This is a genomic window from Variovorax durovernensis (assembly GCF_977011995.1).
Genome location: NZ_CDRNCW010000001.1, coordinates 5,413,816 through 5,867,346, shown reverse-complemented (window position 1 = coordinate 5,867,346; position 453,531 = coordinate 5,413,816). Strand labels below are relative to the sequence as shown.

409 protein-coding genes, 1 tRNA gene, 1 other RNA gene and 1 pseudogene (2 of these 412 cut by a window edge) are annotated in these 453,531 nt (G+C 67.6%); 262 read left to right on the top strand and 150 right to left on the bottom strand.

Annotated elements, in window-relative coordinates:
• Both ACWV14_RS27805 and ACWV14_RS27800 read right to left on the bottom strand, forming a co-directional pair.
• Positions 1-866 carry the 5' portion of an acetyl-CoA C-acyltransferase gene (locus ACWV14_RS27805; protein ID WP_454904771.1) on the bottom strand. It extends 325 nt beyond the left edge of the window, so 866 of the gene's 1,191 nt are visible here — the first part of the coding sequence; its start codon is at positions 864-866; its stop codon lies off the left edge, out of view.
• A gap of 32 nt (positions 867-898) precedes the next feature.
• Positions 899-3,037, bottom strand: a complete 2,139-nt coding sequence (locus ACWV14_RS27800; RefSeq protein WP_454904769.1) for a 3-hydroxyacyl-CoA dehydrogenase NAD-binding domain-containing protein — start codon at positions 3,035-3,037, stop codon at positions 899-901.
• 139 nt (positions 3,038-3,176) lie between these two features.
• Here ACWV14_RS27800 and ACWV14_RS27795 point away from each other — a divergent pair, with 139 nt between their 5' ends.
• On the top strand, positions 3,177-4,070 hold the full coding sequence (locus ACWV14_RS27795; RefSeq protein WP_454904767.1) for a LysR family transcriptional regulator: 894 nt from the start codon (positions 3,177-3,179) through the stop codon (positions 4,068-4,070).
• On the opposite strand, the gene ACWV14_RS27790 is transcribed toward ACWV14_RS27795, so the two are convergent.
• From ACWV14_RS27790 to ACWV14_RS27780, 3 genes are all read right to left on the bottom strand, one after another.
• On the bottom strand, positions 4,067-5,557 hold the full coding sequence (locus tag ACWV14_RS27790; protein ID WP_454904765.1) for a sensor domain-containing diguanylate cyclase: 1,491 nt from the start codon (positions 5,555-5,557) through the stop codon (positions 4,067-4,069). The two genes, ACWV14_RS27795 and ACWV14_RS27790, sit on opposite strands and share 4 nt — an antisense overlap.
• Positions 5,558-5,646: 89 nt before the next feature.
• A complete protein-coding gene (locus tag ACWV14_RS27785) occupies positions 5,647-6,237 on the bottom strand; it encodes a YbhB/YbcL family Raf kinase inhibitor-like protein (protein ID WP_454904763.1) in 591 nt (196 codons plus the stop codon).
• Positions 6,238-6,260: 23 nt separating this feature from the next.
• Positions 6,261-6,617, bottom strand: coding sequence for a Rieske (2Fe-2S) protein (locus ACWV14_RS27780; protein WP_454904761.1), 357 nt, complete (start codon positions 6,615-6,617; stop codon positions 6,261-6,263).
• 128 nt (positions 6,618-6,745) lie between these two features.
• Here ACWV14_RS27780 and ACWV14_RS27775 point away from each other — a divergent pair, with 128 nt between their 5' ends.
• The 9 genes from ACWV14_RS27775 to htpX all read left to right on the top strand — a co-directional run bounded on the left by ACWV14_RS27775 (position 6,746) and on the right by htpX (position 14,803).
• On the top strand, positions 6,746-7,999 hold the full coding sequence (locus tag ACWV14_RS27775; protein ID WP_454904759.1) for a putative DNA modification/repair radical SAM protein: 1,254 nt from the start codon (positions 6,746-6,748) through the stop codon (positions 7,997-7,999).
• Between the two features lie 17 nt (positions 8,000-8,016).
• Positions 8,017-9,522: a UdgX family uracil-DNA binding protein gene (locus tag ACWV14_RS27770; RefSeq protein ID WP_454904757.1), complete on the top strand. Its 1,506-nt coding sequence runs from the start codon at positions 8,017-8,019 to the stop codon at positions 9,520-9,522.
• Positions 9,523-9,652: 130 nt separating this feature from the next.
• Positions 9,653-10,387: a papain-like cysteine protease family protein gene (locus ACWV14_RS27765; protein WP_454904755.1), complete on the top strand. Its 735-nt coding sequence runs from the start codon at positions 9,653-9,655 to the stop codon at positions 10,385-10,387.
• Positions 10,388-10,485: 98 nt separating this feature from the next.
• Positions 10,486-10,695 carry a YgaP family membrane protein gene (locus ACWV14_RS27760; RefSeq protein ID WP_454904753.1) on the top strand — a complete coding sequence of 70 codons (210 nt, stop codon included), beginning with the start codon at positions 10,486-10,488 and terminating at the stop codon, positions 10,693-10,695.
• A gap of 3 nt (positions 10,696-10,698) precedes the next feature.
• Positions 10,699-11,241: an RNA polymerase sigma factor gene (locus tag ACWV14_RS27755; protein WP_454904751.1), complete on the top strand. Its 543-nt coding sequence runs from the start codon at positions 10,699-10,701 to the stop codon at positions 11,239-11,241.
• A complete protein-coding gene (gene pyrC, locus ACWV14_RS27750; RefSeq protein ID WP_454904749.1) occupies positions 11,238-12,269 on the top strand; it encodes a dihydroorotase in 1,032 nt (343 codons plus the stop codon). The genes ACWV14_RS27755 and pyrC overlap by 4 nt, the downstream gene beginning before the upstream one ends.
• A complete protein-coding gene (locus tag ACWV14_RS27745) occupies positions 12,266-13,066 on the top strand; it encodes an NYN domain-containing protein (protein WP_285413575.1) in 801 nt (266 codons plus the stop codon). Before pyrC ends, ACWV14_RS27745 begins: the two co-directional genes overlap by 4 nt.
• Entirely contained in the window at positions 13,063-13,824 is a 762-nt protein-coding gene (locus ACWV14_RS27740) for a DUF3025 domain-containing protein (RefSeq protein ID WP_454904747.1), read from the top strand. The genes ACWV14_RS27745 and ACWV14_RS27740 overlap by 4 nt, the downstream gene beginning before the upstream one ends.
• A 103-nt stretch (positions 13,825-13,927) precedes the next feature.
• On the top strand, positions 13,928-14,803 hold the full coding sequence (gene htpX / locus ACWV14_RS27735; protein ID WP_081271393.1) for a protease HtpX: 876 nt from the start codon (positions 13,928-13,930) through the stop codon (positions 14,801-14,803).
• A gap of 86 nt (positions 14,804-14,889) precedes the next feature.
• On the opposite strand, the gene ACWV14_RS27730 is transcribed toward htpX, so the two are convergent.
• The 5 genes from ACWV14_RS27730 to cysK form a co-directional block, all read right to left on the bottom strand.
• Complete coding sequence (locus ACWV14_RS27730) at positions 14,890-15,876, bottom strand: ProQ/FinO family protein (protein ID WP_454904745.1); 987 nt, start codon at positions 15,874-15,876, stop codon at positions 14,890-14,892.
• A 50-nt stretch (positions 15,877-15,926) separates the two neighbouring features.
• Positions 15,927-16,550, bottom strand: a complete 624-nt coding sequence (locus tag ACWV14_RS27725) for a flavin reductase family protein (RefSeq protein WP_454904743.1) — start codon at positions 16,548-16,550, stop codon at positions 15,927-15,929.
• An 8-nt stretch (positions 16,551-16,558) separates the two neighbouring features.
• Entirely contained in the window at positions 16,559-17,122 is a 564-nt protein-coding gene (locus tag ACWV14_RS27720; protein WP_422088320.1) for a VUT family protein, read from the bottom strand.
• Positions 17,122-18,768 carry an NAD(P)/FAD-dependent oxidoreductase gene (locus tag ACWV14_RS27715; protein WP_454904741.1) on the bottom strand — a complete coding sequence of 549 codons (1,647 nt, stop codon included), beginning with the start codon at positions 18,766-18,768 and terminating at the stop codon, positions 17,122-17,124. The genes ACWV14_RS27720 and ACWV14_RS27715 overlap by 1 nt, the downstream gene beginning before the upstream one ends.
• A gap of 152 nt (positions 18,769-18,920) precedes the next feature.
• Positions 18,921-19,841: a cysteine synthase A gene (gene cysK / locus ACWV14_RS27710; protein ID WP_422088318.1), complete on the bottom strand. Its 921-nt coding sequence runs from the start codon at positions 19,839-19,841 to the stop codon at positions 18,921-18,923.
• Between the two features lie 96 nt (positions 19,842-19,937).
• Between cysK and rnpB the strand changes: the two genes are divergently transcribed.
• The 6 genes from rnpB (at position 19,938) to ACWV14_RS27680 (ending at position 25,660) form a co-directional block, all read left to right on the top strand.
• Positions 19,938-20,266, top strand: an RNA gene (gene rnpB / locus ACWV14_RS27705) — RNase P RNA component class A.
• Between the two features lie 189 nt (positions 20,267-20,455).
• Entirely contained in the window at positions 20,456-20,920 is a 465-nt protein-coding gene (locus ACWV14_RS27700) for a MarR family winged helix-turn-helix transcriptional regulator (protein ID WP_454906095.1), read from the top strand.
• A gap of 3 nt (positions 20,921-20,923) precedes the next feature.
• Positions 20,924-23,056 (top strand): FUSC family protein, encoded by a 2,133-nt coding sequence (locus ACWV14_RS27695; RefSeq protein WP_454904739.1) that lies wholly within the window; start codon positions 20,924-20,926, stop codon positions 23,054-23,056.
• A complete protein-coding gene (locus tag ACWV14_RS27690; protein WP_237678649.1) occupies positions 23,053-23,259 on the top strand; it encodes a DUF1656 domain-containing protein in 207 nt (68 codons plus the stop codon). The genes ACWV14_RS27695 and ACWV14_RS27690 overlap by 4 nt, the downstream gene beginning before the upstream one ends.
• A 14-nt stretch (positions 23,260-23,273) precedes the next feature.
• Complete coding sequence (locus tag ACWV14_RS27685; RefSeq protein WP_454904737.1) at positions 23,274-24,215, top strand: efflux RND transporter periplasmic adaptor subunit; 942 nt, start codon at positions 23,274-23,276, stop codon at positions 24,213-24,215.
• 5 nt (positions 24,216-24,220) lie between these two features.
• On the top strand, positions 24,221-25,660 hold the full coding sequence (locus ACWV14_RS27680) for an efflux transporter outer membrane subunit (RefSeq protein ID WP_454904735.1): 1,440 nt from the start codon (positions 24,221-24,223) through the stop codon (positions 25,658-25,660).
• Between the two features lie 18 nt (positions 25,661-25,678).
• Here the strand turns inward: ACWV14_RS27680 and ACWV14_RS27675 are convergent, their stop codons facing one another.
• The 3 genes from ACWV14_RS27675 to ACWV14_RS27665 form a co-directional block, all read right to left on the bottom strand.
• Positions 25,679-26,224: a hypothetical protein gene (locus tag ACWV14_RS27675; RefSeq protein WP_454904733.1), complete on the bottom strand. Its 546-nt coding sequence runs from the start codon at positions 26,222-26,224 to the stop codon at positions 25,679-25,681.
• Between the two features lie 134 nt (positions 26,225-26,358).
• Complete coding sequence (locus tag ACWV14_RS27670; RefSeq protein WP_454904731.1) at positions 26,359-27,084, bottom strand: RNA pseudouridine synthase; 726 nt, start codon at positions 27,082-27,084, stop codon at positions 26,359-26,361.
• On the bottom strand, positions 27,081-28,757 hold the full coding sequence (locus tag ACWV14_RS27665) for an MBL fold metallo-hydrolase (RefSeq protein ID WP_454904729.1): 1,677 nt from the start codon (positions 28,755-28,757) through the stop codon (positions 27,081-27,083). The genes ACWV14_RS27670 and ACWV14_RS27665 overlap by 4 nt, the downstream gene beginning before the upstream one ends.
• Positions 28,758-28,876: 119 nt before the next feature.
• On the opposite strand from ACWV14_RS27665, the gene ACWV14_RS27660 reads away from it, so the two are divergent.
• A complete protein-coding gene (locus ACWV14_RS27660; RefSeq protein ID WP_454904727.1) occupies positions 28,877-29,872 on the top strand; it encodes a Bug family tripartite tricarboxylate transporter substrate binding protein in 996 nt (331 codons plus the stop codon).
• Positions 29,873-30,148: 276 nt separating this feature from the next.
• On the opposite strand, the gene ACWV14_RS27655 is transcribed toward ACWV14_RS27660, so the two are convergent.
• The 3 genes from ACWV14_RS27655 to ACWV14_RS27645 form a co-directional block, all read right to left on the bottom strand.
• Entirely contained in the window at positions 30,149-30,979 is an 831-nt protein-coding gene (locus ACWV14_RS27655; RefSeq protein ID WP_454904725.1) for a TorF family putative porin, read from the bottom strand.
• Between the two features lie 49 nt (positions 30,980-31,028).
• Entirely contained in the window at positions 31,029-31,979 is a 951-nt protein-coding gene (locus ACWV14_RS27650) for a DMT family transporter (RefSeq protein ID WP_454904723.1), read from the bottom strand.
• A 67-nt stretch (positions 31,980-32,046) separates the two neighbouring features.
• Entirely contained in the window at positions 32,047-32,826 is a 780-nt protein-coding gene (locus ACWV14_RS27645; protein WP_454904721.1) for a GntR family transcriptional regulator, read from the bottom strand.
• A 166-nt stretch (positions 32,827-32,992) separates the two neighbouring features.
• Here ACWV14_RS27645 and ACWV14_RS27640 point away from each other — a divergent pair, with 166 nt between their 5' ends.
• The 9 genes from ACWV14_RS27640 (at position 32,993) to ACWV14_RS27600 (ending at position 40,342) form a co-directional block, all read left to right on the top strand.
• Complete coding sequence (locus ACWV14_RS27640; protein ID WP_422088306.1) at positions 32,993-33,202, top strand: DUF3311 domain-containing protein; 210 nt, start codon at positions 32,993-32,995, stop codon at positions 33,200-33,202.
• Complete coding sequence (locus tag ACWV14_RS27635) at positions 33,199-34,674, top strand: sodium:solute symporter family protein (RefSeq protein ID WP_454904719.1); 1,476 nt, start codon at positions 33,199-33,201, stop codon at positions 34,672-34,674. The genes ACWV14_RS27640 and ACWV14_RS27635 overlap by 4 nt, the downstream gene beginning before the upstream one ends.
• Before the next feature lie 23 nt (positions 34,675-34,697).
• Positions 34,698-35,906, top strand: a complete 1,209-nt coding sequence (locus ACWV14_RS27630; RefSeq protein WP_454904717.1) for an amidohydrolase family protein — start codon at positions 34,698-34,700, stop codon at positions 35,904-35,906.
• 5 nt (positions 35,907-35,911) lie between these two features.
• A complete protein-coding gene (locus ACWV14_RS27625) occupies positions 35,912-37,192 on the top strand; it encodes a cyanate transporter (protein WP_454904715.1) in 1,281 nt (426 codons plus the stop codon).
• 8 nt (positions 37,193-37,200) lie between these two features.
• The gene (locus ACWV14_RS27620) at positions 37,201-37,695 is read left to right on the top strand and encodes a nucleoside deaminase (RefSeq protein WP_454904713.1); all 495 of its coding nucleotides are present in this window, start codon (positions 37,201-37,203) and stop codon (positions 37,693-37,695) included.
• Positions 37,696-37,776: 81 nt separating this feature from the next.
• The gene (locus ACWV14_RS27615) at positions 37,777-38,145 is read left to right on the top strand and encodes a hypothetical protein (protein WP_454904711.1); all 369 of its coding nucleotides are present in this window, start codon (positions 37,777-37,779) and stop codon (positions 38,143-38,145) included.
• An 86-nt stretch (positions 38,146-38,231) separates the two neighbouring features.
• Complete coding sequence (locus ACWV14_RS27610) at positions 38,232-38,507, top strand: hypothetical protein (RefSeq protein ID WP_454904709.1); 276 nt, start codon at positions 38,232-38,234, stop codon at positions 38,505-38,507.
• 225 nt (positions 38,508-38,732) lie between these two features.
• Positions 38,733-39,740, top strand: coding sequence for a patatin-like phospholipase family protein (locus tag ACWV14_RS27605; RefSeq protein WP_454904708.1), 1,008 nt, complete (start codon positions 38,733-38,735; stop codon positions 39,738-39,740).
• Between the two features lie 53 nt (positions 39,741-39,793).
• Positions 39,794-40,342, top strand: a complete 549-nt coding sequence (locus ACWV14_RS27600; RefSeq protein ID WP_454904705.1) for an RICIN domain-containing protein — start codon at positions 39,794-39,796, stop codon at positions 40,340-40,342.
• Between the two features lie 25 nt (positions 40,343-40,367).
• Here the strand turns inward: ACWV14_RS27600 and dkgB are convergent, their stop codons facing one another.
• Together dkgB and ACWV14_RS27590 are read right to left on the bottom strand one after the other, a co-directional pair.
• Positions 40,368-41,189: a 2,5-didehydrogluconate reductase DkgB gene (dkgB, locus tag ACWV14_RS27595; protein WP_454904703.1), complete on the bottom strand. Its 822-nt coding sequence runs from the start codon at positions 41,187-41,189 to the stop codon at positions 40,368-40,370.
• A gap of 43 nt (positions 41,190-41,232) precedes the next feature.
• Entirely contained in the window at positions 41,233-42,435 is a 1,203-nt protein-coding gene (locus ACWV14_RS27590) for an MFS transporter (protein ID WP_454904701.1), read from the bottom strand.
• A 369-nt stretch (positions 42,436-42,804) separates the two neighbouring features.
• Here ACWV14_RS27590 and ACWV14_RS27585 point away from each other — a divergent pair, with 369 nt between their 5' ends.
• The 3 genes from ACWV14_RS27585 (at position 42,805) to ACWV14_RS27575 (ending at position 45,213) form a co-directional block, all read left to right on the top strand.
• The gene (locus tag ACWV14_RS27585) at positions 42,805-43,752 is read left to right on the top strand and encodes a retron St85 family effector protein (protein ID WP_454904699.1); all 948 of its coding nucleotides are present in this window, start codon (positions 42,805-42,807) and stop codon (positions 43,750-43,752) included.
• Positions 43,743-44,687: a retron St85 family RNA-directed DNA polymerase gene (locus tag ACWV14_RS27580; protein WP_454904697.1), complete on the top strand. Its 945-nt coding sequence runs from the start codon at positions 43,743-43,745 to the stop codon at positions 44,685-44,687. The genes ACWV14_RS27585 and ACWV14_RS27580 overlap by 10 nt, the downstream gene beginning before the upstream one ends.
• A 199-nt stretch (positions 44,688-44,886) precedes the next feature.
• Positions 44,887-45,213, top strand: coding sequence for a hypothetical protein (locus ACWV14_RS27575; protein WP_454904695.1), 327 nt, complete (start codon positions 44,887-44,889; stop codon positions 45,211-45,213).
• Positions 45,214-45,243: 30 nt separating this feature from the next.
• Here the strand turns inward: ACWV14_RS27575 and ACWV14_RS27570 are convergent, their stop codons facing one another.
• Positions 45,244-46,254, bottom strand: a complete 1,011-nt coding sequence (locus ACWV14_RS27570) for a LysR substrate-binding domain-containing protein (protein ID WP_454904693.1) — start codon at positions 46,252-46,254, stop codon at positions 45,244-45,246.
• Positions 46,255-46,376: 122 nt separating this feature from the next.
• On the opposite strand from ACWV14_RS27570, the gene ACWV14_RS27565 reads away from it, so the two are divergent.
• The 4 genes from ACWV14_RS27565 (at position 46,377) to ACWV14_RS27550 (ending at position 50,161) form a co-directional block, all read left to right on the top strand.
• Positions 46,377-47,780 (top strand): MFS transporter, encoded by a 1,404-nt coding sequence (locus ACWV14_RS27565; RefSeq protein ID WP_454904691.1) that lies wholly within the window; start codon positions 46,377-46,379, stop codon positions 47,778-47,780.
• 449 nt (positions 47,781-48,229) lie between these two features.
• Entirely contained in the window at positions 48,230-48,799 is a 570-nt protein-coding gene (locus ACWV14_RS27560; RefSeq protein WP_454904689.1) for a DUF3455 domain-containing protein, read from the top strand.
• Between the two features lie 97 nt (positions 48,800-48,896).
• Positions 48,897-49,421, top strand: a complete 525-nt coding sequence (locus tag ACWV14_RS27555) for a sigma-70 family RNA polymerase sigma factor (RefSeq protein WP_454906093.1) — start codon at positions 48,897-48,899, stop codon at positions 49,419-49,421.
• The gene (locus ACWV14_RS27550) at positions 49,418-50,161 is read left to right on the top strand and encodes an anti-sigma factor (RefSeq protein WP_454904688.1); all 744 of its coding nucleotides are present in this window, start codon (positions 49,418-49,420) and stop codon (positions 50,159-50,161) included. Before ACWV14_RS27555 ends, ACWV14_RS27550 begins: the two co-directional genes overlap by 4 nt.
• Here the strand turns inward: ACWV14_RS27550 and ACWV14_RS27545 are convergent.
• A complete protein-coding gene (locus ACWV14_RS27545) occupies positions 50,148-51,365 on the bottom strand; it encodes an MFS transporter (protein ID WP_454904686.1) in 1,218 nt (405 codons plus the stop codon). The two genes, ACWV14_RS27550 and ACWV14_RS27545, sit on opposite strands and share 14 nt — an antisense overlap.
• A gap of 2 nt (positions 51,366-51,367) precedes the next feature.
• A complete protein-coding gene (locus ACWV14_RS27540) occupies positions 51,368-52,279 on the bottom strand; it encodes a LysR family transcriptional regulator (protein ID WP_454904684.1) in 912 nt (303 codons plus the stop codon).
• Positions 52,280-52,450: 171 nt separating this feature from the next.
• Between ACWV14_RS27540 and ACWV14_RS27535 the strand changes: the two genes are divergently transcribed.
• The 12 genes from ACWV14_RS27535 (at position 52,451) to ACWV14_RS27480 (ending at position 63,827) form a co-directional block, all read left to right on the top strand.
• Positions 52,451-53,104: a hydrolase gene (locus ACWV14_RS27535; protein WP_454904682.1), complete on the top strand. Its 654-nt coding sequence runs from the start codon at positions 52,451-52,453 to the stop codon at positions 53,102-53,104.
• A 25-nt stretch (positions 53,105-53,129) separates the two neighbouring features.
• Positions 53,130-53,417, top strand: a complete 288-nt coding sequence (locus ACWV14_RS27530; RefSeq protein WP_454904680.1) for a DUF1427 family protein — start codon at positions 53,130-53,132, stop codon at positions 53,415-53,417.
• A complete protein-coding gene (locus ACWV14_RS27525) occupies positions 53,410-55,308 on the top strand; it encodes an amidohydrolase (RefSeq protein WP_454904678.1) in 1,899 nt (632 codons plus the stop codon). Before ACWV14_RS27530 ends, ACWV14_RS27525 begins: the two co-directional genes overlap by 8 nt.
• 5 nt (positions 55,309-55,313) lie before the next feature.
• Entirely contained in the window at positions 55,314-55,712 is a 399-nt protein-coding gene (locus tag ACWV14_RS27520) for a DoxX family protein (RefSeq protein ID WP_454904676.1), read from the top strand.
• Entirely contained in the window at positions 55,705-57,306 is a 1,602-nt protein-coding gene (locus ACWV14_RS27515) for an MFS transporter (RefSeq protein WP_454904674.1), read from the top strand. The genes ACWV14_RS27520 and ACWV14_RS27515 overlap by 8 nt, the downstream gene beginning before the upstream one ends.
• Positions 57,307-57,356: 50 nt before the next feature.
• Positions 57,357-58,178 (top strand): alpha/beta fold hydrolase, encoded by an 822-nt coding sequence (locus ACWV14_RS27510; protein ID WP_454904672.1) that lies wholly within the window; start codon positions 57,357-57,359, stop codon positions 58,176-58,178.
• Between the two features lie 72 nt (positions 58,179-58,250).
• Positions 58,251-59,126: a diaminopimelate epimerase gene (gene dapF, locus ACWV14_RS27505; RefSeq protein ID WP_454904670.1), complete on the top strand. Its 876-nt coding sequence runs from the start codon at positions 58,251-58,253 to the stop codon at positions 59,124-59,126.
• On the top strand, positions 59,123-59,827 hold the full coding sequence (locus ACWV14_RS27500) for a DUF484 family protein (RefSeq protein WP_081271352.1): 705 nt from the start codon (positions 59,123-59,125) through the stop codon (positions 59,825-59,827). Before dapF ends, ACWV14_RS27500 begins: the two co-directional genes overlap by 4 nt.
• Entirely contained in the window at positions 59,824-60,459 is a 636-nt protein-coding gene (locus tag ACWV14_RS27495) for a YdcF family protein (RefSeq protein ID WP_454904668.1), read from the top strand. Before ACWV14_RS27500 ends, ACWV14_RS27495 begins: the two co-directional genes overlap by 4 nt.
• Positions 60,434-61,450 carry a tyrosine recombinase XerC gene (locus ACWV14_RS27490; protein ID WP_454904666.1) on the top strand — a complete coding sequence of 339 codons (1,017 nt, stop codon included), beginning with the start codon at positions 60,434-60,436 and terminating at the stop codon, positions 61,448-61,450. The genes ACWV14_RS27495 and ACWV14_RS27490 overlap by 26 nt, the downstream gene beginning before the upstream one ends.
• Before the next feature lie 10 nt (positions 61,451-61,460).
• Positions 61,461-62,675: a class I SAM-dependent rRNA methyltransferase gene (locus ACWV14_RS27485; protein ID WP_454904664.1), complete on the top strand. Its 1,215-nt coding sequence runs from the start codon at positions 61,461-61,463 to the stop codon at positions 62,673-62,675.
• Positions 62,676-62,771: 96 nt separating this feature from the next.
• A complete protein-coding gene (locus tag ACWV14_RS27480) occupies positions 62,772-63,827 on the top strand; it encodes a CobW family GTP-binding protein (protein WP_422088282.1) in 1,056 nt (351 codons plus the stop codon).
• A gap of 135 nt (positions 63,828-63,962) precedes the next feature.
• On the opposite strand, the gene ACWV14_RS27475 is transcribed toward ACWV14_RS27480, so the two are convergent.
• Positions 63,963-65,456, bottom strand: coding sequence for a YdgA family protein (locus ACWV14_RS27475; RefSeq protein WP_454904662.1), 1,494 nt, complete (start codon positions 65,454-65,456; stop codon positions 63,963-63,965).
• Between the two features lie 553 nt (positions 65,457-66,009).
• Between ACWV14_RS27475 and dksA the strand changes: the two genes are divergently transcribed.
• The 21 genes from dksA (at position 66,010) to ACWV14_RS27370 (ending at position 90,286) form a co-directional block, all read left to right on the top strand.
• Positions 66,010-66,807, top strand: a complete 798-nt coding sequence (gene dksA, locus ACWV14_RS27470) for an RNA polymerase-binding protein DksA (protein ID WP_409196334.1) — start codon at positions 66,010-66,012, stop codon at positions 66,805-66,807.
• 45 nt (positions 66,808-66,852) lie between these two features.
• Positions 66,853-68,517: an STAS domain-containing protein gene (locus ACWV14_RS27465; RefSeq protein WP_454904660.1), complete on the top strand. Its 1,665-nt coding sequence runs from the start codon at positions 66,853-66,855 to the stop codon at positions 68,515-68,517.
• A 58-nt stretch (positions 68,518-68,575) separates the two neighbouring features.
• The gene (gene hslV, locus ACWV14_RS27460) at positions 68,576-69,121 is read left to right on the top strand and encodes an ATP-dependent protease subunit HslV (protein ID WP_093126143.1); all 546 of its coding nucleotides are present in this window, start codon (positions 68,576-68,578) and stop codon (positions 69,119-69,121) included.
• 2 nt (positions 69,122-69,123) lie between these two features.
• On the top strand, positions 69,124-70,452 hold the full coding sequence (gene hslU / locus ACWV14_RS27455) for an ATP-dependent protease ATPase subunit HslU (protein ID WP_454904658.1): 1,329 nt from the start codon (positions 69,124-69,126) through the stop codon (positions 70,450-70,452).
• Positions 70,453-70,725: 273 nt separating this feature from the next.
• A complete protein-coding gene (gene mraZ, locus ACWV14_RS27450; protein WP_081270207.1) occupies positions 70,726-71,154 on the top strand; it encodes a division/cell wall cluster transcriptional repressor MraZ in 429 nt (142 codons plus the stop codon).
• An 8-nt stretch (positions 71,155-71,162) separates the two neighbouring features.
• Entirely contained in the window at positions 71,163-72,086 is a 924-nt protein-coding gene (rsmH, locus tag ACWV14_RS27445; RefSeq protein WP_081270172.1) for a 16S rRNA (cytosine(1402)-N(4))-methyltransferase RsmH, read from the top strand.
• A gap of 94 nt (positions 72,087-72,180) precedes the next feature.
• On the top strand, positions 72,181-72,540 hold the full coding sequence (gene ftsL / locus ACWV14_RS27440; RefSeq protein ID WP_106935707.1) for a cell division protein FtsL: 360 nt from the start codon (positions 72,181-72,183) through the stop codon (positions 72,538-72,540).
• The gene (locus tag ACWV14_RS27435; protein ID WP_454904655.1) at positions 72,537-74,291 is read left to right on the top strand and encodes a peptidoglycan D,D-transpeptidase FtsI family protein; all 1,755 of its coding nucleotides are present in this window, start codon (positions 72,537-72,539) and stop codon (positions 74,289-74,291) included. The genes ftsL and ACWV14_RS27435 overlap by 4 nt, the downstream gene beginning before the upstream one ends.
• 2 nt (positions 74,292-74,293) lie before the next feature.
• Entirely contained in the window at positions 74,294-75,850 is a 1,557-nt protein-coding gene (locus tag ACWV14_RS27430; protein ID WP_454904653.1) for a UDP-N-acetylmuramoyl-L-alanyl-D-glutamate--2,6-diaminopimelate ligase, read from the top strand.
• The gene (locus ACWV14_RS27425) at positions 75,847-77,289 is read left to right on the top strand and encodes a UDP-N-acetylmuramoyl-tripeptide--D-alanyl-D-alanine ligase (RefSeq protein WP_454904651.1); all 1,443 of its coding nucleotides are present in this window, start codon (positions 75,847-75,849) and stop codon (positions 77,287-77,289) included. The genes ACWV14_RS27430 and ACWV14_RS27425 overlap by 4 nt, the downstream gene beginning before the upstream one ends.
• A 15-nt stretch (positions 77,290-77,304) precedes the next feature.
• Positions 77,305-78,483: a phospho-N-acetylmuramoyl-pentapeptide-transferase gene (mraY, locus tag ACWV14_RS27420; RefSeq protein ID WP_081270177.1), complete on the top strand. Its 1,179-nt coding sequence runs from the start codon at positions 77,305-77,307 to the stop codon at positions 78,481-78,483.
• A 7-nt stretch (positions 78,484-78,490) separates the two neighbouring features.
• On the top strand, positions 78,491-80,620 hold the full coding sequence (gene murD / locus ACWV14_RS27415; RefSeq protein ID WP_454904649.1) for a UDP-N-acetylmuramoyl-L-alanine--D-glutamate ligase: 2,130 nt from the start codon (positions 78,491-78,493) through the stop codon (positions 80,618-80,620).
• Positions 80,617-81,915 (top strand): putative lipid II flippase FtsW, encoded by a 1,299-nt coding sequence (ftsW, locus tag ACWV14_RS27410; protein ID WP_454904647.1) that lies wholly within the window; start codon positions 80,617-80,619, stop codon positions 81,913-81,915. Before murD ends, ftsW begins: the two co-directional genes overlap by 4 nt.
• The gene (gene murG, locus ACWV14_RS27405; protein WP_454904645.1) at positions 81,912-82,973 is read left to right on the top strand and encodes an undecaprenyldiphospho-muramoylpentapeptide beta-N-acetylglucosaminyltransferase; all 1,062 of its coding nucleotides are present in this window, start codon (positions 81,912-81,914) and stop codon (positions 82,971-82,973) included. The genes ftsW and murG overlap by 4 nt, the downstream gene beginning before the upstream one ends.
• Positions 82,970-84,445 carry a UDP-N-acetylmuramate--L-alanine ligase gene (gene murC / locus ACWV14_RS27400; RefSeq protein ID WP_454904644.1) on the top strand — a complete coding sequence of 492 codons (1,476 nt, stop codon included), beginning with the start codon at positions 82,970-82,972 and terminating at the stop codon, positions 84,443-84,445. Before murG ends, murC begins: the two co-directional genes overlap by 4 nt.
• Positions 84,442-85,413 carry a D-alanine--D-alanine ligase gene (locus ACWV14_RS27395; protein ID WP_454904642.1) on the top strand — a complete coding sequence of 324 codons (972 nt, stop codon included), beginning with the start codon at positions 84,442-84,444 and terminating at the stop codon, positions 85,411-85,413. The genes murC and ACWV14_RS27395 overlap by 4 nt, the downstream gene beginning before the upstream one ends.
• Positions 85,414-85,415: 2 nt before the next feature.
• Positions 85,416-86,204: a cell division protein FtsQ/DivIB gene (locus ACWV14_RS27390; protein ID WP_454904640.1), complete on the top strand. Its 789-nt coding sequence runs from the start codon at positions 85,416-85,418 to the stop codon at positions 86,202-86,204.
• Positions 86,205-86,232: 28 nt separating this feature from the next.
• Positions 86,233-87,462, top strand: a complete 1,230-nt coding sequence (gene ftsA / locus ACWV14_RS27385) for a cell division protein FtsA (protein WP_081270183.1) — start codon at positions 86,233-86,235, stop codon at positions 87,460-87,462.
• A gap of 170 nt (positions 87,463-87,632) precedes the next feature.
• The gene (gene ftsZ / locus ACWV14_RS27380) at positions 87,633-88,844 is read left to right on the top strand and encodes a cell division protein FtsZ (RefSeq protein WP_081270184.1); all 1,212 of its coding nucleotides are present in this window, start codon (positions 87,633-87,635) and stop codon (positions 88,842-88,844) included.
• 317 nt (positions 88,845-89,161) lie between these two features.
• Positions 89,162-90,085 carry a UDP-3-O-acyl-N-acetylglucosamine deacetylase gene (gene lpxC / locus ACWV14_RS27375; protein WP_454904637.1) on the top strand — a complete coding sequence of 308 codons (924 nt, stop codon included), beginning with the start codon at positions 89,162-89,164 and terminating at the stop codon, positions 90,083-90,085.
• Between the two features lie 24 nt (positions 90,086-90,109).
• Positions 90,110-90,286 (top strand): hypothetical protein, encoded by a 177-nt coding sequence (locus tag ACWV14_RS27370; RefSeq protein ID WP_172839926.1) that lies wholly within the window; start codon positions 90,110-90,112, stop codon positions 90,284-90,286.
• A gap of 14 nt (positions 90,287-90,300) precedes the next feature.
• Here the strand turns inward: ACWV14_RS27370 and ACWV14_RS27365 are convergent, their stop codons facing one another.
• Complete coding sequence (locus ACWV14_RS27365) at positions 90,301-91,257, bottom strand: LysR family transcriptional regulator (RefSeq protein WP_454904635.1); 957 nt, start codon at positions 91,255-91,257, stop codon at positions 90,301-90,303.
• Positions 91,258-91,381: 124 nt separating this feature from the next.
• Between ACWV14_RS27365 and ACWV14_RS27360 the strand changes: the two genes are divergently transcribed.
• Positions 91,382-92,704 carry an aminotransferase class I/II-fold pyridoxal phosphate-dependent enzyme gene (locus tag ACWV14_RS27360; protein ID WP_454904633.1) on the top strand — a complete coding sequence of 441 codons (1,323 nt, stop codon included), beginning with the start codon at positions 91,382-91,384 and terminating at the stop codon, positions 92,702-92,704.
• Position 92,705: 1 nt separating this feature from the next.
• Here the strand turns inward: ACWV14_RS27360 and ruvC are convergent, their stop codons facing one another.
• The 3 genes from ruvC to ACWV14_RS27345 all read right to left on the bottom strand — a co-directional run bounded on the left by ruvC (position 92,706) and on the right by ACWV14_RS27345 (position 95,226).
• Complete coding sequence (gene ruvC / locus ACWV14_RS27355) at positions 92,706-93,254, bottom strand: crossover junction endodeoxyribonuclease RuvC (RefSeq protein ID WP_422088265.1); 549 nt, start codon at positions 93,252-93,254, stop codon at positions 92,706-92,708.
• Between the two features lie 25 nt (positions 93,255-93,279).
• Complete coding sequence (locus ACWV14_RS27350; protein ID WP_454904631.1) at positions 93,280-94,269, bottom strand: phosphatidate cytidylyltransferase; 990 nt, start codon at positions 94,267-94,269, stop codon at positions 93,280-93,282.
• A 99-nt stretch (positions 94,270-94,368) separates the two neighbouring features.
• The gene (locus ACWV14_RS27345; RefSeq protein WP_454904630.1) at positions 94,369-95,226 is read right to left on the bottom strand and encodes a lysophospholipid acyltransferase family protein; all 858 of its coding nucleotides are present in this window, start codon (positions 95,224-95,226) and stop codon (positions 94,369-94,371) included.
• A gap of 9 nt (positions 95,227-95,235) precedes the next feature.
• Between ACWV14_RS27345 and ACWV14_RS27340 the strand changes: the two genes are divergently transcribed.
• Positions 95,236-95,661, top strand: coding sequence for a ribosomal maturation YjgA family protein (locus ACWV14_RS27340; RefSeq protein WP_454906090.1), 426 nt, complete (start codon positions 95,236-95,238; stop codon positions 95,659-95,661).
• Here the strand turns inward: ACWV14_RS27340 and mtgA are convergent.
• From mtgA to ACWV14_RS27315, 5 genes are all read right to left on the bottom strand, one after another.
• The gene (mtgA, locus tag ACWV14_RS27335) at positions 95,627-96,370 is read right to left on the bottom strand and encodes a monofunctional biosynthetic peptidoglycan transglycosylase (protein WP_454904629.1); all 744 of its coding nucleotides are present in this window, start codon (positions 96,368-96,370) and stop codon (positions 95,627-95,629) included. The genes ACWV14_RS27340 and mtgA overlap by 35 nt on opposite strands.
• Positions 96,367-97,230, bottom strand: a complete 864-nt coding sequence (aroE, locus tag ACWV14_RS27330; RefSeq protein ID WP_454904628.1) for a shikimate dehydrogenase — start codon at positions 97,228-97,230, stop codon at positions 96,367-96,369. The genes mtgA and aroE overlap by 4 nt, the downstream gene beginning before the upstream one ends.
• 28 nt (positions 97,231-97,258) lie before the next feature.
• The gene (locus tag ACWV14_RS27325; protein WP_422088259.1) at positions 97,259-98,113 is read right to left on the bottom strand and encodes an energy transducer TonB; all 855 of its coding nucleotides are present in this window, start codon (positions 98,111-98,113) and stop codon (positions 97,259-97,261) included.
• Positions 98,114-98,157: 44 nt separating this feature from the next.
• Positions 98,158-100,212: a ribonuclease catalytic domain-containing protein gene (locus ACWV14_RS27320; RefSeq protein WP_454904627.1), complete on the bottom strand. Its 2,055-nt coding sequence runs from the start codon at positions 100,210-100,212 to the stop codon at positions 98,158-98,160.
• A gap of 140 nt (positions 100,213-100,352) precedes the next feature.
• Positions 100,353-100,946 carry a YqiA/YcfP family alpha/beta fold hydrolase gene (locus ACWV14_RS27315; protein ID WP_454904626.1) on the bottom strand — a complete coding sequence of 198 codons (594 nt, stop codon included), beginning with the start codon at positions 100,944-100,946 and terminating at the stop codon, positions 100,353-100,355.
• 362 nt (positions 100,947-101,308) lie between these two features.
• On the opposite strand from ACWV14_RS27315, the gene ACWV14_RS27310 reads away from it, so the two are divergent.
• The 6 genes from ACWV14_RS27310 to ACWV14_RS27285 all read left to right on the top strand — a co-directional run bounded on the left by ACWV14_RS27310 (position 101,309) and on the right by ACWV14_RS27285 (position 108,640).
• The gene (locus tag ACWV14_RS27310; protein ID WP_454912802.1) at positions 101,309-102,067 is read left to right on the top strand and encodes a response regulator; all 759 of its coding nucleotides are present in this window, start codon (positions 101,309-101,311) and stop codon (positions 102,065-102,067) included.
• A gap of 6 nt (positions 102,068-102,073) precedes the next feature.
• Positions 102,074-103,918, top strand: a complete 1,845-nt coding sequence (locus ACWV14_RS27305; protein WP_454904624.1) for a histidine kinase — start codon at positions 102,074-102,076, stop codon at positions 103,916-103,918.
• Positions 103,919-103,950: 32 nt separating this feature from the next.
• Complete coding sequence (gene rodA, locus ACWV14_RS27300) at positions 103,951-105,105, top strand: rod shape-determining protein RodA (protein ID WP_454904623.1); 1,155 nt, start codon at positions 103,951-103,953, stop codon at positions 105,103-105,105.
• Positions 105,106-105,222: 117 nt separating this feature from the next.
• Positions 105,223-106,683, top strand: a complete 1,461-nt coding sequence (tldD, locus tag ACWV14_RS27295; protein ID WP_422088253.1) for a metalloprotease TldD — start codon at positions 105,223-105,225, stop codon at positions 106,681-106,683.
• An 82-nt stretch (positions 106,684-106,765) separates the two neighbouring features.
• Positions 106,766-107,293: a hypothetical protein gene (locus ACWV14_RS27290; RefSeq protein ID WP_454904622.1), complete on the top strand. Its 528-nt coding sequence runs from the start codon at positions 106,766-106,768 to the stop codon at positions 107,291-107,293.
• Positions 107,294-107,521: 228 nt separating this feature from the next.
• Positions 107,522-108,640: a 3-deoxy-7-phosphoheptulonate synthase gene (locus tag ACWV14_RS27285; RefSeq protein ID WP_454904621.1), complete on the top strand. Its 1,119-nt coding sequence runs from the start codon at positions 107,522-107,524 to the stop codon at positions 108,638-108,640.
• A gap of 13 nt (positions 108,641-108,653) precedes the next feature.
• Here ACWV14_RS27285 and ACWV14_RS27280 read toward each other — a convergent pair whose 3' ends face one another.
• Both ACWV14_RS27280 and mpl read right to left on the bottom strand, forming a co-directional pair.
• Positions 108,654-109,172, bottom strand: coding sequence for a cupin domain-containing protein (locus ACWV14_RS27280; protein WP_454904620.1), 519 nt, complete (start codon positions 109,170-109,172; stop codon positions 108,654-108,656).
• 4 nt (positions 109,173-109,176) lie between these two features.
• A complete protein-coding gene (gene mpl / locus ACWV14_RS27275; protein ID WP_454904619.1) occupies positions 109,177-110,580 on the bottom strand; it encodes a UDP-N-acetylmuramate:L-alanyl-gamma-D-glutamyl-meso-diaminopimelate ligase in 1,404 nt (467 codons plus the stop codon).
• 111 nt (positions 110,581-110,691) lie between these two features.
• Between mpl and ACWV14_RS27270 the strand changes: the two genes are divergently transcribed.
• The 7 genes from ACWV14_RS27270 to ACWV14_RS27240 all read left to right on the top strand — a co-directional run bounded on the left by ACWV14_RS27270 (position 110,692) and on the right by ACWV14_RS27240 (position 117,070).
• Positions 110,692-111,288 (top strand): hypothetical protein, encoded by a 597-nt coding sequence (locus tag ACWV14_RS27270; RefSeq protein WP_081270205.1) that lies wholly within the window; start codon positions 110,692-110,694, stop codon positions 111,286-111,288.
• Complete coding sequence (locus ACWV14_RS27265) at positions 111,289-111,840, top strand: TlpA family protein disulfide reductase (RefSeq protein WP_454904618.1); 552 nt, start codon at positions 111,289-111,291, stop codon at positions 111,838-111,840.
• 100 nt (positions 111,841-111,940) lie between these two features.
• A complete protein-coding gene (gene accB / locus ACWV14_RS27260) occupies positions 111,941-112,411 on the top strand; it encodes an acetyl-CoA carboxylase biotin carboxyl carrier protein (RefSeq protein ID WP_422088247.1) in 471 nt (156 codons plus the stop codon).
• A 2-nt stretch (positions 112,412-112,413) separates the two neighbouring features.
• On the top strand, positions 112,414-113,763 hold the full coding sequence (gene accC / locus ACWV14_RS27255) for an acetyl-CoA carboxylase biotin carboxylase subunit (RefSeq protein ID WP_108135768.1): 1,350 nt from the start codon (positions 112,414-112,416) through the stop codon (positions 113,761-113,763).
• Between the two features lie 15 nt (positions 113,764-113,778).
• Positions 113,779-114,666, top strand: a complete 888-nt coding sequence (gene prmA / locus ACWV14_RS27250; RefSeq protein ID WP_454904617.1) for a 50S ribosomal protein L11 methyltransferase — start codon at positions 113,779-113,781, stop codon at positions 114,664-114,666.
• A gap of 55 nt (positions 114,667-114,721) precedes the next feature.
• Complete coding sequence (locus ACWV14_RS27245; protein WP_454904616.1) at positions 114,722-116,110, top strand: zinc-ribbon and DUF3426 domain-containing protein; 1,389 nt, start codon at positions 114,722-114,724, stop codon at positions 116,108-116,110.
• A gap of 57 nt (positions 116,111-116,167) precedes the next feature.
• A complete protein-coding gene (locus ACWV14_RS27240; protein ID WP_454904615.1) occupies positions 116,168-117,070 on the top strand; it encodes a carbohydrate kinase family protein in 903 nt (300 codons plus the stop codon).
• A 91-nt stretch (positions 117,071-117,161) separates the two neighbouring features.
• Here the strand turns inward: ACWV14_RS27240 and ACWV14_RS27235 are convergent, their stop codons facing one another.
• The 8 genes from ACWV14_RS27235 to ACWV14_RS27200 form a co-directional block, all read right to left on the bottom strand.
• A complete protein-coding gene (locus tag ACWV14_RS27235) occupies positions 117,162-117,707 on the bottom strand; it encodes a histone H1-like DNA-binding protein (RefSeq protein ID WP_081270249.1) in 546 nt (181 codons plus the stop codon).
• Positions 117,708-117,903: 196 nt separating this feature from the next.
• Entirely contained in the window at positions 117,904-119,082 is a 1,179-nt protein-coding gene (locus tag ACWV14_RS27230) for a ribonucleotide-diphosphate reductase subunit beta (protein ID WP_081270250.1), read from the bottom strand.
• A gap of 203 nt (positions 119,083-119,285) precedes the next feature.
• Entirely contained in the window at positions 119,286-122,201 is a 2,916-nt protein-coding gene (locus tag ACWV14_RS27225) for a ribonucleoside-diphosphate reductase subunit alpha (protein ID WP_454904614.1), read from the bottom strand.
• Positions 122,202-122,551: 350 nt separating this feature from the next.
• Positions 122,552-123,166, bottom strand: a complete 615-nt coding sequence (gene ampD, locus ACWV14_RS27220; RefSeq protein ID WP_454904613.1) for a 1,6-anhydro-N-acetylmuramyl-L-alanine amidase AmpD — start codon at positions 123,164-123,166, stop codon at positions 122,552-122,554.
• Positions 123,153-124,700: a sigma-54-dependent transcriptional regulator gene (locus ACWV14_RS27215; protein ID WP_454904612.1), complete on the bottom strand. Its 1,548-nt coding sequence runs from the start codon at positions 124,698-124,700 to the stop codon at positions 123,153-123,155. The genes ampD and ACWV14_RS27215 overlap by 14 nt, the downstream gene beginning before the upstream one ends.
• Positions 124,701-124,704: 4 nt before the next feature.
• A complete protein-coding gene (locus ACWV14_RS27210; protein ID WP_454904611.1) occupies positions 124,705-126,402 on the bottom strand; it encodes a two-component system sensor histidine kinase NtrB in 1,698 nt (565 codons plus the stop codon).
• 21 nt (positions 126,403-126,423) lie between these two features.
• Positions 126,424-126,687: a PP0621 family protein gene (locus tag ACWV14_RS27205; RefSeq protein WP_422088239.1), complete on the bottom strand. Its 264-nt coding sequence runs from the start codon at positions 126,685-126,687 to the stop codon at positions 126,424-126,426.
• Positions 126,684-127,499 carry a cytochrome C assembly family protein gene (locus ACWV14_RS27200; RefSeq protein ID WP_422088238.1) on the bottom strand — a complete coding sequence of 272 codons (816 nt, stop codon included), beginning with the start codon at positions 127,497-127,499 and terminating at the stop codon, positions 126,684-126,686. Before ACWV14_RS27200 ends, ACWV14_RS27205 begins: the two co-directional genes overlap by 4 nt.
• Positions 127,500-127,682: 183 nt before the next feature.
• Between ACWV14_RS27200 and ffh the strand changes: the two genes are divergently transcribed.
• Entirely contained in the window at positions 127,683-129,071 is a 1,389-nt protein-coding gene (gene ffh / locus ACWV14_RS27195) for a signal recognition particle protein (protein ID WP_081270256.1), read from the top strand.
• Between the two features lie 81 nt (positions 129,072-129,152).
• Here ffh and ACWV14_RS27190 read toward each other — a convergent pair whose 3' ends face one another.
• The 10 genes from ACWV14_RS27190 to ACWV14_RS27145 all read right to left on the bottom strand — a co-directional run bounded on the left by ACWV14_RS27190 (position 129,153) and on the right by ACWV14_RS27145 (position 141,785).
• The gene (locus ACWV14_RS27190; protein WP_454904610.1) at positions 129,153-130,292 is read right to left on the bottom strand and encodes an AAA family ATPase; all 1,140 of its coding nucleotides are present in this window, start codon (positions 130,290-130,292) and stop codon (positions 129,153-129,155) included.
• Positions 130,289-131,185 carry an RNA ligase family protein gene (locus ACWV14_RS27185; RefSeq protein ID WP_454904609.1) on the bottom strand — a complete coding sequence of 299 codons (897 nt, stop codon included), beginning with the start codon at positions 131,183-131,185 and terminating at the stop codon, positions 130,289-130,291. The genes ACWV14_RS27190 and ACWV14_RS27185 overlap by 4 nt, the downstream gene beginning before the upstream one ends.
• Positions 131,186-131,457: 272 nt before the next feature.
• A complete protein-coding gene (locus tag ACWV14_RS27180; protein ID WP_454904607.1) occupies positions 131,458-133,851 on the bottom strand; it encodes a glucose/quinate/shikimate family membrane-bound PQQ-dependent dehydrogenase in 2,394 nt (797 codons plus the stop codon).
• A gap of 100 nt (positions 133,852-133,951) precedes the next feature.
• Positions 133,952-135,958, bottom strand: coding sequence for a glucans biosynthesis glucosyltransferase MdoH (gene mdoH, locus ACWV14_RS27175; protein WP_454904606.1), 2,007 nt, complete (start codon positions 135,956-135,958; stop codon positions 133,952-133,954).
• A gap of 5 nt (positions 135,959-135,963) precedes the next feature.
• Positions 135,964-136,167, bottom strand: coding sequence for a hypothetical protein (locus ACWV14_RS27170; protein WP_081271440.1), 204 nt, complete (start codon positions 136,165-136,167; stop codon positions 135,964-135,966).
• A gap of 193 nt (positions 136,168-136,360) precedes the next feature.
• On the bottom strand, positions 136,361-137,749 hold the full coding sequence (locus ACWV14_RS27165) for a sigma 54-interacting transcriptional regulator (protein WP_454904605.1): 1,389 nt from the start codon (positions 137,747-137,749) through the stop codon (positions 136,361-136,363).
• Entirely contained in the window at positions 137,746-138,399 is a 654-nt protein-coding gene (locus ACWV14_RS27160) for a hypothetical protein (protein WP_454904604.1), read from the bottom strand. Before ACWV14_RS27160 ends, ACWV14_RS27165 begins: the two co-directional genes overlap by 4 nt.
• Before the next feature lie 56 nt (positions 138,400-138,455).
• Positions 138,456-139,883, bottom strand: coding sequence for a sensor histidine kinase (locus tag ACWV14_RS27155; protein WP_454904603.1), 1,428 nt, complete (start codon positions 139,881-139,883; stop codon positions 138,456-138,458).
• Positions 139,883-141,241 (bottom strand): tRNA (N6-isopentenyl adenosine(37)-C2)-methylthiotransferase MiaB, encoded by a 1,359-nt coding sequence (gene miaB, locus ACWV14_RS27150; protein ID WP_454904602.1) that lies wholly within the window; start codon positions 141,239-141,241, stop codon positions 139,883-139,885. Before miaB ends, ACWV14_RS27155 begins: the two co-directional genes overlap by 1 nt.
• A gap of 85 nt (positions 141,242-141,326) precedes the next feature.
• Positions 141,327-141,785, bottom strand: coding sequence for a hypothetical protein (locus ACWV14_RS27145; RefSeq protein ID WP_081271435.1), 459 nt, complete (start codon positions 141,783-141,785; stop codon positions 141,327-141,329).
• A gap of 253 nt (positions 141,786-142,038) precedes the next feature.
• Between ACWV14_RS27145 and ACWV14_RS27140 the strand changes: the two genes are divergently transcribed.
• Together ACWV14_RS27140 and ACWV14_RS27135 are read left to right on the top strand one after the other, a co-directional pair.
• Entirely contained in the window at positions 142,039-143,226 is a 1,188-nt protein-coding gene (locus ACWV14_RS27140) for an efflux RND transporter periplasmic adaptor subunit (protein WP_454906088.1), read from the top strand.
• Positions 143,223-146,387 (top strand): efflux RND transporter permease subunit, encoded by a 3,165-nt coding sequence (locus ACWV14_RS27135; protein ID WP_454904601.1) that lies wholly within the window; start codon positions 143,223-143,225, stop codon positions 146,385-146,387. Before ACWV14_RS27140 ends, ACWV14_RS27135 begins: the two co-directional genes overlap by 4 nt.
• A 235-nt stretch (positions 146,388-146,622) precedes the next feature.
• On the opposite strand, the gene ACWV14_RS27130 is transcribed toward ACWV14_RS27135, so the two are convergent.
• The 5 genes from ACWV14_RS27130 to ACWV14_RS27110 all read right to left on the bottom strand — a co-directional run bounded on the left by ACWV14_RS27130 (position 146,623) and on the right by ACWV14_RS27110 (position 150,627).
• Positions 146,623-147,315, bottom strand: coding sequence for a Crp/Fnr family transcriptional regulator (locus ACWV14_RS27130; protein ID WP_454904600.1), 693 nt, complete (start codon positions 147,313-147,315; stop codon positions 146,623-146,625).
• Between the two features lie 53 nt (positions 147,316-147,368).
• Positions 147,369-148,013 (bottom strand): histidine phosphatase family protein, encoded by a 645-nt coding sequence (locus ACWV14_RS27125; protein WP_454904599.1) that lies wholly within the window; start codon positions 148,011-148,013, stop codon positions 147,369-147,371.
• 20 nt (positions 148,014-148,033) lie between these two features.
• Positions 148,034-148,654, bottom strand: a complete 621-nt coding sequence (locus tag ACWV14_RS27120; RefSeq protein WP_422088224.1) for a DUF4136 domain-containing protein — start codon at positions 148,652-148,654, stop codon at positions 148,034-148,036.
• Between the two features lie 46 nt (positions 148,655-148,700).
• A complete protein-coding gene (ttcA, locus tag ACWV14_RS27115) occupies positions 148,701-149,633 on the bottom strand; it encodes a tRNA 2-thiocytidine(32) synthetase TtcA (RefSeq protein ID WP_422088223.1) in 933 nt (310 codons plus the stop codon).
• Positions 149,634-149,694: 61 nt separating this feature from the next.
• On the bottom strand, positions 149,695-150,627 hold the full coding sequence (locus ACWV14_RS27110) for a LysR family transcriptional regulator (protein WP_422088222.1): 933 nt from the start codon (positions 150,625-150,627) through the stop codon (positions 149,695-149,697).
• Positions 150,628-150,726: 99 nt separating this feature from the next.
• On the opposite strand from ACWV14_RS27110, the gene ACWV14_RS27105 reads away from it, so the two are divergent.
• On the top strand, positions 150,727-151,950 hold the full coding sequence (locus ACWV14_RS27105) for an MFS transporter (RefSeq protein ID WP_422088221.1): 1,224 nt from the start codon (positions 150,727-150,729) through the stop codon (positions 151,948-151,950).
• Positions 151,951-151,965: 15 nt separating this feature from the next.
• Here the strand turns inward: ACWV14_RS27105 and ACWV14_RS27100 are convergent, their stop codons facing one another.
• Both ACWV14_RS27100 and ACWV14_RS27095 read right to left on the bottom strand, forming a co-directional pair.
• A complete protein-coding gene (locus ACWV14_RS27100) occupies positions 151,966-152,364 on the bottom strand; it encodes a dihydroneopterin aldolase (protein WP_422088220.1) in 399 nt (132 codons plus the stop codon).
• Between the two features lie 11 nt (positions 152,365-152,375).
• Complete coding sequence (locus tag ACWV14_RS27095) at positions 152,376-153,152, bottom strand: SDR family oxidoreductase (protein WP_422088219.1); 777 nt, start codon at positions 153,150-153,152, stop codon at positions 152,376-152,378.
• A 36-nt stretch (positions 153,153-153,188) separates the two neighbouring features.
• Between ACWV14_RS27095 and ACWV14_RS27090 the strand changes: the two genes are divergently transcribed.
• The 8 genes from ACWV14_RS27090 (at position 153,189) to ACWV14_RS27055 (ending at position 160,712) form a co-directional block, all read left to right on the top strand.
• A complete protein-coding gene (locus tag ACWV14_RS27090) occupies positions 153,189-154,304 on the top strand; it encodes a class I SAM-dependent methyltransferase (protein WP_454904598.1) in 1,116 nt (371 codons plus the stop codon).
• Positions 154,305-154,948: 644 nt separating this feature from the next.
• Positions 154,949-155,842 (top strand): TauD/TfdA dioxygenase family protein, encoded by an 894-nt coding sequence (locus tag ACWV14_RS27085; RefSeq protein WP_454904597.1) that lies wholly within the window; start codon positions 154,949-154,951, stop codon positions 155,840-155,842.
• Between the two features lie 26 nt (positions 155,843-155,868).
• Positions 155,869-156,879, top strand: coding sequence for an ABC transporter substrate-binding protein (locus ACWV14_RS27080; protein ID WP_454904596.1), 1,011 nt, complete (start codon positions 155,869-155,871; stop codon positions 156,877-156,879).
• The gene (locus ACWV14_RS27075; RefSeq protein WP_454904595.1) at positions 156,879-157,799 is read left to right on the top strand and encodes an ABC transporter ATP-binding protein; all 921 of its coding nucleotides are present in this window, start codon (positions 156,879-156,881) and stop codon (positions 157,797-157,799) included. The genes ACWV14_RS27080 and ACWV14_RS27075 overlap by 1 nt, the downstream gene beginning before the upstream one ends.
• Positions 157,796-158,665 (top strand): ABC transporter permease, encoded by an 870-nt coding sequence (locus ACWV14_RS27070; protein WP_454904594.1) that lies wholly within the window; start codon positions 157,796-157,798, stop codon positions 158,663-158,665. The genes ACWV14_RS27075 and ACWV14_RS27070 overlap by 4 nt, the downstream gene beginning before the upstream one ends.
• Positions 158,666-158,758: 93 nt before the next feature.
• Entirely contained in the window at positions 158,759-159,544 is a 786-nt protein-coding gene (gene hisN / locus ACWV14_RS27065) for a histidinol-phosphatase (protein ID WP_454904593.1), read from the top strand.
• 10 nt (positions 159,545-159,554) lie between these two features.
• Positions 159,555-159,749, top strand: a complete 195-nt coding sequence (locus ACWV14_RS27060) for a DUF2905 domain-containing protein (RefSeq protein WP_056509065.1) — start codon at positions 159,555-159,557, stop codon at positions 159,747-159,749.
• Positions 159,750-159,785: 36 nt separating this feature from the next.
• A complete protein-coding gene (locus ACWV14_RS27055) occupies positions 159,786-160,712 on the top strand; it encodes an ROK family protein (RefSeq protein ID WP_454904592.1) in 927 nt (308 codons plus the stop codon).
• On the opposite strand, the gene ACWV14_RS27050 is transcribed toward ACWV14_RS27055, so the two are convergent.
• Positions 160,685-162,202 carry an aminotransferase-like domain-containing protein gene (locus ACWV14_RS27050; RefSeq protein WP_454904591.1) on the bottom strand — a complete coding sequence of 506 codons (1,518 nt, stop codon included), beginning with the start codon at positions 162,200-162,202 and terminating at the stop codon, positions 160,685-160,687. The genes ACWV14_RS27055 and ACWV14_RS27050 overlap by 28 nt on opposite strands.
• A 181-nt stretch (positions 162,203-162,383) precedes the next feature.
• On the opposite strand from ACWV14_RS27050, the gene ACWV14_RS27045 reads away from it, so the two are divergent.
• Entirely contained in the window at positions 162,384-162,722 is a 339-nt protein-coding gene (locus tag ACWV14_RS27045; protein ID WP_454904590.1) for a hypothetical protein, read from the top strand.
• A 60-nt stretch (positions 162,723-162,782) separates the two neighbouring features.
• Here ACWV14_RS27045 and otsA read toward each other — a convergent pair whose 3' ends face one another.
• The 4 genes from otsA to ACWV14_RS27025 all read right to left on the bottom strand — a co-directional run bounded on the left by otsA (position 162,783) and on the right by ACWV14_RS27025 (position 168,294).
• Entirely contained in the window at positions 162,783-164,168 is a 1,386-nt protein-coding gene (gene otsA / locus ACWV14_RS27040) for an alpha,alpha-trehalose-phosphate synthase (UDP-forming) (RefSeq protein ID WP_454904589.1), read from the bottom strand.
• 61 nt (positions 164,169-164,229) lie between these two features.
• Complete coding sequence (locus ACWV14_RS27035; protein ID WP_454904588.1) at positions 164,230-166,152, bottom strand: glycoside hydrolase family 15 protein; 1,923 nt, start codon at positions 166,150-166,152, stop codon at positions 164,230-164,232.
• Positions 166,149-166,949 carry a trehalose-phosphatase gene (otsB, locus tag ACWV14_RS27030; RefSeq protein ID WP_454904587.1) on the bottom strand — a complete coding sequence of 267 codons (801 nt, stop codon included), beginning with the start codon at positions 166,947-166,949 and terminating at the stop codon, positions 166,149-166,151. Before otsB ends, ACWV14_RS27035 begins: the two co-directional genes overlap by 4 nt.
• 76 nt (positions 166,950-167,025) lie before the next feature.
• The gene (locus ACWV14_RS27025) at positions 167,026-168,294 is read right to left on the bottom strand and encodes a multifunctional CCA addition/repair protein (protein WP_454904586.1); all 1,269 of its coding nucleotides are present in this window, start codon (positions 168,292-168,294) and stop codon (positions 167,026-167,028) included.
• 164 nt (positions 168,295-168,458) lie between these two features.
• Here ACWV14_RS27025 and ACWV14_RS27020 point away from each other — a divergent pair, with 164 nt between their 5' ends.
• Positions 168,459-169,184, top strand: coding sequence for an OmpW/AlkL family protein (locus ACWV14_RS27020; protein WP_454904585.1), 726 nt, complete (start codon positions 168,459-168,461; stop codon positions 169,182-169,184).
• A gap of 21 nt (positions 169,185-169,205) precedes the next feature.
• Here ACWV14_RS27020 and ACWV14_RS27015 read toward each other — a convergent pair whose 3' ends face one another.
• From ACWV14_RS27015 to ACWV14_RS27005, 3 genes are all read right to left on the bottom strand, one after another.
• Positions 169,206-169,889: a glutathione S-transferase family protein gene (locus ACWV14_RS27015; RefSeq protein ID WP_454904584.1), complete on the bottom strand. Its 684-nt coding sequence runs from the start codon at positions 169,887-169,889 to the stop codon at positions 169,206-169,208.
• A gap of 98 nt (positions 169,890-169,987) precedes the next feature.
• The gene (locus ACWV14_RS27010) at positions 169,988-170,536 is read right to left on the bottom strand and encodes an MgtC/SapB family protein (protein ID WP_422088204.1); all 549 of its coding nucleotides are present in this window, start codon (positions 170,534-170,536) and stop codon (positions 169,988-169,990) included.
• Positions 170,537-170,546: 10 nt separating this feature from the next.
• Complete coding sequence (locus tag ACWV14_RS27005; RefSeq protein ID WP_454904583.1) at positions 170,547-172,577, bottom strand: transglycosylase SLT domain-containing protein; 2,031 nt, start codon at positions 172,575-172,577, stop codon at positions 170,547-170,549.
• 9 nt (positions 172,578-172,586) lie between these two features.
• On the opposite strand from ACWV14_RS27005, the gene ACWV14_RS27000 reads away from it, so the two are divergent.
• Positions 172,587-173,204, top strand: coding sequence for a 5-formyltetrahydrofolate cyclo-ligase (locus ACWV14_RS27000; protein WP_454904582.1), 618 nt, complete (start codon positions 172,587-172,589; stop codon positions 173,202-173,204).
• A 9-nt stretch (positions 173,205-173,213) separates the two neighbouring features.
• On the opposite strand, the gene ACWV14_RS26995 is transcribed toward ACWV14_RS27000, so the two are convergent.
• Positions 173,214-174,197: a LysR substrate-binding domain-containing protein gene (locus ACWV14_RS26995; RefSeq protein WP_422088202.1), complete on the bottom strand. Its 984-nt coding sequence runs from the start codon at positions 174,195-174,197 to the stop codon at positions 173,214-173,216.
• A gap of 174 nt (positions 174,198-174,371) precedes the next feature.
• Here ACWV14_RS26995 and ACWV14_RS26990 point away from each other — a divergent pair, with 174 nt between their 5' ends.
• A complete protein-coding gene (locus tag ACWV14_RS26990; protein ID WP_422088201.1) occupies positions 174,372-174,695 on the top strand; it encodes a DUF2917 domain-containing protein in 324 nt (107 codons plus the stop codon).
• 58 nt (positions 174,696-174,753) lie between these two features.
• On the opposite strand, the gene ACWV14_RS26985 is transcribed toward ACWV14_RS26990, so the two are convergent.
• Positions 174,754-175,158, bottom strand: a complete 405-nt coding sequence (locus ACWV14_RS26985; protein WP_454904581.1) for a BLUF domain-containing protein — start codon at positions 175,156-175,158, stop codon at positions 174,754-174,756.
• A 90-nt stretch (positions 175,159-175,248) separates the two neighbouring features.
• On the opposite strand from ACWV14_RS26985, the gene ACWV14_RS26980 reads away from it, so the two are divergent.
• Positions 175,249-176,019 (top strand): Crp/Fnr family transcriptional regulator, encoded by a 771-nt coding sequence (locus tag ACWV14_RS26980; RefSeq protein WP_454904580.1) that lies wholly within the window; start codon positions 175,249-175,251, stop codon positions 176,017-176,019.
• 21 nt (positions 176,020-176,040) lie between these two features.
• On the opposite strand, the gene ACWV14_RS26975 is transcribed toward ACWV14_RS26980, so the two are convergent.
• A complete protein-coding gene (locus ACWV14_RS26975; RefSeq protein WP_454904579.1) occupies positions 176,041-176,895 on the bottom strand; it encodes a DUF6279 family lipoprotein in 855 nt (284 codons plus the stop codon).
• 31 nt (positions 176,896-176,926) lie between these two features.
• Between ACWV14_RS26975 and glmU the strand changes: the two genes are divergently transcribed.
• Positions 176,927-178,342 carry a bifunctional UDP-N-acetylglucosamine diphosphorylase/glucosamine-1-phosphate N-acetyltransferase GlmU gene (glmU, locus tag ACWV14_RS26970; RefSeq protein WP_454904578.1) on the top strand — a complete coding sequence of 472 codons (1,416 nt, stop codon included), beginning with the start codon at positions 176,927-176,929 and terminating at the stop codon, positions 178,340-178,342.
• Between the two features lie 111 nt (positions 178,343-178,453).
• Here the strand turns inward: glmU and ACWV14_RS26965 are convergent, their stop codons facing one another.
• Positions 178,454-178,936, bottom strand: a complete 483-nt coding sequence (locus ACWV14_RS26965; RefSeq protein ID WP_454904577.1) for an Lrp/AsnC family transcriptional regulator — start codon at positions 178,934-178,936, stop codon at positions 178,454-178,456.
• 137 nt (positions 178,937-179,073) lie between these two features.
• Here ACWV14_RS26965 and glmS point away from each other — a divergent pair, with 137 nt between their 5' ends.
• The gene (gene glmS, locus ACWV14_RS26960) at positions 179,074-180,954 is read left to right on the top strand and encodes a glutamine--fructose-6-phosphate transaminase (isomerizing) (protein WP_454904576.1); all 1,881 of its coding nucleotides are present in this window, start codon (positions 179,074-179,076) and stop codon (positions 180,952-180,954) included.
• Between the two features lie 33 nt (positions 180,955-180,987).
• Here the strand turns inward: glmS and ACWV14_RS26955 are convergent, their stop codons facing one another.
• Positions 180,988-183,129 carry a TonB-dependent siderophore receptor gene (locus ACWV14_RS26955; RefSeq protein ID WP_454904575.1) on the bottom strand — a complete coding sequence of 714 codons (2,142 nt, stop codon included), beginning with the start codon at positions 183,127-183,129 and terminating at the stop codon, positions 180,988-180,990.
• Between the two features lie 195 nt (positions 183,130-183,324).
• Between ACWV14_RS26955 and ACWV14_RS26950 the strand changes: the two genes are divergently transcribed.
• Positions 183,325-183,756 (top strand): YbaN family protein, encoded by a 432-nt coding sequence (locus tag ACWV14_RS26950; RefSeq protein ID WP_454904574.1) that lies wholly within the window; start codon positions 183,325-183,327, stop codon positions 183,754-183,756.
• Between the two features lie 54 nt (positions 183,757-183,810).
• Positions 183,811-184,203, top strand: coding sequence for a carboxymuconolactone decarboxylase family protein (locus ACWV14_RS26945; RefSeq protein ID WP_422088192.1), 393 nt, complete (start codon positions 183,811-183,813; stop codon positions 184,201-184,203).
• Positions 184,204-184,228: 25 nt separating this feature from the next.
• On the opposite strand, the gene putA is transcribed toward ACWV14_RS26945, so the two are convergent.
• On the bottom strand, positions 184,229-187,969 hold the full coding sequence (gene putA / locus ACWV14_RS26940) for a trifunctional transcriptional regulator/proline dehydrogenase/L-glutamate gamma-semialdehyde dehydrogenase (protein ID WP_454904573.1): 3,741 nt from the start codon (positions 187,967-187,969) through the stop codon (positions 184,229-184,231).
• A gap of 172 nt (positions 187,970-188,141) precedes the next feature.
• Here putA and ACWV14_RS26935 point away from each other — a divergent pair, with 172 nt between their 5' ends.
• The 3 genes from ACWV14_RS26935 to ACWV14_RS26925 are packed head-to-tail and all read left to right on the top strand — an operon-like array spanning position 188,142 to position 190,453.
• On the top strand, positions 188,142-189,260 hold the full coding sequence (locus ACWV14_RS26935; protein WP_454904572.1) for a hypothetical protein: 1,119 nt from the start codon (positions 188,142-188,144) through the stop codon (positions 189,258-189,260).
• 57 nt (positions 189,261-189,317) lie between these two features.
• Positions 189,318-189,914 carry a helix-turn-helix domain-containing protein gene (locus tag ACWV14_RS26930; RefSeq protein WP_454904571.1) on the top strand — a complete coding sequence of 199 codons (597 nt, stop codon included), beginning with the start codon at positions 189,318-189,320 and terminating at the stop codon, positions 189,912-189,914.
• A 5-nt stretch (positions 189,915-189,919) separates the two neighbouring features.
• Positions 189,920-190,453: an N-acetyltransferase family protein gene (locus ACWV14_RS26925; protein WP_454904570.1), complete on the top strand. Its 534-nt coding sequence runs from the start codon at positions 189,920-189,922 to the stop codon at positions 190,451-190,453.
• A 12-nt stretch (positions 190,454-190,465) separates the two neighbouring features.
• On the opposite strand, the gene ACWV14_RS26920 is transcribed toward ACWV14_RS26925, so the two are convergent.
• Together ACWV14_RS26920 and ACWV14_RS26915 are read right to left on the bottom strand one after the other, a co-directional pair.
• Positions 190,466-191,599 carry an NADH:flavin oxidoreductase/NADH oxidase gene (locus tag ACWV14_RS26920; RefSeq protein WP_454904569.1) on the bottom strand — a complete coding sequence of 378 codons (1,134 nt, stop codon included), beginning with the start codon at positions 191,597-191,599 and terminating at the stop codon, positions 190,466-190,468.
• 819 nt (positions 191,600-192,418) lie between these two features.
• On the bottom strand, positions 192,419-192,721 hold the full coding sequence (locus tag ACWV14_RS26915) for a putative quinol monooxygenase (protein WP_422088185.1): 303 nt from the start codon (positions 192,719-192,721) through the stop codon (positions 192,419-192,421).
• Positions 192,722-193,121: 400 nt separating this feature from the next.
• Between ACWV14_RS26915 and ACWV14_RS26910 the strand changes: the two genes are divergently transcribed.
• Genes ACWV14_RS26910 through ACWV14_RS26900 form a run of 3 tightly spaced genes read left to right on the top strand, consistent with a single transcriptional unit; the run spans position 193,122 to position 199,921 of the window.
• Complete coding sequence (locus ACWV14_RS26910) at positions 193,122-197,885, top strand: CapA family protein (protein ID WP_454904568.1); 4,764 nt, start codon at positions 193,122-193,124, stop codon at positions 197,883-197,885.
• Positions 197,882-198,823, top strand: coding sequence for an alpha/beta hydrolase family protein (locus ACWV14_RS26905; RefSeq protein WP_454904567.1), 942 nt, complete (start codon positions 197,882-197,884; stop codon positions 198,821-198,823). The genes ACWV14_RS26910 and ACWV14_RS26905 overlap by 4 nt, the downstream gene beginning before the upstream one ends.
• Before the next feature lie 18 nt (positions 198,824-198,841).
• Complete coding sequence (locus ACWV14_RS26900; protein WP_454904566.1) at positions 198,842-199,921, top strand: aldose epimerase family protein; 1,080 nt, start codon at positions 198,842-198,844, stop codon at positions 199,919-199,921.
• An 11-nt stretch (positions 199,922-199,932) separates the two neighbouring features.
• On the opposite strand, the gene ACWV14_RS26895 is transcribed toward ACWV14_RS26900, so the two are convergent.
• Complete coding sequence (locus tag ACWV14_RS26895; protein WP_454904565.1) at positions 199,933-200,871, bottom strand: SMP-30/gluconolactonase/LRE family protein; 939 nt, start codon at positions 200,869-200,871, stop codon at positions 199,933-199,935.
• A gap of 140 nt (positions 200,872-201,011) precedes the next feature.
• Here ACWV14_RS26895 and ACWV14_RS26890 point away from each other — a divergent pair, with 140 nt between their 5' ends.
• Positions 201,012-201,785 carry an SDR family NAD(P)-dependent oxidoreductase gene (locus tag ACWV14_RS26890; RefSeq protein WP_081268559.1) on the top strand — a complete coding sequence of 258 codons (774 nt, stop codon included), beginning with the start codon at positions 201,012-201,014 and terminating at the stop codon, positions 201,783-201,785.
• Positions 201,786-201,898: 113 nt separating this feature from the next.
• Here ACWV14_RS26890 and ACWV14_RS26885 read toward each other — a convergent pair whose 3' ends face one another.
• Positions 201,899-202,864 carry a LysR family transcriptional regulator gene (locus ACWV14_RS26885; protein ID WP_422088180.1) on the bottom strand — a complete coding sequence of 322 codons (966 nt, stop codon included), beginning with the start codon at positions 202,862-202,864 and terminating at the stop codon, positions 201,899-201,901.
• Between the two features lie 143 nt (positions 202,865-203,007).
• On the opposite strand from ACWV14_RS26885, the gene ACWV14_RS26880 reads away from it, so the two are divergent.
• The 10 genes from ACWV14_RS26880 to ACWV14_RS26835 all read left to right on the top strand — a co-directional run bounded on the left by ACWV14_RS26880 (position 203,008) and on the right by ACWV14_RS26835 (position 215,768).
• Positions 203,008-204,474: an aldehyde dehydrogenase family protein gene (locus ACWV14_RS26880; protein ID WP_454904564.1), complete on the top strand. Its 1,467-nt coding sequence runs from the start codon at positions 203,008-203,010 to the stop codon at positions 204,472-204,474.
• A 72-nt stretch (positions 204,475-204,546) separates the two neighbouring features.
• Positions 204,547-205,512 (top strand): ABC transporter substrate-binding protein, encoded by a 966-nt coding sequence (locus tag ACWV14_RS26875; RefSeq protein WP_454904563.1) that lies wholly within the window; start codon positions 204,547-204,549, stop codon positions 205,510-205,512.
• A gap of 12 nt (positions 205,513-205,524) precedes the next feature.
• Entirely contained in the window at positions 205,525-206,595 is a 1,071-nt protein-coding gene (chvE, locus tag ACWV14_RS26870; RefSeq protein WP_454904562.1) for a multiple monosaccharide ABC transporter substrate-binding protein, read from the top strand.
• 41 nt (positions 206,596-206,636) lie between these two features.
• Positions 206,637-208,163, top strand: a complete 1,527-nt coding sequence (mmsA, locus tag ACWV14_RS26865) for a multiple monosaccharide ABC transporter ATP-binding protein (RefSeq protein ID WP_454906086.1) — start codon at positions 206,637-206,639, stop codon at positions 208,161-208,163.
• Complete coding sequence (mmsB, locus tag ACWV14_RS26860; RefSeq protein ID WP_454904561.1) at positions 208,150-209,364, top strand: multiple monosaccharide ABC transporter permease; 1,215 nt, start codon at positions 208,150-208,152, stop codon at positions 209,362-209,364. Before mmsA ends, mmsB begins: the two co-directional genes overlap by 14 nt.
• A gap of 9 nt (positions 209,365-209,373) precedes the next feature.
• Positions 209,374-210,897 (top strand): sugar ABC transporter ATP-binding protein, encoded by a 1,524-nt coding sequence (locus tag ACWV14_RS26855; protein WP_454904560.1) that lies wholly within the window; start codon positions 209,374-209,376, stop codon positions 210,895-210,897.
• Positions 210,898-211,036: 139 nt separating this feature from the next.
• Positions 211,037-212,071, top strand: coding sequence for an ABC transporter permease (locus tag ACWV14_RS26850; protein ID WP_454904559.1), 1,035 nt, complete (start codon positions 211,037-211,039; stop codon positions 212,069-212,071).
• Entirely contained in the window at positions 212,068-213,096 is a 1,029-nt protein-coding gene (gene yjfF, locus ACWV14_RS26845; RefSeq protein ID WP_454904558.1) for a galactofuranose ABC transporter, permease protein YjfF, read from the top strand. The genes ACWV14_RS26850 and yjfF overlap by 4 nt, the downstream gene beginning before the upstream one ends.
• Positions 213,097-213,104: 8 nt before the next feature.
• Complete coding sequence (locus ACWV14_RS26840; RefSeq protein ID WP_422088174.1) at positions 213,105-214,841, top strand: IlvD/Edd family dehydratase; 1,737 nt, start codon at positions 213,105-213,107, stop codon at positions 214,839-214,841.
• 9 nt (positions 214,842-214,850) lie between these two features.
• Positions 214,851-215,768: a dihydrodipicolinate synthase family protein gene (locus ACWV14_RS26835; RefSeq protein WP_422088173.1), complete on the top strand. Its 918-nt coding sequence runs from the start codon at positions 214,851-214,853 to the stop codon at positions 215,766-215,768.
• Between the two features lie 53 nt (positions 215,769-215,821).
• Here the strand turns inward: ACWV14_RS26835 and ACWV14_RS26830 are convergent, their stop codons facing one another.
• The 5 genes from ACWV14_RS26830 to ACWV14_RS26810 all read right to left on the bottom strand — a co-directional run bounded on the left by ACWV14_RS26830 (position 215,822) and on the right by ACWV14_RS26810 (position 222,158).
• Positions 215,822-216,094 carry a hypothetical protein gene (locus ACWV14_RS26830; protein WP_422088172.1) on the bottom strand — a complete coding sequence of 91 codons (273 nt, stop codon included), beginning with the start codon at positions 216,092-216,094 and terminating at the stop codon, positions 215,822-215,824.
• Between the two features lie 159 nt (positions 216,095-216,253).
• Positions 216,254-216,685, bottom strand: coding sequence for a hypothetical protein (locus ACWV14_RS26825; protein ID WP_454904557.1), 432 nt, complete (start codon positions 216,683-216,685; stop codon positions 216,254-216,256).
• Positions 216,686-216,752: 67 nt separating this feature from the next.
• A complete protein-coding gene (locus ACWV14_RS26820; RefSeq protein WP_454904556.1) occupies positions 216,753-217,157 on the bottom strand; it encodes a hypothetical protein in 405 nt (134 codons plus the stop codon).
• Positions 217,158-217,315: 158 nt separating this feature from the next.
• On the bottom strand, positions 217,316-219,883 hold the full coding sequence (gene cphA, locus ACWV14_RS26815) for a cyanophycin synthetase (protein ID WP_422088169.1): 2,568 nt from the start codon (positions 219,881-219,883) through the stop codon (positions 217,316-217,318).
• Positions 219,884-219,920: 37 nt separating this feature from the next.
• A complete protein-coding gene (locus tag ACWV14_RS26810; RefSeq protein WP_454904555.1) occupies positions 219,921-222,158 on the bottom strand; it encodes a cyanophycin synthetase in 2,238 nt (745 codons plus the stop codon).
• 139 nt (positions 222,159-222,297) lie between these two features.
• Here ACWV14_RS26810 and ACWV14_RS26805 point away from each other — a divergent pair, with 139 nt between their 5' ends.
• Complete coding sequence (locus ACWV14_RS26805) at positions 222,298-224,589, top strand: cyanophycin metabolism-associated ABC transporter (protein WP_454904554.1); 2,292 nt, start codon at positions 222,298-222,300, stop codon at positions 224,587-224,589.
• Positions 224,586-225,065 (top strand): cyanophycin metabolism-associated DUF1854 family protein, encoded by a 480-nt coding sequence (locus tag ACWV14_RS26800; RefSeq protein ID WP_422088166.1) that lies wholly within the window; start codon positions 224,586-224,588, stop codon positions 225,063-225,065. The genes ACWV14_RS26805 and ACWV14_RS26800 overlap by 4 nt, the downstream gene beginning before the upstream one ends.
• A gap of 79 nt (positions 225,066-225,144) precedes the next feature.
• Here ACWV14_RS26800 and ACWV14_RS26795 read toward each other — a convergent pair whose 3' ends face one another.
• The 4 genes from ACWV14_RS26795 to ACWV14_RS26780 all read right to left on the bottom strand — a co-directional run bounded on the left by ACWV14_RS26795 (position 225,145) and on the right by ACWV14_RS26780 (position 229,476).
• Positions 225,145-225,855 carry a hypothetical protein gene (locus tag ACWV14_RS26795; RefSeq protein ID WP_454904553.1) on the bottom strand — a complete coding sequence of 237 codons (711 nt, stop codon included), beginning with the start codon at positions 225,853-225,855 and terminating at the stop codon, positions 225,145-225,147.
• On the bottom strand, positions 225,852-227,375 hold the full coding sequence (locus tag ACWV14_RS26790; RefSeq protein WP_454904552.1) for an alkaline phosphatase: 1,524 nt from the start codon (positions 227,373-227,375) through the stop codon (positions 225,852-225,854). The genes ACWV14_RS26795 and ACWV14_RS26790 overlap by 4 nt, the downstream gene beginning before the upstream one ends.
• A 32-nt stretch (positions 227,376-227,407) precedes the next feature.
• Complete coding sequence (locus ACWV14_RS26785) at positions 227,408-228,874, bottom strand: alkaline phosphatase (RefSeq protein ID WP_454904551.1); 1,467 nt, start codon at positions 228,872-228,874, stop codon at positions 227,408-227,410.
• Between the two features lie 191 nt (positions 228,875-229,065).
• Entirely contained in the window at positions 229,066-229,476 is a 411-nt protein-coding gene (locus tag ACWV14_RS26780; RefSeq protein WP_454904550.1) for a DUF2177 family protein, read from the bottom strand.
• A gap of 79 nt (positions 229,477-229,555) precedes the next feature.
• On the opposite strand from ACWV14_RS26780, the gene queC reads away from it, so the two are divergent.
• On the top strand, positions 229,556-230,260 hold the full coding sequence (queC, locus tag ACWV14_RS26775) for a 7-cyano-7-deazaguanine synthase QueC (RefSeq protein ID WP_454904549.1): 705 nt from the start codon (positions 229,556-229,558) through the stop codon (positions 230,258-230,260).
• Here the strand turns inward: queC and ACWV14_RS26770 are convergent.
• A complete protein-coding gene (locus ACWV14_RS26770; protein ID WP_454904548.1) occupies positions 230,242-232,041 on the bottom strand; it encodes an ABC transporter ATP-binding protein/permease in 1,800 nt (599 codons plus the stop codon). The genes queC and ACWV14_RS26770 overlap by 19 nt on opposite strands.
• A 96-nt stretch (positions 232,042-232,137) precedes the next feature.
• Entirely contained in the window at positions 232,138-232,698 is a 561-nt protein-coding gene (locus ACWV14_RS26765) for a phosphonate degradation HD-domain oxygenase (RefSeq protein ID WP_454904547.1), read from the bottom strand.
• A gap of 284 nt (positions 232,699-232,982) precedes the next feature.
• Here ACWV14_RS26765 and ACWV14_RS26760 point away from each other — a divergent pair, with 284 nt between their 5' ends.
• The 6 genes from ACWV14_RS26760 to ACWV14_RS26735 all read left to right on the top strand — a co-directional run bounded on the left by ACWV14_RS26760 (position 232,983) and on the right by ACWV14_RS26735 (position 239,062).
• Complete coding sequence (locus tag ACWV14_RS26760) at positions 232,983-234,017, top strand: putative 2-aminoethylphosphonate ABC transporter substrate-binding protein (protein WP_454904546.1); 1,035 nt, start codon at positions 232,983-232,985, stop codon at positions 234,015-234,017.
• 26 nt (positions 234,018-234,043) lie between these two features.
• Complete coding sequence (locus ACWV14_RS26755) at positions 234,044-235,123, top strand: ABC transporter ATP-binding protein (protein WP_422088153.1); 1,080 nt, start codon at positions 234,044-234,046, stop codon at positions 235,121-235,123.
• 2 nt (positions 235,124-235,125) lie between these two features.
• A complete protein-coding gene (locus ACWV14_RS26750; protein WP_422088152.1) occupies positions 235,126-236,841 on the top strand; it encodes a putative 2-aminoethylphosphonate ABC transporter permease subunit in 1,716 nt (571 codons plus the stop codon).
• Positions 236,841-237,980 (top strand): TIGR03364 family FAD-dependent oxidoreductase, encoded by a 1,140-nt coding sequence (locus ACWV14_RS26745; protein ID WP_454904545.1) that lies wholly within the window; start codon positions 236,841-236,843, stop codon positions 237,978-237,980. Before ACWV14_RS26750 ends, ACWV14_RS26745 begins: the two co-directional genes overlap by 1 nt.
• A 49-nt stretch (positions 237,981-238,029) precedes the next feature.
• The gene (phnX, locus tag ACWV14_RS26740) at positions 238,030-238,854 is read left to right on the top strand and encodes a phosphonoacetaldehyde hydrolase (protein ID WP_454904544.1); all 825 of its coding nucleotides are present in this window, start codon (positions 238,030-238,032) and stop codon (positions 238,852-238,854) included.
• A gap of 73 nt (positions 238,855-238,927) precedes the next feature.
• Entirely contained in the window at positions 238,928-239,062 is a 135-nt protein-coding gene (locus ACWV14_RS26735) for a hypothetical protein (RefSeq protein WP_454904543.1), read from the top strand.
• Positions 239,063-239,106: 44 nt separating this feature from the next.
• On the opposite strand, the gene ACWV14_RS26730 is transcribed toward ACWV14_RS26735, so the two are convergent.
• A complete protein-coding gene (locus tag ACWV14_RS26730) occupies positions 239,107-240,006 on the bottom strand; it encodes a DapH/DapD/GlmU-related protein (RefSeq protein ID WP_454904542.1) in 900 nt (299 codons plus the stop codon).
• Positions 240,007-240,127: 121 nt separating this feature from the next.
• Here ACWV14_RS26730 and ACWV14_RS26725 point away from each other — a divergent pair, with 121 nt between their 5' ends.
• A complete protein-coding gene (locus ACWV14_RS26725) occupies positions 240,128-241,399 on the top strand; it encodes an MFS transporter (protein ID WP_454904541.1) in 1,272 nt (423 codons plus the stop codon).
• On the opposite strand, the gene ACWV14_RS26720 is transcribed toward ACWV14_RS26725, so the two are convergent.
• On the bottom strand, positions 241,347-242,771 hold the full coding sequence (locus ACWV14_RS26720; RefSeq protein ID WP_454904540.1) for an aminotransferase-like domain-containing protein: 1,425 nt from the start codon (positions 242,769-242,771) through the stop codon (positions 241,347-241,349). The two genes, ACWV14_RS26725 and ACWV14_RS26720, sit on opposite strands and share 53 nt — an antisense overlap.
• Positions 242,772-242,870: 99 nt before the next feature.
• Between ACWV14_RS26720 and ACWV14_RS26715 the strand changes: the two genes are divergently transcribed.
• From ACWV14_RS26715 to ACWV14_RS26705, 3 genes are read left to right on the top strand one after another with little or no spacing between them, the layout of a single operon-like run.
• Positions 242,871-243,059, top strand: coding sequence for a DUF2970 domain-containing protein (locus tag ACWV14_RS26715; RefSeq protein WP_422088147.1), 189 nt, complete (start codon positions 242,871-242,873; stop codon positions 243,057-243,059).
• Positions 243,056-243,772, top strand: coding sequence for a c-type cytochrome (locus tag ACWV14_RS26710; protein WP_454904539.1), 717 nt, complete (start codon positions 243,056-243,058; stop codon positions 243,770-243,772). Before ACWV14_RS26715 ends, ACWV14_RS26710 begins: the two co-directional genes overlap by 4 nt.
• A 14-nt stretch (positions 243,773-243,786) precedes the next feature.
• Entirely contained in the window at positions 243,787-245,073 is a 1,287-nt protein-coding gene (locus ACWV14_RS26705; RefSeq protein WP_454904538.1) for a c-type cytochrome, read from the top strand.
• A gap of 12 nt (positions 245,074-245,085) precedes the next feature.
• Here ACWV14_RS26705 and ACWV14_RS26700 read toward each other — a convergent pair whose 3' ends face one another.
• The 16 genes from ACWV14_RS26700 to gspG form a co-directional block, all read right to left on the bottom strand.
• Entirely contained in the window at positions 245,086-247,095 is a 2,010-nt protein-coding gene (locus ACWV14_RS26700; RefSeq protein ID WP_454904537.1) for a lipoxygenase family protein, read from the bottom strand.
• A gap of 178 nt (positions 247,096-247,273) precedes the next feature.
• On the bottom strand, positions 247,274-248,692 hold the full coding sequence (locus ACWV14_RS26695) for an 8-oxoguanine deaminase (RefSeq protein WP_454904536.1): 1,419 nt from the start codon (positions 248,690-248,692) through the stop codon (positions 247,274-247,276).
• A gap of 4 nt (positions 248,693-248,696) precedes the next feature.
• Positions 248,697-250,112, bottom strand: a complete 1,416-nt coding sequence (locus tag ACWV14_RS26690) for a nucleobase:cation symporter-2 family protein (RefSeq protein ID WP_454904535.1) — start codon at positions 250,110-250,112, stop codon at positions 248,697-248,699.
• 121 nt (positions 250,113-250,233) lie between these two features.
• The gene (locus tag ACWV14_RS26685; protein WP_454904534.1) at positions 250,234-251,136 is read right to left on the bottom strand and encodes a LysR substrate-binding domain-containing protein; all 903 of its coding nucleotides are present in this window, start codon (positions 251,134-251,136) and stop codon (positions 250,234-250,236) included.
• A gap of 21 nt (positions 251,137-251,157) precedes the next feature.
• Positions 251,158-252,057, bottom strand: coding sequence for a 5'-nucleotidase (locus ACWV14_RS26680; protein ID WP_454904533.1), 900 nt, complete (start codon positions 252,055-252,057; stop codon positions 251,158-251,160).
• A gap of 25 nt (positions 252,058-252,082) precedes the next feature.
• The gene (gene gspF / locus ACWV14_RS26675) at positions 252,083-253,321 is read right to left on the bottom strand and encodes a type II secretion system inner membrane protein GspF (protein WP_454904532.1); all 1,239 of its coding nucleotides are present in this window, start codon (positions 253,319-253,321) and stop codon (positions 252,083-252,085) included.
• Between the two features lie 19 nt (positions 253,322-253,340).
• On the bottom strand, positions 253,341-254,732 hold the full coding sequence (locus ACWV14_RS26670; protein WP_454904531.1) for a GspE/PulE family protein: 1,392 nt from the start codon (positions 254,730-254,732) through the stop codon (positions 253,341-253,343).
• A 61-nt stretch (positions 254,733-254,793) separates the two neighbouring features.
• Entirely contained in the window at positions 254,794-257,097 is a 2,304-nt protein-coding gene (gspD, locus tag ACWV14_RS26665) for a type II secretion system secretin GspD (RefSeq protein WP_454912800.1), read from the bottom strand.
• 5 nt (positions 257,098-257,102) lie between these two features.
• Positions 257,103-257,903, bottom strand: coding sequence for a type II secretion system protein N (gene gspN, locus ACWV14_RS26660; protein ID WP_454904530.1), 801 nt, complete (start codon positions 257,901-257,903; stop codon positions 257,103-257,105).
• Between the two features lie 10 nt (positions 257,904-257,913).
• Entirely contained in the window at positions 257,914-258,456 is a 543-nt protein-coding gene (gene gspM / locus ACWV14_RS26655; protein ID WP_454904529.1) for a type II secretion system protein GspM, read from the bottom strand.
• Complete coding sequence (gspL, locus tag ACWV14_RS26650) at positions 258,453-259,664, bottom strand: type II secretion system protein GspL (protein WP_454904528.1); 1,212 nt, start codon at positions 259,662-259,664, stop codon at positions 258,453-258,455. The genes gspM and gspL overlap by 4 nt, the downstream gene beginning before the upstream one ends.
• A gap of 126 nt (positions 259,665-259,790) precedes the next feature.
• Positions 259,791-260,762 (bottom strand): type II secretion system minor pseudopilin GspK, encoded by a 972-nt coding sequence (gene gspK, locus ACWV14_RS26645; protein ID WP_454904527.1) that lies wholly within the window; start codon positions 260,760-260,762, stop codon positions 259,791-259,793.
• On the bottom strand, positions 260,759-261,457 hold the full coding sequence (locus ACWV14_RS26640; RefSeq protein ID WP_454904526.1) for a PulJ/GspJ family protein: 699 nt from the start codon (positions 261,455-261,457) through the stop codon (positions 260,759-260,761). The genes gspK and ACWV14_RS26640 overlap by 4 nt, the downstream gene beginning before the upstream one ends.
• A complete protein-coding gene (gene gspI / locus ACWV14_RS26635) occupies positions 261,457-261,852 on the bottom strand; it encodes a type II secretion system minor pseudopilin GspI (protein WP_454904525.1) in 396 nt (131 codons plus the stop codon). The genes ACWV14_RS26640 and gspI overlap by 1 nt, the downstream gene beginning before the upstream one ends.
• Positions 261,849-262,352, bottom strand: a complete 504-nt coding sequence (locus ACWV14_RS26630; RefSeq protein WP_454904524.1) for a GspH/FimT family pseudopilin — start codon at positions 262,350-262,352, stop codon at positions 261,849-261,851. Before ACWV14_RS26630 ends, gspI begins: the two co-directional genes overlap by 4 nt.
• Entirely contained in the window at positions 262,327-262,767 is a 441-nt protein-coding gene (gene gspG / locus ACWV14_RS26625; RefSeq protein WP_081268515.1) for a type II secretion system major pseudopilin GspG, read from the bottom strand. The genes ACWV14_RS26630 and gspG overlap by 26 nt, the downstream gene beginning before the upstream one ends.
• Before the next feature lie 49 nt (positions 262,768-262,816).
• Here gspG and ACWV14_RS26620 point away from each other — a divergent pair, with 49 nt between their 5' ends.
• Positions 262,817-263,401 carry a type II secretion system protein N gene (locus tag ACWV14_RS26620; RefSeq protein ID WP_454904523.1) on the top strand — a complete coding sequence of 195 codons (585 nt, stop codon included), beginning with the start codon at positions 262,817-262,819 and terminating at the stop codon, positions 263,399-263,401.
• Positions 263,402-263,465: 64 nt separating this feature from the next.
• Here the strand turns inward: ACWV14_RS26620 and ilvA are convergent, their stop codons facing one another.
• A complete protein-coding gene (ilvA, locus tag ACWV14_RS26615) occupies positions 263,466-265,058 on the bottom strand; it encodes a threonine ammonia-lyase, biosynthetic (RefSeq protein ID WP_454904522.1) in 1,593 nt (530 codons plus the stop codon).
• Positions 265,059-265,120: 62 nt separating this feature from the next.
• On the opposite strand from ilvA, the gene ACWV14_RS26610 reads away from it, so the two are divergent.
• On the top strand, positions 265,121-265,837 hold the full coding sequence (locus ACWV14_RS26610) for a hypothetical protein (RefSeq protein WP_454904521.1): 717 nt from the start codon (positions 265,121-265,123) through the stop codon (positions 265,835-265,837).
• On the opposite strand, the gene ACWV14_RS26605 is transcribed toward ACWV14_RS26610, so the two are convergent.
• Together ACWV14_RS26605 and ACWV14_RS26600 are read right to left on the bottom strand one after the other, a co-directional pair.
• On the bottom strand, positions 265,749-266,351 hold the full coding sequence (locus ACWV14_RS26605; RefSeq protein ID WP_454906084.1) for a recombinase family protein: 603 nt from the start codon (positions 266,349-266,351) through the stop codon (positions 265,749-265,751). The two genes, ACWV14_RS26610 and ACWV14_RS26605, sit on opposite strands and share 89 nt — an antisense overlap.
• An 87-nt stretch (positions 266,352-266,438) precedes the next feature.
• Positions 266,439-267,104: a rolling circle replication-associated protein gene (locus ACWV14_RS26600; protein ID WP_454904520.1), complete on the bottom strand. Its 666-nt coding sequence runs from the start codon at positions 267,102-267,104 to the stop codon at positions 266,439-266,441.
• Positions 267,105-267,534: 430 nt separating this feature from the next.
• Here ACWV14_RS26600 and ACWV14_RS26595 point away from each other — a divergent pair, with 430 nt between their 5' ends.
• On the top strand, positions 267,535-267,984 hold the full coding sequence (locus ACWV14_RS26595) for an OsmC family protein (protein ID WP_081268510.1): 450 nt from the start codon (positions 267,535-267,537) through the stop codon (positions 267,982-267,984).
• 15 nt (positions 267,985-267,999) lie between these two features.
• On the opposite strand, the gene coq7 is transcribed toward ACWV14_RS26595, so the two are convergent.
• Entirely contained in the window at positions 268,000-268,629 is a 630-nt protein-coding gene (gene coq7 / locus ACWV14_RS26590; RefSeq protein ID WP_454904519.1) for a 2-polyprenyl-3-methyl-6-methoxy-1,4-benzoquinone monooxygenase, read from the bottom strand.
• A 281-nt stretch (positions 268,630-268,910) separates the two neighbouring features.
• Here coq7 and ACWV14_RS26585 point away from each other — a divergent pair, with 281 nt between their 5' ends.
• The 8 genes from ACWV14_RS26585 to ygiD all read left to right on the top strand — a co-directional run bounded on the left by ACWV14_RS26585 (position 268,911) and on the right by ygiD (position 278,485).
• Complete coding sequence (locus tag ACWV14_RS26585) at positions 268,911-270,176, top strand: porin (protein WP_454904518.1); 1,266 nt, start codon at positions 268,911-268,913, stop codon at positions 270,174-270,176.
• 185 nt (positions 270,177-270,361) lie between these two features.
• Positions 270,362-271,342, top strand: a complete 981-nt coding sequence (locus ACWV14_RS26580; RefSeq protein WP_454904517.1) for an ABC transporter permease — start codon at positions 270,362-270,364, stop codon at positions 271,340-271,342.
• A 1-nt stretch (position 271,343) separates the two neighbouring features.
• Positions 271,344-272,615 (top strand): M20 aminoacylase family protein, encoded by a 1,272-nt coding sequence (locus tag ACWV14_RS26575; protein ID WP_454904516.1) that lies wholly within the window; start codon positions 271,344-271,346, stop codon positions 272,613-272,615.
• Positions 272,616-272,646: 31 nt separating this feature from the next.
• On the top strand, positions 272,647-274,230 hold the full coding sequence (locus tag ACWV14_RS26570; RefSeq protein ID WP_422088124.1) for an ABC transporter substrate-binding protein: 1,584 nt from the start codon (positions 272,647-272,649) through the stop codon (positions 274,228-274,230).
• Between the two features lie 119 nt (positions 274,231-274,349).
• Positions 274,350-275,261, top strand: a complete 912-nt coding sequence (locus ACWV14_RS26565) for an ABC transporter permease (RefSeq protein ID WP_454904515.1) — start codon at positions 274,350-274,352, stop codon at positions 275,259-275,261.
• A gap of 132 nt (positions 275,262-275,393) precedes the next feature.
• The gene (locus tag ACWV14_RS26560) at positions 275,394-276,464 is read left to right on the top strand and encodes an ABC transporter ATP-binding protein (RefSeq protein ID WP_454904514.1); all 1,071 of its coding nucleotides are present in this window, start codon (positions 275,394-275,396) and stop codon (positions 276,462-276,464) included.
• Positions 276,461-277,501: an ABC transporter ATP-binding protein gene (locus ACWV14_RS26555; protein ID WP_454904513.1), complete on the top strand. Its 1,041-nt coding sequence runs from the start codon at positions 276,461-276,463 to the stop codon at positions 277,499-277,501. Before ACWV14_RS26560 ends, ACWV14_RS26555 begins: the two co-directional genes overlap by 4 nt.
• A 75-nt stretch (positions 277,502-277,576) precedes the next feature.
• Positions 277,577-278,485, top strand: coding sequence for a 4,5-DOPA-extradiol-dioxygenase (gene ygiD / locus ACWV14_RS26550; RefSeq protein WP_454904512.1), 909 nt, complete (start codon positions 277,577-277,579; stop codon positions 278,483-278,485).
• An 18-nt stretch (positions 278,486-278,503) separates the two neighbouring features.
• Here the strand turns inward: ygiD and zwf are convergent, their stop codons facing one another.
• Positions 278,504-279,976 (bottom strand): glucose-6-phosphate dehydrogenase, encoded by a 1,473-nt coding sequence (gene zwf / locus ACWV14_RS26545; protein ID WP_454904511.1) that lies wholly within the window; start codon positions 279,974-279,976, stop codon positions 278,504-278,506.
• Between the two features lie 143 nt (positions 279,977-280,119).
• Here zwf and ACWV14_RS26540 point away from each other — a divergent pair, with 143 nt between their 5' ends.
• The 4 genes from ACWV14_RS26540 to ACWV14_RS26525 are packed head-to-tail and all read left to right on the top strand — an operon-like array spanning position 280,120 to position 285,128.
• The gene (locus tag ACWV14_RS26540; RefSeq protein ID WP_454904510.1) at positions 280,120-281,133 is read left to right on the top strand and encodes an ABC transporter substrate-binding protein; all 1,014 of its coding nucleotides are present in this window, start codon (positions 280,120-280,122) and stop codon (positions 281,131-281,133) included.
• A complete protein-coding gene (locus ACWV14_RS26535; RefSeq protein ID WP_454904509.1) occupies positions 281,134-283,407 on the top strand; it encodes an ABC transporter permease in 2,274 nt (757 codons plus the stop codon). It begins immediately after the preceding gene.
• Complete coding sequence (locus ACWV14_RS26530) at positions 283,404-284,453, top strand: ABC transporter ATP-binding protein (protein ID WP_454904508.1); 1,050 nt, start codon at positions 283,404-283,406, stop codon at positions 284,451-284,453. Before ACWV14_RS26535 ends, ACWV14_RS26530 begins: the two co-directional genes overlap by 4 nt.
• A 12-nt stretch (positions 284,454-284,465) precedes the next feature.
• Complete coding sequence (locus ACWV14_RS26525) at positions 284,466-285,128, top strand: HAD family hydrolase (RefSeq protein WP_422088115.1); 663 nt, start codon at positions 284,466-284,468, stop codon at positions 285,126-285,128.
• Here ACWV14_RS26525 and ACWV14_RS26520 read toward each other — a convergent pair.
• A complete protein-coding gene (locus ACWV14_RS26520; protein ID WP_454904507.1) occupies positions 285,074-285,742 on the bottom strand; it encodes a lipocalin family protein in 669 nt (222 codons plus the stop codon). The two genes, ACWV14_RS26525 and ACWV14_RS26520, sit on opposite strands and share 55 nt — an antisense overlap.
• 256 nt (positions 285,743-285,998) lie before the next feature.
• On the opposite strand from ACWV14_RS26520, the gene tal reads away from it, so the two are divergent.
• The 3 genes from tal (at position 285,999) to ACWV14_RS26505 (ending at position 288,984) form a co-directional block, all read left to right on the top strand.
• Positions 285,999-286,955, top strand: coding sequence for a transaldolase (gene tal, locus ACWV14_RS26515; RefSeq protein WP_454904506.1), 957 nt, complete (start codon positions 285,999-286,001; stop codon positions 286,953-286,955).
• Positions 286,956-286,957: 2 nt separating this feature from the next.
• Positions 286,958-288,511, top strand: a complete 1,554-nt coding sequence (gene pgi, locus ACWV14_RS26510) for a glucose-6-phosphate isomerase (RefSeq protein WP_454904505.1) — start codon at positions 286,958-286,960, stop codon at positions 288,509-288,511.
• 140 nt (positions 288,512-288,651) lie between these two features.
• Positions 288,652-288,984: a DUF805 domain-containing protein gene (locus ACWV14_RS26505; RefSeq protein ID WP_422088111.1), complete on the top strand. Its 333-nt coding sequence runs from the start codon at positions 288,652-288,654 to the stop codon at positions 288,982-288,984.
• A 44-nt stretch (positions 288,985-289,028) separates the two neighbouring features.
• Here ACWV14_RS26505 and ACWV14_RS26500 read toward each other — a convergent pair whose 3' ends face one another.
• Positions 289,029-290,078 (bottom strand): 4-hydroxythreonine-4-phosphate dehydrogenase PdxA, encoded by a 1,050-nt coding sequence (locus ACWV14_RS26500; RefSeq protein ID WP_454904504.1) that lies wholly within the window; start codon positions 290,076-290,078, stop codon positions 289,029-289,031.
• Between the two features lie 37 nt (positions 290,079-290,115).
• Positions 290,116-291,099 carry a Bug family tripartite tricarboxylate transporter substrate binding protein gene (locus tag ACWV14_RS26495; RefSeq protein WP_454904503.1) on the bottom strand — a complete coding sequence of 328 codons (984 nt, stop codon included), beginning with the start codon at positions 291,097-291,099 and terminating at the stop codon, positions 290,116-290,118.
• A 93-nt stretch (positions 291,100-291,192) separates the two neighbouring features.
• On the opposite strand from ACWV14_RS26495, the gene ACWV14_RS26490 reads away from it, so the two are divergent.
• From ACWV14_RS26490 to xylB, 11 genes are all read left to right on the top strand, one after another.
• Positions 291,193-292,122: a LysR family transcriptional regulator gene (locus ACWV14_RS26490; RefSeq protein ID WP_454904502.1), complete on the top strand. Its 930-nt coding sequence runs from the start codon at positions 291,193-291,195 to the stop codon at positions 292,120-292,122.
• A 194-nt stretch (positions 292,123-292,316) separates the two neighbouring features.
• The gene (locus tag ACWV14_RS26485) at positions 292,317-293,627 is read left to right on the top strand and encodes an ABC transporter substrate-binding protein (RefSeq protein WP_454904501.1); all 1,311 of its coding nucleotides are present in this window, start codon (positions 292,317-292,319) and stop codon (positions 293,625-293,627) included.
• 148 nt (positions 293,628-293,775) lie between these two features.
• Positions 293,776-294,633, top strand: coding sequence for a carbohydrate ABC transporter permease (locus ACWV14_RS26480; RefSeq protein WP_454904500.1), 858 nt, complete (start codon positions 293,776-293,778; stop codon positions 294,631-294,633).
• A 13-nt stretch (positions 294,634-294,646) separates the two neighbouring features.
• The gene (locus tag ACWV14_RS26475; RefSeq protein WP_422088105.1) at positions 294,647-295,483 is read left to right on the top strand and encodes a carbohydrate ABC transporter permease; all 837 of its coding nucleotides are present in this window, start codon (positions 294,647-294,649) and stop codon (positions 295,481-295,483) included.
• A gap of 17 nt (positions 295,484-295,500) precedes the next feature.
• A complete protein-coding gene (locus ACWV14_RS26470; RefSeq protein ID WP_454904499.1) occupies positions 295,501-296,541 on the top strand; it encodes an ABC transporter ATP-binding protein in 1,041 nt (346 codons plus the stop codon).
• An 84-nt stretch (positions 296,542-296,625) separates the two neighbouring features.
• Positions 296,626-298,017 carry a D-arabinitol 4-dehydrogenase gene (gene dalD, locus ACWV14_RS26465; protein ID WP_454906082.1) on the top strand — a complete coding sequence of 464 codons (1,392 nt, stop codon included), beginning with the start codon at positions 296,626-296,628 and terminating at the stop codon, positions 298,015-298,017.
• Entirely contained in the window at positions 298,014-298,802 is a 789-nt protein-coding gene (locus tag ACWV14_RS26460; RefSeq protein ID WP_454904498.1) for an L-iditol 2-dehydrogenase, read from the top strand. Before dalD ends, ACWV14_RS26460 begins: the two co-directional genes overlap by 4 nt.
• A 182-nt stretch (positions 298,803-298,984) precedes the next feature.
• Positions 298,985-299,656, top strand: coding sequence for a transaldolase family protein (locus ACWV14_RS26455; RefSeq protein WP_454904497.1), 672 nt, complete (start codon positions 298,985-298,987; stop codon positions 299,654-299,656).
• 31 nt (positions 299,657-299,687) lie between these two features.
• Positions 299,688-300,656 (top strand): carbohydrate kinase family protein, encoded by a 969-nt coding sequence (locus ACWV14_RS26450; RefSeq protein WP_454904496.1) that lies wholly within the window; start codon positions 299,688-299,690, stop codon positions 300,654-300,656.
• An 11-nt stretch (positions 300,657-300,667) separates the two neighbouring features.
• Positions 300,668-301,624, top strand: a complete 957-nt coding sequence (locus ACWV14_RS26445; protein ID WP_081268082.1) for an AraC family transcriptional regulator — start codon at positions 300,668-300,670, stop codon at positions 301,622-301,624.
• A gap of 30 nt (positions 301,625-301,654) precedes the next feature.
• A complete protein-coding gene (gene xylB, locus ACWV14_RS26440; RefSeq protein WP_454904495.1) occupies positions 301,655-303,121 on the top strand; it encodes a xylulokinase in 1,467 nt (488 codons plus the stop codon).
• Positions 303,122-303,281: 160 nt separating this feature from the next.
• Here xylB and groL read toward each other — a convergent pair whose 3' ends face one another.
• Together groL and ACWV14_RS26430 are read right to left on the bottom strand one after the other, a co-directional pair.
• Positions 303,282-304,934, bottom strand: a complete 1,653-nt coding sequence (gene groL / locus ACWV14_RS26435) for a chaperonin GroEL (RefSeq protein ID WP_422088099.1) — start codon at positions 304,932-304,934, stop codon at positions 303,282-303,284.
• 29 nt (positions 304,935-304,963) lie between these two features.
• Positions 304,964-305,254, bottom strand: a complete 291-nt coding sequence (locus tag ACWV14_RS26430; RefSeq protein WP_007835162.1) for a co-chaperone GroES — start codon at positions 305,252-305,254, stop codon at positions 304,964-304,966.
• A gap of 253 nt (positions 305,255-305,507) precedes the next feature.
• On the opposite strand from ACWV14_RS26430, the gene ACWV14_RS26425 reads away from it, so the two are divergent.
• The 6 genes and pseudogenes from ACWV14_RS26425 to ACWV14_RS26400 all read left to right on the top strand — a co-directional run bounded on the left by ACWV14_RS26425 (position 305,508) and on the right by ACWV14_RS26400 (position 314,067).
• Positions 305,508-306,017, top strand: coding sequence for a sigma-70 family RNA polymerase sigma factor (locus ACWV14_RS26425; RefSeq protein WP_454904494.1), 510 nt, complete (start codon positions 305,508-305,510; stop codon positions 306,015-306,017).
• On the top strand, positions 306,017-307,042 hold the full coding sequence (locus ACWV14_RS26420) for a FecR domain-containing protein (protein WP_454912825.1): 1,026 nt from the start codon (positions 306,017-306,019) through the stop codon (positions 307,040-307,042). Before ACWV14_RS26425 ends, ACWV14_RS26420 begins: the two co-directional genes overlap by 1 nt.
• Positions 307,043-307,166: 124 nt before the next feature.
• The gene (locus ACWV14_RS26415) at positions 307,167-309,644 is read left to right on the top strand and encodes a TonB-dependent siderophore receptor (protein ID WP_454904492.1); all 2,478 of its coding nucleotides are present in this window, start codon (positions 307,167-307,169) and stop codon (positions 309,642-309,644) included.
• Between the two features lie 184 nt (positions 309,645-309,828).
• Positions 309,829-310,155: pseudogene (locus ACWV14_RS26410) on the top strand (hypothetical protein); the annotation flags it as partial.
• Between the two features lie 13 nt (positions 310,156-310,168).
• Complete coding sequence (locus ACWV14_RS26405) at positions 310,169-312,781, top strand: PepSY domain-containing protein (protein ID WP_454904491.1); 2,613 nt, start codon at positions 310,169-310,171, stop codon at positions 312,779-312,781.
• A gap of 35 nt (positions 312,782-312,816) precedes the next feature.
• The gene (locus ACWV14_RS26400) at positions 312,817-314,067 is read left to right on the top strand and encodes an allantoate amidohydrolase (RefSeq protein WP_454904490.1); all 1,251 of its coding nucleotides are present in this window, start codon (positions 312,817-312,819) and stop codon (positions 314,065-314,067) included.
• Positions 314,068-314,073: 6 nt separating this feature from the next.
• On the opposite strand, the gene ACWV14_RS26395 is transcribed toward ACWV14_RS26400, so the two are convergent.
• Entirely contained in the window at positions 314,074-315,666 is a 1,593-nt protein-coding gene (locus tag ACWV14_RS26395; protein WP_454904489.1) for a phospholipase D family protein, read from the bottom strand.
• A 179-nt stretch (positions 315,667-315,845) separates the two neighbouring features.
• On the opposite strand from ACWV14_RS26395, the gene ACWV14_RS26390 reads away from it, so the two are divergent.
• The 4 genes from ACWV14_RS26390 (at position 315,846) to ACWV14_RS26375 (ending at position 321,525) form a co-directional block, all read left to right on the top strand.
• Positions 315,846-317,966, top strand: a complete 2,121-nt coding sequence (locus ACWV14_RS26390; RefSeq protein WP_454904488.1) for a TonB-dependent siderophore receptor — start codon at positions 315,846-315,848, stop codon at positions 317,964-317,966.
• Between the two features lie 30 nt (positions 317,967-317,996).
• Positions 317,997-319,145 (top strand): PepSY-associated TM helix domain-containing protein, encoded by a 1,149-nt coding sequence (locus ACWV14_RS26385; RefSeq protein ID WP_454904487.1) that lies wholly within the window; start codon positions 317,997-317,999, stop codon positions 319,143-319,145.
• On the top strand, positions 319,142-319,330 hold the full coding sequence (locus ACWV14_RS26380) for a hypothetical protein (RefSeq protein ID WP_454904486.1): 189 nt from the start codon (positions 319,142-319,144) through the stop codon (positions 319,328-319,330). The genes ACWV14_RS26385 and ACWV14_RS26380 overlap by 4 nt, the downstream gene beginning before the upstream one ends.
• A 74-nt stretch (positions 319,331-319,404) precedes the next feature.
• A complete protein-coding gene (locus tag ACWV14_RS26375) occupies positions 319,405-321,525 on the top strand; it encodes a TonB-dependent receptor domain-containing protein (RefSeq protein ID WP_454904485.1) in 2,121 nt (706 codons plus the stop codon).
• Positions 321,526-321,830: 305 nt separating this feature from the next.
• Here ACWV14_RS26375 and ACWV14_RS26370 read toward each other — a convergent pair whose 3' ends face one another.
• The 3 genes from ACWV14_RS26370 to ACWV14_RS26360 are packed head-to-tail and all read right to left on the bottom strand — an operon-like array spanning position 321,831 to position 324,582.
• The gene (locus tag ACWV14_RS26370) at positions 321,831-322,709 is read right to left on the bottom strand and encodes an ABC transporter permease (protein WP_454904484.1); all 879 of its coding nucleotides are present in this window, start codon (positions 322,707-322,709) and stop codon (positions 321,831-321,833) included.
• 20 nt (positions 322,710-322,729) lie between these two features.
• Complete coding sequence (locus ACWV14_RS26365) at positions 322,730-323,545, bottom strand: ABC transporter ATP-binding protein (protein ID WP_422088087.1); 816 nt, start codon at positions 323,543-323,545, stop codon at positions 322,730-322,732.
• A 2-nt stretch (positions 323,546-323,547) separates the two neighbouring features.
• Positions 323,548-324,582, bottom strand: a complete 1,035-nt coding sequence (locus ACWV14_RS26360) for an ABC transporter substrate-binding protein (RefSeq protein WP_422088086.1) — start codon at positions 324,580-324,582, stop codon at positions 323,548-323,550.
• A 174-nt stretch (positions 324,583-324,756) separates the two neighbouring features.
• Here ACWV14_RS26360 and ACWV14_RS26355 point away from each other — a divergent pair, with 174 nt between their 5' ends.
• A complete protein-coding gene (locus tag ACWV14_RS26355; RefSeq protein WP_454904483.1) occupies positions 324,757-325,431 on the top strand; it encodes a response regulator in 675 nt (224 codons plus the stop codon).
• 1 nt (position 325,432) lies between these two features.
• Positions 325,433-326,863, top strand: a complete 1,431-nt coding sequence (locus ACWV14_RS26350) for a sensor histidine kinase (protein ID WP_454904482.1) — start codon at positions 325,433-325,435, stop codon at positions 326,861-326,863.
• A 23-nt stretch (positions 326,864-326,886) separates the two neighbouring features.
• Here ACWV14_RS26350 and metK read toward each other — a convergent pair whose 3' ends face one another.
• Positions 326,887-328,074 carry a methionine adenosyltransferase gene (gene metK, locus ACWV14_RS26345; RefSeq protein WP_454904481.1) on the bottom strand — a complete coding sequence of 396 codons (1,188 nt, stop codon included), beginning with the start codon at positions 328,072-328,074 and terminating at the stop codon, positions 326,887-326,889.
• 217 nt (positions 328,075-328,291) lie between these two features.
• On the opposite strand from metK, the gene ACWV14_RS26340 reads away from it, so the two are divergent.
• A complete protein-coding gene (locus ACWV14_RS26340) occupies positions 328,292-329,182 on the top strand; it encodes a lysophospholipid acyltransferase family protein (RefSeq protein ID WP_454904480.1) in 891 nt (296 codons plus the stop codon).
• Positions 329,179-330,063 (top strand): LpxL/LpxP family acyltransferase, encoded by an 885-nt coding sequence (locus ACWV14_RS26335; protein ID WP_454904479.1) that lies wholly within the window; start codon positions 329,179-329,181, stop codon positions 330,061-330,063. Before ACWV14_RS26340 ends, ACWV14_RS26335 begins: the two co-directional genes overlap by 4 nt.
• On the opposite strand, the gene ACWV14_RS26330 is transcribed toward ACWV14_RS26335, so the two are convergent.
• Positions 330,057-330,971, bottom strand: coding sequence for an alpha/beta fold hydrolase (locus ACWV14_RS26330; RefSeq protein ID WP_454904478.1), 915 nt, complete (start codon positions 330,969-330,971; stop codon positions 330,057-330,059). The two genes, ACWV14_RS26335 and ACWV14_RS26330, sit on opposite strands and share 7 nt — an antisense overlap.
• Positions 330,972-331,056: 85 nt before the next feature.
• Positions 331,057-331,797 (bottom strand): ribosome biogenesis GTP-binding protein YihA/YsxC, encoded by a 741-nt coding sequence (yihA, locus tag ACWV14_RS26325; RefSeq protein WP_454904477.1) that lies wholly within the window; start codon positions 331,795-331,797, stop codon positions 331,057-331,059.
• 73 nt (positions 331,798-331,870) lie between these two features.
• On the opposite strand from yihA, the gene ACWV14_RS26320 reads away from it, so the two are divergent.
• The 5 genes from ACWV14_RS26320 to ACWV14_RS26300 all read left to right on the top strand — a co-directional run bounded on the left by ACWV14_RS26320 (position 331,871) and on the right by ACWV14_RS26300 (position 337,993).
• Positions 331,871-332,554 (top strand): c-type cytochrome, encoded by a 684-nt coding sequence (locus ACWV14_RS26320; RefSeq protein WP_454904476.1) that lies wholly within the window; start codon positions 331,871-331,873, stop codon positions 332,552-332,554.
• A gap of 121 nt (positions 332,555-332,675) precedes the next feature.
• On the top strand, positions 332,676-334,847 hold the full coding sequence (locus tag ACWV14_RS26315; RefSeq protein WP_454904475.1) for a cytochrome c biogenesis protein ResB: 2,172 nt from the start codon (positions 332,676-332,678) through the stop codon (positions 334,845-334,847).
• Positions 334,844-336,160, top strand: a complete 1,317-nt coding sequence (ccsB, locus tag ACWV14_RS26310; RefSeq protein ID WP_454904474.1) for a c-type cytochrome biogenesis protein CcsB — start codon at positions 334,844-334,846, stop codon at positions 336,158-336,160. Before ACWV14_RS26315 ends, ccsB begins: the two co-directional genes overlap by 4 nt.
• Before the next feature lie 116 nt (positions 336,161-336,276).
• Complete coding sequence (gene msrP / locus ACWV14_RS26305) at positions 336,277-337,299, top strand: protein-methionine-sulfoxide reductase catalytic subunit MsrP (protein WP_454904473.1); 1,023 nt, start codon at positions 336,277-336,279, stop codon at positions 337,297-337,299.
• Positions 337,300-337,327: 28 nt separating this feature from the next.
• Complete coding sequence (locus ACWV14_RS26300; RefSeq protein WP_454904472.1) at positions 337,328-337,993, top strand: sulfite oxidase heme-binding subunit YedZ; 666 nt, start codon at positions 337,328-337,330, stop codon at positions 337,991-337,993.
• A gap of 18 nt (positions 337,994-338,011) precedes the next feature.
• On the opposite strand, the gene lysA is transcribed toward ACWV14_RS26300, so the two are convergent.
• Positions 338,012-339,295 carry a diaminopimelate decarboxylase gene (gene lysA, locus ACWV14_RS26295; protein ID WP_454904471.1) on the bottom strand — a complete coding sequence of 428 codons (1,284 nt, stop codon included), beginning with the start codon at positions 339,293-339,295 and terminating at the stop codon, positions 338,012-338,014.
• Entirely contained in the window at positions 339,292-339,516 is a 225-nt protein-coding gene (gene lptM / locus ACWV14_RS26290) for an LPS translocon maturation chaperone LptM (RefSeq protein ID WP_422089075.1), read from the bottom strand. The genes lysA and lptM overlap by 4 nt, the downstream gene beginning before the upstream one ends.
• Positions 339,517-339,579: 63 nt before the next feature.
• Here lptM and cyaY point away from each other — a divergent pair, with 63 nt between their 5' ends.
• Positions 339,580-339,912, top strand: coding sequence for an iron donor protein CyaY (cyaY, locus tag ACWV14_RS26285; RefSeq protein WP_454904470.1), 333 nt, complete (start codon positions 339,580-339,582; stop codon positions 339,910-339,912).
• Between the two features lie 9 nt (positions 339,913-339,921).
• Here the strand turns inward: cyaY and ACWV14_RS26280 are convergent, their stop codons facing one another.
• Positions 339,922-342,333: a penicillin-binding protein 1A gene (locus tag ACWV14_RS26280; RefSeq protein WP_454904469.1), complete on the bottom strand. Its 2,412-nt coding sequence runs from the start codon at positions 342,331-342,333 to the stop codon at positions 339,922-339,924.
• Between the two features lie 239 nt (positions 342,334-342,572).
• Between ACWV14_RS26280 and ACWV14_RS26275 the strand changes: the two genes are divergently transcribed.
• The 33 genes from ACWV14_RS26275 to ACWV14_RS26115 all read left to right on the top strand — a co-directional run bounded on the left by ACWV14_RS26275 (position 342,573) and on the right by ACWV14_RS26115 (position 375,398).
• Positions 342,573-343,652, top strand: coding sequence for a pilus assembly protein PilM (locus ACWV14_RS26275; protein ID WP_081266475.1), 1,080 nt, complete (start codon positions 342,573-342,575; stop codon positions 343,650-343,652).
• Entirely contained in the window at positions 343,649-344,272 is a 624-nt protein-coding gene (locus tag ACWV14_RS26270; protein ID WP_454904468.1) for a PilN domain-containing protein, read from the top strand. Before ACWV14_RS26275 ends, ACWV14_RS26270 begins: the two co-directional genes overlap by 4 nt.
• 6 nt (positions 344,273-344,278) lie before the next feature.
• Positions 344,279-344,956 carry a type IV pilus inner membrane component PilO gene (gene pilO / locus ACWV14_RS26265; RefSeq protein WP_422088072.1) on the top strand — a complete coding sequence of 226 codons (678 nt, stop codon included), beginning with the start codon at positions 344,279-344,281 and terminating at the stop codon, positions 344,954-344,956.
• The gene (locus ACWV14_RS26260) at positions 344,953-345,492 is read left to right on the top strand and encodes a pilus assembly protein PilP (protein WP_454904467.1); all 540 of its coding nucleotides are present in this window, start codon (positions 344,953-344,955) and stop codon (positions 345,490-345,492) included. The genes pilO and ACWV14_RS26260 overlap by 4 nt, the downstream gene beginning before the upstream one ends.
• Positions 345,489-347,666 (top strand): type IV pilus secretin PilQ, encoded by a 2,178-nt coding sequence (gene pilQ / locus ACWV14_RS26255; RefSeq protein ID WP_454904466.1) that lies wholly within the window; start codon positions 345,489-345,491, stop codon positions 347,664-347,666. Before ACWV14_RS26260 ends, pilQ begins: the two co-directional genes overlap by 4 nt.
• Before the next feature lie 23 nt (positions 347,667-347,689).
• Entirely contained in the window at positions 347,690-348,238 is a 549-nt protein-coding gene (locus tag ACWV14_RS26250; RefSeq protein ID WP_454904465.1) for a shikimate kinase, read from the top strand.
• 34 nt (positions 348,239-348,272) lie between these two features.
• Entirely contained in the window at positions 348,273-349,382 is a 1,110-nt protein-coding gene (gene aroB / locus ACWV14_RS26245; protein WP_454904464.1) for a 3-dehydroquinate synthase, read from the top strand.
• The gene (locus ACWV14_RS26240) at positions 349,379-350,509 is read left to right on the top strand and encodes a deoxyguanosinetriphosphate triphosphohydrolase (protein ID WP_454904463.1); all 1,131 of its coding nucleotides are present in this window, start codon (positions 349,379-349,381) and stop codon (positions 350,507-350,509) included. Before aroB ends, ACWV14_RS26240 begins: the two co-directional genes overlap by 4 nt.
• Positions 350,510-350,517: 8 nt before the next feature.
• Positions 350,518-351,762, top strand: a complete 1,245-nt coding sequence (locus ACWV14_RS26235; RefSeq protein ID WP_454904462.1) for an MFS transporter — start codon at positions 350,518-350,520, stop codon at positions 351,760-351,762.
• Complete coding sequence (locus ACWV14_RS26230; RefSeq protein WP_454904461.1) at positions 351,759-352,334, top strand: DUF1415 domain-containing protein; 576 nt, start codon at positions 351,759-351,761, stop codon at positions 352,332-352,334. The genes ACWV14_RS26235 and ACWV14_RS26230 overlap by 4 nt, the downstream gene beginning before the upstream one ends.
• Positions 352,331-353,215, top strand: a complete 885-nt coding sequence (locus tag ACWV14_RS26225) for a class I SAM-dependent methyltransferase (protein ID WP_454904460.1) — start codon at positions 352,331-352,333, stop codon at positions 353,213-353,215. Before ACWV14_RS26230 ends, ACWV14_RS26225 begins: the two co-directional genes overlap by 4 nt.
• Before the next feature lie 32 nt (positions 353,216-353,247).
• Positions 353,248-353,943 carry a transposase gene (locus tag ACWV14_RS26220; RefSeq protein WP_454904459.1) on the top strand — a complete coding sequence of 232 codons (696 nt, stop codon included), beginning with the start codon at positions 353,248-353,250 and terminating at the stop codon, positions 353,941-353,943.
• 185 nt (positions 353,944-354,128) lie between these two features.
• Positions 354,129-358,886: a glutamate synthase-related protein gene (locus ACWV14_RS26215; RefSeq protein WP_454904458.1), complete on the top strand. Its 4,758-nt coding sequence runs from the start codon at positions 354,129-354,131 to the stop codon at positions 358,884-358,886.
• Positions 358,887-358,920: 34 nt separating this feature from the next.
• Positions 358,921-360,399, top strand: a complete 1,479-nt coding sequence (locus tag ACWV14_RS26210; RefSeq protein ID WP_454904457.1) for a glutamate synthase subunit beta — start codon at positions 358,921-358,923, stop codon at positions 360,397-360,399.
• A 67-nt stretch (positions 360,400-360,466) separates the two neighbouring features.
• Positions 360,467-361,327 (top strand): ABC transporter ATP-binding protein, encoded by an 861-nt coding sequence (locus ACWV14_RS26205; RefSeq protein ID WP_422088060.1) that lies wholly within the window; start codon positions 360,467-360,469, stop codon positions 361,325-361,327.
• The gene (mlaE, locus tag ACWV14_RS26200; RefSeq protein ID WP_454904456.1) at positions 361,324-362,106 is read left to right on the top strand and encodes a lipid asymmetry maintenance ABC transporter permease subunit MlaE; all 783 of its coding nucleotides are present in this window, start codon (positions 361,324-361,326) and stop codon (positions 362,104-362,106) included. Before ACWV14_RS26205 ends, mlaE begins: the two co-directional genes overlap by 4 nt.
• A gap of 38 nt (positions 362,107-362,144) precedes the next feature.
• Positions 362,145-362,636, top strand: coding sequence for an outer membrane lipid asymmetry maintenance protein MlaD (gene mlaD, locus ACWV14_RS26195; protein WP_081266458.1), 492 nt, complete (start codon positions 362,145-362,147; stop codon positions 362,634-362,636).
• A 35-nt stretch (positions 362,637-362,671) separates the two neighbouring features.
• Complete coding sequence (locus tag ACWV14_RS26190) at positions 362,672-363,379, top strand: MlaA family lipoprotein (protein WP_454906079.1); 708 nt, start codon at positions 362,672-362,674, stop codon at positions 363,377-363,379.
• Between the two features lie 165 nt (positions 363,380-363,544).
• On the top strand, positions 363,545-364,201 hold the full coding sequence (locus ACWV14_RS26185) for an MlaC/ttg2D family ABC transporter substrate-binding protein (protein ID WP_454904455.1): 657 nt from the start codon (positions 363,545-363,547) through the stop codon (positions 364,199-364,201).
• A 10-nt stretch (positions 364,202-364,211) separates the two neighbouring features.
• On the top strand, positions 364,212-364,487 hold the full coding sequence (locus ACWV14_RS26180; protein ID WP_237678947.1) for an STAS domain-containing protein: 276 nt from the start codon (positions 364,212-364,214) through the stop codon (positions 364,485-364,487).
• Between the two features lie 162 nt (positions 364,488-364,649).
• On the top strand, positions 364,650-365,597 hold the full coding sequence (locus tag ACWV14_RS26175) for an ABC transporter ATP-binding protein (protein ID WP_081266454.1): 948 nt from the start codon (positions 364,650-364,652) through the stop codon (positions 365,595-365,597).
• Positions 365,594-366,358, top strand: coding sequence for an ABC transporter permease (locus tag ACWV14_RS26170; RefSeq protein ID WP_081266453.1), 765 nt, complete (start codon positions 365,594-365,596; stop codon positions 366,356-366,358). Before ACWV14_RS26175 ends, ACWV14_RS26170 begins: the two co-directional genes overlap by 4 nt.
• A gap of 21 nt (positions 366,359-366,379) precedes the next feature.
• Positions 366,380-366,622, top strand: a complete 243-nt coding sequence (locus ACWV14_RS26165; RefSeq protein WP_093048598.1) for a BolA family protein — start codon at positions 366,380-366,382, stop codon at positions 366,620-366,622.
• A gap of 41 nt (positions 366,623-366,663) precedes the next feature.
• Entirely contained in the window at positions 366,664-367,953 is a 1,290-nt protein-coding gene (murA, locus tag ACWV14_RS26160) for a UDP-N-acetylglucosamine 1-carboxyvinyltransferase (RefSeq protein WP_454904454.1), read from the top strand.
• Complete coding sequence (gene hisG, locus ACWV14_RS26155) at positions 367,950-368,591, top strand: ATP phosphoribosyltransferase (protein ID WP_422088054.1); 642 nt, start codon at positions 367,950-367,952, stop codon at positions 368,589-368,591. The genes murA and hisG overlap by 4 nt, the downstream gene beginning before the upstream one ends.
• 20 nt (positions 368,592-368,611) lie before the next feature.
• The gene (hisD, locus tag ACWV14_RS26150) at positions 368,612-369,934 is read left to right on the top strand and encodes a histidinol dehydrogenase (protein ID WP_454904453.1); all 1,323 of its coding nucleotides are present in this window, start codon (positions 368,612-368,614) and stop codon (positions 369,932-369,934) included.
• A gap of 33 nt (positions 369,935-369,967) precedes the next feature.
• Complete coding sequence (locus tag ACWV14_RS26145; RefSeq protein WP_454904452.1) at positions 369,968-370,777, top strand: hypothetical protein; 810 nt, start codon at positions 369,968-369,970, stop codon at positions 370,775-370,777.
• Positions 370,778-370,781: 4 nt separating this feature from the next.
• Positions 370,782-371,129, top strand: a complete 348-nt coding sequence (locus tag ACWV14_RS26140; protein ID WP_422088051.1) for a hypothetical protein — start codon at positions 370,782-370,784, stop codon at positions 371,127-371,129.
• Positions 371,126-372,217 carry a histidinol-phosphate transaminase gene (gene hisC, locus ACWV14_RS26135; protein WP_454904451.1) on the top strand — a complete coding sequence of 364 codons (1,092 nt, stop codon included), beginning with the start codon at positions 371,126-371,128 and terminating at the stop codon, positions 372,215-372,217. The genes ACWV14_RS26140 and hisC overlap by 4 nt, the downstream gene beginning before the upstream one ends.
• Entirely contained in the window at positions 372,214-372,831 is a 618-nt protein-coding gene (gene hisB / locus ACWV14_RS26130) for an imidazoleglycerol-phosphate dehydratase HisB (RefSeq protein WP_422088049.1), read from the top strand. Before hisC ends, hisB begins: the two co-directional genes overlap by 4 nt.
• A 19-nt stretch (positions 372,832-372,850) precedes the next feature.
• Positions 372,851-373,507, top strand: coding sequence for an imidazole glycerol phosphate synthase subunit HisH (gene hisH / locus ACWV14_RS26125; protein ID WP_422088048.1), 657 nt, complete (start codon positions 372,851-372,853; stop codon positions 373,505-373,507).
• A gap of 63 nt (positions 373,508-373,570) precedes the next feature.
• On the top strand, positions 373,571-374,314 hold the full coding sequence (gene hisA / locus ACWV14_RS26120) for a 1-(5-phosphoribosyl)-5-[(5-phosphoribosylamino)methylideneamino]imidazole-4-carboxamide isomerase (protein WP_422088047.1): 744 nt from the start codon (positions 373,571-373,573) through the stop codon (positions 374,312-374,314).
• A gap of 19 nt (positions 374,315-374,333) precedes the next feature.
• The gene (locus tag ACWV14_RS26115; RefSeq protein ID WP_454904450.1) at positions 374,334-375,398 is read left to right on the top strand and encodes an AAA family ATPase; all 1,065 of its coding nucleotides are present in this window, start codon (positions 374,334-374,336) and stop codon (positions 375,396-375,398) included.
• A gap of 21 nt (positions 375,399-375,419) precedes the next feature.
• Here the strand turns inward: ACWV14_RS26115 and ACWV14_RS26110 are convergent, their stop codons facing one another.
• Positions 375,420-376,292 carry an amino acid ABC transporter substrate-binding protein gene (locus ACWV14_RS26110; protein ID WP_454906077.1) on the bottom strand — a complete coding sequence of 291 codons (873 nt, stop codon included), beginning with the start codon at positions 376,290-376,292 and terminating at the stop codon, positions 375,420-375,422.
• Positions 376,293-376,318: 26 nt separating this feature from the next.
• Positions 376,319-377,626 carry a dicarboxylate/amino acid:cation symporter gene (locus ACWV14_RS26105; RefSeq protein ID WP_454904449.1) on the bottom strand — a complete coding sequence of 436 codons (1,308 nt, stop codon included), beginning with the start codon at positions 377,624-377,626 and terminating at the stop codon, positions 376,319-376,321.
• 133 nt (positions 377,627-377,759) lie between these two features.
• On the opposite strand from ACWV14_RS26105, the gene ACWV14_RS26100 reads away from it, so the two are divergent.
• From ACWV14_RS26100 to tatC, 9 genes are all read left to right on the top strand, one after another.
• Complete coding sequence (locus ACWV14_RS26100; RefSeq protein ID WP_454904448.1) at positions 377,760-378,593, top strand: D-hexose-6-phosphate mutarotase; 834 nt, start codon at positions 377,760-377,762, stop codon at positions 378,591-378,593.
• A gap of 19 nt (positions 378,594-378,612) precedes the next feature.
• Positions 378,613-379,392: an imidazole glycerol phosphate synthase subunit HisF gene (gene hisF / locus ACWV14_RS26095; protein WP_422088043.1), complete on the top strand. Its 780-nt coding sequence runs from the start codon at positions 378,613-378,615 to the stop codon at positions 379,390-379,392.
• Between the two features lie 38 nt (positions 379,393-379,430).
• Positions 379,431-379,820, top strand: a complete 390-nt coding sequence (hisI, locus tag ACWV14_RS26090; RefSeq protein ID WP_422088042.1) for a phosphoribosyl-AMP cyclohydrolase — start codon at positions 379,431-379,433, stop codon at positions 379,818-379,820.
• Positions 379,817-380,221 (top strand): phosphoribosyl-ATP diphosphatase, encoded by a 405-nt coding sequence (locus ACWV14_RS26085; RefSeq protein WP_454904447.1) that lies wholly within the window; start codon positions 379,817-379,819, stop codon positions 380,219-380,221. The genes hisI and ACWV14_RS26085 overlap by 4 nt, the downstream gene beginning before the upstream one ends.
• On the top strand, positions 380,218-380,589 hold the full coding sequence (locus tag ACWV14_RS26080; RefSeq protein ID WP_422088040.1) for a DUF4870 family protein: 372 nt from the start codon (positions 380,218-380,220) through the stop codon (positions 380,587-380,589). Before ACWV14_RS26085 ends, ACWV14_RS26080 begins: the two co-directional genes overlap by 4 nt.
• 2 nt (positions 380,590-380,591) lie before the next feature.
• Complete coding sequence (locus tag ACWV14_RS26075; RefSeq protein ID WP_454904446.1) at positions 380,592-380,951, top strand: histidine triad nucleotide-binding protein; 360 nt, start codon at positions 380,592-380,594, stop codon at positions 380,949-380,951.
• 65 nt (positions 380,952-381,016) lie between these two features.
• Complete coding sequence (tatA, locus tag ACWV14_RS26070; RefSeq protein ID WP_237678966.1) at positions 381,017-381,262, top strand: Sec-independent protein translocase subunit TatA; 246 nt, start codon at positions 381,017-381,019, stop codon at positions 381,260-381,262.
• A 13-nt stretch (positions 381,263-381,275) separates the two neighbouring features.
• Positions 381,276-381,746 (top strand): Sec-independent protein translocase protein TatB, encoded by a 471-nt coding sequence (gene tatB, locus ACWV14_RS26065; RefSeq protein WP_081266432.1) that lies wholly within the window; start codon positions 381,276-381,278, stop codon positions 381,744-381,746.
• A 66-nt stretch (positions 381,747-381,812) separates the two neighbouring features.
• Positions 381,813-382,625, top strand: coding sequence for a twin-arginine translocase subunit TatC (gene tatC / locus ACWV14_RS26060; RefSeq protein ID WP_237678968.1), 813 nt, complete (start codon positions 381,813-381,815; stop codon positions 382,623-382,625).
• A gap of 139 nt (positions 382,626-382,764) precedes the next feature.
• Here tatC and ACWV14_RS26055 read toward each other — a convergent pair whose 3' ends face one another.
• Positions 382,765-383,919 (bottom strand): S1C family serine protease, encoded by a 1,155-nt coding sequence (locus tag ACWV14_RS26055; RefSeq protein ID WP_454904445.1) that lies wholly within the window; start codon positions 383,917-383,919, stop codon positions 382,765-382,767.
• A 295-nt stretch (positions 383,920-384,214) separates the two neighbouring features.
• On the opposite strand from ACWV14_RS26055, the gene ACWV14_RS26050 reads away from it, so the two are divergent.
• The 3 genes from ACWV14_RS26050 to pdxA are packed head-to-tail and all read left to right on the top strand — an operon-like array spanning position 384,215 to position 387,383.
• Positions 384,215-385,567: an MFS transporter gene (locus ACWV14_RS26050; protein WP_454904444.1), complete on the top strand. Its 1,353-nt coding sequence runs from the start codon at positions 384,215-384,217 to the stop codon at positions 385,565-385,567.
• Entirely contained in the window at positions 385,564-386,337 is a 774-nt protein-coding gene (locus ACWV14_RS26045; RefSeq protein ID WP_454904443.1) for a Nif3-like dinuclear metal center hexameric protein, read from the top strand. Before ACWV14_RS26050 ends, ACWV14_RS26045 begins: the two co-directional genes overlap by 4 nt.
• A complete protein-coding gene (gene pdxA, locus ACWV14_RS26040; RefSeq protein WP_454904442.1) occupies positions 386,334-387,383 on the top strand; it encodes a 4-hydroxythreonine-4-phosphate dehydrogenase PdxA in 1,050 nt (349 codons plus the stop codon). The genes ACWV14_RS26045 and pdxA overlap by 4 nt, the downstream gene beginning before the upstream one ends.
• Here the strand turns inward: pdxA and mscL are convergent.
• The 3 genes from mscL to ACWV14_RS26025 all read right to left on the bottom strand — a co-directional run bounded on the left by mscL (position 387,370) and on the right by ACWV14_RS26025 (position 393,158).
• Positions 387,370-387,801, bottom strand: coding sequence for a large conductance mechanosensitive channel protein MscL (gene mscL / locus ACWV14_RS26035; RefSeq protein ID WP_454904441.1), 432 nt, complete (start codon positions 387,799-387,801; stop codon positions 387,370-387,372). The two genes, pdxA and mscL, sit on opposite strands and share 14 nt — an antisense overlap.
• 59 nt (positions 387,802-387,860) lie before the next feature.
• The gene (locus ACWV14_RS26030) at positions 387,861-390,350 is read right to left on the bottom strand and encodes a tetratricopeptide repeat protein (RefSeq protein WP_454904440.1); all 2,490 of its coding nucleotides are present in this window, start codon (positions 390,348-390,350) and stop codon (positions 387,861-387,863) included.
• 153 nt (positions 390,351-390,503) lie between these two features.
• On the bottom strand, positions 390,504-393,158 hold the full coding sequence (locus tag ACWV14_RS26025; RefSeq protein WP_454904439.1) for a beta strand repeat-containing protein: 2,655 nt from the start codon (positions 393,156-393,158) through the stop codon (positions 390,504-390,506).
• Positions 393,159-393,604: 446 nt separating this feature from the next.
• Between ACWV14_RS26025 and ACWV14_RS26020 the strand changes: the two genes are divergently transcribed.
• From ACWV14_RS26020 to ACWV14_RS25990, 7 genes are all read left to right on the top strand, one after another.
• A complete protein-coding gene (locus ACWV14_RS26020; protein ID WP_454904438.1) occupies positions 393,605-394,546 on the top strand; it encodes a LuxR C-terminal-related transcriptional regulator in 942 nt (313 codons plus the stop codon).
• Between the two features lie 190 nt (positions 394,547-394,736).
• Positions 394,737-395,354 carry a ubiquinol-cytochrome c reductase iron-sulfur subunit gene (gene petA, locus ACWV14_RS26015; RefSeq protein WP_454904437.1) on the top strand — a complete coding sequence of 206 codons (618 nt, stop codon included), beginning with the start codon at positions 394,737-394,739 and terminating at the stop codon, positions 395,352-395,354.
• A 14-nt stretch (positions 395,355-395,368) separates the two neighbouring features.
• Positions 395,369-396,805, top strand: a complete 1,437-nt coding sequence (locus tag ACWV14_RS26010; RefSeq protein ID WP_422088028.1) for a cytochrome b — start codon at positions 395,369-395,371, stop codon at positions 396,803-396,805.
• 33 nt (positions 396,806-396,838) lie between these two features.
• Positions 396,839-397,615: a cytochrome c1 gene (locus tag ACWV14_RS26005; RefSeq protein WP_106935526.1), complete on the top strand. Its 777-nt coding sequence runs from the start codon at positions 396,839-396,841 to the stop codon at positions 397,613-397,615.
• Between the two features lie 98 nt (positions 397,616-397,713).
• A complete protein-coding gene (locus ACWV14_RS26000) occupies positions 397,714-398,325 on the top strand; it encodes a glutathione S-transferase N-terminal domain-containing protein (protein ID WP_081266420.1) in 612 nt (203 codons plus the stop codon).
• Between the two features lie 157 nt (positions 398,326-398,482).
• Positions 398,483-399,061: a ClpXP protease specificity-enhancing factor gene (locus tag ACWV14_RS25995; protein ID WP_422088026.1), complete on the top strand. Its 579-nt coding sequence runs from the start codon at positions 398,483-398,485 to the stop codon at positions 399,059-399,061.
• A gap of 60 nt (positions 399,062-399,121) precedes the next feature.
• Positions 399,122-399,197, top strand: a tRNA-Thr gene (locus ACWV14_RS25990).
• Between the two features lie 38 nt (positions 399,198-399,235).
• Here ACWV14_RS25990 and ACWV14_RS25985 read toward each other — a convergent pair.
• The 3 genes from ACWV14_RS25985 to ACWV14_RS25975 form a co-directional block, all read right to left on the bottom strand.
• Positions 399,236-400,405 (bottom strand): diguanylate cyclase domain-containing protein, encoded by a 1,170-nt coding sequence (locus tag ACWV14_RS25985; RefSeq protein WP_454904436.1) that lies wholly within the window; start codon positions 400,403-400,405, stop codon positions 399,236-399,238.
• Positions 400,406-400,578: 173 nt separating this feature from the next.
• Positions 400,579-402,396 carry a single-stranded-DNA-specific exonuclease RecJ gene (recJ, locus tag ACWV14_RS25980; protein ID WP_454904435.1) on the bottom strand — a complete coding sequence of 606 codons (1,818 nt, stop codon included), beginning with the start codon at positions 402,394-402,396 and terminating at the stop codon, positions 400,579-400,581.
• Positions 402,393-403,361: a hypothetical protein gene (locus ACWV14_RS25975; protein WP_454904434.1), complete on the bottom strand. Its 969-nt coding sequence runs from the start codon at positions 403,359-403,361 to the stop codon at positions 402,393-402,395. Before ACWV14_RS25975 ends, recJ begins: the two co-directional genes overlap by 4 nt.
• Before the next feature lie 143 nt (positions 403,362-403,504).
• Here ACWV14_RS25975 and ACWV14_RS25970 point away from each other — a divergent pair, with 143 nt between their 5' ends.
• Entirely contained in the window at positions 403,505-404,761 is a 1,257-nt protein-coding gene (locus tag ACWV14_RS25970) for a lipoprotein-releasing ABC transporter permease subunit (protein WP_422088022.1), read from the top strand.
• Positions 404,754-405,515 (top strand): lipoprotein-releasing ABC transporter ATP-binding protein LolD, encoded by a 762-nt coding sequence (gene lolD, locus ACWV14_RS25965; protein ID WP_454904433.1) that lies wholly within the window; start codon positions 404,754-404,756, stop codon positions 405,513-405,515. Before ACWV14_RS25970 ends, lolD begins: the two co-directional genes overlap by 8 nt.
• Before the next feature lie 38 nt (positions 405,516-405,553).
• Here the strand turns inward: lolD and ACWV14_RS25960 are convergent, their stop codons facing one another.
• Positions 405,554-406,321, bottom strand: a complete 768-nt coding sequence (locus tag ACWV14_RS25960) for a sigma-70 family RNA polymerase sigma factor (protein WP_454904432.1) — start codon at positions 406,319-406,321, stop codon at positions 405,554-405,556.
• A gap of 105 nt (positions 406,322-406,426) precedes the next feature.
• On the opposite strand from ACWV14_RS25960, the gene ACWV14_RS25955 reads away from it, so the two are divergent.
• Entirely contained in the window at positions 406,427-407,026 is a 600-nt protein-coding gene (locus ACWV14_RS25955) for an ATP-dependent Clp protease proteolytic subunit (protein ID WP_422089072.1), read from the top strand.
• Between the two features lie 8 nt (positions 407,027-407,034).
• Here ACWV14_RS25955 and ACWV14_RS25950 read toward each other — a convergent pair whose 3' ends face one another.
• Complete coding sequence (locus ACWV14_RS25950; RefSeq protein ID WP_454904431.1) at positions 407,035-407,424, bottom strand: RidA family protein; 390 nt, start codon at positions 407,422-407,424, stop codon at positions 407,035-407,037.
• A 191-nt stretch (positions 407,425-407,615) separates the two neighbouring features.
• On the opposite strand from ACWV14_RS25950, the gene ACWV14_RS25945 reads away from it, so the two are divergent.
• From ACWV14_RS25945 to ACWV14_RS25895, 11 genes are all read left to right on the top strand, one after another.
• Positions 407,616-409,190: an ABC transporter substrate-binding protein gene (locus ACWV14_RS25945; protein WP_454904430.1), complete on the top strand. Its 1,575-nt coding sequence runs from the start codon at positions 407,616-407,618 to the stop codon at positions 409,188-409,190.
• 16 nt (positions 409,191-409,206) lie between these two features.
• A complete protein-coding gene (locus tag ACWV14_RS25940; protein WP_454904429.1) occupies positions 409,207-410,475 on the top strand; it encodes a lactonase family protein in 1,269 nt (422 codons plus the stop codon).
• Between the two features lie 11 nt (positions 410,476-410,486).
• Positions 410,487-411,428: an ABC transporter permease gene (locus ACWV14_RS25935; protein ID WP_454906075.1), complete on the top strand. Its 942-nt coding sequence runs from the start codon at positions 410,487-410,489 to the stop codon at positions 411,426-411,428.
• A 3-nt stretch (positions 411,429-411,431) separates the two neighbouring features.
• A complete protein-coding gene (locus ACWV14_RS25930) occupies positions 411,432-412,271 on the top strand; it encodes an ABC transporter permease (RefSeq protein ID WP_454904428.1) in 840 nt (279 codons plus the stop codon).
• A gap of 115 nt (positions 412,272-412,386) precedes the next feature.
• Entirely contained in the window at positions 412,387-413,424 is a 1,038-nt protein-coding gene (locus ACWV14_RS25925) for an ABC transporter ATP-binding protein (protein WP_454904427.1), read from the top strand.
• 157 nt (positions 413,425-413,581) lie between these two features.
• Positions 413,582-414,562 (top strand): ABC transporter ATP-binding protein, encoded by a 981-nt coding sequence (locus tag ACWV14_RS25920; RefSeq protein WP_454904426.1) that lies wholly within the window; start codon positions 413,582-413,584, stop codon positions 414,560-414,562.
• Between the two features lie 5 nt (positions 414,563-414,567).
• Positions 414,568-415,863 (top strand): amino acid deaminase, encoded by a 1,296-nt coding sequence (locus ACWV14_RS25915; RefSeq protein ID WP_454906073.1) that lies wholly within the window; start codon positions 414,568-414,570, stop codon positions 415,861-415,863.
• Positions 415,864-415,873: 10 nt separating this feature from the next.
• Positions 415,874-416,773 carry a MurR/RpiR family transcriptional regulator gene (locus ACWV14_RS25910; RefSeq protein ID WP_081266407.1) on the top strand — a complete coding sequence of 300 codons (900 nt, stop codon included), beginning with the start codon at positions 415,874-415,876 and terminating at the stop codon, positions 416,771-416,773.
• Positions 416,766-418,244, top strand: coding sequence for an N-acyl-D-amino-acid deacylase family protein (locus tag ACWV14_RS25905; protein ID WP_454904425.1), 1,479 nt, complete (start codon positions 416,766-416,768; stop codon positions 418,242-418,244). Before ACWV14_RS25910 ends, ACWV14_RS25905 begins: the two co-directional genes overlap by 8 nt.
• 157 nt (positions 418,245-418,401) lie before the next feature.
• On the top strand, positions 418,402-420,606 hold the full coding sequence (locus ACWV14_RS25900) for a ParB/Srx family N-terminal domain-containing protein (RefSeq protein ID WP_454904424.1): 2,205 nt from the start codon (positions 418,402-418,404) through the stop codon (positions 420,604-420,606).
• A 215-nt stretch (positions 420,607-420,821) separates the two neighbouring features.
• A complete protein-coding gene (locus ACWV14_RS25895; protein ID WP_454904423.1) occupies positions 420,822-421,868 on the top strand; it encodes a serine hydrolase domain-containing protein in 1,047 nt (348 codons plus the stop codon).
• Here ACWV14_RS25895 and ACWV14_RS25890 read toward each other — a convergent pair.
• Positions 421,865-422,803 (bottom strand): LysR family transcriptional regulator, encoded by a 939-nt coding sequence (locus ACWV14_RS25890; RefSeq protein WP_454904422.1) that lies wholly within the window; start codon positions 422,801-422,803, stop codon positions 421,865-421,867. The two genes, ACWV14_RS25895 and ACWV14_RS25890, sit on opposite strands and share 4 nt — an antisense overlap.
• A gap of 138 nt (positions 422,804-422,941) precedes the next feature.
• Here ACWV14_RS25890 and ACWV14_RS25885 point away from each other — a divergent pair, with 138 nt between their 5' ends.
• From ACWV14_RS25885 to ACWV14_RS25850, 8 genes are all read left to right on the top strand, one after another.
• Entirely contained in the window at positions 422,942-423,838 is an 897-nt protein-coding gene (locus ACWV14_RS25885; protein ID WP_454904421.1) for a transporter substrate-binding domain-containing protein, read from the top strand.
• A gap of 3 nt (positions 423,839-423,841) precedes the next feature.
• Positions 423,842-425,137 carry an aminotransferase class V-fold PLP-dependent enzyme gene (locus ACWV14_RS25880; protein WP_454904420.1) on the top strand — a complete coding sequence of 432 codons (1,296 nt, stop codon included), beginning with the start codon at positions 423,842-423,844 and terminating at the stop codon, positions 425,135-425,137.
• Positions 425,138-425,211: 74 nt separating this feature from the next.
• Positions 425,212-426,336 carry a hypothetical protein gene (locus ACWV14_RS25875; protein WP_454904419.1) on the top strand — a complete coding sequence of 375 codons (1,125 nt, stop codon included), beginning with the start codon at positions 425,212-425,214 and terminating at the stop codon, positions 426,334-426,336.
• A 49-nt stretch (positions 426,337-426,385) separates the two neighbouring features.
• Entirely contained in the window at positions 426,386-427,636 is a 1,251-nt protein-coding gene (locus ACWV14_RS25870; RefSeq protein ID WP_454904418.1) for a toxic anion resistance protein, read from the top strand.
• Complete coding sequence (locus ACWV14_RS25865) at positions 427,633-429,228, top strand: substrate-binding domain-containing protein (RefSeq protein WP_454904417.1); 1,596 nt, start codon at positions 427,633-427,635, stop codon at positions 429,226-429,228. Before ACWV14_RS25870 ends, ACWV14_RS25865 begins: the two co-directional genes overlap by 4 nt.
• Entirely contained in the window at positions 429,228-429,857 is a 630-nt protein-coding gene (locus ACWV14_RS25860) for a hypothetical protein (protein ID WP_454904416.1), read from the top strand. Before ACWV14_RS25865 ends, ACWV14_RS25860 begins: the two co-directional genes overlap by 1 nt.
• Positions 429,858-429,927: 70 nt before the next feature.
• Positions 429,928-430,044 (top strand): helix-turn-helix domain-containing protein, encoded by a 117-nt coding sequence (locus tag ACWV14_RS25855; RefSeq protein WP_454904415.1) that lies wholly within the window; start codon positions 429,928-429,930, stop codon positions 430,042-430,044.
• Between the two features lie 52 nt (positions 430,045-430,096).
• On the top strand, positions 430,097-430,909 hold the full coding sequence (locus ACWV14_RS25850; protein ID WP_454904414.1) for a hypothetical protein: 813 nt from the start codon (positions 430,097-430,099) through the stop codon (positions 430,907-430,909).
• 22 nt (positions 430,910-430,931) lie between these two features.
• Here ACWV14_RS25850 and ACWV14_RS25845 read toward each other — a convergent pair whose 3' ends face one another.
• Positions 430,932-432,563 (bottom strand): SulP family inorganic anion transporter, encoded by a 1,632-nt coding sequence (locus ACWV14_RS25845; protein WP_454906071.1) that lies wholly within the window; start codon positions 432,561-432,563, stop codon positions 430,932-430,934.
• A gap of 177 nt (positions 432,564-432,740) precedes the next feature.
• Here ACWV14_RS25845 and ACWV14_RS25840 point away from each other — a divergent pair, with 177 nt between their 5' ends.
• The 6 genes from ACWV14_RS25840 (at position 432,741) to ACWV14_RS25815 (ending at position 440,128) form a co-directional block, all read left to right on the top strand.
• Positions 432,741-433,244 carry a (2Fe-2S)-binding protein gene (locus ACWV14_RS25840; protein WP_454904413.1) on the top strand — a complete coding sequence of 168 codons (504 nt, stop codon included), beginning with the start codon at positions 432,741-432,743 and terminating at the stop codon, positions 433,242-433,244.
• Positions 433,241-435,490, top strand: a complete 2,250-nt coding sequence (locus ACWV14_RS25835) for a molybdopterin cofactor-binding domain-containing protein (protein ID WP_454904412.1) — start codon at positions 433,241-433,243, stop codon at positions 435,488-435,490. Before ACWV14_RS25840 ends, ACWV14_RS25835 begins: the two co-directional genes overlap by 4 nt.
• Positions 435,487-436,791 carry a c-type cytochrome gene (locus tag ACWV14_RS25830; RefSeq protein WP_454904411.1) on the top strand — a complete coding sequence of 435 codons (1,305 nt, stop codon included), beginning with the start codon at positions 435,487-435,489 and terminating at the stop codon, positions 436,789-436,791. Before ACWV14_RS25835 ends, ACWV14_RS25830 begins: the two co-directional genes overlap by 4 nt.
• A gap of 205 nt (positions 436,792-436,996) precedes the next feature.
• Positions 436,997-437,722 carry a hypothetical protein gene (locus ACWV14_RS25825; RefSeq protein ID WP_454904410.1) on the top strand — a complete coding sequence of 242 codons (726 nt, stop codon included), beginning with the start codon at positions 436,997-436,999 and terminating at the stop codon, positions 437,720-437,722.
• Positions 437,723-437,923: 201 nt separating this feature from the next.
• Entirely contained in the window at positions 437,924-439,492 is a 1,569-nt protein-coding gene (locus ACWV14_RS25820) for a TerC family protein (RefSeq protein WP_454904409.1), read from the top strand.
• A gap of 24 nt (positions 439,493-439,516) precedes the next feature.
• Positions 439,517-440,128, top strand: a complete 612-nt coding sequence (locus ACWV14_RS25815) for a flavin reductase family protein (protein WP_454904408.1) — start codon at positions 439,517-439,519, stop codon at positions 440,126-440,128.
• Between the two features lie 9 nt (positions 440,129-440,137).
• Here ACWV14_RS25815 and ACWV14_RS25810 read toward each other — a convergent pair whose 3' ends face one another.
• The 7 genes from ACWV14_RS25810 to ACWV14_RS25780 all read right to left on the bottom strand — a co-directional run bounded on the left by ACWV14_RS25810 (position 440,138) and on the right by ACWV14_RS25780 (position 447,027).
• The gene (locus ACWV14_RS25810; RefSeq protein WP_454904407.1) at positions 440,138-440,941 is read right to left on the bottom strand and encodes a CPBP family intramembrane glutamic endopeptidase; all 804 of its coding nucleotides are present in this window, start codon (positions 440,939-440,941) and stop codon (positions 440,138-440,140) included.
• A 73-nt stretch (positions 440,942-441,014) separates the two neighbouring features.
• Entirely contained in the window at positions 441,015-442,277 is a 1,263-nt protein-coding gene (locus ACWV14_RS25805; RefSeq protein WP_454904406.1) for an O-antigen ligase family protein, read from the bottom strand.
• The gene (locus ACWV14_RS25800; RefSeq protein WP_454904405.1) at positions 442,270-443,133 is read right to left on the bottom strand and encodes a ChbG/HpnK family deacetylase; all 864 of its coding nucleotides are present in this window, start codon (positions 443,131-443,133) and stop codon (positions 442,270-442,272) included. The genes ACWV14_RS25805 and ACWV14_RS25800 overlap by 8 nt, the downstream gene beginning before the upstream one ends.
• Positions 443,126-444,754, bottom strand: coding sequence for an ArnT family glycosyltransferase (locus ACWV14_RS25795; protein ID WP_454904404.1), 1,629 nt, complete (start codon positions 444,752-444,754; stop codon positions 443,126-443,128). Before ACWV14_RS25795 ends, ACWV14_RS25800 begins: the two co-directional genes overlap by 8 nt.
• Entirely contained in the window at positions 444,751-445,725 is a 975-nt protein-coding gene (locus ACWV14_RS25790; protein ID WP_454906069.1) for a glycosyltransferase family 2 protein, read from the bottom strand. Before ACWV14_RS25790 ends, ACWV14_RS25795 begins: the two co-directional genes overlap by 4 nt.
• Positions 445,726-445,832: 107 nt before the next feature.
• Positions 445,833-446,417, bottom strand: a complete 585-nt coding sequence (locus ACWV14_RS25785) for a phosphatase PAP2 family protein (protein WP_454904403.1) — start codon at positions 446,415-446,417, stop codon at positions 445,833-445,835.
• Positions 446,418-446,577: 160 nt separating this feature from the next.
• A complete protein-coding gene (locus ACWV14_RS25780) occupies positions 446,578-447,027 on the bottom strand; it encodes a hypothetical protein (RefSeq protein ID WP_454904402.1) in 450 nt (149 codons plus the stop codon).
• A 173-nt stretch (positions 447,028-447,200) separates the two neighbouring features.
• Here ACWV14_RS25780 and ACWV14_RS25775 point away from each other — a divergent pair, with 173 nt between their 5' ends.
• Positions 447,201-447,560 carry a DUF3703 domain-containing protein gene (locus tag ACWV14_RS25775; RefSeq protein WP_454904401.1) on the top strand — a complete coding sequence of 120 codons (360 nt, stop codon included), beginning with the start codon at positions 447,201-447,203 and terminating at the stop codon, positions 447,558-447,560.
• Here the strand turns inward: ACWV14_RS25775 and ACWV14_RS25770 are convergent.
• The 5 genes from ACWV14_RS25770 to ACWV14_RS25750 all read right to left on the bottom strand — a co-directional run.
• Positions 447,557-448,117: a methyltransferase family protein gene (locus ACWV14_RS25770; protein ID WP_454904400.1), complete on the bottom strand. Its 561-nt coding sequence runs from the start codon at positions 448,115-448,117 to the stop codon at positions 447,557-447,559. The genes ACWV14_RS25775 and ACWV14_RS25770 overlap by 4 nt on opposite strands.
• A gap of 29 nt (positions 448,118-448,146) precedes the next feature.
• A complete protein-coding gene (locus ACWV14_RS25765; protein ID WP_454912798.1) occupies positions 448,147-448,911 on the bottom strand; it encodes an SDR family NAD(P)-dependent oxidoreductase in 765 nt (254 codons plus the stop codon).
• Positions 448,908-450,968 carry a phenylacetic acid degradation bifunctional protein PaaZ gene (paaZ, locus tag ACWV14_RS25760; protein ID WP_422087989.1) on the bottom strand — a complete coding sequence of 687 codons (2,061 nt, stop codon included), beginning with the start codon at positions 450,966-450,968 and terminating at the stop codon, positions 448,908-448,910. Before paaZ ends, ACWV14_RS25765 begins: the two co-directional genes overlap by 4 nt.
• Positions 450,969-451,122: 154 nt before the next feature.
• Positions 451,123-451,866 carry an ABC transporter ATP-binding protein gene (locus ACWV14_RS25755; RefSeq protein ID WP_454904398.1) on the bottom strand — a complete coding sequence of 248 codons (744 nt, stop codon included), beginning with the start codon at positions 451,864-451,866 and terminating at the stop codon, positions 451,123-451,125.
• Positions 451,867-451,934: 68 nt separating this feature from the next.
• A protein-coding gene (locus ACWV14_RS25750; RefSeq protein ID WP_454904397.1) for a branched-chain amino acid ABC transporter ATP-binding protein/permease crosses the window boundary here: on the bottom strand, positions 451,935-453,531 show its 3' portion. It continues 311 nt past the right edge of the window; the window shows 1,597 of its 1,908 coding nt (coding positions 312-1,908); its start codon lies beyond the right edge, outside the window; the stop codon is at positions 451,935-451,937.

Below are 453,531 nucleotides of genomic sequence, written 5' to 3'. Positions count from 1 at the left end.
GGCTCGCAGCCGGCCACTGCCAGGCCGCGGAAGGCGCCCAGCGGCTTGATGTTGGCGCGCTCGGCGTCCTTGGCTTCCATCAGCACGCAGGCCGATGCGCCGTCCGACAGCTGCGAGGCGTTGCCTGCGGTGACGAACTTGTCCTCGCCCATCACCGGCTTCAGCTTGGCGAGCGCCTCGTAGGTGGTGCCGCGGCGGTTGCAGTTGTCTTCGGTGGCGGTGACTTCGCGGTAGGTGACTTCCTTCGTCTCCTTGTCGGTCACGGCCATCGTGGTGGTGCAGGCGACGATCTCGTCCTTGTAGCGGCCGGCGATCTGCGCTTCTTCGGTGCGGCGCTGGCTCTCTGCGGAGAAGCGGTCCTGTGCCTCGCGGGTAATGCCGTAGCGCTTGGCCACGATGTCGGCGGTTTCGATCATCGCCATGTACAGCTCGGGCTTGTGCTCGACGATCCACGGGTCCATGCCGCTGTCGCCGGCATCGGTGGCGCTGCGCGAGCGGATCTGCGAGATGCTTTCGACGCCGCCCGCGATCATGGCCGGCGCGCCGTCCACCACGATGCGGCCCGCGGCCATGGCAATCGCCTGCAGGCCCGAGGCGCAGAAGCGGTTCACCGTGGTGCCGGCAATGCCGATCGGCAGGCCCGCGCGGATGATGGCCTGGCGCGCGATGTTGCGGCCGGTGGTGCCTTCGGGGTAGCCGCAGCCGAGGATCGCGTCCTCGATCAGCGCGGGGTCGAGGCCCGAGCGTTCCACCGCCGCCTTCACGGCGAAGGCCGCCAGCGTGGGGCCGGGGGTGATGTTGAATTCTCCGCGGTGCGCCTTGGTGAGCGGGGTGCGGGCGGTGGAAACGATGACGGCTTCACGCATGGGGTGTGTCTCCTGGACGGCTGACTCTGTGATTACTCGGATTGATTGAGGCTGGCGAAATCGGCGCCGCGTTCGACCAGCTGTACCAGCAGCGGCGACGGCTTCCAGAAGATCGGGTCTTCCTTCGCGAACTCGCGGATGTCGGCCAGCACCTTGGGCAGGCCGACGGTGTCGGCGTACTTCATCGGGCCGCCGCGGTGGCGCGGGAAGCCGTAGCCGTAGAGGAAGGTCACGTCCACGTCCAGCGGGCGCAGCGCGATGCGCTGGAGCACGACGTTGGCGCCTTCGTTGACCATCGCGGCCATGTAGCGGCGCATGATTTCTTCTTCGGTGAAGGCGCGCGGCTTGATGCCTGCGCGCTCGCGCTCGGCGTCGATGATGGCCAGCACTTCGGGGTCGGGCTGGCCGGTGCGCGCGCCTTCGGGGTACAGGTAGTAGCCGCGCTGCGTCTTCTGGCCGAACCAGCCGCGCTCGCAGATGCGGTCGGCAATCTGCACGTAGCGCGCCTCGGGGTCGCGCGTGGCGGCCTTGCGCTTGCGCGTGGCCCAGCCGATGTCGCCGCCGGCCAGGTCGGACACCTGGAACGGGCCCATCGGGTAGCCGAAGTTGCGCACCGCTTCGTCGATCTGGTAGGGCGACGCGCCGTCTTCCATCATGTGGTCGGCGGCCTGGCGGTACACGGCCAGGATGCGGTTGCCGATGAAGCCGTCGCACACGCCGGCGCGCACCGGCACCTTCTTCAGCTTCTTGGCCAGCTCGAAGCCGGTGGCGACCACGTCGGCGCTGACCTTGGCGGGCACCACGATCTCCAGCAGCTTCATGATGTTGGCGGGCGAGAAGAAGTGCAGGCCCACCACGTCCTGCGGACGCGAGATGCTGGCGGCGATCTCGTCGATGTCCAGGTACGAGGTGTTGGTGGCGAGCACCGCGCCGCGCTTGCACACGCGGTCGAGTTCTGCGAACACGGCCTTCTTGACCGACATGTCCTCGAACACGGCTTCGACCACGATGTCGACCTGCGCGAGCGCGTCGTAGCTGGTCGAGCCGGAGAAGCGCGCCATCACGCTGTCCTTGGCCTCGGGCGTCATGCGGCCCTTCTTGATGAGGCCGTCGTACACCTTCTCCACGTTGGCGCGGCCGCGTGCGAGTTGCGTGTCGTCGCGCTCGATCATGGTCACCGGCATGCCGGCGTCGAGCATGGCCACCGCGATGCCCGCGCCCATGGTGCCGCCGCCGACGATGCCGGCCGACTCCAGCGCGCGAGGCTTGGCCGACTTGGTCTCGGGCGCCTTCAGCACTTCACGCTCGGCGAAGAAGGCGTGGATCAGGCCGGCGCGCTGCGGGCTGTCGATGCACTGCAGGAACAGCTTGCGCTCCAGCGCCATGCCTTCGTCGAAGGGCAGCGTGAGCGCGGCCTCGACGGCTTCGATGATCTTCATTGGCGAGAACAGGCCGCGGCTCTTCTTGGCGGTGTCGGCGCGCGCGGCTTCGAGGGCGCCCCGGCTGGCTTCCTTGTCTGCCAGCGCGCCGGCTTCGCGCGTGCGGCGCACCGGGGCCTTGGCGGCGACCAGTTCCTGCGCGTAGGCGAGGCCCTCGGCCAGCGCGTCGGCGTCGCTGCCCAGGCGGTCGACGAGGCCGAGCGACAGCGCTTCCTTGGCGCCCGCATGCCGGCCGCTGAGCATCAGCTCGAGGGCTGGCTTCACGCCGATGAGGCGCGGCGCGCGCTGCGTGCCGCCCGAGCCGGGCAAGAGGCCCAGCGCCACTTCGGGCAGGCCCAGCTTGGCGGTGGGCGAGGCGATGCGGTAGTGCGCCGACAGCGCCACTTCGAGCCCGCCGCCGAGCGCGGCGCCGTGGATGGCGGCAACCACCGGCTTGGTGCAGTTCTCGATCTTCAGGCACGCCTCGGGCAGCGACGGCGGCTGCGGCGTCTTGCCGAACTCGCGGATGTCGGCGCCGGCGATGAAGTTGCGGCCCGCGCCGGCGATCAGCACGGCCTTGGCGGCGCCGTCGGCCTCGGCCGCGTCGATGGCGGCCACGAGGCCGCGGCGCACGTCCACGCCCAGGGCGTTGACGGGCGGGTTGTCGATGGTCACCACGAACACGTCGCCTCGACGCTCGAAGGTGACGGGACCGGTGGACGTGGAGGGGCTGGGGGTGTCGTTGGTGGCCATGTGCTGCTTGTCTCTTGCGTTGCGAACCGTGCGGGTTCGAGGCTCTGGGGTGAACCCGGCATTCTTGGCCGGTATCCTTGCTTTGACAATTGCATAGGCGGTTGACAGACTGTCAAAGGATTTTTGACACAATCGGTGCATGGACCTGCAATCGCTCACCCTGCTGGTGGAAATCCTCGATGCCGGCAACCTGAGCGCGGCGGCCCGCCGGCTCAAGATGACCCGCGCCAACGTCAGCTACCACCTGAACCAGCTGGAGCGCTCGGTGGGCGCGCAGCTGGTGCGGCGCACCACCCGGCGCGCCGAGCCGACCGAAATCGGCCTGCGGCTCTACCAGCATGGCGTGGCGATCCAGGGCGAACTGCTGGCTGCGCGCGAATCGGTCACCACGCTGGGACAGGGCCTGCAGGGCCGCGTGCGGCTGAGCGTGCCCAGCGGCTACGGGCAACTGGTCATGGCCGACTGGCTCATCGACTTCAAGCGCCAGTACCCCGGCATCGTGCTCGACGTGGTGTTCGAGAACCGCATCGAGGACCTGCTGCGCGACGAAGTCGACATCGCCATTCGCGTGATCCCTGAGCCGCCGCAGAACCTGGTGGCGCGCGCGATGGGGCCGGTGCGCTACGTGGCCTGTGCCTCGGCGGAGTACGCGGTGAAGCACCCGCTGCCGGTGCAGCTCGATGCGCTGCAGGGCGCGCCTGTGGTCACTGCCGCCGTCATCGGCCGGCAGCTGCGCGTGTCGGCCTACCAGGGCGAGACGCGGCGCGAGGTGATCCTCGAGCCGACGCTGATCTCGGAAAACTTTCTATTTCTGCGCCAGGCCATCCTCGCCGGCCTGGGCATCGGCCTCGTGCCCGACTACGTGGTGCAGGAAGACGTGCGCAAGGGCGACGTCGTGACCACGCTGGACGACTGGCGCCTGTCCATCTTCGGCACGCAGATGTTCATGCTCTACATGCCCAACCGCCAGCACACGCGGGCGATCCGGACGTTCATCGATTTCGTGCTGGAGCGGGTGCGGGTGCCGGGCTAGCTACCCCGCCGCCGGTTTCCCGGCGTGCCTTCGTAGTGCCTTGCCTTGTCGACATACATCGCCCGGTCCGCGCGTTGCAGGGCCGATTCCAGCGACTCTCCCGCGTGGCAGGTCGCCAGGCCGATCGCCAGGCTCAGCGCGTGGCCGCTCTGTCCGGCGTGGAACTGGTTGTTCATTTCCAGCAGCGTGAGGATGCGCTCGCGCATGGCTTCGGCGCCGCGCTCGTCGGTCATGGGCAGCAGCACCGCGAACTCGTCGCCGCCTATGCGCGCGGGCCAGGCCGGCGGGTCGACGGCCTTGTCGAGCACCTCGCCCATGCGGCGCAGCAGCGAGTCGCCGGCGGCATGGCCTTCCTGGTCGTTGAGCTGCTTCAGTCCGTTCAGGTCGATGGCCACGATCGACACCGGCCAGGGGCCCTTGCGCGCGAGGCGGGTGAGCTCTTCGGTGAAGTAGGTGCGGTTGCATAGCTGCGTGAGCACGTCGTGCTTGCCGAGGTATTCGAGGTAGGCCTCGGCCTTCTTGCGCGCGGTGATGTCGACCAGCGACACCAGCACCAGGTCCCAGGTGTCGAGCCGGTCGTCCTGCACCGCGAACTGCATGTGGATGTTCAGCACCTCGCCCGACAGCGAGTAGTTGAGCACCTCGCGGTGCTGCACGGTCTTGTTGTTCCACAGGTCCTGCAGCTGCTCGGCGAAGGATTCGCGCATCTCGTCGCGGAAGATGCGCGAGAGGCTGCCCAGCAGGGTCTGCAGGTCGGGCGCGCCGAACATGCGCAGCGTTTCGCGGTTCACGTCGACGACGCGGATCTCCTGCATGCAGCGCGTCACGAACTCGGGGTGCACCTTGATGAAGGTGGCGAAGTCGGTGATGCCGCGCGCGCGGATGCTTTGCAGCAGCGCGCGCACGGCGCTGAAGTCTTCCACCCACAGCGACACCGGCGAGCGCTCGAACAGGCTGCGTGCGTAGGCGGCGCTTTCGTCGCGCAGGCGCTGCGCGGCCACGCGCTCGGTCACGTCGTCGAGCGAGACCAGCACGCGCTCCCAGGTGGCTTCGTGGCCGGGCAGCACGCGGGCGCGCACGCGCACGTCGAGCCGCCGGCCGTCGAGGGCGTAGTTGACCGTCTCGCTCTCGAAGGTGAGCTGGCCGCGCCACAGCTGGTCGAGCTCATGCACCACGGTGGCCGACATGTCGCCGCGGAACACGCGGTCGAGCGAGCCGAGCAGGGTCTGCTGGCTGTCGGCGGCGAAGAGCTTCAGGGTGTGCTGGTTGACCCGCAGCACCTTCAGCAGCGCCATGCATTCGCTCACGCGGCCCGGGTCTTCCGACAGGAACGCTACCAGGTCGGTCACGCCTTCGGCGCGCCAGCCGTCGAGCTTGCGCTTGAGGCCGCTGTAGTCTTCGATCCAGAGGGAGACGGGCGCCAGGTCGAACATGGCGTCGAGTTCGGATGACGGGGAAACGTCGGACGCGGCGGCGGTCAGGGCCATCGATGGGCTTTCGGAAAAGCGGCTGCAGCCATTGCTGACGGGCCGCCGGCAGATCGGGAGCTGAATTATTACCCGGCAGGGTGAAGGGATTAGCGGCTGTAGAGGCCCACCACGCTCTGTCCGCCCAGTGCATGGCCCTTGAGCGCGGCCAGCAGCGCGTCGCGTGCGAGGCCGGCGGGCAGGCTGCCCGGCGCCAGATCGGTGGCTACCACGGTCAGCACGTAGTGGTGCGGCCGGTCGCCTACCGGCGGGCACATGCCGCGGTAGGCCGGCGCACCGGCCACGTTCGGGCCCATGGTGAAGTTGAAGTTCGAGCCCGCCTGGCCTTCGCCCGCCTTGAGCTCGCCGCGCTCGGCCGCGATGTTGTAGGCCACCCAGTGCGACACGCCCAGGCCGGCGGCGCCGTCGGGGTCGAACACCAGCACCGCGACCGACCGGGTCTTGGCCGGCAGGTTGCTCCAGGCCACCGGCGGCGAGATGTTCTTGCCGCCGCACTCGCCCGCGCCGGCATGCTCGGCCGGGATGACGCCGTTGTCGGCAAAGGCGCTTGACGTGACTTTCATGCCCGTGAAGGCCTTGCCGGTGCCGGGCGACATGCCGGTGCAGCCTGCCATGAGCCCGGCGAAGGCGAGGGCCGTGACCGACAGGGCGAGGGGGTGAAACCTGGTGTTCTTGCGCATATCGTTCTCCTTGAGGGTTGTCTTTATCCGGCGTGGCCCGGCCATATGCTGCCGTCGGCCTTCTCGTGCACCGCCAGCGGCGTGAGCCGCGCGCCGCGGCATGGGCCGCCGACGCACTGGCCGGTGTCGGGCTCGAAGATCGCGCCATGACGCGCGCACATCAGGAAGCGGCCCGAGCTTTCGATGATCTGCCCTTCGAAGTCGAGCGGTCCGCCCGCGTGGGGGCACTGGTTGATGTAGGCGTACACGCCGTCTTGCCAGCGCACGGCGAAGGCGGGGGCGCCGTTCGGTGCGGTGAACTTGGCCGCCATGCGGTCGTCGGCAAGCGTGGTGGAAATCGGCGTGAGGGTGGGGGCGGGTGCTGTGGGGTCGTCGGTCATCTGGCAGCGAGGGTAGCCAAGGTTTGAAGGAGGCGCAACGCTGCATCGACGCGAGCGGCCCGCTTACAAATCGCAGCCGATGGAATGGCTGAGAACTGTATATTCATACAGTAATTCCGAGGACTCCCGTGGACATCCATCGCAAACTCGCCATCCTTGCCGACGCCGCCAAGTACGACGCTTCCTGCGCATCCAGCGGCTCGCAGCCGCGCGACTCGGTGGGCGGCCGCGGCATCGGCTCCACCGAGGGCGCGGGCATCTGCCACAGCTACGCGCCCGACGGCCGCTGCATCTCGCTGCTGAAGGTGCTGCTCACCAACCACTGCCAGTACGACTGCCTTTATTGCGTCAACCGCGCGTCGAGCAATGTGCCGCGTGCGCGCTTTCGCGTCGAAGAGGTGGTGCAGCTCACGCTCGACTTCTATCGGCGCAATTGCATCGAGGGCCTGTTCCTGTCGAGCGGCATCATCAAGTCGCCCGACCACACCATGGAGCAGGTGGTCGAGGTGGCGCGCGTGCTGCGCGAGGAGCACGACTTTCGCGGCTACATCCACCTGAAGACCATTCCCGACGCCAGCGACGAACTGCTGGCGCGTGCCGGCCGCTATGCCGACCGGCTCAGTATCAACGTCGAGATGCCGACCACCGAGGGCCTGCAGGCGCTGGCGCCCGAGAAGAACGAAAGCGCCATCCGCCGCTCCATGGCGCGGCTGCGCCTGCGCATCGACGACACGCGCGAGGAAGCCCGTCGCGTGGTGCCGATCCGCGCGCTGCCCGGCGCGGCCCCTGCCGCCGCCAGGCCGCCGCCCTTCGCGCCCGCGGGCCAGAGCACGCAGATGATCGTGGGCGCCGACGCCACCGACGACCGCCACATCCTCGCGTCGAGCGCCACGCTGTACGGCGCCTACAAGCTCAAGCGCGTGTATTACTCGGCCTTCAGTCCCATTCCCGATGCGGCCCGCGCGCTGCCGCTGGTGGCGCCGCCGCTGATGCGCGAGCACCGGCTCTACCAGGCCGACTGGCTCATGCGTTTCTACGGCTTCGAGCACCAGGAGATCGTGGCCGCGCCCGACGGCCTGCTGCGGCTTGACGTCGACCCCAAGCTGGCCTGGGCGCTGGCGCATGCCGAGCGTTTCCCCGTCGACCTGAACCACGCCCCGCGCGAAATGCTGCTGCGCGTGCCTGGCCTGGGGGTGAAGGCGGTCGAGCGCCTGCTGCAGGCGCGCCGCGTGCGCAGGGTGCGCGCCGACGATCTGCGCCGGCTGCACGTGCCCTCGCGCAAGGTGCTGCCCTTCGTGGTGGCCGACGGGTACCGGCCGGCGGCGGGAGCCATGGCCGCCGCAGCTCCTGCGGCGCGGCCGGCGCAGGCGGCGCTGTTCTGAGCTGGAGGCAAGCCGCCATGCGCGTACGGCTCGGGAACCCGGTCGACCTCGACGCCTTCCGCCGCGAGGCGCGCCAACTGCTGGCGAAAGGCGTGCCGCCCGACCATGTCGAATGGAGCGACGGCGCGCAGGGCGACGGCGGCGCCGACCTGTTCGCGGACGAGCCCGCCGGCGGCCTGTTCGAGCCCACGCTTTCGCCGCCGCCGGCCGGTGCCGCGCGCCAGCCGGTGCCCGCGTCGTTCCTCGCCCTGTGTGCCGACGTGATCCTGCACCGCGACGCCGGCCGCCTGGCGCTCATGTACCGGCTGCTCTGGCGCCTGGTGCACGAACCGTCCCTGCGGCACGACCCGCTCGACGCCGACATGCTGCAGGCCCGGCAGATGGCCAAGGCCGTGCACCGCGACATCCACAAGATGCGCGCCTTCGTGCGCTTCACGCGCGTGGAAGGCGAGCAGGGCGAGCGCCACGTGGCATGGTTCGAGCCCGACCACCGCATCGTGGAAGCCAATGCGCCGTTCTTCGCGCGCCGCTTCGCGCAGATGAACTGGGCCATCCTCACGCCCGAGCGCTGTGTGGCGTGGGACGGGCAGGCGCTGACTTTCCGCGAGGGTGCCGACCGGCGCGAGAAGCCGCCGCCGGACGCCGGCGAGCAGCTCTGGCTGGTCTACTACGAGAACATCTTCAACCCCGCGCGCCTGAAGCTCGCGATGATGCGCCGCGAGATGCCGACCCGCTACTGGCACAACCTGCCCGAAGCCGCGCTGATCCAGCCGCTGGCCGAAGCGGCGCAGGCGCGCAGCCAGTCGATGATCGACGCGCCGGCCACGCCCGCGCGCCGCATCCGCGCTCCGGTGCCGCTGCACCCGCTGCCGGCCGACCGCGCGGCGCCCGCCAACCTCGATGAACTGCGCGCGGCCGCGCATGCGTGCCGCGACTGTCCCATCGGTGCGCTCGCCACGCAGGCCGTGTGCGGCGAAGGGCCCGCGGGTGCGCAGCGAATGCTGGTCGGCGAGCAGCCCGGAGACCAGGAAGACCTGGCAGGGCGGCCCTTCGTCGGGCCGGCCGGCCAACTGCTCGACCGTGCAATGGCGCAACTGGGCCGGCCGCGCGGCACGGTGTACCTGGCCAATGCCGTGAAGCATTTCAAGTACGAACTGCGCGGCAAGCGCCGCATCCACAAGACCGCGGGCCAGCGGGAGGCCGAGGCCTGTGCGCACTGGCTCGACAGTGAAATCGCACTGGTGCGTCCGCAGGCGCTGGTGGCGCTGGGCGCGACGGCCGCGCGCGCCTTGCTCGGCCGGCCGGTGGCGGTGCAGGCCGAGCGCGGCGCGTGGCTGCACGAGCGCGCCGATGGCCGGCCCGTTTTCGTCACGCTGCATCCGTCCGCGCTGCTGCGGCTGCCCGACGCCGAACGCGCCTCCGCCTACGACCGCTGGCTGGCCGACCTGGCGGGTGCATTCGAGAGTCCCCAAGGCGACAGCGGCGAAATCCACTCGGCCCCGGCGCGAGTACTTGAGCAATAGGCAAGCGTCCCAGCCGGGCGCCGCCGACTACGCCATTCGGCGAGTAGACGCTTGCGGCCCCGGTTTTGACAATTCCGACGCCCGTATTCCAAAGTCCGCGATTAGAACGAGGGGGAAGGAAAGCATGCCGATGACCACGCTCAAACAGGGTTGGCGAGGAGCCGACGTCCGCCGATTGCAGGAGGCACTGAACCGCAAGCTGCAGCCCAGCCCCAGGCTCGCCACCGATGGCGACTATGGCCCGCTCACCCGCGCGGCCGTGCTGCGCCTGCAGGCCGCCCACTGGCTGGTGGAAGACGGCGAGGCCGGCCCCTGCACCCAGAACGTCGCGTTCGACGGCGAGCGCGACGAGCCCATCCTGCACCCGGTCGCACTGATCCCGCCGCCCGCCGCCGCGCTGTGCTGGGCCGCCGGCGTCGCGATGATGACGCGCTCCAACGTGCAGGCGGTGGTCGCGCGCACCCCGGCCGAACTGGTCGCGGCCGACGGCGGGCTGCAGGATTGCGTCGACACGCACGACGCGCAAATGACAGTCGGCCAGCGGGTCGCCGCCGCGCACGGCCTGGAGGTGCGCCCGCCATCGGCGTGGTCGCTGAAGGCGCTGCGCGCGGCACTGCAGAACGGCCCGCTCATGTTCGACATGCTGTGGGGCACCACCCGGGGCGGCTACCCGGCGGGCGCCGGCCGGCCGGGGCACATGGTCGTCATCGCGGGCATCCGCGGCGACGACGACCCGAGCGGGCGAGGCACCACGCTGCGCATCCTCGATCCCTGGCCGCCGCACAAGGGCGCGCGCGCATCGGTCAATTTTTTCAAATGGCTTCAGGGTGCCGGTTCACGCACCTGCCGGGTGTTCCACAAATAGCAAGAGAATTTGCCGATTCCCGCGAACCGTTCGGCGGGTTCGCCGCCTCCTTGTGTCCGAGGGTCTTCCTCGCACAACCAAGGATCGAAGGAATCGCCATGTTCTACGTCAAGAATGTCCCCGGCTGGGAACGCGCGCTGCGCATCGTCATGGGGCTCGCCGGCCTCGCTTTCGCTTTCATGAGCTGGGGCACCGCCTCCGCGGCGGTGGCCGCCGGCCTGATGGGCGCCGTGCTCGCCCTGACCGGCCTGTTCGGCTTCTGCCCGATGTGCGCCATGGTCGGGCGCAAGCCCGTCAAGGAGCGCTGAGCCGTGGCCGCCGGGATCGACCGCACCGACCTCATTCATGCCGCGCAGACCGGCGATCCCGCGGCCATTGCCGGTCTGCTGGCGGTGTGCCAGGCCGACGCGCGCCGTTACGCCTACAGGCACTGCAAAGCCAGCGACATCGACGATGCCGTGCAGGAGTCATTGCTGGTGATCGTGCGCAAGGTCCGGGGCCTGAAGGCGGCCGCGGCCTTTTCGTCGTGGCTGTTCACCGTCATCAGGCGCGAGTGCCTCCGGCTGCAGCGCGCGATGTTCCGGCACGACCCGCTGGACGACGACATGGCCGAGCGGCAACTCGCCAGCCGCACCGACGACGCGCTGCGGCTGGACCTGACGCATGCGCTGGAATCGCTGCCCGCGCACTACCTCGAAGTGGTGCTGCTGCGCGATTTCGAGGAACTGACCATCGCCGAGATCGCCGAAAGGCTCGGCGAGCCCGTCGGCGCCATCAAGAGCCGGCTGCACCGTGCGCGCTCGCTGGTGCGCGAGTACCTGCTGGAGGGCGATGCGACAATTGTCCCGCCATGACAGACACCCTCACGATCACCCGCCCCGACGACTGGCACCTGCACGTGCGCGATGGCGCCGCCCTCGAAGCCGTCGTCCCCCACAGCGCGCGCCAGTTCGGCCGCGCGCTGATCATGCCGAACCTTCGCCCCCCCGTGACCACCGCCGCGCAGGCCGTGGCGTACCGCGACCGCATCCGCGCCGCCGTGCCCGAGGGCCTGGCCTTCGAGCCCGTGATGTCGCTCTACCTGACCGACAAGCTGCCGCCCGAAGAAATCGCGCTGGCGGCTGAAGCCGGCGTGCGCGCTCTCAAGCTCTACCCGGCCGGCGCCACCACCAACAGCGATGCCGGCGTGACCGACATCCGCCACACCTACAAGACGCTGGAGGCCATGCAGAAGCACGGCCTGCTGCTGCTGGTGCACGGCGAAGTGACCGACCCCGCCATCGACCTGTTCGACCGCGAAGCCGTGTTCGTCGACCGCGTGATGATTCCGCTGCGCCGCGACTTCCCCGAGCTCAAGGTGGTGTTCGAGCACCTGACCACCAAGGAAGGCGCCCACTACGTGCGCGACGCCGACCGCTTCACGGCAGCCACCATCACGGCGCACCACCTGCTCTACAACCGCAACGCCATCTTCACCGGCGGCATCCGCCCGCACTACTACTGCCTGCCCGTGCTCAAGCGCGAGACGCACCGCGTGGCGCTGGTGGAGGCCGCCACCAGCGGCAGCGACCGCTTCTTCCTGGGCACCGACAGCGCGCCGCACCCGGCCCACCTGAAGGAACACGCCCTCGGCTGCGCCGGCTGCTACACCGCGCTCACCGCCATCGAGCTGTACGCAGAGGCCTTCGACAACGCGGGCGCGCTCGACAAGCTCGAAGCCTTCGCGAGCTTCAACGGCCCCGACTTCTACGACCTGCCGCGCCACGCCGACACCGTCACGCTCAAGCGCGAAAGCTGGACCGTGCCGGAGACCGTGCCCTATGGCGACGCAACGCTCAAGCCGCTGCGCGGTGGCGAGACGCTGAACTGGAAGCTGGCATGACGCCCACACCGCGCGTGATGCTGCTGATCGACGCCGACAACGTCTCGGCCGACGTGATCGAGCAGGCCGTTCAGCGCACGATGGACGAATACGGCGCCATCCACGTGCGCCGCGCCTATTGCAACGCCGAGATGGCCGTCAACCGGCAGGCGATGTTCAAGCGGCTGTCGGTGCGGCCGATGGTCAACCTCTCGACCGGCAAGAACAGCACCGACATCGCGCTCGCGGTCGATGCCATCGACCTCGTCATCGACGAGCGGCCCGACGTGGTGGTGCTGGTGTCTTCCGACTCCGACTTCGCGCCGCTGGTGATCCGGCTGCGCGAAAAGGGCTGCCGCGTCTGCGGCATCGGCCAGCGGGGCAAGACGGGCGAAGAAACCGTCGGCATCTACGACGCGTTCATGGACCTCGAGCACCACGCCAGCGCGAAGCCCGCGGCCCGCACCGCCACCGCGAAGAAGACGGCCGCTGCCAAGACCGCGCCTGCCGCCAAGAAAACGGCCGCGAAGAAGGCCGCCACCAAGACGGCAGCCCGCAAGAGCAGCACCAAGGCGGCCAAGCCCGCACCCGCGCCGCAACCGCAGACCTCCGAGGCGGCCGAGTTCATCCTGCAGGCCGTGCCCGCGCTGCGCAGCGGCAAGGACGTGCCGCTGAACGACGTGGCGCAGGCACTGCGCGCGGCGGGATTGCTGGGCAAGCACGGCAGCTCGCTCAAGCTGTTCGACAAGCTCACGGCGGAATTCGCGGTGATGCAGCACCCCGACCGCATCCGCTGGACGGACGCGCCAGCGTCTTGACCCTGCCGGCGGTCGACTGGGCGCAGCCCTGGCTCGCGCCCTACCGTGTCCATGGCCAAGCCGTGGCGCAGGCCGCTTCGGCGCATGGCTCGGTCGCCGCAGCGCTGCGGGGCGCCAGGCCTGCCCATGCACCCGTGCCCGACTTCGTGCAGCAGCTTGCGCTGCCTGCCGGCCAGGCCTACGAGGCCCACATCTTCCAGACCCGCACGGTGCCCACGCGCGACAACCTGCACGACTTCTTCAACGGACTCGTCTGGCTCGCGTTTCCGCTGGCCAAGCGCCGCCTCAACGAGTTGCAGGCGGGCGAGATCGCGCGCCACGGCGTCGCGGCGGTGCGCGGTCCCTTGCGCGACGCGCTCACGCTGTTCGACGAGAACGGCGCCGTGCTCGACGCACCGCCCGCGCTGTGGCAGGCGCTGGTCGCGCGCGACTGGCATACGCTGTTCGTCGCGCGGCGCGAGTTGTGGGCGCAGGCGCGACTGCTGGTTTTCGGCCATGCGCTGCTCGAAAAGCTCGCCGCGCCGCGCAAGCCGATCACCGCGCACGTGCTGCTGACGCACGAGGCGGCGGGCGCCGTGGCTTTCGACGACGCGCGTATGGCGCAGGCGCTCGACCCGGCGCGGCTCCAGCGCAAGCCTTTCGTGCCGCTGCCGTTGCTCGGCGTGCCCGGCTGGTGGCCCGATAACGAGGCCGCGTCTTTCTATGACGACCCGCAGGTTTTCAGGCCTTTGCCGGAGCGGGGAATACACGGGCGCTAGAACTTTTGCTCCTATCATGGTTGCCACCTCCATGCAGCGCACGGGTTGAAGTGAGCCCCGCGGCCCTTATCTGGATGGAAGCGTTCCCCACGGAGAATTCAACTTGAAACGTATCCTTCTGTTCGTCCTGACCAACGTGATGGTCGTCGCGGTGCTCGGCGTGGTCGCCAGCCTGCTGGGCGTCAATCGCTTCCTCACCGCCAACGGGCTCAACCTCACGGCGCTGCTCGGCTTTGCGCTGGTGATGGGTTTCGGCGGCGCGATCATCTCGCTGCTCATCAGCAAGCCCATGGCCAAGTGGACCAGCGGCCTGCACATGATCGACAACCCTCAGACGCCCGACGAGGCCTGGATCGTCGGCACGGTGCGCAAGTTCGCCGACAAGGCCGGCATCGGCATGCCCGAGGTCGGCATCTTCGAAGGCGAGCCCAATGCCTTCGCCACCGGCGCGTTCAAGAACTCGTCGCTGGTGGCGGTGTCCACCGGCCTGCTGCAGAACATGACGCGCGAAGAGGTCGAGGCCGTCATCGGCCACGAGGTGGCGCACATCGCCAACGGCGACATGGTCACCATGACCCTGATCCAGGGCGTGATGAACACCTTCGTCGTGTTCCTGTCGCGCGTGATCGGCTATGCGGTCGACAGCTTCCTGCGCCGCGGCGACGACCGCAGCTCGGGCCCCGGCATCGGCTACTACGTGAGCACCATCGTGCTCGACATCGTGCTGGGCTTTGCCGCCGCGATGGTGGTGGCCTGGTTCTCGCGCCACCGCGAGTTCCGCGCCGACGCCGGCGCCGCCGCGCTGATGGGCCAGAAGCAGCCGATGATCAACGCGCTCGCGCGCCTGGGTGGCCTGCCGGCCGGCGAACTGCCGAAGGCTGTGGAAGCCATGGGCATCACCGGCAGCATGGGCAAGCTGTTCGCCACGCACCCGCCGATCGAAGAGCGCATTGCCGCGCTGCAGAACGCGCAGCGCTGAACGAACGAGGGGCGGCAAATGCCGCCCCTGCCAGTCGATCTATCTTTTTTGCAGCGCCACCTTCGGGTGGCGTTTTTTTTGGGTGCTCAGTCGGCGCTGGGCGCGGGCGCTGCTTCGGGCTCGGCACCGGATTCGGCGACCGGCTCTGCGGCTGCAGCCGCAGCAGCCGCAGCTTCCGCAGCCGCCTGTGCCGCCTTCTGGTCGTTGCGCACGCGTTGCAGCGTGCGCGTCACCTCGCCGTGCTTCATGCCGTACATGTCGGCGAACTCCTGCTCGGTGCGTCCGCTGGCCTCGAAGGCGCGCAGCAGCGCTTCGCGCTTGGCGGCCTGCTGGGCGAGTTCGGCCAGGGCTTCGTCGACCACGGCGTTGTTGTTCTGGTCGCGCGAGCGCACCAGCACCGCATAGGCTTCGCGGTCCAAGCCCGATGCTTCGATGGCCTTGGCGATGCGCGCCACCAGTTGCGGGCGCAGGTCTTCGCCGCCCGGGTTGCGTTGCTGGCGGCGGCGGTGCAGCTCGAGGATGGCGTGGTGCACATGCTCGGGCGCGACCGGGTCGAGCGCATTGCCGTCGAGGTCGTGGCGGGCCAGGCCGGCGGCCACGGCCTCGAGGTAGCGCGTGGAGCGCGCATGCTGGCCCATCGCGATCTTCAGGTCTTCGGCCTTGAAGTCCTCGGGGTGGCGCGCCAGCAATTCTTCGTACACGCCGAGCTTCAGCGGCACGAAGCGCGCGCCGAAGAGTTGCGGGTACAGCTCGAACAGGCGTTCCAGCACCGGGCTGACCTTGCGCGGGGCGCGCTGCGGCTGTTGCTGCTGTGGCGCCTGCGCCTTCTGTTGCTGCTGCTGGCGGGGCTGCTGCGGGCGCTGGTTGCGGCCGCCGCCGTTCTTCTGCCGGCGCGGGCGCGCGTCCTGGCGCGGCTGTTGGGGTGGTTGCTGCTGCCGAGCGGGTGCTTCGGCGGTGCCCGTGTCCGCGTCTGCGCCGGTCTTCAGCTGCTTCAGCTGGTCGGCCATGTCCAGTTGCTGGCGCCGGGGAGGGCGTGCGTTCGTCTTCGGGGTGGCGGTGGAAGCGTCGGTCATGCGGGGGCGCGGTGGAATGAAATGGAAAAAAGAATGCCGGCGGTGCGCGTTCAGCGCGGCCGGAACATTCTGAAGAGATTGTCGGGGCTGACTTCGAAATAGTCGGCAGGCCCGCCGCCGCGCAGGATGGGCTGCGCCGCGGCGGTGTCGTAGATGCCGTCCTTCAGCAGGCGGCGCGCGATGTGCACGCCCACCACTTCGCCGAGGATCAGCCAGGTCTGCACCGGCACGCCGTCCACGCCTTCGAGCTGCAGGATCTGCGTGAGCCGGCATTCGAAGGACACGGGGCTTTCGGCCACGCGCGGCACGGCGATGGTCCGCGAGGCGGCGGTCTGCAGGCCGGCCAGTTCGAACTCGCTCACCTCGGGCGGCACGGCCGCGCAGGAGCGGTTCATCTGCTCGGCCAGCGGGCGCGTCGCCAGGTTCCAGCCGAACTCCCGCGTCTGGCGGATGTTGTGCAGGCTGTCCTTGGCGCCGATGCTCGCGAAGCCGACGATGGGCGGCGTGTAGTTGAAGGCGTTGAAGAAGCTGTAGGGCGCGAGGTTGAGCACGCCGTTCTCGTCCTGCGACGAGATCCAGCCTATGGGGCGCGGCCCGACCATCGCGTTGAACGGGTCGTGCGGCAGGCCGTGGCCCTTGGCGGGCTCGTAGAAGTGGAAGTCGTCGTTCGCCATCGATGTCCTCAGTGGCTCAGGGCCGATGCACGCGCGGCCTGCCGGCCGATCAGCAGCCGGAACGGCAGCAGCATCAGCACGCCGACGCCCAGCTTCACCGCCAGGTCGCCGAGCGCCCAGGTGAGCCAGGGGCCGTCGGTGCCCGCGAAGGCGATGCCCCAGAACACGATGCTGTCGAGCACCGCGGCGATCACCGTGGCCACCAGCGGCGCGCGCCACCAGAGGCCGCGCCGGAGCCGGTCGAACACGCCGATGTCCAGCAGCTGCGAGGCGATGAAGGCCAGCCCCGAGGCCGCGGCGATGCGCACCGGCGCGAGCAGCAGCGACACGCCCACGGCGACCGCAAAGCCCACCCACGCCACGCGCCGCGCCATGCCGGGACCGAAGCGCCGGTTGACCAGATCGCTCACGAGGTAGGCCACCGGATAGGTGAAGGCACCCCAGGTCAGCCAGTCGTTGATGGCGAACTGCACCAGGATGTTGGAGGCGAGCACCACCGCGGCCATCGCCAGCGTGCCGGCGATCAGGTGGCCCGTCGTGGGCAGCTCGAAGGAGGTGGTGGCCTGCCGCATCAGACGCTCGCCGTTCGTTCGCGTTCCGACTCTGCCAGCACGCTGTGCGCCACGGCCTCGGCCACCTTGATGCCGTCCACGCCGGCCGACAGGATGCCGCCCGCGTAGCTCGCGCCTTCGCCGGCGGGGTAGAGGCCGCGCACGTTCAGGCTCTGGAAGTCGTCGCCGCGCGTGATGCGGATAGGCGACGAGGTGCGCGTTTCTACGCCGGTGAGCACCGCGTCGTGCGTGTCGAAGCCCTTGATCTTGCGGCCGAAGGCGGGAAAGGCCTCGCGCATCGCCTCGATGGCGTAGGCGGGCAGCGCCTTGTGCAGGTCGGTCGGCGTGACGCCCGGCTTGTACGAAGGGATCACGCTGCCCAGTGCCGTGGAAGGCTTGCCCGCGATGAAGTCGCCCACCAGCTGGCCGGGCGCGCGGTAGTCGCCGCCGCCGAGCACGAAGGCATTGCTCTCCAGCTCGCGTTGCAGCGCGATGCCGGCCAGCGCGTCGCCGGGGTAGTCGCGCGGGTCGATGCCCACCACGATGCCCGCGTTGGCGTTGCGCTCGTTGCGCGAGTACTGGCTCATGCCGTTGGTGACCACGCGGCCCGGCTCGCTGGTGGCCGCGACCACGGTGCCGCCGGGGCACATGCAGAAGCTGTAGACCGAGCGGCCGTTGCTTGCGTGGTGCACCAGCTTGTAGTCGGCCGCGCCCAGCAGCGGGTGGCCCGCATGGCGGCCCCAGCGCGCGCGGTCGATCAGGCCCTGCGGATGCTCCACGCGGAAGCCGATGGAAAAGGGCTTGGCCTCGATGTGCACGCCGCGCTTGTGCAGCATCTCGAAGGTGTCGCGCGAGCTGTGGCCCAGCGCCATCACGACGTGGTCGGCGCGCAGTTCGCTGCTCTGGCCGGTCGTCTGGTCGAGCACGGTGAGGCCGCGAAGGTGGCCGTCTTCGATGTGCACGTCGGTCACGCGCTGCTCGAAGCGGATCTCGCCGCCCAGCGCCACGATCTGCTCGCGGATGTTCTCGACCACCTTCACCAGCTTGAAGGTGCCGATGTGCGGATGCGCGACGTAAAGAATTTCTGGCGGCGCGCCGGCCTTCACGAACTCTTCCATCACCTTGCGGCCGAGGAAGCGCGGGTCCTTGATCTGGCTGTAGAGCTTGCCATCGGAGAAGGTGCCGGCGCCGCCTTCGCCGAACTGCACGTTCGACTCGGGGTTGAGCACGCTCTTGCGCCACAGGCCCCAGGTGTCGCGGGTGCGCTGGCGCACGGTCTTGCCGCGTTCGAGCACGATGGGCTTGAAGCCCATCTTCGCGAGCATCAGCGCCGCGAAGATGCCGCAGGGGCCGAAGCCGATGACCACTGGCCGCGACGTGCCCTCTGGGGCATTGGCCGGCGGGGTGTAGCGCATGTCGGGCGCGCCCTGGATGTGCGGATGGCCCGCGTGCTTGGCGAGCAGGCTGGCTTCGAGCTTCGCATCGGCCAGCTGCACGTCGCAGATGTAGACCGTGAGCAGTTCGACCTTGCGCGCGTCGAAGCTGCGCTTGTAGACGGTGTGGGAGGCGATCGCGTCGAGCGGAACGTCGAGCGTCCTGGCGATCAGTGCGACCAGCGCGTCGGGCGCGTGGTCGAGCGGGAGTTTGAGTTCGGAGATTCTCAGCATGGCGTGGGGCTTGTGACTATCAAGCAGCCGGCCATTTTAGCTTCCCCGTTTCGGGAACACCGCGGAACCGGCTTCGCCGGGCCGCTGGTGTTGCCCCCGGAAGGGGGGTGGCGAAGCGACACGAAGTGCGCGCAGCCTGGGGGCGAGCCAAGTTATGCGGGCAGGAAGCCTTCTACCGACAAGTACCGCTCGCCGGTGTCGTAGTTGAAGCCCAGCACCACCGCATCGGGTGCCAGCGAGGGCAGCTTCTGCGCGATGGCCGCGAGCGTGGCGCCCGACGAGATGCCGACCAGGATGCCTTCCTCTTGCGCGCAGCGGCGGGCCATTTCGCGCGCCGGTTCGGCGTCGACCTGCAGCACGCCGTCGAGCAGCGAGGTGTCCAGGTTCTTGGGGATGAAGCCCGCGCCGATGCCCTGGATGGGGTGCGGTGCCGGGGCGCCGCCGGAGATCACGGGCGAAGCCACCGGCTCCACCGCGAACACCTGCAGCTTCGGCCACTTCTTCTTGAGCACCTTCGCCACGCCGGTGATGTGGCCGCCCGTGCCCACGCCGGTGATGAGCACGTCGATGCCGTCAGGAAAGTCGGCCGCGATTTCCTCGGCCGTGGTGCGCACGTGCACGTCGACGTTGGCGGGGTTGTTGAACTGCTGCGGCATCCACGCGCCGGGCGTGCCGGCCACGATTTCCTCGGCACGGGCGATGGAACCCTTCATGCCGTTGGCGCGCGGCGTCAGGTCGAAGGTGGCGCCGTAGGCCAGCATCAGGCGGCGGCGTTCGATGGACATGCTGTCGGGCATCACCAGGATCAGCTTGTAGCCCTTGACGGCCGCCACCATGGCCAGGCCGATGCCGGTGTTGCCCGATGTGGGCTCGACGATGGTGCCGCCGGGCTTGAGCGCGCCGCTCTTCTCGGCGTCTTCGACCATCGCGAGCGCGATGCGGTCCTTGATGGAGCCGCCGGGGTTGGCGCGCTCGGACTTGATCCACACCTGCTGCTTCGCATTGCCGAACAGGCGGTTGATGCGCACGTGCGGCGTGTTGCCGATGGTCTGGAGGATGTTCTGGGCCTTCATGGGAATCTCCTTGGATCGATGCGTTTGTCGGACGGACAGCGCGCATTGTGAGACCAGCCCGAAGGCACGCCCGGGCAGAGGCGATAATCGAGCCGTGAAGCACGCCAGACCGCCGCTGGTGCAAGTGCCGAAAGGCCGCACTGGAGGAACGTCCGGACTGCACAGGACAGCGCAGGAGTTAACGACTCTCCACCGTGAGGTGAGGATCAGAGCAACAGAGACGAGCCGATTGAGTTCGGGTGAAACGGGCAATCTCTGCGCGCAGCAACACCAAGTAGGCCAGTATCGAGGTGGTTCCGCTGAGCTGGCGGGTAGGTGGCATCGAGCCGTTTGGTGACAAACGGCCCAGAGTAATGGCGGTCACGCCGGAGGTTTCGCAAGAGGCCTCCGGTGCACAGAATCCGGCTTATCGGCGAGCTTCACACTTTTCTTCCTTTCCCCTTTTTTCGCGCTCTTGCGCCCTCGGCCCTGGCCAGGGGCGGGCGTAAGCCTTGCCGCCAGCAGGGATTGGTAGTTACCCGTACAATCGATAGCATGCTAATTAATAGCCGGCTATCGTGACCAACCCGACCACCCCCCAACCGACGCGTGAACCGACGCGCGAACAGGCGCTGATGCGCCTCGGCACGTCGCTCGCGGTGCTGCAGCGCGGCTACCGTGCCGCGGCCGACAAGGCGGTGGCGCACGTCGGCGTGTCGCAGACGCTGGCTTACCCGATCGTGATGCTCGGGCGCATGAACGGCGAAGTGCGCCAGGGCGTGCTGGCCGAGGCGCTGGGCATCGAGGGGCCCTCGCTGGTGCGCTCGGTCGACCAGCTGGTGGAAGCCGGCCTCGTCGAGCGACGCGAAGACCCGGCCGACCGCCGCGCCAAGACCCTCCATCTCACCGAAGCCGGCAAGGCCGTCTGCGAGCCCATCGAGGCGGCGCTGTCGCTGATGCGGGTGTCGCTGTTCGACGGCGTGCCCGACGAAGACGTTGCCGCCTGCCTGCGCGTGTTCTCGGTGCTCGAAGAGCGCATGGGCGTTCGCGCCGTGCAGAGCCTGCCGCCGCAGCAGCCATCGCAGGAAGGGCGCAGGTAGTCGATGTCCGCGTTCAGCCTGCCGCGCTTCAGCCGCGCGGAGCTTCTCTTTTCCGCCAAGAGCTTCGCCGCCGCCATGCTGGCGATGTACCTTGCCAGCCGCGCCGGCCTGCCGCGCCCGTTCTGGGCGCTCATGACCACCTACGTCGTCGCCCATCCGCTGGCCGGCGCGGTGCGCTCCAAGGCGGTGTACCGCTTCTGCGGCACGCTCATCGGCAGCACCGCAACGGTGCTGCTGGTGCCCGCGCTGTCCAACGCGCCCGAGCTGCTGACGCTGGTGCTCGCGCTGTGGGTCGGGCTGTGCCTGTGCATCTCGCTGTTCGACCGCACGCCGCGCTCCTACGTGTTCATGCTCGCTGGCTACACGGCCGCGCTGATCGGCTTTCCTTCCGTGCAGACGCCGCTCGCGCTGTTCGACACCGCCGTGTCGCGCGTCGAAGAAATCGGCCTGGGCATCTTCTGCGCCACGCTGATCCACAGCCTGGTGCTGCCCGCGGGGCTTGCGCCGACCGTGCTGGGCCTGCTCGACCGCACGCTGCTCGACGCGCGCAAATGGCTGGGCGACCTGCTGCAGCCCGCCGCCCGCAGCGGCGGCAATGGCAATAACGGTGGCGATCCCAAGCGCCTGGACGACGACCGCCGCCGCCTCGCCGGGGACATCACGCAGCTGCGCCTGCTTTCCACCCACGTGCCCTTCGACACCACGCACCTGCGCTGGACGGCCGGCGCCATCCGCGCGATGCAGGACCGCGTCGCCGCGCTCACGCCCGCGCTGTCCGCCGTCGAAGACCGCCTGCAGGCGCTGGTGCAGGCCGAAGGCCGGCTCGCCCCCGATGTGACCGCCGTGCTCGCGCAGGCCGCCCAGTGGCTGCGCGAAGAGGCCGAGCCCACCGGCGGCGATGCGGCAACCCGCACCGGGCGCCTGCAGGCCCTGCGCCGCGCCATCGACACGCTGAGCGCCACGCCCGCGAACGCGCAGCAACAGACTTCGTGGGGCCGCGCGCTGCGCATCGGCCTCGCGGGGCGGCTCGAAGAACTCGTCGACGGCTGGACCGCCTGCGCGCAACTGCGCCAGGACATCGACGATGGCCTGAAGGGCGCCGCGCCGCTGCGCCGCACCGCCGCGCTCGGCAGCCGCGTGCTGCACCGCGACTACGGCATGGCACTGCTGTCGGCGCTGGCCGCCGTCATCGCCATCTGCCTGTGCGGCGCGTTCTGGATCCTCACCGGCTGGCCCATGGGCTCGGCCGCGACCATGATGGCCGCCGTCTTCTGCTGCTTCTTCGCCACCATGGACGACCCGGTGCCGGCGATCCACGGCTTCCTGAAATGGACGCTGTGGTCCGTTCCGATCTCGGCGCTCTACGTGCTGGTGCTCATGCCCCTGGTGCAGGATTTCGGCATGCTGGTGCTGATCTGCGCGCCGCTCTTCCTGCTGCTGGGCCTGTACCTGCCGCGCCCCACGCATTTCATGGCCGCGATGGCGCTGATCTTCGGCGTGTGCGGCACGCTCGCGCTGCACGACACCGCGAGCTCCGACCTCGTGAGCTTCATCAACAGCATGATCGGCCAGATCGTCGGCGTGGTGGTCGCGGCGCGCGTCACCCGGCTGGTGCGCTCGGTGGGCGCCGACTGGAGCGCGCGGCGCATCCAGCGCGCCACCTGGCGCGAACTGGGCGACATGGCCGCGTCTTCGCAGCCGCAGTACGCGCAGAGCGACGCCTATGCCGTACGCATGCTCGACCGCATCGGCATGCTGGCGCCGCGCATCGCGCAGGCTGGCGGCACCGTCGAAGGCGTGGCCGCGAACGACGCGCTGCGCGACCTGCGCATGGGCGCCGACATCGCCGTGCTGCAGCGCGTGCGCACGCAACTGCCGATGAGCACCTCGGCCGCGCTGCTGGGCGGCATCGCACGCTTCTTCCGCCAGTGCGGCGAAGGCCGCATGAACCCGCGTCCGGCCGAGTTGCTGCCGCAGATTGACGAAGCGCTCAACGCGGTACTCGATGCGCCGGCTTCGGGTGCGCCCGCCGCTTCGCGCTCGGCAGTCACCGCGCTGGTCGGCCTGCGCCGCAACCTGTTCCCCGACGCGCCGCCCGTGCTGGCCGGCGCACCCATTCAAGGAGCTTCCGCATGATCGGCGAAGCAAGTTTCTACGGCCTGTACCTGCCCTGGATCATGGTGCTGGCCCTTGGCGCGCTGCTGGCGCTGTGGGCGGTGCGCCGCCTGCTGGCCGCCACCGGCGCCTACCGCTGGGTGTGGCACCCGGCGCTGTTCGACATGGCGCTGTACCTGCTGCTGCTCTACGCGCTGAGCCGCGTCTCCTCCTACTTCCAATAAATAACGAGATTCCAATGAAAGCCGCCCGTTCTTCTTCCGACAACCCCTGGGCCCCGCGCCTGGGGCGCGTTCTCTTCACCGTGCTCGTGGTGGCCGCCGCCGTCTGGGCCGGCCTGCGACTGTGGGACCACTACGAGCTTGCGCCGTGGACGCGCGACGGCCGCGTGCGCGCCAACGTCGTGCAGATCGCGCCCGACGTGTCAGGCCTCGTCACCTCCGTGCCGATCCGCGACAACCAGTCGGTGGCCGCCGGCACGCTGCTGTTCGAGGTGGACCGCGCGCGCTACGACCTCGCCGTGCGCCAGGCGCAGGCCGCGCTTGCCGCGCAGCGCGCCATGAGCGCGCAGGTGCAGCGCGAGAACGCGCGCAACGTTGGCCTCGACGACCTGATCTCGAAGGAGTCGCGCGAGCAGACCCGCTCGCGTGTCGAGCAGATGCAGGCGGCCGTCGCGCAGGCCGAGGTGGCGCTCGATTCGGCCCGCCTCAACCTGCAGCGTGCCGAAGTGCGCGCGCCCACCGGCGGCCTCGTCACCAACCTCGACCTGCGCCAGGGCAGCTACGCCGCGGCGGGCCGCCCGGTGCTCGCGCTGGTCGATGCGCAGTCGTTCTACGTCGAAGGCTATTTCGAGGAAACCAAGCTGCCGCGCATTCACCTCGGCGACCGCGTGCGCGTCACGCCCATGGGCGGCGGCGCGGTGCTCGAAGGCGCGGTCGACAGCGTGGCCGCCGGCATTGCCGACCACGACCGCTCCACCAGCGCCAACCTGCTGCCCAGCGTGAACCCGACCTTCAACTGGGTGCGGCTCGCGCAGCGCATTCCGGTGCGCATCAAGCTCGATCCGCTGCCGCAGGGCGCGCGCCTCGTCGCGGGCCAGACCGTCACGGTGCAGGTGCTGGAGAACAAGCCGGCGCGCAACGCAGCCGCATCGGCCACCGTGCCGCAGCAGAAGGGATGAACGACATGACCAGCTTCGCATTCCGCCTCGCATCGCTGGCCGTTGCCGCCGGGCTCGCGGCCTGCGCGGCGGTCGGCCCCGACTACCACCAGCCGCCCGAGGCGCTGGCCAGCCAGAGCGCCGCCGGCAAGCCCTTCGCCGAAGCGCCGGCCGACGCCGCGCCGCTGCCGCCGCACTGGTGGCGGCTGTACCACGACCCGCTGCTCGACAAGCTCGTCGAACAGGCGCTCGCGCACAACACCGACCTGCGCCAGGCCGTGGCCAACCTCGAGCGCGAACGCGCCATCGAAGACGAAGTGGCCGGCGCCAAGTACCCCAGCATCGGCGTGAACGGCGGGCCTTCTTACGGCCACGTGTCGGGCCTGTCGCTGCTGCAGAAGGGCTACGAGCCGCCGAACACCTTCAACTACAGCGCGGGTGCTTCGCTGTCCTACCAGCTCGATCTGTTCGGCCAGATCCGCCGCGCCATCGAGGCTTCGCAGGCCAGCACGCAGGCGGCCGAGGCCGCGCTCGACCTGGTGCGCGTGAACGTCGCTGCCGGCACCGCGCGCGCCTATTCCGAAGCCTGCTCGACCGGCCTGCGCCTGCAGATCGCGCAGAAGTCGGTGTCGCTGCAGCAGGACGCGGTGAACGTCACCGATCGCCTGCAGCGCGCGGGCCGTGCCGGCGCCATCGACGCGGGCCGCGCGCGTGCGCAACTGCAGCAGCTGAACGCCGCGCTGCCGCCGCTGAAGGCCGAGCGCCAGGGCGCGCTCTACCGCCTTGCCACGCTCACCGGCGCGCTGCCGCAAGACTTTCCGCGCGAGGTGGCCGACTGCACCGTGCCGCCGCGCGTGGCCGGCGTGCTGCCGGTGGGCGACGGCGCCGCGCTGCTGCGCCGACGCCCCGACATCCGCCAGGCCGAGCGCAGCCTTGCCGCATCGACCGCGCGCATCGGCGTGGCCACGGCCGACCTCTATCCGAAGATCACGCTGGGGCTCTCGGGCTCCTCCGTCGGCCATGCCGACGGCTTCGGCCGAAAGGACACCTTCGCCTGGAGCCTGGGCCCGCTGATCTCGTGGACGGTGCCCAACACCGGCGTCGTGCAGTCGCACATCGCACAGGCCGAGGCCGGCACCCGCGCCGCGCTCGCCAAGTTCGACGGCACCGTGCTCACCGCACTGCGCGAGACCGAGACCGCGCTGGCCACCTACGCCCGCGAACTCGACCGCCGCGCCGCCCTGCAGGCCTCGCGCGACGAAAGCGCGAAGGTCGCCGCGCAGGCGCGCCAGCTCTACCAGAACGGCCGCACCGGCTACCTCGATTCGCTCGACGCCGAGCGCTCGCTGGCCGCCAGCGAAGCCGCGCTCGCGGCCAGCGAGGCGCAGCTCTCGGACGACCAGGTGGTGCTGTTCATGGCCCTGGGCGGCGGCTGGGAAACCGACACCGCCACCACGAAGCAATGACCGCCGCCGCCGCGACGCTCAGCGCGTGAAGAGCCAGCCGCCCTTGGGCTGGCGCATCAGCTCGTGCCGCTTCACGGTGTGTTCCTCGCCGTCGTCGCCCACGTAGACCACCTCGAAGCGCAGCAGCTTCGGCGAGACCATCTTCCAGTTCTGGATGCGCTTGACCGTCACGCAGGAGGTCTTGTCGTGGAACTGCATCTCCGTCATCGGGCCGCCCTGGAAGCCGTTGCCATCGAACAGGCGGCCCGGCGCGGCAAAGGGGTTGAGCACCGCGCCGTTGTGCGCGGTGATGCAGCCCTCGGTCCGCACGAAGGACTCGATGGTCGGCGACGCGCTGCGCACCACCTTGCCCACCGCGGGGCTCGGCGCCTTGCCGCCGATGGCCTCGCGGATGCGCTCGACCTGTTCCCCGGTGATGGGGGCGAGGCCGTCCTTCGAGATCACGGGTGGCGGTGGCGGGGCCGCCGGTGCCGGCGGCGGAGCGGGTGAGAAGTAACCGCAGCCCGTCACCAGTGCCAGCGGCAAGGTGAGGGCAAGGGCGGCGCTCGGTGATCCGAACTTCATGGCTGAGTCTCCTGTCGGCGGCGCTTTGAGGCCGCAGGCTGAAAATTGCAGGCCGCGAACATGCGGTGCATCGTCGGGGGTCGTCCTCTTCCGTTCGATCGTCTTTGTCTCGTGGTTGTGGTTTTTGTCGTCGTTCAGAAGCGTTCCTGGGGTGCCAGGTAGCGCCACTGGCCGGGTTGCAGCCCCGCCAGCGGCACGCGGCCGATGCGGATGCGCCGCATCGCCAGGATTCGCAGGCCCACGTTGTCGCAGATGTGGGCAATCTGCCCCGGCTGCGCTCCCTTGAGCGCGAAGCGCAGGCCGGTCTGTTCGTCGCTCTGGCGGCCGATGCTCACCCGCGCGGGCGAGCGCTCCAGCCGCGCCAGCACCTCGGGAGCCACCGGGCCGGCCACGTCGACCATCACCTCGTGCTCGAGGATGCCGGCGTCTTCGTGCAGCTTGCGTTCGATGCGGAACTCCTGCGTGTACGCGACCAGCCCGCTGGCGCCGGTCTCGAGCGGCGTCATGCATTGCTGCCCCTTCGCATGGGCCGGCAGAAAACGCTGCCCGGCGCGCTCGGGCTCGTGGTGGTTCGCGGCCACCAGCAGGCTGTGTGCCTTGTCGGTGGGCATGCCGGCGGGCTTGTAGAGCAGCAGCGTGACGGGAAGGATGGGCTGCGGCCTGGCGCCGGCCGCGATCTCGACCTGCTGCCGCGGCAGCACGCGCGACTGCGGCAGCATCTGCTGCACGCCGTCCACGCGCACGGCGCCGTTCTCTATCAGCAGCTCGGCTTCGCGGCGCGACACGCCGGCCATCGCCGCCACGCGCTTGGCCAGGCGGATGCCTTCGCCGTCGTCTTTTTCAGGGGTGCTTCTGTTCATCGGGCCGCAGTCAGTTGCTGGATGCGCGCCACATGCGCGGCCAGGGAGCGTGCCGCCACCGGCCACATGCGTTCGGGCACGTCGTCGTAGGCGATGGGGAGCCATTGCTCGGGCGTGCCGTCGGGCAGCTTCTGCATGGCGGCGGCGATCTTGGCCTCGCGCTTCATGCGGTGCGCCTTCAGCATCGAGATGGCGGTGCGCGCGAAGCCGATCACGTAGCCGTGCGCCGGCAGGATGAATTCGACGCCGCCGGCCTCGCAGGCCGCGTCGAGCTTGTCGAGCGAATCGAGGTAGGCCGTCATGTCGCCGTCGGGCGGATCGACCACCGTCGTGCTGCCGTTCAGGATGTGGTCGCCGGAGAACAGCAGGCCGTCTTCCTCGAGCAGCAGGCACAGGTGGTTGGCCGCATGGCCGGGCGTGTGGATCACGCGCAGCGTGTGCGTTAGGGCGGTGCCTTCGGGCGATGTGCCCGAGAGCTCGAGGCGTTCGCCGTCGTCCAGTTCGCGTTCGGGCGTGAAGCGCGCCGTGGCACGCGCGGTCGGCCGCGAGGCCAGCCCGAGGATCGGCGGCCTCGTTTCCTTGCACAGCGCCTGCAGCGGCGCGGCACCGGGCGAATGGTCGGCATGCGAATGCGTGCAGACGATCATGCGGATGTCGCCATGCGTGGCGCGCCACAGGCGGCCGATGTGGTCGAAGTCGTTCGGGCCCGGGTCGATGACGATGTAGCCGGTGGCGGCGTCGCCCACGATGTAGCTGTTGGTGCCGGGGCCGGTCATGGCGCTCGGGTTGGGTGCGGTGAGGCGCATCACGTTCTTCAGCAGCGCAACCGGGTGCTCGCTCTGCCAGTCGAGCGCATGCGCGATCTGGCCGTCGGGGCACACCAGCGCGAGTTCGCCGAAGGGCGACTCGTGTTCCATGTAGCGCGCGTCCTCGCCCTTGAGCAGGCCGGCGCGCGGGCAGCTGGTCCACAGCGGGGCCTCGCCGGCATCGCCCGGCGCGCAGGCCGCGAGCACCGCGTCGACGCTGGCATAGGCCGCCATGCGCTGCAGCGTGCGCACGGTCGGGAAGATCATGAAGAAGCTGCCCGCCGCGTGGCGCGCGAGCGCATCGACCGGGCGCACCCAGCAGGGCTCGAACTGCTCGCTCTCGTCGGCCGTGGGCGTCTGGCCCTCGGGCATGCGCGCCACCAGGAACGGCACGTCGAAGCGCTTGGGCAGGTCGCGGTCGGTGATCCAGTGCGCGAAGGTGAACACTTTGTCGGAGTCGAGCACCAGGGCGCGCGCGGCGCACTGGTCGGCGAAGGCAGTGCCGGCCGTGTCGGCGCGGTCCATGGCGGCGATGTCCGCGGCGCTCACGGGGCGGCCGTCGGCATGGTGCGCGAGCAGGATGCCAAGCTCTTCGAATGCCTCGCGAATGGCTGCGATGGCCTGTGTGCGCTGCACCCGGCTCTGCGTCGGGCGGCGGGTGGCGATGCGCTTGGCGGCTTCGTCGGCCGCGTCGATGTGGCCGCCGGGGAACACATAGGCGCCGGGTGCGAAGCTGGCGGTGGCCGAGCGGCGCGTCATCAGCACTTCGATGCCGGCGGCGGTGTCGCGCAGCAGCAGCACTGTGGCTGCCGCGCGCACGGGCGCGGGCTCGCGTGCGGGGTGAATTTGTTGGGTGGAACGGACCATGGGGGGATTATCGGGAGCAGGTGCTGTGCGCGTATGTCGCGCATAAGCTCATGTGGATTCGGGCATGAGTGCCGCGCCACAATTCGCGCCTGCACCGCTTGCCTCGAAGAAAGACAGTCATGGCCCATTCTCCCTTTTCGCGTCGTTCGCTTCTGGTGGCTGCCGCCGCCACGCTCTTTTCCGCCACGGCCCTGGCCCAGTCGGACTGGCCGCAACAACCCGTCACATTGATCATGGGCTTCCCGGCCGGCTCGGGCGTCGACGTGGTCGCCCGCACCATCCAGGAGCCGCTGGCAAAGCAACTCGGCCGCCCCGTCATCATCGACTACAAGTCGGGCGCCGCAGGCAACATCGCCAGCGACTACGTGGCCCACTCCAGGCCCGATGGCTACACGCTTGCCTTCGGCACCGCGGCCACGCACGGCAGCAACGCCGCGCTCTACAAGAAGCTGCCCTTCGACGTGGAGGCCGACTTCATTCCGGTGGCGCCGGTGCTCGACGTGTCGAACGTGCTCACCATCAATCCTGACGTGATCAACGTCAGGACCTTGAAGGAGTTTGTCGAACTGGTCAAGGCCAATCCGGGCAAGTACAACTATGCGTCTACAGGCAACGGCGCAGGCACGCACATGGCCTTTGCCGAGTTCAACTCGCGCCTGGGGCTGAACATGGTGCACGTACCGTACAAGGGCGGGCCGGAGGCGATCACGTCGGTGGTGCGCGGGGAGACCTGCTGCATCATGAATCAGGTGCAGACGGTGCTGCCGCACTACAAGGCCGGCAAGGTGCGGCTGCTGGGCGTGACCACCGCCACGGCGGTGCCGGCGGTGAAGGAGGTGCCCACAATCGCATCGAGCGGCCTGCCGGGCACGAACGGTTTCGACAGCTCGATCTGGTTCGGCATCTTCGCGCCCAAGGGCACCGACCCGCAGATCGTCGACAAGCTCAACGCTGCTGTGAAGGCGGTGCTGGAGACGCCGGAGATTCGCGAGCGCTTCGAGAGCCAGGGCAACACGGTGCGCATCGAGACGCCAGCGCAGTTCAGGAAGACTGTGCACGCGAATCGCGTGAAGTGGGCTGAAGTTGCGAAGGCGGCGAATATCAGCATCGATTGAACGCTGCTGTTTCGGGGCGCGCTCACGCCGACGGGGTACCTTGCTCCGCGAATGTCCCCCGGCCTTCGGCCTCCTCCTTTATTTCGCTGCGCAAGGCACCCCGCCGTCGTGAGCGTTCAGAGCGCCTGTTGATCAGCCGGCATCGGAGCCGCGCTCATCGTGCACAGGGCGCCGGGTGCTCCCCGCAGCGAAATAAAGGAGGAGGGGCGAAGCCCCGGGGGACATTCGCGGAGGGGAGTACCCGGTGGCCTGTGCACACGCCCCGAACAAAACTGCCTAAAGCGTCTTGGTCAGAGTAACGATAAAGCGCGCCTTGTTGGGCGAGTAGGTCTGCCTGCCGAACGCACCAAAGCCCAAGTCGACACCCGGATTGCTCACCGCAAGATAAGAGCTCTGCTTGTTGGCTCCCTGCACAGAGCCTGCCAGCGACAACCCGTTGCCGAAGTCATAGCTCGCGCCCACGTTGTAGTCCACATAGCTCTTGTAGCCCAGGCTTCGGATGTCGCTCGACATGTTGGTGTAGCCCACCGCCGCCTTCAACGTGACCTTCGGAACAATCTCCTTGCTGTAGGCCAGGTTCAGATAACCCGTGTTCGTGCCCTTCAGGCCCGAGCCGGCCTTGTTGCCCGCATAACCGAAGTAGTCCTTCGACACCGTGTGCGAATACTTCAGCGTGAACGAGCCGATGGTCTCGTCGGTGTAGCCCGCGCTGCCGTAGATCTCCGTCGTGTTGCCCGAAGAATTGCCCGGGTAGATGTACGTGAGCGCGCCCACGTCCATGTCGAACACGCCGGCCTTGAACTTGTAGCCGCCGTAGATGTCGCTCTCGATGCTGTTGCCCTTGAGCCAGTTGACGCTCGAATTCCAGTTGCCCACATAGAAGCCGCTGTCGCCGAAGGCGTAGTCGAAGCCGCCTTGTATTGCCGGCTTGAAAGCCTTGGTCTTGGCGTAGTCGTTCTTGCCCAGCATGTCCTGGTCCTGCCCACGGAACTTGTAGTCGGTGGTGAACGCCACGTTGCCCGAGAGCTGCGCACTCGCAAGCATCGGCAGGGCGGCCAGGGTGGGAAGAACGAGCACCGGCAGGGCGATGCGGATCAGATGTTTCATTGCTAAAAAAGCCAACTTATGGAGGAGCCGGCAGCGTAGGAGCGGGCGTCTAAAAGCCGCGTAAAAAATGCAGGCCGCGGCGCAAAAGTTTTGCCTCTGGCATCGTCATCGCGATCACGCCGGCCACCACGCAACCCAGCCCGATCCATGCCGTGGGCGAGAGCGTCTCGCCGAGAAAGAGCACGCCGATCGCCACGCCGATGGGCACGCGCAGGTAAGCCTGAGCAGAGGTAGACATCGGCCCCAGCGTCCTGATGAGCCGGAAGTAGATGGTGAAGGCCAGCGCCGTCGACAGCACCGCCAGCGCGAGCACCGCCGCCATCGATGCGCCCGAAGGCTCCAGCGTCCACGGCCGGTCGATGGCGAGGCTCGCGGGCAGCAGCATCGCCGCGCCGCTCAGCAGCGAGCCGGCTGCCGGCACCATCGGGTCCAGCCCGGCGAACACGCGGCCGAACATCGCAGCGCAGCCGTAGCACACGGCCGCCACCACCAGCGTCAGTTGCGCGAGCAGCGAATGCCCGAGCCCGTTCAGCGCCTCCAGGCCGACGATCAGGCAGATGCCCGCCAGCCCGGCACCCACGCCGAAGAAGCGCTGCAGCGTGGGTTTGCCCGCACTGCCCAGGCCCAGCCCCAGCAGGAAGATGAATATCGGCGAGGTCGAGTTGAGGATGGTCGCCAGGCCCGCGTCCACGCTGCGCTCGGCCCAGGCAATCAGCGTGAACGGCAGCACGCTGTTCAGGCAGGCCTGCACCGCGAAGCGGCCCCACATCGCCGGCTCCTTCGGCAGCCTCACGCCGCGCATGCGCAGCACCGCGAGCAGCAGCGCTCCGGCAACCAGCGTGCGCGCCGCGATCAGCGTGACCGGCGGGATCGTCGCCACGCCGACCTTGATGAAGGTGTACGAGGCGCCCCAGCAGGTGGCGAGCACCGCGAGCAGCGCCCATTCGAAGGCGGGGTTGACCGGGGGCTGGGCAGCGGAAGAGGGCGTCGATGCTTGCATGGTGCGCCGATCATCCCGGCGGCGGCGCACCGGCACTTCGCCCGCGGGCGAAGCGTGGATGTCTTTCTCAGTGCGGGTGGTCGTGCGGCTTGCCGTTGCCGCTGTTGTTGCCGCCGCCGTTCAGCAGCGTCGCAAGGTCCACTTCCTGCTCGGCCGCCGCGCCGGCAATCACGCGCTGCTCCAGCTCGTCGAGATGCTCCATCGCCACGGCCAGCGCCTTGTCGAGCGACTTGCCGGTGGTCAGTGCCTCGATGATCTGCTCGTGCTCCCGTGGCGCGCAGCTCGCGGCCTCGGCGGAGTCGTAGAGCGCCTTGTACAGCTCGGTGTTCGAAATCAGCCGCTGTATGTATGAGAGCAGCTCGTCGCTGCCCGCCATCTGCGCCAGCAGCAGGTGGAAGTCGCCGGCCAGCCGTATCGAGTCTTCGCGCCGGCCTTCCTTGAACGCCTTCTGCTCCGCCTGCACGTGCTTGCGCAGGGCGGCCACCTGCTCGCGCTCGAGGTTGCCGAACAGCGTGGTGATCAGCCCCGCCTCCACGATGCGGCGCGCGCGGTAGATGCCGCGCATGTCGTCGATCGAGGGGTTGGGCACGAAGGCGCCCCGGTTGTGCTCCAGCACCAGCCGCTTTTCGGAGCCCAGCCGCGCCAGCACCTTGCGCACCGCGCCGCGCGTGCAGCCCAGGGCTTCGGCCAGCGCGCGCTCGCGCAGGGGGGTGCCGGGGCGCAGCTTGCCGCTGAGCAGGGCCTTGGAAACGGCGGCGTAGACGCGCTCGTCCACGTTCGCGTCTTCGGCGTCGATGGGTTCCGGGGCGGGGGAGGGCGCTGGGGTTCGGCGGGTGGCGGCAGGCATGGGCAACCGGATTATTGCCTGCGGCCCGCGCCTACGGGAAAGCCCCCGGATTGACTCGGCCGGCCCGGCTCCCTACCATTCGCTCCGTTTGGTTAACCAAAATAAATATGTATGGTTGACCAAAAATAATCAACATTCCCAACCAAACCATGATTCGAGGCTCCCGATGAAATCCGTCAAATGGCTGGCAGCGCTGCCGGTGCTCGCCTTCTTCAGCGGCGGATGGCTGTCGTCCGTCGCGCCCACCTTCGTGCTCGGCATGCCCTTCCTGATGGTGTGGAACGTCAGCTGGCTGGTGCTGACCTCGCTGATCATGGTGGTCATCGACCGCGCCGAAGGCGACATCGACGCCCCCGCGGCGGGAGGCACGCAATGAACGCCGCGCTGGCAGTCATCGCGCTCTTCGTGGTCGGTGCGCTGGGCCTGGCGGTGCTCGCGCGGCGCGGGCGCACCATGAGCCTGGAGCAATGGGCGCTCGGCGGGCGCGGGCTGGGCGCCATCATGGTGTTCCTGCTGATGGCGGGCGAGTCGTTCTCCACCTTCACCTTCCTGGGCGCGAGCGGCTGGTCTTACAGCAAGGGCACGCCGGCCTTCTACATCCTGGCCTACGGCGGGCTGGCCTACCTCATGGCCTTCTGGATGCTGCCCGCCGTGTGGCGCTACGCCACCACGCACAAGCTGGTGTCGTTCTCCGACTTCTTCGCGCACAAGTACGACAGCCGCCCGCTCGGCGTGCTGGTGTCCATCGTCGCGCTCATGGGCATGGTGGCGCTGCTGACCATCCAGCTGCGCGGTCTGGGCATCATCGTGTCGGAGGCCTCGTACGGCTCCATCGCGCCGCAGGTGGCGATCTGGATCGGCACGGTGGTGATGGTGAGCTACATCCTGTTCTCGGGCATCCACGGCTCGGCCAGCATCGCCATCGTGAAAGACGTGCTGATCCTCGCGCTGGCGGTGTTCCTCGGCATCTACCTGCCGTGGCACTACTACGGCGGCGTCACGCCCATGTTCACCGCCATCCACGCGGCCAACCCCACCTTCTTCGAGTTTCCCAAGGATGGCCTGAACCTCACCTGGTACAACTCGACCATCCTGCTGACGGCGCTGGGCTACTACCTGTACCCGTTCAACCTCACCTCGGTGTACGCGGCCAAGAGCGCCAGCGCGGTGCGGCGCAACACCATCCTGATGCCGCTGTACCAGGTGGTCATCGCCTTCCTGTTCCTGGTCGGCTTCGCGGCCATCCTGCAGGTGCCGGGGCTCAAGGGCTCGGAGGTCGACCTGGCGCTGTTCGGCCTGGTGAAGCACACCTTCGACCCGTGGTTCGTCGGCGTCATCGGCGGCACGGGCGTGCTCACCGCGCTGGTGCCGGGCTCGATGATTTTGCTCACGGCCTCCACCGTGATCGGCAAGAACGTCTACAAGGAAGGCTTCGCCCCCCATGCCACCGACAAGCAGGTGTCGCGCGTGGCGCGCGGCGTGCTGCCGGTGTTTGCGCTGGTGGCGGTGTACTTCGTGCTGCGCGGCGGCACCACCATCGTGGCGGTGGCCATCTTCGCCTCGAGCCTGCTCACGCAGTTGCTGCCCTCGCTGCTGTTCAGCCTCATGAAGAAGCCCTTCGGCAACAAGCACGCGGCCTTCGCGGGCATCCTGGCGGGCGGCGCGGTGCTGGGCTTCATGATGACCACGGGCTCGAACCTGGGTACGCTGTTCCCCGCGGCGCCGGTCGTGTTCAAGTCGCTCAACACCGGCCTCGTGGCGCTGGCTACGAATGCGCTGTTGTTCGTGCTGGTGGCGCTGTTCACGCCGCGCATCCTGCCGCGCGGCGCCGCGCCGCAGCCCGCCTGATGACTTTCAAGGAACCCGTCGCCATGTCTTCGCTGCTGATTCGCAATGTGCGCCCCATGGGCGCTTCCCCGGTCGACGTGTTGGTGCAGGAAGGGCGCATTGCCGGTGCCGGTGCCGGCGCCGCGCTGGCCGCGCCCGCCGGCATTGCCGTCGAAGAGGGCGGCGGCGCCTTGCTGCTGCCCGGCCTCGTCGAAGGCCACACCCACCTCGACAAGACCATGTGGGGCATGGACTGGTACCGCAACGAGGTCGGCACCAACCTCACCGACAAGATCGAGAACGAGCGCGCCTTCCGCCACGCGAGCGGGCACGACGCCGCGGCGCAGTCGATGGTGCTGGCCAAGGCCTTTCTCGCGCTCGGCACCACGCGGCTGCGCACGCATGTCGACGTCGACACGCAGGCCGGCCTGCGCCATCTAGAAGGCACCCTGCGCACGCGCGAGGCGCTGCGCGACGTGCAGCAGATTCAGGTCGTCGCCTTTCCGCAGTCGGGCCTGCTGGGCCGGGCGGGCACGGCCGAACTGCTCGACCAGTCATTGGCGATGGGCGCCGACGTGCTCGGCGGCCTCGACCCCTGCGCCATCGACGGCGATCCGGTGAAGTCGCTCGACGTGCTGTTCGGCATTGCCCACAAGCACCAGCGCCCCGTCGACATCCACCTGCACGAGCCCGGCGCGATGGGCGCCTTCTCGCTCGACCTGATCCTGCAGCGCACCGAGGCGCTGGGCATGCAGGGCAAGGTGGCCATCAGCCACGGCTTCTGCCTTGGCGACGTGACCGAACGCGAGCGCGACGCGCTGCTCGCGCGCATGGCGAAGCTGGGCGTGGTGCTGGTCACCAGCGCGCCGCCCTCGCGCACCGTGCCGCCGCTCATGGCCTGCCGGCAGGCCGGCGTGACCGTGGTCGGCGGCAACGACGGCATCCGCGACACCTGGTCGCCCTACGGCAACCCCGACATGCTGGAGCGCGCCATGATCATCGGCCTGCGCTACAACCTGCGCCGCGACGACGAGATCGAAGTCGCGCTCGACACCGTCACGCACTCCGGCGCGCGCGGCTGCGGCTTCGAGGCGTATGGCCTGGTGCCCGGCAACCGCGCCGACCTGGTGCTGGTCGATGCGCAGACGGTTGCGCAGGCCGTGGTCTCGCGGCCCGTGCGCAAGCTGGTGGTGGCGGGCGGCCGCATCGTGGCGCGCAACGGCACGCTGCTGGCCGACGTGGCTGCCTTGTGAGGGCGGTGCGAAGTCGTGACGGAGGCGTCGCCTTCGCGGTAGTGATCGTGCTGGTGGCGCTCAACCTGCGCGCCTTTCTCACCTCGAGCAGCCCGCTGCTCGAACCCATACGCCTGGCGACCGGCATCGGCTTTCATGCGGTGGCGCTGCTCACGGTGCTGCCGATGTTCGCGATGGGGGCAACGTCGCTGTGCGGCGCGTCGGTCGGCCAGCGCATCGGCGCGCGCGGCGGTGTCGCGCTCGGGCTCGGGACCATCGCCTTCGCTTGCGCGAGCCGCTATGTGGCGGGCGGCGCGGCTGCGCTGCTGTGGAGTGCGGCGCTCGCGGGCGCAGGTGTCGGGCTGGTGCAGGCGCTGATGCCCGGCGTGGTGAAGCAGGCCTATCCGGCGCGCATCGGCGTGATGACGGGGCTGTACTCCGCCGCCATCATGGGCGGCGGCGGGCTCGGTGCCATCGCCAGCCCGTGGGTGGCGCATGCAATCGGCGGCGCGCGGCCCGACTGGCACGCGGGCCTTGCGATATGGGCCCTGCTCGCGACCTTCGCGCTGCTGTATTGGCTGAACATGCGGCGCATGGAATTCACCGTCGCCGATGCGCCGCGCCAGAACCTCTCGTGGCTGCGCTGCTTCGCAAGCCGCCGCGCATGGCTTCTGGCTGCGTGCTTCGGCCTCATCAACGGCGGCTACACGAGCCTCGTCGCATGGTTGCCGCACTTCTACGCGCAGCAGGGCTGGACCGCACAGCAGGGCGGTTCGGTGCTCGCGCTGATGACGGCCGCGCAGGTGGTTGCCGCGCTCGCCATGCCCGCCATCGCGCGCAGCCGGGGGCGCGACCTGCGGCCCTGGCTGGTGCTCACGCTTGTCGCGCAGCTGGCGGGCTTTTGCGCGCTGACCTTCGACGCGCCCGTGCCGGCCGTCGCCATCGCGGTGGTGCTGGGCTTCGGCCTGGGCGGTGCTTTTTCGCTGTGCATGGTGCTGGCGCTCGACCACCTGCCCGACCCCGCGCAGGCCGGCGCGCTCGCTGCCTTCATGCAGGGCGTGGGCTTCATGATCGCGGCGCTTGCGCCCTTCGTTACCGGCTGGGTGCGCGAGCACACCGGCGGTTTCACGATGGCGTGGGCCTACCTGGCCGCCGTGGTCGTGGTGCTGCTGCCGCTGATGCTGCGCTTCGATCCGCGCCGCTATGCCGCTGCCACGGCGGGGCTGTTCGGCTCGCAGGCGCCGCAGCGCCACGGCGTTGCCCATCCACGCCCCGCGCTCGACAGCGCCACAACCGGAAAGCCCTGAGCACCACCATGTACCAACACGAATTCATGCAACGGGCACTGGCCCTTTCTGCGTTGGCATTGACGCAGCCCGGCACCGAGCCCTTCGGCGCCGTCGTCGTGAAAGACGGCGCGATCGTCGGCGAAGGCTTCAATCATTCCGTCGCGCACTCAGACCCGACCTCGCACGGCGAGGTGGAAGCCATTCGCGATGCCTGCCGCAGGCTGGGCACCGTCGACCTGTCGGGCTGCGAGCTCTACACATCGTGCGAGCCGTGTGCCATGTGCGCGGCGGCCATGCACATCGCAGGCATCGCCAAGCTGTACTACGCGGCATCGCTGGTGCAGTCGGGCCGGGCGTTCGAGGGCGTGACCGTCGAGGCGCGGCATCCCATCGACGTGGAGGCGCTGCGCGCCGAGGCCGGTGCGCCGCTCGACAAACGCCGCCTGCCCGCCGAGCAGAAGCTCGACGGCGAGGCCGTTCGCATTCTTTCGGAGTGGGCTGCGACGCGAAGAGCAAGGTAGGGCGAACGTATTCGGCATGCCCCGGTTCACGCGAACCTCCGGTCTCTACAGTGGGCCGATGCATCGCACTACACTGCGGCCATGCAAGCAAAGAAGGAAGCTCGGCGCGGGCTCCAGCCCGTGGTGGAACTCCGCAAGGAGGGAGCTTTCTATGCCTATTCGGTTCGCGCCCCGCGCTCCAAGGGAGTGATACCGCCCAGCTCATACAGCAACGGCGGCTTCCTGACGCTTGCCGACTGCCTGCTCGACGTGGCGCGCGCGCTCGGCGGCAACTTCAGGCGCATCTACGTGCGGCTCGACACCTACTGCGTCGGCGAGCGCGACATTGCCGAACTGCAGCAGGCGCCCGAGAAAGTCGCCGCCGCCCTGAAGGCCGATTGCCTGGCCGCCAGCGCCGCCGAGCAGGCCAGCGCCCTCGTGCTGGAATCGGAGCGCCTCCCCGGCCACTAGTTCTGCAGGGTTGAAGGAACTGTCCTACCCCCGGTTTGCGTGTTGTGCGGCATCCCGCGCCGGCATTGCGCAGAAAAAACCTGTTCATGGCTACCTACGAGTCCGTCCTCCATGAGACCGGCCGCTTCGAGGTCGTGGATGCGCGCGAGCGTTCTTACACCGTCATCGAAAGCACGGAGTGCCTGGTTCGCGTGAGCATTTCGAAGCGCTATCCCACCATCAAGGGCGCGGTGAGCTACAGGCTGCTCGACGGCACGCCCGTGCGCCGCTCGAAGCGGGGCTTCTTCGACACCATGGACGGAATGAACCGCTTCTTCGTAGTGAACGCGGTAGAGACGCCGGAAGAATCAGTGTGCCGATGAGCGCGAACTTAGGTTCGCCCCTGGTCAAGCCATGCGAATCCAACGCATGAAAACGGCCGCTTCAACAGCAGGTTTTTCACCACGCTGGTGCGATTCAATTTCTTGCGCGGCCTCAGGAATTACGCGGTTGGATTGAACGGGATTCCACTCGTAGCGACAAGCACGCCAAGCGCCCAGACTCCGCTTCCCCAAGCCGGGAAGTCATTTCTTTGAAAGGAGCTGGCAATGGCGGATAACGCGAAGTTCACCATCCTCTCGTTCGTTGGCGGCGGCATACGAGGGCTGATGTCGGTCACCATCCTGAACGAGCTTTACACGAAGTTCCCACACATCCTCGACAACACCGACCTCATCGCCGGATGCTCGACGGGCTCGATCATCACGAGCGAGTTGCTCGCGGGGAAGACGCCGTCGCAGCTCATCACCTTCTTCTCCGAACGCGATGGCAGGGGAGAGATCTCGTTCTACGACAACATGAACACGAACCCGAAGGAGCCCGCGTACAAGATCAGCGACGCCTACGACTCGCAGTTCGCACTGCACGGCGACAAGAAGGTGCAGGACGTCGACTGGAAGAAGGTGCTGTTCGTGAGCTTCAACGTGGGCGGCCTCGAAGTGAAGAACTCCGTGCAGACGCCCATACCGTGGAAGCCGCTCATGTACACGAACATGGACCCCGACCTGGGCGACGTGACCATCGCGAAGGCGGCCACCTCCAGTGGCGCGATGCCCGGCCAACTGGGCTCGTACGAAGGCAACGTGGACGGCGCCTTCTTCAACCACGACCCGACGGTCGCGGCCATCGCGCTGGCCGTGAAGGCCGGCTACAACCTCGAAGACATCACCGCCATCACCATCGGCACCGGCTACATGCCCGACTGGATTGCCACCGACACCCACAACTGGGGCGCCGACCAGTGGATGAACGGCGTGGCCAACCCCTTCGACAACACGCCGCCGTTTCTCATGAACCAGGCGAAGTCTTCGCCGGTGCTCGACATGTGCCTGAATGGCACCTCGACCGAGCTCATGCCGACCATCGCGAAGATGCTGCTGGGCAAGCGCTACGCCAACATCAACCCGACGCTGCCCTTCTTCATTCCGGAGAACACCACCTACCAGCCGGCCATCGACCTGCTGCAGGACAAGGGCAAGCACGCAGACACCGCACATGCCGAAGTTTTGCTGGAGAAGTACTGGGTCGACCACGTGCTCGGCCCCGTGCGGACCTGAGCGGCACCTACGAGCAAAGAACGCAAACGCATTCCCGGAAAGGAGAAACGACGATGTCGATCACCGCAACAAAGGGTGCAGCAGCAGCCAAGGCAGCATCCGGCACTTCCACGGGCGAACTTAACCTCGGGCCGTATTACATCCAGCACCTGCCCGGCGGCCACTACGTGCTGGACGTGCACTACAACAACATAGCCGAGGGCACCCAGGTCATCGGGTACACGGTCAACCAGCCGGAGACCGGCAACCAGCAGTGGCTGTTTGTTCCGGCCGGGCCGCTGGCGCCAGGGTGGTGGTATCTGCAGACGCAGATGGGCACCGAATACGTCATGACCCTGCAGCCCCACACCACCACCGGGTCAGGGCCCGTGGTGATGCAACCCAAGGCACCCGGCGATGCAAACACCCAGCTCTGGAGCCTGCTCTCCACCGAGGTGCCCGGCTACTGGTACATACAGAGCAAGTACGGCGCGAGCAATTCGCAGACGCCGGTGGTCATCGAACTCACCAGCGACACGTCTGGCGCCAACGCCGTGGCCAACCCCCTGAGCTTTACCGGGTTCGCGGCACAGGCCTGGGGCTTCAAGCCTGTGTACTGGTAGGCCGGCGGCCGGCCTGCTGTCGCGATCAGTCCCAGGCCGGCGACAGGCCGGCCGGGTCGGTCAGCCGCTCGCCACGGTCGAGCGCGGCGATCTGCGCCATCTCTGCATCCGTCAGCTTCAGCTGCTGCGCGCGCAGATTGCCTTCGAGGTTCGCGCGCTTGGTGGACGACGGAATCACCGCGTAGCCCAGTTGCATCGCCCATGCCAGCGTGACCTGCGCGGTGGTCGCGCCGTGTGCCTTGGCAATCGCCTCGATCACCGGGTCGGTGATGACCTTGCCGTAGGCCAGCGTCATGTAAGACGTGATGTGAATGCCCTGGCTCTTCGCGAACTCCGCCACCTTGCGGTTCTGCAGGTACGGGTGCAGCTCGATCTGGTTGGTGGCGATGTTCTGCGCGCCCACGGCCGCGATGGCTTCCTTCATGAGCGCGATGTTGAAGTTGGACACGCCGATGTGCTTGGTGAGCCCCTGCGCCTTGGCATCTGCCAGCGCGCCCATGAACTCCGCCACCGGCACCGCGTTGCCGGGCGAGGGCCAGTGGATCAGCGTCAGGTCGACATGGTCAGTGCGCAGCTTGGCGAGGCTGTCTTTCAGGCTGGGCACCAGCTTGTCCTTCGCGTAGTTGTCGGTCCAGATCTTGGTGGTGATGAACAGGTCTTTGCGCGCCACGCCGCTTTCTGCAATGGCCTGGCCCACCTCGGCTTCATTGCCGTAGATCTGCGCCGTGTCGATCACGCGGTAGCCCACGTCGAGGCCGTTCTTCACCGAGTCGATCACCACCTGGCCCTTCAGGCGGAAGGTGCCGAGGCCGAAGGCGGGAACGGGGTTGCTGTTGTTCGTGCTCATGTGTTGTCCTTGTGCGTTGAAAAAAGAGAAGAAGAAAAGAAGTTCAGTGGCCGGCCGGCACCGGCCCCGAAGCGCGAACCGGAATGCCGGCGCGGCGGTCGAGCACGCCGCTCCACTGCGTGAGCGCCAGCGACACCAGCACCACCAGCGCGCCAATCCACGGCGTGTGCATCAGCCCCAGGTGCGTCACGATCAGCCCACCGGCCCAGGCCGCGCCGGCAATGCCCAGGTTGAAAGCCGCGATGTTCAGGCCCGAGGCCACGTCCACCGCCTGCGGCGTGAAGCGTTCCGCCTGCTTCACCACATACACCTGCAGCCCCGGCACATTGCCGAACGCCACTGCGCCCCACATCAGCACCGCCAGCAGCGCCAGCCACTTGTGCGGCGCCGCGAAGTTGAACACCAGCAACACAGCCGCCAGCAGCGCAAAGATGACCTTCAGCGCCGGAATGGGGCCCATGCGGTCGGCCAGCTTGCCGCCCCAGATGTTGCCCACCGCCACCGACACACCGTACACCAGCATCACCCAGCCCACGGCGCCCGCGCTGAAGCCGGACACGTCAGTGAGGATCGGCGCCAGGAACGTGAACGGAATGAACGAGCCGCCATAGCCGATGGCCGTCTTCGCATACACCAGCAACAGGCGCGGCTCTGCCAGCACCTTGGCCTGCTGCGCCAGCGAGGCCGGCGGCGTGTGGCGGATGTTGGAGGGCACGAAGACCCAGCTGCCGATGAACGCGACAACGCCCAGCGCCGACACGGCCAGGAAAGTCTCGCGCCAGCCGAAGTGCTGCCCGATGAACGTGCCCAGCGGCACGCCCGTGACCAGCGCCACCGTGAGGCCAGTAAACATGATCGCGATGGCGCTCGCCGCCTTTTCCTTCGGCACCAGGCCGGTGGCAATCGTCGAGCCAATGGAGAAGAAAACCCCGTGCGCCAACCCCGTGAGCACGCGGGCGGCAATCAGCGATTCATAGCTGGGCGCCTTCCACGCCAGCAGATTGCCGACCGTGAACAGCGCCATCAGCCCGAGCAGCAGCGCCTTGCGCGGCAGCTTGCCCGTGAGGGCCGTGAGCACCGGCGCGCCAATGGCGACGCCCAGTGCGTAGAGGCTGACCAGCAAGCCGGCGGAGGGGAGGCCGATGTTGAGATCGGCTGCGACTGTGGGGATGAGGCCAACGATGACGAACTCTGTCGTTCCGATGGCGAAGGCGCTGAGGGTCAGCGCTAGTAAGGCGATTGGCATGAGGGCACTCCTGAATGGATGTGGAGGAGTGTCTTGCGGTTACCTTTGCGGATAAATTGGGGGGTGGGGCAGAAGATAGTTGATTTGAAATCAATAGTGATCGAGACTCAGATCGGATTACACAAGCCAATCCGAAGGATGTCGACGAAGCGAAACCGCGGGATTTCTTGCCTTGCAAAGTCCTGTAACGTCTGCAAGAATGACCGTTCAATTACGCGTATCGGTAGCAGGAGTTAGCTATCAATGTCGGGCGCTTCGCCAGACTGAAATGCAGTGGACTACAACAACGGCACGAAATCGGCATGCGCCGAATCCGTGTCCGGTAGGTCCCGATTCGGCGCATGCCGCTTTCGTGCCTAATTTAGGTAATTGAACATATTTGTGGACGCTATAGAACAATTCAAAGTAAGCGTCGATCCCCTGAGGACTCGTTTGCGTCGCCTTCCGAAGATCATTTTGGTATTCGGGAGCGGCCCTATTGGAATTGAAGAAAAATATCGAAATTCTTCATTTCGAAACGTTTTTCTCAACTGGGCTTCCGATACTCGAAGCCCACTCCAAGAGCAATTTCAACTTCCCGAATACTATCCCGAGTGGAATAGGTTTCATGGGTATCAAAATCTTGTAGATTTTGAACGTGAGGCGGGTGCACTTTCAGGTGCAATTTTGCTTTTTTCAGAGGGAAGTGGAGCACTTGCTGAATTGGGCGCTTTCTGCATGGATGAAGTCCTGTCAGAGCGGCTTCTTGTAGTAATTAGCCGAGCACATTTCCTTGAAGATTCATTTCTTGTTCACGGCCCGCTAAAAAAGCTTGCGGGAGAGCATTCCGATGCCTCTATTTGTGTCGTAGAAGCGAACAGGCCAGAGGAGTTTTACGCTGAGGCCTCTGCTGTTGCCGAGGCCCTACAAGGAAAGATAAATGATAACCCTCGAAAGGAGTTGATTCGTTCTGGAAGAATTAGAGATCAACTTCTTTTAATAACGGATCTTGTGGAGCTTTTTGGGGCTGCAAAAGAAACTGAAATTATCAGTCTCTTGGAGTTTTTCGGGATTGAGTTTGATAGAAATACTTTTCGCAGGGTGACTGGTCAACTGAAGCTATTTAATCTTGTTGCCGAAGCACGCCAGTACGAGCAAAGGTATTTGGTGGCGCCTGTGAAAAATCGAGAGTCTTATATGGACTATGACGCGGCGCGTCCAGGAGAACGATTCGATCGAACTAGGTTTAAGACAGTTGCATTTGAGCAACTAAAAAAGGACGCCAATCGGAAAAAGGCGTACGAGCAAATCCACGGAAGAGGTGCGGGATGGAACTGATTGAGCGATTGCAGATCGCTTTTCCATTTTCACGCAGGGAAGTGGAATTGTTGATCTATACAGCCCCTCGTCGATATAAAATTCATAATATCGAAAAACGAAATGGCCGTGGACTGAGGTTGATTGCCCAGCCTACAGCAGAACTAAAATTGGTGCAGAAATGGTTGGTGTCAAATTATCTGCAGTTGTTGCCAATCCATAGCGCGGCTACGGCTTATCGTTCTGGTCTGGGGATTAAGGATCACGCGCAACTTCACGCTTCTGGCAAATATCTTCTCAAGTTGGACTTTGAAGACTTTTTTCCGTCGATTCAAGGCGCGGATTTTCGAAGGCATGTTGAGCGATTTTCCAATTTCACGTTGCCCGACCAAATTGCAATGGTACGCTTGCTTTTTAGGGCGGATGCAGATAGCAAGCGATTGATTCTTTCCATTGGGGCCCCAAGCTCGCCATTGGTGTCAAATACTGTTATGTATCCTTTTGATTTGGCAATTAAAGAATACTGCGAGCAGTTTGATGTTCGCTATTCTAGATATGCTGATGATTTGGCATTTTCAACCAATACACCGCGTGTACTTGAGAGTGTTAAGGCGCGCGTTGTTGAAATTTGCCGAACTTTAGAATATCCTCGCCTTCGACTGAATGAAGGAAAGACAGTATTTACTTCGAAGAAGCATCAACGTCAATTGACAGGGTTGATTTTGTCAAATGATGGTCGTGCATCGCTGGGTCGAGAAAAGAAGAGGGAAATCAGAGCGATGGCGCATCATTTCGGATTTGGCGTACTAAATTTGGATGAGGTGGCAAAACTTCGTGGACTAATCGCATTTGCCATGTCGATTGATTCTGAGTTTGTTGCTTCTATTAAAAAAATGCTGGGCCAGCAGAAATTTAATGAGTTGATGCGCGGTCTAGGAGATGGCGCCGTCGACTAAGCTATGTTCAAGCGAGTTGATGCTATTGGCCTCAATTCAAGTCACATTCAAACGAATGGGCGAACCGTGATTAATGTGACGTTCTGAAGGAGGCGTGAGCGTCTAGAGGAATCTGCACATATACACTGACGCGGTCGCGCTAGATGGTGCGGCCGGGTTTGGAAGCCTGATGAACTCTGCGCAACTTGGAGACCATCTAATGGCTGAATCCGCTCGCGCCCGCGCGCAGTCTGACAATCCTTCCACGTCCCATGAGCCGTCGTTTCTCGAATTCGACGACTTCGCCCTTCAAACCTGCGACGACGCAGATGCCCTCAACGAGGTCATGCGCGGTTACATCGCTCTCGAAAAGCTCGTAGACCCAGGCGCCGTCAACGATAGCGGCGACCTTGCGCTCAATCGCGCCGAACTGAGCGCCTTGCTGCGCTTGCTCAATGAAGCACTGAGCCGCCGCATCGACACCGTCAACGCTGCAGCCGGCACCCTGCGCGCCGCACTAAAAGCGCCGAAGTCGACCGTCAGCTGACGTAGCAACGCTAAGTCAGTCTGAGAAAGTTCAGGCAGCCGGCCCGCCCGGTTGCCTCACCTCAGTCCCGCCGTTTGCGCTAACCCATTCGTCCGCGCCCATCTCCCCCAGCATCCACTCCCTGAACGCCACAACCCGCGCATCCTCCTCGTACCCCTGCGGATACACCAGGTGATACGCATACGTCGGCGCCATGCTCACGCCCACGTCGAACAGCCTCACCAGCCGCCCCTGCTTCAGGTCGGCCTCGATCATGTCCAGGTCGGCCAGCCCCACCGCGCCGCCTTCGAGCACGGCCTGCACCACGTAGCCCGAATCGGAAAACGCCACGCACCGGCTGTCGTCGAAGTCATCATCGACGCCGGCCGCGGCCATCCACATGCGCCAGTTGGGCCAGGTCATGGTGTCGGTCTTCCAGTCGACGTAGCACAGCGTGTGGTGCAGCAACAGGTCGCGCGGCTCGTTCAGCGGCGGCCCGGTCTCGATGAGCCGGGGGCTGCACACGGGCACGATGTCCAGCTCGAAGAGCCGGTCGGCGCGCGCGCCCTCGTACTGCCCGGTGCCGAAGCGGATGGCAACGTCGATGTCGTCGGCCTCGAAGTCGCGCAGCTCGTCGCTGATGTCGAAGCTCAGCTCCAGCCCCGGGTTGGCGGCCCTGAACTGCGGCAGCCTCGGCAGCAGCCAGTTGGTGGCAAAGCGCGCGCTCAGTGACACGCGCAGGTGCGCCGCGTTGCGCGTGAGCTTGCGGGCGCGGCCGGCGGCGCGATGCAGTGTGTCGAGCGCATCGGCGGTGGCCTCGAACATCACGGCGCCGGCCGGCGTGAGCTGGATGCTGCGGCTGGTGCGCGTGAAGAGCACCACGCCCAACTGGTCTTCGATGTCCTTGATCTGGTAGCTCACGGCCGCGGGCGTGAGCCCCACCTCGTCGGCCGCGCGCGTGAAGTTCAGGTGCCGCGCGGCCGCCTCGAAGGTTCGCAGGGCGCGCGTGCCCGGCAGCATGCGGTTCGTCGTCGTCATCGTCACCGGCGTCGTCGATGCCATCGATCTTCAAGCTCCATTTGATGGTTCGTTGAGAACTACTCGTTTTTCAAAGCGCGCGCGGCGCGGGACGATCGAGCCAATCGAATCTGAAGAAACCATGGATTGATCGGAGCAATTGAAAAATGTCTGCCAGCTTGAACCCGTGCAACGCGTACCCTGACGATGAAGGCGTTGACCCCCTGCACTGGCCCGCGCGCATGTGGATCGCGCTGCTGATCTTCAGCGGCGTGATTCTGCTCGATGGGCTCGACATCTCGATGATCGTGGTGGCAATCCCGCAGATACAGCAGGAGTTCGGCATGGGCGCTGCCACGGCGCAGTGGCTGGTCAGCGCGTACATCCTGGCGTTTGGCGGCTTTCTGCTGCTGGGCGGGCGCTGCGCCGACCTGTTCGGCCGCAGGCGCGTGCTGGTGGCGGGGCTGGCGGTGTTTGCGCTGGTGTCGGTGGGCGGCGCGTTTGCCACCGACGCGGGGCTGCTGATCGTCTCTCGCTTCGTCAAGGGCATGGCCGCGGGCTTCACCGGGCCGGCCGCGATGTCGCTGCTGACCACCACCTTTGCCGAAGGGCCGGCGCGCAACAAGGCCTTCGGCATCTTCAATCTGTTCGAGGCATCGGGCTACTCGTCGGGCCTGCTCATCGGCGGGCTGCTGGCGGCGCTGGACTGGCGCTACATCTTCGTGCTGCCGATTCCGGTGGCGGTGCTGCTGTTGCTGGCCGCGCTGCGCTACCTGCCGCCCGATGCGCCACGCACCGAGCGCCCGCGCCTGGACGTTGGCGGCGCCGTCACGCTGCTGGCGGGCATGCTGCTGCTGGTGTTCACCGTGGTGTCGGCGGAGGAGGCGGGCTGGGCCTCGCTGCGCACGGTGGGCGGGTTCGTGGCGGCGGTGGCGTTGCTGGCGGGCTTTGTCGTCATCGAGCGCAGCGTGAAAGAGCCGCTGGTGCGCCTTGGCATCTTCCGCAACCGGGGGCTGGTGGCGGCCAACATCAGCGCGGCGCTGCTGTACGGCGGCGCGGCGGGCTTTCAGTTTCTGATTGCGCTGTACCTGCAGAACATCCAGGGCTGGAAGCCGTGGCAGATGGCGCTGGTGCTGCTGCCGGCGGGGCTGATGGTGGTGGTCGTCGGCCCGAAGATCGGCGCGCTGATCAGCCGCTTCGGCGTGAGGCGCGTGCTCATGGCCGGGCTCGCGGCTTTCGTGCCGTGCTACCTGCTGATGTTCGGCATCGGGCCCGAGCCCGATCTGTGGGGCGTGCTGCTGCCGGCTTCATTGCTGTGGGGCGTGGGCTTTGCTCTGAGCATCTCGGCGCTGATGGTGGCCGGCACCACGGGCGTGGCCGACGATGAGCAAGGGCTGGCGGCGGGGCTGCTGAACAGTTCGCTGCAGGTGGGCGGGGCCTGCGGGCTGGCTGTGCTGACTGCGGCGATCGGGGCTGGGACGGAGTTGGGGATGCTTTATTCGGGGGTGTGGGTGATGTTGGGGTTTGCGGCGCTGGCGTTGGTGGCGCAGGTGATACGGGGGAAGGGGTGAGTGAAGTGCGTCAACACGAAAGCGCATAAGCGGTTTCGACGTGCTGCGTCGCAGGCGATGAGGGCGTCGCTCCCCAGATCACTGCTGGTGTTGAGGTTCGTCTTCCGCTTTGTGTGACCATGCTTGGCGGGATAGGCTGCAATGGCTACTTCTGTACTCGATACCAATGACCGTAGTCGTCCCCGGCATGGTCCTGAAGCCTCTGATCCCAATTGGGGCGATGCTCATTGCTTGGACTGTTCAGGCCGTGGCAGATGGAATCATGCGTCGCGGTGAGCGGTAGAGCGCACCCAGGCATCAATTCAATCTATGACGTGCCAGCGTGGAAATACTGCGACAGCCTGTCGCAGAAATTTCTTTCACGCCCCCTGCATCCAAACCCGCCCCTGGCGTGTAGACCCTTCAGCAGCGAGGAGCTGCTGACCTTCTACAACCCCAGGAGAAATTCCATGCACACCTCCCGTCCCGCCCGTTCGCTCGCCGTTCTCGGCGCCGTTTCCGCCGCTGCCGCGGTGCTCACCGCCTGCGGCTCGATGTCGATGACCCCGGCTTTCAACCAGTCGAGCCTGCCGCCCACCATCCAGGTGCCGGCCGGCAACAAGGTCGCGATGGAAACCGTGGGCAAGGGCGACATCACCTACGAGTGCCGCGACAAGGCCAATGCCCCGGGCCAGACCGAGTGGGTGTTCGTCGGCCCCGACGCCAAGTTGTGGGACCGCGGCGGCAAGCAGGTCGGCAAGTACTACGGCCCGCCGGCCACCTGGGAGTCGAACGACGGCTCCAAGCTCACGGCCACGCAGCTGGCGGTCGCGCCCTCGGGCCCGACCAGCCTGCCGTACCAGCTCGTCAAGGCCAACCCGGCCACGGGCAGCGGCGCTATGACGGGCGTCACGTATATCCAGCGCGTGGCGCTGCAAGGCGGCGTGGCGCCGGCGGCCGTGCCTTGCACGCCGGCCACCAAGGGCCAGAAGCAGGTGGTGCAGTACCAGGCCGACTACATCTTCTGGAAGGCGTCCTGATCGGGGGGCGATTCGGCGGCGGGGCCGCCGGCTCCACTACCATCGGGCCGTGCAGAACCCGCCAACCACCTCGCCCTTCGACTACGACGCCGCCCTCATGGCCTGCGCACGCGGTGACCGTCAGGCCCTGCAACAGCTCTACCAGCGCGAAAGCCGCTACCTGCTGGGCGTGGCGCTGCGCATCGTGCGCCAGCGCCAGCAGGCCGAAGACGTGCTGCACGATGCCTTCATCAGCATCTGGCAGCGCGCGGAAACCTTCAACCCGGCGCGCGGCGAAGGCCGGGGCTGGATCTACAGCGTGGTGCGCAATGCCGCGCTGAACATGGTGCGCAGCGGCGCACGCCAGGTGGACGTGAGCGAAGACGCGGCCGAGGCCATCGACGACCAGGCCGCGCTGGCGGCCTACACCACCTCCGCCGACCCGTTCGAGCTGCGCGCGGACCTCGGCAGGCTCGAAGGCTGCCTGGGCGGGCTGGAGCCGGCGCGGCGCGACTGCATCCTCTATGCGTACGTGGAAGGCTGCTCGCACGGCGAAATCGCCGAGCGGCTGCAGACGCCGCTGGGCACGGTCAAGGCCTGGATCCAGCGCGGCATGCGCGCGCTGCGGGAGTGCATGGCATGAGTAGCGGCACCGCTTCTTCCAGTTTCGGCAATTTCGAAGACATCGACGCGCTGGCCGGCGAGTACGTGCTGGGCACGCTGTCGGCCAACGCACGCGCGGCGGTGGAAGCCCGCATGCGCGACGAGCCCGCGCTGCGCGATGCGGTGCAGGCGTGGGAAGCCCGCCTGTTGCCGCTGGCCTCGCTGGCGCCGCCGGCCGATCCGTCGCCCGCGCTGTGGTCGCGCATCGAGCGCACGCTGGGCAATGTTGCCGCCGCCGCACCGAAGGCCGGGCAGCCGGCGCGTGCATCGGGCTTCGCGAGCTGGTGGAACAACCTGCAGCTCTGGCGCGGCCTGGCTGCTGGCGGCTTTGCCGCTGCGGCGCTGATGGTGGCGGTGCTCGTTACCCGACCGGCGCCGACGCCGCAGTACATGGTGGTGCTGGTCGCCCCGCAGGACAAGTCGCCGGGCTGGGTGATCCAGACCACGTCGTCGCGCCAGCTGAGCCTGGTGCCGCTGGGCACCATCGAAGTGCCGCCGCAGAAGACGCTGCAGTTCTGGACCAAGGCCGATCAGTGGCGCGGGCCGGTGTCGCTGGGGCTGGTCAAGCAGGGCCAGACGCTGCGCATTCCCATCGACAAGCTGCCGCCGCTGGAGCCGAACCAGTTGTTCGAGCTCACGCTGGAGCCGGAGAACGGCTCGCCCATCGACCGGCCGACCGGGCCGATCCAGTTCATCGGCCGCGCGGTCAAGGTGCTGTAGCGCTGCTGCTTCGGCTGGCAAGGGCGGCCGCGATGCCGATGGCGCCCACCAGCATGCACAACCCGAAGATCACCATGCGCGTCTGCGTCGCATCGGCGAAGGCGCCGACCAGCAGGCCCGCCAGCGGCTGCGTCAGGTTGTTCAGCAGCACGATCACGCCGGTGGTCTTGCCGTAGTCGTGCGCCGGAATGATCCGCTGGCGGTGGATGCGGATGTAGATGCTGAACATCTTGTCGAACCCGATCACCAGCAGGAAGCCGGCCGCATAGCCCCAGTGGCTGGTGCTGACGGCCGTGAGCAGGCCGCCGCCGAAGATCAGCAGGTAGGCGGTGAGCCCCATCTTCTTGAGCGCGAACGACCCCCGGATGATGCTCAGCAGGATCACGATGGTGGCGACGGCGCCCAGCGTCTGCAGCCCCGCGTAGTAGGTGGCCGAGCGATGGTGCAGCCCGGTGACCATCGCGGCGGAAGACGCGAGCGTGGTGCCGAGCATCAGGTTCACGCCGGCCGTGAGCCCGGTCAGCCGCAGCAGGCCGGGCAGGTGCAGCAGATGGCCGAGCGCGGTCTTGATCGGCTGCAGGAAGTGGCCTTTGGCGGCCTGCGGTTCATGCAGCTGCATCGGGTTGCCGCGCCGCCAGTATGCGGTGGCGACATCCGCCAGCAGGAAGAGGGCGGCCGCCGCGCCCACCACCGCCTGCCAGGGCCAGAACGCAAAGAGCGCCGCCGCAATGAGCGGCCCGAGCACCATGCCGGTCTGCTCGGCCGTTTGCGCATAGGCCAGCACCTTGTCGAAGCCGTGGCCGTTGCCGGCAATCTGCGGCAGCATCACCTCGCGCGCCATGACGCCCTGGGTGGTCAGCACGCCGCACACCGCCGACAGGCCCACCAGCCAGCCGATGCCGCCCAGCGCCTCGTTGCCCAGCACGCCGAGCACGCAGACCAGCGCCCGAAAGATCTGGCTGCCGCGCAGCAGCCTGATCGGCGAGATCCGGTCGCACAGCGCGCCGCAGATGGGAAACGACAGGAAGCGCGGAAAGGTCTCCGCCGCGAAGGCATAGCCGGACCAGGCCACGTCCTGCGTCACCTGGAACACCACCAGCGGCACCAGGAACAGCAGGATCTGGTCGGCCAGCTTGGAGACGAGCAGCGAGAAAAGAAAGGCCGGGAACTGAAGAGCCGCGCGCCGCGGGCTGGACGTCTTCATCCTCAGAAGGCCGAGCGCGGCAGCAGCGCCGGCACCAGCGTGCGGTTCATCCGCTCGCGCCACCAGCGCAGCGCCTGCCCCTGCGCGCCGGTCTTCCAGGCCAGCCAGAAGGACTCGGGCGGGCGCTGTTCCTCGGTAGGCAGTTCGACCAGCGTGCCGCGCTTCAGCTCGCCCACGATGCAGGCGCGCGGCAGGAAGCCGTGGCCCAGTCCGGCCACCTGGCAGGCGATCTTCGCGGGCATCGACGGCACGGTGATGCGCGGCTGGCCGGCCAGCAGGCCGACGGTGCGCTCCGACAGCGTGCGCGCGCTGTCGCCCACCACGATGGCGTTGCACTCCAGCAGGTCGCCGCGCTGCAGCGGCCGGCCCAGCCGCGTGAGCGGGTGCGAAGGCGCCACGCAGAACGCGAAGTCGAGGCTGCCCACGGTCACCGCCTGGTAGCCGCCGCCGGCCGGCCCGTCGCCCGCGGCGATGACGATGTCGGCGCGCCCCTCGCGCAGCGCCTCCCAGCTGCCGGTGAGCGCCTCGCAGCCGATGCGCAGCCGCGTGCCGCAGCGCAGGTCTTCGAAGGCGCGGATGTCGTCGATGAGCGCGTGCGTGGGAATGAGCGAGTCGTGCACCAGCCGCAGCTCCGACTCGTAGCCGGTGGCGATCTGCCGCATGCGCGATTCGAGATCGTTCGCGGCGCTGAGCAGCCAGCGGCCCTCCTTGAGCATTTCTTCTCCGGCGGCGGTGAGGGTCACGCGCGGGCCGTTGCGCTCGAACAGCAGCATGCCGAGCTGCTCCTCGAGCTTGCCCACGGCATACGAGATGGTGGAGGGCACCTTGTTCAGGCGCGTGGCGGCGGCGGCGAAGGAGCCGTGGCGCGCAATGGCGTCGACGACCTCGATGGCTTCCAGGCTGAGTTTGAGCACGCGGCGGTCCTTGTCGAAAAAGAAAGATCGAAAAATTCGATCATTGACGGTGAAAAGTTTCGTCGATGACGGTGGAGGGGAGCCCGATGATTCAGCCCATGCCAAGGAGATTCCCTCCGAACGCAATTGTGAATTCAATCGAACCTCAACTCAACCCCAGGAGCTTTTCAAATGTCCATCAAGGCCACCCCCACCGCCGGCGCCAAGCTGCTCACGCCCACCGACCACACGCTGGTGATGATCGACTTCCAGTCGCAGATGGCCTTTGCCACGCACTCCATCGACGCCGTGAACCTGCGCAACAACGCAGCGCTGGTGGCGCAGGCGGCGGCCGGCTTCGGCGTGTCGACCATCCTCACGACGGTGGCCGAGAAGAGTTTTTCGGGCCCGATGTTCAGCGAGATCACCGACGCCTTCCCGGGCCAGAAGATGCTCGACCGCACCTCGATGAACACCTGGGAAGACGCCGCCGTGATCGATCGCGTGAACCAGATCGGCAAGCCGCGTATCGTGCTGGCGGGCCTGTGGACCAGCGTGTGCATCGTCGGCCCGGCGCTGTCGGCGCTGGACCAGGGCTTCGAGGTGTACGTGATTGCGGATGCCTGCGGCGACGTGTCGGCCGAGGCGCACAACCGCGCGATGGAGCGCATGGTGCAGGCCGGCGCGCAGCCGATGACCTCGCTGCAATACCTGCTCGAGCTGCAGCGCGACTGGGCCCGCGGCGAGACCTACGAACTCACCACCGGCATCGCGAAGAAGGTGGGCGGTGCCTACGGCCTGGGCGTCACCTACGCCAAGACCATGTTCGCCGCCCACGAAGGCTGATCGACGATACGAGGCCGACGAGATCATGAAGCCCTATGTACTGTCGCTCGCGCTCGGCCTGCTGGTCGGCGTGATCTACGCACTGTTCCAGGTGCGCTCGCCAGCGCCGCCGGTCATCGCCCTGGTGGGGCTTCTGGGGATACTGCTCGGCGAGCAGATCCCGCCGCTCATCAAGAGCGTGCTCAAGCCCGATGCCGTGGCCACTTCGTGGCTGCAGCACCAGGTGAAGCCGCATGTGTTCGGCGAACTGCCGAAATGCCTGCCCGCCCAGACCGCCGCCGAGACCCCCAACAAGGAAACCCGCCATGGCTGAGAACATGACGACCCCGCCCGACCTGATCCTGCACCGCGGGCTGTTCACCACCCTCGACCGCGCCAACCCGACGGCCGACGCCGTGGCCATCAAGGACGGCCGCTTCACCCACGTCGGCCGCTCGCACGACATCCTGCCGCTGGCCGGCGGCAACACCCGCGTGATCGACCTGCACGGCAAGCGCGTGCTGCCGGGGCTGATCGACAACCACCTGCACATCATTCGCGGCGGGCTCAACTTCAACCTGGAGCTGCGCTGGGACGGCGTGCGCAGCCTGGCCGACGCCATGGGCATGCTCAAGCGGCAAGTGGCGATCACGCCGGCGCCGCAATGGGTGCGCGTGGTGGGCGGCTTCACCGAGCACCAGTTCGCGGAAAAGCGCCTGCCGACCATCGAGGAGCTGAACGCCGTCGCGCCCGACACGCCGGTCTTCATCCTGCACCTGTACGACCGCGCACTGCTCAACGGCGCTGCGCTGCGTGCCGTGGGCTACACCAAGGACACGCCCGCGCCGCCCGGCGGCGAGATCGTGCGCGACAGCGCCGGCAACCCGACCGGCCTGCTGCTGGCCAAGCCGAACGCGGCCATCCTCTACGCCACGCTGGCCAAGGGCCCGAAGCTGCCCTTCGACTACCAGCTCAATTCGACGCGCCACTTCATGCGCGAACTCAACCGCCTGGGCGTGACCGGCGCCATCGACGCGGGCGGCGGCAACCAGAACTACCCCGACGACTACCAGGTGATCCAGAAGCTGGCCGACGACGGGCAGCTCACCATCCGCCTGGCCTACAACCTGTTCACGCAGAAGCCCAAGCAGGAGAAACAAGACTTCCTGAACTGGACCGCTTCGTCGAAATACAAGCAGGGCGACGACTACTTCCGCCACAACGGCGCTGGCGAGATGCTGGTGTTCTCGGCGGCCGACTTCGAGGACTTCCGCCAGCCGCGCCCCGACATGGCGCCCGAAATGGAAGGCGAGCTGGAAGAAGTGGTGCGCGTGCTGGTGCAGAACCGCTGGCCCTGGCGCATGCACGCGACTTATGACGAGACCATCAGCCGCTCGCTCGACGTGTTCGAGCGCATCAACCAGGACACGCCGCTGGCCGGCCTGAACTGGTTCTTCGACCACGCGGAGACCATCTCCGACCAGTCGATCGACCGCATCGCGGCACTGGGTGGCGGCATCGCGGTGCAGCACCGCATGGCCTACCAGGGCGAGTATTTCGTCGAGCGCTACGGTTACGGCGCGGCCGAGGCGACGCCGCCGGTGAAGCGCATGCTCGAAAAGGGCGTGAAGGTCTCGGCCGGCACCGACGCAACGCGCGTGGCCTCTTACAACCCGTGGGTGTCGCTGTCGTGGCTGGTCACGGGCAAGACGGTGGGTGGCATGCAGATCACGCCGCAGCGCAACCTGCTCGACCGCGAACAGGCGCTGCGCCTGTGGACCGAGAACGTCACATGGTTCTCGAACGAAGAGGGCAAGAAGGGCCGCATCCAGGCCGGCCAGCTCGCCGACCTGGTGGTGCCCGACCGCGATTTCTTCGCCTGCGCCGAATCGGACATCGCCGACACCACGGCTTTGCTCACGATGGTGGGCGGCAAGGTGGTCTACGGCGCCGGCCCCTTCGCCGCGCAAGACGAAGGCGCGCCGCCGCCGGCCATGCCCGACTGGTCGCCCGCGCGCACCTTCGGCGGCTATGCCGGCTGGGCCGACACCGCCGAAGGCGCGCCGATGCAGAAGGTGTTGCGCAACGCCGCCGCGGCCTGCGCCTGCGCCAACAACTGCAACGTGCACGGCCATAGCCACGCGACGGCCTGGAGCAGCAAGCTGCCCATTGCCGACCTGAAGAGCTTCTGGGGCGCGCTCGGCTGCGCCTGCTGGGCGGTGTGATGACGATGCGCTGGACCACCTCACCCGCGCTGCGCTGGATCGCGTTGCTGCTGCTGTGCGCCGCCTACCTTCAGGGCGGGCTGAACAAGGCGATGGACTTCGATGCGGCCCTTGGCGAGATGAACCACTTCGGCCTGTCGCCCGCCGGCCCGCTGGCCGTGGCGGTCATCGTGCTGGAGCTGGGCGCTTCGGCGCTGATCCTCACGGGGCGGCTGCGGTGGCTGGGCGCGCTGGCGCTCGGCGGCTTCACGCTGATGGCGACCTTCGTGGCGCTGCGCTTCTGGCAGATGCCGGTCGGGCAGGAGCGCTTCATGGCGGCCAACTCCTTTTTCGAACATCTGGGGCTGGTCGGCGGCTTCCTGCTGGTTGCCTGGCATGACCTGAAGGAGCGTGCCCATGTCTGACACCTCGCACGGCGCGGTCGCGGCGGCGCCGCAGCCCGGCGCCTTCGCGCCGTTGCGCCAGCCGGTGTTCGCGGTGCTCTGGGCCGCCACCGTGCTCGGCAACATCGGCAGCTTCATGCGCGACGTGGCCAGCTCGTGGCTGGTGACCGACCTGTCCGCGAACCCGACGGCGGTGGCGCTCATCCAGACGGCGGCCACGCTGCCGGTGTTCCTGCTGGCGATTCCGGCGGGGGTGCTCTCGGACATCCTCGACCGGCGGCGCTTCCTGATCTTCGTGCAGCTGGTGCTTGCGGCGGTGAGCGGCACGCTGCTGGTGCTTTCGCACACCGGCGCGCTCACGGTCGAATACCTGATCGTGCTGACCTTCGTGGGCGGCATCGGCGCGGCGCTGATGGGGCCGACCTGGCAGTCGATCGTGCCGGAGCTGGTGCCGCGTTCGGACCTCAAGGGCGCGGTGGCGCTGAACTCGCTGGGCATCAACATCGCGCGCTCCATCGGGCCGGCGGCGGGCGGGCTGATCCTCGCGAGCTTCGGCGCGGCAGCCACCTACGGCGTCGACGTGCTGAGCTATGTGTTCGTGATCGCGGCGCTGCTGTGGTGGAAGCGCCCGGCGCCTGCCGACAGCGGGCTGTCGGAGAACTTCCTCGGCGCCTTCCGTGCCGGCCTGCGCTACACGCGGGCCAGCAAGGAGCTGCACGTGGTGCTGCTGCGCGCGGCGGTGTTCTTCCTGTTCGCCAGCTCGGTGTGGGCGCTGCTGCCGCTGGTGGCGCGCCAGATGCTCGGCGGCAGCGCCGGCTTCTACGGCGTGCTGCTCGGCGCCGTGGGGGCGGGCGCCATCGGCGGCGCGCTGGTGATGCCGCGCCTGCGTGCCCGGCTCGACGCCGACGGCATGCTGCTGCTGGCCGCGCTGCTCACGGCCGCCGTGATGGGCATTCTTGTCTTCGCGCCGCCCAAGTGGCTGGCGGTGCTGCTGCTGTTGCTGCTGGGCCTGGGCTGGATCATTGCGCTGACCACGCTCAACGGCGTGGCCCAGTCGATCCTGCCCAACTGGGTGCGCGGACGCGGGCTGGCCGTGTACCTCACCGTGTTCAACGGCGCGATGGCGGCGGGCAGCCTGGGCTGGGGCCTGGTGGCGCAGCAGATCGGCGTGCCGGCCACGCTGGTGGCGGGGGCCGTGGGGCTGGTGATGGCCGGGCTGGTGTTCCATCGCGTGCGGCTGCCGGCCGGCGAGGCCGACCTGCAGGCATCGAACCACTGGCCCGAGCCGCTGCTTGCCGAGCCTGTGGCGCACGACCGCGGGCCGGTGATGATCCAGGTCGAATACCGCATCCGCAAGGACGACCGCCCGGCCTTCCTGCAGGCGATGAAGCGCCTGTCTCTCGAACGCCGCCGCGACGGCGCCTACGCCTGGGGCCTGCACGAACACACGGCCGACTCCGAGCGGGTGATGGAGTGGTTCCTCGTCGAATCCTGGGCGGAGCATCTGCGCCAGCATCATCGGGTGTCGCAGGCCGACGCCGACTTGCAGGGCGAGGCGTTACGCTTTCACATCGGGCCGGGGAAGCCCGAGGTGCATCACTTTCTTGCGATCTGATTTCCCTCCGTTCCTTCCTTCCTTCGTTCATTCACTTCACCGGAAAAACCATGACCACACTGACACTGCGCGACGGCACCGAGCTCTACTACAAGGACTGGGGCTCGGGCCAGCCCATTCTCTTCAGCCACGGTTGGCCGCTCAGCGCCGACATGTGGGACGCCCAGATGCTGTTCTTCGCGGAACGCGGCTACCGCACCATCGCGTTCGACCGTCGCGGCTTCGGCCGCTCGAGCCAGCCGTGGACGGGCTACGACTACGACACCTTCGCCGACGACATCTCCGAGCTGATCGAGAAGCTCGACCTGAAGGACGTGATCATCGCGGGCTTCTCCATGGGCGGCGGCGACGTGACGCGCTACATCGCGCGCAAGGGCACCGCGCGCGTGGCCAAGCTGGCGCTCATCAGCGCAGTGACGCCGATGTTCATGAAGACCGCCGACCACCCCGTGGGCCCCGATGCGTCGGTGTTCGCAGGCATCCGCGCCGGGCTGGCGGCCGACCGCCCGCAGTTCCTGGACGACTTCAGCACGGTCTTCTACGGCACCAACCGCCCCGGCGCCAAGGTGTCGCAGGGCGTCTTCAAGCAGACGCTGCAGATTGCGCTGCAGGCCTCTATCAAGGCCACCATCGACTGCGTGACCGCGTTCTCCGAAACCGACTTCCGCCCCGACATGGCGAAGATCGACGTGCCCACCCTGGTGATCCACGGCGACGACGACCAGGTCGTGCCCTTCGAGGCCACCGGCAAGCTCGCGGCCGAAATGATCAAGGGCAGCCAGCTCAAGGTCTACGCCGGTGCGCCGCACGCCACCTGCAACACGCACGCCGACCAGGTGAACGCCGATCTGCTGGCGTTCATCAAGGGCTGATCGTTCCGTCTTCATGGCCACGGGCTTGGGCCCGTGGTCGCCAGGGACAGTGCCGGTGGCGATAATCCCCGGATGCGAATTCGCTTTACCAAGATGCAGGGAGCCGGCAACGATTTCGTCGTGCTGGACGAAACGCGCGGCACGCTGGGCCTCAGCGCCGCGCAATACCGCTTTCTGGCCGACCGCCACTTCGGCGTCGGCGCCGACCAGATCCTCACCGTGCGGCCTTCGCCCGCCGAGGGAATCGACTTCCAATACGTGATCCACAACGCCGACGGCGGCGAAGTGGAGCAGTGCGGCAACGGTGCGCGCTGCTTCATGCGCTTCGTCAGCGAACACAGGCTGACCGACAAGACCGAAGTGCGCGTGCAGACGCTGGCCGGCGTGATCGAGCCGCGCATGGGCGCCGACGGCCGCGTGACGGTCGACATGGGCGCCCCGGTCTTCGAGACCGAGCGCGTGCCCTTCGACACCGCCGGGCTCGACCCGCAACCCGACGGCGGCTGGCACACCTGGCACCTCGCGCTCGGCACGCACGCGGGCAGCGCTATCGTTTCGGTAGCGGTGCTGTCGATGGGAAATCCGCACGCGGTGCAGGTGGTCGACAACGTCGACACGGCACCCGTGGCCGAGCAGGGCCCGCAGATCGAGCACCACCCGCGCTTTCCGCAGCGGGTGAACGCGGGCTTCATGCAGGTGGTCGACCGCGCGCACATCAGGCTGCGGGTGTTCGAGCGCGGCGCCGGCGAAACGCTGGCCTGCGGCACCGGCGCCTGCGCGGCGGTGGTGGCGGGCATCCGGCTGGGGCTGCTGGACCGCCGGGTCGACGTGCAGACGCACGGCGGCATTCTCACCATCGAATGGCAGGGCGAAGGCCAGCCGGTGCTCATGACCGGGCCGGCCACCACGGTGTTCGAAGGCGACATCGAGGTGCCGGAACTGCCATGACGACCAACTTCACGAACAACAACGACGCCAACGCCATGAACCCGATCACCGAAGACGACATCGCCAACTACCTGGCGAACACGCCGGACTTCTTCGAGCGCCATGCCCAGCTGCTGGCGCAGGTGCAGCTCACCAGCCCGCACGGCAACCGCGCCGTGAGCCTGCAGGAGCGCCAGGCCGAGATGCTGCGCGAAAAGATCAAGGCGCTGGAGCATCGCCTGATGGACATGGTGCGCCACGGCACCGAAAACGTCGTCATTGCCGACCGCCTGCAGCGCTGGACCAGCGGCCTGCTGACCACGCGCGACCCGCGCAGCCTGCCGTACCGCATCGCGGTCGACCTGCAGTCGCTGTTCCTGGTGCCGCAGACGGCCATCAAGGTGTGGGACTGCAGCAGCGAATACCTCAACGAGGCCTATGCCCAGTGGGTGAGCGACGACGTGAAGGCGCTGGCCACCTCGCTGACCTCGCCTTACTGCGGGCTCAATTCGGGCTTCGAGGCGGCGAACTGGCTGCCGGAGCCGCAGTCGGCCATGTCGATCGCGCTGATTCCGCTGCGCGCCGACGCGGAGTCGCCGGCCTTCGGCATGCTGGTGCTGGCGTCGCCCGACGCGCAGCGCTTCAACTCCGAAATGGGCACCGACTTCCTCGAGCGCATCGCCGAGCTGGCGTCGGGCGGGCTGTCGCGGCTGCGTCCTTGAGCCGCCCGCGCTGGTTGCGGCGGCCCTGGCAGGTCCTGCTGTTCGGCGGGCTGCTGGCCGGGGTGCTGGCCTACGCGGCCATCGGCGTATTCATCTGGCGGCACGCAGAGGCGCTGCTGGCCAACCCGCCACAGCGTGCGGCCGATGCCGCCCTGGTGCTCGGCAGCCGCGCCTACCTGGACGGCAAGCCGCACCCCTGTCTCTCGGGGCGGGTCGACACGGCGGTGGCGATGGCCAGGACCGGCCTCGTGAAGCAGCTCGCCTTCTCCGGCGGCGTGGATTCCGAAGACGGCCGCACCGAAGCCACCGCGATGCAGGAGCGCGCCGTTGCCGCGGGCTATGCCGGGCCGATGCTGCTGGAGCCCGCTTCCACCTCCACGCGCCTTAATCTTTCGCTGTCGCGCCCGTTGCTGGAGGCGGCCGGCGTGCGCAGCGTGGTCATCGTGTCGGAGCCGTTCCACATGTGGCGCGTCGAGCACCTGGTGAAGATGAGCGGTTTCGACCGGATCTTCGACGTGCAGTACGCAGCCGCGCCCACCTCCTGCTGGAACGCGCTGGGGCCGTTTTCGAAGGGCGCGTTGCGCGAGCCGGCGGCCATCGTGAACAATGTCTTCCGTGGCTTCCTCTTCTGAGCCTTCCGGGCCCGCGACGCCGGCCGCTTCCGCAGCTTCCGGCTGGGTCGAAAAATACCTCGAGCATGTGCGCGTCGAGCGCCGGCTCGCGGCGCGCACGGTCGAGCTGTACGCCTTCCACCTGAAGTCGCTGACCGACAATGCCGCCGAGGCGAAGCTGCCGCTGGACCGCGTGCAGACCGCCCACATTCGCCGCTGGATGGCGCAGCTGCACGGCGCGGGGCGCGAGCCGCGCGGCATTGCGCTGGTGCTTTCGTGCTGGCGCAGCTTCTACCGCTGGCTCGGCCATGAAGGGCTGATCGGCTTCAACCCCGTGCAGGACGTGCATGCGCCCAAGGCCGGCAAGCCCTTGCCGAAAGCGCTGGGCGTTGACGACGCGGTGCGCCTGGCCGAGCTGTACGACCCCGAGGCCGACCCGTGGACCGAGGCGCGCGACAGCGCCATCGTCGAAATGCTCTACGGCTGCGGCCTGCGCGTGAGCGAGCTCACGGGGCTCGACGCGCAGGCGAGCAGCACCGCGCGCGGCTGGGTCGACCTCGACGCGGGCGATGCCAACGTGCTCGGCAAGGGCAGCAAGCGCCGCGTCGTGCCGATGGGCAGCAAGGCGGCCGAGGCGGTGCGCGATTGGCTAGCGGTGCGCGGCGACTGCGCCGCGCTGGCAATCTCGCACCTGCGCGACCCGCAGGCCGCCGCCGCGCTCTTCATAAGCGCCAAGGGCGTGCGGATGTCGTCGCAGGCGGTGTGGAAGCTGCTGCGCGAGCGCAGCCTCAAGGCCGGCCTCGCGGCGCCGGTGCATCCGCACATGCTGCGGCATTCCTTCGCCAGCCACGTGCTGCAGTCGAGCAGCGACCTGCGCGCGGTGCAGGAACTGCTGGGCCACGCCAACATCTCGACCACGCAGGTCTATACGCGGCTGGATTTCCAGCACCTGGCCAAGGTGTACGACGCAGCGCATCCCAGGGCGAAAGCCAAGCCAGAGAACGACAAATAAGCAACAACCAATGAAAACCCTTCGCCTCAAACCCGGCAAAGAGCGCTCGATGCAGCGCCGCCACCCCTGGGTCTTCGAATCCGCCATTGCGCGCGGCGGTGCCGACTCCGGCGAGACGGTGCGCGTCGAGTCGCACGACGGCGCCTTCCTGGCGTGGGCCGCCTTCAGCCCGGCCTCGAAGATCCGCGCGCGGGCCTGGAGCTTCGTCGAAACACAGCGCATCGACGCCGCCTTCCTCGCGTCGGTGTGCGCCCGCGCCGTGACCGCGCGCGGCCTGTTCGATCTGCAGAGCGACGGCGTGCGGCTGGTGCACGGCGAGGCCGACGGCCTGCCGGGGCTGATCGTCGACCGCTACGGCGACACGCTGGTGGCGCAGTTTCTGTCGGCCGGCGTCGAGCGCTGGAAAGACGTGCTGGCCGACGCGCTGCTCAAGGCCACGGGCCTCGCCAAGCTCTACGAGCGCTCCGACGCCAGCGGCCGCGAGCGCGAAGGCCTGAAGCCCGTCACCGGCTGGCTGCGCGGCGAAGGCCCGACCGAAATCGTCATTCGCGAGCACGGCTGGAAGCTGTCGCTCGACATCGCGACCGGCCACAAGACCGGCTTCTACCTCGACCAGCGCGACAGCCGCCAGCGCTTTGCCGAACTGGCGCAGCACCGGCGCTTCCGGCGCGTGCTGAACTGCTTCTGCTACACGGGCGGCTTCACCGTCGCGGCGCTCGCGGGGCTGAAGGCCGCGAACGCGCTGCAGGGCGCGCAGCTGGTGTCGGTCGATTCGTCGCTGCCCGCGCTGGAGCGCGCGCGCGGCCACCTGGCGCTGAACGGCTTCGAGGGGCAGGGCATAGAGACCGAATTCCTCGACGCCAACGTGAACACGGTGCTGCGCGAGTTCATCGACCAGGGCCGCACCTTCGACGCCATCGTGCTCGATCCGCCAAAGTTCGCGCCCACGGTGGCGCATGCCGAGCGCGCGGCACGGGCCTACAAGGACATCAACCGCCTGGCGCTCAAGCTGCTGGAGCCGGGCGGCGTGCTGCTGACCTTCTCCTGCTCGGGCGGCATCAGCGCCGACCTGTTCCACAAGATCGTGGCCTCGGCCGGGATCGACGCCGGCGTGGACGGCTACATCGCCGAGCGGCTGGGCGCGGCGCCCGACCATCCGATGACCATCGAGTTCCCGGAAGGGGAGTACCTGAAGGGCCTGGTGGTGGTCCGGAAGCCGGCTTGACCCTGCCGGCAACGCAACTCAGTGGCATTGGCTAAACTGCCTGCCAAGTCTTTTTTCGCCCCTTTTCCTGTTTTCCGCTTCCGGAGCACTCCCCACATGGCCCTCATTCCCGCGACCATCCTCACCGGCTTTCTCGGCTCTGGCAAAACCACGCTGCTCAAGCGCATCCTGACCGAGGCCCACGGCCAGAAGATCGCGGTCATCGAGAACGAGTTCGGCGAGGAGAACATCGACAGCGACATCCTCGTCACCGAGTCGAAGGAGCAGATCGTGCAGATGAGCAACGGCTGCGTCTGCTGCACCATCCGCGAAGACCTGCGCGAGGCGCTGCAGCTGCTGGCCGCCAAGAAGCGCCAGGGCCTGCTGGACTTCGACCGCGTGGTGATCGAGACCACCGGCCTGGCCGACCCCGGCCCGGTGGCGCAGACCTTCTTCATGGACGACGAGATCGCCGAGAGCTACCTGCTCGACTCGATCCTCACGCTGGTCGACGCCAAGCATGCGCCGCAGCAGCTCAACGACCGCCAGGAAGCGCGCCGCCAGGTGGGCTTTGCCGACCAGATCTTCATCAGCAAGAGCGAGCTGGTGTCGGCCGAAGAGACCGATGCGCTCATTCACCGCCTGAAGCACATGAACCCGCGCGCGCCGCAGCAGAAGGCGCATTTCGGCGACGTGCCGCTGAAGGACATCTTCGACCTGCGCGGCTTCAACCTGAACGCCAAGCTCGACATCGACCCCGACTTCCTGAAGGAAGACGACCACGACCATCACGACCATGACCACGCGCATGGCGAGCACTGCGACCATCCCTCGCACAAGCACGAAGGCGGCCACGGGCACCACCACCACACGGACGACGACGTGAAGAGCTTCGTCTACAAGGCCGACCGTCCGTTCGACCCGGCCAAGCTGGAAGACTTCCTGGGCGCGATCGTCAACATCTACGGCCCGCGCATGCTGCGCTACAAGGGCGTGCTGAACATGAAGGGCACCGAGCGCAAGGTGATCTTCCAGGGCGTGCACCAGCTCATGGGCAGCGACCTGGGCCCGGAGTGGGGCAAGGACGAGGCGCGCCAGAGCCGCATGGTGTTCATCGGCATCGAGCTGCCGCGCGAAATTCTGGAGCAGGGCCTGGAGCAGTGCCTGGTCTGAAGCCCTGACTTGCTCCCTTCCCCCGCTGGGGGAAGGTCGGGATGGGGGCAGGCCTGCGAACAGGCGCCATGCTTTTCGGGAGGCCGTCGTGCCCCCACCCCGCCCTCCCCCAGCGGGGGAGGGAGACATACCCTGCTACTTGCCCAGCCCGCCCAGCGGCTTGCCGTTGATCTTCAGGTTGCCGTCGCTGAACTCGACCTGGCCGGTCACGTCGTCGCCGTCGCGCTTCACGAAGCCGCTCTGCTCGCCCTGGGCGACCAGCAGCGCCACGGTTTCGGGCGGGGGCGTCTGGCCGCTCTCGGCGCCGGTTGCGGCCAGCTTCTCGATCCACTGCATCGGCAGGCGCGCATTGGCCTTGAGCACGCCGCGCTTGAGCAGGAGCGCGGTGCCGGGCAGCTGCAGGTCTTCGTCGGTCACGCCGGCCATGCTGGCCGTGTAGCCGAGTTCGCCGCGCTTGCCGTCGATTTCGACCAGCATCTTGTCGATGCCGGCCTCAGGGCCGTACTTGGCCATGGCCTTGAGATCCGGCGAAAGCTGGTCCACCAGCGCACTCATGGCGGCCTGGGAAGCCTTGCTGCCGCCCTTGCCGCAGCCGTTGGCGGCGCTCGACTGCATCCAGGCGTCGGCCAGCTTCTTGTAGCCGGCGGCATGGATGCGGCGCGCGCTGCTGGTCAACTCGAACTTGTCGATCTTGGTGGCGCCGATCTTGCCGGCGCCCCTGAGGGTGCCTTCGGACGCGTAGAGCCCGTCCTTGATGCTGGCGCCGCCCACCAGGTCGATGCCCTGCAGCAGCACGGTCGGCAGCGGTTTGCGCGGCGTGGTGTCGTCGCCGTTGCCCGCGCCCAGGCCCTTGGGTGCAGCGAATTCGACCGTGTCGAGGCGGCCCTCGGTCTTGCCGGTGGCCAGGAACCAGCCGGCGCTGCTGTCCATGTCGGCCTTGGCCGTGAGCTTGCCCATCTTCATGGTCAGGCCGCTGCGGGTGTCGTTGAAGTCGAAGCCGGGCATCGTCAGCTCGTAGCGCACCTGGGTGCGCGCGGCATTCACGTCCATGCGCAGCTGCGCACCCTGCCATGCCATCTGGCCCTTGCCGTCTTCGGCGAGCCTGGCGGGCGCCACCGTCAGGTCGCTGGTGAAGGCGCCGCTGAAGGCGACCTTGGTGCGGGCGGTAAGCGGCTTGGCCTCGCCGAACAGCTTCTTCGCGTCGGCCTGGGTCTTGGCGTCGAGTACCAGTTCGCTGTCGATGGTGGCCGCGGCGAGCGTGCCGCCGGCCAGCGGGCCGTGGTGGATGGTGTCGCGGATGGTGAAGCGCAGCGGCTTGGCGGGCGCGGCTTCGGCTTCTTCCTCCGGCTCTTCATCGGGTTCCTCGCCGGCGGCGGGTTTCTGCGCGGCGGCTGTGGCCGCGGCGTCGGGCGCGCAGCCGATTTCGAGCGTCACGGTGCTGACGGCACCGAGGAAGCCGCGGTCGTAGCTGCGCTCCACCACCCGCACCAGCGCGGTCTGCTTCGGAAGTTCTTCGAATGCGGTGTCGTAACGCGACTTGACCTGCGAACCGGCCCACCAGGTGCTGCCCCCGTAGGCCACCGCGATGGCTGCGGCCAGGACGCCCAATACTGCTGCTTTCTTGCTCAAGACTTGCTTTCTTTTGTCGAATGATCGGATGGCCCGCGCTGCCAAAGGGCAATGGCGGGTTTGCGTCACCCTCTCCAGTGACGCCGCGCGATGCTAATGGACGCGACCGGCACCCGGACACATCGCCCGCGCTTTCGAGTTCTCTATACAATCGCGCGCCTGTTCCGGCAGCCATACCCCGTCCCAGCGGACAGGATGTGGCATCCGGCACGGGGCGCCGCACGTTTCTGGTGGGCTTTCGGGGGTATAACCCCGGGGTTCGCCGTTGGCGAGCACCCCGACAACGTGGAGCCGGCGCGGCCTGAAAGCCGCAACCGGTTCCCATGGGAGGAGACACCCAGTGAAAGCGCGTTCCAGTTCGACCAAGGAGCCAGTCACCGTGAAGAAACCCGCCGCCAAGGCCACGCCAGCAACCAAGCCCGCCGCAAAGAAGGTGGCGGCTGCGAAGCAGGCTGCACCTGCGGCAAAAAAAGTTTCCGCCGCAGTGCCGGACCCCACGGCGAAAGAGAAAAGCGCGCCGACCAAAAAGACCGCGGCAGCACCGGCCAAAGCCGTGACCGCTGCCAAGAAATCCGCCAAGCCTGCAACTGCCGCAACCAAGAGCGCAGGCGCGGGTACCTCGTCATCCAAACCCGTCGGCCGCCCTGCTGCCGTTCCTTCTGCTTCCCCGATCCCCATGAAAAAAACGGCTGCCGCCTCCACTTCCGCCCCGGCGACACCCTCGATTCCCGCTCAAACCGCCACGCCCGCACCCGCTGCGCGTGGTGGCCGCGTGTCCCGGCTGTCGCAACTGACCGTTCCCTCGATGCCGCAATCGGTGGCATCGACCGCCGCCAAGTCCAGCTTCTCGCAGGCACCCTCCACCGCGCTGGTGCCGCCGCCGCCCCTGGCCGTGAAGAAAGACCCGAAGCTGGTCAACAACTGGAAGACCAAGTCCGCCAACGAGCTGAGCGACGCCGAAGTCATCGCCATGCCCGACGACGAGTACATGAACGAAAAGCAGATGGCGTTCTTCCGCCTGAAGCTCGAAGAACTCAAGCGCGGCATTCTCGAGAACGCCGGCGAGACCACCGAGCACCTGCGTGAAGACACCGTGGTCGTGCCCGACCCGGCCGACCGCGCCACCATCGAGGAAGAACACGCCCTCGAACTGCGCACCCGCGACCGCGAGCGCAAGCTGCTCAAGAAGATCGAGCAGTCGATCCAGCGCATTGACGCCGGCGACTACGGCTACTGCGACGAAACCGGCGAACCCATCGGTGTCGGCCGCCTGCTGGCCCGCCCGACGGCCACGCTGTCGCTCGAAGCGCAGCAGCGCCGGGAACTCAAGCAGAAGATGTTCGGGGACTGATCGGGAAGAAGGTCGCAAGAACCCCCGTCTGCAAGCTTTCGTCGAATGGCAAAGGAAGAGTCGGGCCGCCTTTTCTCCAAGGTGGCCAAGTTTGTCCGCAATCCGCTGAAGGATTGGTCGGAACTGGATGAGCCCGCCCAGTCGGATTCCTCGCTGCCCGAGCAGACCTACAACAGGGAAATGCTCAAGGAGATGATCGAACGGCGCCAGCGCAACGATTTCGTGCGCCGCCGCGAGTTCGACATGCTGCGCAAGCTGCGCCAGCGCGAGGCCGCCGCCCACGCCTTCGACCCGACCGTCACGCCGTCGTCGTTCAATCTCAACAGCTCGTCGGAAAAGCTCGAAGGCCGCGCGCTCACGCTCAAGAAGATCGACGAGATCGAGCAGCAGATGTCGCAGCAGTGGTGGAAGGGGCGCGGCCCGAACGGCGAGGCGCTGGTCAACCCGCCGCCCGATGCCGGCGCCGAGACGCTGCCGCCCGCGCGTGCCGACGATGCGCCCGACACCCAGACCGACCAGCCTCACAGCGTTGGCGCGCCCGCCGCGGCGGTGCCGGCCGGGGACGCGGCTGTGGCTGCAGGCGCGGCGCCGGTGCCGCTGTCGCGGCTGGCGCACGACGGCGCGCTGGAGGAGGCGGTCATCCGCTTCGCGCACGGCGACGACACCGGCGCCGAAGCCATCCTGCTGCAGGCCCTGGCCTCCGAGAGCGCCCCGGCCACCGAAGCCGAGGGCAGCCCCGCCGCCGAGCGCGACGACAGCCGCTGGCGTGCCCTGTTCGACCTGTACCGCGCGACCGGCGATGCCGCCAAGTTCGCCGCCGCCCGCATGCGCTACGCGCAGCGCATGCGGCGCATGGGCCCCGACTGGGTCTCGCTCGAGGAACTGGCCCGCAGCGTCAAGGCCGTGGCCGCCAGCGAAGAGGCCGGCGCCGCCTCCGAAGGCGCCACTCATGCCGACTGGGTGTCGCCCGCCCTCCTGGCCCGCGAAGGCCTCGTGGAGCTCACGCGGGCACTGTCGAAGGCCGGTTCGGTCTGGACGCTCGACTGGCGCGCCCTGACCGCCATCGGCGCCGACGCCGCAGCGCCGCTGCGGGTGCTTTTCACGCACTGGGCCGATTCGCCGGTGCAACTGCGCTTCATGGGTTCCGCCCAGCTGCTGGCCGTGCTGTCCGAGGCCGCGCCCAACAACGACCGCAGCACCGAAGACGTCTGGTGGCAGCTGCACCTGGCGGCGCTGCGCATGATGCACCTGCCCGACGATTTCGAGCTGGTGGCGCTCAACTACTGCATCACCTATGAGGTGTCGCCCCCCTCGTGGCAAGACCCGCGCGGCGAATGCGCCTCGCTGGCCGCGCCGCCGGCGAGCCGCCCCAGCTCGGTGTGGTCGCTGCTGTCGGTCGGTGGCGATTCCGAGAGCTTCCCGTCCACCGACAGCGGTTTCGCAGCGCTGGCGGGCGACCTGCGGGGCGAGTCCCTGTCGAGCTGGCAGCGGCTCGACAACGACCTGCGCCACACCGCGGCGCCCGTCATTTCCTGCGCCGCGCTGCTGCGCATGGACCTGGCCGCCGCCGGCGCGCTGCTGAGCTGGGTGCGCACGCGCGACGCCAACGGCGAGCGCGTGCAGTTCGTCGACGCGCACCGGCTCATCGCCGCGCTGTTCACGCTGGTAGGCATTACCGATCACGCCACGGTCGCGGTTAGAAAAAACTAAGTCGCCTGGCGGCCTTGCCGCGGGTTGCATTGCCCCGGGCCATCCCCAGATGGCTTCGATGGAACAGTTTCACGGCACCACCATCGTGAGCGTGCGCCGCAAGACCCCCCAAGGCGACCAGGTCGCCATCGGCGGGGACGGGCAGGTCACTCTCGGCAATATCGTCATCAAGGGCACGGCGCGCAAAGTGCGCCGGCTTTATCACGGCAAGGTGCTGGCCGGCTTTGCCGGCGCCACCGCCGACGCCTTCACGCTCTTCGAGCGCTTCGAGGCCAAGCTTGAAAAGCACCAGGGTCACCTGACCCGCGCGGCCGTCGAGCTCACCAAGGACTGGCGCACCGACCGCGTGCTGCGCAAGCTCGAGGCCATGCTCGCCGTGGCCGACGCCACCACCTCCCTCATCATCACCGGCAACGGCGACGTGCTGGAGCCCGAAGACGGCGTGATCGCCATCGGTTCCGGCGGCGCCTATGCCCAGTCGGCGGCCAAGGCGCTGATCGAGAACACCGAACTCTCTGCCGAGCAGATCGTGCGCAAATCGCTGGGGATCGCCGGAGAAATCTGCATTTACACGAACATGAACCACACCGTGGAAGCGCTCTGACCATGTCCATGACCCCCCAGGAAATCGTCTCCGAGCTAGACAACCACATCGTCGGCCAGCCGGCCGCCAAGCGCGCCGTGGCCATCGCCCTGCGCAACCGCTGGCGCCGCCAGCAGGTCGACGACAAGCTGCGCCACGAGATCACGCCCAAGAACATCCTCATGATCGGCCCCACGGGCGTGGGCAAGACCGAGATCGCGCGCCGCCTCGCGCGGCTGGCCGATGCGCCCTTCATCAAGGTCGAGGCGACCAAGTTCACCGAGGTGGGCTACGTGGGCAAGGACGTCGATTCCATCATCCGCGACCTCGCGGAGATCGCCGTCAAGCAGACGCGCGAATCCGAGAGCGCCAAGGTGCGCGTGCGTGCCGAGGATGCCGCCGAGGAGCGCATCCTCGACGCGTTGCTGCCCCCGGCGCGCGGCGCCGACGGCGCGCCCCCGGCGCTCGATACGCCCAATCCCACGCGCCAGGCCTTCCGAAAGAAGCTGCGCGAGCACCAGCTCGACGACAAAGAGATCGAGCTCGACCTCGCCGAGACCCGCACGCCGCTGGAAATCATGGGCCCCGCCGGCATGGAGGAAATGACCGAGCAGCTGCGCGGCATGTTCGGCCAACTGGGGCAGGGCAAGCGCAAGACCCGCAAGCTCAAGATCGGCGAGGCGATGCGCCTGCTGATCGACGAAGAGGCCGCCAAGCTGGTCAACGAGGACGAGATCCGCACGCAGGCCATTGCCAACGCCGAGCAGAACGGCATCGTCTTCATCGACGAGATCGACAAGGTCGCCACGCGCAGCGAAGCGCAAGGCTCCGACGTGTCGCGCCAGGGCGTGCAGCGCGACCTGCTGCCGCTGGTGGAGGGCACGGCCGTCACCACCAAGTACGGCGTGGTGCGCACCGACCACATGCTGTTCATCGCGAGCGGCGCGTTCCACCTGAGCAAGCCGAGCGACCTGATCCCGGAACTGCAGGGGCGCTTTCCGATTCGCGTCGAGCTGCAGTCGCTCTCGGTGTCGGACTTCGAGAGCATCCTCACGCAGACCCGCGCGTCGCTCGTGAAGCAGTACCAGGCGCTGCTCGCCACCGAAGGCGTGACGCTCGAATTCACACCCGAAGGCGTGAACCGGCTGGCGACCATCGCCTTCGAGGTAAACGAGCGCACCGAGAACATCGGCGCGCGCCGTTTGTCGACGGTGATGGAGCGCCTGCTGGATGAGGTAAGCTTCGACGCGACCCGCCTTGAAGGCCAATCGATCCGCATCGATGCCGCCTACGTCGACCAGCGCCTCGCGGCACTAAGTCACGACGAAGATCTTTCGCGCTTCATCCTCTGAAGCTGCCCTTTGGTTCCCCCTGTAACGGGGGAATCCTTCACGCATCACTTTCACTGCGTGGGCTAAGTACTTAATTCTCAACGAAATTCGCCGATTCCACGGATTTGGAATCGGCGCTAAGTCGTTGATTCCATTACAAAAAATACCCCGAACGGCCAGTTGCGTCCGAAGTGTTTCCTGCTACAGTGCAAAAAAGTGCAGTTAAGTGGGAAAAAGTGCGGGTAGTGCCCCCTTCGGGTGCCGCAGCACTCCCAACACAGGGGTTTCGTGGTCGTGTTTCAAGGCGCTTCATCGCTCAGTCTGGATGCCAAGGGGCGGCTCTCCGTGCCGACCCGGCATCGTGACGTCCTGAGCGCCACGGCAGGCGGCCAGCTCACGATCACCAAGCATCCGCACGGATGCCTGATGGTGTTCCCCCGTCCCGAATGGGAAAAATTCCGCGAGCGCATTGCCGCGCTGCCGATGTCGGCGCAGTGGTGGAAGCGCGTCTTCCTGGGTAACGCCATGGACGTCGAGATGGACGGCACCGGCCGCATCCTGGTGTCGCCCGAACTGCGCGCGGCCACCGGCATCACGCGCGAGACGCTGCTGCTGGGCATGGGCAACCACTTCGAACTCTGGGACAAGGCCACCTACGAGGCCAAGGAGGCCGAGGCCACCCAGGGCGAGATGCCGGATGTGTTTCAGGACTTCGCGTTCTGAGGATTCACGTGACTACCCCATGGACCCATACGACCGTCTTGCTGAACGAAGCGGTGGAAGCCCTTCTTTCCGGCAGCACGGCGGCAACCGGCACCTACGTGGACGCCACCTTCGGGCGGGGAGGGCATGCGCGTGCAATCCTCTCCAGGCTGGCGCCGGAAGGCAGGCTGATCGCATTCGACAAGGATGCGGAAGCAGTGGCCGAAGCAGCGCGCATCTCCGATGCGCGTTTTTCTATCCGCCACCAGGGATTCCGCTCGCTGGGCGAACTGCCCGACGCGAGCGTCGACGGCTTGCTGATGGACCTGGGCGTGAGCTCGCCACAGATCGACAACCCGGTGCGCGGTTTCAGTTTTCGTTTCGACGGCCCGCTCGACATGCGCATGGACACCACGCGCGGCGAGAGCGTGGCCGAGTGGCTGGCAACGGCCGAACTCCAGCAGATTGCAGAGGTGATCCGTGACTATGGCGAAGAACGGTTTGCTGTTCAGATTGCAAAGGCGATTGTTGCTCGCCGACAAGAACGGGGCCCAATTTCAACCACCACCGAACTGGCCGAGCTCGTGGCTGGCACGGTCAAAACCCGCGAGCAGGGCCAGAACCCTGCAACGCGCACATTTCAGGCTTTTCGGATTTTCATCAACGCCGAGCTTGAAGAGCTGCAACAGGCGCTAGAAGCGAGCCTTTCCGTGCTGAAGCCCGGCGGCCGGCTTGCGGTGATCAGCTTCCATTCGCTGGAAGACCGCATCGTCAAGCAGTTCATCGCCAAGCACTCGAAGGAGGTCTACGACCGCCGCGCGCCCTTTGCCGCCCCCAAGGTGATGAAGCTGAACGCGCTCGAGCGCATCAAGCCTTCCCAGGCCGAGGTGAGCGGCAATCCGCGCTCGCGCAGCGCGATCCTGCGCGTGGCCGAACGCACGGAGGCCGCATGAGCGCCGCCCGGCCGCCCGAAGGCGCTCGCCCCCTCGCTTGCGAGGGGGAAGGCGCAGCCACGCAGTGGCGCAGCCTGGGGGGGCTTCTTTAATCATGGCCCGGATCAACCTACTGCTGTTGCTGGCTGTGATTGCCACGGCGCTGTACCTCGTTCACACGCAGTACCAGTCGCGCCAGCTCTACACCGAGCTCGACCGCGTGCAGCAGGAAGCTCGCCGCCTTGAGCTGGACCGAGACCGCCTGCAGGTCGAGAAGCGTGCACAGGCCACGCCGCTGCGCGTCGAGAAGCTCGCCAAGGAGCAGCTGCAGATGCGCACCACCTCGCCGGCCATCACGCAGTACGTGCGGCCCGACGGCTCGGTGATCCCGGCCGTGGCGCCGCTGCCGCCGGCCACGCCCGCGGGCGCCAAGCCGGCCGCCAAGCCCGCCACCGCAGCGAGGGCCGCACGATGACCCGAGGCAACCGCAGCGTGCGCTACACCACCAGCCCCTTGCTCGCGAGCAAGACGCCGGTGTGGCGCAGCAAGTTCATCGTGGCCGGCATCGCCTTCGGCTTCGTCATGCTGGCCGCCCGCGCCGCGTACGTGCAGGTGTTCAACAACAGCTTCTTCCAGCGCCAGGGCGAGGTGCGCTTCGCGCGCACGCTCGAGATGCCGGCCAACCGCGGCCGCATCCTCGATCGCAACGGCCTCATCCTCGCCTCCAGCGTGGTGGCGCCCAGCATCTGGGCCATTCCCGAAGACATCGAGCGCGACGACCCCGAGGTGCGCGCCAAGCTCAAGCAGGTGGCCAAGCTGCTCGAGATGCCGCAGAAGGACTTCGACAAGAAGCTCGAGGACGAGGACAAGACCTTCGTCTGGGTGAAGCGCCAGGTCGACGAGCCCATCGCCAAGCAGATCGCAGCGATGAACATCAAGGGCCTCTACCAGCGCAAGGAATACAAGCGCCAGTACCCCGAGGGCGAGGCCGCCGCGCACGTGGTGGGGTTCACCAACGTGGAAGACAGCGGCCAGGAAGGCATCGAACTCGCGTTCAACAAGGAGCTGGGTGGCAAGGCCGGCTCGCGCCGCGTCATCAAGGACCGCCTGGGCCGCGTGGTCGAGGGCGTGGGCGAACTGGTGCCGCCGCTCGACGGCCAGGACATCCAGCTCAGCGTCGACAGCAAGGTGCAGTTCTTCGCCTACCAGAAGCTGCGCGACGCCGTGATCGCGCGCAAGGCCAAGGCCGGCAGCGTGGTGGTGCTCGACTCCACCACCGGCGAGGTGCTGGCGCTGGCCAACTACCCGAGCTACGTGCCCGACAAGCGCCAGAACCTCACCGGCGAGCAGCTGCGCAACCGGGCGCTCACCGACACCTTCGAGCCCGGCTCGACCATGAAGCCCATCACGGTCGGCATGGCCCTGGAAGCCGGCCGCGTGAAACCTTCGACGGTGATCGACACCGCCCCGGGCCGCTACCAGATCGGCGGCTTCACCATCAGCGACACCCACAACTACGGCTCGCTGACGGTCGAGGGCGTGATCCAGAAGTCGAGCAACGTGGGCGCGCTCAAGATCGCCCAGAAGATGACTCCGCACGAGATGTGGGACACCTACACCGCGCTCGGCTACGGCCAGAAGCCGCAGATCCAGTTCCCCGGCGCGGTGACCGGTCGCCTGCGCCCCTGGAAGACCTGGAAGCCGGTCGAGCAGGCCACCATGGCCTACGGCTACGGCCTGTCGGCTTCGCTGTTCCAGATGGCGCATTCGTACACCTCGTTCGCGCACGACGGCTCGCTCATTCCGGTCACCATCCTCAAGAACTCCGAGCCGCCGGCCGGCGTGCGGGTGTTCTCGCCGTCGAACGCGCTGGCCGTTCGCAAGATGCTGCAGATGGCCGCCGGCCCCGGCGGCACCGGCACGCGCGCGCAAACGGTGGGCTATTCGGTCGGCGGCAAGTCGGGCACGGCCCACAAGCAGGTCGGCAAGGGTTACGCCAGCAACAAATATCGTGCGTGGTTCACCGGCATGGCGCCGATCGAGAAGCCGCGCATCATCGTCGCCGTGATGATCGACGAGCCCACCGACGGCCAGTATTTCGGCGGCCTGGCAGCGGCTCCCGTGTTCAGCGAAGTCGTGCAGCAGACCCTGCGCATGATGAACGTACCGCCCGACCTGGCGGTCAAACCGCTTGTGATGACGCAGGGCGTCGACGAGAGCTTCTGAACATGCTGACCTTCACTTCCCCCCAACTGGTGGCCGCCTGGCTGAAGGAGCGTGCACCGCAGGCTGCGATGCATGCCGACAGCCGTGCCGTGGGCGCGGGCGACATCTTCGTCGCCTGGCCCGGCGCCGCCACTGATGGCCGCAAGCACGTGGCGTCCGCGCTGGCGCAGGGCGCCGTGGCCTGCCTGGTCGAGCACGAGGGCGTCGAGGCCTTCGGCTTCGATGGTGACGAGCGCATCGTGAGCTACCCCGGCCTCAAGGCCGCCACCGGCCCGATCGCCTCGGCCTTCTACGACAACCCCTCGGCCTTGCTCGACGTGCTGGCCGTGACCGGCACCAATGGCAAGACCTCCACCGCCTGGTGGCTGGCCGAATCGCTCTCCACGCTGCGCGCGGCGGGCGGCGTGCGCGCGATGAAGCCCGACGGCACGATGCAGCGCGACGCGCCGTCGCCCTGCGCCGTGATGGGCACGCTCGGCATCGGCGTGCCGCCCGAACTGACCTACACCGGCCTGACCACGCCCGACCCGGTGATGATGCAGCGCGAGCTGCGCGCGCTGGTCGAGCGCGGTTTCGGCGCCTGCGCCATCGAGGCCTCGTCCATCGGCATCGCCGAGCGCCGGCTCGACGGCGCGCAGATCGCGGTGGCCGTGTTCACCAACTTCACGCAGGACCACCTCGACTACCACGGCAGCATGGACGCCTACTGGCAGGCCAAGGCCGAGCTGTTTCGCTGGCCCGGCCTGCGCGCGGCGGTGATCAACATCGACGACACGCACGGCGCCAGCCTGTGCGCGAACCTGATCGACGCCGGCATCGGAGCGCTCGACGTCTGGACCGTCTCCGCCGGCGGCAAGCCGGCACGCCTCGTGGCGCGCGACATCGGCTACGACGCGCAGGGCCTGCAGTTCTCGGTTTCCGAAAGCGGCACCGACGCCGTCGAGCACCTGTCGACCGGCCTGATCGGCCAGTACAACGTGGCCAACCTGCTCGGTGTGCTCGGCACCCTGCGCGCGCTGGGCCTCACGCTGGCGCAGGCCGTGGCCGCCTGCGCCAACCTCACCAGCGTGCCGGGCCGCATGGACCGCGCCGGCACTGGCGAGGGCGCGCCGCTGGCCGTGGTCGACTACGCGCACACGCCCGACGCTCTGGACAAGGCCCTGATCGGCCTGCGCCCGCTGGCAAAACAGCGTGGCGGTGCACTGTGGTGCCTGTTCGGCTGCGGCGGCGACCGCGACCCGATCAAGCGCCCGATGATGGCCGCCGTCGCCGAGCGCCAGGCCGACCGCGTGATCGTCACCAGTGACAACCCGCGCAGCGAAAAGCCCGACGCCATCATCAGCCAGGTGCTGCTCGGCTTCTCCGGCCCTGAGGTCGCACAGGTGCAGCCGGACCGCGCCATCGCCATCGCCGACGCGATCGCGCAGGCCGCCCCGCAAGACGTCGTGCTGATCGCCGGCAAGGGCCACGAGGCGTGGCAGGAAATCGCCGGGCAGCGCATCGAGTTCTCCGACAAGGCCCATGCGCTGCAGGCGCTGGCAAAGCGAGGTGGCGCATGACCGATACCACGCCGCTCGGCATTACGCTGGCACAGGCGCAGCAATGGATTCCCGGCTCGCGCCTGGTGGGTGACGCCTCGACCGTCATCGCCCGCGTGCACACCGACACCCGCACGCTCGCGCCCGGCGACCTGTTCGTCGCGCTCAAGGGCGAGCGCTTCGACGCCAACGAATTCCTCGCCGAGGCGAAGAAGCAGGGCGCTGTCGCCGCCATCGCCCATCACGGCCTCGAGGCTGCGGGCCTGGCCGGCCTGGAAGTGTCCGACTCGCTGGCAGCGCTGGGCGCGCTCGGCGCTGGCTGGCGTGCCCAGTTCGACCTGCCGCTGATCGCAGTGACCGGCAGCAACGGCAAGACCACGGTCACGCAGATGATCGCGGCCATCCTGTTCGCCTTCCGGGCCGAACGCGCGCTGGCCACGGCCGGCAACTTCAACAACGAGATCGGCGTGCCGCTCACGCTGCTGCGCCTGCGCGCGCAGCACCAGCGCGCGGTGCTCGAACTGGGTATGAACCACCCGGGCGAGATCGCTCGGCTGGCCGCCATTTCGCGCCCGACCATCGCGCTGGTCAACAACGCGCAGCGCGAGCACCAGGAATTCATGGCCACCGTCGAGGCGGTGGCCATCGAGAACGCCTCTGTGTTCGCGGTGCTGCCCGACGACGGCACGGCCGTCTTCCCGCATGGCGACGCCTTCACCTCGCTGTGGACCGACATGGCGCACGCCGGCGGCTCGCGCCGCTGCATGACCTTCGGCGAATCGGAAGACGCCGACATCTCGCTCGACGGCGCCGAATGGAAGCAGGGCGCCTGGGCCGTGCGCGTCCGCACGCCGCTGGGCGCCTTCGATGCGCGCCTGCACATCGCCGGCCGGCACAACGTCATCAACGCCCTGGCCGCCACGGCCTGCGCGCTCGCGGCCGGCGTGTCGACCGACATCATCGCCGCGGGCCTGAGCGCCTTCGAGCCGGTCAAGGGCCGTTCGCGCGCCAGCGAGATCGTGGTGGCCGATGGCCGCGCGGTCACGCTGGTCGACGACAGCTACAACGCCAACCCCGATTCCGTGATTGCCGCCATCGACGTGCTCGCCGCCCTGCCGGGTCCGCGCCTGCTGGTGCTCGGCGACATGGCCGAGGTGGGCGAGCGCTCGACCGAGTTCCACGCCGAAGTCGGCGACTGGGCACGCCAGCGCGGCATCGAGGCTGTCTACACCCTCGGCAGCGCGACGGCCCACACCGTCGCCGCGTTCCGGGGCGATGCCGACGGCCGCCATTTCAACGAGTTCGACGCGCTCGGCGCCGCCGTGCTCGCCCGGCTGCCGCATGTCGGCAGCGTGCTCGTCAAGGGATCGCGCTCCATGAAGATGGAACGCGTGGTCCAGGCCATCGAGGCCCAGGCACGACAACCACAACAACAAAAGGAGGCCGGTCATGACGCATGAGCCGCGCGAAACCACATGCTGATGACCCTGGCCCAATGGCTGCAGACGCTCTCGCCCGAATTCGGGTTCTTGCGCGTTTTCCAGTACCTCACTTTCCGCGCGCTGATGGCCGCGCTGACCGCGCTGGTGGTCGGCCTGGTGGCGGGGCCGTATGTCATTCGCCGCCTGGCCGCGCTCAAGATCGGCCAGCCGGTCCGCGGCTACGGCATGGAAACGCACCTGACCAAGAGCGGCACGCCGACCATGGGCGGCGTGCTCGTGCTGTTCTCCATCGCGCTGTCGACGCTGCTGTGGTTCGACGTGTCGAACCGCTTCGTGTGGATCGTGCTGTGGGTCACGATGGGCTTCGGCGCCATCGGCTGGGTCGACGACTGGCGCAAGGTGGTGCGCAAGGACCCGGAAGGCATGCGCTCGCGCGAGAAGTATTTCTGGCAGTCGGTGGTCGGCCTGCTCGCCGGCTTCTACCTGCTGTTCAGCATTTCCGAAAGCTCCAACTGGCGCGTGCTGCAGCTGTTCTTCGCGTGGGTGCAGTCGGGCTTCGACCTCAGCTTCCCGCCCAAGATCAACCTGCTGGTGCCCTTCTTCAAGGAAGTGAGCTACCCGCTGGGCGGCATCGGCTTCGTGGTTCTGACCTACCTGGTGATCGTGGGCGCGAGCAATGCGGTGAACCTGACCGACGGCCTCGATGGGCTGGCCATCATGCCGGTGGTGATGGTCGGCTCGGCGCTGGGCGTGTTCGCCTACGTCACGGGCAGCGCGGTGTATTCCAAGTACCTGCTGTTCCCCAACATCCCGGGCTCCGGCGAGCTGCTGGTGTTCTGCTCCGCCATGGCGGGCGCGGGGCTCGCGTTCCTGTGGTTCAACACGCACCCGGCGCAGGTCTTCATGGGCGACGTGGGCGCGCTGGCGCTCGGCGGCGCGCTGGGCACCATCGCGGTCATCGTGCGCCAGGAGATCGTGTTCTTCATCATGGGCGGCATCTTCGTGGTCGAGGCGATCTCGGTGATGGCCCAGGTGATGTACTTCAAGTACACCAAGAAGCGCTACGGCGAAGGCCGGCGCGTACTGAAGATGGCGCCGCTGCACCATCATTTCGAGAAGAGCGGCTGGCGCGAGACGCAGGTCGTCGTGCGCTTCTGGATCATCACGATGCTGTTGTGCCTCGTGGGCCTTTCGACGCTGAAGCTGCGGTAACGGAAACATGCGGCACCTGAAAGACCTCCACGTTCTCATCCTCGGCCTCGGTGCGTCCGGGCTGGCGATGGCGCGCTGGTGCGCGCGGCACGGCGCCGTCGTGACCGTGGCCGACACCCGCGAGGCGCCCGCCTCGCTGGCGACGCTGAAGGCGGAATGGCCCGATGTGGCGTTCGTCGGCGGTCCGTTCACGGCCGCGCTGGTCGAAGGCACGCCGATCCGCGCGGTGTATCGCTCGCCGGGCCTGTCGCCCGCGACCATCGCTCCGGTGGCCGATGCCGCGCGGGCCATGGGCCTGCCGGTCGGCGGCGAACTCGACCTGTTCGCGCGCGCGCTGTCGGACTTGCGGACCGTCGAGGTGCCGGTGGTGGAAGCCGAGCCGGAATCCGAAGCCGTGCCTGAAGCGCCCGTGGAAGTTGCCGAGGCGGAGCCTCAGGCAGAGCTGCCGCTGGAAGAGCCCGTGGCCGCCGAACCGGCCGAGGCCGTGGCCGAGCCGGTGCAGCAGCCCGAGCCCGCCGCCGAACCCGCGACGCCCGAAGCCGCTGCCGAACCCGCGCCTGAGCCAAGCGCTCCCGCACAGGCCGAGGCCATGCCGCGCGATCCTTCGCTGAGCGTTGCCGTGCCGCAGCCTCCGGAAGCCGACGCGCCTTCTGACGCTCCCGAGTCGAGCGCCGAAGCTGTCGAAACCCCGGAAGCACCAGCCGCAGCGCCCGAAGCCTCCGAGCCTCCGGCCGCGACCCTGGCGCCCGCCAGCCCGGCACCCGCGCCCGCTACCGTTTCCCGCCTGCCCGCCACCGGCAAGCCCTACGTTCCCACGGCCGCCAAGGAAGCCGCGGAGTTCGTCGCCAAGATCGCCGAGCTTTCCGCCACCAATCCGGCCTCGGCCGCCGTCGAGGAAGAATCGCCGCAGCTCGAACTGGCCCCGCCGGTCGAGCCCGAAGCGCCCAAGGGCTACACGCCCGCGGTGCTCGCCATCACCGGCACCAACGGCAAGACCACCGTCACCTCGCTCACCGGCCAGCTGGTCGAGCGCGCGGGCAAGACCGTGGCCGTGGCCGGCAACATCGGCCCCACGTTGCTCGACACGCTGTCCGCGCACATCGACGCCGGCACGCTGCCCGACGTGTGGGTGCTCGAGCTCTCCAGCTTCCAGCTCGATGGCGTGCAGGACTTCGAGCCGACCGCCGCGACCGTGCTCAACCTCACGCAGGACCACCTCGACTGGCACGGCGACATGCCGGCCTACGCGGCGGCCAAGGCGCGCATCTTCGGTGCGCGCGGGCTGATGATCCTCAACCGCGACGACGCCGGCGTGATGGCGATGCTGCCCGCGCCCGTCCGGGTCAAGCTGCAGCGTCCGCAGATCCGCACGCACGTCACCTTCGGCGCCGCGATGCCGCTGCGCCCGGGCGACTACGGCATCGAGCGCGTCAACGGCATGGCCTGGCTGGTGCGCGCGCTGGAAGCCGACGAAACCCAGAAGCGCAAGCGCGGCGCCGTGGTCGAGGAAGAAATCTTCCTGCAGCGCCTGATGCCCGCCGATGCGCTGCGCATCCGTGGCCGCCACAACGCCATGAACGCGCTGGCCGCCCTCGCGCTCGCGAGCGCCGCCGGCTGCCCGCTCGGCCCCATGCTCTACGGCCTGCGTGAGTACCACGGCGAGCCGCACCGCGTGGAACCCATCGCCATCGTCGACGAGGTCGAGTACTTCGACGACAGCAAGGGCACCAACGTCGGTGCCACCGTGGCTGCGCTGGCCGGCCTGGGCGAGGAGCGCCGCGTGGTCGTGATCCTCGGCGGCGAGGGCAAGGGACAAGACTTCGAGCCGCTCGCCGCGCCCGTGCGCCAGTACGCGCGCGCCGTGGTGCTCATCGGCCGCGACGCGCCGATCATCGAAGCCGCGCTGGCTTCCACCGGCGTTTCGCTGATGCACGCCGGCTCGATGGAAGAAGCCGTGCAGGCCGCCGCCGCCCGCGCCAACCCTGGCGATGCAGTGCTGCTGTCACCGGCCTGTGCGAGCTTCGACATGTTCAGGGACTACGAGCACCGCGCCGATGTCTTCCGCGAGGCCGTGCAGGCCTGGGCGGACAGCCCGCGCGGACTGGGCGATTCTTCGACGACGGAGGAGCAGCTTTGAACTCTGCCGCATCGGGCGCCACGCCCAACGCACGCACCAGCCGCTTCGGTGGCTGGTTCAGGCGCGCCCGCAGCGGCATCGACGCGCTGCCGGTGCACCTGCCCGTGCGGCTGGGCGGCGCCGGCATCGCGCAGACCAAGGCCACGCCGATGCGCGTGCTGGGCTTCGACCAGGCGCTGGTCTGGGTCACGGTCGCACTGCTGACCTGGGGCCTGATCATGGTGTATTCGGCCTCCATCGCGCTGCCAGACAATCCGCGCTTCGCGCGCGCCGGCTACAGCGCCTCTTACTTCCTCACGCGGCACGCGGCTTCGGTGGTGTTCGCGTTCGTCGCCGCGCTGCTGACCTTCCAGATCCCGATGAAGACCTGGGAGCGCGCCGCGCCCTGGCTCTTCGTCGCGTCGCTGCTGCTGCTGGTGGCCGTGCTCATTCCGCACATCGGCATCAACGTGAACGGCGCGCGCCGCTGGCTGCCGATGGGCTTCATGCGCTTCCAGCCCTCGGAGCTGGCCAAGCTCGCGATGGTGCTCTATGCCGCCAGCTACATGGTGCGCAAGATGGAGATCAAGGAGCGCTTCTTCCGCGCCGTGCTGCCGATGGGCATCGCGGTGGTGGTGGTCGGCATGCTGGTGATGGCCGAGCCCGACATGGGCGCGTTCATGGTGATCGCGGTGATCGCCATGGGCATCCTGTTCCTGGGCGGCGTGAACGCGCGCATGTTCTTCGTTATTGCCGCGCTGGTGGTGGTGGCCTTCGGCACCATCGTCGCGACCAGCCCGTGGCGCCGCGAGCGCATCTTTGCGTACCTCGACCCGTGGAGCGAAGAGCATGCGCTGGGCAAGGGCTACCAGCTGTCGCACTCGCTGATCGCCATCGGGCGCGGCGAGATCTTCGGCGTGGGCCTGGGCGGCAGCGTCGAGAAGCTGCACTGGCTGCCCGAGGCGCACACCGACTTCCTGCTCGCCGTGATCGGCGAAGAGTTTGGCCTGATCGGCGTGCTGCTGATCATCGGCCTGTTCCTGTGGCTCACGCGCCGCATCATGCACATCGGCCGCCAGGCCATCGCGCTCGACCGTGTGTTCTCGGGCCTGGTGGCTCAGGGCGTGGGCGTGTGGATCGGATTCCAGGCGTTCATCAACATGGGCGTGAACCTCGGCGCGTTGCCGACCAAGGGCCTGACCCTGCCGCTGATGAGCTTCGGCGGCTCGGCCATCCTGATGAACCTCGTGGCGCTGGCCGTCGTGCTGCGCATCGACTACGAGAACCGCGTGCTGATGCGGGGAGGCCGCGTATGACGCGCACTGCCCTGGTCATGGCAGGCGGCACCGGCGGCCACATCTTCCCCGGACTCGCGGTGGCCGAGGCCCTGCGCGAGCGCGGCTGGCAGGTGCACTGGCTGGGCGCGCCCGGCAGCATGGAAGAAAAGCTGGTGCCGCCGCGCGGCTTCGCCTTCGAGCCGGTGCAGTTCGGCGGCGTGCGCGGCAAGGGTCCGCTCACGCTGTTCCTGCTGCCGCTGAAGCTGCTGCGTGCCTTCTGGCAGAGCCTGGGCGTGGTGCGCCGCGTGAAGCCCGACGTGCTGGTGGGCCTGGGCGGCTACATCACCTTCCCCGGCGGAATGATGGGCGTGCTGATGGGCAAGCCGCTGGTGCTGCATGAGCAGAACTCGGTTGCCGGCCTCGCCAACAAGGTGCTGGCGGGCGTGGCCGACCGCGTGTTCACCGCCTTCCCCAACGTGCTGAAGAAGGCGCAATGGGTGGGCAACCCGCTGCGCGAGGCATTCACCTCCAAGGCCGACCCGGCCACGCGTTTCGCTGGCCGCACCGGCCCGCTGAAGCTGCTGGTGGTGGGCGGCAGCCTGGGGGCGCGCGGCCTCAACGCCGTGGTGCCGAAGGCGCTGGCCCGCATCGAGCCGGCCGTGCGCCCGCAGGTGCTACACCAGAGCGGCGCCAAGCAGATCGACGAACTGCGCGCCAACTACACGGCGGCCGGCGTCGAAGGCGAACTCACGCCCTTCATCGAAGACACGGCGCAGGCCTATGCGGACGCCGACATCATCGTCGCGCGCGCTGGCGCCAGCACCGTCACAGAAATCGCGGCCGTCGGCGCAGCAGCGCTGTTCGTGCCTTTCCCTTCGGCGGTCGACGACCACCAGACCACCAACGCGCGCTTCCTCGTCGACGCGGGCGGCGGCTGGCTGGTGCAGCAGGCCGACCTCACTCCTGAATTGCTGGCTGACTTGCTACAGAACACAGAGCGCACCGCGCTGATCGACAAGGCCGCGAAGGCCAAGACCATGCAGAAGACCGAAGCCGTCGAGGCGGTCGTCCGCGCCTGCGAGGAGCTTGCAAGATGAAGCACGCGATCCGTCACATCCATTTCGTGGGCATCGGTGGTTCCGGCATGAGCGGCATCGCCGAAGTGCTGCTGAACCTGGGCTACAAGATCACCGGCTCCGACCTGGCCGACAGCGCCACGCTGCGCCGTCTCGCGGGCCTGGGCATCGGCACCTTCGTGGGCCATGCCGCCGCGCACATCGACGGCGCGGACGCGGTCGTCACCTCCACCGCGGTGCAGTCGGACAACCCCGAAGTGCTGGCCGCGCGCGAGAAGCGCATTCCCGTGGTGCCGCGCGCGCTGATGCTGGCCGAGCTGATGCGCCTGAAGCAGGGCATTGCCATTGCCGGAACGCACGGCAAGACCACCACCACCAGCCTGGTGGCGAGCGTGCTCGACGCCGCCGGCCTGGACCCGACCTTCGTGATCGGCGGCCGCCTGAACAGCGCGGGCGCGAATGCGCAGCTCGGCAGCGGCGACTACATCGTGGTCGAGGCCGATGAATCCGACGCTTCGTTCCTGAACCTGCTGCCCGTGATGGCGGTGGTCACGAACATCGACGCCGACCACATGGAGACCTACGGGCACGACTTCGCGAAGCTCAAGAAGGCTTTCGTCGACTTCCTGCACCGCATGCCGTTCTACGGCGTGGCCATTCTGTGCACCGACGATCCGGCGGTGCGCGAGATCGTCGCCAGCGTGACCTGCCCGGTGACCAGCTACGGCTTCGGCGAAGACGCCCAAGTGCGCGCCCTCGACGTGCGCGCCGTCGGCGGCCAGATGCATTTCACCGCGCAGCGCCGCAACGGCGTGACGCTGCCCGACCTGCCCATCGTGCTGAACCTGCCCGGCGAGCACAACGTGCGCAACGCGCTGTCCGTGATCGCGGTGGCGGTGGAACTCGGCATTCCCGACGAGGCGGTGCAGCGCGGCCTGGCGGGCTTCAAGGGCGTGGGCCGACGCTTCCAGAGCTATGGCGACGTGGCGGTGCAGGGTGGCGACGCCGCTGCCGGCACCTTCACCGTCATCGACGACTACGGCCATCACCCGGTCGAGATGGCAGCCACCATCGCGGCCGCTCGCGGCGCGTTCCCGGGGCGCCGGCTGGTGCTGGCCTTCCAGCCGCACCGCTACACCCGCACGCGCGACTGTTTCGAGGATTTCGTCAAGGTCATCGGCACGGCCGACTCCGTGCTGCTCGGCGAGGTCTATGCCGCCGGCGAGGCACCCATCGTGGCGGCAGACGGCCGCACGCTGGCACGCGCGCTGCGCGTGGCGGGCAAGGTCGAGCCGGTGTTCGTCGACGACATCGCTGCCATGCCGCAGGCCATTCTCGACAACGCCCGCCCGGGCGACGTGGTGCTCTCGATGGGCGCCGGGTCGATCGGCGCGGTGCCGGCCAAGGTGGTCGAACTCGGCGCGGCTGCTGTTGCCGCAGGCGCCACGTCCTCAACATCGCAGCGCGATTCGCGCAAAGGGAGGGCCGCATGAGCCTTCAGGACCCCAAACTCTTCGGCAAGGTCGCCGTGCTGTTCGGCGGCAGTTCCGCCGAACGCGAAATTTCGTTGATGTCCGGCACGGGTGTGCTCGAGGCCCTGCGCTCGCGCGGCGTGGACGCGCATGCCTTCGACCCGTCGCAGCGCGAGCTGGCCGACCTGAAGCGCGAAGGCTTCGCGCGCTGCTTCGTCGCACTGCACGGCCGCCACGGCGAAGACGGCACGGTGCAGGGCGCGCTCGAGCTGCTCGGCATTCCCTACACGGGATCGGGCGTGATGGCCTCCAGCGTGGCCATGGACAAGGTCATGACCAAGCGCATCTGGCAGGCCGACGGCCTGCCCACCCCCAAGTACGTGCGCCTGGCCTTCGACCAGCAAAGCCGCGAACAGGTCATGGCCGTGCCCGACGTGCTCGGCCTGCCGCTGATCGTGAAGCCGCCGCGCGAGGGCTCGTCCATCGGCGTGACCAAGGTCGAGGGCTACTCGCAGATGCAGGACGCGATCACGCTGTCGGCCAAGTACGACGCCGACGTGCTGTGCGAAGAGTTCATCGAAGGCGAGGAAGTGACCTGCGCCGTGCTCGGCCACGGGCTCGATGCGCGTGCGCTGCCGGTGGTGCGCATCGCCGCCCCCGAAGGTGCCTACGACTACCAGAACAAGTACTTCACCGACGACGTGAAGTACCAGTGCCCGAGCGGCCTGCCCGAGGCGGAAGAGCACGAGATCCAGCGCATCACGCTGGCCGCCTACCGCACGCTCGGCTGCCGCGGCTGGGGCCGTGCCGACGTGATGATCCGCGCCAGCGACCGCAAGCCCTTCCTGCTCGAGATGAACACCTCGCCCGGCATGACCAGCCACTCGCTGGTGCCGATGTCGGCCCGCGCCGCGGGCATCGCCTACGAAGAGCTCTGCGTGCGGGTGCTGGCCTCGGCCACGCTCGACGCCAAGGGAGGCTCGCTATAGCCATGGCCGACAGCATCCCCGCGCCCTTCGACGTCAAGCTCATGAACATCGTCGCCAACCTTGCGTTCGCGGCAGTGGCGCTCATGCTGCTTGCGGCGGGCGCATGGTGGGTGCTGCGCCAGCCTTTCTTCCCGATCGTCGGCATCAAGGTGGACGGCGAGGTCACGCACAACAACGCGGTCACGCTGCGCGCCAACGTGGCGCCGCAGCTCAAGGGGAACTTCTTCACCATCGACCTGCTGCGCGCGCGCGCGGCCTTCGAGTCGGTGCCGTGGGTGCGCAGCGCGGTGGTGCGGCGCGAGTTCCCGAACAAGCTGCGCGTGACGCTGACCGAGCAGGTGCCGGTGGCCATCTGGGGCGACGAGGCGGCCTCGAAGCTGATCAACGGCTTTGGCGATGTGTTCGAGGCCAATGTGGCCGAGGTGGACGACAACCTGCCGCGCCTGGACGGCCCGATCGAACAGGCTGGCCAGGTGCTTGGCATGTACCGCGTGCTGCAGCCGCAGTTCAAACCCTACGACTTCAGCATCGACGAGCTCACGCTGTCGAGCCGGGGGAGCTGGAAGGTGGTGCTGGACACCGGCGCCGAGATCGAGCTGGGCCGGGGCCAGAGCGAAGAAGTGTCGGCCCGCCTGCAGCGCTTCCTGAAGACCGTGACCCAGGTCGCGGGCCAGTACCACCGCACGGTGGCGGATGTCGAGGGCGCCGATCTGCGCCACAACGACGCGTATGCATTGCGGCTGCGCGGCGTCACCACGGTCTCGCCAGAGGCCCCAAGAAAAATCAAGTAGCGAATACCGAGGAATCGAGGACATATCAATGCCCAAAGAATACAAAGACCTGGTCGTAGGACTCGACATCGGCACCGCCAAAGTGATGGTGGTGGTGGCCGAGGTGCTGCCCGGCGGCGAGCTCAAGCTGGCCGGTCTCGGCATTGCGCCGAGCAACGGGCTCAAGCGCGGCGTGGTGGTGAACATCGACGCCACGGTGCAGAGCATCCAGCAGGCGCTGAAAGAGGCCGAGCTGATGGCCGACTGCAAGATCAGCCGCGTCTACACCGGCATCACCGGCAGCCACATCCGCGGCATCAATTCGAGCGGCATGGTGGCGGTGAAGGACAAGGAAGTGACGCCCGCCGACGTGGCCCGCGTGGTGGAAACGGCGCGCGCCATCAACATCTCGAGCGACCAGCGCCTGCTGCTGGTGGAGCCGCAGGAGTTCGTGATCGACGGCCAGGACGTGAAGGAGCCGATCGGCATGAGCGGCATGCGGCTCGAAGCCAAGGTGCACATCGTGACCGGCGCGCAGAGCGCGGCCGAGAACATCATCAAGTGCGTGCGCCGCTGCGGCCTCGAGGTCGACCAGCTGATGCTGAACCCGCTGGCATCGAGCCAGGCGGTGCTGACCGAGGACGAGCGCGAGCTGGGCGTGGTGCTGGTCGACATCGGCGCGGGCACCACCGACGTCGCGATCTTCACCAACGGCGCGATCCGCCACACGGCCGTGATCCCGATCGCTGGCGACCTCATCACGAGCGACATCGCGATGGCGCTGCGCACGCCGACCAAGGACGCGGAAGACATCAAGGTCGAGAACGGTTTCGCCAAGCAGCTGCTGGCCGACCCCGACACGCAAGTCGAAGTGCCGGGCCTCGGCGACCGCGGTCCGCGCATGCTGAGCAAGCAGGCGCTGGCCGGCGTGATCGAGCCGCGCATCGAGGAAATCTTCTCGCTGGTGCAGCAGGTGGTGCGCGAGTCGGGCTATGAAGAAGTGCTGTCGTCGGGCGTGGTGCTCACGGGCGGCAGCGCGGTGATGCCCGGCATGGTCGAGCTTGGCGAAGACATCTTCCTCAAGCCGGTGCGACGCGGCATTCCGAAGTACTCCAGCGCTTTGTCCGACATGGTCGCGCAGCCTCGCGCAGCTACAGTCATGGGCCTTCTCGAAGAGGCACGCTTCGCGCGCATGCGCGGCTTCAAGGTCGCGCAGAAGAATGGGTCGGTGAAAACCGCATTCGGCCGCTTCAAGGACTTCATAGTGGGGAATTTCTGACGATGATCAAGTCTCCACTCTGGCTCGCGCGCGGCAGCCCTCCCTTGCATTTCAACGAGCGATGGCGACGCACAGGTCCACCGCCATGACGAGCGCATCGTTGTTCTCGTCGCGGCACAAGAAATATTCATAGACACATAACGGCAACTGCAAGATTCAAGGAGTTAGAAATGACCATCGAAATGATCGAAGTCGAAGAGTTCAATCAGGGCACGCAGATCAAGGTGATCGGTGTCGGCGGTGGCGGCGGCAATGCGGTCGCCCACATGATGGAGCGCGGTGTGCAGGGCGTTCAGTTCGTCTGCGCGAACACCGACGCCCAGGCACTGCAGCGCAGCAGCGCGCACAAGATCATCCAGCTCGGCACCAGCGGCCTGGGCGCCGGCAGCAAGCCCGAGAAGGGCCGTGACGCGGCCGAAGCGGCGGTGGACGACATCCGCGCGGCCATCGACGGCGCGCACATGCTGTTCATCACCGCCGGCATGGGCGGCGGCACCGGCACCGGTGCGGCACCCGTGATCGCGCGCGTCGCCAAGGAAATGGGCATCCTCACCGTGGGCGTGGTGACCAAGCCCTTCGACTGGGAAGGCGGCCGCCGCATGACCAACGCCGACGCCGGCCTGGCCGAGCTCGAAGCCAACGTCGACTCGCTGATCGTGGTGCTCAACGAGAAGCTGCTCGACGTGCTGGGCGAAGACGTCACGCAGGACGAAGCCTTCGCGCAAGCCAACGACGTGCTGAAGAACGCCGTGGGCGGCATCTCGGAAATCATCAACGAGTACGGCGGCGTGAACGTCGACTTCGAAGACGTGCGCACCGTGATGGGCGAACCCGGCAAGGCCATGATGGGCACGGCCGCGGCCGCAGGCCCCGACCGCGCGCGCATCGCCGCCGAACAGGCCGTGGCCTGCCCGCTGCTCGAAGGCATCGACCTCTCGGGCGCCAAGGGCGTGCTGGTGCTGGTGACGGCATCGAAGGGCTCGCTGAAGCTGAACGAGTCGAAGCTGGCGATGAACACCATCCGCGCCTACGCTTCGCCGGACGCGCACGTGATCTACGGCGCCGCCTACGACGACAGCCTCGGCGACGAGATGCGCGTGACCGTGGTGGCCACCGGCCTGTCGCGCGCCGACGCACGCCGCCAGGCACCTACGCTGGAAGTGATCCGCACCGGCACCGACAACATCGGCTTCACCGTGCCCACGCTCGGCGGCACCGGCCATGCGCACAGCAGCGGCAGCCAGCCGAACTACGACGGCATGGCCGTGCCCAGCGTGTGGCGCACCAACCGCACGATGGCCGCCGCCAAGGTGGACGCGCTGTCGTCGGGTGGCATGGACGACTTCGAGATTCCGGCCTTCCTGCGCCGCCAGGCCGACTGAGGCTGGGCTCGCCCCCAGGCTGCGCGCACTTCGTGTCGCTTCGCCTTCCCCCTGCCGGGGGCAACACCTGAGGACCGGCGGAGCCGGTTCTTCGGTGTTTCGCGAAGTGACTCAGCGAGACGCAGAGGGTACGAGGGTTCGCAAGGGGTACAGGGACGACCTGAAAGGGATGTCTGCTGGCTCTAGGCGCTGCGTTCACCTCGTGCCCTTTGCGTCCATTTCGCGCCGATCCGGCGGGTTGCATAGAACACATGTCTATCGGTGCCATAGCCAGGGGCATAGGGCGTCATGCCCGTCGCGCGCCTAAAATCGAGGGCGTGCTGCAACAACGAACCCTCAAGTCGATCAGCCGCGCCGTGGGCGTGGGGCTCCACAGCGGCCAGCGCGTGGAACTGACCCTGCGCCCCGCGCCGGCCGACACGGGCATCGTGTTCCGCCGCGTCGACCTGCCGGAGCCGGTCGACATCCGCATGACCGCCGAGTCGGTCACGGACACGCGCCTGGCGTCCACTGTCTCCACCGGTGGCGCCAAGGTGCAGACCGTCGAGCACATCATGTCGGCCTGCGCGGGCCTCGGCATCGACAACCTCTACATCGACATCACGGCCGACGAAGTGCCGATCCTCGACGGGTCGGCTTCTTCATTCGTGTTCCTGCTGCAGAGCGCGGGCATCGCGCTGCAGAAGGCGCCGCGCCGCTTCATCCGCGTCACCCGCACGGTCGAAGTGCGCGAGGGCGAGGGCGCCAACGAGAAGTGGGCGCGCCTGGAGCCGTATCACGGCTTCAAGCTGAGCTTCGAGATCGACTTCGACCACCGCGTCGTCAATTCCACCGGCCAGCGCGTGGAGTTCGACCTGGGCACCGACTCCTACAGCCGCGACATCGCGCGCGCCCGCACCTTCGGCTTCACGAAAGAGGTCGAGTACATGCGCAGCAAGGGCCTCGCGCTCGGCGGTGGCCTGGACAACGCCATCGTGATGGACGACACCAAGGTGCTCAATGCAGGCGGCCTGCGCTACGACGACGAGTTCGTGAAGCACAAGATCCTCGACGCCATGGGCGACCTGTACATCATCGGCAAGCCGCTGCTGGCCGCGTACACCGCGTTCCGCTCGGGCCATGCGCTGAACAACAAGCTGCTGCGCGAACTGCTCTCGCACAGCGACGCCTACGAAGTCGTGACCTTCGAAGACGAAAAGCGCGCACCGCGCGGCTTCGGCGAAGTCGCCCGCGCCTGGTAGACCCGGCGCAGGCCACGTTCACACATGCTTCTTTTCCGCTGGGCCATCCTGCTGCTTCTGCTGGTGGCGGGCGTGTCCTTTGCGTTCTATGCGGGCACCGGGCAGGTCAAGTACCGGCGCTTCGGCTGGATCGTGCTGAAGTGGACGCTGCTGGCGGCGTTCGGTTTCTTCGCCGTTCTGATCGCCGAACGCGTAGCCTAGTCGACACCCCTCACTCAGGCGGCCAGCGCCTGCAGTGCCTGCACCTGCTGCGCCAGCAGCTGCCCCTTGCGATGGGCCGGCACCAGCAGCATGACGGTATCTCCCAGTGCCTTCGGCCGTCCCCACGGCGCATGCAGCTTGCCTTGGGCGAGCAGTGGCGCGACGAGCTGTTCGCGGCCCATCAGCACGCCTTCGCCGTCGACCGCGGCCTGCAGCGCAAGGCTGTAGAGCGAAAAGTCCGGCCCCGCAGCCAGCGCATCGGCTTCGGCAGCCGTGGTGCCGGCGCGCGTGGCTTGCAGCCAGCGCTGCCAGTCGTCGCGCCACACCGTGTCGTGCAGGCCGCCGCAGCGGGCCAGCAGCTCCGCCAGGTCGTCGAGTGAACGGGGCCGGCCGCTGGGCAGCGGCTGCTGCAGACGCGGACTGCAAACGGGAAGCAGGCGGTCTCGCGCCAGCGGTATCGCCTGCGCGCCCATGGCCGTCTCGATGTGCTCGCCGGTCCGCGCATAGAACAACCCCAGGTCGAAGGGTTCGCGGCGAAAGTTCGGCGGGTGCTCAAGGGCTGTTACCGACACCTGCACGCCGGGCAGTGCGGCTTTCAATCGCGAGAGCCGGGGCGACAGCCACAGCTGTGCCACGGCAGGCAGGGCCGCCACCTGCAGCGTGCTGCGGCGAGCGGCGGTCTGGGTCTCGTGGCGCAGCGCCTGCACCGCGAGGCCGAGCTGGTCGACAGCCGCGCTGAGGGCAGGCAGGGCCCGCCGCCCATGCGCGCTCAGGCGTATGCCCTGGCTGTGCCGCTCGAACAGCGCGCCGCCGGCCCAGGTCTCCAGCGCCTTGATCTGCTGCGCGACGGCGGCCGGGGTGACGAACAGTTCTTCCGCCGCCCGCGCGAAGCTGCCGTGGCGCGCGGCGGCTTCGAAGGCGCGCACGGCGGTGTGCGGAGGCAGGCGAGGGCGGGGCGGTGCGAGCGGCATGGTGAGAATCCGAGAGAAATCAGGCCAAGTTTTTCTAGGGCCCGGGCACAGATTATCCGGTTTGCCCGCTGCCGTGCGACGGGCGACGATGCGGCCACACACCACTTCCAGCGAGATACGCCGCATGCCCGCCGCCCTGCAACGCCGCCCCTGGGTTCCCGCCGCCAGCGAAGACCACGTGCTCTCCATCGCCGTCGATGCCGCAGCGCGCGACGCGGCGGGCATTGCCGCGGAGATCGAGCGGCTGGTGGCCGACAACCACCGCATCCACGACGTCGACGGCCTGAACCTCAACCCCGCCACCAACGTCATGAACCCGGCGGCCGAGGCGCTGCTGTCGCGCGGGCTCGGCTCGCGCCCTTCGCTCGGCTACCCCGGCGACAAGTACGAGATGGGGCTGGAAGCCATCGAGCGCATCGAGGTGGTCGCCGCCGAACTGGCGGCCGAGGTGTTCGGCGCGCAGTTCGCCGAGGTGCGCGTGGGCTCGGGCGCGCTGTCGAATCTCTATGTGTTCATGGCCACCTGCCGGCCTGGCGACACCATCATCGCGCCGCCTGCGGCCATCGGCGGCCACGTCACGCACCATGCGGCGGGCGCGGCCGGGCTCTACGGCCTGAAGACCGTGCCGGCGCCCGTCGATGCCGACGGCTACACCGTCGACGTGGCCGCGCTGGCCCGGCTGGCGCGCGAGGTGCGGCCGAAACTCATCACCATCGGCGGCAGCCTCAATCTCTTTCCGCACCCCGTGCCCGCCATCCGCGAGATTGCCGACAGCGTGGGCGCGAAGCTGCTGTTCGACGCCGCGCACCTGTCGGGCATGGTGGCCGGCAAGGCGTGGCCGCAGCCCCTCGAAGAGGGCGCGCATGCCATCACCATGAGCACCTACAAGAGCCTGGGCGGCCCGGCGGGCGGGCTCATCGTGTCGAACGATGCGGCGCTGATGGAGCGAATCGACGCCATCGCCTATCCGGGCCTCACGGCCAATTCGGACGCGGGCCGCACCGCCGCGCTGGCCCGCGGGCTGCTCGACTGGAAGGTGCACGGCAGGGCCTATGCGGCAGCGATGCGCGAGACCGCGCAGGCATTGGCACGCGCGCTCGATGCCGAGGGGCTGCCCGTGTTCGCGAAGGCGCGCGGCTTCACGCAGTCGCACCAGCTGGCGGTCGAGGCCGCGCGTTGGGGCGGCGGGCAGCGCGCCGCGAAGCTGCTCGCGCAAGGCGGCCTGCTGGCCTGCGGCATAGGGCTGCCCGTTGCGCCGGTCGATGGCGACATCAACGGCCTGCGGCTCGGCGTGCCGGAAATCGTGCGCCTCGGCTTCACGGCCGAGGACATGCCGCAGCTGGCGTCGTGGATCGCGCGCGCCTTGCAAGGCGATGCCGCCTCGGTGGCCGTCGAAGTGCGCGAGCGCCGCAAGCGCCTGGGCGAGCTGCGCTACATCGTGCGCTGAGTCAGCGCGAGCGGCCTTGCCGGTAGGTGCCGGCATGCGTCTTCGAAAGCTCGGCCGCCTGCGCGAGCCGCGCCATCGAACGCCCCACCTGCGCATGCGTGATGGCGATGCCCAGCGCGTCGGCCGCGTCAGCGCCCGGCAGGCCCGGCAGGTCGAGCAGGCGCTTCACCATCTCCTGCACCTGTGCCTTGGCGGCCTGCCCGTGTCCGGCCACCGCTTTCTTCATCTGCAGCGCGGTGTACTCGGCCACCGAGAGGTTGCTGTTGACCAGCGAGGTCACGCACGCGCCGCGCGCCTGGCCCAGCAGCAGCGTCGACTGCGGGTTGACGTTGACGAAGATGATTTCCACCGCCGACGCATCGGGCTGGTAGCGTGCAGCGATTTCCGCGATGCCGTCGAACAGCACCTTGAGCCGTGCCGGCAGATTGCCGGTGCCCAGGTGCCGCGTGCTGATGGTGCCGCTGGCGACGTAGCGCAGCGCGTGGCCGTCCGCATCGACCACGCCGAAGCCGGTGGTCTGCAAGCCGGGGTCGATGCCAAGAATTCGCATGAACAGGAAGGAGGCCTTTGCTGCCTCAGGCGTTGAAGTACCAGCGGATCGAGTGGAAGAAGATCGGCGCCGCGAAGCACAGCGCGTCGACGCGGTCGAGCAACCCGTTGGCCCCGGTCACGCCCACGCCCTTCTTGCCCCAGTTGGGAATGCCGCGGTCGCGCTTGAGCGCCTTCATCACCAGGTGCCCCATAGACCCGGCGATGCATGCGATGACCGACACAGCGAGCGCCTGGCCGAACTTGAACGGCGTGATGAAAGAGAACAGCGCACCCACCAGGCTCGCCACCACGATGCCGATGCCCCAGCTGGTCCAGTTGAAGCTGCGACTCACGTTGGGCGCAAAGGGCGCGCGCTGGGTGCGGCGCGAGATGAGGTGCTGCACCAGCACCGAGGTCTGCACCACGAACACCAGGAAGAACACGAGGAAGGCGCTCTTGCCTTCGTAGCCCGGAAAGCTCAGCAGCAACAGCGCCGGCACGTGGCTCATGCCGTAGACGCAGACCATGATGCCCCACTGCAGCTTGGCGTTGCGTTCGAGGAACTGGCTCGGGTCGTTGGCCAGCGCGCTCGCCACCGGAATGGCGAGGAACACGTAGACCGGAATGAACACGGTGAAAAGATCGAAGCGCGCGGTGGCCACGAGCCAGAACTGGATCGGCAGCACCACGAAGAAGGCGAGGATGAGGCTGCGGTGGTCGCCGCGCCGCGTGGGCGAGAGCGTGATGAACTCGCGCAGCGCGAAGAAGGCGATCAGCGCGAAGAGCACGGTAGCCACCGTCTCGCCCAGCGCCCAGCCGATCCAGAAGATCACCGCCATGAACCAGGTGGTGCCGAGCAGTCCGCGGAAGTGGGCCAGCTCGGCTTGCCAAGTGGCGTCGTGCACGGGGTTGCGGCGCTCCCTGAAGGAGAGGAAGAACGCGGTGGCGCTCACGATCGCGAGCACGCCGAAGACGATGAGGAAGAGGGCCGCGACCTGTTGGGTCGGGGTCAGGTTGCGCAGGAACTGGTTCATTTTTACTGCGCTTCGGGTTCGTTCGGGGTGTGTGGGCAGGCTGCTGGAGCGTGGCCCGGATGACGCTCGATGGTGTGAATCGAATGGCAATGCTTCATTTCAGACATCGCGCAAAGCGATCACCGCAGCGCGTGCACGGTCGAGGAAGGGACGACGCTCCTCGCCTTCCTCGACGTGGATCGGCGCGCCGAAGGTGACGGAGCAAAGAATGGGTACGGGCACGATCTCGCCCTTGGGCATGACGCGCTGCACGTTGTCGATCCAGGCCGGCACCAGCACCACCTCGGGGAACATCGTGGCAAGCGCGTAGAGGCCCGACTTGAACTTCTGCGGTTCGCCGGTGTGGCCGCGCGTGCCCTCGGGGAAGATGATGATCGAGTCGCCGCTGCGCAGGGCTTCGATGAGCGGGGCCAGCGGATCGGTTGCGGGCTGCGCCGGGGCGGCCTCGGGCTCCGGGTCGGGTGCGGCAGGGGGAGGTGCAGGTGGGGGAGGTGGCGGGGCCGGAAGATCCAGCTGGCCCTGCACTTCGTTCATGACCTCTACCGACGTATCGGCGAAGGGCAGGGACATCGGCAGCAGCGGTTCCATCGAAGGCTCGATGCGCCCGGCCGGCGGTGCCGGTTCAGCGGCCACGGGCGGCGGTACCTCCACGGAAGGCGCGGGGGCGGGAGGTGTCGTTGCCGCGCGCTCCACGTACACCGCGTTGAACACTTCCGTCGTGATCCAGCGCTTGACCGGCGTGTTGGCCCAGTAGTCGCGCGCCGCGATCGGCCGGGTGATGCTGCGCAGTTCCTCCGGCAGCGCGGCCCAGATCATCACGAGGTCGGCGTGGCTCTGGTGATTGGCGAAATAGATGCGCTGCTCGGCCTTCGGTGGACAGCCGTACCAGCGCGCCTGCGCGCCAGTGAGCAACCGGACGATTCCCAACAACAACCAACCCGTGAGCTTTGCCAGCATATGGGCGCGATGATACGGGCCATGCGATGGCGTTTCGATCCTCTTTCTCTGGCGTGGGCGGTGGCCCTGTTTTTCATTCTCGTGCTGCTGGCCACCGTCGGCGCGCGCTGGGGCTGGGTGCGCAGTTTCTTCGGCGACGTGCTGGCCGTGGTGTGGGTGTACTTCGTGTTCAAGACGGCCATCGGCGCGCGCGTGCTGCCGCTGGCTCTGGCCGCGCTGGCAGTGGGTTGCGCGGTGGAGCTGGGGCAGTACCTCGCGTCGGCATGGCACTTGCGCATCTCGAACCGGGCCCTGCGCATCGTGCTCGGCAGCACGGCCGACTGGTGGGACGTGGTGGCCTACGTGCTCGGCTTCTTCGGCGTGCTTGGCATCGAGCGCCTGCGCGGCGGTTTCAGGTCTGTCAGGGCAGCTCGGCCGCCGGCATCCGCGCCATGACCGTCGAGGCCCGGCCGCTCAGGTAAGGCGAGCCGGGACGGCGTTCGAAGAACTTGGGGCTCGGCAGCATCACGGCCAGGCGCGCGGCCTCGTTGGCGCTCAGGCGTGAAGCCGGCTTGCGGAAGTAGTACTGCGACGCGGCTTCCGCGCCGAACACGCCTTCGCCCCACTCTACGTTGTTGAGGTAGATCTCGAGGATGCGCTGCTTGTCGAGCAGCAGCTCCAGCAGCGTGGCGAGCACCAGCTCCTGGCCCTTGCGCAGCATGGTGCGCTCGCCTGAGAGCAGCAGGTTCTTCGCGAGCTGCTGCGTGATGGTCGAGCCGCCGCGCAGCCGCACAGGCTGCATTGGCTTGCCGCGCGCCACCGCACGGGCGGAGCGCTTGGCCGCCAGCTCCTCGGCCTTGGCGTTGCGCTGGCGCGCGCGTTCGATGGCTTCCCACTCCACGCCGTTGTGGTCGACGAAACCCGCGTCCTCGCTCGCGATGACGGCGCGCTTGAGGTTGTCGCTGATCTGCGCATACGGCACCCACTCCTGCCGCCAGCCGCCACCGCTGCCCTTGTGAAGGGCGATCTGGAAGGCTTCGGAGCGCTGGAACGCCGTGCTCTCCGGGTTGATCACGGCCATGGCCGCGATGCGCGCCACGAAGAACAGCTCGAGTGCCACGCCCGCCACCACGAGGCAGGCGATCAGGCGCAGCACGGCTTTCATGCTTTCGAGGCGGCGGCGAGTGAGCTTCGGAGTTCGGCCAGCACCTGGGCCGAGGGCGGACGCACACCGCGCCAGATCTCGAACGCTTCCGCCGCCTGTTCGACCAGCATGCCCAGCCCGTCGCGCGCGACCGCGCCGTGCGCCTCGGCCCAGGCCATGAAGCCGGCGGCGGCGGGGCCGTACATCATGTCGACCGCGAGGCCGCCGGGGCGCAGCACCTCGGCGCTCACCGGCACCGTATCGCCCGCGAGGCTGGAGGCCGTGGCGTTGACCACCACGTCGAACGCACCCGGCACCTTGTCGAGCGCCCAGGCTTCGAGCGAGGCGCCGTGGCGCAGCGCAACCGCGGCATGGCGGCGCACCAGTTCGATGGCCTTGTCGACGGTGCGGTTGGCCACCACGACGCGCGCGGCGCCCGCGTCGAGCAGCGGGCCCAGCACGCCGGCCGCCGCACCGCCCGCGCCGATCAGCAGCAGCGCCTTGCCCTGCAGCGGCACACCCGCGTTGCGCACGATGTCGTTGACCAGGCCGATGCCGTCGGTGTTGTCGGCGTGGATGCTGCCGTCGGCCTCGAAGCGCAGCGTGTTCACGGCCTGCGCGAGCCTGGCGCGTTCGCTGGTGTGATGCGCCAGCGCCGCGGCTTCGAACTTGAAGGGCACGGTGATGTTGCAGCCGCGCGCGGTGTCGCCGCGTTCTGCCGCCTCGGTGCGAAAGGCCGCGATGCCTTCGGCGAAAGCGCCGATGGGAACGAGCCGGCGGCCATAGTCCATCTGCTGGCCGCAGAGTTCGGCGAAGCGGGCGTGGATGTGCGGCGAGCGGCTGTGCTCGACGGGGTTGCCTATGACGCAGTACAGGTCCATGGTGTTGGGCGGCGCGGCCGTCTCTGGGCTATTGGGAGGTGATTTCCATCGTGCCGTCGCGCGCGAAGCGGAACAGCCCCTGGATCACCATCTGGTCGGCCTGTTCGCGGCGCATCGCGTCGGTGAACTTGCCGAAGCTGCCGACGCTGCGAACGATGGCCTGCGCCCGGCGGTCGAGCGCGATGTTGCCCGAGCTCTGGTCGACGTCGACGGCGAGCACCTTGCCGTCGAAGTTGACGGTCATGGTCATCTTGAGTTCGCCATACAGTTTCTGGCCGGCGATCTGCGGGAAGTTCTCGGCGGCGCGCGCCTCGATGCGGCGAAGCATCTTGTCGACGTAGACGGCGAAGGAGGCCTCGCGCGTGGTCGGGCTGATGTAGCGCTTCTTGGGGCGCGCGTTTTCTTCGTTCACGCGGCGCTCGATCTGGGCGAGTATCTCGACCATCTGGCGCCGCTTTTCCTCTTGCGCGGCCGCTTCGGTCGGGTCGCCCGGATTGCGCGGGTCCGGCACCGGCATCGCGGCCAGTTCGCGCTTGAGCTGCGCGAGCATCTGCATCTGCTGGGCCTGCATGGCCTCGACCTGGCGCCGCGAATCCTCGAAGGAGTCGCCCACCGAGGTGAAGCTCGACGGCGGCAACGGGCTGGTGGCGCGGCCCTGTTCGAGGTCGCCGCCGCCCGCGAGCGAGGTCTGCGCCATGACCTTGGCCTTCGGGTCTGGCTTGTCCTGCGTCTTGCTGTTGACCAGGATCACTTCGAGCGGCGTTTCGCTGAAGACCTTGTTGAACGACTCGGGGTCGACGAAGCGCACCGCGAGCAGCGCGGCATGCGCGATGACCGACACGCCCAGGGCGATCTGCAGCGTGCTGAGGTCCTTGAAGTTCATTCTCTAAACTCCTCCAGAGGGGCGCATGTGACCGGCCCGGTGGCTCATGCGGGCGTGTTCTCGGGCGCGGCCTCGCTGTCCGTCAGGTCGACCGCGATGGCGATCGGGCCTGCAACCACTTCTTCTTCGTCGCTTTCCTCGTCGACGGCCGCATCGGCCTTCGGCGTGTCGAGGCGTTCGAGCACCGTGCCCGTCACGTCGAGCGCGATCTCGTCGATTTCGCCGAGCTTCACGCGCAGGCGTGCGCCGCGCTCCTGCTGGCCGGCCACCGGGAACACCAGCGGCAGCGTTTCGGCGCGCACCAGCGCACCGTTGGGCAGGTCCTTGATGACGGTGGCCTCGAGCTCGGTGATGCCCTGCTGCTGCAGGTACTTCAGCGTCCAGAAGCGTTCCATGCCGCCCTGGTAGGCGTTGTACGTGGCGTAGGCCGCATCGAAGCCCGAGAGGATGGAGAACAGGTCGGCGTCCTTCGGCTTGAATGGCGCGGCCAGCGCGGCGGTCTTGCCGTGGCGCGCGGCGGCAATGATCTGCCACTGGTTCACCAGGTCGGTGTAGCGGCGCAGCGGCGAGGTGCTCCAGGCGTAGCTCTTCACGCCCAGGCCCGCGTGCGGCAGCGCGCGCGTACCCATGCGCACCTTGATGCCGGGCGCGAGGCTGGCCTGGCTGCGGTACAGCCCGGGCACGCCGAGTTCGCCGAGCCAGCCGCCCCAGCTGCTGTTGGCCAGGATCATGGCCTCGGACACGATCAGGTCGAGCGGCGCGCCGCGCTGGCGCGTGCTGATCTGCACCTGCTCGCTGCCGGTGGGCTCGCCGTCGTTGCCGACGAGGCGGAAGTTGTAGTCGGGCCGGTTGAAGTTCTCGGGCTTGCCGCGCACCACTTCGCGCTGTGCCTTCAGCTGTTTCGCGAGGCGGAACAGGAAGGAGAGCGGGGCGCGCAGTTGGGCCGCGGCTTCGGGCGTGTTGTCGCTCTGGAACGAAGCGTCTTCGAGCCAGGGCTGGGTGACGACGGTGTCGAGCTGGTCGTGGCGCAGGTTGGCGACGATGGGCACGCGCTCCAGCTTGGTCTCGGTGCCTTGCAGCTCCAGCGTGGCTTCGTCGAAGCGCGCATAGAGCGACACCGCCGGGCGGTCGCCGCCTTCGAGCAGCGTGTAGGTGTTGACCACGTCGTCGGGCAGCATCGTGATCTTGTAGCCCGGCATGTAGACCGTCGACATGCGCGCGCGCGCCACGTTGTCGATGGCGCTGCCGGGCGTCAGTGCGAGTGCCGGCGCCGCGATGTGGATGCCGACGGTGACGGTGCCGCTGCCCAGGCCCTGCACCGAGAGTGCATCGTCGATTTCGGTGGTCTGCGAGTCGTCGATCGAGAAGGCCTGCACGCCGGACGCCACGGGCAGGTCGTCCACGATGGCGGGCGCCGCGAGCGCGGGGAAGCCGGTGCCCTTGGGGAAGTTCTCGAACAGGAAGCGCCGCCAGTGGAACTGGTAGGGCGAGTCGATGGCGCCGGCGCGTTCCAGCAGGTCGAGCGGAGGGCGCTGCGTGGCGCGCGCTGCGTCGACCACGGCCTTGTATTCGGGCGCGTTCTTGTCGGGCTTGAACAGGATCTTGTAGAGCTGCTCACGCACCGGCGCGGGGCACACGCCCTCGGCCAGCTGCCCGGCCCACTCGGTGATCTGCGCCTGGACGGCTTTCTTCTTCTCGATGGCGGCCAGCGCCTGCTGCACGATTTCGGCGGGCGCTTTCTTGAAGCGGCCCTTGCCGGCGCGGCGGAAGTAGTGCGGTGCCTCGAACAGTGCGAACAGCGCCGCGGCCTGCTGCGCGAGCGAGGGCTTGTCGCTGAAATAGTCGGCTGCGAGTTCGGCGAAGCCGAATTCGCCTTCTGCCGCGAATTCCCAGGCGAGGTCTAGGTCGATGGTGGCGGCGAGCGTGCGCGCCTCGGCGATCAGCTCGGCGGGCGCGGGCTTCTCGAACCGCAGCACGATGTTGGCGCCCTTGACCTTGACGCGCTTGCCGGTGTCGAGCTCGACCTGTGCCGATGCTTCGGCCTCCGACAGCACGCGGCCGCCGAGGTACTTGCCGGCTTCTTCAAACAATACAAACATAGTCTCCGATTCTCCCACGCGGAAAACCGATGCGATCCAATACCAGGATGCCGCGGAACCGGCTTCGCCGGGCCGCAGGCATCGCCCCCTGCAAGGGGGTTGGCGAAGCGACACGAAGTGCGCGAAGTCTGGGGGTGTGCCTAGACCGGGTTGATGAAAGCCATGACGTCGTCCAGGTGCGCCCTGTCGAAGTCCGACAGCGCATGGTCGCCGCCTTCGAGCAGCTTGATGTTGCTGTCCGGATAGCGCGCGGACATCTCGTGCCAGTCGAGGGCTTCGTCGCCCTTGGCGATGATGGCGAACACGCGCTCGGGGCGCGTGAGCTGGCCGACTTCCATGGCGCGCAGCTCGTGGATGTATTCGGGCCGGAAGTAGAAGTGCTCGGCCGGATCGTGCCAGACGGTCTGGTCGCCGATGTAGCGCGTGAGGTCGCGCGCGGGATGGACCGCCGGGTTGAGCAGCACGGCGCGGCAGCGCGTCATGCCGGCCACGTAGGTCGCGTAGAAGCCGCCGAGCGAAGAGCCCACCACCGCCATCGACTTGCGCGGCCAGTGCGCGATGCCCTTCATCACCATGTCGATCGCATCGTGCGGAGAAGGCGGCAGCTGCGGGCACCACCACTGCAGGTTCGGGTGGCGCCGCGCCACGCGGTCCGCCATGATCCGGGCCTTCGTGGACTGAGGCGAGGAGCGGAAGCCGTGCAGGTACAACAGGTGAGTGGTTTGCGGATCCATGCGATGAAGATTCGGGAGGAGCGTGCGTCGCGCCACGCTTGCGAGGACCGGGCAATTTTGCATGAGGTCTGTTCTTGCGAGGCCGCTTCCAACATACAAAAAACCCGCGAGCGGGGTCCTTCGGCCTGTCATGCCCGGGCGTGCGCGAACCCTTTGGAGGCCCCTGTTCACAAGGGCTTGCATGAATCGAGACTTAAAGTATTCATGTTGCTCTTTGCCGCGGTGCGAATGGCCTACGTTCGGGTTACCTCGACATGCGGCACATACGGCAAAAAAGCGGCGCAAGTGTCGTGGGGTGCCTGCCAGGATGCATCCCATGAACTGGGTAGGCGTTGCCGAATTAACAATTTGCGCCGAGCCTTATGCTCATACCTATGAACATCGAGGCTCAGGACGACGGGGCGCTACGCCGGTGGGGCGTGCTCGTCGTCGAAGACGACAGCCGCGCGCGCGCTTTTTTCGAGGCCAGCGTGCAGCGCAGCCCACGCCTTTTCTGGCTCGGCAGCGCAGGCAGTGTGCAGGAAGCGCGGGCCTGGCTGGCGCGCACGGCAACAATTCCCGACGTGCTGCTGGTCGACCTCGGCATGCCCGACGGCACCGGGCTGGACGTGATCCGCGACGCGGTCGCGCGCTTTCCCGGCTGCGAGCCGCTGGTGGTGTCGGTCTTCGGCGACGAGGAGAACGTGCTCGCCAGCATCGAGGCCGGTGCGGTGGGCTACATCCACAAGGACGCCGCGCCCGAGGACATCGCGCAGACCATCGTCGAGATGAAGGCCGGCGCATCGCCGATCTCGCCCATGATCGCGCGGCGCGTGCTGGCCAAATACCGCAGCCTGCAATCGTCGGCGGCGAGCGCGGTCGGCGGCGCCGAAGTGCCTGGCGGCGCGCCCGAGGCGCCCGCCGAGGAGTCCGATCGCGGCTTGCTGTCGGGACGTGAACACGAGGTGCTGACGCTGATCGCGCGCGGCTTCTCTTACGCGGAGATCGCCCGGCTCAAGGGGCTGAGCGTCCATACGGTGCAGACTCATATCAAGAACCTCTATGGAAAGCTCGCGGTGCATTCCAAGAGCGAGGCTGTCTTCGAAGCGACGCGCCTCGGCCTGCTGTCTCATCCGGGCTGAGCGCGGATGGTGCCGAAGCTGGTGTCGTCGCTGTTTTCGTTCCTGTTGGCGCTGCTCCTGTCGGGCATCGCCACGATGGCGGCCGCAAGCGCGCCGGAGCAGCCGCTCGAACTGACGCAAGGCTCGGTCACGACCTCGGTGGACGGCGTCACGCGCACCGGGCCGGTCGACCTTTCCTACCACTGGGACCGGCAGCACGCAGGACGCCCGGGCTTCGCGATCTTCGACCTGCCGTTCACGCTCGATGCCGCGCCCCAGACCCCGTGGGGCATCTTCATTCCGCGCGTGGGCAATGTGTTCGAAGTGCAGCTCAACGACGCGCTGCTGCAGGTCTACGGCGACCTGGACCGCGGCAACGACGCCGACTACGCGAAGGCCCCGATCTACGTGCCCGTGCCGGGTCGCCTTCTGAAGCCGGGCGAGAACCACCTGCAGATCCGCCTTCGCGCCGACAGCGGCCGGCGCGCGGGCCTCTCGCACGTGACCATCGGCCCGGCTGCACAGGTGCGCACTGAACTGTTCGAGAGCGCCTACGCCTGGCGCTTCACCGGCTCGGTGCTGCTGGCCGCGTTCAGCCTGATCGTCGGCGGCATCGCCCTGGCGCTCTGGCTGACGCAGGTAGAAACCGGTGCCGACGGCCGGCCGCGGCGCGAAGGCATTTATTTCTGGGCCGCGCTGGCCGAGTTCTGCTGGGCCATCCGGGTGGCCGACGGCGTGATCGCCGAGCCGCCGCTGACCTGGGGCGTCTGGGGCGTGCTGATGGCCGTCTGCTACGCGGGCTGGGTGGTCTCGGTGATGATGTTCGGCTGCCACATCGCCGGCTGGGGCAACGACCGCCGCTTCCGCTGGGTGCGCTGGCCGATGGCCGCCATCGTGGCCGGCACGGCAATCTTCACCACGGTGGCCCTGCAGCGCGAGGAGCCGATGTGGCTCACCGGCTGGCTCGCGGTGGAAATCGTCCTGGTCGTCGCGCTGGTGGGCGCCTTCGCCATCGCGACCGTGCGCCGGCCGAACACCGAACAACTGCTGGTGGCCGGTGCCGCGCTGGTGACGGTGGCGTTCGCCGCGCGCGACTGGCTGGTCATACGGCTGAGCGACGCCTACGGCGAGACCACCTGGGTGCGCTATTCGTCGGTGTTCTTCGGCGTGGCCCTGCTGCTGATAGTGCTGCGGCGATTCCATGTGGCAACGGCGCAGGCGCGAGGGTCGGTGGCGGCGCTGGCAGAGCAGGTGGCCCAGCGCGAACGCGAACTGGCCGCGACCTATGCGGAACTCGAGGCCGCGGCGCGCGACCAGGCGCGCACTCACGAGCGCGAGCGCATCCTGCGCGACATGCACGACGGCGTGGGCTCGCACATCAGCTCGGCGATCCGGCAGCTGCAGTCGGGCCAGACCAGCCCGGGCGACCTGCTGCGCACGCTGCGCGATTCGCTGGACCAGCTCAAGCTGTCGATCGACTCCATCCACCTGCCGCCGGGCGATGTCGGCGCCTTGCTCGCGGCGCTGCGCTACCGGCTGGAGCCCCGGCTGGTGGCGGCCGGCATCGAGTTCGAATGGGCGGTGGAAGAGGTCGACGCGGTGGCGCGGCTCGACGCCCAGACCATGCGGCAACTGCAGTTCCTGCTGTTCGAGGCCATATCGAACGTGTTGCAGCACGCCCAGGCCACGGTGCTGCGGCTCGAGGCCGACATGCGTGGCAAGACGGTGCAGGTGCGGGTGATCGACAACGGCAAGGGCTACGATGCCTCGCAGGTGCCGAGGGCGCTGGCGGAGCGCGCCGGGGCCATCGGCGCCCGCCTGGCGGTCGAAAGCCGACCGGGCCGCACGGTCGTTCAGCTGGCCTTCGATTGAAGCGGGCGCCGGGGCGGGGATAATCCGCCCCCATGTCTGCCGTGTTCAACCAGCCCTCCCTGGCGCGTCGCATCGCGCCCATCTTCCAGGGCTTCGACGGCTTTCTGGCCTTCGCAGTGCTGCTGCTCGCGTTCGCCGGATTGCTGACCATGTATTCGTCCGGTTACGACCATGGCTCCCGTTTCGTCGACCATGGCCGCAACATGCTGCTGGCCGGCTTCATCATGTTCGTGGTGGCGCAGGTGCCGCCGCAGAAGCTCATGCTCGCTGCCGTGCCGCTCTATGTGACGGGGGTGGCGCTGCTGGTGGCGGTGGCGCTCTTCGGCATCACCAAGAAGGGCGCCCAGCGCTGGATCAACCTGGGCATGGTGATCCAGCCCAGCGAAATCCTGAAGATCGCGATGCCGCTGATGCTGGCATGGTGGTTCCAGCGCCGCGAAGGCCAGCTGCGGCCGCTGGATTTCGTGGTGGCGACGGTGCTGCTGGCGGTGCCTGTCGGGCTCATCATGAAACAGCCCGACCTGGGCACCTCGCTGCTGGTGCTGGCGGCGGGCCTGGCGGTGATCTTCTTCGCGGGGCTGCCCTGGAAGCTGATCGTGCCGCCGGTGGTGATCGGCGCCGTGGCCATCACGCTGATCGTGAGCTTCGAGTCGCGGCTGTGCGCCGACGGCGTCGACTGGCGCGTGCTGCACGACTACCAGAAGCAGCGCGTGTGCACGCTGCTCGACCCCAGCAAGGACCCGCTGGGCAAGGGCTTCCACATCATCCAGGGCATGATCGCCATCGGCTCGGGCGGCGTGGGCGGCAAGGGCTTCATGCAGGGCACGCAGACGCACCTGGAGTTCATTCCCGAACGCACCACCGACTTCATCTTCGCGGCCTATTCCGAGGAATTCGGGCTCATGGGCAACCTGGCGCTGATCTCGGCCTTCATCCTGCTGATCTTCCGGGGGCTGGTCATCGCGACCAACGCCACCACGCTGTTCTCGCGCCTGCTGGCGGGGGCGGTGACGATGATCTTCTTCACCTACGCCTTCGTGAACATGGGCATGGTCAGCGGCATCCTGCCGGTGGTGGGCGTGCCGCTGCCGTTCATCAGCTATGGCGGCACCGCGATGGTGACGCTGGGGCTGGGGCTGGGGATCCTGATGTCGATCGCCCGGGCCAGGAAGCTGGCGCAGAACTGAGGATGCCAGGAACACCGCGGAACCGGCTTTGCCGGGCCGCTGGTGTTGCCCCCGGTAGGGGGAAGGCGAAGCGACACGAAGTGCGCGCAGCCTGGGGGCGAGCCATAGAATCCGACGATGATCTCTCGCGAACCCACCATCGAGCGCCTCGCCACGGCGCAACAGCTCCTTCTCACGCCGTTCGGACTCGACGAATCGCACCTGAGCAAGGCCTTGGCCGAGATCACCGCGCACCGGGTGGACGACGCCGACCTGTACTTCCAGTACACCCGAAGCGAAGGCTGGAGCCTCGAAGAGGGCATCGTCAAGACCGGCAGCTTCAGCATCGACCAGGGCGTCGGCGTGCGCGCGGTCAGCGGCGAGAAAACCGCATTTGCCTATTCCGACGACATTTCCGAAGCCTCGCTGCTCGACGCGGCGCGCACGGTGCGCTCAATTTCTTCCGCGGGCCGCACCGGCCGCGTGAAGACGGCGACCCGCAAGATCGCGTCGAGCCGTTCGCTCTACGACGGCATCGACCCCATCTCCACGCTCGACAGCACCGCCAAGGTCAAGCTGCTGGAGAAGGTCGAGAAGCTGGCGCGTTCGCGCGACCCGCGCGTGGCGCAGGTCATGGCCGGCCTCGCGAGCGAATACGACGTGGTGCTGGTGGCACGCGCCGACGGCACGCTGGCCGCCGACGTGCGCCCGCTGGTGCGTCTTTCGGTCACGGTGATCGCCGAGCAGAACGGCCGCCGCGAAATCGGCTCCGGCGGCGGCGGCGGGCGCTTCGGCCTGGCCTACTTCACCGACGAGCAGATCGCCGAATACGTCGACCACGCCGTGAAGGCCGCCCTGACCAACCTCGATGCACGTCCGGCACCCGCCGGTGAGATGACCGTGGTGCTCGGCTCCGGCTGGCCCGGCATCCTGCTGCACGAAGCCATCGGCCACGGCCTCGAGGGCGACTTCAACCGCAAGGGTTCCAGCGCGTTCTCCGGCCGCATCGGCCAGCGCGTGGCCGCCAAGGGCGTGACGGTGCTCGACGACGGCACCATCGCCGACCGCCGCGGCTCGCTCAACGTCGACGACGAGGGCAACGCCAGCCAGCGCAACGTGCTGATCGAGGACGGCATCCTCAAGGGCTACATCCAGGACTCGCTCAACGCGCGCCTCATGAAGGTCAAGCCCACCGGCAACGGCCGCCGCGAGAGCTACGCCCACGTGCCGATGCCGCGCATGACCAACACCTACATGCTCGGCGGCGACAAGGACCCGAAGGAAATCGTCGCGAGCATCAAGAAGGGTTTGTACGCCACCAACTTCGGCGGCGGGCAGGTCGACATCACGAGCGGCAAGTTCGTTTTTTCGGCCAGCGAGGCCTACTGGGTCGAGAACGGCAAGATCCAATACCCGGTGAAGGGCGCGACCATCGTGGGCAACGGCCCCGACGCGCTCACCCGCGTGACCATGATCGGCAACGACATGGCGCTCGACTCGGGCGTGGGCACTTGCGGCAAGGAAGGCCAGAGCGTGCCAGTGGGCGTGGGCCAGCCCACCCTGCGCATCGACGGCCTGACAGTAGGTGGAACGGCTTAGGCCTTTCGTCACTTGCGGATTGTTTCCTTCGGTTGCTAAGCTGCGTTCCTTTTGCGAACGACAGAATTCAAGGAGCAACTCGATGGGGAGCAGGATCAATTCGCCCGCTGTACTGTGGGCCGTGACCGCGGTGGTGGCGCTGGCCTCCGCCGGTTGCGCATCGCGCGGTGGTTCGAGCAGCCAACCCGAGGCAGCGCCCGCGGCTGCAGCCGCTCCGGCACGTGGCGGCGCCAAGGCCGGCATGGACGCCCAGGGCAACGTCATCGACTCGTCAAAGGTCGAAGCCGGCAGCGGCAAGACGGTCAAGGGCCTGAACGGCTACGAAGGCGAGATCACCGGCAACCCGGCGCGCAACAGCAAGTTCGCGCGGCTGCAGATCGGCATGAGCGCGCGGCAGGTTACCGACCTTGCCGGCCAGCCGACCGACCAGGGTGCCTACGTGACCGGCAAGGCCTTCATTCCGTTCTATTTCGGCAGTGACCGCCACCGCTTCGAGATGACCTACAAGGGCCAGGGCCGGCTGATCTTCGCGGGTGGCGGCATGGGCGATTTCTCCAGCGGCAACCTGATCTGGATCATCCACAACCCCAACGAATCGGGCTACCGCTAGGCAAAGCCGCGCACGCCCGCTTGACCCGGCTTTTGCTTTCCGTGCTACATTCCGCCCACATGTCCGCCCTCCGCGCTTATTTCTTTGCCTACTTTTGGTTCCCGGTTTCCGGCGGACGAGAGGCGAGCGCGTAAAGCAAACGAACACCCTCCCAGAACCGCCGGTGGCCTCAAGCCCCCGGCGGTTTTTTTATGGCCTGACGAAACCCACTCCAACAAGGAAGCACCCATGAGCACGAACACTGCCCCCGCCAGCGACAGCTGGTATGCGAACGTCGAAAAAACCAGCAAGACCGACGACGAACGCATCAAGGACATCAACGTGCTGCCTCCTCCCGAACATCTGATCCGCTTCTTCCCGATCCGCGGCACGCCTGTCGAAACCCTGATCGAAGGCACCCGCCGCAGCATCCACAACATCATGGCGGGCAAGGACGATCGGCTGCTGGTGATCATGGGCCCGTGCTCCATCCACGATCCGGCCGCGGCGCTCGAATATGCCCGCCGCCTGAAGGTCGAACGCGAAAAATACGCCGGCACGCTGGAAATCGTGATGCGCGTGTACTTCGAGAAGCCGCGCACTACGGTCGGCTGGAAGGGCCTGATCAACGACCCGTACCTCGACGAGAGCTTCCGCATCGACGAAGGCCTGCGCATCGCGCGCCAGCTGCTGATCGACATCAACCGCATCGGCCTGCCGGCGGGCAGCGAATTCCTCGACGTGATCTCGCCCCAGTACATCGGCGACCTGATCGCCTGGGGCGCCATCGGCGCGCGCACGACCGAAAGCCAGGTGCACCGCGAGCTGGCTTCCGGCCTGTCGGCGCCGATCGGCTTCAAGAACGGCACGGACGGCAACATCCGCATCGCCACCGATGCGATCCAGGCGGCGGCGCGCGGCCACCACTTCCTGTCGGTGCACAAGAACGGCCAGGTCGCGATTGTGCAGACCAACGGCAACCCCGACTGCCACGTGATCCTGCGCGGCGGCAAGGCGCCCAACTACGACGCCGCCAGCGTCGAGGCGGCCTGCAAGGACCTCCAGGCCGCCAAGCTGCCGCCCACGCTCATGGTCGACTGCAGCCACGCCAACAGTTCGAAGCAGCACCAGAAGCAGATCGACGTGGCGAAGGACGTCGCCGCGCAGATCGCAGCCGGTTCGAATCGCGTGTTCGGCGTGATGGTCGAAAGCCATCTGCAGGCCGGTGCCCAGAAGTTCACGCCGGGCAAGGACGAGCTGTCGGGCCTCGAGTACGGCAAGAGCATCACCGATGCGTGCCTGGGCTGGGAAGATTCGGTGCAGGTGCTCGACACGCTGTCGCAGGCGGTCAAGCGGCGCCGGGGCTGAGCGCCGGGCTCTGCTAGAGCATGCCGGCCAGGTCGGGCCAGTGGTGCCGCATCGATGCAGCCTCGTCGCTGTCGGGCGGCACCATCGAGAAATCGGCAAAGTCGAAGCCCGGCCCGACCATGCACGCAACCAGCGTGTAGTCGCCAGCCGAGTGGCTCTGGATCGGGCGCGCGGCCTGCCACTGGCCGGCGAGCACCACATGCTGCGGCCGCGTCCCGTGGGCGTCGACCGGGCCCAGCTTCACATGGGCCGGCGCGGTCCGCATCGCGGCGTCGCAGGTCCAGAGCGCCAGCGGCACGCCTTCCAGATGCACCCAGGCCTCGTCCGACAGCACCCGGTGCCAGCGTGACTGCTGGCCGGCTTCCAGCAGGAAGTAGATGCTGGTCAGCGCATTGCGGCTTGCACGGCCGTCGGCAGGCAAGACGGTCGCCGCCGAGCGGAACACTTCCTTGTACCAGCCGCCTTCGGGGTGGGGCTGCAGCTTCAGGGTCTCGATCAGTTCGTGCGCGCGGGACAGAGGGGTGAGGGTCATGGGCTCATGATGCCGCCGCGGCCTTCAGCGCGGCAAGCAGTTTGTCGTGCACGCCGCCGAAGCCGCCGTTGCTCATGCAGACGATGTGATCCCCCGGCCGTGCCGCGGTCACGATCTGCTCCACCAGCGGTTCGATGGCTCCTGCTAGCTGGGCGCGCTCGCCCATCGGTGCCAGCGCGGCGGCGACGTCCCAGTCGAGCCCGGCCGTATGGCAGAAAGACAGATCGGCCGACTCCAGGCTCCAGGGCAACTGCGCCGCCATGACGCCCAGCTTCATCGTGTTGCTGCGCGGCTCGAAGGCCGCGAGGATGCGCTCGCTTTTCTTGCCGGCGTCATCGAGCTTGTTGCGCAGGCCGTCGAGCGTCGTGCGGATGGCCGTGGGGTGGTGGGCGAAGTCGTCATAGACGGTGATGGCGCCGCCGCCGCTCTCCACGGCGCCCCGCAGCTCCATGCGCCGGCGCACGTTGCGGAAGGTGCCGAGCGCGCGGGCCGCTTCGGCGGGCGGCACGCCCACATGATCGGCAGCAGCAATGGCGGCGAGCGCGTTCATCTGGTTGTGCAGCCCGGAGAGCGCCCACTCGACCCGGCCGACCACCTCGCCTTGGCGCAGCACGTCGAAGGCGTCGTGGGGGCCTCGTGCCTGCCATTCACCGCCGGCGCCGAAGCGTGCGAGCTCGCTCCAGCAGCCCTGCGTCAGCACGCGCTGCAGGCTTTCTTCGGTGGCGTTCACCACCAGCCGCCCAGTGCTGGGCACGGTGCGCACGAGGTGATGGAATTGCCGTTCGATGGCTGCGAGATCATCGAAGATGTCCGCGTGATCGAACTCCAGGTTGTTCAGCACCGCGGTGCGCGGCCTGTAGTGCACGAACTTGCTGCGCTTGTCGAAGAAGGCCGTGTCGTATTCATCGGCCTCGATCACGAAGGCCGAGCCGTCGCCCAGCCGGGCCGACACGCCAAAGTCCAGCGGCACGCCCCCCACCAGGAAGCCCGGCGCCTTGCCGCCTTTTTCCAGCACCCAGGCCAGCATCGAAGTGGTCGTCGTCTTGCCGTGGGTGCCGGCGACGGCCAGCACATGGCGGCCCTGAAGCACATGCTCGGCCAGCCATTGCGGGCCGCTGGTATAGGGCTGGCCGGCGTCGAGGATCGCTTCCATCAGCGGGAACTTGGGGCTCCCGTCGGGCAGCCGGACGCGGGACACCACGTTGCCGACCACGAACATGTCGGGCGAAAGTTCAAGCTGGTCGGCGCCGAAGCCTTCGATCAGGTCGATGCCGAGCGAGCGCAACTGGTCGCTCATGGGCGGGTACACGCCGGCGTCGCAGCCCGTGACCCGGTGGCCTGCCTCGCGCGCCAGGGCGGCGAGTCCGCCCATGAACGTGCCGCAGATACCCAGGATATGAATGTGCATCGGTCGATTCTAGGGAAGCGAGGTGCGGTGCCTGCCCGGCCGCAGGGCCTTTGGCCTGCGCTTCGTACTGATGTTCATCTAAGGGAAGCCCACTGGGGGCAAAATGCCCGAATGGACACGTCCAAGCGTGAAATCGCCGCTTCCGCAGCCCGTCTCGTCGTCGAGGAAGGGCTTGAGTACGGCCCGGCCAAGCGCCGTGCACTGCGTGACCTCGGCCTGTCGGCGCGTACCCCGCTGCCGAACAACGACGAAGTCGAGGCCGAGGTGCGTGAGTACATCGAGCTGTTCTGCGCCGATACCCAGCCGCAGGAATTGCACGCGCTGCGTCTTCTGGCGCTCGAGTGGATGGAGCGCATGGCCGCTTTCCGCCCGCATGTCGGAGGCGCCGTGTGGCACGGAACGGCCACCCGGCTGTCAGACATTTATATTCAATTGTTCTGCGATGATTCCAAGTCGGCCGAAATCGCACTGATCGATCACCACGTGGATTACGAACCCCGCATGGTGACCGGCTTTCATGGCGAGCAGGTCGAGGCCCTGAGCGTGCATGCCCCGAGCCGGGCGCTCGGCGAGGAAATCGGCGTGCACCTGCTGGTCTATGACCTCGACGACCTGCGCGGAGCCCTGAAGCCCGACGCCCAGGGGCGCACGCCGCGCGGCGACCTGCCCGCATTGCGCCGACTGATTGAACGAGAAAAGGACAAGTGAATGACTTCTTCGCCCACCCGACGCGGCATGCTCTATGCCGGCGTGGCGGCTGCCGCGGCGGCCGCCGGACTCGGTGGTGCCTGGTGGAAGGAGCGCGGCAGCGGCAGTTCGGCCAGCGGCGAGCAACTGGATGCAGCGTTCTGGGGTCAGAGCTTCGAGCGTCCCGAGGGCGGTGACCTCGTCCTGTCGAGCCTGCGCGGCAAGCCGCTGCTGCTGAACTTCTGGGCGACCTGGTGTCCTCCCTGTGTCGAGGAAATGCCCATGATCGACGCCTTTTTCCGCGAACATGGTTCCAACGGCTGGCAAGTTGTGGGATTGGCCATCGATCAGCCCAGCGCCGTGCGCAAATTCCTGCAGCGCACGCCGGTCACCTATCCCACCGGCCTGGCGGGTCTGCAGGGCACGGAACTGGTCAAGAACCTGGGCAACACAGGCGGCGGGCTGCCCTTCACGCTGGTGCTGAATGCGAACGGGTCGGTGGCCGCTCGTAAAATGGGCAAGCTGGAAACCACCGATCTGGACACTTGGCGGCGCGAACTGGTTCGTGGTTAGAATCCCGTCCTTCCGCTGGCGTTAGCCGCCAAACGCCGAAAATCGCCGATTTTCGGACAAGTTATATCCCAAAGACCGGCAAAGCCGGCACTGGAGTCTCATGGATCTGCGCAAACTCAAGACACTGATCGATCTGGTGTCCGAATCGAATATTTCCGAACTGGAAATCACCGAGACCGAAGGCAAGGTTCGCATCGTCAAGGGCGGCGGCGCCGCCCCGGTGCAGTATGTGCAAACGCTGGCAGCGCCTCAGGCGGCTGCAGCACCGGCCGCAGCCGGCGCTCCTGCTGCGGCACCTGCCGCGGCCAGCGCACCGGTGGCCGAAGCCGCGCCTGCCGGCCATGCCGTGAAGTCGCCGATGGTCGGCACCTTCTACCGTTCGTCCAGCCCGGGCGCTGCTGCGTTCGTCGAGGTTGGCAGCAAGGTGAACGAGGGTGACACGGTCTGCATCATCGAAGCGATGAAGATCCTCAACGAAATCGAGGCCGACAAGTCCGGCACGATCACCCAGATCCTCGGCGAAAACGGGCAGGCGGTCGAATACGGCCAGCCGCTGTTCATCATCGAGTGACCATGTTCAAGAAGATCCTGGTTGCAAACCGGGGGGAGATTGCCCTCCGGATCCAGCGCGCCTGCAGCGAACTCGGCATCAAGGCCGTGATGGTGTATTCCGAGGCCGACCGCGACGCCAAGTACATCAAGCTCGCCGAAGAAGCGGTGTGCATCGGCCCGGCCCCGTCGGCGCAGAGCTACCTCAACATGCCGGCGATCATTTCGGCCGCCGAAGTGACCGACGCCGAAGCCATCCACCCCGGCTATGGCTTCCTGAGCGAGAACGCCAACTTCGCCGAACGCGTGGAGCAGAGCGGTTTCCAGTTCATCGGCCCGACGCCCGACAACATCCGCACGATGGGCGACAAGGTCTCGGCCAAGCAGGCCATGATCAAGGCCGGCGTGCCTTGCGTGCCCGGCTCCGAGGGTGAGCTCTCGGACGACGCAGCCACCAACAAGCGCATCGCCCGCGCGATCGGCTACCCGGTCATCATCAAGGCGGCAGGCGGCGGCGGTGGCCGCGGCATGCGCGTGGTGCACACCGAGGCGGCGCTGGTCAACGCGATCCAGATGACCAAGGCGGAAGCCGGCGCGGCCTTCAACAATGCGGCCGTGTACATGGAGAAGTTTCTCCAGAACCCGCGCCACATCGAGATCCAGATCCTCGCGGACAAGCACAAGAACGCCGTCTACCTGGGCGAGCGCGACTGCTCCATGCAGCGCCGCCACCAGAAGGTGATCGAGGAATCGCCCGCGCCGGGCATTCCGCGCAAGCTGATCGAGAAGATCGGCGAGCGCTGCGCGGCCGCCTGCAAGAAGATCGGCTACCGCGGCGCCGGCACCTTCGAGTTCCTCTACGAGAACGGCGAGTTCTACTTCATCGAGATGAACACGCGCGTGCAGGTGGAGCATCCGGTGACGGAATTCACCACGGGCATCGACATCGTCAAGACGCAGATCATGGTCGCGGCCGGCGAGAAGCTGCCGTTCACGCAGCGCCAGATCCAGATGCACGGCCACGCCATCGAGGTGCGCATCAACGCCGAAGACGCCTGGAAGTTCACGCCGTCGCCGGGCCGCATCACCATGTGGCACCCACCGGGCGGCCCTGGCGTGCGCGTCGACTCGCATGCGTACACCAACTACTTCGTGCCGCCGAACTACGACTCCATGATCGGCAAGATCATCGTGTACGGTGACACGCGCGAGCAGGCCATGGCCCGCATGCGCACGGCGCTCAACGAAACCGTGATCGAAGGCATCCAGACCAACATCCCGCTGCACCGCGAGCTGATGGTCGATTCCAAGTTCATGACCGGTGGCACCAACATCCACTATCTCGAAGAGTGGCTGGCTGCACACAAGCGCTGACCTGGAAAGACTGCGATGTTTGAACTCCGCCTGATGGCGCCGGAAGACCGGGTCGAAACGCTCAGCGATGCGCTCGATGCACTCGATGCACTGAGCGTGTCGGTGGAAGACGCCGACGCGCAAACCGACGCCGAGCAGGCGCTGTTCGGCGAACCCGGCATGCCGCCGCCCAAGGATGGCTGGCAGCGTTCGCGCGTGATCGCGTTGTTCCCCGACGAGGCGGCCGCGAAGGATGCCGCGTCGGTGCTCGCGCTGCAGGACTTCTTCGAGGGCTGCGAGGTGCTCGGCATCGGCGTGGTGCCCGAGCAGGACTGGGTGCGGCTCACGCAATCGCAGTTCGCGCCGGTCGAGATCACGCCCGAGTTCTGGATCGTGCCCACCTGGCACGAGCCGCCCGAACAGGCCAGGGAAGTGATCCGGCTGGACCCGGGGCTCGCCTTCGGTACCGGCACGCATCCCACCACCCGCATGTGCCTGCGCTGGATCGCCACACGACAAGGCGGCCTGGGCGGCCAGCGCGTGCTCGACTACGGCTGCGGCTCCGGCATCCTGGCCATCGGCGCGGCGAAGTTCGGCGCGGCCGACATCGACGCCGTCGACATCGACGAAGCCGCGGTCTCGTCGACCAAGCTCAATGCGGAGGCCAATGGCGTCCATCTGAAGGCCGGACTGCCCGAGGCGGCCAAGGGCCACTACGACACCGTGCTCGCGAACATCCTGGCCACGCCGCTCAAGGTGCTTGCGCCACTGCTGCGCAGCCATGTGAAAGCCGGCGGATCGCTGGTGCTGGCCGGCATCCTCGAGCGCCAGGCGGACGAATTGAAAGAGGCCTACGCACCGTACGCCGCGCTCGAAGTCAGCGACACCGAGGATGGCTGGATCCTCATGACCGCGCGCTGCTGAGCCGCCGCTTCGCGCCTCTCACGCGGCGAGGGCCCGACCCTACAATCGCCCCGTCATGAGCCTCGTCACGCGCTGCCCCGCCTGCACCACCACCTTCAAGGTGGTGCGCGACCAGCTTCGCATCTCTGACGGCTGGGTGCGTTGCGGGCGCTGCAGCCACGTGTTCGACGCCACGCTCGACCTGCATGAAGCGCCCGATGGCGCATCGGCGGGTGCGTCGCCTGCGATGCAGGGTGGCTACATGCCTGGCTTGGTCGAATCGTCGAGCGAGCCGAAGACTGCGCCGTCACCGGTGCCTGTGCCTCCGCCGCCGGCCGCGGCGTCCGTCCAGGCGGCGGAAGACGCCGATTTCTTCGACGACGAGCCCGAGCACCAGCATCGGCAAGACTCCTCCCCCAAGACGCCATCGCCATCGCTGCCGCCGGCCGTCATGCCTCCGCTGCCGTCGCCGCTCGACTTTTCCCTGGAGCTCCCCGAGCACGGCATCGCCGCGGACGAGCCCTGGTCCGATCTCGACAACACCGAGCCCGCGTGGAAGCCGCCGCAGAGCACGCTGCCCCCGTTTCCAAGCATCGACCTCAACCTGGCATCTCCGCCGCCGTCCCCACCTCCGCCAGCGCCGCCGCTGCCCATCAACCCTCAGGCCAGACTGCGCACGCTCGTCGAGCGCGCCAGCGACGACGGGGAGGGCGAGCGAGAGCAGGAAGAAAAAGACCACGACCAGGTGCAGATGCAGAAGGCGCTGCGCCGTGCCCGCATCAAGTCGGCCAAGATCGCGAGCGCCAAGGCTCGCGAGGAGCGCGCGGCCGCGAAGGCGGCGACCTCGGCTTCCGTGGTGCAGGCCGTGGAGACCGAGAGCGAGCCCGACTTCTCTTTATCGTCCACCTTCGAGCCGCCGCCGGGGCATCCGCTGTCCGAAGAAGACGATCCGGCCGACGCATCGCCGGGCTTCTGGCAGCGCAAGGGTGTGCGTGCAGTGCTTGTGCTGCTGGCGGTGCTCGCCGTGTTGCTGCTCGTCGTGCAGGTCGTCCGCCATGAGCGCGACGGTATCGCCGCGCGCCAACCCAATCTGCGTCCCGCGCTGGCGGCGTTGTGCCAGTACACCGGCTGCGAGCTCGCGGCGCTGCGCCAGATCGGCGACATCGTGATCGATGGCGCTGCCTTCGCGCGCGAGAAGAGCGGTAGCAACGACTACCGCCTGAGCTTCACCTTGCGCAACGGCGCGACGGTGCCGCTCGCGATGCCCGCCGTGGAACTGTCGCTGCTCGATACGCAGGAGCGTGCCGTGGTGCGCCGCGTGCTCATGCCTGCCGACTACGGTGCCCCTTCCGTGCTGGCTGCGCGGGCGGACAGGGCGGCTTCGCTGCCGCTGACGCTGTCGGCCTCGGAAGCCGCGGCCCTGCCGCCCATCGCGGGCTACCGCGTCGAGGCCTTCTATCCTTGAGCGGGGCGCTCGCACGCGTCCTTTGCTTTTTTCATTCCTTCAACCAACGGCTCACCCATGGCAGCAGTAATTTGCGGTTCCCTCGCGTTCGACACGATCATGACCTTCGAGGGGCGGTTCGCCGACCAGATTCTTCCCGACCAGCTGCACATCTTGAATGTGTCGTTCCTGGTGCCGACCCTGCGGCGCGACTTCGGCGGCTGTGCCGGCAACATCGCCTACAGCCTCAATGCGCTCGGCGGCTCGGCCCTGCCGATGGCCACGCTGGGCAGCGACGGTGCTTCGTATCTCGAGCGCATGCGCTCGCTGGGCATCAGCACTGAGTTCGTGCGCCAGCTCGACGACACCTTCACCGCGCAGGCGATGATCATGAGCGACATCGACAACAACCAGATCACCGCTTTCCACCCCGGCGCGATGCAGCAGGCGCACGTCACCAAGGTGGCGGCGCGCGAAGACATCAAGCTCGGCATCATCGCGCCTGATGGGCGTGATGCCATGCTGCAGCACGCGGAGCAGTTTGCCGCAGCCGGCATTCCGTTCGTGTTCGACCCGGGCCAGGGCCTGCCGATGTTCGACGGCGAGGCGCTGCGCCACTTCGTCGAGCTTGCGAGCTGGGTGGTGGTGAACGACTACGAAGGCAAGATGCTGTCGCAACGCACCGGCTGGAGCCTGGCCGAGATCTCGCAGCGCGTGCGCGGCCTGGTGGTCACGCTGGCGGCTGACGGCTGCGAAGTGTGGACCGACGGTGTTCGCGAACACGTGCCGGGCGTGGTGCCGACGGAGGTGGTCGAGCCCACCGGCTGCGGCGATGCATGGCGCGGTGCGCTGCTGTTCGGCCTGGAAAAGGAATGGCCACTGGCGCAGTGCGCGGCGCTGGGCAATCGCATCGGCGCGCTCAAGATCGCGCAGCGCGGCCCGCAGAACTACCAGGTCGATCGCAAGGCCCTGGGCCTCTGATCGTCGCGGTACGCCGCCCCCTGACACCCAATAAAAAAGCCCGACACCGTGAGGTGTCGGGCTTTTGCGCCTTCAGGGCCGCTGAAAAGACTCAGGGCTTGCTGGCCGTGGGAAACGGCCAGGCAGCTTGAGGATTCAGCGTCGTTTGCGCAGCAGGAGCAGCAGCAGGTGCTACGGCAGCCTTGGCGGGCGCTGCTGCCTTGGCAGCCTTCTTCGCAGCAGGCTTCTTGGCAGCAGCGGCAGGCTTGGCAGCGGGCTTTTTCGCGGCTTTCTTGGCCGCGGCCTTTTTCGCAGGCGCCTTCTTGGCAGCAGCCTTCTTCGCAGGCGCCTTCTTGGCGGCGGCCTTCTTGGCAGGAGCCTTCTTCGCAGCAGCCTTCTTGGCCGGGGCCTTCTTCGCTACGGCCTTCTTGGCAGGAGCCTTCTTGGCGGCGGCCTTCTTGGCCGGTGCTGCCTTCTTGGCCGCTACCTTCTTCGCCGGCGCCTTCTTGGCGGCTACCTTCTTGGCAGCGACCTTCTTGGCCGGTGCCTTCTTGGCGGCTACCTTCTTTGCCGGAGCCTTCTTTGCAGCCACGACCTTCTTTGCCGGAGCCTTCTTTGCAGCGGCTTTCTTAGCCGGCGCTTTCTTTGCAGTTGCCATTTCTATTTCTCCTTGATCAAGTTGAAAAAATCAACCTATTGAAGCACTCCACGCACGTTGGGTAGCGTGAAGCGATTCATGGCGTTGGAATCTGAGCCCCAGCACCATGAACACCTGAGCCCTCGTCCATGCCGCGCTCTATGGCGCGATCGGTGGCAAGGGCAATTCTTGAATTCATTAATTCTTGTCGAAAGATTCAATCCCAGGAGAGCGCACCACCCGACTGGTACTCGATCACGCGGGTTTCGAAAAAGTTGCGCTCTTTCTTCAGGTCAATCATTTCGCTCATCCAGGGGAACGGATTTTCCTCGTTCGGGAAGAGCGTTTCGAGGCCGATCTGCTGTGCACGCCGATTGGCGATGTAGCGCAGGTAGCCCTTGAACATGGAGGCATTCATGCCGAGCACGCCGCGAGGCATGGTGTCTTCGGCGTATTTGTATTCGAGCTCGACGGCCTTCATGAAGAGGGCCTTGATCTCTGCCTTGAACTCGGGGGTCCAGAGGCCGGGGTTCTCGAGCTTGAGCTGGTTGATCAGGTCGATGCCGAAATTGCAGTGCATCGACTCGTCGCGCAGGATGTACTGGTACTGCTCGGCGGCGCCGGTCATCTTGTTCTGGCGGCCCAGTGCGAGGATCTGCGTGAAACCGACGTAGAAGAACAGCCCTTCCATCAGGCAGGCGAACACGATGAGCGACTTGAGCAGCGTCTGGTCGGTCTCGTGGGTGCCGGTCTTGAAGTTGGGGTCGCTGATGGCGTCGATGAACGGGATCAGGAACTGGTCCTTCTCGCGGATCGACGGCACTTCGTTGTAGGCGTTGAAGATCTCGCTCTCGTCCAGGCCGAGCGACTCGACGATGTACTGGTACGCGTGCGTGTGGATCGCTTCCTCGAAGGCCTGGCGCAGCAGGAACTGGCGGCACTCGGGAGCCGTGATGTGGCGATAGGTGCCCAGCACGATGTTGTTGGCGGCCAGCGAGTCGGCGGTCACGAAGAAGCCGAGGTTGCGCTTGACGATGCGGCGCTCGTCTTCAGTCAGGCCGTTCGGGTCTTTCCAGAGCGCGATGTCGCGCGTCATGTTCACTTCCTGCGGCATCCAGTGGTTGGCGCAGGTGGCGAGGTACTTTTCCCACGCCCACTTGTACTTGAAGGGCACCAGCTGGTTGACGTCGGTCTGACCGTTGATGATGCGCTTGTCGGAGGCCTTGACGCGCTGGGTGGCCGCAGGCGTTGCTGCTGCGGGCTGTGCAATCGACGAAGTCGGAGCATCCACCGAACGGCCTGCGGAAAAACCGCCGGTCGATGCGTGGTGCTGCTGCAATCCTTGTTGCATATCCTTTGGCAAGGAGGGCTTGACTTCTTCGTCCCAGGTCAACATAGAAAAATCCAATGCTCAAATTATCGGAGTAACGATGTGAGTTGCAAAGTGCTCGTTCACATCGCACGCCATTTATGTGGTTGTTATGTTGCTCGCATGCATCGTGCGATGTCAGTCAATGGCTTCATCGAGTGACCGTCGCACGACTTTCGCATGCACCTCGCTGATTCAACGAAGCGCCGGAAGGCGCTTCGATTCACTCATCACTGGCAGGCTTCGCAGGTCGGATCGTCCACGCCGCAGAACGCGATGTCGGTAGCGGGGATCGCGTTCATCTGTGCCTTTGCTGCTGCAGCAGCGGCTTCGAGCGCGCTCATGCCCGAAGGTGCATCGCTGCCCGACGACACCGCGTTGAGCCGGCCCGACTGCACCGTCGACTTCTCGGCGTGCGTCGCGCTCTGCGTGCGCAGGTAGTAGGTCGTCTTCAGGCCGCGCAGCCATGCGAGCTTGTACGTGTCGTCGAGCTTCTTGCCCGATGCGCCGGCCATGTAGATGTTCAGCGACTGCGCCTGGTCGATCCACTTCTGGCGACGCGCGGCGGCTTCCACCAGCCACGTGGTTTCCACTTCGAACGCGGTGGCGTAGAGCGCCTTCACGTCTTGCGGCACGCGGTCGATCGGACGCAGCGAACCGTCGAAGTGCTTCAGGTCCATGACCATCACGTCGTCCCACAGGCCCAGGCGCTTCAGGTCGCGCACCAGGTAGTGGTTGATCACGGTGAACTCGCCCGACAGATTCGACTTGACCGACAGGTTGCCGAAGCAGGGTTCGATCGAGGCGTCCACGCCGATGATGTTCGAGATGGTCGCGGTCGGAGCGATGGCCACGCAGTTCGAATTGCGCATGCCGTCGGCCTTGATCTTCGAGCGCAGCGCGTCCCAGTCGAGGGTGGCCGAGCGGTCGACCTCGACGTAGCCGCCGCGTGCCTTTTCCAGCAGGTCGAGCGAGTCGATCGGCAGGATGCCCTTGTCCCACAGCGAGCCCTTGTAGCTCGAGTACTTGCCGCGTTCGCGCGCCAGGTCGGTCGAGGCCCAGTAGGCGTGGTAGCAGATGGCTTCCATCGACTCGTCGGCGAACTGCACGGCTTCTTGCGAGGCGTAGGGAATGCGCAGTTCGTACAGCGCGTCCTGGAAGCCCATCAGGCCCAGGCCGACCGGACGGTGGCGCAGGTTCGAGTCGCGCGCCTTCTTCACGGCGTAGTAGTTGATGTCGATCACGTTGTCGAGCATGCGCATCGCCGTGGAGATCGTCTTCTTGAGTTTTTCCTGGTCGACCTTGCCGTCCTTCAGGTGCTGCAGCAGGTTCACGGAACCCAGGTTGCAGACGGCGGTTTCGGTGTCGCTGGTGTTCAGCGTGATCTCGGTGCAGAGGTTCGACGAGTGCACCACGCCGGCGTGCTGCTGCGGCGAGCGCACGTTGCAGGCGTCCTTGAACGTGATCCAGGGATGGCCGGTCTCGAACAGCATCGTGAGCATCTTGCGCCACAGGTCGGTCGCCTGGATGGTGCGCGCGGGCTTGATGTCGCCGCGGGCAGCCTTCTCTTCGTAGGCCACGTAGGCCTTTTCGAATTCGGCGCCGAACAGGTCGTGCAGGTCGGGCACGTTCGAGGGCGAGAACAGCGTCCAGGTGCCCTTTTCCATCACGCGGCGCATGAACAGGTCGGGGATCCAGTTGGCGGTGTTCATGTCGTGCGTGCGGCGGCGGTCGTCGCCGGTGTTCTTGCGCAGCTCCAGGAACTCCTCGATGTCGAGGTGCCAGGTTTCCAGGTACGTGCAGACGGCGCCCTTGCGCTTGCCGCCCTGGTTCACGGCCACGGCCGTGTCGTTCACCACCTTCAGGAACGGCACCACGCCTTGCGATTCGCCGTTGGTGCCCTTGATGTGGCTGCCGAGCGCGCGAACGCGGGTCCAGTCGTTGCCCAGGCCGCCGGCGAACTTCGACAGCAGCGCGTTTTCCTTGATCGACTCGTAGATGCCGTCCAGGTCGTCGGGCACGGTGGTCAGGTAGCAGCTCGACAGCTGCGAGCGCAGCGTGCCGGCGTTGAACAGCGTGGGCGTGCTCGACATGAAGTCGAACGACGACAGCACTTCATAGAACTCGATGGCGCGGGCTTCGCGGTCGATTTCGTTCAGCGACAGGCCCATGGCCACGCGCATGAAGAAAGCCTGCGGCAGCTCGATGCGGGTCTTGCGCACGTGCAGGAAGTAGCGGTCGTACAGGGTCTGCAGGCCGAGGTAGTCGAACTGGTTGTCGCGCTCGGCCTTCAGTGCCGCGCCCAGGCGGGGCAGGTCGTACTGCAGCAGCTTTTCGTCGAGCAGGTCGTTGTCCACGCCCTTCTTGATGAACTGCGGGAAGTAGTCGGCGTAGGCGGTGGCACGCTCGGCCGGCATCACTTCGCGGCCGATGATTTCCTTGAAGATCGTGTGCAGCAGCAGGCGCGCGGTGGCGAAGGTGTAGTCGGGGTCCTTCTCGATCAGCGTGCGGGCGGCCAGGATCGAAGCCTTGTAGACCTCGTCGAGCGGCACGCCGTCGTACAGGTTGCGCATCGTCTCGGCGACGATCGGCGCGGCGGTGATGCTCTCGCCCAGGTTCTCGCAGGCGGACTCGATCAGGCCCTTGAGTTCGTTGATGTCGAGCGCGACCAGCTCGCCGTTGTCCAGCACGTGCAGCGCGGGCGTGGCCGGCGCTTGTTGCTCGCCCTGCTTCGAACGCTCCTGCGTGCGGCGTTCGCGGTACAGCACGTAGGCGCGCGCGATTTCATGATGGCCGCCGCGCATCAGGCCGAGTTCGACCTGGTCCTGCACGTCTTCGATGTGGAAGGTGCCGCCGCCCGGACGCGAGCGCACCAGCGCGCGGATCACGCCTTGCGTGAGCACGTCCACCGTCTCGCGAACGCTGGCCGAAGCCGCGCCCTGCGTGCCGTGCACGGCGAGGAAGGCCTTCATCATCGCGATGGCGATCTTGTTCGGCTCGAAGGGCACCACGGCCCCGTTGCGGCGGATGATCTGGTAGTGGGCCAGGTTCTGGATGTTGGGGGAGCCGGCAGTGTCTCGCTGCTGCTGCGGTGGCGTCGAGGGAACGGCACGCGGGATCGATTGGGGGGTCAGGGCAGTTTGCATTCGCTTCCTCTCGGTTGGCAATTCTTGTTGGATGGCGACGCCGGGGCGGGGCGCCGCGCCGGTGTTGATGACCGGACGTTGGACACTATATCTAGGGTGTCGGGGGTGTACAACCCACTAGATGTAGCGTTTTCTTCTCGATACAAGCCTTGCTGGCATCTCTTTCGGCGTAGGACACCACCAGAGATGCCGCATGAATACTGGCCTATGGTTGCGCAAGCCGCATGGGGCGTGGCTTGCGAGCCGATTTGGGCCTGCAAGGCGCATGGTTGCTTGATCGAGCGGCCGATATTTTCGCATTGCTGCGGCGCATGATCCGCGCATCGCGAGCCGTCGCGCGATTGAAAAAATTAGCGCTGCACCACCTGTGCAGGAAACATCTGTGGACTCCAGCCCAGTTGCTCGCGCAGCAGGCGCCAGTCGAAACCGGCGCCGGGGTCTTGCTTGCGGCCCGGCGCGATGTGCTCGTGGCCGGCGATGTGGGCGATGGGATAGTGCTGCGCGATCGCGGCGCACAGGCTCGCGAGCGTCTCGTATTGCGGCTCGTCGAACAGCTGGCCCTCGAGGCCCTCGAGCTCGATGCCGACCGAGTCGTCGTTGCAGTTGCCGCGGCCGCGCCACGACGACACGCCGGCATGCCAGGCGCGGTCGTCGCAGCTCACGAACTGCCAGAGTTCGCCGTTGCGGCGCACGTAGAAATGCGAGGACACCTCGAGCCCGCGGATCGACTGGAAGTAAGGGTGCGCGTCCCAGTCGAGCCGGTTGGTGAAGAGCCGCTGCACTGCGTCGCCGCCGTACTCCCCGGGCGGCAGGCTGATCGAATGGATCACGACGAGGTCGGTCTGCGCGCCGGCGGGGCGGGGGCCGAAGTTCGGCGAGGGCAGCGCCTTCGCGAAGCGGTACCAGCCGGCCTGCCAGAGTGCGCCGTCGCCGTTGCCGCCTGCGTTGTCTTCAGTCGTCGGCATGGCTGCTCGCGCCATCGTCGCCGTTGGGTGTGGTGATGCCCAGGCGCGCGATGCGGTAGCGGATCTGGCGCAGGCTCATGCCGAGCCGCGCGGCGGCGGCGGTGCGGTTGAAACCGCTGTCGTGCAGCGCGCGCACCAGAATCTCGCGCTCCTGCTGGTCGAGGTAGGCCTGCAGGTCGGACGGCAGCGGCGGCGGCGCTGGCTTGGGCGGTGCGACCGGCGCGGGCGGCGGCGCAAGCATGGCGGGCGTCGTGATGTCCGCCAGCAGCGGCGCCGGTGCGGACGCCGCGGCTTCGGCGGAAGCGGTGAAGCCGCCCATCAGGTCGAGGTGCAGTTCGTCGCCGTCGTTCAGCGCGACCGCGCGGTGCAGCAGGTTCTCGAGTTCGCGCACGTTGCCGTCGAGCGGATGCAGGCCGAGACGGCGCAGCAGGTCGTCCGACAGGTGCGGCACCGGCATTCCGGCGTCGTGCGCGATGCGCGAGAGCAGCGCGGCGCACAGCGCGGGCAGGTCTTCGCGGCGGTCGCGCAGCGCGGGCACCGCGATCTCGATGACGTTGAGCCGGTAGAACAGGTCTTGCCGGAAGCGGCCGGCCTGCACTTCGGAATGCAGGTCCTTGTGGGTGGCGCTCACGATGCGCACGTCGACCGCGTCTTCTTGCGTGGAGCCGATCGAGCGCACGCTGCGCTCCTGGATCGCGCGCAGCAGCTTCGACTGCATGGCCAGCGGCAGGTCGCCGATTTCGTCCAGGAACAGCGTGCCGCCGCGCGCGGCCTGGAAGTAGCCGTCGCGGTCTTGCGCCGAGCCCGTGTAGGAGCCCTTGCGCGCGCCGAAGAATTCGGCCTCGAGCAGGTTCTCGGGAATCGCGCCGCAATTGACCGCCACGAACGGGCCGTCGCTGCGCTGGCTGCAGGCGTGCACCGCGCGCGCCACCAGTTCCTTGCCGGTGCCGGACTCGCCGCGCACCAGCACCGGCGCCATGCCGCGCGCCACCTTCGCGATGCGCGACTTGACGAGGCGCATGGGTTCCGAATCGCCGACGAGCCGCTCGAGCGCGGCGGCACCGCTGTCCGACATGGCCACCACCGGCGCATCGTTGCCCGCGGCCACGACCGGCGCCGACTTGGCCGGCTGCTGCGCCGCGTTGCGCGCCTGCACCGCGGACGCCACCACGGCGCGGAACTGCTTGAGATCGACCGGCTTCGTGAGGTAGTCGAAGGCACCGGCCTTCAGCGCCTCCACAGCGTTTTCGGCCGAGCCGTAGGCCGTCATCACCACGCAGCGCTCGCTGCGCTGGTCTTTCTGGATGCGATGGATGATTTCCATGCCCTGGCCGTCGGGCAGCCGCATGTCGGTGATGACCGCGTCGAAGCGGCCCGCCTCCAGGTGCTGCCACGCCTCGGACACGCTGCCCGCGGCCTCGACGCGATAGCCCTCGCGCAGCAGCGTCAGCTCGTACAGCGTGCGCAGGTCGGGTTCGTCGTCGATGACCAGGATCTGCGCCGGCCGCTGGGTGGAAGGGGTGGGAATGCTCACGGCGCTATTGTGTCAGCCGGTTTTCGCTGGCGGCGAAGCTCACGAAGAATTCGTTGCCCTCCGGACCGCCCTGGACCAGCGCGCGCCGCTCGTAGCCGATGGTGGCGCCGTGGCGCCGGCACAGCTCGCGGCACAGGAACAGGCCGAGTCCGCTGGAGCGGCTTTCCGACGAGAAGAACGGTTCGAACAGGTGCCGCTGCACCGCAGGCTCCAGTGGCGCGCCGTCGCTCCATACCATCAGGGCGGGGCGGCCCGGGGTGCCGCGCTGAAGGCTGGTCAGCACCTGGATGGAGCCTTCGCGCTTGCCGGCGTAGCGCGACGCGTTGTCGAGCAGGTTCACCAGCAGCCGGCGCAGGTGCTCGGCGTCGAAACGCACGTCGCTGCCGGCCGCATCGAGCGACACCTGCACGCCCTTGCGCTGCGTCTGGCGGATCCACTCCTCGGCCAGCACCTGCACCGCAGGGTCGAGCACGACCTGCTCGCCCAGCGACAGCACGCGCTGCTGGCGCGCCCGGGAAACATCGAGCACGTCGTCCACGATGCGCGCGAGCCGCTGGGCGTTGTGCTGCACCATGCTCGTGAGCTTGCGGTGCGCGGGGTCGGTCAGGTCTTCGTTGAGCAGCGCGCTGGCCTGCGTGATGGCGGCCAGCGGATTGCGGATTTCATGCGCGACGGCGGCGGACATGCGGCCCATCGCCGCCAGCTTCTCGGTGCGGATGCGTGCCTCGAGTTCGCGCAGGTCCTGCAGGAACATCACGCACATGCTGTCGAGCCGCCTGTCGCCGGCGGGTGTGAGCCGGGTGCGCACGCGCACCTCGCGCGCCGCGCCGCGTGCCTGCGCGACCGGGATTTCTTCCGACTGCGGCGCCCGGCGCGCGAAGGTCTGGCGCGCCAACGCGGCCAGCGCGTGCCAGGCGGGCTGTGCGTGCAGGGGGAAAGGCAGCGTCAGCTTCGCCAGCCCCTGCCCGAGGATCGCGTCGGCCGCCGGATTGGCCGCATGCACCAGCCCTTCGGCATCGATCACCAGCACGCCTTCGCTCAGCGTCTCGATCACCAGGTCGTTGACCTGCGCCTGCATCTGCGCGCTGCTGCGGTTGCGCTGCGCCACTGCTTCTTCGCGCGCGAGCCGGCGGGCCAGTTCGTGCGCCAGCAGGGCCACCACGAACAGCCCGGTGCCGGTGAGCGCCGCCTGCACGAAGCGGCCCGACGAGTCGACAGGCTGCTGCAGCCAGTGCCAGCCCGCGTCGGCCAGCAGCAGCAGCGTGACGGTGGACGTGGTGCCCAGGCCCACCACCACCGTGCCGAGCACCGCGCTCATGAGCACAGGCAGCGCGAATAGCGGCGTGTAGTTGACGTTGCCGCCCTGCATGACCTGCAGCGTGGTGAAAGCGGCCAGGTCGACGCCGACGGTGAGCAGCCACGGCGCGGCGAAGCCCCGGATCGGCGGCTGCAGGCGCGTGTAGCGCATGGTCAGCCAGGCAGTGACCAGGTAGACCGCGGAAATCCCGATGGCCAGCGGCTGCATCGTCTGCCCGAGCGCAAAGGCCACGCCCTGCAGCAGCACCAGCACCAGCGCGACGAAGCAGCGCGCGGCCATGAAGCCGCGCCACAGCCGGATGAGTGCGGTGCTTTCGCTGCCGCCCAATTCGAGCACGTCCCAGTCGGTGACAGGCTCGCCGCGCGACCAGAGGGGAGAACTCATTGGCGAAGGCGCCGCGCGTGTTCAGCGATTCGCCGTGGCGGCGTCGCGATGCGCGGTGCTGCAATAGACAGCGCCGCCGGGGCCGGCGATGGCGTCGGTCGCTGGCAGGTGCAGGCCGCAATGGGCGCAGCGCACCATGGCTTGCGGCGGTCCGACCGGGGTGGGCGAGCGCTGCTGCGCCTTGGCCGCGCGCTCGCGCATCGCGTCGCGCATTTCTTCGCGCCGGTTCTTGCGCCAGAGCCAGATCGCGACCCAGAGCACCGCGAGGACGAGGAGGTATTTCATACAGGAGGACGCGCGAGCACCACTTCGAGCACGAAGCGCGAGCCCACATAGGCCAGCAGCAGCAGGGCGGAGCCGGCATACAGCACGCGGCGTGCGGTGCGGCCGCGCCAGCCGAAGCGGACCCGGCCGATCAGCAGGACGGCGAAGGTGAGCCAGGCGAGCACCGAGAAGGTGGTCTTGTGGTCCCATTTCCAGAAGCGGCCGGCGGTGCCGTAGAGCTGCTCGCTGAACAGCAGGCCGGCCAGCAGCGTGGCCGAGAGCAGCACGAAACCGGCGGTGACGAAACGGAAGGTGAGGCGTTCGAGCGTGAGCAGCGGCACGCCACCCTGGTGAGGTTCGGCGGTGGCCAGGCGGATCTGCTTTTCGGCGCGGGTGATCAGCCAGGCATGCACGACCGCTGCGCCGAACAGGCCGTAGGAGGCGATGCCCAGCGCCAGGTGCAGCGGCAGCCAGGGCGAGGCCGAGACGTGCAGCGGCGTGCCCGCGAACAGGATGGCCAGCAGCACCGCAGCCGCGCCCAGCCAGGCAAGCGCGCGCCGCACCTTGAGCTGGGGATACATGCGGCTTTCGATCGCATAGACGGTGAGCACCAGCCACGCCGTGACCGACAGCGCGGGCGCGAAACCGAAGCGCGGCTCGCTGCCCATGAGGCCGTGGGCCAGCGCCAGGGCGTGCAAAAGCCATGCAATGCCGAGGGCCCATTGGGTCGCCTGGCGGCTCATCCGGGCCCCGGTCGCGGCGACAAATCCGTAGGCCACGGCGGTGGCGATGCCCAGCGCCACGCCGAGTGGAGAGGGGATCGCTAAAATCATCGGTGAAGTGTAATGGCTCGCCCCCAGGCTTCGCGTTGCTGCGCCTGCCCCTACCGGGGGCAACACCAGCGGCCCGGCGAAGCCGGTTCCGCGGTGTTTCGCGAATGGGCAGCGCCCGCGACCGGCTTCAGGTTTCCCGACTTTTCATCGGTTCGCGCTAGCGGACAACAAGGTATTTCTTTCATGGCCACCGCCCTCACAGAAAAGTTCTCCCGCCTCGTCAAGACGATGAGCGGCCAGGCGCGCATCACCGAAAGCAACGTGCAGGACATGCTGCGCGAAGTGCGCATGGCGCTGCTGGAAGCCGACGTGGCGCTGCCCGTGGTGCGCGACTTCGTTGCCCGCGTGAAGGAAAAGGCCCTCGGCCAGGAAGTGCTGGGCTCGCTCAAGCCGGGCCAGGCGCTGGTCGGCATCGTCAACCGCGAACTCGCCGCGACCATGGGCGAGGGCGTGTCGGACATCAACCTCGCGGCCCAGCCGCCGGCGGTGATCCTCATGGCAGGCCTGCAGGGCGCCGGCAAGACCACCACCACCGCCAAGCTGGCCAAGCACCTGATCGAGAAGCGCAAGAAGAAGGTGCTCACCGTGTCGGGCGACGTGTATCGCCCCGCCGCCATCGAGCAGCTCAAGACCGTGACCAAGCAGGCCGGCGCCGAGTGGTTCCCGAGCACGCCCGACCAGAAGCCGCTGGATATCGCGCGCGCCGCGCTCGACCACGCCAAGCGCCACTATTTCGACGTGCTGCTGGTCGACACGGCCGGCCGCCTGGCCATCGACGAAGTGCTGATGGCCGAAATCAAGCAGCTGCATGCGGCGCTCGACCCGGTCGAAACCCTGTTCGTGGTCGATGCCATGCAGGGCCAGGACGCGATCAACACCGCCAAGGCCTTCAAGGAAGCGCTGCCGCTCACCGGCATCATCCTGACCAAGACCGACGGCGATTCGCGCGGCGGTGCGGCGCTGTCAGTGCGCCAGGTCACGGGCGTGCCGATCAAGTTTGCCGGCGTGAGCGAGAAGATCGACGGCCTGGAGGTGTTCGACGCCGAGCGCCATGCGGGCCGCATCCTGGGCATGGGCGACATCGTGGCGCTGGTCGAGCAGGTCACGGCCGGCGTCGACGTGGCGGCGGCGCAGAAGCTCGCGGCCAAGGTCAAGAGCGGCGCGGGCTTCGACCTGAACGACTTCCTCGGCCAGCTGCAGCAGATGAAGCAGATGGGCGGCCTCTCCAGCCTGATGGACAAGCTGCCCGCGCAGATGGCCGCCAAGGCCACCGAAGCCGACATGACCCGCGCCGAGCGCGACATCCGCCGCAAGGAAGGCATCATCAACAGCATGACGCCGCTGGAGCGCCGCAAGCCCGAACTGCTGAAGGCCACGCGCAAGCGCCGCATCGCCGCCGGTGCCGGCGTGCAGGTTCAGGAAGTGAACCGCCTGCTCAACGAGTTCGAGCAGATGCAGGGAATGATGAAGAAGATGAAGGGCGGCGGCCTCATGAAGATGATGAAGCGCATGGGCGGCATGAAGGGCATGGGCGGGATGGGTGGTCCCGGTGGGCCGAAGCTGCCGTTCTGAGCGGCGCATTCCACGCACGCACATATATAAGAGGGCCCGCCGGTTCGCACCGGCGGGCCCTCTGTCTTTCAGGTCTGCATTTCAGGTCTGTACCTCGTAGACCGTCTCGTGCGCTTCCACCGGCGCCGGCAGCTCCCAGCGGTGCAGCATGCGCTCGATACCCGCGTTCGACAGCGTCGTGTCGCGCTCTCGGTTGCGGCGCATCAGCTCCGCATGCGGAACCTCCAGGTACACCAGCTCGATCTGCGCGTGGTAGGCCCAGAGCAGGTCGAGTGTCTTGGTGCGCATCTGCTGGCTCAGGTGCGTGGCGTTCCAGACGAAGTGCTCCTGCCTGCGCAGCAGCGCCTTGGCCTGGTCGACCGCATGATGCGCCGCCATGCCGTCGTTCTCGCCGTGCCTGAGGCCCAGTTCGGTCCGCGCATCGTCGAAGGACACGACCGGCCAGCCCTTGCGGTGCTGCGCCACCCAGTGGTTCTTGCCGCTGGCCGGCAGGCCGCACATCACCGTCACCCGCGAGCCCGCGTTCTGGAACAGCGGGTAGTCGGGGCTGGTGTCGGCGCCGCGGAAGTAGGCCAGGCGCGTGTGGGCATCGGCCATCTGGCGCGGGCCTTCCCAGCAGCCTTCTTCCTGCGCGAGTTCTTCGAACAGTGCGATGTCGGCCATGCTGTCGGCACGCTTTTCATAGTGGCGCCCCAGCATGTCGCAGCGCGCCACGCAGCACAGGTCGGGCAGGCTCAGCTCCCACGAGAGCTTGTGCACCAGCCATTCCGGCCGCACGCCCTTGCGCGAAGCGAAGGCATGGAACGGCAGCTGGTGCACCGCGATGATCCGGCAGACAGCTTCGCGCAACGCGAACGGCACGCGGGCCTTCCACATCAGCACGCGCACGTCGACCGAGCCGCGCCGCGAATGGCCCGGCTGGCCGATGCGGCCGCTGGCTTCGTCGATCACCGTGGTGTCGGGCTTGGCGATGTCGTGCAGCAGGCAGGCCATGAACAGCACGAAGCGGCCGTCGGCATCGGCGCGCCTGTAGTGCGCGTCCTGCATCAGGGCGTCGAGCACCATGCGCGTGTGGATGCCGACGTTTCCTTCGGCGTGGTAGTACGGGTCTTGCGGCGTCTCTTCGAGGCGCAGCAAGGCCGGCAGCAGTTCGCAGCATTGCGTCCAGTCAACGTCCTTGCCGGGCGCGGGAACCAGGGCGCGCAGATCGTCGTAGGTCATCGCGTCCTCCTTGCGGTTGCGAGTTCGGCGGGGTCGCGCAAGGTGCGCAGCCCCAGGTCTTGCCACGTTACTTGCGGCGTCGACGCGTAGAGATCGACGCCCGGCGCCAACTGGTTCGGCAGCACCGGCCTGCGGCTGTGGTGCGAGCCCGAGTCGAGGATGGTCTGCACGAAGTCCGGACGCACCCACTTGTAGCGGCCCGTCACCCGGCCGTCCGATTCCGTCTTGAGATACAGGCCCTCCGCAAGCTCGGACAGGTCGGTCTGCTGGCGCACGAGATCGAGCGGCTGGCCTTCATGCGCCACTGCCTGCTCGAATGCCGCCTTCCAGTCCGCGCTGCGCGCCAGCGAAGGCCGCACGAGCGCTTGCAGTGCCTTTGCATGGCGCGGCATCTCGCCTTCGTAGAGCACGGGAACCGGCAGTACCGGACCGCCGTCGAGCAGCGCATGGCGTGCCGGCGTCGACAGAAAGCACTGCGCCTGCCGGTCGTAGAGGTCGAACTCCAGGAAGAACGCCGGCAGCCGGTCGTACCAGCAACTGTGCTTGGCAAAGCACCATTCGCCGTACATCACGTAGCGGTCTTCGAGGCGCTCGAGCAGTGCTGCTTCATGCGCCGCGGCCCAGTGCTTGAACAGGTTGAACTGGCGCTCGCCGGCGCCGCCCGCGAGGTAATGGCCGCGCGACTGCAGCAGCAGTTCGCCCGCCGGGGTGAACGACACGGCGGCATTGGCGCCATCGAGTTTTTCCTCGATGACGACGTGCATGCCGTGCAGTTCGGACAGCGGCGTCTGGCCGTCGTCAGTGTCGCCCGCCTGCAGGCGAGAGCCTTCCAGGTGCGCAGTACGCGGGTACTTGAGCAGCGGGATCGATGAAAGGGAAGAGAGAGGAAACACGTTGGTTCTCCAGATGCGAATCAGGAAGGACCGACAACGTGCGGGAGCGAAGCTGGGAGAGATCGGGAGCGACTTCCACGGCGGTGAAGATGCCGTGTCTGGTCAGTGGGTACGCAGCTTGGCGCCCGACATGACCAGCAATGAAGTGGTGTTGTCGGCGTCAGAGGGTGATGACGGCGAATCGGGGCACTTGGCGCTCCAGTGAGGGCTGAGGTTGAAGGAAGGCGCGGATTCTATAAGCACACGGTGCCGCCGGTGAAGCGGCCTGTTGTTTACTTGCCCTTGCTCTTCTCCGGCAGCGCATAGGCGATGACGTAGTCGCCGCGGTCCGGCGACTGCCGCGCGCCGCCCGCGCCCACCACGACATACTGCCGCCCGGTCTTCGGCGACACATAGGTCATCGGCCCCGACTGGCTGCCCACCGGCAGCCGTGCTTTCCAGATTTCCTTGCCGGTCGCGGTGTCGAATGCGCGCAGGTAGAAGTCCTGCGTGCCCGCGAAGAACAGCAGGCCCGACTGCGTGGCCAGCGACGCGCCCAGCGTCGGCATGCCGATCGGAATCGGCAGGTGCATGCGGATGCCGAGCGGGCCGGTGTCGCGCACCGTGCCCACCGGCACTTGCCACACCAGCTTGCGCGTCTTCAGGTCGATGGCCGACATCGTGCCGAAGGGCGGTGCCTGGCACGGTATGCCGAGCTGCGACAGGAAGCGTTCGCGCATCGCGCCGAAGGGCGTGCCTTCCTGCGGCACCACGCCCATCTCGATGCCGCTGGCGCCGGCCGGGATCTGCGCGCGCGGCACCAGGTAGTTGGCAAGGCCGAGCCGCATGTCGTTCACGAACATGTAGCTGCTGGTCGGGTCGACCGACACGCTGCCCCAGTTCATGCCGCCCAGCGAACCCGGGAACTGCAGTGCGTGGTCGAGGCCCGGCGGCGTGTAGACGCCTTCGTGGCGCATGCCCTTGAAGGCGATGCGGCACAGCAGCTGGTCGAAGGGCGTGGCGCCCCACATGTCGGATTCGGTCAGCGTCTTGTTGCCGATCGAGGGCATGCCCACCGAATAGGGCTGCGTCGGCGAATAGCGCTCGCCGGGCACGTTGCCCTGCGGCACGGGGCGCTCCTGCACTTCGGCGATGGGCTTTCCGGTCTCGCGGTCGAGCATGAAGATCTCGCCCTGCTTGGTGACTTGCACGAGCGCGGGCTGCGTGCCGCCCTTGCCGTCGGGAATGTCGTAGAGCAGCGGCTGCGCGGGCAGGTCGAAATCCCAGAGGTCGTGGTGCGTGGTCTGGAAGCTCCAGCGCACCTTGCCGGTCTTCGCGTCGAGCGCGACCACCGACGAGCTGTACTTGTCGTCGAACGGCGTGCGCTCGCCGGCCCAGAAGTCGGGCGTGGCGTTGCCGGTGGGCAGGTAGATGAGACCGAGCTTCGGGTCGTACGACATGGCCGACCACACGTTGGGCGTGCCGCGCGTGTAGGTCTGGCCCGGCGGCGGCAGGCGCGTGACCGCCGGGTTGCCCGGGTCCCAGGCCCAGGCGAGTTCGCCACTGACGGCGTTGTACGCCCGCACCACGCCGGGCGGCTCGTCGGTCGAGAAGTTGTCGGCCACGCGGCCGCCCACCACCACGAGGTCGCCCGCGACCAGCGGTGTGGAGGTCTGCTGGTAGTAGCCGTCCTTCACTTCGCCCATGCCCGCCTTGAGATCGACGACGCCCTGCTTGCCGAAATCGGCGCAGGGCTTGCCGGTGGCGGCATCGACGGCGATCAGGCGGGCGTCGATGGTGGGCAGCAGCAGGCGCTGGCGGCAGGCACCCGGCGTGCTGCCGGGCGTGGGTGTCGTGCCGGCCGCGAGCCCGTCCTGGTCGTGATAGCCGAGCCCTCGGCAGCGCTGCCAGTTGGGGGCGGTGGCCTTGGGGTCGTAACGCCAGAGTTCGGCGCCGGTGTCCGCATCGAGCGCGACGATCTTGCTGTAGGCCGTGCACACGTACACGGTGGTGCCGACCTGCAGCGGCGTGTTCTGGTCTTCCGCGCCCGAGCCGTTGCTCTGCGGCACGTCCCCGGTGTGGGCGGTCCATGCGACCTGCAACTGGTCGACGTTGTCCTTGGTGATCTGGTCGAGCGCCGCGAAGCGGTCACCCGCCGTGGTGTTGCCCCAGTGGCGCCACTCCTTCTGGGCGGCTTCGGGCTTGACCGGCACGACGGCAGGCACGGGGCCCTGCGCCACGACGACCGCGGCCGGCACGAAGGCATAGCCGCCGACCAGCACCAAGGCCACAGCCAGCAGCGCCGCAACGACGCGCGCTCCGCGCACGACCCTGGCGCCCGGCGAGCGCACCAGCGCCGGGTAGGCCAGCGCAACCAGCACGCCCAGCACGCCGAACGCCACCAGCCGCGAGACCAGCGGCCAGAAATGCCAGCCCGCATCCCGCACGGCCCACACCGCCGTGCCCGCCAGCGTCAATGCGAAGAGCCAGGCCCCGCTCGACCGGTGCCTGGCGATGAGCAGGCCCGAAACCAGCAGAGCAAGGCCGGCCAGCACGAAGTACCAACTGCCGCCCAGCGCCGCGAGGTAGGCGCCACCGACGGCGAGGAAGGCGCCCATCAGCATCGTGAGCGCGCCGAGCGCGATCAGCCCGATCGACACGGCGAACGGCCTTCTTCTTTGTTCCATGGACCCGAACCCCTTTAGCTGGCCAGACGCGCCAGTCTGCGCCATGAAAAAAGCCGGCGCAATGGCCGGCTTCTTGGGGTGGGCTGGATGCCTCAGCGCATCAGGCGGTCGCCAGTGCGGCCGGACGGGCCAGGCGCACTGCGTGCATCCAGGCGCGGCGCAGCACTGCCGGCGAGCGCGATTCCTCGGGAATCAGCAGGAAGCCGCGGTCGCGCAGCGTGGTGCCCAGCGCGATCTGGCTGGTCAGCACGGTCAGCGGAATCGCCAGCAGCAGCGGCAGGCCGACCGGCATGAGCCAGATGAGCGCGCTCGGGTCGATCATCGCGACGCCGACTGCGAGCATGGCGATCACCAGCGTCATGGGAGCCAGCTGCGAGGCGGCGATCTTCCACGGCACGGCGGCGGCTTCGCGCGGGGGCGACTTCCAGTCGAGCTTGATGCCGGTAAGGGCCACCACCACGAACAGCGAGTGCGCCAGCATGCGGACCGGAGCCTGCACGATAGCCAGGAAGCTCTCGAGCGCGGAGCTCTTCACCAGGCCCCACACACCGCCGTACTGGCGTTGTTCGCCGCGCATCAGCACGGCGGCGATGCCCAGCACGCGCGGCAGGAACAGCAGGCACAGGGTCCAGATCCACAGGCCGGCCAGTTCGGCGGGCAGCACGTTCCAGCTCGACACGAGGCTCGAACCGCTCAGCCACAGGGCCGTGCCCAGCGTCAGGAACGCAAGCCACAGCGGAGCCGAGACATAAGCCATGGTGCCGGTCACGAACATCGCGCGGTGCACCGAGTGGATGCCGGGCTCGGCCATCAGGCGGGCGTTCTGCAGGTTGCCCTGGCACCAGCGGCGGTCGCGCTGCAGTTCGGCCAGCAGGTCCGGCGGTTGTTGTTCGTAGCTGCCGACCAGGTCGGACACCAGCCACACGTTGTAGCCGGCACGGCGCATCAGCGCGGCTTCGACGAAGTCGTGCGACATGATGCCGCCCGACATGCCGCCGGTGCCCTTGATCGGGGCCAGCGCGCAATGCTTCATGAAGGGCTCGACGCGGATGATGGCGTTGTGGCCCCAGTAGTGCGATTCGCCCAGTTGCCAGAACTGCATGCCCAGCGTGAACAGGCGGCCCGTCACGCGGGAAGCGAATTGCTGTGCGCGGGCGTGCAGCGTGACGTGGCCGATGGCCTGCGTCGCGGTCTGGATGATGCCGGCGTTCGGGTTGGCTTCCATCAGCTTGACCATCGAGGTCAGGCAGTCGCCGCTCATCACCGAGTCGGCATCGAGCACGACCATGTAGCGGTAGTCCTTGCCCCAGCGGCGGCAGAAGTCGGCCACGTTGCCGGCCTTGCGGTGCGTGCGGCGGGTGCGCAGGCGGTAGTACACCTCGACCTGCGGCTGGTTCGGGCTTTCGGCCAGCGCGGCGCGCAAGTCTTCCCAGGCGGCGCGCTCGGCGGCGGCGGTCTCGGGGTTGTAGCTGTCGGACAGCACGAACACGTCGAACTGCTTCGCGTGGCCGGTGGCCGCGACCGATTCGCAGGTGGCGCGCAGGCCGGCGAACACGGTGGCCACGTCCTCGTTGCAGATCGGCATGATGATTGCCGTGCGTGCTTCGGGGTTCATGGGGTGGTTGGCGACCTGCTTGGCCGACAGCGCGTGCTTGTCACCGCGCACCGAAACGTAGAAGCCCATGAGGGCGGTCACGAAGCCGGTGACGACCCAACCGGAGAGCAGGCCGTAGAGGCCGATCTGGCCGTATTCGAGCCAGACGTTGTCGTAGTCGGGTTGCACGCTGGCGAACAGCGACGACGCGATCACGGTGCTCAGCAGCGTGAGCATCATGAAGGCGAGGCGGCGCCGGGCGGCGGCACGTTGCCAGGGTTGCTTGATTTCAGTGGCGGCCTGGGCTTCGGCGTCGCGGCCGGCGCCCAGCTTCACGAGCGCGGCGGTGCCGAGGCTGTTCCAGAAACCGCGCCAGGGGCGGGGCACCATCGAGCCGCGGTTGACGGGGGGCGCGGTGACGGCGTTGGGGTGGCGTTCCTCGCGCACCGGGCTGCGGTGTGCGAAGTCGGTCTCCGCCAGAACATTCAGTTGCGAAAAGTCGTTTGGCTTCATGTGATTTACCAACGTTGCTTGTCGAGGGAGGGGGTGTCGCCAATGGCCGGAAGCCGCTTGAAGACGCAATCGGTTGCGGCGCCGCCTGCGCTTGCGAGCGCGGCCAGCGAATGACCCGCGGCGCGGGGCCGCGAGGGGGAAAACTGCTTTTGACGCAGGCCGTCGCGCTGCTGACGCAGTGCGAAAGATGGGCTGGTGAGTGCTGTCATGCCTGTACAGGGGCAAACCCTGTGCCAGGCTGGAAAAACGCTTTCAGATCAACGACTTGGGCCGATCTGGATGTCGTTTTGGCGGGGAAGGGCGGCCGGCGGCCCCCAAAACCCCCGGATTTGTCGCCGAATCCCGACAAGCCTGCAGGGCCCGTGGGGTTTGGCTATACAAATCAATGACTTAGCTGCGTCGCTACTCGGCGACAGGGTCGCTGCCCCCAGCGACAACGTCGGCCTTGAAGTGCCCCGGCGTGAGCTCGTGTTTCTGCAACAGGCGGTAGAACTCCGTGCGATTCCGGTCGGCCAGGCGGGCTGCGTCGGCCACGTTGCCGTCCGTCAGCTTGAGCAGGCCGACGAGGTAGTCGCGCTCGAAGCGCTGCTTGGCCTCGGCATAGGTCTGGACCTCGACGCTGGGCACGCGCAGCGCGCGCTGCACCAGTGCCAGCGGAATCAGCGGCGAGCTCGACAGCGCGCACACCTGCTCCACTACGTTGAACAGCTGGCGCACGTTGCCCGGCCATGCGGCCGTCGTCAGCGCCTTCAGCGCCTCGGGCGCGAAGCCCGACAGCCGCTTGCCGTACTTGGTCGACAGGCGCTGCAGGAAGTGGTTGGCCAGCAGCGGGATGTCCTCGCGGCGCGCCGACAGCGGCGGCAGCGTGAGCGTGACCACGTTCAGGCGGTAGTAGAGGTCTTCGCGGAATTGCCCGGCTTCCATCGCGGCGTCGAGGTCGCGATGGGTGGCCGAGACGATGCGCACGTCGACCTGGATCGACTGGCTCGCGCCCAGCGGGCGCACCGCGCGCTCCTGCAGCACGCGCAGCAGCTTGACCTGCAGGGCGGGCGGCATGTCCCCGATTTCGTCGAGCAGCAGCGTGCCGCCGTCTGCCTGCTGGAACAGGCCCTTGTGGTTGGCATGGGCGTCGGTGAAGGCGCCCTTCATGTGGCCGAACAGCTCCGACTCGAGCAGTGCCTCGGGAATGGCGCCGCAATTGACCGCCACGAAAGGCTTGTCGGCGCGCGCGCTGGCCTTGTGGATGGCGCGCGCCAGCAGTTCCTTGCCGGCGCCGGAGTCGCCGCGCAGCAGCACGGAGGCATCCGACTTGGCCACCATGCGCGCCTCGGCCAGCAGCTCGGCCATGCGGTTGCTGCGGCTCACGATCTCGGAGCGCCAGCTGTCGTCGCCGGTCTTGCTGGGCGTGGTGGTCGGCGCACCGAGGGCCAGCGCCTGGGCGATCTTGTCGAGCAGCTCGCGGCCGTCGTAGGGCTTGGTCAGGTAGGTGAACACGCCGCGTGCCGTGGCCTCGACCGCGTCGGGAATGGTGCCGTGCGCGGTCAGCAGGATGACGGGCAGCGACGGATGGCGCTTGCGGATCTCGTCGAACAGCTGGAGGCCGTCGCGCCCGGGCAGGCGCACGTCGCTCAGCACCAGTTGCGGATGCTCGATCTCGAGCTGGGTGAGCGCGGTTTCGGCCGAGGTCACTGCCGTGACCTGGTAACCCGCCGAGCTCAGCCGCATCGAGAGCAGCCGCAGCATGTCCGGGTCGTCGTCGACCACGAGGAGGCGAGCGCCGGTATTGCTCATTGGCTGGATCTGTTTCCGTTGGGAGGTGGGGTGGCCGGCAGGGTGTTGGGCCGGGCAAAGCTGCGTTCGATGGCGCGCAGCGCCTCGATGCGGTCGTTCAACTGGTCGATGCGGCGCTGGCTGTCGCGCAACTGCTGAGCCTGCTTGTCGCGGTCGTCCTCGACGCGGCGCTGCTCCACGTAGCGCGCGGCCAGGGCGCGCGACAGCGGCTGCAGGGCCTGCGCCTCGGGCGAGGGGTTGGCGTTCACGCGCTGCAGCAGGCCCAGGGCACGCGCCAGGTCGGCCGGCGTGCGGGTCTGCGAAAGCAGCAGCGCCAGCTGCATCTGGGTGGTGGGCGAATCGCCGGGGTCGCCGATGCGCGCGATTTCAGCGCTCAGGTCGGCGCCGTTCAGCGGGCGCACCTTGTCGGCATACGACAGCATGGCGGCCACCGGCCCCTGCGTCATCAGCGTGAAGAGCGAGGCCGGCTGCGTGGCGGGCGCCTTGGGTTCGGCCTCGACCGGCATCACGCGCGGCAGGACGACTGGCGGCGGCAGCGCATCGGCTTCCGGCGGCGGCTTGGGTTGCGTGGAGCAGGCGGTCAGCAGCAGGGCGAATGGCACGGCCATGGCCCCGGCGAAGATGGAACTGCGGACGAACGAAAAAGACATGGGTCGAAAAAGAGGACGCGGGGCGGTCAGGCAGTGTTGGAGTGGGGCCCGCGGTGTCAAGCCGTGCGCGGCAGTTCGATGCGAAAGCGAGCACCGGGACCGCCGGGCTGCAGGGTGATGCGGCCCCCGTGGGCTGCAATGTACTCCTGCACGATGGAAAGTCCGATGCCGGTGCCTTTCACCGTGTGCTCCGGCTGGCGTTCGCCGCGGAAGAAGGGCTCGAAGATACGGTCGCGGTCGCCCTCGGCGATACCCGGGCCGGCGTCGTTCACGTCGATGTGCACCGCCTCCGGGGTGCCAGACACCGCCAGCGTGATCACGCCGCCGGGCAGCGAGAAGCGGATGGCGTTGGACAGCAGGTTGGCGATGGCCGTGCCGAGCTTGGTGCGGTCCACCGTGATGGCGATCGGCTCGCCCTCCGCACGCACGCGCAGGCCGTGCGACTGCCACTGCAGCCGCTGCGCTTCGATCTGTTCCTCGATCAGCGGCAGCAGCTCGGTGCGCTCGCGGCGCAGTTCGCGCGCCTCGAAGGCGGCGGCGTTGAAGCGCAGCAGCGCCTCGATCTGCCCCTGCAGCGCCACCGTGTTCTGCTGCAGGATCTGCGCGACCTCGAGCTGCGCCGGGTTCAGCGGCCCGGTCACGCCGTCCTCGAGCAGCGACACGCCTTCGCGCAGCGCCGCCAGCGGCGTCTTCAGCTCATGCGACACATGGCGCAGGAAGCGCGCCTTGTCGGCGTCCAGTTCGGTAAGGCGCAGCCGCAGCCATTCGAGCTGCTGCGACACCCGCCGCACGTCGGCCGGGCCGCGGATGTCGATGGGTTCGTCGAGCCGGTTCTGGCCGAGTCCGACGATGGCGTGCTCCAGCCGCTTGAACGGCCGCGCCAGCCAGATGCCGAAGGCCAGCGCCAGCGACACCGCCAGCACGCTCGCGGCCACCACTTCGCGCATCAGCCGGCGCCGCGCGTTCTCGATGCGCTTGGCCAGCGCGTCGTTCTGCGTTTCGATCAGGAACTGCGCCTGCTGGGCGATGTTGGTGTTGAGCGCGTCGAGCTCGCGGAACTGCATCGCCATCGTGCTTTCGCGGGCGAGGGCGCTGTCGGCGCTGCCGCTCATCAGGCCCTCTATCACGCCGAGCTGGGTGCGCCACATCTCGATGCCGGCGGGCGGCAGGCCGTTCTTCTCGAGCCGCTCGAGCACCTGGTGCGCTTCGCGCGCCGCGTCGTCGAAGCGGCGGCGCAGCACCGCGTCATTCAGCACCAGCGATTGGCGCCCGGCACGCTCCATGGCCGCGCTGCGCTCTGCCAGCGACTGCGACGCGCCCGACAGGCGCAGCGCGCGCGCTGCGGCGTCTCGGCTTTGCGTCATCAGCACGTCGTACTGCAGCACCGAGCGCAACGCCACGCCGACCAGCAGCGCGGTGATCAGCAGGAACGCGAACAGCAGGAGCTGCTGGAACGAACCCCGGATGGATGGCCGCTTCGCCATCAGTGGGCGAGCGCCGTCGCGGGAGACATGGGCGACTCGCTCGTCACGACTTCGCCGCGCAGCGTGTAGGCCAGCGAGCGGGTAATGCGCAGGTCGGTCATCTGGCCGACCAGGCGTGCATCGCCTTCGAAGTTGACGACGCGGTTGCAGGCGGTGCGGCCCATGAGTTCGTTCGCGTCCTTGCGCGAGGCGCCTTCCACCAGCACGCGCTGCGTGCTGCCGACCAGCGCCTGGCCGAAGCGCTTGACGTTGGCATCGATGACGGCCTGCAGCGTATGCAGGCGAGCAAGCTTCACCTCGTGCGGCGTGTCGTCGTGCAGCGCGGCGGCGGGCGTTCCGGGGCGCGGGCTGAAGATGAAGCTGAAGCTGGCGTCGAACTGGCAGTCGTCGATCAGCTTCATCATCTTGTTGAAGTCGTCGTCGGTCTCGCCGGGGAAGCCGACGATGAAGTCGCTGCTCAATGCGAGTTCAGGCCGGATGGCGCGCAGCTTGCGCACCGTGCTCTTGTATTCCATGGCGGTGTAGCCGCGCTTCATGGCCATAAGGATGCGGTCGCTGCCGTGCTGCACCGGCAGGTGCAGGTGGCTCACGAGCTGCGGCACCTTGGCGTAGGCCTCGATCAGGCGGGGCGTGAACTCGTTGGGGTGGCTGGTGGTGTAGCGGATGCGCTCGATGCCGGGGATCTCGGCGACGTATTCGATCAGCAGCGCGAAGTCGGCGATCTCGGCGGTGTCGCCCATCTTGCCGCGGTAGGCATTCACGTTCTGGCCCAGCAGCGTGATCTCGCGCACGCCCTGGTCGGCCAGGCCGGCGATCTCGACCAGCACGTCGTCGAGCGGGCGGTTCACTTCCTCGCCGCGGGTGTAGGGCACCACGCAGTAGCTGCAGTACTTGGAGCAGCCTTCCATGATCGACACGAAGGCGGTGGCGCCTTCCACGCGCGCGGGCGGCAGGTGGTCGAACTTCTCGATCTCGGGAAAGCTGATGTCCACCTGCGGGCGGTCCAGGCGCTCGCGGTCGTTCAGCATCTCGGGCAGGCGGTGCAGCGTCTGCGGGCCGAACACGATGTCGACGTAGGGCGCGCGCGCGATGATGGCCTGGCCCTCCTGGCTGGCCACGCAGCCGCCCACGCCGATCTTCACGCCCTTCGCCTTCAGGTGCTTCACCCGGCCGAGGTCGGAGAACACCTTCTCCTGGGCTTTCTCGCGCACCGAGCAGGTGTTGAACAGGATGAGGTCGGCCTCGTCCACATTCTGCGTGGGCTCGTAGCCCTGCGCGGCGTTGAGCACGTCGGCCATCTTGTCCGAGTCGTACTCGTTCATCTGGCAGCCGAAGGTCTTGATGAATACTTTTTTCATGGGGAAGTCTCTCGTGGCCCTGCGCGCTTCTTGCGCAGGGCGGGGGCGGTGCTGGCGCGCGAAGAAGGCGTCGCGCCGCCTGGGCTTATTGCGTGTTGACGGTGTCGTTCGAGGTGAACGGCCAGATGTTCAGGAACGGCTTGTTCAGCGATTCGCGGCTGGCCGAGGCTTCGTCGGGCGTGAGGATCCAGACCTCGCGCAGCAGCCCGGCGGCGTCGCGCGTGTAGTTGACCAGGTACTTCTGGCCGATGATGGCGCCGGGCATGACCAGCATGTTCTGCGCGCTGCGGATGCGCGCGCCGGCGCCCAGCCGGTCGGGCCTGCCGTCGAGTTCGACGTCGGGCGCATTGGTGACCATGAACTTGCCGCGCAGCGTGCCGATGGGGAAGTTGCGGCCGCCGACCAGCGATTCGTTTTGCGTCTGCGGCCGGGGGACTTCGTCCTGGGCGCTGGCTGCGAGAGGGAAAACGCCGGCAGCGCCTGCGACGAGTGCGCAGAGCGCTATGAAAGTGAGAGCATTCGTGGGGTTCTTGCAGCGGTTCATGGGGTTTATCCAGAGGCTGTGGACCGGGGATTTTAACGAGGGGGTGTTCCTCGGGCCGGTCGGCAGCAGGTTGGTGTTCGGGCTTCGGGTTGACTTGCTTTACATTTCTTTACGGTGCCCGTGACCACCGTGGCACGACCGCTGATCCAATAGTCGCTGTCAGCCCAAAGTGCACAAGAACCCCATGAAAAAAAATGTCGCTGTCGCCCTTGCGGGCGTGTTGATCGTAGCTGTCGCAGGCGGCTGGTGGAGCATGTCTGGAGACAAGCAGGCCGCAAAGACTGCCAAGGCCCCTGGCGCCGGCGGCGGTGCGCCGGGCAGCAACGGCGCACCCGCGCTCGTGACGCTGGCCACCGCACAGAAGCAGGACGTGCCGGTGACCGTGCAGGTCAACGGCAGCGTGGTCTCCCTCAACAGCGTCGACCTGCGCCCGCAGGTAACGAACACGGTGAGCGCGGTGCACGTGAAGGAAGGCCAGTTCGTCAAGGCGGGGCAACTGCTCTTCACGCTCGACGACCGCAACGACCAGGCCAACCTGGCGCGCGCCAGGGCCCAGCAGCAGAAGGACGAGGCCACGCTGGCCGACCTTGAGCGCCAGTACAAGCGCAGCCAGGACCTGGTGGCGCAGAACTTCATCGCCAAGAGCGCCGCCGACGCCACGCTGTCGCAACTCGAAGCGCAGCGCGCCGCCGTGGCCGCCGACCGCGCCGCCGTGCAGTCGGCCCAGGTGGCGCTGGGTTACGCCACCCTGCGCGCGCCCATTGCCGGGCGCATCGGCGCCGTCAACATCTATCCGGGCACGCTGGTGCAGCCGACGCTGTCGCTGGTAACGGTGACGCAGCTCGACCCGATCGCGGTGAGCTTCCCGGTGCCCGAAGGCAATCTGCAGGACCTGCTGGAGGCCGCGCGTTCGCGCTCTAAGGTCGAGGCGGTCGTCACCGGCCGCAAGGAGCCGCTGGCCGGCACGCTCGATTTCGTCGACAACACGGTCGATCCGCTGATCGGCACGGTGCGCGCCAAGGCAGTGTTCGCCAACGCCGACCAAGGCCTGTGGCCCGGGCAGTTCGTCGGCACGCGCATCACGGTGCGTACGCTGAACGGCGCCACGGTGGTGCCCGCTGCGGCGCTGATGATGCTGGCCGACGGCACGTCGTTATATGTGGTCGATGAAGCCAGGACCGCCACGCGCCGCAAGGTGAAGGCGCTGCACACCTTCGGCACGAAGGTGGCCGTCAGCGGCGTGGAGCCCGGCGAGCAGGTGGTGATCGAGGGCAGCCAGAACGTGCGCCCGGGTGGCAAGGTCCGCGTCGATGCGAAGCCGCCGGCCGCGGCGCCCGGGGCTCCCGAGTCCCCGGCCAAGGGCACCACGGGCGTCACGCCCGGCAGCGCCGCGTCTTCGGATGGCACCGACATCAAGCCGCCGAAGCAGGAACGAGCATGAACATTTCGGAGCTCTGCATCCGTCGTCCTGCGATGACGGTGCTGCTGTCCGCCGCCGTGGTGGTCATCGGCATCTTTGCCTACTTCAGCATTCCCGTTGCCGCGCTGCCCAGCTACAACACGCCGGTCATCAACGTCAATGCGCAGCTGCCGGGCGCGAGTCCGGACACCATGGCGTCGTCGGTGGCGCTGCCGCTCGAAAAGCAGTTCTCGACCATTCCGGGCCTGCAGACCATCAGCTCGGTGAACACGCAGGGCGTGACCTCGCTCACGCTCGAGTTCGTCAGCAGCCGCGACATCGATGCCGCCGCCGTCGACGTGCAGGCGGCCCTGCTGCGCGCCCAGCGCCAGTTGCCCCAGGAGCTGACGCAGCTGCCCTCGTACCGCAAGGTCAACCCGGCCGATGCGCCGGTGCTGTTCATCGCGCTGATCTCGCCGTCGATGAACCCTTCGGAGCTCAACGACTATGCCGAGAACCTGATCTCGCCCACGCTCTCGACCATCGACGGCGTGGCGCAGGTGGGCGTGTACGGCCGCAAGGCTTTTGCGGTGCGCATCAAGGCCAACGCCGATCTGCTCAACGCGCGCAACATCACGCTCGACGAACTCGCCAAGGCGGTGAACTCGGCCAACGCCAACACGCCGGTGGGCGTGCTCGACGGCCCGCGCCAGACGCTCACCATCCAGGCCAACCGCCAGCTCATGAAGGCGGCCGACTTCGCCAAGCTGATCGTCGGCCAGCGCAACGGCTCGCCGGTGCGGCTCGACGAAGTGGCGACCATCGAAGACAGCTTCGAGTCGGTCAAGACCGCCAGCAGCTTCAACGGGCAAGACTCCATCTCGCTGGCCGTGCAGCGCCAGCCCAATGCCAACACCGTGCAGGTGGTGGACGCGGTGCGCGCGCTCATTCCGCGCTTCAAGGCCGAGCTGCCGCAGTCGGTCGAGATCCAGATGGTGAACGACCGCTCGCTGTCGATCCGCGAAGCCGTGCACGACGTGCAGCTCACGCTGCTGGGCACCATCGCGCTGGTGGTGCTGGTGATCTTCCTGTTCCTGCACCGGCTGGTGGCCACGCTCATTCCGGCCGCGACCATTCCCATCTCGCTGATCGGCGCGGTGGCGCTGCTCTACGCCTTCGGCTACAGCCTGGACAACATCTCGCTGCTGGGCATCACGCTGGCCGTGGGCCTGGTGGTGGACGACGCCATCGTGGTGCTCGAGAACATCATGCGCTACGTCGAAAAGGGCATGGACCCGTTCGCGGCGGCGCTGCGCGGCGCGCGCGAGGTGGGCTTCACCATCGTGTCGATTTCCATCTCGCTGGTGGCCGTGTTCATCCCGATCTTCTTCATGCCGGGCGTGATCGGCCTGCTGTTCCACGAGTTCGCGGTCGTGGTGGCGCTGGCGGTGCTGGTGTCTGCCGTGGTGTCGCTCACGCTGGTTCCTATGCTCGCGAGCCGGCTGCTCAAGCAGGTGCCGCGCAAGGAAGGCGCGATCGACCACGAAGAAGAGCACCCCGAGCCCGGCACCGCCATCGGCCGTGCCTTCGAGCGCGGCTACCGCTCGGTGCACGGCAGCTACATGCGCTCGCTCGACTGGACGCTGGGCCACCGCAAGCTGATGCTGCTGATGGCGGGGCTGACCTTCGTCGTCACCGGCTGGCTGTTCGCGACCATTCCGAAGGGCTTCTTCCCGGAAGAAGACATCGGCCAGATCCAGATCACGACCGAGGCGGCCGAGGACATTTCGTTCACCGCCATGAAGGCGCTGCAAGACCGCGTGGCCGAGGCGCTGCAGGCCGACCCGAGCGTCGACTACGTCAGCTCCTTCGTCGGCGTGGGCGGTCCCACGGCCACGCAGAATTCGGGCCGCCTGTTCGCGGTGCTCAAGGCGCGCGGCGAGCGTCCGGCCATGGGCAAGGTGCTCGAGTCGCTGCGCCAGCGCTTCCGCGAGATTCCGGGCATTGCCGTCTACATGCAGCCGGTGCAGAACCTGCGCCTGGGCGGGCGCCAGAGCAAGGCGCGCTTCCAGTACACGCTGCAGAGCGTGAACGCGGGCGAGATGGTGCCCTGGTCGACGAAACTCATGGAGCGCATGCGGGCCGACCCGGCGTTCCGCGACGTCACCAGCGACTCGCAGAACCGCGGCCTGCAGGCCACGCTCGACATCGACCGCGACAAGGCCGGCGTGCTGGGCGTGGCGGTGGGCGACCTGCGCACCGCGCTCTACAACGCCTACGGCGACCGCCAGATCGGCAGCATCTACGGCGCCAGCAACACCTACCAGGTGATTCTTTCGGCTGCCGACAACGACCGACAGTTCGAGGAAGACGTCTCCCGGCTGTCGGTACGCAGCACCACCGGCAAGCTGGTGCCGCTGTCGGCCTTCTCGACCGTGAAGCGCACCGTGGGGCCGACTTCGGTCAACCACCAGGGGCAGCTGCAGGCGGTGACGGTGTCGTTCAACCTCGGCCCCGACGTGCCGCTGGGCAACGCGACCGCGAAGATCGACCAGTTCAAGGACGAGCTGAAGATGCCGCAGTCGATCATCACCACCTACGGCGGCGACGCGGCGGTGTTCCAGAGCTCGCAGTCGAGCCAGGCGGTGCTGCTGGTGCTGGCGGTGCTGGTCATCTACGTGCTGCTGGGCGTGCTGTACGAGAGCTACATCCACCCGATCACCATCCTGGCGGGGCTGCCCTCGGCGGCGGTGGGCGCGCTCATTTCGCTGAAGATCTTCGGCTTCGACCTGACGCTGATCGCCACCATCGGCATCCTGCTGCTGATCGGCATCGTGAAGAAGAACGCGATCATGCTGATCGACTTCGCGCTCGACGCGCAGCGCGCCGAAGGCCTGAGCCCGGTGGATGCGATCCGCGAAGCCTGCCGGCTGCGCTTCCGTCCGATCCTGATGACCACGCTGGCCGCGCTGATGGGCGCGCTGCCGCTCGCGCTGGGCCTGGGCGCCGGCGCCGAGCTGCGCCAGCCGCTGGGCGTGGCGGTGGTGGGCGGGCTGATCTTCTCGCAGGTGATCACGCTGTACATCACGCCGGCCATCTACCTGGCGCTGGACCGCTACAGCGGCACGGGGCCGATGGTCGATCTGCCGGGAGAGGCCAAGGCCGAAGCTGCAGCGGGCGGTCACGCCGCCTCGCACGCCTGACGGCGATCCAAAAGATGCCGGATGGCCATGAGCGCGAGCCACCCGGCCAGAAAGGACTTTGGCAGTCCTGCGAAACGTCACACCCGGGCCATCGCCAATTGAAGGCGGGCCCCTTCTTCAACGGCTCCTCCTGCTCCCTCCTCAGTTCTTCCCATCCATGTGTGTGACGGGATGGATGATGGCGATGGGTGAAGGTCTCGACGGTATCCAGCGATACAGGAAGCTGGCTTTTTTCTTACGGTGACGCATCGCGGAAACGCCGCAAGGCCGGCGCATTCGGGATGCTGACCTGCCGGGCCCGCGTTTCGATGAGCCCGTGTCCCGCCAGCGCATTCAACGTGCGGGTGACGGTGACGCGGCTCAATGCCGTCATGGCGCCAATCTGCTCATGCGTCAGATCGACGGTGAGTTGTTTCGATGCCTGCGCCGATGGCAGGCGTGCCACACGCAGCAGCAAATCGATGATCCGCTCCTTGGGCGCCGCCGAGGCCACCCCGGCAAGCTTGGCGACGATCATGTGGTTCTTGAAGCCGAGCAGCTGGATCAACGAGGTTGCGAGCTCGGGAAGCTCCGAAAATTGCCGCGCCACATCCGCCGGGCGATAGCGGCTGAGAATGGCGGGCGCGACCGCCCGGGTCGTCGTGGGCCGAGGACTGTCGGCAAACGCCGGGCCTTCGCCAAAAATCGCACCCGGTCCGAAGATCTCGAGCAGGAATTCCGAGCCGTTGCTTCGCTGGATCGTGGAGTGAACGAACCCCGATCGCAAAAGATAGAAGTAGTCGTGCCGTTCGCCTTCGCGTGCAATGGTGTCGCCGGCCTCCAGGGTGACGAAGCTTCCCAGATCCGTGGCGTCGGTCCACGGCGCGGACAGCGTCTGGGATGCATCCCAACTGGCGTACGCCGAGGGGGGCGAATTTGTTCTTTTCACGGGAGCGTCTTGCCCGGGTCGGAGAAAGGCAAGCGGCCCATCGTGCCGTCGTGCTAGGTCGTGGACTCGTCGAGCGGCGTGTCAGCCGCCAGGTGGGCGGTGTCGCTCCAGCCCACGAGGCTGAAGCCCTCGGGCGTCCATAGCATGCGGTTGATGGCCGCGTTGCCCAGCTGCCAGGTGCGTGGCGCCTGCAGTTCCTGGCGGGTGGCGGCGCGGTAGAGCACGTCCATCACGCCGCCGTGCGCCACCAGCACGACCAGTTCGCCCGGATGGCGCGCCGCCAGCTCGGCGGCCACGCCGGTCACGCGGTCGCGGAAAGTCAGCAGGCTTTCTCCGCCTTCGGGCTCGAACTCGGGGTCGCGCTCGCGCCAGCGCTTGGCCTGTGCGGGCAACGTGGCCTCGATCTCGGCAAAGCTCAGGCCTTCCATGTTCCCGAAGGCCCGTTCTCGCAGGCGCGGCTCGGGTCGCACGGCCAGGCCGTGGGGCTCGGCGATGGCCTGGGCGGTCTGCCAGGCGCGGGACAGGTCGCTGGCGTAGACGACGCCGATGGGCTCGTCGGCCAGCGCCGCGCCTGCACGCTGCGCCTGCCAGAGCCCCGTGGCGTTGAGCCCGATGTCGATGTGGCCCTGGATGCGGGTGTCGACATTCCAGGCGGTTTCGCCGTGGCGAACGGCGATCAGACGGGTGGCTTCTTCCATCCGCGGGATTCTAGAAGGCGCTACTTCCGGGCCGTCGACAGCTCGATGTTCACCCGGCGCTCGCCCTGCGGCGGGTTCGGAAAGCCCTGCAGCGCGGCCTGGAACATCACAGGCAGGATGGCCGCGCTCGAGGTGTAGGGGCCGTCGTTGCGCGCGCGGGTCTCGTAGACCACGCGGTTGGAGCCCGCCTCGCGCAGCACGATGCTCACCTCGCGTTCATACCAGGGGTTGGCCGGCGGTGCGAACGCCGGCCCGCCATACCAGCCGCCGCCGTACCAGCGGCGCCCGTAGTAGCCGTAGCCACCGCCCCAGCCGTAGCCCCAGGGGCCGTCGTAGAGCCAAGGGTCGGCCCAGGGCGAGAGGCCGGCCGTCACGCGGGCGCCGATCTGCGCGTTGTACTGGGGATGGGCGTCGTCGCGGCGCAGGCCGACCTTGTCGAGCGCGGCGCCTGCCATGGCTTCGAGCGAATCCTGCCGGGCGCCGTCGGCCTGCTGCGAGGGCAGGCGGTCGAAGCGGTAAGTGGCACCGGGCGGCACCGTGCCGAGGGAAGAGAAGCTCTTCACGTTGCTGTCGACCACCCAGGAGGTGGCGCAGCCGGTCAGGCTTGCTATGAGAAGAAGAGCAGAGAGCGCGCGTTTCATGAGGGTCTCCGGGCAAGGCTGCCCAAAATTCCCCTGGGTTGCCCGGTCAGCCCTGGACGATGCGCAGTGCTGAGGGTGCCTGGGAGAGCAAGTCGAAGGACGGCGTGTCGAAGGCCTTGTCGCCGTCGTCATCCGCCACGCCAGTCGCCTTGAGACCCTTGAAATCGTGCCGTGTTCCGTCGAGCAGGTGCGAAGGCACCACGTTCTGCAGCGCGGTGAACATGTTCTCGACGCGGCCGGGGTACTTCTTGTCCCACTCGCGCAGCATTTCGCCGACCTGCTTGCGCTGCAGGTTTTCCTGGCTGCCGCACAGGGTGCACGGAATGATCGGGAACTCGCGGTGCTGGGCCCAGCGCACGGTGTCTTTTTCGGCCACGTAGGCCAGCGGGCGGATCACGATGTGCTTGCCGTCGTCGCTCACCAGCTTGGGCGGCATGCTCTTGAGCTTGCCGGCGAAGAACATGTTGAGGAAGAAGGTCTGCAGCATGTCGTCGCGGTGATGGCCCAGCGCGACCTTGGTGGCGCCCAGCTCGTCGGCCACGCGGTACAGGATGCCGCGGCGCAGCCGGCTGCACAGGCCGCAGGTGGTCTTGCCCTCCGGAATGACGCGCTTGACGATGCTGTAGGTGTCCTGGTTCTCGATGTGGAAGTCCACGCCCAGCTCGCTCAGGTACTTGGGCAGCACCTCTTCGGGAAAGCCGGGCTGCTTCTGGTCGAGGTTGACCGCCACGATGTCGAAGTGAATGGGCGCGCGCGCCTTCAGCTTGAGCAGGATGTCGAGCAGCGCGTAGCTGTCTTTTCCGCCCGAGACGCACACCATGACCTTGTCGCCCTCCTCGATCATGTTGTAGTCGACGATGGCCTGCCCGACCTGGCGGCACAGGCGCTTCTCGAGCTTGTGCGTCTCGCGTTCGATCTTGAGGGAATTGGCAGTGGCGTCGGCGGCGGCGGGCGCCTCGTCGATCCAGACGGCGTTCATGGGCAGGCTACTTCGGGGAGTCGGGGGAGGGGGTGATTGTCCCCGATCCCCATTCCACACGCTACGCGGCGGGAAAGGCGGTGCGCATCGCCTCCACGAAGAGCCTCAGCTTCGCCGGGTAGAAGCGCGCGTACGGGTACACCATGTACACCGGCGCATGCGCGGCCTGCCATTGCGGCGCCAGGTGCACCAGCCGGCCGGCCGCAAGCTCCTCGGCCAGCATCCAGGTCGACAGCACGCCCACACCCACGCCCAGCACGGCCGCGCTGCGCAGGGCGTTGAGGCTGTCGGTGATCATGCGCGGGCGGATCTGCACCCGGTACACCTCGCCGGTGGTCTCGTGGGTCAGCACGACCTCGGTGCGGTAGAAATTGAGCGCGGCCAGCCAGGGCAGGGCCTCCAGGTCGCGGGCGTGCACCGGCGGCGGGCCGTTGCCCAGGAGAGCGGGCGCGCCGATCGCGATGCGCGGCACTTCGGACAGCCGGATCGCCACAACCGACGGGTCCGTCACCTCGCCGACCCGGATGGCGCAGTCCACGCCCTCGGCGATGAAGTCGGGCGTGCGGTCCTGCGGGCCGTCGTGCAGCAGCCATTCGACGGTCGTCTGCGGATAGCGGTGCAGGTAGGCGGCCAGCGGCCCGACCAGCAACTGCTGCCCGAACACATGCGGCGCCACCACGCGCAGCCGTCCCTCGGGCTGGTCGCCGGCACCGCGCACCTCGGCCTCGAAGGCGTTCCAGCTCACGATGAGCTCCCGGGCGCGGTCGAAGCAGCGCTCGCCGTCTTCGGTCAGCTTCATGGCGTGGGTGGAGCGCTGCAGCAGCCTCACGCCCAGCGAGCGCTCGAGCGCCTGCAGGCGGCGGCTCACCGTGGGCTGGGTGGTGCCCAGCTGCGCGGCCGCGGCGGACAGCGAACCGGCCTCGACGATGCGCACGAAGGTCTGCATCAGCTCGATGCGGTCGGCCGATGCGGCGCTGGGAGGCGGCTTTGTCATGCGCCAAGCGTATATCAATTGTTCGAGGCAAGGTACTACCTTCAGGGGGCGTCGCCGCGCACACTCCAACCTTGCTTTTCAAATCCAAGGGTTAACACCATGTCTTCCATTCAAAGAACGCATGAGGGACCGTCCAACGCGATGATCCTGCTGCTTGCTGCCAGCGCGGGCCTGGCGGTGGCGGCGCTTTACTACAGCCAGCCCATGCTGGGCGTGCTCGGGCCCGACATCGGCGCTTCGACGCGCTCGGTGGGCTTCGTGCCCACGCTCACGCAACTGGGCTATGCGCTGGGCATCCTGCTGCTGGCCCCGCTGGGCGACCGCTTCGACCGGCGCCGCATCATCCTGGCCAAGGCCACGGTGCTGGTGCTGGCCCTGCTCGGCGCGGCGCTTTCGCCTTCGGTCGGGCCGCTGCTGGCGGCGAGCCTGGCCATCGGCCTGTCGGCCACGCTGGCGCAGGACGTGGTGCCCGCCGCCGCCACCTTGGCGCCCGAGGCGCATCGCGGCAGGGTCGTCGGCACGGTGATGACCGGGCTGCTGCTCGGTATCCTGCTGTCGCGGGTGCTCAGCGGCTTCGTGGCCGAGCACTTCGGCTGGCGCGCGATGTTCTTCGTGGCGGCGGCCAGCATCGCACTCATCGGCGTGGCCGCCGCGCGCGGCCTGCCGCACCTGCGCCCCACCACGCAACTGGGCTACGGCGCGCTGCTGGGTTCGCTGGCAAAGCTCTGGAAGCGCCACGGCGCGCTGCGCCGCGCCACCTTCGCGCAGGCCCTGCTGTCGATCGGGTTCAGCGCCTTCTGGTCGACCCTGGCGGTCATGCTGCACGGCGCGCCTTTCCACCTGGGCAGCGCGGCGGCCGGCGCCTTCGGCCTGGCCGGTGCGGCGGGTGCGCTGGCCGCGCCCATCGCCGGACGCCTTGCCGATCGTCGCGGGCCCGAGCTGGTGATTCGCATGGGCGCGGCGCTGGTGGTGGTCTCTTTCGCGGCGATGCTGTTCGCGCCGCTGATGGCGCCCGCCGCGCGGCTGTGGCTCATCGTGGCCAGCGCCATCGGGTTCGACTTCGGCCTGCAGGCTGCGCTGATCGCGCACCAGACCATCGTCTACGGCATCGACCCCGGTGCGCGCAGCCGGCTCAATGCGGTGTTCTTCACCGGCGTATTCATCGGCATGGCGGCGGGTTCCGCGCTCGGCGCCCTGGTGCTGGCGCAGTGGGGCTGGCCGGGTGTTGTGCTGATGGCTGCGCTGTCGGCGCTCGGCGCGCTGGCCGTGCGCATGTGGCCCTCGGCCCCGGTCAAGCCAGCGGTGGCGTGCCCGGCTGCCTGAGGCTGCTTCTTACTGCTACCACTGGCCGGCTTCCATGCGGATCGCCACCTCGCAATCGTCGAAGATTTCGAGCTTGGCGATCTTCACGCGCACGCCCACCACGCCGGGCAACTGCAGCAGCCGCTGCACCAGCTTGCCGATCAGGCTTTCGAGCAGGTTGACGTGCTCGGCGGTGCACTCGTCGATGATGATGCGGCGCACTTTGCGGTAGTCGAGCACGTGGAAGATGTCGTCGTCCTGCGGCAGCAGCGGCTGCGGGCCCAGGCTGAGTTCGGCGTCGACCAGGATCGGTTGCGGTGCCGTCTTCTCGTGGTCGAGGATGCCCAGGTTGGCGTCGAAACGCAGGCCCTGGAGGGTGAGTGTCTGGCGGCCCTGCGTGGGCGTGGCCGCGGGCTGGGAAGAAGGGGTGGACATGGTGGTGGTGCTCACATGAGCGAGAAATCGCGCTCGAATTTCATCAGGTGCTGGCCGCCGTCCACCAGCAGCGTGGTGCCGGTGATCGAGCTGTTTTCCAGCGCGAACTTCACCGTGGCGCACACGTCGGCCGGGGTGGAAGAGCGGCCCAGCGGCGACAGCTTGTGCAGCTGCGCGAACTTGTCGTCGTCGAGCATGTGGCTCGCCAGCGTGAGGCCGGGCGCCACGCCCACCACGCGCACGCGCGGCGCCAGTGCAAGCGCCAGCATCGGCGTGGCGGCTTCGAGCGCGGCCTTCGAGAGCGTGTAGCTCAGGAAGTCGGGGTTCGGGTTCCAGAGTTTCTGGTCGAGCAGGTGGACGACGGCGCCTTGCGCATCGCGCGCGCTCACGTGCTCGTTCAGTGCCTGCGCCAGCAGGATGGCCGCCCCGGTGTTGCTGCGCGCATGGCGCTCCATGAGCGCGTAGCTGAATGTGGCGGCCTCGTCGTGCTCGAACAGCGCGGCGCTGTGCACCACGGCGTCGACACTGCGAAAGCGCGCGACCACGCGGGGCAGCAGGGCGCGCGTGGCGGCCTCGTCCTCGAGGTCGGCGGCGAAGAGAGCCGAGTCGCCCGAGAGCGCGGCGCAGTCGGCCACCGTCTGCTCTGCCTCGGCGCGCGAGTTGCGGTAGTGCACCGCCACCTGCCAGCCGCCGGCGGCGAGCGCCAGTGCGATGTCGCGGCCCAGCCTGCGGCCGGCACCCGTGACGAGAACGGTTCGGCGGGCGGGGGAGGAGGATGCGGTGCTCATGCGGAGGAGAAATGAGAGGAGAGAGACAATGGCGCCGTGACGACAAAGACAACCTCCAGCAGTTTACCCACCGCCCTCGATCACCTCATCGCGCGTTCCGTCGAGCGCGCGGGCGGCTGGATCGGGTTCGACCGCTTCATGGCGCTGGCCCTGTATGCGCCCGGCCTCGGCTACTACGCCAACAGCTCCGCCAAGTTCGGCCACATGCCGTCTTCTGGCAGCGACTTCGTGACCGCGCCCGAACTCACGCCGATGTTCGGCCAGACGCTGGCCGCGCAGGTTGCCGAGGCGCTGGAGAAGACCGGCACCTCCACGGTGTGGGAATTCGGCGCGGGCTCCGGCGCGCTGGCCGTGCAACTGCTGCATGCGCTCGACGAAATGGGGCGTACCGACGTGCGCTACCGCATCGTCGACCTGTCCGGCACCCTGCGCGAGCGGCAGCAGCAGGCGCTGGTGCGCTATGCGGACCGGGTCGAGTGGCTCAACGAGTTGCCCGAAGCCATGGAAGGCGTGGTCGTCGGCAACGAGGTGCTCGACGCGATGCCGGTGCAGTTGCTGGCGCGCGTGGGCAGCCAGTGGTTCGAGCGCGGCGTGGTGCGCAACGCGCAGGACGACGGCTGGGCCTGGGCGGACCGGCCCACCGAGCTGCGGCCGCCGGTCGACGTGCCCGGCGAGCACGACTACCTCACCGAGATCCATCCGCAGGCCAAGGCCTTCATCGCGACGCTGGCGGACCGTCTGAAGAAAGGCGCGGCCTTCCTGATCGACTACGGCTTCCCCGAGGCCGAGTACTACCACCCGCAACGTCACATGGGCACGGTGATGTGCCACCGCGCGCACCAGGCCGATGGCGATCCGCTGTCCGACGTGGGCTACAAGGACATCACTGCGCATGTGGACTTCACCGGGATTGCGCTTGCTGGTCAGGATGCGGGGCTTGAGGTGCTGGGCTATACGAGCCAGGCGCGGTTTCTGCTGAACTGCGGGCTGTTGGCGAAGATGGAGCAAGGCACGACTGCTGAACGGGCGATGGCCGCGCGGCTGATCCATGAGCATGAGATGGGGGAGTTGTTCAAGGTTGTCGGGTTTGCCGTGGGGGAGGCTTGGGAGGCGATGGGGTTTGTTGAGGGGGATCGCAGTCATACGCTTTGAGGGCTTGTGATTGTTTTGCTTTCCGGGGCCGGGACTCGCCCCGGCGGGCGACTCACTTTCTTTTGCTTCGCCAAAAGAAAGTAAGCAAAGAAAAGGCGACCCCACTGTCTGCGAACCCTTCGCTGCGCTACGGGGCAGCCTGCGGTGCTCGCGTTTCGCGGGGTCTCGCAGAACTCGCTTCGCTCAAACAGCTGCGAGCCCTGATCCGCGAAACGCTGCGCTCCTCGGCGCAGCCAGAGGGGAGGGGAAGCTGGCCGGGCCTTTGCTTCGCTCGGCCCCACGCGGCACACACGCGAGCGTGTGTGCCATTCGCGCCGAGCGAAGCGATGGCACGTTTGGTTTTTCAATCCCTTCTGGCTGCGCCGAGGAGCGCAGACGTAGGCGGGATCAGGGCCGCAGCTGTTTGAGCGAAGCGAGTTCTGCGGACCCCCGTCTACGTCGAGCACCGCAGGTTGCCCGTAGCGAAGCGGAGGGACGCAGACAGCAGGGTCGCCTTTCTTTTGCCTACGTTTCTTTGGCGAAGCAAAGAAAAGTAGGTCGGCTGCCGGGCCGAGACCCGGCCCCCACCCTCAAAAATCCAAAGTCATAAGCTAGCAACGAAGAGTTCGTTTGGGAATGGCACCCCGCAACCTACATTGGCGGGCATGACTGCCGTTCTTTCCAGCCGCGTGGCCGAAGTTGCCACTCAGCACTTCGAAGTGCGCCCCTTCGACGCCCCGGTAGGCGCCGAAATCGTCGGCCTCGACATCTCGAAACCGATCAATGACGCGGACTTCGCGCGCATTCACCGCGCACACCTCGACCACCATGTACTGGTGTTCCGCAACCAGCAGATCACCCCGCAGCAGCACATAGATTTCAGCCGCCGCTTCGGCCCGCTCGAAATCCACGTGCTCCATCAGTTCCAGCTGAAGAACCACCCGGAGATCCTGATCGTCTCCAACATCAAGGAGAACGGCGAACCCATCGGCCTGGGCGACGCGGGGGTCTACTGGCATTCGGACATCTCGTACAAGCCCAAGCCCAGCCTCGGTTCGCTGCTGCATGCGCAGGAGTTGCCCAGCGAGGGCGGCGACACGCTGTTCGCCGACCAGCATCTGGCCTGGGAGGCGCTGAGCCCCGAGCTGCAGCAGCGCATCCTGCCGCTGAAGGCAGAGCACAGCTACCTGGCCAAGTACGAAGAGCTGCGCGCGAAGAACCCGTGGCGGCCGAAGCTCTCGCAAGCGCAGATCGACCACGTCGCTCCCGCCGTGCAGCCCGTGGTGCGCACGCACCCTGAAACCGGCCGCAAGGCGCTGTTCGTCAGCGAGCATTTCACGACGCGCATCGTCGGCCTGCCGCAGGACGAGAGCGACGCACTGCTGGCCGAGCTCTTCGCGCACAGCGTGAAGCCCGAGTTCGTGTTCCGCCACAAATGGGCGCCGCACGACCTGGTGTTCTGGGACAACCGGTCGCTGATGCATCTGGCGGCAGGCACGCCCGACCACCTGCGCCGCCGCCTCAACCGCACCACCATCGTCGGCGACACGCCTTTCTGATCGATCTTTCTCCGGACCCATTGCAAATGAACCGCTTCATCCGCAAAGCCGCCGCGCTCGCCGCCGGCCTCAGTCTCCTTGCCGGCAGCCTGGCCGCGCATGCCGAGGGCCAGATCCGCATCGCCGAGCAGTTCGGCATCGTCTACCTGCTGCTCAACGTGGCGCAGGAGCAGAAGCTCATCGAGAAGCACGCCAAGGCGGCCGGTGTGGACGCCAAGGTCGAATGGGTCAAGCTCTCGGGCGGCTCGGCGGTGAACGACGCGCTGCTGTCCGGCAACATCGAGATCGCCGGCGCCGGCGTGGGGCCGCTGCTCACGCTGTGGGACCGCACCAAGGGCAAGCAGAACGTGAAGGGCGTGGCTTCGCTGGGCAACTTTCCGTACTACCTGGTGACCAACAACCCGAACGTGAAGTCCATTGCCGACTTCACCGACAAGGATCGCATCGCGCTGCCCGCCGTGGGCGTGTCGGTGCAATCACGCGTGCTGCAGTTCGCTTCGGCCAAGCTGTGGGGCGACAAGGAGTTCAACCGGCTCGACAAGATCAGCGTGGCGGTGCCGCACCCCGACGCGGCGGCGGCCATCATCAAGGGCGGCACCGAGATCACCGGCCACTTCGGCAATCCGCCGTTCCAGGAGCAGGAGCTCGCGGGCAATCCGAATGCGCGCATCGTGCTCAATTCGTACCAGGTGCTGGGCGGGCCGTCGTCGGCCACGGTGCTCTATGCGACCGAGAAATTCCGCAGCGAGAACCCGAAGACCTACAAGGCCTTTGTCGATGCCCTCGACGAGGCCGCGAAGTTCGTCACCGCCAATCCGGAGAAGGCGGCGGACATCTACCTCAAGGTGAGCAACGCCAAGCTCGACCGCGAGTTGCTGCTGAAGATCATCAAGAACCCCGAAGTGCAGTTCAAGACCACGCCGCAGAACACCTATCCGCTGGCGGAGTTCATGCACCGGGTGGGCGCGATCAAGAACAAGCCGGCTTCGGTGAAGGATTATTTCTTCGACGATGCGCAGAACGTTTCGGGGAACTGATGAGCACGGCGAAGGTGCGTTCGGGGTTTGACTCCTTCCCCCTCTGGGGGAAGGCCGGGATGGGGGCGGGCGGAGCGGTGGCGAAGCAGGCGCCGTCTGCCCCCGCCCCAGCCATCCCCCAGCGGGGGAGGGAGCAAGACGCCAACGCACCGCTGCTCCAAGTCGACAACGTCAGCCTCGAATACCGCACCCCCGAGCGCGTCGTGCGCGCCACGCACCGCGTGAGCTTCGACGTCCACGCCGCCGACCGCTTCGTGCTGCTCGGCCCATCGGGCTGCGGCAAGTCCACGCTGCTGAAGGCCGTGGCCGGCTTCATTGCGCCGGTCGAAGGCGAGATCCGCCTCGAAGACCGGCGGGTGACGCAGCCCGGCCCCGACCGCATCGTCGTGTTCCAGGAGTTCGACCAGCTGCCGCCGTGGAAGACGGTCAAGCAGAACGTGATGTTCCCGCTGCTCGCCTCCCGCACCCTCGGCAAGAAGGAGGCGGCCGAGCGCGCGCTGCACTACCTCGACAAGGTGGGGCTGTCGAAATTCGCCGACGTGCATCCGCACCAGCTTTCGGGCGGCATGAAGCAGCGCGTGGCGATAGCCCGTGCGCTGGCGATGCAACCGCGCGTGCTGCTGATGGACGAGCCCTTCGCCGCGCTCGACGCGCTCACGCGCCGCAAGATGCAGCAGGAACTGCTCGAACTGTGGGACGAGGTGCGCTTCACGTTGCTGTTCGTCACCCATTCGATCGAGGAAGCGCTGGTGGTGGGCAACCGCATCGCGCTGCTGTCGCCGCATCCGGGGCGCATGCGTGCGGAGATCAACAGCCACGGCTTCTCGCTCGACAGCCTGGGCAGCGCTGAATTCCAAGGCACGGCGCAACGTATCCACGACATGTTGTTCGAGGAAGAGACACAGGAGGCTGCGGCGTGAGCGCCGTCGTTCCGCCAATCCGCCCCGAGTACGAGCGCACGCTCGAGCCCTTCACCGAACTGCCGATCGAACGCACGCTGCCGCTGGGCACGCGCATCTGGTCGCAGGCCTGGCTGCGCAAGGGGCTGATCCTCGTCGTCATTGCCGTGCTGTGGGAGCTGGCCGCCCGCTGGCAGGACAACGACCTGCTGCTGCCCACCTTCACCGCCACGGCGCGCGCGCTGTTCGAGGGCCTGGCCAGCGGCGAGCTGATCGAGAAGGTGCGCATCTCCCTCGCGGTGCTGCTGCAGGGTTACCTGGCCGGCGTGCTGCTGGCCTTTGCGCTCACCACGCTCGCCGTGTCGACGCAGATCGGCCGCGACCTGCTGGACACGCTCACGTCCATGTTCAACCCGCTGCCCGCCATCGCGCTGCTGCCGCTGGCGCTGCTGTGGTTCGGGCTGGGCCGGGGCAGCCTGGTGTTCGTGCTGATCCATTCGGTGCTGTGGCCGCTGGCGCTCAATACCTACGCGGGCTTCCAGGGCGTGCCCGAAACCCTGCGCATGGCCGGGCGCAACTACGGGCTGAAGGGCCTGCGCTACGTGCTGCAGATCCTGGTGCCGGCCGCGCTGCCGTCGATCCTGTCGGGGCTGAAGATCGGCTGGGCCTTTGCATGGCGCACGCTGATCGCGGCCGAGCTGGTGTTCGGCGCCTCATCGGGCAAGGGCGGCCTGGGGTGGTACATCTTCCAGAACCGCAACGAGCTCTACACCGACCGCGTGTTCGCGGGCCTGGCGATGGTGGTGCTGATCGGCCTGCTGGTCGAAAGCCTCGGCTTCAAGACGCTGGAGCGGCTGACGGTGCGCCGCTGGGGCCAGCAGCGCTAGCAGCCGGCGGATTCAGGCGCCGGCCCCCGGCGTGCCAAAGCGGCCCCGGCTCGGGTCTAATCGCAGGTTTTGGCACGCGTTTCCTTCTCTCCCATGAGTTCTTCCTCTTCCGACCTCTCGCCGATCGCCGAAGCGCTGGCCGATGCCGCCGCCGCCCAGTCGATGCTTTACTTCCGCACCCCGCTGGACATCATCACCAAGGCCGACGAAAGCCCCGTCACGCTGGCCGACCGCGCCGCCGAGACGGCGATGCGCCAGATCCTCGGTGCCCGCGTGCCGGCCGACGGCATCTACGGCGAGGAACACGGCCCCGAGCGGCTCGAGGCCGAACGCGTCTGGGTGCTCGACCCGATCGACGGCACCCGCAGCTTCATCACCGGCTCGCCGCTGTGGGGCACGCTGATCGGCGTGCTGCAGGGCGGGCGGGTGGTTTTCGGCATGGTCGACATGCCGGTGCTCAAGGAACGCTGGATCGGCCGCAACGACGGCAGCGGCAAGGGCGCCACGCGCGACGGCCAGCCGGTGCGCGCCAGCAATTGCACCGAAGTGGCCAAGGCCCGCATCGTCACCACCTCGCCCGACATCTTCGCGCCGGCCGACTGGGCCGCCTTCGACAAGCTCAGCCGCCAGTGCGCGATGCGCCGCTTCGGCGGCGACTGCTACGGCTACGCCCAGCTGGCGGGCGGCACCATCGACCTGGTGGTCGAGACCGGCCTGCAGCCCTACGACTACCTCGGCCCGGCCGGGCTGATCGAGGCGGCGGGCGGCGTCATCACCGACTGGCAGGGCCAGCCGCTGGGCCTGAAGTCCGACGGCAGGGTCATTGCCGCTGCAACGCCCGAACTTCACCGACAAGCGATGGCCCTGCTCTCGGCCTAGACTCCTGGGCATGTTCCGCTGGCTGATCGTCGTCGTCCTTGCCCTGGTGCTCATGAGCGGGCTGACCGCCTGGCTGCGCCGCTTCGGGTTCGGGCGGCTGCCCGGCGATTTCGAGTTTCGCGCCTTCGGCCGCGAGTGGCAGCTGCCGATAGCGAGCACCGTGGTGCTCAGCATGATCGCGGCGCTGGTCGCGCGGCTGCTGTAGTGGCGCCCCTGACCTGAGAGAGAGAAGACCCCCGCAATGAGAGCCTGCGTAGACATCGGTGGCACCAAGGTGGCCGTGAGCCTTTCCCCCTCGAGCGACACGCCGCTGGTCGGCCGCCGCAGCGAGCCGACCGCCAAGACCGGCGACAACGACGCGGTGGCGGTGCAGATCATCCGCATGATCGAGGAGGTGTGCGCGGAGCAGGGCGTCGATCCGGCCACGGTCGACCGGGTGGGCGTGTCTTCCACCGGTCCGTTCGAGCTGCGCGACGGCCTGGTCGAACTGGCCACGCCCAACATCTGCGGCGGCATCGCCGGCCCCTCGCGCGGGCTGCCCAACTCCTGGATGACCGCCATCATCGAAGCCCCGCTGGTCAAGCGCTTCGGCAGCGTGCGCGTCGAGAACGACGCCGTTGCCGCGCTGGAAGCCGAGCGCCACTGGGGCGCGCTGAAGGGCCTGGACAACTGCGCCTACGCCACCTGGAGCACGGGCGTGGGCGTGGGCCTGTGCGTCGATGGCCGGGCGCTGCGCGGCAAGAACGGCAACGCCGGCCACGCGGGCCACAGCTTCGTGGTCGACGACGCCAGCGGCGCACTCTGCGGCTGCGGCAACTACGGAGACGTCGAGGCGCTGGTGAGCGGCAGCTCGATCGAGCACCGCTTCGGCCAATCGGCGGCCGAACTTTTCAGCGCCGCCGCTGCGGGAGAGCCACAGGCCCTCGAGACGGCCGAGGCGCTGTGCCGCATCGTCGGCCGGATGCTCTACAACATGGTCATCACGCTCGACCTGCAGCGCATCAGCCTGGGCGGCAGCGTGTTCTCGCACAACAGCGACTTCGTGCTGCCGCGCCTGCAGGCGCAGATCGACGGCAAGCTGCTGCCGCTGACGCGCGGCGTGCTGCTGGTGCCCGCCGGTCTCGGCGACAAGGTCGGCGACTACGCGGCCCTGGCGCTGCTCGACTGAGCTGAGGAAGAAGAAGGCGCCTTGCGCCGCTCGGGCGTGGCCGGCGGCGCCACGCCGCAGCCCTCGGCCACGATGGCACCCAGCCGGCGCAGCCCGGCATCGACCGCATCTGAATACGGCCAGCCGCAGTTGATGCGCAGGTAGTGGTCGAAGCGCGGCGAGTTCGAGAACTGCGCGCCCGGCGCCACCAGCATGTGCTCGCGCAGCGCCGCGTCGAACACCGATACCGAAGACAGCCGCTGCGGCAGCTCCACCCACAGCTGCAGCCCGCCGCGCGGCAGGTTCAGCCGCGTGCCCTGCGGAAAATACCGGGCGATGGCGTCCGCCGTCTGGTCGCGCTGCACATGCAGCCGCTCGCGCAGCCTGCGCAGGTGGCGGTCGTAGGCGCCGCCCGCGATGAACTCGCCCGCCGCTATTTGCGCCAGCGCCTCGTTGTTGCGGGTCTGCGCGTACTTGAGCATTTCCACCTGCGCATGCCAGCGCCCGGCGGTGATCCAGCCCAGCCGCAGCCCCGGCGCCAGCACCTTGTGCAGCGAGGCGCAATAGATCACGTTGCCCGTGCGGTCCCATGACTTCAGCGCGCGCAGCGGCGTGTCGCTCTCGACCAGGTCGCTGTAGGTGTCGTCCTCGACCAGCGCGATGCCGTGGCCCTCGCACAGGTGCACCAGCCGCTGCTTGTGGGCGTCGGGCATCACGCTGCCGATGGGGTTCTGCAGGTGCGGCACCACCACCACGGCCTTGATGTCGTCGTAGGTCTGGATGGCCAGCTCCAGCGCCTCGATGGAGATGCCGGTCTGCGGGCTGGTCGGGATCTCGAGCGCACGCATGCCCAGGCTCTCGAGCACCTGCAGCAGGCCGTAGAAGGTGGGCGACTCCACGGCCACCGTGTCGCCCGGCTTGGCGATGGCACGCAGCGCGAGGTTCAGCGCCTCGATGCAGCCGTTGGTGACGAGCACCTCGTCTGGCGCCACCGTCATGCCGATGCGCAGGTTGCGCTGCGCCACGGCTTCGCGGAACTGCAGGTGGCCCTTTTGCGACGAGGCGGTGGTCAGCAGCTCCGGCCGCTGGCGCAGTGCGCGCGTCATCGAATTGCGCAGCGCCTCGGCCGGGTACAACTCGGGAGCGGCCCGGGCGATGGCGAAGTTGAGCTTGACGCCCGTATGCCGCCCGCGCGCCATGAAGTTGGCCATGCGCTCGCGCATGCTGACGAACTGCGCGGGGTCGGGCGGCACGTCGGCCACCGGTTCTTCCATCGGCGCGATGGCCAGGCGCTGCGGCCGCCGCACGAAGTAGCCCGAGCGGTCGCGCGCCTCGACCCAGCCGTCGCTTTCCATCGCGCGGCAGAGCTGAAGCGCGGTCGACAGGCTGATGTCGTGCAGCCGCATCAGGCTGCGCAGCGACGGCAGCTTGTCGCCCTGCTTGAGCGAGCCGGTGTGGATCGCATCCACATAGTGAGCGGCAAGCTGGCGGTAGAGCGGTAGCGAGTCCATGGGGCTGATGTTCCCCCGATCGGGCATTGGAAAACAGATGCAGTTGCTCGGGAAAACCACCATAACAGATGCGCTGGCACGGCGGCTGTTATGGCTGCAATAGCCAGCGCGTGTGCCTGTTTTTCGGGCAGCCGAATTCCTACGATCGATGCCCGACCACCGCTTTTCTCGAAGGCACGCCATGATCACCACGCTCTCTTCAGCCCCCGCCTCAGTCATCCTGGAGCCGGGCCAGTCCCTGCGCACCGCCGTCGAAGCCGGCACGTGGCTGCAAGTGGCCGAGGGGCGGGTGCGAATGGTGTCTCCGCCCAGTTGGTTCGGCGACACGGTGTTTTCAGCGCAGGCAGTGCTGGACGAGGGCGATGTGCATCATCTGACCCACGGTGGCTGGATCGAGGTGTCGGCGCTGAGGCCGGCGCACCTGCGGGTTCATGCGCCCGTGACTACTTCGGCTTCCGTGTCCGGGCAGAAAGAATCTCGGCCGGTGATGCGCTTTGTGCGGCTGCTCACTGGCTGGTGAGCCTGGGGGAATTCATTTCGGGGTGCGTGCCCAGGGCACGCATGACGCAAAAAGCAAAGCTCAACGCTCGCTGTCCGCCTCGCGCAGCGCGTCCAGGAAGGTGCGGCGCCACCAGTGGATGTCCTGGTCGCGGATGCGCGACAGCAGCTTCTGGTGCCGCTCGCGCCGTTCTTCCAGCGGCATGTGCAGCGCCTGCTGCACGGTTTCCGCCGTGCCGTGCGTGTCGTACGGGTTCACCAGCAGCGCCTCTTTCAGCTGCTCGGCCGCGCCGGCAAAGCGCGACAGCACCAGCACGCCGGGGTCGGCCGGGTCTTGCGCGGCGATGTATTCCTTGGCCACCAGGTTCATGCCGTCGCGCAGCGGCGTCACCAGCCCCACGGCCGCCGCGCGGCACAGCCCCGGCACGCGCTTGCGCGCCACCATGCGGTGGATGTAGCGCACCGGCATCCAGTCGAGTTCACCGTAGTCGCCGTTGATGGCGCCGCACAGCGACTCGAGCTCGCGGCGGATGTCGCCGTAGGCGTCGACCGTCTCGCGCGTGGGCGAGGCGATCTGTATCAGCGTCGCGCTGCGCCGGTTCTCCGGGTAGTGCGCCAGCAGCTCGCGGAACGCGCGCACGCGCTGCGGAATGCCCTTGGAGTAGTCGAGCCGGTCGATGCCCAGCAGTAGCCGGCGCTGCGAATACTCGCGCTTCATGGTGTCGTACATGTCGCGCGATTCCTTCGCATGCGTGAGCGCGGCGAACTCGTCCACGTCGATGCCGATAGGGAACGCGCTGCAGCGCACCGTCTGCCCGTAGGCGCGGTACATGTCGTCGCCCAGGTACTGGCCGCGCGCCTCGTTGCGCACGTAGTGCTCGAAGTGCTGCACGTCCTGCTGGGCCTGGAAGCCGATCAGGTCGTAGGCGAACAGCGAGCGCATCAGCCACTCGTGCTGCGGAATGGCCGCGATGATGATCTGCGGCGGCAGCGGAATGTGCAGGAAGAAGCCGATGCGCTGCTTGCAGCCCATCGCGCGCAGCTCGGCCGCCAGCGGTATCAGGTGGTAGTCGTGCACCCAGATGATGTCGTCTTCCTTCAGCAGCGGCAGCAGCTTGCGCGCGAACAGCTGGTTCACGCGCCGGTAGCCGCCGATGAAGCCGGCGTCGAAGTGCGCCAGGTCGAGCCGGTTGTGGAACACCGGCCAGAGCACGTCGTTGCTGTAGCCGAGGTAGTAGCTGTCGTGGTCCTCGCGGCTCAGGTCGATGGTGGCTAGCGTGACCTTGCCGGCCTGCTGCCGGTGCAGTTCGCCTTCGCCGGTCGGCCCGCCTTCGATGATCTGCCCGCTCCAGCCGAACCACAGGCCGCCGCTTTGCTGCAGCGATTCGCCCAGGGCCACGGCCAGGCCGCCGGCCGCCGGCTTGCGTGGATCGGCCACGCGGTTCGATATGACGACGAGGCGGCTCATGGCGCCGCCCCCTCGGGGGGTGGAGTTACACGAGCGCAGCGAGTGAAAAGCCGGGGGGCGTTCATATGGCGGAGTCCCACGGAGCGGACAGGCGTACCGCCGCATTGATGATGCCGACCATCGAATAGGTCTGCGGAAAGTTGCCCCACATCTCGCCGGTGACCGGATGCGTGTCTTCAGACAGCAGGCCCAGCGGGTTGCGCGCGGCGAGCATGGTCTCGAAGATCTGCCGCGCCTCTGCCTTGCGGCCGATCTTGGCGAGCGCATCGATGCGCCAGAAGGTGCAGATGTTGAAGGCGGTCTCGGGCTTGCCGAAGTCGTCGGCGGCCTCGTAGCGGCGCATGTAGGGACCGTCACACAATGACTTCTCCATGGCGTCGACAGTGGATATGAAGCGCGGGTCGCGCGCGTCGATCAGGCCCACCTCCACCATCAGCAGGATGCTCGCGTCCAGCTCGTGCCCGCCGAAGCTCTCGGCAAAGGCCTGGCGTTCCTCGCACCACGACTTGGTGAGGATCTCTTCCTTCATGCGCGCGGCGTGGCCATGCCAGTAGGCGGCGCGTTCGGGCAGATTCAGCGCGCGGGCGATCTTGCTGAGCCGGTCGCAGGCGGCCCAGCTCATCAGCGCCGAGCTGGTGTGCACGCGTGCGCGCGTGCGCAGCTCCCACATGCCGGCGTCCGGCGTGCCGTAGACGCGCACCGCCTGTTCGCCCACCGCCTCGAGGTGCGGAAACTCCGCCAGCCCCGCGCGGCTGAGCAGCCGGTGGTCGTGGAAGGCCTGCGCCGCACCGAGCACGATGTTGCCGTACACGTCGTGCTGAAAGTGTTCTTGCGCCTGGTTGCCCACGCGCACCGGACCCATGCCGCGATAACCCGGCAGGCCGTCGACGAAGGATTCGGGCAGTTCGCGCTCCAGCCCGATGCCGTACAGCGGCTGGATGTGCTCGCCGTGCGAGCCGATCACCACGTTGCCCAGCCAGCGCAGGTAGTCTTCCATGGTGCCCACTTCGCTCAGCGAATTGAGCGCGCGCACCACGAAGAAGGCGTCGCGCAGCCAGCAGTAGCGGTAGTCCCAGTTGCGCTGGCTGCCCGGCGCCTCGGGAATGCTGGTGGTCATGGCGGCGACGATGGCGCCGGTGTCTTCATACAGCGAAAGCTTGAGCGTGATGGCCGCGCGGATCACCGCGTCCTGGTACTCGAAGGGGATCGCCAGGCGCTTGGTCCAGGTGCGCCAGTAGGCGATGGTCTCCTGCTCGAACTTGCGCGCGGTGTCGGCAATGCCGTCGAGCAGCGTCTCGTCCACGCCGAACATGAAGTTGTATTCGCGCGAGATCACGAAGGGCTGGCGCGAGAGGATGTGCGAGATCGAGGCGTCGGTGTTCAGCCGCAGCGTGAGGTCGGGCCCCACATAGCGGATGTGGTTGCTGCCGCGCGTGACCTCCACCGGCGCCGATGCACCCCACTGGAAACGCGGATCGAGCGACACGCGGATGCGCGGCGCACCGGCAATGGGCCGCACGCGGCGCACCAGCATCAGCGGGCGGAAGTAGCGCGAGCGGCTGTAGAACCGCGGCGCGAAGTCGGTGATCTCGATGCCCTGGCCCGCGCTGTCGAAGAGCTGCGTGCGCAGCACGGCGGTGTTCGGCTCGTACCACTGCTTGGCTTCGGCGAAGTCCTCGATGTCGATGCTCCAGGCGCCGGCTTCTTCGCCCGGGTGCAGCAGCGCATTGAAGACCGGGTCGCCGTCGAATCGCGGCAGGCAGCACCACACGGCGCGTCCGCGCGCATCGATGAGCGCGCTGTAGGCGCAGTTGCCGATCACGCCGACATCGAGCGAGGGCTCGGCCGGCGGCGCGAAGCTGCGCGGTCCGGGGGCGGCGGCGGCCTTGATGTCGACCGGTGCGCGGTCGTCGGGTCCGGCCGAGCCTGCCAGGGCTGCGCCGGCGTGCGCTTCGGGGGCCGTCGATAGTTGCTGTTCGCTCATCCGGGGTTCCTCGGGGATTCAGTGTCTGTTGTCTTGCCTGCCGCGGGCGCTCCCAGCATGTCGCGTGCCTGCACCAGCCATTCGTACACTGCGCGCGGCGATTCGAGCCGGTGCAGCGCCAGGCTGGGGCCCGAGCCCACCTTCACGCCGATGCCGCCGCGCGGCTGCACCACCGCGAAGCCGCTCTCGTCGGTGGTGTCGTCGCCAAGGAAAACGGGCGTACGCCCGGCGAACGGCGCCTCTTCCATGAAGGCATTGATGGCAATGCCCTTGTTGATGCCCGCGGGCTTCACTTCGAACACGAACTTGCCGTGCATGAGTTCGACCTGCGGGTCGTGCGCGATGGCGCGCGACATGGCGTCGCGGCACACCGCCTCGAGCTGCGGCGCGAGCCGGTAGTGCAGGGCGATGGCGGCATGCTTGCGCTCCACCAGCAGGCCTTCGTGCACGCGCGCGAGTTCATTGGCGATGTCGAGGATGGAGGCAAGGTCGGGCGGGCGCTGCTCCTGCATGTGGCCCTTGGCGTCGCGGCGCTGCACGCCGTGCTCGCCGGCCGCCGGCAGGCGCAGCGGCGCCAGGAAGCGGTCGATGGAGTCGATCTGGCGGCCCGACACGACGGCAAGCGCGCCGCCGAGCTGGTCGCGCAGGTCGCTCAGGAGAGGAACGAGGGCCGGCGGGATCTCGATGGCTTCAGGCGTGGGCGCAAGCCCGACCAGCGTTCCGTCGAAGTCGAGAAAGAGGGCTGCATCCCGGCCCAGCGGAGGAGGCAACTGCAAGTTGCTGGAGGACTTTGGCATTGGGAAAAACCATAGCACGGGCGACCCGCCTCCCGTGTCGGCCAAAGCCGGCTGTGCAGCAGGGCCTTGGGCGCTTTCAGTCCGGCGATGCCGCCGCGGCCGCCACAGCCTCCACCCGGGCCTTGTGGATCGCCTCGCCGATCTTCGGGCCGGTGGCGCCCGCCTGCTGGGCGGCGCGCGCCACCACGTCGGTGGGCACGGCCGCCGCGGTGGCCAGCACCGCCAGCAGCCGTGGGCGTTGCGGATAGGCCGTGTCCTCGAAGCCGAGCCGGCCGCGTGCGTCGCACTCGCAGGCCAGCAGCGCCTCGGCAAAGCGCGCGGGCTTGCGGAAGGCGTCGCAGCGCTCCAGCAGGCGCACCAGCTCCGCCGCATCGAGCGAGCCGCTGCCGTGGATGTGGCCGTGCTCGCGCGCCACCACCTCGGCCAGCTCGCGGATGTCCACCGGCACGCGCCAGCGTTCGCACACCTGCTGCAGCAGTTCGACGCTGCGCTTCTCGTGGCCGGTGTGGCGCGGCAATACGTCGGCCGGCGTGGTGCCCTTGCCCAGGTCGTGCATCAGGCAGGCAAAGCGCACCGGCAGCGAAGCCTGCAGCCGCGCGGCGGTGTCGAGCACCATCATCAGGTGCACGCCGGTGTCGACCTCGGGGTGGTGCTCGGCACGCTGCGGCACGCCCCAGAGCCGGTCGACCTCGGGCAGCAGCACGGCCAGCGCGCCGCAGTCGCGCAGCACCTCGAACATGCGTGAAGGCCGTGTTTCCGCGAGGCCGCGCGACAGCTCCTGCCACACGCGCTCGGGCACCAGCGCATCGACCTCGCCGGCCGCCACCATCTCGCGCATCAGCGCCATGGTCTCGGGGGCGACGCCGAAGTCGCGGAAGCGCGCTGCGAAACGCGCCACGCGCAGGATGCGCACCGGGTCTTCGCGGAAGGCGTCGGTCACGTGGCGCAGCACCTTGTCGCGCAGATCGCGCTGGCCGTGGAAGGGGTCGGCCAGCGTATCGGACGTGGGGTCGAAGCTGCCGTCGGCATTCACCAGTTCGGCGGGCAGCGCGATGGCGTTGACCGTCAGGTCGCGGCGCGCGAGGTCCTGTTCCAGCGTGACGTCGGGCGCGGCATGCACGGTGAAGCCGCGGTAGCCGGGCGCGCTCTTGCGCTCGGTGCGGGCCAGCGCGTATTCCTCGCGCGTTTCAGGGTGCAGGAACACCGGAAAGTCGCGCCCCACGGGCAGGTAGCCGCGGGCCACCATGGCTTCGGGCGTGGCGCCGACCACCAGCCAGTCGTGGTCGGACACCGGCCGGCCTAGCAGCCGGTCGCGCACCGCACCGCCAACGAGAAAAATTTTCATGAATGCAGTGTAGGGATACTCCGTACCTCAAAAATAGAACGATCGTTCGATAATTTCCGGCGCGGAGCGGGCCACCATTCGTCCGGCGGGCAAATGTCAGCGGCGGCTACAAGCCGAGGCTGCGCTTCGCAGAGGGATTTCTCAATCAAAGGAGCTTTCACATCATGAAGAAAACAGTGTTTGCGTTGGCGGCTCTGGGCGCCCTGGCGTCCGGCAGCGCGATGGCGCAGCAGGCGGGCGACTGGGTCGTCGGCACGGGCTGGTTTCACCTGTCGCCGCAGGATTCGAGCAAGCCGCTGACCGTGACCTCCCCGATTCCGGCGGTGCTGCCCGGCTCGGGTGCCAGCGTGAGCGACTCCGACACCCTGGGTCTCAATGCCACCTATTTCCTCGACAGCAACTGGGCCGTGGAAGGCGTGTTCGGCATACCGCCGAAGTTCAAACTGAACGGCACCGGCACCCTGGCCCGCGTCGGCCAGCTGGGCGAGGCCCGCCAGTGGAGCCCGACCATCCTGGGCAAGTATTTCTTCAATGACGCCAACTCGGCGTTCCGTCCGTTCGTGGGCCTGGGCGCGACCTACGTCTGGTACAGCGACGTGAATCTCACGTCGAACCTGCAGGGCGCTCTGGCCCAGCAGTTCGGCGTGTCGCCCTTCGGCGTGAACACCACGGCCAAGCTCGACAGCAAGTTCGCGCCCGTGCTGAACGCCGGCGTGGCTTACCAGTTCGACAAGCACTGGGGCGTCTCGTTCTCGGTGTCGTACATCCCGCTGAAGACCACGGCCAAGCTGACGACCACCTCGATCACCGGCCTGCCGGTGGCCACGAGCCAGGCCAGCCTGAAGCTGAACCCGATCGTCACTTATTTAGCGGCCACCTACCGGTTCTGACCGCCATCCTCTGCGAGGACCTTACCGCCCCGTGCGGTAAGGCTCCTCGAACTGCAGGAAATCCTTCTCCGCCAGTCCGCCGTCGATCCAGGCCTTGACGCCCGGCAATGCCTGCACACGCTCGATGTAGGCCGTGATGTGCGGTGGCACCGGCAACCCGTAGGTCTTGATGCGCGTGCCGACGGGCGCGAAGTAGGCGTCGGCGATGCCGAACTCGCCGAACAGCATGGGGCCGCCATGTGCATCGAGCAGGCCGCTCCACATCTGCACGATGCGCGCGAGGTCGCTGGCGACCGTGGGCTCTTCCTTCATCAGCCGCGCGCCCACTTCGGTCAGCGAGGCTTCCAGATTCATTCCGCAATGGCCGCGCAAGCCGCCGAAGCCCGAGTGCATCTCGGCGCAGACGCTGCGGGCGCGCGCCCGGTCGGCCGCGTCGCGGGGCCACAGCTGCTTTTCAGGGAAGGTCTCGGCCAGGTACTCGGCGATGGCCAGCGTGTCCCAGATCGCCAGGTCGCCGTCGACCAGCACGGGCACCTTGGCCACCGGGTTGATGGTGGCGATGACGCTCTTGAACTTCGAGTCTGCTTCGAAGGAGTCGAAGCGCACCATCACTTCCTCGAAGGGAACGCCGGCCTGCTTCATCAGCACCCAGGGGCGCATGGACCAGGACGAGTAGTTCTTGTTGCCGATGTAGAGCTTGCGCATGAGAGCCTCCCGGGCGTTGAGTGCAAAGTTTTAAATGCTAGCTGCGCGTCACGGCGCGATTGATGACGAACGCGGCGCGAATTGATGCGCCGGCGCCTTCAGCGGCCGGGCGTGTCGTCGACCGAGGCAATTACGCGCGGCGCGGTGCTGTCCTTCGGGCCGACTGCACGCTCGATGAGCCCCACGAGGCGCGGCACCAGCGACAGCACCGCCAGCGCCAGCAGCGCGCTCAGCAGCGCGGTGGCTTCCCGCCCGAGGCCGCAGGCCATCCCGATGGCGGCCGTCATCCACAGCCCGGCGGCGGTGGTCAGGCCCTGCACGTGGCTTTCGTCCTTGCCTTGCTTGAGGATGGTGCCCGCGCACAGGAAGCCCACGCCCGCCACCAGCCCCTGGATCACCCGGCTCATGTCGGCCGGCACGATGCCGGTCTGCTGCGGTATCAGCACGAACATCGCCGAGCCGATGGCCACCAGCATGTGCGTGCGAACGCCGGCCGCCTTGCCCGCCTGCTCGCGCTCGAAGCCGAGCAAGAAGCCCAGCGCGGCGGCCAGCGTGAGGCGCAGCACGATGCGCGTGAGCTGCGCCACATCGGTCACGTCCGAGAATTCGGACACGATGGTGTCAAGGACCTCGTCGCGCCAGCTCATGCCGAGCGCCTCAAGGCAGGTCCTTGTTCGGTTCGGGCTCGGCGGCGTCGCGCGGGCCGACACGGCCCAGGCGCTCCTTCAGCGACTGCGGCCGGCCGCTGATGATGGCGGCGTAGTTGGTGGTGTTGGCCAGCACCTTCTTCACGTAGTCGCGCGTTTCGCTGAAGGGCACGTTCTCGGCCCAGATGGCGGCGTCGAGCACCGGGCCGTTGCGCCAGTTGCGCGGGCGGCCCGGGCCGGCGTTGTAGGCGGCGGCGGCCAGGGCCATGGAACCGTCGAAGTCGTCGAGCGCCAGCTTCAGGTAGTTGGTGCCGATGGTGATGTTGGTCTCGCGGTCGTTGATCTGGTTGGGCGAGAAGTCGGTCAGGCCGATCTTGCGGGCCGTCCAGCGCGCGGTGGCGGGCATGACCTGCATCAGGCCCGAAGCGCCGACGCCTGAGCGCGCATCCATGATGAAGCGGCTTTCCTGGCGGATCAGGCCGTAGACGTAGGCCGGGTCGAGGCCGATGTCCTGGCTCTTGCGCAGCACCGTGTCGTGGAAAGGCATGGGAAAGCGCTGATCGACGTCGACCACGCCCTTGGTGCGCTCGCTGGTGTTGATGCAGCGGTCCCACACCTCGCGCTGGCAGGCGAAGTCGGCCGCGGCCAGCAGGGCGCGGTCGTCCATGCCGCCCTTGTCGTGCAGGTTGGTGGCGTAGTTCCACTCGCGCGTGCCTTCGGGGCGCAGGCCTATCGCGATGGCATAGAGGCCGCGGGCCAGCGACGGGTTGGCGCGCGCGGCGGCTTTTTCTTCAGGCGTGAGCGGGGCGGGGCGGGTGGGCACCATGGTGCGCTGGCCCAGTTCTTCGAGCGCCAGCATTTCGTAGAAGCCGCGCGAACCTGCAATGCTCTGGTAGAGCTCGCGGGCCTGGGCGCGGCGCTCTTCGCTGCCGCTGTTGGCCAGCGCGCGGGCCTTCCAGTAGACCCAGGTCGGGTCGAGCTGGGCGGTTTCGCTCATGGCGTTGATGGCGGGCGCCACGTCTTTCCACTGGCCGGCGCGCAAGGCGGCGCGCACGCGCCAGCCCAGCATGTCGTCGGACAGGTCGCTGTTCTTCGTGACGTTGGCGAAGTAGGTGCCGGCCTGCGGCGAGAGCTTGCTCGCTGCCTGGCGGCCGATGGTGCCCCAGAGCCAGTTGCGCTCTTCGGCCGAGAGCATCGGGCCCCACTTGCCGTCGAGCTGCGATGCGGCCATGTCGGGATCGGCGATGGCGACCTTGATGAGCGCGAGCACCACCAGCTCCTTGCGCGACTTGGCGGCCACGAAGGCACGCCCGGCCAGGAACTTGGCGGAGCTGGCGTTCAGCTCCTCGAACAGCGGCAGCGCATCGGGCGCGGCGATGGTGACCGCGCCGCGCGCGGCCTGCGGGCGATTGGCCTCGATGGCCAGGCGTGCCTTCTTCCAGGCGTCGGCCGGCGTCATCAGTCGGGCGGCGACCATGCGGTCGGCGGCGGTGAGGCAGCCGTCGTCGGCGTCTTTCTGTGCGAACCAGTTGCGGCGCACCTCGTCGGCCTGCGCCTGCGTGGCGGTGCCGCTGCGCAGCGTGTCGACCAGCGTGGCGTAGCAGCGCACCTGCGCGTCGTCGCCCATGCGGAAACCGGCGATGGCGGCGGAGAAGTTGTCCCAGTCGCGGCGCTGGCCGGTGAGAAGCAGCCAGTCGTTGCGCAGGCGGTCTTCCTGGTAGGTGCCGGCGTAGCGCGCGAAGAAGTCCTGCACTTCGTTGGGCGAGGCTTCCTGCAGGCGCGCCTTGAGTTCCCAGTAGGCGGCCCAAGGTTCCAGTGCATGCCCGCGGGCCTGCGGCAGCAGGGCCGACAGGCGGGCCTTGTCGCCGCGCTGGAAGGCCTGCTTCATCTGGATGAGCACGTCGTCGTTGGTGTTGTTCTGGGCGGCGGCGGGTTGCTGCGAGAGCAACGCGGCGAGGGCCAGGACAGCGGAAAAAACGAGTGCGGGAGTTGCGCCGCGCGGGCGGCGGCGCTTGGATGCCAAAATGCTTGGGAACTGCATCGGGGGATTATGGACAAGTCAAAGGATGCCGACACCTCGGCGACCGCGAGTTTTCTTAAGGATCAGCTGCGAAAAGCACTGATCGAGCAGCGACTGGCAATGCCCGACCGCCTGGCGCGCGCCGATCTCCTGCAGCGCGTGATGCGGATCTGGCTGGTCGGCCGGCCCGACACCGTGATCGGCGCCTACTGGCCGATCAAGGGCGAATTCGATCCGCTGCCCGCTCTGCACCGCTGGAAGGAGGACGGCGAGCTCATGGAAGAGACGCAGCGCCGCCGCATCGGACTGCCGGTGATCGACAAAGTTCACAAGACCCTGACCTTCCATGCCTGGTACCCGGGCTGCCAGATGGAAGAAGACGCCTACGGCATCCCCAAGCCCAAGGACACCGAGCTGATCGTGCCGACCCTGCTGTTCGTGCCCTGCGTGGGCTACAGCGCGGGCGGCTACCGGCTGGGCTACGGCGGCGGCTTCTACGACCGCACGCTGGCGGCGCTGGAGCCGCGGCCGTTCACGGTGGGGCTGGGCTTCACCCACGGCTTCCTGGACGACTTCGAGCCCGAGGCGCACGACCTGCCGCTGGACGCCATCCTGAACGACAACGGCGTGGTCTGGCCGACCAGCTGAGCCCCCGGCTCAGTCGAGGTTGTCCACCGTGTCCGGGTCGGGCACCTCGCCGATGGTTTCGCGCGTGGTGATGGCCTGCAACTGCAGCCAGTCCCAGAAGGCCTTGATCTCGGGCCGCAGCGCGTTGCGCGGGCCGGCGATGAGCCAGTAGGCCATCGGCGAGTCCATGCGGTGCTGCGGCAGCACCTCGACCAGGTCTCCGTTGGCCAGGCTTTCCGCGATCAGCGAGCTGCGCGCCAGCGTCACGCCCTGGCCGGTGAGGGCGGCCTGCACCATCTGGTAGGCGTAATTGAAATAGAGCCAGCGCTTGGGCTGGGCGCGTTCCTGGCCGTTCACCTCGAACCAGCGGCGCCAGGTCAGCCACTCGAGGTGGGTGCGGTGGGCGTCGCCGGCCTCGATCAGCGTGAAGCGGGTGATGTCGGCGGGCGTCTTGATGGGCGGGCTGCTCTTCAGCAGCCAGGGGCTGGCCACCGGCGTCAGCGTTTCGCCGAACAGGCGCACCGCGCCGGCCGGCATGACCTCGCGCGGGCCGTAGCGCAGCGCGATGTCGACGTCTGCCACTTCGAGGTCGACCGCCACGTCGCTGGCGTCGATGCGGATGTCGATTTCGGGGTTGTCGCGCTGGAAGGCTTCCAGCCGGGGAATCAGCCACATCGACGCGAACGAGGCAAAGGTGGTCAGCGACACGCTCTTGCGCCCCGCGCTCTGCCTTATTTGACGCACCGCCATGTCGATGCGCGGCAGCGACTGCTGCACCGCCAGCAGCAGCTGCGCGCCGGCGCTGGTGAGCTCCACCGCCCGGGTGTGGCGCAGGAACAGCGCCACGCCCACTTCTTCTTCCAGCGACTGGATCTGCCGGCTGACGGCCGACTGGGTGAGCGCCATTTCCTCGGCGGCGGCGCGGAAATTCAGGTGGCGGGCGACGGCCTCGAAGGCGCGCAGATGCCCGGCCGAGATCGGCCGGGAGCGCAAGTGGGTTTGCGAATGTTGCATGGGTATGACTTCGAGCGGCAATCTGGCGGGCAGATGCATTGATGCGAAACGGGCATCAGTAGGCTACCTCCTTTTCATTGGACTGCCAACGGCCCAGGAACGATCATTCATTCCCGAACTGCGCAATTGCCTTCTGTCTGTCAAGCGCTTCGGCAAAGCCCAGGAGTCCTCATCATGTCCACCGCCGTCTGCACCACCGAATCGCTCTCGTCCCTGTCCGTTCCCGCCCGCACCGCCGCTGCCGCAGTGCCGCCAGCCGTGCGCCGTGGCGCCTGGCAGATCGCCCCCGGCGAGGCGATGAGCCTGAAGGCGCGTTCGACCAGCGTGCTGCGGGTCAAGCAGGGCCGCGTGTGGATCACCCCCGACGCCACGCTCGCCAACCCCAGCGAAGACCTGGTGCTCGCACCCGGTGAGTCGCTCACGGTGGCGGCGGGCCAGCGCATCGTCATGGAAGCGTGGGACGGCTACGGCGCGACCTACAGCTGGGACAACGCCTGATTCTCGGCCAACCCTGCGCTGGCGAGAGGCGGCTTCGGCCGCCTTTTTCTTTGGCGCCTCAGCCGTTGATGTCGAAGCTGGGCCGCAGTGCCAGGAAATGCAGGAGGGCGGTTTCGCCCTCCAGGGCGTGCACGCCCGACATCAGGTGCGGCCCCTCGCTTTCCGCCAGGCCCAGCCCGAAGCCGGTGTAGCGCCGGTTGCGCAATCCGCCCTCGTAGGCGATGCGGACGTCGATATGGCGCGGGTCGCGTTCGATCCGCCGCATCAGCGCCTCGACCGCCTCGCGCGGGCCCTCCAGGTGCTGGCAGAACCGCAAGCCGTCGAAAACCAGCAGTCCGGTGATGCCCCGTTCGGCGTTGCGTGCGCGCGCCTGGGCCACGATGGCGCCCACCGGCGGGGGCGCAAATTCCTGCACGAGAGTGCTGCAGTAGAGGATTTCGTAGAGTGGCTGGTCTTGCGTCATGCGTCTTCAGGAGAAAGCGCTGCGGAGTCTAGTGACGCGAAAGACGCTCCGAAATGTCAAAAGACACAGCCGGACGGCCTATAGTAAAGCGTGAAATTCGAGGACTACCCCGCCGCCGCAGCGCCCCCTTACGGCATCAATCCATGCGACCAGTGCGCGTTGCGCCAGCTCGACGCCTTTCTTCCGGCCTCCGAAGAAGAACTCAAGACCATCCAGTCGTTCCGCGTCGGCGCCCGCCGCGTGGAGGCCGGCAGCTCGATCATCGAGGAGCACCGGCCCAGCTCGCAGCTCTTCACTCTCTATTCGGGCTGGGCCTTTCGCTACAAGACGCTGAGCGACGGCCGGCGGCAGATCCTGAGCTTTCTCCTGCCCGGTGACTTCATCGGCCTGCAGGACGAGTTTGCCGACGGCCAGACGCACGGCGTCGAGGCCGTCACCGACGTCACGCTGTGCGCCTTCTCGCGCGACCGGCTCTGGGGCCTGTTCCACGCCCAGCCCAAGCTCGGCTACGACATCACCTGGCTCGCCGCGCGCGAGGAAAAGATGGTGGACGACAACCTCGTCACCTCCGGCCGGCGTAATGCCGGCGAGCGCGTGGCGATGCTGCTGATGCACCTGTACCGCCGCGCCGAGCGGGTGGGCATGGTGCGCGACGGCTGGGTCGAGTTTCCGTTCAACCAGCAGCACATCGCAGACGCGCTGGGGCTGTCGCTCGTGCACACCAACAAGACGATGCGGCGGCTGCAGCGGCTCGGGTTCTACAAGATCGACACCGGCTGGCTGCGCATCATGGAACCGCACGCGCTGGAGACGCTGGGCGACTATTTCGAGCGGCCGATGCGGCCCACGCCGCTGATCTGAGGCAGGCCTTCGGGCCCGGAGTCAGCGCGCCGCCACCAGCTGCCGTAGATCGTCCTGGTAGGCCTGCAGCCGGCGCACTGCCTGCGCGCGCTGGCTGGCGGTCGTGCCGTTGTGCAGCGCGGCGGTGTTGCGGCAGCCTTCCTCCAGCAGCGCCTGCTGCTGGTCGCGCCAGGGGCCGGGCGGCGGCGCGGCGACGCGCTGGATATAGGCGTGCAGCGCGGCGCGCGCCTCGGCCGCAGAAGGCTTGTCGGCGACAAAGCCGCGCAGCAGCACCAGCGCTTCCTGCTGGCGCTGGCGGCGCTCGGCGTCCGCCAGCCGCGGGTCGAACACCGACTGCGCAACCTGCTGTTTCAGCAGCTCGCGCTGCTCGGTACTCAGGCGGCCGTAGAAGTCCTCGGTACGGTCGAGGAACTGGTCGTAGCGCTTTTCCTGCACCTGGGCCGGCGTGCGGTCGAGCCATTCCTTGCGATAGGTGGCGTTGTTCTTGGTGTATTTGCGTTCCAGCTGCTGCAGCTGGGCGGCGGTCAGGCTCAGCGCGAGCTGCGCGCCAGCGGTTTCCGCCCGGTCGGTCACGGCCAGCAGGCGCTCGCGGATGCGATCGGCCATGGCGCAGACCTGCGCCGGCGTCACCTCGCCGGGCGCCAGTGCCTGTGCTTCCTGCAGCAGCGAGGCGATGCGCGGCAGCTCGTTGTGCCGGTGCCAGTCCAGCAGCTGGGCGAGTTCGTCGCGCACCTTCGGGGCCTGCTCGTTGTCGAAATCCAAGTAGCCGTCCAGCCACCAGTAGCTCACGGTGGGCAGGTTGTTGTAGGCCAGCCGGATGGCGCTGCAGGCCCCCAGCGCGGCGGCCAGGAGCAGCACGCCGATAATCCGCGCCATTGCCGCGCAACGAAATCGGGAAGAAAAACGCATGAATCAGACTCCGCAACAGCACACGCCGGGACCGGTGGACATCGTCATCATGGCTGCCGGCAAGGGCACGCGCATGAAGAGCAAGCTGCCCAAAGTGTTGCATCGATTGGCCGGCCGCGCACTGCTGGCGCATGTGACGGACACCGCCGGGCGCATCGGCGCGCGCGACGTGGTGGTGGTCACGGGCCACGGCGCCGCCGAGGTCGAGGCGGCCATGGCCGGCGGCATTGCCGGCGCCACGCTGCGCTTCGCGCGCCAGGAGCCGCAGCTGGGCACGGGCCACGCGGTGCTGCAGGCGGCGCCGCTGCTGCCCGACGACGGCACGGTGGTCGTGCTTTCGGGCGACGTGCCGCTCATCGGCGAGGACACGCTGCGCGCGCTGGTCGCGGCCAGTGCGGGTGGACGGCTCGCACTGCTGACCATCGAATTCGACGACCCCACCGGCTACGGCCGCGTGATCCGCTCGGCCGCCGCCGGCGACGTGACCGCCGTGGTCGAGCACAAGGACGCCACCGAGGCCCAGCGCGCCGTGCGCGAGATCTACAGCGGCGTGATGGCCGTGCCGGCGCGCCTGCTCAAGGGCTGGCTCGCGCGGCTGGACAACAAGAACGCCCAGGGCGAGTACTACCTGACCGACGTGGTGAAGCTCGCGGCCGCCGACGGCGTGCCCGTGGTCGCGCACATCACCACCGACGCGCTGCAGGTGGCCGGCATCAACAGCCCGGCCCAGCTCGCGGCGCTGGAGCGCGCCTGGCAGCTGCGCCAGGCCAATGCGCTGATGGAGCAGGGCGTGCGCCTGGCCGACCCGGCGCGCTTCGACCTGCGCGGCAAGCTCGAGTGCGCCGCCGACGTGGAGATCGACGTCAACTGCGTGTTCGAAGGCGCGGTGTCGCTGGGCGAGGGTGTGCGCATCGGCGCGAACTGCGTCATTGCCAATGCGCGCATCGAGGCCGGCGCAGTGATCCATCCGTTCACGCATATCGAAGGCGAGAAGGCCGGCGTGACAGTGGGCGCGGGCGCGCTCATCGGCCCGTTCGCGCGGCTGCGGCCGGGCGCGCAACTGGGCGCGGAGGTGCACATCGGCAACTTCGTCGAGGTCAAGAACTCGACGCTGGCCGCCGGCGCCAAGGCCAACCACCTGGCCTACCTGGGTGACGCCACCGTGGGCGAGCGCGTCAATTACGGGGCGGGCTCCATCACCGCCAACTACGACGGCGCCAACAAGCACCGCACCGTGATCGGCGACGACGTGCACGTGGGCAGCAACTGCGTGCTGGTCGCGCCCATCACCCTGGGCGCGGGCGGCACCATCGGCGGCGGCTCGACCATCAACAAGTCGACCGAGCCTGGGGCGCTGACCGTCTCGCGCGCCAAGCAGGTCAGCTTTGCGAACTGGAAGCGCCCCAAAAAATAGGCTCGCCCCCAGGCTGCGCGCACTTCGTGTCGCTTCGCCAACCCCCTACCGGGGGCAACACCTGCGGCCCGGCAAAGCCGGTTCCGCGGTGTTTCGCGAAGGGACCGGGCGTCACGCCAGCGGCAAACGGGGCTCGAACTTGGCGCGCTTGAGGCTGAAGAAGGCCTTGACGTTGCGCACGTTCGCATCGGCCGTGAACAGGCGCTGCGCGAGCGCGCCGTAGTCCGGCATGTCGCGCGCCGCGACGATCAGCACGAAGTCGGGGCCGGGCGACACGCGCCAGCATTGCTGCACGGCGTCGTCGGCGATCACGCGCGTCTCGAAGGCGTCCAGCGAGGCGGCGTCCTGCCGGTCCAGCGAAATTTCCACCACCGCCTGCAGGCCGTGGCCCAGCACCGTGGCCAGCCGGTCGGGCGACAGCAGCGCGACCTGGCGCTCGATGAGGCCTTCTTCACGAAGCCGCTGCACGCGTCGCAGGCAGGTGGGCGGGGAAATGCCGACGTCGGCGGCCAGGCGCTGGTTGGTCTGCGAGGCGTCGCGCTGAAGGGCATCCAGCAGGCGCAGGTCGGTTGAATCCAGGGTGATTGATTCCATATTCATCTGAATTATGGAATAAATATCCAAATAAGGAAAAACAAGAAATAAAAATCCGAAATCAAACGAATTTTGAATGCATATTTCTTTCAAGCCTTCCTACCATCGAGCCTCCTCTTCATTCAAGGCAGATCACCATGTGCGGCATCGTCGGGGCAGCGTCCCATCGCAACATCGTTCCGGTCCTGGTCCAGGGCCTTCAGCGGCTCGAGTACCGCGGCTATGACTCGTGCGGCGTGGCGGTGCATGCCGGCGGCCTGACGCGGGCGCGCACCACCTCGCGCGTGGCCGACCTCGTGGCGCAGGTGCGCGACGAGAAGGTCGAAGGCCTCACCGGCATCGCCCACACGCGCTGGGCCACCCACGGCGCGCCGGTCGTGCACAACGCCCATCCGCACTTCAGCCATGGCCCCGGCGCCGGTGCGCAGGGCGCACGCCCGGGCCGCATCGCGCTGGTGCACAACGGCATCATCGAGAACCACGAACCGCTGCGCGCCGCGCTCGAAGCCAAGGGCTATGTGTTCGAGAGCCAGACCGACACCGAGGTCATCGCCCACCTGGTCGACAGCCTCTACGACGGCGACCTGTTCGAAGCCGTCAAGGCCACGGTGCTGCAGCTGCACGGCGCCTACGCCATTGCCGTGATTTGCCGCGACGAGCCGCATCGCGTGGTCGGCGCGCGCGCGGGCTCGCCGCTGATCCTGGGCGCCGGCAAGGACGGCGCGGAGAACTTCCTCGCGAGCGACGCGATGGCCCTGGCCGGCGTGACCGACCAGATCGTGTACCTGGAAGAAGGCGACGTGGTCGACGTGCAGCCGGGCAAGTACTGGATCGTCGACAGGAACCACAAGCCGGTGACCCGCCAGGTGCGCACCGTGCACGCCCACAGCGGCGCGGCCGAACTGGGCCCGTACCGCCACTACATGCAGAAGGAAATCTTCGAGCAGCCGCGCGCCATCGGCGACACGCTCGAGGGCGTGGAAGGCATCGTGCCCGAGCTGTTCGACGGCATCGGTCAGGACGGTGCCACGGGTGCCAGCGCGCACCGCGTGTTCCAGGACATCGACAAGATCCTCATCCTTGCGTGCGGCACCAGCTACTACAGCGGCTGCACCGCCAAGTACTGGCTGGAGAGCATCGCGAAGATCTCCACGCAGGTCGAGATCGCGAGCGAGTACCGCTACCGCGACTCCGTGCCCGACCCGAAGACGCTGGTCGTCACCATCAGCCAGTCGGGCGAGACCGCCGACACCCTGGCCGCGCTGAAGCATGCGCGCTCGCTGGGCATGGAGCAGACGCTGACCATCTGCAACGTTGCCACCAGCGCGATGGTGCGCGAGTGCAAGCTGGCGTACATCACGCGCGCCGGCGTGGAAATCGGCGTGGCGTCGACCAAGGCCTTCACCACGCAGCTGGCGGGCCTGTTCCTGCTGACGCTCGCCATCGCACAGAGCAAGGGCCACCTGAGCGAAGCCGACGAGGCGCGCTACCTGAAGGAAATGCGGCACCTGCCCGTCGCGCTGCAGTCGGTGCTGGCGCTGGAGCCGCAGATCATCGGCTGGGCCGAAGACTTCGCGCGCAAGGACCACGCGCTGTTCCTGGGCCGCGGGCTGCACTATCCGATCGCGCTCGAAGGCGCGCTCAAGCTCAAGGAAGTGACCTACATCCACGCCGAGGCCTACGCCGCCGGCGAACTCAAGCACGGCCCGCTCGCGCTGGTGACGAGCGAAATGCCCGTGGTGGCCGTGGCGCCCAACGACGCGCTGCTCGAAAAGCTCAAGAGCAACCTGCAGGAAGTGCGCGCGCGCGGCGGCGTGCTCTACGTGCTGGCCGACGGCGACACGAAGATCACCAGCAGCGAAGGGCTGCACGTGATCCGCATGCCCGAGCACTACGGCGCGCTCTCGCCGATCCTGCACGTGGTGCCGCTGCAGCTGCTGGCGTATCACACGGCGGGTGCGCGGGGCACCGACGTGGACAAGCCGCGCAACCTGGCGAAGAGCGTGACGGTGGAGTGAGGCTGGGGGCTGCGGTGCCGTCGTCGCAGCCCGTCAGAACTTCGCCTGCAGGCCCGCCACCACTTGCCGGCCCAGTCCGGGCAGCACCGTCAGGTTGTTCCACGAAGCGACGTAGAAGGTCTTGTCGAACAGGTTGTTGACATCGAGGGTGACGCGAACGCGCGTATTGACCTGCCAGTAGGCCGTCAGGCGCACGGTGGTGTAGGCAAGCAGCCGGTAGGTGTCGGTGGCGTTGCCGGTGCGCTCGCCCACGTGCACCACTCCGCCGCCGATGCCGTAGCGGCCGTTGAACAGCCTGTCCTCGCGGATGGCGAACAGGCCGCCGCTGATGCGCGGGATGTTGGCCAGCCTGCGCCCGAGCATGGCCGGGTTGTTGTCGCGGGTGACTTCGGTGTCGGTATAGGCCAGGTTCCCGGTGAGGCGCCAGTGCGCGTCCAGCTGGCCGGCAACGTCGGCCTCGATGCCGCGGCTGCGCGCCTGGCCGGCGGCCACGTTGAAGTTGGCGTTGGTCGGGCTGCGGGTGAGCACGTTGCTCTTGCGGATGTCGAACACCGCCATCGTGGCGGTCAGCCGCTCGTCGGCCGACAGCCATTTGGCGCCGGCTTCCAGCGCGCGGCCCGATTGCGGCGCGAACGCGTTGCCGTTCTCGTCTCCGCCCGAATTGGGCTTGAAGGACTTGCCGGCGCTGGCATAGAAGGACAGCCGGTCGCTCACGAGGTAGGTGATGCCCACGCGCGGCGAAGTGGCCGAATGGCTCTGGGCGGTGGACTTGCGTGCCAGCAGGTCGTCGTAGTCCTGGTGGAAACGGTCGAAGCGCACGCCGGCCAGCAGCTTCCATTGCGGCGACAGGTCGATCTGATCCTGCACGAAGACGCCGGTGGCGCGCTGGTCGTCGCGCGTGTTGAACAGGGGCGAGAGCGGCGCCGTGCGGGCCTGGCCGTAGAGCGGCTGGTAGATATCGATCGCATACGGCGCCCTGGCCACGCTCGAATACTCGCCGTACTGACCCATGAAGAGCCGCCAGGACTCCACGCCCGCCAGCAGCGTGTGGCCGATGCCGCCCGTGCTGAACTTGCCCTCGACTTCGGCCTGCACCGACGTGTCGCGCGACGGCAGGCTGCGCCAGCTGTCCCGTCGATTGAGGGTGCGGGCGTCGGCGCGCAGCGTGCTGTTGAGGTCGACCGCGTCGCCGAAGTAACGGGTCTCGCGGTAGGACGTGCCGACCCGGGCGCGCCAGCCCTGGCCCAGCTCGCGGTCCACCGTCAGTTGATGGGTGTCGCCCTCGATGTGCATGTTGTCCCGGTCGGGCTCGCCCAGGAAGCGGTCGCGCGGAAGAACGCCGACATTGCCGTTGATCTGGATCAGGCCCCGGTCGAGCGGCGCGCGGATGCGGACGAGTTCGGCTTCGTACTGCACCACCGTGCGGCTGTCGGGAGTCCAGGTGAGCGCCGGCGCCAGTACCTGCTTGCGGCTGTCGATCAAGCTGCTGCGGCTGGCGCCGTCCTCGGCCACCGCATTGAGCCGATAGGCGAAGCTGCTGCCCAGCGGGCCGGTGGTGTCCAGCGTCGTGCGCCGGAAGCCCAGCGTGCCGACCTCCACGCCGACGGTGTGCGCGGCGGTGAATTGGGGCTTCTTGGTCACGACGTTGATGGTTCCGCCGGGTTCGCTGCTGCCGTAGAGCGCCGCGGCCGGACCTTTGAGGAATTCGACGCGTTCGACGCTCGCCACGTCGCGCTGCGGTCCGTAGCCCCGGCCCGAGGGAAAGCCGTTGAGCAGCGAGCCGCCTTCCGTGTTGCTGAAGCCCCGGATTGCGAAGTTGTCCCAGGTGCCGCCGAAGTCGTTGAGCCGCGCGATGCCGCTGACGTAGTCGATGGTGTCGCCCAGCCGCGTCGCGCCCAGGTCATCGATCAACTGGCGCGGAACCACCCGCACTGCCTGCGGCACTTCGATCAGCGGGGTCTCGGTGCGCGTTGCCGCGGTGCCGCCGCGAGGGCCTGCATAGCCGGAAGCCGCGCTCTCCGACTGGTCGTGGATCTCGGTCGTCTTGAGCGTGTTGGCGGAGCCGGCATCCGGCGCCTGCTGCGCGAGCAGTTCGGTGACAGGGGACAGCGCCAGCAGGGCGGCAAAAGCACGCGCGAAAGGAAGAGGAGAAGAAGAAGAGGTTGGAAAAATCACGGGAAAGTTGCGCTGTGAGAGGGCCGATGGCCGGGCGACAGGAGAAGCCCGGGTCGCGACGTCGAAACAACGCCGCGAAGGGTCGTGATGATAATGAATCTCATTTGTGAATTCCTGTTATCAAGACACCTTGGTCGGCAACTGCAACGAGCCGGTGGCGCTGCGCGTCGTGCGCTGAAAGACAATCGGCTCGTGATGCCCGCCGAAGAAAAGAACCTGCCCGCCGCGGATGCCACCGTCGCCGTGCCGCGCCCGTTGCCATTGGCCGCCCGCTGGCTGCTGCTGGCCTTTGCCGCGCTGTGCCTGGTGCTGGCCGTCATCGGCGTGATCGTGCCGGGCATGCCGACGACGGTGTTCGTGCTGATGGCCGCATGGGCCGCCGCGCGCAGCTCGCCCCGCCTGCATCGCTGGCTGCTGGAGCACCGGCTGTTCGGCCCCATCCTGCGCAACTGGGAAAACGGCCGCACGGTGAGCCGCCGCGCCAAGTGGAGCGCCACCGCGGCGATGGCGTTCTGCGCCGTCGTCATCGCGCTCACCGCCCACAAGCCGTGGCTGGCGGGGCTCGGCATCGGCTCGATGGCCGTCGTGCTCGCATGGCTGTGGCGGCGGCCGGAGCCGGATGCCTGATGGCGATGGCGATGGCCGCTCCACAATGCGGCCTTCGTCTCAGGAGATTGAATAGTGAAGCCACAACCCATCGAGTACGCCGCCGCCTCCGACGACGTCAAGGCCGTGTTCGACGACATCAAGACATCGCGCAACGTGCCCGATGTCAACAACTTCTGGAAGTACCTCGCCAACGACCCCGCCACGCTCAAGCGCACCTGGGGCAGCCTCAAGGAGGTGATGGCGCCCGGAGCGCTCGACCCGGTGGTCAAGGAAATGGTCTACCTCGCGGTGAGCGTCACCAACAACTGCGGCTACTGCATCGCCAGCCATCATGCGGGCGCGGCCAAGGCCGGCATGACGCCGCAGATGTTCGCCGAGCTGATGGCCGTGGTCGGCATGGCCAACGAGACCAACCGGCTGGTCAACGGCTACCGCGTGCCGATCGACCCTGCGTTCGACAAGTAGCGGTCGGCCGGCTGGCCGGCGGCACTCAGCCGATGGTCATCAGGCTCGCGTTGCCGCCCGCTGCCGCGGTGTTGACGCTGAGCGCGCGCTCCACCACCAGGCTTTCGAGCGGAATGTCCGCGTCGCCCGGCGCGAAGGCGCGCACGCCGACGATGGGGCCGGGGCGCGCGGCAATGCGCTGCATCGCATCGGCCAGGCCGCTTTCGTCGCCGTGGTGCAGCGCGGCGTCGAAGGCCACGGTCGGTGAAGACCAGTCGCTGGCGATGGCCACGCTTTGCTGCACCTCGGCGGGCAGCGACGCACGCAAGGCCTGCGTGTCGGCATCGGCCGGCCAGATGGCGGTGCTGCCCACCGACAGCACGGCTGCCAGTTGCGCCAGCCGGTCGGCCTCCGTGCCGGCCAGGCAAAGCACCGCCTCGCGCGGCAGCAGCGTGTAGACGTTGCGCTCGCCGGTAGGGCCGGTCAGCGTGCGTGAGTCGCCGGCGCGCGACAGCGATGCAAAGCGCGCGCACTGCGCTGCCAGCGCGTCGCGTCCGTTGTCCCGCGCCCAGCGGGCCAGCGCCGACAGCCCTGCGTGCGGCGCTGCCTCGGAAGCGCCGTCGCCGTCCATCGCCCGCGCCATCGCATCGTCGGGCCGCTTCGACAGCATGCGCAGCATGTACAGCGGCCCGCCCGCCTTCGGCCCCGTGCCCGACAGCCCTTCGCCGCCGAAGGGCTGCACGCCCACCACAGCGCCCACGATGTTGCGGTTGACGTACACGTTGCCCGCCTTGGCGTCCTGCACGATCTGCGCGATGGTCTCGTCGATGCGCGTGTGCACGCCCAGCGTCAGGCCGTAGCCCGTGCCGTTGATCTGCCCGACCAGCGCGCCAAGGTCGCGCCGGCGGTAGCGCACCAGGTGCAGCACAGGGCCGAACACCTCGCGCTGCAGTTCCGAAATGCTGTCGAGCTCGATCAGCGTGGGCATCACGAAGGTGCCGTGGCGCGTGTCCTGCCCATGCTCGCGGCCCTGGCGGTAGACCTTGTGGCCGCGCGAGCGCATGGCCGCGATGTGGCGCTCGATGCCGTCGCGCGCCTCCGCGTCGATCACCGGGCCCACGTCCACTGCCAGCCATGCGGGGTTGCCGATGCAGGCCTCGGCCATAGCGCCTTCGAGCATCTCGACGAGCCGGTCGGCCGCCTCTTCCTGCACGCACAGCACGCGCAGCGCGGAGCAGCGCTGGCCGGCGCTGTCGAAGGCCGAGGCCATCACGTCGGTGACGACCTGCTCCACCAGCGCGGAGGAGTCCACGATCATCGCGTTCTGCCCGCCCGTCTCAGCGATCAGCGGCACCGGCGCGCCGTGGGCACCGAGACGCTGCGACAGCGTCTTCTGCAGGATGCGCGCAACCTCGGTCGAGCCGGTGAACATCACGCCCTGCACGCGCGCGTCGGCGACCAGGCTGGCGCCCACCGTCTCGCCGCGTCCCGGCAGCAGTTGCACCGCGGCACGCGGCACGCCGGCCTGCCACAGCGCGCGCACCGCCTCGGCGGCGACCAGCGGCGTTTGCTCGGCCGGCTTGGCGAGCACCGGGTTGCCCGCCGCGAGCGCGGCGGCCACCTGGCCGGTGAAGATCGCCAGCGGAAAATTCCACGGGCTGATGCAGACCATCGGGCCGAGCGCGCGGTGCGTGTCGTTCGAGAAATCGCTCCTGGCCTGCGCCGCGTAGAAGCGCAAGAAGTCCACCGCCTCGCGCACTTCGGCGATGGCGTTGGCATAGGTCTTTCCAGCCTCGCGCGCCAGCAGGCCGAGCAGGCGCGGCATTTGTTCTTCGAGCAGGTCGGCGGCGCGCTCGAGCATGGCGGCGCGTTCGGCGGGCGGCGTGGCGGCCCATGCTGCGGCAATGCCGGCAGCTTGCGAGACGGCCGATTCGACATCGGCAGGCGTGGCCTCCCGCACCTGCCCGACCACATCGCGATGGTCGGCCGGGTTCAGCACATCGGCCGGTTCGCTTTGCGTGTCGGCGCCCACCGCCAGCATCGGCTCGGCATGCCAGCCTTCATGCGCGGTGGCCCGCAGGGTCTGGCCCAGCAGGCGCAGGCTGTCGTCGTTCGCAAGATCGAGCCCGCGCGAGTTGCGGCGCTGCGTGCCGTACAGCGCCGCAGGCAGCGCGATCGCCGGATGCGGCAGCCCCACGGCGCCTTCCTGCGCGGCCATGTGTTCCACCGTTGCCACCGGGTCTTCCACCAGCGCTTCGAGCGAAATCGTCGGGTCGGCGATGCGGTTCACGAACGAGGTGTTCGCGCCGTTCTCCAGCAGGCGGCGCACCAGGTAGGCCAGCAGCGTCTCGTGCGTGCCCACCGGCGCATAGATGCGGCATGGCCGCCCGAGCGGGCCGACCACCTGCTCGTACAGCGGCTCGCCCATGCCGTGCAGGCACTGGAACTCGTACTGCCCCGGCTGGTAGCGCGACGGCTCGGCCATCGTGTAGATGGCGGCCAGCGTGTGCGCGTTGTGCGTGGCGAACTGCGGGTACACCGCTTCCGGCGCGGCGAGCAGGCTGCGCGCGCAGGCGAGGTAAGACACATCGGTGTAGGCCTTGCGCGTGTAGACCGGGTAGCCGTCGAGCCCGTCGATCTGCGCGCGCTTGATCTCGCTGTCCCAGTAGGCGCCTTTCACCAGCCGCACCATCAGCCGGTGGCGGCTGCGGCGCGCGAGGTCGATCACGTAGTCGATCACGAAGGGGCAGCGCTTCTGGTACGCCTGGATCACGAAGCCGATGCCGTTCCAGCCCGCGAGCGCCGGTTCGAAGCACAGGCGCTCCAGCAGGTCGAGCGACAGCTCCAGCCGGTCGGCTTCCTCGGCGTCGATGTTCAGGCCGATGTCGTAGCGCTGCGCCAGCAGCGTCAGTTCGCGCAGCACCGGGTACAGCTCGGCCATCACGCGCGCGTGCTGCGCGCGGCTGTAGCGCGGGTGCAGCGCCGACAGCTTGATCGAGATGCCCGGGCCTTCGTACACGCCGCGCGCATCCGAAGCCTTGCCGATCGCGTGAATCGCCTTTTCATACGCGAGCTTGTAGCGCCCGGCGTCTTCCATGGTGAGCGCGGCCTCGCCGAGCATGTCGTACGAGTAGCGAAAGCCCTGCGCCTCCAGCTCGCGCGCATTGCCCAGCGCCTGCCCTATGGTTTCTCCGGTGACGAACTGCTCGCCCATCATGCGCATCGCCATGTCCACGCCCTTGCGGATCAACGGCTCGCCGCCCTTGCCGATCAGGCGCGTGAGCACGGCCGACAGGCCGGTCTCGCTGTGCGTGGCCACCAGCTTGCCGGTCAGCAGGAGGCCCCAGGTGGCGGCGTTGACGAACACCGACGGGCTGCGGCCCGCATGCGTCTGCCATTGGCCGTGGGCGATCTTGTCGCGGATCAGCGCGTTGCGCGTTTCGGCATCGGGAATGCGCAGCAGCGCTTCGGCCAGGCACATCAGCGCGACGCCTTCCTGGGACGACAGCGCGTATTCCTGCAGCAGCCCCTGCACGAGGCCGGCGCGGCCGCTCGCGTTCTTGCGCGAGCGCAGTTGCTGCGCGATGCGATGCGCCAGTGCATGCGCCTCTTCGGCCTGCCCGCGCGGCAGTCGGGCCTGCTCGAGGAGCGGCGGCAGCGCCTCGGGTTCGGCGCGGCGCCAGGCCGCGGTGATCTGCTCGCGCAGCGGCGAAGGCCCGGGCGGCAGCGCGTCGGCGAATGCCGCGAACGAGGAGGGCAGGGGGTCGGAGTCGTTGGTGGTGCTCATGTGCGGCTCATGCTGGAGATATGTTGGATGATCTGCGCCTCCTTGCCGAATTTGTGTTCGAAGAATTGTGCTTTGGCAGAGTAAATCGCTAGGTTGAGCCGGCCAGGGGCAGTCAGGTTCGCAGATGGCGGCAGGCAGAGAATCCGCGCTCCATCCTTGCAGTCTTGCGAACATGCCCAGCTACAGAAGGCTCTTTCTTTTCCTTGCGGCCGTGTGCCTGCCGGCGTGCTGGCCTGCATATGCGGCAGCAGCCGACTCCTCCGTCTGCACGTCCTCGGCGGCTGCGGACTGCCTGCACAGCTTCACGCCGGCCGGTGCCGCAGGTGCGCTGCACTACTACGCCTCGCTCGATCCCGATGCCCCGGCCGCAATGGCCGCAACTGCCACCGCAGCCGGGCCGACGAAGGCGCTCATCGCCATGCACGGCCATTCGCGCGATGCCAACAAGACCTTCGAGGCAACGCTGCGCACCGTCCGCAACGCCGGCACGCTGGGCGACACGCTGGTGATCGCGCCGCTCTTCCAGGTGCCCGCCGACAAAGCCGCGGCAGGCCGCTGCAACACGCCGGGCCTGCCCGCACCGCAGTCCGGCGACCTGTTGTGGACCTGCGGCTCCTGGCTCGAAGGCGGTCGTTCGGCATCGGGCAGCCGCATCGGCTCGTTCGCGGTCATGGACGCTCTCGTGGTCGAGCTGGTGCAGCGCTGGCCGGGCTTGCGCACCATCACCATCGCCGGCTTCTCGGCGGGCGGGCAGTTCGTGCAGCGCTATGCCGCCTTCGCGCAGATCGGCGGCACAGCGGGCAAGGTGGGCAAGGTGGCCGTCCGCTACGTGGTTGCCGACCCGAGCACGTGGCTCTATTTCGACCCGGTGCGCCCGCAGTTCGCAATCGACGGCACGTCGGTCGCGGGATTCGCGGTGCCCGGTGCCCCCGCATGCCCCGAGATGAACCGCTGGAAGTACGGCACCGACGACCTGCCCGCGCACCTTGGGCGCAGCGCGGAGCAGGCGCGCCGGCAGTATGCGGAAGCCGACATCAGCTACCTCGAAGGCGCGCTCGACAGCAACGACGCCAAGGGCACGGCCTATCGCGTTCTCAACCGGTCCTGCGCGGCGCTCGCGCAAGGCTCGTTCCGCCTGCAGCGTGGCCTCGCCTATGCGCAGTACGACCGCGCGGTGCTTGCGCCCGGCAAGCAGCGTCAAGTCGTGGTCGTGCCGGGCTGCGCGCACGACGTGGCCTGCGTCTTTCCTTCGGAAGCCGCGCGCGCCGCATTGATCGGCCCTTCCCGGTGAGGGCGAACTGCCGGGAGGCTTGACGTAGCTTCCTTCATGATGGATATTTCATCCAATATGAAGGAAACAGAAGAAACCCCCTCCGGACTGAACGACCGCATCGCGCAGCGCGTGCGCGACCTGCGCGCGCAGCGCGGCCTGTCGCTCGACGCGCTGGCCACGCACTGCGGCGTCAGCCGTTCCATGATCTCGCTGATCGAGCGCGGCGAAAGCAGTCCCACCGCCGTGCTGCTCGAAAAACTCGCGACCGGTCTCGGCGTGTCGCTGGCCTCGTTGTTCGAGGCGCCCGCGCCCGCCGCCGACCCGGTGTCGCGGCTGGCCGGCCAGCTGCAGTGGCGCGACCCGCACTCCGGCTACGTGCGGCGCAATGTGTCGCCCAGCGGCTTCGCCTCGCCCATACAGATCGTCGAGGTGCTGTTTCCGCCCAAGGCGCGCGTGGCTTACGAAACCGCGGCGCGCGAGCCGCTCATCCACCAGCAGGTGTGGGTGCTCGACGGCGTCATCGAACTCACGCTGGGTGACGAAAACCACCGGCTCGCCACCGGCGACTGCCTGGCGATGGTGCTCGACCGCCCCATGAGCTACTACAACCCCTCGCGCGAGACCACCCGCTACGCCGTGGTGATCGCGACTGTGCCTTTTTCGTGGAGATGAATGACATGACGAATTTCGAAGCGCCCCGCATCCGACTTCTTTCGACGGTGGGCGATGGCCAGCTGCAGGCGCTGGCCGACCTGCTCATCGATTGCGTCGAGGGCGGCGCGTCGGTCAGCTTCATGCATCCGCTCACGCCCGAGCGCGCACAGGCTTTCTGGCGCAACGTGGCCGCGGGCGTGGCCGCCGGCGAGCGCGACTTGCTGGTGGCCGAGGACGCCGAAGGCATCGTCGGCACCGTGCAGGTGGTGCTGGCCCAGCCCGAGAACCAGCCGCATCGCGGTGAGGTTTCCAAGATGCTGGTGCACCGCAGGGCGCGGCGCCGGGGCATCGGCGAGCTGCTGATGCGGGCCGCCGAGCAGCAGGCGCGCGAGCGCGGCAAGACGCTGCTGGTGCTCGACACCTCCAGCCCCGACGCCGAACGCCTCTACGCCCGCACCGGGTGGACGAGGGTGGGCAGCGTTCCCGGCTTCGCGCTGCTGCCGCAGGGAGAGCCGTGCGCCACCACCTTTTTCTATCTGGAACTCGATGGACGCTGACTAGCTAGCTAGCTAGCGCGCGCCGAACGCCGCGTTCTCGAACAGGTCCTTGAACTCGCGCGGCTGCGAACGCCAGTACTGGTGCGGCGCCTTCACCTGCGCGCCCAGTTCGGCCGCCGCGTGCCACGGCCAGCGCGGGTCGTACAGCATCGCGCGGGCCAGCGACACCGCATCGGCCTGCCCTTCGGCAATGATGGCCTCGGCATGGGCCGGCTCGGTGATGAGCCCGACGGCGATGGTCGGCAGCCCGACCTCGGCCTTGATGCGTGCCGCGAACGGCACCTGGTAGCCCGCGCCCAGCGTGATGGCCTGTTGCGGCGACACGCCGCCGCTCGACACATGGATGGCCGCGCAGCCGCGTGCCTTCAGCGCCTGCGAGAACGCGACCGTGCCGTCGAGGTCCCAGCCGCCGGGCACCCAGTCGCTGGCCGACACGCGCACCCACACCGGCCGCTCGGCCGGAAAGGCTTCGCGCACCGCGTCGAAAACTTCGAGCGGAAAGCGCATGCGGTTCTCGAGGCTGCCGCCGTATTCGTCGTCGCGGTGGTTGGCGATGGGCGACAGGAACTGGTGCAGCAGGTAGCCGTGCGCCGCGTGGATCTCGATGCCGTCGATGCCCAGCCGCGCCGCGCGCCGTGCCGCCGCCACGAAGGCATCGCGCACGCGCCGCAAGCCGGCGGCGTCAAGCGCGATGGGCGGGTCTTCGGTGGGCGAATGCGGCACGGGCGAGGGCGCATAAGCCTTCCATCCGCCGGGCTCGCCGGGGCGGATCTGCTTGCCGCCTTCCCACGGCGCGCGGCTCGACGCCTTGCGCCCCGCGTGCCCCAGTTGCATGGCGATCTTGATGGGCGAATAAGCGCGCGTGGCATGCAGCACCCGCGCCAGGCCTTCTTCATTGGCATCGGAATAAAGGCCGAGGTCGCCGGGAGAGATGCGCCCTTCGGCCTCCACCGCCGTTGCCTCGATGATCAGCAGCCCCGCGCCCGAAAGCGCCAGGTGGCCGAGGTGGATCAGGTGCCAGTCGCCCGGCGTGCCCTCCGTGGCGGAGTACTGGCACATGGGCGCGATGACGATGCGGTTGTCTATGTCGAGCTGGCCGAGCTTCAGGGGCTCGAACAGGCGGGGCGGGAATGTTGGTTGACTCATGACGGTGCGGCTCCACAGGAGCGGCAATTCTGCGGCGCGGGCGCGATTCGCATGGCGGCTGTCGCAGAGGCCTTGCGGCTCGATGCGGTATCGAAGGCCTGGGTGTCGGATGCCTTCAGGGCGTGCTCACGCCGACGGGGTACCTTGCTCCGCGAATGTCCCCCGCCCTTCGGGCTCCTCCTTTATTTCGCTGCGCAAGGCACCCCGCCAGCGTGAGCGTTCAGTGCTGCTGTGGAAGCTGCATTTGTTGGCGCTCTGCGGGACTTCGTGCTGTATCGAGCGGCTGTTTCGCCGGGTTCTTCTCTAGAGTGGATGCCCCTGTCACTCGAGACCCCACCAAGGGGGAAGGAAGGCGCAACACACCCACCACCCAGATGTTTGAAGGCTGCTTGCCTCGCGGCAGGTCGTCGGTGCGAAAGCAGCGATGCGGATGCGAGGTATCAAAAGGCGACGGCCGAGGTGTTACGAGCACCCCGACCGTCTAACCAGGTTCGTGCAACCACCTTGGAAGGAACCGCACAAAAATCGCTACCAAGACTATAGCCCGGCCTCGCACGCCGGCAACTTCCGAAGACGCCGCCCAGGGCCCGGCGGATCTTCTCGAAAACACCCTCTCTCAGCTCGAAGCGCTCCTGTGGGTTTGCCACGGCGAAGGCATCGACTGGCGCAGCGGTGAAGGGCCTCGGCAACTGGACAACCTGCTCTGGCTTGCGGCTGATCTGGCTCGCAAGGCGGGGCAACTGTTTCAGCTGAACGAGAAGGCGCGACGCGCGGCGCCTGAGACCGGCGGGTAGCGGCTGGCGCGCCCTGATTGGTTGCCTAGCCGGGTAGCTTTGCCGCAAGCACGTCGACACTTTGAATGGACGGCGGCTCGGAGAACAACTCCCCCGCCTGTGCCATCAAAGCCGCCGCAACCTTGCCCGACAGATGCGCTTGGCGGCCTGCGTCATCCGGAAAGGCATCGAAGATTCCGAAGGTCGACGGCCCAAGGCGAATGCCGAACCAGGCGGTAGTGGCTGGCTCTTCCATGACGAGAGGAAGACCACCCTTGAGAAAACTCTCGACGTCTTTCTCTTTCCCGGGCTTCGCTTCCAGGCGAACGAACAACGCGACTGTGACCATGACATGCTTCCTTTCTTTCAAAGAACGCGACCGGTCCTGGTCGCATAGGGCAGAGCAGTCTGCGCCATTTCAATGCCCATGTTGCTGACTATTTTTGGTTCATCGACGCTCGCCGTTCGTAAAAAGCTCAGCGGCGCACCCGCGCATTTCCGTCTGAAATGCGCCGCAACGGCCGAACCCCCAACCCCACAGCCGCCCTCACCGTGCGCAGGGCGCCGGGTGCTCCCCGCAGCGAAATAAAGGAGGAGGCCGCAGGCCGGGGGACATTCGCGGAGGGGAGTACCCGGTGCCCTGTGCACGCGCCCCGAACAAAGCCACCCCAAGAGCAAACAGCAACAAGCGATCCCATGGATTGACGGGATGGCAAGCCGCTCGACGCCCTGTCATCATTCGACGCTGCATGAACATCGATCCGAACCCCCTAGTCGATTTGTTGAACCGAGCCAGGCAAGCCCTGGCGGACCCGGCGGGCATGCTGCCCGCGACCAACCCCGCCACCCCGGAGGCTGGATGCGTCGTGTTCTTCGCCACAGGCGAAGGCAGCAGCCGCGCCCGCGTGGCATCCGGCCGTGGTGCCGATGTCGAAGCCGCATGGCAAGCCGCCGCCGAAGCCATCGCAGTGCAGGCCGGCCGCGGCGAACAGCCGCCGCAACGCCTGCGCGCCGAGGTCGTCGACAAAGTCACCCCCATGCGCTGGCGCGAGCTCAAGGCGAAGTTGGCGCAAACCAAGCGCAACTACTTCAACGAAGGTATCGCCTTCGACGCCCGCTTCGAGCTGGCCCTGCTCGCTCAGGAAATGCACGGCGGCGCGGTGCTCTACAACGGTGACGTCGACCACGCCGAGCCCAACCCCGGCAACCTGCACCTGCTCAGCAAACGCCGCTTCGGCCGCGAGATCGACTTTCCGTCAGACGACGAAACGCCCGTCTGGTGCTTCACCACCCGCGCCGTGTACGTCGACGCCAAGGGCGCATGGCCCATCACCGCAGAAGGGCAGGCCGCCGGCTTTCGCACCCTCACCGACTGGAACGCGCCGCAGATCCGCACCCTCATCGAAGACGCCAGCACCTACCTCGCCGCCCAGGTCAAGCCCACGGGCGAGTTCGACTACGGCTGGTTTCCCTGCTTCGACCGCCTCATTCCCACCTACAACACGCTGCGCCACGCAAGCTCGACCTACGCGATGCTCGAGGCCTGGGAGCTCACGCGCAGCGACGTGCTCAAGGCATCCATCGACCGCTCGATCGGCTTCCTCGCGGGCACGCTGATCCGCCCGGCCGTGCTGCCCGACGGCACGCGCGCCGCCTACCTGCTGGACATCGGCAACGAGATCAAGCTCGGCGGCAGCGCCGTGTGCCTGCTCGCGCTGGTCAAGTACACCGAGCTCACGGGCGACCGGCAGTTCCTGCCGCTGCTGGAGCAGCTTGCGCTCGGCATCCGCCACATGCAGGACGCGGAGACCGGCAGCTTCGTGCACGTGCTGAATGCGCCCGCGCTCGACGTGAAAGACAAGTTCCGCGTCATCTACTACGACGGCGAAGCCGCCTTCGGCCTGATGCGGCTGTACGGCCTCACGCGCGACGCGCGCTGGCTCGCGGTGGTCGAGAAAGCCTTCGAGCACTTCATCGCGGCCGAGCACTGGCGCGCGCACGACCACTGGCTGAGCTACTGCGTCAACGAACTTACCCGCTACAGGCCCGAGACGCGCTACTACCAGTTCGGCCTGCGCAACGTGGCGGGCTACCTGGACTTCGTGCTCGAGCGCATCACCACCTTCCCCACGCTGCTCGAGCTGATGATGGCCGCGCGCGACATGGTGCTGCGGCTCGAAGCCGACCCCGCGCTGCGGCCCCTGCTGGCCGAGCTCGACCGCGACAAGTTCGACCGCGCGCTGGCCTACCGCGCGCGCTACCTCGCCAACGGCCACTTCTGGCCCGAGCTGGCGATGTTCTTCCGCAACCCCGACCGCATCGCCGGCTCGTTCTTCATCAAGCACCACAGCTTCCGCGTGCGCATCGACGACGTGGAGCACTACCTGTCGGGCTACGTGGCCTACCACCGCATGCTGAAGGCGAGCGAGGGCCAACAGCAAGGAGGGCGGCGCGCAGGCACCGGCACCGTCGCATGGGGCGGCGACGTGAACCTGGCGCGGCGCCAGCACTTCCGCATGCAGGAGCTGGGCGGCGCGCGCAGGATGCTCGGCGACATCGCCACGCTGCGCGATGCCGACCTGCGCATCGTCAACCTCGAATGCGTGGTCGCGACCACCGGCGAGCAGGGCGTGGACAAGGGCGAGGCGGGGCCGTACTACTACCGCGCACGGCCCGAGATGCTCGCCGTGCTGACCGAGGCCGGCATCGGCATGGTCGCCACCGCCAACAACCACAGCGGCGACTACGGCGCCGAGGCGCTGCTCGAGCAGCAGGCGCACCTCGATGCCGCCGGCATCGCCTACGCCGGTACCGGGCGCACGCTGGAGGCCGCGTTGCGCCCCGCCTTCCGCCGCGCGGGCGGCGTGCGCGTGGCGCTGTTCTCGCTCGACGCCACGCAGCCGCGCTTTGCCGCCACCGCCGAGCGCGCGGGCGCGGCCTGGCTGCCGCTCGACGACCCCGCTGCATGGAGCGCCGAGCTCGCACCGCGCATCGAAGCCGCGCGCCGCGAGGCGGACGTGGTGCTGGTGGCGGTGCACTGGGGCGCCAACCTGGAGACCGAGCCTTCGGCGGCCGAGATCGCCGTCGGCCATGCCATCGTCGACGCGGGTGCGGATGCGGTGCTTGGCACCTCGGCGCATGTGCTGCAGGGCATCGAGGTCTATCGCGGCCGGCCGATCCTGCATGACGCGGGTGACCTGCTGTTCGACTCCATCCGCAACGACTTCGGCGACTCCGGCGTGTTCACGCTGGCGCTGGGCCTGCGCGGCGTGGAGGCGGTGGTGTTCACGCCGGTCGGCGTCGGCTACGGCTTCTCGCGGCAGCTGGCGGGCGAGGAGGCAGAGGCGCTCGGCGCGCGCTTCGCCGCGCAATGCCGCGCGCTCGGCACGGAGGTGGCGGTGGTGCAGGGCGGGCGTTGCGCCTTGCGGCTGTCGCCGCCGGAGCGCCCGGTGTTCCAGGCCGACCCGGCCGCGGCCGAGGCGCCGGCTTCGCGGCCCGCGCCGGTCGTCGGCCCGGTGCGCACGCCGCGCCCCGAGTGGCTGGTCGACGCGGTGCCCTTCGACGCGCGCATCACGCCGCTGCAGTTCGGCCCGCTGCGCCTGCTGGGGCTGCGCATCGCGCCCCGGCAGATCGCCGGGCGGCGCATGCTGTGGGTCGAATCTTTCTGGTGCGCCGACGAGCCCGTGGCGGCCGACCTGCGGCTGCAGTTCCGCGCGCTGCCGATGCGCAGCCGCACGATGCCGCCTTGGGGCGAGGGCATGGACCACGACCCGTGCGACTGGATGTGGCCCACCAGCCGCTGGGAGCCCGGCCGCATCTACCGCGACCGCTACGGCCTGCGCCCGCCGCGCCCCGGCCTGCTCGAAAGCGACGTGCTGCAAATCGAGGTGCGCATACGCGGCAGCCTGCCCGATCTTCCGCCAGAACTCTCGAGTGCACGACGCCTGCATGTGTGGTGCGGCCTGCGCGTGCCTGAACTCCCGGTGCCGCTGCCCGAGCGCCCCGCGCCCGTGCTTGCTGTCGACCGCCTGGGCGAGGGCAACAAGCCCGCGCCGGTGTGGACCGCCGCGCAACTGCAGCAGATCACCGGGGGCCGCTGGCTGGTCGAGCCGCCGCCGGGCTGGTTCGTGAACTCGGTGGTGCGCGGGCCCATCCACATGTCGATGCTGCCGGGGCCGTCGCTCTTCGTGGCGTCCGACTACCGCACGCTCGCAGTGCACGAGAGCTACAGCAAGCCGCGCGCCGACAACTGGGACCGCCACCTCGAACTGCCCGGCCTGCAGCAAGCGCTGGCCGGCGCCGTGGTCGCGCACGAAGTCGAGGGGCTCGACGCGGCCTTTCCACTGCTGCGGGTGGACGACCCGATTGCCGCGATGCTCGCGCTGGGCGCCGCCGCGCGGGCGCGCTACAAGGGCCTGCTGGTGGGCGTGACAGGCACGGTGGGCAAGTCCTCCACCATCGCCATGCTGCGCGACCTGCTGCCCGAGCGCGCGCGCGTGCACACCACCATCGACAACTACAACTCGCGCGTCGGCGTGCCGGCCATGCTGGCCAACCTCGCGGCCGACGCCGATGTGTGCATCCTCGAAATGGCGCAGAGCAGCCTTTGGATGGAGCGCGGCCCCATATCGCTGGTGGCGCGGCCGCACGTGGCCGTCATCACCGAGATCGGCCTGTCGCAGACCCGGCAGGCCTCGACGCTGGAACTCACGGCCGAATACAAGTCGCGCATCTTCCTGGGGCTCGAACCCGGCGGCGTGGCCATCGTGCCCGACCACATTGCCTGCCTGCAGCAGGTGGTGCAGGCGGCGGCGCGCACGGCCGGCGCGATCTGGGTGGTGGGCACGGGGCCCGACGCCAACATCCGCATCGTCGACACGCAGCCCGAGCCCGGCGGCGGCTGCCGCGTGCGCATCGCGATGGCGGGGCGCACGGTGGCGTATTCGTTTCCGCTGCATAGCGCTGGGCTGGTGCGCAATTCGGCGCTGGCCTTCGCGGCCCTGGTGGCCATGGGCTTCGACGCCGAAGCCGCCTGCGCGCGCATGCCGCATGTGCGCCTGCCGGCCTCGGTGATGCAGGTGCATCCGCTGCGCACGCAGGCCGGCGTGCAGGCCACGCTGATCGACGACAGCTGGAACGCGGAGGTCATGTCGATGCGCAACGCCATGGAGTTCGTGCGCGGCTTCCAGCGCGCGGCGCAGGGCCCGGTCGTGCGCAAGATCGGCGTGCTGGGCCGCATCATCAACCTCGACAAGGACGCCGAGGCCATGCACCGCAGCCTGGCCGCGCCGCTGCTGCAGTCGGGCATCGCGCACGTGGTGACGCACGGCGACGAGATGCGCTGGCTGCGCGAGGAAGTGCCGGCCGAACTGCTCGGCCCGCACTTCGACGACGCGGCGCAGCTCGCGGGCTACCTCGGCGGTTTCCTGCGCGATGGCGACCTGGTGCTGGTGAAGGGCGACCGCGTCGGCTCCGACTTCGGCGAGGTGCCCGTGCTGCTGCGCAAGCTATGAGCATGCTCGGCTTCCTGCGGCGGCATGCCCGTTGCGCCCTTGTGCTTTGCGCGCTGGCGCAGGCCGCCTGCGCGCAGCGCACCGGCCCGGACGTGCCGCGCCCCTTTGCCGCCAGCAACGACGAGGTGCTGCACTGGAACCAGCCCGCCGATCGCGCGAGCTGCCCCGACCGTGCCGGCTACCTGTGGGTGCAGCCGGCCGAGGGGCCGGCCTGCATCCGCTACTTCGCGAGCGACGACATCGACGGCGCGCGCATCGCCATCGTGCAGTTCTCGGGCGACCGCGACAGCGTGATGGACCAGGCGCCCACGCGCATCCCCGGCAACACCGAGCCGCTGCGCACGCTCGACGCACAGCGCAGCCGCGACCGCGCCGGCGTGCCATGGGTCTTCATGGCGCGGCCGGGCACCTACGGCTCGTCGGGCGACCACCGCAAGCGCCGCGAGCTGGTGGAGTTCCATGCGCTGGACGCCGCGCTCGATGCGCTCATGCAGCGCCACAAGCTGCAGCGCATCGTCATCCTCGGCCACAGCGGCGGCGCCACCGCGGGCGCCGCGCTGCTCACGCTGGGGCGCACGCGCGTGGCCTGCGCGGTGCTGACATCGGGCGCCTACGGGCTGCTGGAGCGCGCGACGCTGCTGGGCCGCTCGAACGGCGGGCGCACCGACACCACCGGCAGCGCGCAGTTCTACGACCCGCTCGACCATGTGGGCGGCATCGCGCGCGACCCGTCGCGGCGCATCGTGCTGATCGGCAACCGCGACGACCACAACACACCCTTCGCGCTGCAGCAGCGCTTTGCCGACGCGGTGGGCAAGGCCGGGCACCGCGTGGAGATCCGCACGCACGCGGCCGAGCCGCCCGAATATCACGACCTCACGGACCGCATCGGCCTGCGCACCGCCTCGCTGTGCGCGCGCGAGGCGCTGTTTCCCTAGCCTGCAGAACGCACACCCATGAGCCAATCCATCACCTCGCGCGCCTACGGCCGCATGCCCGACGGCCGCGCCGTGACCGAATACACGCTCGACAACGGCCGGGGCCTGAGCCTGAGCGCCATCAACCTCGGCGGCATCGTCACCGCGCTGCGCGTGCCCGACCGGCACGGGCAGGCCGCGAACATCGTGCTGGGGCTGCCGTCGCTGGAGGAGTACCTGAAGCCGCATCCGCACTTCGGCACCATCGTCGGACGCTTCGCGAACCGCATCGCGGCGGGGCGCTTCACGCTCGACGGCGTGGCTCACCAACTCGTGCTGAACGACGGTCCCAATTCGCTGCATGGCGGCGCAAAGGGCTTCGGCACGCGCTTCTGGGACATCGTGCCGCTGACGGCGCAAGAAGCCGGCGGCGACATCGCCATCGAGCTGCGCTACACCAGCCCCGACGGCGAAGAAGGCTACCCCGGTGAACTGCGCGCCACGGTGCGCTACACCCTGAGCACGACGGCGAACACCTGGCGCATCGACTACAGCGCGCTGGCCGACCGGCCCACGGTGCTGAACCTGAGCCATCACGACTACTTCAACCTTGCAGGAAGCGCCGGCGGCTCGGTCATGGACCACCGGCTGACGCTGCCGGCGAGCCGCTACTGCCCGGTCGATGCCACGCTGATACCGACCGGCCTGGCCGACGTGGCCGGCACGCCCTTCGACTTCCGCACCGGCACGCTCATCGGCGAGCGCATCCGCCAGGGCCATGAGCAGCTGCTGCTCGCGCACGGCTACGACCACAACTGGGTGCTCGACCGAGGCCCCGCGCACCATGGGCTGGCGCTGGCGGCGCGGCTCGCGCACGAGGCGTCGGGCCGCGTGATGGAAGTGCACACCAGCGAGCCCGGCGTGCAGTTCTATTCGGGCAACTTCCTCGACGGTAGCCTGCTGGGCAGCGGCGGCGCGAGCCTGCGGCAGGGCGACGGCCTGTGCCTGGAAACGCAGCACTTCCCCGATTCGCCGAACCGGCCGGACTTTCCCTCAACAGTGCTGCGACCTTCCGAGGTGTTCCGCAGTGCGACCGAGCACCGGTTCGGCATCGGCTGAAGCAGCGAAGTTCAGCCCGCGAACAGCGCCGCCGGCACGCCGGGGCTGCCGATGCGCACCTTGAAGAGCCCCCCGGCCAGCGGTTCGGCGGCCTGCTGCTCGGGCGTGAGGCCGTTGCGCGCGGTCGTGATGTAGAGCGTGCGCAGGTCGGCGTCGCCGAAGGCGCAGTCGGTCACGTGGCTCGCGGGTATGGCGATGCGGCACAGCTCCGCCGCGCTCACCGGGTCGTGGCAGGTGACGCAGGAGCCGCCCCAGTGCGCGATCCACAGGCGCCCGGCGGCGTCGGTGGTCATGCCGTCCGGCAGGCCGTCGGGCTTGGGGAAGCGGTGCCATTCGCGGCGGTTCGACACGGTGCCGGCTTCCATGTCGAAGTCGTAGGCGTAGAGCTTGTTGAGCACCGTGTTGTTGAAGTACATGGTGCGGCCGTCGCCCGACCAGGTCGGCCCATTGGTCACTTCGAAGCCGTCGTCGTGGCGGGTGCAGCGGCCGTCGGCGTCGTAGCGGTAGAGCGCGCCGGTGGGGGCCTTGCAGTCGAAGTCCATGCTGCCGGCCCAGAAGCGGCCGCGGGCGTCGCACTTGCCGTCGTTGAAGCGGTTGCCGGTGCGCTCGGTCTCGGGCTGGTGCAGGTAGCGCGGCTTCGCCTCGTCGCCGGGCACGGTGGTGTCGAACAGCGCGAAACCACGCCGCAGCGTGATGAAGAGGCCCGGCGCCGAGGCGCGCTCGGCGATGGCGGTGATCTCCTCGTCGAAGGTCCAGGTGCGTCGCGCGCCGGTGGCGGGGTCCAGGCGAAACAGGCGCGGCGTGAGGATGTCGATCCAGTAGAGCGCCTGCTCGCGCTGCGACCACAGCGTGCCTTCGCCGAGGTTGGCGCCGGCGGGCCAGATGCATTCGGGCGCGCCTTCGACGACCGGTGCGGGGGAAGAAGAGGTGTTTGTCTCGTGCTTGTTCATTTGTTGTTTCCGTTGCTCGGTGTCATGTCTTCTTGACGCGGCGGATCGTATCAAGGCATATTGATAACTGAAATTAAAAATACTGGCATCGATTGATATGCATATTGCAATGTCACTTGCCGGGCTTCTGGAGACCTTTCTTGAATTCCCCCCAGCTTTCCATTCATCCGAGCCTGAAGGACCGCACAGTGTTCGTCACCGGCGGCGGCAGCGGCATCGGCGCGGCCATCGTCTCGGCATTCGCGGCGCAGGGCGCGCGCGTGGCTTTCGTCGACATCGCCGAGAGCGCCAGCGCGGAACTCGCGCGGCAGATCGTGGCGGCCGGCCATGCAGCGCCGTGGTGGCGCACGTGCGACGTGCGCGACATCGCCGCGCTGCAGCAGGCCATTGCCGATGCGGCGGGCGAACTCGGCGACTTCGCGGTGCTGGTCAACAACGTGGCGAGCGACGACCGCCACACGCTCGAGTCGGTCACGCCCGACTACTACGACAACCGCATGGCCATCAACGAGCGGCCGGCGCTGTTCGCCATCCAGTCGGTGGTGCCGGGCATGAAGCGGCTGGGCTTCGGCTCGGTGGTGAACCTGGGCTCCACGGGCTGGCAGACCAAGGGCTCGGGCTACCCCTGCTATGCGATTGCCAAGTCGTCGGTGAACGGCCTGACGCGCGGGCTGGCGGTGGATCTGGGCCGCGACCGCATCCGCATCAACACGGTGTCGCCCGGCTGGGTGATGACCGAGCGGCAGGTGAAACTGTGGCTCGACGAAGAAGGCGAGAAGGCCTTGCACCGCAACCAGTGCCTGCCCGACAAGCTGATGCCGGAAGACATCGCGCGCATGGTGCTGTTCCTCGCATCCGACGACGCGAAGATGTGTACGGCTCAGGAATTCACAGTGGACGCCGGCTGGACGTAATCAGGTACTCCCCCAGGCTTTGCGCACTTCGTGTCGCTTCGCCAAGCCCCTCGCCGGGGGCAATGCCTGCGGCCCGGCAAAGCCGGTTCCGCGGCATCCTCGAATGAATCCGGTCAGTCGATCTCCATCTCCAGCTTGCGCCCGTAGACGCTGGCGCTGGCCGTCTTCAGCGCCTTCATCATCACCCTGGCCGCCGGCGACAGCAGCCGGTCGGTGCGCGTGATGATGCCGAAGGCGTCCATGTGGCAGGGCATATTCAGCGGCAGCAGCGACACGATGCCGTGCGATGCGTAGTAGCGCGCCACGTCGGTCGCCAGCACGGCCACCATGTCGCTCTGCTGCAGCATGCGCGTGATGAAGAGCAGGGCAGGGCTCTCGATGGTGTTGGTCGGCGGCGCCAGGCCTTCTTCCTGGAACATCAGCTCGAAGCGGTGGCGCAGCACGCTGCCCGCGGGCGGCACGATCCAGCCGGCGCTCACCACGTCGCGCAGCGTGAGGCTGCTCACGCCCAGCAGCGGATGGCCCGGCCGCACCAGCGCGCACACCGGCTCTTCGCTCAAAGCCTCGTAGCGCAACTGCGACTTGTCGTGCTCGGCGAACAGGCGCGCCACCAGGATGTCGAGCTTGCCCTGCTCGAGCCGCTCGATCAGCACCGGGCTGGTTTCTATCTCCAGCGACACGCGCAGGTCGGGCTGCTCGCGCTTGACCATGGCCACGGCCGGCGGCAGCAGCGTGAGCCCCGGCGCGGTGATGGCGCCCACGCTCACCTGGCCGAATCGCCCGGCCTTGAGTGCGGTGAGTTCGTCATGCGCCTGGTTCAGGCTCGCGAGCGCGACGCGGGCGTGGCGGATCATGGTCTCGCCGTACCAGGTCGGGCGCATGCCGCGCGGCAGGCGGTCGAACAGCGGCACCTCCAGCACGTCTTCCAGGTCTTTCAGCAGCTTGGAGGCGGCCGGCTGCGTCATGTTGAGCACCTGCGCCGCGCGGTGGATGTTGCCTTCCTCGGCCAGGGCCACGAGCAGCAGCAGTTGCCGCGTCTTGAGCCGGGCGCGGATGAACCAGTGGTTGTAGTTCGTCATTTTTCTTAAGACCAAGGACTGATCGGGTTTTCCAGAATCCAGCGATTGATATGCATTTTGCGTAAAAAACGATTGGATCGATATCGATTCTGTTCTTAGACTGCCCTCACTTCAAGAACAACAGAGACAAGGTCGACGCCACGGTGATTCACGGCGAGATTCATCTGAACGTGCGGCAGTACATCAATGGCCGTTGGGAAACCAGCGCGACCACCGGTGTGAGCGCCAATCCCTCGGACACCAGCGAAGTGGTGGCCGAGTACGCACGTGCCGACCGCCGCCAGGCCGAAGCCGCCATCCGCGCTGCCACCGAAGCCTTTCCGCACTGGAGCCACAGCACGCCGCAGCGGCGCGCCGACGTGCTCGACCGTATCGGCGCCGAGCTGCTGGCGCGCAAGGACGACCTGGGCCTGCTGCTGGCGCGCGAGGAAGGCAAGACGCTGCCCGAGGCCGTGGCCGAAGTGGCCCGCGCCGGCCAGATCTTCAAGTTCTTCGCGGGCGAGGCCATCCGTAGCGGCGCAGGCGGCGGTGGCGGGGAGAACGTGGCCTCGGTGCGGGCGGGCGTGCAGGTCGACGTCACGCGCGAGCCGGTGGGCGTGGTCGGGCTCATCACGCCGTGGAACTCGCCCTTCGTCATTCCCGCCTGGAAGATCGCGCCCGCGCTGGCCCACGGCAACAGCGTGGTGTTCAAGCCGGCCGAGCTGGTGCCGGCCTGTGGCTGGGTGCTGGCCGAGATCATCAGCCGCGCCGCCGTGCCGGCCGGCGCCTTCAATCTTGTGATGGGCAGCGGCCGCGAAGTGGGGCAGGCGCTGGTCGACAGCGCGCTGGTCGATGCGCTGAGCTTCACGGGCTCGGTGGCCAACGGCGAACGCATCCTGCAGGTCGCCGCCGCGAGGCGCGCGAAGGTGCAGCTGGAGACCGGCGGCAAGAACGCGCTGGTGGTGCTGGCCGACGCCGACCTCGACCGCGCCGTCGACTGCGCGGTGCAGGGGGCGTATTTTTCCGCCGGCCAGCGCTGCACCGCGTCGAGCCGGCTCATCGTCGAAGCACCGGTGCACGACGCCTTCGTGGCAAAGCTGCGGCAGCGGCTCAAGGCGCTGAAGATCGGCCATGCGCTGGAACGCGGCATCGACATCGGCCCGGTGGCCGACGAGGAGCGCCTGGCGCAGAACCTCGCGTGGGTCGGCATCGCGCGCGAGGAAGGCGCCGAGCACGTCTGGGGCGGCGAGGCGCTGGAGCGCGCCACCCGCGGCCACTACATGAGCCCCGCGCTGTTCCTGGCGAAGCCTTCGCACCGCATCGCGCGCGAGGAAGTCTTCGGCCCGCTGGCCTGCGTGCTGCGCGCCGACGACTACGACGAGGCCCTGGCGCTGTGCAACGACACGCCCTTCGGCCTGTGCGCGGGCATCTGCACCAATTCGCTGAAGCACGCCATGCATTTCAGGCGCCATGCCGTGGTCGGCATGACGATGGTCAATCTGCCGACCGCGGGGGTGGACTTCCACGTGCCCTTCGGCGGCCGCAAGGGGTCGGGCTACGGGCCGCGCGAACAAGGGCGCCACGCCGCGGAGTTCTACACGACGGTGAAGACCGGCTACATGCTGGCCTGACCTGACGGGGTTTCGTTCATCACTACCAACAGTCAACTGCAAGTCCTCGCGACATCAAGAAGGAGACATCCCATGACCATGAATCGCCGCACCCTCAACACCGCGCTCGCCGCCGCAGCCCTGGGCAGCATGCTGCCCGTGTCCGTCTTCGCACAGAAGAAGCTCGTGCTGGGCTTCGCGCAGGTGGGCGCCGAAAGCGAATGGCGCACCGCCAACACCGAGTCGATCAAGTCGTCCGCCAAGGACGCCGGCATCGAGCTGAAGTTCTCCGATGCACAGCAGAAGCAGGAGAACCAGATCAAGGCCATCCGCTCCTACATTGCGCAGAAGGTCGACGTGATCGCCTTCTCGCCGGTGGTGGAGTCGGGCTGGGAAACCGTGCTGCGCGAGGCCAAGGCCGCGAAGATCCCGGTGGTGCTGACCGACCGCTCCGTCAACACCAAGGACGACTCGCTCTACGTGACCTTCATGGGTTCCGACTTCGTCGAGGAAGGCCGCAAGGCCGGCCGCTGGCTGGTCGAGAAGATGAAGGACCAGAAGGGCGATGTGAACATCGTCGAGCTGCAGGGTACCGTGGGCTCGGCCCCGGCCATCGACCGCAAGAAGGGCTTCGAGGAAATCATCAAGGCCGACCCGAAGTTCAAGATCATCCGCTCGCAGACCGGCGACTTCACCCGCGCCAAGGGCAAGGAGGTGATGGAAGCCTTCCTGAAGGCCGACGGCAAGAAGATCAATGTGCTGTTCGCGCACAACGACGACATGGCCATCGGTGCCATCCAGGCCATCGAAGAGGCAGGCCTGAAGCCCGCGAAGGACATCGTCATCATCTCCATCGACGGGGTGAAGGGCGCCTTCGAGGCCATGATCGCCGGCAAGCTCAACGTGTCGGTGGAGTGCAGCCCGCTGCTCGGCCCGCAGCTGATGCAGGCGGTGAAGGACATCAAGGAAGGCAAGACGCTGCCCAAGCGCATCGTGACCGTTGAAAGCATCTTCCCCATGGAAGTGGCCGCCAAAGAATTCCCCAACCGCAAGTACTGAGGACACCCCGACATGAAACGCAAATTCCTCAAGGCATCGCTCGCGGGCATCGCGTTCGCCATCGTCGGCTTCTCGCCGTTGGCCAGCGCGCAGGACAAGGGCCTGATCGCGATCTCGATGCCCACCAAGTCGTCGGCGCGCTGGATCGCCGACGGCGCCAACATGGTCAAGTACTTCAAGGACAAGGGCTACAAGACCGACCTGCAGTACGCCGACGACGACATCCCCAACCAGCTCGCCCAGATCGAGAACATGGTGACCAAGGGCTCAAAGGTGCTGGTCATCGCGGCCATCGACGGCACCACGCTGTCCGACGTGCTGCAGAAGGCCGCCGACAAGGGCGTGAAGGTGATCGCGTACGACCGGCTCATCAAGGGCTCGAAGAACGTCGACTACTACGCCACCTTCGACAACTTCCAGGTCGGCGTGCTGCAGGCGCAGTCGATCGAGGCGACGCTGGGCCTGAAGAGCGGCAAGGGGCCGTTCAACATCGAGCTGTTCGGCGGTTCGCCCGACGACAACAACGCCTTCTTCTTCTACAACGGTGCGATGTCGGTGCTCGATCCGTACATCAAGAGCGGCAAGCTGGTGGTGCGCAGCAAGCAGATGGGCATGGACAAGGTCGGCACGCTGCGCTGGGACGGCGCGGTGGCGCAGGCGCGCATGGACAACCTGCTGTCGGCCTACTACACCAAGGACCGGGTGGATGCTGTGCTGTCGCCTTACGACGGCCTCTCCATCGGCATCCTGTCGTCGCTCAAGGGCGTGGGCTACGGCTCTGGCTCGCAGCCGATGCCCATCGTGTCGGGGCAGGACGCCGAGGTGCCTTCGATCAAGTCGATCCTGCGCAAGGAGCAGACCTCGACCGTTTTCAAGGACACGCGCGAGCTGGCCAAGGTGACGGTGTCGATGGTGGACGCGATGCTCTCGGGCAAGACGCCCGAGGTGAACGACACCAAGACCTACAACAACGGCATCAAGGTCGTGCCCTCCTACTTGCTCAAGCCGGTGAGCGTGGATGCGTCGAACTGGAAGCAGGTGCTGGTCGACAGCGGCTACTACAAGGAAAGCCAGATCAAGTGAGCATCGAAGGCAGCCTCGCCGATGCCGGCGCCATCCTCGAGATGCGCGGCATCACCAAGACGTTTCCCGGCGTGAAGGCGCTGAGCAATGTCAACCTCGGCGTGCGCGCCGGGGAGATCCACGCCGTGGTGGGAGAGAATGGCGCGGGCAAGTCGACGCTCATGAAGGTGCTGAGCGGCGTCTACCCGTGCGACTCCTACGAGGGCGAGATCCGCTTCGAGGGCGAGGTGCGCCGCTTCCGGGGCATTGCGGACAGCGAGAAGCTCGGCATCATCATCATCCACCAGGAGCTGGCGCTGGTACCGCTGCTGTCGATTGCCGAGAACATCTTCCTGGGCAACGAGATCACGCGCGGCGGCGTGATCGACTGGTTCGCCGCCTATGCGAAGACGCGCGAGCTGCTCGCCAAGGTGGGCCTGCAGGAGCCGCCGACCACGCTGGTGACCGACCTGGGCGTGGGCAAGCAGCAGCTGGTGGAAATTGCCAAGGCGCTGGCCAAGGAAGTGAAGCTGCTGATCCTCGACGAGCCCACCGCCAGCCTCAACGAGAAGGACAGCGACGCGCTGCTGATGCTCTTGCTGGAGCTCAAGCGCCAGGGCATTGCGTCGATCCTGATCTCGCACAAGCTCAACGAGATCGCCAAGGTGGCGGACTCGATCACCGTGCTGCGGGACGGCGCGACCGTCGAGACGATGGACTGCCGCGCGCAGCCTATCAGCGAGGACCGCATCATCCGCGGCATGGTCGGGCGCGACATGGCGCACCGCTATCCGCAGCGCGCGCCGAAGATCGGCGAGACCGTGTTCGAGGTGCGCGACTGGCGCGTGCACCATGCGCTGCACGCCGACCGCGAACAGATCAAGGGCGTGAGCCTGAACGTGCGCCAGGGCGAGATCGTCGGCATTGCGGGCCTCATGGGCGCGGGCCGCACCGAGTTGGCCATGAGCGTGTTCGGCAAGTCCTACGGCCAGCGCATCAGCGGCTCCGTGTTCATGCACGGCAAGCCGGTGGACGTGAGCACGGTGCGCAAGGCCATCGACCACGGCGTCGCCTACGTCACCGAAGACCGCAAGGGACTGGGGCTGGTGCTGGAGGATGACATCCGCAGGAACATCACCCTGGCCAACCTGGAGGCGGTGGCCGATTCGACGGTGATCGACACCGGCCGCGAATTCAAGGTGGCCAACGAATACCGCAAGGCACTCAACATCCGCTGCTCGGGCGTCGAACAGCTGGTGGTCAACCTGTCGGGCGGCAACCAGCAGAAGGTCGTCTTGAGCAAGTGGCTCTTCACCAAACCCGAGTTGCTGATTCTGGACGAACCCACGCGCGGCATCGACGTGGGCGCCAAGTACGAGATCTACACCATCATCGACCAGCTCGCGAGCGAGGGCAAAGGCATTCTCATGATTTCTTCTGAACTGCCGGAACTGCTCGGCATGTGCGACCGCATCTACGTGATGAACGAGGGCCGCTTCGTGGCCGAGTTCACCGCGGCCGAGGCTTCGCAGGAACGCATCATGCATGCCATCGTGAGTTCAGGGAGTTCCGTTCATGTCGCAGCCTGAAGTCAACGCGATGAAGCCGGCGGTGCCGGTGCAGGAAGGGGCGGCCAGGCTGCATGCCGGCTTCCTGAAGAACAACCTGCGCGAATACGGCATGCTGATCTCGCTGGTCGCGATCATGGTGCTGTTCCAGGTGCTGACCGACGGCACGCTGCTGCGGCCGCTCAACCTCACCAACCTGCTGCTGCAGAACAGCTACGTTGTCATCATGGCGCTGGGCATGCTGCTGGTGATCGTGGCGGGGCACATCGATCTTTCGGTGGGCTCGGTGTGCGGCTTCATCGGCGCGCTGGCAGCGGTGCTGATGGTGGAATACGAGTGGCACTTCGTGCCGACGGCCATCGTGAGCATTCTTGCGGGCGCCGTCATCGGCGCGGCGCAGGGCTGGTTCGTGGCGTTCCGCAAGATACCTTCGTTCATCGTCACGCTGGCGGGCATGCTGGTGTTCAAGGGGCTCACGCTGGCCTTGCTGGCGGGGCAGTCGGTGGGGCCGTTTCCGGTGGAGTTCCAGCGGCTCAGCTCGGGCTTCATTCCCGATCCGCTGGGCGGAGACACACTGCGCCTCACATCGCTGATCGTCGGTGCGCTGGCCGCCGTCGCGCTGGTGTTCTTCAAGCTGCGCGGTCGCGCCAGGCTGGCGGCGCACGGCATGGAGCAGGAGCCGTATGCCTTCTTCCTGGTGAAGAACCTGTTCTTCGCGGCCATCATCCTGTTCTTCAGCTACCTGCTCTCCACCTACAAGGGCCTGCCCAACGTGCTGATCGTGATGGCGGTGCTGATCGTGGTGTACGACTTCGTCACCAACCGCACCACCATCGGCCGGCGCATCTATGCGCTGGGCGGCAACGAGAAGGCCGCGCGGCTGTCGGGCGTGAAGACGCAGCGGCTGGCGTTCCTCACCTTCGTGAACATGGGCGCGCTGGCGGCGCTGGCGGGCCTGGTGTTCGCGGCGCGGCTCAACACGGCCACGCCCAAGGCGGGCCTGGGCTTCGAGCTGGACGTGATCGCGGCCTGCTTCATCGGCGGCGCCTCGGCTTCGGGCGGCGTGGGCCGGGTGATGGGCGCGGTGATCGGCGCCTTCATCATGGGCGTGATGAACAACGGCATGTCGATCCTGGGCATCGGCATCGACTACCAGCAGGTCATCAAGGGCCTGGTGCTGCTGGCGGCGGTGTTCATCGACGTCTACAACAAGAACAAGTGACGGCTGCACATGGCTGACGACGACACTTCCTCGCCCGTGCTGGAGCTCAAGGGCATCCACAAGCAGTTCGGCGGCATCCCGGTGCTGCGCGACGTGCAGCTGCGCTTGTACCCGGGCGAGATCCATGCGTTGATGGGACAGAACGGTGCGGGCAAGTCGACGCTGATCAAGGTGCTGACGGGCGTGCTGCCCTCGAGCGGCGGCGAGATATTCCTCGACGGCCAGCCGATTCACCCGCATTCGCCGCTGGAGGCGCAGAAGCTGGGCATCAGCACGGTCTACCAGGAAGTGAACCTGTGCCCGAACCTGTCGGTGGCGGAGAACGTGTTCGCGGGGCGCTATCCGCGCTGCGGTGTGGCGCAGGGCTTTCGCATCGATTGGGCCAGCGTCAATCGGCGCGCCGAAGAACTGCTGGCGCGCATCGGGCTGGACATCGACGTGACGCGGCTGCTGTCGAGCTATTCGGTGGCGGTGCAGCAGATGGTGGCAATTGCGCGGGCGCTGGGTGTGTCGTCGAAGGTGCTGATCCTCGACGAGCCGACCTCGAGCCTGGACGACGACGAGGTCGAGAAGCTGTTCGAGGTGCTGCGGCGTTTGCGCGGCGAGGGCTTGGCGATCGTCTTCGTCACGCACTTTCTCAACCAGATGTACGCGGTGTCCGACCGCATCACGGTGCTGCGCAATGGCAGCTGGATCGGCGAATGGAAGGCGGCCGACCTGGGGCCGCAGGCGTTGATTGCCGCCATGCTGGGGCGTGAGCTGGCGGCGCAGTCGGCACGGCCTGCGGCGTTGCCTGCGTTCGATGAAGCCGCACCGGCGCTGTTGCAGGCCGAGGGGCTGGGCCAAGCCGGGCAACTGCAGGCGACGGACTTGCGCGTGCGTGCAGGCGAGGTCGTCGGCATTGCCGGCCTGCTGGGCGCGGGCCGCACGGAGCTGGCGAGGCTGCTGTTCGGGCTGGAGTCGCCCGACCGTGGCGTGCTGAAGGTCGATGGCCGCTCCGTCAGTTTCTCGAATCCGGCCGATGCGATCCGCGAAGGCCTCGCGCTGTGCCCCGAGGAGCGCAAGACCGACGGCATCGTTGCGGAACTGTCGGTGCGCGAGAACATTGCGCTCGCCCTGCAGGCGCGGCTGGGCACGCGGCGCTTCCTGTCGCATGCGGAGCAGACCGAGATGGCGGAGCGTTTCGTCAAGTCGCTGGGCATCAAGACGGCGAGCGTCGAGACGCCCATCGGGCTGCTCTCGGGTGGCAACCAGCAGAAGGCCATGATCGCGCGCTGGCTCGCGACAGAGCCGCGTTTGCTGATCCTCGACGAGCCGACACGCGGCATCGACGTGGCGGCCAAGCAGGAGATCATGGAAGAGATCCTGCGGCTTGCGAAGGCGGGCATGGCGGTGATCTTCATCTCGTCGGAGATGAGCGAGGTAGTGCGCGTGGCGCATCGCATCGTGGTGCTGCGGGACCGGAAGAAGGTGGGGGAGCTGCCTGGTGGGGCGACCGAGGACGAGGTCTACGAAATGATTGCGGCAGCATGATGCATCTCCTTTCTTTCTCCCTCCCCTTCCGGGGGAGGGCAGGGGTGGGGGCAGGCGGCCTTCACCTTCGCGCGGCGTTCGACGCCGCATGCCCCCATCCCAGCCTTTCCCCGGAAGGGGAAGGAGCAAGGCAGAACACATGAACCGCCTTTCATCTCTCATGAGCCATCGCCTCGCCTGGCCCATCATCACCCTCGTGCTCCTGCTCGCAGTGAACACAGCCTTCAACGCCAGCTTCCTCCACCTCGAATGGCGCGACGGCCATCTCTACGGCAGCCTGATCGACATCCTGAACCGCGCCGCACCGCTGGTGCTCGTGTCGCTCGGCATGACGCTGGTCATCGCCACGCGCGGCATCGACATCTCCGTGGGCGCCGTGGTGGCTATCGCGGCAGCGCTCGCGGCCTGGATGATCGGCGGCTCCGTGGCCAGCGACGTGAGCCGCTTTCCCATGTCGCTCGCCATCCTCGCGGCCATCGGCATCGCGCTGTTGTGCGGGCTGTGGAACGGGCTGCTGGTCGCCAAGGTCGGCATGCAGCCGATCATCGCGACGCTGATCCTGATGGTGGCGGGGCGCGGCATCGCGCAGCTCATTGCCGACGGTCAGATCATCACGATCTACTACAAGCCCTTCTTCTTCCTGGGCAGCGGCTATCTGCTGGGGCTGCCGTTCTCGCTGTTCATCGCGGCGGCGGTGTTCGTGCTGCTGTACCTGGCCATCACGCGCACCGCGCTGGGGCTGTTCATCCAGGCGGTGGGTATCAACCCGACGGCGGCGCGTGTGGCGGGCGTGCAGGCGCGGCGGCTGATCATCGGGGCCTATGCATTCTGCGGTGCCTGCGCTGGCGTGGCGGGGCTGCTGATCAGCTCCAACGTGAAAAGCGCGGACGGCAACAACGCGGGTCAGCTGATCGAGCTCGATGCGATCCTGGCGGTGACGCTGGGCGGCACGGCGCTGACCGGCGGGCGCTTCAGCCTCGTGGGCAGCGTGATCGGCGCGCTGATCATCCAGACGCTGACTTATGCGATCTATTCGCTGGGTGTGCCGCCCGAGATCAACCTGGTGGTGAAGGCGGGCGTGGTGTTCGCGGTGATGCTGCTGCAGTCGCCGGAGTTCAGGGCGCAAGTGCGGGCGCTGGTGCAGCGGCCTGCGCATGAAGGAGCGAAGGCATGAGCGCGGTGATCGACGCAGCACCCTCGCCCCAGTCTTCTCCCGCGCGAGGGAGAGGAAGCAAGAGGGGGCTCAATCCCAAGTACCTGCCGCTGGCGGCGACCATCTCGCTGTTCGTGCTGGTGGCCACGCTCGGCTCCGTTTTCTACGACGGCTTCTTCTCGGCGCAGGTGTTCCTCAACCTGCTGATCGACAACGCCTTCCTCATCGTCGTGGCCGTGGGCATGACCTTCGTGATTCTCTCGGGCGGCATCGACCTGTCGGTGGGCTCGGTGATCGCGCTGACCACCATGGTGTCGGCTTCGCTGGTCGAAAAGCACGGCTGGAGCCCCGGCTTGGTCATTCCGCTGGTGCTGGTGATGGGCACGGCCTTTGGCGCATTCATGGGGCTGCTGATCGAACGCTACCGGCTGCAGCCCTTCATCGTCACGCTGGCTGGCATGTTCCTGGCGCGCGGGCTGTGCTACCTCATCAGCATCGACTCGATCAGCATCACCAACGAGTTCTATTCGGAAGTCTCGCAAATCCGCATTCCGGTCTGGGGCGAGGCCTCGGTGTCCATCAGCGCGGTGATTGCGGTGGCGGTGCTGCTGGCGGCGATCTTCATCGCGCATTGCACACCCTTCGGCCGCGCGGTGTATGCCATTGGCGGCAGCGAGCATTCGGCCATGCTGATGGGCCTGCCGGTGCGCCGCACGCTCATCGGCGTGTACACGCTCTCGGGTTTCTGCTCGGCGCTGGCGGGCGTGATCTTCACGTTCTACATGCTCTCGGGCTACGGCCTGCATGCGGTGGGGCTGGAGCTCGACGCCATCGCGGCGGTGGTGATCGGCGGCACGCTGCTCACGGGCGGCGTGGGCTATGTGGCGGGCACGCTGTTCGGCGTGCTGATGCTCGGAATCATCCAGACGCTGATTTCATTCGACGGCACGCTGAGCTCGTGGTGGACCCGCATCGTGGTCGGCGCGCTGCTGTTCGTCTTCTGTTTGCTGCAACGCTTCTTTACCTCGCGCTCTCCACGGCGCTGATTCAACCCATGACAAAGAAACTTCGTTCGACCGAATGGTTCGGCTCGGCCGACAAGAACGGCTTCATGTACCGAAGCTGGATGAAGAACCAGGGCATTCCTGACCACGAGTTCGACGGCCGGCCGATCATCGGCATCTGCAACACCTGGTCGGAGCTCACGCCGTGCAACGCGCACTTCCGCAAGATCGCGGAGCATGTGAAGCGCGGCATTTCGGAGGCGGGCGGTTTTCCGGTGGAGTTTCCTGTGTTCTCCAACGGCGAATCGAACCTGCGGCCCACCGCCATGCTCACGCGCAATCTCGCGAGCATGGACGTGGAAGAGGCCATTCGCGGCAACCCGGTCGATGCGGTGGTGCTGCTCACCGGATGCGACAAGACCACGCCCGCGCTGCTGATGGGTGCGGCGAGCTGCGACATACCGGCCATCGTGGTCACCGGCGGGCCGATGCTCAACGGCAAGCTCGACGGCAAGAACATCGGCTCGGGCACTGCGGTTTGGCAGCTGCACGAATCGCTGAAGGCGGGCGAGATCAACCTGCACCAGTTCCTCTCGGCCGAGGGCGGCATGTCGCGCTCGGCAGGCACCTGCAACACCATGGGCACGGCCTCTACCATGGCCTGCATGGCCGAGGCGCTGGGCACCTCGCTGCCGCACAACGCGGCCATCCCGGCGGTGGATGCGCGGCGCTATGTGCTGGCGCAGATGTCGGGCATGCGCGCGGTCGAGATGGCGAAGGAGGGGCTCACGCTGTCGAAGATCCTCACGCGCGAGGCTTTCGAAAACGCCATCCGCGTGAATGCGGCCATCGGCGGATCGACCAATGCGGTGATCCACCTGAAGGCGATTGCCGGGCGCATCGGCGTCGAACTGGAGCTGGAAGACTGGACGCGCATCGGCAGCCACACGCCGACCATCGTCGACCTGATGCCCTCGGGGCGTTTCCTGATGGAGGAGTTCTATTACGCCGGCGGGCTGCCCGCCGTGCTGCGCAGGCTGGGCGAAGCCGGCCTGCTGCCGCATCCCGGTGCGCTCACCGTCAACGGCCAGTCGATCTGGGACAACGTGCGCGAGGCGCCGAGCCTCGACGACGAAGTGATCCGGCCGCTCGACAAGCCGTTGATCGCCGATGGCGGCATCCGCATATTGCGCGGCAATCTGTCGCCGCGCGGCGCGGTGCTCAAGCCCTCGGCTGCCACGCCTGAGCTGTTGAAGCATCGCGGCAAGGCCGTGGTGTTCGAGAACCTGGAGCACTACAAGGCGCGCATCGTCGACGAAGACCTCGACATCGACGCAAGCTCGGTGATGGTGCTGAAGAACTGCGGCCCCAAGGGCTACCCCGGCATGGCCGAGGTGGGCAACATGGGGCTGCCGCCGAAGCTGCTGCGCCAGGGCGTGAAAGACATGGTGCGCATCTCGGATGCGCGCATGAGCGGCACGGCGTATGGCACGGTGGTGCTGCATGTGGCGCCGGAAGCGGCCGATGGCGGCCCGCTGGCGGCAGTGCGCGACGGCGACTGGATCGAGCTCGACTGCGATGCGGGGCGGCTGCATCTGGACATCAGCGACGAGGAGCTGGCGTCGCGCCTGGCTTCGTTGTCCGCTTCGGACGCGCAGCCGATGAGCACGCGCGGCGGCGGCTACCAGAAGCTCTACGTCAACCACGTACTGCAGGCCGACGAGGGCTGCGACTTCGATTTTCTTGTCGGCTGCCGCGGCGCCGCCGTTCCCCGCCATTCACACTGAATCACCAGCATGACCCCCAGATACCGCGGCATTTTTCCGGTGGTGCCCACCACCTTCACCGAACAGGGCGCGCTCGACATCGAGAGCCAGAAGCGCTGTGTCGACTTCATGATCGACGCGGGCTCGGACGGGCTGTGCATCCTCGCGAATTTCTCGGAGCAGTTCGTGCTGTCCGACGAGGAGCGCGAGGTGCTCACGCGCACGATCCTTGAACATGTGAAGGGCCGGGTGCCGGTCATCGTGACCACCACGCACTACAGCACAAAGGTGTGCGCCGAGCGCAGCCGCCGCGCGCAGGACATGGGCGCGGCAATGCTGATGGTGATGCCGCCGTACCACGGCGCGACCTTCCGCGTGCCCGAGCCGCAGATCTTCGAGTTCTATGCGCGGCTGTCGGACGCGGTGGGCATTCCGATCATGATCCAGGACGCGCCGGCCAGCGGCACGGTGCTGTCGGCGCCGTTCCTCGCGCGCATGGCCAGGGAGATCGAGCATGTCGCGTACTTCAAGATCGAGACGGCCGGCGCCGCGTCGAAGCTGCGCGAGCTGATCCGCCTTGGCGGCGACGCCATCGAAGGGCCGTGGGACGGAGAAGAGGCCATCACGCTGATGCCCGACCTCGATGCGGGAGCGACCGGCTCGATGACCGGTGGCGGCTATCCGGACGGCATCAGGCCGATCATCGAGGCGCACCGTTCAGGCGACCGCGACAAGGCTTTCGCGCTCTACCAGCAATGGCTGCCGTTGATCAACTACGAAAACCGGCAGGCGGGCCTGCTGGCCTGCAAGTCGCTCATGAAGGAAGGCGGCGTGATCGCATGCGAAGCGCCGCGTCACCCGTTGCCGCCGATGCACCCCGACACGCGCGCCGGACTGATCGAGACCGCGAGGCGGCTCGATCCGATGGTGCTGCGCTGGGGGAAATGAAGAAGCGGGAAGAAGCGCGAAAAAACTAGAACGGCCGCTGGGGCCGTTCCGGTTCAGGCTTCGGGCGTGGTGCTGGTCTTTTCGAGTTCGCTGACCTGAAGGGACAGGTCGAACAGCTTGGACTTGCTGGCGTAATAGCGGTCGAGCCGCCATTCCTTCAGGATGTCCATGGCAAGCTGGAAGCTCTTGTAGTCGAGGTTGTAGAGCGTAATCAGCTCGAAGCTGCGTTCGGACTCGAGCGCCAACACGAGCTGGGCCAGAATCTTGGCCGATTCGTTGGCCGGGTCCGTTTCTATGAATCGGCGAGCGACCTTGATGGCATTCATGGGAGATGGTTCCTCGGTAGGCAGGGACCGAGAACTATAGCTAGCACCCCTTTGCCTTTTATGACAGTCGTGTGACAACGGAGGGTATCCACTGGGGTTTCCCCTCGATTGCACACTGGGCTGGTTCTGCTTGTGCGGAGGACCAGCCCTGAAAGCCGATCAGCGCATGGGCCGCATCGGCATCGGCATCGGTTCAGGCGCCGGCGCGACCGGCACCATGGTGGTGGTGACCGATTCGCGGATCACGCCGCCGCCCATCACGCTGCCGTCAACCATGGTGCGGGTGTTGCCCATGCTGCCGAGCACGCGGGCTTCACAGGCCGAGCGTTCGGTCGGCGGCTGCAGGCTGCAGCGCGCGAGGGCATTGCCGCGGTAGTCTGGGGCGCTGGTCAGGCCGCCGCGGGCAGCTGCCTGGCGTGCCGCACCGGCTTCGCGGATGCAGGCGGCGCGGTCCTGCTGGTTGTGGCCGCAGACCGCCAGTTCCTGCTGATAGGTGCGGGAGGATTCGCCTGCGGCCGAGGCGATCGTGGTGGCGGTCAGCCCACCTACGGCGAACAGGGCCAGGATGATCGAACGCGTATTGCTTTTCATGGACGGCTCCTTGGAGTGAGCTAAAAGAAAAACCGGGAAATATTGGACCGGCGGAAATGTGCCGGGTTCAACGTGCGGGCTGTGCCGGCAGCGGCGTCACGGTCTCGCGGATCACGCCGCCGCCCATCACGCTGCCTTCGGTGGTGGTGCGCGCGCCGCCCTTGATGCGGGCTTCGCATTCGGGCTGGTCGGGGCCGGGCTGCTCGCTGCAGCGGGCAAGGGAGTTGACCTGCTCGCGCGGGGCGCTGGGCGTGGTCAGGCCGTTGCGCTTGGCCTCCTGGCGTGCCGCGCCGGCTTCGCGCAGGCAGGCGGCGCGATCTTGCTGCACGCCGTCGCAGGTGGCGCGTTCCTTCTGCATCCGTGCATCGGAGCCCGGTGCCTGTGCGCTGGCCGTCTGGGCGCCGAACACGATGAAGCCGCTGGCGGCGAAGAGTGCCGTGGCGGAGAGAAGGGAACGAACTGTTTTTGTCATGCGGGCTCCTTGGTTGGGCCACGCCCTCCGCGAAAGGAGGTGCGTGACCGGAGCCACAGTGTGGTGTCGGCGTGGGGTGCGCGTCTGTGGGACAGGCCGCACCCGGCGGCCGGGCCGGACGCGCCCATCGGTGTGGGACGTGTCCGGCAAGGCGGGCGTCAGCCCGCTGCGATGCGCTGTGCGAGGTGAGCGAGTGCTTCCTCGACCTGGTCGACGAGGATCAGCGAGAGATCGCCGGGCTGCAGGCGGGCCAGCGCGGTGTCGATGGCGACGAACTCGCCGCGGATCTCGTCGACGTAGCGCGTGCGCGCCGCGCCCTGCAGGCCCTGGCGCAGCAGCGCCATGACTTCGCCGTCGGCACGGCCGCGCTGCGCCGCGTCCTGGTAGAGGATCACGTCGTCGAAGGCTTCGCCGAGGATGGCGGTCTGGTCGCGGATGTCGGAATCGCGCCTGTCGCCCGCGCCGCTGATGACCACCGAGCGCTTCTTCGCGGGCATGGTGTCCACAGCCGACACCAGCGCGCGCATGGCGTCGGTGTTGTGGCCGTAGTCGGCGATCACGGTGGCGCCGCGGTAGTCCATGACGTTGAAGCGCCCGGGCACGCCGGCGGCGTCGTTCATGAAGCTCGCGAGGCCGCTGCGGATGGTGTCCCAGTCCAGGCCCACGGCCCAGGCCGCGGCCACCGAGGCCATCACGTTGTCGACCTGGAAGCCGATCGTGCCGCCGCGCGTGATGGGCACGTCGCGCAGCGCGATGCGTTCGCGCCACGAGCCCTCGGCGGCCACCAGCGTGTCCTGGTCGACGTACACGGTGCGCTTGCCCTGCGCGCGGTGCGTGGCCATGACCGGGTGCATGCGGTCGGCGGTGAAGAAGATCACGTGGCCGGGGCAGCCCGCCGCCATGGCCGCGACGTTCGGATCGGCGGCGTTGAGCACGGCGTAGCCGTCTGCGGCAACGTTGCGCACGATCACGCGCTTGAGCACCGCGAGGTCTTCGACGGTGGTGATGTAGTTCAGGCCCAGGTGGTCGCCGCTGCCGATGTTGGTGACCACGGCCACCTGGCAGCGGTCGAAGCCGAGGCCTTCGCGCAGCACGCCGCCGCGGGCCACTTCGAACACCGCCGCATCGACGTCGGGATGCATCAGCACGTTGCGCGCGCTCTTGGGGCCGCTGCAGTCGCCGCTGTCGGTCTGGCGGCCGTCGACGTACACGCCGTCGGTGTTGGTCATGCCGGTGCGCAGGCCGCTGGAGGCCAGCAGGTGGTTGATGAGGCGCGCGGTGGTGGTCTTGCCGTTGGTGCCGGTGACGGCGACCACGGGGATGCGGCCGTCGTCGCCGTGGGCGAACAGGGTGTCCATCACCGCTTCGCCCACCGCGCGGCCGCGGCCGAACGAAGGCGAGATGTGCATGCGAAGGCCGGGCGCGGCGTTCACTTCGACCACGCCGCCGTGCTGCTCTTCGAGCGGGCGCAGCACGTTCTCGCAGACCATGTCGACGCCGCAGATGTGCAGGCCGACCATCTGCGCCGCGTCGACGGCGCGCGCCGCGACTTCGGGGTGCACGGTGTCGGTCACGTCGGTGGCGGTGCCGCCGGTGGAGAGGTTGGCGTTGTTGCGCAGCACCACGCGCTGGCCGCGCGCGGGCACGCTGTCGGGCGTGAGGCCCTGCGATTCGAGCCGGCCGATGGCGATGTCGTCCAGGCGGATCTTGGTGAGCGAGGTGGCATGGCCCTCGCCGCGGCGCGGGTCGAGGTTCACGGTGTCGACCAGCTGGCGCACGGTGAGCACGCCGTCGCCGATGACTTGCGGCGGATCGCGGCGCGCGGCGGCCACAAGGCGGTCGCCCACCACCAGCAGGCGGAAGTCGAAGCCGGGAAGAAACTTCTCGACCATCACCTCGCCGTAGCCGGCGGCCGAGTCGTAGGCCGCGAACAATTCTTCGCGCGAGTTGATGTTGACCGTGACGCCCTTGCCCTGGTTGCCGTCCTGAGGCTTCACCACCACGGGCAGGCCGATTTCGAGCGCGGCGGCCCAGCCGTCTTCGGCGTCGCGCACGGGGCGGCCCAGCGGCACCGGCACGCCGGCGGCGTTGAGCAGCTGCTTGGTCAGTTCCTTGTCCTGCGCGATCGATTCGGCCACGCCGCTGGTGCTGTCGACTTCGGCGGCCTGGATGCGGCGCTGCTTGGAGCCCCAGCCGAACTGCACCAGGCTGCCGCTCGTGAGGCGGCGGTATGGAATTCCGCGCGCCACGGCGGCGTCGACGATGGAGCCGGTGCTCGGGCCCAGGCGCTCGGATTCGTCGAGGTCGCGCAGTTCGGTGATGGCGGCTTCGGCGTCGAAGGGGGTGTCGGCCTGGGCGGCGGCGATCAGCTGCTCGGCCAGTTCTGCGGCGCGGCGGCCCACGGCCTCCTCGGTGTACTGGAACACGACCTGGTAGACGCCTTCTTCCACCGTGGGCGAGGTGTGGCCGAAGTTGACGGCGCAGCCGGCCTGGGCCTGCAGCGCTACGGCGGCGTTCTCGAGCACGTGGGCCAGTGCCAGCGGCTGGCCCAGCACCATCGGGTGCAGCTCGCCGATGGTGGGGAAGCGGGCGCGCAGGCGGTCCTCGAAGCCGGCGAGCCGGCTGACGGCGTTCTCGTCGCCGTGGCAAGCCACGACTGCCTCGATGGCGGTGTGGCGGCTCCAGAGGTTGGGCCCGCGGAGGGCTCGGATGCGGGTGACTTTCATGGGCGGCGTGGGGCTACTTGCGGGCTGGCGCGGCGGCTCAGGCCAGCTGGGGTTGAAGGGGCTGGGTCTGCGACAGCTGGAGCGAGGCCAGCGCGGCCTGCAGGTCGGCCTCGAAGGCTTCCACGCCGGCGCCGATCAGGTTCAGCGGAATGCCCATGGCCCAGGCCGCGGCCACTGCGGCCAGCAGGCTCTCGAGGCTCACGCCGGCATGGGTGGCGCGCCACACGGTCAGCCGGCCGAGGCCGGGCAGGAACGACTCGCTGCTGCCGTTGGCCAGCACCACGCGGTCCTGCCGCACCAGCACGGCCTTGCCGCCGGCGGCCTGGTGCGCGGTGAGCGCGGCGGCCTGCGGGTCGGCTGCATAAAGGATGACGGCCCCGTCGCACAGCGGCGCGAGGCCGGCCACGCGGGCGTCGGCGGCATTGAGCACGGCGGTGCCTTCGGACAGCACCACGTCGACCTGCGTGCGCAACACCTTGACCATCTGGTCGCTCTCGGTGATGTCGTAGTCGGCCAGCGCTTCGCAGCCGTCGAGGTCGGTGACGATGCCGACTTCGCAGCGGTCATAGGAGAGACCGTCGCGCAGGATGGTCTCGGCGCCGTTCTCGATCACCACGGCCTGCACGGCGCGGTTCACGAGCAGGCGGTGGCCGGCGTCCCAGTTGGCGCTGTCGCGCGCGTCGACGCGGCGGCGCTCCAGGAACAGGCCGTCGCGGCAGGCCAGGCCGGTGTGGCGCCCGCCAAGGCCGACCAGCCACGCCACAAGGCGCGCCAGCACGGCGGTGTTGCGCGAGCCGGCCACGCCGACCACGGGAATGCGGCCGGGCGCGTCGTTGGGGAACAGGTGGTCGCAGATGGCGCGGCCCACCGGGCGCGGCGAACCGACGGCCGGCTTCAGGTGCATCAGCAGGCCGGGGCCGGCGTTGACTTCGACGATGGCGCCGCGCTGCGGGCCCAGCGGCTTGGAAATATCCAGCGCCACGAGGTCGATGCCGGCAATGTCGAGGCCCACCACGCGCGCGGCCAGAACGGCGGCGTGCGCGACTTCGGGGTGGACCTGGTCGGTGCAGTCGTTGGCCATGTTGCCGTTGCGCTGGATCGTGACCACGCGGCCGGCGGCCGGCACGGCACCGGCGTCCAGCTCCTGGCGCTTGAGTTCGAGCTGCAGCTTGGCGTCGGTGTCGATGACGATCACGTCGAGCGGGAACTCTTCCTCGGCGCCGCGGCGCGGATCGCTGTTGAGCTGTTTTTCGATCAGTTCGCGCACCGTGGCCTGGCCGTCGCCGGTCACGGTGATGATCTCGCCGCGCGCGGCAGCCACCACTTCGCCACCCACCACCAGCAGGCGATGTTCGTGGCCGCGGATGAAGCGCTCGACCATCACGTCGCTGCCCTCGGGCTCGGCGACCGCGAAGGCGGCAATGACTTCCTCGCGGGTCGTCAGCTCGAGCGAGACGCCCCGGCCGTGGTTGGCATCCGAGGGCTTCACGACCACCGGCAGGCCGATGTCCTCGGCGGCTTCCCAGGCTTCTTCGGCGTTGGCGACCACCTGGCCTTCGGGCACGGGCACGCCGCAGCTCGCGAGCAGGGACTTGGTCAGCTCCTTGTCGCTGGCGATCGATTCGCCGATGGCGCTGGTGTAGTCGGTTTCGGCGGTCCAGATGCGCTGCTGGTTGGCGCCGTAGCCCAGTTGCACCAGGTTGCCGCTGTTCAGGCGCATGTGGGGAATGCCGCGGTCGGTGGCGGCTGCCACTATGGCGGCGGTGCTCGGGCCGAGGTAGCAGTCCTCGACCTTGGCCTTGACCGCGTCGACGGCCTTCTGCACGTCGGCGGCGGTGAAGGGGTCGTCGTTGATGGCAGCCATGAGCAGGCGGTGGCCCTCAGCCAGCGCCACGCGGGCGACCTGCTCGTCGCGCGCCCGGAACACCATGCGGTACACGCCGTGTTCGGAAGTACTGCGGGTTTGCCCGAAGCCGGTCGGCATGCCGGCCAGGTTCAGCAGTTCGATGACCACGTGTTCGAGCACGTGGCCCGACCAGGTGCCTTCGGTCAGGCGCTGGATGAAGCCCCCGCGCTCGCCGACGCCGCAGTGGTGCTCGATGAGCGCCGGCAGCAGCCCGGTCAGGCGGTCGGTGAAGCCGTCTATCTTGTTGGAGGGGTAGTCTTCCAGTTGACCCAGATCGAGCCAGACTTCGAGCACCGGACGGTAGGTCCAGAGATTGGGACCGCGCAAATAATTGATGCGCAGCAATTGGATGTCGTCGAAACGGGTCATGCAAACGTTCGATGTGCTTTGGCCGAGCACCGTGGCGCCTTCAAGCGCGCCCATGGCGATCGGTCAGAATCGGCGCCCGACCAAGGGCGCCATGACGCGGTCCATGCGGCCCGCGACGGGCAAGAGTCAAAGAAACACAATGCAACATCACGATCCAGTCGGCACCCGGGAGGGCGAAACAGAGGCGGCTTCAGACGCGCTGAAAAACCGGCTCGCAGTCGCGGAAAACGTTCTGGTAATACTGTCGGTTGACCTCGACGACCAACTTCGCTTCGCTTCCGGCCTAGTCGCCCTCACTGACCGGCGCCTGATCGCGCTCGAGGCGGGTGGCGAATGGCGTGAGTGGCCACTGACGGATGCCTCCCTGGCGCTGCGGCTTTCCGACCATTCCGGCGTCGGAACCCTTGATTTGACGGGCTCCGCGGGCCGATTGGGCCGCTGGCGCTACACCCTGGCCAACCAGGTGGCGGCACTGCGCCTGCTCAAGCTTTTTGCCCAGCGCATGTCCGATGTCGCCAAGGCGACACCCGAGATGGTCGAGGCCGCGGACGGCGACGACACGGCCGTTGCCGACACCGAACTCCAGACCCCACCCTCGACCTGGGTGCTGCTGCGACTGGGCCGTTTTGCCAAGCCGTACCGCAAGCAGCTGATCCTGGGGTTTGTCCTGACCCTGATTTCCACTGCCGCCACCCTGGTGCCGCCATACCTGACCATCCCGCTTATGGACGACATCCTGATCCCGTTCCAGAACGGGCAGAAGATCGACTCGGGGCGCGTGGGCCTCTACCTGAGCGGCCTGCTCGGCGCTGCATTGCTGGGCTGGGGGCTGGGCTGGGCGCGCACCTATCTGCTGGCGCTGGTGTCCGAGCGCATCGGCGCCGACCTGCGCACCACCACCTACGAGCACCTGCTGACCCTGCCGCTCGACTATTTCGGCGGCAAGCGCACCGGTGACCTGATGGCGCGCATCGGCTCGGAAACCGACCGCATCAACGTTTTCCTCTCGTTGCATGCGCTCGATTTCGCCAACGACGTGCTGATGATCGTGATGACCGCGGCCATCCTGATCTCCATCAATCCGCTGCTGGCGGTGGTCACGCTGGTGCCGCTGCCCTTCATCGCCTGGATGATCCACGTCGTGCGCGACCGCCTGCGCACCGGCTTCGAGAAAATCGACCGCGTCTGGTCGGAGGTGACCAACGTGCTGGCCGACACCATTCCCGGCATCCGCGTGGTCAAGGCCTTCGCCCAGGAGCGCCGCGAAGCCGAGCGCTTCCGCATCGCCAACGCCTACAACCTGCAGGTCAACGACAAGCTCAACCGCACCTGGTCGCTGTTCACGCCGACCGTGTCGCTGCTCACCGAAATCGGCCTGCTCGTGGTCTGGGCCTTCGGCATCTGGCAGGTGGCGCGCGGCAGCATCACGGTGGGTGTGCTCACCGCCTTCATCGCGTACATCGGCCGCTTCTATACGCGGCTCGACTCCATGAGCCGCATCGTCTCGGTCACGCAGAAGGCGGCGGCCGGTGCCAAGCGCATCTTCGACATCCTCGACCACGTGAGCAACGTGCCCGAGCCGGCCAATCCGGTGAAGGTGGAGCGCGTGCAGGGCCGCATCGAGATGAGCGGGCTGGGCTTTCGCTACGGCTCGCGCGCCGTCATCCACGACCTGGACCTGGTCATCGAACCGGGCGAGATGATCGGCCTCGTGGGCCATAGCGGCTCGGGCAAGAGCACGCTGGTCAACCTGATCTGCCGCTTCTACGACGTGACCGACGGCGCCATCAAGGTCGACGGCACCGACATCCGCCGCTTCGCCGTGGCCGACTATCGGCGCCACGTGGGGCTGGTGCTGCAGGAGCCGTTCCTGTTCTTCGGCACCATTGCCCAGAACATCGCCTATGGCAAGCCCGACGCCACGCGCGAGGAAATCGTGGCCGCCGCGCGCGCCGCGCACGCGCACGACTTCATCCTGCGGCTGCAGCACGGCTACGACTCCCTGGTGGGCGAGCGCGGGCAGGGCCTGTCGGGCGGCGAGCGCCAGCGCATCAGCATTGCGCGCGCGCTGCTGATCGACCCGCGCATCCTGATCCTCGACGAGGCCACCTCGGCGGTGGACACCGAGACCGAGAAGGAAATCCAGAAGGCGCTCGACAACCTCGTGCAGGGCCGCACCACCATCGCCATCGCGCACCGCCTGTCGACGCTGCGCAAGGCCGACCGGCTCGTGGTCATGGACCGCGGCGAAGTGGTCGAGGTCGGGCCGCACGATGCCCTGATGGCGAAGCAGGGCGCCTACTGGCGGCTCTACCAGGCGCAACTGCGCCAGGCCGACGACGATGCGAGCGAAGGGGCCGCCGACGAGCGCGCCAGCGCGCAGGCACCTTTGCCCATTGCCCACGCAGCCCATCCGGCGGGGGACGCATGAATACCAACAGCAGCAACGACTTCCAGCTTGAGCGCGACGCCTTCGGGCGCCTCGTACTGACCGACGCGCAAGGCGAACGCCACGTCGGCGTCGTGCCGGTGCGGGCATTTCCGCTGAGCGCGCCGGGCCACGGCGTATCGCTTGTCGGCAGCGAAGGGCGCGAGCTGGTCTGGATCGACAGCGTCGATCAACTGCCGGCGCAGGCGAAGGCGCTGCTAGAAGAAGAACTCGCGGTGCGCGACTTCGCGCCCACGCTGCTGCGCCTGCATGGCGTGTCCAGCTTCGGCGTGCCCAGCACCTGGACCATCAGCACCGACCGTGGCGACACCACCTTCGTGCTGAAGGCAGAGGAAGACATCCGCCGGCTCGAAGGCGGTGCGCTGCTCATTGCGAGCGCGCACGGCGTGCAGTTCCGCATTCCCGATGTGAAGACGCTCGACCGGGCCTCGCGCAAGCTGCTCGAGCGCTTTCTCTGAGCCCAAAGAAAAAGCCCCGCAGCCTTTTCAGGGGCTCGGGGCCATGCGTGGAGCACCGCGCAAACTGGGCTGAACCCGGTCAGTCCAGCAAGTCCGAGTAGTCGCCGCGCTCGTAGGCCTCGATGGCCTTCCACGGCAAGGTCTTCGGCGCCGGGATGGCCGAGGCGGTCATCACATTGATCGAAGTACCGCGCGCGTTGCGCTGCTCGATCTTGCGTGCATACCGGCCGGCCGTGTCCCATTCGATGCGCAGCGTGCCCTCGCCCTGCTGCAGTTCGTAGCGTTGCACGCCCTTGCCGGCCGCGCCCAGGTCTTTCATGCGCGCGAAGCTCGCGGGATCGACCAGCCAGTAGGAGTTGGCCCACGAGCCGCTGTAGCCGACGTTGCCGTAGTTGGCCGCGTCGATGTCGATCAGCTTGCGCTGCTCGCGCAGCACCATGCCCACCTGTACCTTGCCTGCGGCGTCGCGGCGCACCCACAGCGGGGCGGCCGTGTTGTCCGCATGCGCGTGGCCGATGTGCACCTTGCCCTCGCGGGCTTCGTGATCGTGGTCTTCGCGCAGCGCGGGCGGCAATTCGCGCTCGACCCACACCGAGCCGGCACGGCGGAACATCAGGTCGGCGTAGCGGCTCTCGCGTTGCACGCCGTCCTTGCCGATCGACATCATGTGGTGCTGGATGCGCAGGTTCTGGTCCGGCGCCTCGGCATCGCCCGCGGCGCTGGCTGCCAGCGGCAAGGCCACCAGGGCGATTGCCGCCAGCAGCGTCTTGAGCGTCACGGATGCGGTCACAGGCCGGCCGCTTCCTTGACCTTGTTGAACACCTTGATGTTCTCCATGGTGCCCTTGAAGATCTTGGAGCCGGCGCCGCCGGCGAACAGCATCACGTCTCCGCCGCCGTGGGTTTCAGCGCCGGGCGAACCCAGGTTGATGCCGACTTCCTGCAGGAAGTTGTCGTCAGTGGTGTCCATTGCGGTCTGGTCGTCGCGCGAAGCGGCGCGCGCGGGCGCGATCCACTTCTTGTTGCCGTCTTCCGCGTTGACATCGCTGCCGGCGGTCGCGTTGGGCCGTCCGCCGTTGCCGAACACCAGCGTGGTGTACGGCTTGCCGTCCGCTGCCTTCGTGGGCTTGCCGTCGGCGTAGCCGTTGACCAGGCCGAGGATCGGGTTGCCGATCTTCGGATAGCCGTTGAAGGCGATCGCGTGGTCATGGTCGGCGGTGACCACCACCAGCGTGTTCTTCAGGCCCGGGTCTTTCTTGTTCATGAAGTCGAGCGCGGTCTGGATGGCTGCGTCGAAGGCCAGCGTGTCTTCCAGCGCGCGCTTGGCATTGGTGCCGTGCAGTGCGTGGTCGATGCGGCCGCCTTCCACCATCAGGAAGAAGCCCTTGTCGTTCTTGCTGAGCACGCCGAGCGCCTTCTCGGTCATGTCCGACAGGCTGGGCTGGTCGAGGTTCTGCTTGACGCGGTCCAGCTCGTAGGCCATTTCGCTAGAGGAGAAAAGTCCCAGCAGCTTGCCCGTGGCGGCCGTGTCGACAGCCTTGAGCTTGGTGCCGGAGTCGACATATGTGTAGCCCTTGGCCGTCATCGCGGCCACGAGATCGACGCCGTCGGTGCGCTTGGTGCTTCCCGTCGGCAGGTAGTTGCGCTGGCCGCCACCCATCAGCACGTCGACGCCGTCGAGCAGCTTCGGGTTGTAGTTGGCATGGCCCGGCACGCTCTGCTCGGCAATGGTGTTGTAGCCGTTGCGATTGCAGATGTGGGCATAGGTGGTGGCCGGCGTGGCATGGCCGACGCGCGTGGTCGACACCGCGCCCACGGCGCGGCCCTTGGCCTTTGCCAGCTCGAGCAGCGTGTCGGCGGCCTTGCCGTTGGTCGGCGGGCAGGTGGTGTTCTCGCCGTTGATGTATTGCTTGCCGGTGCTGTCCACGGCCACGGTGTCGCTCGACATCGAAATCACCTCGTTGCGCATCTTCACGCCGGTCATGTAGGCGGCCATCGAGGGTGCGCTGTCGGTGGTCTGGCCGTCGAGCGAATAGGTCTTCACGCGTGCCGCATAGGGCAGCGACTGCATGACGAGGTTGGCGCGCTCCGGGCTCACCAGCGAGCCGGGCTTGGCCGCCAGTTGCTTTTCGCCCTTGTAGATGCGCGCGGCGGTCACGGTGACCGGGCCCATGCCGTCGCCGAGGAAGAAGATGACGTTCTTGGCTTCGCCAGCGGCGTGTGCGCTGCCGGCCAGGGTGCCGGCGGCGGCGCAGAAGAGGGCGGCGGCCAGGCGGGTTTTGCGGGTGATGCGGTTCATGGTCGTGTTCATGTTGGTGTTCGTCGATGAGCGCTGGTGGCCCCTCACAGGCCGACCGCCTTCTTGATCAGGCCGAACACGTCGGTGTTGGTGATGACGCCGGAGAAGTTGTCGGCGCCCAGGCCTTGCGCGCCGAGGAACACGTCGGCACCGCCGTGGGTTTCGGAGTCGCTGGCCGCGTCCGTGGGAACCACGGCTTCCTGCCTGTAGTCCTTGCTTTCCAGCGCGGTGCTGTCGATGGGGCCGCGCGTGGCCAGGCGGACGGGGCCGTTGCCGAAACCGATGATGGTGTACGGGTTGCCGTCGACGTCCTTGCTGGTCTTGCTGTTGTCGACGTAGTCCTTCACCAGGCCCAGCACGCCCGGCTTGCCCGGCTCGGTCTTGCCGGTACGCGCCGCATAGCCGTTGAGCTGCAGCGTGTGGTCATGGTCGGCAGTGACCACCACCAGCGTGTTCTTCAGGCCCGGGTCGATGGCCTGCATCTTGTCGAGCGCGAGCTTGATGGCGTCGTCGAAGGCGCCGGTGTCCTGCAGGGCGCGGCGGGCGTTGGTGGCGTGCAGCGCGTGGTCGATGCGGCCGCCTTCCACCATCAGGAAGAAACCCTTCTTGCGCGCGGCCAGGGCGTCGATGGCCTTGCCGGTCATTTCGGCCAGGCTGGGTTCCTTGGTGGCGTCGCGGTCCAGGTCGTAGGCCATGTGGCTCTTGGTGAAGAGGCCGGCGATCTTGGTGGTGCCGTCGACTGGCAGCTTGTCGAATTCGGTCTTGCTGCTGGCGTAGCTGTACTTGGCGGTCTTCAGTTCGGCGATCAGGTCGCGCTTGTCGTTGCGCTTGCCGCCCGCTTCCTTGGAGAGGAAGTAGTCCGTGCCGCCGCCGAAGAACACGTCGACGCCGTCGCCCAGCTTGCCGTTGTAGCCCGCGCCGCCGGGCACCAGCGCCGCGGCGATGGTGTTCTCCGCGTCGCGGTGGCACACGTGCGAATACGTGGCGGCGGGCGTGGCGTGCGTGATGCGGGTGGTGGTCACCACGCCGGTCGCATAGCCCTTGGCCTTGCTCTGCTCCAGCAGCGTCTCGACGGCCTGGCCGTTGCCCGAGGGGCAGGTGCTGTCGTAGTTGACGTGATAGGCCTTGCCCGAGGCGTCGGTGGCCTTGGTTTCGGGGCTCATCGAGATGACTTCGTTGTTCATCTTGACGCCGGTCATGTAGGCCGACATCGATGGCGCGCTGTCGGTCACCTGGGCGTCGTTCGAATAGGTGTGGACGAAGGCCGTCTCGGGCAGCGTGTCCATCGTCAGGTCGCCGTCTTCGCCGACCTTGTAGATGCGCGCGGCGGTCATGGTGGTGATGCCCATGCCGTCGCCCAGGAAGAACAGCACGTTCTTCTGGGGCTGCGCGGCGGGCTGTTGCGGTTGCTGCGGAAACGGCAGCAGTTGGGGACCGTGGTTGCTGCCGCCGCAGGCGGACAGCAATAGCGAAGCGCCCAGCAGTGCTGGGGCAATGAAGCGTTGGGTCATGCGACTCCTCCGGAGGATTGTTTGAGTAGTGCGCGTGGCGCACAGATGTTCCGGAGGTGAAATCTAGAGACGTCGCGTGACTCGGCCATGACGACGCAGATCCGCTGAAAAAGTTCAGCGCATTTCAAGAAAGAAACACGCCGGAAGTCTTCGGCGTGTCATGCCCGCTTGCTAGCGGGGATCGAGGTTGCTCAGCGCGCAGCCATCCAGCGCCAGGCCACCGCGCCAGCCGCCGCCGCCACGCCGCTCACCACCGTGCCCCAGGCGATGTCGATGAACGACAGGGCCAGCGGCCAGTTGCGGATCACCGCCAGGTTGGTCAGGTCGTAGGTGGCGTAGCAGAACATGCCGAACAGCGCGCCCAGCACGGCCGCGCGCAGCACGCTTTGCGCCTCGACGCCGGGCATGATCGCGAACAGCAGCAGGCCGACCGGGTAGATCAGGTAGAAAACAGCCGCGAAGGCCAGCCGCGGGTTCGGCGACATCAGGTCGCCCATGCCCTCCTGGTACATGCCCTTGGCGACGACGCCCAGCCAGATCATGTCGATCACCAACAGCACCACGAAGGTGACTGCCCATGCAACCAAGTGTTTAGTGCTCATTCGCGGCATGGTATCCGCGCAGCCGATGCGGCCTGCGAAAATTGCGCTTTTGGACTACAACGGCCCGCCGTTGACGGATATGCCCCTGCACACCACCGCCCTCGTTCTTTTCTCCGGCGGCCAGGACTCGACCACCTGCCTCGCCGATGCGCTCTCGAAGTACCAGCGCGTCGAAACCCTGGGCTTCGACTACGGGCAGCGCCATCGCGTCGAACTCGACGTGCGCGGCACCATCCTCGCGAAGATGCGCGAGCGCTTTCCCGACTGGGCGCCCCGCCTGGGCGAAGACCACGTGCTCACGCTGGCGGCGCTGGCGCAGCTCGGCGGCTCCTCGCTGACCGAGGAGGTCGCCTTCGCGATGCAGGCCGACGGCCTGCCCAACACATTCGTGCCGGGGCGCAACCTGCTGTTCCTCACGCTGGCCGGCGCGCTGGCGTACCGGCGCGGGCTGCAGGTGATCGTCACCGGCGTCTGCGAAACCGACTTCTCTGGCTATCCCGACTGCCGCGACGACACCATGAAGGCCATGCAGCTCGCCTTGTCGCTCGGGCTGGAGCGCCGCCTCGTCATCGAGACGCCGCTCATGTGGATCGACAAGGCCGAGACCTGGCAGATGGCCCACCGCCTGGGCGGCGAGCCGCTGGTCGACCTGATCGTCGAGGAAACCCACACCTGCTACCTCGGCGACCGCACGCATCGCCAGGCCTGGGGCTATGGCTGCGGCGAATGCCCCGCCTGCGACCTGCGCAAGAAGGGCTGGGAGCGCTACGCCGCCGCCGGCTGAACGGTCGCGGTGTTCAGCCGGTACCGCGGCCCGCCGCTGGCCGCGCCTTCTGCCTGCGGCACCATCGTCCAGCGCTGGTTGTGGAAGTCGCCCACGGCCGCGCGGTGCGCGATCGACACCATCGCGCCCCCGGCCGCCTGCACCGTGGCCGCGAGGCGCTTGTAGAGCACGCCCTCGGCCTGCGCGTCCAGGGCACTGGTGATCTCGTCGGCGAACAGCCACGCCGGTTTCTTCAGCAGCACGCGCGCAATGGCCAGGCGCTGCTGCTCGCCGCCGGAGAGTTTCTGGCTCCAGGCGTCGCTCTCGTCGAGGCGGTTCACCAGGTCGGGCAGCAGGGCGTCGTTCAGGGCCTGGCGCAGCTGGTCGTCGCTGAAGTTCGTGGCCGGGTTGGGGTAGGTCAGCGCGTCGCGCAGCTTGCCGTCGGGCACATAGGGCCGCTGCGGCATGAAGGCGACGTTGTCGGGCACCTGCAGACGGCCTTTCGAGAACGGCCAGATCCCCGCGAACGAGCGGAACAGCGTCGACTTGCCGCTGCCCGACGGGCCCTGCAGCAGCACGCTGTCGCCGGGCTTCACCGCCAGCGCGGCGCCGGCGAGCAGCGGCGTGCCGTCGGGCAGCGCGACCCCGAGGTCATCGGTGTGCAGCACCGCGGCGTGCGCGCGCTGCAGGCCATCGTCCTGCGCGGCATGGGCGGCCATGCTGTCGTCGAAGCTGGTGAGACGGTCGGTGGTGGCGCGCCACACGGCCACGCTGTCGTAGTTGTCGACAAACCAGCTGAGCGACTCCTGCACCTTGCCGAAGGCCGAGCCGATCTGCATCAGGTGGCCCAGCTGGAACGCGCCGCCAAAGTACTGCTGCCCCGCCACCAGGAACGGAAAGATCACGGCCGCCTGCCCGAAGAACGAGGTGAAGGTGACAAGGTTCTTCTGCTGCTTGATCAGCAGCAGGTAGTTGCGCAGCACGTTGCTGAAGCGCAGGTCGAGCTGGTCTCGCTCGACCTTCTCGCCGTGATCCAGCGCAATGGCCTCGCTGTATTCGCGTACCCGCACCAGGTGGTGCCGGAAGTCGGCCTCGAAGCGCTGCTGCCTGAAATTCAGGCCGATCAGCGGACGGCCGATGAAATGCGTGATGACGGTGCCCAGCACGGAATATCCCAGCGCCACCCAGACCATCGCACCCACGATCTGGTGGGTGGTGCCGTTGAACGTGAACGAGAAATTGCCTGACAGCCCCCACAACAGCCCAATGAAGCTCATGAGCGTGACCACGGCGTTCAGCAGCCCCATGGAGAGAGACATCGTGGCGCTGGTGAAGATCTGCATGTCTTCCTGGATGCGCTGGTCCGGGTTGTCCGGCGTCTGGCCGTCCTTGCCGGCATAGCGCGCCAGCTCCAGGTGATAGAACGTGCGGTTGGACATCCAGCGCGACAGGTAGCTGCGCGTCATCCAGGTGCGCCAGCGCAGCTGCAGCAGCTGGGTCACATAGAACTTGAGCACCTGTACAGCGATGTTGGCGAAGGCGATCCAGCCGAACACGCCCACCTCGTGCCAGAAGACCACCGCGTTCTTGTTCTGCAGCGCGTCATAGAAGCGCCCGTACCACTCGTTGCCGAGCACGGCCACATACACGTAGAACAGGTTGAGCGCGACGATGGTCAGCAGCATCGCGCGGGCGCGCCATTTTTCCTCGGAGCTGAAGTAGGGCGCCGCGAGCTTGAATACCCGGCGCAGGACCTGGACCAGCGTGCCCGCGCGCGCGGTGATGGAGGGGGGTGAAGACATTCGGTTTTCCTCTCAGGCGCCCGTGCGCCGCTCGTCATGAGGAAAACATATGTTTCTTAGATGGGGCTGAATCGTGCCCGCTGCCTCAAAAGGTGCTCAGTTCAGTATCACCCGCGCCGCAATCGCCAGGAAGTGCGCCAGCGGTGGCGTCTTCAGGCCCTCCGCTTTCGCTGCTTCGTCCCACAGCCGCAGCCGCACCGCGTCGTCGGCCCAGCGGTGTTCGGTAAAGCGCCGGGCCGCCTCGTCGTCCATCACGCCGCCCTGCAGTGCGAGGCTGCGCACCGAGTCCGGCGAGAGCTTCGAAAAATAGCCGGGCCGCGTGGCGCACAGGTAGCGCTTGGCGTCCACGTGCAGCCGGATGGGCTCGCGTACCTCGACATCGAAAGCGCCGCGCAGCAGCGGCAGGGCGATGTATTGATGGCGGTCGTCGATGCCGAGTTCGGTGGGAGAGTGCGATAGGGTCTGGTGCTCGGCGATCAGCAGGTGGCCCAGGTCGTGCAGCAATGCCGCGGTCACCAGGGAGTCGCTCGCGCCGGCCTGTTCCGCGAGCCAGGCGCATTGCAGCGCGTGTTCGAGTTGCGTGACGGGCTCGCCCGCATATGCGACCCCGCCCCGTTCGGCGAACAGGCGGGCGATCTCGGCGAGGTCGAGTGTCATGGAAGTGAAACGGAGCGGGCGGGAGCAGGAGCGAAAGCGCGGGTGACAGCGCGCGGAGTCTGCCGCGGGGCGGTGACACGCGGATGACGAAGCCGCGACGAAGCCAGTCGGCCTTGGGCGCTATTTTGGGGATTTGTGTGTTTTTGAGGCGTCTGACAAATCCCTGTCACATGCCGCTGCCAGCATCCCCGCATTCGTCGCCGTACAGGTTTTGCGTACTTTCGCTTGCCTGTCCGTGTGTCCCGCTTTGCGTTCTTTGTTTTTCCACCTGGGGAATCTCCACCATGCTGCACCGTCAACTCCGCCGCGCCCTCGTGCCGGCCGTCCTGTTCTCGCTGGCCTTCGCCGCATCGGCCCAGGGCCGCACCGAACTGCTGGTCTACACCGCGCTCGAAGCCGACCAGGTGCAGGCCTACAAGGCCGCATTCGAAAAGGAGAACCCGAGCATCGAACTGAAGTTCGTGCGCGACTCGACCGGCATCGTCACCGCCAAGCTGCTGGCCGAAAAGGCCAATCCGCAGGCCGACGTGGTGTGGGGCCTGGCCGCCACCTCGCTGATGCTGCTCGACAAGGAAGGCATGCTCCAGCCCTACGCGCCCAAGGGCCTGGACGCCATCAAGGCCAACATGCGCGACCCGGCCAACCCGCCCAAGTGGGTCGGCATGGACGTGTGGTCGTCGGCCATCTGCTTCAACACCGCCGAAGCCACGAAGAAGAACCTGCCCAAGCCCACCAGCTGGGCCGACCTGACCAACCCGGTCTACAAGGGCCAGATCACCATGCCCAACCCCGCCGCGTCGGGCACGGGCTACCTGATGGTCTCGGGCTGGATCCAGATGATGGGTGAAGAAAAGGCGTGGAAGTACATGGACGCGCTGCACCAGAACATCGGCATCTACAGCCAGTCGGGCAGCAAGCCCTGCCGCCAGGCCGGCGCCGGCGAGTTCGCGCTCGGCATGTCCTTCGAATACCGCGCCAACAAGACCAAGCGCGAAGGCGCGCCCATCGACATCGTGCTGCCGAAGGAAGGCCTCGGCTGGGACATGGAAGCCACCGGCATCATCAAGACCAGCAAGAAGCAGGAAGCCGCCAAGGCGCTGGCCGACTGGGCCGTCACCAGGCAGGCCAACGAGCTGTATGCCAAGAACTTCGCCGTGCTGGCGCTGCCGGGCGTGCAGGAAAAGCTCGAGTTTGTGCCGGGCGACGTCGAGAAGCTGCTGGCCAAGAACGACTTCACCTGGGCTGCCGCCAACCGCGACCGCATCCTGACGGAGTGGTCCAAGCGCTACGAGTCCAAGTCGGAAAAGAAGCCCCTCTGATCCCCACGCCCAAGCGGTATCCGGCCATGACGAGCAGCAGCTTTCTTTCCCTTCGCGGCATCGGCAAGTCCTTTGGCGCCACCCGCGTGCTCGACGGCATCGATCTCGACATCGAGCCCGGCGAGTTCGTGTGCCTGCTCGGCCCCTCGGGCTGCGGCAAGACCACGCTGCTGCGCATCGTCTGCGGCATCGAGCGTGCCGACAGCGGGCAGATCCTTCTGGGCGGGCAGGACATCGCGGGCCTGCCGCCCGCGGCGCGCGGCTTCGGGGTGGTGTTCCAGTCGTATGCGCTGTTCCCCAACCTCACGGCCGCGCAGAACATTGCATACGGCCTGCATCCCACCGGCGCGCTGGCCCGCGAGATGGCCAAGCGCTCGCGGGAGATGCTCGACCTCGTCGGGCTGGCCGCGCATGCCGACAAATACCCGGTGCAGCTATCGGGCGGCCAGCAGCAGCGTGTTGCACTGGCACGCGCGCTTGCGCCCAATCCGCGCCTGCTGCTGCTCGACGAGCCGCTCTCCGCGCTCGACGCGCAGGTGCGCGCCAGCTTGCGCAGCGAAATCCGCGCGCTGCAAAGGCGCCTGGGCATCGTGACCATCATGGTCACGCACGACCAGGAAGAGGCCCTGTCGATGGCCGACCGCGTAGTGTTGATGCACAACGGCCGCATCGAGCAGGCCGGAACGCCCGACGAGCTCTATCGCCAGCCGCGCACCCGCTTCGTGGCCGGCTTCGTGGGCCGCATGAACATGCTGCCCGCCACGGTGCTGGCCGACGGCAAGGTGCGCGTTCGCGACAGCGAACTGTTCTGCGCCCCCGGCAACCTGAGCGTCGGCTCGCAGGCCACCGTGGGCATTCGCCCCGAGCACGTGGTCGTGAAGCGCTACGGCACCGAACTCGGCGCCAACAGCTTCGCCGCGCGCCTGCTCGACACCGAGTTCTTCGGCAACCGCACCTCGGCCCGCCTGGCCTGCGAGCCGCTGGGTATCGAGATCGAAGCCGAGCTGCCCGCCGATGCGCGCGGCGGCGGCGGCGAGCCGCTGGTGCCCAGCAGCATGGTGCACATCCAGCTTCCCCTGAACGCACTGTCCGTTCTGGCGCATTGAGCATGAGCAGTCTTCCCGGCGCCGTCGCCGTCCCGCCGGTGGCGATGGCGCGCAGCAGCGCGTTCGATCGCGAACGCTGGATCACGGGTGCGGCCGTTCTGCTGGTCGTGCTGCTGCTGGTCGTGATCGTCGCGCTGCCGGTCGGCGCGCTGGTCGGCCAGAGCTTCTTCGACCGCGCGGGGGCCTTCGTCGGCCTGGCCAACTTTGCGCGGTATCTCGATAACCCGGCGCTGGTGCAGTCGGCGTTCAACAGCCTGGGGCTCGCGGCCCTGAGCGCGGTGATCTGCACCGCCATCGCCTACGTCTATGCCTACGGCCTCACGCTGTCGTGCATGCCGGCCAAGGGCCTGCTGCGCGCGGTGGCGCTGGTGCCGTTGCTCGCCCCATCGCTGCTGCCGGCCATCAGCCTGGTCTACCTGTTCGGCAACCAGGGCCTGTTCAAGGGGCTGATGGGCGACGTGTCGATCTACGGGCCGCTGGGCATCGTGCTGGGCTCGGTGTTCTGGACGCTGCCGCATGCGCTGCTGATCCTCACCACGGCCATGGCCACCTCCGACGGACGGCTCTACGAGGCAGCACAGACGCTGGGTGCCTCGCGCTGGCGAATCTTCCGCACGGTGACGCTGCCGTCCTCGCGCTACGGCCTGATCGTGGCCGCGATGGTGGTGTTCGTGCTGGTCATCACCGACTTCGGCGTGCCGAAGGTGGTGGGTGGCCAGACCGGCGTGCTCGCGACCGACATCTACAAGCAGGTGGTCGGGCAGCAGAATTTCCAGATGGGCGCGGTGGTCGGCCTGGTGCTGCTGATTCCGGCGGTGCTGTCGTTCCTGGTGGAGCGGCACGTGCGCGGCAAGCAGGCCTCGGCGCTGTCGGCGCGCGCCACGCCCTACCAGCCCGAACCGGTGAAGTCGCGCGACCGTGCGCTGCTCGTGTTCTGCGCCCTCACGGGCTGCGCCATCCTCGTGATCATCGGCATGGCGGTGTTCGCGTCGCTGGCCACCTACTGGCCCTACAACCTTGCGCCGTCGTTCAAGAACTACGACTTCAGCAACATGGACGGCGGCGGCTGGGGCAGCTACTTCAATTCGCTGCGGCTGGCCGTGTGCGCCGCCGTGGCGGGCGCGTTCATCACCTTCGTCTCGGCCTATCTGGTCGAGAAGCCGCGCCACTTCGGCCTGCTGCGCGAGCTGCTCAACCTGCTGGCCAACCTGCCGCTGGCGGTGCCCGGGCTGGTGCTTGGCGTGGGCTACATCTTCTTCTTCATCTCGCCGTCCAACCCGCTGCGCGCCATCTACGGCAGCATGACCATCCTGGTGGTGTGCACCGTGGCGCACTTCTTCTCGGTGGCGCACCTGACCTCGCTCACCGCGCTGCGCCAGCTCGACCGCGAATACGAGCTGGTGTCGGAATCGATGGGCGTGCCGTTCTGGCGCACGCTGTGGCGCGTGCACCTGCCAGTGGCGCTGCCTACCGTGCTCAACGTGGGCGGCTATTTCTTCGTCAACGCGATGACGACCGTGTCGGCCGTCGTGTTCCTCTATTCGCCGCAGACCTCGCTCGCCGCCATTGCCGTGCTCAACATGGACGATGCCGGGGACGTCGCGCCCGCTGCGGCCATGGCCTCGCTGATCATGCTCACGGCCGCCATCGGCCGCGGGGTGTTCGCGCTCGCGGGGCATTGGGTGCTCAAGCGCACCCAGAACTGGAGACACCGGTAATGCCCGGTACCCAAGCCCATCATCCCGATCATTTCGACCTCATCGTGGTCGGCGCCGGCATCGTCGGCCTGGCCCATGCCTACACCGCCGCGCAGCGCGGCCTCAAGGTCTGCGTGGTGGAGCGCGACGCGGCCTGCATCGGCGCCTCGATCCGCAACTTCGGTTTCATCACCATCACCGGGCAGGCGCCCGGCGACACCTGGCGCCGCGCAATGCACTCGCGCGACGTGTGGCAGGGCATCGCGCCCTATGCGAGCATCGACATCGTGCATCGCAATCTCTGGCTCGCGGCCTACCGCCCCGAGGCGCACGATGTGCTCGAGGCCTTCATGCGCACGCCGATGGGCGAGGCTTGCGAGCTGCTCGACGCCGCCGATGCGCAAGCCAAGGCACCGGCGCTGAACCTGTCGGACGCGTGTTCGGTGCTGTACAGCCCGCACGAGCTGCGCGTCGAGTCGCGCACCGCCATCGGCCTGCTCGCCCGCTGGCTGGCCGAGGCGCACGGCGTGACATTCCGCTTCGGCGAGGCGGTGCTCGAGGTGGAGACGCCGCGCGTGCGCACCTCGCGCGGCACGCTGCATGCCGAGCGCGTGGCTGTCTGCACCAACACCGATCTTCACGGCCTCTTTGCCGACCGCATTGCGGCTCACGAACTCACGCTGTGCCGCCTGCAGATGCTGCGCGTGAAGCCCGAAGCGGGCTTCCAGTTGCCGGGCTCGGTGATGATGGACCTGAGCCTGGTGCGCTACGAGGGCTACAGCACGCTGCCCGAAGCCGCCGCGCTGCGTGCCCGCCTGCAGCAGGAGGAAGCCGCCTCGCTCGAGCACGGTATCCACCTGATCGTGGTGCAGAGCGCCGACGGCTCGCTGGTGGTCGGCGACTCGCATCACTACGGCGACGCACCCGAGCCCTTCGCGATGGAAGAGGTCGACCAGCTCATCCTGCGGCACCTGCGCAGCACGCTCAACCTCGAGGCCGCGCGGGTCACCGAACGCTGGACCGGCGTGTACCCGTCGTCGAAGACCACGCCCTGCGTGATCGATGCGCCCGACGACGCCACGCGCGTGGTGATCGTCACCAGCGGCAGCGGCGCGAGCACCGGCTTCGGCATTGCGCACGACGTCTTCGAGAAATGGTGAAGCGCACGGCGCGCTCGCCTTCGCCCCCCATCTTTTCATTCATGCAGCCATGAACGCCCACAACCATTCCCAGCTCCAGGCCGTCGTCTTCGATTGGGCCGGCACCATCCTCGACTTCGGTTCCTGCGCGCCCATGGGCGCCTTCGTGAAACTGTTCGAGCAGTTCGGCGTCGACATCACCATCGACGAGGCGCGCGGCCCGATGGGCGTGGCCAAGTGGGACCACATCAAGGCGCTCGGCACGCTGCCGCGCATCGCCGCCCAATGGGAAGCGAAGCACGGCCATGCGTTCAGCGACGCCGATGCCGACAAGCTGTACGAGGTGTTCACGCCGATGAACGCGGCCAGCGTTCGCGATCACGCCGACTTCATTCCGGGTGCGCTCGAAGCCGTCGGGGTGCTGCGCCAGCGCGGCCTGAAGATCGGCTCCACCACCGGCTACAACCGCCCGATCATGGAAGTGGTGTTGCCCATTGCGGCGGCAGGCGGCTATTCGCCCGACAACCTCGTGTGCGGCGGCGACCTGGCCGAAGGCCGCCCGTCGCCGCTCATGATGTACCGCTGCTTCGCCGACCTCGGCGTGTGGCCGCCGCACACGGTGGTGAAGGTCGACGACACCGGCGTCGGCCTGCAGGAAGGCCTGAACGCGGGCACCTGGGCCGTGGGCGTGGCCGTGAGCGGCAACGTGAACGGCCTCACGCTGGCCGAATGGCAGGCGCTCGACGAAGCGCGGCAGCAGGAGCGCCGTGCGCGCGCCACCGCCGAACTCGAAGCCGCCGGTGCGCACTATGTGATCGACAGCGTGGCCGACCTGCCGAAGGTGCTCGAGGACATCGAGCAACGGCTGCAGCGCGGCGAGCGCCCCAAGGCCTGACGGAACCTGCGCCGCCTCGGCACGCGGCGGCGTCCGACTTGACGCGCCGCTCGGCAGGCATAGCATGGCTCGCATGCGAAGCGCATCCTTTGTTCTTCTGTTCTGTCTTGGCCTGCTCGTGGGCGCCTGCGACGACAAGCCGAAGCCCGGTGTGCCGGTGCCGAAGGCTTCGGTGAGTGTCGCGGTGCCGGTGCTGGCCGAGGGCTGACCCGGCAAGCGGTTGCTGCGCCTTCGGCGCAGCCGCTGCGCGCATCAGTCGTTGCTGTGCAGCGTGGTGTTCAGCCCGCCCCATCGCTGCGCGTTGGTCTCGAGCACTTCGACGGCGCCGCTCTGGCTGTTTCTTCGATAGAGCAGCCCTGACTTTCCCGACAGCGTCCTGGCCGACACCACGCTGCCGTCCGGCAGCTTGACCTTGGTGCCCGCCGTCACGTACAGACCCGCCTCGACGATGCATTCATCGCCCAGCGAGATGCCGATGCCGGCATTGGCACCCAGCAGGCTCCGCTCGCCGATGGCATTCTTCGTCTTGCCGCCGCCGGAGAGCGTTCCCATGATGGAAGCGCCCGCGCCGATGTCGGAGTTCTTGCCGACCGTCACGCCGGGCGTGATGCGCCCTTCGACCATCGACTCGCCCAGCGTGCCCGCATTGAAGTTGACGAAGCCTTCGTGCATGACGGTGGTGCCCGGCGAGAGATGCGCGCCCAGCCGCACGCGGTCCGCGTCGGCGATCCGCACGCCGGCCGGCACCACGTAGTCGCTCATGCGCGGGAACTTGTCGATCGAAGGCACCGTGAGGTGGTGGTATTCGGCCGCCACCAGGTGCCGGAGTTCGTCGACCTTCGAAGGCAGCACCGGACCCGCCGAAGTCCAGGCCACGTTCTGAAGCAGGCCGAACAGACCTTCGAGGTTGATCTCGTTCGGCCTCGCCGCCAGTTCGGACAGCAGATGCAGGCGCAGGTAGGCATCTTCGGTGGACAGCGGCGGTGCATCGAGCGATTCGATGCGCACCTCGACCGTGTCCCCCGCGATCAGGCCGACTTTCTCGGCAAGGCAGCGCCGGTTGTTGAAGCCGGCATGCCGGGGAAACCAGACGTCGAGGGTCCTGCCCGTCTCTACGTCACGATAGCGATGGCCGGTGCGCTGGATGGTCATGAAAATTCTTCTTCGGTGATGTGCGTGGTGTGCCGGAAGGACGGCAGGCGCCGGGCCGGCGGCTGTCTTCCGCGAGAATGCCACACGACATGCACCGGCCCTTCCCGGCGCGGAAAAAACAATGACAACGACTCAAGAGACAACCGCCCACCAGGCGGATTCACGCTACGCCATGCTTCGCCTGGGCCTCACGCTGGCGATCATGACGATCGGCAGCAGCGGCATGTACGTGGTGTCGGTCATGCTGCCCGCGGTGCAGGCCGAATTCGGCATCGCACGCGCCGATGCTTCGCTGCCCTACACGCTGCTGATGCTGGGCTTCGGCCTTGGCGGCGTGCTGATGGGCAAGCTGGCTGACCGGGTCGGCGTGATGTGGCCGCTGCTGTTCGGTTCGGTGTTTCTTGGCGCGGGGTACATCGCCACCGGCATGTCGGGCGGCATCGTGTCGTTCACCGTTGCGCAGGCACTGCTGGTGGGGCTGCTCGGCAGTTCGGTGGCCTTTGCGCCGCTGGTGGCCGATACCTCGCTGTGGTTCGTCAAGCGGCGCGGCATCGCGGTCGCGGTGTGCGCGAGCGGCAACTACCTGGCGGGCGCGGTGTGGCCGCCCATCGCACAGCACTTCGTCGAGCTGGTGGGCTGGCGCCAGACCTACATCGGCATGGGTGTCTTCTGCGGAATCACGATGGCGCTGCTGGCCCTGTGCTTCCGTGCGCGGCCGCCGGCCCTTGCGCAGGCGCCTGCCGAGGTCAACGCATCGAGAACGGTCCTCCCGCGAGACCTGGCGCGGCCCTTCGGCCTGAGCTTGGGCACGGCGCAAGGCCTGCTGTGCGTGGCCGGCGTGGCCTGCTGCGTGGCGATGGCGATGCCGCAGGTGCACATCGTGGCCTACTGCGGCGACCTCGGCTATGGCCCCGCGCAGGGCGCGATGATGCTGTCGCTGATGCTGGGCTTCGGCATCGTTAGCCGGCTGGTCTCGGGCCTCATCTGCGACCGCATCGGCGGGCTGCGCACCTTGCTGCTGGGCGGCGTGCTGCAGTGCGTGGCGCTGCTGTTGTTCCTGCCCTTCGACGGGCTGGTGCCGCTTTATGTGATCTCTGCGCTGTTCGGGCTGTTCCAGGGCGGCATCGTGCCTTCCTATGCGATCATCGTGCGCGAGCACTTTCCGCCTGCGGAAGCGGGTGCCCGCGTGGGCACGGTGCTGATGTTCACGCTGTTCGGCATGGCGCTGGGCGGCTGGATGTCGGGAAAGGTGTTCGACCTCACGGGCAGCTACCATGCGGCCTTCCTGAACGGCATCGGCTGGAACCTGTTGAACGTGAGCATCGCGTCCTTCCTGCTGTTCAGGACGCTTCGGCGATCAGGCGGCCGAGTGTTTGCATTGCCCGCTCGCTGAGCGCATCCCACGGGTGGCCGTAGTTCAGCCGCAGGCAGTTGCCGAAGGCGCGCGTGGCCGAGAAGATCGGCCCGGGCGCGACGCTGATGCCCTGTTCCAGCGCCGCGCGATGGATCTCCAGCGCGTTCGCGCCTGCCGGCAATTCCACCCACAGGAAGTAGCCGCCCAGCGGCCGCGTCGCGCGCGTGCCCGCCGGAAAGTAATGGCCCACGGCCTGCGCGAAGGTGGCCTGCTGCAGCGCCAGCGTCTGGCGCAGCTTGCGCAGGTGCTTGTCGAGCCCGCCTTTCTCCAGATAGGCCGCCAGTGCCTGCTGCGCGGGCGCCGAGGTGCTGAGCGTGGTCGTGAGCTTCTGCCGCGCGACCTGCCGCGCGAAGCGCCCGGCCGAGGCCCAGCCGATGCGGTAGCCCGGCGCCAGGCACTTGGAGAACGACGAGCAGTGCAGCACCAGCCCCTGCGTGTCGAATGCCTTGGCGGGCGCGGGCCGGCGCTCGCCGAAGTACAGCTCGGCGTACACGTCGTCCTCGATCAGCGGCAGCGCATGCCGCGCGAGCAGCGCCACCAGCGCCTTCTTCTTCGCGTCGGGCATCAGGCTGCCCAGCGGGTTCTGGAAGTTGGTCATGAGCCAGCAGGCGCTGGGCTTGTGGGCCGCGATGGCCAGCTCCAGCGCGTCGAGGTCGATGCCTTCGCCCGGATGCGTCGGCACCTCGATGGCGCGCAGGCCCATGCGCTGCAGCGCCTGCAGCGCGGCGTAGAAGGTGGGCGATTCGACGATCACCGCGTCCCCGGGCTGCGTGACCGCCGCGAGGCAGAGGTTGAGCGCTTCCAGCGCGCCGTTGGTCACCACGATCTCGTCGGCCGGCACCGGCATCCCGTCGGCCAGGTAGCGCAGCGCGATCTGCCGGCGCAGCGCCGCGCTGCCTGGCGTGAGGTCGTCCACCGTGCTCCACGGGTCGAGCGACTTGGCGCTGGCCGCCATGAACTGCCCGAGCCGTGCCAGCGGAAACAGCAGCGGGCTCGGAAAGGCCGAGCCGAAGGGCACGACCTTGCGCGACATGCTGGCTTCGAGGATGTCGAACACCTGGTCGCTCACGTCGAGCGACAGCGGGCCATCCGCCGGGCGCGAGGTGAGCGTGGATTCGGGCGGCGCGTCGCGCAGGCCGCCGCCGGTGACGTAGTAGCCGGAGCGGTCGCGTGCCCGCACCAGGCCGCGCGCCTCCAGCAGGTAGTACGCCTGGAACACGGTGGATGCGCTCACGCCCTGGCTCTGCCCGGTGTGGCGCACCGAGGGCAGGCGGTCGCCGGTCTTCAGGGTGCCGTTGCGGATCGAGGCCTCGATGCCGGCGGCCAGGGCTTCGTAGCGCTTCTGTTTCATCGCGGGGTGGCGTTCATCCGGCAGCACTTTATCTGCACCGGTCAATTGATGCGAATCTGCATCTGTTCTTTTTTGCCCGGCGGGTCCACACTAGTCCTCATGTCGAATCTGCTGGGCGCAGTGCGCGCCGTTCTCTGGAGTTTCATCGGGCTGGGCGGACGCCGTGCCGATGCCGACAAGCGGACCGCGCAGGTCGGCATCCTGCCGCTGATCGGCGTGGCGCTGGTCCTGGTGCTGCTGTTGATCGCCGGGCTGCTCGCCCTGGCGCACTTCGCAGCCAGCACATGAAGGCCCGCCTTCGACTCGCCGCGACCACGCTGCTGCTTGTGGTGTCCGGCCTGGCGGGCATTGCAGGTGCCGCAACGCCCGCAGCCGTGCCCGACACCATCGAGCAGCGCGTGGCCGCATGCATTGCCTGCCACGGCCGCGAAGGCGCGACCACCAATGCCGGCTACTTTCCGCGCCTCGCGGGCAAGCCGGCCGGCTACCTCTTCAACCAGCTCGTGAGCTTTCGCGACGGGCGCCGCTCCAACAGCGACATGGCGTACATGGTGCAGCACATGTCCGACGCCTACCTGCGCGAGATTGCCGAGTACTTCGCGGGGCTCGACCTGCCCTATCCGCCGATCTCGCCGCTCAGCGACGCCAAGCCCGAAGTGCTGGAGCGCGGCCGCGTGCTCGCGCTGCAAGGCGATGCGGAGCGCCGGCTCCCGGCCTGCGTGCAGTGCCACGGCGCGGCCCTGACCGGCGTGCAGCCCGCCACTCCGGGCTTGCTGGGCCTGCCGCGGCTCTATGTGGCGTCGCAGCTCGGCGCCTGGCTCACCAACGAGCGGCATGCGACCGCGCCCGACTGCATGGCCGAAGTCGGCCGCCGCATGTGGACCTCGGACGTCAATGCCGTGGCGAGCTGGCTGGCAACGCAGCCGATGCCGGCCAACACGAAGGCCGTTGCGTCACTGCCGGCGCCGATGCCGATCGCCTGCGGCGGTACCGCGAAGTGACGAAAGAAGCACCCATGAGCCTGCTGCGACGCACCGGATGGGTGGCGCTGGTGCTGATCGTGCTGCTGGCGCTGGTCTCCGGCGTCCTGGTGGCGATGAACCTGCGCGGCGAGGACGCGCTGCCTGGGCAGGCCGAGAGCTTCAATGCCACGCCGCAGCTGGTCGAGCGCGGCCGCTACCTTGCATTGGCCGGCAATTGCGCGGGCTGCCACACCACGCGCGGCGGCCGGCCCTATGCGGGCGGCCTGCCCATCGAGACGCCCTTCGGCACCATTTATTCGAGCAACCTGACGCCCGATGCGCAGACCGGCATCGGCAGCTGGAGCAGTGCGCATTTCTGGCGCGCGATGCACAACGGGCGCAGCAAGGACGGGCGCCTGCTGTACCCGGCATTTCCGTATCCCAGCTTCACCAAGGTGACGCGCGAGGATTCGGATGCGATCTACGCCTACCTGCGCAGCGTGGCGCCCGCATCGGAGCAGAACCGTGAGCACCGGCTGCGCTTTCCGTACGACACGCAGGCCGCGCTGGCCGTGTGGCGTGCGCTCTCGTTCAAGCCCGAGGCCTTCGTTGCCAACGCGGGCAAGCCGGCCGAGTGGAACCGCGGTGCCTACCTGGTCGACGGGCTGGGCCATTGCATTGCTTGCCACGGCAGCCGCAATTCGCTGGGCGCCACCGAAACCAGTCGCGGCCTGTCGGGCGGGCTGATCGCGGTGGAGAACTGGTACGCGCCGTCGCTCGCCGATCCGCACGAGGCCGGCGTGGCCGACTGGCCGAGCGCCGACGTCGTCGCGCTGCTCAAGACCGGTGTCGCCCCGCGCGGCTCGGTCATGGGCCCGATGGCCGACGTGGTGTTCCGCAGCACGCAGTACCTGAGCGATGCGGACCTGACGGCAATGGCGAGCTACCTGAAGGACCTGCCCGACGTGCCGAAGAGCGAAGAGCCCGCCAGCGCCAAGACCCCGATCCGCCGCGATGCCGGCACGATGGCGCGCGGCGCGAAGATCTACGACCAGCGTTGCGCCTACTGCCACGGCGACCAGGGCCAGGGCGCAATCGGCGCCTACCCGCCGCTCGCGGGCAACCGCGCCGTCAACATGGCGCGGTCGACCAACCTGGTGCAGGTCATCGCGCACGGCGGCTTCCTGCCCACCACGGCGGGCAACCCGCGCCCCTACGGCATGCCGCCCTTCGGCCAGACGCTCGACGCGGCTGAAGTGGCGGCGGTGCTCACCTACATCCGGGGCTCATGGGGCAACGACAGCGCCCCCGTCACGCAGCTCGACACGATGCGGCGCTGAACGCCTCGCAGGTCAGATGTTGGTGCTAGACGGAATGCGGCTCGGCAACAGGTGCTCGTAGGGCCGCGAGCGCGTGGTGTTGCGCTGGCGGATGGTGTTCTCGATGCCCGCAAGCGCATTGCGAAAACGCTCCAGCGGCCCGCCTTGCCCCGAGATGGCGGGGTCGAGCAGCACCGGCAGGTGCGGGAACACGTTGTCCTTGTACTCGCCGAGCGGCCGGTAATACACGCCGCCGAGGATGTGGAACAGCAGGATCTGCTCCTGCGCCGCGAGCCGCGAAGGCAGCATCTGCGACCAGCTCGCCTCGTTCTGCCCCGTGCTCGAGGCCGGCGCCGGTGTGCCGGCGGCGCCCGCACTGAAGGGCGCATAGGTCATCACCGAGTACTGCGGGAAGTTCACTGCCGCATGCTGCGCGCTGGCGTTGAAGATGATCGCCGTCAGCACGTCGACGAGCTGCGCGCGCGTGGTGATCGGCCGGAAGCCGTGCACCTTGCCGCTGGTCGCGAGTTCGGTGGCCCAGGCCTGCAGCTCGTAGTCGCCGGTCACATCGCCGTCGCCCAGGTAGTAGGTGGCCACGTAGTCGCCGACCCATTGCGCGATCGCGTTCCACACCAGCAGTGCATCGTCGCGGTAGGGGTAGTCGGGCAACGCCGCCGTGTCGTCCACGCCGCGCGTGCGCAGGTCGTTGGGCAGCATCATGCGATCGTAGAAATCGTAGGCCAGCCGGTCGCGGCCGCACTGCTGCTGCAGGGTCTCGATGGGTGCGGTGAGGATCACGTCGCCCGTGGTCAGCGGCGCCATGATGATCAGCGTCGCGGCCTCGTTGATGAACATCGCGCCCTCGAGGTGAGGCGACAGCAGCCGGCTCAGCGGATGCGCGGTCGCGAACTGCCGCTGCGTGGCCATCGCGAAGGCTTCCGACATCAGGTGTGTGCGGCCCAGGTGCACGAACATCTCGTGGTAATTGAAGTCGGCCACCTGCACCGCGGTCTTGGCCGACTGCCAGGCCCAGTAGGCCTCAGCGTTGGCGGTGTCGTCCACGCGCAGGAAGATGGGGTTCAGCGCCGGGTCCTGCCCGCACTGGATCGCGACCGGCACCAGCGAGCGGCCGGTCTTCGGGCGCGCGAACAGCGCGACGGGCGCACAGACGTAGCCGGTGCCGGTGAGCGGCTTGCTTACCGGGCCCGTCGGCGCCATGTCGCCCAGGCCTTCGTAGTCGAGCAGGTAGAGCCGGCCCGATGCCGCCGCGTCGGCGAGGCTGTCGCCGGCGCCCATCACCTGCCGGTACTGCGCGTCGCTGAGCGGAAACTTGGCGGGCAGCACCGTCGCTCGCTGGATCAGCACAGGATTCGGCCCGGACACGCGCATGGCCGCGAACAGGTCGTTGTCATGCAGCAGTTGCGAGATGGCGGGCTTCTCGATGGTGACGAACAGCGCGTCGTACTGCGCCACCGTCTTCGGCCCGTTCAACGCGCCCAGCGGGCCTTGCGACAGCAGGTCGTGGTGAATCTGCTTGAGCTGCGTGGCGATGTCGCCGGCAGTGCCGGTGAGCGTGCCCAGCGAGCTCAGCACCGCTGCCGGCAATGCGAGCAGGCCGCCGTTCGCGGCCAGCAGCTGGTCGAAGCTGGCCTGCAGGCCGGCCAGGCGCGTGCGCAGGTTGTCCAGCGACTGCAGGCTGCCCGACGCGAGCGCGCTGGTGGCGAACGACGCGGCGAAATTGGTCACGGCCTCGATGGCCTTCGCGATCGTCTTGAGCTGGTGCTCGAGCGCCGGCAGCTCGGTCGCCGGCACCACCGCGCCCATCGGCACCCCGGCCAGGTTGATGTGCGATTCGGTCCACAGGTAGGTGGCCTGCCGCCCGACCAGCTCGAGCCGCCGCAGCGTGGCGCTGATCGGGTCGATCTTCTGCGGCAGCGTGGGCTTGAGCACGGGCAACGCCGCCGAGGCGGTCGACGGTCTGCCGGCCAGCAGGGCCAGGCCGCCCGCCGAGGCGGACCATTTGAGGATGTCTCTGCGCTTCATCGGGGAAGTTCCCTGTTGTTGTGGATCTGGGGAAGGCCGAGAAAGATGTCCGGCCACTAAATCGAACGTTCGTTCTATTTGGTGGGCGGATTCTGCGGAGGGGCTCTGGCGTTGGCAATGAGGGTTGCTGCCTAGCGCGAAGGTGCTCATCCGGCGCGCTGCCGGGGCACTGCCTGCCTCAGGCGGTGTGCGGGTGGCGCGCGGCTTCGAACAGCGTGCGGGCGAGATCGCGGTGCCTTGCCAGCAGGGGCGCAAGCTCGAGCCCGGTGAACTCGCCGCCGCGGATGCGCACCGCGCCGCCGATCACGCTCAGCGACACCGATGCCGGCGTGCAGAACACCAGCGCCGCCACCGGGTCGTGTCCGGCGCCCGCATGCGCGACGCCGCGCATGTCGAAGGCCACGATGTCCGCCGACATGCCGGGCGCGAGCGCGCCTATGTCGTCGCGCCCCAGCACGCGCGCGCCGCCCAGCGTGGCGATCTCCAGCGCCTCGCGTGCCGTCATCGCCGCCGGGCCATGGCCCACGCGCTGCAGCAGCATGGCCTGCCGCGCCTCGCCCAGCATGTGCGCACCGTCGTTCGACGCGCTGCCGTCCACGCCCAGCCCCACCGGCACGCCCGCGCGCCGCATGGCGCCGATGGGCGCGATGCCCGAGGCCAGCCGCATGTTGGAGCACGGGCAGTGCGCCACGCCGGTGCCAGTGCGGCCGAACAGCGCGATGCCGGCTTCGTCCAGCTTCACGCAGTGCGCGTGCCACACGTCGCGGCCGACCCAGCCCAGGTCTTCCGCGTACTCGGCCGGCGTCATGCCGAACTTCTCGCGCGAGTAGGCCACGTCGTTGTCGTTCTCGGCCAGGTGCGTGTGCAGCGATACGCCGCGCTCGCGCGCCAACTCGGCCGACAGGCGCATCAGGTCGCGCGACACAGAGAACGGCGAGCAGGGCGCCAGCACGATGCGGCGCATCGAATGGCGCGAGGCGTCGTGCCAGCGGCCGATGAGGCGTTCGCTGTCGCGCAGGATGGCTTCCTCGGTCTCCACCACTTCGTCGGGCGGAAGGCCGCCGGCGCTGCGGCCCACGCTCATGCTGCCGCGCGCCGCGTGGAAGCGCATGCCCATCGCGTCGGCCGCTTCGATCGAATCGTCGAGCCGCGAGCCGTTGGGGAACAGGTAGAGATGGTCGCTGGTGGTGGTGCAGCCCGAGAGCATCAGCTCGGCCATCGCGGTCTGCGTCGACACGCGGATCATCTCGGGCGTGAGGCGCGCCCACAGCAGGTAGAGGTTGGTGAGCCAGCCGAACAGCTCTGCGTCCTGCGCCTCTGGCACCGCGCGCGTGAGGCTCTGGTACATGTGGTGGTGCGTGTTGACCAGGCCCGGCATCACCACGTGGCCGCGCATGTCGATGGCCTCGGCCTGGCCGCTGCGCAGGGCTTCGAGGTAGACGTCGGGCAGGTCGGCGGTGGTCCCCACCCAGGCGATGGCCGGCCCGTCCATCACTACCGCGCCATCGGGAATCTCGCGCCGCGCAGCGTCCATGGTGACGAGCACGTCGGCGTGCCGGACGATGCGCAGCAAGGAGGGGGCGGTGGATGTGTTCATGATGTCATTCGGTCCCGTGCGAGGTGCGTGCCGCCAGTGTGAAGGAACGCTCCCTCGACAGCACGCCGTTGTAGAAAAGATTGAGCAGCACCGCGGCGAGCGTGCCCAGCACGATGCCGCTGTGCGTCAGCGGATGCGTCCAGGCCGGAAAGTGCTGGAAGAAGTTCGGCGACAGCGTGGGAATCAGCCCCAGTCCGATGGAGATCGCGATCACGTACAGCGCGTGGCGGTTCTGCGAATGGTCGATTTCGCCCAGGATGCGCACGCCCGTGGCCGCCACCATGCCGAACATCACGATGCCCGCGCCGCCGAGCACGAACTGCGGCACCGAGGCCACGATGTGCGCGACCTTCGGAAACAGCGCCAGTGCAATGAGCAGCACGCCGCCACCGGCCGCCACATAGCGCGAGCGCACGCCCGTCACTGTCACCAGTCCCACGTTCTGCGAGAACGAGGTGTACGGAAAGGTGTTGAACACGCCGCCGATCACCGTGCCCAGGCCGTCCGCGCGCAGGCCGCGTGCCAGCGCTTCGGTGCCCACCTTTCGGCCGGTGATTTCGCCGAGCGCGAGGAACATGCCCGTGGATTCGACCAGTGTGATCAGCATCACGATGCACATCGAAGCGATGGCCGTGAGTTCGAAGCGCGGCATGCCGAAGTGAAAGGGCGTGGTCACGGCAAGCCAGCTGGCCTCGGCCAGTCCATCGAAGTGCATGCGTCCGAGCGCCAGCGACAAGCCGACGCCGAAGACGATGCCCAGCAGCACCGCGATGTTGGCGATCAGCCCCTTGCCGAAGCGCGTGATCGCGATGATCACCAGCAACACCGCCGCCGCGATCGCCAGGTTCACCGGCTCGCCGTAGGCGGGGTTGGCCACCGCGTGCGCCACGCCGTCGACCATGCGGGTCATGGTGGGTTGCCCGCCCGCGGCCCAGTTGATGGCCACGCCCATGAGCGACACGCCGATCAGCGTGATGACCGTGCCCGTCACCAGCGGAGGAAACACGCCCAGCACGCGCCCCATCAGCGGAGCGACAAGCATGCCGAACACGCCCGCCACGATGGTGGCGCCGTAGATCGCGGGCAGGCCCAGCGAGGGATCGATGCCGATGGCGATCATCGGCCCGACCGCCGCGAAGGTCACGCCCATCATCACCGGCATGCGGATGCCGAAGCGCCAGAAGCCGATGGCCTGCACCAGCGTGGCGATGCCCGCCGCCAGCAGGTCGGCGTTGATGAGAAAGGCGATGTCGGCCTTCGAGAGCCCGAGCGCGCCGCCCACGATGAGCGGCACCGCCACCGTGCCCGCGTACATCACCAGCACGTGCTGCAGGCTCAGTGCACCGCAGCGGCCAATAGGAAGCTTCTGGTCGACCCCTTCGCCGTCTCCTGCGGGGGCCGTTTTATCGTTCGAAAGCATGTGGACCTTTCTTTCCTGCCGATGAACCGGCGCGGCAGTCTAGGAGCGATGCATTCGCATGCGCAAAGTCAATAAATGACCTGCCCTGTGCACAAAAAGTGGACGGGCTGCGGGGGCGGAATCAGGGCGCCAGCAGCTCGTCGAGGCTCGCTACCAAGTGGTTCGCGAACAGCTCGGCCGCGGGGCTCGGCGCCTGCGCGGCGCGCGTCTCGAGCGTGAGCGTCTGGGCACGCAGCGCGGCATCGCGCAGCGGAACGAAGACCAGCGAGCCTTCTTGCCGCTCCTCGTCGACATCGAGCCGGTTGAGCAGCGTGATGCCTCCGCCCTGGCGCACCAGCCGGCGCATGAGCGCGGTGGAGGTGGTCTCGATCACCGGCGAGGCGCTGATGCCCGCAAGCCCGAAGGCCGCATCGAGGATGGGCCGGATCGACAGCGAGGGCGCCGGCAGGATCAGCGGATAGCCGACGCACTCGGCCAGTACCGCCGTGGCATGGGCCGTCAGGGGATGGCCGGGCGGCACCACCGCGCCGATCGGCCATTCGCTGGCGAACAGCGTGCGAAAGCCGGCGGTGCCCGGTACGTCGTAGGCCAACGCCAGGTCGGCATCGCCTTCGCTCACGCTGCGCAGCACCGCCGCGATCGGCAGGCCGAGCAGCTTGAGCTGGATGCCGGGGTGCGCCCGGCGAAAACGCTGCACCACGGCCGGCAGGAAGGCGTCGGCCAGGCCCGCTGTGGTGGCGAGCGTGACCTCGCCCTGGCGCAGCCCGCGCACGGCCTCGATGCGCTGGCGCACCAGGTCGAACTCGTGCAGCGTGCCGCGCGCATGCGCCAGCACGATCTCGCCCACGGGCGTGAGCTTGAGCGTGTTGTGGATGCGCTCGAAAAGGGGCGCGCCCAGCTCCTCTTCCAGATTCAGGATCTGCCGGTTGACCGCCGTGGGCACCACGTGCAGCTGCTCGGCCGCCTTGCGGATCGAGCCCGCGCGAACCACCTCGACGAAATAGCGAATGACCTTGGCGTGCATGCGCGACCGCCTTCAGGAATGTCAGCCTTCGTTGCTGATGCCGCTGCTCACATGCCCCGCGGGGACATGCCGCGAGGCCGCATCGACGTGGCCGGTCTGGTCGTCGAAGAAGAAGTCGGGCTCGAACTCGCGCAGGAATTCGCCCTTGGGCAGGCCACCGAGGAACATGGCCTCGTCGACGCGGATGTTCCACTTCATCAGCGTGCGGATGGCGCGCTCGTGTGCCGGTGCGCTGCGCGCGGTGACCAGCGCAGTGCGGATGCGCATCTGCGCATTGCCGGCCATCTGCAGGCGATGCAGCGCCATCAGCAGTGGCTTGAACGGGCCCTCGGGCAGCGGCAGGTCGGCCTTGCTGAGTTCGTGCGCCTGGAAGGCGTCGAGGCCCTCGGCCTGGAACACGCGCTCGGCCTCGTCGGAGAACAGCACGGCGTCGCCGTCGAAGGCGATGCGCACTTCGTTCGGCCAGGCGTCGCTTGCCTTGACCGATTCGACCAGCACGCGCGCGGCCGGGAAGCCGGCATTGAGCGCCTCGCGCACGTCCTGCGCATTGGCCGACAGGAACAGGTGGGCGCGCAGCGGGCGCAGGTAGCCGAAGGGCGGGCGGCCCTGCGTGAAAACGCCGCGCTGCAGCTTGATGTCGGCGGCCGCGCTCGACCTGAAGATGCGCATGCCCGAGACCGGGTCGTTGCGCGAGAGGATCACCACCTCGACGCGCTGCACGCCGTCGTCGTTGAAGCGCAGCAGCTTGCGGATCAGCGAATACGCGATGCCTGGCGCGGCCGGCACGTCGATGCGGTCGAGCTGCAGCTTCATGTAGCCCTCGTTGTCCCCCGATTCGAAGAGCGTGTTTTCTTCTTCGAGGTTGAACAGGGCCCGCGAGGAGATCGCGACCACGAGCTTGTCTTCTAGCGTTACGGGCATGGTGCGTCCTGCTTGGCGGTGGCCGTCACTTGACGAACTGGTTCAGCTGGATGATCGGCAGCATCACCGCCAGCACGATCAGCATGACCACGCCGCCCATCGCCACGATCAAGAGCGGCTCGAGGATGGTGGCCAGGTGCATCGCGCGGCGCTGCACTTCGGCGCCGAGTTGGTTGGCTGCGCGCTGCAGCATCAGCGGCAGGGTGCCGGTCTGCTCACCCAGGCGCGCGAACATCGACACGAGGCCGGGAAAGCGCTTCTTCTGCGCCAGCGCCGATGCCAGCGGCGCGCCTTCGCGCACCAGCACCAGCGCGTCGAGCGCGTCCGCCCGCATCGCGCGGTTGCCCAGCGTTTCGGAGGCCGCCTGCAGCGCGCGAAGAATGGGCACGCCGGCCGTGGCCAGCATGGCCAGCGTGCTCGCGAAGCGGGCCGCGTTGTAGCCGCGCGCGAGCTTGCCCACCAGCGGCAGCTTGAGCCAGGCCGCGTCGAACTTGAGGCGGAAGGCTTCCTGCGCCAGCGCCAGCCGCATGCCGACGGCGCCCAGCACGACGGCGCAGAGCATCCACCAGCCATAGTTGCGCACGCCCGCGCTCAGCGACAGCATCACCGTGGTGAGGAAGGGCAGAGAGCGCTTGGTGCCCGCGAACACCTGTGCCACCTGCGGCACCACATAACTTACGAGGAAGATGACGATGACGATCGCCACCAGCGTGACGATGGCCGGATAAAGCGCGGCGCCGATCAGCTTCTGCTGCAGCGCCTGGCGCTCTTCGAGGTCGTCGGCCAGGCGGTCGAGCACCAGGCCGAGGTTGCCGCTTTGCTCGCCGGCGCCGATCACCGCGGTGTAGATGGGCGAGAACTCGCGCGAATGCGCCGACAGCGCCCGCGCGAAGGGCGAGCCCGCGTTGACTTCGGCGCGCAGCGAGGCGACGAGGTTGCGTTGCGGCTCCGATTCGGCCTCGTCGGTGAGGGCCGTGAGCGCGCGTTCCAGCGGCAGGCCGGACGACACGAGGCCCGCGAGCTGCCGCGTCCACACGGCCAGGCCGGTGGAGTTGAAGACCCGTTTGCCGCCGCCGAGCCAGCGCGACATGCCGCTGCGCTGGCCGGTGCCGTTGACGTGGTCGCTGCCGACCGGCTTGACAGACAGCGGAATGAGCGCCTGCGCCCGCAGCAGGCTGCGCGCGCTGCGGGCGGTGTCGGCTTCCAGCACGCCTTCGCGCGACTGGCCGCTGGCATCGATGGCTTCGAAGGAATAGGCGGGCATGGGGCGGCCGGGGCGCTGGTCAGTCGCGCGTGACGCGCAGCAGTTCGGCGCGCGATGTGATGCCGGCCTGCACCAGCCGCTCGCCGTCTTCGCGCATCAGGCGCAGTCCGCCGCGCGCGCCGGCCTGCAGGAGTTCGCTTTCGGCGGCCTTGCTGTGGATCAGCCCTTGCACGGTCTCGTCGGCCACCAGCAGCTCGAAGATGCCGGTGCGGCCCTGGTAGCCGGTCTGGCCGCAGACCTCGCAGCCGGCGCCGGCGCACGCCGTGCAGACCTTGCGCACGAGGCGCTGCGCGAGCACGCCCAGCAGCGACGAACTCAGCAGGAAGGGCTCCACGCCCATGTCGGTCAGGCGCGTGACGGCGCTGACCGAGTCGTTGGTGTGCAGCGTGGCCAGCACCAGGTGGCCGGTCAGCGAAGCCTGGATGGCGATCTGCGCGGTCTCGAAGTCGCGGATTTCGCCGATCATGATGACGTCGGGGTCCTGCCGCAGGATGGCGCGCAGGGCCTTGGCGAAGGTGAGTTCGATCTTGGCGTTGATCTGCGTCTGGCCCACGCCCGGCAGCTCGTACTCGATGGGGTCTTCCACCGTCATGATGTTGCTGCGGCTGGCGTCGAGCCGGGCCAGCGCGGCGTACAGCGTGGTGGTCTTGCCCGAGCCCGTGGGCCCGGTCACCAGGATGATGCCGTGCGGCTGCGCGATGAGCTTCTCGAAGCGCTGCAGCGTGTCACCCTGCATGCCCACCGATTCGAGCGTGAGCTTGGATTCGCTCTTGTCCAGCAGGCGCAGCACCGCGCGTTCACCGTGCGCGCTGGGCAGCGTCGACACCCGCACGTCGACTGCGCGCGTGCCGATGCGCAAGCTGATGCGCCCGTCCTGCGGCAGCCGCTTCTCGGAGATGTCGAGGTCGGCCATGATCTTCAGGCGCGAGATCAGCGCGGCGTGCAGTGCGCGGTTGGGCTGCACCACCTCGCGCAGCGTGCCGTCGATGCGAAAGCGCACGGACGAGGTGCGCTCGTAGGGCTCGATGTGTATGTCGCTGGCGCCGTCGCGCGCGGCCTGCGTGAGCAGCGCGTTCAGCATGCGGATGATGGGGGCGTCGCCGGCGCTGGCCAGCAGGTCTTCGACCGCGGGCAGCTCCTGCATCATGCGGGACAGGTCGGCTTCGTTCTGCACCTCGCTCACCACCGCGGCGGCGCTCGATTCGCCTTGCGCATAGGCCGCGCTGATGCGCTGCGCCAGCGGGCCGTCGGCCAGCACTTCGAAGGCCTGCACGCCGTACTTGCGCGACACCTCGCCGACCGCGCTGCGCGCCGGATGGCTCGACATCCACAGCGTATAGCTGCCGTCGTCGGTCTCCTCGAGCAGGAGTTGCTGGCTGCGTGCGAACGCGTAGGGCAGGGGATAGCGCATGGGCGGGATCAGCGGGGCGTGTGCGTGGTGCGTGGCTTGGTGACGAGGAATGGTAGAGCCATCAGGGCAGTTCGCGCGCGGTGGAGGGGTCGGCCGTGGGCGGCAGCGTGCCGCGCAGCGGGCTCGGGGCCAGCCGGCGGTTGTCCGAAGCCGGACGCGGCGGCGGAATGAGCTGGGTGCCTTCGATGCGCGACTCGACACGCCGGGGGGCTTCGGCGCTGCGCGCCGGCGGGGCCAGCTCGGGCAGCACGTTCGCGCCATCGACGCCGCGCAGCATCACGTTGGACGTGTCCGGCTGCGAGCGCTGCTGCATGCCGCGGATCTCGTCGTAGCGGTCGTAGGCAAAGGCCTCGGTGGAAACGGCATCGCGCATCACCGCCGGGCGCAGGAACATCATGAGGTTGAGCTTCTCGCGCGTGCGGGCCTGGCTCTTGAACAGGTTGCCGAGCACGGGGATGTCGCCGGCCACCGGCACCTTCTCGACCGTGTTGTTGTAGGTGTCCGACAGCAGTCCGCCGAGCATGACGAGGCCGCCGTCTTCCACCAGCACGCTCGATTCGATGGAGCGCTTGCTGGTGGTGGGACCGTTCGGGTTGTTGACGGTGTTCGGGTCGACCGTGGAGGTTTCCTGGAAGATCGTCAGCTTCACGGTGCCGTTCTCGTTGATGGTCGGGCGCACGCGCAGCGTCAGGCCGACGTCCTTGCGCTCGACGGTGGTGAACGGGTTGACGCCCACGGAGCCCGAGGTGCTTGCGTACTGGCCGGTTACGAATGGCACGTTCTGGCCGATCACGATCTTGGCCTCTTCGTTGTCCAGCGTCAGCAGGTTGGGCTTGGACAGCACGTTGGAGTCCTTGTCGCTGTCGAAGAAGCTGGCAATCGCGCCCAGGATGTACTGGCCGCCGATCTTGCCGGCAATGCCCAGGTTCAGGCCCGAGGTCAGGTTGAGGTTGGCCGGGTTCTTGGTGGCCAGCGCCTGCGTCAGCGTCAGCAGGTTGGCGCCCGCCACCGAGGAATTGGTGCCGAGCACGGCGTTGTTGCCCAGCGCGCTTTGCCACTGCACGCCGAACTTCGCGGCGGCGGTGTCGCCCACTTCGACGATCAGCGCCTCGATCATGACCTGCGCGCGGCGGCCGTCGAGCCGGTCGATCACGGCGCGCATCTGGCGGTACTGCGGCTCGGGCGCGGTGATGATGAGCGAATTGGTCGACGGATCGGCCTGGATCTGGCCGCCGGTCGAGGGCTGGTTGGCGTTGTTGAGCGGTGCGCTGGCGGCGGGCGAGCTGCCGCTCTGGCCGCCGCCGCTGTTCAGGTTCACCTGCATGGCCTGCGGCGCGCTCTGCTGCGGCACCGAGCCGCCGCCCGCCGCGCCGGGCTGCCCCGGGGTGCCGGACTGCTGGTTGGCGGCCATGGCCGCGCGCAGCGTGGCCGCAAGGCGCACCGCGTCGGCGTTTTTCAGATACACCACGTAGATGTTGCCGGCCGCGCCGTTGCTGCTTTCGGCGGCGGGGCGGTCGAGCTTCTCGACCAGCGTGCGCACCAGCTGCACGCGCGCCGGGTTGGCGGCGCGCAGGATCAGCGCGTTGCTGCGTGGATCGGCCAGCAGCGTGGTGCGGAACGATGCATCGGTGCCGCCCGGCGCGGCGGCGGCGCCCGGTGCGCCCGAGCCGCTGCCGTCGACCAGCCGCGTGAGCAGCGGCACCATGTCGGTGGCGACCGAGTGCTTGAGCTGGATGACCTCGACGTCGGACGCGTTCGGCACGTCGAGCGACGCGATGATGCGGGCCAGCCGGCGCATGTTGTCGGCGTAGTCGGTGATCACGAGCGAGTTGTTGCCCGGGTTCACGTTGATGGTGTTGTTCGGCGGAATCAGCGGGCGCAGCACCGGCAGCAGGCTGTTCGGCGACTCGTAGTTGAGCCGGAAGATCTGCGTGACGATCTGGTTGCTGCCGCTGGACGAGGCGGCGCCGATGGAGGTGTTGACGGCGCTGCTCTGCAGCTTGGCGTCGGCTTCGGGCACCACCTTGTAGAGGCCGTCGGCCTCCACCACCGCGAAGCCCTGCAGGCGCAGCGCCGAGGCGAACTGGTTGAACGCGGCCGCCGGCTGGATGGCGCGGTCGGTGACGAGGTTCATGGTGCCCTTGACGCGCGGATCGACCACCACGTCGCGGCCCGTGACCACGGCCATGGTGCGGGCCACGGCCTCGATGTCGGCATTGGCGAAGTTGAGCGTGATCGGCTCTCCGCGGCGCGGCGCGTCGCCGGTCTGCGCGAAGGCCGCGGGCGCGGCCTGCAGGAACGTGGCCGCGATCAGCACACGCACGGCGAGCGCGACGGTGCCGGTCGAAAACAGTGGCTTCATCATGAGGATCAACCCAGGGTGATGATCGAACGCGCGTTGTCGCGCCGTCCGATGATGTTCAACAAATTGGAAAGTGCGTCTTCGCGGCCAGGCGCGGCATTGGCTTCGCCGTTGAAGCGGAAGGTGGTGCCATTCCAGCTGCCGCTGCCGTTCAGCTCGAGGCTGCCTTCGCGCGTGCTGAGCAGCAGCGTGGGCCGGTTGCCGCCTTCAAGCGTGAGCCGGTAGCTGCCCATCGGACGCAAGGTCGACAGGCTGGAGGAAACGTCGGTGGCATCGAGCGTGGCCTGGCCCGCGATGCGCAGCGCGGGGCCGTCCCATTGCATCGTGAAGGCCTTGGTGGTGAGGTCGAGCGCGCCGTCGAGCTTGAGCGTGTTCCAGGGCGCGCCCAGGCCGGTGAGCATGCTTGCGGGCCAGCGCGAGCGGCTGTCCTGCCACTCGAGCTGCATGCCGCCGGCGCGCGGGCTGGCGCGCAGCTGCAGCGGCTGGGCCGCGCAGCAGGGCAGGTCGAGGCTGGCGGAGATGCCGCCCCAGCCCGGACGCATGCGCCAGTGCAGCAGGCCGGGCAGCGACACCGCCTCGGCGCCACCGGCACCGCTGGCGAACACCACGGCGGCCGTGCCGTTCCAGACGGTGCCGCGCGGATTGGCAAGCACCAGCCGGCCCTGGCTCCAGCCCGACAGCGCCGCCGACAGCCAGCGCGCCGGCGCGAACATCAGCACCGTCAGCACCACGCCGATCGCGATGCCGAGCAGCGCCCAGCGCCAGCCGCGACGCGGCCCGGGACCGGAGGAGGGAGGTCGGGTCAGCATGCGGGATGGCTCATCGTGCGGCGGGCAGCGCCATGACGACGGTGCCGTCCCAGCGGACCTGCGGCGTCGACGAGGCGTCTTTTTGGCCGGCGGCGGGCGTGGCGGCAACGGGGGCGCGGGTCAGGTGCGCCTCGCGCGGCACGGCATGGGCGTTGCCGCGTGCCTGCGCGAGCCACTGGGCGACGGTATTCGCGGGCACCGAACGCAGCGTGACGGTGGCGGCGCCGTCGCCGCCGGTCGTCATGAGCTGGGCGTTGCCGTTGCCCAGGCCGTCGCGCACGGATGTTTCGAGGGCGCGCATCGCGTCGTCGCGGTTCAGCCGCGGCTGCGACTGCAGCGCCTTGGCGCGGTTCTGCAGGGTGGCCATCTGCTGCAGCTGGGCATCGAGCTGCGCGTGTTCGGCCGGTGCCGCGGCCAGCGTGCGCAGGGCGGGCGCCAGCGCGATCCACCAGAGCAGTGCCAGCGCCACGAGCGTGACGGCGATGGCGACCATGCGCCGCTCGCGCGTTTCCAGGGTGGCCCAGCGGGCCTTGAGCTGTTCGCTGAAGTTCATCGGGTGGCCTCGGCCTGGACCAGCAGCAGGTCGCCTTCGGTGCGCACGTTGTAGCCGCGCGGCGTCAGTGCGTTGGTGATCTGCGAGACCTCGGAAGGCTGCAGGCCGAGCCCGCGCAGGCGCAACTGGCCGGCGCTGTAGTCGACGGCGGTCGGGGTCTTGCCGGGCGGGAGGTTGGTGGCGAGGGCGCCGACCATGGGTTCGAAGTCGCTGCCGACCACGTCGCCCACGGCCTGCTGCAGCGCCGCCACTTCGCGCTGCATCTGCAGCGGGGCGTCGACCACGATCTTCACCGAGGGGAAGGTCTGGGTCAGCATGGCCCTGGCGGCCTGGCGCTTGGAATCGAGCGCATTGCGCTCCTTCCAGGCCCAGGCGTTCAGGCCGATCAGCTGCGTCAGCAGCAGCACGGCCACGCCCCAGCGCGCGGCGCGCCATTCGGGGGCGTAGCGCAGCGTCTGCAGCACCGACGCGAATTTCTTGCCGGCGCGCGCGCGGCCGGTCGCGGCAAGGTCGAACTGCGCGAGTTCCCAGGGCGTGCGCGCGGCCTGCAGCCAGCGCTGCGGCGTCTGCACGATCGGCACGCGGCGCTCCAGCAGGTGCTCGGCGGCCTCGGCCACGGCGGGCTCGGTGGTGATGACTGCGGTGTCGAGCGGCAGGCCGTCCGACAGGGCCATCCCCGCACCGGCCAGCGGCAGCGAGACCACGCCGTCGGCGTCGCACACCGTGAGCTGCGGTGATTCGGGTTCGCCTGTGATCTGCAGCAGCGGCGGACCGTCGGCCGGCTGCGGTGCGAACTCGGGGACGATGCGCACCACGCGCCGCCCGGCCGCTTCGAGCCCTTGCACCACGCTGCGCAGCCAGATTCGGTTGCAGGCCGCGACCCACACGGGCGCGCCAGCCTTGGCGTCGGGTTCGAGCGCGAAGTGCAGGGCTTCGGGTTCGTCGAGCAGGTGTTCTTCTAGCAGGCCGTCCAGCACGGCGCGCAGCTTCGAGGCGCTGCCCATGCTGCCCTTGGGCAGGGTGACGCGGTGCCACGACAGCGCCGCGGAGGGAATGCCGAGCATGACTTCAGTGCTCGATGGCAGGAGCGCCAGCAGCGCGCGGCCTTGGTTGCGCAATGCAATGCCGTCGTCGCCTGCCTGGGCCCAGTCGTACTCGCTCGCGGCATCGGCCGGAGGGAGGGGGGCAATGAGCAGCAGGGGAGTCATGTCGATCTTGGAAAAGCCGGTGATTGTAGGTGGGCGTCTTACAGGCTGACGCTCTAATTTCGATAGCGTAACGTGTTGATATGACGGGCGTTGTAAGGCTTTTCGTTCAGAAAAATGCCTTCCAAATCAGGGTTTGACCGGAGAGTTCGTTGCGCCGGCGCCCCGCGTGCGCCAGATCGTCGTCACCGTGACACCGTTGCGTTGTAGGAGCGAGTGCTCCTCGACCCAGGTGCGGTCGAGCCTCAGCTTGCCGTAGACCTCGAAGAACTGCGTTCCCACGCCATGTTGCGCGGCATTGAAGGGCGTGCCGCCGCTGGGCAGCGCGGCATTGGCTGCGGCCAGGTCCTTGAAGAAGGCGCGCGTGCGGCGCTCGACGAGCTGGCGCGCGTTGGCGATGCTGAGCGACTCCATGCTCGCGCTGATGGCTTCGGCGCTTGCCGTGTTGATGTTGAGCGTGGTGCGTACCGGCAGGATCGTCACGTAGGGCTCCAGTGCCGCGGCGGTGGAAGGCGAGAGGCCGAGCCACACCAGTTGCGAGACCTCCTGCGGCATCAGCGGGGCGCCGCTGCCGTCTGCATCGCCGTCGCTGGCCAGCGCGCCCACGAGTCCCGCCGTCATGCGGTTGAGCTCCGACAGCGGCAGGCCCAGCAGGTTGAACAGGCGGGTGAAGGTGGCCACGCTGGCCGGCACCGGCTTGCCGCCGTCGACCAGCGACAGCACATTGAGCTTGGACTGCGCGTCGACGATGCGGCCCGACAGGAACGCGTCGGGCAGGCCCTCGAGGTTGTCGCTGGCCATGTTCTTCTCGGCCGACAGGAAGCTGGTCAGCCGGGCTTCCTCGAGCGGCACGGCCCACGGTTCGCCCAGGTGGTCGGGGCCGCCGGCGCGCCCGTCCTCCGACAGGATCAGGCGCGACCAGTCGAGTGCGCCGATCAGCACCCACGCCGCCTGCACGCGCGCTCGCTCCGCGCCTTCGACCTCGGAAGCGCGCCACTGCTGCCACAGCGCGGCGGCCGCGAAGGTCGCGACCAGCATGACGGTGAGCATCGCCGCCAGCAGCGCGGCGCCCGACTGGTTGCGTTGGGTCGTCGTGCTCATGATTTGGGCGATCCCACGGTTGGCCGGACCCAGTCGCGCGTGAGCGTGCCCGAGAGGCCGTCGCCCGGAGGCAGGCTCAGTACAAGGCGCACGCCGTCGGGCATCGCGATGACGGGGCCCGCCGGGTTGTTGGGGTTGGGCGCGACGCTGGACAGCTGGCTGGCGGGCACCCAGCTGTTGTCGCGGAAATAGAAGAGTTGCCAGCTGTCGACGGGCACCAGCGCGGTGTCTGAGGCGCCGCCGGTCTGCGTGCCGCCGTCCTGCGACCAGGCGGCGGCGAGGTTCCAGGCCTGCTGCCATTCGCCGCGCGTGGTGAAGGGCAGCGACTGCCAGCGCCGCCAGCGCATGCCGTCAGGGCCCGCCCGCAGCGCCCAGGCCACCACCAGCACCGAAGGCGACGTGGTGTCGCTGCCGCGCCGGGTGAGCCGCAGCACGCGGCCGTCCCAGTCGATCGGGCGGGTCTGCGCGAGCGTGGTCATGGCATCGAGGTCGGAGCCCCATTGCGCGAGGGTGGCTTGCAGGGTCAGGACGGCGTCGGCGCGCTGCTTGTTCTGGGTGGTGGCGCGCGACATGCTGTCGAGCCCGCGCCAGCTCACGAGCGAAAGCAGCGCCATCACCGCGATGGCCACCAGCAGCTCGATCAGCGTGAAGCCGCGTGAGGATGTGCCCGAACGGGCCTGGCGGGCGTCGTGCATCAGTAGCGTCCGACAACGGTGGAGATGCGCAGGATTGGCGCATTGGCCTCGTCGCGCACCTGCACGTCGACGCGGCGGAAATTCGGGTTGAGTGTGGGCGTGGTTGTCGTCGTCACGTTGAACGACAGGCCGGCCTGCGCGCAGATGGAGCCCGAATCGCCCACGGCCGGCATCTGTCGCGCGAGGCGGGCCTTGGCGAGTTCGTTCTCGGCGCACAGGTCGGCCAGCACCAGGTCGGACTGGCGCTGCGCGTTGCGCGTGAGCGACATCGTGGCCTGCGAGCCGGCGGCAAGGGCAATAGCGACGATGCCCAGCGCGATCAGCACTTCGATCAGCGTGAAGCCGCGGTGGTGTGCCTTGCGCGAGGCGGGTGGGGCAAGCCTGCTGCTGGTCATGGTGCGTCGGCAAAGACGGTGAACGGGCGCAGCCCGTCGGTGGCGATGCGCAGCGTGCGTGCGGGTGGGCCGGCGGAATAGAGCGTGACCTGCTGCGCCGGAATGATCGGGTCGGGACCGAGCTGCAATACGGGCACCGGCGTGCCGTTGGCAAGTGCGGGCTGGGCCGTGATGCCTTCGGCGGCCCAGCCGCCAGGCAGCGCGTCGGGCGGCAGGCCGTCGAACACGAAGCTGCCTTCCACCGGGCGCCAGCGTACAGCGACACCGCTGGCCCGCGACTGCGCGCGGGCCGATTCGAGCAGGGCGGCGAGCCGGTCGGCTTCGCGGTCGAGCTTGGCGGCGTTGGTGTCGCGCATCGCGAAGCTCACGGCGGCGGTGGCGATCGCGATGATCGCGATCACGACGATCAGCTCCAGCAGCGTGAAGCCGGAGGATGGGCGGGGAGGCTGGTTGCGGCGCCGCGCGCCAATGCCGCTACTGCCAGCTGCCGATGTCGGCATTCTTGCCTTCGCCGCCGCTCTGGCCGTCGGCGCCGAACGAAAGCACATCGACCTCGCCCTTGATGCCCGGGTTCATGTACTGGTAGGGGTGGCCCCACGGGTCGTTGGGCAGCTTCTCCACGTAGGGCTTCCAGTTGGGTGCGGCCGGCCCGGTCGTCGGGCGCGTGAGCAGCGCCTGCAGGCCCTGCTCGGCGGTGGGGTAGCGCTGGTTGTCCAGGCGGTAGAGCTTGAGCGCCTGCATGAGATTGTTGATGTCGGTGCGCGCGGCCGTCACGCGGGCGTCGTCGGCGCGCTCGATCACGTTCGGCACGATCAGCGCGGCCAGCACGCCGATGATGACCAGCACCACCATCAGTTCGATCAGCGTGAAACCGCGTTGGGCGGTGCGGGTGGCGGCACGAAGGAATTTGTTCATAGGTTGGACGACATGATTCGGAAAGCGCGCTGCATGATAATCCGCGGCCATGACAAGTCCTTACTCCGCCGCCCGCTGGCATGCCCCACTTGCAACCACAGGAGTTTGGGCGCTGGCCGCCGGTGCCGCGGTGTTCTGGGTACTCCGGCTGGCTTCGCCTGCGGATCCCATCGCCGCGGCGGCATCGATGCCGCGCGCTTCGGTGCCGGCCGATTCCGATGCGGTGGCCCGCCTGCTGGGCGTGCTGCCCACGTCGAGCACGGCGCCGGTAGCGCCGGAAGCCGCGAGCCGCTTCGCGCTGTCGGGCGTGGTCGCGGACCCGTCGAAGCAGGGGGCGGCACTGATTGCCATCGACGGCAAGCCGCCGCGGCCGTTCCGCGTCGGCTCCAAGGTGGGTGACAACTACGTGCTGCAGTCGGTGGGCCTGCGTTCGGCAACGCTAGGTGCACAGGTCGACGGGCCGGCGGCGTTTACCCTGCAACTGCCGGTGCGCGCGCCTATCAGCGTGAGCGCGTCGCCGGTGCTTCCGACAGTGACTTCGCCCACGCCGGTCGTCGTGACGCCTGTCGGACTGCCGCAGGCCGCCCCGCCCGCGTCAATGGCGCCGCCGCCGATGCCAGCGCAAGCGCAGTAACGCGCACCACGCGAACGACGAATCAAGCCGGTCTTGCGCCGGCTTTCGTTTTTCCGTCCTCCGCTCAGGCTTGCAGGAAGAGCCGGTATGCGGGGTTTGCCGTTTCCTCGACGTAGGGATAGCCCAGCGTTTCGAGGAAGGCCGTGAACTCCGTGGACTCGCCAGCCGGCACTTGCAGCCCGACGAGGATGCGGCCGTAGTCGGCGCCCTGGTTGCGGTAGTGGAACAGGCTGATGTTCCAGTTCGGCCGCATCAGGCTCAGGAACTTGAGCAGCGCGCCGGGCCGTTCCGGGAACACGAAGCGCAGCAGGCGCTCGTCGTGCGCGAGGCCCGTGCGTCCGCCGACCAGGTGCCGCAGATGCTCTTTCGCGAGTTCGTCGTGCGTGAGGTCGAGCGAGTCGAAGCCGTGGTCGTTGAAGGTTTGTGCGATGGTGGCCGACTCGCCGCGCGCCGAGGTAGTGAGGCCGACGAACACATGCGCCTTGGCGGCATCGCTGATGCGGTAGTTGAACTCCGTCACGTTGCGCGGCGCGCCGCCGCCTTCGGCATCGCTGGCTGGTATTTCGCTGATCAACTCGCAGAAGCGGCGGAAGCTGCCGCGCTCTTCGGGGATCGTGACGGCGAAAAGCGCCTCGCGTTCCTCGCCGACCTCGGCACGCTCGGCCACGAAGCGCAGCCGGTCGAAGTTCATGTTGGCGCCGCAGAGGATGGCCGCGTAGGTCTCGCCCTGGCGCCCGTGTTTGGCCGCATATTCCTTGATCGCGGCCACCGCGAGCGCTCCCGCGGGTTCGACGATGCTGCGTGTGTCGACGAAGATGTCCTTGATGGCTGCGCACACTGCGTCGGTGTCTACGGCGATGTAGTCGTCGACGAGTTCGTTGGCGATGCGGAAGGTCTCCTCGCCAACGAGCTTGACGGCCGTGCCGTCGGAGAACAGGCCGACGTCCGGCAGGTTCACGCGCTGGTGTGCCGCGATCGATTGCATCATCGCGTCGGAGTCGTTCATCTGCACGCCGATCACCTTGATCTCGGGACGCACGGCCTTGATGTAGTTGGCTACGCCCGAGATCAGTCCGCCACCGCCGATCGCGACGAACACCGCATCGAGCGGCCCCTGATGCTGGCGCAGGATTTCCATTGCGATCGTGCCCTGGCCTGCAATGACGTCGGGGTCGTCGAACGGATGAACGAAGGTGAGGTTTTGTTGAGCCTGCAGTTCGAGCGCGTGCAGATACGCGTCTGAATAGCTGTCGCCATGCAAGACGATTTCACCGCCGAAACCGCGCACTGCATCGATCTTCAATTTAGGTGTCGTCACCGGCATGACGATGACGGCGCGCGTACCGAGCTTGCGCGCGCCCAATGCAACGCCTTGTGCGTGATTGCCGGCCGATGCGCAAATCACGCCGCTCGCCAATTGCGCCGCGCTCAGGTGCGCCATCTTGTTATAGGCGCCGCGCAGCTTGAAGCTGAAGACCGGCTGCTGGTCTTCGCGCTTGAGCAGCACTGTGTTGCCGAGTCGCTCGCTGAGCGCACGTGCCTTCTCGAGCGCGGACTCGACTGCAACGTCGTAGACCCGGGCGTTAAGTATTTTTCTGAGATAGTCGGCGGGCGTCAGCGCCGGAGTAACAGGTGCATTGCGCACGATTTTTTCCAAGGGAGTTTTCGGTTGTTAACTGTCGATGATAAGAGGCATCGGGATTGCATGCGGGATATGACATGGACACAAATGTCATAAACCTCTTCAACAAAGCCCCTGCCGCAAATGATTCGGGATTTTTTGGACGCACCTATCCCGCGATTCATACCACCGCCAATCAATTTACGATTGAGCAAAATCTGTTATCAATTTCTGTCAGTGATCTTTCAAAAGGGCTGATGCAGGCGGAGGCCGCACGCGTTCAACGAAAAGAAATTGGGCGTGCCACATGGCAGGTGATGGGCAACAGATTGCGCGCGCACATCGTTCCGCTGCTGGGTGATATATCTGCGCAGTCGTTTGCAACTGCGGACGCGCAACGTTTGATCGATCACCTCGGAGAGCAGGGCTTCACCAGTACGACGATCGCCCAATACCTCGTATTGCTGCGCAAGGTGGTCATGCACGGCGTGCACATCGGCGTGCTTCGCGACGCGCCTCCTTTTCCGAAGGTCAAGGTGCGCAGCCAGCCGCGCGGGAGCTTCAGCTTGGCGGAATACCGGACGATCATCGAAACCGCGCGCAGCTTGCGCGGGCACTCGCATCCGGTGCTCGATCAACTCGCAGCCGGCGAACGTTTCTGGATTGCGCGCGAGTTGCTTGCGATGCCGGACGAGTTGCCTTGGCTGATTCGCTGGATGGTCAATACTAGCGAGCATGAAACGCCGCCTTCCAAACCGGGCGTTCCCGCGTCTCAGGTAGCCCCCGAGCCTCCCGATCGATACGCCACACAGTAGCCCGGCTGACCCCGAAATGAGCGGCAACGCTGGTCGTCGTGCAGCCAGAAGCAACCATCATCGCCGCCAAGGTCTCATCCTCAGCACAGAGCGCACGCCCCCTACCGAACACAGCCCCGCGCCGCATAGCCGCGACCTGCCCAGCCATTGAGCGCTCGCGGATCAGGCTACGTTCGAACTGCGCAAATGCCGCGATCATCTGCAAAGTCAGCTCGCCAAACGAGTGCGACGTATCGATAGGCTCAGTCAGAGACCTAAAACTGCAACCACGTTGCTTTAGTACATCCATCACCCGAAGCACCTCCCGCATGGAGCGTGCAATGCGATCCAGCTTCCACACAACCAGCGTATCGCCGTCTTGCAACGACGCCAGCAGCCGCTGAAGCTCCGGCCGAGGGCCAACACCAGAGCCCTTTTCCACGAAGACGCTGCGCACGCCGCTGCGTTTGAGCGCGTCAACCTGCAGCGTCGTTTCCTGATCGCCAGTAGACACCCGCGCATACCCTACAAGCATCGAAATCCCCTCAATCAAATCGCCTGAACATGGATGTATTGGGCCTCGCGCGCGAGGGAATCGACACGCTGACATGCGCCTCCCCCATCACACCAAGCGGCATGCGAAACCACGCTCGACGGCCAGCTTTGCGAACTCCGCATAGCGCTGCGCAGCAGCATCGACCATCACCGCCTCGGTAGTGCGTTTCACGAGTGGATCGGGCTCGCTGTAGAGCATCCACATCGTGTTGAGCTTGTTGCACAGGTGCTGCACAACGACGTGACCCTGCGGCAGCTCGAACGACATGCCGATGGCATCGGCCATGGACACACCGGGGAAGTGCAGCGTCATCGCCGGGGGAGGCGTCAGCCCCCGCGTGCTGTCCCACATGCGCGATCCGAACTCGCCGTTCTCGTGGTCCTTGGTGAGGTACTTCGACACGTAGCCCGCGATCTTTGCTGGGCTCCTATAGCGGTTGAAACGGCCATCCTTCCCACCTACGAAGCACAGGCCGTTGTCTGCCCCCACCACGTCGCGCCAAAGGGCCGTGCCGACCTTCCAGCTCAGCACCTTCGCGCCCCTGAACTGCATCAGCACGGGGAGCCGGTCACAGGCCACGTGCACATGCCACGCGCCGCGCTTTTGCCGCTCGAAACCCCAGACGCCACGGAAGCCAGGAATGGCCCGGCGCATCTTGCGCAGCCACGCGGCGAAGTGCTTCCGGCACAACGCGAGATCCTGCTGATTCGCACGGTAGGTAAGGGTCAACATCTCGTTGAAGCCCGCTTGCTTGATCTTCCAACGGCAATTGCGCTTGGCACGCTGGCCGGACTTCCAACGGACCCTCTTAGCGCGCTCCTCGAGCTGCTGTTCCAGGAGGGTGACGGACGACTGGGCCGAGGCAACACCGGCGACAGCCAGGGCAGCCAGAGCAACTGCCCTTTCGGTGCGAAAACTAGAGTGGCCTCAGGGCGCGCAAGGGTGACGCGGAAAGAAAAAAGCCCCGAGCTTTGCAGCTCGGGGCTAAATCCACCAATTGGAAGGGTGGAGGAGACAACTGGGTGCGCATACGTTTGCGCAATGAAATAAAGTATATCGGCTGTTTGTTGCGATGCAACAAGCGAGTGATGCTTTTCCCACACACAAACGGGTGTCGGCGTGCATTTTTGCCCGACATCCCTCAATGGAAACCCAATATTTCATGGAATGCACAGTAAGTTGGACCGGCGACTCGGGCACCAGGTCGGCCATGGGCTTCGTGGCCGAGACGGGCAGCGGCCACGTTCTGATGATGGATGGCGCACCTGACGCCGCAAAACCCGAGAACGGCGGCCAGAACCTGGCCGCTAGGCCGATGGAAACCGTGCTGGCCGGCACGGGCGGCTGCACGGCCTATGACGTCGTGCTGATCCTCAAGCGCGGGCGTCACCAGGTGGAGCGATGCAGTGTCAAGCTCACGAGCGAGCGCGCTGAAAAGGACCCCAAGGTCTTCACCAAGATCCACATGCACTTCACCGTGGCCGGCAAGGGCATTCCGGCTTCCGCCGTGGAGCGTGCGATTGCGCTGAGCCACGAAACCTACTGCTCGGCCAGCATCATGTTGGCGAAGACCGCTGAAATCACGACCAGCTTCGACCTGATCGAGACCTGAGGCTGGCGGCCGCCCTCAGATGCGGTGCGCCAGCGTGGTCATCACGCGGGAAGCCATGCGCATCAACGCCTTGGCCGGGGCGGGCAGCTCCGCGGCGCCTGCATCGACGGCTTGCGCGGCGTGGCGTGCTTCGTCAACCTTCATCTGCTCGACCACGGCCCTTGAGGCGCTGTCTGCGGGCGGAAGTCGGTCCAGATGGCTGTCCAGGTGGGCCTCCACCTGGCGCTCCGTCTCCGCGACAAAGCCCAGGCTCATTGGGTCTCCGAGGCGCCCCGCAACGAGGCCGAGGCCGAATGCCCCGGCATACCAGATCGGATTCAGGAGGGACGGCCTCGCTCCCAGATCATCGAGGCGCTGGCGTGTCCAGGCCAGGTGATCCGTTTCCTCATGCGCAGCCTCGATGAAATGCGCGCGCAGGGCGGGATCACGTGCCACGGCGGCCTGGGCCGTGTAAAGCGCCTGCGCGCAGACTTCGCCGACATGGTTCACGCGCATCAACGCGCCGGCTTCGCGGCGCTCCGCCTCGCTCATTTCGCCCGGTGGCTGGGAAGGCGCAGGCAGTGCCCGGGTTGCGTGGGGACGGGCAAACAGGGTGCGCAATGCCGCGTCCGCCGCGGTCAGAACGGGATCAAACAAAGCAGTCATGCCCCTATTTGACCGCACACGGGAAACCCCGGATCGAACGGGCATTGCATTTCATATAGTGGAGCGAAGCTGCCCTAAGACCTTTGTTGCAGGACTGCAACGAAACGCGCAGACCAGCCAACATTTCGGGAGATTTGTTTTGCCCTGCCGCAGCGGCTCTGGTGCAATAGCATCAACTTCCCAAAAGGAGGTTGGCCCGGGGTCCGGTGGGAGCACAAATGTGCCAGTCACGGTGAGCCCTTCGCACCGGAGCCCTATGTTTAACCTTGGAGAAACTTGCAATGAAAAAATCTCTAGTTGCTCTGGCTGCCCTGGCTGTCGCCGGTGTTGCCTCGGCTCAGTCGTCCGTCACTCTGTTCGGTGTGGTCGACGCGTCGATCAGCGGCTATTCGAGCACGGCACGTGACCTGAACCCGACCGTGTTCCCCAATGCTTTCGGCATCCCCGTCTACCTGAACCAAGGTTCGGTCAAGACCAGCAGCCGTCAACTGGCTAACTCGGGCTACAACGCCAGCCGTCTGGGCTTCCGTGGTACGGAAGACCTCGGTGGTGGCCTGGCAGCCAGCTTCTGGCTCGAAGCCCCGATCTCCAACGACGACGGCCAACAAGGTATCGCTACGTTCGCACGTCGCTCTACCGTGAGCCTGTCGGGTGGTTTCGGTGAAATCCGCCTGGGTCGTGACTACACCCCGACGTTCTGGAACGACACCGTGTTCGATCCGTTCGGCACCCTCGGCGTTGGCACCAACCTGATCTCGACGGCTAACACCTCGTTCGGCGGCTTCGGTACCCCCGCAGCTTCGACCGGCGCGTTCACCAACGTCGGTACCAGCAACTACGTTCGCGCAAGCAACACCATTGGCTACTTCCTGCCCCCGAACCTCGGCGGCTTCTATGGCCAAGTGATGTACGGCATGAGCGAGAAGACCAAGTACGACAACGGCATCTACACGCCCACGACGGCTAACGCCGCTCGTCAAGGTCGTTACGTCGGTGGCCGTTTCGGCTACGCGAACGGTCCTCTGGACGTGGCTCTGGCCTACGGTTCGAGCACTGTTGGCGACAACTACTACGCTGGCACGACCACCAAGATCAACACCCTGAACCTGGGCGCTTCGTATGACTTCGGTCCCGTGAAGCTGTTCGGTGAAGTGTCGCAAGCCAAGAACAAGATCGACTACGAAGTGACGCCTTTCCTGGGCGGCCGCAACGACATCGACCTGAAGGGCTACCTGATCGGCGTGACGGTTCCCGTCGGTGCCGGCCTGATCCGCGCTTCGTACTCGGCAGTCAAGTACGACCTGAACCAGCCGTTCAACCCGTTCGTGCTGAACAACAACGCCGACCCGAAGGCTAACAAGCTGGCTCTGGGCTACGTGCACAACCTGTCGAAGCGCACGGCTCTGTACGCTACGGTTGCTCGCATCAGCAACAAGAACGGCGCTGGCCTGACCGTTGGCGGCCCTGGCTTCTACCAAAACGCAGCTGGCACCTTCACCCCGAAGACCTCGACCGGCTACGACTTCGGTATCCGTCACGCTTTCTAATTTGACGCTGGCGCAAGCCAGCTTCGAATGAAAAAGCCAAAAGCCACTCGGCGAAAGTCGAGTGGCTTTTTTTCGTCCGCAGTTTTCATGCTGCCCTTGGGGAAATCACGGACCGCACCCTCGGGGAACCACCGTGCGGGCACGCACCTTGCACTGCTAGCATGCCAGTTCACTTTGTTTACTGAATGATTGCCTTCGTACTGCGCCGCCTGATCCAGGCCGTGATCGTGATGGTCGCGGTCGCGTTCATCGCCTTCCTCTTGTTCCAATATGTCGGTGATCCCGTCGTGTTCCTCCTGGGGCAGGACGCGAAACCCGACCAGATCCGTGAATTGCGCGCCGCATTGGGGCTTGACCAGCCCTTCTTCGTGCAGTTCTGGCACTTCCTCGTCAATGCCGCGCAAGGCGAGTTCGGGCTGAGCCTGCGCCAGGGTGCGAAGGTGTCGCGCCTGATCGGCGAGCGCTTTCCGGCCACGCTCGAACTGGCGCTCGTGGCGGCGGTGCTGGCGCTGTTCATCGGCATTCCGATGGGTGTGTACACCGCACTGCGCCGGGGCACCTTCATGAGCCAGTTCTTCATGACGGTGTCGCTGCTCGGCGTGTCGCTGCCCACCTTCCTGATCGGCATTCTGCTGATCCTCGTCTTTGCCGTGACGCTGGGCTGGTTCCCGAGCTTCGGGCGCGGCGAGACCGTCAAGCTCGGCTGGTGGACAAGCGGTCTCTTCAGCGTCGACGGCTGGCAGCACATCGTGCTGCCGGCGGTGACGCTGGCGATCTTCCAGCTCACGCTCATCATGCGGTTGGTGCGCGCCGAAATGCTCGAAGTGCTGCGCACCGACTACATCAAGTTCGCGCGTGCCCGCGGCCTGTCGAACCGCGCGATCCATTTCGGCCATGCGCTCAAGAACACGCTGGTGCCCGTGATGACCATCACCGGCCTGCAGCTGGGCGGGCTCATCGCCTTCGCGATCATCACCGAGTCGGTGTTCCAGTGGCCCGGCATGGGCCTGCTGTTCATCCAGGCCGTGACCTTCGCCGATATTCCGGTGATGGCCGCCTACCTGTGCCTCATTGCCTTGATCTTCGTGGTGATCAACCTCGTGGTCGACCTGCTGTATTTCGTGGTCGATCCGCGGTTGCGCGTCGGCAAGGCGGGAGGGCACTGACATGACGGCAGCGACAGCAGGGGCGCCGCGCCTGAAGGCATCCGGCCGCGCATTCGCGCACATCGCCAGCTTCTACCCCGAGATCACGGCCTTCCGCCGCGACCTGCACGCCCACCCCGAACTCGGCTTCGAAGAGGTCTACACCTCCGGCCGCGTGCGCGAGGCCCTGCGCGCCTGCGGTGTCGACGAGATCCACGAGGGCATCGGCAAGACCGGCGTGGTCGGCGTCATCCGCGGGCGCTCGACGGCCAGCGGCCGAATGATCGGCCTGCGCGCCGACATGGACGCGCTGCCCATGCGCGAGGACAACGACTTCGGCTGGCGCTCCGCCAGCGACGGCCTGATGCACGGCTGCGGCCACGACGGCCACACCGCCATGCTGGTCGGCGCGGCACGCTACCTTGCCGAGACGCGCGACTTCGACGGCACCGCCGTGCTGATCTTCCAGCCGGGCGAAGAGGGCTTCGCCGGCGCCCGCGTGATGATCGAGGACGGCCTGTTCGACCGCTTCCCCGTGAATGCCGTCTACGCAATGCACAACTGGCCCGCCATGCCGGCCGGCACCGTCGGCATCAACCGCGGCGCGATGATGGCCGCGGCCGACCGCATCACGATCAGCATCAAGGGCAAGGGCGGCCACGGCGCGCATGCCTACCTGACCGTCGACCCGGTCGTGGTCGCAGCGCACATCATCACCGCGGCCCAGACCATCGTCTCGCGCAACGTACGCCCGATCGACGCTGCCGTCATCAGCATCTGCGCAATGCAGGCCGGCGATCTCGGCGCGATGAGCGTGGTGCCCGGCGAGGCCACGCTGGTGGGCACCGTGCGCACCTTCAGCGCGCGGGTGCAGGCGCAGGTGGAGCAGCGGCTGAACGAGCTGTGCGCGGCCATCGCGTCGGGCTTCGGCGCCACCGCCACCATCAAGTACGAGCGCATCTACCCCGCCACCATCAACACCGCGCCCGAGGCCATGTTCGCGGCCGACGTGGCCGAGTCGCTGGTCGGCGCGAAGAACGTCGACCGCAGCATGGAGCCCAGCATGGGCGCCGAAGACTTCTCTTTCATGCTGCAGAAGAAGGCGGGCGCCTATCTGCGTATCGGCCAGGACGTGCGCGATGGCGCCTTCCTGCACAACAGCCGCTACGACTTCAATGACGAGATCCTGCCGCTGGGCGCCGCGTTGCACGCGGGCCTGGTCGAGCAGGGCATGCCGCTTGCCGCCACCCGCGGCGCGCAGCCAGGGAAAGCCGCCGCCACCGCGGCGTCGTGATGTGTTTGATTCCAACCCGAGGAGTGTTCCCATGAGTTTCAAGAAGAATGTGGCCGCGGCCGCCGTTTTGTGCGCCCTGAGCGCCGTCAGCATGGTCGCCGGCGCGCAGACCATCCGCATCGCGAACCAGGGGGACGCGCTATCGCTGGACCCGCACTCGCTCAACGAATCGCTGCAGTTGAGCGTCACCGCCAACGTCTATGAAACCCTCGTGGGCCGCAACAAGGACCTGAGCCTTGCACCGCTGCTGGCCACCAGCTGGAAGCAGACTTCGCCGAACGTCTGGCGCTTCGAACTGCGCAAGGGCGTGGTGTTCCACGACGGCACGCCGTTCACCGCCGACGACGTGGTGTTCAGCTTCGCGCGCGCCCAGGGCGACGGCTCCGACATGCGCGCCACGCTGAGCGACATCAAGGCCGTGCGCAAGGTCGGCGACCTCGCGGTCGAGATCGAGACCAACGGGCCGTTCCCCATCCTGCCCGACGTGATCTCGCTGACGATGATCATGAGCAAGAAATGGTGCGAGGAAAACCAGGCCACCAAGCCGGTCGACCGCCGCAAGGGCATCGAGAACACCGCCTCGTTCAAGGCCAACGGCACCGGCCCGTTCCGCGTGCGCGAACGCCAGCCCAACGTGCGCACCGTGTTCACGCGCAACGGCACCTACTGGGGCAAGATCGACGGCAACGCGCAGGAGATCATCTTCACGCCCATCGCCAACCCCGCCACCCGCGTGGCCGCGCTGGTCTCCGGCGAAGTCGACGTGATGGAGCCGGTGCCCGTGCAGGACATCGCCCGCATCAACGCGGCGCCCAACGCCCGCGTCATCACCGGCCCCGAGATGCGCACCATCTTCCTGGGCATGGACCAGAAGCGCGACGAACTGCAGTACTCGAACATCAAGGGCAAGAACCCGTTCAAGGACAAGCGCGTCCGCCAGGCTTTCTACCAGGCCATCGACATCGTCGGCATCCAGCGCACCGTGATGCGCGGCGCCTCCAGGCCCACCGGCCTGCTGGTCGGCCCCGGCATCAACGGCTGGACTGCCGAGCAGGACAAGCGCCTGCCCTACGACGTGGAGGCCGCCAAGAAGCTGCTGACCGAAGCCGGCTACCCGAACGGCTTCGAGGTGTCGCTCAACTGCCCGAATGACCGTTACGTGAACGACGGCCAGATCTGCCAGAGCGTGGCGTCCAACCTCGCGAAGATCGGCGTCAAGATCAACCTCGTGGCCGAGACCAAGGGCACCTACTTCCCGAAGGTGCTGCGCCGCGACACCAGCTTCTATATGCTGGGCTGGACTCCGACCACCTACGACTCGCACAACGCGCTGAGCTCGCTCACCTCCTGCCCCGACGACAAGGGCACCGGCCAGTTCAACCTGGGCGCCTACTGCAATCCCAAGCTGGACGAGCTGACCAAGCAGATCCAGTCGGAGACCGACAAGGCCAAGCGCAACGAGCTGATCAAGGAAGCCTTCAAGATCCACTCCGACGACATCGGCCATCTGCCGCTGCACCAGCAGTCGCTGGCCTGGGGCGTGAGCAAGAAGGTCGAACTGGTGCAACTGGCCGACAACTTCATGTACTTCAAGTGGATGAGCATCAAGCCGTAAGGATGCCTGCCCCTCGGCTTTTCACTCCGCTGCGCTGCGTGTAATTCGCCACCCCCCCAGGGGGTGGCACGGCCGCCCAGGGGCGGCCCGGCGGCGGCCTTACGCGGATTTGCTTCACGATGAAAAAAACACTTGCCCGTTGGCTCGACAGCGATGTCGGCTACAGCTTTCGCACATCGCCGGTGGCCATTGCCGCGGCGATCATCGCGCTGGTCTGCGTCGTTTGCGCGGTGTTCGCCGGCTGGGTGTCGCCGCACAACCCCTTCGACCTGGCCGCCCTCGAACTCGGCGACGCGCGGCTACCTCCCGCCTGGAGCGCCGAAGGCTCGTCCAAGTACCTGCTGGGCACCGACGACCAGGGGCGCGACATTCTCTCGGCCGTCATCTATGGCGCGCGCATCTCGCTGATCGTCGGCCTCGTGTCGGTGGTGCTGTCGGTCGTGGTGGGCGTGGTGCTGGGCCTGGTTGCCGGATTCTTCGGCGGCTGGCTCGATTCGTTCCTCATGCGCGTGTGCGACGTGATGCTGTCGTTTCCGCCCATCCTGGTGGCGCTGCTCATTGCCGGTGTCGGCCGTGCGCTCTTTCCCAACGCGCAGGAGTCGCTGGCCTTCGGCGTGTTGATCATTTCCATCTCGCTGACCGGCTGGGTGCAGTACGCGCGCACGGTGCGCGGCTCCACGCTGGTGGAGCGCAACAAGGAATACGTGCAGGCCGCGCGCGTCACCGGCGTGGCGCCGCTGCGCATCATGCTGCGCCACGTGCTGCCCAACGTGATGGGGCCGGTGATGGTGCTGGCCACGATCCAGGTGGCCACGGCCATCATCACCGAGGCCACGCTGTCTTTCCTGGGTGTCGGCGTGCCGCCCACCTCGCCGTCGCTGGGCACGCTCATCAGCATCGGCAACCAGTACCTGTTCTCGGGCGAATGGTGGATCACGGTGTTTCCGGGCCTGATGCTGGTACTGATCGCGCTCAGCGTGAACCTGCTCGGCGACTGGCTGCGCGATGCCCTGAATCCGAGGCTTAGATGATCACCCCCAGTCTTCGCGCACTTCGTGTCGCTTCGCCAACCCCCTTGCAGGGGGCAACACCTGCGGCCCGGCAAAGCCGGTTCCGCGGTGTTCCTGATATGTCACCCGTGGAGTTCGGTGGAAGGTAGCGCCATGAGCTTGTTGCAAGTCAAAGACCTCGTCGTCGAGTTCCCGCACCGCCGAGGCACGCTGCGCGCGCTCGACCGGATTTCCTTCGACATCGCGCCCGGGGAAATCCTCGGCGTGGTGGGCGAATCGGGCGCCGGCAAGTCGCTCACGGGCGCGGCCATCATCGGCCTGCTCGAGGCGCCGGGCCGTGTGGCCGGCGGTGAAATCCGCCTCGAGGGCCAGCGCATCGACAACCTCGGCTTCGATGCGATGCGGCCCATTCGCGGGCGCAAGATCGGCGCGATCTTCCAGGATCCGCTGACTTCGCTGAATCCGCTGTACACCGTGGGCCGGCAGCTGGTCGAGACCATCCGCGCGCACCTGCCGGTGACCGACGCCGAGGCCCGCAAGCGCGCCATCGGCCTGCTGCAGGACACCGGCATTCCCGCCGCCGAGCAGCGCATCGACCACTTTCCGCACCAGTTTTCAGGCGGCATGCGGCAGCGCGTGGTGATCGCGCTGGCGCTGGCCGCCGAGCCCAAGCTGATCGTGGCAGACGAGCCGACCACCGCGCTGGACGTGTCGATCCAGGCGCAGATCATTCAGCTGCTCAAGCGCATCTGCAAGGAGCGCGGCGCGGCCGTGATGCTGATTACGCACGACATGGGCGTGATCGCCGAGACCTGCGACCGCGTGGCCGTGATGTATGCCGGGCGCATCGCCGAGATCGGCCCGGTGCACGAGGTGATCCACCAGCCCGCGCACCCCTACACCTCGGGCCTGATGGCCTCGATTCCCGACATGACGAGCGACCGCGAGCGGCTCAACCAGATCGACGGCGCCATGCCCCGGCTCAATGCCATTCCGACGGGCTGCGCCTACAACCCGCGCTGCCCGCGCACCTTTGCCCGTTGCTTGACCGAGCGGCCGGAACTCATGCATGCCGGCGCCACCCGCGCGGCCTGCTGGCTGCACGACGCCACCGACCCGCACACCGGCCAGGCCGAACTGGCCGCCAAGCACCACGACGCGCTGGCGGCCGGCGAACGCGCCACGCCCGAGGCGGCCGAACCCCTGAGCGAGGTGACGCGATGAGCGCAGCAGTGATCGAACCCCGCGGCAACGCACCCGCCGCAGCCGGCGAACCGCTGGTGGTGGCGCACGACTTGGCCCGCACCTTCGACGTTTCGCCGCCCTGGCTCAACCGCGTGCTCGAACGCAAGCCGCGCGTGCTGCTGCATGCGGTGGACGGCGTGAGCTTCTCCATCGAGCGCGGCAAGACGCTGGCGCTGGTGGGCGAGTCGGGCTGCGGCAAGAGCACCGTGGCGCGCCTGCTGGTGGGCCTGTATGCACCCACGCGCGGCGGGCTGCAGTTCGACGGGCAGGACGCGCATGCCGCGTTCAAGACCCCCGAAGGCCGCAAGCTGCGCCGCCGCATCCAGATGATCTTCCAGGACCCCTACGCGAGCCTGAACCCGCGCTGGATCGTGGAAGACATCATCGGCGAGCCGCTGCGCGAGCACGGCATCATCAGCGACAAGGCCGCGCTGCGCGAACGCGTGGGCGAACTGCTCAAGTCGGTCGGCCTCTCGCCGCTGGACATGAGCAAGTACCCGCACCAGTTCTCGGGCGGCCAGCGCCAGCGCATTTCCATTGCCCGCGCGCTCGCCACGCAGCCCGAGTTCCTGGTGTGCGACGAGCCCACCTCGGCGCTCGACGTGAGCGTGCAGGCGCAGGTGCTCAACATCATGAAGGACCTGCAGCGCGAGCAGGGCCTGACCTACCTCTTCATCTCGCACAACCTCGCGGTGGTGCGCCACGTGGCAGACCAGGTCGGCGTGATGTACCTGGGCCGGCTGGTCGAGGTGGCCGACAAGCAGAAGTTGTTTGCCGCGCCGCAGCATCCGTACACGCGCATGCTGCTCGACGCCATTCCGCAGATGAAGCACACCGGCCGCTCGCGCACGCCGGTGCAGGGCGAAGTGCCGAACCCGCTGAACCCGCCCACGGGCTGCGCCTTCCATCCGCGCTGCCCGCATGCCAATGCGCGCTGCTCGGCGGAGCGGCCGAAGCTGCTGGGCATCAAGGGTGTGCAGGTGGCGTGCCACGCGGTAGAAGAGAGGCGCATCTAGCGCGGCGCCCGCCGATCTTCGAAAAGTGTGCGCAAAGGCACCGCCTTGCGCCGAAAACCGTTGCAGAGTGCCCCCATGCCAATGACGACCACTCTTGCAACCTCCGAACTGGGCCGCCGCGGCTTCCTCATGGGCTCCGCCCTCGGTGCAACCGCGGTGCTGGCTTCCCTGGCCTGCAGCGTGCAGGCTGCAGGCGCAGCTACGCGGCGCATGCCGGTCGTCTTCATCGGCCATGGCTCGCCCATGAATGCGATCACCGACAACGCCTTCACGCGGCGCCTGTCGGCATGGGGGCAGGAGCTGCCGCGGCCATCGGCCATCCTCAGCGTGTCGGCGCACTGGCTGAGCCGGGGCGCCACGGGCGTCGGCATGCAGGAGCGGCCGAAGACCATCCACGACTTCGGCGGCTTCCCGCAGGCGCTGTTCGATGTCGAATACCCCGCGCCCGGCCACCCGGCGCTCGCGCGGGAAACCGTAGGCGCGGTGAAGCAGGCGCCGGTGATCGGCACCGACCAGTGGGGCCTGGACCACGGCACCTGGACAGTGCTGAAGCATCTGTACCCGAAGGCCGACGTGCCCGTGTTCCAGCTCAGCATCGACTACGACAAGCCGGCAGCCTTCCACTACGCGGTGGGGCGGGACCTGGCTGCGCTGCGCGACAAGGGCGTGCTGGTGATGGGCAGCGGCAACGTGGTGCACAACCTGCGCGCCACCGATCGCGGAACGCCGGACGGCCCCAGCGCCAGCCGCCCCTGGGCGCAGTCTTTCGACGATGCGGTGAAGTCCGCGCTGGCCGGCCGCGACGACCGCGCGCTGGTCGACTACGCGAAGCTGGAAGGCGCGTCGACCGCGGTGGCCACGCCCGACCATTACTACCCCTTCCTTTACGCCCTCGGCGCCGCCGGCAGCGGCGAGCGCGCGAAGACGGTCTACGAGGGGTTCCAGTCGGGCACGCTCAGCATGCGTTGCCTGCAGTTCGGCTGAGCGCGGCCCGAGCGGGCGTTACTGCTCCTCGCCCCAGGAGAAGCCGTCGCGCGCGATCATCGCGCTCGACGCGCTCGGGCCCCAGGTACCGGCCGCATAGGGGCGCGGGCCGCCGTCCGATTCCCAGCTGTCGATCAGCGGCTCGACCCAGCGCCACGCCTCTTCCTGCTCGTCGCTGCGCACGAACAGGTTGAGCCGGCCGTCGATCACGTCGAGCAGCAGGCGCTCGTAGGCACCCACGCGCTCGGCGCCGAAGCGCTTGTCGAAGTCCAGGTCGAGCTGCACCGGCGCCAACTGGTTGGCCGAGCTCTGGTTGCCGTTGGTGCGCTGGCGGTTGTCCTGGGCCTGCGCGAGCATGTGCAGCTCCAGTCCGTCCTTGGGCTGCAGGTTGATGACGAACTTGTTCACGTTGCCGGCCGGCGCGCGATAGATGGCGTGCGGCGTGGGCCGGAAGTTGACCTCGATGCGTGCGTCGCGCGAGGCCAGCCGCTTGCCGGTGCGGATGTAGAAGGGCACGCCGGCCCAGCGCCAGTTGGCGATTTCGGTGCGCAGCGCCACGAAGGTCTCGGTGCGGCTGTCGGGGTTCACGCCCGGCTCGTCGCGGTAGCCCTGCACCCGCTCGCCGTAGGCCGTGCCGGCCGTGTACTGGCCGCGCACCGCGTGCAGGCTCAGGCTTTCGGGCGTCCAGGGCTTGAGCGCGCGCAGCACCTTGAGCTTTTCGTCGCGGATGGCGTCGGCGTGCGAGTTGATCGGCGGCTCCATGCCGATGGCGCACAGCAGCTGCAGCGCGTGGTTCTGCACCATGTCGCGCAGCGCGCCGGTCTGGTCGTAGAAGGCGCCGCGCTTTTCCACGCCCAGGTCTTCGGCGATGGTGATCTGGATGTTGGCGATGTGCTCGCGGCGCCAGATGGGCTCGAACAGCGCATTGCCGAAGCGCATGGCAAACAGGTTCTGCACCGAGGGCTTGCCCAGGTAGTGGTCGATGCGGAAGACCTGATTTTCCTGGAGCACCTTGCCCACGGCCGCGTTGATGGCGCGGTTGGACGCGAGGTCGTGGCCCAGCGGCTTTTCCAGCACGATGCGCGTCCTGGGGCCGTTCATGCCGGCGGCGGCGATCTGCTCGACCACCTGCGTGAAGAGCGCGGGCGCGGTGGCCACGTACATCACCACCGTGTCGGCGTCGCGCTGCTTGAGCAGTTCCGAAAGGCGCGCGTAGTCTTCCGTCCTGGACAGGTCCATGCGCAGGTAGTGCAGCATCGACGCGAACTTCTTGAACTCGTCCGGCGAGGGCCGCTTGGCGCCTTCGACCGCATTGAAGCGCGACTGGATGAGCTCGCGGTACTGGTCGTCGGAGTGATCGTCCCGAGCCACCCCGATGATTCGCCCGTCTTGCGGCAGGCTGCCGTGCCGGAATGCCTGGAACAGCGCGGGCATGAGCTTGCGCCACGCGAGATCGCCAGTACCGCCGAACAGAACGAGATCGAAGCTCATGAGAAAACTTTCCTTTGTCTGAGTGCCGAGCAGGCCGATGTGCCAGTTGCGATGGTACTTGTACCGATTCGCGAGACCTGTACTAAAGCTACGCTGCACGATGGCCGCAAGGCCATTTTTTTATGCCGAGGTGGAGATTCCGAATGAAGAACAAGCTTTTTACCGCAGCCGCGCTGCTGGGTCTGTCGGCCGCCGCGTCGGCCCAGACCGTCAACGTCATCTGCTCGGTGCAGGCCGAGTGGTGCAACGTGATTTCCACCGTCTACGCGCGTACCACCGGCGTGCGCATCAACATGGCGCTCAAGGGCTCCGGCGAGGCGCTGGCCCAGCTGATCGCCGAGAAGGACAACCCCAAGACCGACGTCTGGTTCGGCGGCACCGGCGACCCGCACCTGCAGGCCGCCGAACAGGGCCTGACGCTCGAATACAAGTCGCCCACGCTGTCGCAGCTGCACCCCTGGGCCCAGCAGCAGGCCAAGCAGTCGGGCTACAAGACCGTGGGCATCTACTCGGGCCCGCTGGGCTTCGGCTACAACCCCGAGCTGCTGGCCAAGAAGAAGCTGCCCGTGCCCAAGACCTGGGCCGACCTGCTCAAGCCCGAGTACAAGGGCGACATCCAGGTGGCGAACCCCGCGTCGAGCGGTACCGCCTACACCATGATAGCCACGCTGGTGCAGATGATGGGCGAGGACAAGGCCTTCGACTATCTGAAGGCGCTGCACAGGAACGTGGGCCAGTACACCCGCTCGGGCACCGGCCCGATCAAGGCGGTGGCGCGCGGCGAAACCGCCATCTCCATCAGCTTCGTGCATGACGGTCCGGGCGAGAAGATGCAGGGCTTCCCGGTCGAGACCATCACGCCGAGCGACGGCACCGGCGCCGAGATCGGCTCCATGAGCATCATCAAGGGCGCGCGCAACCTCGACGCCGCCAAGAAGTTCTACGAATGGGCGCTGACGCCCGCCGCGCAGGAGCTGGGCGCCGCCAACAAGCAGTTCCAGCTGCCGAGCAACGTGAACGCCAAGCTCGACCCGCGCATTCCCGACTTCAAGAAGATCAAGTTCATCGACTACGACTACGCCAAGTACGGTGCCAGCGCCGAGCGCCGCCGCCTGATTGCGCGCTGGGAAAAAGACGTCAATTCGCTGCCCCGCTAAGTGGAAGCGCGCGCTATCGAAGGCGCGCCGGTCAACCCGGCGTCCCTGGCCGCCGCCCGGCGTTCGCAGCGCTGGATCCGGGTTTGGGTCGCGTTGGGCCTGGCGGCCTATCTGCTGCTGCCCTGGTATGCGATCCAGGATTCGACCTGGTACGAAGCCGTTCCGCAGGTGTTCAGCCAGGCGGAGGGCGCCAACGGACTGATGCAGGCGGCCACGCAGGGGCGCGGCTGGCTCTTCATCGGGCTGGCGGGGCTGCTGCTGTGCGCCGTGGGCGCATGGCTGCCGGCCGGCAAGGCCCAAGGGCGCTGGCTGCTGGCGGGCGGGCTGATAGGCGCGCTCGGGCTGGCGGTCGCGGGCTTCACCATCGGTGCGCGCGGCTGGAGCTTTGCCGCGCTCAATGCGCAGTTCGGCGAGCTGGCGGTCAACCAGTTCGGCATCGGCGCGGGCGGCTTCGTGGCGCTCGCGGCGCTGGTGCTGTTGATGGCCTTCGGCATCGCGCGGCTGGGCCTGTTCAAGGGAGACCTGTTCGTGTCCGCTGCCGTCGTCGGCTGCGGCGTGCTGATGGCGTTGTTCATCGCCTACCCGGTGAGCAAGGCGCTGTCGGGTGCTTTCTTCAATGAAGACGGGCAGTGGTCGATCACGGCCTTCGTCGCCCGCGTGTTCACCGAGCGCATCTGGGGCCTGGGGTGCCTGAGCGGCGGCGTGCGCTGCGGCGTGGCCTGGAACACGCTGGTGCTGGCGCTGCTCACGGCCGCCGGCACCACCTTCCTGGGCACGCTGATGGCGCTGATGGCCGAGCGCGGCAGCAAGCGCGGGCAGGGCGCGCTGCGGGTGCTGGCGCTGCTGCCGATCATCACGCCGCCGTTCGTGGTGGGGCTCGGGCTGATCCTGCTGTTCGGCCGCGCCGGCATCGTCAACCAGGTGCTGGAGAGCGTGTTCGGCATCGAACCCACGCGCTGGTTCTATGGCATGCCGGGCGTGCTGGTGGCGCAGTTGTTCGCCTTCACGCCCATCGCCTTCATGATCATGCGCGGCGTGGTGCAGGGCATCGCGCCCAGCCTGGAAGAGGCGGCGCAGATGCTGCGCGCCGACCGCCGCCGCACCTTCTTCACCATCACGCTGCCGCTGCTGAAGCCCGGGCTGGCCAATGCATTCCTCGTGGGTTTCATCGAGAGCATTGCCGACTTCGGCAACCCGGTGGTGGTGGGCGGGCAGTTCTCGGTGCTGTCGACCGACATCTTCTTTGCCATCGTCGGCGCGCAGTACGATCAGGGCCGCGCCGCGTCGCTGGCCTGGGTGCTCACGCTGTTCGCGCTCGGCGTGTTCGCGCTGCAGCGCGGCCTGCTGGGCAAGCAGAACTACACCACCGTGAGCGGCAAGGGCGACGCCGGCATCGCGATGGCGCTGCCCGACGGCGTGCGCCGCACCATCTACTGCATCGCCATGCCGTGGATCGCGTTCACCGCGGTGGTCTACCTGTTCGCCTTCGCGGGCGGCTTCGTGCAGACCTGGGGGCGCGACTACAGCTTCACGCTGAACCACTTCAAGAGCGCCTTCGCGCTGGAGTGGGGGCAGTTCGGGCTGGTGTGGGCGGGCACGGCGTGGAACTCGCTGATCACCACGCTCAAGCTCGCGGGCATTTCGGCGCCAATCACCGCCGCGCTGGGCCTGCTCATCGCCTGGCTGCTGGCGCGCAACGAGTTCAAGGGGCAGGGGCTCTTCGAGTTTGGCGCGCTGCTGGCCTTCGCGATTCCGGGCACGGTGCTGGGCGTGAGCTACATCCTGGCCTTCAACGTGCCGCCCTTCGAGCTCACGGGCACGGGGCTGATCATCGTGCTGTGCTTCATGTTCCGCAATTTGCCGGTGGGCGTGCGGGCGGGCACTGCTGCATTCAAGCAGCTCGACCGCTCGCTCGACGAAGCCTCGCTGATGCTGCGCGCATCGACCTCGCAGACGCTCTTCAAGGTGGTGCTGCCGCTGCTCAAGCCTGCCCTGGTGGCCGCGCTGGTTTACAGCTTCGTGCGCGCCATGACCACGGTGAGCGCGGTGATCTTCCTGGTCACGGCCGAGAACGAACTGGCCACCACCTACATCATCGGCCGCGTCGGCAACGGCGACTACGGCATTGCGCTGGCTTACTGCACGGTGCTCATGATCCTGATGTCGCTGGCGATTGCGCTGGTGCAGTGGGTGGTGGGGGAGCGCAAGCTGGGCAGACGCGGGGCGACGCCCGGACACCAGGGGCATCACAAAATGGAAAGCTTGGCACCATGAACGGCATCGAATTCCGCAACGTCACCAAGCGCTACGGCACCGACAAGAACGCGCCGCTGGCGGTCAAGGGCATCAGCTTCGAGGTGCCCGTGGGCACGCTCACCACCATCCTCGGCCCCTCGGGCTGCGGCAAGACGACCACGCTGCGCATGATCGCGGGACTCGAATCGCCCACCTCGGGCTCGATCTTCATGGGCGGGCGCGACGTGACCACGCTGGGCCCGGCCGAGCGCAACGTCAGCATGATGTTCCAGAGCTATGCGCTGTTCCCGCACATGAACGTGATCGAGAACGTGGGCTACGGCCTGCGCATGAGCGGCGTGAAGAAGGACGAGGCCACTTCGCGGGCGCGCGAGGCGCTGCGCGGCGTGGGCCTGGTCGGTTTCGACGAGCGGCTGCCCAGCGAGCTTTCGGGCGGCCAGCAGCAGCGCGTGGCGCTGGCGCGCGCGCTGGTGCTGGAGCCGGCGGTGCTGCTGTTCGACGAGCCGCTGTCCAACCTCGACGCCCGCCTGCGGCGCGAGATGCGCGAGGAAATCCGCACGCTGCAGCAGCGGCTGAAGCTCACGGTGGCCTACGTCACGCATGACCAGAGCGAGGCGCTGGCCGTGAGCGACCAGATCATCGTCATGGACCACGGCGTGATCGCCCAGCGCGGCACGCCCGAGCAGCTCTACGGCCGGCCCGAAAGCGAGTTCGTCGCCGGCTTCATGGGCGAGGCGATGGTGTTTCCCGCCACGGCGCAGGCCGACGGCAGCGTGGCGCTGGGGCCGCTGCGCCTGCAGCCGCGCTACGCGGTGGCGCCCGGCACGGTAAAAGTGGCGGTGCGGCCCGAGGCCTGGCAGATCGGCGCCCACGGCGCGGCGGACGGCCTGCCGGCCACGCTGCGAAAGTCGGCCTACCTCGGCAGCTTCTACGAATATGGCTTCGACACCACCCTGGGGCCGGTCTTCGTGGTGTCGACCGACCTGTCCCGGCCGCTGGCCGCAGGTGCCCAGGCGACGCTGTCCCTCGGAGCCCATGGCGTGAGCGTGGTGCCCGGCGCATGAAACAATGGCGCCATGAACGTGGTTTTCGATCTTGGCGCCGTGCTGTTCGCATGGGAGCCCACCCGCCTGGTACAGACTCACCTGGCGTCCCATGCACCCACCGAGGCCGCCGCGGCCGCGATGGGGCGGGCGCTTTTCCATCACGACGACTGGACCGGCTTCGATTGCGGCACGCGCACGCTGGATGACGCCATCGCCCGCATGTCGGCCCGGCTGGCACTGCCGCCGGAGCCGCTGCATGCGATGCTGCAGGGGCTGGGCGAGCGGCTGGAGCCCATCGGCGTCACGGTCGGGATGCTCGAGCAGCTCATAGAACACCGCGAAGCCGGCCAGCCGCTGCGCCTGTACTACCTGTCGAACATGCCCGCGCCCTACGCCCGGGCCATCGAGCGCCGGCATGCTTTCATGCGGCGCTTCGACGGCGGGGTGTTCTCGGGCGACGTGAAATTCCTCAAGCCTGAGCGCGAGATCTACGAGGTGCTGGCCATGCGCTACGGCCTCGACCCTGAGCAGACGGTGTTCATCGACGACTCCGCCGCCAACGTGGAAATGGCGCGTGCCTTCGGCTGGCACGCCATCCATTGCACCTCGCCGGCCATGCTGCCGTCGCAGCTGCAGCGTTACCTGCCGGTCAACACGACCTTGTCGGTGTCGAACCCCAGGCTGCGGGCGTAGTCGAGCTCGGCTTCCAGCACCGCGGCATCGAGCCGCGGCGCGCGCGACAGCACCCAGAGGTACTGCCGGTCCGGCGTGCCGACCAGCGACACCTGGTATTCGCGGTCGAGCTTCAGGATCCAGTAGTCGCCCCACACCAGCGGCAGCCAGCTGAGCCATGCCGGGGCAAAGCGCACTTCGAGGCGGCCCGCGCCGGGCTGGCCCGCCACGGGCACCACGCGCGCGGTGCCGATGGCCTCGTCGAAATTGCCGTCCGCCCGCACGCAGCGGTTGAGCACCTGCACGGTGCCGTCGGGCTGCGGCGTGTATTCGGCGGTGACGGGGCCCGTGCATTGTTTCTGGAAGCGGTTGGGCAGGCGGGCCTGCTCATGCCACATGCCGGCATAGCGCTGCAAATCGACCGGCGCCACCACCTGCAGCGGCGCGCGCATCAACGGAGCGCCGTCGGCCGGACCGGCGGGCTGGGCGCGGGCGGTGCGCGCCGCCCCCAGCGCCAGCCAGGTCGCGACGCCGCCCACCACGAAGGCCGTGGCCATGGCGCCGATCGCATGGCTGGTGCGGCGGTCGTCGAAAGGTCGGACGGCGGGCGCCGTGGGGCGCGGGCGTTGGGTCATGGGGCACTCCTGGAAGGGATGGAAAAGTTCAGCATCCGCTTCAGGGTAGGTGGGGAGCGGGCGCCTGGCCGTCAGTCGCGGACCACAGCCGCTGTAGGGCGAGGAGGCCGGACGCGGTGCCCAGGGAATCGGACAACCCCACGGGCATCAGGCTGATGGAGCCGCGCGGGAACCCGTGCTACGGTGCGCATGAAAACATCGGCCAACGCGCAACTGCGTGCAGGACTTGTCATAACCCGCACAGGATAATGATTTCATGAACCAACTCGATGCCCTCCGCCAGTGGACCACCGTTGTCGCCGACACCGGTGACTTCAAGCAACTCAGCGTTTCCAAGCCGCAGGACGCGACCACCAATCCGTCGCTGATCCTCAAGGCCGTGCAGAAGCCCGAATACCGGCCGCTGCTCGACGAGACCGTGAAGAAGCACGCAGGCAAGCCGCTCGACGAGGTCATCGACCGCCTGCTGGTGCGCTTCGGCACCGAAATCCTTTCCATCATTCCGGGCCGCGTGTCGACCGAAGTCGACGCCCGCCTGTCCTTCGACACTGCCGCGACCATTGCCCGTGGCGAGCGCATCGTGGCGCTCTACAAGGCCGAAGGCATCGACACCGAGAAGCGCCTGCTCATCAAGGTGGCTTCCACGTGGGAAGGCATCGAAGCCGCGCGCGCGCTCGAGCAGAAGGGCATCCGCACCAACCTGACGCTGCTGTTCTCGTTCGCGCAGGCCGTGGCCTGCGGCGCGGCCGGCGTGCAGCTCATCTCGCCCTTCGTGGGCCGCATCTACGACTGGTACAAGAAGTCGGCCGGCGCCAAGTGGGACGAGGCCGCCAGCGCTGGCGCGAACGACCCCGGCGTGAAGTCGGTGCGCGAAATCTTCAACTACTACAAGCAGCACGGCATCAAGACCGAAGTGATGGGCGCGAGCTTCCGCAACGTCGGGCAGATCAAGGCGCTGGCCGGCTGCGACCTGCTGACCATCAGCCCCGAACTGCTGGCCGAACTGGCCGCCAGCAACGAGCCGCTCGAACACGCGCTCGACGCCAAGGCCGCGGCCAAGGGCGACGCGGCCAAGGTGAGCTACGACGAAGCCGGTTTCCGCTTCGCGCTCAATGAAGACGCCATGGCCACCGAGAAGCTCGCCGAAGGCATCCGCGCCTTCGCGGCCGACGCCGTGAAGCTCGAAAAGCTCATGCAGGAAAGCGGCAAGTAAACATGGCCATGCAACTTCGCTGCGACCGTGCGCCGGCCTGGGCGCAGCTGCAGTCCGCCTTCGAAATAGCGGGCCGCCAGTTCGACGTGCGCCATGCCTTCGTCGACGACGCGGGCCGATTCGAGCGCTTCAGCCAGGAGGCGCCCTACGTCTTCGCCGACTTGTCGAAGAACCTGATCGACGCGCGCACCGAAGAGCTTCTGCTCGCGCTGGTCCGCGAATGCGGCCTCGAGGCGCACCGCGACGCCATGTTCGCCGGCGAGCACATCAACAACACCGAAGACCGCGCGGTGCTGCACACGCTGCTGCGCGCGCCGGCCGATGCGCCTACCGGCCCGAAGACCGCGAACGAGCTGCGCGAAGTGCACGCCACGCTCGACGCGATGCTGGCCTATGCCGAGAGGGTGCGCGCCGACCACACGATCACCGACGTGGTCAACATCGGCATCGGCGGCTCCGACCTCGGCCCGCAGATGGCGGTGCTGGCGCTGGCCGAGTTCGCCGCGCCGGGCAAGCGCTTCCACTTCGTGTCGAACGTCGACGGCCATGAACTGGCAGGCGTGCTGAAGGGTCTGGCGCCCGAGCACACGCTGTTCCTCATTGCCTCGAAGACCTTCACCACGGCCGAGACGATGACCAACGCGCAGTCGGCCAAGCGCTGGTACGAGCAATCGGGCGGCACCGGCATCGCTGGCCACTTCGCGGCGCTCACCACCAACGTGGAAGCGGCGAAGAAGTTCGGCATAGACACCACCTTCGGCTTCTGGGACTGGGTGGGCGGGCGCTATTCGCTGTGGTCGGCCATCGGCCTGCCGATTGCGCTGGCCATCGGTGCCGACGGTTTCCGCCGGCTGCTGGCGGGCGCGCATGCGATGGACGAGCACTTCCGCACCGCGCCGCTGGAGCGCAATCTGCCGGTGCGCCTGGGCCTGCTCGACGTCTGGTATCGCAACTTCCACAAGTTCACGAGCCGCAGCATCGCGCCGTATCACAGCGCGCTGAAGCGCGTGCCGGCCTACCTGCAGCAGCTCGAGATGGAAAGCAACGGCAAGCAGGTCGATGCAGACGGCAAGCCCGTGGCCTTCGGCACTTCGCCGGTGCTGTGGGGCGAGCCGGGCACCAACGGCCAGCATGCCTACTTCCAGATGCTGCACCAGGGCACGGACGTGATCCCGCTCGAATTCGTGGCGGTGCGCGACGCCTCGCATGACCTCGAAGGCCATCACCCGAAGCTGCTGGCCAACGCGCTCGCGCAGGCACAGGCGCTGATGGTCGGCAAGCTCGACGAGGGCGGCCACAAGAACTTCCCGGGCAATCGGCCGAGCACCTTCTTCGTGTTCGAGAAGCTCACGCCCGAATCGCTGGGCGCCTTCCTCGCGATGTACGAGCACCGCGTGTTCACCAGCGGCGCGCTGTGGGGCATCAACAGCTTCGACCAGTGGGGCGTGGAGCTGGGCAAGGTGCTCGCCAGGGACATCGAACCGCGCCTTGCGTCCGGTGACATCACCGGGCTCGACGCTTCCACGGCCGGCCTCCTCAAGCGCCTCGGCAGCTGAATCAACCGCTGAAAAATGCACTGGATAAGCCGTTTGTTTGCGAACGGATGGCTGTTTTTGGCTGTATTTGTGGTTGAAAGATGCGCCGATATGATCGGCCCAGGGAAATTCCCCTGGGGTCAATCAAGAGGAGCCGGTAAATGGATTTTCAAACAGCGGTCAAGACCTGTCTCAACAAGTACGTGGACTTCACCGGGCGCGCATCGCGCTCCGAGTTCTGGTGGTTCGTGCTTGCGCAGCTGGTGGTTCTCATCGTGGCAAGCCTGATTCATCGGTTCCTGTACGGCATCGCGGCCCTGGCCCTGCTGCTGCCCGCGCTGGCCGTGGGAGCGCGCCGCCTGCACGACATCGGCAAGAGCGGCTGGTTCCTGTTGCTGGCGCTCATCCCGCTCGTCAACCTCGTGCTGATCTACTTCTACGTGCAGCCGACCCAGCCCGAGCCCAACAGCTACGGCGAACCACCGACCGCCTGAGTTTTCAAATGAAAGGGCCGCGCAAGCGGCCCTTTTTGTTTGGCTCACCCGGCCGGCTTGCGCACAGGCGCGCCGCTGGCCATGCGCACGCACAGGTCGAAGGCCTGCTGCAGCCCCTCGATCTGCGCGATGCCCCGGCCCGCGATGTCGAAGGCGCTGCCGCTGGCCGACGTGGCCACCGGCACCGGCAGGCCGCCGTGCAAGGTCACGCCCTGCTCGAAGCCCATGAGCTTCATCGCGATCTGGCCCTGGTCGTGGTACATCGACACCACCGCGTCGACATCGCCGCGCCGGGCACCGATGAACACCGTGTCGGGCGAGAACGGGCCTCGCGCGTCGAAGCCTTCGGCGCGCAGCTGCTCGATGGCAGGCGCGATGATTTCTATCTCTTCCATGCCGATCGAGCCGCCGTCGCCCGCGTGCGGGTTGAGCCCCGTCACTGCGATGCGCGGATGCGCCACGCCCGAGCGGCGCAACGCGGCGGCGATGATCTTCACCGCGTCGCTCACGCCCTGCACCGTGATGTGGCTCGCCACGTCTTTCAGCGGAATGTGCGAGGTCACGCGCGAAGTCCAGAGCGAGCCCGTAAGGTTGAACTCGCAGACGAAGCCGGTGACGGCAAAGCGCTCCTGCATGTAGCGCAGTTCGTCCTCGTGCACCAGGCCGCCCAGGCGCAGCGAGTGCTTGTTGAGCGGCGCGAACAGGATCGCCTCGGACTGGCCGCGCCGCACTGCCAGCGTGGCCAGCTCCAGCGCCTCGAACGACGCCCGGCCTGATTGCTCGTTCGATTCGCCGAGCACTGGTTCCTGCCCTTGCATCCAGTCCTGCGCGAGCAGGGTGGGGCGGCCGTCCTCGAAGCGCAGCGTGTCGAGGCTGTCGGCCCGCAGCACGTCGAGCTTCGCGCCCGCCACCCGCTCGCCGGCCGCGAGCACGACCGGGTCGGCGATCAGCAGCACGCGGGCCGCATCCAGGTTGCGCTGGCGCGCCAGGAGCTTCACGGCCATCTCGGGGCCAATGCCGCTCGGGTCGCCGAGCAGCACGACGATGCGGGGTTTGGCGAGGGTCACGCCGGGGGTTGGGGATGGGGTGGGCATGTTGTCGGATGCGTTGTGAAAAAAAGTAGCGGCCGGCTCACTCGGCCTTGATGTTGGCTTCGCGCACGAGCTGGCCGTAGTGCTCGAACTCCTGCCTGTTCATGGCCGCGAAGGGCTCGCCCGTCAGGGCGCCGGGTTCGCCGCCCAGCGCCTTGATGCGCGCCTGCACGTCGGCCATCTTCAGCGTGCGGCCGAGTTCGGCGCTCAGCCGCTCGACCGCGGGGCGCGGCGTGCCGGCAGTCACGTAAAGGCCGTACCAGGTGGACACGTCGGCGCCCTTGATGCCCTGCTCGGCCAGCGTGGGCACGTCGGGCAGTTCGGGCGAGCGCTGGGGCGCGCTCACGGCCAGCGCGCGGAACTTGCCGGCCTTGATCTGGCCCATGGCCGAGGAGGTGCTGTCGAACATCATGTCGACCTCGCCCGCGATGATGTCGACGTGCGCCTGCGAGCTGCCCTTGTAGGGCACGTGGATCGACTTCATGCCTGTGGCCAGGTTGAAGGCCTCGCCGCCCACATGCTGCGTGCTGCCGATGCCCGAGGACGCGTACTTGAAGCCGCCCGGCTTGGCAGCCATGGCCGTCACGAGATCCTTCACCGACCTGTAGGGCGAGCTGGCCGACACCACCAGCACGTTGGGCATCACCGCCACCAGCCCGATCGGTTGCAGGTCTTTGAGCGGGTCGTACTTGAGCTTGAGGATGTGGGGCGCCACCGCCTGTGCCGTGTTGGTGGCCAGCAGCAGGGTGGCGCCGTCGGCCGGCGCGCGGGCCGTGAGTTCGCCCGCGATGGTGTTCGATGCGCCGGGGCGGTTCTCGACCACCACCGTCTGCTTGAGGGTCTGCGAGAACTTGTCGGCCAGCACGCGCGCCAGGATGTCGGTGCCGCCGCCGGGCGAGGCGCCGACCATGATGCGCATCGGCTTGTCGGGGTAGGGCGCCTGCGCACCGGCCGTGAGCGGGGCCGTCGCGAGCAGCATGGCCGCCGCCAGCCCCGCCGCGCGGGCCAGGAAAGAAAGCTTCATCGGGTTGTCTCCAGCTTGTTATGGCGTTGAGCGTACGGAGCTTCGCGTTCGCGATCCAATCGAAAAAGCCCGGGAGTCCATATACTTTTGTGCATGACTTCCGGCCTGACCGACGCTTCGCTGATGCTCCACGTGCGCCCGCGCCAGCTGCTTCTGCTGGCCCGGCTCGACACCCACCGGCACCTCGGCCGCGCGGCGGAGGCCATGAACATCAGCCAGCCGGCGGCCACCAAGCTGCTGCAGCAGTTGGAAGACTCGCTCGGCGAACGGCTCTTCGAGCGCCTTGCGCGCGGCATGGAGCCCACGCCCTACGGCAAGATCCTGATCCGCTACGCCCACCGCGTGCTCAGCGACTTCGGCACCGCCCGCGAGGAGATGCTGGCGCTGCGCTCGGGCCTGAGCGGCGCGCTGCGCGTGGGCAGCGTGCCGGGCGCGGTGCCGGAGCTGCTGGCGCCAGCGCTGGTGGAATACCACCGGCGCCATCCGCAGGTGGCCGTGTCGGTGGTGGTGGAGACCAGCGACGTGATCCAGGCGCAGCTGGAGCAGGGCGACGTCGACCTCGTGCTGGGCCGGCTCACCGACGGGCACGACGAGGCGAAATACGCGAGCGTGCCGCTGCTGGGCGAGTCGCAGGTGGTGGTGGTGCGCGCCGGGCATCCGGTGTTCGAGCGCGCCAACCTCACGCTGGCGGACATGGCGCACTGGTCGTGGGTGCTGCAGCCGCCGGGCTCGCCGCAGCGCGGGCGCTTCGAGGCGGCCATGCGCGAGGCCGGCATCCGGGCGCGGCTGGACATCATCGAAACGGCATCGCCGATTGCCATCACGGCGCTGCTGGAGAACTCCGACATGGCGGCCGTGATGCCCGCCTCGCAGGCCAGCCACTACGCCCGGCTGGGCGTGCTGCGCACCGTGCCGATCGAGCTGCCGGTGCGCGTGCCGCCCATTTGCCTCATCACCCGCGAGGGCCGGCCGCTGTCGCCGGCGGCGGTGCAGTTCCGGCGCCAGTTGCTGGGCGGCGCCTGAGGCGGTAACTGAGGCCTTTGGACCGCCCCTCATGCATGCTGTATTGCGCTGACTAGGGAATCTCCCAGTCAACCGGTGCATGAAAGTACCAGCGCCGACCTTCGAAGTACCAAAACCGCAAGCGCGTTTCTCCAGAATTCGGCCACGGCGACCCGACAGGCACAACAGGGCGTCGCTCACCTCTAGGAGACAACATGAAGCGTTTTCTGAAAGCGGGCTTCGTCCTCGCACTCATCGGCACGGGCGTCGTTTCCCAGGCCGCCACCGAACTCGTGATCGCGACCGTCAACAACGGCCACATGATCGAGATGCAGAAGCTCACACCCTTCTTCGAGAAAGCCAACCCCGACATCAAGCTGAAGTGGGTCACGCTGGAAGAAGGCACGCTGCGCCAGCGCGTGACCACCGACATCGCCACCAAGGGCGGCCAGTTCGACGTGATGACCATCGGGCTGTACGAAGCGCCGATCTGGTCGAAGAAGGGCTGGCTCAAGCCCATTGTCACCGATGCCGCCTACGACATCGACGACCTGCTGCCGGCCATCCGCAACGGCCTTTCTTACGAGGGCAAGCTCTACGCGGCCCCGTTCTACGGCGAAAGCTCGATGCTCATGTACCGCAAGGACCTGGCCGACAAGGTGGGCGTGAAGTTCTCCGACCAGCCGACCTGGGCGCAGGTGAAGGAGTTCGCCGACAAGGCCAACGACCCCAAGAACGGCGTGTATGGCATGTGCCTGCGCGGCAAGCCGGGCTGGGGCGACAACATGGCCTTCCTGACCACGCTGGTCAACACCAACGGCGGCCAGTGGTTCGACATGCAGTGGAAGCCGCAGATCGACACCAAGCCCTGGAAAGATGCAATCACCTTCTACGTCGACATGATGAAGAAGGACGGCCCCCCGGGCGCCTCGGCCAACAGCTTCAACGAGAACCTGGCGCTGTTCAACGAGGGCAAGTGCGCGGCCTGGGTCGACGCGACCATTGCGGCTTCGTTCATCAGCGACCCGAAGCAGTCGAAGGTGGCCGACAAGGTGGCCTTCGCACAGGCGCCGACCGCCGTCACGCCCAAGGGCGCCAACTGGCTGTGGTCGTGGAACCTCGCGATTCCCGCCAGCTCGACCAAGGACGACGCGGCGCAGAAGTTCATCAAGTGGGCCACTTCCAAGGACTACATCAACCTGGTGGCCAAGGAAACCGGCTGGGCCTCGGTGCCGACCGGCACGCGCAAGTCGACCTACGCGAACCCCGAGTTCCAGAAGGTCGCGAAGTTTGCCGAAGCCGAGAAGAAGGCCATCGACAGCGCAAACCTGACGGACAGCACGCTGCCCAAGTCGCCGTACGTCGGCGTGCAGTACGCGGCCATTCCCGAGTTCCAGGCCATCGGCGTGGCGGTGGGGCAGCAGATGAGCGCGGTGCTGGCGGGCAAGGTCACTGTGGACCAGGCGCTTAAGACTTCGCAGACGGCCGCCGAGCGCGAGATGAAAAAGGGCGGGTACTACAAGTAAGTCCTCGGGCTTGCTCCCTCCCCCGCTGGGGGAGGGTAGGGGTGGGGGCTCGCGGCGCATCGTTCGGTGCCGCGCCTGATCGGGCAGCCCCCATCCCAGCCTTCCCCCAGCGGGGGAAGGAGCCAGGGACCACAAGAAGGGATACCTCATGAAACGACTCCTGCCCCGCGCCCTCATGGCGCCCGCGGTGCTCACGCTCTTCCTCTGGATGATCGTGCCGCTGCTGATGACGTTGTACTTCTCGTTCGTCAACTACAACCTCATGCAGCCCGGCGAGCGCACGTTCGCGGGCATCGAGAACTTTCACTACTTCGTCACCGACCCCGACTTCTGGCCGGCCACATGGAACACGCTGCTGCTGATCGGCAGCGTGATCATCATCACCGTGGTGCTCGGCGTGCTGCTGGCGCTGCTGGTGAACGAGCCCTTCCCCGGGCGCGGCATCGTGCGGGTGCTGCTGATCTCGCCGTTCTTCGTCATGCCCGCGGTCAATGCGCTGCTGTGGAAGCACATGATGATGAACCCCATCTACGGTGTGCTCGCCGACCTGTGGCGCTTCTTTGGCGCGCAGCCGGTGGACTGGCTCACCGACTTCCCGCTGCTGTCGGTGATCATCATGGTGGCCTGGCAGTGGCTGCCATTCGCCTGCCTGATCTTCATCACCTCGCTGCAGTCGCTCGACCGCGAGCAGATGGAGGCCGCGCGCATGGACGGCGCGAGCTCGGTGCAGCGCTTCTTCTATCTCACCATTCCGCACCTCGGCCGCCCGATGGCGGTGGTGATCATGATCGAGATGATCTTCCTGCTCAGCGTGTTCGCGGAGATTGCCATCACCACCAACGGCGGCCCGGGCAATGCGAGCACCAACATGACCTACATGATCTTCAAGCAGTCGCTCATGAACTTCGACGTGGGCGTGGCTTCGGCCGGCGCGCTGTTCGCGGTGGTACTGGCGAACATCGTGGCCGTGTTCCTCATCCGGATCATCGGCAAGAACCTGGATTGAGGAGCGGCACACCATGCAACAACAACAAGCCCCCAGCAACTTCCTGCCGCAGGCCATTCGCACCGTGGGTGCGTGGGCCGTCACGCTCGTGCTGTTCTTTCCGCTCGGCTGGCTGTTCCTCACGGCCTTCAAGACGGAACTGCAGGCCATCCACGTGCCGCCGCTCTTCATCTTCGAGCCCACGCTCGACAACTTCGGCGAGGTACAGCGCCGCAGCGACTACCTGCTGTATGCGCGCAACTCGCTCATCACCAGCCTGGGCTCGACCATCATCGGCCTGCTGATCGCGGCGCCGGCGGCGTATTCGATGGCTTTCTTTCGCACGAAGAGAACGCGCGACATCCTGATGTGGATGCTCTCCACCAAGATGATGCCGGCCGTGGGCGCGCTGGTGCCGATCTACGTGCTGGCGCAGACCGCCGGCATGCTCGACTCGCTGCCTGCGCTGACCATCGTGTTCACGCTGTCGAACCTGCCGATCATGGTGTGGATGCTCTACAGCGCCTACAAGGACATCCCCAACGAGATCCTGGAGGCCGCGCGCATGGACGGCGCCAGCCTGTGGACCGAGTTCCGCCACGTGGTGCTGCCGCTGTCGGTGGGCGGGCTCGCATCCACCGGGCTGCTGTGCCTGGTGCTGAGCTGGAACGAAGCCTTCTGGGCGCTCAACCTCACCTCCGCCAAGGCCGGCACGCTGGCCACGCTGATCGCTTCGTACTCCAGCCCCGAGGGCCTGTTCTGGGCCAAGTTGTCGGCGGCTTCGCTGATGGCCATCGCGCCCATCGTCGTGTTCGGCTGGTTCAGCCAGAAGCAACTGGTGCAGGGCCTGACCTTCGGTGCCGTCAAGTAAAGAAAGGGAGACATCTCATGGCCTACCTCGAACTCAAGAACATCAAGAAGAGCTTTGGTGACATCCACATCATCAAGGGCGTCGACCTGCAGATAAAGAAAGGCGAATTCATCGTCTTCGTCGGGCCCTCGGGCTGCGGCAAGTCGACGCTGCTGCGGCTGATTGCCGGGCTGGAGCCCATCACCAGCGGCAACCTGCTGCTCGACGGCAAGGACATCACCTGGACGCCTTCGGGCAAGCGCGACCTGGCGATGGTGTTCCAGAGCTACGCGCTCTATCCGCACATGAGCGTGTACGACAACATGTCGTTCGCGCTCAAGCTGGCGGGCGTGTCCAAGGCAGAGATCAAGACCAAGGTCGAGTACGCGGCCAAGACGCTCAACCTCACGCAGTACCTGGACCGCACGCCCAAGGACCTGTCGGGCGGCCAGCGCCAGCGCGTGGCCATCGGCCGCGCCATCGTGCGCGCGCCCAAGGTGTTCCTGTTCGACGAGCCGCTGTCGAACCTCGACGCGGCGCTGCGCGGCAACACGCGGGTCGAGATCCACAAGCTGCACCGCGCGCTCGGCGCGACCACCATCTACGTCACGCACGATCAGGTGGAAGCCATGACGCTGGCCGACCGCGTGGTGGTGCTCAAGGACGGGCTGATCGAGCAGGTCGGCACGCCGCTGGAGCTGTATGACCATCCGGCCAACCAGTTCGTCGCGCAGTTCATCGGCATGCCGTCGATGAACATGGTGGCGGCCAATGCCATTCCCAGCTTCTCGGCCGCCACCGGCGGCAGGCTGCCGAGCGACGGCTTCCTGGGCGTGCGGCCGGAAGGCCTGCGCGTGCATCCGAAGCAGGGCGCGCCGGTGAGCGACGTGCAGGGCCGTGTCGAACTCATCGAGGCGCTGGGCGCCGACACGCTCATCCACGTCGACGTGGGCGGCGTGCCGCTGATCGCGCGGCAGAACGACCGCACGCCGCTGCAGGCCGGCGACGACGTGGCCGTGGAGCTCGATCCGTCGGTGCTGCACCTGTTCAACCGCGAAGGCCGCTCGGTCGGCGCGTGATCGATCCAGATTTTTTCCAACGCCTTTTCAACGGACATTCCCGTGACCATCGCGCAAATTCCACCGGCTCCCACGGAGTTCACGGTGCTTCATCTCGGCCTGGGCTCGTTCCATCGGGCCCACCAGGCTGTGTACCTGCAGCGGCTGATCGATGCGGGCGACACCCGCTGGTCGCTGTCGGGCGCCAACATCCGGCCGGACATGGCCGACATCGTCGCGGCGCTGCAGGCGCAGGGCGGGCGCTACACGCTAGAGACCGTGTCGCCGGCGGGCGAATACCGCTACGAGCAGATCGACGCCATCCGCGAGGTGCTGCCGTGGGAGCGCTCGCTGGCGAACGTGGTCGCGCGCGGCGCGGCGCCGTCGACCCGCATCGTGTCCTTCACCGTGACCGAAGCTGGCTACTACCTCGACAACAAGGGCAAGCTGGACCTGTCGTTCAGCGACCTCGCTGCCGATGTGGAGCGTGCCCGCAAGGGGGAGGCCGGCGGCGACAACGTGACCATCTACGGCGCGGTGTGCGCCATCCTGCGCGCGCGCAAGGCGGCCGATTCCGGCGCCGTGACGCTGCTGAACTGCGACAACCTGCGCCACAACGGCGAGCGCTTTCGCGCCGGGCTGCTGGAGTTCATCGAACTCGCTGGCGATGCCGGCTTGCTGGCCTGGGTGAACGCGAACACGCGCTGCCCGAACGCGATGGTCGACCGCATCACGCCACGCCCGCCGCCCGAACTGCGAGCGCGAGTCAAAGCCGCCACTGGGCGCGATGACGCGGCGGCCATCACCGGCGAGAGCTTCATCCAGTGGGTCGTCGAGGACAACTTCGCGGCCGGCCGCCCCGACTGGGGCCGCGTGGGCGTGGAACTGGTGGAGTCGGTGCAGCCGTATGAAGAGGCCAAGATACGCATCCTCAACGCCACGCACAGCTGCATAGCCTGGGCGGGCACGCTGGTCGGGCTGGACTTCATCCACGAGGGGACGCACGACGCGGCCATCCGCAAGATGGCTTTCGACTACGTGAGCGACGACGTCATTCCCTGCCTGAGCCCGAGCCCGATCGACCTTGCGGCCTACCGCGACGTGGTGCTCGACCGCTTCGGCAACCCCGCCATCCGCGACACCAACCAGCGCGTGGCGGCGGACGGCTTCTCGAAGATCCCCGGCTTCATCGCGCCGACGGTGCGCGAGCGGCTGGCGGCCGGACAGGGCATCGACAGCGTGGCGGTGCTGCCCGCGCTGTTCCTGGCCTTCCTGCAGCGCTGGCACAAGGGTGCGCTGCCCTACGCCTACCAGGACCAGGGCATGGACGAAGCGGTGGCGCATGCGATCTGCGATGCGGCCGACCCGGTCGCCGCGCTGTGCGCCGATGCGGGGCTGTGGGGCAACATCGCCGCCGATGCCCGGCTGGTCGACGCGGTGCGCCGCGCCGGCGAGCGCGTTGCGCGCTTCGTAGCAGAAGCAGGGAGCAAGCCATGAGCGCCCGCCTTCAAGACCGGCATGTGCTTCTGACCGGCGCGGGCGGCGGCATCGGCCTGGCCGTGGCGCAAGCCTGTATCGCCGAGGGAGCGCGCTGCACGGTCGTCGACCGCGCCACCGCCGCGCCCGACGCGGTGCGTGCGCTGCAGCAGGACCAGCCGGGAAAGCTCGCCTACATCGCTGCCGACGTGACCGACACCGCCGCCATCGCCCGCATGCTGGCGCAGGCGCAGGTGGCCTTCGGACCGGTGCACACGCTGTTCAACAACGCCGCGGTGTTCGACCTCGCGCCGCTGCTGGACAGCGACGAGGCATCCTTCGACAGGCTGTTCGCGGTCAATGTGAAAGGCATGTTCTTCGTGATGCAGGCGGTGCTGCGGCACATGGTGGAGGCGGGCACGCAGGGCTCGTCGGTCATCAACATGGCCTCGCAGGCCGGACGGCGGGGCGAGGCGCTGGTGTCGCACTACTGCGCGACCAAGGCGGCGGTCATCAGCTACACGCAGAGCGCCGCGCTGGCGATGGCGCCGCACGGCATACGTGTCAATGGCATTGCGCCCGGTGTGGTCGATACGCCGATGTGGGACCATGTCGACAGCCTGTTCGCCAAGGCCGAGGGTTTGCCGCCCGGAGAGAAGAAGCGGCAGGTCGGGCTGGCGGTGCCGCTCGGCCGCATGGGCGTGCCGGACGATATCGCGGGGGCGGCGGTGTTCCTCGCCAGCGACGAGGCGCGCTACATCACGGCGCAGACCTTGAATGTCGATGGCGGTAATGTCATGTCTTGAGCTGGGTTGTCGATGAGATCGGTTTTTGTTTTTCATGGGCTTTGTTCGGAGGGCGCTCACGCCGGCGGGGTACCTTGCTCCGCGAATGTCCTCCGCCGGCCGGGGGAAATTCGCGGAGGGGAGTACCCGGTTCCCTGTGCACGCACCCCGAAACAGCTCGGCTCGCCAGTAAGAAGCAACCCATGAACGAAGACTTCCACCTGTACCTAGACAGCGCCGACCTGGCGGAGATAGAGACCTGCCTGCCCCACCCGGTGGTGCACGGCGTGACGACCAACCCGACGTTGCTCAAGCGTGCGGGCGTCGGCCGCGCCGCCTTGCCGGGGCTGCTCGCGCGTTGCATCGAGCTGGGCGCACGTCAGGTGCAGGCGCAGGTCTGTTCGGAACACGTCGACGGCATGCTCGAGGACGCTCAAGCGTTGTTGCAGCACTTCGACCTCGGCCAACTCGTCATCAAGATCCCCGCCACGCGGCAGGGCCTGGACGCCGGCGCGCGGCTCATCGCGCAGGGCGTGCCCGTCACCTGGACCGCCGTGTACGCGCCCGAGCAGGCCCACTTCGCGGCGCAACTGGGCGCGGCCTATGCGGCGCCGTACCTCGGGCGGCTGGAAGACGCGGGCATCGACGGGCTGGCGCTGATCGCGCAGATGCAGTCGCTGGTGGCGCGGCGGCCGGCCTCGGGCACGCGGCTGCTGGTGGCCAGCATCCGGTCGCGCGAGGCGTATCTTTCGCTGCTGGGGCTCGGCGTGGGCGCCATCACCATTCCGCCGCGGCTGTTTGCCGAACTGCTCGACCATTCCGCCACACTGTCCGCCGAGCGCGGCTTCCTGGCCGATGCGCGCACCTTGCCCTGACCGACGACACAAGAATCCCGACCCACACACCATGCGCATTGCACTCACGGGCGAAGCCCTGATCGATTTCACCGCCGCAGAGGCGGGCACCCTGGCATTCCTGGGCCATGAAGGCGGCTCGCCGCTGAACACCGCCGTGGCCTGCGCGCGGCTCGGGCAGCCGACCGGCTTTCTCACGCAGCTGTCGACCGACCTGTTCGGCGAACGGCTGATGGGCTTCCTGCAACGCAACGGCGTGGACACCAGCTTCATCCTGCGCAGCAGCGCGCCGTCGACGCTGGCCTTCGTCGAGCGCACGCCGCAGACCAACCGCTACGCCTTCTACACGCAGGGCAGCGCCGACGCCACCTGGGCGCCCGAGCCGCTGCCTCAGCTGCCGGCGGAGTGCCGCTTCCTGCACTTCGGCTCGATCTCATTGCTGCAGGACCCGGCCGCCACGCGCATCGCCGACCTCATCGCCGCGAACCGGGGGCAGCGCGTGGTCGTGTTCGATCCGAACGTGCGGCCCAGCCTGATCACCGACATGGCCGCCTATCGCAAGCGCGTGACCGGCTGGTTCGGCATGGCCGACCTGGTCAAGCTGAGCGACGAGGATGCGGGGTTGCTCGCACCCGGCCAGCCGGTCGACGCGCTGGCCGCCGAATGTCTTGCGGCCGGCGCGCGCGCCGTGATCGTCACGCGCGGCGGCGACGGCGCCACGCTCTGGCGCGTCGGGCACGCGCCCATCACCGTGGCCGCGCCGCGCGTCGAGGTGGTCGACACCATCGGCGCGGGTGACACCTTCACGGCAGGGCTGACGGTGTCGCTGCTGGCGCACGGCGTCGAAAAGCCGGAGCAGCTCGGCGAACTGGGCGACGACGCATGGCGCGAGGTGATGGCCTTCGCCGCCACCGCCGCTGCCCTCAACTGCACCCGCGAGGGTGCCGATCCACCCACGCTGGAGGCAGTTCACGCCGCGCTGGCGAAGGAAGAAAATACGGCTGTTGCTTCCCGGTCCTGAACCGTGCCGCCATGACGACGTCCACACGCAAACGCTCGGTCCCCCGCCAGCGCCAACCCGAGCTGGAGCGCGACTTTGCGCGCTCCCCCTCGCTGGGCTACGAGGCGCCCGAAGAAACCGGCCTGGTGCGCTGCCTGGCGCACGGCTTCCCCAGCCCGCTGGTGCGATGGCACTTCCATGAAGACTACGAGCTGCACCTGATCACCGAGACCTCGGGCAAGGCCTTCATCGGCGACTGGATCGGGCCGTTCCAGCCGGGGCACCTGGTGCTGTGCGGGCCGCGCCTGCCGCACAACTGGATTTCGCTGGACGTGCCCGAAGGCGGCGCGGCGGGGCGCGACCGGGTGATCCAGTTCCGCCACGAACCCATCGAGAGCGCCGCCGCCGGCATTCCGGAACTGCGCGAAGTGATGCAGTTGCTGGAGCGCGCGCGCCACGGCATCGAGTTCTTCGGCATGTCGCAGCAGGCGCAGGCGCACTGGGACCGCATCAAGGCCGCGCGCGGCGTGCGGCGCCTGGGCCTGTTCCTCGACTTCATGGCCGATCTCTCCCAATGCACCGACTACCGGCTGCTGTCGAGCGTGCAGATGCAGGGCGCACAGGGCGCGGACGGCGACGCGCAGGTCGACCAGATCAACGGCATCGTCAACCGCATCACCAACAACATGGCCGACCCGATCTCGATGTCTGACGTGGCGGCCGAGCTGGGCATGAGCGAGAGCCGCTTCAGCCGCTTCTTCCGGCGCTCCACCGGCAACAGCTTCACCGACTTCGTCAACCGCGTGCGCATCAACAGCGCCTGCCACCTGCTGATGCAGACCGACCACTACGTGACCGACATCTGCTACCAGGTGGGCTTCAACAACGTGGCCAACTTCAACCGGCGCTTTCTCGAGATCAAGGGCATGACGCCCAGCGAATTCCGCCGCCAGGCCGACACGCGCTTCGGCGGCGGCATTTCTTCCTAAGCTTCCCAAGCACGAAACCAGGGGCTCATCTTGTATCTGGGACTCGACCTCGGCACGTCCGAGCTCAAGGCGCTGCTGCTCGCCGACGATCACCGCATCGTGGGCGTGGCGCGCGCGCCGCTCACCGTCCAAAGGCCGCATCCGCTGTGGTCGGAGCAGGCGCCGGCCCAGTGGTGGCAGGCGCTCGAGCAGGTCATGGCGCAGCTGCGCGAGGCGCACGGCGAGGCGTTGTCGGCGGTGCGCGCCATCGGCCTGTCGGGGCAGATGCACGGTGCCACGCTGCTCGACGCGGCCGGCGAGGTGCTGCGACCCGCGATCCTGTGGAACGACGGGCGCAGCGGTGCGCAGTGCGAGGCGCTCACGCGGGCGGTGCCGCGGTTCGGCGACATCGCAGGCAATCTCGCAATGCCGGGCTTCACCGCGCCCAAGCTGCTGTGGGTGCGCGAGCATGAGCCCGGAGTCTTTGCACGCGTGGCGCGGGTGCTGCTGCCGAAGGACTGGCTGCGCTTCATGCTCAGCGGCGAGGCGGTCAGCGAGATGTCGGACGCGGCGGGCACGCTGTGGCTCGACGTGGGTGCGCGCGACTGGTCCGACGAACTGCTCGCCGCCACCGGGCTGACGCGCGCGCACATGCCGCGGCTGGTCGAAGGCAGCGAGGTTTCGGCGCTGCTCAAGCCTGAACTTGCGGCGCGCTGGGGCCTGCAGGGCGGCGTGAAGATCGCGGGCGGTGCGGGCGACAACGCCGCCAGCGCGGTCGGCATGGGGCTGGTCGAACCGGGGCAGGGCTTTGTCTCGCTGGGCACTTCGGGCGTGGTGTTCGTGTCGACCGACCGCTTCTTGCCGAACCCCGCGCAGGCGATGCACGCCTTCTGCCATGCGTTGCCGAAGCGTTGGCACCAGATGTCGGTGATGCTCTCCGCCGCGAGCGCGGTGAGCTGGGCCGCGAAGACCTTCAAGTTTGCCGACGAGGCCGCGCTGCTCGAAGCGGCGGCATCGGTGCCGTTGGCGCAGCGCGAGCGCTGCCCGCTGTTCCTGCCGTACCTGTCAGGCGAACGCTCGCCGCACAACAACCCCAATGCCCAAGGCGTTCTCTTCGGGCTCACGCATGCACACGGGCCGGCGGAAATCGCCTACGCCGTGGTCGAGGGCGTGAGCTTCGGCCTGCGCGACGGCTTCGACACCCTGCGGCTGCCGGCCGATATGCCGCTGCGCGAAGTGGCGCTGGTGGGCGGCGGTGCACGCAGCGTTTGGTGGGCGCAGTTGCTGGCCGACATCTTCCAGGTTCCGCTCACGCTCTATGCGGGCAGCGAGACAGGCGGGGCGCTGGGAGCGGCCCGGCTGGCGTGGCTGGCGGATGGGGGCTCGGTGGCAGAGGTTTGCGCACTGCCGCCGGTGAAGCAGCAGCTGGTTGCCTCGACCGAAGGAGCCGATGTCCACAGGACGAGGCATGCGCGCTTCCAGGCGCTCTACAAGGCGGTGCAGGCGCAATTCCAGTAGCAGAGCGATCACGACCGCCCATGAAAAAAGCCCGGCGCAAGCCGGGCTTCTTTCATTTCGCGAGACACCGCGGATCCGGCTCTGCCGGTCCGCAGGTGTCGCCCCCGGTAGGGGGTAGGCGCAGCGGACACGAAGTGCCGCGCAGCCTGGGGGCGAGCAATTACATGCCCATGCCGCCCATGCCGCCCATGCCACCCATGTCGGGCATGCCGCCGCCGGCTGCAGCTTCGTCCTTGGGTGCGTCAGCAACCATGGCTTCGGTCGTCAGCAGCAGCGAGGACACCGAAGCGGCGTTCTGCAGTGCGGTGCGGGTGACCTTCGTCGGGTCCAGGATGCCCAGCTCGAGCATGTCGCCGTACGTGTCGTTGGCGGCATTGAAGCCGTAGTTGCCCTTGCCGGCCAGCACGGCGTTCACCACCACCGAGGCTTCGCCGCCGGCGTTGTTCACGATTTCGCGCAGGGGGGCTTCGATGGCCTTCAGCACCAGCTTGATGCCGGCGTCCTGGTCGGCGTTGTCGCCCTTGACGCGGTCGCCCACGGCTTGCTTGGCACGCAGCAGAGCCACGCCGCCGCCAGCCACGACGCCTTCTTCCACTGCAGCGCGGGTAGCGTGCAGGGCGTCTTCGACGCGAGCCTTCTTTTCCTTCATTTCGACTTCGGTGGCGGCGCCAACCTTGATCACGGCAACACCGCCGGCCAGCTTGGCCACGCGCTCTTGCAGCTTTTCACGGTCGTAGTCGCTCGTGGCTTCTTCGATCTGCACGCGCACTTGCTTCACGCGGGCTTCGATGTCGGCAGCAGCGCCGGCGCCGTCGATGATGATCGTGTTTTCCTTGCCCACTTCGATGCGCTTGGCTTGGCCCAGGTCGGCCAGCGTCACCTTTTCGAGCGTCAGGCCCACTTCTTCAGCGATGACCTTGCCGCCCGTCAGGATGGCGATGTCTTCCAGCATGGCCTTGCGGCGGTCGCCGAAGCCAGGAGCCTTGACGGCCACGACCTTCAGGATGCCGCGGATCGTGTTCACGACCAGCGTAGCCAGGGCTTCGCCTTCGACTTCTTCGGCAATGATCAGCAGGGGACGGCCAGCCTTGGCGACTTGTTCCAGCGTGGGGAGCAGGTCACGGATGTTGCTGATCTTCTTGTCGAACAGCAGCACGAAGGGGTTGTCCAACAGCGCCGATTGCTTCTCGGGGTTGTTGATGAAGTAGGGCGACAGGTAGCCGCGGTCGAATTGCATGCCTTCGACGACGTCCAGTTCGCTTTCGAGCGACTTGCCGTCTTCGACAGTGATCACGCCTTCCTTGCCGACCTTGTCCATCGCATCGGCGATGAGCTTGCCGATGGTTTCGTCGCTGTTGGCCGAGATCGAGCCGACTTGAGCGATTTCCTTCGACGTGGTGGTGGGCTTCGAAGCCTTCTTCAGCTCTTCGACCAGGGCCGTCACGGCCTTGTCGATGCCGCGCTTCAGGTCCATCGGGTTGATGCCTGCGGCCACGTACTTGAAGCCTTCGCGAACGATGGCTTGAGCCAGCACGGTAGCGGTCGTGGTGCCGTCACCAGCGTTGTCGCTGGTCTTGGAGGCCACTTCCTTCACGAGCTGGGCGCCCATGTTCTGCAGCTTGTCCTTGAGTTCGATTTCCTTGGCGACCGACACACCGTCCTTGGTGACGGTGGGGGCGCCGAACGAGCGCTCGAGCACCACGTTGCGGCCCTTGGGGCCCAGGGTGACCTTGACTGCGTTGGCCAGGATGTTCACACCCTCGACCATGCGTGCGCGGGCTTCACCGCCGAAGACTACGTCTTTTGCTGCCATGTTTTATTACTCCGAATGGGATGTTTGAATTACTTCTCGACGACCGCGAACAGGTCGTCTTCCTTCATGACCAGCAGTTCGTCGCCGCCGACCTTGACGGTCTGGCCGCTGTACTTGCCGAACAGGACGCGGTCGCCGACCTTGACGGTCAGTGCGGCCAGCTCGCCCTTGTCGTTGCGCTTGCCCGGGCCCACGGCCAGGACTTCGCCCTGATCGGGCTTCTCGGCGGCTGCGTCGGGGATGACGATGCCGGAGGCAGTCTTGGTTTCGCTGTCAACACGCTTGACGATCACGCGATCGGCCAAAGGACGAAGTTTCATTGCATCTCCTGGATGTATGGATAAGAAACGGGTTTGTGGTCGGGCGCCGGACCGGAGGCCGGCAGCCCATCGACTGGAAGCGAGGCTTGTTAGCACTCATCAGCAGCGAGTGCTAATCATAAGGGCAATCGATGACGTTTCAAGGGCAGCGTGAGCGCGGTCGGGTTGAAGGCATCCGGCAAAAGCGTACAATTGAGAACCATTCGTATTAATAACCGAGCGCGGTCGTTGCGGCTGCGCGGAGATTCCACCCATGCCGGCCGGCGAGTCCGCGTTAGTTCAGCACGAGGTGCAAACGCTCTACAGCAACCATCACGGATGGCTGCACGCCTGGCTGCGCAAGAAACTGGGCTGCTCGCACAATGCCGCCGACCTGGCGCACGACACCTTCGTACGGCTGCTGAGCAAGAGGGAGCCCGTTGCCGCGGCGGAGCCGCGCGCCTACCTGGCCACCATCGCGCATGGGCTGGTCGTCGACTTCCACAGGCGCCGGGCACTGGAGCGTGCCTACCTCGACACCCTCGCCGCGCTGCCTGAACCCCAGTTGCCGTCGCTGGAGGCGCGGGCCATCGTGCTCGAGGCGCTGGTGGCCATCGACGCCATGCTCGACGGCATGAAGCCGCCGGTGCGGCAGGCCTTCATGCTTTCGCAGCTCGACGGCCTGACTTATGCGGAAATAGCCGCCCGCCTGGGCGTGACGGTGCGCACGGTCAACAACTACATGCTCAAGGCGCTCGAGCATTGCTACATGCTCGCGCCGTGATGATGAAGTCCGGCATCGAGCTGACGCCCGCCGACATCGGCGCGCCTCCGCGCAGCGAAGCCGAGGTCCGCAAGGAGGCCATCGCCTGGTACGCCCGGCTGTGCTCCGGCGATGCCACCGAGGCCGACCGCGAGAACTGGCGCCGTTGGCATCGCGCCCACCCCGACCACCAACTCGCGTGGCAGCGCTTCGAAGCCATGCAGGCCACGCTGAAGCGCGTGCCGGCGCACGTGGCGGCTTCGACGCTGCGCGCTGCGCATGCCGACCGGCGCCGGGTGCTGCGCGGCATTGCCGTTTTGGCGGGCGGCGGCTCGCTGGCCTACCTGTCGTGGCAGGCGACCGGCACCGACGGCGGCTGGCGCGCATGGCTGGCCGACTACCGCACCGGCACCGGCGAGCAGCGATCCGTCACGCTGGCCGACGGCTCGCTGCTGAAGCTGAATACCCGCACATCGGTGGATGTGTCCATCGACGCCACGCACAGGCTCGTCACCCTGCGCGAAGGCGAGATCCTGGCCGAGACGGCAAAGCACCGCCGTCTGCCGGGCGCGGCGCGCACCGATAGCCGCCCCTTCCTGGTCGCAACGCCGCATGGCCGAATCCTCGCGCTGGGCACGCGCTTCACGGTGCGCAGCGACGGCGCGCGCACGGTGGTGAGCGTGCTCGAAGACGCCGTCGAAGTTCGCGCCTCGCACGCGCCCGGCAACGTGGTGCGGCTGGAGGCGGGGCAGCAGGTGGCTTTCACAGGCGAGGGCATCGATGCGCCGCGGCCGGCCGACCCGGCGTTCGTCGAATGGGAGCACGGCAGCCTGGTCGTCAATGACTGGCGACTGGGCGACGTGGTCGCCGAGCTTGCGCGCTACCACCGAGGCCGGCTGGCCTGCGATCCCGCCATTGCGGACATCCGGGTGTCGGGTGCCTTTCCTGTCATGGACACCGACAAGGCGCTGGCTGTCATCGTGCGGGCGTTTCCGGTGCGCGTGAGCGGCCTGACGCGCTATTGGGTGTCGCTCGTGCCCGCCTGATTCCGCATGCGGCCATGCGCTGCGGCGCATTTTTCCGGCCGCCGCCTTTCATCTTTTTCGATTTCGTTCGGCCTACCCATTGAGAGCCATGAATCCGCAATCAATGCCGAAGGAGTTCCGAAGAATGCACGCGCACCCCTCATCACCCCATCCTGTTCGCAAGGCGATGCTGTGCCTGTTCGCAGCGACGATGGCCCTGCCGATCGCCGCCGCCGCGGACCCCGCCGAGGGCGCACGCGCGCAGAACCAGTCGGTGCGCAGCTACCGCATCGACGCCGGCCCGCTGGCCTCGGTGCTCGGGCGTTTTGCGGCGGCGTCGGGCGTTGCGCTGTCCTTCGACCCCGCGAGCACGCGGGCGCTGGATTCCGCCGGCCTGCAAGGCCGCTACACCGTGCGCGCGGGCTTTGCCGCGCTGCTGTCGGGCACCGGGCTGGAGGCGGTGGAAGGCGGGGCGGGTGAATTCACGCTGCGCAAGAGCGCCGCGGCGCCCGAGGCATTGGCGGGCGATTCGAGCGATGCCGACGGCACGCTGCCGGCGGTGCGCGTGGTGGCCCGCGCCGCACCGGCACCCGCGGACGCCGACGACCGCTACCAGCCTACGCCCGATGCCTCCACGTTGCGCACCACCGCGCCGGTGCTCGAGATTCCGCAGGTGGTGAACGTGGTGCCCGCGCAGGTCATCCGCGACCAGCGCCCGCGCAACATCGACGACGCGCTCACCAACGTCAGCGGCATCAACCAGGGCAACACCCTGGCCGGCACGCAGGACACCATCATGAAGCGCGGCTTCGGCGGCAACCGCGACGGCTCGATCATGCACAACGGCATGCCGCTGGTGCAGGGCCGCGGCATGAACGCGGCGGCCGAGAGTGTGGAAGTGCTCAAGGGCCCGTCGTCGCAGCTCTACGGCCTGATGGACCCGGGCGGCGTGATCAACGTGGTGAGCAAGAAGCCGCAGCTGCGCCAGCGCACGAGCCTGTCGCTGCTGGGCTCGGGCTATGCGGGCGGGCGCGACGGCAGCGGCGCCACGCTGGACACCACCGGCCCCATCGGCGAGAACGGGCTGGCCTACCGGCTGATCGTCGACCATGTGGACGAGGACTACTGGCGCAACTTCGGCAAGCACCGCGAGACGCTGGTGGCGCCTTCGCTGGCCTGGTACGGCGACGACACCCAGGCCGTGCTCTGGTACGAGTACCGCAAGTACGTCACGCCCTTCGACCGCGGCACCGCGCTCGACCCGCGCACCCAGCGCCCGCTGGCCTTGCCCAGGACGCGCCGCCTCGACGAGCCCTCCAACGAGATGCGCGGCGAGACGCACCTGGGCCAGCTCTCTGTCGACCACCAGTTCGGCGGCGGCTGGGCCGGACACCTGAACCTCAGCTACAACCAGGAAACCTACGACGCCAACCAGCTGCGGGTGAACGGCATCAACACCACGCGCGGCACGCTCGCGCGCAGCAACGACGCCACCCACGGCGCGCTGAGTACCGACAGCTACGCCACCGCATATGTCGACGGCACCGTCGAGCTGGGCGGCATGCGCCACGACCTGCAGTTCGGCTGGGACGCCGAGTACCGCAGGATCTACCGCGCAGACCTGCTGCGCCAGGCCACCAAGAGCACCTTCAGCTACCTGTTCCCGGTGTACGGCCTCGAGGCGCCGTCGAGCACCGTGTCGGCGAGCGACAGCGACCAGACCGACAGGCTGCACAACCAGTCCCTGTTCTTCCAGGATTCCATTCACCTGAGCGACCGCTGGATCGCGGTGGCCGCGCTGCGTTACCAGGCGTGGTCGCAGCTTGCGGGGCGCGGGCGGCCCTTCAAGGTCAACACCGACACCTACGGCTCCAAGCTGCTGCCGCGCCTCGGGCTGATCTACAAGTGGACCGACACCGTGTCGTTCTACGGCAGCTACACCCAGTCGCTCAAGCCGGCGTCGACCATCGCGCCGCTGTCGAACGGCTACGTGCTCGATGCTTCGGTGAAGCCCGAGGAGGCCAAGTCGTGGGAGCTCGGCGCCAAGTTCGACATGCCCGGCGGCGTGACCGGCACCGTGGCGCTGTTCGACATCCACAAGCGCAACGTGCTGGTCTCGCAGTTCAACGACGTGACCAAGCTCACCGATTGGCGCACCTCGGGCGCGGCCCGTTCGCGCGGCCTGGAAGTGGACGTTGCGGGCCAGCTGAGCAAGAACTGGAGCGCGATCGCGAGCTACGCCTACATCGACGCCAAGACCACGGAAGACCCGCTGTACGCCGGCAACCGGCTCTGGAACGTGGCGCGGCAGACCGCGTCGCTCTCGGCTGTCTATGACTTCGGCCAGGTCTTCGGCGGCGAAGGAAGGCTGCGCATGGGTGCCGGCGCGCACTACGTCGGCAAGCGCGCGGGCGACTCGGCCAACAGCTTCGTGCTGCCGGGCTACACCACGGTCGATGCCTTCGCCACCTACGACACGCGCCTGTACGGCAAGAAGGTCAAGTTCCAGCTGAACGTGAAGAACCTGTTCGACAAGACCTACTACCCGTCGGCAGCGAACACCTATTTCATCTCGATGGGCGATGCGCGCCAAGTCTCATTCCTCACGACTTTCGAGTTCTGAAATGAAACTCCCGCAGGCTTCGCGCACTTCGTGTCGCTTCTCCTTCCCCCTCGCCGGGGGCGACACCGGCGGCCCGGCAAAGCCGGCTCCGCGGTGTCTCGCGAGCAGATTGTTTCAGTTGCATGCGTCGTCGGCAGTGCGAAGCGTGGTGGAGCAATCGGCATGAAGACCCTGCGCCAAATCATCCGCCGAGCTGCCGGGGCAGGGCCGCAAGGTCGTGCTGCTGGTGCAGCGCGACGGCCCCAGCCTTCCGGTCGACGAAAAGGTCAAGGCGCACCTCGAGTCGCGTGGTTTTGCCGTGACGCTGCAGGACCAGTCGGCCTCGCCCTCGGTGGCGGCCGGCCCGGACCTTGTCGTGATCTCGTCCACCGTCGCCACCATGGACTACGAGTCGCTCACGCCGGCGCGCCGCGTGATGCTCTTCCTCGGCAACGAGACCTTCACCAACCTTTCGCCCGCGGGCCGGATGCTGTTCGACGCGGCCATCGACTGGACCGCCGGCATCCGCTGAAAACAAAGAATCGATGAAATTCCCCTCGCTGCGCCAGCTCTGGTTCCAGTTGCACTGGTTGATCGGCATCACGGCCGGCACGGTGCTGATCGTCATCGGCCTGAGCGGCGCGGTGCTGTCGTTCCGCGAGGAAATCATCGATGCACTCAACCCGCACGGGCGCCACGTGCCGGTGCAGGCCGTGCCCGCGCTCACGCCGCCGCAACTGCTCGCGGCGGCGCGGCAAGCCTGGCCCGGGCGGCAGATCGGCACGCTCGCGCTGTTCGCCGAGCCGGGCGCGGCCGCGCGGGTGATCTTCGCGCCGCCGCCGGGCGAGCGGCGCGGCGAGACCGTCTACCTCGACCCCTACGCGGGCACCGCACTGCCACCCCTGGCGGGCGCCGGCTTCTTCGAATGGGTCGAGTCGCTGCATCGCTGGCTGCTGCTGCCGCGCGAGCCGGGGCGGGTGGTGGCCGGCGTGCTGGCGATGGGCCTGCTGCTGCTGTCGCTCTCGGGCCTCTATCTTCGATGGCCGCGCCGTCCGCTCGACTGGCGCGCGTGGCTCACCTTCGATCCGGCGCTCAAGGGGCGCTCGTTTCTATGGGGCCTGCATGCGGTGATGGGCACCTGTGCGCTGCTGATGTACATCGTGTTCACCACCAGCGGGCTGTACTGGGCCTTCGACGCGGTGCGCGACCGTGTCGATGCAATGGCCGGCCATCCCCGCGTGGCCGCGCAGCAGGCACGCACCGCGCCGCGCATGCGCAACATGGCGCGCGACGATGCCGCCGCGGTGGACGTCGCGCCCGCCTGGGCCACCTTCGAGCGCAAGGCCCGCGAGACGGGCGGCTGGAGCGAAGTCATCCTGCGCGTGCCCTCGGGCGCCGCGCCGTCGGTGCTGTTCACCTGGCTCGACGCGGCGCCCGCCCACGAACGCGCGCGCAACCGCATGACTGTGCGGCTGCCGGGCGGCGAGGTGACGCAGGACGAGCGCCATGCCGACAAGGCGGCGGGCGGGCGCTTCCTGGCGGCGATCTATCCACTGCACATGGGCACCTACTTCGGCCTGCCGGGGCGCATCGCGATGCTGCTGGCGGCATTGATGCTGCCGGTGTTTTCCATCACCGGCTGGCTGCTGTACCTCGACCGGCGCCGCAAGAAACGCGCGGTGCGGGCCGAGCGCGCGGCGCTGGAAGCGGCGGTCCGGCCGTCCGGCGGCATGGAGCCTGCGTCCGCACGCGTGCTGGTGGCCTTCGCGAGCCAGTCGGGCACGGCCGAGGGCATCGCGATGCGCAGCGCCGCCGCGCTTGAAGGGGCGGGGCTGCCGGTGACCGTGGCGTCGCTGGCGCGTCTGGATCCCGAGCAGTTGCGGCATCACCAGCATGTGCTGATCGTCGCCAGCAGCTTCGGCGAAGGCGGACCGCCCGACGCCGCGCGCCGCTTCGCGCAACGGCTGGCGCAGATCGGCGGCGAGGCGCTGTCGCACCTGCGCTATGGCCTGCTGGCGCTGGGCGACCGTCACTACGCGCGCTTCTGCGGCTTCGGGCACACGCTGGACCATGCGCTGGTCGCGGCCGGTGCGCAGTCGCTGTTTCCGATGGTCGAGGTGGACAACGGCGATGCCGGTGCGCTGGCCGTCTGGCGGCGGCACCTGGGGGCGATGCCCGGGGCTCGGGGCGACTCGGTGCCTGATGCGTCGACCGCCGTTCCAGAGGAGCAGCCTTTCGGCGCATGGACGCTGTCGGCGCGCCGCTTGCTCAATCCGCGCAGCCTGGGGCATCCGCTTTGCGAGATCGAACTGTTGCCTCCGGTGCAGGGCGGCCTGCCCTCATGGCGGCCGGGCGCACTGGCCGAACTGCGGCCGCGGCATGCGCCGGAAACGGTGGCCGCCTTGCTGCGCTCCGCATTGCTGGATGGCGATGCGGTGGTGCGGTTCGAAGGCCGAGCCGTCATGCTGCACGAGGCCCTGGCATGCAGCGCGATGCCGGCGCCGGAACTGCTGTCGCAGGTGCCGGATGCCCAGGCGCTGGCCGACGCACTCGTGCCGCTGGCGCCGCGGCGCTACTCGGTTGCCTCGGTGCCTGCCGAGGGGCGCATCCGGCTGCTGGTTCGGCAGTCGCGCCATGAATCGGGCCTGGGGCTCGCTTCGGGCTGGCTCACGGTGCATGCGCCGCCGTCGGCGCAGGTGGAATTGCGCCTGCTGGCGAATCCCGGTTTCGAGCCTGTGGCGGATGAACGGCCTTGCATCTTCATCGGCAACGGTTCGGGCTATGCGGGATTGCGCGGGCACCTGTGCGAGCGCGTGGCACAGGGGGTCCATCGCAACTGGCTGCTGTTCGGCGAACGCCAGAGCGCGTGCGATGCCTTCTTCATGGACGAACTCACGCGGTGGCGCGAGCAGGGTGTTCTTGCACGCATCGACCTGGCGTTCTCGCGCGACCAGCCCGAGCGCATCTACGTGCAGGACCGCCTGCGCGAGGCCGCGCCCGAACTGCAGCGCTGGATCGGCGACGGCGCCGTGGTCTTCGTGTGCGGCAGCCTGCACGGCATGGCGGCCGGCGTGGATGCCGTGCTCGAGGACGTGCTGGGGCGCTCCGCGCTGGAAGACCTCATCGCGCAGGGGCGCTATCGGCGGGACGTGTACTAGCTGGCCGCCTGGCCGCGTTCGGCGAACATCGGGGGATGTCCCCATCCATTTCCATCCAGGCCGATCGCCTCTGGCATCGCCTCGAAACTCTTTCTTCCTTCACCCGTCCCGACGCCCCCTGGACCCGCCGCGCCTTCTCGCCTGAATTTGACAAGGCCAGGGAGTGGCTGCGCGAGCAGTTCCAGCAGGCCGGGCTCGCGGTCCATACCGATGCGGCCGGCAACCTGACCGGCCGGCGCGAAGGCTCCGAAGCCGGGCTTGCGCCGCTGGTCACCGGCTCGCATTGCGACACCGTGGTCGGCGGCGGCCGCTTCGACGGCATCCTCGGCGTGCTCGCGGGGCTCGAGGTGGCGCAGTCGCTGCACGAAAGCGGCGTCGTGCTGCGCCATCCGCTGGAGGTGATCGACTTCCTGTCCGAGGAGCCGAGCGACTACGGTATCTCCTGCGTGGGCAGCCGGGCCTTCGCGGGCACGCTGGACGCGGCCATGCTGGCCTCGTGCAACGAAGCCGGCGAGAGCCTGTTGCAGGCCATGCGGCGCATCGGCGCACAACCCGATGCGCTGGCCGGCGCGGCCCGTGGTGCCGGCCGCGTCGCTGCCTTCGTGGAACTGCACATCGAGCAGGGCCCGGTGCTGGAGCGCGAGGGGCTGCCGATCGGCGTGGTCACCGACATCGTGGGCATCCGCCGCGTGGCGCTCACGGTCACAGGCCAGCCCGACCATGCCGGCACCACGCCGATGGACATCCGCCGCGACGCGCTGGTCGGCGCCGCCCGGCTGATCGACACGGCGCACCGCGAAGCCAGCGCCATGGACGGGCAACCGCACTACGTGGTGGCGACGATCGGCCGGATCTCGATGAGCCCCAACGTGCCCAACGCCGTGCCCGGCCGCGTCGACATGGTGCTCGAGGTGCGCAGCAACGCGCAGTCGGTGCTCGACGAGTTCCCCGAGCGGCTGCTGGCCCTGTGCAGCGACGACCTCCAGGCGCTGCGCGTCTCTTGCGCGATGGAGCCGCTGACCCGCACGCCGCCCGTCGAGTGCTCCGACCTGGTCATGCAGGCCGTGGCCGAAGCCGCCGACCGCCTGGGCCTGGCGCACCGGCGACTGCCCAGCGGCGCCGGCCACGACGCGATGCACGTGGCCTCCACCGGGCCGATGGGCATGGTCTTCATTCCCTGTCTCGATGGCCGCAGCCACTGCCCGGAAGAATGGGCGAGCAAGGAGCAGGTGGCGGCCGGCACGCTGGTGCTGGCCGAGACGTTCAGGGCGCTGGACCGGCGCTGAGCCCGCCTAAAGCTGGTCGGTCGGCACGAACCAGGAGAACAGCAGCAGCTGCAGCCGGGTCAGCATGCTGGAGTCGGGCTCGCTGTCGAGCACTTCGTTGTCGACGTCGCCGGTGCCGACCCATTGCACGTTCTGGCCGTCGGGCTTGAGCGTGACGCGGTAGACGCCTTCGATGTCGTCGAGCTGGTAGGCGAAGAGCAGGGCCTGCGTGAGGTCGAAGCTGCGCACGCGCACGCCGAACTCGGTGTTCAGCCGGGCCGAGCGCGGGTCGAGGTTCATGGAGCCGAGCAGCACCCACTGGCGGTCCACCAGCGCCAGCTTGGCGTGCAGGCGGCCGCGGGCCTTCTTCAGCAGGTCGCGGAACTGGCCGCTGCGCCGCAGCTGCTGTGTGCTGACCTCGTACAGGTTCACGCCCAGCTTGAGCATGTCTACGCGGTAGCGGTTGTAGTTGATGTTGACCAGCGGCTCGTCGCTGTCGGCCAGCGAGTTGGTGATGACGGTGATGTTCACGCCATGCTCGCGGCCCATGCGGATGCGCTCCATGCCCTCGTCGCCCGGAATGAAGTAGGGCGAGATCACCACCACGTTCGACTGCGCCGTGGCCAGCATCTCGTGGAAGCGCTGCGCCAGCGATTCGGTGGGGTGCGCCATGACGCCCAGCGCCTTGTTCGGGCTGTCGGCAGAGGCGTTGGCCTCGGCGCGCATCCATTTCGCTTCGTCGATGTTGGCGAGCTGGGCGCCCAGGGGCAGGTCGCCGAGCAGGTCGGTGATGGGCAGCGGGCCGGGCGGCGGGGCGTTGGCGGGGGAGGTGGCGGCCTCGAAGTCGGCTTTCAGCGTTTCCGTCGAGCGGCTGGTGCTGGCGACCCGCTTCAGCGGGTAGACCACGTCGCTGTTCCAGTAGGTGTCGAAGATGGCCGCGGCCTCGGGCACGACCGGGCCGGCCAGCAGCAGCTCGAAGTCGATGAAGTTCGCGCTCTCGCTGCGCAGGAAATATTCGTCGGCGAGGTTGCGCCCGCCCGCAATGGCCATCGCGCCGTCGGCCACGAACAGCTTGTTGTGCATGCGGTGGTTGAGCCGGCGGAAGTCGGTGAAGAACTCCAGCCAGCGGCCCGAAGAATGGTCACGCGCATTGACGAAGGGATTGAACAGCCGCACTTCGGCATTGGGTTCGGCGGCCAGTCCGAGCAGCAGGCGGTCCATGCCGGCGGTGTAGAAGTCGTCGAGCAGCAGCCGCACGCGCACGCCGCGCCGCGCGGCATTGCGCAGCTCGCGCAGCAGCAGGCGGCCGGTCTTGTCGTTGCCGAGCTGGTAGGTCTGCACGTCGAGGGAGGACTGGGCGCGCCGCATCAGCTCGAGCCGCGCATCGAGCGCGTACGACGCCTCGATCAGCGGACGCATGCTCGTCAGGCCGTCCGGCGGCGTGTTCAGGGCAATGGCCGCGCGGCCGAGCTCCGTGGCCGGCGAGGCCGCGATGGATTTCACCGGCGGCTCGGGCGCGCGCGGCGGTAGGCCGGCGCAGCCGGTCAGTGCAAGGGCAATCAGCCACAGAGCCGGACCGCGCAGCGCGGGAAACAGAAAGGCAATGAGCTTGATGAGCATGGGGCCTGCCGACGCATGAGAGGAAGCGTGCGGGCGGCATCGTAGCCTTTCGGTCCCTTTTTCGAAGACGCAATTTCGCAACGCAACGCCCTTCGAGCCTGTTGGAAATTGGGCGACCCGGAACTTTTTGCCAATTAGAATAAGAATGATTCTTAATTGTGTCTTGGAACGGAGAAGGAATGTCGAGATTGGTAGCGCGGCGCAAGGCCGCATCGGTGCTGGTGGGGTGCCTGGCTATTTACACGCAGCATCAGGTGCTGGCCCAGACGGCGAATACGGGTTCCCTGCCGGAAGTGAGGGTGGACGCAAATGCCGAAGCCGAGACCGCGAAGACGTCCGTGATCGGCTACCGCGCAAAGAATGCGGTAACGGCCACCAAGACCGACACGCTGCTGGCCGAGACACCCCAGTCCGTGACCGTGGTCACGCGCGACCAGATGGTCGACCAGGGCGCCACCAACCTGCAGGACGCGCTCACCTACGCCGCCGGCGTGCGTTCCGACGCGTATGGCATCGATTCGCGCTCTGACAGCTTCTCGGTACGCGGCAGCGATCCCTCCATCTACCTCGACGGCCTGCAGACCTATTCCTCCGGCTGGTACACCGCCACGGCGCGACCCGACCCCTACACGCTGGAGCGCCTCGAAGTGCTGCGCGGGCCGGCCGGCATGCTATTCGGCGCAGGTACCGCGGGCGGCGTGGTCAACATGGTGAGCAAGCTGCCGCAGCAGCAGGCGTACCGCGAGGTGGGCGTGCAGCTCGGCTCCTTCGGACGCAAGCAGCTCCAGGCCGATTTCACCGGTCCGCTGACCGCCGACGGCGAGTGGTCGTACCGCCTTGTGGCATTGCAACGCAAGTCCGACACGCAGGTCGACTACGTGCCGGACGACCGCTCGCTCATCATGCCGTCGCTCACCTGGCGCCCCAGTGCCGCGACCTCGCTGACGCTGCAGGCCCTTTGGCAGAAGGACAAGACCGGCAGCACCTCGCAGTTCTTCCCCTGGCAGGGCACCATCCTGCCGAACGTCAACGGCCCGCTGTCGTCCAGCCGCTTCATCGGCGAGCCGGGCGATGGCTACGACACCGAGCGCAAGACCTTCGGCTGGCAGTTCGAGCACAAGTTCAACGAGCGCTGGGCCTTCAGGCAGAACTTCCGCGCATCGCGCACCTTCAACGACTCGCACTACCACTACGCCGATTCTTTCTCCGTGCCCGGCGGCTGGTCGCTCGACCCGGCCGGCCAACGCCTGCTCGGCCGCTACAACGACAAGTCGCTGGCATGGACCAGCATGAGCGGCATCGACAACCATGTCGAAGGCCATTTCGATACCGGTGCGCTGCGCCACACGCTGCTGGTGGGCGCGGAGTATTCGCGCCAGCGCCAGGACAAGACCGAGGGCTCCGTCTACAGCACCATCGACGCCTACGCGCCGGTCTATGGCGTCGGCTACGTGCCGGTCACCGAGCTGACGCGCAAGCCGCGCACCACCCAGCGCAATGCCGGTGTCTACGTGCAGGACCAGATGAAGCTGGACAACTGGATCTTCGTGGCCGGCCTGCGCTACGACCGCAGCACTGCCGGCACCGCGGGCAGCGCCTCGGAAACGACCAGCGCAACCTCGCGCCGGTTGGGCGTGATGTACACGCTGCCCTCGGGCTGGTCGCCTTACCTTAGCTATACCGAATCCTTCACGCCCCAGGGCGGCACGAACGCCGAGGGCAACCTGTTCAAGCCGCTGCGTGGCGAGCAGGTGGAGGCCGGCGTCAAGTACCAGCCCGCCGGCTCGGCGACGAGCTTCACCGCGTCGGTCTTCTCGCTGAAGGAAAAGAACCGCCTCGTCTCCGACAGCACCAACCCGAACTACGGCCGGCAGGTCGACGCGACGAAGAACAAGGGCGTGGAGCTCGAGCTCAAGACGACGCTGGCGCGTGACTTCGACCTCATCGCCAACTACACCAACATCGACGTCGACGCCAAGCTCACCGAGCAGCCGCGCAACCAGGCCTCGGTATGGGGCAAGTACCGCTTCTCCATCGCCGGGGTGCCGGGCTTCTCCGCCGGCGCCGGCGTGCGCTACATGAGCGGCTTCACCGACGTGGACGGCACCAGCGCCGGGCCGCGCGTGCCCTCGGTGACCCTGCTCGACCTGATGCTGGCCTACGAGTCGGCCAGGTGGCGGTACGCGCTGAACATCAACAACGCGACCGACAAGACCTACTTCAGCACCTGCCTGTCGCGCGGCGACTGCTGGTATGGCGCGCGCCGCAATGTCGTCGCGAGCGCCACCTATCGCTTCTAGTTGCCACCCTTCGAGCAAAGCCACCACGCCATGAACAGCCGAACGATCAAGACCTGGGCCTGGGTGCACAAGTGGAGCAGCCTCGTGTGCACCGTGTTCATGCTGCTGCTGTGCGTCACGGGCCTGCCGCTGATCTTCCACCACGAGATCGGGCACCTGCTCGGCACCGAGGTAGAGGCGCCGAAGATGCCGGCGGACACGCCGCGCATCAGCCTCGACCGCGTGCTCGAGATCGCCAAGGCCAAACACCCCGATCGCGTGGTGCAGTTCGCCTCGCAGCCCGAGGACGACGACGGCCTGTGGTTCGTCACGCTCACGCCCACGCCGGCGCCAACGGACGACTTCAAGTCGGTCGCGGTCGACGCGCGCACGGGCGCCGTGCTCGCCCAGCCCAAGTTCGACGAGGGCTTCATGTACGTGATGTTCAAGCTGCACGTCGACCTGTTCGCCGGGTTGCCGGGCAAGCTGTTCCTCGGCTTCATGGGCTTGCTGCTGCTGGTGGCCATCGTCTCTGGCGTGGTGCTCTATTCGCCGTTCATGCGCAAGCTCGAATTCGGCGCGGTGCGGCGCGACAAGCGCCCGCGCCTGAAGTGGCTCGACCTGCACAACCTGCTGGGCGTGGTCACGCTGGTGTGGCTGTTCGTGGTGGGCTCCACCGGCATGATCAACACATGGGCCGACCTGCTCATCAAGTACTGGCAGTACGACCAGCTCAGCGCGCTGCTCGCGCCATACAAGAACGAGCCGGTGGTGGCGGTGTCGCAGCGCGGCTCGGTGCAAAGTTCGATGGAAGCCGCGCTGCAGCGCGCGCCGGGCATGAAGCTGTCGTTCATCGCGTTCCCGGGCACCTCATTCTCGAGCCCGCACCACAACACATTCTTCCTGCGCGGCAACGAGCCGTTCAGTTCGAAGCTGTTCCAGCCGGTGCTGGTCGACGCCAAGACCGCCGAGGTCACCGCGGCGCCCAGGCTGCCCTGGTACCTCACGGCGCTGCTGGTGTCTCAGCCGCTGCACTTCGGCGACTACGGCGGCATGCCGATGCAGATCCTCTGGGCGCTGCTCGACATCGCGACCATCATCGTGCTGGGCAGCGGCCTGTACCTGTGGCTCAAGCGCGGCAACGCCGCACCCGCCGCGCAGCCCCCCGACACCGCCGCGGCAATGAAGGCCCAGGCATGAAACATCGACACGGCTTCTGGCGCATGTGGGGCTGGCCGGTCGTGCTCGGCCTGCTCACGACACTGGGCCTGGTCTCCGCGCTCTTCAGCGACGGCGGTTTCGGCGACGTCGTTGCCTGGATCGCGTTGGGCGTTCCGGTGGTCGTGTGTGTCTGGTTCGGCTGGCTGCGTTCTCACGATCGCTAGAACGCCCGGCTCGCGCTGGCACCCGGTGAAAGCCTGAGGTCGCAGGCGGGCGGCATGGCCCCAGAATGGGCGCGATGAAACTCTCGCCCGTTGCCGCCGCCGTTGCCTGCCTGTTGCTTCACGCCCCGTTGCCTGCCGATGCGCAGGAAGCGGCGCCGGGCGCGCTGCGCGAGATCACGGTTTCCACGCCGCGCGGCGAGGTGGCGCCGTTCAACGTGCCCGGTTCGGTGGACCGGGTCGACGGCGACGAAATGCGCGACAGCCGCCTGCAGGTCAATCTCTCCGACAGCCTGGGCGCCGTGCCCGGGCTGCAGGTGCAGAACCGGCAGAACTACGCACAAGACCTGCAACTCTCCATTCGCGGCTTCGGCGCGCGCTCCACCTTCGGCGTGCGCGGCGTGCGGCTGTACGTCGACGGCATTCCCGCCACCTTGCCCGACGGGCAGGGCCAGACCTCGAACATCGACATCGGCTCGGTGGACCGTGTCGAGGTCTTGCGTGGACCGTTCTCCGCGCTCTACGGCAATTCTTCCGGCGGCGTGGTGCAGGCCTTCACTGCATCGGGCGAGGGGGCGCCACGGCTGGCGTATTCGCTTGCGGGCGGTAGCTTCGGCACCTGGCGGCAGTCGCTGCAGCTCAGCGGCTCGCAGGGCGCGGTCGACTACATGCTCGATGCCAGCCGCTTCCACACCGACGGCTGGCGCGAGCACAGCGCCGCGCGGCGCGACATCGCCAACGGCAAGCTGGGCGTTGCGCTGGACAACGGCGACAAGCTCACGCTGGTCATGAACAGCGTGCGCATCGATGCGCAAGACCCGCTCGGCCTCACGGCCGACCAGTACGCGCTGGCGCCGCGCAACGCGCCGCTCGCCACCCAGTACAACACGCGCAAGACGGTCGAGCAGACGCAGGCCGGACTGCTCTACGAGCGGCGCATCGACGCCACCCAGGCGCTGCGCCTCATGGTCTATGGCGGGGAGCGCAAGACAACGCAGTACCAGTCGATTCCGCCGTCGGCGCAGCAGAACCCGCTGCATGCGGGCGGCGTGATCGACCTGTCGCGGCGGTACGGCGGCATCGACCTGCGCTGGAGCGCCGCGCTGCAGCTTGCAGACCGGCCACTCGACGTGGTCGCCGGGCTGGGCTACGACAACCTGCGCGAAAAGCGGCGCGGCTACGAGAACTACCTGGGCCCGCTCGCGAACCCGGTCCTCGGCGTGCAGGGGCGCCTGCGCCGCAACGAGCTCAACACCGTCTGGAACCTCGACCCCTACGCGCAGGCGACATGGCGTCTTGCCGAGCGCTGGACGCTCGAGGCCGGCGTGCGCCGCAGCAGCGTGCACTTCGATTCGCAGGACCGCTACATCATCGGTACCAACCGCGACGACAGTGGCAGCGCGCGCTACAGCAAGACCTTGCCCGTGGCGTCGCTGCGCTACCAGGCCACGCTCGACCTCGCGCTGTACGGCTCCGTCGGCCGCGGCTTCGAGACGCCGACGCTCAACGAACTGTCGTACCGCGCGAATGGCGCCAGCGGCCTCAACTTCGCGCTGCGGCCGTCGGTGAACGACAGCTTGGAGGTCGGCGCCAAGGCCCGGCTCGCGGGCGGCTTGCTCACTGCGGCGCTGTTCCAGACCCGCACGCGCGACGAGATCGTGACCGACACCAACGTCGGCGGCCGAGCGACTTTCCAGAACGCGGGCCGCACCAGGCGCAACGGCTTCGAGCTGGGCTGGCAGCACGAGACAGCCAGCCATTGGCGCACGCAACTGGCCTACACATTGCTGGACGCGACCTACCGCGATGCTTTCTGCTCGCCGTCGCCTTGCGGCACTGGCAATACCGTGGCGGCGGGCAACCGCATTCCGGGCATCGCGAGGCAATCGCTGTTCGCGTCGCTGGGCTGGGTGCCGCCCGAGGGCTGGCGTGCCGGCGCGGAAGTGCGCGCGCTCGGGCGCATCCTGGCCAACGACGTCAACACCGCCGTGGCCTCGGGCTATGCGGTCGCGGCCGTCTATGCCGGCTACCTGAAGAAGTGGGAGCGCTGGGAGTTCAACGCCTTCGCGCGCGTCGACAACCTGTTCGACCGCCGCTACGTAGGCTCGGTGATCGTCAATGAAGGCAACGGGCGTTTCTACGAACCGGCGCTGAGCCGGAACTGGACCGTGGGGTTGAGCGGCGCCTATCGGTTCTGACCGTGACGCGATCCCGCCGACGGGGTACTCTGCTCCGCGAATGTCCCCCGGCCTGCGGCCTCCTCCTTTATTTCGCTGCGCAGAGCACCCCATCGTCGTGATCGTTCAGAGCACTGGCTGGTCGAACGGAACAAGCGCTGCCTCCATGTGCGAAGGGCGCCGGGTAGCTCCCGCAGCGAAATAAAGGAGGAGGGCGAAGCCCGGGGGACATTCGCGGAGGGAGCTACCCGGTGGCCTTCGCACGCGCCCCGAAAAAAAACGGCGGGCAACAAGCCCGCCGTTTTCGCCATAGCGAATGGAGAAAATCAGAACGCAGCGGGCCGCCACTTCAACAGCCGCTTCTCCAGCGAACTGAGCAGGAAATCGGCCGCCAGCGCAACCACAGCCAGAACGATCATCGCCGCGAACACACCGCTGGCGTTGAACGCGCCCTGGGCCGTGGAGATCAGCAGGCCGATGCCTTCCTTCGCGCCGAGGAACTCGCCCACCACCGCCCCCACCAGCGCAAAGCCGAAGCTCACGTGCAGGCTTGCCAGGATCCACGACATCGCCGACGGAATCACCACCGACATCGTCACCTGCCGCGGCGAAGCACCGAGGATCTGTGCGTTCGCGATCATGTACTTGTCGGCTTCCCGCACACCCTGGAAGGCATTGCCGAACACCACGAAGAACACCATCACCACCGCCAGCGCCACCTTCGAGGCCATGCCCAGGCCCAGCGCGATAACGAAAATCGAGCCCAGCACCACGCGCGGAATCGAGTTGGCAATCTGGATGTAGAGGCTGAACACATCCGACAGCAGCTTGTTGCGGCCCAGCACGATGCCGCACAGCACGCCGGCGATCGAGCCGATCAGGAAGCCGATCACCGTTTCCTCGAGCGTCACCGCCACCTGCATCCACAGCGAGCCTTGCGAGGTGCCGTCGCGCATCCACTCCACCAGCTGGTCGTAGATCATCGAAGGCATCGAATAGAAGAACGGGTCGATCCACTTCAGGCGCGCCGCAATCTCCCAGCCGCCGAGCGCGATCACCAGCACGGCCAGCCGCAGCCCGATGATCATGCGGCGGCGGCCGCGGATGGCCGCCTGCGCGACCTCGGATTCGCGCGCCAGCGCGGCGTCGCTGAGCGACGAGGGCAGCACCGCTGCCGCTGGGGTGGTGGTGGAGGGCGTCGTCATGGTTCTTGTCGTCGTTGTGTTCACTGGATCACCACTTCTTCGCGCAGGTCGTCCCAGATGCGCTTCGAGAGCTCGATGAACTGCGGGTCGTAGCGCACTTCGGACATGACGCGCGGGCGCGGCAGGTCGATCTCGTACACGCGCTTGAGCGTGGCGGGGCGCGCCGACAGCACGAACACGCGGTCGGCCAGCGCAATCGCTTCTTCCAGGTCGTGCGTGACGAACACCACGCTGCCGCCGTTGCCCGACCACAGCTGCAGCAGCTCGTCCTGCATCAGCGTGCGGGTCTGCATGTCGAGCGCCGAGAAGGGCTCGTCCATCAGCAGGATCTCGGGGTTGTTGATGAAGGTCTGCGCCAGCGCCACGCGCTTGCGCATGCCGCCCGACAACTGGTGCGGGTAGTGCTTGCCGAACTTCGAGAGGCCCACGCGATGGATCCACTCCTGCGCCAGATCCATCGCTTCCTTCTTCGGCTTGCCGCGGAAGATCGGGCCGGCGGCCACGTTGTCTTCCACGCTGCGCCAAGGGAACACCGCATCGGCCTGGAACACGAAGCCGATGCGCGGATCGACGCCGGTCACGGGCTTGCCCATCACCTTCACGTCGCCCACGGTGGGCTTGAGCAGGCCGGTGATCATGTTCAGCGTGGTCGACTTGCCGCAGCCCGTGGGCCCGACGATGGCGACGAACTCGCCGCGCGCCACCGACATGCTGAAGTTGCGCAGCGCCACTGTGGCGTTGCCGTCCTGCGAGATGAAGCGCAGCGAGACGTCGTTGAAGTCGATCGCCGAGGTCACGGCGCTGCCGTTGCTGCTGGGGGGTGTTCCGTTGCGCATGGTCACTTCGCCGCCGCTGCCGCCAGGTAGGCGTTGGTGTAGGTCTTCGACAGGTCGATGTTCTTGCTCTTGACCAGCGGCTTGTAGGTGGCGAGCACCTTCAGCACGGTCTCGGGGCCGCCGGCGGGCATCTTGGCGTCGGTGGTGAACATCGGCAGCGAGGCCTTCAGCGCCTCGACGTACAGCGCCTTGTCGTTGCCGTAGTAGTCGCGCGGCACCTTCTCGGCGATCTCTTCGGCGCTGTGGGTGTGGATGTATTCCATGGTGCGGGCGAAGGCGCGGGCCAGCTTGGTGGCCTCGGCCTTGTGCGACTCGGCCCAGGTGTTCTGCACGTACAGGCTGGCCGCGGGGTAGAGGCCGCCCAGCGCCTTGATGGTGTCGGGCTCGGTGCGCAGGTCGACCAGCACCTTGGCGTCGCCGGTCTTGAGCATCTGCGACACGGTGGGCTCGGTGGTCATGCCGGCCTGGATGCGGTCCTGCTTCATGGCCGCGATGAAGGTGTTGCCGGCGCCCACGGGCAGCAGCGAGTAGTCCTTCGAGGCCACGCCGGCGCGGTCGGCCAGGTAGCGCGTGAGGAAGTCGGTGGAAGAGCCCAGGCCGGTCACGCCCAGCGTCTTGCCGCCCTTGGCGTCGGCCATGGTCTTGAAGCCGGCAGCTGCAGCCTTGGTCGAGACCAGTTCGACTTCGCCCGGCACCTTGCAGAACACGGCGATGGCCTGGATTTCCTTGCCCTTGCTCTGCAGGTCGATGGTGTGGTCGTAGAAGCCCACCACGCCCTGCACGGCGCCGGCGATCAGCTGGTTCTCCGCGTCCACGCCGGCCGGCTGCGACTGCAGCTCGACATTCAGGCCTTCGTCCTTGAAGTAACCCAGTGCGTCGGTGAGCTTGGCCGGCAGGTAGATGATCTTGTTGATGCCGCCCACCATGATGGTGATGGGCGCATCGGCGGCCTGCGCGAGCGGCGCGGTGGCGGCAAGGGCGGTGCACAGGGCGGCGGCCAGCAGGGTGCGGCGGGTGGCGAGCGTCGACAGGGACATGATGTCTCTCCGTATTGGTATTGAATTGGAAGTCCGCGCACATCTGCCGCAGGACGGGGCCAGTCTAGGAAGCGGCGTCTTTCGGCCAGCTTTCGGCCGCCTGCATGATTTGTCATGGTTATCCCTAGGACTTGCCGATGCTTCCTAGAATCCACGGCCACCACCCCCGACCCCATGAAGCTGCTGCTCATCGAAGACAACCCGCAACTCGCGCACTGGCTCTCCAGCCTGCTGCGCGAGCAGGAGTTCGTGGTCGACCATGTGGACAACGGCGACGCCGCCGACCGCCTGCTGACGCAGACGGCCTACGACGTGGTGCTGCTCGACCTGAACATCCCGCAGCTCTCCGGCAAGGCCGTGCTGCGCAGGCTGCGCGAGCGCGGCGACACGGTGCCGGTGATCATCCTCACGGCCACGGCGTCGCTCGACCAGAAGGTGCTGTGCCTGGAGATCGGCGCCGACGACTACCTCGTCAAGCCCTTCGAGATCCGCGAGCTGGTGGCGCGCATCAAGGTGCTGGTGCGCCGGCAGATGCCCGGCAAGGCCAACGACATCGCCTGCGGCGACCTGCGCTACGACCTGCGCACGCGGCAGTTCGCGCTGGCCGGCGAAGAGCTGTCGCTGCCGCCGCGCGAACGCACGCTGCTGGAAACGCTGATGCTGAAGGCCGGCAGCACCGTATCCAAGCAGGCGCTGATCGACGCGATGTTCGGCCTGGACGACGAGCCCAGCGCGGATGCGGTCGACATCTACATCCACCGGCTGCGCAAGAAGCTCGAGGCGAGCCAGGCGACGATCATCACGCTGCGCGGCGTGGGCTACCTGCTGCGCACGCGCCAGGAAGATTAGGGTGCCCAGGCGCGCCAGCCTTCGCCTGCGCCTTGCGCTGTGGCTGCTGCTGCCGATGTCGGTGTTCGTGGCCATCTGCGGATACCTCAACTGGCGCAACGCCGCGGAGGTGGCCGACTATGTGCAGGACCACGACCTGCTGTCCTCGGCCAAGGTGCTGTCGGACCGCCTGATCTGGGAAGACGAGGACGTGAAGGCCAGCGTGCCGCCGTCGGCGCTGAGCCTGTTCGTGTCGCCCGAGCGCGACCGCGTGTTCCTCAGCGTGACGGGCGCCAACGGCGAGGTGCTGGCCGGCTCGGCCGACTTTCCGCTGCCCGCCGTGCGCAAGCCCGAGGGAATCGACCGGGCGCAGTGGTACGACACCCACTTCGCCGGCGTGCCGCTGCGCGCCGTGGTCACCACGCGCGCGATGTACGAGGCCGGCGGCGCGCGCGACATCACCATCGCCGTCGGCAAGACCGAAGGCAGCCGCGACCACATGCTGCGCACGCTCTGGTGGCCGTCGATGGAGTATCTGCTGGTTGCGCTGGCGCTTTCCATCGCGCTGGCCGTGGCGGCGTTGACGCTCGAGCTGCGCCCCATCGTGCGGCTGAGCCAGCAGCTCGCGCAGCGCGACCCGCTGCACCTCGACCTGGTGGTGGACCCCGGCGCATTGCACTCCGAGCTGCGGCCGGTGGCCGACACCATCAACCGCTTCGTGGCGCAGCTCAAGGCCCACTCCGAGGCGCAGCGGCGCTTCATTGCCGACGCGGCGCACCAGCTTCGCACGCCGCTGGCCATGCAGGCATCGCAGATCGAGTTCGCGCGCTACACGCGGCAGCACCGCGGCGAATGGGACACGCGCCGCGCCGATATGGACGCGATGTGGCAAGAGATGCAGACCAGCAACCGCCGGCTGGTCGACGTGACGAACAAGCTGCTGCTGCTGGCGCAGGCCGAGCACGGCGATGCGCACACGCGGCTGGAGCCGGTCGACCTTGCGGCCGTGGCGCTGCGCTGCGTCGAGCAGCTCGCGGCGCTGGCGGACCGTCGCGGCATCGACCTGGGTCTGGAGTCGGAGGCCGGGCCGGGCGAGGCCGTCGTGCAGGCCCAGCCGGCGTTGCTCGATGCGCTGGCCACGAACCTGCTGGACAACGCCTTGCGTTACACGCAGGAAGGCGGCCGGGTGACGGTCGGCGTGCGGAAGGTGGAAGGCATGGTCGAGCTGACCGTGGAAGACAACGGCCCCGGCATTCCAGCCGAGGCGCGCGAGCGCGTGTTCGAGCGCTTCTACCGGGTGTCGCAGGACACCGAGGGAACGGGCCTGGGGCTGGCCATCGTGCGGGAGATCGCGCGGGCCTTCGATGCGAACGTGGACCTGGCAGCCAATCCGCGCGAGGCGCGGGGGCTGCTGGTCACGGTGCGTTTTCCTTCAACTGCTGCCGCCGCCTGAAGAAGCGGCGGCCGGGGCTCTGATCAGCCCTTGATGCCGGCGGCTGCGCGCAGGGCCGCGGCCTGGTTGGTCGCTTCCCAGGTGAACTCGGGCTCTTCGCGGCCGAAGTGGCCGTAGGCGGCGGTCTTCTGGTAGATCGGGCGCAGCAGGTCGAGCATCTGGATGATGCCCTTCGGGCGCAGGTCGAAATGTTCGCGCACGAGTTCGGCGATCTTCTCGTCGGGGATCACGCCGGTGCCTTCGGTGTAGACCGTGATGTTCATCGGCTGTGCCACGCCGATGGCGTACGCCACCTGGATCTGGCACTGGCGCGCCAGGCCGGCGGCCACGATGTTCTTGGCCACATAGCGCGCGGCGTAGGCGGCCGAGCGGTCGACCTTCGACGGGTCCTTGCCCGAGAACGCACCACCGCCGTGCGGGCAGGCGCCGCCGTAGGTGTCGACGATGATCTTTCGGCCGGTGAGGCCGCAGTCGCCTTGCGGGCCGCCGATAACGAAACGGCCGGTGGGGTTGATCAGGTAGCGCGTGTCCTTGAGCCACTCCTTGGGCAGCACCGGCTTGATGATTTCTTCGATGATGGCTTCGTTGAACGAAGCCTTCATCTTGGTCGGCGTCTCGCTCTGGTCGGGGCTGTGCTGGGTGGAGAGCACCACGGTGTCGATGCTGTGCGGCTTGCCGTCCACGTAGCGCATCGTGACCTGGCTCTTGGCGTCGGGGCGCAGGAAGGGCAGGCGGCCGTCCTTGCGCAGCTGGGCCTGGCGCTCGACGAGGCGGTGCGCGTAGTAGATGGGCGCGGGCATCAGCTCGGGCGTTTCGTCGCAGGCGTAGCCGAACATCAGGCCCTGGTCGCCGGCGCCGGTGTTCAGGTGGTCGTCCGACGCGTGGTCCACGCCCTGGGCGATGTCGTTGGACTGCTTGTCGTAGCAGACCATCACGGCGCAACCCTTGTAGTCGATGCCGTAGTCGGTGTTGTCGTAGCCGATGCGCTTGATGGTGTCGCGCGCGACCTGGATGTAGTCGACGTGCGCGTTGGTCGTGATTTCGCCGGCCAGCACCACGAGGCCGGTGTTGGTCAGTGTCTCGGCGGCCACGCGGCTTCGGGGGTCCTGCTCGAAGATCGCGTCCAGGATGGCATCCGAGATCTGGTCGGCGACCTTGTCGGGGTGGCCTTCGGAGACGGATTCGGAAGTGAAGAGGAAATCGTTCGCCATTTGTTCAAAACTCCTTGAAGTGACTTGGCGCGTTGCCAACTCTGCGGAGCCCTGGCGAACGCTTTAGCAGATGCCGGCGGACCGGCGGGGCACAATCGCCTTCGCGCTTGTGTTTGTCGCCCTGCAAGTTGTTCCGTAACTCGGCGACAATTTGGATTCTATTCGAGCCGCGCCTACCATGCGCGCGCGTCCGTTTTTTGACCCCCTCCCGTTTTCAATGATCACCCTGTTTCGCCTGCTTGCCCGCTTGCCGATGCCGTTGATGCATCGCCTCGGCGCCATGCTGGGCTGGCTGGTCTGGTGGTGCGCGCCGGGCTACCGCCGCCGCTTCAAGGCCAATGCCGAGAGCGCGGGTTTCGCCCCCGGCCAATACCGCCCCGCCATCGCCGCCGCCGGCAAGATGGCCTCCGAGCTGCCCTGGCTCTGGCTGCGCCCGCATGGCCAGACCGTGCTGGACCGCGTGGTGCGCTGGGAAGGCGTGGAAGCCTTCGAAGCCGCCATGCAGGCCAAGAAAGGCGTGATCCTCGTCGCGCCGCACCTCGGCAGCTGGGAAATGTGCGGCCAGGCCATCGGCGAGCGCTTCCTGGCGGCCTACGGGCCCATCACGGCGCTGTTCCGTCCGGCGCGCAAGAAATGGATGGCCGACCTGATCGCCGCAGGCTCGCGCGACCGGCCCGGCCTGCAGACGCTTCCTACCAACAACAGCGGCGTGCGCGGCCTGATCCGCACCCTGCGCGGCGGCGGCTACACCGGTATCCTGCCCGACCAGGTGCCGCCGCTGGGACAAGGCGTCTGGGCGCCGTTCCTGGGCCGCCCCGCCTACACCATGACCTTGCTTCCCCGCCTCGCGCAACAGACCGGCGCGGCCTGTTTCCTCAGCGTCTGCGAGCGCCTGCCCAAGGGCGCCGGCTACGTGATCCGCTTCGAGCCGATCGTCGGCACCGCGCTGACCGACCCCTCCGCCTCCATCGAGGAGGCCGCCGCGGCCATGAACGACGGCATCGGCCGGCTGATCCACAGCCTGCCCGGCCAGTACGTGTGGGACTACGCCCGCTACAAGGAGCCGCGCGCCGAGCGCGTGGCCGCCGCCACCGGGGAGGCCGCATGAGCTTCGGTTCCCGGCTCGGCATCGGCTTCATGCGCGCGATCGCGCCGCTGCCCCTGCCGCTGGTGCGCGGCTTCGGCGCGTTCCTCGGACGCATCCTGCACACCGTCGCCGTGCCGCGGCGGCGCGTGGTCGACACCAACCTCGCGGTCTGCTTCCCCGAGAAGTCGGAGGCCGAGCGCCGCGCCATCGCGCGCGAGACCTTCGTCTTCGTGGCGCAGTCGTGGCTCGACCGCGGCTGGCTCTGGCATGCCCCCGAGAAGGTGGTGGCGAGCCGGCTCAAGGTGGTCGGCGCGGCTTCGGAGATCCGCGAGATCGCCGAGGGCGACGCGCCGATGATCCTGTTCGCGCCGCACTTCTACGGCCTCGATGCCGCGGCCACCGCGCTGACCATGCACACGGCGCGCCCCTCGGCCACCATCTACACGACCCAGCGCGACCCGATGGTCGATGCCTGGATCCGCGAAGGCCGCACGCGCTTCGGCGACGTGGCGGCGCTCAACCGGGTGGACGGCATCAAGCCCGTGCTGCAGGGCCTGCGCAAGGGCGGCCTGCTGTACCTGCTGCCCGACATGGACTTCGGCCGCGACCAGACCATCTTCGTGCCGTTCTACGGCGTGCAGGCTGCCACCGTGCCTTCGCTGTCGCGCTTTGCGCGGCTGGGCAAGGCCAAGGTGGTGCCGGTGGTGTCGAAGCTCACGCGGGACGGCTACGAAATACAGGTGCTGCCGACCTGGCAGAACTTTCCGACCGACGACGTCGAGGCCGACACGGCGCTCATGAACGAGCGCCTGCAGGGCTACATCGACACGATGCCTTCCCAGTACTACTGGGTGCACCGCCGCTTCAAGACCCGCCCGGAGGGCGAGCCGCCTATTTACTGAGCACGCTTCAGGAAGCCTTCGATCTCGCGGGCGACCAGTTGCGGTTGCTCGTGCACGATCCAGTGGGTCGCGTTCGGCACTTTCTTGATCTCGAGCTTCGGCACATAGTCCTCCAGCCCCTCGAGCAGGCCGGGCAGCAACGCCGCATCGTCGAGCGCCCAGAACACGAAGGTCGGCACATCCACCGTGAGCCGTTCGCGCGGCAGCACCGGAATGCCGTCGATGGTCTGGCCCGGCAGCGGCGGCTTCATCGGGGTCACGCGGTAGAGATTGCAGGCGCCCGTGAGGCCCGCGCCCCAGACTTCGCGGTACTTCTGCTTCACCTCTTCGGTGAGCCAGCCGAAGCCGTCGGGGCCGGCCTTCATCAGCGTGAAGAAGGGCCACATGCGCTTGAAGTCGTCGGCCGCGAGCAGTGCCTCGGCATCGGGGCGCGCGAGGAAGTTCATGTAGGCGCTGGCTTGCTGCTGCGCCGCGCTGTTGCGCAGTTCGCGGGTGAAGGTGCCCGGGTGCGGCGAATTGATGATGACCAGCTTGCCGACCTGCTGCGGGAAGGCGTTGGCGTAGCCCCAGCCGAAGGCGCCGCCCCAGTCGTGGGCCACCAGCGCGGCCATGGTGCCGTCGGCGCTCTCGGTGGCGACGAGCTGCTGGATGTCCTGGATCAGAAGGTGGGGCTTGTAGGCCGCCACATCGGTCGGCGCGCTCGACTTCTCGAAGCCGCGCAGGTTGGGCGCCACGCAGCGGTAGCCGCCGTGGGCGGGGTCCGCGAAGTATTCGAGCAGTTCGTCCCAGATGAACGCGGCCTCCGGAAAGCCGTGCAGGAACACCATCAGCGGCCGGCCCGGCTCGCCGGTGGCGCGGCAGCTCAGGCTGGTGCCGTTGGGCAGGCTGCGTTGGAATGTCTCGATCATGCTTCTTGTCTCCTTGGGTTGACTGTCGCTATTTTTTTGATAGTGAACTACGCAGACGGGACGCCCGGTGCAGCCTGTTTCCGGGTCAGGCCTCCGGCGATGGCGCGGGGGGCTCCGGCGGCGCCTCGCCGCCTTCCGGGTGCACCCAGCGCCACAGCAGCTCGGCGGCCTCGCCGACGCCCTGCTTCTTCAGCGCGGAGAACAGTTTCACCTCGCCGCCGCCGGCGTTCAGTCGCGTAATCGACAGCACCTTGGCGGCTTCGCTGCGCGTGAGCTTGTCGGACTTGGTCAGCAGCACCAGGAACTTCAGGCCCTGCTCCACGCGCGGGCGGATCACGTCGAGCAGGATCTCGTCGAGTTCGGTCAGGCCGTGGCGCGGATCGCACATCAGCACCACGCCGCGCAGGCTCTCGCGCGTCATCAGGTAGTTGCCCATGACGCGCTGCCAGCGCAGCTTGGCCTCGCGCGGCACGGCCGCATAGCCGTAGCCGGGCAGGTCGGCCAGCACCGCGTCGTCGACCTTCTGCTTGCCGATGCCGAACAGGTTGATGTGCTGCGTGCGGCCCGGCGTCTTGGAGGCGAAGGCCAGGCGCGTCTGCTGCGTCAGAGTGTTGATGGCGGTCGACTTGCCCGCGTTGGAGCGGCCGACGAAGGCGATCTCGGGCAGGTCTACAGGGGGGAGGTGCTCCAGCTGCGGAGCGCTGGTGAGGAAGTGGGCGGTGTGCAGCCAGCCGAGCGCAACGCGCTCTCGTTCGGCGACCTGGGGGTCCGCGGCGGGCGCCGCGCGGGGAGGATAGGCAGCGGGCTTGGCGCGCGGGGAGGGCATCTACGGACTTTCGAAACTAGACCCACATTGTAGAATCGTGAGGTTTTGCGCCAATAAATTCGAAGCCCCCGATATGAAGTTGTTTGCCAATATTCTGCTTGCAGCCCTCGTGGGCATCGCATCCAGCGTGAGTTTTGCAGCCGATGAACACGCCGCGGCTGCTCCGGTTGCGGCGCCGGCCAAACCGGCCAAGCCGGACCCCGCCAAGGGGGACACGCTGTTCAGCGCGAGCACGCCCACGGTCCAGAGCTGTGCTTCGTGCCACAACGCCGACGGCAACTCGACCATCGCCGCCAACCCCAAGCTGGCGCAACAACACCCCGAATACATCCTCAAGCAGCTGCAGGACTTCAAGTCCGGCAAGCGCAAGAACAGCGTCATGAGCCCCATGGCGGCCAACCTCAGCGACCAGGACATGCGCGACATCGCCTGGTTCGTGGCCTCCAAGAAGATCAAGACCGGCTTCTCGAAGAGCAAGGACACCGTTGCCCTGGGCGAGAAGATCTACCGCGGCGGCATCGGCGAGCGCTCCATTCCCGCCTGCGCCGGCTGCCACAGCCCCAACGGCGCCGGCCTGCCCGCCCAATACCCGCGCCTGGGCGGCCAGAACGCCGACTACACCATGGCCCAGCTCAAGGCCTTCCGCGGCGACGGCACCCCCGTTCGCACCAACAGCGGCCCCATGACCGGTGTCGCCGCCAAGCTCAACGACCGCGAAATCGCCGCCGTGGCCGACTACATTGCCGGCCTGCGCTGATGACGACGCGCTCCAGAGCGTGAACTAACCGCCGACAACAACCCCAAACAAAGGGCGGGCCGATCCAGAAGGATGGCCCGCCCTTTTGCTTTTCTCCCGTCTTCCCTTACCTTTCGCCCCGATGTCCGTCTCCACCCATGGCCTTCGCGTTCATCGCGGCCCGCAAATGCTTCGCGCGGCGGTGGAGCTGCTGTCGTCGATGCGCTTCGCGATCGCGCTGCTCACCGTCATCTGCATCGCGTCGATCATCGGCACCGTGCTCAAGCAGCACGAGCCGATCAACAACTACATCAACCAGTTCGGGCCCTTCTGGGCCGAGCTGTTCCGCGCGGCGCGGCTCGACACGGTCTACAGCGCCTGGTGGTTCATGCTGATCCTGCTGTTCCTGGTGATCAGCACTTCGCTGTGCGTCGCGCGCAACACGCCGCGCATCCTGGTCGACCTCAAGACCTTCAAGGAAGACATCCGTGCGCAGAGCCTGAAGGCCTTCGGCCAGCGCGCCGAGAACCGCCTGGGCGAAACGCCGGAGGCCGCTGCCAATCGCATCGGGCAACTGCTGGTGAGCGGCGGCTGGAAGGTCAAGCTGCAGCAGCGCGAGGCCACCAATGGCAGCCGCCCGACCGGCGCGGGCTGGATGGTCGCGGCGCGTGCCGGCGGTGCCCACAAGCTGGGCTACATCGCGGCCCACAGCGCGATCGTGCTGGTGTGCATCGGCGGCCTGCTGGACGGCGACCTCATCGTGCGCGCGCAGACCTGGTTCAACGGCAAGAGCGTGTTCACCGGTGGCGGCATGATCGCCGACGTGGCGCCCGAGCACCGCCTGTCGGCCAGCAACCCGACCTTCCGCGGCAACATCCTCGTGCCCGAGGGCGGGCAGGGCAGCGTGGCCATCCTCAACCAGGCCGACGGCGTGCTGCTGCAGGAGCTGCCGTTCTCCATCGAACTGAAGAAGTTCATCGTCGACTACTACTCGACCGGCATGCCCAAGCTGTTTGCCAGCGAAGTGGTGCTGCACGACCGCGAAACCGGCGAGCAGGTGCCCGCGCGCATCGAGGTCAACCACCCGGCCAGCTACAAGGGCGTGGAGATCTACCAGTCGAGCTTCGACGACGGCGGCTCCAAGGTGAAGCTCAAGGCGGTGCCGATGGCGGCCGCGGCCAAGCCTTTCGAGGTCGAGGGCATCATCGGCGGCCCGAGCACCGAAATCACCAACGGCAAGGACAAGCTCACGCTCGAATACGCCGCGCTGCGCGTGATCAACGTCGAGAACTTCGCCGACGCCGGCGCCATGAGCAGCGGCGCCGACGTGCGCAAGGTCGACCTGCGCCACGACATCGAGTCGCGCCTGGGCGCGGCCAACAAGGTCAACAAGCCGAAGGTGCTGCGCAACATCGGCCCGAGCATCGGCTACAAGCTGCGCGACGCCGCCGGGCAGGCACGCGAGTACCAGAACTACATGGTGCCGGTCGACACCGGCGATGGCCAGCCGGTGTTCCTGCTCGGCATGCGCGAGAAGCCCGAAGACCCGTTCCGCTACCTGCGCGTGCCGGCCGACGAGCAGGGCTCCATGGACGGGTTCGTGCGCATGCGCGCCGCGCTCGCCGACCCCGACATCCGCGCGCGCGCCATCGAGCGCTACATCGCCAAGGCCACCGACCCGAAGCGCCCCGAAATGGCCGAGCAGCTGCGGGTGTCGGCCACCCGCGCGCTGGCGCTGTTCTCGGGCAGCGAGCGCGCCAGGCCGGACGCCACCACCGTGGGCGGCTGGCAGGCGATCGCGGAGTTCATGGAAGTCAACGTGCCCGAGGCCGAGCGCGAGCGCGCGGGTGGCGTGCTGGTGCGCATCCTCAACGACGTGCTGTTCGAGGTGCTCAACCTGAGCCGCGAGGGCGCTGGCCTGGCCGTGCTGCCGAACGACGAGAAGTCGCAGGCCTACCTCACGCAGGCCGTGCTGGCCATCAGCGACGCGCACTTCTACCCGGCCCCGGTCGCGATGATGATGACCGACTTCACCCAGGTGCAGGCCAGCGTGTTCCAGGTGGCGCGCGCCCCTGGCAAGAACGTCGTCTATCTGGGCTGCCTGTTGCTGATCATCGGGATTTTTGCCATGCTGTACGTGCGCGAACGGCGCCTCTGGGTGTGGCTGACGCCCGATGGCAGCGCGGCCGACGGCGCCACGACCGCCACGATGGCGTTCTCGGTCAATCGCAAGACCATGGACAGCGACCGCGAATTCGAGCACCTCAAGCACAAGCTGCTCGCCCTGAAAAAGACGGAACCCGAGACAACATGAACACCACGACCCTCACGCTCAATGAAAGCTGGCTCTCGCGCCGCAACCTGTTCGATTGGGTGTTCGCGGCGCTGGTGCTGGCGGGCGGCCTGTTCGCGTTCACGCGCTATGCGGGGTCGATGGACTACTACGAGAAGCCGATCCTCGCCGCCGCTGTGATCGCGATGATCGCCATCGGCTGGTTCTGGCGGCCGCTGCGCGTGCTGGCCATCGTGGTGGCCGCCGCATCGCTGCTGGCCATCAGCTCGTACCAGGGCGACCTCGCGCGCGCCGACACGGTGTTCTGGCTCAAATACTTCCTGTCGAGCCAGTCGGCCATCCTGTGGATGAGCGTGCTGTTCTTCATGAGCACGCTGTTCTACTGGCTCGGCTTCTTCGGCGGCAAGCAGTCCGACACCTTCGACATGATCGGCTCGCGCCTCGCCTGGGCCGCCGTGACGATGGCGCTGATCGGCACCATGGTGCGCTGGTACGAGAGCCACCAGCTCGGCCCGGACATCGGACACATCCCGGTGAGCAACCTGTACGAGGTGTTCGTGCTGTTCTGCTGGCTCACCGCGGCGTTCTATCTGTACTTCGAAGAGCGCTACAACACGCGTGCGCTCGGCGCCTTCGTGATGCTGGTCGTCAGCGCGGCGGTCGGCTTCCTGCTCTGGTACACCATCGTGCGCGAGGCGCACGAAATCCAGCCGCTGGTACCCGCATTGCAGAGTTGGTGGATGAAGCTGCACGTGCCGGCCAACTTCATCGGCTACGGTACCTTCTCGCTGGCGGCCATGGTGGCCTTCGCGTATCTGATCAAGGAACAGGCCGACGAGAAGCGCTGGTACAAGCTCACGCCGATCTGGCTGCTGGGCGTGGCGCTGTGCTTCGTGCCCGTGGCCTTCCGCCAGCGCGTGCAGGAAGCGGGCGGCAGCTACTGGGTGGTCTATGCGGGCATCTCGGCGCTGATTGCCGCTGGCATCCTGCTGGGGCGCAAGCGCATCGCGGCGCGGCTGCCTGCCAACGAGGTGCTCGACGACGTCATGTACAAGTCGATCACGGTCGGCTTCGCCTTCTTCACCATCGCCACCGTGCTCGGTGCCCTTTGGGCCGCCGACGCCTGGGGCGGCTACTGGAGCTGGGACCCGAAGGAAACCTGGGCGCTGATCGTCTGGCTCAACTACGCGGCTTGGCTGCACATGCGGCTCGTGAAGGGGCTGCGCGGCACGGTGGCGGCATGGTGGGCGCTGGGCGGCCTGGCAGTCACGACCTTCGCCTTCCTCGGCGTCAACATGTTCCTGAGCGGCCTGCACAGCTACGGAACGCTGTAGGCGCAAGCCCGCAGTCTTTCGCGAAGAATTGAAACCGCGCGCCGTGCCGGCGCGTAACCAAATCGGGGCTGGTCACGAACTACCCTGAGCACAACGATTCCAGCGAAAGGCTTGCCATGTCGTTTCATTCCCGTCCGCTTCGCCGCCACAGCAGCGACGACAACGGCTTCATCCACCCGGTGCCGAGTGATATCACGCCGCGCGCTGCATACGAGAGCCGGCGCGACATGCTGAAACTCATGGCCGGCGGCGCTGCGGGCGCGGCTCTGGCGAGCTTCGCTGCGCGCGAGGCATGGGCCCAGACGGCGGGTCCGGGCAAGCTCGCGGCGCTGCCGGGCGCCAAATCGGCCGTGCCGGGTGCCATGTCCATGGACAAGCTCACCGACTACAAGGACGCCTCCACCTACAACAACTTCTACGAGTTCGGCACCGACAAGGCCGACCCGGCCAAGAATGCCGGCACGCTCAAGACCCGGCCTTGGACGGTGGAGGTCGAGGGCCTGGTCAAGAAGCCGGGCAAGTACGGCATCGAAGACCTGCTCAAGCTCAGCGCGCAGGAAGAGCGCATCTACCGCCTGCGTTGCGTCGAAGGCTGGTCGATGGTGATTCCGTGGGTCGGCTACTCGCTGGCCGAGCTGATCAAGAAGGTTGAACCGCAGGGCAATGCCAAGTTCGTCGAGTTCGTGACACTGGCCGACCCCAAGACCATGCCCTTCGTCGGCTCGCGTGTGCTCGACTGGCCCTACACCGAAGGCCTGCGCATGGACGAGGCGATGCATCCGCTCACGCTGCTGGCCTTCGGCATGTACGGCGAGGTGCTGCCCAATCAGAACGGCGCACCGGTGCGGCTGGTGGTGCCCTGGAAATACGGTTTCAAGTCGGCCAAGTCGATCGTCAAGATCCGCTTCGTCGAAAAGGAGCCGAGCACGGCCTGGAACAAGGCGGCGGCCAACGAATACGGCTTCTATTCGAACGTGAATCCGAACGTCGACCACCCACGCTGGAGCCAGGCCACCGAGCGCCGCATCGGCGACGGCGGCGGCCTGTTCGCCAAGCGGCGCAAGACCGAGATGTTCAACGGCTACGAAGCCCAGGTCGGCCAGCTCTATGCGGGCATGGACCTGAAGAAGAACTACTGAGCCTGCTTCGTCGTCCGGCCGTTGCCACATGAACAAGCTGCTCATGCATCCGGCCACCAAGCCGGTCATCTTCCTGCTGTGCCTGCTGCCGTTCGCGCGGCTGGCCTATGGTGCATTCACCGACGGGCTCGGCGCCAACCCGGCCGAGTTCCTGATCCGCGCCACGGGCGACTGGACGCTGCGCTTCATCTGCATCGTGCTGGCCGTGACGCCGCTGCGCGTGATGAGCAAGTGGAATGCGCTCGCGCGCTATCGCCGCATGCTGGGCCTGTTCGCGTACTTCTACGTGGTGCTGCACCTGCTGTGCTACAGCTGGTTCGACATGGGCTTCGAGTGGGGCGACATCGTCAAGGACATCGCGAAGCGGCCGTTCATCCTGGTGGGATTCACCGCCTTCGTGCTGTTGACGCCGCTGGCCGCCACCTCGTTCAACCGCGCGATCAAGGCGATGGGTGCGAAGCGCTGGCAGATGCTGCACAAGCTGGTGTATGTGATCGCGGGGCTCGGCCTGCTGCACTTCTTCTGGATGCGCGCGGGCAAGAACAACTTCGCCGAAGTGTTTGTCTACGTGGCGATCATCGGGGTGCTGCTTGCATGGCGCGTGTGGGACTTCGCGAGCAAGCGGAAGGCAAGTGCCGCAGCCGCAGGGGCGGGCGCGGCGCGCGGCGGCAACAAGCCGCTGCGCACCGGCTGACCGCCGGGCGAGGAAAGATCAGCCGTCGATCTCGGCGCGCAGCTGGTCTTCCATCGTCTCGCGACGGCGGATCAGCTTTGCGGTCGCGCCGCTCACCAGCACTTCTGCGGCACGGCCGCGCGTGTTGTAGTTGCTGGACATGCTCATGCAATACGCGCCGGCCGACAGCACGGCGAGCAGGTCTCCTGCCACCACGTTGAGCGCGCGGTCGCGGCCGATCCAGTCGCCGCTTTCGCAGACCGGGCCGACCACGTCGTAGACCGGTGCGTCGCCGGCGCGGGTGCGCACCGGCACGATGCGCTGGAATGCCTGGTACATCGCGGGCCGCGGCAGGTCGTTCATGGCCGCGTCGATGATGCAGAAGTTCTTGTCTTCACCGGGCTTGGTGTAGAGCACCTCGGTCACGCACACGCCCGCGTTGCCGACCAGCGAGCGGCCGGGTTCGATGACCAGCTTGCGCCGGCCGAAGCCGCGGGCGTCCAGCTTGGCGAGCAACTGCTGCCAGAGCGCATCGGCCTTGGGCGGCACTTCGCCGTTGTAGTCGATGCCCAGGCCGCCGCCGAAGTCCAGGTGATGGATCGGCACGCCGGCCGCCTCGATGGCTTCGACGAGGTCCAGCACGCGGTCGCAGGCGTCGAGGTAGGGTGAGGCTTCGGTGATCTGCGAACCGATGTGGCAGTCGATGCCGACCACCTCGAGGCCCGGCAGCCTCGCGGCGTGGCGGTAAGCCTCGACCGCGCGGTCATGCGCGATGCCGAACTTGTTGCCCTTGAGGCCGGTGGAAATGTACGGGTGCGTCTTCGGATCGACGTTCGGATTGATGCGGATGCTGATCGGCGCGCGCTTGCCTTCGGCGGCAGCCACTTCGCTGAGCACGTCGAGCTCGGCCTCGCTCTCGACGTTGAAGCAGGCGATGCCGGCCGCGAGGGCCTGGCGCATCTCGGCGCGCGTCTTGCCGACGCCCGAGAAGATGATCTTCTTCGGATCGGAGCCGACCGCCAGCACGCGCGACAGCTCGCCACCCGAGACGATGTCGAACCCGCAGCCTGCCTCGGCGAACACGCGCAGCACGCCGAGTGACGAGTTGGCCTTCATGGCGTAGCAGATGAGCGCATCGCGACCCTCGAAGCCGCGCTGGTAGGCGGCCAGGGCGTCGAGCATCCATTGCTTCGAGTAGACGAAGAGGGGGGTGCCGTGCTCGCGGGCCAGCGCGTCGAGCGCGACGCCTTCGACGTGCAGTGCGCCGTCGCGCTCAGCGATGTGGGGTTGGCCGGGCAGGGGGGACGAGACGCTGCCGGTCATTTGCGGGTTCCGGTGCTGTCGTTGCTGTCGGTGGTGGTTCCGCTGGCCGGGGTGGCCGGCGCGGGAGCGGTGGTTGTGCTCGACGAAGAACCCGATCCGCCCGGAGTCAGCAACTGGGGCAACGTGGCCCGTTGGACGGCCGCGGGATCGGTCGGGAGGTACAGGGCTCCCTTCTGGCCGCAAGCGGCCAGACCGGTGGTGGCTGCGGCGAGGCAGACCATGAGCGCAGCGCGGACGCGGGTGCTCACTAGAATTTGGCGAACGTTCAACATAGCGAAATTGTAATGACCGACATTGAGTACATGGACCGCGCCGAAGCCGCGCTCGCCGCCATCGAGGAGAGCTGCGATCGCATCAATGACGCGACCGATGCCGACATCGACAACCAGAGGGTTGGCGGGATGATCACGATTTCATTCCAGAACGGTAGCCAGTTGATCGTGAATCTGCAGAAGCCCCTGCAGGAAATCTGGTTGGCCGCGCGTTCGGGCGGCTATCACTACCGGCACGACGGCAAGGCCTGGGTCGACACCAAGACCGGCGAAGAGCTCTTCGGCAATCTCTCGCGCGAAGCGACCCTTCAGGCCGGACAGCCGCTGGAATTCGCGGCTGCCTGACCTGCTGCGTCAGTTCCTGAAGAGATCGAGGATGCGGCTGCGTTCCTCGGGCGGGGCCGGCGGGCTCACAGGTGCGCCGGTCAGGGACTCCACCGGCGCAGCGGGCGTGGCTTCCACGCCCAGGGTCGCTACGCCGCGGCCGGGCGCGTAGTCGTCGTAGTACCACTCGCCGCCCACGTTCACGATGCCGGCGGGCGGTGCGGTCGCGATGTCGGTCACCGGCACGCCCTTGATGGCCGTTTCCATGTAGTTGATCCAGATCGGCAGGCTCAGGCCGCCACCAGTCTCGCGGTCGCCCAGGTTGCGCGGCGTGTCGTAGCCGATCCACGAGATGGCCGTCATGGTGGGCTGGAAGCCCGCGAACCAGGCGTCGAGCGAGTCGTTGGTGGTGCCGGTCTTGCCGTAGAGGTCGGGCCGCTTGAGCATGGCCTGCGCCTTGGCGGCAGTGCCGGCGCGCGCCACCGACTGCAGCAGCGTGTCCATGATGAAGGCGTTGCGCTGGGGAATGGCGCGCAGCGACTCGTTGAGCAGCGGCGGCTGCTTGTCGACCAGCACCTTGTCCTTGTGGTCGGTGATGCGGGTCACGAGGTAGGGGTTGACGCGATAGCCGCCGTTGGCGAACACCGAGTAGCCCACCGCCATCTGCATCGGCGTGACCGAGCCCGCGCCCAGTGCCATGGGCAGGTAGGCGGGGTGCTTATCCTTGTCGAAGCCGAAGTTGGTGATCCACTCCTGGGCGTAGCGCGTGCCGATGGACTGCAGGATGCGGATCGACACGAGGTTCTTCGACTTCATGAGCGCGGTGCGCATCGACATCGGGCCGTCGTAGCCGCCGCCGTAGTTCTTGGGCTCCCATGGCTGGCCGCCGGTGGTGCCAGCGTCGAAGAAGAGCGGGCCGTCGTTGATGACGGTTGCGGGGGTGAAGCCCTTCTCGAGCGCCGCCGAATAGATGAACGGCTTGAAGCTCGAACCCGGCTGCCGCCAGGCCTGGGTGACGTGGTTGAACTTGTTCTTGCCGAAATCGAAGCCGCCGACCAGCGCCTTGATGGCGCCGTCGCGCGGATCCATGGCGACGAAGGCGCCTTCCACTTCGGGCAACTGGGTGATTTCCCAGGTGTTCTTGGGCGTCTTCACCACGCGGATCACCGCGCCGCGGCGGATCTTGATGTTGGGCGGCGCCTTGTCCGAGAGGCCGGACTGCGCGGGCTTGAGGCCTTCGCCGGTGATCTGCACAGCGTCGCCGTTGGCGCGCACCGCGTCGATCTGCTTGGGCGTGGCCTTGAGCACCACGGCGGCCATCACGTCGCCGTTGTCGGGATGGTCGCTGAGCGCGTCGTCCACCGCTTCGTCGAGGTCCTTGGCGTCGGCGGGCAGATCGACGAACTTCTCGGGGCCGCGATAGATCTGGCGGCGCTCGTAGTCCATGATGCCCTTGCGCAGCGCCTTGTAGGCGGCTGCCTGGTCGGCCGCCACCAGCGAGGTGTAGACCTTCAGGCCGCGCGTGTAGGTGCTGTCGCCGTATTGCGCGTACATCAGCTGGCGCACCGTCTCGGCCACGTATTCGGCATGCAGGCGGTTCGGGTCGGCGGCATCGCGCAGATGCAGTTCTTCTTTCTTGGCTTCTGCAGCCTGTTCGGCGGTGATGAAGCCGGCTTCCTGCATGCGGTCTATCACGTAGAACTGCCGGCCGCGCGCGCGCTGCGGGTTGTTGACAGGGTTGTTCGCGCCCGGCGCCTTCGGCAGGCCGGCCAGCATGGCGGCCTGGGCGATCGTGAGTTCCTGCAGGGGCTTGCCGAAATACGCCTCGGAGGCGGCGGCAAAGCCGTAGGCGCGGTTGCCGAGGTAGATCTGGTTCAGGTAGATCTCGAAGATCTGGTCCTTGGTCAGCAAGTGTTCCAGCTTGAAGGTCAGGAGCACTTCGTAGACCTTGCGGGTCAGCGTTTTCTCGGAACTCAGGTAGACATTACGCGCGACCTGCATGGTGATGGTCGAGGCGCCCTGGCTCTTCACCCGGTTCAGGTTGGCCAGGCCGGCGCGGACCATGCCCTTGTAGTCGACGCCGCCGTGGTCATAGAAGCGCGAGTCTTCGGCGGCCAGCACGGCGTCTTTCACGACCTTGGGAATGGCCGAGATGGGCGTCAGGTTGCGGCGCTCCTCCCCGAATTCCCCGATCAGCGTGCCTTCTGCCGAGAACACCCTCAGCGGCAGCTTGGGCCGATAGTCCGACAGCTCGCTGATATCCGGCAGATTGGGATAGGCGACCGCCAGGGCCACCGCCACCACGCAAAGGACCGAGAGCACGCCGGCCGCGGCAATGCCGAACCCCCAGAAAAACAGGCGCAGCAGCCATCTCAGCCAGGCTGGGCGTTTGGGGGGAGGGGTCTTGGCTGGCCCTTTGGGGCTTGAAGTTTTTTCTTGCATGTAGGGCCGAGGAGTCACCCATCATTATAAAAAGCCGTCCCATTCGAACCATCCGATCTTTGTTACCCTCGCGACGCGCTAATTCAAAAGTTACAGAATGCGGCTTTGCCGTCAGGTTTTGACAACGCTCGGGAGCTTTGGCCCCTGGCGTCGCTTGGTTGCCGCTACGCCTGCTGCTAGCATGCAACCGAACGCAAATTTTTCCATTGGTTACAAATACAGGGGAAAAGGGACCTCACTTGGCTTCTCTTGGATCATTGTTTCGTCGTCAGAACGCTCCCTTGCTGGGGTTGGACGTCAGTTCGTCCAGCGTCAAGCTGGTCGAGCTCGGCCGTGAGGCCAGCGGCAAGCTGGTTCTGGAACGCTGTGCCATCGAGCCCCTCGAGCGTGGCTGGATCACCGACGGCAACGTCGAGAAATTCGACGAAGTGGCCGAAGCCGTGCGCCGCGTCGTCCGCAAGAGCGGCACGCGCACGCGCAACGTCGCGCTCGCCTTGCCTCCTTCGGCGGTGATCACCAAGAAGATCATTCTTCCGGGCGGCATGAGCGAGCAGGAGCTCGAGATTCAGGTCGAGTCGGAAGCCAATCAATACATCCCGTTCTCTCTGGATGAAGTGAGCCTCGATTTCTGCGTGACGGGTCCGAGTGCGACTTCGGCCGGCGACGTGGAGGTGCTGATTGCCGCCTCCCGCAAGGAGAAGGTCCAGGATCGCGAAGGCCTGGCCGAAGCGGCGGGGCTGAAGGCGATGATCCTGGACGTCGAGTCTTATGCATCGCGTCTTGCGACCGCACGGCTGATCGAGCAATTGCCCGGCAAGGGTGTCGATGCCGTCGTCGCGCTTTTCGAAGTGGGCGCTTTCACCACCAGCATGCAGGTGCTGCGCAACCAGGAAGTGCTGTATGACCGCGACCAGGCATTCGGCGGTGCCCAATTGACCCAGCTGATCGTTCGGCAGTACGGGTTTTCCGCGGAAGAAGCCGAGGCCAAGAAGCGCAGCGGCGACCTGCCTGACGACTACGGCTCCGGAGTGCTCAAGCCATTCGTGGAAAGCATCGCGCAGGAAATCGCGCGTGCGCTGCAGTTCTTCTTCACAAGCACGCCGCACAACCGCGTGGACTATGTGTTGCTTGCGGGCGGCTCCTCTTCGCTGCCCGGGCTGACCAATGCGGTGACGCGCCAGACCTCGTTTGCCTGTTCCCTGGTGAATCCCTTCGACGGCATGGACTTCGGTCCGAACATCCGGGAGAAGAAGGTGCGGCGCGAAGCACCTTCATACCTCACCTCGTGCGGGCTGGCCATGCGGAGATTTCTGCAGTGATCCTGATCAATCTGCTCCCGCACCGTGAAGCCGCTCGAAAGCGGCGTCGCGAGGCGTTCTACGGAACCTTGGGCGCCGCGGCTCTCCTGGGTGTACTCATTTCCGCGCTGGGATACCTCTGGTACGAAGCCCAGATTTCCGCTCAGCAATCGAAGAACAGCTTTCTCCAGGCGGAGATCAAGAAGCTTGAAGTCGAGATCAAGGAGATCTCGACCTTGCAGGAAGAAATCGCAGCCCTGCGCGCACGTCAGCAGGCGGTCGAAGACCTTCAGGGCGACCGGAATCTTCCGGTGCACCTTTTCAACGAACTGGTGCGCCAGCTGCCCGACGGCGTCTACCTGACCAGCATGAAGCAGGACAACCAGACCGTCACGCTGCAAGGCATGGCGCAGTCGAACGAGCGGGTGTCCGAACTGCTGCGCAACCTGGGCAACAACAGCCCCTGGCTGGTGAAGCCGGAACTGGTCGAAATCACTTCGGCGAACGTCAACTTGAGCCAGCGTGACCAGCGACGCGTCGCCAACTTCACGATGCGCATCGGCCTGAAGCGCCCCACCGACGCCCAGAAGGCGGCCGCCGACAAGGCATTGACGACCGCCGCGGCGCAATCCAAGGGGTAACCGATCATGGCAAGCAAACGATCCTTACCCAAAGTGGATGTCAGCGCTGCATTGCAGCGTTTCAGCGAACAGTTCCGCGGGCTCAATCCGAATGACCCCTCGGTGTGGCCGGCCGTGCCGCGCTATGCGCTCTGCCTGGCGGTGACCGCACTGGTGCTGGTGGCCCTGTGGTTCGTCTGGCTGACCAATTCGAACGACGAGCTCGAGGCCGAGCGCAACAAGGAAGTCACGCTCAAGGCCGACTACCAGAAGAAGGTCGCGCAGGCGGCCAACCTCGACCTGCTGAAGAAGCAGCGCGAGCAGGTGCAGCAGTACGTGACCCTGCTCGAGAAGCAACTGCCCAGCAAGGCGGAAATGGATGCGCTGCTCTCGGACATCAACCAGGCGGGGCTTGGCCGCAGCCTGCAATTCGAGCTGTTCCGGCCCGGGCAGGTGGTGGTCAAGGATTACTACGCCGAATTGCCGATCGCGGTCCGCGTCACCGGCAAATACCACGACATGGGCGCCTTCGTAGCCGACGTCGCCGGACTCTCGCGCATCGTGACGCTGAACGGCGTGACGATCACCCCGCAGAAGGACAAGGACACGCTGACGATGGACGCCACGGCGCGTACCTTCCGTTATCTCGACGATGACGAGCGGGCCGCCCAGAAACGCGCCGCAGCGCCAAAGGCGAAGAAATGAAAGTCGCCATCAAAGTCATCGGGATCATGCTGGTCTCCGCGGGCCTCAGCGCCTGCGAGTCCGACCAGGAAGACCTGCAACGCTGGATGGCCGAGCAGCGCGCCCAGGTGAAACCTTCGGTGCCCCGCATCACGGAACCCAAGAAGTTCACGCCGCAGACCTACACCGAGGCTTCCTCGTTCGAGCCGTTCAACATGCTGAAGCTGACGCAGGCGCTGCGTCGCGAGTCGAACCAGCCGAGCACTTCGGAGCTGATCGCGCCCGAGCTGGCGCGCCGCAAGGAAGCGCTCGAAGCCTTCCCGCTCGACTCCATGGCGATGGTCGGCAGCATGAACCGCAACGGCCAGCCGGTGGCGCTGGTCCGTGTCGACAAGCTGCTCTACAAGGTGCGCGTCGGCGAATACCTGGGACTCAACTACGGGCGCATCACCCGTATCAACGAAACCGAAGTTGCCTTGCGCGAAATCGTGCAGGACGCCGCCGGTGAATGGATCGAACGCGTAGCCACGCTGCAGTTGCAAGAGAGTGCGAAATGAACCAGAAAAAATCAACGATGGCACAGTGGCTGCGCGCTGCCGGGCTGGGTCTGCTGACCTTGGGCGCCTGGGCCGTGGCCCATGCGCAGAACGCAATCGAATCCGTCACCAGCTCGACGCAATCCGGCGCGGAAGTGATCCGCATCGATCTCGCGCAGCCGCTCACCGCGGTGCCGGCGGGATTCGCCGTCCAGACGCCTGCACGCATTGCGCTTGATTTCCCGGGCGTCACGAACGCCATCGGACGCTCTGCGATCGAAGTGAACCAGGGCAACCTGCGTTCGGTCAATGTGGTCCAGGCCGGTGACCGCAGCCGCGTGGTGCTGAACCTGAAGCAGGCGACTGCCTATAAGGCCGAAATCCAGGGCAAGTCGCTGCTGGTCGTGCTCGAGCCCGTGGCCGGCACGGCGCTTGCCGTGTCTGCCGCCACCACCTTCGCCGAGAACCGCAACCGCGACACGCTGCCGCTGCGCGATGTCGACTTCCGACTCGGCTCCGACAACACTGGCCGCGTGATCGTCGATCTGCCGAACAACCAGGTCGGCGTCGACGTCAAGCAGCAGGGCAAGAATCTCGTCGTGGAATTCACCAAGTCGACCTTGCCCGAAGGCCTGCGCCGCCGCCTCGACGTGGCGGACTTCGGTACCCCGGTGCAGCTGATCACCTCGCAGCAGGCCGGTGACCGCGTGCGCATGACCATCGAGGCCAAGGGCGACTGGGAGCACAGCGCCTACCAGAGCGAAAACCAGTTCGTGGTCGAAATGCGGGCCCGCAAGGTCGATCCGACCAAGCTGACCCAAGGCGTCGGCTACAACGGCGAGAAGCTCTCGCTGAACTTCCAGAACATCGAGATCCGTTCGCTCCTGCAGGTGATCGCCGACTTCACGAACTTCAACATCGTGACCTCGGATTCGGTGACCGGCGCTTTGACGCTCCGCCTGAAGGATGTGCCCTGGGACCAGGCGCTCGACATCATCATGCAGGCGAAGAACCTGGGCATGCGCAAGAACGGCAGCGTGCTGTGGATCGCGCCCAAGGACGAAATCAACGCCAAGGAAAAGCTCGAGTTCGAGGCCAAGGCCACGATCGAGAACCTCGAGCCGCTGCGGACCCAGTCGTTCCAGCTCAACTACACCAAAGCACTTGCCATTGCACAAGGACTGACCGGCACGGGCGCGTCCGCAGGGGGCTCTGGCGGCAGCAACAGCGGCACAACAACTCGTATCCTGAGTCCACGTGGCAGTGTGATTGCTGAGTCGCGTACGAACCAGCTTTTCGTGTCCGATATCCCGTCACGCCTTGCGCAGGTTGCCGAGCTGATTCAAAAACTGGATATTCCTGTGCGCCAAGTGTTGATCGAAGCCCGGATTGTTGAGGCCTCCGATACGTTCGGCAAATCGCTGGGAGTAAAGCTTGGCGGTGGAGTGATCAATCGCAACAACTCGTTTGGAACATTTCCAACTGTTACCGGAGGAGGAACAACTTCCTCGTCAACTTTGACCGGAGGGGTTACGACAACCACTTCGACTACAACAAGCCCGACGGTTAGTTTCGGGTCTCCCACCAGTAGCAACTTCGTCAACCTTCCTGCAGGAGACGCTGGAACTGGGGGAGGCTCACCTGGCTCCTTTGCGTTCTCGCTATTCAATTCGAGCTTCTCTCGCATGCTGAACCTCGAAATCTCCGCGCTCGAAGCCGACGGCAAGGGCAAGCTGGTTTCCAGCCCCCGCGTCATCACGGCCGACCAGACCAAGGCGCTGATCGAGCAGGGTGAGGAAATCCCGTACCAGCAGGCGACGTCCAGCGGCGCGACCTCCATCTCGTTCCGCAAGGCGGTGCTGAAGCTGGAAGTGACGCCGCAGATCACGCCCGAAGGCAACATCATCCTGACCCTGGACGTGAGCAAGGACGCCCGTGGCGTCAACACTTCAGCAGGTCCGGCCATCAACACCAAGCACGTGCAGACCGAAGTGCTGGTCGAGAACGGCGGCACGGTCGTCATCGGTGGTATCTTCGAACTCACAGAAACCAATGACGAATCGCGCGTGCCGGTGCTGGGTGAAGTGCCCTACCTGGGGGCACTGTTCCGCAAGCGCGAACGCGTTGCCAACAAGACTGAAATGCTCGTCTTTATCACCCCGAAGATGATTACCGACCGCAACGCCGCGCGCTGACGCGCGGGCGTAGCAGCCACCGCGTGGCGGTCGCACTCGTCGGCTTGCCCGGCGCCGGAAAATCCGCAGTGGGCCGGCGCCTGGGGATGCGGCTGGACCTTCCATTCGTCGATACCGACCACGTGATCGAGCACCGCATCGGCTGCTCGATCCGTGATTATTTCGACCGGGAAGGGGAGGCCGCCTTCCGGGATCTCGAACAAACCGTGATCGCCGACCTGGCAGCCAACGCCCAGGGCGTGCTGGCCACCGGCGGCGGCGCGGTGCTGCGGGAAGCCAACCGCATCCAGCTGCGCGATCACTTCCATGTGATCTATCTGCGTTCCTCTCCCGAAGACCTGTTCCGGCGCCTGCGCCACGACGTCAAGCGCCCCTTGCTGCAAGTGGCCGACCCGCTGGGCAGGCTGCGCGAACTGCACGACGCACGCGATCCGTTCTACAGGGCCACGGCGCACGACGTGGTCGATACCGGCCGGCCGTCCATCGCCATGCTGGTGAACATCATCGTCATGCAGCTGGAGCTGGCCGGGATCGTCGAGCCGGGCGCCCACCCGGAAGAGCCCTCCGACTGAGCCGTCCCCGGCCGCAGCGCCTAAACTCGCTGCCATGTCCCTGTCCGTACTTTCCGCTCCGCCAGAACGCGTCGACATCCAGCTTGGCGACCGCAGCTACCCGATCCTGATCGGTGCCGGCCTGCTGGACGACCCCGCGAGCTTTGCCGCCACGCCGGCTGCAGCCTCCGCCCTGATCGTGAGCAACACCACGGTGGCGCCGCTCTACGCGAAGGCGCTGCAGGCCGCCCTGGCCGGCCGTTTCCGCACCGTGCACCTGCTCGAGCTGCCCGACGGCGAAGTGCACAAGAACCTGCAGACCCTGAACCTGATCTTCGACGACCTGCTGGGCCACGGCAGCGACCGCAAGACCGTGCTGTTCGCCCTCGGCGGCGGCGTGGTGGGCGACATGACCGGCTTCGCCGCCGCGAGCTACATGCGCGGCGTGCCTTTCGTGCAGGTGCCGACCACCTTGCTGGCGCAGGTCGACTCCTCGGTCGGGGGCAAGACGGCCATCAACCATCCGCTCGGCAAGAACATGATCGGCGCTTTCTACCAGCCGCAACTCGTTGTCTGCGACCTGGCCACGCTCCAGACGCTGCCGCCGCGCGAGCTCAGCGCCGGGCTGGCGGAAGTCATCAAATACGGCCCGATCCACGACATGGCCTTCTTCGACTGGATCGAGGCCAACATCGAGGCCCTGAACGCACGCGACCCCGCCGCGCTGGCCCATGCCGTCAAGCGCAGCTGCGAGATCAAGGCGCTGGTCGTCGGCCAGGACGAGCGCGAGACCGGCCTGCGCGCCATCCTGAATTTCGGCCACACCTTCGGGCATGCCATCGAATCAGGCCTGGGATATGGCGAGTGGCTGCATGGCGAGGCGGTCGGCTGCGGCATGGTCATGGCAGCCCATCTGTCGCAGCGGCTCGGCGGCGTCGACGCCGCCTTCGTCGAGCGCCTCACGCGGCTGATCGAACGCGCCGGCCTGCCGACCGTCGGCCCCGCACTCGGTGCGGAGCGCTACCTGGAGCTGATGCGCGTCGACAAGAAATCGGAAGCCGGCGAAATCCGCTTCGTGGTAATCGACAAGCCCGGCTCGGCCGTGGTTCGCAGCGCGCCCGATGCGCTGGTGCGCGAAGTGCTCGCGCAGTGCTGCGAGGGATGAGCCTCGCGGCCTATGCCTGCCAGCCCGCGCAGTCGCGCGGCAGGCGCCATTCGGAGCCGCCCGCGCCCACGCGCGACGCCTTCCAGCGCGACCGCGACCGCATCGTGCATTCCACTGCCTTCCGCCGGCTGGTCTACAAGACCCAGGTCTTCCTGAACCATGAAGGCGACCTGTTCCGCACGCGGCTCACGCATTCGCTGGAGGTTGCGCAACTGGGGCGGTCGATTGCCCGGGCCCTGCGCCTCAACGAAGACCTGGTCGAGGCGATCGCGCTGGCCCACGACCTGGGGCACACGCCCTTCGGCCACGCGGGCCAGGATGCGCTCAACGATTGCATGGCCGAGCACGGCGGCTTCGAGCACAACCTGCAGAGCCTGCGCGTTGTCGATGCGCTGGAGCATCGCTATCCGCAGTACGACGGCCTGAACCTGAGCTTCGAGACGCGCGAGGGCATCCTGAAGCACTGCTCGCGCGCCAATGCCGAGCGGCTGGAGGCGGCCGAACCCAACGGCGTGGCCCGCCGCTTCCTGGACCGCACGCAGCCCGGCCTGGAGGCGCAGCTGTGCAACCTGGCCGACGCCATCGCCTACAACGCGCACGACATCGACGACGGTGTGCGTTCCGGCCTCATAGGCGTCGAGCAGCTTGGCGAGGTGGAACTCTTCGAGCGCTACCGCCGGGAAGCGCTTGCCGAATACCCCCAGCTGCAGGGCCGCCGCGTGCTCTACGAGACCATCCGGCGCATGCTCAGCGCGCAGGTCTACGACGTGATCGACGCGACGCGCGCGGCAATCGAAGCCGTTGCGCCGGCCAATGCCGACGCCGTGCGGCATGCCCCGCCTCTCGTCGCCTTCAGCGAGACGATGCAGGCGCAATCCGAAGAGCTCAAGCGCTTTCTCTTTCGCAACCTGTACCGCCATCCGCAGGTCACGCAGACCACCGACCAGGCGCAGCAGGTGGTGCGGGAGCTGTTCGATGCCTACATCGAGCGAGGTGGCGAGATGCCCGCCTCGTACGCCGACCGCCGCGACCGGCCCCGTGCGGTGGCCGACTACATCGCCGGCATGACCGACCGCTTCGCCATGCGCGAGCATGAAAGGCTCACCGGACGGCGGGGCATCGCGTGAGCCAGGCCGTGCGTCCCCGCGTACCGGTTGCCGCCTTCGCCGTCCTGCTGGGCGGCGTCAGCGGCGCCTTGCACCTCGGCAAGCTGCCGCCCGCCGTGCCCGCGTTGCAGTCTTCGCTGGGCATCGGGCTGGTGGAGGCTGGGTTCCTGCTGTCGCTGGTGCAGGTCGCCAGCATGACGCTGGGGCTGGTTGCCGGGCTCGCGGCCGACAGCATCGGCCTGCGGCGCAGCATGCTGACGGGGCTCGTGGTCCTGACGGTCGCCAGCCTGCTGGGCGGCTGGGTCGGCAGCGGCGCGGTGGAAGGCTCCCATGCGGTGCGGTGGCTGCTTGTGCTGCGGGCCGTCGAAGGCGTCGGCTTTCTGCTGACCGTCATGCCCGGCCCGGGATTGATCCGTGCATTGACTCCTCCGGGCGCCGACAAAGCCGCGCTGGGGCTGTGGGGCGCCTACATGCCGCTCGGCGTCGCGCTTGCGCTGCTGGTGGGGCCGGCCCTGATCGCCTGGGGCGGATGGCCAGACTGGTGGTGGGCGCTGTCGGTCGTTTCCGCCGTGGCCGCGCTCTGGCTCTGGCAGGCAGTGCCGGCCGACCGGCTGCGCCCGGCCGCGGCGGGCGGCGCTTCCACGGCATGGTCGTCTCGTCTGCGTGCCACGGTCGGCGCGCGCGCGCCCTGGCTGATCGCGCTGACCTTCGCCGTGTACTCGGCGCAGTGGATGGCGGTGATCGGCTTTCTTCCGGCCATCTACGCTGGCGCCGGCGTGCCAGCCGGCTGGAATGCCTTGCTGACCGCGCTGGCCGCCGCCATGAACATCGTCGGCAACATTGCCGGCGGTCGTTGGCTTCAGCGCGGCGTGGCGCCGGAGCGGCTGCTTCAGTGGGGCTTCCTCACGATGGCGCTGGGCGGCGTCGCGGCCTTTGCGCAAGCCGGGCAGGGCGCCGATGCGCTGAGCCTGCCGCCCGCGCTGCGCTATGTCGCGGTCTGCGCCTTCTCGCTGGGCGGGGGCATGGTGCCGGCGACGCTGTTTTTGCTCGGCGTGCGGTTCGCGCCCGGGCCGACCACGGTTTCCACCACTGTCGGCCTGATGCAGCAGGCCTCTTCGCTGGGCCAGTTCCTGGCGCCGCCAGCGGTTGCCTGGGTGGCGCATCGCGTCGGCGGCTGGCACTGGACCTGGACCGCCACGCTGGCCTGCTCGCTGGTCGGCATGGCGATCGCGCGGCGCCTGGGGCGGATTCGCCCTGCGGCGGGGATGGCATGAGCGGCCCGGCGACAATCGGGGCCGCCCAGGCCTGCGCCGACATGCGGCGCTGGCTCGAACGCGCGGTGATCGGCCTGAACCTGTGCCCCTTCGCGAAGGCGGTGCACGTGAAGGGGCAGATCCACTACGCCGTGTACGAACCCGCCGAAGAAGCCGACCTGATGGACGCGCTGCTGGCCGAAGCCAAAGACCTCGCGGCGCTCGACGCCGCCATGCGTGACACCACCCTTTTGATTGCACCGAACACCTTGGCCGATTTCCTGGATTTCAACGATTTCACGGCGCGTGCCGAGCGCCGGCTTGCCCGCGCAGGTTTCGACGGCGTGTTCCAGCTGGCGAGCTTCCATCCGCAATTCCAGTTCGCCGGCACGGAGCCCGACGACATCGGCAACGCCACCAACCGCGCGCCGTATCCCACGCTGCATCTGCTGCGCGAGGAGAGCGTGGACCGTGCTGTCGATGCATTTCCCGAGGCGGAAGCGATCTTCGAGCGCAACATCGACACGCTCGAAGCCCTCGGCCCGGCTGGCTGGGCGGCGCTCGACATCGGCCCCGGGAGTGCCAAGCCATGAACACCAAATTCGCCCCCAAGGCGGCAAAGACGAACAAGCTCGCCAAGGCCGACGCCGAGCTGGCTGAAGTGCTGAAGCCGGGGCAGTCGGTGGAGCTGCTCAAGGAGCTGCATATCCTCACCCGCGAGGGCCGGCTCAACCAGGATTCGCGGCGCAAGCTCAAGCAGGTCTACCACCTGTTCCAGTTCATCGAGCAGCTGCTGCGCGAGCTGCCGGAAGAGGGCGCCGGTGCCACGCTGGCCGACCATGGTGCCGGCAAGTCCTACCTCGGCTTCATCATCTATGACCTGTTCTTCCGCGCGCGGCAGGGCGGACATGTCTACGGCATCGAGACGCGCAGCGAACTGGTCGAGCGCTCACGCGCCCTGGCGCAGCGGCTGGGTTTCGGCCGCATGTCGTTCCTGAATCTCACAGTGGCCGAATCTGCGCAGGCGAGCGAGCTGCCGGCGCAGATCGACGTCGTCACCGCGCTGCATGCCTGCGATACCGCGACGGACGACGCCATTGCCTTCGGCCTTGCCAAGAACGCACGCTGCATGGTGCTGGTGCCCTGTTGCCAGGCCGAGGTGGCCGCCTGCCTGCGCGAGACCAAGGCGCTGGCGCTCTCTCGCACGCCGCTGGCCGAGCTGTGGCGCCACCCGCTGCACACGCGCGAGATCGGCAGCCAGCTCACCAACGTGCTGCGCTGCCTGTATCTGGAGGCCAACGGCTACAGCGTGACGGTCACCGAGCTGGTCGGCTGGGAGCACAGCATGAAGAACGAGCTGATCCTGGCGCGCTACACGGGCCAGCGCAAGGCGAGCGCGGCGACGCGCTTGGGCGAGCTGCTGTCGCAGTTCGGGCTCGACGCGCTGGGCGACACGCGCTTCCGTCTCGGCTGAACGCCGGCGCGCAACTCGCGTCCGCTTGTCCCATGGCCCGTCTTCCCCGTCTCACCCTGGCAGGCATGCCGCACCATGTGATCCAGCGTGGCAACAACCGCCAGCCGATCTTCGTGGACCGGGCGGATCACGAGAAGCTGCTCGCGCTGATGGCCGAGAACGCCTTGCGCTTCCGCGTCGCGCTGCACGCCTACGTGCTGATGGACAACCACTTCCACCTGCTGGCGACGCCCGACAGCGCCACCGGCCTGCCGCAATTCATGCAGTCGGTGGGGCGCAGCTACGTGCGCTACTTCAATGACCGCCACGGCCGCAGCGGCACCCTGTGGGAAGGGCGCTACAGGTCGACGCTGATCCAGACAGACCGCTACCTGCTGACCTGCATGGTCTACATCGACCTCAACCCGGTGCGGGCTGGCATCGCGGTCGACGCGCGCGATTTTCCCTGGTCCAGCCACGGCCACTACGCCGGACTGCGGCACGACAAGCTGCTGACGCCGCATCCCCTGTACTGGGAACTCGGCAACACGCCATTCGCGCGCGAGGCCGCCTATGTCGAGTTGGTGCGCGCCGGCGTACGCATGGCCGATCAGGATGCGCTGACCGAGGCCACCCTGCGTGGCTGGGCGGCCGGCGACGACGATTTTCTGGGGACTTTGCAGAAGTCTACGGAGCGTCGCGTGGTCAAGGCCAAGGCGGGCAGACCGCCTTCAAGCACCGCTTCCTGAAGCCGAATCGGCGTCAAGCCGCCGACAGTTCTCGGGCTTTTGCTACCGTTTTTAATATGTCCCTAATTAAATTCTGACAAGAAAACTCAAGATTTAATTCGAATCTGACCCCTATTAAAGTGTTTGGCATTCTTTGTGCATCGCAATATGCTCCCTTTCCCTGCGAAAACTGAAGGAGCGCGCCCATGACGACGGCTGCCGAGATTCAACATCTCCAAGAACACGGTCTGTATTCCGGTGCCGACGAGCACGATGCCTGCGGCGTCGGCTTCGTTGCACATATCAAGGGCGAGAAAAGCCATGCCATCGTGCTGCAGGGCTTGAAGATCCTCGAAAACCTCGACCATCGCGGCGCAGTGGGCGCCGACAAGCTGATGGGCGACGGCGCCGGCATCCTGATCCAGCTGCCCGACCACCTCTACCGCGAAGAGATGGCCAAGCAGGGCGTCACGCTGCCCCCGCCCGGCGAATACGGCGTCGGCATGATCTTCCTGCCGAAGGAACACGCCTCGCGCGAAGCCTGCGAACAGGAAATGGAACGCGCCATCAAGGCCGAAGGCCAGGTGCTGCTCGGCTGGCGCGACGTGCCGGTCAACCGCGACATGCCGATGTCGCCCACCGTGCGCGAAAAAGAGCCGCTGCTGCGCCAGGTGTTCATCGGCCGCGGCAACGACGTGATCGTGCAGGACGCGCTGGAACGCAAGCTCTACGTGATCCGCAAGACCGCCAGCGCCAACATCCAGCGCCTGAAGCTCAAGCACAGCAAGGAATACTACGTTCCCAGCATGTCCAGCCGCACCGTGGTCTACAAGGGCCTGCTGCTGGCCGACCAGGTCGGTACCTACTACCTCGACCTGCAGGACAAGCGTTGCGTCTCGGCCCTGGGCCTGGTGCACCAGCGCTTCTCGACCAACACCTTCCCCGAGTGGCCGCTGGCCCACCCGTACCGCTATGTCGCCCACAACGGCGAAATCAACACGGTCAAGGGCAACTACAACTGGATGAAGGCGCGCGAAGGCGTCATGTCCTCGCCCGTGCTGGGCGCCGACCTGCAGAAGCTCTACCCCATCAGCTTCGCCGGCCAGTCCGACACCGCCACCTTCGACAACTGCCTCGAGCTGCTGACGATGGCCGGCTACCCCATCAGCCAGGCCGTGATGATGATGATTCCCGAGCCCTGGGAGCAGCACGCCACCATGGACCCGCGCCGCCGCGCGTTCTATGAATACCACGCCGCCATGCTCGAGCCCTGGGACGGCCCGGCCTCCATCGTGTTCACCGACGGCCGCCAGATCGGCGCCACGCTCGACCGCAACGGCCTGCGTCCTTCGCGCTACTGCGTGACCGACGACGACCTGGTCATCATGGCCTCCGAATCGGGCGTGCTGCCCGTGCCAGAGCAGAAGATCGTGCGCAAGTGGCGCCTGCAGCCCGGCAAGATGTTCCTCATCGACCTGGAGCAGGGCCGCATGATCGACGACGAGGAGGTCAAGGCCAACCTCGCCAACAGCAAGCCCTACAAGCAGTGGATCGAGAACCTGCGCATCAAGCTCGACAGCGTCAAGGCCGAGCCGGTCTCCGCGCCGCTGAGCCAGGTCGCGCTGCTCGACCGCCAGCAGGCCTTCGGCTACACCCAGGAAGACATCAAGTTCCTGATGAGCCCCATGGCGCAAGCCGGCGAAGAGGGCATCGGCTCCATGGGCAACGACAGCCCGCTGGCCGTGCTCTCCAGCAAGAACAAGCCGCTGTACAACTACTTCAAGCAGCTGTTCGCGCAGGTGACCAACCCGCCGATCGACCCGATCCGCGAAGCCATCGTGATGTCGCTGGTGTCCTTCATCGGTCCCAAGCCCAACCTGCTGGACATCAACCAGGTCAACCCGCCGATGCGGCTCGAAGTGAGCCAGCCGATCCTCGACTTCGCCGACATGGCGAAGCTGCGCGACATCGGCAAGTACACGCAGGGCAAGTTCAAGAGCTACGCGCTCGACATCACCTACCCGCTCGCCTGGGGTGACGAAGGCGTCGAAGCCAAGCTGGCCTCGCTGTGCGCCGAAGCGGTGGACGCCATCAAGGGCGGCCACAACATTCTGATCATCAGCGACCGCGGCGTGAGCCCGACGCAGGTGGCCATTCCCGCCGTGCTGGCGCTGTCGGCAGTGCACCAGTACCTGGTTCGCGAAGGCCTGCGCACCACCGCCGGCCTGGTGGTCGAGACCGGCTCGGCGCGCGAAGTGCATCACTTCGGCGTGCTGGCCGGCTACGGCGCGGAAGCCGTGCACCCGTACCTCGCCATGGAAACGCTGGTGGCCATGCATGCCGACCTGTCCGGCGACCTCAGCGCCGACAAGGCGGTCTACAACTACGTCAAGGCCATCGGCAAGGGCCTGTCGAAGATCATGTCGAAGATGGGTGTCAGCACCTACATGAGCTACTGCGGCGCCCAGCTGTTCGAAGCCATCGGCCTGAACAGCGAGACGGTGAACAAGTATTTCACCGGCACCGCCAGCCGCGTGGAAGGCATCGGCGTCTTCGAAATCGCCGAGGAAGCCATCCGCATGCACAAGGCCGCCTTCGGCGACGACCCGGTGCTCGCCAACATGCTCGACGCCGGCGGCGAATACGCCTGGCGCACGCGCGGCGAAGAGCACATGTGGACGCCCGACGCCATCGCCAAGCTGCAGCACAGCACGCGCGCCAACAACTGGAACACGTACAAGGAATACGCCCAGCTCATCAACGACCAGAACCGTCGCCACCTCACGCTGCGCGGCCTGTTCGAGTTCAAGATCGATCCCGCCAGGGCCATTCCGGTCGACGAGGTCGAGGCTGCGTCCGAAATCGTGAAGCGCTTCGCCACCGGCGCGATGTCGCTCGGCTCGATCAGCACCGAGGCGCACTCGGTGCTGGCCGTGGCCATGAACCGCATCGGCGGCAAGAGCAACACCGGCGAAGGCGGCGAAGACCCCGCGCGCTACCGCAACGAACTCAAGGGCATCCCGATCAAGCAGGGCGACACGCTCAAGAGCGTGATCGGCGCGGCCAACGTCGAGGTCGACATGCCGCTGCGCGACGGCGACTCGCTGCGTTCGCGCATCAAGCAGGTCGCGTCGGGCCGCTTCGGCGTCACGGCCGAGTACCTGCATTCGGCCGACCAGATCCAGATCAAGATGGCGCAGGGCGCCAAGCCGGGCGAGGGCGGCCAGCTGCCAGGCGGCAAGGTCACCGAATACATCGGCAAGCAGCGCTATGCCGTGCCGGGCGTGGGCCTCATCTCGCCGCCGCCGCACCATGACATCTACTCGATCGAAGACCTGGCGCAGCTCATTCACGACCTGAAGAACACCGCGCCGCACGCCAGCATCAGCGTGAAGCTGGTGAGCGAGATCGGCGTGGGCACCATCGCCGCGGGCGTTGCCAAGTGCAAGAGCGACCACGTCGTGATCGCCGGCCATGACGGCGGCACGGGCGCTTCGCCCTGGTCGTCGATCAAGCATGCGGGCAGCCCGTGGGAAATCGGCCTGGCCGAGACGCAGCAGACGCTGGTGCTCAACCGCCTGCGCAGCCGCATCCGCGTGCAGGCCGACGGCCAGATGAAGACCGGCCGCGACGTCGCCATCGGCGCGCTGCTGGGCGCCGACGAGTTCGGCTTTGCCACCGCGCCGCTGGTGGTCGAGGGCTGCATCATGATGCGCAAGTGCCACCTGAACACCTGCCCGGTGGGCGTGGCCACGCAAGACCCGGTGCTGCGCAAGAAGTTCTCGGGCAAGCCCGAGCACGTCGTCAACTACTTCTTCTTCGTCGCGGAAGAAGTGCGCCAGATCATGGCCCAGCTGGGCATCCGCAAGTTCGACGACCTGATCGGCCGCGCCGACCTGCTCGACATGCGCAAGGGCATCGAGCACTGGAAGGCCTCCGGCCTCGATTTCAGCCGCCTGTTCGCGCTGCCGAACGTGCCGGCCGACGTGCCGCGCTTCCATGTCGAGAACCAGGACCACGGCCTCGACAAGGCGCTGGACGTCAAGCTCATCGAGAAGTCGCGTCCCGCCATCGACAAGGGCGAGAAGGTGCAGTTCATCGAGGTGGCGCGCAACGTCAACCGCTCGGTGGGAGCGATGCTCTCGGGCGCGCTGACCAAGGTGCATCCGCAGGGCCTGCCCGACGACTCGATCCGCATCCAGCTCGAAGGCACGGGCGGCCAGTCGTTCGGCGCCTTCCTGGCGCGCGGCATCACGCTGTACCTGATCGGCGACGCGAACGACTACACCGGCAAGGGCCTCTCGGGCGGCCGCGTGGTGGTTCGCCCCAGCCTCGACTTCCGCGGTGAGGCGGTTCGCAACACCATCGTCGGCAACACCGCGCTGTACGGCGCGACCACCGGCGAGGCCTACCTGTGCGGCGTGGCCGGCGAGCGCTTCGCGGTGCGCCTGTCGGGCGCCACGGCGGTCATCGAAGGCACCGGCGACCACGGTTGCGAGTACATGACCGGCGGTACGGTGGCCGTGCTCGGCAAGACGGGCCGCAACTTCGCGGCCGGCATGAGCGGCGGCGTCGCCTTCGTGTACGACGAAGACGGCCAGTTCGCGTCGCGCTGCAACCTCTCGATGGTGTCGCTCGACAAGGTGCTGACCTCGGCCGAGCAAACTGCGAGCGTGCACCGCAAGATCTGGCACGGCGGCGAGACCGACGAAGCCCAGCTCAAGAAGCTGCTCGAAGAGCACCACCGCTGGACCGGCAGCAAGCGCGCGCGCGAGCTGCTCGACAACTGGGCTGTGTCGCGCACCAAGTTCGTGAAGGTGTTCCCGAACGAATACAAGCGCGCGCTGGCCGAGTTGCACGACCGCAAGGTCGAACTCACCAGCTCCGGCAACAACGCGCACATCGGCCTCGAGCCGCATGCGCTGACGGCCCCCGCACCGCAAACGGCCCCGGCTTCGGTCTGAGCGCCCACGAGTACAGAGAACAAAGGAAAGCACGATGGGAAAGATCACCGGCTTCATGGAGCATGAGCGCATCGAAGAGGGCTACAAGCCTGTTGACGAGCGCGTCAAGCACTACAAGGAATTCGTCGTCGGCCTGAACACTGAACAGGCCAAGGTGCAGGGTGCGCGCTGCATGGACTGCGGCACGCCGTTCTGCAACAGCGGCTGCCCGGTCAACAACATCATTCCGGACTTCAACGACCTGGTGTACCGCAACGACTGGCAGAACGCCTTCGCGGTGCTCGACTCGACCAACAACTTCCCCGAGTTCACCGGCCGCATCTGCCCCGCGCCCTGCGAGGCTGCCTGCGTGCTCAACGTGAACGACGACGCGGTCGGCATCAAGTCGCTGGAGCACGCGATCATCGACCGCGCCTGGGACGAAGGCTGGGTGGCGCCGCGCGTCGCCAAGCACAAGACCGGCAAGAAGGTGGCGGTGGTGGGCGCGGGCCCGGCCGGCATGGCGGCTGCCCAGCAACTGGCGCGTGCCGGCCACGACGTGACGCTGTTCGAGAAGAACGACCGCATCGGCGGCCTGCTGCGCTACGGCATCCCCGACTTCAAGATGGAGAAGTCGCACATCGACCGCCGCGTGGAGCAGATGAAGGCCGAAGGCGTGGTGTTCCGCACCGGCGTGATCGTCGGCGCAGCGAAAGACCCGCTGGGCAAGGGCTCCAAGGTCACGAACCTGGCCAAGGAAACCGTCACACCCGAGCAACTGCAGAAAGAGTTCGACGCCGTGCTGCTCACCGGCGGCGCAGAGCAGTCGCGCGACCTGCCGGTGCCCGGCCGCGACCTCGACGGCATCCATTTCGCGATGGAGTTCCTTCCGCAGCAAAACCGCGTCAACGCCGGCGACAAGGTCAAGGGCCAGCTGCGCGCCGACGGCAAGCACGTGATCGTCATCGGCGGCGGCGACACCGGCTCCGACTGCGTTGGCACCAGCAACCGCCACGGTGCGGTCAGCGTCACGCAGTTCGAACTGATGCCGCAGCCGCCCGAGGAAGAAAACCGCCCGCTGACCTGGCCGTACTGGCCGATCAAGCTGCGCACCAGCTCCAGCCATGAAGAGGGCTGCGAACGCGAGTTCGCGATCTCCACCAAGGAATTCATCGGCGAGAAGGGCAAGGTCACCGGCCTGAAGACCGTTCGCGTCGAATGGAAGGACGGCAAGATGCAGGAAGTCGCCGGCAGCGAGCAAGTGCTCAAGGCCGACCTCGTGCTGCTGGCCATGGGCTTCATCAGCCCTGTGGCCACTGTGCTCGACGCCTTCGGCGTGGAGAAGGACGCACGCGGCAACGCCAAGGCAACGGTCGATTTCATCGGCGGCTATGCCACCAACGTACCCAAGGTCTTTGCCGCCGGCGACATCCGCCGCGGTCAGTCGCTGGTGGTGTGGGCAATCCGCGAAGGCCGTCAAGCCGCGCGGTCGGTGGATGAGTTTCTGATGGGATTCAGCGACTTGCCGCGCTGATTTTTGTTTCAATTTCGCGGTCGCCGTCGCGGCCCCGTTATCATCCGCTGCAAAACCGCATGCCGGGATGCTTGAAAGAGCGCCCGGCTTTTTTATTGAGATGGACCCAGCTACACAGCCACATCCTTTCGTAGAGTTTCGCGACGTCACGTTCGGCTACGGTGCGCGTGCCATCCTCGACGGCGTGTCTTTCTCCGTGCCCCGCGGCAAGGTGACGGCGCTCATGGGCGCATCGGGTGGCGGCAAGACCACGGTCCTGCGATTGATCGGCGGGCAGCAGCGCGCACAACGCGGCGCGGTCCTTTTCGATGGTCAGGACGTCGTCAGGTTCGACGCGACGGCACTCTATGCAGCGCGTCGCCGCATGGGCATGCTCTTCCAGTTCGGCGCGCTGTTCACCGACATGAGCGTGTTCGACAACGTGGCTTTCCCGTTGCGTGAGCACACACAACTCTCCGAAGCGCTGGTACGCGACATCGTGCTCATGAAGCTCGACGCAGTCGGCCTGCGCGGCGCGCGCGACCTGATGCCCAGCGAGGTGTCGGGCGGCATGGCGCGGCGCGTGGCGCTGGCACGCGCAATCGCCCTGGACCCCGATCTCGTGATGTACGACGAGCCGTTTGCGGGGCTCGACCCGATCTCGCTCGGCACCGCCGCGCGGCTGATCCGGCAGCTCAACGACACGCTCGGGCTCACCAGCATCATCGTGTCGCACGATCTCGAGGAAACCTTCCGCATCGCCGATCACGTGATCATCCTTGCCAACGGCGGCATCGCCGCGCAGGGCACGCCCGACGACGTGCGCAACAGCGCCGATCCGCTGGTGCACCAGTTCGTGAATGCGCTGCCCGACGGGCCGGTGCGTTTCCACTACCCCGGCGTCAGCATCGAAGCCGATTTCGGCAATGTCGAAGGGGGCCGCTCATGAGCTGGTGGAAGCCTGCCGATATCGGCTTCGCAGTGCGCCGCCATCTGTCCAACCTGGGCCATGGCGCGAAGCTCTTCATGCGCCTGGTCGGCCCTGGCGCGCGGATCATGCGGCGCTTCGGCCTGGTGCGCGACCAGATCCATTTCCTGGGCAACTTCTCGCTGGCCATCATCGGCGTGTCGGGGCTCTTCGTGGGTTTCGTGCTGGGGCTGCAGATGTATTACGCGCTGCAGCGGTACGGATCGTCCGAGGCGCTGGGCCTGCTGGTCACGTTGAGCCTGGTGCGCGAACTGGGCCCCGTGGTGGCGGCGCTGCTGTTCACCGGGCGCGCCGGCACTTCCCTCACCGCGGAAATCGGGCTCATGAAGGCCGACGAGCAATTGAGCGCCATGGAAATGATGGCGGTCGATCCGGTGCAGCGCATTCTTGCGCCGCGTTTCTGGGCCGGCGTCATCACCATGCCCTTGCTGGCGGCGGTGTTCAGCGCGGTCGGCATCATGGGCGGCTACGTGGTGGGCGTGCTGATGCTGGGTGTCGACCCGGGCGCGTTCTGGGGCCAGATGCAGGGCGGCGTCGATGTGTGGCGCGACGTCGGCAACGGCGTCATCAAGAGCATCGTGTTCGGCTTCACCGTCACCTTCATCGCGTTGCTGCAGGGCTACGAGGCCCAGCCCACGCCCGAGGGCGTGTCGCGGGCGACCACCAAGACCGTGGTCACCGCATCGCTGGCGGTGCTTGGGCTGGATTTCCTCCTGACCGCCATGATGTTCAGTATCTAAAAGGGGCCGGGCCCCAATCGTTCTAGAGAGTGCAAACCATGCAACGTTCCAACAACGACATCTGGGTCGGCCTGTTCGTCCTGATCGGCGCGGCGGCGCTGCTGTTCCTCGCGCTGCAGTCGGCCAACCTGCTGAGCCTGAATTTCCAGAAGACCTATTCGGTGACGGCGCGCTTCGACAACATCGGCGGTCTCAAGCCCCAGACCGCGGTAAAGAGCGCGGGTGTGGTGGTCGGCCGCGTGGAGTCGATCTCCTTCAACGACAAGACCTTTCAGGCCAACGTAACACTGGCTTTGCAAAACCGTTACAGTTTTCCCAAGGACAGCTCTCTGAAGATCCTGACCAGTGGCCTGCTCGGCGAGCAGTACATCGGGATCGAGGCGGGCGCCGACGACAAGAACCTGCAGGCAGGCGACACCATCACCGCGACCCAGTCGGCCGTGGTGCTGGAGAACCTGATCAGTCAGTTCCTGTACAGCAAGGCGGCGGAAGGTAATACCTCGTCGGCCGGAACAGCCAACAAAAAATGAAAACACGATCAAATCTGTCAAACGCCGTGCAACGCATGGGTAGCGGCCTGCGCTGGGCAAGTGCCGCAGCGGTCTTCGCGCTCGTGGCCGGATGCGCCACCGGCCCCAATGCCAACCCGGCCGACCCGCTCGAGCCGTTCAACCGCGGTGTCACCCGCTTCAACGACACCGTCGACGACGCGGTGCTCGTCCCTGCAGCCACGGCCTACCAGAAGGCGCTGCCCTCCATGGTGCGTACCGGGGTGAGCAACTTCTTCGGCAACATCGGCGACGTCTGGAGCCTGGCCAACAACGTGGCCCAGCTCAAGCTGCAGGACAGCGCGGAAACCTTCATGCGCCTGAACGTCAACACGTTCTTCGGCCTTGGCGGCCTGCTGGATGTCGCGACCGAAGCGGGCATTCCCCGCCACGAGAAGGACTTCGGCCAGACGCTAGGCTACTGGGGCGTGGGCCCTGGCCCGTACCTGGTGCTGCCGCTGCTGGGCTCGTCGACCGTGCGCGACGCCGCCGCCAAGCCGCTGGACTTCTATGGGGACCCGCTGAACCACGTGGACGACATTGCCTGGCGCAATTCGCTGACCGTGCTGCGAGTGGTCGACACCCGTTCGCAGTACCTGCGGGCCAGCCGCCTGCTCGGCGATGCGGCGCTCGACAAGTATTCATTCACGCGCGACGCCTTCCTGCAGCGCCGCCGCAACCAGAACTACGACGGCAATCCGCCCGACGACGGCAGCGGAAAGTAAGAGTACGGTGTGCACGGAAGGCGAAGCTGCTTGCATCCGGTTGCAAGGCTTCACCTCCCGGACAGGAACCCGGTAGGCCCGGCGCGGCTCGAATCCGTTCTTGTCTGTGCACGCCGCTGCTTCTACGTGCTTCGCAGATTTTCAAACTTGATTGAGGGACTCTCCATGAACAACAAGACCTTGCAACGACGCGATCTCGGCCGCCTGGTGCTGGCCGGCGCCCTGCTGTTCGGGGCCGCTGTCGCCTTCGTGCAGCCCGCGCGCGCAGCCGACGAAGCGCCCGATGCGCTGGTGAAGCGCCTCTCGACCGACGTGCTCGAGACCATCAAGTCCGATTCGAGCATCAAGTCGGGTGACGTGAACAAGATCATGGTGCTGGTCGACAGCAAGATCATGCCGAACGTCAACTTCCAGCGCATGACGGCCTCGGCCGTCGGCCCGGCCTGGCGCACCGCCACGCCCGAGCAGCAAAAGCGCCTGCAGGACGAGTTCAAGACCCTCCTGGTACGCACCTACGCCGGCGCGCTCGACCAGGTGACCGACCAGACCGTCACCATCCGCCCGTTCCGCGGCTCGCCCGACGACACCGATGTGCTGGTGCGCACCGAAGTCAGGGGCCGCGGCGACCCAGTCCAGCTCGACTACCGCCTTGAAAAGACCCCCGGCCAGGGCGCCGGCTGGAAGGTCTACAACCTGAACGTGCTGGGCGTGTGGCTGGTCGATACCTACCGCACCCAGTTCGCGCAGGAAATCAACAAGAGCGGCATCGATGGCCTGATTGCCGCGCTGGCTGCGCGCAACAAGGGCAACGCCAAGGGCTGAGGGCCGAGCGATGTTGGTCCTGCCCACCCGGCTCACCCATGACGAGGCCCCCGCCTGCATGCGAATGCTGCAGCAGGGGCTGAAGGGCCAGACCGATTCGTCGTCCACCGTGGTCGACGCGACCGCGCTGGCCCAGTTCGATTCGTCGGCGCTGGCCGTGCTGCTGGAGTGCCGCCGCGAATCGAGCGCACTGGGCCGGGGGTTCTCGGTCAAGGGCCTGTCGCCCCGCCTGCGCGAACTGGCCACGCTGTATGGTGTTGCGGGCCTTTTGCCCGCCGCGCCTTGACTGTTGGCCCCCCGGCTTTTCACTTTGCTTCGCTGCGTGTAGTTCGCCACCCCCCAAAGGGGAGGCGCGGCCCGCCTTGGGTCGGCCCGGCGGCGGCCGCATGAGGGCAATCAGCCGCTGCGCGGCAGCTTGTGGAGCCGCCCCGTAAAATCGCGGGCTCTCATGCCCGCGATCTCATTCCAATCGGTCTCCAAGACCTACCCCCCCTCCAAACAGCAGAAAGCCCAAGGCAAGCAAGGGCTGAAGGCTGTCGACGAGGTCAGCTTCCAGATCGAGCCGGGCGAATTCTTCGGCCTGCTCGGCCCCAACGGCGCCGGCAAGACCTCCCTGATCAGCATGCTCGCGGGGCTTTCGCGTCCCACGTCGGGCGCCATCAGCGTCCACGGCTTCGACGTGCAGCGCGACTTCGCGCAGGCGCGCCGCCAACTGGGCATCGTGCCGCAGGAGCTGGTGTTCGACCCCTTCTTCAATGTGCGCGAGTCGCTGCGCATCCAGTCGGGCTACTTCGGCATCAAGAACAACGAGGCCTGGATCGACGAACTGCTGCAAAGCCTGGGCCTCGCCGACAAGGCCACGGCCAACATGCGCCAGCTCTCGGGCGGCATGAAGCGCCGGGTGCTGGTGGCACAGGCGCTGGTGCACAAGCCGCCTGTGATCGTGCTCGACGAGCCCACCGCCGGTGTCGACGTCGAGTTGCGCCAGACGCTCTGGCAGTTCGTCGCCAGGCTCAACAAGCAGGGCAGCACCGTGCTGCTCACCACCCATTACCTGGAAGAGGCCGAAGCGCTGTGCAGCCGCATCGCGATGCTCAAGCTGGGCCGCGTTATCGCGCTGGCCCGCACCAGCGAACTGCTGAAGTCGGCTGCGAGCAACGTGCTGCGGTTCAAGACGGACGCCATGCTGCCCTGGGAGATCGCGAAGAACGCGCGCATTACCGGGCGCATCGTGCAGCTGCCTGCGCAGAACGCCCATGAAGTCGAACAACTGCTGGCCGCGATCCGCGAAGCCGGCGTCGCGGTGGAAGACGTGGAAATGCGCAAGGCCGACCTGGAAGACGTGTTCATCGACCTGATGGCGGGCGAGCAGACGCCGCTGGAGGTCGCAAGATGATGGCGGTAACGGGTTGGCGCGCGCTGCTCTACAAGGAAACGCTGCGCTTCTGGAAGGTCGGCTTCCAGACCGTCGGCGCGCCGGTGCTCACCGCGCTGCTGTATCTCATGGTGTTCGGCCATGTGCTCGAAGGCCGCGTGACGGTCTACGGCACGGTCGGCTACACGGCCTTCCTGGTGCCCGGCCTCGTGATGATGAGCGTGCTGCAGAACGCCTTTGCCAACAGCTCTTCGTCGATCATCCAGAGCAAGATCATGGGCAATCTGGTGTTCGTGCTGCTCACGCCGCTGTCGCACTGGGGCTGGTTCTTCGCCTACGTGGGCTCGTCGATCATCCGCGGGCTGGCCGTGGGGCTGGGCGTGTTCCTGGTGACCATGCTCTTCGCCGTGCCCGACTTCGTGGCGCCGCTGTGGATCATCGTGTTCGCGCTGCTGGGCGCGGCCATGCTGGGCACGCTGGGCCTCATCGCCGGCCTCTGGGCCGAGAAGTTCGACCAGATGGCGGTGTTCCAGAACTTCCTGATCATGCCCATGACCTTCCTGTCGGGCGTGTTCTATTCGATCGGCTCGCTGCCGCCCTTCTGGCAGAAGGTGAGCCACCTGAACCCGTTCTTCTACATGATCGACGGCTTCCGCTACGGTTTCTTCGGCGTCAGCGACGCCTCGCCCTGGCTGAGCCTCGGCATCGTCGGCACCGCCTGGCTGGTGGTGAGCGCCATTGCCGTCCACCTGCTGCGCATCGGCTACAAGATCCGTAGCTGAGCGCCTCTTCCCCAAAATCCCATGACCGCCGAACAACTCCAGGCCCTGATCCAGTCCCATCTCCCATGCGAGCACATCACGCTCGAGGGCGACGGCCGACACTGGTACGCCACCATCGTCTCGGCCGAATTCGAGGGCAAGCGCTCGATCCAGCGCCATCAGCGGGTCTACGCCACCCTCGGTGCGAAAATGCACACCGACGAGGTGCACGCGCTTTCGATGAAGACCTACACGCCGGCCGAATGGGCGGCAGTGGAAAAATAACTTTCCGGCCCTGGCGGCCCCCTGATTTCGCTGGAACTTCGATGGACAAACTTCTGATTCGCGGCGGGCGAGAGCTCCGCGGCGAAGTACTCATTTCCGGCGCCAAGAACGCTGCGCTGCCCGAGCTGTGCGCGGCGCTGTTGACCGACCAGCCCGTGGTGCTGCACAACGTGCCGCGCCTGCAGGACGTGTCGACCATGCTCAAGCTGGTGCGCAACATGGGCGTGACGGCCGAGCGCGATGACAACGGCACCGTGCGCCTGAACGCCGCCGACCTGACCAACCCCGAGGCGCCCTACGAGCTCGTGAAGACCATGCGCGCCTCCGTGCTGGCCCTGGGCCCGCTGCTGGCGCGTTTCGGCCATGCCAGGGTGTCGCTGCCGGGCGGCTGCGCCATCGGTTCGCGGCCGGTCGACCAGCACATCAAGGGCCTGCAGGCCATGGGCGCGGAGATCGTGGTCGAGCACGGCTACATGGTCGCTCGCCTGCCGGAGGGGCGCACCCGCCTGAAGGGCGCGCGCATCCTGACAGACATGGTCACCGTCACCGGCACCGAGAACTTCCTCATGGCGGCCGCGCTTGCCGAGGGCGAGACGCTGCTCGAGAACGCCGCCCAGGAGCCGGAGATCGTCGACCTGGCCGAAATGCTGATCCGCATGGGCGCGAAGATCGAAGGCCACGGCACCAGCCACATCCGCATCCAGGGCGTCGAGAAGCTGCACGGCTGCGAGCATGCCGTGGTGGCCGACCGCATCGAGGCCGGCACCTTCCTGTGCGCGGTGGCAGCCACGGGCGGCGAGGCTTTCCTGCGCCATGCGCGTGGCGACCACCTCGACGCCGTGATCGACAAGCTGCGCGACGCCGGCTGCACCGTGGCCTGCGAGAAAGACGGCGTGCGCATCGGCTCCAAGGGCCCCGCCTACGAACACCTGAACGCACAGAGCTTCAGCACCACCGAATACCCCGGCTTCCCGACCGACATGCAGGCCCAGTTCATGGCCCTGAACGTGATCGCGCGCGGCGCCTCGATGGTCACCGAGACCATCTTCGAGAACCGCTTCATGCACGTGAACGAGATGGTGCGCCTGGGCGCCCAGATCCACGTCGAAGGCAAGGTCGCGATGGTCACCGGCGTGCGGCAGCTGTCGGGCGCCACCGTGATGGCGACTGACCTGCGCGCCTCCGCCAGCCTCGTCATTGCCGGCCTCGTGGCCGAGGGCGAGACGCTGGTCGACCGCATCTACCACCTGGACCGGGGCTACGACCGAATGGAATCCAAGCTGCGCGGCCTCGGAGCCGACATCGAACGCGTGACGGGAGCCGCCGCATGATCACATTGGCGCTTTCCAAAGGCCGCATCTTCGAAGAGACGATGCCCCTGCTGGCAGCGGCCGGAATCGAGGTCACCGAAGACCCCGAGAAGTCGCGCAAGCTGATCCTCGAAACCACCCGTCCCGACGTGCGCGTGGTGCTGGTGCGCGCGTCCGACGTGCCCACCTACGTGCAGTACGGCGGCGCCGACCTCGGCGTGACCGGGCTCGACGTGCTGCTGGAGAACGGCAACCAGGGCATGTACCAGCCGCTGGACCTGCGCATCGCGGCCTGCCGCCTGAGCGTGGCCGTGCGCGCCGACTACGACTACGCCTCTGCCGTGAAGCAGGGTTCCCGCCTGCGCGTGGCCACCAAGTACGTGGGCCTGTCGCGCGACTTCTTCGCAAGCAAAGGCGTGCACGTCGACCTGATCAAGCTCTACGGCAGCATGGAGCTGGCGCCGCTCACCGGGCTGGCAGACGCCATCGTCGACCTGGTCTCGACCGGCAACACGCTCAAGGCCAACCATCTCGTCGAGGTGGAACGCATCATGGACATCAGCGCCCGCCTGGTGGTCAACCAGGCGGCGCTCAAGCTCAAGCGCGAGCCGATCCGCCACATCATCGACGCGTTCGCATCGGCCATTCCGTCAGCCTGAAACCCACGAAACCAACGCCCATGACTCTGAAAGCAGCCCCCGCCCGACTGTCCACGACTTCAGCCAGCTTCGATGCTGAATTCAAGGCGCGGCTGCATTGGTCCGCGGACGACGACGCGGCCATCGAGAAGGTCGTGGCCGACATCCTCGCCGACGTGCAGAAGCGGGGCGACGAGGCGGTGCTGGAATACACCAACCGCTTCGACAAGCTGGGTGCGAAGACGCTGCCCGAGCTGGAACTCACGCAGGCCGAGCTGAAGGCCGCCTTCGAATCGCTGCCCGCCGGGCAACGCGACGCGCTCGAAGCCGCCGCGCGCCGCGTACGCAGCTACCACGAGGCCCAGAAGAAGGCCAGCGGTGAAAGCTGGAGCTACCGCGACGCCGACGGCACGCTGCTCGGCCAGAAGGTCACGCCGCTTGATCGGGTCGGCATCTACGTGCCGGGCGGCAAGGCCGCCTACCCGTCGAGCGTGCTGATGAACGCGATTCCGGCACATGTGGCGGGCGTGGGCGAAATCATCATGGTCGTGCCCACACCGAAGGGCGAGAAGAACCAGCTCGTGCTCGCCGCCGCCTACGTGGCCGGCGTGACGCGTGGCTTCACCATCGGCGGCGCCCAGGCCGTGGCCGCGCTGGCCTACGGCACCGCCACCGTTCCCGCAGTCGACAAGATCACCGGCCCCGGCAATGCCTACGTGGCGGCCGCCAAGCGCCGCGTGTTCGGCACCGTGGGCATCGACATGATCGCCGGCCCGAGCGAGATCCTGGTGCTGGCCGACGGCAGCACGCCGCCCGACTGGGTGGCCATGGACCTGTTCAGCCAGGCCGAGCACGACGAACTGGCGCAGAGCATCCTGCTGTGCCCCGACGCGGCCTACATCGACCGCGTGCAGGCCGAGATCGACCGCCTGCTGCCGGCCATGCCGCGCGCGGAAATCATTGCCGCCTCGCTCAACGGCCGCGGCGCGCTGATCCACACGAAGAGCATGGAAGAGGCCTGCGAGATCAGCAACCGCATCGCCCCCGAACACCTCGAAGTGAGCAGCAGCGAGCCGAACCGCTGGGAGCCGCTGCTGCGCCACGCCGGTGCGATCTTCCTCGGCGCCTTCACCAGCGAAAGCCTGGGCGACTACTGCGCCGGCCCGAACCACGTGCTGCCCACCAGCGGCACGGCGCGCTTCTCCAGTCCGCTGGGCGTGTACGACTTCCAGAAGCGCTCCAGCCTGATCGAGGTCAGCGAAGCCGGCGCCCAGGTGCTCGGCCCTATCGCCGTCACGCTGGCCGAGGGCGAGGGCCTGCAGGCGCACGCCGAGGCCGCGCGCATGCGCCTGCGTAAGATCTGAGGCTCCATAACCCCTCAGGGAGGAGCCAGCAAGATGATTGATCGTCTCTATCGTTCGCGACTTTTCAAGTTCGCCACCGGCCTCGTCGCCGGTGCGGCATTGCTTGCCGCCTGCAGCCAGATGCCTCAGGCGGTCACCACCAGCGCCGCGCCCAGCGCAGCGCCCGCGCCGCGGCTCGGCACCCAGTGGGGGGAGGGCCTGGAATCGAAGACGCGCACGGTCGTCGCCAAGCGCCTGTCCGAGCAACCGGACGACATGGCATCGCTGGGCTACAACGAGGCCGCTGCCGTGCGCCGCGCGGTGGGCAACAACCCCGAGCGCCGCCTGAACCTGCTGCTGGCCGACGGAGACGTCGAATGGTCGGTGCTCGACGAGACCGGCAGCCCGCTGCCGCTGCAGCGCGCCCGCCGGGGCAGCGGCGGCGACGACACCTTCCGCCTCGCTGGTGTCGAGGGTTCGCGCTACACGCTGCGCTTTCGCAACCTCAGCGAGCGCAGCTACGAGGTGATCGCCACGGTCGACGGCCTGGACGTGCTCAACGGCAAGCCCGGCAGCCTGCGCAACGGCGGCTACGTGCTGCGCCCGATGCAGGCGCTGACCATCGAGGGCTTCCGCAAGAGCCAGAACGAGGTTGCCGCCTTCCGCTTCGCCACGCCCGGGCGCGCCTATGCCGCCAACACCGAGGCCGGCGACGTGCGCAACATCGGCGTGATCGGCGCCGCGCTGTTCGAGCTCGAAGAGCGCGACGTGCCGCGCCGCCAGCGCCGCGACGCATCGCCGCCGCAACCCAGCGCCTTCCCGGCCGACGGCACCTACGCGCCGCCGCCGCGCTATCGCCAGTAACGCCATGAAACGTGCCGTCTTCCTGCTGATCGCGCTGGCTGCCGCCGCCGGCGCGCAGGCCATGAGCATCCGCGAACTGCGCACGCTCGAGGCCACCGAGAAGGACGGCAAGGCCTACGCCAGCTATTACCTGGTGGGCGTGCTCGAGGGCCTGCGGGAAGGCGTCGAATCTTCGCAGCGCAATGGGCTCAAGCCCGTGTTCTGCGTCGAGGGACGCCGCCTCGAGCCCGCCATGGCCCGCTCGCTCTACCAGACCGAGCTGACCCGCAACGCCGAAAGTTACGAAGCCGACATGCCTGTGCAACTGGTCATGGCCGGCGCCCTGAAGAACAGCTACCGCTGCACCAAATGACCGCTCCCGAATCCGCCCGCCCGCCGCTCGACCGCATCCGCTCCGACGTGCGGTCCATGCATGCCTACGCGGTGCAGGACGCGCGCGGCCTCATCAAGCTCGACGCGATGGAAAACCCCTTCGGCCTGCCGCCCGCGCTGCAGGCCGAACTGGGCACCCGGCTCGGCGCGCTGGCGCTGAACCGCTATCCGGGCGACCGCGGCGCCGAGCTGCAGCGCGCGCTGGCCGCCCACGCGCAGATGCCCGAAGGCTTCGCGCTGATGCTGGGCAATGGCTCGGACGAGCTGATCTCGCTGCTGGCCATTGCCTGCGACCTGCCCGGCGCGACTGTGCTGGCGCCGCTGCCCGGCTTCGTCATGTACGCCATGAGCGCGAAGCTGCAGGGCCTGAAGTTCGTCGGCGTGCCGCTCACGGCCGATTTCGAGCTCGACGAGGCCGCCATGCTGGCCGCCATCGCCCGCGAAAAGCCCGCCATCGTCTACCTGGCCTACCCGAACAACCCGACCGCCAATCTCTGGAACGACGCCGTCGTCGAGAAGATCGTCGAGGCCCAGGGCGCGCAGGGCGGCCTGGTGGTGATGGACGAGGCCTACCAGCCCTTCGCCGCGCGCAGCTACATCGACCGGCTGGCCCGGCACCGCCATGTGCTGCTGATGCGCACGCTCAGCAAGTTCGGCCTGGCCGGCATCCGGCTGGGCTACCTCATGGGGCCGGCCGCGCTGGTCGCAGAGATCGACAAGGTGCGCCCGCCCTACAACATCAGCGTGCTCAACTGCGAGTGCGCGCTGTTCGCGCTGGAGCACGCCGAGGTGTTCGAGGCCCAGGCCCGCCAGATTCGTGAGGAGCGCGAGCGCCTCATGACGGGCCTCTGCCGCCTGCCGGGCGTCAAGACCTGGCCCAGCGACGCCAACATGATCCTGCTGCGCGTGCCCGATGCGGCCAAGACCTTCGAAGGCATGAAGGCTCGCGGGGTTCTGGTGAAGAACGTTTCTAAAATGCACGAACTGCTCGCAAACTGCCTGCGCCTCACCGTCGGAACGGCCGACGAGAACGCGCGGATGCTCGCGGCGCTCGAAGCCTCACTATGACCACCCCCACCAGCCAGGACAGCGGCGACCGCATCGCGTCCGTCACCCGCAACACCGCCGAAACCAAGATCACCGTCAGCGTCAACCTCGACGGCACGGGCCGCGCCAAGCTCTCCACCGGCATCGGCTTCTTCGACCACATGCTCGACCAGATCGCCCGCCACGGGCTGATCGACCTCGACATCGACTGCCAGGGCGACCTGCACATCGACGGCCACCACACGGTGGAAGACGTCGGCATCACGCTGGGCCAGGCCGTGGCCAAGGCCATCGGCGACAAGAAGGGCATCCGCCGCTACGGCCATGCCTACGTGCCGCTCGACGAAGCCCTGAGCCGCGTCGTCATCGACTTCTCGGGCCGCCCCGGCCTGGTGATGCACGTGCCCTTCACCAGCGGCATGATCGGCACCTTCGACAGCCAGCTCACCTACGAGTTCTTCCAGGGCTTCGTGAACCACGCCTTCGTCACGCTGCACATCGACAACCTCAAGGGCGTCAATGCGCACCACCAGTGCGAAACCGTGTTCAAGGCCTTCGCGCGCGCCATGCGCGGCGCGCTCGAGCTCGATCCGCGTTCCGTCGGCGTCATTCCCTCGACCAAGGGCTCGCTCTGAACGCGTTCGTCCATCAGCTATGAAATCTGTAGCAAATACCGTCGCCGTCGTCGACTACGGCATGGGCAACCTGCACTCCGTGTCGCAGGCCGTGCGCCATGCGGCCGATCAGGTCGGCGTGGAGGTGTTCGTCACCTCCGACCCGGACGTGGTCCGCAAGGCCACCCGCGTGGTGCTGCCGGGGCAGGGCGCCATGCCCGACTGCATGCGCGAGCTGCGCGACTCCGGCCTGCAGGAATCGGTGCTCGAGGCGGCGGCCAGCAAGCCGCTGTTCGGCGTGTGCGTGGGCATGCAGATGATGCTGTCGCGCAGCGACGAGGGCCCGACCGACGGCCTGGGCCTCATTCCGGGCGAGGTCGTCAAGTTCGACCTGGCCGGGCGGCTGCAGGCCGACGGCAGCCGCTTCAAGGTGCCGCAGATGGGCTGGAACCAGGTGCGCCAGGCCCGCCCGCATGCGGTGTGGGCGGGTATTCCCGACCTGAGCTACTTCTACTTCGTGCACAGCTTCTACGCCCGGCCGGCCGACGCCCTGCACAGCGTGGGCGAGGCCGATTACGGCGCGAGCTTTACCGCAGCCATTGCACGCGATAACATTTTTGCCACCCAGTTCCACCCGGAGAAGAGTGCGGACCACGGGCTGCAGCTCTATCGCAATTTCCTCCACTGGAACCCCTGAACCTATTTTTCCGACCGGGCCGAACCTTTCACAGCCCGGATTCCGCACACTCGCGTCACTTCCATGCTCCTCATTCCCGCCATTGATCTCAAAGACGGCCATTGCGTTCGCCTCAAACAGGGCGACATGGACCAGTCCACCATCTTCAGCGAAGACCCCGCTGCAATGGCCCGCAAATGGGTCGAGGCCGGCGCGCGGCGGCTGCACCTGGTCGATCTGAACGGCGCCTTCGCGGGCAAGCCGCAGAACCACGCGGCGATCAAGGCGATCCTGAAAGAGGTGGGCGACGACATTCCGGTGCAGCTCGGCGGCGGCATCCGCGACCTCGACACCATCGAGCGCTACATCGACGACGGCCTGCGCTACGTGATCATCGGTACCGCCGCGGTCAAGAACCCCGGCTTCCTGAAAGACGCCTGCAGCGCCTTCGGCGGCCACATCATCGTGGGCCTGGACGCCAAGGACGGCAAGGTCGCCACCGACGGCTGGAGCAAGCTCACGGGCCACGAGGTGGCAGACCTGGGCAAGAAGTTCGAAGACTACGGCGTCGAGTCGATCATCTACACCGACATCGGCCGCGACGGCATGCTCTCGGGCATCAACATCGAGGCCACCGTCAAGCTGGCGCAGGCGCTGACCATTCCGGTGATCGCCTCGGGCGGCCTGTCGAACATGCTGGACATCGACAAGCTCTGCGCAGTCGAATCCGACGGCGTCGAGGGCGTGATCTGCGGCCGCGCCATCTATTCGGGCGATCTCGACTTCGCCGCCGCGCAGGCCCGCGCGGACGAACTGGCCGGCGCCTGACGCCTTAACCGCGCAGCGCGTGCTTTCCGCGCTCGCCATCGCCAACTACCGCTCGCTGCGGCAACTGACGGTGCCGCTGGGCCGGCTCACGGTCGTGACCGGGGCCAACGGCAGCGGCAAGTCGAGCGTGTACCGGGCGATGCGGCTGCTGGCCGACATCGCCAACGGCGGGGTGATCCGTTCGCTGGTGCGCGAAGGCGGGCTGTCTTCCACGCTGTGGGCGGGGCCGGAGCGCTTCTCGGCCGCCATGCTGCGCGGCGAGCAGCCGGTGCAGGGCACCGCGCGCAGAGAGCCGGTCGCGCTCAAGCTCGGTTTTGCCGGCACCACGGCCGAAGACTTCGGCTACGCCATCGACATCGGCCTGCCGCCACCGGTTCCGTCGACGGCCTTCTCGCACGACCCTGAAATCAAGCACGAGGCCATCTGGAGCGGCCCGCTGCTGCGGCTGTCGACGCAACTGGTCGACCGCAAGGGCGCTGCGCTGCGACTGCGCGAAGGCAAGGGCTGGCAGGCCGTCGGCCGGCCGATCCCGGCTTTCGCCAGCATGATGACCGAGCACGCCGAGCCGCGCGACGCACCCGAGATGCTCACGCTGCGCGAGCAGATGCGCTCCTGGCGCTTTTACGACCACTTCCGCTCCGACGCCGAGGCGCTCGACCGCGCGGTGGACGACGCTTTTCCGGGCGCCCGCGTCGAGGTGCGCGCGTCGGGCGACCGCTTCGAGACGCTGATGCACCAGCACGGCCTGCTCAGGCCCCTGACGGCCGCCGAACTGTCCGACGGCACGCTGCGCTACCTGCTGTGGATCGCGGCGCTGCTCACGCCCCGTCCACCCGCGCTGCTGGTGCTCAACGAGCCCGAGACCAGCCTGCACCCCGACTTGCTTCCGGCCCTCGGCCGCCTCATCGCGCAGGCCGCGCGCGGCTCGCAGGTGATCGTGGTGTCGCACGCCGCGCGCCTGATTGCCGCGCTGGAGGACAGCGACGGCGTGCAGCCCGTGGTGCTGGAGAAACGGTTCGGCGAGACGCGCATCGCCAACCTCGACATGAGCGAGATCCCGCGCTGGGAATGGCCGGTACGGTGACGGCGGTCGCCGGGTGAAGGCTTACTCGGCCTTCACCGACATCGTCTGGATGATGGTCTGCAACTGCGCGCTCATCGGCAGGTCGATGCTTTCCCCGGTCGGCAGCTTGCGCAGGAACCAGCGCTTGTACTGCCGCTCGATCTCGCCGTCTTCCGCGAGCACCTGGAAGGCGTCGACGACGACCTTGTTCAGCTGCGGATCGTCCTTGCGGTACATGATCCCGTAGGGGTCGTAGGAGAGGAAGTCGCCGACCACCTCGTAGCTGGCCTTGGCGGCGTCCTGCGCGATCAGGCCGTAGAGCAGCACGTCGTCGGTCGCGAATGCGTCGGCCTGCCCGCTCTTCACGAGCCCGAACGACTCCGCATGGTCGCGCGCCACCAGCAGGTCGATGCCGAGCTTGAACTTCGCCGACAGGTCGCGCAGCGTCTTCTCGTTGGTGGTGCCGGCCGTCACCGCCACCTTCTTGCCGGCAAGGTCGCGAAACGACTTGATCGGCGAGCCCTTGCGCACCAGCACCTTGGTGCCAGAGACGAACATCGTCGGCGAGAAGCTCACGCGCTTCTGGCGTTCGAGGTTGTTGGTGGTCGAGCCGCACTCCAGGTCGACCTGGCCGCTAACGACCGCGTCGATGCGCGAGTCCGACGTGACGGGCACCCACTTGATGGCGAGGCTCTTGTCCACCGCGTCCTCGATGGCGCTCACCAGCGAGCGGCACAGTTCGATCGAGTAGCCGATGGGTTCCTTGCGCGTGTTGAGGAACGAGAACGGCACCGACGACTCGCGGTAGCCGATGGCGATGGTGCCGCTCGCGCGCACCTTGGCCAGCGTACCGGCGAGCGTCTGCGCCTGCGAGGGAACCGCCGCCGCGGCCAGCACCACGGCCGCGAGCAGCATGCCGATGCGCTTCATGGCGTCGCGGCTCATGCGTGCGCCGGGTGGGCGAGGGTGGCGCTGGCCTCCTCGTCGAGCGCCTTGGCGTTGACCTCGGCGTCGCTCTCGGAGAGCAGTTCGCCTTCCCACTTGGCGACCACGGCGGTGGCGATGGAGTTGCCCACCGCGTTGGTGGCCGAGCGGCCCATGTCGAGGAAGGTGTCCACGCCCAGGATCAGCAGCAGCCCGGCCTCTGGAATGTCGAAGTGGTTCAGGGTGGCGGCAATCACCACCAGCGAGGCGCGCGGCACGCCCGCCATGCCCTTGGAGGTGAGCATCAGGATCAGCAGCATCGTGACCTGCGTGCTGATCGGCATGTGGATGTCGTAGGCCTGGGCGATGAACAGCACGGCGAAGGTGCAATACATCATCGAGCCGTCGAGGTTGAACGAATAGCCCATCGGCATCACGAAGCTGGAGATCTTGCGCTTGACGCCGAAGCGGTCGAGCGCCTGCAGGATCTTGGGATAGGCCGCCTCGGAGCTGGCGGTGGCAAAGGACAGCAGGAAGGCTTCCTTGATGAGCACCAGCAGCTTGAACACACGCGGGCCCAGGAACACGAAGCCCGCCAGCGTCAGCACGCTCCACAGCACGAACAGGCCGAGGTAGAAGTCGCCCATGAACACCGCGAACTTCAGCAGGATGCCCAGCCCGTTCACCGCCACCGTGGCGGCCATGGCAGCCAGCACCGCGAGCGGCGCGAGCTTCATGACGTAGCCGGTGATCTTGAGCATGGCGTGCGACAGCTCCTCGATGGCGGCCACCAGCGTCTTGGCCTTGTCGCCCAGCGAGGCGAGCGCCACGCCGAAGAACATAGAGAACACCACGATCTGCAGGATTTCGTTGTTGGCCATGGCCTCGACGAAGGACTTGGGCACCGTGTGGCTCACGAAGTCCTTCAGCGTGAACTTGGAGGTCGCCAGGTTGGCCGAGGCGCCGATGTCGGGCAGCGGCAGGCCCAGGTTCTCGCCGGGCTTGAGCAGGTTGGCCATGACCAGGCCGATCACCAGCGAGATCAGCGATGCGGTCAGGAACCAGCCGATGGCCTTGCCGAAGACGCGGCCGACCGACTTGGCGTCGCCCATGTGCGCGATGCCCACCACCAGCGTGGAAAACACCAGCGGCCCGATCAGCATCTTGATGAGGCGCAGGAACACGTCCGAGACGATGGAGACGTAGTCGGCAATTTCCTTCGCGGCCTTCTTGTCCGGAAAGCTCGTGAAGATCATGTAGCCCACGAGGATACCGAGCACCATGGCGATCAGGATCCAGGCGGCCATCGGCAGCTTCTTTTTCATGCGTATCCCCTTTTGTCGTGTGTGAGTATTTCTTCGGCCACAGGGTATCGAAGAAGCCCCATGGCACGCAATGGCTCCCGGCGCCCAATTCCATGTGTCGGCCATGCGGCGGGCGCTGCCTACAATTCCTTTCATGGAAATCAGCTCGATCGAGTTTCGCGGCCAGCCCGCCGTCCGCGTCCGGGGCGCCGACGGTAGCACCATCACCGTGGCGCTGCATGGCGCGCAAGTGCTCTCCTGGGCCACGGCCGACGGGGTGGAAAGGCTCTATCTGAGCCCGCGCGCCATATTCGACGGGCAGGCGGCCATTCGCGGCGGCGTACCCATCTGCTGCCCCCAGTTCAACCAGCGCGGCATGCTGCCCAAGCATGGTTTCATGCGCAATCTGCCTTGGGAAACCCAGGCCGCCGAGGCGCCCGACACACTCCGGCTGACATTGCGCGACAGCGAAGCCACCCGCAAGCTCTGGCCGCACGCTTTCGAGGCACGGCTCGAAGCCACCCTGACCGCCGGCAAGCTGCGCACGGCGCTCACGCTGCTCAACACCGACCATGCGCCCTGGACCTTCGCCGCGGCGCTGCACACCTATCTGCGGGTCGACGACATCGCCCAGGTGCGCCTCGAAGGCCTGCAGGGCGCCAACCGATGGGATTCGCTGCGCGACGACCGCCATGTGGAAACCGCGCCGGCGTTGCACTTCAACGCCGAATTCGACAGCGTCTATGCCGCGCCCGCCCAGCCGCTGCGGCTGGTGCAGCCCGCCGGCACCCTCGAAATCTCGCAAAGCGCCAGTTGCACCGAAACCGTGGTCTGGAACCCGGGCGCCGTGCTCGGTGCGAAACTCGCCGACATGCCCGAAGACGGCTTTCGCCACATGCTCTGCGTCGAGGCTGCCCGCATCGACGAGCCTGTGCTGCTGGCACCCGGCGCCCAATGGCAGGGCTGGCAACAGCTTTGCGTTCCCTGATTCTTTTCCGGTTCATCCCATGCTTGCCAAACGCATCATTCCCTGCCTCGACGTCACCGGCGGCCGTGTCGTCAAGGGCGTCAACTTCCTCGAACTGCGTGACGCCGGCGATCCGGTCGAGATCGCGGCGCGCTACAACGCGCAGGGCGCAGACGAGCTGACCTTCCTGGACATCACCGCCACCAGCGACGGCCGCGACCTGATCCTGCCGATCATCGAGGCCGTGGCCTCGCAGGTCTTCATCCCCCTGACCGTGGGCGGCGGCGTTCGAACCGTGGCCGACGTGCGCCGGCTGCTCAACGCGGGCGCCGACAAGACCAGCTTCAACTCGGCCGCCATCGCAGACCCGAACGTGATCGACGCCGCTTCGCAGAAATACGGCTCGCAGTGCATCGTGGTGGCCATCGACGCCAAGCGCCGTACTCCGGAAGAAGCCGCCACCCGCGGCGCCGGCTGGGACGTGTACAGCCACGGCGGGCGCAAGAACACCGGCCTCGACGCCGTCGAGTGGGCCACCGAGATGGTCCGCCGGGGCGCCGGCGAGATCCTGCTGACCAGCATGGACCGCGACGGCACCAAGAGCGGCTTCGACCTGGCGCTGACCCGTGCGGTGAGCGACGCGGTCGGCGTGCCGGTGATCGCCTCGGGCGGCGTGGGCAGCCTGGACGACCTGGCCGACGGCATCCAGAACGGCGGCGCCGACGCGGTGCTGGCCGCCAGCATCTTCCACTATGGCGAATACACCGTCGGGCAGGCCAAGGCCCGCATGGCGGAGCGCGGAATTCCCGTGCGCAGCTGAGCTTTTGAGGGTCTTTTTCTATCCCCGACAATATCTCCATGAATTGGCTCGATGAAGTGAAGTGGGACGCGAACGGCCTGGTGCCGGTCATCGCGCAGGAACAGGGCAGCAACGACGTCCTGATGTTCGCGTGGATGAACCGGGAGGCGCTCGAAAAGACCGCCGAACTGGGCCGCGCGGTCTATTTCAGCCGTTCCCGCGGCAAGCTCTGGTTCAAGGGCGAGGAATCGGGCCATGTGCAGACCGTGCACGAGATCCGCCTGGACTGCGACAACGACGTGGTGCTGCTCAAGGTCACGCAACTCGGCCACGAGCCCGGCATCGCCTGCCATACCGGCCGCCACAGCTGCTTCTTCAGCAAGTACGAGAACGGCAACTGGACCGTGGTCGAACCTGTCTTGAAAGACCCGGAGTCGATCTACAAATGACGGCCACCGTGAGCAACGACAACATCTCCGACGCCCTGGCCCGCCTGGCCGCGGTCATCGAGACGCGCCTTCCCGCCCGCGGCGGCGACCCCGAGAAAAGCTACGTCGCGCGCCTGCTGCACAAAGGCCCCGATGCCTTCCTCAAGAAGATCGGCGAGGAAGCCACCGAGGTCGTGATGGCCGCCAAGGACGCCGACCACGGCGGCGACCGCTCGAAAATAGTGAACGAAGTGGCCGACCTGTGGTTCCACACCATGGTGGCTCTGGCGCACTACGGTTTTTCGCCGGCCGACGTGGTCGCGGAACTGGAGCGCCGCGAGGGCACCAGTGGCATCGAGGAAAAAGCCCTGCGCAAGGTGCAGCAGCGCAGCAGCGAAGAAAAAGGCGGGGTCTCCGAATGAACGACATCACGACGATCGACGACTTCTCCTCGGGCAAGACGCCCGAGCAACTCGAGAGCCTGCGCCAGATCACGCTGGCGGTCTACGTGCTGTATGCGCTGTCGTGGTTCACCGGCGGCCTCACGGGCATCGTGGGCATCGTGCTGAACTACCTCAAGCGCGAAGATGCCGCAGGCACGCTCTACCAGAGCCATTTCACCTGGCAGATCCGCACCTTCTGGTGGGGCCTGTGCTGGTCCATCCTGGGGTTCATCACCATCTGGATCCTGGTCGGTTTCCCCATCCTCTTCGCCACGGCCGTGTGGATGATCTATCGGCTGGTCAAGGGCTGGCTGAACTGGAGCGAACGCAAGCCCATGGCTGTCTGAACATGTCACACGATCCCAACTGCATCTTCTGCAAAATCATCGAGGGCAAGATTCCCTCGCGCAAGGTCTACGAAGACGAAGAACTGTTCGGCTTCCACGACATCGCGCCGTGGGCGCCGGTGCACTTCATGCTGGTGCCCAAGAAGCACATCGCCTCTATGGCCCAGCTGGCGCCCGACGACGCGGCCCTCATGGGCAAGATCATGACCCTGGCACCCAAGCTGGCGCTGGAGCAGGGCTGCAGGCCCTATCCGGAAGGCGGCTTCCGGGTCGTGATCAACACGGGCACCGAGGGTGGGCAGGAGGTTCACCATCTCCATGTCCATGTCATGGGCGGCCCCCGGCCATGGCTTCGCGGCTGAGCCGCATTGAGCCAAACTGTCACATTACGCCCGACTAAAATCGGACACATTCTTAGGAGTCTTCCATGGGTTCTTTTTCTATCTGGCACTGGCTGATCGTGCTGCTCGTCGTGGTCATGATCTTCGGCACCAAGAAGCTGCGGAACATGGGCTCGGACCTTGGTGGCGCCGTCAAGGGCTTCAAGGACGGCATGAAGGACGGCAGCTCGTCCGATGCCGCCGCTTCGTCGGCCCCGGCCCAGCAAGTGACCGGCCAGCCGGCCAACAGCGACAAGTCGACGATCGACGTCGAAGCGCGCCAGAAGTCCTGAGCACGGTCCGCACGTGCTCGACCTCGGCATTGAGAAGCTGGCGCTGATCGGCGTCGTGGCGCTGATCGTCATCGGCCCGGAAAAGCTGCCGCGCGTGGCCCGCACCGTCGGCACCTTGCTCGGCAAGGCGCAGCGCTATGTCAACGACGTCAAGGCCGAAGTCAACCGCTCGATGGAGCTCGACGAACTGCGCAAGATGAAGACCACCGTGGAGGATGCGGCGCGCGACGTCGAGCACAGCATCCACACAGGTGCAAGCGACTTCGAAAAGCAGTTCTCCGGTTCGGGCGAAACCCTCTCGGCACTGGCCGAACCCGAGCCGCCACCGCCGCCGGAGTACAAGCACCCGCGCAAGAACTGGCGCCTGAAGCAGGGCGCCACGCCGCAGTGGTACAAGGCGCGCAACGGCGTGCGCACCAAGGCGCTGTCGGGCGCGGCGCGCGTTGCGCGCTTCCGTCCGCACACGATCAACAAGATCAACTAGCGCATCCACAACACCGCGTGCCGCGCGCGCCGCACGCCGGCCGACGTCACGCTATCTTCTTTTCCAATGGCCGATTCCGACAACAAGAACAAAGACAAAGAAGACGAGCTGGCGGGCACCGAGCAGCCGTTCGTGGCGCATCTGGTCGAGCTTCGCGACCGTCTGCTCTACTGTGTCTACGGGCTCGTGGTCGCCGGCATCCTGCTGGCCATCTGGCCGGGCCCCGGCGGGCTGATCGACCTGATCGCCATGCCGATCAAGGCCCACATGCCGCACGACGCGAAGCTCATCGCCATCGGCGTGTTCTCGCCGTTCTTCGTGCCGCTCAAGGTACTGATGATGGCGGCCGTGCTGCTGGCGCTGCCCTGGCTCATGTACCAAGCGTGGATGTTCGTGGCGCCGGGCCTCTACAGCCACGAAAAGAAGTTCGCGCTTCCGCTGATCTTCTTCGGCAGCCTGCTGGCCTATGCGGGCATCGCGTTCGTGCAGCTCTTCGTGCTGGACAAGATGTTCAGCTTCATCCAGCGTTTCGCGCCCGCGGCGGTGCAGGCGACGCCCGATATTTCCTCCTACGTGGAGGCCATTCTTTCGCTCTACATCGCGTTCGGCGTCGCCTTCCAGGTGCCGATCGTCGTGATGCTGCTGGTGCGCTTCGAAATGGTCACCATCGAGAAACTGAAGTCCTTCCGCGGCTACTTCATCGTGGTGGCCTTCGTGGTGGCCGCGGTGCTTACGCCGCCCGACGTGGTGTCGCAGCTGGCCCTGGCGGTGCCCATGTGCCTGTTGTACGAGGTGGGCATCATCGGCGCCAAGTATTTCGCGAGCAGCGGCAAGAAGCCGGAAGACGAAGAAAGCGCCGACTCGGCATCTTCCAGCTGATCCCCTGAATGGGATCGCCGCAGGCGATCCCAAAGCCCAGAACACCGAGGAACCGGCTTAGCCGGGCCTCAGGTGTTGCCCCCGGTAGGGGGAAGACGAAGCGGACACGAAGTGCCGCGCAGCCTGGGGGCGAGCCTATCTATTCATTCGGCACTTGCCGCACCGGGCTCTTCGGCCGCAGGCCCGGCGTCACGTCCAGTTCCATCTTGTCGCTGCCGCGTTGCAGCGCGAATCGCGAGGTGCTGCCCGGCTTCAGGCCGGCCACCGCGGTCAGCAGCGCCTGCACGTTGTCCGTCTTCTTTTCGCCCACCGAGGTGATCACGTCGCCCGGGCGAATGCCGGCCTTGGCCGCGGGGCCGTTCTGCAGTACCCCGGTGATGATCACGCCCGAGTCGGCTTTCACGCCGAAGGTCTCGGCCAGTTCGGGCGAGAGGTCGCTTGGCTCCACGCCGATCCAGCCGCGGCGCACCTGGCCCTCCTTGACAATGCCCTCGAGCACGATCTTGGCCATCGACACCGGAATCGCGAAGCCGATGCCCATGCTGCCGCCCGAGCGCGAGTAGATCGCGGTGTTGATGCCCTGCAGGTTGCCGTTCACGTCGATCAGCGCGCCGCCCGAGTTGCCGGGGTTGATGGCCGCGTCGGTCTGGATGAAGTTCTCGAAATTGTTGATGCCGAGCTGGTTGCGGCCCAGCGCCGAGACGATGCCGCTGGTCACGGTCTGGCCCACGCCGAAGGGGTTGCCGATGGCCAGGACCTGGTCGCCCACCTGCAGCGCGTCGGAGTCGCCCAGCACGATCACCGGCAGCTTGTCGAGCTCGATCTTGAGCACGGCTAGGTCGGTGTCGGGGTCGGTGCCGATCACCTTGCCGCGCGCGTGGCGGCTGTCGTTCAGCGTCACTTCGATCTCGTCGGCACCCTCGACCACGTGGTTGTTGGTGAGGATGTAACCGTCGGTGCTGACGATCACGCCGCTGCCCAAGCCCACCTGGGGCTGGTCGTCCTGGTCGCCGAAGAAGAAGCGGAACCACGGGTCGTTGCTGCGCGGATGGCGCTGGGCCGCCTTGCTGGTGTTGATGCTCACCACCGCCGGCGACGCCTTCTTGGCCGGCGCGGCCAGGCTGCCGGGCGTTGTAATGGCGGGGTTGCCCGTGGGCGCCTGCACGACCGAAACCACGCCGCCCAGCGAGGTCGAGCGCTTGTTGAGCCATTCGGGCTTGAGCGTTGCGACGACGAAGTACGCCGCGAGCAGGACGGTCACGGCTTGGGCAAAAAGCAGCCAGGTACGTTTCATGAAAACTTGATGGAAGACGTTCGAAGAGCGCCATTCCAGGCGCGGCACTGCCTGCGATTGTCCCTCAACGGCACGGCCCATAAACCGCGCCGGACGGTCGAGATTGGGGCCGGCCGGCTGCGGGAATCCGGGATAACCCCTAGCATTCCGGGTCGGTTCCGATCCGGACCGTGTTTTCCAGGCCTCCCGCGCTGCCCACCCGGCGGATGCGGCCAGGCGTTTCGTCGGCGCGCCGCCTCCCGTTCCCACCCGGTCTTGCGGACCGGTGCGCGCAGCAACGATTTCTCCGTCAGCCATGACCCCAGAAGCAACCTTTCCGGACGGCGCGCAGCCGGCGCCGGCACGCACGCTCGGTACGAGCGACTACAAGACCCTGGCCCTGTCCGCCCTCGGCGGCACGCTGGAGTTCTACGACTTCGTCATCTACGTCTTCTTCGCCACCGTGCTGGGGGCGCTGTTCTTCCCGGTGGACATGCCCGACTGGCTGCGGCAGCTGCAGACCTTCGGCATCTTCGCGGCCGGCTATCTGGCGCGCCCGGTGGGCGGCATCGTCATTGCGCATTTCGGCGACATCTTCGGCCGCAAGCGCATGTTCACGCTGTCGATCTTCCTGATGGCGGCGCCCACGCTGGTGATCGGCCTGCTGCCGACCTACGCGAGCATCGGCGTGGCGGCGCCCCTGCTGCTGTTGCTGATGCGCGTGCTGCAGGGCGCGGCCATCGGCGGCGAAATGCCGGGCGCCTGGGTGTTCGTGGGCGAGCATGTGCCGGCAAGGCGCTACGGCTTCGGCATCGGCATGCTGACCTCGGGCATCACCGGCGGCATCCTGCTGGGCTCGCTGATCGCGGTGGCCATCAATCGCCACTACTCGTCCGAGCAGGTGAGCGACTTCGCCTGGCGCATTCCGTTCGTCTTGGGTGGGGTGTTCGGACTGGTGTCGGTGTACCTGCGCCGCTTCCTGCACGAGACGCCGGTGTTCAAGGAACTGGCCGGCCGCCGCAGCGTGGCGCGCGAACTGCCGCTGCGCACCGTGCTGCGCGAGCACCGTCTGGCCTGTGTATATGTGGCGCTGCTGACATGGGTGCTGTCGGCCGCCATCGTGGTGGTGGTGCTCTACACGCCTACCTACCTGCAGAAGGTGCATCACATCCCGGCCGCGCTGTCGCTCGAAGCCAACGCGCTGGCCACGCTGACCCTGACGCTGGGCTGCATGCTCGCGGGCTGGGCCAGCGACCGTGTCGGCACCCGCACCGTGATGCTCGTCGGCTGGGGCGGCCTGTTCGCCACGGCCTATCTGTTCTACACGGGCCTGCCCGGCACGCCGGCCACGCTGTTCTGGCACTACGGGCTGGTCGGCCTGTTCGTGGGCACCATCGCCACCGTGCCGATCGCGGGCGTGCGCGCCTTCCCGGCGCCGGTGCGGTTCACCGGCCTTTCGTTCGCCTACAACATGTCTTATGCGGTGTTCGGCGGGCTCACGCCGGTGATCCTCACGCTCTGGCTGCAGCACGACACCATGGCGCCGGCGCACTACGTGGCGGTGCTGGCGGCCCTGGGCCTCCTGCTTGCGCTCCTGCCGCTTGCCGTGCGCGGCCATGCCATGCGCGACGGCGTGAAGCCTGCGGGGCGCGCGACAATGTCGCGATGAGCACCACCCGCCACGAACTGCTTCACGCATTCGACCTGCTGCTCGCCCCCGGGCGCTTCAAGGATTACGGACCCAACGGCCTGCAGGTCGAGGGGCGAACCGTGGTCCGCAAGATCGTCTCGGGCGTGACCGCCAGCCGCGCGCTGATCGAAGCCGCCATCCATGCCGAAGCCGATGCCATCTTCGTCCACCACGGCCTGTTCTGGCGCGGCCAGAGCGGCTGCGTCACCGGCTGGATGAAGCAGCGCCTGAGCCTGCTGCTCGGCCGCGACATCAACCTGTTTGCCTACCACCTGCCGCTCGACGCGCACCCGGAGCTGGGCAACAACGCGCAGCTCGGCCTGCAACTGGGGCTTGTCGCCCACCCCGGCGCCACCGGGCGCTTCGGCGAACAGGAGCTGGGTTTCCTGGGCACGCGCGAAAACGGCGAGGGCTTTGCCGATGCCAAGGCGCTTGCCGCCCATGTGGAGGGCGTGCTGAAGCGGCCCGTCACGCTGCTCGACACCGCGCAGCGTCCCATCAAGACCGTTGCCTGGTGCACGGGCGGTGCCCAGGGCTACTTCGAGGCAGCCATCGCGGCCGGTGCCGACGCCTTCATCACCGGCGAGATATCCGAGCCGCAGGCCCACTACGCGCGCGAGATGGGCGTGGCGTTCCTGGCCTGCGGGCACCATGCCACCGAGCGCTACGGCGCGCAGGCGGTGGCCGGGCACGTGGCCGCGCAACTCGGGCTGGTGCACGAGTTCATCGACATCGACAACCCGGCATGAGCGCAGTGAACAGCCCCATCGCCATCACCCTGGGCGACCCCGCGGGCATCGGCCCGGAGATCATTGCCAAGGCCTTCCGCGAGGCGCCCGATGCCACCCGCGGCACCTTCGTTGCCGGCGATGTGGGCACGATGCGCCAGGCCTCGCAGGCGCTGGCCGCGCCGGGCGAGCTGGCTTGGCCGGTGCTCGAGATCGAATCCGTCGCCGAGGCTGCCACCGTGCCGCCGCGCTGCATCCCGGTGCTGCAGGTGATCGCGCCGCCTTCTGGCATCGAGATCGGCCAGGTCAGCGCCGAGGCCGGGCGCGTGGCGGGCGAATGCGTGGTCTGGGCCGCGCGGGCCGCTTTGCGCGGCGAGGTCGCCGCCATCGTGACCGCACCGCTGCACAAGGAGGCGCTGTCCGCCGCCGGCTTCCCGTACCCCGGTCATACCGAACTGCTGCAGGCCGAGGCCGCCGCGCACCTGGGGCGCACCGTGGCCGACGTGCCGGTTCGCATGATGCTGGCCAACGACGAGTTGCGCACCGTGCTCGTCAGCATCCACGTGTCGCTGCGACAGGCCATCGAGGCCGTCCGCTTCGAGGGCGTGCTCGAGACGCTGCGCATCACGCACCGTGCCCTGACGCATGCGCTGGGCCGCATGCCGCGCATCGGCGTAGCGGGCCTGAACCCGCATGCGGGCGAGGGCGGACTGTTCGGTTCGGAGGAGCGCGAGATCATCGCGCCGGCCATCGAGGCCGCGCGCGCCGAAGGCATCGACGCCCATGGGCCGTATGCGCCCGACACCGTGTTCATGCGCGCACGCGCCAAGGGCGGTGTGCCTTCCAGTGGCGAATTCGACGTGGTGATTGCGATGTACCACGACCAGGGCCTGATCCCGGTCAAGTACCTGGGCGTGGAGAAGGGCGTGAACGTGACGCTGGGGCTGCCGCTGGTGCGTACCAGCCCCGATCACGGCACCGCGTTCGACATCGCGGGGACGGGGCAGGCCGATGCGTCCAGCCTCATCGAGGCATTGCGCATGGCCCGAGCCCTCAGGGGCGTTTGAGGCTGTCGCGGATTTCGCGCAGCAGCACGACGTCTTCGGGCGTTGCTGGCGCGGCGGCCGGTGCCGGCTCTTCGCTGCGCTTCAGGCGGTTGATCTGCTTGACCATCATGAAGATGATGAAGGCCAGGATCACGAAGTTGACCGCGATGGTGATGAAGTTGCCATAGGCCAGCACGGGAACGCCGGCTTTCTTCAGGTCGGCCAGCGTGTTTGCCACGCCGGGCGGCGCGGTGCCCAGCACCACATAGAGGTTGGAGAAGTCGAGCTTCCCGAACACCAGGCCCACCAGCGGCATGATGATGTCGGCCACGAGCGAATCGACGATCTTGCCGAACGCGCCGCCGATGATCACGCCGACCGCGAGGTCGATGACGTTGCCCTTGACGGCAAATTCCTTGAATTCACTGAGGATGCTCATGATTCAAAAGGCTGCTGGAGCTCTGCTGTTGAAGGAGAGCCGAGTATGCCCGCGATTGCTCAGTTCTCCGGCGGGCGCAACGCGACATCGACGTGCGCGGCAGGTAACCCTTCACGACTGCGCGCGGCAATCTGCCTGAAGCCGTCCTCGAGGTGGCGCACGAAGCGCGGCGTGTCGAAATATCCGCGGCGCGCCTCCTTGGCCGCGGCCAGCCGCGCACGCAGCACCGCGAGTTCGTCGGGGTGCGTGGCGTAGTGGATGGCCTTCGCTAAGTATTCCGCATGGTTCGCGGCCACCAGCTCAGGCAGGCCGATGGCGCCCAGCAGGCTGCCCGCCATGCGCGACACCATCGTCGAGCCCGTGAGCGCCAGCAGCGGCACGCCGGACCACAGCACGTCGTTCGCGGTAGCGCCGCTGCTGTACGGGAAGGTGTCGATGAACAGGTCGGCCAGCCCGATGCGCGCCAGGTGCTGGTCGACCGGCATGCGCGGCGACACGATCAGGCGCTCGGCCGCGAGGCCGGCCTTTTCCCAGTGCGCGCGCAGGTTCTGCTCGAAGCCGTTCGGGCCCTGCGCGAGCCAGAGCACCGAGTTCGGGATGCCCTGCACGATGCGAACCCAGGCGTCGAAGGTCTCGGGCTGGATCTTGAAGGACTGCGAGAAATTGCACAGCACGAACGCGTCTTCCGGCAGGCCGTGCGCCGCGCGCGTGGCCTTGTGCGGATTGACGGGGCGCTTCGTGTCGATCACCTGGAAGGTCTCCGGCAGGCGCAGCAGCTTCTCGGTGTAGCAGTCTTCCGTGCCTTGGGGCGAGAGGAAGTTGTCCGACACCAGGTAGTCGTAGTTGGTCGAGCCGCTGGTGCCCATGTAGCCGAGCCACATGAGCTGCGCGGGAGCCGTGTGGTAGGCCATGACCTGCGGCTTGGCGCCGCGCGTGTCGCCCGAGAGGTCGATCAGGATGTCGATCTCGTCCTCGCGGATGCGCTCGGCCATTTGCTGTATCGACTGGCCGTGCATGTCGACGAAATGCTCCGCCGACGCCGCGATGCGCGCGCGCGCCGGGTGGCCGTCGTCGGGGCCGTAGGAGTACACGAAGACCTCGAAATCCTTGCGGTCGTGCAGGCCGTAGAGCTCGGCCGTCAGGTGTGCCACCGGGTGGTTGCGGAAGTCGAAGGAGTAGTAGCCCACGCGGATGCGCGGCGAGGTGCGGCGCGTGCCCGCATCGGCAAAGGGCTTGATGGTCGAAGCCTTGTCGGCCACCGTGGCGGAGCGCTGTGTCCAGTCCTTCAGTCGCCGGGCGTCGTCGTAGTTCGACATCAGGATGAAAGACGACACCGCCTGGTCGTTGGCCGGATTGTCCAGGTGCGAAGCAATGCGCGCGCGCAGTTCGGGCACACCATCCCAATGGGCGATATGCGCCTTCTCGCCGAGCATCCACACCATTGCGGGCATGAAGGCCGGGTCGTCCCGCAGGCATTGCTGGAACTCGGCAATTGCTGCTTCCGACTGGCCGGCCATCACGTAGGTCACGCCCAGGTTGCATCGTGCGAGCACCTGGCGCGGATGCGCCTCCAGCGCCTTCCTGAGCACTTCGATGGCCTTGTCGTAGTCGCCGAGGCGGAAGTTCACCGTGCCCAGGTTGTTCAGCAGCAGTTCGTTCTCGGGCAGGCTTTCGAGCGCCAGCTTGTAGAGCTCGGCCGACTCGTCGAAGCGCATCGACGCGCCTTCCAGCGTGCCGCAAACGCCATAGAGCGCCGCGATGCCCTCGGGGTCCGACAGCACCTTGTGACGGTCTTCTGCGGACCAGTTGCGCATGGCGTGCTGCATCGGCGCAATGGCTTCGTCGGCGCGGCCGCCGTCGAGCAGCGCCCTGGCCAGCAGGTACGACGCCTCGAAGTCCAGCGGGTCAGCCGCGGCCTGTGCGAGCGAATCCAGCGCGCCCGACCAGTCTTTTTGATGCGCGCGGATCTTGCCGATGTTCTTGTGCGCGGTGGTGTATTTCGGGTCGAGCTTCAGCGCCTGCATGAACTGCCCGAGCGCCTCGTCGAAGCGGTTCTGCTCCATGTCGATCGCGCCGGCGTTGTTCCATGCGGCAGGCGCCAGCGGTGCGAGCCGCGTGGCCTGCGACGCGGCGTCTCGCGCCTGGCGGAACTTCTTCTGCTGGCGATAGACCGCCGACAGGTTCACGTAGGCCTCGGGGTAGTGGGGCAGCGCCTTGATCGCGCGGCTCAGGTCCTGCTGCGCCTCGGCCAGCAGGCCCAGGTGCATGAAGATCGTCGCGCGTGTGTTGAAGTAGAACGGGTGTTGCGACTGCGCGATGGCGCGGTTCACGTAGTTCAGTGCCAGCCGGGGGCGGCCCTGGCGGTACAGGGCTTCGCCGGTGAGGTGCAGCGCGTCGGCATGCTCCGGCACGCGGGCGAGCAGGTCGGCATAGATCTGCAGGGCTTCAGCGAAACGGCCCACGCGATGCAGCGTCAGGCCCTGCTCCAGAAGGCGACCGGCATCTTCCGCGGACAGGCTGGGAGAAGGGGCGAGTGCAGATGAGTTCATGAAGCCGTGGAATGAACGGGTCAGGAGGTCAGCCGGGACACGCCGACCTCGATGCAGATGCAGGAAAGCCGGCTCCCCAGTATAGGGGCCGGCTTTCTTTTTTCATGGCTGGCGCGGGGGGCGGACGCCATGCCGCCGCCGCGCCAGGCGCGCTTACCAGGACCAGGAAGCGCCGACCCCGCCGCCGATCTTGCCGCTCTGGCCGGTGCCGACGTTCACCTTGATCTGCGACGATTCGCCGAGGCGGAAGCTGATAGCGGCCGCGACGGCCGAGCGACCGTCGTAGGAACCGACGCCGACACCCACGCCGAACTGCTTGCCGGCCTCAAGCGCAGGCACCGAGGCCGCCGCCAACGCGATCGCGGCACCGGTGCTGCCGGTCTTGCGCGCGTCCTGTGTCTCGGCCCGCACCTGGTTCAACTGCTGCATGTTCGCCGCATCCGTGGGCAGGATGCCGGGCGCCACGTTCTGCACGCGGCCGTTCGCAACCACGCCATTGCCCGCCGTGATCGTGCCGCCGGCTGTCACGTTGCCCGTCACGTTGACCGTGCCCGCATTCAACGTCGTGACGTTGCCCGTCACCGCGTTGATCGTGGTGATGTTGCCGGTCTGCGTGTTGAGCACCGTGATGTTGCCGTTGGCCGCGGTGATCGTCTGGAAGTTGCCGGTGGTGGCGTTGACGGTGTTCGCATTCACCGTGCTTGCGTTCACCGTCGTTGCGCTCACCGAGTTGGCGGTCAGTGCGTTGATGGTGGCGCTGGCCGCCGACAGGTTGGTCGTGCTGACGTTGGTGGCGTTCAACGTGTTGATCGTGCCGTTGCTTGCCGTGAGGTTCACAGTGCCCACGCTGGTGGCGTGCACGGTGCCAGCGGTGATGCTGGCGGAGCTGAGCGTATTGATCGTGCCGTTGCTTGCTGTCAGGTTGACGGTGCCCACGCTGGTGGCGTTGACCGTACCGGCAGTGATGCTGGCGGAGCTGAGCGTGTTGATCGTGCCGTTGCTTGCGGTCAGGTCGACGGTGCCGACGCTGGTTGCGTTGACGGTGCCGGCGGTGATGTTGGCAGAGCTGAGCGTGTTGATCGTGCCGTTGCTGGCAGTCAGGTCGACGGTGCCGACGCTGGTTGCGCTGACGGTGCCAGCGGTGATGCTGGCGGAGCTGAGCGTGTTGATCGTGCCGTTGCTGGCAGTCAGGTCGACGGTGCCGACGCTGGTTGCGCTGACCGTGCCGGCGGTGATGCTGGCGGAGCTGAGCGTGTTGATCGTGCCGTTACTGGCAGTCAGGTCGACAGTGCCGACGCTGGTTGCGCTGACGGTACCAGCGGTGATGCTGGCGGAGCTCAACGTGTTGATCGTGCCGTTGCTGGCAGTCAGGTCGACGGTGCCGACGCTGGTTGCGCTGACGGTGCCGGCAGTGATGCTGGCGGAGCTGAGCGTGTTGATCGTGCCGTTGCTTGCGGTCAGGTCGACGGTGCCGACGCTGGTTGCGTTGACGGTGCCGGCAGTGATGCTGGCGGAGCTGAGCGTGTTGATCGTGCCGTTGCTGGCAGTCAGGTCGACGGTGCCGACGCTGGTTGCGCTGACGGTGCCAGCGGTGATGCTGGCGGAGCTGAGCGTGTTGATCGTGCCGTTGCTGGCAGTCAGGTCGACAGTGCCGACGCTGGTTGCGCTGACCGTACCGGCGGTGATGCTGGCGGAACTCAGCGTGTTGATGGTGCCGTTGCTTGCGGTCAGGTCGACGGTGCCGACGCTGGTTGCGTTGACGGTGCCGGCAGTGATGCTGGCGGAGCTGAGCGTGTTGATCGTGCCGTTGCTGGCAGTCAGGTCGACGGTGCCGACGCTGGTTGCGCTGACGGTGCCAGCGGTGATGCTGGCGGAGCTGAGCGTGTTGATCGTGCCGTTGCTGGCAGTCAGGTCGACAGTGCCGACGCTGGTTGCGCTGACCGTACCGGCGGTGATGCTGGCGGAACTCAGCGTGTTGATGGTGCCGTTGCTGGCAGTCAGGTCGACGGTGCCGACGCTGGTTGCGCTGACGGTGCCGGCTGTGATGCTGGCAGAGCTGAGCGTACTGATGGTGCCGTTGCTTGCAGTCAGATTGACAGCGCTGACGCTGGTGGCATTGACGGTGCCGGCGGTGATGCTGGCGGAGCTCAGCGTGTTGATCGTGCCGTTGCTGGCAGTGACGCTGGCGGCGCCGACGCTGCCGGCAGAGACGGTGCCGGCGGTGATGCTGGCAGAGCTGAGCGTATTGATGGTGCCATTGCTTGCAGTGACGCTGGAAGCGCTGACGCTACCGGCAGAGACGGTACCCGACGTGATGCTGCTCGCACTGAGCGTGTTGATCGTGCCGCGCGATGCAGTCACATTGACGGTGCTGACGCTGCCGGCCGAGACGGTGCTAGCAGTGATGCTGCCCGCACTCAGTGTGTTGATCGTGCCATTGCTGGCCGTGACGCTGGCGGCGCTGACGCTGCCAGCAGAGACAGTGCCCGACGTGATGCTGCCTGCGCTCAGTGTGTTGATCGTGCCGCGCGATGCCGTCACGTTGACTGTGTTGACGGTTCCTGCGGACAGTGTCGGCGTAGTGACGCCGCCCACGGCATTCAGAACTCCGCCGCCGTTGCCAAAGTTGGTATCACCAAATACGTTCCCGGCGTTGACCGTGGCGCCACCAATAGTGACCTGTGCATGCGCCACAGGCAGCGTCATCACATAACCGGCTCCCACCAGCACTGACGCAAGAAGGCGGCTGACACCTGCTTTGCGCATGTTGGAAGAAGAGCGAACAGCAGAGCGCTTGGATGTAGTCATTTGGACCTTTTTTCCTTGATGTATCGATGGCAACGTCCGGGCTTCCATGCGCCCTCGTCGCGTGAAAGCAGGGTCGGGTTTCATTGCGTTACCCGGTGCAACCGATGCTAGGAATCGAGGTACTTGCTGAACATCACCGGGATCCGTAGTTCTGCGGTCCCGCGAGTGCTTCGATGCAAGTTCGAAAAAAAGTGTAGGGGCCCGCAAAGCCAATGCCCATGCGGCTTCGCGGGCATCACATAAATCCGTGGGCGATGCGCTGACATGCGAAGTCGAGCGTGTTTCGCGTTGCGCGGTGCTACGTAACGCGCGCTCAAAACGCCACGTAACAACGGCGCAAAAACCGCCTTTTCCAGGTCGTCTCAAGACCGCGTTGCACGGTCTGTTCGTGGCAATTTTTTCAATGAAATCAAAGTACTACAGGCAATGGCACGCCTGTTCTCACGGTGCTGTACCGCTCAGGCATCGTTCCTGCGACATCTGAAACGAAAGACAACATTTCGAAGCTACCCGTGGGTAGCGATGAGCCAGAGGGGATGTCGCGTGGTCAATCTGTTTTCGAGCTTTGCCAATGCCTACATGGACACGGTTTTCCGTGTCGCCAGGGGAGTGCGGTCATGGAAATGAATGTGAGTGTCCGTAGCCAATCCGTGCGGCCGCTGTCTTCGGTTGCGCAGATGTATGGCGGTGTCTTTCATGCCGCGTTGATCGTCGCTGACGATCTCGCCGTTGCCGATCGCATGCGGCGCATACTGGCCGAGCTTGCGCCACGCCGCCGCATCGTGGTGGCGTCAAGCCGCGCCGAAGCCTGCAACCTGCTGGCTGCACTGCCGTATGACCTGGCCCTGGTCGACATGCGGCTGCCATCGAAGGACGGCATCTCGCTGCTGCACCACGTGCGCCAGAACTACCCGGGCATCGAAAGCGTCGGCATGTCGGATACCGACGATCAGGAACTGGTGGGCGCGGCTATTGCCGCGGGCGCCATCGGCTACCTCCTGACCGAAGTGGACGACATCGAGCTTGCGTACCTGCTGCGTTCGGTGGAGCGTGGCGGCGCGCCGATGGACTCGCGCATCGCGCGGCGCATCCTGGGTTCGATCGCCGCATCGGCCAAGGCGCGCACGATCGAGCCGATCCGCGTGCAGGAGCAGCGGGAAGAGGCGCCATCATCGGTAGAGAAACTGCCGCGCGGTTTGCTGTCGCCAAGGGAACTGAAGGTGCTGCGGCTGATCGCACAGGGCTGGAGCAATCGTCAGATCGCCGAGGCGGTCTACCTGTCGGTCAACACCATCGAGTTCCATGCCAAGAGCATCTACCGCAAGCTGTCAGTGAAGTCGCGGACCCAGGCGGTTCATGAAGCGATGCAGCACGGTCTGCTGAACTGAAGACGGCATCGGCGACGGCCCTCGTCGCCATTCGGCGCGCCACCTCGTGCAGGCCTCCCGGCTCGCCGGCGGGCGGGCAGGGGGCAATACGCCCGTTGAATTCTCCCCCAGCGCCCCGCTACAATCTCCGGTTGACCCTGTTCAAGCCAAGGGTTGGCCCTGCTCCAGCGAAGAAGACAAGAGGATCCCCATGAGTGACATGACCTCCGGCTCGCCCCGGATCGACACAGGCAAAAGGACGTGGCTTATCGCGTCCAGCTGTGCCGGCGTGGTGGGCGGCGTGGCAACAGCTATTCCCTTTGTGAGCACTTTCCAGCCTTCAGAGAAGGCCAAAGCCGCCGGCGCAGCGGTAGAGGTCGATATCTCGGGCCTCAAGGTCGGTGAAAAAATCACCGTCGAATGGCGAGGCAAGCCGGTCTGGATCCTCAAGCGCACCCCCGAGCAGGTCGCGGAACTTCCCAAGCTGGACGGGCAACTCGCCGACCCCCAGTCCAAGCGCCACCCCGACGAATTCACCCCCAAGTACGCACAGAACGAACACCGTTCGATCAAGCCCGAAGTGCTGGTCGTGGTCGGCATCTGCACGCACCTGGGCTGCTCCCCGAGCGACCGCTTCCAGGCCGGCCCGCAGCCCTCGCTGCCCGCCGACTGGGAAGGCGGCTTCCTCTGCCCCTGCCATGGCTCCACTTTCGACCTGGCTGGCCGAGTCTTCAAGAACAAGCCCGCGCCCGACAACCTGCCGGTGCCGCCGCACATGTACCTGTCGGACACCAAGCTCCTGATCGGTGAAGACTCCAAGAAGGCCTGAGGCGGAATAAGAACATGGCTGAATTCCACGAGATTTCCCCCAACGCTCCTGCCAGCGAGAAGCTGCTGAACTGGGTCGACAACCGGTTTCCGCTCAGCAAGCTCTGGAACGACCAGTGGGGCAAGTACTACGCGCCGAAGAACTTCAACTTCTGGTACATCTTCGGCTCGCTGGCCATGCTGGTCCTGGTGATCCAGATCGTCACCGGCATCTTCCTGGTGATGCACTACAAGCCCGATGCGAGCCAGGCGTTCGCATCGGTCGAGTACATCATGCGCGACGTGCCGTGGGGCTGGCTCATCCGCTACATCCACTCGACGGGCGCCTCGGCGTTCTTCATCGTGGTGTACCTGCACATGTTCCGCGGCCTCATGTACGGCAGCTACCGCAAGCCGCGCGAGCTGATCTGGGTGTTCGGCTGCGCGATCTTCCTGTGCCTGATGGCCGAAGCCTTCATGGGCTACCTGCTGCCCTGGGGCCAGATGTCCTACTGGGGCGCACAGGTGATCGTGAACCTGTTCGCCGCCATCCCGTTCATCGGCCCCGACCTGGCCCTGCTGATCCGCGGCGACTACGTGGTGAGCGACGCCACGCTGAACCGCTTCTTCAGCTTCCACGTGATCGCCGTGCCGCTGGTGCTGCTGGGTCTCGTGGTGGCCCACCTGATCGCGCTGCACGAAGTGGGTTCGAACAACCCCGACGGCATCGAGATCAAGGCCAAGCGCGGTCCCGATGGCCATCCGCTCGACGGCATTCCGTCGCACCCGTACTACACGGTGCACGACATCTTCGGCGTGGTGGTGTTCCTCACCATTTTCTCGGCCGTGATCTTCTTCGCGCCTGAAGCCGGCGGGTACTTCCTCGAGTACAACAACTTCATTCCGGCCGATTCGCTGAAGACGCCGAACCACATCGCGCCGGTCTGGTACTTCACGCCGTTCTATTCGATGCTGCGCGCGACCACCGACGACATGGTCAACGTGTTCTCGCTGATCATCGCCGCGGGCGCCATCCTGAACTTCGTCAAGGGCAAGTCGGGCACGGCCTTCAAGGTCGCGCTCATCGTGGTGGCAGCCGTGGTCATCTTCCTGCTCAAGTCCTTCGACGCCAAGTTCTGGGGCGTGGTCGTGATGGGGGGCTCGGTCATCATCCTGTTCTTCCTGCCGTGGCTGGACCACAGCGAAGTCAAGTCGATCCGCTACCGTCCGAGCTGGCACAAGTATGTGTACGGCGCCTTCGTTTTCTTCTTCCTGATCCTCGGCTACCTGGGCATCCAGCCGCCGGGCGTCTGGGGCAACCTGGTCATCGGGTCGTTCGCGCTCGACATCGCGCAGACCGTCTCGCAGATCGGCACGCTGGTCTACTTCGGCTTCTTCCTGCTGATGCCGTGGTGGAGCCGCAAGGGCGAGTTCAAGACCGTGCCCGAGCGCGTGGTCTTCGCCGCCCATTGAGTCATGCTGCCCAAGAGAGCTGAGAGAAACACGATGAAGAAGAAAAGCATTTCCGGCTGGCTCGCGGTCCTGGGTCTGGCCCTGGGCCTGACCTTCTCCGCAGCCGCGTCGGCCGAGTCCGAAGGCATTGCCTGGGACAAGGCCAACACCAAGACCAACGACATGGCCGCGCTGCAGAACGGCGCCAAGCTGTTCGTCAATTACTGCCTGAACTGCCACTCGGCCGCGTTCATGCGCTACAACCGCCTGCAGGACATCGGCATTACCGAGCAGCAGATCAAGGACAACCTTCTGTTCACGACCGACAAGGTCGGCGAGACCATGAAGGCCAACATCGATCCGCGCCAGGCCAAGGAATGGTTCGGCACCACGCCGCCCGACCTCACGCTGGTCGCGCGCTCGCGTGCCGGCCACGGCGGCACGGGCGCCGACTACCTCTACACGTATCTGCGCACCTACTACCGCGACGACACCAAAGCCACCGGCTGGAACAACCTTGCGTTCCCCAGCGTCGCCATGCCGAACCCCCTGTGGGAACTGCAAGGCGAACGCCGCCCGGTCTACACCAAGGTCGAACAGCACGGCCACGAAACCGAAGTGTTCAAGGGCTGGGAGCAAGTCACTCCCGGCACCCTGACACCCGTGCAGTACGACAATGCCGTCGGCGACCTGGTGAGTTACCTGCAATGGATGGCCGAACCGGCACAGAACACCCGCATCCGCATCGGCGTGTGGGTGCTGCTGTTCCTGGCCATGTCGGTGGTTTTTGTGTGGCGACTGAACGCCTCGTACTGGAAAGACGTCAAGTAGTTCCGTCCACGCCGACCGGGCGCCACCCAAGGCATCCGGTCCCACAGAGTGGGTTGCCAACGCGACCCACTCTTTTTGATTTTTAGGAGTCTCTCGCCATGATGGTCTTGTATTCAGGAACGACCTGCCCCTTTTCCCACCGCTGCCGCTTCGTGTTGTTCGAAAAGGGCATGGACTTCGAGATTCGCGACGTCGATCTCTACAACAAGCCCGAAGACATCAGCGTGATGAACCCGTACGGCCAGGTGCCGATTTTGGTCGAGCGCGACCTGATCCTGTACGAGTCGAACATCATCAACGAGTACATCGACGAGCGCTTCCCGCATCCGCAGCTGATGCCCGGCGACCCGGTCGACCGCGCCCGCGTGCGCCTGTTCCTGCTCAACTTCGAGAAGGAACTGTTCGTGCACGTGTCGACGCTCGAGAACCGCACCGCCAAGGGCAACGACAAGGCGCTCGAAAAGGCCCGCTCGCACATCCGCGACCGCCTGACGCAGCTGGCCCCCGTGTTCCTCAAGAACAAGTACATGCTGGGCGACAACTTCTCGATGCTCGACGTGGCCATCGCGCCGCTGCTGTGGCGCCTCGACTACTACGGCATCGACCTGAGCAAGAACGCTGCGCCCCTGCTGAAGTACGCCGAGCGCATCTTCTCGCGCCCCGCATACATCGAAGCACTGACGCCGTCTGAAAAGGTCATGCGAAAGTAATTAAGATCGCCCCCAGGCTTCGCGCACTTCGTGTCGCTTCGCCAACCCCCGTCCGGGGGCAACACCTGCGGCCCGGCAGAGCCGGTTCCGCGGTGTTCCGCGAAGAGACAGTGGCCAATTCGAGGCCGCGATTTCGCGATTGCACGGTACCAATTTCATGATCAACGCGCTCGAGTCGTCTTCCACCCGCCCGTACCTTATCCGGGCGCTGTATGAATGGTGCACCGACAACGGGTTCACCCCCTATGTCGCGGTGCAGGTCGACGACACCGTCCAGGTTCCGCGCGAGTACGTGAAGAACGGCGAGATCGTGCTCAACATCAGCTTTGACGCGACCAGTTCGCTCAAGCTGGGCAACGATTTCATCGAGTTCAAGGCCCGTTTCGCGGGCAGTGCGCGTGAAATCAGCGTGCCGGTAGGGCGCGTGATCGCGATCTACGCGCGTGAGAACGGGCAGGGCATGGCGTTTCCCGCGCCGGTGCCCGCCGCTTCCTCGTCGGACAGCGGCAACAGCCACGCCGATGCGCCGGCGCCTTCGCCGCAAGGACCCGCGCGCATGCCGCTGCGCGATGCCTCGCGCGGCACCGAGGGCGACGCCAGCAAGATCGTCCACCTGGTGACGGGCGACGATGCCGACGAAACGGTCGACGCCGGCCCCGCTACCGATCCCGCCGACGAGCCGCCGCGCCCGCCGGCCGGTGGTGGCTCCAGGCCGTCGCTGAAACGCATCAAGTGAGCCGGCCGGCCGGACCATGCCGGCCACGCCACTAGAATCATGCACTGAAGAAATTCACCAGCCGCTTTAGCTCAATTGGTAGAGCACCCGCCTTGTAAGCGGAAGGTCGTCAGTTCGATTCCGACAAGCGGCACCATTCGAAACCCCTGGTTCATCCGTGAGCCAGGGGTTTTTTCATGTGCCGCGCGCGGAGCCGCCCGAATGCTCGCCCGCGAACGCATAAGCAGGCCCCATGCGTTGGCGCTTGCAGCGTTGCAGCGCCTCGCCCGCCGAAGCCATCAGGCTGGCGAGGGTGTCGCCGTCGGCGGGATGGCAGGCGATGCCCATGCTCAGCTCGCCACCCGCCAGCAATCTGCCTTCGTAAGCGACCGGCGTCGCGCCCGCGGTCTCGATGCGTATCGCCATTTCCGCGAGCTTCTGGCGTGTCGGGTTGCCGGCCAGCAGCAATGCGAATTCGTCGTCGCCCAGGCGCGCCACCATGTCGTCGGCGCGCACCTGCTGGCGCAGCCGCTGCGCGATGGCCGTGAGCACCGCATCGCCGCCCGCGCGGCCGTGCCGTTCGTTCACGCGGCTGAAACCGTTCAGGCCGACCAGCATCAGCGAGAACGGCCGGCCTTCGTGCAGCCATTCGTCGCCACGGCTCTCGAAGCCGGCGCGGCTGGTGGCTCCGGTAAGGGCGTCGGTGCCCATGGCGCCCATCAGCGCGTGCGTGCGCGCCTCCAGCGCCTTTTCGGAGCGCAGCACGTGCCGCAGGCGGGCGCCGACGGCCAGGGCGAGCATCGCAAGCTCAGCGATTGCCGCGGCTTGCGCCATGTTCGGCCGTCCGGGCGCCCAGGGCGGCTCGCTCCAGCTCGGAAGGCGGGTGATGGAGATGCCCGCCAGCAGCAGCAGGGCGCCGACGCAGAAGAGCAGTGCGGGCCAGCGCAGGCCGCGCAACGAGAAAAGCGCACCGGCCACCAGGACCACGGTGGCGGCGACCAGCAGGCCCTGCACGGCGCGCAGCGTCCACGCCAGCTGTGTCTCGACCGCGGCGTACAGCAAGGTCAGCACCAGCGCGATGCCGACCCCCTGCGCGACCCGGTCCAGCCGTGGCGCGAAATGCCGCAGCCGCAGCAACTGCCGAGCGAATTGCAGCCGGAAGATCGCCCAGAGTGCCAGCGCCGCTGCCGCCCAGTGCGCGAGCGGGTCGCTCGGCGCCAGGTTGTTCATTCCGGCGAAACCGAGCAGCGCGAAGCCGCAGGCCAGCACGTAGTAGCCATGGATGAGCGTGCCGAACACCAGCAGCAGTACGAGGCCGCAGGCCATCAGGCCGGCCAGCAGGCCATAGCTCACGCCGTCGGTCATGGGCGAGGGCCTTTGATGAAAGGAGAGTAGGGGCGGGACAGAAACGGCATCCGGGCGGTTCGAGGAAAAAATCGCCTTGAAAGGCGGTAACCGATCGTATCCGCCAGGCCGCATCGGGCCATGCACCGCGTCTCACAAATTGCCGGCCTCGCAGCCTGCCTGACGCTTTTCCGCTAGAACTCCGCGCCTTCCACCAGGAAGCGCAGCCGGCGCACGCCCTGCCATTCGTCCGCGTCGAGCCGGAACGCCAGCTTGACCCTGGGCGGCAGCGGCTCGGTGTGGCTGAACCAGATGGCGTCGATAGGCTGGCCCTGGTGCCTGAGCTTGAGCGACAGGTGCTTTTCGCCCACCAGCCGCTGCGATACCACCTCGACCTCTTCGCTGAAGGTCGGCGGCGCGAAGCCCTGGCCCCAGACCTCGCGGTGCAGCGTGTCGACGAGGTCGATGCGCATGTACTCGCGCGCTATCGGCCCGTCGGTCTCGATCTGCCGGGTGAGCGCGGCCTCGGCCAGCAGCTCGCGGGCGACCTGGGCGAAGCCTTTCTCGAAAGTCTCGAAATGCTCGCGCGCCACCGTGCAGCCGGCCGCCATCGCATGGCCGCCGAAGCGCAGCAGCACGCCCGGATGGCGCTTGGCCACGAGATCGAGCGCATCGCGCAGGTGGAAGCCCGGGATCGAGCGGCCCGAGCCCTTGAGCTCCTGCTCCTTGCCCGGCGCGCCGCTCGCGGCGAAGACGAAGGTCGGTCGGTGGAAACGGTCCTTGATGCGGGAGGCCACGATGCCCACCACGCCTTCGTGGAAGGCCGCGTCGAACACGCTGATGGCCGGCGGCGGTGCCGCTATGCCCTCGCCATCGGCGCTGGTGGAAAACAGCGACTCGGCCAGCAGCAGTGCCTGGTCGCGCATGCCGCCCTCGATGTCGCGCCGCTCGCGGTTGATGCCGTCGAGCATGCGCGCGAGTTCTTCGGCGCGGCCGGCGTCGTCGGTCAGCAGGCATTCGATGCCCAGCGTCATGTCGGCCAGCCGGCCGGCCGCGTTGATGCGCGGGCCCAGCGCGAAACCGAAGTCGAAGGTGGTGGCCGCAGAGGCATTGCGGCCCGCCGCCTTGAACAGCGCGGCCACGCCGGCGGGCATTGCGCCGGCGCGGATGCGGCGCAGGCCCTGCGCCACGAGGCGGCGGTTGTTGGCGTCGAGCTTCACCACGTCGGCCACCGTGCCGAGCGCGACCAGCGGCAGCAGCGCGTCGAGCTTGGGCTGGGGTTTGCCTGCCCCCCGGCTTGTCACTTCGTGTGCTTCGCCACCCCCCGAGGGGGAGGCTGGCCCGCCTTGGGGCGGCCCGGCGGCGGGCGCAGGCGTGTCGAACACGCCGCGCCTGCGCAGCTCCGAACGCAGCGCCAGCAGCACGTAGAACATGACGCCGACGCCCGCGATGCTCTTGCTCTCGAACTCGCAGCCGGGCTGGTTCGGATTGACCAGCACGTCGGCCAGGGGAAGCTCCGGGCCGGGCAGGTGGTGGTCGGTCACCAGCACCTGCAGGCCGCGCGCCTTGGCGGCGGCCACGCCCTCGACGCTGGCGATGCCGTTGTCGACGGTGATCAGCATGTCGGCGCCGCTGTCGCCCACGCGCTCGGCGATGGGCGGCGTGAGGCCGTAGCCGTCGACCACGCGGTCGGGCACGAGGTAGCTCACGTTCCTGGCGCCCAGCAGGCGCAGGCCGCGCACGCCGACCGCGCAGGCGGTGGCGCCGTCGCAGTCGTAGTCGGCCACGATGCACAGGCGCTTGTCCTGCGCGATGGCGTCGGCCAGCAGGACGGCGGCGTCTTGCGCGCCGCGCAGGGTGTCGGGCGGCAGCAGGCGGGCGAGGCCGTCGTCGAGCTCGTCCTTGGCGCGCACGCCGCGCGCTGCGAACAGGCGGGCCAGCAGCGGGTGCACGCCGGCCTGCTCCAGCGCCCAGACGGTGCGCGGAGGGATCTCGCGGTCGACGATCTTCATAGCGACTCCAGCACGCCGGCCGCGCGTTTGCGGTCGAACAGGCTCCTGGCCCAGCGGCTGAGCCCGCGCTGCTGCACGGTGTAGCGCTGCGCCGCGCGGTCGCCGCACAGCGTGAGCGACACATCGGCGCCGCGCGTGTAGTCGGCCAGCAGCGAGGCGATGTCGCCCGCGTCCAGCGCCTGCCAGGCGGCGGCCCAGCCGACGCCGTCGTCGCGGATGGCGGCGACGCGCAGGGCCTCGCTCACGGTGGTTTCGGAGGCGGCGCTCGGCAGGGGCTGCGCCGCCAGCGAGCCGGTGCCGCTGAGCCAGAACGAGTTGATCGGCGGCACGCCGCGCGCGGCGCGGTCGTCGTTCACGCGCTGGGTGTAGAGCAGCATCTGCATTTCGTTCTGCAGGCGGCGCAGCGGCCGGGCCGCCTCGGCCAGCGGCGACCACTGCGAGATGGGCCAGCCCACGGCACGGTCGATGGAGGCGGTGGCCAGTCCGTCGAAGATGTGCGCACGCGCCAGCCAGCGGCCGGGCACGGGCGAGGGGTGCAGCGCGATGCCGTCTTCCTCGAAGAAGGGCCGGGCGGCTTCCAGCAGCGCGGCCGATTCGCCGGCGTCGATCTCGATGGCGGACGGATCGCCCAGCACCACGTCGTCGATGCCGACCTGCCAGTTGCACAGCGTGACCAGGCCCCAGCCCTCGGTGTCGCCGGCGGCGGCGATGCCCAGGCGCCGGGCCTCGAGTGCGGCCCAGGGGATGCAGCCGTCGGCGGCCGGAATGCCCAGCGCCCGCGCGAGCGCGCGTTCGTGGGGTGGTGAGCGCGTGCTTTCGTCCTGCGTGTCGGTGTCCGCGAGGGTCAGGCGCAGCAGCAGGGTCTCGAGATTGGGGAGCCGCAATGTGGGCAGCGCCGCGCGGCATGCCGGGGAACCGCGGCCGGCAAAGGGGATCAACAGGTGACGTGGGAGGGTTTCGGCCATCTCCCTATTGTCCGGGAAGCCCTGAGGTCATCCGGAATGCCACAATTCCGACGTATGACCTACCCCCTCGCTCATCACTTCGTGTATTCGCTGCCCCCCGAGGGTGGGCAAATTTCCCTTGAGGCGGCTCGGCGGGAAATTTGATGCGATTCCCCTATGAACTGCAGCTCGGCTGGCGCTACACGCGCGCAGGCCGGGCGACGCGGCGCAACGGCTTCATCTCCTTCATCTCCGGTGTATCGATGCTCGGCATCGCATTGGGCGTGGCGGCGCTGATCATTGTGCTCAGTGTGATGAACGGCTTCCAGAAGGAAGTGCGCGACCGCATGCTCGGCGTGGTGTCGCACATCGAGATCTTCTCGCGCGACGGGCAGGCGCTGCCGCAGCTGGAAGAAATCATGGCGGCGGCGCGCAAGCATCCCGAGGTGATCGGCGCGGCGCCCTTCATCAACACGCAGGCGCTCATTGCGCGCGGCGAGGACATGAAGGGCACGGTGGTGCGCGGCATCGACCCCAAGCTCGAGCCCGAAGTGACCGACACCAACAGCATCGCCGCCCATGGCACCTTCGACAAGCTGGTGCCGGGCGAATTCGGCATCGTGCTGGGCGCCGAGCTGGCGCGCTCGCTGTTCGTGCAGCCGGGCGACAAGGTCACGCTGGTGGCGCCGGGTGGCCAGGTCACGCCGGCTGGCGTGGTGCCGCGGCTGAAGCAGTTCACCGTGGTCGGCACCTTCGACTCCGGCCACTACGAGTACGACTCGGCGCTCGCCATGGTCCACGAGCAGGACGCGGCCAAGGTGTTCCGCCTCGAAGGCCCGACCGGCATCCGCCTGAAGCTCAAGGACCTCAACGAAGCGCGCGAAGTGGCCGACCAGCTGGCCGTGAGCCTGCCGGGCGAATTCCTCATCCGCGACTGGACCCGCCAGAACAAGACCTGGTTCGCGGCCGTGCAGGTCGAGAAACGCATGATGTTCATCATCCTCACGCTGATCGTGGCGGTGGCGGCCTTCAACCTGGTGTCCACGCTCGTCATGACGGTGACCGACAAGCGCGCCGACATCGCCATCCTGCGCACGCTGGGCAGCTCGCCGCGCAGCATCATGGGCATCTTCGTGGTGCAGGGCGCGATGGTGGGCGTGATCGGCACCGTGGCCGGGCTGCTGCTGGGGCTGGGCATCGCCTACAACATCGACGTGATCGTGCCCTTCCTGGAGCGGCTGTTCCATGCGAGCTTCCTGCCGAAGGACATCTACCTCATCAGCAAGATGCCGAGCGACCCGCAGCAAAGCGACATCGTGCCCATTGCCATCATTTCCCTGGTGCTGTCCTTCGTGGCCACCCTGTATCCGAGCTGGCGCGCCAGCCGCGTGAACCCGGCCGAGGCCCTGCGCTATGAGTGAAATGACCCCCACGCTCGGCACTGCCGTGTCCTCGCTGCCCCCCGAGGGGGCCGCCATCGGCTTGGGGCGGCCCGGCGCCAATGGTGTTGTATTGAAGGCCCGAGGCCTCACCAAGCGTTTCCACGAAGGCCGCCTAGACCTGACCGTGTTGCACGGCGTCGACCTCGACGTGCATGCCGGCGAAACCCTGGCCATCGTCGGCGCCTCGGGCTCCGGCAAGAGCACGCTGCTGCACCTGATGGGCGGGCTCGACGCGCCCACCTCGGGCAAGGTCGAACTGCTGGGCAAGGACATCGCCCATGCCGACGCGGCCGAGCAGGGGCGGCTGCGCAACCAGCACCTGGGTTTCGTCTACCAGTTCCACCACCTGTTGCCGGAGTTCAGTGCGCTCGACAACGTGGCGATGCCGCTGAAGATCCGGCGCGTGGAGCCGGCGACGGCCACGAATGCGGCATCGAAGATCCTCGAAAGCGTGGGCCTGGGCCAGCGCCTGCACCATCGGCCGGCCGAGCTGTCGGGTGGCGAGCGCCAGCGCGTGGCGATTGCGCGCGCGCTGGTCACGCAACCGGCCTGCGTGCTGGCCGACGAGCCCACCGGCAACCTCGACCGCAGCACGGCGGACACGGTGTTCGCGCTGATGCTCGACCTGGCGCACCGGCACGGCACGGCGTTCGTGATGGTCACGCATGACCAGGAGCTGGCGAAGCGGTGTGACCGGGTGCTGCAGCTGGTGGCTGGGCGGCTGGCGGGCTGATTGTTTTGTCTTTCTCCCTCCCCCAGAGGGGGAAGGGGCTAAGACAGCAGAGTTGCTTCCTGTTCTTCGTCCACCGGCCTCGCGTCTAGCGGCAGCACGCACAAGACCTTTCCTCCCAGCGTCAGCACCAGCCCGAGCCGACCACCGATCTGCACGACCTGGCAGGCGGTGCGCTGCGTCCGGGCGGGGGTAAAGGCAGCCGACATTGCAACGGCCCGTGTCGGCGGCTGCCGCAGCAGCGCAAGCAGCGTCCGCGCATCGCATTCACCCAGCGCCTGCCGGTAGGCGTGGAAGACCGCATCCGATCCGGCTTCGTCTTCGTTCCTTTCATGGCGCAGCCGCAGCAGCGCGCGATGCAGTTGCTGCCGGCAGGCCGCCCCGGTCTTGCCGCTGGCCTCTGCAATTTCCTTGAAGCTGGCTTCGAAGACTTCGCGCAGCAGCACGGCGGCACCATCGGCCGGCGACAGCCTGGAGGCGATGAGGCGCAGCGCCTGATCGATGGATTGGGCCTGCGCCGCATCGGCTTCCGCCGACGGGGCCTGGGCTGCGAGCCCTCCGGCTTCATGCAGCCAGCGCTGCATCCAGTTGTCGCGCCGCAGCCGGTCGATGGCCAGGTTCTGCATCACCGTGGTCAGCCAGGCCTGCGTCGAGTCGGGTCCGGGCTTGTCTCCCGCTTCGAGCGCGCGCAGGTAGGTGTCCTGCACCACGTCCTCGGCTTCCGCCACGCCGCCCAGCATGCGCGCCGCCGCGCGAACCAGCCGGCTTCTCAGTGCCGGGAATTGCGAGAGATAGCGTTCATCGAGCATCGCCGCAGCTTGCCATAGCCCGCAATGTCACGAAACTGTGGGCTTGTTCGTCAAGACAGTCCAACCACAGGAGCTTTCTTCATGTCCGACATGCCCATGTTCTCGATGGAATCCGATGACGACACCAAGCCCGCCGCCACCGCCGAGCCGCGCAACTCCTACCTGGAGGAAAAGGCGTTCAAGTCGCGCACGCTGCTGATCTTCGGCAGCATCAGCGATTCGGTGGCTGCCGACGTCACGCGCCGGCTCATCGCGCTGGATGCCGACAGCGCCGACAAGCCCATCGACATCCTCGTGAGTTCGCCGGGCGGGCACCTGGAGTCGGGCGACGCCATCCACGACATCGTGCGCTTCATCAGCGCGCCGGTGAACATGATCGGCACCGGCTGGGTCGGCAGCGCGGCCACTCACCTGTTCCTGGCTGCACCGCGCGAGCGCCGGGTATGCCTGCCCAACACGCGCTTCCTGATTCACCAGCCCAGCGGCGGCGCGGGCGGGCAGGCGACGGACATTGCCATCCAGGCGCAGGAAATCATCAAGGCCCGCCAGCGCATCGCGCACGAGATCGCGCGCGAGACCGGCAAGCCCATCGACGTGGTGCTGGCAGACATCGAGCGCGACCGCTGGCTGTCGGCTGAAGAAGCCGTCGAATACGGGCTGGTCTCGCGCATCATCCAGCGCAAGACCGAACTGCAGAAAGGCTGAGAGGCTGATCAGGCCTTGGGCTTGTACGCGACGACGTCGATCTCGACGCGCGCGTCGATCATCAGCCGCGCCTCGGTGGTCGAGCGCGCCGGCTTGTTCTCGCCGAAGTAGCCCATGTAGATGCGGTTGAAGGCACCAAAGTCGCGCGCGTCCTGCAGCCACACGGTGCTCTTGCACACGTCGTCGAGCGTGGCGCCGGCCAGCGCGAGCACGGCCTTGATGTTTTCCATCACCTGGCGCGTCTGCGCCTCGATGCCGCCCACCACCAGCTCGCCGTTCTTGTCGACGGGCACCTGGCCCGACACGTAGACGAAGTCGCCGGCGCGCACGGCCGGGGAGAACGGACGCACCTGGCGGTCGGAGGCGAGGGGCGGGGCGCCGAGGTATTCGAGAGGCATGGGGACTCCTGGAGGTTGAAGGACTGTCTGGGAACGGGACGCCGCGAGTATCCATCCAATCTGAAAATCTATTTCAGAAAAACCCTCAATCAAGGGTTAACACGGATGATTTGGCATGGATAGTGCTTCAAAGTCCGGCCAGAAAAGAAAATTTCTTTCACAAACTCGCCCGCCCCATGAAGGAGTTCCCCATGCCCCACGTCGGTCTTGTCCAGCGCCTGCCCATGCTGTCGAAGCGCAGCCTGCTGGGCGCCTCCCTGCTCGCGATGCTGTGCGCCGCGCTGCCCTGCCAGAGCGCCCATGCCCAGGGCCCGCGCAATTTCGCCACGCTGGCGATGGTGGCCGAGCCGCAGACGCTCGACCCGATGGCATCCACCGCCGACCTGGTCGGAACCATCATGCAGCACGTGTACGAGACGCTCTACACCTTCGACGCCAAGTGGAACGTGGTGCCGATGCTGGCCGAGGGCATGCCGAAGATCTCGGCCGACGGCAAGACCTACGCCATCACCCTGCGCCGCGGCGTGATGCTGCACAACGGCCGCGAGCTCACGGCTGACGACGTGGTGGCCAGCCTGCAGCGCTGGATGGACCAGTCGCCGCGCGGCAAGGCCGTGGGCAAGGAAATCGACAGCCTCAAGGCCAAGGGCCCGCTGGCCGTCGAGGTTGTGCTGAAGGAGCCTTATGCGCCGCTGCTGTCGCAGCTTGCGCTGCCCAGCGGCATGGCGGCCATCATGGCCAAGGACTCGATCGCCTCGCCGCTGAAGGACTTCGTCGGCACCGGTCCCTACAAGTTCAAGGAACGCCGCCCCGACCAGTTCGTGCTGCTCACGCGCTTCGACAAATATTCGGCCCGCAAGGAGGCCCCGAGCGGCTACGGCGGCAAGCGCGAAGCGGCCATCGAAGAGCTGCGCTTCGTGCCTGTGCCCAACGCCAGCACCCGCGTCGAAGGCGCGCTGGCCGGCCAGTACGACTTTGCCGACCTGCTGCCGGTCGAAGCCCTGCCGCGCCTGGAGAAGTCGGGCGGCAAGACCGTGCCGATCATGACGCCCTCGTTCGGCTTCCCGTACCTCGTGCTGAACACCAAGGAAGGCGTGGCTGCCAGCCAGCCGGTGCGCCAGGCGATCCAGACTGCGCTGGGCGAAGGCGAGATGCTCGCGGCAGGCTTCGGCGACACGCGCTTCTTCGTGGCCGAGGCCAATCACTTTCCCAAGGGCTCGCCTTTCTATTCGACTGCCGGCGCCGACCAGTACAACCAGCGCAACGCCGCCAAGGCCAAGGAACTCGCGGCCAAGGCCGGCTACAAGGGCGAGCCGATCCGCGTGCTCACCAGCCGCCAATACGACTTCCACTACAACATGGCGCTGCTGATGGCCGAGCAGCTCAAGCGCGCCGGCTTCAAGGTCGACCTCAACGTGGTCGACTGGGCCACGCTGGTGCAGCGCCGCAACGACGCCAAGCTGTGGGACGTCTACGTCACGCATTCGGGCCAGTTCCCCGAGCCCATGCTCTCGCCGCCGCAGCTTGGCGACGGCGCGCCCGGCTGGTGGGACACGCCAGCGAAGAAGTCGGCGCTGCAGGCCTTCAACGTAGAAAGCGATCCGGCCAAGCGCGGCGCGCTGTGGGGCAAGGTGCAGCAGGTCGTCTACGACGAAGTGCCCTACATCAACGTCGGCAAGTTCAACGGCCTCTCGGCCAAGAGCCCGGCGCTGGACAACTACACGCCCGCGACCTGGCCGTTCTTCTGGAACGCGAAGATCAAGTAAGGCGGGGAGTACAGCCATGCCGTCGCGTCGCCAACTTCTGCAAGCCAGCGCACTGGCCTCCGGCCTCGGAGCCCTCGGCCTCACCGCCTCCACCGTCCGGGCCGCAACGTCCGGCCCTGTCTACGCCTACGTCGGCACCTACAGCGACGGCGGCAAGCCGTGGCGCGGCGGGCGCGGACTGGGCGTGCACCAGTTCGTGCTCGACAGCGTGTCCGGCGCGCTGAAGCCCATTCCCGACGCGCCGCCGGCCGTGGCCAGCACGGGGGAGGGCGCCAAGCTGCGCAACCCCGCGTCGCTGGCGCGCCACCCCACGCTGCCCATGCTGTACGCGGCCAACGAGTTCGAGGCCGGCTCGGTCTCGGCTTTTCGTATCGGTACAGGCATCGGCGCGAACGGCGCGCTGTCGTTCGTGGCCGAAGTGCCCTGCGGCGGCAAGGACCCGGCCTACATCAGCGTGCATCCCGATGGCCGCTTTCTCTTCACCGCCAACTACGCCAGCGGCGACGTCAGCGTGATCGCGCTGCGCGCCGACGGCACGCCCGACACCGACCGCGCCGCCGTCGTCTACAAGGATGCCGACGCCTGCGGTGCCACCGCGTGCAAGCCCGGCGCCGACGTGGTGCCGGCCGCCGCGCGTTCGCACGAAGGCTTTGCCACCAGCGACCATGACGGCCCGCATGCCCACATGGTGCATGCCGACCCGAAGGGCAACTTCGTGCTGGTGGCAGACCTGGGGCTCGACCGCGTCATCTCGTACCGCTTCGACCGCGGCACCGGCGTGCTGAGCCAGCCCAGCACGGTGGCCGTGTCCGAAAGCTCGGGCGCGCGCCATTTCATCTTCCATCCGAACGGCAAGTGGTTCTACCTGGTGAACGAGGAGGCCTCGACCATCGCCTTCATGCGCTACGACGACGCCAGCGGCGTGCTCACGCCGGTGAGCGAGACCTCCGCGCTGCCCAAGGGTTTCAAGGGCACCAGCTACGCATCGGGCATCCGCATGCTGCCGGACGGCCAGCACTTCGTGTCGCTGAACCGCCTGCACGACTCGATCTCGCTCTTCAAGATCGACGCACGCTCCGGCGCGCCCACGCTGGTGCGCGAGGAATGGTCGCGAGGCAACTACCCGCGCAGCTGCACGCTCGACCCGAGCGGCAGGTTCCTATACGTGTGCCACAACAAGCAGGGCGACAACGTGACGGTCTTCCGCGTCAAGGGCGGCGACATCCAGTTCACCGGCCAGTACGTTGCGGTGGGCAGCGCGGCAGCCATCGAGTTTTCCGCGTGATGAAGAAATCGCTGTTCCGCTACATCGCCTCCCGGGCGGCCGGCATGCTCGTCGTGCTGGCCATCGTGGCGGTGCTCGTCTTCGTGCTCACGCGCGCGGCCTCGGGCGATCCGGTCTCGGTGCTGCTGGGCGACCAGGCCACCGCCGCCGACATCGCCCGCGTGCAGAAAGAGTACGGCCTCGACAAGCCGCTGCCCGTGCAGTTCGGCTACTGGCTGCGCGAGGTGCTGCAGGGCAACCTGGGCACTTCGATCTTCCTGCAGCGCCCGGTGACGCAGGCGCTGTGGGAGCGCTCCGAACCCACCACGCTGCTCGCGCTGATGGCCGTGGCCATCGCGGCGCTGATCGGCGTGCCCTGCGGCATCGTCTCGGCCGTGTTCCGCGGGCGCGTGGTCGACCAGCTGTTCACCGGCATCGCGATGCTGGGCGCGAGTATTCCGAGCTTCTGGCTGGGCATCGTGCTCATACAGATCTTCGCGGTGTCCTTCGGCTGGTTCCCGGTGTCGGGCTATGGCGCGCCCGATGCGGCGCTGGCCGAGCGGCTGCATTCGCTGGTGCTGCCGGCCGCGGTGCTGGGCCTGCTGAACTCCGCGCTCATCATCCGATTCACTCGCGCTTCGATGCTCGACGTGCTCGGGGAAGACTATGTGCGCACCGCGCGCTCCAAGGGCCTGAGCGAAAGCACGGTGGTGCTCAAGCACGCGTTGCGCAACGCGCTGGTGCCCATCGTCACGGTGATCGGCCTCACCGTCGCGCTGATGATCGGCGGCGCCGTCATCACCGAGACCGTGTTCGGCCTGCCCGGCGTGGGCAACCTCGTGGTCAGTGCCGTGCTGCGGCGCGACTACCCCGTCATTCAAGGTGCGCTGCTCGTGATTGCCGCGATCTATGTGCTCATCAATTTCTCGATCGACCTGCTGTATGCGGTGGTCGATCCGCGCGTGAAGGTCTGAGCGATGCGTATGCCCCGAATGCTCCGCCAGCTGATGCATCGCCGCATCGTGATGGTTTCCGCGCTGGTGCTGCTGGTGATTGCCGTCATGGCCATCGGTGCGCCGCTGTTCGCCTCGGCCGACCCCAACGACACGGCCGTGCTGGAACGCCTGAAGGCGCCGAGCGCCGAGCACCTGCTCGGCACCGACGAACTCGGCCGCGACATGTATTCGCGCATCGTGCACGGCGCGCGCTACTCGCTGGCCATCGCGGCGCTCACTGCGCTGGGCGCGGTCGTCGCCGGCACGGTGCTGGGCCTGATGGCCGGCTTCTTCCGCCGGCTCGACACGCCGCTGATGCGCGTGGTCGACGCGATGATGTCCTTCCCCGACATCCTGCTGGCCATCGCGCTGGTGGCCATCCTCGGGCCATCGCTGATGAACACCGTGCTCGCGCTGGTGCTGGTCTACACGCCGCGCGTGGCGCGGGTGGTGCGGGCTTCGACGCTGGTGGTGCGCGAACTGCTGTTCGTCGAAGCGGTGCGCGCACTGGGCGTGCGCACCTCGCGCATCCTGTGGCGGCACATCTTGCCGAACCTGATGTCGCCGATCCTGGTGCAGGTGTCGTTCATCTTCGCGTACGCGATCCTGGCGGAAGCGGGGCTCTCCTTCCTCGGCGTCGGCGTGCCGCCCGAGATTCCGACCTGGGGCACCATGGTCGCGGGCAGCCAGCAGTACGCGCACCAGGCCTTCTGGGTGGTGCTGTTCCCGGGGCTCGCGATCATCTTCACCGCGCTGTCGCTGCAATTGCTGGGCGACGGCGTGCGCGACCTGCTCGACCCGAAGCTCAAGAAGACAGCATGAAAGCACTCCCCAAGGCTTGCCCACTGCGTGTGGCCGCCAACCCCCTCGCCGGGGGCGATACCTGCAGCCCGGCAAAGCCGGTTCTGCGGCATCCCGCGCGAAAGGCATATCCGAGATGAACACTGCTTCCAATTCTCCACGCCTCGCGGTCAGCAACCTGAGCACCAGCTTCCCCACCGAAGACGGCCTCGTGCGTTCGGTGGCCGACGTGAGCTTTTCCATCCAGCCCGGCAAGACGACGGCGCTGGTCGGCGAATCGGGCTCGGGCAAGTCGGTCACCAGCCTCACGCTGATGCGCCTGCTGCCCAAGACCGCGAACGCGCAGGTCAGCGGCACTGCGTCGTTCGTGACGCGCGAAGGCAAGACACTCGACCTGCTTCAGATCGGCGAACGCGAGATGCGCTCGCTGCGCGGCAACCAGCTGTCGATGATCTTCCAGGAGCCGATGACCAGCCTGAACCCGGTGTTCACCATCGGCGAGCAGATTGCAGAGAGCGTGCGCCTGCACAAGGGGCTGGACCGCAAGGCGGCGCTGGCCCATGCGCTGCGCATGCTGGAGCTGGTCGAGATCCCGGCCGCAGCACAGCGCATTCACGAGTACCCGCACCAGCTTTCGGGCGGCATGCGGCAGCGCGTGATGATCGCGCTGGCGATGGCCTGCGACCCGACGCTGCTGATAGCGGACGAGCCCACCACCGCGCTCGACGTGACCATCCAGGCGCAGATCCTGGAACTCATGCGCCGGCTGCAGGCCGAAACGGGCATGAGCATCCTGTTCATCACCCACAACCTGGGCGTGGTCGCGCACCATGCAGACGACGTGGTGGTGCTCTACGCAGGCCGCGTGGTCGAGAGCGCTCCCGTGCGGCCGCTGTTCGCGCAGCCCGAGCATCCGTACACGCAGGGCCTGCTGGCCTGCCTGCCGGGCAAGGCACGGTTGCCGGGGCAGCCCAAGCCCAAGCGGCTGTTCGCGATTCGCGGACAGGTGTCGAGCCCGCTCGCGCCGCCGCCGGGCTGCGCCTTCGAGCCGCGCTGCGACCTGGCGCTGCCCGAGTGCAGCGCCGCGATGCCGCCGCTGATCGAAACGCATCATGGGCGCGAGGCGCGCTGCGTTCGGGTGCAGGCGGCGCAACCTTTGGCGAGGGTCGCATGACCCGCGCGCTGTCTGGTGTGTTGCTCCTTCCCCTTCTGGGGGAAGGCTGGGATGGGGGCAAGCGGCGTTCGTTCGGCGCAGTGCTTCATCCAGTGCCGTCGTGCCCCTACCCCAACCCTCCCCCAGCGGGGGAGGGAGCCAAAACCAAGACCTCACGATGACCACCGCAGCTCCCCTCATCGAAGTCCGCGGACTCAAGAAATACTTCGGCAGCAGCGACCGCCCGGTGCGTGCGGTCGACGACGTGTCCTTCGCCATCCAGCCCGGCGAAACGCTGGGCCTCGTCGGCGAATCGGGCTCGGGCAAGAGCACCATCGGCCGCACCGTGCTGCGCCTGCTCGAACGCACCAGCGGCCAGGTGCTGTACCGCGGCGACGACATCGGCGCGCTGTCGGGCGAACGCATGCGCAAGCTGCGCAGCAAGCTGCAGATCATCTTCCAGGACCCGTACGCCAGCCTGAACCCGAAGATGCGCATCAGCGCCATCCTCGGCGAGGCGTTGTCCACGCACGGCCTGCACAAGGGCGCGGCCGCGCGCGACAAGCGCATCGCCGAGCTGCTGGAAACCGTGGGCCTGCGCGCCGAGCATGCGAGCCGCTTCCCGCACGAGTTCTCCGGCGGGCAGCGCCAGCGCATCGGCGTGGCGCGCGCGCTGGCGGTGGAGCCGGAGTTCATCGTGGCCGACGAGCCGCTGTCTGCGCTCGACGTGTCCATCCAGTCGCAGGTCATCAACCTGCTGGCCGACCTGCGCGAGCGCCTCGGCCTGACGATGCTCTTCATCTCGCACGACCTCGACGTGGTCGAGTACCTGTGCGACCGCGTGGTGGTGCTCTACCTGGGCAAGGTGATGGAAGTCGCCACCACCGACGAGCTGTTCGCGCGGCCCTCGCACCCCTACACGCAGGCGCTGCTGGCCGCCAGCCCCAAGCCCGACCCCGAGGTGGCGACCGAACGCATCGCGCTTAAGGGCGATATTCCCAGCCCCATCTCGCCACCTTCGGGCTGCGTGTTCCGCACGCGCTGCCCGCATGCCATCGACATCTGCGCGCAGACTGTGCCCGCACTCGAAGAAATTTCAGCAGGACACTACAGCGCCTGCATCCGAACCAAAGAACTTCTATCCAACATCGCCGCATGACCTCCATGACCGCCGCCAACGATTTCAACGACCCGCTGCTGGGCAGCAACTTCAAGGGCTACCCGCGCACCCAGGCGCCGCGCCGCCGCAGCGAAGTCGGCGCCGCCGGATGGAACGTGCTCGCCGGCGACCTGCCGCTGCCGCTGGCCGTGCTCAAGCGCGAGGCGCTGGAACACAACCTGGCCTGGATGCAGTCGCGCGTGCGCGAGTGGGGCATCGACCTCGCACCCCACGGCAAGACCACCATGTCGCCGCAGCTCTTCCAGCGCCAGCTCGACGCCGGCGCCTGGGGCCTGACCTTCGCCACCGTCACGCAGCTTGCTGTGGGCGTGGCGGCCGGCGCGCGCCGCACGCTCATTGCCAACCAGGTGGTGAGCGATGAAGACCTTGCGGGCATCCAGATGCTGCTGAGCCAGCATGCCGACCTGCGCATCGTGTTCCTCGTCGATTCGCTTGCGCAGCTCGCGCTGATCGAGGACTGGTCGAGCCGCCATCCCGCCAGCGTGCCCTTCGAGGTGATGATCGAGATCGGCGTGGACGGCGCCCGCACCGGCTGCCGCACGCATGAGGAAGCCATCGCGCTGGCCACGGGGCTGCGTGCGAGCGAGGCTGTCAGGCTCGTGGGCATCGAATGCTACGAAGGGCAGGGCGCCACCGGCCAGAGCGAGCCCGACACAGCCTATGCCAAGGCGCTGATGGACCGCGTGGAAGCCGTGGCGCGCCATTGCGATACCCAGAAGCTTTTCGAGACCGACGAGGTGCTGGTCTCGGCCGGCGGCTCGGCCATCTTCGACCTCGTGGCCGGCCGGCTGAGGCCCGCGCTCGGCGCGCCGGTGCGCGGACTGCTGCGCTCGGGCTGCTACGTCACGCATGACCACGGCTTCTACAAGCGCATGGTGAGCGCGGTGGACGAGCGCCTGGGCTGCGGTTGCGGCGAGAGCCTGGTGCCCGCGATGGAAGTCTGGGCCACGGTGCAGTCTCGCCCCGAGGCCGGCCTGGCGATCCTGGCCGTGGGCAAGCGCGACATCTCCTTCGACCTCTCGCTGCCCGTGCCCATCGCGCGCGCGGCGCGTGGCGTGCTGCAGCCGGGTGCCGTGCCTGCCGGATGGAAGATCACCGCGCTGAACGACCAGCACGCCTACCTGCGCTGGGATGCGAACGAGGAAGCCGAGGCGCCCAAGGTGGGTGATCGTGTCGGCCTGGGCATTTCGCACCCCTGCACCACCTTCGACAAATGGCACTGGATGCCGGTGGTCGAGCACGACTACCGCGTGAGCGACGCAGTCGCCATGCACTTCTGAGCGCGCACCGATGACCCCCTCCCTGCTTCAGAAAATCGCGCAGATACGCAGCGACGCCCCGGCGACGCGGCGCGCGATTCTCGACCTGATCCTCGAAGACCCCGACCGCGTGCTCGAAGAAAGCTTCGAGCAGCTGGCCGAACGCTCGCGCAGCTCGGTGCCGACCATCATGCGCACCTGCCGCGACCTCGGCTTTGCCGGCCTGCGCGAATTCAAGCTCGCGCTTGCGCAGGAACTGGCGCTGGGCGGCTCGCCGCTGCACCGCCGCGTGAACATCGAGGACGCGGCCGACGAAGTGGTCGGCAAGATCGCACGCAGCGCAGCGGCGTCGGTCTCGGGCGTGCGGGGGCAGCTCGACATGCAGGTGCTCGACGGCGCGGTGGCGGCCATCGCGGCGGCGCCGCATGTGGACCTGTACGGTGCGGGCGCCACGTCATGGTTCATGGCCAACGACCTGCAGGCGCGGCTTTTCCGCCTCGGCCTGTCGGCCAATGCCTGGGCCGACTACCACCTGCAGCAGGTGGCCGGTGCCGCGCAGCGGCCGGGTGGCGTGGTCATCGCCATCTCGCACGTGGGCGGCATGCCGTCATTGCTCGACGCGGTGGACATCGCGCGCGGGCAGGGCGCCAAGGTGGTCGCGCTTACGCGGCCCGGCACGGCGCTGGCGGCCAAGGCCGACTTTCTTCTGGGCCTGTCGGTCCCCGACGACGCGGTGATGCACGTGGGCATCGACGCCTACCTGACGCACCTCACGGCCATCGAGATATTGACGGTGCTGGTGGCGCAGCGCCGCGGCGAGCCTGCGGTGCAGCGCCTGCAGCGCGCGCGCGATGCGTTCCAGCGGCACGGCATCGATGCGACCACGCATCCGCTGCAGAGCTGGGACGGCGGAGGTGTCAAGCATGGCTGACAACACATCGACGAAGGCCGTGCTGCTCGAAGGCGGCCTGGTGGTCGACGGCTCGGGCGGCCCTTCGTGGCCCGGCGACGTGCTGCTGCAGGGCGACCGCATCGTCGCGCTCGGCGAGGGCCTGCGGGAGCGGCTGCCGCAGGGCCTTGCTTTGGCCGACATCGATGTCGTCGACTGCCGCGCCAAGGTCATCGCGCCCGGCTTCATCGACGCACACACGCACGACGACGCCATCGTGCTGCGCGACCCGCTGTGCTTGCCGAAGGTGTCGCAGGGCATCACCACGGTGGTGACCGGCAACTGCGGCATCTCGCTCGCGCCGTACCGCACGCCGCAGTCGCTGCCGCCGCTCACGCTGCTGGGCGCCGATTCGTTCAAGCACGCCACCATGGCCGAGTACCGCGCCGCGGTCGATGCGACGCAACCCGCGCTCAACGTGGCCGCGCTGGTGGGCCACACCACCCTGCGCTTCGCGGCCATGGAAGCGCTCGACCGGCCGGCAAGCGGTGAAGAGCTGGCGCGCATGGAAGCGCTGCTCGACAGCTGCATGGCCGACGGCGCGCACGGCATGTCGTCCGGCCTGTTCTACGAAGAAGCCTTTGCCGCGCCCGCCGAAGAGGTCACGGCATTGGCGCGCGTGGTGGCCCGCCACGGCGGCATCTACGCCACGCATCTGCGCAGCGAGATGCAGCAGATCATCGAGGCGCTGCACGAGGCCGGCGACTCGGCCTTCAATGCCGGCGTGCCGCTGGTCATCTCGCACCACAAGTGCGCCGGCCCGGCCAACTGGGGCCGCACCAAGGAGACGCTGCCGCTGATCGAGTCATTCGCTCGGCGCCAGAAGATCGCGATGGACGTCTACCCCTACGTGGCCGGCTCGACCGTGCTGCGCGAGGACCTGGTCGACGGCGTGATCGACGTGCTGCTCACCTGGTCCGACCCGCACCCCGAGATGACGGGCCGGCTCATTTCCGACATCGCGCGCGAGTGGGGCACCACCGAGCAGGAGGCCTGCCTGCGGCTGAAGCCCGGCGGCGCCTGCTACTTCCAGATGCAGGAAGAAGACGTGGAGCGCGTCATTGCGCATCCGCTCACCATGATCGGCAGCGACGGCCTGCCGCACGACCGCCATCCGCATCCACGGCTGTGGGGCGCGTTCCCGCGCGTGTTCGCGCGCTACTGGCGCCAGCGCCGGCTGTTCACGCTGGAGCAGGCGGTGCACAAGATGACCGGCATGACCGCGCGCAACCTGCGCATTGCCGACCGCGGCCTGCTGCGCACCGGCGCGATGGCCGACGTGGTGGTGTTCGACCCCGAGACCATCGCAGACACCGCCACCTACGACCAGCCGCACGGCGTGAGCCTGGGCGTGGAGCGGGTGTTCGTGAACGGCGTGCTGGCCTATCGCGGCGGCGAGGCCGAGGCGCGGGTGCTGGCGCGCGCGGGGCGGATGCTGACGCGCGGGGCCTAGGCAGGCAGGCAAGTGCAAGGCGGCGGCCTGCCGAGCCGTGCCATTTGTTCACGGCTATTCACGGAATCGTCACCTTAAGTTCACAGAATCGGGCCGCTTTCAGCAACTCCGGGCCACGGCTTGTCCCGGTGTGTTCAGCCCCTTTCTGTGGACTCTCATGACAAAAACTAGATGGACTCGTGCCCGCGTCGCGGGCCTGGCCGGCATCGCGGCCATTTCGCTCGCCGCCTGTGGCGGCGGTGGTGGTGGAGGCGGAGGTAACTTCTTTCCTGTTGCCGGTGCTTCGGGCAACGGCAACCAGGGCACGCAGCCCGTGGCGCTGCAGCCGCTCGCGGGCGGTTCGCAATACACCGGTACGGCCAGCTTCGGCGACACCGTTTCCCTCACTCTCGACCAGCCTGCCGCCGGCAAGCTCACGCTGCGTTTCGTCGATTCGCGCTTCGGCCTCGCGGGCTCGGTGAGCGCGAGCTATGCCACCCAGGCAGACGGCTCGCTGCTGGCCAGCAATTTCGCGGCCATCGCCGGCACCGGCGTGCCCGACGCACTGGTCGCCGCGCTGCCCAAGCTCAGCCTGCGCTTCCAGCTCGACGGCAGCCTGCTCAGCGGTTCGCTGGCGCAGGTGCCCAACCTCAAGGCGGCCGACGGCTCGGTGCTGCAGGGCCAGATCGCCGCATCGAACCAGGGCGTGGCCGACGTGGCGCGCCTGGCTGGCGTGTACAACTACATCAAGCTCACGACTGCCTACAACCCGAAGGGCGGACTGGTCAGCGCGCCCGCTTCCGAGTTCGGGCAGTTCGGCATCAAGGCCGACGGCACCGTGCGCGCCTGCATGAGCCAGGCCTATGCCGACAGTTGCATCGGCGGCCGTACCGGCCTGCTCGCGGCCGAGGCCGACCAGAAGACGTATCCCGGCGCGATGGCGCTGACCCTCGACGGCCAGCGCATCGGCCGCGTGATGGTCAATGCGCAGTCGGGCGCGGCCACGCTGCTCGCCGATGAATTCGCAGCCACCGCCGCCGACGGCAGCTTCCGCACCGGCACCTGGGTGCTGCAGAGCGCGACCACCGCGCTGGCCGCCACCGCGCTCGACGGCGAGTGGCTGTGCAGCCAGCCCGAACTCGACGCCTCCACCGGCGCGCTCACCGGCCGCACGCAGCGCAACTTCGTGTCGATCGGCGCGAACCTGCTGCAGACCGACACCATCGACACCGACGTCAAGCTCAGCGCCAATGCCGGCATCGGCGGTGCCGCAATCACGACCGTCAACGGCCTGAACGGCCTCGTCGCCGGGCAGTGGAGCGACAACCAGAGGGTCGGGCGCCTGCTGTTGCCAGTGGGCAAGCAGACGGCTTACTACATTGGCACCGGGGCCAGCACGGGCGGCACTGCGGCTACCAATATCTCGGGTGTGTGCCGTGCGTTGCCGGTGCCGGCGATGATCGACAAGTACGCGGCGGCAGTGGCCGGCTCCCCCATGACGATCCGCATCGGCGATGCGCATCCGACGCAACCGGCGATTGGCTACGACCAGGTCTATTACAAGCAGGCGCGCTATCGAAATACCGCCATTGCGAAGGAATGGAAGAAGGAGTTCGGCGACTTCTGCGAGGCTGCGGGCCTGAGCGACGCCGACAACAACTTTGTCAACACGCAAAGCGAGTTGAACAACCCCGCCACCTTCGCCTGCACCGGCAACGTCAATGCCCTCGATACCTCCGCCATGAAGTCGGCAGTGGTCGGCCCGCGCGGCGTGCTGTACCTCACTGACGGCCATCACACTCTCACCAGCTTCTGGGAAGCACCGAACGGCGGCGGTCCCGACGTCAAGGTGCCCGTGGTGATGAAGGGCAACTTCATGAGCCAGAACAACGCAACCTTCTGGCGTGGCATGCGTGCGAACAAGACGGTGTGGCTCAAGCTGCCCGACGGCCGCGCCATCACGCCCGCGGAGTTGCCGCAGCAACTGGGCCTGAGCAACGGGCTGCAGGACGACCCGTACCGCGCGCTGCTCTACTTCACCCGCGATGTCGGCTACAAGCAACCCAAGGACAGCACCGAGTTCCTGGAGTTCTACTGGTCTGAATGGCTGCAGGCCGCGCCGCAGAGTCTCAAGCTCTCGGACTACACGCTGACCGATGCGACGAGCTACCTGAACGCCATCAAGGCCGCGTCCAACCTGATGGTCGCAACGCCTGACGCCACCATCATCGGTTCGTCCGGCAAGACCGCGACTGAGATGGGCAAGCTCGCGGCCTTCAGCACGAAGGACTTCAATGCACTGAACGTGCCCGCGAACGACCCCAGCAAGCCCGGCAAGCTGGCCTATGCGCTGAGCTACCGCGCCTCCCTCGCAGCAAAGTAAAGCTCGTGCACCTTGGTGCATGAGATGGAAGGCCGGGCAGACGCCCGGCCTTTTCTTTTGCGCCGGTAGTTAGGATGAGGCCTCACTTGCCTCGCTAGCGCCGCCCATACCTGCAGCCGCAGGCCATCACGCTTTCCACGCAGCCGCAAAGGTATTCCGCCAATTCAACTCTCCGGAGCGGGCGGCGCATCGACCACTGAAGAGGAGAAGACCCGATGAAATCCCGAAGAAGTCTCGTGCTCGCCGGTGGCGCCACCCTGCTGGGCGGGGCTACCTTCGCCGGCGCCACTGAGGAGCCGCGCATGCCCGCGGAAGCCCTGGACAAGCTGCTGGCAGACGCAAGCAGCAGTGCGCCCGCGCTTCGCGCCGTCGTCGTCATGCGCAATGGCATGCTGGCGGGCGAGCGCTACTACGCGGGCGCTTCTGCCAGCGACCTGCTGGCCGTCAACTCGGCGACCAAGAGCGTCTGCTCGATGCTGGTGGGGCAGGCGCTGCAGCAGGGAAAGATCCAGGGCCTTGGGCAGACGGTGGCCGAACTGCTGCCGGAAGCCGCGCGCAATGCGCCGGACTCGCCGGCGTTACGGGTCACTCTGCAGCAGATCCTCACCGGCACCACGGGCCTCGCCTACGACTGGCGCACGCAGACCCAGCCGCTGTTTTCATCGGCCGACCCCGTCGCCTACGTGCTGGCCCTGCAAGGCGACGGCAGCGCGCCCGGCACCTGGTCGTACAACGACGCGGCCGTATCGCTGCTCACGCCGATCCTCGAGCGGGCACATGGCGGCATGCCGCTTGCCGATGTCGCGAAGCGCGACCTGTTCGGCCCGCTCGGCATCGAGCGCTTCGCCTGGCGCAACGACAAGTCCGGCCACGCCACGGCCTACATGGGCCTGAGCCTGCGCACGCTCGATCTCGCGAAGCTGGCGTGGACCATGGCCGACGGCGGCCGGTGGAATGGCGCGCAGGTAGTGCCTGCCGACTGGGCCTCAGACAGCACGCGCCGCCATGTACCGGCGCTGTGGCGCAATCCGCCGATCACCGACACCGGGTACGGCTACCTCTGGTTCACCGGCACGCTCGATGGCCGCGAGGTGGCCTGGGGCTGGGGCTATGGCGGGCAGTTTTCGCTGTTCGTGCCGTCGCTGCGCCTCGTGGTCGCGACCGCCGCCACGTCGCCCGCGCCCCGTGACGTGGCCGCGCAGACCGCCACCGTGGCAGCGCTGGTGCGGCAGATCGCCGCGCTGGCCGCCGCTTCCGCCTAGCGTTCTGCCGCGCCGCGCGCCTCGTCTTCCGCCGGCGGCTGCGCCTGGAACATCCGCGAGAAGTCGCAGCACTCCTGCGCCAGCATCACGATCGACGAGGTGAGGGCGCTGCGGTGCTCGCCCTTGTGCATCGCCACGTAGTGCACCAGCGGCAGCGCGGGCGTCACTTCGATCACCGCGAGCATGCCGGCCGCCACCAGCGGCTCCAGGCACTGGCGCGGCAGGTAGCTCACGCCCAGGCCCGACACGGTGAGCCCGGTCAGCGCCACCAGGTTGCTCACCACGATCACGTCGGCCGGCTGCACGCCCTGTTCCTTCATCCAGGTGTCGTAGGCGCGGCCCGTGCCGGAGCTGTTGCCCTGCACCAGCATGCGGTGCCGTGCCAGCTCGTGCAGCCGCATGGTGCCGGTGGCGGGCACCACCCCGGGCTTGCACATCCACATGCTCTTGACCTTGCCGATGACTTTGTGCGGCATGCGCGAGTCGGCGAAGGTCTCGGGCACGATGACCAGGTCGAGCTCGTCGGCCTGCAGCTTGTCGCGCAGCTTCAGGCTGTCGTCCACGTCGGGCTCCAGGATCACCTTGGGGTAGTGCTGGCGGATCAGCCCGACCAGCCGCGGCAGCCAGGTCATGGCCGTGAGCTCGGTCACGCCGATGCGGATGCGCCGCTCCACCACGCCGGGCTTGCCGAACTGCTCGATGGCCGCGTCGCGCTGCGCCAGCAGCTTCTGCGCGAGCACGTACATCTCCTCGCCCTTCTCGGTGAGGCGCGCGGTGCGCTGGCTGCGGTCGAACAGCTCGGTGTCGAACAGCAGCTCCAGCTCGTGCACCCGCTTGGAAATGGCCGACTGCGAGGCATGCAGCTGGTTGGCCGCCTGGGCGAAGCCGCCGAGCCGGGCGATCCAGTAGAGGGCTTCGAGTTGCTTGAAGGTCATCACGGCGGCGGATCCCGGAAATGAGCGAATGAAACGCTTTTATTCATGCGATTCGATCACAAAAAATCGCTTTTGGAAATTCGTTGCGAGGCCGAAGATTCGCCCAAGCCAATGTCATCGACTCTTCAAGGAACCACCATGGACTTCAGGAAACTGCCCCTCGCGCTCGGCCTTACCCTCGCTTTCGCCTGCGGCGCCGCCAGCGCCCAGGATGGCGGCACGCTGCAGAAGATCAAGGACAGCGGCACCATCCAGATCGGCGCGCGCGACAGCCAGATCCCGTTCTCTTACAAGCTCAGCGCCGACAGCGCGCCCATCGGCTTCACCAACGACATCTGCCTGAAGATCGTCGACGCGGTGAAGGCCAAGCTGGGCCTGGCCAGGATCGAGGTGCGCTACACCATGCTCAACTCGACCAACCGCATTCCGCTGCTGCAGAACGGCACCGTCGACCTCGACTGCGCGACCACCACCAACACCACGCAGCGCCAGGCGCAGGTCGACTTCGCGCCCAGCCACTTCGTGACCAACATCACCGCGGCGGTGCGCAAGAGCTCGGGCATCAACTCGTTCGCCGACCTCAACGGCAAGAACGTGGCCACCGTCTCGGGCAGCACGTCGATCCAGCTGCTGCGCGGCGCGCGCAAGAACGGCACCATCGAAGTGAACGAGATCGCCGGCAAGGACACCTCCGACGGCTTCCTGCTGCTGTCCACCGGCCGCGCCGATGCCTACGTGCTCGACGACGTGCAACTCGCCGGCATGATCGCCAGCGCCACCAACCCGGGCGAATACAAGATCCTGAAGGAGTCGCTGCGCCAGGAGCCCTACGGCATCATGCTGCGCAAGGACGACCCGCAGTTCAAGGCGCTGGTGGACGAAACCGTCGCCGGCCTCATGAAGTCGGGCGCCATCGAGCAGCTCTACACCAAGTGGTTCCTGTCGCCGATCCCGCCGAAGAACGCGAACCTGAACTTCCCGATGTCGGACGCGGTGCGCGATATCTACAAGAACCCCAACAACAAGGGCGTCTGATCAATGGCAGCCGAACTCCAACAGCTATACCCGCGAGGCCTGGCCTTCTCCGACGCGCTGATGCGCGAGGTGCAGCAGCGCTTCCTCGGCGTCGAGCATGACCACCACGGGCGTGAGCGCCTTTACTTCGACAACGCCGGCGGCTCCTTCCGGCTGAAGGCGGCGGTCGAGCGCTTCGCGCAGGTCGACGCCATTCCCGACAACGCCGAGCGCATCCACGCCACGGCCGTCGAGCTGCAGGACATCCAGGCCAGGGGCAGCGAAGACCTGCGCACCATCCTCAATGCCAAGGGCGGCAGCGTGTACGCCTCGTTCTCCGCGTCGGGCGCCATGTTCGACATGGTGCGTGCCATTGCCGAGAACGTGCCGGGAACGAACATGGTCACCACCGTGCTCGAACACCCCTCCGCCTTCGACGCGATGAGCCTGTACGCCGAGCGCCTGGGCCGCGAACTGCGGGTGGCACCGAGCAACCCTGTTACCGGCGGCATCGACGTGGAAGAGATCGTGCGGCTGGTCGACAAGGACACCTGCCTGCTCAATGTGATCTACGCGTCGAACATCTCGGGCGCCAAGCTCGACATGGAGGCCATCGTGCGCCGCGCGCGCGAGATCAAGCCCGACCTCTACATCCTGGTCGACGCCGTGCAGCATGCGCCGCACGGCCTCATCGACCTGCAGAAGACGCCGGTGGACGGCATCAACCTCGCGCCCTACAAGTTCTTCGGCTGCCGGGGCTCTGGGCTGTCGTGGCTGTCCGAGCGCGCGGCGGTGCTGCCGCACCACAAGCTGGCAGGCAAGAAGCCCGGCTACTGGGACCTGGGCAGCTCGGCACCCTGGCAGTTCGCGGTGCTCACCGAGATCGTCGACTACGTGTGCTGGCTCGGCGGGCATTTCACCGACGCCACCGACCGCCGCGGCCTCTTCGTGTCCGGCATCACACACATCGAGCTGCACGAGCGCGCGCTGCTTGCCGTGCTGCTGGACGGCAACGAGAACGCCACCGGCATGCGCGAGATGCGCGGCGTGGAAGTGTTCCTCGACCACGAGGACCTGACGAAGCGCGACCTGATCCTGGGCATCGGCTTCGACCGCATCGACTGCACGCAGGCGGTGGTCGAGTATGCGAAGCACGGCGTGACCGTGTACGAGCGCGTGGCCACCAGCATCTATTCGAAGCGCATGCTCGAATCCTTCGGCATCGCGGGCACCGTGCGGGTGTCGCCGCTGCACTGCAATTCGGTGGCCGACGTAGAGAAATTCCTGCACATCACCGCCCGGATTGCCGCTGACACCTGACTGTCATATTCAGTCATATTGCGTCGGCAGAATGTTTCTCGACCCCCGCTCACAGGGGGCGAGGAGCATGAGACTTGGAAATTCGCAAGCTGATCGCGCCGGTGCTGGCCGCGGTCCTGCTGGCCGCGGTGGCGGGCGGCGTCTGGTACTCGAACACCCGCCTGCACGATGAATCGGCCACCGCCGCGGCGGCCCGCATCGAGCAAGAGAAACAGGTCACGCTGCGCGGCCTGATCGGCTCCGAGAAAGAAACCTTCTTTGCCGACCCGCGCGTGCAGAAGGCACTTGCCGCGCAGGGCATTACGGTGGTGGTCGAGAAGGCCGGCTCCCGCGCCATTGCCAGCCGCTACGACGCCAGCAAGTTCGACTTCGGATTCCCATCGGGCGCGCCTGCCGCGGCGCAGCTCAAGACGCTGGCCAAGGCGCCCAACGTCTTCAACCCGTTCTACACGCCCATCGTGCTGGCCAGCTGGCGGCCGATAGCCGAGATCCTGGTGGCCAACGGCATCGCGCAGAAGCAGGGCGACTTCTACTACGTGGTCGACCTGCCGGGCCTGATGGCCATGATCGAGAAGGGCACGAGGTGGAAGGAGCTCAAGGCGAGCGGCGCGTTTTCCACCAGCAAGTCGCTGCTCATCAACTCGACCGACGTGCGCACCTCCAACTCGGCGGCCATGTACCTTGCGCTGGCGAGCTACCTCGCCAACAGCCAGCAGATCGTGCAGAGCCAGCAGGACGTGGACCGTGTCATGCCGGTGGTCGCGCCGCTGTTCCTGCGGCAGGGCTTCCAGGAGCAGTCGTCGGCCGGTCCGTTCGAAGACTACCTGGCGCTCGGCATGGGCAAGGCGCCGCTGCTGGTGGCCTACGAATCGCAGATGGTCGAGTTCTGGCTCAAGAACCCCGACCGGCTCAAGAGCGACATGGTGCTGCTCTACCCCAAGCCCACCGTCTATTCGAAGCATGTGCTGGTGCCCTACACGCCGGGCGGTGCACGCCTGGGCGCGGCGCTGGAGAACGACCCGGTCCTGCGCGAGCTGGCCCACGAATACGGCTACCGCACCGGCGGCGACACCAAGGGACCCGAGACCTGGGCCGCGCGCGGCGTGAAGGTGCCCGATGTGCTGGTCGACGTGATCGACCCGCCGAGCTTCGAGTGGCTCGAACGAATGACCGCGGGCATCGAAGCCCGCTTCAAGTGAATCAGCAAGCGAACGAACGAACAAACAACGAACGAACCGAGGATCGACCATGAACGCGCCTGTCACCACCGCAACCACCAACACCGCTGCCGCCTCCATCGACCTGCAGCCGCCCCAGGCCTTCACGCTGGAGCCGCCCGCGCCCGTCGCGCCGGTGCCGGTCGAGTCGGCCAGCGGCAAGGTGCGCCTGAAGCCCGAGGACGTGGCCGAGCTCGATGCGCAGGTGGCGCGCTTCATCGACGACATCACCCAGCACGACAGCCAGCATCCGCAGTTCAAGGAAGCGGTGGAGCGCATCCATTCGATGGGCAGCAAGGACATCGAGGCCTCGGCTTCGGTGTCGAACCGAATGCTCGAGCGGCCCGTGGGCTCGCTGCGCAACGGCCTGTTCGACAAGGGCGCGCAGATCGGCCAGTCGCTGATCGACCTGCGCCACCAGGTGGAAGACCTCGATCCCTCGAAGCAGGGCGACCTGTTCTCGGCGCGCAAGCTGCTGGGCATCATTCCGCTGGGCAACAAGCTGCTGGCCTACTTCGAGCGCTACCAGTCGTCGCAGTCGCACCTGAACGCGATCATCGAATCGCTCAAGCGCGGCAAGGACGAGCTGCTGCGCGACAACACCGCCATCGAGCAGGAAAAGGTCAACCTCTGGACGCTGATGGAGCGGCTCGAAAAGTACGTGCACATCGGCAAGGCGCTCGACGGCCAGCTCGACGCCAAGGCGCGCGCGCTGGAAACCACCGACCCCGAGAAGGCCCGCGTGATCCGCGAGGAAATGCTGTTCTACGCTCGCCAGAAGGTCACCGACCTGCTCACGCAGCTCGCGGTGAACATCCAGGGCTACCTGGCACTGGACATGATCCGCAAGAACAACCTGGAGCTGATGAAGGGCGTGGACCGCGCCACCACCACCACAGTGGCCGCGCTGCGCACCGCGGTGATCGTGGCGCAGGCGCTGTCGAACCAGAAGCTGGTGCTCGACCAGATCAGCGCGCTCAACGCCACCACCGGCAACCTCATCGCCAGCACCAGCGAGATGCTGCGCGACCAGAGCAGCGCCATTCACCAGCAGGCCGCCTCCAGCACCATCGAGATCGCCAAGCTGCAGCAGGCCTTTGCCAACATCTACCAGACCATGGACACGATCGCCGACTTCAAGAGCCGGGCGCTCGACTCCATGCAGACCACGGTGGACACGCTGACGAATGAAGTAGCCAAGAGCCGCACCTACCTCGACCGCGTGCGCCGCCAGGAAACGAACGAGGCGCTGCAGCAGCCGCGCGGCGAGGTCGCGCTGTGAGCCTGTGGTCGCGCCGGCTGGCGCTGACGCTGCTGGCGGCGTTGTCGCTGGGACTTGCGGCTTGCGGCAGGGATGAGCCGCAGAGCACCGCGCCGGCTGTAGCAGATACAGCCGCCTTCACCATCCTCGCCGGCTCGGAGCTGAAGGACCTCGAAGGCCCCATCGTCGATGCCGCCAAGGCGGCGGGCGTGGAGGTGAAGTTCTCGTACGCCGGCACGCTGGACATCGTCGAGCGCATCAACGCCGGCGAGCGCTTCGACGCGATCCTGCCGCCCAACGGCGCGTACCCGGCGCTGGCGCTGCAGAGCAAGCCGCTGGCGCGTGACAAGCTCTTCTACTCGCGCATCGCGCTCGGCGTGAAGAACGCCAAGGCTGCGCAGCTCGGCTGGAACAAAAAGCCGCCGGGCTGGGCCGAAATTGCCAAGGCCGCGGGCTCCGGCCAGCTGCGCTACGGCATGACCAACGCCACCAGCTCCAACACCGGCATGAGCGCGCTGTTCGCCGTGGCCTCCGCGCTGGCCGGCAAGACGGAAGACCTGACGGCGCAGGACGTGGACGAGAAAACGCTCAAGGCCTTTCTCTCGGGCCAGAAGCTCACGGCGGGCAGCTCGGGCTGGCTGGCCGACGCCTACGTGAAAGATCCGTCCGCCATCGACGCGATGGTCAACTACGAGGCTGTGATCCTGCGCGCCAACGAGAAGCTGCCCAAGGCCGACCAGCTCACGCTGATCTATCCGCGCGACGGCATGATCTCGGCCGACTATCCGCTGATGCTGCTCAACGCCGGCAAGCGCGACGCCTACACACAGCTGGTCGGCGCGCTCAAGGCCGCGCCGTTCCAGCGCGATGCCCTGTCGGCCGCCTTCCTGCGCCCGGCCAACCCCGAGGTCCCCGCCGCCAGCGCCTTGCCGACCGCCGCCGTGGCCGAGCTGGGCTTTCCCAACCGGCTGGAGGTGATCGACGCGGTGCTCGGCACCTACCAGTCGCAATGGCGCAAGCCCGCCACCTCGATCTTCGTGCTCGACCTCAGCGGCTCGATGCAGGGCGCGCGGCTGGAGTCGATGCGCGAGGCGCTCAAGCTGCTGTCCGGCGCCGATGCGGCCAGCACCGCGGCAGCCACCGCCAGCACGCGCTACAGCGCCTTCCAGAGCCGCGAGCGCGTGGTGCTCATCACCTTCGCCACCCAGGTGCAGGCCCCGGTGTGGGTGCGCTTCGACGCCGACCAGATCGACAGCGCCCGCGCCGAGCTGCGCCAGCGCGCCGATGCCATGAAGGCCGACGGCGGCACCGCCATCTACTCGGCGCTGGCCGCCGCCGAAGACCTCGCGCGGCAGGAGCAGCGCAACGACCCCGGGCGCTTCGTCAGCATCGTGCTGCTGACCGACGGCGAGAACAACTCGGGCCTGCGGCCCGGCGAATTCCGCGACCGCTATGCGGCAGGTGGCCTGCCGGCGCGCATCTTCCCGATCCTGTTCGGCGAAGGGAACGTGGACGAGATGCGGCAGATCGCGCAGCTCTCTGGCGGCCGCGAGTTCGACGGCCGCAAGCTGCTGCTGGCGCAGGTGTTCAAGGAAATCCGGGGCTACCAGTGATGCCGGAGCGTTCGCTGAAGCTGCTCGCGCTGCTGTTCCTGTACGGCAACGGCAACATCCTGGGCTGCGCGCTGGCGCTGCTGGGTCCGGCGCTGCTGTTCGCGGGCGTGATCGACCGGGGCTGGCTGCTGATCACCGCCGGCCTGTACGTGGCCGGCTGGCTGATGGGCCGCAAGGCGCCCGAGCTGGAGCGCCGCATAGAAGACAGCCTCAGCGTGGAGCAGACGCTGGAGCGCCTCGACCACGTAGTCGCGCAGGCGCAGCCGCACCTGACCGAGGACATGCGCAAGAGCCTGGACAACGTGCGCGGCTCGGTGGGCGAAGTACTGCCGAGGCTGGTGGGCGCCGGCTCGCACGGCGACGACCTGTTCACCGTGCGCGAGACCGTGCTGCGCTACCTGCCCGAAACGCTCGCCAACTACGTCGCCCTGCCGCCGGCCTTCCGCATGACGCATGCGGTGAAGGATGGCAAGACGGCGCGCCAGTTGCTCGGCGAACAGCTGGGCCTGCTCGATGCCAAGCTGCGCGAGATCGTCGCGAACGTGGCGTCGAGCGATGCCGCCGCGCTGGTGGCCAACGGGCAGTTCCTCGAGAAGAAATTCCGCCAGCCCGACTTCCTGGCCAGCTGAAACCAGCCGCGCTGAAGCTCAGAACGGATATTGGCGCGGCGTCGTCTGGACCGTGATCCAGCGCAGCTCCGTGAAGGCTTCCACGCCGGCCTCGGGCTTCGGCAACCTCTCGCACTTCAGCCGCGTGTTTCGCGAGCACACGGGCGGCAGCCCTGGCGAGTTCAGGCGGGAGGCGGTGAAGCGCTAGCAAGTGCGAGCGCGGTTCCCGGTCGAGGTGGCTGTGGCATTCTTGGTTGGCCATGACCAATCGCGCCTACCTGTTCAACACATCAATTCCCGTCTGCGGTCGCGCTCAGCTCGAAGAGGCGTCGGTGCGCGACGGGTCGCCCTATGCAGAAGTGGCTGAGGGCGCCAATCAGATTCCCGCTATCTGGTTTTTCTGCTTCCGCGAGGAAGACTTGATTCCCGCAGTCTTTAGCTTCAGGCGGCACGGCAGCCTCGTGCAGCAGGAGGTCCTGTTGCCGTGCGTTCCCGTCGAGATGGCGGTGAGCAATCTGGTGGAGGCCCGAATGCGGCTCGATGCTTTCGTTGGAGACAGTGCACTGGTCGAAGACTACTGGCAAGCTGCCGTCGAATCGTTGCGCGGACTTGCCCTGCCATTCCTCGTCATGGACCCGACGGAAGTTTTTCTGCTGAACGATCCCGAAGAAGATGCGCGCACCTTCGTGACTGCGTTGCAGGGAGGCGAAGCGGCGTTCGAGGCCATCAGGCAGCTGTCGTTCTATGAAGAGCAACAGACGCCGTATACGTACAGCGAGTTCATGTCGGCCGGAGCGCTGGAACATCGTGGTCGACGGCACAACTCCGCGGCGCTGCTTGGAGGCTTCTTCGCGGCACCGGCGGCAGCTTTCGATGCCTCACCCGTTCCGGCCCCGGCCTCGCCCGATTTCACTCTCAGGATCCGGCTGTCGCTCTCGGCGGAGCGTGCGCCGACATCCATTTCGTTCGATGCGGCCGCAGCGATGGCTTCTGCCCGTCGCGCCTGCCGGCCGCAAGGTCTGCATGAGGCGAAAAGCGAAGCCAGGCCGAAGCCATGGTGGAAGATCTGGTAGAGGCCAAGCCCGTGTTTCTCGCTCACTGCACCGCATCGTCCACGCTCCAAGGCGCATAGACATCAGCGTGCAGGTCGGGCGAGTTCACCTTGGCCAGCAGGTCGCGCACGTCGTCCTTCACCCGCGCCAGCGACAGGCGCAGGCCGCGCACGCGCACATAGGCCGCGAAGTCGCACAGCGCCTCGATGCTGGTGGCGTCTAGGTCGGGCGACTCTTCAAGGCTCAGCACCATGCGCCGCAGGCCCGGCGTGGCGTCGATGCGTGCGCGGATCGACGCGAACACCGCATCGGCATTGCCGAAGAACAGCGGCACTTCGGGTCGCGCGATCAGCGCGCCCGGCGGCACCACTGCCTCTGGGTGCCGGGCGGTGTCGACGTAGTCGTGGCTCTGCCCCAGCCGGCCGAGCCAACTCACCGTGGTGCGCGAGAAGCCGCGCAGCAGCAGCAACAGGCTCACGCCGATGGCCGCCAGCAGCCCGTCGAGCACGCCCAGCACCAGCACGGCCGCCACCGCCACAAGCGCCACCAGGCGGTCGCGCCGCCAATGGAAATACGGTCGCAGCGCCGAGGGGTTGAGCGAATGGCTCACCGCGTTGATCACGATGGCCGCCAGCAGCGGCTCGGGCGTGTGCGCGATCCACGGCAGCAGCGTGAACACCGCCACCCCCACCACCAGCCCGGCCACGATGCCCGCCGCGCGGCTCTGCGCACCCGCCGATTCGTTGGCCGAGGTGGCCGAATAGCCCGCGCCCACCGGCATGCCCTGGAACAGCGCCGACAGCATGTTCGCGCCGCCCAGCGCCAGCAGGTCGCGGTTGGCCGACACGTTGTCGCCGTGGCGCATGGCGAAGGTGCGGATCGAGCCGTACGACTCCGCATAGAGGATCAGCGCCATCGCGAACGCGAGCCCGCCCAGGTTCTGCCACTGCGCGCGGTCGAGCTGCGGCACGCCGGGGTGCGAGAAGTCGAGCGAGATCGGCCCCGCCGCGGCCACGCCCCACGCATGGCATAGGCCGCTCACGTCGAGCGCGATGCCGCAGACGATCACCAGCAGCGCGGCCGGCACCGCGCGCCAGCGCGAGAGCCCGCGCAGCAGCAGCAACGCGGCCAAAGCCATCGCCGCTCCGGCCAGGTTCCAGTGCCGCCATTCGCCGACCAGCCCGGCGAAGAGGCGGAAGAAGTCGCTGTGCACCGGCTGCACCGACAGCACCTTGGGCAGCTGCTTGACCACGATGGTCAGCGCCAGGCCCAGCGCAAAGCCGCGCAGCACCGGCTTGGCGATGAGGCTGGACACCGCGCCCAGCTTTGCAATGCCCGCGATCACGAAGAACACCCCGGCCAGGGCGACGATGGCCGCGCCCATTGCCAGCCGCGTGGCCGTGTCGATGCCCGGCATCGACGTGGTGGCCGCGAACAGCACCGCGGCCGAGGACGAGGTGGCCGAGACGATCGCGAAGCGGCTGCTGCCGAAGATGCCGTAGACCAGCAGGCCGGCGAAAAGCGCGATCACCCCGGCCTGCGGCGGCAGGCCCGCGATGCCCGAATAGGCCACGGCCTCCGGCAGCAGCAGGCCGGCGATGGAGACGCCGGCCACGAGGTCGGCGAGGCCGGGGCGGCGGGTGGTGCCGGGCGGCGGGGCGGCTTCTGCGGGCATGGACATGGCCTTTTTTGTTGTCGCGGGATGCTGGCAGCCGCTGGCGGACCGGAAGCTGACGATGAAAACTTTCGTAGGCGGTTGCCGGCACGTCTGGAAAACTCCAAGCGCATTTTTCGAACTGGCGGTATGGTGCAGTGCCGACCCCCGATGAAACAAGCAGAAAAGGCAGGGCCCATGATCGATATCAACATCAACGGCCAGTCCGTTGCTGTCAACGCTCCCGACGACATGCCCTTGCTCTGGGCATTGCGCGACATCGTGGGGCTTACAGGAACCAAGTTCGGTTGCGGCATCGCGCAGTGCGGTGCCTGCACCGTGCACCTCGACGGCCAGCCCGTGCGCTCTTGCGTGCTGCCGGTCGGCGCGATCGGCAAGAAGGCCGTCACCACCATCGAAGCCATCGCGCAGACCCCGGCCGGCCAGAGCATCCAGAAGGCCTGGCTCGAGGTCGACGTGGTGCAGTGCGGCTACTGCCAGTCCGGGCAGATCATGTCCGCCGCGGCGCTGATACAGCGCACGCCCAACCCGAGCGACGCCGACATCGACCTCGCCATGTCGGGCAACGTCTGTCGATGCTGTACCTACTCGCGCATCCGGGCAGCCATCAAGCAGGCCGCGACGGGCAAGCCCGAGGTGCTGCAGTCGGTTGTGACGATGCCGGCCAGGAGCGCATCGTGAGCGCCGCCGCCGGAATCAGCCGGCGCGCCGCCCTGCAGGCCGGCGGCCTGGCGCTGGCCTTCACCTGGGTCGGCGGCGGGAAGGCCTTTGCGGCCATCAGTGCGCGCCAGCAACCCTCGGACGCGGCCGCCGCGCTCGCGGACGGCAACCCCGCCTTCGCGCCGAACGCCTTCATCCGCATCGACGCCGACGGCGGCGTGCGCCTCGTGATGCCGATGGTCGAGATGGGCCAGGCCATCTACACCGGCTCGGCGATGCTGCTGGCCGAGGAACTCGGCGTCGAGCTCGACCAGGTGCGCGTGGAGCATTCGCCGCCCAACGAAGCGCTCTATGGCATGCCGCTGCTCGGCGGCCAGATCACCGGCGGCTCTACCAGCACGCGCGGCACCTACGCCGTGCTGCGCGAGGCCGGTGCCGTCGCGCGCACGCTGCTGGTAAGCGCTGCAGCAGCGCAATGGAGCGTCGACCCCGCGAGCTGCACGGTCGCGCGCGGCGTGGTGAGCCATCCGGCTTCGAATCGGCAGCTCGGCTTCGGCGCGCTTGCAGCGGCCGCCGCGAAGCTGCCGATGCCGGCCAAGGTGGCGCTGAAGGAGCCCAGGGATTTCAAGCTCATCGGCCAGCCGCTGCGGCGGGTCGACTCGGCCGGCAAGGTCAACGGCAGCACGCAGTTCGGCATCGATGTGCGTGTGCCGGGCATGAAGGTGGCGACGGTCAAGGCCAGCCCCACGCTCGGCGGCGTGCTGGCCTCGGTGGACGACAAGGCCGCGCGCGCGATTCCCGGCGTGATCGACGTGCTGCGCATCAAGGACGCGGTTGCCGTGGTGGGCGAGCATTTCTGGGCCGCGAAGCGGGGCCTCGATGCGCTGAAGATCCGGTGGACGCCGGGGCAGAACGCCACGCTCACGACGCAGCAACTGCGCTCGGCGCTGGCCGATGCGCTCGCGAAGGACAAGGCGATCGTCGGCAAGGAAACCGGCAAGCGGCCCGAGGGCACGCTGGTGCAGGCCACCTACGACCTGCCGATGCTGGCACACGCGACCATGGAGCCGCTCAACACCACGGTGCATGTGCGGCCCGACGGCTGCGAGATCTGGGTCGGCACGCAGGTGCCGGCGCGCTGCGTGAGCGTGGCCGCCAAGATCACCGGGCTGGCCGAGGACAAGGTCGTGCTGCACAACCAGTACCTTGGCGGCGGCTTCGGCCGGCGGCTGGAGACCGACTCGGTCGAGCAGGCCGTGGCCTTTGCGAAGCAGGTGGCGTATCCGCTCAAGGTGGTGTGGACGCGCGAGGAAGACATCCGCCACGACATCGTGCGGCCGATGTACCACGACGACATCTCGGCCGTGGTCGACGGCGACGGGCAGATCCTGTGGTTCGGCGACCGCATCTCCGGCGGCACCGTGCTGGGCCGCTGGGCCCCGGCCTTCATGGGCAAGGACGGCATGGACGGCGACCTGATCGAATGCGTCGCCGAGCCCTGCTACGACCTGCCGAACCTCAAGGTGGAATGGGTGCGGCACGACATGCCGAGCGGCCTGAACGTCGGCTGGTGGCGCGGCGTGGGGCCGACGCACAACCTCTTCGTGCTGGAGAGCTTCATCGACGAACTGGCGCAGCGCGCCAGGAAAGACCCGGTGGCCTACCGGCGCGCGCTGCTGAAGAAGAACCCGCGCACGCTCGCGGTGCTCGATCTGGCTGCCGACAAGATCGGCTGGGGCAAGGGCGCGCTGCCGGCACGCGTGGGGCGCGGCGTGGCCGTGGGCGACCCGTTCGGCAGCCGCGTGTGCGCCATGGTCGAGGTCGAGGTCACGCCGCAGGGCGAGGTGCGGCTGCGGCGTGCGGTGGTCGCGCTCGACTGCGGCATTGCGGTGAACGCGAGTTCCATCGAGGCGCAGATCCAGGGCGGGCTGCTGTTCGGGCTCAGCGCCGCGCTGTTCAGCGAGATCACGCTGCGCGAGGGCGCCATCGAGCAGAGCAACTTCCACGACTACCGGATGCTGCGCATCAACGAGTCGCCACCGGTCGAGGTCCACACCGTCAAGAGCGGTGAGGCGCCCGGCGGGCTCGGCGAAGTCGGCACCGCCATCGCCGCGCCGGCGCTGGCCAACGCGATCTTCGCAGCCACCGGCGTGCGCCTTCGCGCGCTGCCCGTGAACCGCGCGCTGCTGGTGCAGGACAAGGAGGCGCTGAAGAAAAAGATCGCCGATGCCGCGCATACGGCACCGGGTGAAAGGAGCACGGCATGAAGCGACTATTCAAGCTGCTGGTGGCCGTGTTCGTGGTGGGCGCGGCGCTCTACTTCTTTCTCAACCGCACCGACAAGTCGGAGGGCGAGGCGCCCGTGCTGGCCGGCGCGCCGGCCGATGCGGCGCCGCTGGTGCGCGGCGAATACCTCACCAAGGCCGCCGACTGCATCGCGTGCCACACGGTGCCCGGCAAGGGCGAGCCCTTTGCGGGCGGGCTGCCTTTCGTGCTGGCCTTCGGCACCATCTATTCGTCGAACATCACGGCCGACCCGGCCACCGGCATCGGCAACTGGAGCGACGACCAGTTCGTGCGCGCCATGCACGACGGCGTGCGCGCCGACGGGCAGCGCCTGTACCCGGCGTTCCCGTACACCGCATACACCGCGCTCAGCCGCAAGGACGTTCTCGCGATCAAGGCGTATCTCTTCAGCCTGCCCCAGGTGAAGCAGCCGAACCGCGAGGCCGACCTGGGCTTTCCGTTCAACCAGCGCTGGGCCATGGGCTTCTGGAACGCAGCCTTCTTCAAGAGCCGCCGCTTCGAGGCCGATCCGTCGCAGCCGCCCGCGTGGAACCAGGGCAAGTACCTGGCCACCGCGCTGGGCCATTGCGCGGAATGCCACACGCCGCGCAACTTTGCCTTCGCACTGGAGACGAGCAACAACCTGGCGGGCGAAACGGTCCAGGGCTGGCGCGCCTACAACATCACGTCGGACGCGAAGAACGGTATCGGCGGATGGAGCGACGCGGAGATTGCCGCGTACCTCACGACGGGGCACGCCGATGGCCGGGGCTCCGCCTCGGGGCCGATGGGCGAGGCGGTGGAACACAGCCTGCAGTACCTGAAGGCCGAGGACACCGCGGCGCTGGTGAGCTACCTGCGCACGGTGCCCGCGAAGTCCGGCAAGGACCCGATCGAGATCGATGCGAAGGCGCCCTGGGCCGTGGCCTCGAGCGCGGCCGCGCCGGCGGCCAACACGGCCGAAGGGCATGAGCAGGGGCTCAGGCTCTTCGCCGCGGCATGCGCCAGTTGCCACCAGTGGAACGGGCAGGGGCAGCAGACCAACTACGCGTCGCTGCTGGGAACGCGCGGCGTGAACGACCCGGGCGGCGCGAACGTCACGCAGATGATCTTGCGGGGCGTGAAGATGCGCGTGCATGACAACGAGGTCTACATGCCCGCGTTCGACAAGGCATACACGGACACCGAAGTCGCGGCGCTCGCGAACTACGTCATCGCGCAGTTCGGGAACAAGCAGGGCACGGTGACGCCGGAGTTCGTGGCGAAGCAGCGCGCGCAGTGAGTGCTTAAGCAGAGGTCAGACAACGGCCCGCGCGGAACTTAAGTCTTCCTACCTATCGGCCCTGTCGACGCGGCGCCGATACCGGAAAAAAGAGCCCCGCGACGCCGTGCGCATGCGCGTTCTGACCGCATCGCGCTGTTAAGGTGTGCCCCTGCTTTTTTCGATCCACGCTCCCCGCCCGCTGTCCACGCATTGGGCAGTCCACATGCCCATCCGTCACGCCAGAATCTTTCCCTGCCACGCGTTCTACTGTGTGCTGGGCGGTCTGGCCGTGGCCTATGCGTTGTGCGCGGTGATGCTGGTGCCTGCGCAGATATTCATCCTGCCCTTTCTTTCCGATGGCGAGCCGGTGTCCGACGAAGGCATGCTCTTCCTCGCGTCGATGGCGGTTCCGGTGGGGCTTTACCTGATCGTCTGGCGCGGCGGCGATTTCTTCGCGTGGTGGCGCACGCCGCCGGTGCTCACGCTCGGCGCGCACGGCCTGCTGCTCGGCCGCCGCACTGTCGCCTTTGCCGACGTGACGCGGCTGCGCCATCGCCACGGCCGCAACCACATGCTGATCACCACGCGCCGCGGCAAGACCACGCGGCTGCGGCTCGGCCTTTGGGACCACGCGGCCGCGCTGCGGGCCGAGATCGAAGAGGCGATCGGCAGGGTGCTGCGCGGCGAGGTCGAGCGGCGCATGCATGCCGGCGACACGGTGGACTTCGGCGCGCTGGGCATGAATGCGGAAGGGCTGGTGCACAAGGGGCAGCTCATCGCGTGGTCGAGCATCGACACGGTGCACACGCAATCGGAGACCGACGGCGTGCTGGTGGACGAGCATCTGGTGATCATCGCGAACGGCCGGACGCGCCGCATCGACCGCTCGAAGATCGAGAACGAACCGGTGCTGCTGGCCTGCCTGATGCAGCGCCTGCCGGCCGGCTGATGCGGGTTCGATAGACTGGAGGGGTGAAATCCTCCTCCGAGCCTCCCAGTAGGCCGCTGGCCTGCGCCAGCTTCCGCCTGTCTCCGTGCGCCGCGACCGACCTTTTCGCGGCTCCCGTCCATCCCGCCTTTTCCCCGTCGTTGCCCGACATGGCCCGCGCCATGCCGGGCCGTACGCGTTGCCGCGCCTTCTTCTTCCGCCATGATCGTTGAACTGCTCACCGACCCCGCCGCCTGGATCGGTCTCCTGACGCTGGTCGTCCTGGAGATCGTGCTGGGCATCGACAACCTGATCTTCATCGCGATCCTCGCGGAGAAGCTGCCGCCTCACCTGCGCGACCGCGCCAGGCGGCTGGGCCTGGGCCTGGCGCTCTTCATGCGGCTGGGGCTGCTGTCGGTGGTTTCGTGGCTGGTCACGCTGACAGCGCCGTTGTTCACCGTGTTCGGCCAGGGCTTTTCGGGGCGCGACCTGATCTTGCTGGTGGGCGGCCTGTTCCTGCTGTTCAAGGCCACGTCGGAGCTGCACGAGCGGCTCGAGGGCGTGACGCACATGGCCGGCGGCTCCACGGCCTATGCGAGCTTCGGCCTGGTGGTGACGCAGATCGTGGTGCTCGACGCGGTGTTCTCTCTCGACGCGGTCATCACCGCCGTGGGCATGGTCGACCACCTGCCAGTGATGATGGCGGCGGTGGTCATCTCGATCGGCATCATGCTGTGGGCGTCGAAGCCGCTCACGCGCTTCGTCAACGCGCATCCCACGGTGGTGGTTCTGTGCCTCAGCTTCCTGCTGATGATCGGCCTGAGCCTGGTGGCCGAGGGCCTGGGCTTTCACATTCCGAAGGGCTACCTGTACGGCGCCATCGGCTTCTCCGTGATGATCGAGGCGCTGAACCAGTGGGCCAAGCGCAATGCGCTGAAGCACGAGGCGCGCCGTCCGCTGCGCGACCGCACGGCCGAATCCATCCTGCGGCTGCTGGGCGGCCGCGCGCCGGGCGAACCGGCACTGGCCGGTGCCTCGGCCGACGGTGCCATGCCCCTGCCGGAGCCGGCTTTCGCGGTCGAGGAGCGCAACATGGTCAGCGGCGTGCTGTCGCTGGCCGAGCGCAACGTGCGCTCGGTGATGACGCCGCGCGCCGACATCTCCTGGGTGGACCTGAACGACGACCCCGAGGCGGTGCGCGAGCAGCTGCTCGACACGCCGCACGGCATCTTCCCGGTGTGCCGCGGCTCGCTCGACGAGGTGGTGGGCGTGGCACGCGCGAAAGACCTGCTGGGCCACCTGCTGCGGCACGGAAAGATCGACGAGAGCGGCGGCCTGCGCGCGCCGATCTACGTGCCCGAGTCGACCACGGTGATCCGCCTGATCGACACGCTGCGCGGCGCGCGCGGGCAGCTTGCGCTGGTCAACGACGAGCACGGCTCGCTGACCGGCGTGGTCACGCCCATCGACGTGCTCGAAGCCATCGCGGGCGAGTTTCCCGACGAGGACGAGACGCTGGAAATCCAGCAGACCGCCGCCGACACCTGGACCGTGTCCGGCAGCGCCGACCTGCACCTGCTGGAGCAGGCGCTGCAGACGCACGGCCTGCTGAGCGACGACGACAGCTACACCTCGGTCGCTGGCTTCCTGCTCGCGCGCTTCGGCGGCCTGCCTTCGCCGGGCCGGAAATGGGTGCATGACGGCTGCGAGTTCGAGGTGACCGACGTTGACGCGCAGCGTATCCGCACGGTGGTGGTGCGGCGCCTGCCTGCGACAGAATCAGGGAACTGAACTGCTGTTGCAAGAGCCCATGCCATGAACGCCTCCCACCACCGCCTGCCCGTTCCCCTCGACAAGGCCTACCGCCTGCTGAACCACGGCCCCACCGTGCTGGTGAGCGCGGCGCACGGCGGCCAGCGCAACATCATGGCCGCGGCCTGGGCCATGCCGCTGGACTTCGCGCCGCCCAAGGTGGCGGTGGTGCTCGACAAGAGCACCTGGACGCGCGTGCTGCTCGAAGGCGCCGGCAGCTTCGCGCTGCAGGTGCCCACGCGCGCGCAGCTCGACCTGACGGAAGCGCTGGGCAACAGCTCCGGCCGCGAGATCGTCGAGCAGTCGGGGCACGACAAGTTCGCGGCCTACGGCCTGCAGACCTTCGCGGGCACGGCCACCGATGCGCCGCTGCTCGAAGGCTGCGCGGCGTGGCTCGAATGCCGCCTGCTGCCGGAGCCGCACATCCAGCAGAGCTACGACCTGTTCCTGGGCGAGGTGATCGCCGCGCAGGCCGATTCGCGCGTGTTCGCCAACGGGCGCTGGAATTTCGACGGGCATGACGAGCTGCGCACGCTGCACCACGTGGCGGGCGGGCACTTCATCGTCGACGGGGAGGCGGTCGATGCGCGGCCGCTGCCGCCCACCGGCTCCTAGCGCTCGCTCCTAGGCCGAGGTGCTCCGCGCCGGCCTGGCCACCAGCATCAGCCGCAGCACCAGCGTGCCGCACAAGGCAGCGGCCAGTGCAAGCAGCGCGACCCACAGCAGGTGTGCAGGCGACGCGGCATCGAGCCAGTCCGCGAACAGCAGCGTGGCGCTGTTGTATGCGGCATGCAGCGCGATGCAAGGAATGAGCGAGCGCGTGCGCTCGTAGAGCCACGCGAGCACCGTGCCCATGATGAAGCCGACCACGAACTGGTAGATGTTCATGTGCGCGGCGCCGAACAGCAGGGCCGAGAGGAAGATGGCCTGCCAGCGCGGATAGCGCTGCAGGAAGCCGCGCAGCACGATGCCGCGGAACAGCATTTCCTCGAGCAGCGGCGCCACCACGCACACCGCCAGCACGGCCGCCACGCTGCCGTCGGCCATGCGGCTGAACATGGCTTCTTCCCAGGCCGAGAGCGGCGCGATGCGCACCAGCAGGTTGAAGGCGGAAGTGATGGTCAGCAGCAGCGCGGGCACCAGCAGCAGCACCGGCGGCACCACCAGCAGCAGCGTGACGCCGGCAGAAGCGCGCGACTGATGGAACAGCTCGCGCCATGTGAGGTGCTGCGCATGCATCACCGCCGCGAACACGCAGCCGTTGCCGAGCACGGCAGAGAGCACGCCGATCTGCATGCCGTTCAGGCCGAGCCACCGGTTGGCATCGCGCAGCGCCGCACCCACGACGATCTCGCACAGGCACAGCGCGATGAACAGCAGTGCGGCTTGCGCCGCCGAGGGAAAGGCGGTGCTTTTCGGGGAGGGCATGGGGGAGTCGGGCTGCGCGGATGAGGAGGCGCGCATGTTAGCGCCCCCATGTTGCACATGGCGGGGGGCTTGCCTACCTTGCCAGCGGGGCGAGCGCGGTGCGGGCGGTGTCCGCCATCGCCGGTTCGGGCGATGAAGGAGAGGGCGAACGCGACTGCGCCAGCCGCAGGAAAAGGAACGCGACCCACGGCAGGCTCAGGCCGATGGCCGCGTCGCGCATGGCGGAGTTCAGGCAAGTGGCCACCGTCATGATGGTCATTGCCGAGAGCGCGAGCCGGCCCGCCAGATCCTGCCGACGCCATGCGGCCCGGAGCCCGGCGGCGAAGATCGCCACCAGCGACAGCAGCCCCGCCACGCCGCCCTGCGAACCCATCCACAGGAAGTCGTTGTGCGGCATGTTGTAGTCGGCCAGCAGCGGCGGGCTGCGGCGCTTCCATTCCTGCGTCCAGCCGCCGATGCCCCAGCCGGTCCAGGGGCGGTCGAGCATCATGCGCGTGGTCTCGCGGTACATGTAAAAGCGCACCACCCAGCTGCCTTCGGACACCGTGCCGGTCTGCGCGGCCTCCAGCTCCGACAGGCCCAGCCTGAACTTGTCATCGATCGAATGTGCCTGCGACAGCACCGCGCCGGTGGCCACGCCGACCATGCAGAGCGCGACGGCCAGCGTGCGCAGCCGGCCGCGCCACTGATGCACGCAGGCCGCGACCAGCGCCGCGAACATGGCCACCAGCGAGGTCCGCGACGGCAGCCCCGCGGTAACCACCGCCACCATCGCCAGCGGGAACACCACCGCCATGCCCAAGCGCCAGGCGCGCGCATGCCGCCAGGGAATCTGCCAGCCCATGGCCAGTACGGCGGAGGTGGCGCCCAGCACCGCGAACAGCAGCGCGTCGTTGATCGACTTGTTGCCCTTCATGACGATGACGTTGTGCCACAGCAGGAAGTCGGGCAGGCCGACGGTGTGCGACAGCGCCATGGCCGCGAGCGCGAATGCGGCCCCGCCGGCAAAGCCGCGCAGCCCCGCCTTGGCCTCGCTGTCGGAGAGCACCACGGTGACGGCCAGCGTGGTCGCGATGCGCAGGCCGTGCCACAGGTTGGCGGCCGTCTCCGGGTAGTGCGGTCCGACGGCTAGCACCAGCAGCGTCCAGCCGGTGTAGGCCGCGAGCGGCCATGCCAGCGGGCTCGTGCGAAGGCGTTCGAGCCGTTCGCCGTAGCCGCCGGCGGCGGCCAGCGCCGCCAATGCGACAAAGGCCGCCAGGTAGTTGGCTCCGACCGGCATGAACACCACGAAGCCCCAGAAGGCCGCCGCGGCCCCTACGAAACCGGTCCTACGCATGGACCAGTTCGCCGCGCCGGAAGACTTGCGACAGCGGCGTGATCGCGATCCCGCCTGCCTGCCCTCGAGGCGGCAGCGAGAGCGCGCGCAGCACCGCGTATTCGCGCATGCGCGCCGAGCCGTGCGGGTCGCCGGGCTGTATGCCGGTCGACGGGTGGCACATCAGCACGTCGCCGGTGCGGCAGGCCGCGAGCCATTCGGCCAGATGCGCTTCGTAGCTCTGCAAGTCGCCGGTGAAGTCGTACACGCCGAGCAGGCGCCGGCTCACCGGAATGCCGTGCTCCTTGGCGAGCGCCGCCAGCCGCGCGCCGCCCAGTGCGTGGATCACGCGGGCCTTCAGCCGGTCGGGGCCGTTACTGGCGCCCGGCGCGGTATAGCGCACCCACGGCGGCGACTCGGGGTAGCGGCGCACGATCTCGTCGACCAGCAGTTCGCGCACCACCGGGAACTGGTGCACGTGCCGGTGGCCGTCGACGAACGCGGGCGCACGGCCCATCGCGTCCTCGAAGCGGGTGAACTGGTCGCGGATGTCGGCGTGGAGCACGGGCGAGAACACGGTGCGCGTGTAGGTCCGCGCGATCAGCCCCGCGAGGCCGGGCTCGGGGCCGTCGGGCGTGTCGGGCCGCGTGAGGTCCAGGTGCAGGCCCACGTCCAGCCGCGCGGTGTCGAGCCGCCGCAGCGCCCGTGCGCCCGCGACCCATGCGCCGCGCCGCACCATGCCGCTGGTCGCGGAGATCTTGCCCAGCTCGGAAAGCTCGAGCACGGCGGCGTTGATGCCGGGGCTCATGCCGAAGTCGTCCGCGCACACGCAGAGGTGGCGCATCGTCGGCCCCAGCGGGCCGGAGGTATCAGTCATTGCCATTCTTGGAGGGGACAGGCACGGGAAGGGATGGTAGGGCGGCACCGGCGGGCGCAGGGGCAGAGGCAGGGGTGCCCAGGCAGTCCGGGTCGCGCGTGGCGCTTCCCTGGAAGCGCCATGCAGCCATGCTTTCGTTGACCGCCACCAGCTGCGCCTTGCCCAGCCAGGGGTTCGACAGCTGTGAGGCGATCGGCCCGACCAGCCAGGTGGTGCGCGGCACGCACAGCACGGGCGCGAGCTGCGTCCGGTCGATCAGCGTGGCGTCGGCGCGCGCGGGCTCGAAGCGGCTCGCATCGAAGATCTCCTTGCGCCAGTTGTCGCGGGTGTCGGTGGCGGCGGCCTTCCAGTCGTCCGACACGAGCACCGGCTGGCGCAGGTTCCAGTAGAACGGGATCTCGTAGTAGTAGCTGTCGAGCATCATCACCTGGTCGCCCGGGGCCACCGACTGGCCCGCCGGCAGCCGCAGCCGCGTGCCCGGAGGCACCGAGTAGATGGCGACCGCGACCACGCACGCCACGCACAGCGCGGCTGCAACCGCCGCCGTGGCGCGCATTCCGGGCAGCAGCTTCTCGACGACGCGGCCGGCCAGCACGCGCTGCGCGATCAGGCAGGCCAGCGGCGGCAGCGCGGGCAGCACGTAGCCGACCAGCTTGGATCGCGGCATCGAGAAGAACACCACGATCACCGCCAGCCAGATCCACATGAGCCAGTCGACGTCGGACAGGCGCGATCGAGGCACGCTGTCCTTGTCGTCCTTGCCGCGCGGCACGAACACCCAGGCGAACCACGGCAGCGTGAGCACCGCCAGCACCGGTATGTAGAACCAGAAAGGGTGCTCGTTGTTGAACCCCGACGAAGCGAAGCGCCGGAAGTGCTGGGTGATGACGAAGTAGTCGAAGAACTCGGGGTACTTCATCTGCATGGCAACGAACCACGGGCCCGCCACCGCCAGCAGGATCGCCCAGCCCGGCAACCACAGCGCGAGCTTCAGCACCAAGGTCTTGCGCGTTGCGGCGCACCACAGCACCAGCACGGCACCGGGCAGCACCAGGCCGATCAGTCCCTTGGCCAGCAGCCCGGCCGCGGCCATCAGGTAGGCGCCTGCCAGCAGGGCGCGCCAGGGCTCGCCGCGCTCCCGCGCCAGCGCCGCGCCGGCGGCCAGCAGTACCGTGGCCGAGATGCACCCGGCCACCAGCATGTCGAGGTTGGCGAACTGCGCGCCCAGGAAGAAGAAGGGCGTGGTCACCAGCACCACGGTCGACAGCAGCGCCTGCCGCAGCGTCGACCAGCGCCGCAGGAACAGGAATAGCGCCGCCGCCGCAGTGCCCGCGCCGATGATCGAAGGCAGCCGCGCCGCCCATTCGACCGGGCCCGTGACCGACATCGCCGCCGCGCCGATCCAGTAGAACAGCGGCGGCTTGTGGAAGAAGGGCAGGCCGTCCAGCCGCGGCACCAGCCAGTCGCCGGAGCGCAGCATCGCGAGCGCCACGCCGCCGTAGCGCCCTTCGTCGGGCGCCATCAGCGGGCGCACCCATGCGGTCGCGAGCAGCCATGCGAACAGCGCGGCGATGAGCCAGAAGGGTCGGGGCGAGGTCCACCAGGAAGCAGGTCGTCTCATGGTTTCCCGGTCTCGGGCTCGAGTCCCTTGCCGTGTTCACGTCGGACCACGTACAGCGGACGGCCCTTCACCTCCTCATAGATGCGGGCGATGTACTCGCCCACGATGCCGGTGGAGATCATCTGGATGCCGATGAAGAACATCAGGCTCACGACGATCGTGGTCCAGCCGGACACGGAGTTGCCGAACAGCAGGTGGTCGATGGTCACGAAAGTGCCGTAGCCGAAGGCCGGCACCGCGAGCAGCAGGCCCACCACGCTCACCATGCGCAGCGGCCAGGTGGTGAAGGCGGTGAGGCCGTCGATGGCCAGGCCGATCAGCCGGCGGGCGTTGAACTTGGTGGTGCCTTCGGCGCGCGGCGCGGGCGTGTAGGGCAGCGCCACGGCGCGGAAGCCCACCCAGGCGTAGAGGCCCTTCATGAAGCGGCTGCGCTCGGGCATGGCCATGAGCGCGTCGACCACCTTGCGGTCCATCAGGCGGAAGTCGCCCGCGTCCTTCGGCACCTCGAAGCGGTCCGACGAATTGACGAGGTTGTAGAAGAGCTTGCTGCCGAGCTGCTTGAAGCGGCTTTCGTCGCTGCGTTGCTCGCGCACCGCGTAGACCACCTCGGCGCCGGCCGTCCATTGCGCGAGCATCGCGTGGATCAGCTCGGGCGAGTGCTGCAGGTCGCCGTCCAGCAGCACCACGGCGTCGCCGGTGGACGCCGCAAGGCCCGCGGTGAGCGCGGCTTCCTTGCCGAAGTTGCGCGACAGCGAGATGCAGCGAAAGCCCGCGAGCTCGCACCATGCCTCGGCCACGGCGGCGGTGTCGTCGGTGCTGCCGTCGTCCACCACGATGATTTCCCAGCGCAGCCGCGTGGCCCAGAGGATGTCCTCGAGCAGCGGCAGCATCAGGCGCAGGTTGGCCGCCTCGTTGTAGCAGGGGATGACGCACGAGATGCTGCGCGCGTCGGCGGCGGGTGCGTCGGGCATGCCGGCCTGGGCCAGCGGCTCGGGGACGCCGGAGGTGCCGGACGGGAAGGCCGTGTCGGGAGCGATGCCGGCGCCGGTGCGCGAATGTCTTGCGGTGGACGAAGAGATCATGAGTGCCTCCAGAGAGAGCTGGTCGCCGGGCTGTCGGCGGGTGCGCGGCCAGTTCGCGGGACGAAGAAGAGAAAGAGCCACCGCGCGATGGCGATTGCGCCGGCGACGACCGCGCCCAGCAGCAGGCCGGCGACGATGTCGAGCGGGAAATGGACGCCCACGTACACGCGCGCCCACCCGGTGGCGGCGGCCAGCGCGAGCAGCGGCACGCCGATGCGGCGCAGGCTGGGGCGCAGCATGAAGGCCAGCGCGACCATGAACATGACGGCCGCATGTGTGCTCGGCAGCGAGCCGCGACTCGCATGCTCGATGTAGGCCTGGCCCAGCCCAGCGGCGAAGGGCCGCGGAACATTGAGGGCCGTGGCGATGGTGTGCGCCAGCAGCGAGGTCACGCCGGCTGCGGCGGCCACGATGCACAGGTAGGCACGGTCGGCGCGTTGCCGCCACAGCGTCACCGCGACGATGCCCGCGCCGAGCCAGCTGCCCCAGAGCGCGAAGGCGATGGCGACCGAAAGCACCCAGGGCGTGGGATGGCTGCCGGCGTAGATCCAGTGAAAGAAAGCGAGGTTCAGCGCGTCCATGGCGCCACTCCTTGCGGATGAATGCGAACAACAGGCGCAGGGCCGCGCAAGGTGCGGCAGGCGCACCTGAAAAATGTGGACATGTCAGTCCTTTCGACGAGGAAGAGAGGCCCGCTGCACAGCGTCAGCGGGAGGACGCGACGCGCGAGGCGTCGGTTTCTCAGATCCCGTAGGGCGGGGCAGCGGTGGGCGGCAGGCGTCGCCAGGGCTGCGCGCAAGGCGGCGCGCCGCCGTGCGGTGGCACGTGTTCAGGCGCTTCGCGCACGATGGGCGTGGCAAGCCGTGCTATTGCCACGGCCAGCGGCAGCATCGCGAGCACCATGGCCATGAGCGTGCTCAGCCCGAAGTCGAAGGCGTCAGGGTGGTCGATGCTCGCCGGCGCCTGGGCGAAGACAGTGGTCTCGTGGTCGCTCGGGTGGTCGGCGCGGTCGTCGGCCTCGAACTGCGTGGTGTCGCTGACGCTGCGCACCCGCAGCATCGGCTCGTCCTCCAGGCCGTCGCAGCGGAAGTGGGCCGCGATGAAAGGCTGGAGAAAAATCAGCAGCAGCCCCGCCACGCACCACCAACGGTAGTGCGCTCTGGCGAAATGGCGGACGCGTGCGAGAAGCATGTGCGAATGCTAGGAGGTTCGTGTGAACGGAACCTGATCGTGCGGGTCAGCATCCCGCAAGGTTGACGGCGAGGGCCGTGCTAGAAGGGCCCGCGAAGGCGGGTTCGTCGACCCCTTGTGCCGAGGGGCTGCTTCTTGACCCTGGAGCGGCTGCAGGGGCTTCAATCGCCCGCATGAATCCGCCCCTTCAGCAACAAGCTTTCTTTCGTGAAATTTCGCTCGCGCGCAGCGCGATGGCAGCGGGCAATGCGGCGCGGGGATGGCGTGCGCTGGAACTCGCGCATGTCATCGGGCAGTCACGCTTCAGGCTGCACCTGCAAGTTCATCTGGCGATGCTCGGCGCTGCGCTCCGGCACAAGGACTGGAAAGAGACGGGCGCGCAACTGCTGCGCCTCTTGCTGGTTCCGCCGGGCCACCTGTTTGGCCGCCTGCCCGCATTCAATCCGGGCAGCGGCCGCGTGGGGGCGCTGACGCCCGCCGACTGGCCCGGCGAGCTCGATCCCCGATCGCTGGAGCGAATCGATCGACCCTAGAAGACGAACGGAATGAAGCGCCGCGTGCCGCGCATGTAGGCGCGGTAGTCGTCGCCGAAATGCGCGATGCATTCCTGCTCGTCGCGCAGCGCCGTCATGAACAGCAGCACCGTGGCCGCGAGCACCAGCAGCAGCGTGAGCCAGCTGAACTGCTTGAGAAACGCGCCCCAGGCCAGCAGCATCAGCGCCGTGTACATGGGATGGCGGATGTAGCGGAAGGCGCCGGTGCTGACGATGGCCGAGGTTTTCTCGAAGCCGTAGAGCGCGGGGTCGTCGTTGCGCGCCTCGGTCGGCTTGCCCTGCGCCTTGAGCAGGCGCACCGCATGGATCGGCAGCCAGATCGACAGCACGAAGAAGGTGCTGGAGATGATCTGCCTGGCCGAGAACGGATCGTCATGCCACCACGGCAGGTTCACCAGAGCCAGCACCAGCATGCATTCCCATGCGAAGAAGCGGTAGAAGCCGTGCGAGCCGGGCCGGCTCAGCGGGCCGCGTGACGCGTAGAGCAGCGCGGCGGTGCCGACGACGAAGGCGAAGATCTGGAACCAGAAGAGCATGGCGGCCGAATTTACACGGCCACGGTGAACTATCCGGCTATAGAAAACCCGCCGTCCACGGGAATCGCGGTGCCCGTCACGTAGTCCGACGCGGCGCTCGCCAGGAACACGGCGGTGCCGGCGATGTCCGCGGGCTGGCCCCAGCGGCCTGCGGCGGCGCGGGCCACCACGCGGTCGTACAGGCCCGGTATCTGGCTGCGCGCGCCGTCGGTGAGCTCGGTCTCGAACCAGCCGGGCAGGATCGCGTTGACCTGGATGTTGTCGGGCGCCCAGGAGAGCGCGGTCGACTTCGTGAGCTGCACGATGCCGGCCTTGCTGGCAGCGTAGGCCGGCGCATAGGGCGCGCCGAAGATCGACATCATCGAGCCGATGTTGATGATCTTGCCGCCGCCCGCGGCCTTCAGGTGCGGATGCGCGGCGCGGCTGCACAGGAAGGCGCTGGTGAGGTTGGTGTCCATCACCTTGTGCCATTCGGACAGCGCGAGCTGGTCGGCCGGCTTGCGTATGTTGGTGCCGGCGTTGTTGACCAGGATGTCGAGCCGGCCGCAGCGCGCGGCGGCGGCGTCGAAGAGCTTCTGCACCGAGGCTTCGTCGCTCACGTCCGCTTCGAGCGCGAAACTGTCGCTGCCCAATGCCTTCAGCGCCTCGACCGCGGCGGCCGACTTCTGCGCATTGCGCGCGGCCACGATGACGCGCGCGCCGGCCTTGGCAAGCCCTTGCGCCATGCCCAGGCCGATGCCTCCGTTGCCGCCCGTGACCAGCGCGACCTTGCCTGTGAGATCGAACATCGTCATGCCTGCACCGCTTCCGGCTTCTTGGAGACCAGCGTCAGGATGTCGTAGCTGGCGACCAGTTCGCCGTCCTGGTTGGTCACCTCCACGTCCCAGGCCACCACGCCCTGGCCCTGGCCGCTCGCGTCTTTCTTGTTGCGGTCGATCTTGCGCTTGCAGGTCAGGCGCGCCTGGATGGTGTCGCCGATGCCCACGGGCTTGGTGAAGCGCAGCGTGTCCAGGCCGTAGTTGGCGAGCACCGGGCCGGGCGAGGGCGACACGAACAGGCCGGCCGCCGCCGACAGCACGAAGTACCCGTGCGCGATGCGCTTGCCGAAGGGCGACTGCTTCGCCGCCACTTCGTCGAAGTGCATGTAGAAATAGTCGCCCGAGATGCCGCCGAAGGCCACGATGTCGGCCTCGCCGACGGTGCGGCGATGGGTGAGCAGCGAATCGCCGACACGCAGGTCTTCGAAATAGCGGCGGAACGGATGCACCTCGCTCTCGCGCACGGCCGCGCCGCGCACGTGCTCGCCGGTGATGGCGGCCAGCATGGTGGGCGAGCCCTGCAATGCGGTGCGCTGCAGGTAGTGCTTCACGGCGCGCAGGCCGCCGAGTTCCTCGCCGCCGCCGGCGCGCCCCGGGCCGCCGTGCTTGAGCTGCGGCAGCGGCGAGCCGTGGCCGGTCGATTCGGCGGCGGCTTCGCGGTCGAGCACCAGCAGCCGGCCGTGCCATGCGGCAGCGACCGGAATTGCCTTGGCGGCGATGGCCGGGTCGCGCGTGACTAGCGTGCCCACCAGGCTGCCACGGCCGCGAGCGGCCAGTGCCAGCGCCTCGTCGATGCCGTCGTAGGGCATCAGCGTGCTGACGGGGCCGAAGGCCTCGACGTCGTGCGCGGCGTCGTGTTCGAGCGGCTTGCGGCTCAGCAGCAGCGTGGGCGCGAAGAAGGCGCCTTCGCTCACGCCGTCGCCCACCGGCGAGAAGCCGTCGCGCTCGCCGTACACCAGCTCCGCGCCCTGCAGCAGCGTGGCCACGCGTTCGGCCACGTCGGCCTGCTGGTCGCGCGAGGCGAGGGCGCCCATGCGCACTTCTTCGCGCGACGGGTCGCCCACCACGGTCTTGGCCAGTCGCGCGCGCAGCCGCTCGGCCACCGCGTCGAGGTGCTGGCGCGGCACGATCGCGCGGCGGATGGCGGTGCACTTCTGGCCGGCCTTGATGGTCATCTCACGCGCAACCTCCTTCACGAAGAGATCGAACTCCTCGTCGTCGGGCGTCACGTCGGGCGCGAGGATCGCGCAATTGAGCGAGTCGGCCTCGGCGTTGAACGGGATCGACTGGCGCACGATGTTCGGGTGCACGCGCAGCTTGGCGGCGGTATCGGCCGAGCCGGTGAAGGTGACCACGTCCGGCCCTTCGAGCCGGTCGAGCAGGTCGCCCGTGCTGCCGATGACCAGCTGCAGGCTGCCTGCAGGCAGGATGCCCGACTGCACGATGAGCCGCACCAGCGCTTCGGTCAGATAGCTGGTGGCCGTGGCCGGCTTGCCGATGCAGGGCATGCCCGCGAGGAAGCTGGGCGCGAATTTCTCGAGCAGGCCCCACACCGGGAAGTTGAACGCGTCGATGTGCACCGCCACGCCGCCGCGCGGCACCAGGATGTGCGTGCCCGCGAAGCCGCCCTTCTTGCCGAGCGGGAATGCGGGGCCTTCGTGCACCAGGTTGCCCGAGGGCAGCTCGTTGGTGCCGATGCCGGCGTAGGCGCTCAGCGTGCCCGCGCCGCCTTCGATGTCGATCCAGCTGTCGGCGCGCGTCGCACCCGTATGGGCGGAGATGGCGTAGAGCGTTTCCTTGTTCGCGGCGATGTACTTGGCCAGCGCCTTCAGGCGCTCGGCGCGCTGCTGGAAGTCGAGCTTCATGAGCTCGGGAATGCCGGTGCGGCGCGCGTACTGCAGGGCCTCGGCGAAGTCGATGGCCTCGGCGTGGGTGCTTGCCACGGGCTTGCCGTTGACGGCGCTGCGCAACTGCTGCGCGGCCTGCTGGCCGATCCAGCGGCCGGCGATGTAGCTTTGGAGGGTGGTGGTCATGGTGCGTGTCCTTTCGCGATGTCTGTCTTGCTCCTTCCCCTTCTGGGGGAAGGCGGGGATGGGGGCAAGCGGCATTGGTTCGGCGCAGTGCGCTGTCTGCGGCCGCCGTGCCCCCACCCCAACCCTCCCCCGGAAGGGGAGGGAGAAAAACCGTTCAATCCTTCTTGCCGATACCCAGGTAGGTATCGATGATCCGCTGGTCATGCAGCAGGTCGCGCGCCTTGCCTTCGAGCGCCACGGCGCCCATCTCCAGCACGTAGGCGCGGTCGGCCACCTGCAGCGCGGCGCGTGCGTTCTGCTCCACCAGCAGCACCGACACCCCGTGGCTGCGCAGCTGCGACACCACGCGCAGCACTTCGCGCACCACCAGTGGCGCCAGGCCCAGCGAGGGCTCGTCGAGCATCAACAGGCGCGGGCGCGCCATCAGCGCGCGGCCGATGGCCAGCATCTGGCGTTCGCCGCCCGATAACGTGGAGGCCATCTGCGGGCGGCGCTCCTTCAGGCGCGGGAAGATCTCGAAGATCTCGTCCATGCGCGCGCGCTGGTCGCGCTTGCCCTTGCGCCACTGGTAGAAGCCGCCGAGCAGCAGGTTGTCTTCGACCGACATTTCGCCGAAGAGCTCGCGCCGTTCTGGCACCAGCGCCACGCCGCGCGCCACCATGGTCTCGACGCCGGGGCGCGCGATGCGCTCGCCGTTCAGCATCAGCTGGCCGGTGGAAGGCAGCAGCCCCATGGCCGCGCACAGCAGCGTGGTCTTGCCGGCGCCGTTGGGGCCGATCACTGTGACGATCTCGCCCTCGTTCACCTGCAGGCGCACGCTGTGCACAGCTTCCACGGTGCGGTAGGCGACGCAGAAGTCTTCCAGTTGAAGAATGGGATGGCTGTAGCGTGCCCCCACGCTTGCCACTTCGTGTGCTGTGCTGCCCCCCGAGGGGGCCTTCGCGTTTTGGGGCGGCCCTGCAACGCTCATCGTGCGTCCTCCAGTAGTTCGTCGTCGGCGCCGCCCAGATAGGCTTCGAGCACGCGCGGGTTGGCCTGCACTTCGGCGGGCGTGCCGGTGGCGATGACGGTGCCGAACTCGAGCACCGTGATGCGGTCGGCCAGGTTCATCACGAACTCCATGTCGTGCTCCACCACCAGGATGCCGAGGCCTTCGGCGCGCAACTGGCTCAGCAGCACCGAGAGGGCGCGCTTTTCAAGGTGGCGCAGGCCGGCGGCGGGTTCGTCGAGCAGCAGCACCGAAGGCTGGCCGGCGAGCGCGCGGGCAATTTCCACCACGCGCTGCTGGCCGAGAGAGAGCGATGCGGCGGGCGTGTCGGCATGTGCGCCGAGGCCGCAGCGTTCGATCTGCTTGCGGGCTTCGGCCATCAGCGCGGCTTCTTCGGCGCGGTCCAGGCGCAGCATGGCGGCCAGCCAGCCGCGCTTTGCACGCAGGTGGGCGCCGAGCGCGACGTTCTCGACCACGCTGCGCTGGCCCAGCAGGCGCACATGCTGGAAGGTGCGGCCCAGGCCCAGCGCGGCAAAGGCGCGCGAAGGCCTGGTGGCCATCGGCTGGCCGGCCAGCTTCACCTCGCCCGAGGTGGGGTCGTCCACGCCCGAGATCATGTTGAAGAAGGTGCTCTTGCCGGCGCCGTTCGGGCCGATCAGCGCGTGGATCTCGCCGGCCTTCAGCGTCATCGAGATGGCGTTGTTGGCGACGAGGCCGCCGAAACGCTTGCTCACGTCGCTGGCCTGCAGCAGCAGTTCGCCGCTGGCGGGCAGCGTGCGTTGCGCGAGCTGCACGGCCGGCGTCTTCGAGGCTGCGGCGGCCGGCTTCCTGGCCGTTGAGTCCTCGCGCACCCAGCGGCGCGTGATGCGCGCCAGCGTGGGCCACAGGCCGTCCGAGAAGCGCTGCAGCACGAACAGCATCAGCAGGCCGAACACGATCACCTCGAAGTTGCCGCTGGTGCCCAGCAGCGCGGGCAGCACGTCCTGCAGCTTCTCCTTCAGCAGCGTGATGAGCGCCGCGCCCAGCACCGCGCCCCACAGGTGGCCCGCGCCGCCGACCACCGCCATGAACAGCAGCTCGATGCCGATGTTCAGGTTGAAGGGCGTCGGGTTCACGAAGCGCTGCATGTGCGCGTAGAGCCAGCCCGACACCGCCGCCAGCAGCGCGGCCAGCACGAACAGCTTGATGCGGTGGTGCGCGGTGTCCACGCCCATCGACTCGGCCATCAGCCGGCCTCCCTTGAGCGCTCGGATGGCGCGGCCTTCGCGCGAATCGAGCAGGTTGTGCAGCGCCCACAGCGCGAGCAGCAGCACCGCCCAGATCACCACGCCCAGCGCGCGCGGCGTGGCGAGCGACACGCCCGCCATGACCAGCGGCGGCACGCCTGTGATGCCCGTCTGCCCGCCGAGGAACTCCATGTTGCCCAGCAGGTAGTAGAGGCTCAGGCCCCAGGCGATGGTGCACAGCGGCAGGTAGTGGCCCTGCAGCTTGAGCGTGACCGCGCCGAGCATCCACGCCAGCGCGAAGGTGAACAGCAGCCCCAGCAGCAGGCCGGCCCACGGCAGCAGGCCGGGT

Bases quoted from the DNA above. Each gene is read 5' to 3' on its own strand.
- murA (WP_454904454.1), top strand. From the start codon at position 366,664: ATGGACAAACTTCTGATTCGCGGCGGGCGAGAGCTCCGCGGCGAAGTA.
- ACWV14_RS26390 (WP_454904488.1), top strand. From the start codon at position 315,846: ATGTCGAGATTGGTAGCGCGGCGCAAGGCCGCATCGGTGCTGGTGGGG.
- ACWV14_RS27600 (WP_454904705.1), top strand. From the start codon at position 39,794: ATGTCGATCACCGCAACAAAGGGTGCAGCAGCAGCCAAGGCAGCATCC.
- ACWV14_RS27670 (WP_454904731.1), bottom strand. From the start codon at position 27,084: ATGAACAGAAGCACCCCTGAAAAAGACGACGGCGAAGGCATCCGCCTG.
- accC (WP_108135768.1), top strand. From the start codon at position 112,414: ATGTTCAAGAAGATCCTGGTTGCAAACCGGGGGGAGATTGCCCTCCGG.
- ACWV14_RS25795 (WP_454904404.1), bottom strand. From the start codon at position 444,754: ATGAGACGACCTGCTTCCTGGTGGACCTCGCCCCGACCCTTCTGGCTC.
- ACWV14_RS27140 (WP_454906088.1), top strand. From the start codon at position 142,039: ATGTCTGGAGACAAGCAGGCCGCAAAGACTGCCAAGGCCCCTGGCGCC.
- ACWV14_RS27590 (WP_454904701.1), bottom strand. From the start codon at position 42,435: ATGCCAATCGCCTTACTAGCGCTGACCCTCAGCGCCTTCGCCATCGGA.
- ACWV14_RS27180 (WP_454904607.1), bottom strand. From the start codon at position 133,851: ATGGAACAAAGAAGAAGGCCGTTCGCCGTGTCGATCGGGCTGATCGCG.
- lolD (WP_454904433.1), top strand. From the start codon at position 404,754: ATGAGTGAAATGACCCCCACGCTCGGCACTGCCGTGTCCTCGCTGCCC.
- ACWV14_RS27360 (WP_454904633.1), top strand. From the start codon at position 91,382: ATGCCCGCCGCCCTGCAACGCCGCCCCTGGGTTCCCGCCGCCAGCGAA.
- ACWV14_RS27230 (WP_081270250.1), bottom strand. From the start codon at position 119,082: ATGTTGACCTGGGACGAAGAAGTCAAGCCCTCCTTGCCAAAGGATATG.
- mraY (WP_081270177.1), top strand. From the start codon at position 77,305: ATGCTGATGACCCTGGCCCAATGGCTGCAGACGCTCTCGCCCGAATTC.
- ACWV14_RS26490 (WP_454904502.1), top strand. From the start codon at position 291,193: ATGACTTCCGGCCTGACCGACGCTTCGCTGATGCTCCACGTGCGCCCG.
- gspM (WP_454904529.1), bottom strand. From the start codon at position 258,456: ATGAACTTCAGCGAACAGCTCAAGGCCCGCTGGGCCACCCTGGAAACG.
- ACWV14_RS26505 (WP_422088111.1), top strand. From the start codon at position 288,652: ATGGATTTTCAAACAGCGGTCAAGACCTGTCTCAACAAGTACGTGGAC.
- miaB (WP_454904602.1), bottom strand. From the start codon at position 141,241: ATGAAAAAAGTATTCATCAAGACCTTCGGCTGCCAGATGAACGAGTAC.
- ftsA (WP_081270183.1), top strand. From the start codon at position 86,233: ATGCCCAAAGAATACAAAGACCTGGTCGTAGGACTCGACATCGGCACC.
- ACWV14_RS27770 (WP_454904757.1), top strand. From the start codon at position 8,017: ATGCGCGTACGGCTCGGGAACCCGGTCGACCTCGACGCCTTCCGCCGC.
- ACWV14_RS25905 (WP_454904425.1), top strand. From the start codon at position 416,766: ATGGCTGACAACACATCGACGAAGGCCGTGCTGCTCGAAGGCGGCCTG.
- ACWV14_RS27060 (WP_056509065.1), top strand. From the start codon at position 159,555: ATGTTCCGCTGGCTGATCGTCGTCGTCCTTGCCCTGGTGCTCATGAGC.
- ACWV14_RS27305 (WP_454904624.1), top strand. From the start codon at position 102,074: ATGGTGCCGAAGCTGGTGTCGTCGCTGTTTTCGTTCCTGTTGGCGCTG.
- ACWV14_RS27785 (WP_454904763.1), bottom strand. From the start codon at position 6,237: ATGCGCAAGAACACCAGGTTTCACCCCCTCGCCCTGTCGGTCACGGCC.
- ACWV14_RS27015 (WP_454904584.1), bottom strand. From the start codon at position 169,889: ATGCGCAAGCTCTACATCGGCAACAAGAACTACTCGTCCTGGTCCATG.
- hisD (WP_454904453.1), top strand. From the start codon at position 368,612: ATGACTCTGAAAGCAGCCCCCGCCCGACTGTCCACGACTTCAGCCAGC.
- otsB (WP_454904587.1), bottom strand. From the start codon at position 166,949: ATGCCAAAGTCCTCCAGCAACTTGCAGTTGCCTCCTCCGCTGGGCCGG.
- ACWV14_RS26750 (WP_422088152.1), top strand. From the start codon at position 235,126: ATGAGCAGTCTTCCCGGCGCCGTCGCCGTCCCGCCGGTGGCGATGGCG.
- ACWV14_RS27000 (WP_454904582.1), top strand. From the start codon at position 172,587: ATGGACAAGTCAAAGGATGCCGACACCTCGGCGACCGCGAGTTTTCTT.
- ttcA (WP_422088223.1), bottom strand. From the start codon at position 149,633: ATGAACGCCGTCTGGATCGACGAGGCGCCCGCCGCCGCCGACGCCACT.
- ACWV14_RS26975 (WP_454904579.1), bottom strand. From the start codon at position 176,895: ATGGCGCGGATTATCGGCGTGCTGCTCCTGGCCGCCGCGCTGGGGGCC.
- ACWV14_RS26790 (WP_454904552.1), bottom strand. From the start codon at position 227,375: ATGAACACGACCATGAACCGCATCACCCGCAAAACCCGCCTGGCCGCC.
- tatA (WP_237678966.1), top strand. From the start codon at position 381,017: ATGGGTTCTTTTTCTATCTGGCACTGGCTGATCGTGCTGCTCGTCGTG.
- ACWV14_RS26715 (WP_422088147.1), top strand. From the start codon at position 242,871: ATGTCGAATCTGCTGGGCGCAGTGCGCGCCGTTCTCTGGAGTTTCATC.
- ACWV14_RS27720 (WP_422088320.1), bottom strand. From the start codon at position 17,122: ATGCGGCAGGCCACCACCTCCTTCGAGCTGCCCACGACGGGCCACCTG.
- ACWV14_RS26895 (WP_454904565.1), bottom strand. From the start codon at position 200,871: ATGAACAAGCACGAGACAAACACCTCTTCTTCCCCCGCACCGGTCGTC.
- ACWV14_RS27110 (WP_422088222.1), bottom strand. From the start codon at position 150,627: ATGACAAAGCCGCCTCCCAGCGCCGCATCGGCCGACCGCATCGAGCTG.
- ACWV14_RS26215 (WP_454904458.1), top strand. From the start codon at position 354,129: ATGACGACGGCTGCCGAGATTCAACATCTCCAAGAACACGGTCTGTAT.
- ACWV14_RS26180 (WP_237678947.1), top strand. From the start codon at position 364,212: ATGTTGGTCCTGCCCACCCGGCTCACCCATGACGAGGCCCCCGCCTGC.
- ACWV14_RS27510 (WP_454904672.1), top strand. From the start codon at position 57,357: ATGACCACACTGACACTGCGCGACGGCACCGAGCTCTACTACAAGGAC.
- otsA (WP_454904589.1), bottom strand. From the start codon at position 164,168: ATGAGCCGCCTCGTCGTCATATCGAACCGCGTGGCCGATCCACGCAAG.
- ACWV14_RS27395 (WP_454904642.1), top strand. From the start codon at position 84,442: ATGAGCCTTCAGGACCCCAAACTCTTCGGCAAGGTCGCCGTGCTGTTC.
- ACWV14_RS26000 (WP_081266420.1), top strand. From the start codon at position 397,714: ATGATGGTCTTGTATTCAGGAACGACCTGCCCCTTTTCCCACCGCTGC.
- ACWV14_RS27425 (WP_454904651.1), top strand. From the start codon at position 75,847: ATGACCGATACCACGCCGCTCGGCATTACGCTGGCACAGGCGCAGCAA.
- ACWV14_RS25820 (WP_454904409.1), top strand. From the start codon at position 437,924: ATGATCGTTGAACTGCTCACCGACCCCGCCGCCTGGATCGGTCTCCTG.
- ACWV14_RS27290 (WP_454904622.1), top strand. From the start codon at position 106,766: ATGGGGAGCAGGATCAATTCGCCCGCTGTACTGTGGGCCGTGACCGCG.
- ACWV14_RS26075 (WP_454904446.1), top strand. From the start codon at position 380,592: ATGTCACACGATCCCAACTGCATCTTCTGCAAAATCATCGAGGGCAAG.
- ACWV14_RS26765 (WP_454904547.1), bottom strand. From the start codon at position 232,698: ATGACACTCGACCTCGCCGAGATCGCCCGCCTGTTCGCCGAACGGGGC.
- ACWV14_RS27635 (WP_454904719.1), top strand. From the start codon at position 33,199: ATGAACGCCGCGCTGGCAGTCATCGCGCTCTTCGTGGTCGGTGCGCTG.
- ACWV14_RS27075 (WP_454904595.1), top strand. From the start codon at position 156,879: ATGAGCACGGCGAAGGTGCGTTCGGGGTTTGACTCCTTCCCCCTCTGG.
- ACWV14_RS25885 (WP_454904421.1), top strand. From the start codon at position 422,942: ATGGACTTCAGGAAACTGCCCCTCGCGCTCGGCCTTACCCTCGCTTTC.
- ACWV14_RS26280 (WP_454904469.1), bottom strand. From the start codon at position 342,333: ATGCAAGAAAAAACTTCAAGCCCCAAAGGGCCAGCCAAGACCCCTCCC.
- hisG (WP_422088054.1), top strand. From the start codon at position 367,950: ATGATCACATTGGCGCTTTCCAAAGGCCGCATCTTCGAAGAGACGATG.
- hisF (WP_422088043.1), top strand. From the start codon at position 378,613: ATGCTTGCCAAACGCATCATTCCCTGCCTCGACGTCACCGGCGGCCGT.
- ACWV14_RS27105 (WP_422088221.1), top strand. From the start codon at position 150,727: ATGTCTTCCATTCAAAGAACGCATGAGGGACCGTCCAACGCGATGATC.
- ACWV14_RS27080 (WP_454904596.1), top strand. From the start codon at position 155,869: ATGAACCGCTTCATCCGCAAAGCCGCCGCGCTCGCCGCCGGCCTCAGT.
- mscL (WP_454904441.1), bottom strand. From the start codon at position 387,801: ATGAGCATCCTCAGTGAATTCAAGGAATTTGCCGTCAAGGGCAACGTC.
- prmA (WP_454904617.1), top strand. From the start codon at position 113,779: ATGTTTGAACTCCGCCTGATGGCGCCGGAAGACCGGGTCGAAACGCTC.
- ACWV14_RS27630 (WP_454904717.1), top strand. From the start codon at position 34,698: ATGTCTTCGCTGCTGATTCGCAATGTGCGCCCCATGGGCGCTTCCCCG.
- petA (WP_454904437.1), top strand. From the start codon at position 394,737: ATGAGTGACATGACCTCCGGCTCGCCCCGGATCGACACAGGCAAAAGG.
- ACWV14_RS26630 (WP_454904524.1), bottom strand. From the start codon at position 262,352: ATGCCGACATCGGCAGCTGGCAGTAGCGGCATTGGCGCGCGGCGCCGC.
- ACWV14_RS26030 (WP_454904440.1), bottom strand. From the start codon at position 390,350: ATGAACTCATCTGCACTCGCCCCTTCTCCCAGCCTGTCCGCGGAAGAT.
- ACWV14_RS27095 (WP_422088219.1), bottom strand. From the start codon at position 153,152: ATGAGCACCGCATCCTCCTCCCCCGCCCGCCGAACCGTTCTCGTCACG.
- ACWV14_RS27265 (WP_454904618.1), top strand. From the start codon at position 111,289: ATGACTTCTTCGCCCACCCGACGCGGCATGCTCTATGCCGGCGTGGCG.
- ACWV14_RS26915 (WP_422088185.1), bottom strand. From the start codon at position 192,721: ATGGTCACAGTCGCGTTGTTCGTTCGCCTGGAAGCGAAGCCCGGGAAA.
- ACWV14_RS25770 (WP_454904400.1), bottom strand. From the start codon at position 448,117: ATGCTCTTCTGGTTCCAGATCTTCGCCTTCGTCGTCGGCACCGCCGCG.
- mdoH (WP_454904606.1), bottom strand. From the start codon at position 135,958: ATGAAGCCAAACGACTTTTCGCAACTGAATGTTCTGGCGGAGACCGAC.
- ACWV14_RS27760 (WP_454904753.1), top strand. From the start codon at position 10,486: ATGTTCTACGTCAAGAATGTCCCCGGCTGGGAACGCGCGCTGCGCATC.
- ACWV14_RS27160 (WP_454904604.1), bottom strand. From the start codon at position 138,399: ATGTCTTTTTCGTTCGTCCGCAGTTCCATCTTCGCCGGGGCCATGGCC.
- ACWV14_RS26530 (WP_454904508.1), top strand. From the start codon at position 283,404: ATGAACGGCATCGAATTCCGCAACGTCACCAAGCGCTACGGCACCGAC.
- ACWV14_RS27560 (WP_454904689.1), top strand. From the start codon at position 48,230: ATGCACACCTCCCGTCCCGCCCGTTCGCTCGCCGTTCTCGGCGCCGTT.
- ACWV14_RS26055 (WP_454904445.1), bottom strand. From the start codon at position 383,919: ATGAAACGTACCTGGCTGCTTTTTGCCCAAGCCGTGACCGTCCTGCTC.
- ACWV14_RS27695 (WP_454904739.1), top strand. From the start codon at position 20,924: ATGTCCGCGTTCAGCCTGCCGCGCTTCAGCCGCGCGGAGCTTCTCTTT.
- ACWV14_RS26570 (WP_422088124.1), top strand. From the start codon at position 272,647: ATGAGTTTCAAGAAGAATGTGGCCGCGGCCGCCGTTTTGTGCGCCCTG.
- ACWV14_RS26445 (WP_081268082.1), top strand. From the start codon at position 300,668: ATGACGACGTCCACACGCAAACGCTCGGTCCCCCGCCAGCGCCAACCC.
- ACWV14_RS26475 (WP_422088105.1), top strand. From the start codon at position 294,647: ATGCAACAACAACAAGCCCCCAGCAACTTCCTGCCGCAGGCCATTCGC.
- ACWV14_RS25825 (WP_454904410.1), top strand. From the start codon at position 436,997: ATGCCCATCCGTCACGCCAGAATCTTTCCCTGCCACGCGTTCTACTGT.
- ACWV14_RS26005 (WP_106935526.1), top strand. From the start codon at position 396,839: ATGAAGAAGAAAAGCATTTCCGGCTGGCTCGCGGTCCTGGGTCTGGCC.
- ampD (WP_454904613.1), bottom strand. From the start codon at position 123,166: ATGCCGACGACTGAAGACAACGCAGGCGGCAACGGCGACGGCGCACTC.
- ACWV14_RS26820 (WP_454904556.1), bottom strand. From the start codon at position 217,157: ATGACAAAAACAGTTCGTTCCCTTCTCTCCGCCACGGCACTCTTCGCC.
- ACWV14_RS27680 (WP_454904735.1), top strand. From the start codon at position 24,221: ATGACCAGCTTCGCATTCCGCCTCGCATCGCTGGCCGTTGCCGCCGGG.
- ACWV14_RS27690 (WP_237678649.1), top strand. From the start codon at position 23,053: ATGATCGGCGAAGCAAGTTTCTACGGCCTGTACCTGCCCTGGATCATG.
- paaZ (WP_422087989.1), bottom strand. From the start codon at position 450,968: ATGACCACCACCCTCCAAAGCTACATCGCCGGCCGCTGGATCGGCCAG.
- murD (WP_454904649.1), top strand. From the start codon at position 78,491: ATGCGGCACCTGAAAGACCTCCACGTTCTCATCCTCGGCCTCGGTGCG.
- ACWV14_RS26260 (WP_454904467.1), top strand. From the start codon at position 344,953: ATGAAAGTCGCCATCAAAGTCATCGGGATCATGCTGGTCTCCGCGGGC.
- ccsB (WP_454904474.1), top strand. From the start codon at position 334,844: ATGAACACCACGACCCTCACGCTCAATGAAAGCTGGCTCTCGCGCCGC.
- ACWV14_RS26400 (WP_454904490.1), top strand. From the start codon at position 312,817: ATGTCCCCATCCATTTCCATCCAGGCCGATCGCCTCTGGCATCGCCTC.
- ACWV14_RS26300 (WP_454904472.1), top strand. From the start codon at position 337,328: ATGAACAAGCTGCTCATGCATCCGGCCACCAAGCCGGTCATCTTCCTG.
- ACWV14_RS26680 (WP_454904533.1), bottom strand. From the start codon at position 252,057: ATGCCCGTAACGCTAGAAGACAAGCTCGTGGTCGCGATCTCCTCGCGG.
- ACWV14_RS27535 (WP_454904682.1), top strand. From the start codon at position 52,451: ATGTCCATCAAGGCCACCCCCACCGCCGGCGCCAAGCTGCTCACGCCC.
- ACWV14_RS26385 (WP_454904487.1), top strand. From the start codon at position 317,997: ATGAACAGCCGAACGATCAAGACCTGGGCCTGGGTGCACAAGTGGAGC.
- ACWV14_RS27120 (WP_422088224.1), bottom strand. From the start codon at position 148,654: ATGAAACGCGCGCTCTCTGCTCTTCTTCTCATAGCAAGCCTGACCGGC.
- lysA (WP_454904471.1), bottom strand. From the start codon at position 339,295: ATGACCGGCAGCGTCTCGTCCCCCCTGCCCGGCCAACCCCACATCGCT.
- ACWV14_RS26010 (WP_422088028.1), top strand. From the start codon at position 395,369: ATGGCTGAATTCCACGAGATTTCCCCCAACGCTCCTGCCAGCGAGAAG.
- ACWV14_RS26950 (WP_454904574.1), top strand. From the start codon at position 183,325: ATGCCCGCCGAAGAAAAGAACCTGCCCGCCGCGGATGCCACCGTCGCC.
- ACWV14_RS27430 (WP_454904653.1), top strand. From the start codon at position 74,294: ATGCTGACCTTCACTTCCCCCCAACTGGTGGCCGCCTGGCTGAAGGAG.
- ACWV14_RS26925 (WP_454904570.1), top strand. From the start codon at position 189,920: ATGACGAATTTCGAAGCGCCCCGCATCCGACTTCTTTCGACGGTGGGC.
- ACWV14_RS26315 (WP_454904475.1), top strand. From the start codon at position 332,676: ATGTCCGTCTCCACCCATGGCCTTCGCGTTCATCGCGGCCCGCAAATG.
- aroE (WP_454904628.1), bottom strand. From the start codon at position 97,230: ATGGACCTGTACTGCGTCATAGGCAACCCCGTCGAGCACAGCCGCTCG.
- ACWV14_RS27200 (WP_422088238.1), bottom strand. From the start codon at position 127,499: ATGATTTTAGCGATCCCCTCTCCACTCGGCGTGGCGCTGGGCATCGCC.
- ACWV14_RS26990 (WP_422088201.1), top strand. From the start codon at position 174,372: ATGTCCACCGCCGTCTGCACCACCGAATCGCTCTCGTCCCTGTCCGTT.
- ACWV14_RS26480 (WP_454904500.1), top strand. From the start codon at position 293,776: ATGAAACGACTCCTGCCCCGCGCCCTCATGGCGCCCGCGGTGCTCACG.
- pilQ (WP_454904466.1), top strand. From the start codon at position 345,489: ATGAACCAGAAAAAATCAACGATGGCACAGTGGCTGCGCGCTGCCGGG.
- ACWV14_RS27020 (WP_454904585.1), top strand. From the start codon at position 168,459: ATGAAGAAAACAGTGTTTGCGTTGGCGGCTCTGGGCGCCCTGGCGTCC.
- ACWV14_RS26085 (WP_454904447.1), top strand. From the start codon at position 379,817: ATGACGGCCACCGTGAGCAACGACAACATCTCCGACGCCCTGGCCCGC.
- ACWV14_RS26340 (WP_454904480.1), top strand. From the start codon at position 328,292: ATGATCACCCTGTTTCGCCTGCTTGCCCGCTTGCCGATGCCGTTGATG.
- ACWV14_RS26375 (WP_454904485.1), top strand. From the start codon at position 319,405: ATGAAACTCTCGCCCGTTGCCGCCGCCGTTGCCTGCCTGTTGCTTCAC.
- ACWV14_RS27765 (WP_454904755.1), top strand. From the start codon at position 9,653: ATGACCACGCTCAAACAGGGTTGGCGAGGAGCCGACGTCCGCCGATTG.
- ftsZ (WP_081270184.1), top strand. From the start codon at position 87,633: ATGACCATCGAAATGATCGAAGTCGAAGAGTTCAATCAGGGCACGCAG.
- ACWV14_RS25765 (WP_454912798.1), bottom strand. From the start codon at position 448,911: ATGACGATGTTCGATCTCACAGGCAAGGTCGCGCTGGTCACGGGCGGC.
- ACWV14_RS26840 (WP_422088174.1), top strand. From the start codon at position 213,105: ATGACAAAGAAACTTCGTTCGACCGAATGGTTCGGCTCGGCCGACAAG.
- ACWV14_RS26725 (WP_454904541.1), top strand. From the start codon at position 240,128: ATGACAACGACTCAAGAGACAACCGCCCACCAGGCGGATTCACGCTAC.
- ACWV14_RS26525 (WP_422088115.1), top strand. From the start codon at position 284,466: ATGAACGTGGTTTTCGATCTTGGCGCCGTGCTGTTCGCATGGGAGCCC.
- ACWV14_RS27310 (WP_454912802.1), top strand. From the start codon at position 101,309: ATGCTCATACCTATGAACATCGAGGCTCAGGACGACGGGGCGCTACGC.
- gspG (WP_081268515.1), bottom strand. From the start codon at position 262,767: ATGAACAAATTCCTTCGTGCCGCCACCCGCACCGCCCAACGCGGTTTC.
- ACWV14_RS27045 (WP_454904590.1), top strand. From the start codon at position 162,384: ATGATCACCACGCTCTCTTCAGCCCCCGCCTCAGTCATCCTGGAGCCG.
- ACWV14_RS26690 (WP_454904535.1), bottom strand. From the start codon at position 250,112: ATGCTTTCGAACGATAAAACGGCCCCCGCAGGAGACGGCGAAGGGGTC.
- ACWV14_RS26600 (WP_454904520.1), bottom strand. From the start codon at position 267,104: ATGTTGACCCTTACCTACCGTGCGAATCAGCAGGATCTCGCGTTGTGC.
- hisH (WP_422088048.1), top strand. From the start codon at position 372,851: ATGAAATCTGTAGCAAATACCGTCGCCGTCGTCGACTACGGCATGGGC.
- ACWV14_RS26640 (WP_454904526.1), bottom strand. From the start codon at position 261,457: ATGCACGACGCCCGCCAGGCCCGTTCGGGCACATCCTCACGCGGCTTC.
- ACWV14_RS25895 (WP_454904423.1), top strand. From the start codon at position 420,822: ATGAAATCCCGAAGAAGTCTCGTGCTCGCCGGTGGCGCCACCCTGCTG.
- mtgA (WP_454904629.1), bottom strand. From the start codon at position 96,370: ATGAAAGCCGTGCTGCGCCTGATCGCCTGCCTCGTGGTGGCGGGCGTG.
- ACWV14_RS27135 (WP_454904601.1), top strand. From the start codon at position 143,223: ATGAACATTTCGGAGCTCTGCATCCGTCGTCCTGCGATGACGGTGCTG.
- ACWV14_RS26050 (WP_454904444.1), top strand. From the start codon at position 384,215: ATGACCCCAGAAGCAACCTTTCCGGACGGCGCGCAGCCGGCGCCGGCA.
- ACWV14_RS27280 (WP_454904620.1), bottom strand. From the start codon at position 109,172: ATGACCCTCACCCCTCTGTCCCGCGCGCACGAACTGATCGAGACCCTG.
- ACWV14_RS26920 (WP_454904569.1), bottom strand. From the start codon at position 191,599: ATGAGTCAACCAACATTCCCGCCCCGCCTGTTCGAGCCCCTGAAGCTC.
- ACWV14_RS27155 (WP_454904603.1), bottom strand. From the start codon at position 139,883: ATGGCGAAGCGGCCATCCATCCGGGGTTCGTTCCAGCAGCTCCTGCTG.
- glmS (WP_454904576.1), top strand. From the start codon at position 179,074: ATGTGCGGCATCGTCGGGGCAGCGTCCCATCGCAACATCGTTCCGGTC.
- ACWV14_RS26905 (WP_454904567.1), top strand. From the start codon at position 197,882: ATGAGCATGCTCGGCTTCCTGCGGCGGCATGCCCGTTGCGCCCTTGTG.
- ACWV14_RS26025 (WP_454904439.1), bottom strand. From the start codon at position 393,158: ATGACTACATCCAAGCGCTCTGCTGTTCGCTCTTCTTCCAACATGCGC.
- ACWV14_RS27205 (WP_422088239.1), bottom strand. From the start codon at position 126,687: ATGAAATACCTCCTCGTCCTCGCGGTGCTCTGGGTCGCGATCTGGCTC.
- ACWV14_RS26395 (WP_454904489.1), bottom strand. From the start codon at position 315,666: ATGCTCATCAAGCTCATTGCCTTTCTGTTTCCCGCGCTGCGCGGTCCG.
- ACWV14_RS26580 (WP_454904517.1), top strand. From the start codon at position 270,362: ATGATTGCCTTCGTACTGCGCCGCCTGATCCAGGCCGTGATCGTGATG.
- ACWV14_RS26685 (WP_454904534.1), bottom strand. From the start codon at position 251,136: ATGCACGCCAAGGTCATTCGCTATTTCGTCGAGGTGGTTCGCGCGGGC.
- ACWV14_RS27270 (WP_081270205.1), top strand. From the start codon at position 110,692: ATGGACACGTCCAAGCGTGAAATCGCCGCTTCCGCAGCCCGTCTCGTC.
- ACWV14_RS27500 (WP_081271352.1), top strand. From the start codon at position 59,123: ATGACGACCAACTTCACGAACAACAACGACGCCAACGCCATGAACCCG.
- ACWV14_RS25880 (WP_454904420.1), top strand. From the start codon at position 423,842: ATGGCAGCCGAACTCCAACAGCTATACCCGCGAGGCCTGGCCTTCTCC.
- ACWV14_RS26520 (WP_454904507.1), bottom strand. From the start codon at position 285,742: ATGACCCAACGCCCGCGCCCCACGGCGCCCGCCGTCCGACCTTTCGAC.
- ACWV14_RS26220 (WP_454904459.1), top strand. From the start codon at position 353,248: ATGGCCCGTCTTCCCCGTCTCACCCTGGCAGGCATGCCGCACCATGTG.
- ACWV14_RS25925 (WP_454904427.1), top strand. From the start codon at position 412,387: ATGAACACTGCTTCCAATTCTCCACGCCTCGCGGTCAGCAACCTGAGC.
- dapF (WP_454904670.1), top strand. From the start codon at position 58,251: ATGCGAATTCGCTTTACCAAGATGCAGGGAGCCGGCAACGATTTCGTC.
- ACWV14_RS27465 (WP_454904660.1), top strand. From the start codon at position 66,853: ATGGCAAAGGAAGAGTCGGGCCGCCTTTTCTCCAAGGTGGCCAAGTTT.
- ACWV14_RS26100 (WP_454904448.1), top strand. From the start codon at position 377,760: ATGGAAATCAGCTCGATCGAGTTTCGCGGCCAGCCCGCCGTCCGCGTC.
- ACWV14_RS26755 (WP_422088153.1), top strand. From the start codon at position 234,044: ATGACGAGCAGCAGCTTTCTTTCCCTTCGCGGCATCGGCAAGTCCTTT.
- hisN (WP_454904593.1), top strand. From the start codon at position 158,759: ATGAGTTCTTCCTCTTCCGACCTCTCGCCGATCGCCGAAGCGCTGGCC.
- ACWV14_RS26455 (WP_454904497.1), top strand. From the start codon at position 298,985: ATGAACGAAGACTTCCACCTGTACCTAGACAGCGCCGACCTGGCGGAG.
- ACWV14_RS26585 (WP_454904518.1), top strand. From the start codon at position 268,911: ATGAAAAAATCTCTAGTTGCTCTGGCTGCCCTGGCTGTCGCCGGTGTT.
- ACWV14_RS25815 (WP_454904408.1), top strand. From the start codon at position 439,517: ATGAACGCCTCCCACCACCGCCTGCCCGTTCCCCTCGACAAGGCCTAC.
- ACWV14_RS26170 (WP_081266453.1), top strand. From the start codon at position 365,594: ATGATGGCGGTAACGGGTTGGCGCGCGCTGCTCTACAAGGAAACGCTG.
- tatC (WP_237678968.1), top strand. From the start codon at position 381,813: ATGGCCGATTCCGACAACAAGAACAAAGACAAAGAAGACGAGCTGGCG.
- ACWV14_RS26185 (WP_454904455.1), top strand. From the start codon at position 363,545: ATGAACAACAAGACCTTGCAACGACGCGATCTCGGCCGCCTGGTGCTG.
- ACWV14_RS27350 (WP_454904631.1), bottom strand. From the start codon at position 94,269: ATGAACCAGTTCCTGCGCAACCTGACCCCGACCCAACAGGTCGCGGCC.
- ACWV14_RS27485 (WP_454904664.1), top strand. From the start codon at position 61,461: ATGAAAACCCTTCGCCTCAAACCCGGCAAAGAGCGCTCGATGCAGCGC.
- gspN (WP_454904530.1), bottom strand. From the start codon at position 257,903: ATGCTGACCCGACCTCCCTCCTCCGGTCCCGGGCCGCGTCGCGGCTGG.
- ACWV14_RS26705 (WP_454904538.1), top strand. From the start codon at position 243,787: ATGAGCCTGCTGCGACGCACCGGATGGGTGGCGCTGGTGCTGATCGTG.
- ACWV14_RS25780 (WP_454904402.1), bottom strand. From the start codon at position 447,027: ATGCTTCTCGCACGCGTCCGCCATTTCGCCAGAGCGCACTACCGTTGG.
- ACWV14_RS26720 (WP_454904540.1), bottom strand. From the start codon at position 242,771: ATGAAACAGAAGCGCTACGAAGCCCTGGCCGCCGGCATCGAGGCCTCG.
- ACWV14_RS25915 (WP_454906073.1), top strand. From the start codon at position 414,568: ATGACCGCCGCCAACGATTTCAACGACCCGCTGCTGGGCAGCAACTTC.
- recJ (WP_454904435.1), bottom strand. From the start codon at position 402,396: ATGAAGATCGTCGACCGCGAGATCCCTCCGCGCACCGTCTGGGCGCTG.
- yjfF (WP_454904558.1), top strand. From the start codon at position 212,068: ATGAGCGCGGTGATCGACGCAGCACCCTCGCCCCAGTCTTCTCCCGCG.
- accB (WP_422088247.1), top strand. From the start codon at position 111,941: ATGGATCTGCGCAAACTCAAGACACTGATCGATCTGGTGTCCGAATCG.
- ACWV14_RS27145 (WP_081271435.1), bottom strand. From the start codon at position 141,785: ATGAACCGCTGCAAGAACCCCACGAATGCTCTCACTTTCATAGCGCTC.
- dkgB (WP_454904703.1), bottom strand. From the start codon at position 41,189: ATGAGCACGAACAACAGCAACCCCGTTCCCGCCTTCGGCCTCGGCACC.
- ACWV14_RS27490 (WP_454904666.1), top strand. From the start codon at position 60,434: ATGTCTTCCGTGGCTTCCTCTTCTGAGCCTTCCGGGCCCGCGACGCCG.
- ACWV14_RS25975 (WP_454904434.1), bottom strand. From the start codon at position 403,361: ATGGCCGAAACCCTCCCACGTCACCTGTTGATCCCCTTTGCCGGCCGC.
- ACWV14_RS27050 (WP_454904591.1), bottom strand. From the start codon at position 162,202: ATGGACTCGCTACCGCTCTACCGCCAGCTTGCCGCTCACTATGTGGAT.
- ACWV14_RS25830 (WP_454904411.1), top strand. From the start codon at position 435,487: ATGAAGCGACTATTCAAGCTGCTGGTGGCCGTGTTCGTGGTGGGCGCG.
- ACWV14_RS27550 (WP_454904688.1), top strand. From the start codon at position 49,418: ATGAGTAGCGGCACCGCTTCTTCCAGTTTCGGCAATTTCGAAGACATC.
- ACWV14_RS26605 (WP_454906084.1), bottom strand. From the start codon at position 266,351: ATGCTTGTAGGGTATGCGCGGGTGTCTACTGGCGATCAGGAAACGACG.
- ACWV14_RS27565 (WP_454904691.1), top strand. From the start codon at position 46,377: ATGTCTGCCAGCTTGAACCCGTGCAACGCGTACCCTGACGATGAAGGC.
- ACWV14_RS27055 (WP_454904592.1), top strand. From the start codon at position 159,786: ATGAGAGCCTGCGTAGACATCGGTGGCACCAAGGTGGCCGTGAGCCTT.
- ACWV14_RS26900 (WP_454904566.1), top strand. From the start codon at position 198,842: ATGAGCCAATCCATCACCTCGCGCGCCTACGGCCGCATGCCCGACGGC.
- ACWV14_RS26710 (WP_454904539.1), top strand. From the start codon at position 243,056: ATGAAGGCCCGCCTTCGACTCGCCGCGACCACGCTGCTGCTTGTGGTG.
- ACWV14_RS27675 (WP_454904733.1), bottom strand. From the start codon at position 26,224: ATGAAGTTCGGATCACCGAGCGCCGCCCTTGCCCTCACCTTGCCGCTG.
- ACWV14_RS25850 (WP_454904414.1), top strand. From the start codon at position 430,097: ATGACCAATCGCGCCTACCTGTTCAACACATCAATTCCCGTCTGCGGT.
- ACWV14_RS25960 (WP_454904432.1), bottom strand. From the start codon at position 406,321: ATGCTCGATGAACGCTATCTCTCGCAATTCCCGGCACTGAGAAGCCGG.
- ACWV14_RS26380 (WP_454904486.1), top strand. From the start codon at position 319,142: ATGAAACATCGACACGGCTTCTGGCGCATGTGGGGCTGGCCGGTCGTG.
- ACWV14_RS27005 (WP_454904583.1), bottom strand. From the start codon at position 172,577: ATGCAGTTCCCAAGCATTTTGGCATCCAAGCGCCGCCGCCCGCGCGGC.
- ACWV14_RS27365 (WP_454904635.1), bottom strand. From the start codon at position 91,257: ATGCCGCTCGCACCGCCCCGCCCTCGCCTGCCTCCGCACACCGCCGTG.
- ACWV14_RS26430 (WP_007835162.1), bottom strand. From the start codon at position 305,254: ATGAAACTTCGTCCTTTGGCCGATCGCGTGATCGTCAAGCGTGTTGAC.
- ACWV14_RS27245 (WP_454904616.1), top strand. From the start codon at position 114,722: ATGAGCCTCGTCACGCGCTGCCCCGCCTGCACCACCACCTTCAAGGTG.
- cysK (WP_422088318.1), bottom strand. From the start codon at position 19,841: ATGAAGGCCCAGAACATCCTCCAGACCATCGGCAACACGCCGCACGTG.
- ACWV14_RS25900 (WP_454904424.1), top strand. From the start codon at position 418,402: ATGACAAAAACTAGATGGACTCGTGCCCGCGTCGCGGGCCTGGCCGGC.
- ACWV14_RS27435 (WP_454904655.1), top strand. From the start codon at position 72,537: ATGACCCGAGGCAACCGCAGCGTGCGCTACACCACCAGCCCCTTGCTC.
- ACWV14_RS26995 (WP_422088202.1), bottom strand. From the start codon at position 174,197: ATGCAACATTCGCAAACCCACTTGCGCTCCCGGCCGATCTCGGCCGGG.
- ACWV14_RS27610 (WP_454904709.1), top strand. From the start codon at position 38,232: ATGGCTACCTACGAGTCCGTCCTCCATGAGACCGGCCGCTTCGAGGTC.
- ACWV14_RS25930 (WP_454904428.1), top strand. From the start codon at position 411,432: ATGCGTATGCCCCGAATGCTCCGCCAGCTGATGCATCGCCGCATCGTG.
- ACWV14_RS27655 (WP_454904725.1), bottom strand. From the start codon at position 30,979: ATGAAACATCTGATCCGCATCGCCCTGCCGGTGCTCGTTCTTCCCACC.
- gspF (WP_454904532.1), bottom strand. From the start codon at position 253,321: ATGCCCGCCTATTCCTTCGAAGCCATCGATGCCAGCGGCCAGTCGCGC.
- ACWV14_RS26190 (WP_454906079.1), top strand. From the start codon at position 362,672: ATGGGTAGCGGCCTGCGCTGGGCAAGTGCCGCAGCGGTCTTCGCGCTC.
- ACWV14_RS27715 (WP_454904741.1), bottom strand. From the start codon at position 18,768: ATGCTGAGAATCTCCGAACTCAAACTCCCGCTCGACCACGCGCCCGAC.
- ACWV14_RS26405 (WP_454904491.1), top strand. From the start codon at position 310,169: ATGAAATTCCCCTCGCTGCGCCAGCTCTGGTTCCAGTTGCACTGGTTG.
- ACWV14_RS27640 (WP_422088306.1), top strand. From the start codon at position 32,993: ATGAAATCCGTCAAATGGCTGGCAGCGCTGCCGGTGCTCGCCTTCTTC.
- hisB (WP_422088049.1), top strand. From the start codon at position 372,214: ATGACCACCCCCACCAGCCAGGACAGCGGCGACCGCATCGCGTCCGTC.
- hslU (WP_454904658.1), top strand. From the start codon at position 69,124: ATGTCCATGACCCCCCAGGAAATCGTCTCCGAGCTAGACAACCACATC.
- ACWV14_RS26595 (WP_081268510.1), top strand. From the start codon at position 267,535: ATGGAATGCACAGTAAGTTGGACCGGCGACTCGGGCACCAGGTCGGCC.
- tal (WP_454904506.1), top strand. From the start codon at position 285,999: ATGAACCAACTCGATGCCCTCCGCCAGTGGACCACCGTTGTCGCCGAC.
- ACWV14_RS27225 (WP_454904614.1), bottom strand. From the start codon at position 122,201: ATGCAAACTGCCCTGACCCCCCAATCGATCCCGCGTGCCGTTCCCTCG.
- ACWV14_RS26360 (WP_422088086.1), bottom strand. From the start codon at position 324,582: ATGTCCCTGTCGACGCTCGCCACCCGCCGCACCCTGCTGGCCGCCGCC.
- ACWV14_RS27795 (WP_454904767.1), top strand. From the start codon at position 3,177: ATGGACCTGCAATCGCTCACCCTGCTGGTGGAAATCCTCGATGCCGGC.
- ACWV14_RS25995 (WP_422088026.1), top strand. From the start codon at position 398,483: ATGATCAACGCGCTCGAGTCGTCTTCCACCCGCCCGTACCTTATCCGG.
- ACWV14_RS27545 (WP_454904686.1), bottom strand. From the start codon at position 51,365: ATGAAGACGTCCAGCCCGCGGCGCGCGGCTCTTCAGTTCCCGGCCTTT.
- ACWV14_RS26500 (WP_454904504.1), bottom strand. From the start codon at position 290,078: ATGCCCACCCCATCCCCAACCCCCGGCGTGACCCTCGCCAAACCCCGC.
- ACWV14_RS26335 (WP_454904479.1), top strand. From the start codon at position 329,179: ATGAGCTTCGGTTCCCGGCTCGGCATCGGCTTCATGCGCGCGATCGCG.
- ACWV14_RS25945 (WP_454904430.1), top strand. From the start codon at position 407,616: ATGCCCCACGTCGGTCTTGTCCAGCGCCTGCCCATGCTGTCGAAGCGC.
- ruvC (WP_422088265.1), bottom strand. From the start codon at position 93,254: ATGCGAATTCTTGGCATCGACCCCGGCTTGCAGACCACCGGCTTCGGC.
- pgi (WP_454904505.1), top strand. From the start codon at position 286,958: ATGGCCATGCAACTTCGCTGCGACCGTGCGCCGGCCTGGGCGCAGCTG.
- ACWV14_RS27660 (WP_454904727.1), top strand. From the start codon at position 28,877: ATGGCCCATTCTCCCTTTTCGCGTCGTTCGCTTCTGGTGGCTGCCGCC.
- ACWV14_RS25950 (WP_454904431.1), bottom strand. From the start codon at position 407,424: ATGCCTCTCGAATACCTCGGCGCCCCGCCCCTCGCCTCCGACCGCCAG.
- ACWV14_RS26800 (WP_422088166.1), top strand. From the start codon at position 224,586: ATGAATACCAACAGCAGCAACGACTTCCAGCTTGAGCGCGACGCCTTC.
- ACWV14_RS27210 (WP_454904611.1), bottom strand. From the start codon at position 126,402: ATGAGTTCTCCCCTCTGGTCGCGCGGCGAGCCTGTCACCGACTGGGAC.
- ACWV14_RS26730 (WP_454904542.1), bottom strand. From the start codon at position 240,006: ATGACCATCCAGCGCACCGGCCATCGCTATCGTGACGTAGAGACGGGC.
- ACWV14_RS26965 (WP_454904577.1), bottom strand. From the start codon at position 178,936: ATGGAATCAATCACCCTGGATTCAACCGACCTGCGCCTGCTGGATGCC.
- ACWV14_RS25970 (WP_422088022.1), top strand. From the start codon at position 403,505: ATGCGATTCCCCTATGAACTGCAGCTCGGCTGGCGCTACACGCGCGCA.
- queC (WP_454904549.1), top strand. From the start codon at position 229,556: ATGCCCCTGCACACCACCGCCCTCGTTCTTTTCTCCGGCGGCCAGGAC.
- ACWV14_RS27555 (WP_454906093.1), top strand. From the start codon at position 48,897: ATGGCCTGCGCACGCGGTGACCGTCAGGCCCTGCAACAGCTCTACCAG.
- ACWV14_RS26370 (WP_454904484.1), bottom strand. From the start codon at position 322,709: ATGACGACGCCCTCCACCACCACCCCAGCGGCAGCGGTGCTGCCCTCG.
- ACWV14_RS26825 (WP_454904557.1), bottom strand. From the start codon at position 216,685: ATGAAAAGCAATACGCGTTCGATCATCCTGGCCCTGTTCGCCGTAGGT.
- gspK (WP_454904527.1), bottom strand. From the start codon at position 260,762: ATGAGCACGACGACCCAACGCAACCAGTCGGGCGCCGCGCTGCTGGCG.
- chvE (WP_454904562.1), top strand. From the start codon at position 205,525: ATGAAACGCAAATTCCTCAAGGCATCGCTCGCGGGCATCGCGTTCGCC.
- ACWV14_RS26830 (WP_422088172.1), bottom strand. From the start codon at position 216,094: ATGAATGCCATCAAGGTCGCTCGCCGATTCATAGAAACGGACCCGGCC.
- ACWV14_RS26810 (WP_454904555.1), bottom strand. From the start codon at position 222,158: ATGACCCGTTTCGACGACATCCAATTGCTGCGCATCAATTATTTGCGC.
- ACWV14_RS27285 (WP_454904621.1), top strand. From the start codon at position 107,522: ATGAGCACGAACACTGCCCCCGCCAGCGACAGCTGGTATGCGAACGTC.
- ACWV14_RS25920 (WP_454904426.1), top strand. From the start codon at position 413,582: ATGACCACCGCAGCTCCCCTCATCGAAGTCCGCGGACTCAAGAAATAC.
- ACWV14_RS26855 (WP_454904560.1), top strand. From the start codon at position 209,374: ATGGCTGACGACGACACTTCCTCGCCCGTGCTGGAGCTCAAGGGCATC.
- ACWV14_RS27085 (WP_454904597.1), top strand. From the start codon at position 154,949: ATGACTGCCGTTCTTTCCAGCCGCGTGGCCGAAGTTGCCACTCAGCAC.
- murC (WP_454904644.1), top strand. From the start codon at position 82,970: ATGAAGCACGCGATCCGTCACATCCATTTCGTGGGCATCGGTGGTTCC.
- ACWV14_RS27165 (WP_454904605.1), bottom strand. From the start codon at position 137,749: ATGAGCAATACCGGCGCTCGCCTCCTCGTGGTCGACGACGACCCGGAC.
- ACWV14_RS27100 (WP_422088220.1), bottom strand. From the start codon at position 152,364: ATGTCCACCCCTTCTTCCCAGCCCGCGGCCACGCCCACGCAGGGCCGC.
- ffh (WP_081270256.1), top strand. From the start codon at position 127,683: ATGGCCACCGCCCTCACAGAAAAGTTCTCCCGCCTCGTCAAGACGATG.
- ACWV14_RS26805 (WP_454904554.1), top strand. From the start codon at position 222,298: ATGCAACATCACGATCCAGTCGGCACCCGGGAGGGCGAAACAGAGGCG.
- ACWV14_RS27520 (WP_454904676.1), top strand. From the start codon at position 55,314: ATGCGCTGGACCACCTCACCCGCGCTGCGCTGGATCGCGTTGCTGCTG.
- ACWV14_RS27685 (WP_454904737.1), top strand. From the start codon at position 23,274: ATGAAAGCCGCCCGTTCTTCTTCCGACAACCCCTGGGCCCCGCGCCTG.
- ACWV14_RS27345 (WP_454904630.1), bottom strand. From the start codon at position 95,226: ATGCTGGCAAAGCTCACGGGTTGGTTGTTGTTGGGAATCGTCCGGTTG.
- hisC (WP_454904451.1), top strand. From the start codon at position 371,126: ATGACCGCTCCCGAATCCGCCCGCCCGCCGCTCGACCGCATCCGCTCC.
- pyrC (WP_454904749.1), top strand. From the start codon at position 11,238: ATGACAGACACCCTCACGATCACCCGCCCCGACGACTGGCACCTGCAC.
- ACWV14_RS27650 (WP_454904723.1), bottom strand. From the start codon at position 31,979: ATGCAAGCATCGACGCCCTCTTCCGCTGCCCAGCCCCCGGTCAACCCC.
- ACWV14_RS27390 (WP_454904640.1), top strand. From the start codon at position 85,416: ATGGCCGACAGCATCCCCGCGCCCTTCGACGTCAAGCTCATGAACATC.
- ACWV14_RS25860 (WP_454904416.1), top strand. From the start codon at position 429,228: ATGCCGGAGCGTTCGCTGAAGCTGCTCGCGCTGCTGTTCCTGTACGGC.
- ACWV14_RS26485 (WP_454904501.1), top strand. From the start codon at position 292,317: ATGAAGCGTTTTCTGAAAGCGGGCTTCGTCCTCGCACTCATCGGCACG.
- hslV (WP_093126143.1), top strand. From the start codon at position 68,576: ATGGAACAGTTTCACGGCACCACCATCGTGAGCGTGCGCCGCAAGACC.
- ACWV14_RS26080 (WP_422088040.1), top strand. From the start codon at position 380,218: ATGAACGACATCACGACGATCGACGACTTCTCCTCGGGCAAGACGCCC.
- ACWV14_RS26415 (WP_454904492.1), top strand. From the start codon at position 307,167: ATGCACGCGCACCCCTCATCACCCCATCCTGTTCGCAAGGCGATGCTG.
- ACWV14_RS25870 (WP_454904418.1), top strand. From the start codon at position 426,386: ATGAACGCGCCTGTCACCACCGCAACCACCAACACCGCTGCCGCCTCC.
- ACWV14_RS25785 (WP_454904403.1), bottom strand. From the start codon at position 446,417: ATGGACGCGCTGAACCTCGCTTTCTTTCACTGGATCTACGCCGGCAGC.
- ACWV14_RS26140 (WP_422088051.1), top strand. From the start codon at position 370,782: ATGAAACGTGCCGTCTTCCTGCTGATCGCGCTGGCTGCCGCCGCCGGC.
- ACWV14_RS26110 (WP_454906077.1), bottom strand. From the start codon at position 376,292: ATGCTGCTCGCGGCCGTGGTGCTGGCCGCGGCGGCGGTTCCCTCGCAG.
- ACWV14_RS25955 (WP_422089072.1), top strand. From the start codon at position 406,427: ATGGAATCCGATGACGACACCAAGCCCGCCGCCACCGCCGAGCCGCGC.
- ACWV14_RS27480 (WP_422088282.1), top strand. From the start codon at position 62,772: ATGGCCCTCATTCCCGCGACCATCCTCACCGGCTTTCTCGGCTCTGGC.
- ACWV14_RS26555 (WP_454904513.1), top strand. From the start codon at position 276,461: ATGAGCGCAGCAGTGATCGAACCCCGCGGCAACGCACCCGCCGCAGCC.
- ACWV14_RS27170 (WP_081271440.1), bottom strand. From the start codon at position 136,167: ATGACAGCACTCACCAGCCCATCTTTCGCACTGCGTCAGCAGCGCGAC.
- ACWV14_RS25910 (WP_081266407.1), top strand. From the start codon at position 415,874: ATGACCCCCTCCCTGCTTCAGAAAATCGCGCAGATACGCAGCGACGCC.
- ACWV14_RS26745 (WP_454904545.1), top strand. From the start codon at position 236,841: ATGCCCGGTACCCAAGCCCATCATCCCGATCATTTCGACCTCATCGTG.
- ACWV14_RS27615 (WP_454904711.1), top strand. From the start codon at position 37,777: ATGCAAGCAAAGAAGGAAGCTCGGCGCGGGCTCCAGCCCGTGGTGGAA.
- mpl (WP_454904619.1), bottom strand. From the start codon at position 110,580: ATGCACATTCATATCCTGGGTATCTGCGGCACGTTCATGGGCGGACTC.
- ACWV14_RS26985 (WP_454904581.1), bottom strand. From the start codon at position 175,158: ATGACGCAAGACCAGCCACTCTACGAAATCCTCTACTGCAGCACTCTC.
- ACWV14_RS26210 (WP_454904457.1), top strand. From the start codon at position 358,921: ATGGGAAAGATCACCGGCTTCATGGAGCATGAGCGCATCGAAGAGGGC.
- ACWV14_RS25940 (WP_454904429.1), top strand. From the start codon at position 409,207: ATGCCGTCGCGTCGCCAACTTCTGCAAGCCAGCGCACTGGCCTCCGGC.
- hisI (WP_422088042.1), top strand. From the start codon at position 379,431: ATGAATTGGCTCGATGAAGTGAAGTGGGACGCGAACGGCCTGGTGCCG.
- ACWV14_RS27125 (WP_454904599.1), bottom strand. From the start codon at position 148,013: ATGGAAGAAGCCACCCGTCTGATCGCCGTTCGCCACGGCGAAACCGCC.
- ACWV14_RS25805 (WP_454904406.1), bottom strand. From the start codon at position 442,277: ATGCGTAGGACCGGTTTCGTAGGGGCCGCGGCGGCCTTCTGGGGCTTC.
- ACWV14_RS26785 (WP_454904551.1), bottom strand. From the start codon at position 228,874: ATGACCCAACGCTTCATTGCCCCAGCACTGCTGGGCGCTTCGCTATTG.
- ACWV14_RS25985 (WP_454904436.1), bottom strand. From the start codon at position 400,405: ATGACCGACGGCGTGAGCTATGGCCTGCTGGCCGGCCTGATGGCCTGC.
- mlaD (WP_081266458.1), top strand. From the start codon at position 362,145: ATGCAACGTTCCAACAACGACATCTGGGTCGGCCTGTTCGTCCTGATC.
- mlaE (WP_454904456.1), top strand. From the start codon at position 361,324: ATGAGCTGGTGGAAGCCTGCCGATATCGGCTTCGCAGTGCGCCGCCAT.
- zwf (WP_454904511.1), bottom strand. From the start codon at position 279,976: ATGAGCTTCGATCTCGTTCTGTTCGGCGGTACTGGCGATCTCGCGTGG.
- ACWV14_RS26780 (WP_454904550.1), bottom strand. From the start codon at position 229,476: ATGAGCACTAAACACTTGGTTGCATGGGCAGTCACCTTCGTGGTGCTG.
- ACWV14_RS26355 (WP_454904483.1), top strand. From the start codon at position 324,757: ATGAAGCTGCTGCTCATCGAAGACAACCCGCAACTCGCGCACTGGCTC.
- ACWV14_RS26470 (WP_454904499.1), top strand. From the start codon at position 295,501: ATGGCCTACCTCGAACTCAAGAACATCAAGAAGAGCTTTGGTGACATC.
- mmsA (WP_454906086.1), top strand. From the start codon at position 206,637: ATGCGCGGCATCACCAAGACGTTTCCCGGCGTGAAGGCGCTGAGCAAT.
- ACWV14_RS25890 (WP_454904422.1), bottom strand. From the start codon at position 422,803: ATGACCTTCAAGCAACTCGAAGCCCTCTACTGGATCGCCCGGCTCGGC.
- hisA (WP_422088047.1), top strand. From the start codon at position 373,571: ATGCTCCTCATTCCCGCCATTGATCTCAAAGACGGCCATTGCGTTCGC.
- ACWV14_RS25775 (WP_454904401.1), top strand. From the start codon at position 447,201: ATGAATCCGCCCCTTCAGCAACAAGCTTTCTTTCGTGAAATTTCGCTC.
- ACWV14_RS26365 (WP_422088087.1), bottom strand. From the start codon at position 323,545: ATGCGCAACGGAACACCCCCCAGCAGCAACGGCAGCGCCGTGACCTCG.
- ACWV14_RS26460 (WP_454904498.1), top strand. From the start codon at position 298,014: ATGAGCGCCCGCCTTCAAGACCGGCATGTGCTTCTGACCGGCGCGGGC.
- tldD (WP_422088253.1), top strand. From the start codon at position 105,223: ATGATCTCTCGCGAACCCACCATCGAGCGCCTCGCCACGGCGCAACAG.
- cyaY (WP_454904470.1), top strand. From the start codon at position 339,580: ATGACCGACATTGAGTACATGGACCGCGCCGAAGCCGCGCTCGCCGCC.
- ACWV14_RS26610 (WP_454904521.1), top strand. From the start codon at position 265,121: ATGGACACAAATGTCATAAACCTCTTCAACAAAGCCCCTGCCGCAAAT.
- coq7 (WP_454904519.1), bottom strand. From the start codon at position 268,629: ATGACTGCTTTGTTTGATCCCGTTCTGACCGCGGCGGACGCGGCATTG.
- ACWV14_RS27315 (WP_454904626.1), bottom strand. From the start codon at position 100,946: ATGGATCCGCAAACCACTCACCTGTTGTACCTGCACGGCTTCCGCTCC.
- ACWV14_RS26885 (WP_422088180.1), bottom strand. From the start codon at position 202,864: ATGACGAACTACAACCACTGGTTCATCCGCGCCCGGCTCAAGACGCGG.
- ACWV14_RS27235 (WP_081270249.1), bottom strand. From the start codon at position 117,707: ATGGCAACTGCAAAGAAAGCGCCGGCTAAGAAAGCCGCTGCAAAGAAG.
- ACWV14_RS27645 (WP_454904721.1), bottom strand. From the start codon at position 32,826: ATGCCTGCCGCCACCCGCCGAACCCCAGCGCCCTCCCCCGCCCCGGAA.
- pdxA (WP_454904442.1), top strand. From the start codon at position 386,334: ATGAGCGCAGTGAACAGCCCCATCGCCATCACCCTGGGCGACCCCGCG.
- glmU (WP_454904578.1), top strand. From the start codon at position 176,927: ATGAATCAGACTCCGCAACAGCACACGCCGGGACCGGTGGACATCGTC.
- ACWV14_RS26770 (WP_454904548.1), bottom strand. From the start codon at position 232,041: ATGTCTTCACCCCCCTCCATCACCGCGCGCGCGGGCACGCTGGTCCAG.
- ACWV14_RS26240 (WP_454904463.1), top strand. From the start codon at position 349,379: ATGAGCCTCGCGGCCTATGCCTGCCAGCCCGCGCAGTCGCGCGGCAGG.
- ACWV14_RS27605 (WP_454904708.1), top strand. From the start codon at position 38,733: ATGGCGGATAACGCGAAGTTCACCATCCTCTCGTTCGTTGGCGGCGGC.
- ACWV14_RS27790 (WP_454904765.1), bottom strand. From the start codon at position 5,557: ATGGCCCTGACCGCCGCCGCGTCCGACGTTTCCCCGTCATCCGAACTC.
- ACWV14_RS26910 (WP_454904568.1), top strand. From the start codon at position 193,122: ATGAACATCGATCCGAACCCCCTAGTCGATTTGTTGAACCGAGCCAGG.
- ACWV14_RS26230 (WP_454904461.1), top strand. From the start codon at position 351,759: ATGAGCGGCCCGGCGACAATCGGGGCCGCCCAGGCCTGCGCCGACATG.
- ACWV14_RS26175 (WP_081266454.1), top strand. From the start codon at position 364,650: ATGCCCGCGATCTCATTCCAATCGGTCTCCAAGACCTACCCCCCCTCC.
- ACWV14_RS26565 (WP_454904515.1), top strand. From the start codon at position 274,350: ATGAAAAAAACACTTGCCCGTTGGCTCGACAGCGATGTCGGCTACAGC.
- ygiD (WP_454904512.1), top strand. From the start codon at position 277,577: ATGCCAATGACGACCACTCTTGCAACCTCCGAACTGGGCCGCCGCGGC.
- ACWV14_RS26165 (WP_093048598.1), top strand. From the start codon at position 366,380: ATGACCGCCGAACAACTCCAGGCCCTGATCCAGTCCCATCTCCCATGC.
- ACWV14_RS25810 (WP_454904407.1), bottom strand. From the start codon at position 440,941: ATGCCCTCCCCGAAAAGCACCGCCTTTCCCTCGGCGGCGCAAGCCGCA.
- ACWV14_RS25790 (WP_454906069.1), bottom strand. From the start codon at position 445,725: ATGCCCGACGCACCCGCCGCCGACGCGCGCAGCATCTCGTGCGTCATC.
- ACWV14_RS26420 (WP_454912825.1), top strand. From the start codon at position 306,017: ATGATGAAGTCCGGCATCGAGCTGACGCCCGCCGACATCGGCGCGCCT.
- mmsB (WP_454904561.1), top strand. From the start codon at position 208,150: ATGTCGCAGCCTGAAGTCAACGCGATGAAGCCGGCGGTGCCGGTGCAG.
- ACWV14_RS27025 (WP_454904586.1), bottom strand. From the start codon at position 168,294: ATGAAAATTTTTCTCGTTGGCGGTGCGGTGCGCGACCGGCTGCTAGGC.
- yihA (WP_454904477.1), bottom strand. From the start codon at position 331,797: ATGCCCTCCCCGCGCGCCAAGCCCGCTGCCTATCCTCCCCGCGCGGCG.
- ACWV14_RS27745 (WP_285413575.1), top strand. From the start codon at position 12,266: ATGACGCCCACACCGCGCGTGATGCTGCTGATCGACGCCGACAACGTC.
- ACWV14_RS27800 (WP_454904769.1), bottom strand. From the start codon at position 3,037: ATGGCCACCAACGACACCCCCAGCCCCTCCACGTCCACCGGTCCCGTC.
- ACWV14_RS26575 (WP_454904516.1), top strand. From the start codon at position 271,344: ATGACGGCAGCGACAGCAGGGGCGCCGCGCCTGAAGGCATCCGGCCGC.
- ACWV14_RS27340 (WP_454906090.1), top strand. From the start codon at position 95,236: ATGATACGGGCCATGCGATGGCGTTTCGATCCTCTTTCTCTGGCGTGG.
- putA (WP_454904573.1), bottom strand. From the start codon at position 187,969: ATGAGCACCACCAACGACTCCGACCCCCTGCCCTCCTCGTTCGCGGCA.
- ACWV14_RS26935 (WP_454904572.1), top strand. From the start codon at position 188,142: ATGCCCAGCTACAGAAGGCTCTTTCTTTTCCTTGCGGCCGTGTGCCTG.
- ACWV14_RS27010 (WP_422088204.1), bottom strand. From the start codon at position 170,536: ATGAGCTGGCGCGACGAGGTCCTTGACACCATCGTGTCCGAATTCTCG.
- ACWV14_RS26045 (WP_454904443.1), top strand. From the start codon at position 385,564: ATGAGCACCACCCGCCACGAACTGCTTCACGCATTCGACCTGCTGCTC.
- ACWV14_RS27190 (WP_454904610.1), bottom strand. From the start codon at position 130,292: ATGACCTACGACGATCTGCGCGCCCTGGTTCCCGCGCCCGGCAAGGAC.
- msrP (WP_454904473.1), top strand. From the start codon at position 336,277: ATGTCGTTTCATTCCCGTCCGCTTCGCCGCCACAGCAGCGACGACAAC.
- ACWV14_RS26330 (WP_454904478.1), bottom strand. From the start codon at position 330,971: ATGATCGAGACATTCCAACGCAGCCTGCCCAACGGCACCAGCCTGAGC.
- ACWV14_RS27320 (WP_454904627.1), bottom strand. From the start codon at position 100,212: ATGTTTGTATTGTTTGAAGAAGCCGGCAAGTACCTCGGCGGCCGCGTG.
- ACWV14_RS27035 (WP_454904588.1), bottom strand. From the start codon at position 166,152: ATGAGCGAACAGCAACTATCGACGGCCCCCGAAGCGCACGCCGGCGCA.
- rodA (WP_454904623.1), top strand. From the start codon at position 103,951: ATGTCTGCCGTGTTCAACCAGCCCTCCCTGGCGCGTCGCATCGCGCCC.
- gspL (WP_454904528.1), bottom strand. From the start codon at position 259,664: ATGACTCCCCTGCTGCTCATTGCCCCCCTCCCTCCGGCCGATGCCGCG.
- ACWV14_RS27515 (WP_454904674.1), top strand. From the start codon at position 55,705: ATGTCTGACACCTCGCACGGCGCGGTCGCGGCGGCGCCGCAGCCCGGC.
- ACWV14_RS26620 (WP_454904523.1), top strand. From the start codon at position 262,817: ATGACAAGTCCTTACTCCGCCGCCCGCTGGCATGCCCCACTTGCAACC.
- ACWV14_RS26700 (WP_454904537.1), bottom strand. From the start codon at position 247,095: ATGAAGCGCAGAGACATCCTCAAATGGTCCGCCTCGGCGGGCGGCCTG.
- ACWV14_RS27700 (WP_454906095.1), top strand. From the start codon at position 20,456: ATGCGCCTCGGCACGTCGCTCGCGGTGCTGCAGCGCGGCTACCGTGCC.
- ACWV14_RS26425 (WP_454904494.1), top strand. From the start codon at position 305,508: ATGCCGGCCGGCGAGTCCGCGTTAGTTCAGCACGAGGTGCAAACGCTC.
- gspD (WP_454912800.1), bottom strand. From the start codon at position 257,097: ATGATGAAGCCACTGTTTTCGACCGGCACCGTCGCGCTCGCCGTGCGT.
- phnX (WP_454904544.1), top strand. From the start codon at position 238,030: ATGAACGCCCACAACCATTCCCAGCTCCAGGCCGTCGTCTTCGATTGG.
- ACWV14_RS27580 (WP_454904697.1), top strand. From the start codon at position 43,743: ATGGAACTGATTGAGCGATTGCAGATCGCTTTTCCATTTTCACGCAGG.
- ACWV14_RS26735 (WP_454904543.1), top strand. From the start codon at position 238,928: ATGCGAAGCGCATCCTTTGTTCTTCTGTTCTGTCTTGGCCTGCTCGTG.
- ACWV14_RS26835 (WP_422088173.1), top strand. From the start codon at position 214,851: ATGACCCCCAGATACCGCGGCATTTTTCCGGTGGTGCCCACCACCTTC.
- ACWV14_RS27570 (WP_454904693.1), bottom strand. From the start codon at position 46,254: ATGGCATCGACGACGCCGGTGACGATGACGACGACGAACCGCATGCTG.
- ACWV14_RS26695 (WP_454904536.1), bottom strand. From the start codon at position 248,692: ATGAACACATCCACCGCCCCCTCCTTGCTGCGCATCGTCCGGCACGCC.
- aroB (WP_454904464.1), top strand. From the start codon at position 348,273: ATGTCCCTGTCCGTACTTTCCGCTCCGCCAGAACGCGTCGACATCCAG.
- ACWV14_RS27530 (WP_454904680.1), top strand. From the start codon at position 53,130: ATGAAGCCCTATGTACTGTCGCTCGCGCTCGGCCTGCTGGTCGGCGTG.
- groL (WP_422088099.1), bottom strand. From the start codon at position 304,934: ATGGCAGCAAAAGACGTAGTCTTCGGCGGTGAAGCCCGCGCACGCATG.
- ACWV14_RS27525 (WP_454904678.1), top strand. From the start codon at position 53,410: ATGGCTGAGAACATGACGACCCCGCCCGACCTGATCCTGCACCGCGGG.
- ACWV14_RS26875 (WP_454904563.1), top strand. From the start codon at position 204,547: ATGACCATGAATCGCCGCACCCTCAACACCGCGCTCGCCGCCGCAGCC.
- ACWV14_RS26850 (WP_454904559.1), top strand. From the start codon at position 211,037: ATGAACCGCCTTTCATCTCTCATGAGCCATCGCCTCGCCTGGCCCATC.
- ACWV14_RS27665 (WP_454904729.1), bottom strand. From the start codon at position 28,757: ATGGTCCGTTCCACCCAACAAATTCACCCCGCACGCGAGCCCGCGCCC.
- ACWV14_RS26760 (WP_454904546.1), top strand. From the start codon at position 232,983: ATGCTGCACCGTCAACTCCGCCGCGCCCTCGTGCCGGCCGTCCTGTTC.
- ACWV14_RS27620 (WP_454904713.1), top strand. From the start codon at position 37,201: ATGTACCAACACGAATTCATGCAACGGGCACTGGCCCTTTCTGCGTTG.
- ACWV14_RS27240 (WP_454904615.1), top strand. From the start codon at position 116,168: ATGGCAGCAGTAATTTGCGGTTCCCTCGCGTTCGACACGATCATGACC.
- ACWV14_RS26930 (WP_454904571.1), top strand. From the start codon at position 189,318: ATGAAGGAAACAGAAGAAACCCCCTCCGGACTGAACGACCGCATCGCG.
- murG (WP_454904645.1), top strand. From the start codon at position 81,912: ATGACGCGCACTGCCCTGGTCATGGCAGGCGGCACCGGCGGCCACATC.
- ACWV14_RS26205 (WP_422088060.1), top strand. From the start codon at position 360,467: ATGCTTGAAAGAGCGCCCGGCTTTTTTATTGAGATGGACCCAGCTACA.
- ACWV14_RS27730 (WP_454904745.1), bottom strand. From the start codon at position 15,876: ATGACCGACGCTTCCACCGCCACCCCGAAGACGAACGCACGCCCTCCC.
- metK (WP_454904481.1), bottom strand. From the start codon at position 328,074: ATGGCGAACGATTTCCTCTTCACTTCCGAATCCGTCTCCGAAGGCCAC.
- gspI (WP_454904525.1), bottom strand. From the start codon at position 261,852: ATGACCAGCAGCAGGCTTGCCCCACCCGCCTCGCGCAAGGCACACCAC.
- ACWV14_RS25845 (WP_454906071.1), bottom strand. From the start codon at position 432,563: ATGCCCGCAGAAGCCGCCCCGCCGCCCGGCACCACCCGCCGCCCCGGC.
- ACWV14_RS26670 (WP_454904531.1), bottom strand. From the start codon at position 254,732: ATGCGCTATCCCCTGCCCTACGCGTTCGCACGCAGCCAGCAACTCCTG.
- ACWV14_RS26225 (WP_454904460.1), top strand. From the start codon at position 352,331: ATGAACACCAAATTCGCCCCCAAGGCGGCAAAGACGAACAAGCTCGCC.
- ACWV14_RS27325 (WP_422088259.1), bottom strand. From the start codon at position 98,113: ATGAACTTCAAGGACCTCAGCACGCTGCAGATCGCCCTGGGCGTGTCG.
- ACWV14_RS25800 (WP_454904405.1), bottom strand. From the start codon at position 443,133: ATGACTGATACCTCCGGCCCGCTGGGGCCGACGATGCGCCACCTCTGC.
- ftsL (WP_106935707.1), top strand. From the start codon at position 72,181: ATGGCCCGGATCAACCTACTGCTGTTGCTGGCTGTGATTGCCACGGCG.
- ACWV14_RS26450 (WP_454904496.1), top strand. From the start codon at position 299,688: ATGCGCATTGCACTCACGGGCGAAGCCCTGATCGATTTCACCGCCGCA.
- cphA (WP_422088169.1), bottom strand. From the start codon at position 219,883: ATGAAAGTCACCCGCATCCGAGCCCTCCGCGGGCCCAACCTCTGGAGC.
- ACWV14_RS26495 (WP_454904503.1), bottom strand. From the start codon at position 291,099: ATGAAGCTTTCTTTCCTGGCCCGCGCGGCGGGGCTGGCGGCGGCCATG.
- ACWV14_RS27575 (WP_454904695.1), top strand. From the start codon at position 44,887: ATGGCTGAATCCGCTCGCGCCCGCGCGCAGTCTGACAATCCTTCCACG.
- ACWV14_RS26145 (WP_454904452.1), top strand. From the start codon at position 369,968: ATGATTGATCGTCTCTATCGTTCGCGACTTTTCAAGTTCGCCACCGGC.
- ACWV14_RS26105 (WP_454904449.1), bottom strand. From the start codon at position 377,626: ATGAAAAAGAAGCTGCCGATGGCCGCCTGGATCCTGATCGCCATGGTG.
- pilO (WP_422088072.1), top strand. From the start codon at position 344,279: ATGGCAAGCAAACGATCCTTACCCAAAGTGGATGTCAGCGCTGCATTG.
- lptM (WP_422089075.1), bottom strand. From the start codon at position 339,516: ATGGTCTGCCTCGCCGCAGCCACCACCGGTCTGGCCGCTTGCGGCCAG.
- ACWV14_RS27725 (WP_454904743.1), bottom strand. From the start codon at position 16,550: ATGGCGAACGACGACTTCCACTTCTACGAGCCCGCCAAGGGCCACGGC.
- ACWV14_RS26320 (WP_454904476.1), top strand. From the start codon at position 331,871: ATGAAGTTGTTTGCCAATATTCTGCTTGCAGCCCTCGTGGGCATCGCA.
- ACWV14_RS26540 (WP_454904510.1), top strand. From the start codon at position 280,120: ATGAAGAACAAGCTTTTTACCGCAGCCGCGCTGCTGGGTCTGTCGGCC.
- ACWV14_RS26560 (WP_454904514.1), top strand. From the start codon at position 275,394: ATGAGCTTGTTGCAAGTCAAAGACCTCGTCGTCGAGTTCCCGCACCGC.
- ACWV14_RS27780 (WP_454904761.1), bottom strand. From the start codon at position 6,617: ATGACCGACGACCCCACAGCACCCGCCCCCACCCTCACGCCGATTTCC.
- ACWV14_RS27370 (WP_172839926.1), top strand. From the start codon at position 90,110: ATGCTTCTTTTCCGCTGGGCCATCCTGCTGCTTCTGCTGGTGGCGGGC.
- ACWV14_RS25840 (WP_454904413.1), top strand. From the start codon at position 432,741: ATGATCGATATCAACATCAACGGCCAGTCCGTTGCTGTCAACGCTCCC.